We start from the raw sequence: 454,586 nt of genomic DNA on the forward strand, positions 1-454,586 counted from the left end.
AGCGGATGGTGGTGGTGTCGCCGGTGTCGCTCATGGGGTTCTGGTCTCCTGAAGGGGCCGGAAGGGGAGGAGGTCTCGGGGGCGCGGGTCAGACGCGCTCGATGACGGTGGCGATGCCCATGCCGCCGCCCACGCAGAGGGTGGCCAGGCCGTAGCGCAGGTCGCGCCGCTCCAGTTCGTCGATCAGGGTGCCGATGAGCATCGCCCCGGTGGCGCCCAGCGGGTGGCCGAGGGCGATCGCGCCGCCGTTGACGTTCACCTGCTCCGGGGAGAAGCCCATCTCCCGGACGAAGCGCAGGGCGACGGCGGCGAAGGCCTCGTTGATCTCGACCAGGTCGATGTCGGCGGCGGTCAGTCCGGCCTTGGCGAGCGCCTTGCGGGTGGCGGGGGCGGGGCCGGTGAGCATGATGGTCGGCTCGGAGCCGGAGACGGCGGCGGAGACGATCCGGGCCCGCGGCCGCAGCCCGTAGCGCTCGCCGATCTCGCGGCTGCCGATGGCAACCAGGGCGGCGCCGTCCACGATGCCGGAGGAGTTGCCGGCGTGGTGGACGTGGTCGATGGCCTCCACCCAGTGGTACTTCTGCAGGGCCACGGCGTCGAACCCGCCGGCCTCGCCGATCGCGGCGAAGGAGGGCTTGAGCCCGGCCAGGGTCTCGACGGTGGTGCCGGGGCGGATGAACTCGTCCCGCTCCAGGACGACCAGGCCGTTGCGGTCGCGGACCGGGACCACCGACCGGTCGAACAGCCCGTCGGCCTGGGCCTTGGCGGCGCGGGCCTGGGACTCGGCGGCGAAGGCGTCGACGTCGGTGCGGGAGAAGCCCTCGATGGTGGCGATCAGGTCGGCGCCGATGCCCTGCGGGGCGAAGTTGGTCTCGTAGGCGGTCATCGGGTCGGCGAACCAGGCACCGCCGTCGGAGGCCATCTTCACCCGGGACATCGACTCGACGCCGCCGGCCAGGACCAGGTCCTCCCAGCCGGAACGGACCTTGGCGGCGGCCATGTTGACGGCCTCCAGGCCGGAGGCGCAGAAGCGGTTCTCCTGGACACCGGCCACCGTGTCGGGCAGGCCGGCCGCGACGGCCGCGATCCGGGCGATGTCGGAGCCCTGGTCGCCGACGGGGCTGACCACGCCGAGCACGATGTCGTCGATCGCCGCCGGGTCCAGCCCGGGGAAGCGGCGGCGGATCTCGTGGATCAGGCCGACGACGAGGTCGATCGGCTTGGTGCCGTGCAGCGAGCCGGTGGCCTTGCCCCGGCCGCGCGGGGTGCGGATCGCGTCGTAGACGTACGCTTCGGTGGTCACGGTGGGCAGCCTTTCGGGGCGGGGTACTGAGAACTTGGTTCTGATGGAAGGCAGTTGGAGGGCGAGGCGACGGCCGGGGGCCGGGGGCCTGGGGGCCTGGGGGCCGGTCGGGCTCTCAGCCGAGGATCGAGCGGCCCACGATCTCCTTCATGATCTCGGTGGTGCCGCCGTAGATGGTCTGGATGCGACCGTCGGTGAACGCCCTGGCCACCGGGTACTCGGTCATGTAACCGTAGCCGCCGTGGAGTTGGAGACACCGGTCGGCGGTGCGCTTCTGCAGTTCGGTGGCCCACCACTTGGCCATCGAGGCGTCGGCCGGGGTGAGCGCGTAGCGGTTGTGCTCGGTGATGCAACGGTCCACGAAGGCGCGGGTGACGGCGCACTCGGTGGCCAGTTCGGCGATCTCGAAGCGGACGTGCTGGAGCTTCGCCAGCGGCCGGCCGAAGGCCTCGCGCCCCTTGACGTACTCGGTGGTGATCTCGACCAGGTACTCCGCGCCGGCGATCGCGGCGGCGGCGATGGTGAGCCGCTCCTGCGCGAGGTTGCGCATCAGGTAGAGGAAGCCCTGGTCGATCTCGCCGAGCAGGTTCTCCTTCGGGACGCGGACGTCCTCGAAGAACAACTCAGCGGTGTCCTGGGCCTTCTGGCCGATCTTGTCGAGGTTGCGGCCGCGCTCGAAGCCGGGCATGCCCCGTTCGACGACCAGCAGGCCGAGGCCGTGGGCGCCGCCCTCGGGGGTGGTGCGGGCGACCACGATCACCAGGTCCGCGAGGATCCCGTTGGAGATGAAGGTCTTGGCGCCGTTGAGGAGGAAGTGGTCCCCCCGGTCCTCGGCCCGGGTGCGGATGCCCTGGAGGTCGGAGCCGGTCCCGGGCTCGGTCATCGCGATGGCCGTGACGAGTTCGCCGGAGCAGAACCCGGGCAGCCAGCGGCGCCGCTGCTCCTCGGTGGCGAGCGAGGTGAGGTAGGGGCCGATGATGTCGTTGTGCAGACCGATCGCCAGTCCGGACGCCCCGGCCCGGGCGAACTCCTCGGCCAGCACGGCGGCGTAGCGGAAGTCGGCGTTCCCTCCGCCGCCGTACTCCTCGTCGACGGCGAGGCCGAGCAGCCCCTGCCGGCCGGCCGCCAGCCAGGCTTCGCGGTCCACGATGCCGGCCTTCTCCCAGCGGTCGTAGTGCGGCAGCACCTCCTTGGCGAGGAAGGCCCGGACGGTGCCGCGGAAGTCCTCGTGCTCGTCGGTGAAGAGGTCGCGTTGCACGGCAAACTCCTTGGGAGGGTGGCGGGTTCAGGCGGTCGGCGGTGCGGGGGTGCGGGCAGCCGGGCCGGCGGGCGCGGTGGGCTCCGCGGACTCGACGGGCTCGGCGGGCTCGGCGGCGAGCGAGGGCACGCCCCAGTCGCGGGCGACCTCGGCGGTGTCGGCGCCCGGGCGGGCCGGCGGGCGGCGCAGCGCGCCGGGCGTGGCGGAGAACCTCGGCGCGGGGGCCGGCTGGGTGATGCCGTCCACCTCGACGTACGTCCCCCGGCTCGCCAGGTGCTCGTGCGCGTGCGCCTGACGCATCGTCAGCACCGGCTCCACGCAGGCGTCCGACCCCGCGAAGACGGCCTCCCAGGCGGCCCGGGTACGGGTGGCGAAGCGCGCGGCGATCCGGACCCGCAGCTCGGGCCAGCGGGCGGTGTCCCACTGGCCGGGCGCGTCCGGGCCGAGCTCCAGCAGCCGGGCGAACTCGGCGTAGAACTGCGGCTCCAGCGCGCCGACCGCGAGGTGGCCACCGTCGGCGGCCGGGTAGACGGCGTAGAACGGCGCGCCGCCGTCGAGGAGGTTGACGCCGCGCCGGTCCTGCCACCGGCCGCCCGCCAGCAGGCCCTGGAGGACGGCGGTGAGGTGGGCGGCGCCGTCGACGACGGCCGCGTCCACCACCTGTCCGGCGCCGGTGGCACGGGCGTGGTGGAGGGCCGCGAGCAGGCCGACGACCAGGTAGAGCGAGCCGCCGGCGTAGTCGCCGAGCAGGTTGGCGGGGACGGCGGGCGGCCCGTCGGGGTCGGCCGCGGCGGCCGTCGGGGCGACGAGGCCGAGGACGCCGGCCACCGCCGTGTACCCGAGGTCGTGCCCGGCCCTGGCGGCCAGCGGCCCGTACTGCCCCCAGCCGGTCATCCGGCCATAGACCAGCGCCGGATTGCGGGCCAGACAGGCGTCCGGCCCGACCCCGAGCCGCTCGGCGACCCCCGGCCGGTAGCCCTCGATCAGCAGATCGGCGCGGGCCACCAGGTCGAGCGCCCGGCCCGGCCCCTCGGGATCCTTGAGGTCGACGACCACCGAACGCTTGTTGCGGTTGGCGAGGTCGTACACCGGCTCGATGCCGAGCGGCGAGGGCTCGGGGCGGTCCACCCGGACCACGTCGGCGCCGAGGTCGCCCAACAGCATCGCGGCGAACGGCCCGGGTCCGATCCCGGCGAGTTCGACCACCCGGACCCCGGCCAGCGGCCCGCCCGCACCACCGCCACCACCGCCGCGCACACCGCTCTCACCCACGGGCGCCACGGCCCCTCCGAGGATCGACGAAGTCTGACAGTAAAGCTGTCACACTCGCGATGATAGGCAAGCGACTGGCCGGTAACAAGACCTCCGGCCCTCGTCCGCCGGGACGGTCTCGGCCCGCCCGGATCCCCCCGGCGGGGGAGGCGGATCCGGTCTCCGGAGGACGCGCGGGCCGCCGGGCCCGCGGGACCGTGGGGCACATGACCTCGATGCTCCCGCCCCGCACACCGGCCCCGGCCACGCCGCCCGCCGCGACGCCCGTTCCGGCCCCGAACGGCGTACCGGCCTCCGCGCCCCGACCTGCCGCGGCGACCACCGCGCCCCGCGCCGCCGCACCGGTCGGCCGGGCCCGGACCGCGGCGACCTGGACGGCCGTCGCGGCGACCGTGCCCTACCTCGGTCTCAAGCTGCTCTGGCTCACCGGCCACCCGGTCGGGGCCGGCGACGCCGAGGCCATGGACGACCTGTGGCTGGTCAACCTGCTGACCTTCGGCATGGACGCCGTCGCCGTCCTGCTCGCCCTCTCCTTCGTCCGCCCCTGGGGACGCCGGGCGCCGGCCGGACTGGTCGCCTTCCCGATGTGGGTCGCGACCGGACTGCTCGGGACCGTCCTGCTCGCCCTGCCGCTGTTCCTGCTCTCCACCCTGTTGCTGGGCCCGGACCAGACGCCGCCCGGTAGCGACGACGGGCCGAGCGGCTGGGTGTTCCCGCTGGTGTACGGCGGGTTCGCCGTCCAGGGGCTGGCCCTGATCACCGGCTTCCTGCTGTACGCGCGGGAGCGCTGGGCCGGGCTGCTGCGCCACGACCGGATCGGCGACCTGCCCCGCTCCCCCACCCTGACCACCCAGCGGGCCTTCGCCTGCGTCGCCACTGTGCTCGCCGCCGGGGTCGTGGCGGCCCGGGTGTACTGGGCCTGCGGGGGGACGACCGGGCTGCCGCTGGAGTGGCAGGAGTACCGGGGCCGGGGCGTGGCCGTGATGGACGGGGTGACGGCGCTGATGGCGGTGGCCGCCGGAGCGGCGCTGCTGCTGCTGGTGTTCCGGGGCCGTCCGGGGTGGCGGCTGCGCGGACCGCTGGCCGTGGTGTGGACGGCGGCCGGGTCCCTGTTCGGCTGGGGATCCTGGCAGTTGGTGGCGTTCGGGACGTTCACGGTGGCACCCGACCCCCGGCGGGCGGTGCCGGGCCTGATGACCCTGGTGGAGGCCGCGCAGACGGTGACCGGCCTGCTGGTCCTGGCGGTGGGCGCGATCGCCCTGGCCGAGCGGTCCTCGGCCCGCGCCGTCCCGGACACCGCGTGGGCCTCGGCGGTCCCGCGGTCCGGCCGGGCCGCTGACGTAGAGTCTGGGCAATGATCACGGGGGCGGGGGCCGACCGGCACACGGGCGCGGGCACGGACGCGGAGCACAGCGGAGACACTGCGACCGGCCGGCGCACGCGCCCCGTCCGCCGCGCGCTGCGAGCCCTGTTCGGGCGGCAGGCCCGGCTGCGGTGGGTGCACCTGGTGCTCGGCGGCGCGCTGCTGATGCCGTACTGGCTGCTGTCGACGGTCCTGCTGGGCTCGCTCGACCCGCAGAAGGGGCTCCCGCTCCAGGTCCTGCTCTACTTCGCCGCCCTCGCCACCTCGCTCCCGATGGCCGCCGCCACCGCGCTGGTGCCGACCGTGCGGGCACTGGAGGGGGCGGCCGCCCTGGCGCTCTGCGCACCCGCCCGGGCGGGCGAGGTGGTCACCGGACCGGCCCGGTCCTGGGCGGCCCGGCGGCGGACGGCCGGCTGGTTCGTGCTGCACCTCGCGTTCGGCGGCATCGTCAGCGGGATGACGCTGACCGGCACGCCGTTCGCGGTGATGCTGGTCCTCCGGCCCACCGGCTTCGAGGAGTTGACGCGGTTCTGGGAGGACCACGGCGTACCGGGACCGCTGCCGGGGCCGGTGCTCGGCCTCGCCCTGCTCGCGCTGATCGTCGGCACCAGCGCCGGCCTCGGCGGCCTGCTGGCCCGCTGGGCGCCCGTACTGCTCGGCCCGACCCCGGACGAGCGCCTGGCCGCCGCCGAACGGCGGGCCACCGTGCTCGCCCAGCGCAACCGGCTGGCCCGCGAACTGCACGACTCGGTCGGCCACGCGCTGAGCGCCGTCGGCATCCAGGCCTCGGCCGCCGCCCGGGTGCTGCGCACCGACCCGGAGTTCGCGGCGGAGGCACTGGCCGCCATCGAGGAGACCGCGCGGGGCGCCGTCGCCGAACTGGACGCCGTGCTGGGGCTGCTCCGCGAGGAGGAGCGCGGCGAGGCCGCGACGGCCGGGCCGACCCTCGCCGGGCTGGACGACCTGCTGCGGCAGCTCGCCAGGACCGGGGTGGCGGTGGACGCCGAGCTGGCGCCGGGCCTGGACCGGCTGCCGCCCGGGTTCTCCCGCGAGGCGTACCGGATCGTCCAGGAGGGCCTGACCAATGTGCTGCGGCACGCCGGGCCCGCACCCGCCCGACTGCGGGTCTCGCTGGCCGAGGGGTGGGTCCGGATCGAGCTGACCAATCCGCTCGACCGGCTCCGGCCCGGCCGGCCCGGCGGCGGACGCGGGCTGCGCGGGATCGACGAACGCGCGGCGGCGCTGCGCGGCGACTGCGAGGCCGGGCCGACGGACGACGGAACGATGTGGCGGCTGGCCGTCCGGCTGCCGGTGGCAACGGGAGGAGAGCAGCGGTGAACGGTTCGAGGAGTACGTCGGGGAGCGCGGCCGGTACCGAGGGAGCGTCGGCGGGCGGCACCCGTCCGGTGCGGGTGGTGATCGCCGACGACGAGCGGCTGGTGCGGACCGGCCTGCGGGTGGTCATCGAGGCCGAACCGGACCTCACCGTGGTCGGCGAGGCCGCCGACGGCGCCGAGGTGGTGCCGCTGGTGCGCGAACTGCGGCCGGACGTGGTGCTGATGGACGTCCGGATGCCCGGGATCGACGGGATCCGGGCCACCGAGCAGTTGATCGGCGGGATGGCCCAGCCGCCCCGGATCCTGGTGGTCACCACCTTCGAGCACGACGACCACGTGTACGACGCGCTGCGGGCGGGGGCGGCCGGCTTCCTGCTGAAGCGGGCCCGCGCGGAGGAGATGGTGCAGGCGGTGCGGCTGATCGCGCGCGGCGACTCGCTGCTGTTCCCGGCCGCCGTCCGCGAGTTGGCCCTCCGGTACGGGGCGCCGTCCGCGCGGGACACCCGTCCGGCGCCCGGCCGGGGTTCGGACCCGGGGCGGAGCCGTACCCCGATCGAGCGGCTGACCGAGCGCGAGGGCCAGGTGCTGCGACTGATGGCGGCGGGGCTGAGCAACGGGGAGATCGCCGCGAAGCTCGTGCTCAGCCAGGAGACGATCAAGACGCACGTGGGCAGCGTGCTCGCCAAGCTGGGCGCGCGGGACCGCACCCAGGCGGTCATCACCGCCTACGAGTCGGGCTTCGTCCTGCCGGGCTGAGTCCGGTGCGGGCCGGTGCCCGGGGCCACCCGTCGAGGTGTCGGTCGGATGTCGCACGGGCATCCACAGGGAATCCGGTAGGTGGAGGAACGTTTTTTCCTCCACCCGACCCACGGGTAGAGTGCGATCTTCCCTTCGACGTCCGATACCTCCCGTATCGCCCGGAAAGAACTGGTGGCCGTATGTCAGTCCGGACCAGCCCGGCGCTCTGGTGGCGCGCCGGCATCGTGCTCTCGACGGCCCTCGGCCTGAGCCTCCAGACCGCGCCGCTGGTGTACTTCACCGTCCAGAGCAATGTGATCGTGCTCGGCTACTTCATCGGCGCCGTCTACTGGATGCTCGAGCGCGGGACCACCGACGCCCCCGCACCCCGGCTGCGCGGCGCCGCCACCCTGTACATCCTGATCACCGGGCTGGTCTCGCACATCCTGCTGGAGCACGGCGCCAACCCGCTGCCCGGCCTGTTCGACGGGCCGGACAAGCTCCAGCACTGGTCGTCGTTCTTCGTGCACTACGTCACCCCGGTGCTGGTGATCGTCGACTGGCTGGTGTTCCGGCCGCGCAACGCCTCCTCCTGGCGGGACATCCCGCTCTGGCTGACGTTCCCGCTCGGCTACGCGGCGCTGGTGCTGGTCCGCAACGCGCTGTTCTCCAACTACCCGCTGCCGTACCCGTACTTCTTCTTCGACCCGACCACCAAGGGGTACGGCTACGTCTGGGGGCAGATCGCCCTGCTGACGGTCGAGTTCGTCGTGCTGGCCGCCGTCGTGGTCGGCCTCGACCGGCTGGGGACCCTGGTCCGCGCCCGGCTGACGCGCGACGGCGCCGCTCCGGCCGGAGTCTGACGGCAGCTCCGGTGCCGGCTTCGGTGCCGGCTTCGGTCCGGCGCCGGACCGGCCGGCCGCCCGCCTGTCCGCCTGTCCGTCCGGTGTCAGATCCGCCAGGACCGGATCCGGTCGGCCGCCGCGAACACGTCCGCCCGCCCCTCCACGATGTCCCGGGCCAGCTCGACCAGCGCCCCGTACGGCGGATCGACGCCCTCGCCCGCCGCGTGCATGTACGCGGCCGTGGCCATGCAGGCGAACAGGTTGTTGCGCAGCGGCAGCGGGCGCAGCAGCACGATGGTGTGCATCAGGGTGGCGGCGCACCAGGCCGGGTCGGCGCGGTGGCCGAGCTGAGCGGTGTTCACCCGGTGCCGTGCGACGGCCGCCTGGAGTGCCGAGTAGTCGCGCACGCTGAGGTCCTCGGGCGAGGCCAGCTCCTGGATGTCGAGCAGCCAGCGCAGATCGACGCGCGGCAACGTCATCGCGCCCCCTCCCGTGACGGCTCCGCTCAGGCGGCGGGCGCGTCCTCCGGGAACGCCCGGTCGAACTCCTCGCGGTGCTCGTTCCAGAACGCCACCGCGTGCGAGACGAACACCCGGCGCTGCTGCTCCCGCACACTCAGGTCGTGCACATACGCCTTGACACTCTTTCCGTCGGCGGCGGCGGCCTCGCGGATGGCGGCGAGTTCGTGCTCCGTGTACTCGATGTTGAGTGCTGGCATGGCGCCGATGGTACTGGAGCCCACAGGAGTTGGACACTGAGCCGACAACCCTGACAGCACTCGGGGAGCGTCTGGTCCGCAGGTCGGAGCCGGGCGGTCCGGAGCGTACCTCCGGGGTCCCGGTGGGGACCGGTCCGCAGGCTGACGTGCCGTGACCGATCGGGCCCGTACCGTCGGTCCCGGGCAGCGGAGAGGTTCCGCCGGGGGGACGCCCGGACCGGGGACGGCAGGGGACGACATGGGTATCGCGCGGCGGAGGCCAGCGACCGGAGCGACGAGGACGGCGGGGGCTCGGAGAACGGCGGGAGCGGCCAGGGCGGGGGCGGCGGCCAGGGCGGGGGCGGCGGCCAGGGCGGCGGGGATCGCGGCGGTCGCGCTCGCGGTCACGGCGGGGACCGTCGGCACGGCGGGCGCCGTCGGCGCCGCGCCCGACGGGGACGGCGACGCACGGCGGCCGGGCGTCAACCGGCTGGAGGGCGTCTGGCAGACAGACGGGTACGGCATCCTCGTCGAGATCCACGGAACGGCCTTCACCACCTACGACGTGACCCGGGTCAGCTGCACCCCGGGCTTCTACTCCGGCACGCAGATCGGTGCGCCCGGACGCGACGGCACCGTCCGGTACGCCCAGACCGGCAAGGCGTACGCCTCCTCCTCGGTCACGCCCCGGGGGCGCGACCGGGCCGTGTACCAGGAGGACGGCGCCGCCTCCGCCAGGGACCTCACCCGGCTGCCCGGCGGCCTCCCGGCCCAGTGCCGGCAGCCCGCCGCGCAGGACGCGCTCGCCTCCTTCGACCGGTTCTGGGCGACCTTCGAGGACAACTACCCCTTCTTCGCCGCCAAGGGCATCGACTGGCGCGCGAAGGGCGCGCAGGCGCGGGCCGGCATCACCCCGCGGACCACGACCGACGACCTGCAGAAGATCCTCGTGGGCCTGCTGGAACCGCTCGGCGACGCGCACACCGCGCTGGGCCGCAAGCGCCCCGGCGGCGGGTACGCCGGCGTCTTCGCCGGGCTGCGCCCGGGCACCGCGGAGCCCACCGACGAAGTCCGGGAGTTGTCGGCCCGGGCAGTGGCCGCCCAGCTCCTCGCCCCCGAGCAGACCTTCGGCCGGGGCCAACTCGGGGTCGGCGAACTCCCGGGCGGCATCGGCTACCTGCGGGTCAGCGGCTTCAGCGGCTATGTCGAGGACGGCCCCTACCAGGACCACGCCGCCGAGCTGGACAAGGCGCTGGACCTGCTCCTGGCGCACCCCGGGCGGCTGAACGGCGTGGTGGTCGACCTGCGGCTGAACGGCGGCGGTTCGGACGAACTGGGGCTGCGGATCGCCTCCCGGCTCACCGACCGGCCCTTCCTCGCCTACCGCAAGGTGGCCCGCAACGACCCGGCCGACCCGACCCGGTTCACCCGACCGCAGCCGAGCGTGGTCCGCCCCGCCACCGGCACGACCCGGTACACCGGACCGGTCGCCCTGCTGACCGCCGGCTCCACCGTCAGCGCGGGCGAGACCTTCACCCAGGCGATGGCGGAGCGGCGGCCCGCACCCGTCCGGATCGGCGAGAACACCCAGGGTGTCTTCTCCGACATCATGTTCAAGCCGGTCTCGGCCGACTTCGTGGCCGTCCTGCCGAACGAGAAGTTCCTCACCCGCTCCGGCAGCACCTTCGACGGACCGGGCATCCCGCCGAACGTCCGCACCCCGGTGTTCACGCCGGAGGAGCTGAGCCAGGGCCGCGACTCGGCCCTGACCGAGGCGCGCAGGCTTCTCTCCACCGGAGCTGCCGGAGCTGCGGACGCCGCCGATGCAGCAGACGCAGCCGACGCCGCGGACGCGACCGGAGCCGTCCCGGCCGACCCCCGCTGACCGTCACATCGGATCCACCGTCCTCAACTCGCCGTCCAGCTCCAGCCACCGGGTGATGCCGAGGCCGCGCAGGAACGGCAGGTCGTGGCTGGCGACGATCAGCGCGCCCTGGTAGGCGGCGAGCGCCTGGGTGAGCTGGCGCACGCTGGCCAGGTCGAGGTTGTTGGTCGGCTCGTCGAGCAGCAGCAGCTGCGGCGGCGGGTCGGCCAGCAGCAGCGCGGCCAGGGTGGCCCGGAACCGCTCGCCGCCGGAGAGCGTGCCGGCCGGCTGGTCCGCCCGCCCGCCGCGGAACAGGAACCGGGCCAGCCGGGCCCGGATCGCGTTGTCCCCCGCGTTCGGTGCGAACAGTTTGACGTTGCCCGCGACGGTCAGCTTGTCGTCGAGCAGATCCAGTCGCTGCGGCAGGTGCCGCAGCGACACCGGAGCGGTGATCACCCCGGAGAGCGGGGCCAGTTCGCCGGCGACGGTGCGCAGCAGGGTGGTCTTGCCCGCGCCGTTGCGGCCGACCAGGGCGATCCGCTCGGGCCCGCGCAGGTCGAGCTCCGCGGTGATGCCGTGCGGCAGCCGCACCCGCTCCAGGGTGAGCACGGTGCGCCCGGCCGGGACGGCGGTGCGGGGCAGGTCGATCCGGATCTCGGCGTCGTCCCGGACGGCCTCCTCGGCCGAGGTGAGCTTGCGCCTGGCCTCCTCCAGCCGTTCGGCGTGCATGCCCTGGACGCGGCCGGCGGTCTCCTGGCCCTGGCGTTTGAGCTTGCCGGCGACGATGTGCGGATCGTTGCGGGTGACCGAGCGCTTCTTCCCGTAGCTGGCACTGCGCTCCAGCCGCGTCCTGGCGTCGACCAAGTCCCGTTTCTGGCGCTGGACATCGGCCTCGGCGTGACGCAGCAGCCGCTCGGCGGTCTCCTGCTGGGCGGCGACGGTGCGCTCGTACTCGGCGAAGTTGCCCCCGTACCAGCTGACCTGGCCGTCCCTCAGCTCGGCGATCTGGTCGACGTGCTGGAGCAGCTCCCGGTCGTGGCTGACGATCACCATCACCCCGCCCCAGCCTGCCACCGTCTCGTAGAGCCGCTCGCGGGCGGCCCGGTCGAGGTTGTTGGTCGGCTCGTCGAGCAGCAGGACGTCGGGGCGTCGCAGCAGCAGGGTGGCCAGCCGCAACAGGACGGCCTCGCCGCCGGAGAGCTCGCCGGTGGTGCGGTCGAGGCCGAGCCGGCGCAGGCCGAGCCGGTCGAGCAGGGCGCGGGCACGCTCCTCGACGTCCCAGTCGTCGCCGATCGCGTCGAAGTGGCGCTGGTCGGTGGATCCGGCCTCGACGGCGTGCAGGGCCTCGCGCGCGGCCCGGACGCCGAGCGCCTCGTCGACCCGCAGGCCGGTGTCCAGGGTGAGCCCCTGCGGGAGGTAGCCGATCTCGCCGGCCACCCTCACGGTGCCGGAGGTGGGCGTGAGTTCGCCCGCGAGCAGGCGGAGCAGGGTGGACTTGCCCGCGCCGTTGAGCCCGATCAGCCCGGTGCGGCCGGGGCCGACGGCGAGGTGGAAGCCGTCGAGGACGGGCCTGCCGTCGGGCCAGTCGAAGGAGAGGTCGGTGCAGAGGAGCGAAGTGGTGGGTTGTGCCATGGAGGCCTCCCGAGGGTCTGCCGGACGCGGCCGGTCACCGGACGTGGTCGTGGGACGGCACGGGGAGACACCGCGGGTGCGGGCGGGACCGGGAAGGGGGCCGGGACGGGGCTCGGGTCGTCAGAGCGACGGGGGACGCCGGACCGGCTCACCACTGAGGTCGGGCACTCGCACACTCACGGACCGCGCGGGCAGCACTGGGGCTGCGGCAGGGCAGCGAAGGCGCTGCGGCACGGCGGGGGCGGTGTCTCGGGACCTCAGTAGAGCAACGGCCTTCTCCTGTTCTGGCGGGTGGTGAGGATCACGCTACGGAGGCGTCCCGGCGGTGTGCAACCGGTTTTTTCGGTGCCGATCGCGTGCCGATCCGGTGACAGCACCGGCCCGGAACGGCCGACGGCCGGAAGCCGTCCGCCGCGCATGGCAGACTCCTCCCCTGCCACTCCCGTCACACCTGCGGCCCGTCCGCCGCACGGTCGGTGGCGGGCACTCACATCCGTGGCGTGCATTCACAGGGGGAACCGAACATCATGTCATCGATATCCCGGGCGACGCGTGCCGCGCTGGGCGCCTCCGTCGTCGCTCTGACGATGGTCGTCGCGACCGCGTGCGGCCCGGACAACAGCGACCCGGCCGCCGCACCGCCCGCCGGGGCTCCCGGCGGGACGACCGCCGCGGCCACCGCGGGCGCCACCGACAAGCCGGGCGGTCTGCCGCCGATCAAGCTGCCGACGGCCGACGAGCTGAAGAAGTGGAGCTTCGACGACTGGGACAAGTGGGCCCAGCAGAACGTCGTCTCCCCGGCCGTGAAGGGCTTCTGGGACCTGCAGAAGATCCTCAAGGCCAAGCCCTACAAGCCGGGCCCGGGCAGCCAGCCGACCGCGCAGCCGACCGGTGCCGCGCCGGCCCAGCCGACCACCCCGCCCGCCACCCAGCCGCCGGCCCAGCCCACCGCGCAGCCGCCGGCGGCCCAGCCCACCAGCGCCGCCCCCACCCAGCCGGGCGGCAGCGGCGGCGGTACCGGCGGCAACGGCGGCGGCAGCCAGAACGACCCGCAGCCGAAGCTGGTCGAGATGAAGCCCCTCCCGCACCCGTTCGCCAAGCCGGCCCACGTCAACGGCAAGCTGTTCTTCCAGGACGGCAAGCAGGACTACGTCTGCTCCGGCACGGTCGTCTCCGACCCCGCCAACCCGGGCCGGAGCAACCTCGTCTGGACCGCCAGCCACTGCCTGCACGGCGGCAAGGGCGGCAAGTACCACACCAACATCACCTTCGCCCCGGCCTTCAACAGCAGCGGCGCGGTGAGCGCCGGCAAGCAGGGCACCCTCGCCGACGCCGAGCCGTACGGCGAGTGGGGCGCCGTCTCGGGCATGGTCGCCCCGCAGTGGACGGCCGAGGCCGACCCGGAGAACGGCGGCCCGTGGAGCCAGTACGACTTCGGCATCCTCAAGGTCGCCAACCCGGACGGCAGCGCCAAGTCCCTGGAGGAGGTCGTCGGCGGTTCGGTGCCGGTCTGGTTCAACGCCCCGCGCGAGCAGATCGCCTCGGTCAGCACCTACGGCTACCCGGCCGCCAAGCCCTTCGACGGCATGGAGCTGGAGCACTGCGAGGCCGGGAAGCCGGCCCGCCGCTCGATGGACGCGTCCCGCCCGACCATGCTGATGACCGGCTGCAACGGCAGCGGCGGCGACAGCGGCGGCGGCTGGTTCACCACCAAGGACGGCAAGCAGGTGCTGGTGTCGGACACCTCCATCGGCGGCTCCGACAACACCTGGGAGGCCGGCCCGTACCTGGACGACGTCGCCCAGCACGCGCTGGAGTACTTCTCCAAGAAGAGCAAGTGACCCCGGTCACCCGCTGAACTCCCCCGCCGGGGGCGGTGGCACCCCGTGTGCCGCCGCCCCCGGCGGCGTCTCCGGCGGCACCGGCGACGCACCTCCGACGGCACCCGCCCGGTCCACTCCCCGGCACCCGCCCAGCCCGCGCCCCCGCCCGCGCCCCGCGCGCTCCCCGGCCCGCCTAGAATCGACGACATCATGAGCGCCACACTCGTCGTCAAGGACCTCGCCGCCGGCCACGGCGAGCGCACCCTCTTCTCCGGCCTGGACCTGGTCGTCGCCCCCGGCGACGTGATCGGCCTGGTCGGCGTGAACGGGGCCGGCAAGTCGACCCTGCTGCGCCTGCTGGCCGGCCTGGACACCCCCGAGGGCGGTTCGCGGCGGCTCAGCCCCGCCTCCGCCAACGTCGGCCACCTCCCGCAGGAGCCGGAGCGCCGCGCCGACGAGTCGGTCCGCGACTTCCTGGCCCGCCGCACCGGTGTGTCCGCCGCGCAGGCCGCCCTGGACGAGGCCACCCAGGGCCTGGTGGACGGCGCGCCCGGTGCCGACGACGCCTACGCGGAGAACCTGGACCGCTGGCTGGAGCTGGGCGGCGCCGACCTGGAGGACCGCGCCGAGGAGGTCGCCGACTCGCTCGGCCTGAAGATCTCCCTGGACCTGCCGATGACCGCGCTCTCGGGCGGCCAGGCGGCCCGGGCCGGCCTCGCCTCGCTGCTGCTCTCCCGCTACGACGTCTTCCTGCTCGACGAGCCCACCAACGACCTCGACCTGGACGGCCTGGAGCGGCTGGAGTCCTTCGTCAAGGGCCTGCGCGCCGGCACCGTGGTGATCAGCCACGACCGCGAGTTCCTGGCTCGCACGGTGACCAAGGTGCTGGAGCTCGACCTGCACCAGAACCAGGTGAAGCTGTTCGGCGGCGGCTACGAGGCGTACCTGGAGGAGCGCGCCACGGCCCGCCGGCACGCCCGCGAGGACTACGAGGAGTACGCCGACACCAAGGCGGGCCTGGAGGCCCGGGCCCGGATGCAGCGCGGCTGGATGGAGAACGGCGTCCGCAACGCCCGCCGCAAGTCCAGCGACAACGACAAGATCGGGCGCGCGATGCGCACCGAGTCCACCGAGAAGCAGGCCGCCAAGGCCCGGCAGACCCAGCGGATGATCGAGCGGCTGGACGTGGTCGACGAGCCCCGCAAGGAGTGGGAGCTGCGGATGGAGATCGCCGCCGCGCCGCGCTCCGGCTCGGTGGTCGCCACCCTGCGCGGTGCCACCGTCCGGCGCGGCGACTTCGCGCTCGGCCCGGTGGACCTGCAGATCGACTGGGCCGACCGGGTCGCCATCACCGGCGCCAACGGCGCGGGCAAGTCCACCCTGCTGGCCGCCCTGCTGGGCCGGCTCGAACTCGACTCCGGCAGCTCGGTGCTGGGCTCCGGCGTGGTCGTCGGCGAGGTGGACCAGGCGCGCGGGCTGTTCCTCGGCGGGGAGCCGCTGCTGGAGGCGTTCGCCGCCGCCGTCCCGGAGCTCGCGCCGGACGAGGTCCGCACCCTGCTGGCGAAGTTCGGGCTGAAGGCGGTGCACGTGCTGCGCCCCGCGGACACCCTCTCCCCCGGCGAGCGGACCAGGGCGGCGCTCGCGCTGCTCCAGGCGCGCGGGGTGAACCTGCTGGTGCTGGACGAGCCCACCAACCACCTGGACCTGGTCGCCATCGAGCAGTTGGAGTCGGCGCTCGACTCGTACACCGGCACGCTGCTGCTGGTCACGCACGACCGGCGGATGCTGGACACGGTGGCGGTGAACCGGCGGATCGAGGTCGGCGGCGGGCGGGTCCGCGAGCTGTAGCCCGGATTCCGTAGCCACTGCGGGCCGGGGAGGAGGTCCAGACCTCTTCCCCGGCCCGCCGTCATGTGCTGTGCTGTCGCCCATGGTTGACAGCACAGCGCTCGACAGCGCGGTGGCGGGGACGCCCTACCCGAGTGTCCCGCTCACCCCCATGACCGTGCCCGCCCACGAGGCGGAGGCACGCAGCAGGTCCTTCCACGACGTGATGGCGCAGCGCCGGACCGTCCGCGACTACTCGACCCGGCCGCTCCCGGACGGCGTGCTGGAGTGGGCGATCCGCACCGCCAACACCGCGCCGAGCGGCGCGCACGTCCAGCCCTGGCGGTTCGTGGTGATCACCGATCCGGAGCGCAAGCGCCGGCTGCGGGAGGCCGCCGAGGCCGAGGAGCGCGAGTTCTACGCGCACCGGGCCTCCGAGGAGTGGCTGGCCGCACTGGCGCCGATCGGCACCGACTGGGAGAAGCCGTTCCTGGAGGACGCCCCGGCCGTGATCGTGGTCTTCGAGGTGCACAAGGGCCCGCACTCGCCGCGCCCGTACTACACCAAGGAGTCGGTGGGCATCGCGGTCGGCCTGCTGCTGGCCACGCTGCACCAAGCGGGGCTGGCCACGCTCACCCACACGCCCAGCCCGATGAAGTTCCTCAACGAGGTGTGCGAACGGCCGCAGGAGGAACGGGCCGCGTACGTCATCCCGGTGGGGTACCCCGCGGAGGGGGCGCGCGTGCCGGACCTGCGGCGCAAGGAGCTCGACGAGGTGCTGATCCGCCTCTGACGCGCCCCCGGACAGCCCTGGTAAGCGGCGGCGGGCGGTGGTGACAGGTACAGGACGTCGACATAATCGCTGTCATGAATCACGTCATGCCACCGCCGTGCGGGGCCGCGTCCGGACCCTTTCCGTCGTCCGTGCCCGGCGCGTCCGCTCCGGACGCGCCCACGCCCGCCCCCGACGTACCCGCCCCCGCTCCCGACGCACCCACCCCCGGCCGGCCGCCCGAACTGCTGCGGCCGGCCGCGGGGATCACGCTCAGCCGCCGCTCCCCCGACCGGAGCCCCGCCCTCAACGCCGCCGTCCGGGCCGATCTGGACCATCTGCGCCCCTGGCTGGAGTGGGCCGCCGAGGCGCCCACCCTCGCCCGCACCGCCGAGTTGACCGAGGCCGGCATGGCCGCCTGGGAGGCCGGCACCGACTTCATCTACCTGGTCGGCCTGGACGCCGAGCCCGGCCGGGTGATCGGCTCGTTCGGCCTGCACCGCCGGATCGGCCCGGGCGCGCTGGAGATCGGCTACTGGGTCGGCACCGAGCACGTCGGCCGGGGCATCGCCACGGCCTCCGCCCGGGCCCTCACCGGGGCGGCGTTCGCCCTGCCCGGGATCCACCGGGTCGAGATCCACTGCGACCCGGCGAACACCGCCAGCGCCGCGGTCGCCCGTCGGCTCGGCTTCCGGCTCGACCGGACGGTCGACGCGCCGGTGCGGGCGCCGGGCGAGACCGGGCGCAAGCAGATCTGGGTCCAGGAGCGCCCGCCCACTCCCTGATCCCCACTCCCTGCCCCGCCCGGTGACCCCCGCCCGGCGACGCCCGCCCCCTCAGTAGCGGTCGCCCGACGCCGCGGGCAGCGCGTCCAGCTCGGCGAGGTCCGCCGGCGACAGCACCAGCTCGGCCGCCGCCGCGTTCTCCACCAGGTACTTGGGCGTCTTGGTGCCCGGGATCGGCAGCACGTACCGCCCCTGCGCGACCACCCAGGCGAGCGCGACCTGCGCGGGCGTCGCGCCGACCCGCGCGGCGACCTCCCGCACCCGCTCCACCAGCGCCAGGTTCGCCTTCAGCGCGTCCTGCTGGAAGCGCGGCAGCCCTCGGCGGAAGTCGTCGGCCGGCAGCTCGTCGAAGGAGGCGATGCCGCCGGTCAGGAAGCCCCGGCCGAGCGGCGAGAACGGCAGGAACGCGATCCCGTGCTCCTCGGTGTACGGCAGCACCTCGGCCAGCGAGTCCCTGGTCCACAGCGACAGTTCGTTCTGCACCGACGCCACCGGGTGGACGGCCCGGGCGCGTTCGATCTCCTCGACGCCCACCTCGGACAGTCCGATCCGGCGCGCCTTGCCGGCCGCCACCGCCTCGGCGAGCGCGCCCCAGGACTCCTCGATCGGCACCTCCGGGTCGACCCGGTGCAGCTGGTACAGGTCGACGTGGTCGGTACCGAGCCGGCGCAGGCTGTCGTCGATCGCCCGCCGGATGTGCTCGGGCCTGCCGTTGCGCAGCACCCGCTCCTCGCCGGTGCCCGGCACCAGGCCGACCTTGGTGGCGAGCACCGCCCGCTCCCGGTACGCACCGGCCAGGGCGGCGCCGACCACCTCCTCGTTGCTGTAGGGGCCGTAGATGTCGGAGGTGTCGATCAGCGTGACCCCGAGGTCGAGCGCCTGCCGGATCACCCGGACCGAGGTCTCGTCGTCCCGGTTGTGGACGTCGTAGGCCCAGGTCATCCCCATGCAGCCGAGGCCGACGACCCCGACCTCGGGACCCTCGCTGCCGAGCGTGGTGTTGCGCATGACGTACTCCTCACTGGTGCCGGCCCCCGTGGCGCCGACGTGCGGTCGGATCGACGGGCACCAGCCTGCCCCTTGGAGTGCACTCAAGGTCAAGCGACACGATTCTCCGACGCACCGTCACGTGATGCACGACACAGCGTCAACTCCCGTCACCCGGTACCCTCCAGGCGTGCTCCGGCACACGAACAACTCACATCGCACGGGGGAACAGGAAATGAGCAAGACGATCACGCGGACCGTCCGAAACAGCGCCCGGGCCTTCGCCGCCGCGGGCCTGGCGGTGGCCGCGCTCGCGACCGGCACGACCGGCGCCCATGCCAGCACCTCGGCCGGCTTCGTCAACACCAGCTGGGGCGACTACCACACCGACTGGGCGGACGAGGGCCTGATCTCCACCACCCAGCACTCGCGCAGCGGCGCGGCCGGCCTGTGGCAGATGGTCCTCTGGCTGGACGGCTACCTCGCCGAGTCCGACGTCGACTGCCAGTTCGGCCCGAAGACCCAGGCTGCCACCAAGGCCTGGCAGGCCCGCTACCTCGGCGCCTCCGAGGCGGACGGCGTCGTCGGGCCGAAGACCTTCGGCCGGGCCAGCCAGAACCTGATGTCGACCGACAACGGCTTCAGCATCCAGTACCACTCGAAGTACCTCGGCCGTGACAAGTTCACGGGCCGCTACTTCTTCGACACCGCCTACACCCACGGCTTCGTCAACGCCGACTACAACAGCTCCACCAACTGCCGCTGAGCCGAAAGGCACTGGGCGTTCAGGCACATGGCGCCTGGCACCACCGTCGCCCGGCCGGGGTCACCCGGCCGGGCGGCGCCGCAACCCGGCCCGCCGCACCTCAGCCCGGCCGCACCTCAGCCCCGCCGCAACCCGGCCCCGTCGCGCCTCAGCCGCGCCGCGCGAGCGCCTCGGCGGCCGTCCAGACGCGCCGGGCCAGCACCTCCGGCGCCAGGGTGCCGTCGACGGTCAGGCCGCAGTCGGCCCGCAGCGGCTCGATGTGGCGCTCGTGGGCGTCCCGCCGGTGCTCGACGTAGTTCCGCAGCAGCACCGCGAGCGGGAAGTCGCCCACGACGCACTTGCGTTCGACCTTGCGGGCCAGCCGGAGGTCCGCCGCCACGTCCACGAAGACGTCCAGTCGGGGGCGGGAGCCCGGCGAGGCCGCCCGACGGGCGAAGAGGCCCTCGACGATCACGACCGGGGCGGCGGCCAGCGCGGCCCCGAGGTCGGCGTCCAGCCGCTCGGCGTCGATCGAGCGCGGATCGCCGACGTCCAGCCGGGGCGTCCCGGTCTCGTCGGGCGCCCACACTCCCCGCCCCGGTTCGGCGTACCAGTAGTCGTCCCCGTGCAGGACCCGGACCGGACCCTCCGCCGCGGCCGCCACGAGCGCCCGGGCCAGTGTCGTCTTGCCCGCTCCCGCGCCCCCGGTCAGTGTCAGCAGCACCGCACCCTCCCCGTTCCCGGCCGACGGGGCGCGCCCGGCTCCGCGCCCACACGCATCCTCCCGCCGGAACCTTAACGTCCGCGTAAGGCCCCCTGGGAGGCTGCTTTGATGCCCCGAAGGTTCTTGACGTGCCCAGGTGGTCTAGTCCAGCTTGGTCCTCAGCACCGCGCACCTCCCCCACCCGGACCACCTCCGCCGTCACCCGCCCCCGCGCCTCCTCCCCACCGCGCGAGGCCGGTGGCAGGCCTCGTTCCCGAGAGGCACCCCCATGCCACGCGCGCCCCACGACACCCCTGCCCGGCACCGCCGCCCGGCGGTCCGCACCAAGCTGCTCGGCCTCACCGCCGCCGTCGTCCTCGCCGGCGGCGGCCTGGCCACGGTCGCCGGGAACGCCGGCGCCGCCGACGGCAACCTGCTCGCCAACTCCGGGTTCGAGAGCGGCTCGCTCGGCCCGTGGAGCTGTTCCGGCAGCACCGGCAGCGTGGTCGGCTCCGGCGCCCACGGCGGCTCCTACGCGCTGAGCGGCGCCGTCGGCAGCTCCGACACCGCGCAGTGCGGCCAGAGCGTCGCCGTGAAGCCCAACACCACCTACACCCTGAGCGCCTGGGTCAAGGGCCAGTACGTGTACCTCGGCGCGACCGGCAGCGGGGTCACCGACCCGGCCGTCTGGACGCCCGGCGGCAGCGGCTGGCAGCAGCTCACCGCCGCCTTCACCACCGGCGCCGCCACCACCAGCGTCAACGTCTACCTGCACGGCTGGTACGGCCAGGGCGCCTACCTCGCCGACGACGTCACCCTGTCCGGCCCCGGCGGCAACCCGAGCACCCCGCCGCCCACCACCACCCCGCCGACCACGACGCCCCCGACCACCACCCCGCCCACGACCACGCCGCCCACCACCCCCGCGCCCAACGTGGCCCTCCCGGTGGCCCCGTACATCGACATGGGCGCCTGGCCCACCCCCTCGCTGCCCGCGATGGCCAAGTCCGGCAACCTCAAGGCCTTCACCATGGGCTTCGTCACCGCCGTCGGCTGCAAGGCCAGCTGGTTCAACGCCTACGACCCGCGCACCGGCTGGGCCAAGGACCAGATCGACGCGCTGCGCGCGGCCGGCGGCGACGTCAAGCTCTCCTTCGGCGGCGCCAGCGGCACCGAACTCGCCGCCGCCTGCACCACCGTCGACTCGCTGTTCGCCGAGTACGACGCCGTCGTGAAGGCGTACAACCTGCGCTACGTGGACTTCGACATCGAGGGCGCCGCGATCGCCGACACCGCCGCCAACGACCGCCGCTCGGCCGCACTCGCCAAGCTCCAGAAGGCCAACCCGGGCCTGAAGGTCTCCTTCACCCTGCCCGTCCTCCCGGAGGGCCTCACCACCGAGGGCGTCGCCATCGTCCGCTCGGCCCGCGACGCGGGTGTGGACGTCGACATCGTCAACATCATGGCGATGGACTACTACCGCTCCGGCGCGGACTACGGCGACGCCGCCGTCCAGGCCGCGCAGTCCCTGTACGGCCAGCTCAAGGCCTTGTACCCGGCCAAGAGCGACGCCCAGCTGTGGTCGGCGGTCGGCGTCACGCCGATGATCGGCGAGAACGACGACCACCAGATCTACAACCAGGCCGACGCCCAGCAGTTGGTCGCCTTCGCCCGCCAGCACCACCTCGGCGAACTGGCCTTCTGGGACGCCACCCGGGACGCCAACGCCTGCACCGGCGGCCTCTTCAAGTGCACCAACATCCCGCAGCAGCCGTACGAGTTCGCCAAGATCTTCGCCCAGTACACCGGCTGAGCAACCCCGGCCGAGCAATCCCACCGCGCCGGCGGCCCCACCCCTGGGGCCGTCGGCGCGGCGTTATTCGAGCGCGCGTTCGCCAGCGGTCCACTACAGTCCCCCCATCGCCGGAGCTGCCCGCGCGCGGCTCCGACGCAGGTGAACAGGCACACGAGGGGGCGGACATGACAGTCCGGGACGACACGGGCACCACGACCGGGGAGATCACCCCCGAGGAACTGGCCGCGTTCAGCCGCACCCTCGGCCGCCTGCGCGCACTGCCGATCGGCGACCGCACCCGGCTGCACGCCGAGCGGCAGCTCAGCTCCTTCCACCGCGAGAGCCGCAAGCAGCGCCGCCAGGAGGAGCGCGCCGAGATCCTGGCCGCCGACGCCGAGCTGCTCGCCGCCACCGCCACCGGCGCCCCGGACCGCCGTGAGGACGCCGCGCTCGCCCCTGTGCCCGTTCACCCCGCCGATGTCGGCCCCGCGCCCGTCGGCTCCGCGCCGCTCGGCGAGCTCCGCGGCGGCCGCCGCTGCTACGTCTGCAAGCAGCGGTACCGCGAGGTGGACGCGTTCTACCACATGCTCTGCCGCCCCTGCGCGGCCGACAACACCGCCCGCCGCGGACTCTCCACCGACCTCCGGGGCCGCCGCGCCCTGCTCACCGGCGGCCGGGTGAAGATCGGCTTCCAGCTGGCCCTGATGATGCTGCGCGACGGCGCCGAGCTGCTCGTCACCAGCCGCTTCCCGCAGGACACCGTGCGTCGCTTCCGGGCCGTCGAGGGCAGCGCCGCCTGGTGGGACCGGCTCACCGTCGTCGGCATCGACCTGCGCGACCCGCGCCAGGTCCTCGGCCTCACCGAGCAACTGCGCTCCGACGGGCGGCCGTTGGACATCCTGGTCAACAACGCCGCACAGACCCTGCGCCGCCCGCCGGAGTCCTACGCCCTGCTGGCCGCCGGCGAGCGGTCCGCCCTGCCCGCCGCCGACGCCGCGACAGTCACCCACGCACCCGGCTTCCGGCCGACGGCCGCGCTGGGCCCGTCACCGTCAACGCTCCCGATCCCGCTCGGGACCGACGAAGCGGGCCTGCTGCCGGACCTCGCGGACACCAACTCCTGGTCCGCACGTCTCGGTTCGCTCGACCCCACCGAGGTCCTGGAGGTCCAGCTGGTCAACGCGCTCGCCCCGGCCCTGCTCTGCGACCGGCTGCTGCCACTGCTGCTCGCCTCCCCGCACCCGCGCCGCTACATCGTCAACGTGACGGCGGTGGAGGGCCGCTTCGCCGTCCGCAACAAGACCGCCGGACACCCCCACACCAACATGGCCAAGGCCGCGCTCAACATGCTCACCCGCACCAGCGCGGAGGAACTCGCCACCCTGGGCGTGCACATGTGCGCGGTGGACACCGGCTGGATCACCGACGAGAACCCCGCTCCCAGGAAGGCCCGGATCGCCGCCACCGGCTTCCGCACCCCGCTCGACATCGTCGACGGCGCCGCCCGCGTCTACGACCCGGTCGTGCGCGGCGAGGCGGGCTCGCCGGTCTCGGGGGTCTTCCTCAAGGACTACCGCGAGGCTGCCTGGTGACCTGCCGGCCCGGGACTACCCACCGGCGGTCCCGGAGCGAGGGAACGCGGGCAGTTCCTCGGCCGACTCCCCCTCCGCCCGCTTGCGGATCACCACCGCCGTGCCCGCGTCCAGGTCGATGCCGTGGCCGGGCGGGGCGGTCGCGTGGTCGTCGTCGCGCAGGACGAGCCGCGCCTGGCGCTGCTCGATCTGGACGCGCTTGCCCGCGTGGAACAGGGCGTGCAGTTCCTCGAACACCGACATGCCGAAGCCGCCGGAGGATCCCGATCCGGCCTCCGGCCCGCCGTTGCGTCGATTGCTCACCACCGCCGCCAGGGCGAACAGCCCGGTCGCCAGGGCCGCCGCCAGCATGACCACTGCCACCACCACCGTCATGCCGTTCGAACGACCGGGTCACACAGGATCGTTCCGACGCCCGCCGCGCGGGAAGTCGGCAAGGTCGACTTCCCGCGCGGCGGACGGCCGCGGTCACTGCCCCGCAGCCACCGCTTCCTCGTCCGCGACCTCCAGCCCGTACGCCACGACCGCCTGCCGCAGGCCGCCCGGGTAGCCCGCCAGCGCCGGGGTGAAGTCCCAGTCCCCGGCCTCGTCGCGGTCGAAACGGCCGAGCCGCATCGCGATGTTGGTCTCCGCCCCGTCCGCGAGGTGGACGACGGCCGGGTCCTGGTCGGCGCCCGCCTCAAGGATCAGTGCCGGTCCGGCGAACCCGCCCATGGTGGCCCCGGGGTGGTTCTCGGTATCGGCGGCGGCGATGACGACCAGCCGGTCCGCCTCGGCGGGCAGCGCCTCGAAGTCCACCATCAGGCAGGCATTGGCGTCCTCGTAGCCGGTCACGAGCCGGACCGAACCGTCCGGCGTGGAGGCGTTGTTGTAGAAGACGAGGTGGTCGTCGGAGAGCGCGCGATTGCCCTCGCAGACCAGGGCGGCGATGTCGTACTCCTCCTCCCCCGTCCAGTGCAGCAGGAGCCGGGCGGGCTCGGCGGCCACGTCGATCGCGGGCGCGTCACCGCCCGACCCGCCGGCCGCATCCTCCGCGGCGCTCGCGTAGGCGGGCGCGAACATCTCGTGGAAGCCGTGGTGCTTGAGCAGACCGACCAGCTCGGAGCCGTTGATCAGCGTGATCGGCTTGCCGGAGACGAACTGGTGCGAACTGGGCCCGAACTTGCTGGTGGTGACGAGCACGGCCTTGGTGGCCGCCCGGTCGTGCTGGAGCGTGCCGAAGAGGTCCCGCACGACCGACGGGGTCACCGTGTCCCGGTAGCGCTTGACCTGCACGATCACGTTCCCGCCCCGGAACGGATCACTGTCGAGGCCGCGCACGTCCACCCCGCCGTCCTTCGACCGGGCGGTCAGCTCGACCTTCATGCCCATCGACTCCATCAGCCGGGCTATCAGCCGCTCGAACTCGATCGGGTCCATCTCCAGCAGGAGTTGGAGCTCGCGCACCCGCCGCGCCATCCGGCCCCGGTTCGCGTTGGTGTCGTCGCGGAGGTGCCGGAACAGCATCCGCTGGGCCCGGCGCTCGTTGGCGTCGGGATTGCTGAGACGGTGGAGCTTGCGGCTCCGGGACATAGGAACTCCCTCGAACGCACAGGTCTGACGTTTCGTCAGGTGCGTGTCAGAAATGGCGACTTCAGGACGGCTTGGGCACATCCCCCGCTGGGTAAGTGAGTAGGTTACCGCCGTACGCGGACTCTGTCGTTCGGATCGGCACCGGCAAATCCACCCGATCGCCCGCGCGCGCGTTCGGCCCGCTGCGCGCGGACATGGTCCTGGCTTACGCCCAGCACGCCCAGCAGGGCCAGGGCGATGAGTTCCAGAGGACGGCGGCGCGCATCCGCCAGTACGGTTACGGCAGTGCGCTCACCACACACCACTTCGGCCCCGCGGGGGTGCGTGCCTCCCGCGTCTACGATCTCCTGCAGACCGGTGCGGTAACCCGGCGACGCCCTGACATAGGGCCGGACATGGTCGAAATGCCTCCCGCTGCCCGTAGCGCCGCCCTCATGGCCCTGGCTGTTGTCGCGCAGCGGCGCGTCCTCGACCACCGCCTCCACCTGGTGGGCGACCTCCCTGAAGCGAATCACGCCACCGCCTTCGCCGTTCACCGCGACCTGGAGGACGTCGGCATCGACCTCTCGCCGGTGCCGCTCGACGAGATTCTCGACTTCAAGGACCGGTACGGTGACGACTACAAGAGGTACGCGCGTGAGCTGCGCGTCTTCGTCCGGGCGCTCGAAGGGACCGACCATCCGGCGGCCCGAAAGCAGCTGTTGAACGATCGCAAGGAATCGCTCGCCGACCAGGCCGCCGCACTCCGCCGGGCCCGTCGCGCCTGGGGCCGCCCCCTGGCATCGCTCGCCCTCGCCGGCATGGGCGCAGCCTGGACCCTGCACCAACCCGATCTCGTGGGGGCACTCATCAACCTGTCCCAAGCAGCCTCGGGATTCACGGCGCCGCCCAGGCAGCACACCCCCTTCACCTACCTCCTCGAAGCGCGCCGCCTGAAGTGACCCTGGAGCCCGGACCTACCCGCGCCCCGGCTCCAGCACGAAGACGGGGATCACTCGGTCGGTCTTCTCCTGGTACTCGGCGTACGCCGGATACGCGGCGACCGCGCGCTCCCACCACTCGGCCCGCTCGGCCCCGGTGACCTCGCGGGCCGTCATCTCCTGCCGCACGGGCCCGTCCTGGAGGTCCACGTGCGGGTCGGACTTGAGGTTGAAGTACCAGACCGGGTGCTCCGGGAAGCCGCCCTTCGAGGCCACGGCCGCGTACCGCCCCTCGTGCTCCACCCGCATCACCGGGATCTTGCGGATCTTGCCGCTCCTCGCGCCGCGCATCGTGACGATGACGACCGGCAGTCCGGTGTCCCAGAGCGTCGTGCCCTGTGTGCCGCCCGAGCTCTCGTACAGCTCGACCTGGTCGCGGATCCACTGCGCCGGACTCGGCTCGTACTCGCCCTCAAGAGGCATCGCGTTCACTCCCTCGTCGCGTCGTGAAGAAGGGACGTCCCGGGCGGGAAGCCTATCGAGCGCGAGGCTCCGCCGCCCCCTCGGCGCGCAGCTCCGTGACTAGGCTCTCCCGTCATGGCGACGAACGACAGTGAGCTTCTCGTGGTGACCACGACCCACGACGACGAGGCCAAGGCCCGCACCCTGGCCGCGGACGTCGTGCGGGCGCGACTGGCCGCCTGTGCGCAGGTGTACCGGATCCAGTCCGTGTACTGGTGGGACGGCGAGGTCCAGGACGCGGCGGAGTGGCGGACCGACTTCAAGACGCGCGCCGAACTGGCGGACGCACTGGTGGGGTTCATCGGCGAGCGGCACGACTACGACACCCCGGAGGTGATCGCGGTCCCGGTGGTGGCGGGCAGCGCCGGATATCTGGAGTGGGTGCGCGCCGAGACGGCCCAGGGGTGAGCGGAGCGCGGGAGGTCGGCGGATCCGACGTCCCGCGCTCCCCGATCCCCCCGGTCAGAACCAGTGCAGGCAGTGCGGGGGCTGCTCGGTGCGGAAGAGGGTGTCCGCCACGGCCGCCGCACCCGGGCGGTGGGCCTCGATCCGGCCGGCGCGGACCAGGGTGCTCGGGGTGGTGCCGCCGAGGTAGATCGAGCCGAGGTCGCTGACGTCCAGCGTCAGGTCCGGCTCCCGCTCGGTCTCCACGCACTCCGCCTTGCCGTCCCGGACGGTCAGCAGCCAGCGGTTGCGTTCGCCCAGGAAGACGTCGTCGACGTCGATCACCAGCTCCCCGTCCGCGTACCAGCCGCGGGCGGCCAGGGCGCGCGGCACGTCCAGCAGCCGCACCCAGAGCCAGTCCTCCTCGGCGCTGGTCTCGCCGCTGCGGATGTCCTCCAGCTGCCACCGCAGCGGGTGCCAGGAGGGGATGTGCTTGAAGACGATCTGGCCGATCAGGTCGTGGCCGAGCACCGTCCGGGCCAGGGTCGTGAACACCACGTCGTCGAGGGCGATGACCTCGTCCACGGTCAGCGTGCTCGTCTTGTTCACGCGGTCGAACTCGCCGAGCGCGTAGCTGGCGTAGCCGTCCGGGACGCCGTCGGCGTCGCGGTGCAGCACGATGTAGCGCGGTGCCGGGGAGATGGGGGCCTGCCCGCCCCGCAGGGCCCACCAGCGGTGCGGGCGGGAGATCGCCCCGGGCTGGGCGAGGCGGTAGCGGTCGTAGACGGCCTCCAGGATCTCCTGGCAGTCGTCGCTCCGCAGCAGCTCGACCGAGCCGGTGTCCTCGCCGCCCGCCCTCGGGGCGATGAGCTCGGCCCGCTTGCGCGGCACGGTCAGCCGGTTGGTCCACGTGGCCGGGCCGTAGCCGAAGCGGCGGTAGATCACGGCCTCGGAGGCCAGCAGCACCGACAGGAACTCGCCCCGCTCCCGGACGTCCGCGAGCTGACGCCGCATCATCGCGGTGAGTGCGCCCCGGCGTCGGTGCGTGGGCGCCACGCCGACGGCGGTGACTCCGGAGACCGGGACGACGGCGCCACCGGGCAGGGTCAGCTCGAAGGTGTACGCGGCGGCGGTACCGACGGGCCGCCCGTCCTCCGCCACGGCGAACAGTCCTCGGTCCATCTCGAACGCCGACCACCAGGCCCCGCCGCCGTCCTCGGTGGTGGTTCCGGGGAACAGCCCGAAGGCCGAGTGCATGGTGGCGATGAACTTCTCGCGGTCCTGCTCGCTCGTGGCACGGATCTCCATCGGTACTGCGGCCTCCCCGGCTCGTCCGCACCACCTCCCGTGGCGCCCAGCCACAGTGCATCCGCCCCGACTACCCAGGTCAAGCGAATTACCCCCGCGGCATCGCCCACCTCCCCGGTCCGGCCGATACCGAATAGCCTCACTCCAGGAGAGAGCAGTGCTGCTATGAGCCGGCCCGTCCACGAGGGCATCGAGCTGATCCCTCGACCCCAGCAGAACCCGGCAGCGCTCAGGGCCGCACTGACCGTGGCTGCCGCAGACCGCCTTCCGGAAATGTTCGACGGACAGGACGAGGCAATGGCCGAGGCCGTCGCAACCGGAAGCGTTCAGCCGCTCCGCTCGTTCGTGGCGCACTGGTCAGCGATCGTGGAGATCGAACGACATCCGGCCGCCGCCCGGGTGTACCACCAGGCGAATCAACTCGCGAACCACGCCGCGACCCTTGCCGCGCGCCGGGAACACGCCACCACCGTTGCCGAGTTCTACCGCGCCGCCTACGCGGCGGTGAACGCGTGACCTGGCACTCCGGTTCGGCGCGGCCCGTACAACCAAGGGTCGGACGGGGTGGGCGTCGACGTGCGTGTGGCCGGCCCTCGGCCTGGCGGGGTCGGCAGGCCGAGGGGCGGGGCGGGGTCGGTCAGCTGAAGATCACCGAGCGGAGCTTCAGACGGTTGCCGAGCTTCTTGCCCGGGTTCATGACGTAGTAGGTGTCGCCGTCGCAGTTGAAGTCGAGGAAGACCGTGGCCGTGGACGTGGTGAAGTTCTCCGGCGCGAAGGCCGGGTGGTCCTCGGTGGCTCCGAACAGGTTGATGCACTCGCGGCTCCTGGGGTCGGCGAGCCCGGCCGGGACGCCGGGGCCGACCTTGTAGAGGAAGTCGCCGGTGGCGGCCTGGGCGGAGGTCGGTACGGCAAGGGTGATCAGCAGGGCCCCGGCGGCGGCGACCAGGGAGTTGCGAAGGCGCATGGTGGTTCCTCGGGCTCAGCGGTGTCGGAACGTCCGACGCCGCGTCGATTCCCCTCCGCGCACCCGGGCAACGGCCGTGCACCCGATCGAGGGAGGAAGATCACCCGTTCAGGCCACCCGCTCACCGCTCGGGTTGCGGCTTCCGCCCGCCATGGCGTCGCGGACGCCGCGCGAGAGGCGTTCGGCTATCGCGGCGACCAGGGTGCGCGGGCGGCGCGGGGTGAGGTGGGCGCTGAGCTGGTTGGCGAGGCCCGGGACGACGTAGGCGCGATCGGCGTCGAGCGCCCGCAGGGCCGCCCGGACGACCGGCCCGACCGTCGCGAAGCTGCCCGTGACGGCGGCCTTCCGGGTCCCGATGACGTTGAAGAACTCGGTCTCCACCGGCCCGGGGCAGAACGCCAGGACGCGGATGCCGCGCCGCCGGTACTCCTGGCGCAGCGCGAGGCTGAAGTTGAGCACGAAGGTCTTCGAGGCGCCGTAGACGGCGAGGTACGGGGTGGGCTGGAAGCTCGCCGTCGAGGACACGTTGATCACCGACCCCTGGCCGCGCGCGAGCATGCCGGGCAGCAGCTCGTGGGTGAGGTCGACGAGGGCGACCACGTTGACCATCAGCTGGTCGTGGTCGCGCTGCCCGTCGATGGTCTCGAACGGGCCGCAGGTACCGAAGCCGGCGTTGTTGACCAGGAGGTCGACGGCGAGGCCCCGGTCGGCGAGTTCGGCGCCGACGCGGCGGGCGGCGTCGGGGGCGGAGAGGTCCTGGACCAGGACGTGGGCGGTGATGCCGTGGGCCTCGCCGAGCCGCTTGGCGAGGTCGTGCAGGCGGTCGGCGGAGCGGGCGACCAGGACGAGGTCGTGGCCGCGCGCGGCGAGCTGGGCGGCGAACTCGGCACCGAGGCCGGAGGAGGCGCCGGTGATCAGAGCGGTGGTGGCGGTGCGCACGGTAGTGCTCCCTTGTCTCTCGATCTGTGACACGATCTGCAACACGAGAGTATCGGATAATCGGTGATCTGCGACACCTCTGTTTCAGTTAGTGGGCGAGCCGATCCCCCGCTGTACCGTTCCCGGGTACGGCAGAGCTGGAGGCACACACATGAACCGCACGCCCGGGCGCCCGCTGCGCGCCGACGCCGAACGCAGCGTCCGCGCGATCCTCGCGGCGGCCGAACGCGTCCTGGCCGAGCACCCGGGCGCGACCGTGGAGCAGATCGCGGAGGCCGCCGGCGTCACCCGCACCACCGTCCACCGCCGCTTCGCCAACCGGCAGGCCCTGATCGACGCGCTGGCGGTGGAGGCCGCGGCCAAGCTCGCCGAGGCGATCGAGGACGGGCACCCGGAGACCGCGCCGCCGCTGGTCGCACTGCACCGGGCGACGGCCAATGTGCTGCGGGTGAAGGCCGCCTGGGGCTTCGCCCTCGGACCGGCGGCCGCCGGGAGCGAGCCGGCCGCCCGGATCCACGAGGAGATCGCCCGCCGCTGCGTCGAACTGCTCGGCCGGATCCAGGAGCAGGGGGTGATCGCCGCGGACGCCGACCTGGAGTGGGTGCGACGGGTCTACTACGCGCTCATCGGCGAGGTCCTGCACGGGGAACCGACCCACCCCTGCACTCCGGCCACCGTCGGAGCGGCCGCCACAGGAACGATCACCGCCGGAACGACCACCGCCGGAACGGCCACCGCCCTCGACCCGGACGCCCTGGCGGCCCGGATCGTGGACACCGTGCTCCACGGCGTCGGGCCGCGCCCGGCGGGCTGACAACACCGCCGCGCGCGGCCCGGACTCCGCGCCCCCGCCCCGCCCCCGACCCCGGATCAGAGATCGATCCGAACCTCCGCATCCGGCCGCCAGAACGCCCGGCGCCGCGCGCTCGCCGCCCCGCCGATCTCGTTCCCGGACGGGTCGACGTCGTCGCACCGCCGCATTCGTCGTCCTCGCCGGAGACCTCCGCCGCGGACGCGCGTTGCCCCGGGGGTGATCGGACCGGGCGAGACCGACAAGGCTGTTGGTCGTACCGGCGATGCCCAGGAGCGCGACGGCGGCATCAAGGCGTCTCCCCCACCGGGCGGAGGCCGTTCCGCGCATCCCCAACTCGCCCATATCGCATGACAATCGTCTATCTCCCTCGATCGAGGGAAAGATCGCCCATGACGCCATTTTCGCCGCCGGATGGGGGAACATCAGCACGTCCGCGCCCGAACGATCCCGGTCGGGCGGCAGAAACCGGCCCCTGGATCAGCCCGTGACTCCCTCCTCCGCATCCGTGTGGGACTGCCCCTTCAACCACACCGACGGCCTGGAGTTCGACCCCCTCCTCAAGCGACTGCTCACCGAGGAGCCGATCGCCAGAATCCGCCTGCCGCACGGCGAGGGCGAGGCCTGGCTGGCCACCCGCTACGAGGACGTCCGCGTGGTCACCACCGACCGCCGGTTCAGCCGCGCCGCGGGCATCGGCCGGGACCTGCCCCGGATGACGCCCGCCCCGATCGCCCAGGTCGAGTCCATCAACCTGATGGACCCGCCGGCCCACAACCGGCTGCGCCGCCTCGTCGCCCAGGGGTTCACCAACCGCCAGGTCGAGCGGATGCGCGCGCACACCCAGCGCGTCGTCGACGGCTACCTCGACGAGATGACCGAGCACGGCGCCCCCGCGGACCTCGTCTCCCACCTCTCCGCCCGGCTCCCGCTCACCACCATCTGCGAACTGCTCGACATCCCCACCGAGGACCGCACCGAACTCCGCGGCCACGCCGTCGCGATGATGGCGATGGGGCCGAACAGCGGCGCCGGCCAGGTCAACGCCAAGACCGCGCTGCGCGCCTACTTCGCCGAGCTCACCGCCGCCCGCCGCCGCGACCCCGGCGAGGACCTCATCAGCGCCCTCGCCACCGCCCGCGACGGCGCCGAGCTGCTGGACGACGACGAACTCGCCGTGATGGCCATGGTCCTGCTGGTCACCGGCCACGACACCAGCACCTACGAGCTGTCCAACATCACCTACACCCTGCTCACCCACCCCGAGCAGCTCGCCAAGCTGCGCGCCCAGCCCGAGATGCTGCCGCGCGCCCTGGAGGAGCTGCTCCGCTTCATCCCGTTCCGCCAGGGCGTGGGCATCGCCCGGGTCGCCACCGAGGACGTCGAGCTCGGCGGCGTGCTGATCCGGGCCGGCGAGCCGGTGCACGTCTCCTACCTGGCCGCCAACCGCGACCCGGCGGTGTACGAGCGGCCCGACGAGCTCGACCTCGACCGGGGCGCGCCCACCCACATGACCTTCGGCTACGGCACCCACCACTGCCTCGGCTCCCATCTGGCCCGGATGGAGCTCCAGGTGGCCGTCGGCACCCTGCTGAACCGGTTCCCGGGGCTCCGGCTCGCCGTGCCGCCGGAGGCACTGGACTGGCGGACCGGCTCGATCTGGCGCTACCCGCGGACCCTGCCCGTCGCCTGGTGACGACCGCCCCCAGCCGCAGGCCACCTGTCCGCAGGAGCCTGCCAACAGGCCCTGCCCCCAGGCCACCTGCCCATCGGAGATCCCGCCATGCCCACACTCTGCCGCCCCGCCGTCGCCGTCCCCGAGCACGTCATCACGCTCGACCAGACCCTCGACCTGGCGCGCACCCTGCACGCCGACCATCCGCAACTCGGGCTCGCCCTGCGGCTGATCGAGAACACCGGGGTGCGGACCAGGCACCTGGTCCAGCCCATCGAGGAGACCCTCCGGCACCCCGGTTTCACCGCGCGCAACGCCGTCTACGAGCGGGAGGCCAAACGCCGCGTCCCGGAGGTGGTCGAGCGCGCCCTCGACCACGCCGACCTCACGGCCCAGGACATCGACCTCATCCTCTACGTGTCCTGCACCGGCTTCATGATGCCCTCGCTCACCGCCTGGCTGATCAACAGCATGGGGTTCCGCTCCGACACCCGCCAGCTGCCGATCGCCCAGCTCGGCTGCGCGGCCGGCGGCGCCGCCGTCAACCGGGCGCACGACTTCTGCCGTGCCTACCCGGGCGCCAATGTGCTCATCGTCGCCTGCGAGTTCTGCTCGCTCTGCTACCAGCCCACCGACCTCGGCGTCGGCTCGCTGCTCTCCAACGGGCTGTTCGGCGACGCGATCGCCGCCGTCGTCCTGCGCGGCCACGGCGGCACCGGCGTCCACCTGGAGCGGAACGGCTCGCACCTCGTCCCGGACACCGAGCACTGGATCTCCTACGGGGTCAAGGACACCGGCTTCCACTTCCAGCTCGACAAGCGCGTGCCCGGCACCATGGAGATGCTCGCCCCCGCCCTGCGGGCCCTGGCCACCGACCACGCCTGGGACGTCTCCGGCCTCGGCTTCTACATCGTGCACGCGGGCGGCCCGCGGATCCTCGACGACCTCTGCACCTTCCTCAACCTGGAGCCGGCCGCGTTCCGGTTCTCCCGTGCCACCCTCACCGAGCGCGGCAACATCGCCAGCGCCGTGGTCTTCGACGCGCTGGCCCGGATGTTCGAGGAGGGCGGGGTCGAGGACGGCACCCAGGGGTTGATCGCGGGCTTCGGTCCGGGCATCACCGCCGAGATCTCGCTCGGCAGTTGGGTGCGGCAGCCGGTGGAGGCGAAGGTCCCGCGCCGGCCCCGGGCGATCGACGCCGCGGAGCTGACCCTGGCTCACCAGACCACCCCCCTGCTGCGTCCGGCCGGGACTACGATCACCGAATGACCGATACCACCGATGCCAGCCATGCCACCGATGCGGCCGGGACGGCCGCTGCCACCGCTGCCGCCGATGTGGCCGCTGTCACCGATACGGCCGGGGCGACCGGGGCGCCGTTGATCCCCAGACCGCCCCGGCCCGGTGACGCGTCCCGGGCCGCCGAGCTGGCCGCGCTCTTCCCCGCCCTGCACGCCCCGCAGTACTGGACCTGGGGCCGCTACGACGCGCAGTTCTCGACCGTCCTGCCGCCGGACGAGCTGGTCACCAACATCCACCTGGTGGGGTTCACCGACGGCGACCGGGTGGTGCTCTGCCGCGACGACCGGAACCACTGGTTCCTCCCCGGCGGCACCCGCGAGCACAACGAGTCCGTGGACTCCTGCCTGGTCCGCGAGCTGCGCGAGGAGGCCGGCGCCCGGCTGCTCGGCGACCCGGTCTGGCTGGGCGCGCACCGCTGCGTGACCGACGACCCGGTGCCCTACCGGCCGTGGCAGCCGCACCCGGAGAAGGCCTGGCTCTGGGGCTGGGCCGACGTGGCGGTGGACTCGGTCCCGACCAACCCGGACGACGGCGAGCAGGTCGTCGAGGTGCGGGCGGTGGAGCCGGACGAGGCCCGGCGGCTGCTGCTGGACGGCCACGAGGCCTGGTGGGGCGAGCTGATCGCGCTGGCCGTGGAGCTGCGGTCGCGACCGCGCTGAGCCAGGCCGGAAGGCCACCGGACCGGGTCCGAAGGGTCACCGGAATGGCCCAGTACGGCAGCATGGCGCCCGATTCGCGGTGATATGACTCGAAGGGACTCGGGTCCCCCTCGGGCCCGCACCGACGGGAGCCGTCATGGACAACTACCCGCTGCTCAACATCTTCTGGACGATGCTGGAGCTGTTCCTCTGGATCCTCTGGTTCTTCCTGCTGTTCAAGATCATCACGGACATCTTCCGCAGCCACGACATGGGCGGCTGGGCCAAGGCCGGCTGGATGATCCTGGTGATCCTGCTGCCACTGATCGGCGTGCTGGTGTACGTGATCGTGCGCGGCAAGAGCATGGGGGAACGCGATGTCGCCCAGGCCCAGAAGGCCGACGCCGCGTTCAAGGCGTACATCCGGGACGCGGCCGGCACCCCCGGCGAGGGCGGCACCGGAGAGGCGGGCACGGGCCGCAGCCACGTCGACGACCTGGCGAAACTCGCCGCGCTCAAGGCCGACGGGTCCATCACCGAGGAGGAGTACCAGCGGGCCAAGGACAAGCTGCTGGTCTGACCCCGGTACGGCCGTGGCGGCCGGTGGACACGCGTCCACCGGCCGCCACGCCGTGTGTCGGTACCCCGGGTGTCAGCGCCGCCCGGAGCGGCGGTCGTCCGAACCGCCCCCGCCGGCCAGCCCGGCCCGGCGCAGCGCGTCCGCCATGGCGCTGTTGCCCAGCGACCCCGGTCCGCCGGAACCGCCCGAGCCGCCCCGGTCCCGGCGGTCCTGACCGCCGCCGCCCTGGCCCCGGCCGCCCTGGCCGCCGCCCTGACCGCCCTGGCCGCTCTGGCCGCTCTGGCCGCCGCGCCGCTCCTGGCGCGGCGGACGTGCCTGCCGGTCGCCACCGCGCCCGCCCTCGCCACGACCGCCCTCGCCGCCGCGACCGACCTCGTCGTCCAGCCGCAGGGTGAGCCCGATCCGCTTGCGCGGCACGTCCACCGTGGTGACCCGGACGGTCACGATGTCGCCGGGCTTGACCACCTCGCGCGGGTCCTTGACGAAGTTCTTCGACAGCGCCGAGACGTGCACCAGGCCGTCCTGGTGCACACCCACGTCGACGAAGGCGCCGAACGCGGCCACATTGGTCACCACGCCCTCCAGCACCATGCCGACCTCCAGGTCGCCGATCTTGTCGACGCCCTCCTTGAAGGTGGCGGTGCGGAACGCCGGGCGCGGGTCGCGACCCGGCTTGTCCAGCTCGCCCAGGATGTCGGTGACGGTCGGGACCCCGAAGGTGCCGTCGGCGAAGTCGCCCGGCCGCAGCGCGCGCAGCCGCGCGCCGTTGCCGATCAGCTCGCGCAGCTCCCCGCCGGTCGCGGCCAGGATCCGGCGCACCACCGGGTACGCCTCCGGGTGCACGCCGGAGGCGTCCAGCGGGTCGTCGCCGTCCGGGATCCGCAGGAAGCCCGCGCACTGCTCGAAGGCCTTCGGGCCGAGCCGGGCGACGTTCTTGAGCTCCTTGCGGGTGCGGAACGGACCGTTGGCGTCCCGGTGCGCGACGATGTTGTCCGCGAGCGTGCCGGTGATGCCGGAGACCCTGGTCAGCAGCGGCGCGGAGGCGGTGTTGACGTCCACACCGACCGCGTTGACGCAGTCCTCGACCACCGCGTCCAGCGAGCGCGAGAGCTTCACCTCGCTCAGGTCGTGCTGGTACTGGCCGACGCCGATCGACTTGGGGTCGATCTTGACCAGCTCGGCCAGCGGGTCCTGGAGCCGGCGGGCGATCGACACCGCGCCGCGGATCGACACGTCGAGGTCCGGCAGCTCCTGCGAGGCGAACGCGGAGGCCGAGTACACCGAGGCGCCGGCCTCGCTGACCATCGCCTTGGTCACACCCAGCTCCGGGTGCCGCTTGAGGAGGTCCTCGGCGAGCTTGTCCGTCTCCCGGGAGGCGGTGCCGTTGCCGATCGCGACCAGGTCCACGCCGTGCTTCTTCGCCAGCGCGGCCAGCGTCGCCAGCGCGGCGTCCCACTTGTTCGCCGGCTGGTGCGGGTAGATCGTGTCGTGGCCGAGCACCTTGCCGGTGGCGTCCACCACGGCGACCTTGACGCCGGTCCGGAAGCCCGGGTCCAGGCCCATGGTGGCGCGGGTGCCGGCCGGGGCGGCCAGCAGCAGGTCCCGCAGGTTCGCGGCGAACACCCGGACCGCCTCGTCCTCGGCCTCGGCGCGCAGCCGGCCGCGCAGGTCGATGCCGAGCCGGACCAGCACCCGGGTGCGCCAGGCCCAGCGGACGGTGTCACCGAGCCACTTGTCGGCCGGGCGGCCGTGGTCGGCGATGCCGAAGCGGGCGGCGATCCGCTGCTCGTAGTCGCTCGCGCCGGGCAGGTCGCCGCCCTCGTCGCCGTCGTACGGGGACAGGTCGAGGTCCAGCACCTCCTCCTTCTCGCCGCGCAGCATCGCCAGGATCCGGTGCGAGGGGAGCTTGGCGTACGGCTCGGCGAAGTCGAAGTAGTCGGCGAACTTCGCGCCCTCCTGCTCCTTGCCCTCGCGGACGGTGGCGACCAGTCGGCCCCTGGTCCACATCCGCTCGCGCAGCGAGCCGACCAGGTCGGCGTCCTCGCCGAACCGCTCGACCAGGATCGCCCGGGCGCCCTCCAGCGCGGCGGCGCCGTCCGCGACCGACTCGTTGAGGTACCCCGCGGCGAGTGCCGCGGGGTCCTGCGTCGGGTCGGCGAGCAGGGTGTCCGCCAGCGGCTCCAGACCGGCCTCGCGGGCGATCTGGGCCTTGGTGCGCCGCTTCGGCTTGAACGGGAGGTAGATGTCCTCCAGTCGCGCCTTGGAGTCCGCGGCGAGGATCCGCGCCCGCAGCTCGTCGTCCAGCTTGCCCTGCGCGTCGACCGACTCCAGGACCGCGGCGCGGCGCTCCTCCAGCTCCCGCAGGTAGCGCAGCCGCTCCTCCAGGGTGCGCAGCTGCGCGTCGTCCAGCGAGTCGGTGGCCTCCTTGCGATAACGGGCCACGAACGGCACCGTCGCGCCGCCGTCCAGCAGCTCGACCGCCGCCTTCACCTGCCCCTCGCGGACGCCCAGTTCCTCGGCGATCTTCCGCCCGATCGCCTGCTGGGCCTGCTGGGCCGCCTGTTCGACTGGCGTGGTCACGAAGCCGGTCACCTTCTTCAGAGTTGCTGTCCGTACCCCCGCATTCTGACAGCCGCCACCGACGCCCCGCCCCGCCCCCACCACCCCGGGCGTGGCGCGTCGGCGGCCCCGGCCGGACGGCGCGCGCCCACGCGGGCGCGCCCCCGGCCCCCGCCCCGCGACCGTTCCGACCGGTCCGGACCGGCGGCTCCCGGCAGCGCCGCCGCGTCCCCGAGCGCCCCCCGCGAAACCCAACGCCCCTGTGAAATCCTCATGTTCTCACCCTGGTGTTCGAAATCCGCCTGATCGCGGGGCCCGTCCCGGCGTACAGTGCCGGGCATGTGCGCAGCCGCCCGGACGCCCGACCGCATGCACGACGACGACTTCCTGCACGACCGTCTGCACGACGAAGAACCCGTCATCGACACCGGCTTGGTGAGACGGCTGATCGCGGCCCAGTTCCCGCAGTGGACGGGCCTGCCGCTGACCCCGGTCGGCATCACCGCCACGGACAACGCGATGTTCCGGCTCGGCGCCGACCTCGCCGTACGACTGCCCCGGGCCGCGTGGGCCGCCGGGAACATCGCGCGCGAGCAGTACTGGCTGCCCCGCCTCGCGCCGCACCTCCCGGTGCCGGTACCGGTGCCGGTCGCCCACGGCCGGCCGACCGCCGCCTACCCGTGGGAGTGGTCGGTGCAACGCTGGCTGGACGGCGTGAACCCGGCCCCCGGGGTGCTCGCCGACCCCGGGCAACTCGCCCGGGACCTGTCCGGGTTCCTCGGCGCCCTGCGCGCCGTCGAACCGGAGCCGGACGCCCCGCGGGCCTCCCGCGGCGGACCGCTGGCCGGCCGCGACGCCGCCACCCGCGCGGCGGTCGGACGGCTGCGCGGCGTGATCGACACCGGGGCGGCCACCGCGCTCTGGGACAAGGCGCTGCGGCTGCCCGAGCCCACCGGACCGGCCGGCTGGGTGCACGGCGACCTCACCGCCGGGAACCTCCTGGTCGGCGGGCAACGCCTCCGCGCCGTCCTGGACTTCGGCCTGCTCGGGGCGGGCGACCCGACGGTCGACCTGATCGCCGCCTGGAACGTGCTCCCCGCGGCGGCCCGCCCGGCCTTCCGCGCCGCCCTGGCGGTCGACGACGCCACCTGGGAACGCGGCCGCGCCTGGGCGCTGTCCATCGCCCTCGTCCAGCTGCCCTACTACCGGACCACCAACCCCCCGCTGGCCGCCAACGCCCGCCATGTCGTCCGCGAGGTCCTGACGGACCGCAGCGTCTGACGACGGGGCCGGGGGTGCCGCCTCAGAGGGAGCGGGTGGGCTCCGCCGCGCCCGGCGGCAGCGGGGTGCGGGCCCCCTCCGCCCGCCAGGCGCCCGCCAGTTCGGCCGGGAACCGGCGCCCGCTGCGGGTCAGCACCAGGCCGGGGGTGAGTTCGACCTCGTCGCCCGGCCGGAACGGCCGGTCGGCCCCCGCCGCGGCGAACGGCTCCCACGGGCCGAGGTGACCGCGCCGCCCGGCCACCCGGATCCGGCTGCCGTACGTGCTGGTGTCCCGCACCACCACGGCGCCGCCGCGCACCGCGAGCAGCAGGTGCCGGCGGCTGACCCGGGCGGCGCGCTCGGCGGGCAGCAGTCCGGCGAGTCCGATGCCGTCCGCCGTCCCGGGGGCGCGGCCGACCTCGGTGCGCGCGCCCTCGTCGAGGGTGTACCGGCCCACGCACTCCCCGTCCAGGACCAGCTTCACCTGGGCGGCCCCCGGCCGGGCCCCGTCGTCCAGCAGCGGGGTGCCGTGCAGTTCGCAGGTCGGGACGCCGCCGCGCATCCGCGGCAGCATCACCCGCCCGCCGCGGTGCACGCTGTAGAGGCTGCACCGCGCGTCCGGGCAGCGCCAGGCCCGCCCGACCACCTCGACCAGCGGTTTGCGGGCGGCGGTCAGCAGCCCCTGCTTCTTGAGCGCGGAGAGCTCCATCTTCTTGGAGATCTCCGCGCCGGTCCGGTGCCCCATGTCCAGCGGCGCCAGCCGGACCACGCCCCGCCCGACCGGCTCCGGCCGCAGGAACTGCCAGGTGTTGCCCTGGATCCACGGGTGCTCGATCCGGTGGTCGTCGTAGTAGTCGCCGGTGACGACCTGGATCCCGGTCATGCCGGCGATCTCCAGCACCCGTTCGTCGGCGTCCGGCACCTCCTCGACCAGCCCCTCGGCGACCCAGCGGGCCAAGGTCGGCGCGTCCCCGGGCTCGGTGAACTCCCGCCGCCCGCCCAGCAGGCTGCGGTCCGCGACGCAGTAGACGGCGACGTCCCGGTCCCCGGTGAGCCGCACCAGCGCGTCCACCACCAGGCCCAGCCGGTGCAGCGACCGGGGCGCGGGCCCGCCGAAGTCCGTGCGGCGGACGATGTTCGAGAGCTCGACCAGATAGTCCGCCCGGTCCGCGGACGTGGCGAGGTTGCGGTCGATACCGTGCTCCATCGGGCCTCCGCGTGCTCGTCCGGCACGGGCCGCCCCGGACGACCGTCCCCACGACCCGTCACACCGGATCCATCATCGCCGATCCCACTCCGGAGCGGGAGCGGACGGCGGAGCCACCTCAGAAGATCTCGAACAGGGGCGACGTCAGCGTCACCTCCAGGTCGGCCGCGACGACGAGGGCCGCGAACGCGACGATGCCCGGCTCCGCTGCCCCGAAGCGCCAGTCGGGTCCGTTGAAGTCCGCGAGCTCGACGCCCGAGGAGTCGACGACGTAGTTGCGCGGAAAACGCGTCCCGGCCGCGAACACCGTCCCGCCTGCCTCCAGCCTGACGAAGCGCCCGCGCGGCCCCGCGGAACGCCTGCCGGTGACACGCCCCTCCACCCCCAGCAGCGAGACGTCCACGCCGCGCCTCACCTGGCGCCGGGCCCCGTAACCCGGCGTACCCATGCCGTCGACCGAGAGGATCTCACTGCCGTCCAGCACGAACTCCCAGCGCTCGGTACTGCCCCCGAGCGGCACATAGGCACCGATCGGCCCTCGGAGGACGGTGATTCGTCCCAGTGGTGAATGCAGCTCCGCGGCCGGCCGCCGCGAGGTCACCGGATTGCGCCACGCCCTGGTACTCCCGAGGGGCCGCAGTTCCACAACCACCCTCTCAATGCCTTTGTGTCACATCGGTTCCGTCATGGCTGCTGCCGCACCCGATCGGTACCCGGCAGCGCGTCGACGATCCGGTCGACCGCGCGGTCCCGCGTCCACGGCGGGAACTGCGGGATCCGCCGCAGCGCCGCGACGCCGCCGGGAAGCGGCTGGCTTCGCGGCCCCGGGAACGTCGGTGTCACGCGGGGAGGGCAGAGATACGGGTCGCCTCCAGTTCGGTCACCAGCCGCTCGACCCGCTCGTTCTGCGTGCTTCCCCCCGCCCCGTAGCCCGCCAGGATCGACAGCTGGTCGACCTTGCCGGAGGCCAGCACCAGCTCCGGAACGTCGGAGGAGAACACCGTCCCGGTCACAACGGCGGACTTCACCTCCTGGACCTCGGACCACGCGTAGGAACGCGAGTTGAACAGACCGGAGTACTTCACTCCGGCGGCCCCGAAGGACACGCCGAACATCGGGGCCCGGAAGGTCAGCACCAGGCCCGGAACTCCGAAAAGGACGATGGGGATCAGCTCGTCCACCCTGGTGCTCGACGCGGCCACGGACACGGCCGTCAGCAAGCAGAGAAGTCCGACCAGGAAGTAGACGATCGCCCACGGAGTGCGCCTCTTCAACGTGCTCTCCCCATCAGATACTTCGACCCCCAGGTCCCGCAGAGTACCTCGCCGACCCGTCAGGGCCAGCGCCGGCGGCCGGGGCGCCCGGGCGGCCCCTATCGCCTGGTCCAGCGCCAGTAGTTGGTCAGAGCGAGGCCCGCCGCAGCAAGGGTCGCGCCGATGACGATCAGGGGGAGGAGCTCGGTGGCGATCGCCAGGACGAGCACGGTGAAGCCGCTGGGCAGGAGCCAGCGGAACCACGGCTCCCCGGCGATCCGCTGGGCGTCCCAGAGGCAGGCGCCGAGCATGGCGAGCAGCAGCAGAAAGCTCGCGACGGGCATGCCTCGGGGTGTCAGGGTCGCGGCCAGCCACATGCCCGTCTCCCTACGAGTCGCGGAGTTTCCGGCCTCAGTCCCGGCGACCGGTTCCGCCGGTGCCGAGGAACCGGCTCCTGGCCCACATGACGCCGAAGACGGTCACCGCGCACCAGATAGCCCCCTTCGGCCCGGAGGCCGACACCAGGCCGATGGCGTCGCACACCTGCGCCACACCTGCCCCGATCAGACAGAAGACGACGACCGCGAGGAAGAATCTCAGATACACCGAACCCCCCACGTCCCGCCGAATGCTCCGCCCCCGTCACATCGGTTCCGTCATGGCTGCTCCCGCACCCGATCGGTACCCGGCAGCGCGTCGACGATCCGGTCGACCGCGCGGTCCCGCGTCCACGGCGGGAACTGCGGGATCCGCCGCAGCGCCGCCAGACTGCCGGCCAGTTCCGGCGACCCGAGGTGGGCCCGCCGTCCGGTCCGGTCCAGGCGACGCACGAACCGGCGCACGGCCCCCGGACTCCAGCGGGCCTCCGACCGCATCGGCACCTCGAAGCCCCAGCGCACCGGCGGCCCGTCCACCGGCTTCACCCAGAGGTAGGAGTCCGTGGTTCCGGGGGCCCGCTCCGTCACCGAGCCGACGGTGAGCAGGAACATCAGGGCGTTCTGGGCCCAGGACTTGAGGCCGATGTCCCGGACCTCCACATCGATGCCCTCGATCGCGCCCCAGCCGATCTCCTCCCCACCGCCCTCCCGCCGCGCCCCCTCCCGGTCGAACACCGGCTCCCCGGCCCGGCGTTCCCCGCGCCCCAACCGGGCGCCGTCCGACTCGTACCGCAGTGGTCCGTACACCGACTCGGCCTCCGCGTGCTCGTCCGGCACGGGCCGCCCCGAACGACCGTCCCCACGACCCGTCACACCGGATCCATCATCGCCGATCCCACCGCGGAGCGGGAGCGGACGGCGGAGCCGTCTCAGAAGATCTCCAGCAGGGGCGACGTCAGCGTCACCGCGAGGTCCGCTGCGACGACAAGGGACGCGAACGCGACGATACCTGGCTCCGCTGCCTCGAAGCGCCAGTCGGGTCCGTTGAAGTCCGCAAGCTCAGTACCCGAGGAGTCGACGACGTAGTTGCGCGGAAAACGTGCCCTGGCCACGAACACGGTCCCACCTGCCTCCAGCCTGACGAAGCGCCCACGCGGCCCCAGGGACCGCCTGCCGGTGACACGCCCCTCCACCCCGAGCAGCGAGACGTCAACCCCGCGCTTCACCTGGCGCCGTGCCCCGTAGCCCGGCGTACCCATGCCGTCGACCGAGAGGATCTCACTGCCGTCCAGCACGAACTCCCAGCGCTCGGTACTGCCCCCGAGCGGCACATAGGCACCGATCGGCCCTCGGAAGACAGTGATCCGCCCCAACGGCGAATCCAGCTCTGCGGCCGGCCGCCGCGAAGTCACCGGATTCCGCCACGCCCTGATATTCCCGATGGGCTGCAGTTCCATGCCCTCTCCCTCACCACACATCGTGATCGCAACAACAGCCGGTTCGGCTCCGAACACATGTGGTGGGGCCACCCGAAAGCGTCCCCACCACATGCCGGATCGAAGCTCAATCAGTGGCGTCCCCGTTCAAGGGCACGCTCGAACCAATCGGATGGTTACATGAATCGCAGCCCCGACATGATGTTGCCGAAGCTGCGGGTGGCCCGCTGCCAGCCCAGGCCGAACATTGAGGTGCCGTACCTCCAGCGCACAGCGCCCTGGAAACCTCCTCCCATGGCGGACTTGAGCGCGTAGTTGCCGATCTCTCGATCGCTCGGCCGGTACCCCATAAAGCCGTCGGCCGCCACGTGTGCAGGCGTACCGACCACGGTTCCGATGACGGCGCCGGCAAGCACCAGGCAGCCGAACCCGGCTGTCCCGGCGCAGAACGCCGCCGCGCCGAGGCCGGCAACAGCACCGACCCCGATGTTCAGCCCGAAGTGCACGAGCCGACGAGGAGTCGCGTACGTCCGGACCGTCTGGGCCGCCTTCTGGACCACACCACTGCCGCGGCAGGATCCGTTCTTGTTCTTGCCGAGAACACACCAGCGGCCGTCGAGGTCGTACTGGCCCAGCGGGTCACCGTAGACGTAGTCGTAGGAATTGGCGCTGCCGCCGTAGACCGGGTCCACGGACAGGAAGCGGCCGGAGGTGGGGTTGTAGAGGCGCACGCCCATGAGGACGATGCCGTCCTGGGCCTCGGCGGAGCGCTGCTTGCCGCCGAGCCAGCCGTAGCGCGTGGCCGCCTGGCCGGCAGCGGGGTTGCCGAACTCGTCGGCGTCGAACAGCACCGGGCCGGTCAGCGCGGTGTCGGTGACGAGCACCACCGAGCCGAACAGGTTGGTGAGCTGCAGCTTGACCGTGCCCTGGTCGGTGGCGGTCGCGGCGAGGTCGCCGTCGGTGCCCGGGACGTTGCGGGTCCAGGTGCCGGCGGTGGTGTCCTCGACGATCCAGCGCGGACTGTCCTCGCTGCCGCCGTAGTGGTTCAGGCGGTTCGCCGCAGTGGACCAGGTGCTGTTGGCCTGCTTGGTGGCGGTGGTGCTGCCGTTGAGGCGGCCAGCGGGGTCGACGGTCCAGGTCTGCCGGGTGGTGGCGGTCTCCTGGGAGGCGACCAGGTCGTCGACGCGGTAGCCGACGGCCGTTCCGGACGGCGTCCCGGTGGTGCGGCCGAAGGCGTCGTACCGGTAGCCCGCGTCGGTGATCCGGTCCGCGCTGTCGTAGGCGGACGCGGTGGTCGTGGCGCCTGCGGTGGAGCAGCTGCCGTTGGACGCCGGCCCGGAGACCGCCTTCGCGGTGCGGTTGTAGTGCGCGTCGTAGCCGTAGGTGCGGGTGGTGCAGCCGGTGGCGGCCGTGGCCTGCTCGGCCTTGACCAGGCGGCCGAGGCGGTCGTAGCCGTAGGCCTTGGTGCCGTTGGTGCTGCTGTCCTTGACCGTCTGCCCCTGGGTGGAGAGTTCCTGGGACTGCGACCAGAGGACCCTGCCGTCGGAGGCGCGGGTGTAGGTGCGCGACGTGGCCTTGCCGGTGGCGTTCAGGGTGTCCTTGCGGACAATGCCGCCGGGGTAGGTCTGCTCGACGAGCTGACCGTCAGGGCTGTACTTCGCCGTGAACTCGCCGGCCTTGCTGTCGTTCACCGAGGTGAGCAGGCCGCGCGGTTCCTTGGCCCGGTCGTAGGTGTACGTGGCGACACCGGACGGGTCGGTGACCTTGACCGGCTTGCCGAACCTGTCGTACTCCGTCGCGGTGGTGGCGCCGTCCGCGTCGGTGTAGGAGGCCACCCGGCCGAGCACGTCCTTGACCGTGGTGACCGACTTGCCGGCCGCGACGGTCCGAACCGCGTCGCCCGTCGCCGGGTCGTACTCGGTGGTGACCTTCGGCACCGCCAGGCCCTCGTCGCCGGTGACCTCGCTGGAGACCGTCCGCCCGACCCTGTCGTAGCCGGTGACGGTCTTGCGGGTCTTGCCCGCGTTGGTCTCCACGACCTCCTCGGCCTTGCCACCGCGCGAGTAGCGGGTGGTCTGCTTGACCGGCAGCGTGGTCGGCATCCGCGCCGAGTCCGCACCGGTCACACCCGCACCGGGACCGCTGGTGCAGAGCAGCCCGGCCCACTCCGGGCGGTTCGCGCAGGCCGCATCGGCGGCGTTGCCGCCCGCCGTGTAGTACACGGACTTCACCGTGCCGGCGTCCGCGTCGGCGTTGCCGGGGACCCGCAGCTCCTCGGCGCGACCCTGCGCGTCGAAGCGGGTGTTGGTGGTCAGCTTGGCGCCGAGCGCGTCGGCGGTCACCGAGGTGGCCTTCTTCAGCGTCCAGCCCGAGGTGCCGCCGATCGGGTTGCCGTAGCCGGTCCTGGTGACCCGGAGCTCGGCGTCGTCGGCGTAACCGTCGACGCGGGCACCCTCGGTGGCGGTGGTGATCAGGTGGTACGCCTGGCCGTCGGGCTTGCCCTCGTCGTAGGTGCTGGTGCTGTGGCCGCGCACCACCACCGGGGTCCCGGCCGCGAGGGTCGGGTTGAGGGTGGTCTTGGTCAGCGTGACGGTGTCGATCCCGGTGTGGTACCGGGCGCCGGTGCTGGCCGGGTTGGCGTCGACGACGGTGAACTTGAGCTCGTGGTCACCGCGGGCGAGCCGGACCGCCTGGCCTGTCGCGTACGGGACGACGGCCGGGTCGGCGGAGTAGGTGTCGATCGGCTGGCCGACGTTCTGCCCGTCGATCGCGAACTGCACGATGCCGTGGTCGCTGTACTTGGTGAGCTGGCCGGAGAGCACGTAGTCGCCCTCCTCCGGCACGGTGACGCGCACGGCGTCGAACGCGCCGGCGGCGGTGGGCCGGATGCTCAGGTGGGCGCCGCCGGACCAGGTGAGGCCGCAGCAGTTGGTGTCGATCTGCGTCGGCGCGGAGCCGCCGAGCTGCGGCAGCTTCTCCGCCTCCGAGGTGACGGTGACCGGGGTGCTCTGCCCGTTGACCTGCTCGGTGAGCGAGGCACGGTAGGCCGGACCCAGCTTCTCGGCGACGTCCTGACCGTCGGCGGTGTAGACGGTGCGCGAGTCGAGCAGGCGCGCCCGGGCGGCCGATTCCGCCGGGAGGTTCAGCTCGGCCGCGAACCGGGCGGCGTCCGGGTGGGTGCCCAGCGCGATCGCACGGTTGGTGGCCTCCAGGGAGCGCACGACGTGGCCGTAGCGATCGTACTCCTTGGTGTCGATGTCACCGCCCGGCGTCACGGACGGCGTCGCGGTGTTGACCTCCTGACCGTTGGCGTTGAGGTAGTGGACGGCGGCCGGCTTGTAGCCGTCCGCCCCCGGCTTCGCCTGGGTGGCGGTGTTGGTGCCCGGGTCGTCCTCCGGACCGAAGACGGCGGTACCGTCGGTTGGCGCGTCCAGCTGCGCCCACCTGGCCACGTCCACGCCGGCCAGGTCGTACGGACCTCCCGCGCTGCGGGTCAGCGGCACCTCGTAGACGACGTTGGTCGCGGTCTCGCCGCTGACCTGGTTCTTGCTGCCCTGCGCCAGGGCGGCGCGGCGGACCTTCAGCAGGCGCCCCGGGTCCTGGTCGGCCGCGGCCCTGCCGAAGTCGAAGCTCCACGGCAGCTGGCCCGCCGGGGTGACCCGGGCGACCCGGCCGTCCGCGTCGTAGCCGTAGGTGGTCTTCAGCGGCTGGGCCAGGCGCGGGTCCCAGGTCTCCGCGAGGCGGCCCTTGTCGTCGTACGCGTAGTGCGCGACCTCGACGGCCTCCTGCTTGGAGGTCACCGGGTCCCACGACCACACCTTGACCGCCTTGACACGGTCGATGAAGTCACCGGACGCGGCAGCCGTGGCGGTGGTCGCCTTGGCGTACTCGTACTCCATGACCTCGCAGCCGCGCGGCAGCGGGTCGACCGAGCAGTGGTTGGCGTCGTCCACACCTGCCTCGACCGGCGGGACCACCCGCTTGACCAGGGCCCGGCCGTCGGTGGTGTCGTAGAGGTAGCGGGTCGCGGACGGGGAGCCCGGTCCGGTCTCGCTGACCACCTGGTAGCTGTTCGAACCGGCCTGCTGGGCGAAGACCGTCTTCGTCCCGTCCGGTTCGGCCAACTCGTAGGTGGTGGCGTTGGTCTGCACGTTCCAGATCTGGTTCGGGCCAGCCCAGCAGACCCAGATCGAGGCGCCCTTGTCGGCGTCGAGGCACTTGCCGGACTGGCGGTTGATCACCATGCCGTCGGTGCGGACGTCCCACTGCTGGTTGATGCCGCCGTTGCAGCCCCACAGGGTCAGCGGGGTTCCGTTGTCGGTCACGCCCCACGAGTTGTCCAGGCAGTAGCCGAGTGCGCGCACCGACCCGTCGTCACCGCGGGTCCACTGCTGGTTGGTCGCACCGGTGCACGGCACGGTCGCCAGCACCGCGCCGTTGCCGGCCGAACCGTTCGGAACCTCCAGGCACCGGCCGTCGGCGGAAAGCGAGATCGAGCCCGACGTCGCCGGAATCGCCTTCAGGGTGAGCGACTCGGCGCCCGGCTCCGGGAAGAAGGTGCCGTCGGTGCCCTTGGCGAAGGTCAGCGTGGCGTCGTCGTTGCCCTTGATCTCGACCAGGTCGGACTGCGGGAACGACAGCGAACGGTAGTCCGAACCGCCGCCCGCCTGCGGGCCGCCGGCCCACTGCGGACCGAACGGGGCGACGATCTCCTTCAGCGAGATGTCGTCGAAGAACACCTGCTTGTCCGCGCCGGTGAAGCCGTTGTAGAGGCGGAAGAACGCCTCGGTGGCGTCCGCCGGCACCGCGAGGTCCACGCTCAGCTGCTGCCAGCCGTCGGTGAACGACGCCTTCGGCGAGGTGGTCTTGGCGTAGCCCGCGCCGGTCTTCACAAAGCCGGCGAGCCGCAGGCCGCGGTCACCGAAGTCCGGGTTCAGACCGGTCGATCCCGGCACGTAGATCCAGCCGGTGAGACGGTAGGTGCGGCCCGGCTTCATGCCGAGCGCCATGGTGTTGTCCGGACCGACGCCCGCGTAGGAGTCGATCTGGCCGCTCTGGCCGGTCGGCGTGATCAGCAGTGAGTCGGTCGAACTGTCGTGACCGCGCGCGGTGGAGCGCGACAGCGTGGCCTGACCTGCCGAGTACCCGTTGGTGTCGGTTCCCACCTGACGCTGGTTGGTGCTCAGGCGCTCGCCCTGCGGCTGCCAGCCGCGGTCGGTTCCGCGCGAGGAGGAGGTACGAGTGACGGACATGCCGGACTCGGTGACGTCGATCTTACTGGTCGTGTAGTCACCGGTGAGCAGGTTCACGGAACCCGGCCCCGCGTCGGCGCTCGCGGCGCCGTCGGCGTTGCGGTCCACCGTGATGGTGTTCCAGACGGTGGTGTAGCCGTTGCCGGAGCCGTCCTCGGGGAACAGCTTGGCCCGGACCTGGACCACGCCGCCGACGTTGCCGAGGGTGTCCAGCACGTTCCAGTTGGCGTGCGTGCCCAGGTCCGCCAGCCGCGGCCGGTCCTCGGTGACCGGCGAGTTGTCCGCCTTGGTGAGGTTGACGCGCGGGACGGCGTACTCCGTGGCACCGGGGCCGCGGCGGTACTCGTACACCACGCGCTTGAACTGGGCCTGCGCGTCGACGGCCAGCTTGACCCGCTTCGCCGCCTGGGTGCCGTTGGTGGGCGAGGCGATGCCCGCCTGGCCGACCTGGAACACGTACTCGGTGGGCGGGGACAGGTTGCCCGCGCGGTCCTTGGCCTGCACGCTGAGCACGCGCCGGCCCTCGGTGGTCGGGGTGATGCTGGTGGTCAGCGTCGCGCCCGAGTTCACGGTGACGGCCGTGCCGCCGTCCAGCGTGTAGACGTACGCGGTCACGTCGTCCGTCCCGGCCGGGGCCGAGAAGGTGAACGAACCGGCCTGGTTGGCCGCACCGTGCCACAACCCGTCCGACGGGTAGTCCGCGGAGGTCACGAACGGCGCGCCCGGCTTGGTCGTGTCCACCACGAACGGCGTGGTCACCCAGTTGGAACGGGACTTGCCGTCGTCCAGCATCGAGGAGATCGAGTACTGCACACCCTCGTCGAGCTTCGGCAGCCCGTAGTCGGACGCCTGGACCGAGGCCCACGAGCCGTTCGGGGCGTCCTTCGGGATGGAGCCGATGAAGGTGCCGCCGCGCCACAGGTCGAAGTAGACCTTGACGTTGTCACCGTCGTCGTCCGCCGCCTGCGCCAGGAAGCGCGGGTTGGCGTCCGACACGTACTTCGGGGTGCCCGGCTGGGACGGCTGGATCTCGACCGACGCGGGCGTCCTCGGCACCGAGTTGTAGGTGACCGAGATGTACGGCGGCGCGCTGCTCTGCGCGGAGCCGAACTTCTTCCACGACAGGCTGCTGTTCTCGTCCGTGGCCTTGAGCAGCAGGCCGTAGTCGTTCGCCCCCGCCCCGGCGAAGTAGCGGATCAGGTCCGTCACGTCGGTGTTGGTCCAGGCCGAGCCGTCCTGGGCCGCGCACTGATGGGTGTCACCGCCGTCGACGTCGTACGTCTCGTAGGTGCGCTTCCACATCTGGCCCCACTGGGGCTCGTTGCCCCAACGGGTCCACCAGGCTGCGCCGCCCGCGTTCCAGACCTCCCACTGCTTCTCCACGCAGGACGAGGAGTGGAAGTTGTAGAGGTGGAGCTGGGCGTCGATGATCTGCTTGCCGTTGAACTGCCAGCCCGGGATCGTCAGGTAGGAACGGGCCTTGACGCTGCCGTTGTAGCTGCCCAGCTTGAGTTCCTCGGAGCCGGAGGCGTCGTGGTTCTCGTTGTTCTGGACGTAGGTGTCGTAGCTGGTCTCGACGTTCGCGACCGGGTCGATGGTGACCGGGAACTGCGTCTTCGGGTCCGCCAGGAACGCCGCGTCCGGGGTGAACACCAGCTCGGTGTCCTTGCCCTCGCCGCGCACCTGCATGGTGACCGGCGCCCGGTTCAGGTACTCGCCCGCGGCCGGGTCCAGCACCGCGTCCCACATCACCGGCGCCGGGATCTTCACCGACTCCTTGCCGGTGTCCTTGTCCAGCAGCTGGATCGAACCGTCCTGCTGCGGCGCGATGTTCAGGCCCGTGGTGTCGAGCGGGATCGTCACCGTGCCGGTCTGGCCGACGGCGGCACGGTCCTTCACGATCAGGAACTGCTCGAACCCGGTCCGGGTCGCCTTGAGCACCAGGTCGACACCCGGACGGGCGTCGACATAGGTCGCCCGGTCACCCTCCAGCTTCGGCTTCGGCAGCTTGCCCAGCCACCCGAAACCGACCTGGCGGTCACCCGAATTGAGCTTCGCCAGCTCCCGCTCGGACGGCTGGGCGGCCGAGGGCGCGCCCTCGGCCGGTGCGGCCAGGGCCGACGCGCCGTTCGCCTTCGCCTTCGGCTCGCCCTGGGCGGCCGCCGGCGCGCTGTCGCCGACCGTCACCCCGGCCTCGCCACCGGACAGCACCAGACCACCGGGGTGCGCCTTCGGCGCGACCTTCCCGTCCGGCGTCTGCACCAGCGTGGTGTCGATCGGCACCCAGTCCTGGCCGGCCTTCATCCGGATCGGACCGGTCGAACGGTCCGCCGTCAGCGTCCCGTTCGGATTCGCCCACAGCGTCATGAACTCCGTCCGCGCGCCCGTCACCTCGACCCGGTGACCCTGCAGACGGGCGGAGAGCAGCGCCGACGCCTCGTCGGGCGCCTCGTTGCCGTTGACCGGCGCGGTCGGCTTCGGCGGCTCGGTGGCCTTGGGGGAAGGTGCCGCGGCGGCGGAGGTGGCGGCCAGCGCATCGGCGGCGACACCCGCCGGCACTAGGAGGCCGAGCGTCAGAGCGGCCGATATCGGCCGCCTCCAGCGCATGGGGAGAGTCCCGTCCGCGGACGGGACTTTGGAGCGTCGTGACATCGGTTCCTCTTCGAGAGAGTGCCATGACAGTTCAGGCCCCGTGGCCCACCCCTGAACCTCTCACTCGCCACAGCAACCCCAGAAGCGCCCTCGAGTGTCGATCCGATAACGATGCATCGCGCACGACCTACCTTCTGACGCCTTGTCATACCAGCTGTAGCTATGGGGCATTCAGAGCACTTGCCACGGCCTGACCGGTTCCTCCTGGCATTCGGTTCGGGTGGATACCGCGTGACATGTCAGACCGTTCCCGAAGGAGCGTCACCGGTCGACGACGAGTCCGGGGACGACGAGCGGCCCCCGTCCACGGCGAACCCGCCCGATAGGGTGCGAACATGAACCGTCACATCGCCTTCGAGGGACCGCACAACTTCCGCGACCTGGGCGGCTACCCGACCGCCGACGGGCGGACGGTCCAGTGGGGGCGGCTCTACCGCTCGGCCTCGCTGGCGGTGCTCGCCTCGCCCGCCGATCACGAACGGTTCCGGGCGCTGGACATCGGCACCGTGATCGACCTGCGCTACCCGTGGGAGATCGCCCGCAAGGGCCGGCTGCCGGAGCTGGACGGCGTCGCCTACCACAACCTCTCGATCGAGCACCGGCCGTACGACCAGGCCGAGATCGATCCGGACCTCGACCCCTGGCGGTACCTGGCGGATCGTTTCGCCGAGGTGGCCGAGGACGGCGTCGCGGAGATCCGCACCGTCCTGGAACTGATCGCCGACGCCGACCGGCCGGTCGTGTTCCACTGCGCCTCGGGCAAGGACCGCACCGGGCTGATCGCCGCCCTGGTGCTGAGCCTGCTCGGCGTCGGCGAGGACGACGTGGCCGCCGACTTCGCGCTCACCGAACTCGCCACCGCGCGACTGGTGGCCGACTGGCACGCCGCCAACCCGGGGCGCACGCTGCGCTGGCCGGGCTTCGGACGCGCGCCGGAGGACGTGATCCGGCTCGTGCTCGCGGACCTGACCGCCGCCCACGGCTCGGTCCACGCCTATGCCACCGGCACGGTCGGGGTGGACGAGGCACTGATCGGCCGGCTGCGCGCGCGGCTGCTTCCGGACCGGCCCGAGGGCGCCCGGCGGTAAGCCGGAACCAGCCAGGCCAGCACCGGAGCGACAATCACATGAAAAAGGAATCGGTCGAGCAGTAGAAGAAAAGCGCACATTGCGGATCGATTTTCGCCGGAATAGCGTTCGGTTCGAGAAATTACGGCGACTCCCGATCATCCGCTTGCCAGAGTTCCGTTCTCCGCCCACGCCTGCCCGAATGGCCGGAAAAAATAGTGCTGGCCACCTGTTCGTGCACGCTAAGGTCATTTCCGCGGGGGCTCGGCCGACCGGGTGACCGTGACCCTTCCGGTCGAAACTCCGCTCGTTTCCTTCTGCCTGCACGGCACCGCCCGACCGGCGGCGCCACCGGACCGATCGGACGGAACATGGACGCAGAGAACCGCTCCGGCCGCGTACTCCGCGGCCTGCTGGTGACCGCCGCGCTGCTCGGCTTCGCCGGCGCCACCCCCGCCCTCGCCGAGGGCTCCTGGGCGTCCTACATCAGCAGTTGGGGCCCCGGCTCGGAGTCCCGCCGGTGGGCGGACAGCGACCGCGACGACGTCACCACCTCCGTCACCTTCCAGGGCTGCCAGACCGGGAACAACGACTTCAAGGACGCCGACCTCCAGCTCTACAAGGACGTCTTCGGTCCCGACAAGGCCTACGGAAACCGCTCCAACCACTGCGACACCTCCAGTTGGGGCGACCAGAGCGCCGGCGACTACTACTTCGTGCTGGAGGGCGTGCGCAGCGGCTCCAGGCTCTGGGTGGACACCGTGACCACCCGGTACTGAGCGCCGTCGCGCCCGGGCCGCCCCGTCGACCCGCCCCCACCCCCGCTGACCCACCCCCGCTGACCCACCCTCACCGACGCGCGGTGCCGGCGGCCGCCCCCGCCCACCGGCACCGCGCGCCCCTTTCCGAGCGAAATGCGTCGACCCTGCCATGGCCCTTGAATTCCAGCGCGTCGAATTCCAGTACGGCCGGAAGGCCTGTCTCTTCACCGGCCTCGATCTGCGGATCGACAATCCGGCCACCGTCCTGCTCGGCCCCAACGGCGCGGGCAAGTCCACCCTCATGGCCCTCGCCGCCTCGCAGTTGAGCCCGCAGCGGGGATCCGTCAGCTGGCACGGCGTCAATCCGGCTTCCGGCGCGGGCGACCGGGCCGCCTACCGGCGCGCGGTGGCCTGGCTGCCGCAGCAGATCACCCCGGTCCCGGGCCTCAGCGTCCGCGAACAGGTCGCCTACTGCGGCTGGTTGAAGGGCATGTCCAGAGCCGCCGCCTGGCGGGCCTCGGCGGTCGCCCTCGCCCGGGTCGGCCTCGGCGAGCTGGCCGACCGGGCCGGACACCGGCTGTCCGGCGGCCAGTTGCGCCGGATGGGCATCGCCGGCTGCCTCGCCCACCACAGCGAGCTGATCCTGATGGACGAGCCGACCGCCGGTCTCGACCCCACCCAGCGGGCGGTGTTCCGCGCCCTGGTGGAGGAGTTGACGAGCGAGGTGAACGTGATCGTCTCCACCCACCAGACCGAGGACCTCGCCGGGACGTACCGGCAGGTGGTGGTGCTGGACCGGGGGAAGGTCAGATTCCAGGGCGCCACCGAGGAGTTCCACGCGCTGGCGGCCGAGGGCGGCACGGCGGGGGTCGGGGCCGTCCCGGGCCCCGGAACCGGAACCGTCGCGGGTGCGCCGAGCGCCGAGGCCGCGTACGCCCGCCTGATCGAGCGGGAGACCTGACATGCTGCTGCGCACCGTCCTCAGGGTCTCGGCGGGCACCCGGGTGCTGCCGTTCCTGCTCGGCTTCGTCCTGGTCGCGCTCGGCGACGAGCTGACCGCCTGGGTCACCCCGGCCTACGGGCTCGCCGCCGCCGGGCACGCCAGCCTCGCGCTGCCGTTCGCCTCCGCGGCCTGCGCCGCCGCCGGCGCCTGGGAGGGCGGACGGCTGCACCGGGGCGGTGTGTTCAACCGCTCCCCGGTGCGCTCCGCGCTGGCCATCACCGCCCCGGTGCTGCTGCCGGTCGCGCTGATGGGCGGGCTCGGCATGCTCGCCGCGCTCACCACCGCGGCGCTGGCCGGCGGCACGGCGGACGGCGTGCCGCAGCCGGGCGTCCTCGCCGTCTGGGCCGGCCTGCTGCTCGCCAACACCCTGGTCGGCTCGGTCGTCGGCCGGGTGCTCGCGCCGGTGGTCGCCGTCCCGCTCGCGCTGGTCAGCAGCTTCGTCCTGAACGCCTACCCGGTCGCCTTCGACACCTACTGGCCCCGGCACCTGGTCGGCGGTGGGCTGTCCGACTGCTGCGCGGTGGACCAGGTGCTGGACGGGCGGGCGGTGGCGGCCTCGCTGGCCTTCTCCGGAGCGGTCTGCCTGGCAGCCGTCCTGCTCGTCCGACGGCGCGGCAGCCCGCTCGCGCTCGCCGCCGCGCTCGCGGTCACGGCGGGCGGGGTCGCGCTGGGCGGCTGGACGGCCCGCGACCTCGGCCCCGAACCGGTGCGCCCCCGGTCCTCCGCCGCGCTGCGTTGCGACTCCGGGCAGCCGCGGATCTGCCTCTGGCCCGAGCTGGGCGCCGCCCGCTCGGAGCTGGTCCGCGAAGAGGTCCGGCGGACGGCCGGGGCCCTGGCCGGACACGGCGTCCCCGTCCCGGCGGTGTTCACCATGGCCGCCCGGCCCGGTCCGGGCGAGGCCGGGCTCGGCGTCCCGACCGACGCCCGGGCGCCGGACGTCACCGCCGCCGTGGTCGGCGGACTGCTGCCCCGCACCCCGGACTGCGCCCGGCGCGGCGACCCCTACCCCGCCGCGGCCGCCACCGGCACGGCCACCGCCTGGCTCACCGCGACCGCCTCCTCCACCGCCTCCTCCACCGCCACGACCGGAATCACCGGAAGCACCGGGGGCGCGGCCGACCGGCGCTTCACCCCGGCCGACAGCGCCCGCGCCTACCGACTGCTCCAGCTGCCCGAGGCCACCCAGCTCGCCTGGTACCGGGACACCCTGGACGCCCTGGCCGACTGCGGCACCCTGCCCCCTCCGGTCCCGCACACCGGCGCGACGATCGGGGGTGAGCGGTGATCTGGTGGTGCAAAGCACGCGCGGTGCCGCAGCTGATCGCCGTCCTCGCCGGGACCGTCGCCGCCGGTCTGCTCCTCGGCGACGGCGAACTCCCGGTGCCGGCCCTGCACGGGCAGGCCGGGCACTTCCTGCTCGCGCATGTGATCACGCTGCTCCCGGCGGTGTTCCTGCTGTACGGGCTGGGCCGGGGCGACCTGCGGACCGAGACCGTCGCCGGCCGCTTCCTGCGCGGACTGGACGTCGGCCTCGCGCTCACCCTGGCCGCCGCCGGAGCCACCTGCGGCAGCCTCGCCTACGCCGCCGGGCAGGGGGCGCTCGCCCTGGTCGTCGCCCGCAACATCGCCGGCTACCTCGGCCTCGCGCTGCTGGTCCACCCCTGGATCGGCCACCGTCCGGCCGCCGCCGTGCTCGCCGCCGTCCCGCTGGTCTGCTCGGCGGCGGGCTGGCACCCGGACGGCAGCCCCCGCCCCTGGGCCTGGCCGCTCCACCCGGCCGGCTCCCCCTATGCCCTCGCCGCCGTCGCCCTGCTGCTGCTCGCCGGGGCGGGGTGCGCGCTGTTCCGCCGACCTCCCGCGACCGCTGCGCACCTGCTCGCCGGCTGACCCGGGCGCCGGCGCGGCCGACCCCGGCGCCCCCGGCCCGCTCAGCCGCGGCGCGGCCTGCCCTGGCGACCTCCGCCGCCCTGCGGCCTTCCGCCGGAGCGGCCGCCGGAGCCGGAGCGGGTGCCCGAGCCGGAACGGCCGCCGGCACCCGAGCCGCCGCCCTGCGACCTGCGGGGCGCGCGTCCGGACGGGGCCTGGGCGTCGGCCGTCTCCGGCCAGTGCGCGGGCCGCTTCAGGCCGGCCGGAAGGCGGGTGGCGGCATCGCCGCGGGCCGCGTTCAGCTGGGCCTGGGTGAGGAAGAGCACCTCGGTCAGGTCCGCGCCGGCCAGGTTCGCGTCCCTCAGGTCCGCGCCGATGAGGTCGGCGAGCCGCAGGTCCGCCCCGGACAGGTCGGCGGCGACCAGCATCGCGCCCCGGAGGTTGGCGCCGCGCAGGTCCGCTCCCCGCAGCCGGGCGCCGAAGAGGTCCGCGCCCCGGTGCTCGCGCCGCCCCGGGACGGCGGCCCGGACCAGCTCGCTCGCCCGGAGCAGCAGCTCGGACACCGTCTGCCGGTGCGCGGGCACGTCGACCGCCAGGATCTCCTGCGGTGTGCCGCCGGCCAGCCGCTCCGTCTCCTCCAGGGCCCCGCGCAGCTCCCCGTGGACGGGGCGGGCCGGGGCGAAGCTGAGCGCCTCGGTGAGGTACTGGAGCAGCTCGTGCAGCTGCCGCACCACCGGGAACACCTCGTACATCGTCCGGGCGGTCTCCGGCGCCTCGCGCCAGCTGCGCCCGCCGAAGACCACCTGGGAGACCTGCTGACCGGCCCCGAAGCAGTCGTACACCGTGCAGCCGGGGAAGCCGGTCTCGCGCAGCCGCTCGTGGATCCCGCAGCTGAAGTCGGTCCGGAGGTTGCGGCAGGGGGTGCCGGCCGCCTTGTCGACGGCGAAGTCCGTGCCGGCGGCGAACGGCAGTGCCACGCAGCACAGCCCGAAACAGCTACCGCAGTCGGAGACGAGGTCGAGACTCGGGACGCTCACGGTGCTGTTGTTCCTCCAGGACGACGGGCGGTGCGCTGTAGAGCGTACCGACCGCTTCGAACGGCCGTCGGTTAGTGTGGTCGGCCGAGCACCGGCTCCGGCACCACCGCACCGGCACCACCGCACCGGCACCACCGCACAGCACCGCACAGCACAGCACAGCACCACGGCACCAACGGAGGACCCAAGGCATGTCCCGGCACGACGTGACGCCGTACCCGGACACCGAGGGCGCCGAGGACTCCGCGCGCGCCGCCGCCGATCCGGCCGCCACCCCAACCGCCGCCCCAACCGCTGCCCCGGCCGCCGACCCGGCCCTCCGGATCCCGCCGCGCGCCCGCACCCTGGGCCTCACCCTGCTCTGCTTCGCGGTCTGCCTCGCGATCGGCCTCCAGCAGTGGACCACCGCCCAGCTCGGCGGCTTCGACCTCGGCATCTTCGACCAGGGCGTGCGCGGCTACGCGCACCTCGGTCTGCCGGTCTCGACGCTGAAGAGCTTCCACCACGAGTTCCCGCCCGGCTTCTCGCTGCTCGGCGACCACTTCTCCCCCGTGATCGCGCTGATGGCGCCGCTCTACTGGCTCTGGGACGATCCGCGTTCGCTGCTCCTCGGCCAGGCGCTCTGCTTCGCCGCCGGGGTGCCGCTGATCCGCCGGATCGCCGGGCGCTGCTTCGCCGACGCCGACCCGCGCACCGCCCGCCGCGCCGCCGACCTGGCCGCGCTCGCGTACGGGCTGGGGTGGCCGCTGCTGGTGGCCTCGCGCGGCGGGTTCCACGAAGTGGCATTCGCGGTGCCGCTCACGCTGCTGATGCTGGAGCGCGGGATGGCGCGGCAGTACTGGGCCTCGGCGCTGGCCGGCCTGCTGCTGTGCTGCACCAAGGAGGACATGGGCCTGGCCGTGGGCGCCTACGGCCTGGTGCTGCTGCTGCGGGCCCGGCGGGACCCCGATCCGGCCCGGCGCCGCCCGGCCGTGCGCTGGGGCGCGGGGCTGCTGATCGGCGGTCCGCTCGCCTCGGCGGTCGCCATCGCGAAGCTGGTACCGGCGATGGGCGGCGTGCCCGGCTACTACTGGAACTACCAGGCGCTCGGCGAGGACGGCGGCTCGGCGGTCGCCAACGTCCTGGCGGACCCGACCCGGCTGCTCGCGGCCTCCTTCGACGCCCCGCTGAAGCCGCTGCTGCTGCTCTGGATCTTCGGCACCCTGTTCGCCCTGCCGCTCCGCTCGGCGACCGTGCTCCTGGCCGTCCCGCTGCTGGCCGAGCGGGTGCTGTCCAGCAATCCGAACCACTGGTCGATCGCCCGGCACTACGACGCGTTCCTGTGGCCGATCCTGCTGGTCGCCGCGCTGGAGGTGCTGGGCCGCTGCCACGGCCGGGTGCTCACCCGGCGGCTCGGGGTGGCGGCGGCGGCCCTGACCGTCGCGGCCGCGGTGCCGCTGGGGCTGGCGAACCTGTTCGTCCCCGCCTACTGGCAGCCGAAGCCGAGCGAGGCGGCGCTGCTGCGCGGCGCGGCGCTGGTCCCGGACGGCGCCTCCGTGGAGGCCGACAACCAGGCGGCGCCCCGGCTGACCGCGCGGGCGGACGTGGTGCTGGTGGACGAGAAGCCGCGCGGGCGCGAGTACGTGCTGATCCGCGCGGACAAGCGGTCCTTCCCGTTCCGGACCGACCGGGAGCAGGCGGAGCGGATCGAGCTGCTGCTCGCGCACGGGTACCGGACGGTCTGGTCGGAGGACGGCGTGTACCTGCTGCACCGGGAGGGCACCGAGCCGGTCCCGGGCGAGCAGGTGCCGGGACCGGACGCCGTGCCGTACCAGGACGCGGTGCCGTCGGACGTCGGCCACAACCTGTTCCGCGGCTGACCCGCCCGCACCTCGAACCCGCCGTACCTCGAACCCGCCGCCTCCGGAACCTGCCGCACCTCGAACCTGCCGCGCCCCGGAGCTGCCGCGCCCGGCGGGTCAGCCCTCGTACGGCGCCAGCTCCGCGCGCTTCGGCGCGCGGCCGTCGCCGGAGGAACGGCCGGTGAGCCGGCGGCCGATCCAGGGGCCGAGGTGGGTGCGGACCCAGCGGGCGTCGGCGGCCAGCTTCTCGGAGCGGGTCGGCGGGGCGACGGCCGGGAGCGGGGCGCGCCAGTCGAAGCCGGCGGTCCGGCCGAGCGACTCCAGCACGGCCTCGGCGACCCGGCGGTGGCCCTCGGGCGACAGGTGGAGCCGGTCCTCGGCCCAGAGCCGGCGGTCGTCGAAGCACGGCGCCGAGTACAGGTCGACCACCGCGATGCCCGGGTCCTGGGCGAGTTCCTGGACGAAGTCCCTCATCCGCAGGATCGCGGGGAGCAGCCGGGCCGAACCGGCCATCCGGCGGGTGGGGTCGGTACTGCTGAACATGACCACGGTGGCACCGGTGGCACGCAGCCGGGTGGCGGCGGAGCCGAGGAGTTCCTCGACCCGGGCGATGTCGCAGCGCGGGCGCAGCACGTCGTTGAGCCCGCCCGCCAGGGTGACCAGCTCGGCGCCCAGGCCGGCCGCCCGCTCGACCTGCTCGTCGTGGATCTGGCCGATGAGCTTGCCCCGGACGGCGAGGTTGGCGTACCGGAAGCCGTCGGCCGGATGTGCGGCCGGTTGTGCGGCCGGATGTTCGGCCGCCAGCCGGGCGGCGAGGCGGTCGGCCCAGCCCCGGTAGTGGCCGTCGGGCAGCAGGTCGTCGCACATGCCCTCGGTGAAGGAGTCCCCGACGGCGACGTAACTGCGAAAGGCGGTGGGCGTGTTCTCCGTGTTCTCCATGGCCCGAGAATCGTACGCGCGCCGCCCCGGGCCCGGCCGGGTACCCCGCCCGCCCGCGCGGATCGGTGACGACTCAACGCCCTCGGCAAGCGGATGCCGATCGCGCGTTGATCGGCGGCGGGCAGAGTGGGGATCGTCGGGAGGAACGGCCGGGGGGAGGAACCGCGGGCCGTGCGCTCCGCGGCGTCCGGCCTCGGGGGTGCCGAACGCCGCGGCCACTCTCCCCACCGCCGGTCGCGGGCGCGGCGCCTCCCACACGGGCGCCCCCGCGACCGGCCACCGCGCCGCGGCCGGACGTCAGCCCGCCGCCACCGCGCCCGAGAGATCCACCGCACCCGCCGCGTCCTCGGTGCCTGCCGCGTCCGCCGCATCCTCGGTGCCCGCCGCGCCCGAGGGACCCGCCGTCACCGCCCCGCCGGTGATCCAGTGCGTCCGCACCGCGTCGGTCGGCCGCTGCTCCCCCAGCGCGTCGAGCCCCCAGCCGCCGAGCGCCTCGACGACCGTGCGCAGCGCGGCCCCACGCCCGGTCAGCTCGTAGACGGTGGCGTTGGCCGGCCGTTCAAGGCGGCGGCGCTCGACGACGCCCTCGCTCTCCAGCTGCTTGAGCCGCGCGGCGAGGATGTCGGTGGAGACGCCGGGCAGGTCGGCGTGCAGGTCGGTGTAGCGGCGCGGGCCGGCCAGGAGTTCACGGACGATCAGGAGGCTCCAGCGCTCCCCCACCGCGTCCAGGGCGCGGGCGACGGCGCAGTACTGGTCGTAGCTTCGGCGTGACATGTGGATCAGCATAGCCAAAAGGTTGGACTTTCCAAGTGCCTACTTGGTAGAACAAAGCAACCAGGGTCGGTGCGGGGTGACGGTCGGGAGGCCGCAGATGGAGTTTCGGCAGTCCAGCAAGCTGAATGACGTGTGCTACGAGATCCGCGGCCCGGTGGTCGACCAGGCCAACGCGCTGGAGGAGGCGGGGCACAGCGTGCTCCGGCTGAACACCGGCAACCCGGCCACGTTCGGCTTCGAGGCGCCGGAGGAGATCCTCCAGGACATCATCCGCAACCTGCCGCGCGCCCACGGCTACAGCGACTCGCGCGGCATCCTGCCGGCCCGGCGCGCGGTCGTGCAGTACTACCAGCAGCGCGGCGTCGACGGCGTGACCGTCAACGACGTCTATCTCGGCAACGGCGCCTCGGAACTGATCCAGATGGCCGTCACCGCGCTGGTGGACGACGGCGACGAGGTGCTCGTCCCGATGCCGGACTACCCGCTGTGGACGGCGGTGGTCCGGCTGGCCGGCGGCAAGGCGGTGCACTACGCCTGCGACGAGCAGGCCGACTGGTTCCCGGACCTCGACGACATCGCCGCGAAGATCACCGCCCGGACCAAGGCGATCGTGGTCATCAACCCCAACAACCCCACCGGCGCCGTCTATCCGAAGGAACTGCTGGAGGGCATCCTCGACCTCGCCCGCCGGCACCAGCTGATGGTGCTGGCCGACGAGATCTACGACAAGATCCTCTACGACGACGTCGAGCACCACTGCCTGGCCGCGCTCGCCGACGACGTCCTCACCCTCACCTTCAACGGACTGTCCAAGTCCTACCGGGTGGCCGGCTTCCGCAGCGGCTGGCTGGTCGTCTCCGGCCCCAAGCAGCACGCGCGCGACTACCTGGAGGGCCTCACCATGCTCTCCGGCATGCGGCTGTGCCCGAACGTGCCCGCCCAGTACGCGGTCCAGGCCGCGCTCGGCGGCCACCAGTCCATCAACGACCTGGTCCTGCCGGGCGGCCGCCTCGCCGAACAGCGCGACGTCGCGTACCGGGCCCTGAACGAGATCCCGGGCGTCAGCTGCGTCAAGCCCAAGGGCGCGCTGTACGCCTTCGCCAGGCTGGACCCCGCCGTCCACCGGATCGTCGACGACGAGCGCTTCGTCCTGGACCTGCTGCTCCGCGAGAAGATCCACGTCGTCCAGGGCACCGGCTTCAACTGGCCCCGCCCCGACCACTTCCGCTTCGTCACCCTCCCCCGGGCCGACGACCTGGAGACGGCCATCAACCGCATCGGCCGCTTCCTCGCCACCTACCGCCAGGTCTGACGCCTTCCCACCCACCACCGACCCCGACCCGCCCGCCTCCCCCGGCAGCCCCCGCGTCCCCACGCGGGGGCTGCCGCGCTTTCGTCGAACTCATTGCGTTAAGCAATCGACATGTAGCCACAAATATGGACATTTCAACTTGCCAATACCGCGCCCGGGCGATTAATGTGGATGACGTGGATAGATTTGCCACATCATCAACGGAGGCGCGAAAATGAGTATGACCAACGTCGACGTCGACGACGCGATCCTCGCCGAGGCCATGCGCCTCATGGGGACCAGCACCAAGAAGGACACCATCAACGGCGCCCTCGCCGACTACGTCAACCGACTGAGGCGGATCGAGGCGCTGGAGAAGCTCTCCGCGCGTGCGGCCCGGGGGGAGTTCGACCCGACGGAGCGGATCCATCAGGCCCGGAAGACGGGCGGGGAGGAATGACACATGAACGACCTCGGCTATCTGATCGACACCTCGGGGTTCGTCCACCTGATGCGCGATCCGGCGGCGCTCGCCCGCTGGCGAAGGCAGCTGGAGTCCGGGCTCATCAGGATCGCCAAGGTGACCAAGTCGGAGATCCTCTACTCGGCCACCGGTCCGGCACACCGTGACGAGTTGGAGGAGGAGCTCAACGACCTCTTCGGTCCCGCGCTCGGCGTGCCGAAGGGCGGCGAGGACTGGGCCCTCAACGCCCAGTACAAGCTCACGCAGAAGGGGCAGCACCGCTCGGCCGGCACGGTGGACCTGTTGCTCTGCTCGGTCGCGGCGCACTACAACTACCCGGTGCTGCACGTCGACAACGACTTCGTCACCGTCGCCCGCGTCATCGCCGAACTCCGGGAGCGCGACGTCAGGGAGTCCTGACCCGGCTCCTGCGCGAAGCCCCCTGCCGACCGTTCGGGATTCCCGAACGGTGGGCAGGGGGCTTCACACATGCGCCCGGCCCGGAAGGGCCGGACGGGCGAGCCCCCTAGGCTGGGCCGCTATGACCGTTCTGCGTTCCGTCGCCCTGTTCGTGCTCGCCGCGCTCGCCGAGATCGGCGGCTGCTGGCTGATCTGGCAGAGCGTGCGGGAGGCGCGGCCGTGGTGGCTGGCCGGGGTGGGGGTGGTGGTGCTCGGCGGGTACGGGTTCGTGGCGGCGCTGCAGCCGGACGCCGCCTTCGGCCGGGTGCTCGCCGCGTACGGCGGGGTGTTCGTGGCCGGGTCGCTGCTGTGGGGCGTGGTCGTGGACGGCTTCCGGCCGACCCGCTACGACGTGCTGGGCGCCCTGGTCTGCCTGGCCGGCGTCGCCGTGATCATGTACGGACCCCGGCGCTGAGCGAGCGCCGGGGTCCGTGGGTACGTCAGGAAGGAAGCAGGACCGGGACTACCGGCCCCAGCCGCCGCCCTCGCCGTCGTCGTCGCGGTCGCTGTCCCAGCCCTCGCCGACCTTGCGCAGGATCGTGTAGTGGTCGACCCGGGTGCCGTCCTCCGCCAGGGCGGTGACCGTCATCTCCGACTTCTGGCCCAGGTGCGCGGGCTTCACGTCCACCTTGATGAACGAGTAGCCGGTGTAGCGCACCCGCGACCACTCCACCGTCTCGGTGACCTTGCCGCCGCCCTTGGCGAAGTAGTAGGTGTCCACCGAGTCGACGCGCTTCTCGTGGCCCTCGTACGTGTCCGGGGCGTCGAACCGGTACAGGCTGCGGCCGGCCGCGCCCGCCGTCACGTAGACCACGCCGTCCGTGGCCGGCTCGACGGTGGCGCCGCTCGGCACGGCCTTGGCGACCTTGTTGCCGAGGATCGCGTCGGTGCGCTCGTAGACGTGGTTGTGACCGTTGATCACCAGGTCCACCCGGTACTTCTCGAACAGCGGCACCCAGGCCTCGCGCACGCCGCCCTCGGAAGCGTGCTGGTGGGTGGTCGAGAAGGCGCAGTGGTGGAAGAAGACCACGACGAAGTCGACGGTCTCGTCGTTGCGCAGGTCCTTGAGGGTGCGCTCCAGCCAACGGGTCTGCTTGCCCGCCGAGATGCCCAGGTTGGCCGGGATCTCGTAGGAGATGTCGTTGGCGTCCAGCGAGACGACACCGACGTTCTTGTAGCGGAAGGAGTAGACACCGGGGACGCTGCGCTTGTCCGGGCCGTTGTCCGGCAGGTAGAAGCGGGCGTTCTCGCCGCCGTAGCCGTTCGGCGAGTACCAGGCCTCCATGTCGTGGTTGCCGTAGGAGACCATCCACGGCACCTTCGAGGCGACCGTCTCGGTCTGCACCAGGAAGGCGTCCCAGGTGGTGGCGTCGAACACCGACTTGTCGGAGTCCTGGCCGGAGCCCGCCGGGTCGGCGTAGCAGATGTCGCCGGCGTGCAGGTGGAAGGCCGGGTTCTGGGCCAGGATGATGTGGTCGTTGCCCTTGGCGTGGTCGCTGACGCCCTGGTCGCCGAAGGCGGTGAAGGTGAACGGCTCGTACACCTTGCCCCAGCGGTGGTCGCGCGAGGGCGCGGTGCGGAAGGTGCCGAGGGTGGATATCGCCTGCTGCGAGGCCGGGTCGAAGCCCTGGTGGCCGACACCGTAGTAGTAGGTGGTGTCGGGGCGCAGGTCCTCCAGCGCCACGTGCAGGTAGTACTGGTCCACGGCCTTGCCGGTGGGGGTGAGGGCCGGGGTGTGCAGGGTGCGCACCTCCGCCTCGATCTTGTGGCTGAGGTCCCACGGGTTCTTGCCGTAGCGCAGGAACGGCCGCTTCACCGGGGCCGGCACCTGCCAGGAGACCCGGAACTGGGTGTCCGGCTCGGGGCCGAAGGCGAGGTGACGCCCGATCGGGGCGACCAGCGAGCCGTCGATGCCCGCGGTGGCGCCGCCGGCCAGCAGCTGCGGCGCGACGGGGGCGGCCGAGGCGGTGCCGCCGAGGACGCCGCCCACGGCGAGCGCGCCCACCGAGACGGCACCGGCGCGCAGCATCCGGCGGCGGGAGAAACGGGCCCGCAGGTACTCGTGCTGCTCGGCCATGCTCATGCGTTCGGCGAGCTTCGCCGGCACGCCCATGTTCGGAGTTTCCATGGACAGGGACTCTCCCAGTCACGTGTTGACCGGACACGGACGGACGGTGAACGCACCCGGGCGTACCGGTCAGTCGAACGCCAATGTTCGACCATGGCTCGGCAAAGCCGTCCGCGGACGAAGAGCTCCGCGAGGGGTCGGCGGGCCGTGGTCGGGAGTCGCAGTCGGCCGCTGGGCCGGGGCCGTCCGGAGCGGGGGTGCCGCTCCGGACGGTCCCGGCTGCCGGTTCACCCGGTCGGGGGAACGGGCGTCATCAGCAGTCGTCGTCCTGCTTGTTGGTGAGCGAGACGGTGACGCAGTCGTCGGCGTTCACCCGGTAGGGCCCGCTGACCGGGTCCGGCGGGAGCTGGTAGCCGGCGGGCGCGGCGGTCTCCCGCAGGTAGTACTGACCGGTCGGCAGGTGCTTGAAGTCGCAGCCGCCGCCGGCCGCCGTGGTGCAGTCACCGGCCCGGACGTCCGGGTTGATGCCCAGGGTCTGCAGGCCGGGGATGCCGTTGGCCTCCCGCCACAGCTCGAACACCGCGCCGTTGAGCGGCTTGCCCGACCAGGCGTCCTTCTTGGTCAGGTGGATCGCGCCGGTGGCCGGGGGCTTCGGCGACGGGCAGTCCTTGGCGGTCACCTGCACACCCGCCGCGGCGTTCTGCGCGGTCAGCACCAGCGGGCCGAACACCGGCTCGGCCGGCAGGTCGTAGCCGGTGGGCGCGGCGGTCTCCCGCCAGTAGTAGGTACCCACCTCCACCGTCCGACGGCACAGACCGTCCGCACCGGTGGTGCACGCCGCACCCACCTGGGTGTCCGGGTTCACGCCCGAGGTCTGCAGACCCGCGACGCCATTGGTCTCCCGCCACAGGTCGAACACACCGCCCGCGAGCGCCGCGCCCGTCTCGGCGTTCGTCTTCAGCACCCGCACCTCACCCGTCACCGGGGGCACGGGCACGTCGGCGGCAGTCGTCTGCACACCCACCGACGCATTGGCCTCCGTCAGCACCAGCGGACCGAAGACCGGGTTCGCCGGGAGCTGGTAGCCGGTGGGCGCGGCGGTCTCCCGCCAGTAGTAGGTGCCGACCTCCACCGTCCGACGGCACAGACCGTCCGCACCGGTGGTGCAGGCCGCACCCACCTGGGTGTCCGGGTTCACGCCCGAGGTCTGCAGACCCGCGACGCCGTTGGTCTCCCGCCACAGGTCGAACACACCACCGGCGAGCACCGCACCCGACACCGAGTCGGTCTTCAGCACCCGCACCTCACCCGTCACCGGGGGCACGGGCGCGTCGGCGGCAGTCGTCTGCACACCCGCCGCAGCGTTGGCCTCCGTCAGCACCAGCGGCCCGAACACCGGGTTCGCCGGGAGCTGGTAACCGGCCGGGGCGGCCGTCTCCCGCCAGTAGTAGGTGCCCACCTCCACCGTCCGACGGCACAGACCGTCCGCACCGGTGGTGCACGCCGCACCCACCTGGGTGTCCGGGTTCACGCCCGAGGTCTGCAGACCCGGAACGCCGTTGGTCTCCTCCCACAGGTCGAACACACCACCCGCGAGCACCGCACCCGACACCGAGTCGGTCTTCAGCACCCGCACCTCACCCGTCACCGGGGTGGTGCCGCAGGTCGGCAGGTCGCCGTTGAAGGGGTAGGAGTGGAACTCCTGGCCGCCGCCGCCGACGGCCAGGCTGGTGTGGGTGAGGGAGCCTGTGGTGAAGAAGCGGCCGTTGACGCCGGCCAGGGTGACCGTGGTCTGCGAGGCCTGTTCGCCGATCAGGAAGCTGCCCTGGAACTGGCCGGTGCCGCCCAGGGTGACCGAGGTGGCGTCGGGGAAGTTCCACAGCAGGTGGTCGCGGTAGCCGTTCAGCGGGTCGTCGGAGTCGTTGATGCCGCCGCTGTAGGTGTTCAGGACCCGGGTGGCGCCGGTGACGTTGACCAGAATGGTGGCCCCGGCCGGGATATTGGCGAAGACGATGCCCTGCTGACCGCCGGTCGGCCCGGTGAGGTCGAAGTCGGCGTTGAAGACCTGGAGCGCCGAGCTACCGTCACCGGTGAACAGGGTCTGGCCGCCCTGGTTGACGGCGGTGCCGGTCGGGGTGCGCGGCACGCCGCCGACCCGGGCGTAGCAGTCGGAGGCGGTCGAGAGCTGGGCGCGCAGGGCGGTGTAGGGCTGGACGGCGTTGGCGTCGGTGACGGAGGTTCCGGTCACCGTGCCGCTGACGGGCCCGGCGTGCCGGACGACCCCGCCCTCGGCCACCAGGGACTGGCCGCTCGCGACGGTGACCCCGGCGCCGGTGGTGAGGAAGTCGGCGCCGTCCGGCGGCGGGACCCGGGAGCCGACGCCGGCGATGCCGACGTTGTAGATCGAGCTGACCCCGGACTCCTTCGCCTGGTCGAAGGCGTTGAGGACGACGACGCGGCCCTCGGCCTCGGCGGCGCGGCCCCGGACCAGGAAGTCACCGCCGACGAAGACGTTGATGCCGTTGTCCCGGCCGGTGAAGGGGCCGTTGTTGATCGAGGTGGGGTAAGTGGCGGGGCAGCTGCCGGGCACACAGGGCCCGAGCCCGCCGGGCAGCGGGGCGGCCGCGGCGCTGACCGCGCCCGGGCCGAGCGCGAGGACGGGGACGAGGGCCGTAACGAGGGTGCAGGGCACCGCCAGGGCACCGGCCCTTCGGCGGACGCGGGCGAGCAGTCGGTTGAGGGAAGCCATGCTCGTAGCATCCGACAGTTTGTACGAACGCGGTCACCGCTGGGGCGCCCTCCTACGCTGATGCGGTGAGCGGGCGCACCCGCCCGGACCAACCGTCACCACCGCGAGGGCGTCCCCGCGGCGTCAGGACGCCTCGTCCCAGGGGGAGGCCGCCCGGTTGCCGGTGCCGTCGCAGGTGCGGCAGATCTCGTCGCGGTAGGCGTGCTTGGCGCCGCCCGCGTCGACGCGGTAGCGGACGTACACCCCGGTGCCGTCGCAGAGGAAGCAGTTGCCGCCGCCGCCGCCGACCTCGGTGGTGCCGGTGCCCTGGCAGGTCCGGCAGCTGAGGCCGGCGGTGCGGCCGGTGCCCGCACAGATGCGGCAGACCGTGGTCATCGTCCTCCTCCTGTCGGCGCGGAGCCCGGTGCGTGCCTTCCGGGTCACGCCCTAGGTCATGCTAGGCCAGCCGCCCCACGCGCGGGTCCGGGTCCGCGGGGTCAGCCCGGCAGGCCCTCGCCGACGCGGCGGGAGACCGAGATCTGCTGGAGGTCGAGCAGTCCCGGCGGCTCGGCGACACCGGGGCCGCCGGAGTGCACCCAGGTGGCGATCTCCTCGATCATGTCGTCCGCCAGCACCCAGCCCAGCCAGACCGGCCGGCCGCCGGCCGCGCGGCCCTCGCTGGAGGGGCCGACCACCACGACGTTGGAGTGCGCGCAGGTGTCCAGGCACTTCACGGCGCGGACCCGGCCGGCGTCGCCGACCGCCGCGCGCAGCCGCTCGTACTGTCCGGCGTGGTCGACGCCGGGGTGCTTCTCCTGGGTGCCGCAGCAGCAGCCCCGGCAGACGGTGACGGTCACCGGGGCCGCCGGGCCGCGCCCGCCCTGCTTGCCGGCCCCGCCCTGCTTGCCGACCCGGTCGCGCTCGCGACGGCTCATGGTTCCTCGGCCTCCTCGTTCCCCAGGGCCCGCCGCCGCGCCGGTGCGCGCGGCGGCCGCAGGCCGCGGCGGCCGACGATCACGGTGGAGCCCGCCGGCCCGGGTGGCACCAGGACGGCAGCCGCAGCCTACCGGGCCACCGCCGGACGGCCGCCCCGGGCGTCACGATCGACATGAACTACACTCCAACAAAAGGGAGTTGGTGACGAACCCCTGGGCGCGGACCCGGGCCCGGGCGTAGGCTGCACGGCTGTGAACCTTCTCGCCCTCCTGATCGGGACGGTGTTCGCCGGCAGCGCGTACTGGACCGGGTCGCGGGCCTCGCGGACGTTCCGGATCAACCGCTACGGCACCCGGTACCGGGCCCGGGTGGTCTCCGTGACGAGCACGCCCGTGGGCGACGAGGGCGGTTACGAGGACACCGTCCGGGTGCGGTTCGAGGTCGCGGACGGCCCGGCGGTGGAGGCGAACACCTCGATCGCCCTGCGCGGGCCGACCGGGCTCGGCCCCGGCGACCCGGTCGAGGTCGCCCACCTCCCGCGCTTCCCGGAGAAGGTCGTCCTGCTCGGCTTCCCCAGCGCCGACGGCGTCGGGCTGCTGGGGTACTCCTGCGTGCTCTTCGCCCTGATGACGGTGTTCTTCCTCTGGGTGGCCGCCACCGTCGGCTGACGGCGCGGAACCCCGGACCCCCACCACGGCCGCGGCCGCCACCACAGCCCGGGCCGGCCTCCCGAATTCCGCTCCACCCCGTTTCGGAATGCATTTCGACACCCCCCGGAGCGAAATTCGGAATTCCCGCCGGAGCGCCTCCCGAAACATCTGACGAATTTTCGGAAATGTATGCGCACAGCATGGACGACCGCGAAACCTGCCAGTAACTTACCTGTCAGTAGTAGCTGTGGCCCGGCTCGCACGACCCCCACCCACCCGTTTCTCTCCCCCAGGAGGAACCGTGCTCCGCCGTGCCCGGAATTCCCTGCTGCTCGCTTCCGCCGCACTGGGCCCCGCCCTCGCGATGACCGCCACCAGCGCGCAGGCCGCCACTCCCGCCCCCCACCGCTACGTGGCGCTCGGCGACTCCTACGCGGCCGGCGCGGGGGTTCCGAACCAGTCGGCCGGCCTCTGCCTGCGCTCCGACCGCAACTACGGCCACCTGGTCGCCGCCGCCCTGAACGCGGCCGCCTACCGCGACGTCACCTGCGCCGCCGCCAAGGTCAAGTCCATCACCGAGGCGCAGTACGACGCCTTCATCCGGGTCAACGATCCGCAGATCGACGCGGTGACCGCCGACACCGACCTGATCACCCTGGGGATCGGCGGCAACGACCTCGGCGACAGCGATCTCGGGATCGCCGACGTGATCGCGACCTGCATCGCGGGCGCGGTGGTCAACCCGCTCGGCACCCCTTGCACCGACGTGTACCACCACGGGTACTGGGACTGGTCCAGCTGGTCCTGGCAGTACGGCAACGACGACCTCGCCGACCGGATCGACCGGACCGGGCCGCGGCTCGCCGACACCGTGAGGCGGCTGCGGGCCAAGGCCCCGAACGCCCGGATCCTGCTGGTCGGCTACCCCTCGGTGCTGCCCGCCGACGGCGCCTCCTGCGTCCTGCGCCAGCCGATCGCCCCGCGCGACATCCCGTACCTGCACGACGTGCTCGGCCGGCTGAACACAATGCTGCGGTCCACCGCCCAGGCCGTCGGCGCCACCTATGTGGACACGGCCACGCCCACCCGCGGGCACGACGTCTGCTCGGCCGACCGCTGGGTCGAGGGCGCGCTGCCCGGCTCCCCGGCCGTCCCCTTCCACCCCAACGCGACCGGCGAGCGGGTGATGGCCGACGCCGTGCTCAAGGCCCTCGGGTAACACCCCCGGAGCGCGGCCCCGAAAGCCCCGAGGGGCGGTGACCGGTCCCCGGTCACCGCCCCTCGGTCGTGCTCCGCCGGCGTCACGGCTTGATGCGGACCACCTGCGGGTCGTGGTCGCTCGCCTGCTGGGCGAACTCGGCGTTGATGTGCACCACGTCGTACTTGGCGTACCCGACCTCCGGGCTGACCAGGATGTGGTCCAGCACCTGCGAGTTGCCCTGGTAGACGTACGAGTACTGCTCCTTCTCCGGCAGCTCGTTCACCAGGTCGCGCAGCACGCCGTCCTTGGTGAGCGTGGTCAGCGCGGGCGAGAACTGGTAGTCGTTGAAGTCGCCGACCGAGACCACCTTGGCGTTCTTGTCCGCCGCCAGCAGCTTGGCGACGAAGGCCTGCTCCACCGTGGCCTGGGCGACCCGCTGGACCTCCGAGGAGCGGGTCGGGGCCTGGAAGCGGCTGTCGATGCCCTGGTCGCCGCCCTTGCTGTTGAAGTGGTTGGCGATGACGAAGACCTTCTTGCCGCGGAAGGAGAACTGGCCGATCAGCGGCTTGCGGCTGTTGGTCCACGCCGCGTCGGCGGGGGCGATCCGGCCGGGCGAGGCGGTCAGCGAGACGGCGGAGCCGGTGCCGGCCACGTCGACCGCGCTGGTGGCGGCGCCGCCGGGGATGTCGGTGAAGGAGACCCGCTGCGGGTTGAACAGGAAGACCTGGCGGATGTTGCCGCCGGGCTCGCCGCCGTCCTTGCCGTCCTCCGGGTCCACCGAGCGCCAGTCGTACGCCGGGCCGCCGGCCGCCTTGATCGCGGCGACGAACTTGGCGACGGTCTGGCTCGCGTCCACCGTGCCGTCGCTCTTGGCGCCGTTGTTGTCCTGGATCTCCTCCAGGGCGACGATGTCGGGCGAGCGCAGGTGGGTGACGACACCGGCGGCCAGCTCGGCGAACTTGCTGTCGGGGTTGGTGGCGGCGAGGTTCTCCACGTTGTAGGTGGCGATGGAGAGCTCGCGGTCGGCGGTCGGGGCGGTCACCTCGCGCTGGAGGTGGTTGTCCTGGAGAGCGCCGAGGTTGCCGGCGACCAGGGTGTAGCCGCCGAACTGGTTGTAGTCCAGCGGGCCGTTGGTGACGCCGGTCAGCACGTCGCCCACATTGGCGACCGGGAAGGGCTGCTGGGAGACCGGCGCCTGCTGCTGCACCATCAGCCGGCCGACGTTCGGCTCCGCGTAGGACTCGTAGAGCACGCCGCCGCGCTGGCTCTTCTGGTCCTGCTTGTCGGCGGCGACCCACAGCTCGTTGTACTTGTCGGTGGCCTGGACCACCCGGACGTCGCGGACCTCGACCAGCATGCCCTCCAGCGACTCGTAGAAGTCGAGGGTGTACTTCTCCGGGTCCAGGGTGACGCCGTTGATCGTCCCGTCCGGGCCCGCCGCCGGGGTGTAGGTGCCGGGGATGTTGCGGGTGTCGACGACCACCGGGGCCGGCAGCGCGTTGCCGGAGGAGACCACGGTGACGGCCGGGTTGGTCAGCTGGGTGAGCGACTGCGAGCCGCCGGTGAAGTTCGGGTAGTACTCCGTCACCTTGCCGGTGACCAGCACCGAGTCGCCGACCTTGACGGTCGGGTTGGCGGAGCCGGTGTAGACGAAGACGCCCTCGCTGGTGGCCGGGTCGGCGTCCGGGTTCGGGTCCTGGATCCAGAAGCCCTTGGAGCCGTACGCGCGCACGCCGGTGACGATGCCGGGCACGCCGGCGACGGTCTTGCCGGTGCGGTCGGACAGCCGGGTGCGGCCCTGGATGTCGTGGATCCGGACGGTGCCGGGCTCGGTCGGGCCGGTCGGGGTGGAGCCCTCGGCGACCTCGCCCTTGCTGTTGGTCGGCGACGGGGCGCCGGCCGCGAGGTCGGCGGCGTTGTCGTCGGTGTCCGGCAGGCCGGCCTTGCGGGCGACCGAGGCGGTGTTGGAGGCGCCGGCCACCGAGGCGGAGCCCTCGTGGACCACGGCGGTGCCGAAGCCGACGAGGTCGCGCACCCGCGGGTCGGCGGCGCAGTCGGCCGCGGTCTTGCAGGTCAGCGGGTCGGTGCCGCGGACCAGCGCGACGGTGCCGCTGGTCCCGGACAGCGCCAGCGCGCCGACCGCGTCCGGGGTGGGCAGCTCGACGGTGCCCGCCGCGCCGGCGCCCTCGCCGACCAGGTAGCGCCCGCCGGGGGCGATCGAACCGGTCAGCGGGGTGACGCCCCACTGGGAGTTGGGGCCGGGCGCGGCCGATATGTACTGGACGCTCCAGCCGTCCAGGCCGAAGGCGGCGCCGCCCTTGTTGGCCAGCTCGACGAAGTCGTTCTTCAGCGTGGCGCCCGAGTTGCCGCCGCCGCCGTAGACCTCGGCGATCAGCGCGTCCGCGGACGGCGCGGCCACGGCGGCGGGCAGCGGGGCCAGCACCAGGGAGGCGGCCAGACCGGCCGGGACGATGGCCGCGCGCAGCAGGGCGCGGCGCGAGCGCGGACGGGGAGCGATGGGCATGGTCACCGGAACGGGGCTCCTAGCTCGGGTGGTGCATGGGGGTCGGTCGGCGGGGCGGGTCGGCCGGACGGGCCGACGGGACGGAGCGGCGGAACGGGTCGGCCGGGTCGACGGGTCGGCCGGACGGGTGGGCCGGGCGCATCGGCCGGTGTCCGGCCCGCCGCCCCGCTACCCGCGTAGAAATCCGCGCGGAAGTCGGGAACCGCCCCCCGCAGCGCCCCAAAGATACGCGCGTAGAAAATGACCGGACAAGAGCCTGGAGGTGAACTTCTCCAGGATCTCCGGCACGGCGACGGACCGTTACCCCGAAGCTGTGACCCCGGCTACAACCGGCCGCGCCGAGGGCTACAACCAGCCGCGCTGGGCCGCCTTCAGCCCCGCCTCGAAGCGGCTGGCCGCCTCCAGACGCTCCATCAGCGCCGCCATCTGCCGCCGGACCGTCCGCACCGAGACGCCCAGCCGCTTGGCCGCCGCGTCGTCGGTCAGCCCGGTGGAGAGCAGCCGGAGCAGTTCGCGCTCACCGGGGCTGAGGCCGGTGCCGGCGTCCTCGGGGCGCGGGTCCCCGCCGAGCGGGACGGCGGTCTCCCAGGTCTGCTCGAACAGCGCGACCAGGGAGGCGACGATCCCGGGCTCCTCGGTGCACAGGGCGCCGGCCCTGGTGTTCTCCGGGTCGATCGGCACCACGGCGGTGGTGCCGTCGAAGACCAGCATCCGCGGCGGCAGCACCGGGGCGGTGCGCACCCGGCCGCCCAGGCCGGTCATCCACTGGGTGTAGGCGAAGGTCCCCGGGTCGTTGCGGACGCTGTCCTGGTAGATGGTGCGCAGGCTGATGCCGCGTCTCAGGGCGTCCTCGTCCAGCGGGCGGGAGGCGGCCAGGCTGGCGGCGGACTGCGCGCCGCCGGGCATCACCCCCAGGCACTCGGTGCCCAGCCGGGCGGTCAGCGTCTCCAGCTTGGCCTGGATGGCGTCGAGGCCGACCAGCCGCTCGCCGCCGTCCACCAGGGTGGCCGAGCGGAGCGTGGCGTACTCCGCGACGGCGCGGGCCACGGCGGCCTTGGAGACCGCCAGCTCCTGCTGGCGGCGGGCGAGGTCCTCCTCCTGACGGCGCAGCAGCAGCTCCAGCCCGCGTTCCGGACTGACCGGCCAGAGCGCGCCGGGGCGTTCCCGGGAGGCGCGCAGCAGGGTCAGATCGGCGAGGCGGTCGAGGGCGGCCCGGACGGCGGCCTCGGGGAGGTGGAGCCGTTCGCAGAGTTCGGCCACCCCGCCCTCCGGATCGGCGAGCATCTCCCGGTACACGGCTTCCGCGGTGGTGTCCACGCCCAGCAGTTCCAGCACGTCAGCGACCCCTGATCGTCACGACATCGCGTTCTGCGCGATGGAGATTCCGGCCCGGCCCGGCGATCCCCGATCCTTCCTCCGGCGCTCCCGCCGCCACAAGGCGTGTTCCGGTCACCCGGCCCGAACCGGACCGTCCGGTCTGTTCCGCAGAGGGATCCGGCGGCCCGGCGCCACCCCCGGGTTGCCGTCCCGGGGTTGCAGCAAGCTGCCTGGCCGGTTGCTGCCCCGCGTACTCCCTCCCCGCGCGGACCGGGTGACGGAAGGATGCGGTCTGCGGACAGACACCCGGCACCACGCACCGGCCGCACGCACCGGAACCACGCACCGCACGCACCCGCGCGCACCGGAACCACGCACCCGCACCACGCCCTGAGCCACCACGCCCTGAACCACCGTGCACAGAACAGGACCCGCCGTGCCGAAGCCCGTCCGGCTGCTCGCCGCCGCCGCCCTCGCACTGACCCTCGCCGCCGCCGTCGCCCCCGCCGCCTCCGCGCACGCCGCCCCGGCCGCCGTCCGCCCCGCGGCCGCCCACGCCGACGGGACGGGCATCGGCTGGGACAACCCGGTCGTCCTGGAGACCGGAGGCATCGGCTGGGACTCCTCCCGCGCCGACGGCCCGGGCATCGGCTGGGACTGACCGTTCGGTGTTCGCCGTCCCGTTGACTCTCCTGGACGTCTCCGCCGCGCCCGCCGTCGAGGCCGGACCCGCCGACGTCCAGGGCGCCCTGTGGGCGCGCGCGGTTCCGGGCGACGGCCTGGAACACGTGCGCGCCCGCTCCTTCCCGGGGGGCGTCGGCGTCGTGCTGTACGTCCGCGCCCCCGACCGGGAGGCGGCCGAGCTGAGGGCCTACGCCCTGCTCCGCCGCGCACTGGCGGAGGGCCCCGCGCACCGCTTCACGGTGGCGGCTCCACCGTAGGCCGCGGGGCCCTCCGCCGGGCTCGCTCCCGCCTTCCGTCCTGATTTCGGACGGTTGCGCACTCCCACAGGTTTGGCCGATTCATGCCTACGGCTTGACCGGCCCGTTATTGACATGCCTATGCCCAAAAGCAGGTCCGTGCACGGGCCCGGTCCCCCCGGGCCCGCACGGCCGTGCCCGAACGCGGACGCGTGTCGCCGTCGAACCCCCTCACCACAGATCGTCGAGGAGCTCCATGTCACAGCCGACCGGCACGCCACCCCGGCACCGCGCCGGGAACACCGTGCCAGCCGCCCCCGCGGCACGCCGTCGCAACGGCGTCCTGCGCAACACCGCCGTCGCTCTCGCCGTCGTCCTCTCCACCCAGGCCGCCGTCGTCGTCATGACGACCGGCCAGGCCGTCGCGGTCACCCCCGAGGCGCCCGCGCCCAAGCCCGGCAAGGCCCTCGGCCCGGCCGAGGCCAAGGACATCGCCACCGCCCACCTCAAGGCCCGGCTGGAGAACCGCCGGATCGAGGTGACCGACGAGCGCGGCGAGTCCACCACCACCTGGATCAACCCGGACGGCACCACCACCCTGGACCTCGCCACCGGCCCCGTCCGCTTCAAGGACAAGGACGGCACCCTCCGGCCGATCGACGTGAACCTGGCCCGGCAGGCCGACGGTTCGGTCAAGGCCAAGGGCCACCCGCTCGGCCTGTCGCTGGCCGGTCCGACCGCGCCCGCCGCCGCGTCGAAGTTCAAGGCCGCCGGCGCCCCGGCCGGCGACCAGCAGGCCCCGGCCGTCCCCCTGGTCTCGCTGGACAACGGCAACGGCACCAGCATGTCGCTGTCCTGGCGCGGCACCCTGCCGGCCCCCGTCGTCGACGGCACCAGGGCCCGGTACCAGGACGCGCTCACCGCGACCGACCTGGTCGTCGAGTCCACCCGGACCGGCTTCGAGCAGTTCCTGGAACTCAAGGACCGCAGCGCGGTCGGCGCCAACGGCACCGTCACCATGACCCTGGACGCGGCCGGCCTGCGGGCCCGCCACAACGCGGACAACTCGGTCTCCTTCCTCGACCCGGCGACCGGCGAGGAGAAGGGCCAGCTGCCCGCCCCGGTGATGTGGGACGCGAAGGTCGACGAGCGCAGCGGCGACCACACCCGCACCGCCCCGGTCGGTCTGAAGGTCACCCAGAACGGCAACGCCGTCGACCTGACGCTCACCCCGGACGCGGCCTTCCTCAACGACCCGGCGACCACGTACCCGGTCACCGTCGACCCGGCGGTCAACATCGGCGTCGGCTTCGACACCTTCGTCCAGCAGGGCTACGCCACCGACGTCTCCGCGCAGACCGAACTCAAGCTGGGCAACAACGGCTCCGGCCAGATCGCCCGCTCCTTCCTGCAGTTCCCGATGGCGAAGATCAGCGGGAAGCAGATCACCAGCGGCAAGCTCAACCTGTGGAACTTCCACAGCTGGTCCTGCACCGCCAAGGGCTGGGACGTCTGGGACACCGGCAGCGCCACCACCGCCACCCGGTGGACCGCGCAGCCCGGCTGGAACCGCAAGTGGGCCACCTCCACCTCGACCAAGGGCTACTCCAGCTCCTGCAACGACGGCTGGGTCAACCAGGACATCACCTCGCTGGTGCAGGCCTGGGCCGGCAACGGCAACGCCAACAACACCCTGGGCATCCGCGCCACCGACGAGAGCGACCCGTACGGCTGGAAGAAGTTCAACTCCGGCAACGCGTCCGCCAACACGCCCTACCTGTCGGTCACGTACAACACCCCGCCGGCCGTCTCCACCCTGCTCGCCCCGGCCAACGGCGCGCTCACCGGCGACGCCACCCCGACCCTGTCCGCCAAGGCGACCGACCCCGACGGCGGCAACGTCCTGCTCGACTTCGAGGTCTGGACCGCCAACGGCACCGCCGCGCTGCAGTCCGGCCACACCGCCTACGCGGCCTCCGGCTCCACCTTCACCTGGACCCCCGGCACCGCGCTGCCCGCCGGCGCCTACAAGTGGCGCTCCCGCTCCTGGGACGGCACCGCCAACAGCGCCTGGTCCGCGTTCCGCACCTTCACCGTGGACACCACCGCGCCCGGCGCCACCACGATCGCCTCCGGGGACTTCCCGGCCGGCCAGTGGGCCGGCACCCCGGACGCCAACGGCGACTACAGCGGCACCTTCACCCTCACCCCGCCGGCCACCGACGTGAAGGACGTCCAGTACAAGCTGGACGGCGGCACCTGGGTCACCGCCGCCACCACCGGCACCCCGGTCGCCGCGAAGCTGACCTTCAAGGCCGGCGCCCACACCGTCACCGCGCACAGCCGGGACGCCGCGGGCAACGTCTCCGCCGACCGCACGTACACCTTCTACGCCGGCAAGGGCTCCGCCCTGGTCGCCCCCGGCGCGGGCGAGCGCCCGGCCCGCCGCACCTCGCTGCAGGCCGAGGGCAACAGCACCTACACCGGCGTGCGCTACCAGTACCGCCGCGGCGAGACGGACGCCTGGAAGGACGTCCCGACCGCCAATGTCACCACCACCGGCGGCCAGCCGGTCACCGCCTGGCCGTTCGCCGCCCCCGGCGGCAAGCCGGCCGCGCTGACCTGGAGCATCACCGACACCCTGGCCGAGAACGGCCCGGTCGACGTCCGCGCGGTCTTCACCGACGGCACCGCCACCGACGCCACCGAGCCCAACACCGTCACGGTGGACCGCAACGCCGGCACCTCCCCGGAGACCAAGGTCGGCCCCGGCGAGGTGAACACCCTCACCGGTGACCTCACCCTGTCCGCCACCGACGCCGAGGCCTTCGGCCTGCACGCCGAGCGCTCCTTCTCCTCCCGCCGGCCCACCAACGGCTCGGCCCAGGAGGGCCAGGCGGCGATCTTCGGCCCGCAGTGGAGCTCCGGCACCACCGCCGGGATCACCGACGCCGACTACTCCTACGTCCGGAAGACCTCGGCGACCTCCCTCTCGGTGGTCTCCGCCGACGGCTCCGAGACCGGCTTCACGGCCACCGGCGCGGGCGGCTGGAAGCCCGAGCCCGGCGCCGAGAACCTCACCCTGACCGGCGGCTTCACCGGGGCCTTCACCCTGAAGGACACCGAGGGCACCACGGTCGCCTTCACCAAGGTCGACCCGGCCGCCACCACCTGGCAGGCCACCGCCTCCTCGCTGCCCAGCGACAACTCCACCACCTCGGTGGTCCCGGAGAAGGTCGTCTCCGGCGGGAAGACCCTGGCCCGGCCGAAGTACGTGGTCGCGCCCACCTCGGCGACCGCCTCCGTCGACTGCGCCGCCGTGCCCGCCACGGCCGGCTGCCGGGTCCTGGAGTACGTCTACGCCGACGCCACCACCGCCACCGCGTCCGCCCTCGGCGACGTGACCGGCCAGGTGAAGCAGATCCGTCTCTGGTCCACCGACCCGGGCGCCTCCGCCGCCACCCCCGTCGTCGTCTCGCAGTACGCGTACGACGAGCAGGGCCGGCTGCGCGAGGTCTGGGACCCGCGCACCGGGACGGCGCAGAAGACCGCGTACGGCTACGACGCGGCCGGCCGGGTCACCAGCGTGACCGAGCCCGGCGAGCTGCCGTGGACCCTGGAGTACGGCAGGGCCGGCAACACGGCCACCGCCGGCGAGGGCATGCTGCTCGCCGCCTCCCGGCCCACCCTGAAGCAGGGCAGCAAGGACGTCACCGACGGCACCGCGACCACCTCGGTGGTCTACGACGTCCCGCTGAGCGGCGCCAACGCGCCCTACCCGCTGGCACCGTCCGACGTCGCGGCCTGGGGCCAGACCGACGCCCCGACCGACGCCACCGCCGTGCTGCCGCCCGACGCCGTCCCGTCGACCCACGACGGCAAGGCGCTCGGCACCGCCGCGTACAACCGGGCCTCGGTGACCTACACCAACGCCTCCGGCCGCGAGGTCAACACCGCCACCCCCGGCGGCGGCATCACCACCACCGAGTACAACGCCTTCGGCAGCCAGGTGCGGACCCTCTCCGCGGAGAACCGCGTCCTCGCCCTGGCCACCACCGGTGACGGCCTGAACAAGCTGCGCGCCCTCGGCATCGCCGGCCGCTCCACCGCCGACCGCGCCCAGGTGCTCTCCTCGACCTCGGTCCACTCGGCCGACGGCAAGCGGCTGCTCGAACAGTTCGACCCGCTGCAGCTGGTCACCCTGGAGCACGACCTCGCCGCCTCCGGCAGCTCCCCGGCGCTCACCGCCGGTGCCGAGGTCGCGGCCCGCGCCCACACCGTGAGCGGCTACGACGAGGGCCGCCCGGTCAACGCCGCCGTCAGCGACAAGGCGACCTCGGTGACCACCGGCGCCCGGATCGACGGCTACGCCGCCGACGCCGACACCCGGAAGACCGCCACCGGCTACGACTGGGCCCAGGGCCTGCCCACCCAGTCGGTCCAGGACCCGGCCGGCCTGAAGATCACCACCACCACCGGCTACGACGGCAGCGGCCGGGTGACCTCGCAGAGCCGCCCGAACTCCACCGGCTCCGACGCAGCCACCACGGTGACCTCGTACTACGGTCCGACCGGCACCGGCGCCTGCGCCGGCCACCCGGAGTGGGCCGACCTGGTCTGCTCGATCGCCCCGGCCGCCCAGATCACCGGCGGCGGCGGCAACCCGGCCGAGCTGCCCACGAAGACCTTCCAGTACGACCGCTGGGGCAACGTCTCGGTGCTCACCGAGACCGCCAACGGCGTCACCCGCACCACCACCCGCAGCTACGACGCCGCCGGCCGTCCGGTGAAGGTCTCGGTCGGCGGCGGCACCGGCACCGCCGTCGCGGACACCGTGCTCGGCTACGACCCGGCCACCGGTGAGCTCGCCACCATCGACAACGGCCGGGCCACCATCACCCAGGGCTACGACAGGCTCGGCCGCCAGGTCTCCTACGACGACGGCGCCGGCAACGTCACCACCACCGAGTACGACCGGCTCGACCGCGTGGTGAAGAAGTCCGACTCGGTGCCGTCCACCGTCAGCTACGGCTACGACACCGCCAAGGACCCGCGCGGCCTGCCCACCTCACTGACCGACTCGGTCGCGGGCACCTTCACCGCCGGCTACGACGTCGAGGGCCGGCTGGTCACCCAGACCATGCCGGGCGGCAACACCCTGACCAACAGCTACGACAGCCGGGGCATCCAGACCGGCAAGACCTACACCAACCAGGCGGGCACCGTCCTGCTGGCCGACAACGCCGACCACACCGTCCACGGACAGCAGGCCGGCCGCACCCAGTCCGACGGCAACAGCACCACCAGCACCTACACCTACGACTCCACCGGCCGCCTGACCAGGGCCGCCGACAGCACCGGCCTGGCCTGCGCGACCCGGACCTACACGTTCGACCGGAGCAGCAACCGGACCAACCGGACCACCGTCACCGACGACTGCGACCCGGCCACCCAGGACGCCGTCACCAAGGCCGAGAACCACGGCTACGACACCGCCGACCGCCTCACCGACGCGGGCTACGCGTACGACGCCTACGGCCGCACCACCGCCCTGCCGAAGGGCACCCAGCTGGGCTACTACGTCAACGACCTGGTGCGCACCGAGACCCTCGGCGACACCCGGAAGACCTGGGACCTGGACGCCTCCGGCCGCCTCGCGGTGAGCACCACGGAGACCAGGGGCACCGACGGCACCTGGGCCGCCACCGCCCAGGACACCAAGCACTTCGACGGCGGCACCGACAGCCCGTCCTGGTCCAAGGACGCGGCCGGCAAGCTCACCCGCAACGTGCTGGACCTGACCGGCCAGCTCACGGCCGCCACCGGCACCGACGGCGGCGCGGTCCTGCTGCTGACCAACCTGCACGGCGACGTCTCGGTCCAGATGTCGCCCGACGGCACCCAGGACCTCGCCGTCTACCACTACGACGAGTACGGCAACGTCGTCGACGCCACCGGCTCGACCGAGTACGGCTGGCTCGGCGGGGCGCAGCGCGAGGGCGACAGCCTGTCCGGCCTCACCCTGATGGGCGTCCGGCTGTACGACCCGTCCACCGGCCGGTTCCTGCAGACCGACCCGGTGCTGGAGGGCTCGCCGAACGCCTACGGCTACCCGGTCGACCCGATCACCATGGACGACCTGACCGGCATGTCCTGGCGCAAGAAGTGGGTCGCCTACTTCAGCCGGGCCGAGGGCAACACCATCGGCGTCCTGCTCTACGTCTCCGGCAGGATCAGCCAGGGCATCTCGAAGATCCTGCGGAAGCTCCCGCACTGGGCCGCCCGGGCCGCCGGTTACGTGCTGTGGGCGCTGGCCTACCTGATGAAGAAGGTCGGCAAGCAGTTCATCAAGGCCGCCAACAAGCGGGGCAGCCACGGGGTGCGGTTCACCTTCGGGATCTGGCGCTCCAGCCACTGGTGGGTGCCGGACCGTCCGATCTACCGGGTGGACCCGCGGTACTGAGCCGGACCGGTCGGCGGGGACCCGCGCGGAACCTCTGACCGGGGCTCCTGCGTTGTGACATCGGAAGACAGGTAAGGCCGGGCCCCGGAGGTTCTCCCCCGGGGCCCGGCCGCTTCCCGTTCCGGCTGCGCGGGCGAGCCGACTGCTCGCGCTTGTGGGCTACTCGCCCTTGTCGGCTACTCGCCCTTGTCGGCGGCCGCGGCGGCGAGTCCGGCGGACCACTTCTCCTCGACGTTGCCGAGCTTCCAGTAGGCGATCGCCGCCGCCCAGGTCAGCACGAACAGGCCGACGATGGCGTAGCCGACGAAGTTGAGGTCCAGCTCGCCGATCCAGGCGACCGGGCCACTGCCGATGTCCAGCTTCTCGCCGAGCAGCCCGATCAGCTCGATCGAGCCGATGACCAGGGCGACCAGCACCGAGAGCCCGGTGACGGTGAGGTTGTAGTAGATCTTGCGGACCGGCTTGGAGAACGCCCACTCGTAGGCGAAGTTCATGAACGAGCCGTCGATGGTGTCCAGCAGGCTCATCCCGGCGGCGAACAGCACCGGCAGCACCAGCAGCGCGTACCAGGGCAGCTGGAACGCCGCCGCGCCGCCGGCCAGCACCAGCAGCGACACCTCGGTGGCGGTGTCGAAGCCCAGGCCGAACAGCAGCCCGACCGGGTACATGTGCCAGGGCTTGGTGACGGCCCTGGTCACCCGGCCGAGGATGCGGTTCATGAAGCCGCGCTTCTCCAGCTGGGCCTCCAGCTCGGCCTCGTCGTACTCGCCCTCGCGCATCCGCCGGAAGACCTTGAGGATGCCGTTGAACGCGCCCAGGTTGATCAGGCCGAGCGCCAGCAGGAAGGTGCCGGAGACGGTGACGCCGATCAGGCCGGTCGTCTCGTGCAGGGTGGAGCCGTCCTCCTCGACCTGGCCGGCCAGCGAGCGGATGCCGAGGGCGAGCAGGGCGCAGAGGCCGAAGACGATGGACGAGTGGCCCAGCGAGAACCAGAAGCCGACCGACAGCGGACGCTTCCCCTGGCCCATCAGCTTGCGGGTGGTGTTGTCGATGGCGGCGATGTGGTCGGCGTCGAAGGCGTGCCGCATGCCGAGCGTGTACGCGGTGAGCCCCATGCCGGCGCCGAAGACCTGGCCGCCGACCTCGTAGTGCTCGGGCGCGATGACCGCGAGCAGGGTGAACCAGCCGATCACGTGCAGCGCGAGGATGAAACCACCCATACCTGCCAGGCGGATCCACTCCTCACGGGTGAGCCGGTCGCGCCAGCGGGGGCCGGTCATCGGGGGTCCTTTCGTGGGGCCGTAGCGGCTCCGGGACGCCGGAGCTGGGCCATCTTTCCTTCTGCTCGTAATTAGTTGCAAGTCATGCGCAATTACGACCTGGTTACCAGGTGGCGGACGAACAGGACGTCCCCGGACATGTCGCCGGACCTGTCGCCGGACCTGTCGCCGGGCGTGCGGCCGGGCCTGTCGCCGGAGGGGCCCTGACAGAGATGGTCATGAACCGTACAAGCAGCCGTAACCCGACGCTCCCGGAAGGCGCCGTTCTACGCGCGGATACTCGGTCGTCCCGCACTCCAACCCCCTCCGGAGGGACGGCACATGATGCTCCGTCGAAGCACGCTCGCGCTGGCCGCGTCCGCCCTGCTCGCCACCGGCCCGCTCGCGCTCACCGCCCCCGCCCCGGCCGCCGCCGCGACCTCGGCGCTCCCCCACCGCGTCCTGTTCGACAACAGCAAGGGCGAGACCGCCGGCAACGCGGACTGGATCATCTCCACCGCCCAGCCAGACCCGCGCACCCAGAACGCGAACCCCACCACCGAGAAGAGCTGGACCGGCGCCCTCTCCGCCTGGGGCGTCGCCCTCCAGAAGACCGGCCAGTACAGCCTGAAGACCCTCCCGGCCGGCTCCACCATCAGCTACGGCACCGGCGCCGCGCTCGACCTGGCCAACTTCGACACCTTCGTGATCCCCGAGCCGAACATCCGCTTCTCCGCGGCGGAGAAGTCCGCGATCGTCCGTTTCGTGCAGAACGGCGGCGGGCTGTTCCTCATCTCCGACCACGACCGGAGCGACCGCAACAACGACGGCTGGGACTCCCCGGCGATCATCAACGACCTGTTCACCAACAACGGCGTGAACAACAACGACCCGTTCGGCTTCTCGGTGGACGTCAAGAACATCTCCACCGACAACCCGCGCGCCGTCAACGACGCCGCCGACCCGGTCCTGCACGGCCCCTTCGGCACCGTCACCGGCTCGATCCTGCGCTCCGGCACCACCTTCACCCTCAAGCCGGCCGACAACCCCCAGGTCAAGGGCATCGTCTACCGCACCGGCTCGTCCGGGAACACCGGCGCCTTCTTCGTCACCAGCGGCTACGGCAGCGGCCGGGTCGCCGCCTGGGGCGACAGCTCCCCCGCCGACGACGGCACCGGGCAGTCCGGCAACAACCTGTTCAACGGCTGGGACGACCCGGCCGGCACCAACGCCGCCCTCGCCCTCAACGCCACCGCCTGGCTGAGCAAGGCCTGAGCCCGGCCCGCTCCGGGGCGCCCCGTCCGCCAGACTTCCCGGAGCATCCCGCCCGCCGCGCGCCCGGCCCGTCCGCCGGGCGCGCGGCCCCTCCGCCGGGCGCACGGCCCCTCCCACCAGGCGGGCGGCCGCTCCCATCGGGCGGGCGGCCGCTTCCTCCCCTACTGTCGGAATGATCCGCACCGACGGGACCCGATGGGAGCGGCCATGCCCTCGTACCCGCACCGCACCACCCGCGAGGACCTGCGCGTCCCCCTCCCCGACGGCACCGAGCTGTACGCCCGCCTCTGGCGCCCCGCGACCGACGCGCCCGTCCCCGTCGTCCTGGAGTACTCCACCGGCCGCCTCACCGACTGGACCGCCACCGAGGACGCCCGCCGCCACCCCTGGTTCGCCGGCCACGGCCACGCCGCCGTCCGGGTCGACGCCCGCGGCCACGGCAACTCCGGCGGACTGCCGCCCACCGCCGCCACGGCCGACCGGCTCGTCGAGGACGGGGTGGACCTGGTCCACTGGCTCGCCGACCGGCCCTGGTGCAACGGACGGATCGGCCTGCTCGGCACCGGTGCGGCCGGGGCCCTCGCCCTGCGGATCGCCGCCCGCGTCCCGGACGCCGTGCGCGCCGTCGTCACCGCCTGCCCCGACGGCCCGCACCGCCTCGGCGGCGCCGTCCTCGCCGCCGACGCCCACACCCGCAGCACCGCCCACCTCGCCGACGCCGCCCGTCCACCGGACCCGCTCTACGTCGGCGACGACTGGCGGGCCCAGTGGCTGGCCCGGCTCGACGCCCTCGAACCCCCGCTCGCCGACTGGCTCGCCGCCCCGGCCGCCCCCGCGCCGGCCGCGGCCGTCCCCACCCTCGCCGTCGCCGGCTGGTCCGACCCCTCCGCCGCCGCGGTGCTCGCGCTCGCCGAACGGTCCACCGCCGCCGTCCCCGTCCGCGCCGTGCTCGGCCCCTGGCCGCACGGACTGCCCGACGAGTTCCTCCCCGAGGCCCTGCGCTGGTACGACCACTGGCTGCGCGACGTCGACACCGGCGCCCCCGCCACCCCCGCCCTGCGCAGTTGGCTCGGCACCCGCTGGTCCGCCGACGACCCCTGGCCGTCCCCCGGCGTCCGCGCGGTCCACTACGGCCTCGACGGTCCGCTGCGCGCCGCCGGCACCGCCTCCGAGGACCGCTGGGTGCGGGTCCGCTCCCCCCAGCACACCGGCCTCAACGCCGGCGCCTACGTCCCGCACGGCCGCCCCGCCGACCGGCCGCCGGACCAGCGCGAGGAGGACGGCCGCTCGGTCTGCTTCGACTCCCGGCCGCTGCCCGAACCGCTGGAGCTGCACGGCTCCCCGGCCCTGACCCTGCACCCGGACCCGCTGAGCGGCGGCGCCCTGGTCGCCGCCCGGCTCTGCGCCGTCGCCCCGGACGGCACCTCGACCCTGCTCACCCGGGGCGTGCTCACCCTCCCGGCCGACCCCGCCGACCACGCCGATCCCGACCCGGTGCTCGCGCTCGCCCCGGTCGGCGCCACCGTCCCGCCCGGCCACCGGCTGCGGCTCACCCTCTCCTCCACCTACTGGCCCTGGCTGTGGCCCGACGCCGACCCGGACGGCTTCGCCGTCGACCCCTCCCGCTCCGCCCTCAGCCTCCCGGTCCACGACCCGGCCACCAGCACCGACGCGGCCCCCTTCCGCTCCCCCACCCTCCCCCTGCCGCCCCCGCTGCACCTCACCGAACCGCTCACCGCCCGCCCCGAACGGGTCACCGTCCACGACATCGGCCGCCGCGAGTGGCGCACCGAGCTCTCCCCCGCCACCGACGGCACCCGCACCCACCCCGACGGCCTGGTCCGCGCCGAGCACACCGTCACCGCCTACCGCGTCCTCACCGCCACCCCCCTCAGCGCCCAGGCCCGCACCGACCGCACCCTCCGCCTCGAACGCCCCGCCCTAGGCTGGGACATCACGGTGCACACCCGCACCGAACTCCGCTGCGACGCCACGCATCTGCACGCCCACACCCAGCTCCGGGCGGAGGAGGCCGGCAACGTGGTGTTCGCGAAGGAGTGGCACCAGCGGATCCGGCGCGACGGCGGCTGATTCGACCCCGCGCCACGGGTGCTGGTCCGACCCCACCCGGGCGGACATCCGCGCTACCGTGGACCGCCCCGATGCCCTGATACCCCGCCACCACGATGCCCCGCTGCCCTCATGCCGACAGCCTCGCACCGATGCGGGTCGGCCATCCGGAACAGGACACCACCGCCATCGACTCCGCCTCCGCCTCCCGCCTGCTCGACGGACTGGCTCGGACCGGTAGCACCACCGCGCTCCGAGCCGCGCTGCCCGACGCCCTGCCCTGGGTGACGTTCCTCCCCGCGGAGGACGTGGACCTGCTCGTCGGCGAGCTGGTGAACACAGACTGACGCCGGCCGGTTCCCTCACTCCACCAGGGCAGTTCACGTCCTCGACCACCGCGGCGTCCGCCGGGAACCGGGTGCGGCTCCCGTCCAGCAGGTGCACCCGCGGCGTCCGGACCCCGAGCGCGGTCAGCCGTCGGTGCTCCGCCCCGAACAGCCGCCGGTGGACGCCCTTCTTGCTGCCCCCGCGCAGCCGCTCCGTCCCGGCCAACCGCCAACCGCCGCCCGCCGCCCGCCGCCGAAGGCCTCGCGCACCACCTCGGTCAGGTCCATCGCCGTTCCCCCTCGTCCTGCCGCTCCCCCCGTGCGGAGCGGCAGGACAGCAGAGGGAAGGGGTCGGGGGACGGGTCACCTGCGCCAGTCGGGCGCCATCACCATGGCCCTCAACTGATCGACCGAGAGCGCGGGTTGACCCGGCCTGGGCGAAAGCTCGTCCTCGCCGTTGCCCTCACTGATCAGGACACTCCGCCCGTCCGGGTAGTACACCCAGGCCACCCAGTGCAGGAGCGGGTCGACGGCGCCCTTGCCGTTGCCGAACTGGTTCATGACGACCAACGTGCCGTCGGGCAGCTTCTGCCTGACCTCCAGCGGCGTCGGCGTGCTCTCCTCGGCCCCCTTCTTGAACTCGATTCCGCGAGCCCCGGCCGGCTCCACATGGATGGTCAGCCTGCTGGTCCGGCCCTCGTACTCGACCGTCACGGCGCCGTTCTCCGCCTCCCGTCCCACCTCCTTCGCGCCGGTGGGCAGCAGCCCGGCCAGCACCGTGACCAGCTCCGGCGGCGAATCCCCGAGCGCCGGGGAGGCGGTGCCGGGGGACGGCGGGGCGGTGGGTGCGGACGGCTTGGGCGCGTTCGGGTTCGCCGGTATCGCCGCGACCACCTTCCCCCACTCCGGCGCGGTCACCACGGCGGCGAGCTGTGCCGCGTCCAGCGGCGGCAGCTCCCTGGTCGGGTTCGCCTGGCTCCCGTTGAACTCGACCAGGCTGATCACCGTGCCGTCAGGCGTCGCGTAGACCCCCCGCGACGTCCGCTGGCCCGCGAACTTGGGGTCGCCGGCCTTCTCGATCAGCAGCACCGAACCGTCCGGCCGAACGGAGCGGTCGCAGGAATCCTCGGGCGCCACCGGCGGGTTGCAGACGGCGGCCCGCTCGGGCGGCTGCGCTCCGCGTTCGACGAAGTAGTGGATCAGGCTCACCCCCTTGCCGTCGTCGTGGTTGAACAACCCCATGGCCAGCTGCGGGTCGTTCGACCCCACCGTGTCGCCCGGTGTCGTCCCGCGGGCGTCCGTCACGGCACCCGGCGGCAGCAGACCGGCCACCAGCCGCACCACCTCGTCACCGGTCATCGGCGGCTCCGCGGCCGGCCCGATCGGGCCGGGACCCGGTCCCCCGGCGAACACCCCCACACTGCCGACCGTCAGCACGGCGAGCGCCGCACCGCCCGCCACCGCGGCCCGCCGCCGGTTGCGCCGACGCCGTCCGATCCGCTCGGCCCCGGCGGCCAGGGCGAACAACCGCTCGTCGGGCGCCAGGGCGGCCGCCCCCCGCAGCTCCCGGGCGAACCGCTCCTCGAACCCGGTTCCGATGTTGCTCTCGAACTCGCTCTCAACCGGCATGACGCAGCACCTCCTTGTCCATGAACGCCGTCCCCAGCTTGTCCCGCATCCTGGCCAGCGCCCGGCTGCTGCGCGAACGGACGGCGACGCTGCTCAGCCGCATCGCCGCCGCCGTCTCCTCCACACTGCGGTCCTCCCAGTACCGCAGGACCAGCACCGCCCGGTCCTGCGGCGGCAGTTCGCCGAGCGCCCGGAGGAGGGTGAGCCGCAGGGCCGGGTCGGGGTCGGCGACCGCGACGTCCGGCAGGACGTCGGTGACCCGCTCGGTGCTGCTGCGCCGACGGCGGTGCGAGAGGAAGGTGTTGACCAGGACGGCCTGCGCGTAGCCGCTGGGATTGTCCATGCGCGAGATCCGGCGCCACTTCACGAAGACGCGGCCGAGCGCCTCCTGCACGAGGTCCTCGGCGAGATGCGCGTCACCACCGGTGAGGAGGAACGCCGTCCGCAGCAAATGGCGCCCCCGCGACGCCACGAAGGCCGGAAAGTCGGGCGGCGCCCCCGGCTCGACGGCCGGTGCCTCCGCCCCGTGTATTTGCTCCATGCCCTACTAACGCGATCACGCGGTGGTCTTGTGGCACCGGGTTTCCGGCGGCCGATCCTCGCACGGCGGCCGCGCCGAGCAAGCGGCTGCTGGGAGGGACGGGGCCGGGCCCGTCCGAGGGCTCGGGGGGACGGGCTCCTCGACCGCGGGGCTCACGTTCGCCCCAGCGCTCCCGCCCCTTCGGCGAAGGGGCGGGAGCGCTGAACCTCATGCAGATGTGCCGCGTGCGTGGGGAGAGCTGAGACGGGTCTTTGCCGGTGGCCTTGGGACCGACCCCGCACATGCGGGGAGCAGGCGTTGAAACGGCCCTGCGGGGTCTTGGCGATGGGACCAGCCCCGCGCATGCGGGGAGCAGAGGTGGCGGGTCACCATGTACCCGTCGCGCCCGGGACCAACCCCGCACTTGCGGGGAGCAGAGTTCTCGGCCTACCCGCTCAGACTGCAGATAAGCCGGGTCGAACACCCTGCCCAATTCGACCCCTCCACCTATTGGGCCTCCGGCCAACATGGTCGCGCGGTGGCCTTCCTGCTGCCGATCGCCCCCACCTGCCGGCCATAACGTGCCGAGGCCGTCCGGCACCTACCCCGAACGGCCTTGGTAGGCGTGGCGACGTCAGTCCGACAACTCGTCGTCCTCCGGACGCCCGGGCATCCGCAGCACCAGGCGGACGCCGAGCACGACGGTCGCCAGGGCGAGGAGGGCGAGGAAGGAGAGCGCGATCCCGACGAGCAGCCGGGTCGCGTTCACGGCCGGTCCTTCAGTAGGGCGAGGAGGTTGAGGAGGGTGGCGGTCGGGGCGTTGCCGAACCGGACCAGCACCCGGCCGTCGACCACACCCTCGGTGGTGGCGGAGGGCCAGACGATGCCCAGGGCCTTTCCACGCTCGTGGAGTTCGAGCAGGAGCGCTTCCACCTCGGCCTCGGAGTACGTACGGACGCGCGGGTCGTGGGGCTCGATCGGCCCGTCGGCGGCGCTCACGCGGCGGCGTCCAGCTCGAACCAGACGGACTTGCCGGACCTGCGCGGGTCCGCCCCGAAGCGATCGGTGAGCGAGCGCACGAGGTGCAAGCCGCGCCCGGAGAGCGCGTACGACCCGGCCGTCTCCGCCGTTCTCTGCTCGGGCAGCTTCGGACACCCGTCCGCGACCGACACCCGAAGCACCCCTTCCAGGAGCACGACGACGACCAGCGGAGCCGGCGAGCCCCCGTGCTTCCAGGCATTGACGAAGAGTTCACAGAGCGCCAACTCGGCGTCGTCGGCCGTGCCACCGGGCCACCCGGCGCGCACGAGCACCTCGCGCAACTCCTCGCGGGCGACGGACCAGTCGGGGGGAAGAGGGAGCGTGGACATACGGAGACCTCCGTAGGGGTGATGGGGAGTCACTTTGCTGCTGTCGCCCCTTCAAACGTGGAGTCGAAGCGATGGCATGACGCAAAGTCGCGAATCCACAAGGCGACTGATCACTCAGCGCACTCGCCGCGTGACACACAGCATGGCGCGAAGCATCATCACAGTGCAACCCAATCTCATTGATCTGCAAAATTGCATATCGAACCTGAATTCGGTCACGCCTGAAGCCAGTTCCCGGTAGCGAACCTCCCGCCACCCGGGCAGACTGGTCCACCGACACGTAGGAGGGGCACTGCATGGCGGTATCAACTGTTCGTCGCCGTCGACTCGGCGAGGAGCTGCGCAGACTACGTGAGCAGAAGAAGATCACTGCCGAAGCAGCGGCGGACGCCACGGGTATGAGCCAACCCAAGCTCAACCGCATCGAGAACGCCCGTACGGCCGCGAAGATCGAAGACGTCCACAGGCTTCTCGACTACTACGGCTGCGACGACGAAGAGTTCAGGGCCGGTCTCATCGCCATCACCAAGGACGGCAGCAAGCGCGGCTGGTGGTTGAGCTACCGCGACGCGATGAACGCGTCCGCGCTGGACCTGATCGTCCTGGAGACCGACGCTTCGACGCTCAAGACGTACGAACCAGCATTCATTCCAGGCCTTTTCCAGACTGCCGAGTATGCCCGGATCGTCATCGACCGCCTCAGAACGGCGCCGGGCGGAACGGTCGATGACCTGGTACAGGTCCGCATGGCCCGCCAAGCGATCCTGACCCGCCCGACCCCTGTCGAAGTCTGGGCTGTCATTCATGAATCGGCGCTCCGGACCAATGCGGGTCGACCCGACATCATGGGCCCGCAGCTGGACAAGCTCGTCACGCTGAGCCGCCTGCCGAATGTCAACATCCAGATCATGCCGGCCGGGGCGGCCATTCATCCCGGCATGAGCGGCGCTCTCGCCCTGATGGGTTTTCCTCAGCGGCGGGACCTCGACGTCGTCTTCGTCGAAGGGCTATTGAACGGCTTGTGGGTCGAGGACCCGGCTGATGTGGAGCTGTATCGAGCGAAGTTCCAGGAGATCACGGCCGAGGCCCTGTCCGTCGACGCATCGCTCAGCTTCATCACTGCACAGAGAGAACTGATCAAGTGAGTCACTACCCCGACGCTTCTGCCACCGGCTTCGCCTTCCGGAAGTCCAGCTACAGCGGCGGTAACGAAAACTGTGTCGAATACGCCCTGCTTCCTCACGGGGTTGCAGTGACCGACTCCAAGAACCCCACAGGCCCTGCGTTGCCCTTCAGTGCGGCAGCCCACTCGGCGTTCATCGCCGCAGTCGCAAACGGCGAGTTCGACTTCGACCTTCTCTGAGAGACGACCCAAGTCCCCCTCCGGCCCGCGCACCGCACCTGGTGCGCGGGCCGCCCCTGCTCCGAAGGGACACCATGACCTCCTCCCCCAACCCCCTCGACATGACCCGCCGCCAGGTCTTCGGCAGCGTCGCCGAGATATACGACGCCGCCCGCCCCGGCTACCCCGACGTCCTCGTCTCCGCCGTCCTGGACTACGCCGCCCTCGGCGACCGCCCCGCCCTCGAAGCCGGAGCCGGCACGGGCAAGGCCACCGTCCCGTTCGCCGCCGCCCTCAACGGCCCGCTCACCTGCGTCGAACCCGACGCCCGCATGGCCGAGGTCCTGCGCCGCAACACCGCGGCCCACCCCAACGTCCGCATCGAGGTGAGCTCCTTCGAGGACTGGCAGCCCGGCGACACCCGCTTCGGGCTGCTCTTCGCCGCGACCTCCTGGCACTGGATCGACCCGGCCCGCCGCTGGGACCTCGCCCACGACGTCCTCGCCCCGGGCGGAACGGTCGCCCTCTTCTGGAACCCCCTGGGCATCAGCGACCCGGACCTCCACGCCGCGCTCGCCGAGGTCGACCAGCGCCACGGTCTCACCCACACGCCCCACGCCGTCCTCGCCTCCGCCTTCGGCGACACCCCGGGCCACTGGCCCGACATGCTCGGCCACTGGCCGGCCGTCGACTGCGCCAAGGACGCCCGCTTCACCGACCTCCGCTCACTGCGCTTCCGCGAGGAGGCCCACTACGAGACGGCGGACTACCTCGCCTACCTCTCCTCCCTCTCGATGTACGCCGCCCTCCCCGCCGACCACCGCACCCAGGCCCTCGCCGACACCGCCACCGTCCTCAACACCCACGGCACCGGCGCCCCCGTCGAACGCATCCACGACCTCTTCCTCACCCGCCGCCACTGACCCCGGCCTCCGCACCGGCCAACGGCACCTCCGCATGCGTGGGTAGCAGCTTCTTGAGCTTTCGGATCTTTACGCCGTAAAGGCAACTGTCCCCTCGTTCGCGAGCGGCAGACTTCCACGCCCTCCAACCGCTTCCACGCGAAGCCGATGCCCGCCCGGGGTTCCGCACAGCTCACAACCTCCGCCCCTCTCCAGGGCGCCGGACCGCAAAGTCGGAGCCCCCGACTTCCCGTGCACTCCCACCGCTTGTCGCCCGCCGGCCGGGACCGGATTCAGGAGCCCTGCTGCCAGCGACCCATCCTCCGACCACGCCCCGACAGCCCAGAAAACCGCCTGACGGTGTCCTCGCCGTACAGCCAAGCTCCAAGGAGCCGAGCGCAGTTGACATGCGAATCCGGTCGGGGCCTACGTGGTCCACAACTTGGCCCCTGCCGGCTCGGCAGGGGCCAAGTACCTTGCACAGGAAGTCGGCGCATCCGACTTCCTGCGCCCCGGCAGGACGTCGAACCTCGAAGCGCCAACACCGGTGGGCTGCGCAGGACCTGGAGAGTGGTGGCATCCGACCCTCCAAGCCGCTGCCCCGGACGGAGAGCAGCCGTCGAGCAAGGCCCGCGGGCGAGCCCTCGCCCGGGCCCAGTACCGCGGACGCCGAGTGGTGCCAGTGGGAACACGAATCAAGGCGCCCGCCCGATGAGCGATTCGACTACCTGTGCCGCGTGTACAGGCCTCACCAGGAACTTCTACGGCTCCGACGAGATGATGCCGATCATCACCTCGAAGTCGCGCGAGGTGCCGGTCCGGATCTTCATCATGGACCCGCACTGCGACAGCCGACGCGACCGGTACCGGCTGGAGCCGGCCGAAGCCGCGATGGAGGACCCCGCACGGTACGAGCGGGAAGTGCTCCGGCCACTCGCCGAGGCAGCCGAGCGGGCAGGCGGTGACCTGAGGATCTACCTCTACAACTTCCCCTGCAGCTTCGCGATGGAGCGGTGTGACGACAGCATCCGGGTCATGTTGTACGGCCACGGGAAGCGCGGCACGGACGGCCCGATCATGACGTTCGACAAGGGTGGCGCGGCAGAGGGCACCTCGTACTGGCAGTACTTCGACAGCCAGCTCGCATGGGTCCAACGGCTCGCAGACGCCGAGGAGACACCCGAGCCGTGGCGGTCGAAGGACATCGCAGTGCGGGAATACCGAGTCTGATACCCCGCCGCAGTGCGTCGGGCAGCTCTGCCGGGCGAGACCGGTCCCGCAGAGTTCGCTCGTCCGACCGAGGGAGCAGTGCACCACCGATAGGCACGATCCACCAGAACGGGACCATCTCCCCGCGCGCGGGGAGCAGGAATCCAGGGCTGCGGCCGCCGTCGGCCGGACAACCACGATCGCCGACGGCGGCTGCCCCGGAACCGGCCTCGTCGTCCCGGAGGAGAAGAATCAGGCGAGGCAGAACTCGTTGCCCTCGATGTCCTGCATCGTGATGCACGACTCGTTGACGCCATCGGCGCGCTGCGTCAGCACGTGCTTCGCGCCGAGCGCCGTCAGCCGTGCGCATTCGGCCTCAAGCGTGGCCAGGCGCTCGTCACCCACGAGCCCGACACCGGCCCGCACATCGAGATGCACCCGGTTCTTGACGACCTTGCCTTCGGGAACCCGCTGGAAGAGCAGGCGCGGGGCCACACCCGCGGGATCAGTGCACGCGAAGTAGACCGCGTCCTCGGGCGGCAGCGAGCGGAAGCACTCCTCCCACGTGGCGAAACCCTCCGGCACCTCCGGCAGGACGTACCCCAGCACCTCGCACCAGAAGGCGGCGAGGCTCACCGGCTCCGCGCAGTCGAAGGTCACCTGGAACTGCTTGATCGTTGACATTGGCGCACCATAACAGGGGCCCTGCGCATCTCCCCAGGTCAGGCGGCCCCCCGCTCCCTGTGCATTCCACCCACGCACCGGGCCGCCGAACGGCCGTGTTCTGTATGTACCCCGTGCCCAACACGAAGAGGCCTGACAGCAACCTGCGCAGGAAGTCGGCGCATCCGACTTCCTGCGCAGGGGTCAAAAGCCCCGATGCACCCACCCGCAGATCCGCTGAGCAGTGCACGGGGGCCTGCGGAGGAGCCGATCCGGCAAGGCCCGAGCGTCAGCGGTACGGACTCCAGTTGCCGAATCGGGCGAGCAGGTGCAGGGTGTCGTCCTCGTTCAGGCCGAGTGCGGCGCCGGCCTCCTCGGGGCTCGTCCTCGCCCGCACGTCATGGGCCGGCCAGTACGAGGACCGGACCGCGGTTACCTCCAACAGGCGGGAGGCTCTCACCGCCGCCAGAGGCGATTGCTGCGCCAGCTCCTCGATCTTCTCCGAGACAAGACGCAGCAGGTCCGTGATGTCCTCCGGGACGGCGATGGCCGACTTCTCCACCGTGGTGGTGTGTCCGTCCCACCATTCCACCTCGCATTCTTCCGCGAGGTCCCGGGCAGCCACCCGAAGGTTCTGCTCGCCGATCTTCGCCCAGTCGAGCGGGTACTCGGTTCCGGTCCAACCGCACGAGCACACGGCGCGCAGGGCGTGCGCCTTGGGAGTGAGGCTGAAGCGGCCGTCGTAGACGCTCCACTCCGAGGTGGTCTGCCCTCCCGCTCCGGACGACAAGGGAAAGAAGGCAGGCTCCGGAACTGTGCCGTCGGGCAGGAGCACGCCGATAGAGCCTTCGTGCGAGGACCCGAACTCGTCCGTGGTCCATGTTTCCCGTTCAGCCATCGACGGCCCTCCATCGTCGGCCTGGTCGGCACGGCCGTTCGCCGCGCCTCGCGAACAACGATCCCGCAGCGGGTGGCCGTGTATTGGCGGAACACAGAAAGTCTTCTTTATCCCGAGCCAGGACACACGAGCAAGTTGTCCTCGTGCCTGGCCGATCATCAGAAGATTGGCGGCCGGCCCAGCTGCGCCATCCGGCGCACCGTGCTCCAACGCATCGGCCGCCGTGGCGGGCACGGCACCCGAACGCCCTCGAAGAAGCCGCCCCACCACGCCTTCAGCCCGTCCATCGGCGGGCGGCGCAGCAGGGTGTAGGCGATCCAGGAGGTGAGGTAGACCGGCACGAGCGGGGCGGGGAGGTGGCGTTTGGCGAGCCAGACGCGGTTGCGGGCGGTCATGCGGTAGTAGGCGGCGTGGCGGGCGGGGTCGGTGCGGGGGTGCTGGAGGACCATGTCCGCCCGGTAGTCGATGCCCCAGCCGGCGTCTAGGGCGCGCCAGGCGAAGTCGGTCTCCTCGTGGGCGTAGAAGAAGGGCGCAGGGAACGGGCCGACCTGGTCGATGACGCTCATGCGGATGGCGTGGCCGCCACCGAGGAAGGTGGTGACCGGGCCCGACTGCATCGGGTCGGACTTGCCGAGGCGGGGGACGTGGCGGCGCTGGGTGAACCCGGTCTCGTCAGCGATGCGGAAGGAGACGATGCCGAGGCGCGGGTCCTGCTCGAACGCCTCACGGATCAGACGGAAGGTGTCGGTCCTGGGGAGCAGGCCGTCGTCGTCCAGCACCACCAGCACGTCGGTGCCGCCGCGTTCGCGCATCCGCTCGACCCCGGCGTTCCGTCCGCCCGGGATGCCTAGGTTCTCCGGCAACTCGACCGCGTCGACCCAGCCGGGAAGCTCGGGCAGCTCGACGCCCTGACCGAGGACGACGGTCCGAACCCCGCTGTCGCTGCCCTCCTGTGCCTCGACGGAGTCCAGCAGAGCGCGCAGCTCCGCCGACCGATTGCCCATCGTCAGCACCACCACGCCCAGCGTGACGCCCATCGAATCGACCTCACTTCCAGGGAACTTCATGACCACATCGACGCTCCCGCCCGAGCCAGGCCGGACGGCCCGCGGGCCGCCGGGGTCAGCGTCCGGGCCAGCCTGCCACGGCGCCTGACCGCGCCGGTGCCGGACGCCGCGCGGTTCACCCGCGGAGGGGGCTGCCCTCGACCCACGGTGTCCATCAAGGTGCCGCCGATGCTTTTCAATTGACCAACACTCCAGTGGAGTTCGCTGGATTCGAGACTCGGCACGGGCGGACTCGATCGCCTCGGCCGACGACTCAAGACCGGCCAGTCGAAGGAACCGAAGTCAGCGAAGGACAGGAGTGGAAGAGCCACTGGGCGACGGGCGCGCTGGCCACCCCGACTGCACCGTCACGAGTCGGCGGTGACAGCTGCGACGGCGCCGCCGGGCGAGAGCAACGAACGGGCGCACGTTGCGATCCGGCTCGCGAGCTCCTCGTAGGCCACGGGTTCGCCGCAGAGCCGTCGTACGGACGCAAGGCCCAGACTGGCCTGGCCGGTGGCCTCCACGAGAGCGCGGGAAGCAACGTAGAAGCCCCACTGGCCGATGTCGAGCGGGTCGTAGTCGGCGTGAGTGCGCGCGCTGTGGAGCGCGAAGACGTAGACGTCGGCGTTGTAGGACTGCTCGGCAGCCTCGCCGGCCTCGGGGCTCCAGGTGCGTCCGCGCAGCCGGGAGAACCGGATCTCCGACAGTCTGCGCTGGCCCCAGACCTGGAGATAGGCGCTGGTCTTGACCTCGACCCTGGTCCCGTCCGGCATCAGGACGTCGAAGGCCTCCCACTCCGTGTTGCGCGCCACCGCGCCGACCGCGCGGTGGACCAGGAACTCGGCGAGCAGACCCCGGGTGGTGTTGGTCCGCAGGTCGGGCATCGCGTAGCGCCAGAAGTCCAGCACCGTCCCGGCGTCCGCACCACGGAAGGCCTCACGCCCCTCCAACGGCACCAACTCGGCCGGGGTGTGCCAGTTTGCAAGGGCTGTGGAATCTGATGGCATTCCACCAGCCTGCCATGTGGCCGACCTCGGAAGGCGCCAAGGGCGCGGGGCCATCCCCGCGTGTGCGGGGAGCAGCGGGTCGCCGTCGGCCTGGTAGCGAAGGCGCAGGGACCATCCCCGCGTGTGCGGGGAGCAGCACCTCGCCCAAGCGGCTGCCATACCCCAGTTGGGACCATCCCCGCGTGTGCGGGGAGCAGTCGCAGGGAGAGCGGACGCCGGACTCGTCGGTGGGACCATCCCCGCGTGTGCGGGGAGCAGCTGACGGGGCCGGTGACCCGCCGCTGGCGCACTGGGACCATCCCCGCGTGTGCGGGGAGCAGGGGATGCTGGAGTTCGATGCCGGCCAGGTCGTGGGACCATCCCCGCGTGTGCGGGGAGCAGGTGGGCTCGGGAGCCGGGGCGGCGGGGATGTCGGGACCATCCCCGCGTGTGCGGGGAGCAGAGTTCGTGACCTGCGCCTTCAGGCGGCGAGGGAGCCGGATTTCGCAGCTTCTTGAAATTCGGACATTTGGTGCATCCCCTTCATCGCCATCACTACCTCGGAAGCCTACGCCCCCGAACTCCCCCGCCCGGCCTGCCGAGTTCGCCTCGGCGGGCCGGGCGACACCGCACCTCCGCCCCTCACGCCGCCGGTTCGCCGACCCGCATGCCCGTGAAGGCCAGCAGGCGGTGCCAGGCATCGGTGCACGCCTCGCTCCAGTCCTCCTCGCTGTCGTCGAAGAACGAGTGCGGGGCGCCCTCGTACACCTTCATCTCGTACTCCTTGCCCGCCCGCTCAAGACCGCCGGTGAACTCCGCGAACTCCTCCCGCGTCGTCACCACGTCCTCGCCCGCCAGGAGCATCAGCAGCGGCGCCGTCAGCTGCTCCGTCCGGTCGCCGAAGAAGCGCGGCACGCCGTAGAAGCCCGCCGCGCCGGACAGGCCGAGGTCGGTGGTGGCCAGGCGCCAGGAGTAGGAGCCACCGAGGCAGAAGCCGACGCCGAACACCGGGGCGTCGCTCCACTCGCGCAGCTTGCTCAGCGCCGCTGCCGCGTCGGCCTCGACGTGGGCGGGCTCCAGCAGGGGCATGTGGACCGCCCAGTCGAAGGCTGCGTCGCGGGGGGTCAGGCCGGCCGAGCGGCCGTAGAAGTCGAAGGCCATGACGTGGAACCCGGCCTCGGCGAAGCGGCGGGCGAGGTCCTCGTAGAAGGGGTGCAGGCCGCGCCGGTCCGGGAGCAGCAGGATGCTGCGGCCGTTGGGGACGCTCGGGGCGGCGCGGAAGGCGTTGAACCGGTTGCCGTCGGCCGCGGTGATCTCCAACCGGCCCTCCTCGGCGACCGTCCCGGTGACGACGGGGGAGGCGGGCGGGCGGCTGTCGGTGGGGTGGCACATGGGGTGTCCCTAGGAAGGTGAGGCGGTGCGGGAGCCCGGGGCTCCCTCGAACAAGCCCCAGCCTGTCGGGGCCGCGCCCGACCGCCCAGGCCCCGCTGATACGGGTACTGCCAGGGCCACCCTCGGCACCGGCCGATCAGCACCGGTCATACTGGCCCGCATGGACGATCACCATGATTTCGGGGAGTTCCTCCAGGCCCGCCGGGCGCTGATCACCCCGCAGAGCGCCGGGCTGCGCGGCGGCGGACGGCGGCGGGTGCCGGGGCTGCGGCGCGAGGAGTTGGCGCAGTTGGCGGGGATCAGCGTCGAGTACTACCAGCGGTTGGAGCAGGGCCGGGCGAAGCACCCGTCCGACGAGGTCCTCGACGCGCTCGCCGAGGTGCTGCGCCTGGACCGGGTGGAGCGCGAGCACCTGCACCGCCTCGCCCGTCCGGGACGAAAGGTCCGTCCCACCGACGGGCCCGGGTCGGACCGGGCGGCGAGTGCCCGACCGGAGCTGGTGCGGCTGCTGGAGCATGTGCGGGTCCCGGCGATGGTGCTGAGCGACCGTCTGGACGTCCTCGCGCTGAACCCGGTCGCCAAGCGGCTGTTCGTCCACGGGGCGTCCGCCGCGCCGGGGAGCTGGAACCTGGCCGTGTTCCTCTTCCTCGCCCCGGAGGCCCGGGAGTTCTACGTCGAGTGGGACCGGCTCGCCGCCGACACGGTCGGCCAGCTCCGCGCCACCACCGGCCGTCACCCCGAGGACCGTCGACTCGCCCGGCTGATCGACCGGTTGCGTGCGGAGAGCGACACCTTCCACCGGCTCTGGTCCCGCGCGGACGTCGAGGTCCGCACCCACGGCACCAAGAGCTTCCGCCACCCGGCCGTGGGGACGCTCACCTTCACCTACGAGACCCTCGACCTCTCCGGCCCGGAACGCCAGCGCCTGGTGACCCTCACCCCGGTCCCGAACGACCCGACCGAGGCCGCCCTGCACCTCCTCACCACCTGGGCCACGGACCCGACGGTCCCGGCCGCCCGCCAGCCCCAGGACGCCTGAGCACCGGAACACGACCGCGGGCGCTCAGTGCGGCATCGCCGCCAGCGCCGCGCGCGCGACCTCGGCCGCCTGCGCCTCGCAGCGCTCCGCCGGGTGGTCCGGCCCGCCCAGGCCCACCCAGAGCCAGAGGTTGCCGTCCCGGACGGCGAGGGTGCAGCTCTCGCCCTGGCCGGGCGCGTCCCAGAACGCGTCGTCCCCCACGCCGATGCCGGGGGCGTTCCGCTTGCCCTCGGCGAAGTCGGAAAAGTCCTTCCGCTGCACCCGGGTGCCGTTGTCGCTGCCGGAGGTGCGCCGGATCTTCCAGGTCACGCTGGCGGCCGCGGAGTCGTCCCAGTAACGGGCGCCGTCGGCCGCGAGGTACGAGCCGTACCAGGCGCACAGGGTCTCGGCGTTGGTGGTCAGTTCGACGTAGCGGTCGTACTCCGTCCGGTGCTGCTCTGCGGGCAGCGGCAGCTGGGGGGCCGCCTCCGAACAGATCGGCGCCTTCAGGTACTTGTCGGCGGCGGCCGGGCCGGTACCCGCTCCCCCGCCGTTCGGGTCGTGCAGCAGCAGGTATCCGCCGCCGCCGAGACCGGCCAGCGCGAGCACGACGGTGGCCGTCAGGGCGGTGGGCCGACGGCGCCGACGGGGCGGGGCCGGTTCCGGCGCCGACGTCACGTCGGCCGCAGCAGCGGAGCCGGTGGCCGAACCGTCCAGGACGGTGCGCAGCGCGGTCGGTTCGGGCTGAACAACGGCGGCGACAACAGGCCCGACGGCCGCAGGCGCGACCGCGCGCAGCACCAGGGTGCGGCCCGGATCGGCCAGCAGCCGGTCCACCTCCGCCTGCTGCGCGGCGATCATCGTGTGCACCGCGGCCGGCCAGCGCCGGGCGGCGGGGGCGACAGGGCCGAGGAGTTCGAGCAGCCGGGCCGGGGTCGGCCGCGCGGCCGGGTCCTTGACCAGGCAGGCTTCCAGGAACGGACGCGTCTCCGGCGCGACACCGCCGAGGTCCGGCTCGCTGTGCACGAGGTTGTAGAGGGTGCGCAGGGCGGACGCCCCCTCGAACGGGCTGCGTCCGCTCAGGGCCAGCGCCAGCAGGGAGGCGAGCGAGAACACGTCGCTCGCCGGGGTCAGGGCCCGGCCCTCCGCCTGCTCGGGGGACATGAACGCGGGCGAGCCGATCACCCCGCCGGTGTGGGTGAGTTCGGCGTCCTCCTCGACCGCGCGGGCGATCCCGAAGTCGATCACCCGCACGCCGTCCTCGGCGAGCAGGACGTTCCCCGGCTTGAGGTCGCGGTGGATGAGCCCGGCCCGGTGGATCTCCTCCAGGGCCGTCGCCAGGCCGACCGCCAGCCCGTGCACGGCGTCCGAGGGCAGCGGCCCGCCGGACTCCACCGCGTCCGCCAGCGACGGGCCGACCACGAACACCGAGGCCAGCCAGGGCGTCACCGCCTCCACGTCGGCGTCCATCACGGCCGCCGTGTAGGCGCCGGACACCCGGCGGGAGGCGGCGACCTCGCGCCGGAACCTGGCCCGGAACGCGGCATCGGCGGCGAACCGTTCATGCACCTGCTTGACGGCCACCAGCCGCCCGTCCGGGCCCGCGCCCAGCAGTACCCGGCCCATCCCGCCGCGGCCGAGCTCGGCCAGGACCCGGTACGGGCCGACCTCGGCCGGATCGGACTCCCGGCGCGGCCGCATCGAGGGGCCCGAGGCGCCCGTGGGGCCGGTCACTTGAACACCGGTCGGGTGGCGGACATGTCCGGGGACGGGCCGTTCGCCGTCACGTACTTCGCCAGCTCCACCGCCGACGCGGCGAGCGTCCTGGTCGTCTCCTCGCACTGGCCCTTCGGGTAGGCGGTGCCCTTCACCGCGAGGAACACGTACAGGTTGACGTCCCGGACGTAGAGCACGCAGTTGTCCTCGTGGAGAGACTTCGCCGGAAGCCAGAACGCCTCCTCGGCATAGCCGGGGTCCGCCACGCGCGTGTGACCACCGACGTAGAGGCCCTCGTAGTGCTCCTTCGCCCGCACGGCACCGCTCACGCCGCCGGGGACGCTCGGGAAGACGTCCCAGACGATGCTGATCTGGTCACCGCTGCGGGAGTTCCACTCGCAGGACTTCTCCGGGGCCTTCCCGTACGTGTCCGTGTACTCCCAGGTCCCGGGATTGCCCCACGGCAGCGAGAACTCCGGTGGTGCCGTCACCCTGCGGGCGTCCACGCAGGTCGGCACCGCCGGCGCGTACGTGTCCTTGACCTGCGCGAGCGGGACGTTCCCGGGTGTGGGCACCGTCTCCGGGCGCAGGGATTCCAGGTCCACCACCCCGGTGGCGACCAGCCCGCCCGCGACCCCGGCGAGCGCCAGCACCGTCGCGCCCACCGCCAGCGCGATCCGCCTGCCGCGTCGTCGGCGGCGGCGAACGGGCGCGGACTGCGGTGCGGTCGATTGCGGCGCAGCCGGTTGCGGTGCGGACGCCAGCGGCAGCACGGGCGCGGGCTGCGGTGCGGGCTGGGGCGCCGTCTGCGTGGGCACCGACGCGACGACGTACGGCTCACCGCCGCCCATCAACCGGTCCACCTCCGCCCGCTGCACCGCGAGCAGACCGTGCACCGCCTCGGGCCACGGCCGGGCCGCGGGCGCGATCCTCCCCAGCGCCGCGAGCACCGCGTGCGGGGTCGGACGGGCCGCCGGATCCTTCGCCAGGCACGCCGCGACCAACGGCCGCAGGCCCACCGGGACCCCGCTCAGCTCCGGTTCGGCGTGCAGGACGGCGAACAGGATCCGCGGCAACGACTCGCCGGCGAAGGCGGGACGACCGGCACTGGCCACCGCGAGCGTCGCCCCGAGCGAGAACACGTCGCTGGCGGGCGTCAGTTCACGGCCCTCCACCTGCTCGGGCGACATGAAACCGGGCGAGCCGATCATCGCGCCGGTGCGGGTCAGCTTGGTGTCCTGGCCCTCGGCCGCCCGGGCGATCCCGAAGTCGATCACCCGCACGCCGTCCTCGGCCAGCAGCACGTTGGAGGGCTTGAGGTCACGGTGGATCAACCCGGCGCCGTGCACGTCGATCAGCGCCTGCGCCAGCCCGGCCGCCAGCCGGCGCGCCGACTCCTCCGGCAACGCCCCGACCGCCCGCAACGCGTCGTTCAACGCCGGACCCAGCACGAACTGCGAGGCCAGCCAGGGCGTCCCGGCCTCCGGATCGGCGGCGATCACGGCCGCCGTGTACGCACCCGAAACCCGCCGCGAAGCCTCCACCTCACGCCGGAAGCGCACCCGGAACCCGTCGTCCCCGGCGAACTCGGCGTGCACCTGCTTCACCGCCGCCGCCCGCCCGTCCGGCGCGACCCCCAGCAGCACCCGGCCCATCCCGCCCTGCCCGAGCACCGCCAGCACCCTGAACGACCCCACCTGCGCGGGACCGTACGGCCCTAGACCTTCCACGTTGACATGCCCCCCACCGCCAGCCTGCGACGGATCATACCGATGCGCCCACCACCGGCACCCCGGCCCACCCGACCCCGCCCGCACGGGGAGCAGCGCGGCCCGGGTTGCTCGGGCCGGTGCACCGGCGGACCCCCAACCCTGCTCTCCCACAAGGGGGTTGTCCCCCGTTCCGATACGGGGGACGGCCCGACCGCCGAACGGGCGTACACGCACGTAGCTTGGGCCGCATGAAGAAACACGCCTTAGTCGCGGCCCTCGCCTGCACCGTCACCGTCACGCTCGCGTCCGGGACCGGGACGGCTGCCGCCGCCGCACCCGCCCGCCCCGCCTGCGGCAACCATCAGGCGCTGCAGAGCGCGTTGAACGACCTGACCGGCCAACACCGCCTGGCCGGCGCCGTCGTCGAGGTCGTCGATCCCGCCTGCGGCACCTGGGCCGGGGCCGGCGGGGTGGCCGATGTGCGGACGGGGCGGCCGGCGAGCACAAAGGACCGGTTGCGGATCGGCAGTGTCACCAAGACGTTCACGGCCACCGTCGTGCTCCAGCTCGCGGCCGAGGGACGCCTCTCACTGGACTCCACGGTGGAGGACCACCTGCCGGGCCTGGTCCGGGGCGGCGGCTACGACGGCCGCACCATCACGGTCCGCCAACTCCTCCAGCAGACCGGCGGACTGCCGGACCACGCCGACGCGTTCGCCGACGCGGACGTCGACTGGCTGCGGCACCACCGGTTCGCGCCGCGGGAACTCGTCGACGCCGCGCTCCGCCTGCCGCACCCCGGGCCCGGCTGGCACTACTCGACCACCAACTACGTGCTCGCGGGCCTCGTCGTCGAGCAGGTCACCGGGCGCCCGATCGAGGACGAGGTCACCCGGCGCGTCATCGACCCGCTGCGCCTGCGCGACACCTACTGGCCCGGCATGGCGGAGGACATCCGCGGCCGCCACTCGCACAGCTACTTCACCACCGAGCGCGACGGCGTGCCGGTCCGGGTCGACGGCACCCGCTGGAACACCTCGGCCGGCGGCGCGGGCGGTGCGCTGATCTCCACGCCGTCCGACGTCAACCGCTTCCTCGCCGCGCTGCTCGGCGGCCGCCTGCTCCCCGCCGCACAGCTCGCCGAGATGCGCACCACCGTGCCGGGCGATCCCGAACGGCTCGGCGCCGAGGGCCGCTACGGGCTCGGGCTGATCACCGAACCGCTCTCCTGCGGCGGCGTCTGGACCGGCCACACCGGCTCCACCCGGGCCGGCCACCACACCGTCACCGCCATGGCCCCGGGAGGGCGGCAGGCCACGATCGCCATCAACGAGTCCCCCACCACCGACGCGGCCGCGAACGCCGTGCTGGCCGCCCTGGACACGGCGCTCTGCCCGCCCCGGACGTAAGGACGCAAGGCGGGGAGACAGGGAAGCAGGGCGGCAGGGAGGTGCGGCGCAGGAAGTCGGCGGGAGCGACTTCCTGCGCCACCGCCACTCCCCCTCCCCGGTCGATCCTGACCCTCCGGAGTCGGGCCGCTCGGGTTACGTGACGACGTCGGCGGGTTTCGTGACGGGGCCGGGTGCCCGGTCCTTGCCCCGGGCGCGGTAGGCGCGGGAGCGGCAGCGGGAGGAGCAGTAGGTGGGCGGCCTGCCGTTCGGGCGCTGCTGCTGGGCGAGCGACGTACCGCAGGCGGGGCAGCGGGCCTCGGCCGCGGGATCCGCGGATTCGGACGCGCACGCGGGCTCCGACGCGCACGCGGGCGCGGGCGCGTCCGGGGAGGGCTTCGGCGCCGGCGCCGGGTGGGCGGTCAGCCCCCGGCGTTCGGCGAAGACACCGGCCTGGAACCGACTGTGCGCCCCGAGTCCCTCCAGGATCTCCGAGACGTGCCGACGGCAGGTGCGCAGCGAGATCCCGAGCCGACGCGCGATCGACTCGTCCTTGAGCCCCTTGGCGAGCAGGACGAGGATGCTCTGCTTGACGGTCACGGCGATGTCGTGCGCGGCCTGCGGTCCGGTCGCGAAGGGGGTGGCGTTCTCCCAGTCCCGCGCGAAGACGTCCAGCAGGTAGGCCAGCAGATCGGGTTCCCGGATGACGAGCGCGCCGCCGGAACGGGCCGGGAGCAGCGCCAGCGCCCCGTCCACGATGATCATCTGGGGCAGTACCTCGGGCAGGGTGCGGACCTCGGCGCCCGCGTCGATGAGCTGCTCCGTGTGCAGCCGGGTCGGCTGGTCGAAGCGGGTGGCGTGCTGGTAGAGGCTGCGCATCCGGATGCCCCGGCCGAGCAGGGCCAGGTCGCGGGGCAGTGCCTCGCGCAGCGCGGCCGGCGGAAAGGAGCCGCCGTGCTTGGAGACCAGGACCTCGCTGCGGCAGGAGTCGATGACGTCGCAGAGCAGCGCGCGGACGGCGAACTTGTCCGGCAGGTGGTCGATGGTGCCCTGGGGGAAGGCGTGCTGACGCGCCTGGAGGTAGACGGGCACCAACGCCGCCAGGCCGTCGCGCTCCTGCTGGATGCGTCGGCGCTGGGCGCGCAGGGCCTCCTCCTGGGCGCGGAGGGCGGTGTCGCGGTCGGACAGCAGTTGCGCGGTGGCGGCCTGGGGGCTCACCGGCTGCCAGCCGACGGGCTCCGGTCCGACGGGCCCCGAGCCTGCGGGGCCCGAGCCCGCCGGCCCCGTACCGGCCGCTCGGCCGTCGTCGGCGCGGGCGGCGGCGGGGACGGCCTGGAGCAGACAGGCCTCGGTGAGGGCCGCGAGCGCCCGCCGGCAGTCCGGCTCGCCGATCCCGGTCTCGGCGGCGGCCTGCGCCAGGGTGGCCGGGGTCAGCCGCCCGTGCACGACGGTCCAGCGGTAGAGCGTGACGGCCGCGCTGTCGACGCCGGGAATCGTGGCTGCGGCGTCGGCCGCCTGTTCGGTCTCGGCTTCCATCGCATGCCTCCTAAAAGTGCCTGGCAGGCTCATGATCCCTGGCGAACGGTGCCCGGACCATCCGCCGACTGGCAGGGTGATGACCACGGCCGGGGCGGCGCTCCAGAGGGTGGCGGGGACCGGTCGGCATCGGACCGAGGGCTATTTCACGGGAGTTGACGTCATGCGCGGAATCGTGGTGCGGACACTGGTCGCGGTCGTGCTGGGGACCGGCGCGTGGTGGGGCGGCTCGGCCGCCGCCCTCGCGACCGACTCGGGCTCCGGACCGGCGGTCACCGCCGCTCCCGGCAGCGCCCACCACGGCGCCACCGACGGCAAGCCCGCCCACGATGCCAAGCCCGGCGGCGCCGGCAAGCCCGGCAAGCTCGGCGACCTCGGCGACCTCCTGGACCTCGACGGCCGCGGCGGAAACGGCGGAAACGGCGGCGGTCACTCCGACCGGCAGTGCACCGTGACGACCGCCTGGGGCGACTCGTGGTGCCCCCGCAAGCCGCTCGACTAGAGCCACCCGGGAGACCGGGTGAGGGGGCGGCGGGTGCCATCCGTCGCCGGTTGGGTGGATGCGGGCCCGACCCCGGTCTCGGCGCCGACACCAGGCGCACAGCACGCACAGCACGCGCATCACGCGCAGCGCACACATCACGCCCCAGGGCGCGCACCGACGACGCCCCGGGCACCGTTCGACGAGAGGAACACCATGACCTTCGGCATGCGCGGAATCCCGGTCCGCAGACTGGCCGCCACCCTGGGGGCCGCCGTCGCCCTGGTGGCGATCGCCACCGGCGCCGCGAGCGCCCGGACGACCGACTACCGCGTCTACGGCGGCCACTACGGCACCTACGCCCAGTGCAACCAGGCCGGTTCGCTCAGCGTCGCGCTGGGCCTGTACAGCCGCTTCGAGTGCAACCCGAACAACCTCGGCACCAGCTTCGACCTCTGGTACGTCGAGTGAGCACCGCGCCGAACCGCCGCTGACTCCACGGCCGCCCGCCGGCCACCCCCTCCCCCTCCAGGCCCTCCTCCCCCTCCTCGAAGGGATCACTTGTCATGCCCACGATATCCAACCCGGCCCGCTGGACCGCCTCGGCCGCCCTCCTCACCGCCCTCCTCGGCGGCGCGTCCGCCCTCGCCCCGGCCGCCCAGGCCGCCCCCGCAGCCCCCGCGCCCACCACCGTCACGGCTCCCGCCACCGGCGCCGTCACCGTCCAGGAGGCCGCCCGCAGCACTGGCGTCTCCTTCCGCAACAGCACCCTCCAGCAGCTGCAGCGCACCGACTCCGGCCTCGCCCACGGCTGCTGGTCCCGCGACGGCCTGCCGCAGGACGCGATCGCCAAGACCGTCACCGCCACCTGGAAGAGCGAGTCCTGCGGCTTCGCCACCGGCACCGAGGGCTACACCGTCTACCGCTTCGCGAGCGACTCGAACAAGACGGTCACCATCCGCTGGAACAACCCCTACTCCGGCCGCAACTCCTACAGCTGCGACGCCCCCGCGGGCTACCAGTGCGACTGGTCGGGCGGCAGCGGCAACAACGCCAACGTGGCCTTCACCCTGACCGGCGGCCCCTCCGCCTTCGCGGCGAGGACCGCCGCCGACACCGACCTGACCGCTGCCGTCACCCCCGTCCGCAGCGTCAAGGTCAACGTCTACAACTACTCCGGCGCCCTGCTCGGCCGGATCGGCGCCGGCCTGGACGGCGGTATCTGGACCGGCAACAGCCTGCCCCCGTCGACCATCAACAACGGCGACCGGGCCCGCTGGCAGAGCGAGTCCGAAGGGTTCGCCACCGGCACCCAGGGCAGCGCCGAGTACCTGCTCTCCGGCGGCGGCAAGGTCACCTTCCGCTGGAACAACCCCTTCGCCGGCTCCAACAGCTACAGCTGCGAGGTCCCGCCCGGCCACAGCTGCGCCACCGCCGGCGGCGGCGGCAAGAACGCCGAAGTGAGCTTCACCGTCAACTGAGCCCCGGCCTCCCCGCCTCCCCCCTCGCAACCCGAAGGAATCCCCGTGCGCAAGACACTCACCGCCGCTCTCCTCTGCCTCCCCCTGCTCGCCGGCGTGGCACCCGCCGCCCAGGCCGTCGCGCCGCAGCCCGGCGCCGGCCAGGTCTCGATCCTCCAGGTCCCGGTCCACACCATCACCTGGGACCTGCGGGGCGGCACCGACGCCCTCCGCAGCTCGTACACCCAGCTGATCCGGTCGATCCACAACATCGGCCCGATCATCAGCGGCAACGGCGGCGAGGGCACCGTCTGGGAGACCCCGCGCACCACCGAGGTCATCGCCGTCAACGTCCAGTTCACGCACAACAACAACGCGCGGACGCTCACCCTCTACCTCACGGCCAACAACCTCTACCTGCGCGGCTTCTCCACCGGCAACGCCGGCGTGGTCGTCCAGTTCGCCAACGAGGCCGACTCGCCCTACGACCTGGGCCAGGCGCTGGGCCGCAACGCCACGCGGCTCCCCTACAACGGCCGCTACGGCGGCGACCACAGCCTGCGGGCGTCGGAGGGCACCCGTCAGGTGTCGATCAGCCGGGACAACCTGGCCGGCTCGATGAACCGGCTGTGGGACTACGCCGCCAACGTGACCTTCAACAACGACACCCTCCGCACCGACCTCGTCGTCGCGATCGCCGCGGTGTCCGAGGCCACCCGCTTCCGCAACATCGAGGCCCGGGTCCGCCAGGGCCTCGGCGGCAACGCCCAACTGGACGCCCAGGAGGCCGCCGAGGAGAACGACTGGGGCCGCGGCTCCGGCTACATGTACCGGGCCCGCAACAACAACACCACGCCCTCGGTCCAGTTGGGCGCCGTCAACCTGAACAGCTTCGCCCACGGCGCCCAGTACATGTCGATGCTCAACAGCAACATGCACTGACCGGCACCGCGCGGCGACCGGCCACCGCCCGTGACGCGGCCCCTCGGAGTGCGCTCCGAGGGGCCGCGCCGTCGGTTCACGAAGCCGGCGTCAGCTGGTGGCGATCGAGGTGTCGTCGATCACGAAGCTGGTCTGCAGCGAGGAGTCCTCGGTGCCGTTGAACTTGACCGTCACCGACTGGCCCGCGTAGGCGGACAGGTCGAAGGTCCGCAGCTGGTAGCCCGCGGCCGCGTCCGCGTTGGAGTAGGTCTTCAGCGTGGTGCCGTTGGCCTGGACCGTCAGCTTGTCGTACGCCGTGGTGCCGGACTCGCCGGTGTCGATGTGCAGGTAGAAGCTCAGGGTCGCCTTGCAGCCGGCCGGCACGGTCACGGTCTGCGCGAGGCTGTCGGTGTGGGTGGAGCCGTAGCCGTTCAGCCACGCCTTCCAGCTGCCGCCGTGCGCGGCCTGCGAGGAGGAGTTGTCGACGACGCCGCTGGAGGTGGTCCACGGCGCGGCCGTGCCGGTCTCGAAGCCCGCGTTGCCGAGCAGCTGCGCCGGGGTGCAGGTGCCGCCACCGCCGCCGGAGACCACCCAGGTGAAGCTGGTGCTACCGGTCTTGGCGGCCGCGTCCTTCGCCGTCACGGTGACGTTGTAGGTGCCCGCGGTGCTCGCGGTGCCGCTGATGACACCGGTGGAGGCGTTGATCGACAGACCGGCCGGCAGGCCCGTCGCCGAGTAGGTGTACGGGGTCGAGCCGCCGCTCGCCGTGATCTTGAGGTTGGCCGCACCGCCCACCGCCGTCGACTGGTTGCCCGGGTTGGCGACCGAGACGGAGCCGCTGCCCGCGGGCTTCGTCAGCAGGCAGCCGCTGACGTTGAGGTCGATGACCCGACCGTTGCCCAGGCAGGTGGTGAACCAGTAGGTCTCCTGACCGTAACTCTGGCCCTGGTGCACCGTGGTGGTGCCGTCGGCGGCGACCTCGCACGGGTTGTTGAGGGTGCACATCTGGCCGTCGTCGTTGCCGGTGTTGTTGATGCCGACGACCTTGCGGGTGGCGGCGTCGACGATCGGCGAACCGGAGGTGCCGTGCGTGGTGTTGCAGCCGGCGCTGTAGCGGATCGAGTCGCGCCAGCTCCAGGCGTCCTCGCGCAGGTCGGTGAAGCCGTTGACGGAGCAGTTCCAGGTCTGCTTCCAGTAGGACGACGGTATGTACATCGCCGAACCGTCGACCGGGTGGGTGTCGTTGATGGTCAGCGCGGTGGCACCGAACTTCGAGGTGATCGACCCGAAGGTGTCGGTGAGCTGGTACAGCGCGACGTCCGTGCCGGTCATCGTCGCGTACAGCACCTTGTCGGCCTGCACGGTGCCGAGCGAGCCGCCGGAGGCGTTGAGCAGGGTGCCGCTGCGGCTGGCGGTCTGGTTCTGGATGACCTGGCCGGCGGGGGGCATGGTCGGCAGGCAGTGGCCGTTGGTGAGCATCAGGGCCCGGTCGGTGTCGACCGACGAGGGGTAACGCACCAGCGAGGCCGAGCAGTTGCTCAGCGCGATGGTGGACGCCAGGTCACCGGCCTGTACCGCCTGCGCGGGGGCGACTGCCACGGAGGTGAGGACCCCGGCGATGACAGCGCTCGCGGCGGACGCGGCGGCAAGTCTCTTGAGCATGGCTCTCCTTGTGGGGGATGCGGGGCGTACGACCGGTTGCGGACGCCCGCGCCGCACGAAAGTGCCATGGTCACCTCAATCGGTCAACCGATCGGGCAGAAGTCACACCCACGAATCCACCCGAGCCACCATCAACCGGCCACCTTCCACGAACGGGTGAATGTTCGCCGGGCGGCGTGATGATCCGACCGCGAGCGGGCTTTCACCCTAGGCTGGCCACGATCGCGGGCGGCCGACGGGCGGCCCGACGGACAGCCTGTCGAACGGCCCGGCGGACAGCCGTGCCGGGAGGGCGGAGGAGTGGAGCACAACGTGAGTGCCGCGCAGGCGAGGCCCGGTGACTACAGCCAGGTGCCCAACCCCGAGCACGCCCTGAAGTACGCCATCCGGCACATCGCGGGCGAGCGGGTCGAGATCGTCGAAGGAGTCATCACACCGGTGTCGCCGTCCTGGGCCCACGAGAGTGCCGTCGACCTCATCCGGGAGCAGATCGGCCCCCGCCTGCGGGAGCTGGGGCTCCGGGCCGGGTCGGGAAACCTGGACCTCCCCGGCACGGAGAACTTCTACGTCCCGGACCTCGCCGTGGTGCCCGCCGGGTTGGCCAAGACCGAAGGGGCCCTGGTGCCGGACCAGACCCTCCTGGTGGTCGAGGTGACGTCCCCGTCCAACGCGGAGACGGACCGGACGGCGAAGCGGCGCCGCTACTCGCAGTACGGGGCACCGGTCTTCCTCCTGGTGGACCGCCAGGAGCGGACGTGCACGCTGTTCTCCCAACCGGGACAGCTCGGGTACACGCTCGTCGAGGGGCCGCACCCGTTCGGGGTGGAGGTACGGCTGCCGGAGCCGCTGGACGTCGTGCTGGACACGACCGAGTTCTGACGGCACCGAGACCCCCCGGGCGGCCTGATCGCCCTTGCCGCGGCGGGGGTCAGCGCAGGTCGAGGACCGGGCGGGTGGAGAGGCAGTCGACGAGGTCCTCGCCCTCCTCGCCGTAGACGTAGGCCGCGAGGTCGGGGTGGCGGTTGGCCGTGGCGAGCGGGAGCCAGGACAGGAAGGTGCCGTAGCCGCCGCAGACGGACTCGCCGCCGTCGCCGCCGTGGATCAGGCCGGGCTCGGCGGTGATCTCGGAGCGGTAGGTGTCGTGCGCGATGAGCAGGCCGAAGGCGTTCGGGCCGGCGTGCGGGCCGGTGTCGTCGCCGTACGGGATGCGGTCGAGCGGGCACTCGTCGCCCCAGCGGAACAGGGTGCGGGCACCGGCGCCGCAGGCGTGCTCCCACTCGTCGGGCGTCGGCAGCCGGAGGCCCTCGCGGGCGAGGAGGGCCGGCATGTCGGCGGGCTCCTCCTCGATCGGCTCGTCCTCGACGGCCATGAGCAGGGTCGGCACGGTGACCGTCCGGCGCGGGCTGAGCACCCGGGCCAGGTGGGCGTGCAGGTCCGCGTCGCCGAAGCCCTGGTCGACGCTCTCCTCCCGGTAGCCGGCGAGGAGTTCGGCGGACGGCCGCCAGGACGCCGCGTCGAAGCCGACGGTGACCCGGCCGCCCGGTATCAGCGCGAACATCCGCCCGCCCCGCTCGACCAGCACCCGGTGCAGTGGCGCCCCCAGGTGCTCGACCGTCTCGACCCGCTCCAGCCGCCCGCCCGCGCCGGCGGCGGCCTGGGCGGCGATCCGGGTGGCGGCGGCGAGGTCGAGTCTGCGCCAGGCGGCGAAGGTGAGGGCGGCGAGCGGTTCTGGTGCCATGACGGGAGTGTGGCATGGGCCACTGACAATTGACCGGGAGCGGACGGCGGCCGGGGCCTCGCCCCCCCACCGGCCCCGCGCCCCCGATACGTTCGGGCAGCGGGGGCCCGGCGGGCGGGCACCGGAGGGCGGGCCGGACGGGCACCGGGGGACGGGCCGCAGGCTCAGCCGAAGTCGGGGATCGGGTGCTCCGGGGCCAGCACCGCGGCGATGCGCCGGGCGATGGTGTGGGCACTGTGCCCGCCGGCCGCGGCCGGGCCGTCGGTGGTGGAGACCGCGATCGCCAGGTGCTCGCACGGCAGGTAGTCCTGCGAGGCGGAGTAGCCGAAGAACAGCGGGTGCTGGGAGATCCAGTCGCCCAGCACCAGCACGCCCATCCCGTAGTGGGTGGCCTCGGTCTGCGGGATGCAGACCGTGTCCGGGCACTTCCCGATCCCCCCGCCGAGGCCCACCGTCCCCGGGTCCAGCAGTTCGCGGTAGCCGGCCGGGGAGAGCAGTTCGCCCGAGCCGACACCGACGGCCGAGCGCGCCAGGTCGCAGATGTCGGTGGTCTGCACCGCACCGGGGGCGGTGGTCCAGGAGGGGTTCCAGAAGGTGGACTCCTCGTACCGGCCCCGGTCCGAGGTGAAGGCGTGCAGGACCGGTGTCGGGATGTCGGGCGTGAAGCTGTTCGCCGTCCCGTGCAGACCGAGCGGGCCCAGCACCTTCTGCTGGAGCAGGTGGTCCAGCCGGGTCCCGGTGATCCGCTCCAGCGCGGCGCCGAGCAGCACGAAGTTGGCGTGCGAGTAGCTCCAGCTCTCGCCCGGCCGGTACCAGGGGTCCTGACGGGTCGAGATGCCGACGAGTTCCTCGGGCGTCCACTGCCGGAACGGGTCCGCGTAGACGGTCTCGCCGAAGCCGGGGGTGGTGACGTAGTCGACCAGGCCGCTGGTCGAGGCGCCGAGCATCCGCAGGGTGGTCCGGTCGCCGCGCGGGAGGTCGGGCAGCCAGCGCGCGACGGGCTCGTCGAGGCCGACGACGCCCTCGTCGACCAGGCGCAGCAGGGCCGTCCCCAGGTAGCTGATCGCGATGTTGCCGTTGCGGAAGTGCATGTCGGGCCGGGCCGGGACGCCGGTCATCGACTCGCCGAGCGCGGTGGTGAGGAGTTCGCGGCCGTCGGCGGTGACCTTCACGATCACCGAGGCGAGGCCCAGTTCGGCCTTGGCCCGCTCGGCGACCTCCAGCACGTCGAGCGCCGGGCCGCCGGTGGGCGTCGGGGTGCCGACGCAGGGCCGACCGTGCTCGGGGCCCGCACCGCCCCCGGTGGTCGCGGCGGCCCCGGGCCCGGTCCCGGTCGCGCCACCGGCGGTGGTGGCCGGGACGCCCAGGGCGAGGAGCGCGGAGACGGCGGTGACGGTGGCGAGGCGCAGCACGGCGCCCCTGCGGGAGGGTCTCATGCCCGCAGTATCGGCAGGGCGCTCCCGCCCGCCCTGCCCGGCGGCCGTCGACCCGCGCGAACGTCACCCGTGGGGCCGCCCGGGGCCCGCGAGCCCGGGACCCGGCGCCGGTACCCGTCCGCCCAGGACCCGGCGCGCGGGTCCCGGGCGGACGGGGACGTTACGGCTGCGGGAAGTTCTGCTCGTCCACGTCACTGGTCTTCGCGTTGCCGCCGACCTTGGCGGTCAGCGTGATCGACCAGATCGAGTAGGTCTTGCCGGTCTCGAAGGCCAGCGTCTCGTCGAACTTGGTGTAGCTGCAGTCCTGGGTGAACATCTTCAGCGACGGGTCCCAGTCGATGCCGTCGGAGAAGAACACGTCGTACGTGCCGTCCTCGATGCCCTTGATCGAGGCCTTCTTCCCCTTGCCGACGTACAGCGAGTGGACGGCCTTGCCGGTCTTGGAGAGCGTGACGACGGAGTCGGTGGTGCCCTCCGCGTTGTCGATGTTCAGCTCGCCCTCGCCGCGCAGCTTGCCCTTGGTGACGAAGGCGCCGTTGTCCAGGCTCCGGGTCTGCTGCTGCGGGGTCTGCGGGACGGCGAAGTTGGTGGTGTAACCGGCGGCGGTCATCTCGGCGAGGGCGCCGGGGATGGCCTTGAGGCCCTCCGAGAGGCCGACCTGGGCGAAGGCGGAGCCGGTGGTGCAGAAGGTCTTCGCCTTGATGTCGGTCCGGATCTTGGTCAGATCGGTGGCGAGCTGCGTGAGCGCCGTCACCAGTTGGCGCTTGGTCGTGCCGACGGCGACCGGGGTGGTGCTCAGCCCGAGACCGCTGCTCGCGGAGTTCGCGGCGCCGGCCGCCTCCTGGAGACTGGCCATGAAGCCGGCCAGGTCGGCCGCCGGGTTGATCTTGCCGAGTGCGGCGCCGACCGGGTCGACGTAGCCGGCCAGCACCGGCCCGTACGGCGTGGGCGTCGGCGTGGGCGTGGGTGTCGGTGTGTAGGTCGGCGCGGGCAGCGCGCTGAAGCCGTCCGACGGGCTGGACGCCGCCGAACTGCTGCCGCCGCTGCCCGATCCGCCGTCGCTGCCCCCGGAGCAGGCAGCCAGCAGCATGGCGGTGCCGACCGCCGCGCCGACCTTGATGAAGGACCTCATGGCGTTCCCCCGGATGTTCTCTCGGTGCTCTCTCATGCACGCTCCGTGCAGTCTGCTCGTCCCCGCCGACATGATCCCGACCCGACAAGAGGCGGTCAACAGGGCGCACTTGCAGCGCGTCGAAGCGTATATGGGGCGTATAAAGGGGCGCGCGGTGGGGCCGCACGGGTCAACTACGATCGACGGGTGCTCAGCCTCACAGGACTCCCGCTCCAGATCGTCGCCGCCGTGCTCGCGGTCGGCGTCTTCGCCGCCACGATGTGGCTCTGGCCGAAGTTCGGCGGACACGGGTGGAAGGCCTGGACGGGGCGGATCGGCGCCTTCCTCGCCACCCAGCTCGCGGTGCTCGTCGCGATGGGGCTGATCGCCAACGGCTACTTCGGCTTCTACAGCTCCTGGAGCGACCTGCTCGGCACCAACGGCAAGCCCGGCACCGTGGTCGACCACCAGCCGAACGCGGCCGCCGCCCTCTCCGTCACCGGGGAGAAGAGCATGTACTCGGCGCAGGGCTCGGCCCGCGACCGCTCCGGGGTGATCCAGGAGGTCTCGGTCCGCGGCCCGCAGAGCGGTCTGAGCAGCGACGCCTTCGTCTACCTCCCGCCGCAGTACTTCCAGCCCGAGTACGCGCAGAGCAAGTTCCCGATGGCCCTGGTCCTGGCCGGGTACCCGGGCTCGGCGGAGAAGCTCATCACGCTGATGCAGTACCCGGCCTCCGCCCTCACCGCCATCGAGGAGAAGAAGCTGCCGCCGACCGTCCTGGTGCTGATGCGCCCGACGCTCGTCGGCAACCGCGACACCGAGTGCATGGACGTCCCCGGCGGTCCGCAGGTCGAGACCTTCTTCACCAGCGACCTGCCCAAGGCGCTGTCCGCCGGCTACCGGATCGGCACCGACCCGGCCAACCGCGCCGTGATCGGCAACTCCACCGGCGGCTACTGCGCCCTCAAGTTCGCGCTGCGCAAGCCGGACGCGTACCGGTCCGCGATCTCGCTCTCCGGCTACTACACCGCTCCGATCGACGAGACCACCGGCGACCTGTTCGCGGGCAACGACCGGCTGAAGCAGGAGAACGACCTGGTCTGGCGGCTGCGGAACAAGCCCGCCGAACCGGTCGCGCTGCTGCTCGCCACCAGCTACGACGAGAACAACTACGAGGGCACCCAGGCGATGGTGGGCGCGTTCAAGGCGCCGACCAAGCTGTCCACCATCACCCTCGACACCGGCGGCCACAACTTCCACACCTGGACCCGGGAGATCCCGCCCGCGCTGGAGTGGCTCGGCAAGCACCTGACGATGCCCCAGCAGGCCTGACGGCGTCCCGGGCGGCGCAGCGGCGCCCGCTCGGCCTGACGGCGTCCCGGCCGGCGCGGTGGTACCCCGGTCGGCGCAACGGCGCCCCGGTCGGCGCAACGGCGCCCCGGTCGGCGCAACGGCACCGGCCCTCCGACCAGGGACGACGAGGATCACAGACGGCTCATACCCGCGTCTCACCGTTCTCTCAGCCGGGCGCCCGAACGTAGCGCCCATGACCACGACCAGCCTCACCCCGCCGGCCGGCGAGCCCTGGCCGGAGGCCGGGGACTTCCCGCCCCCGCTGCTGCCGCCCGGCTCCGCGCCGGAGGGGGCGGCACCCGGGCGGACCGCCCACCCGCCGCTGTTCCCGGAGTTCCCGCTGCCGGCCACCGGCCCCAAGGGCCCGGCCTCCTGGACCGGACGGCTGCGCACCCTGCCGGCCCGCTCCTGGCGGGGACGCCCGGAGGACCCGCGCTGGGTCCGGCCCTCGCTGCTCGCCCTGCTGGCCGCCACCGCCGTGCTCTACCTCTGGGGCCTGTCCGCCTCCGGCTGGGCCAACTCCTTCTACTCCGCCGCCGCCCAGGCCGGCAGCCGGAGCTGGAAGGCCTTCTTCTACGGCTCCTCGGACGCCGGGAACTTCATCACCGTCGACAAGCCCCCGCTGGCCCTGTGGCCGATGGCGCTCTCGGCCCGGGTCTTCGGACTCTCCTCCTGGTCGGTGCTGGCCCCGCAGGCGCTGATGGCCGTCGGCACGGTCGCCGCCCTGTACGCGACGGTGCGCCGGCGCTTCTCGCCGCTCGCCGGACTGCTGGCCGGCCTCGCCTTCGCGCTGACCCCGGTCGCGGCGCTGATGTTCCGCTTCAACAACCCGGACGCGCTGCTGGTCCTGCTGCTCACCCTGGCCGCCTACGGGCTGGTGCGGGCGATCGAGGCGGCGGGCACCCGGTGGCTGGTGTTCACCGGGGTGATGCTCGGTCTGGCCTTCCTCACCAAGACCCTCCAGGCGTTCCTGGTGCTGCCCGCCTTCGTGCTGGTCTACCTGGTGGTGGCGCCGACCGGACTGTGGCGGCGGGTGCGGCAGCTGCTGGCCGGCGGACTGGCGATGGTGGTCGCGGGCGGCTGGTGGGTCGCGGTCGTCGAACTGGTGCCGGCGTCGGCGCGCCCGTACATCGGCGGCTCGCAGGACAACAGCTTCCTCTCCCTCACCTTCGGCTACAACGGCCTGGGGCGGCTCAACGGCAACGAGACCGGCAGCGTCGGCGGCGGCGGCCGGGGCCGTCTCCCGGCCGGGGCCGAGGCGGTCGCCGGCAACGGTCCCGTCTTCGCTCCCGCCGGAGGGCCGGGCGGCGGCCGCGGCGGCGGCGGCTGGGGCGAGACCGGCCTCACCCGGCTGTTCGACGGCGACATCGGCGGGCAGATCGCCTGGCTGCTGCCCGCCGCGCTGATCCTGCTGGTGCTCGGCCTCTGGGCGACCCGGCGGTACGCCCGGACGGACACCGCGCGCGCGGCCTTCCTGGTCTGGGGCGGCTGGCTCCTCTGCACCGCGCTGACCTTCAGCTTCATGTCCGGGATCTTCCACCAGTACTACACGGTGGCGCTGGCCCCGGCGGTCGCCGCACTGGTCGGCATGGGCGTGGACGGGCTGTGGCGGGCCCGGCACCGGCTGCCGTACGCGGCGGTGCTGGCGGCGACGCTCGCCGTGACGGCGGTGTGGGCGTACGTGCTGCTCGGGCGGAGCTCCGACTTCCAGCCGTGGCTGCGTCCGGCGGTGCTGGCCGGTGGGCTGCTCGCGGCGGTGGCGCTGCTGGTGGCCGGCCCGCTGGCGGCGCGGCTCGCGTCCGGTGCTTCGGCAACCGGCGTCGAGGCCGCGTCCGGTGCTCCGGTCGACGGACGGGCCGGGGCGCGGCGGATCACCGGACGGGTGACCGCCGTGGCGGGCCTGGTGGGCGCGGCGGCGGCGCTGGGCGGTCCGGCGGCGTACGCGCTGGAGACGGTCGGCACCCCGCACCAGGGCTCGATCGTGCTGGCCGGGCCCTCGGTGGCGGGCGGCTTCGGCCCCGGCGGCATGCGGGGACGCGGTGCGGGCGGCGGGCCCGCGCTGTGGCTCAACGGCAGGACGGTGACGCCCCAGCAGGACGGCGGCCAGGGCGACGGTCAGGGCGGCGGCCAGGGCGTCCCCGGCTTCCCGCAGCAGGACGGCGGCCGGGGCACCGGCCGGGTCCCGAACGGCAACGGCAACGGCGCCCAGGGCCAGGGCCCGTACGCCGTCTTCGGCGGACCCGGCGGCCAGGGCGGCCCCGGCGGGATGAACGGGCTGCTGAACGGCGCCAAGGTGAGCGACGAGGCGGCCGCCCTGCTGGCGCAGGACGCCGACCGCTACCGCTGGGCCGCCGCGACCTCCGGTTCGCAGAACGCCGCCAGCTACCAACTCGCCTCCGGCGTCCCGGTGATGGCCCTCGGCGGCTTCAACAGCAGCGACCCGTCGCTCAGCCTGGAAGGCTTCCAGCAGTACGTGCGGGACGGCAAGGTGCACTGGTTCGTCGGCGGCGGCTCGCGCGGCTTCGGCGGCGGGGAGACGGCCGGGGCGAACACGGTGAACGGCGCGAACGGCCCCGGCGGCGAGTCCTCGCAGTCCCAGACCGCCCGGATCGAGGAATGGGTGGCGAGCCACTACACCGCCCGCACGGTCGGCGGGTCGACCTTCTACGACCTGACCCAGCCGCCCACCTCCTGACCGGCCGGCCCGAACGCACGACGGCGGGGCGCACCGTGGTCCCCACCACGGTGCGCCCCGCCGTCGGGTTCGCGGCCCTACCCCCGGTCGCTCGCGCAGCGCGTCCCGGCGGCCGGCATTGTGCCGTCGACCAGGTAGGCGCCCACCGCGTCCCGGACGCAGGCGCTGTGCCCGTAGCCGGTGTGTCCCTCGCCGTCGCGGGTGAGCAGCACCGCGTTGCCCAACTGGGCGGTGAGCTGCTGGGCGTTGGCGTAGGAGGTCGCCGCGTCGCCGGTGGAGCCGACCACCAGGATCGGCGTCGCGGCCTTCGAGGCGATCGGGTGCGCCTTCTCCGGCGAACGGAACGGCCAGCTGCGGCAGTCCGGGTCGAACAGCGTCGCCGCCGGCTCGTGCCGGCTGATCAGCGGGGCCCTGGCGGCCATCCGGGCGTAGGCGTCCCGCAGCGCGTCCCCGGTCGGGACGTCGGTGGCCCCGTCGGCGCAGTAGATCGCCGTGTAGGCGTCGGCGGCGGCGCCGTAACGGCCTTCGTCGCCACGCTTGTTGTAGGAGTCGGCGTAGGCGAGCAGGTAGTCGCCGTCGCCCAGGTTCATGGCCCGGCCGATGGCGGCGGCCAGGCCGTCCCAGCCGCCCTCGTCGCCGTAGAGGGCGTCCATCACGCCCGCCCAGGCGGCGGCGGAGGTGAGGGTCCGTCCGTCCTCGGTGGTGAGCGGCTTCCGCTTCAGCCCGTCCAGGAAGTCGGCGGCCCGGCCGGCCGCCTTGTCCTGGTCCTTGCCGAACGGGCACTGCGGCTGCCGGGCACAGTGGGCGGCGAAAAGCCGCAACGAGCGGTCGAAGCCCGCGTACTGCTCGATGTTGGTCTCGGCGATCGGCTTGGCCGGGTCGATCGCGCCGTCCAGCACCAGCCGGCCGACCCGGTCGGGGAACTCCTCGGCGTAGACGCTGCCCAGGTAGGTGCCGTAGGACAGGCCGAGGTAGGTGAGCCTGCGGTCGCCGAGCGCTGCGCGCAGCACGTCCATGTCGCGTGCGGTGTCGCGGGTGCCGACGTGCTCCAGCAGCTTGCCGTACTTGGCCGCGCAGGCGTCCGCGAGCAGCTTGCCGCGCTCCGGCCCGGGGGTGTCGGTGGTGATCCAGCCGTCCCGGGTCCTGTCGTCCAGGCAGTTGACAGGGGCGGTGCGGCCGGTGGCCCGGGGGTCGAAGCCGACGATGTCGTAGTGGTCGCGCAGCGGACCGTCGTAGTCGCGCTGGCCGCCGAGGACGGCGTCGACACCGCTGTTGCCCGGCCCGCCCGGGTTGATCACGAGCGAACCGGCCCGCTGCGCGGGCTTGGCGGCACCGACCCGGGCCACCCCCACGTCGAGGGTGGCACCGGACGGATCGGCGTAGTCCAGCGGCACCTTGAGGGTCGCGCACCGCACCGACGCCGGGTCGACCCCCTCGGTCCTCGGGGCGTCCTTGCAGGCCGCCCAGGCGAGCTTCTGGCCGTAGAACGACCGGAGTGCCGGATCCGGTGCCGACTGCGCGGCCTCGGTGGCCGCGAAGCCCGCCGCGCCGGGGGCGCCCGCACCGGTGGAGCCGCCCCCGCCGGTACAGGCCGTCAGCAGCACCGCCGCGGCGACGGCGGGCAGGGCACGTCGCGAGAGCCGGGTCGTCATGGAGTCCACCGCACACGAATATCACCCGACGGTCCCCCGTCCGACGGCGCCCCGCCCTCCGTCGCGTCAGCTCACCGCGCGGCGTCGGTCGCGCAGCGCGTCCCGGCGGCCGGCACGGTGCCGTCGACCAGGTAGGAGTGCACGGCGTCCCGGACGCAGGCGCTGTGCCCGTAGCCGGTGTGACCCTCGCCGTCGCGGGTCAGCAGCACCGCGTTGCCCAACTGGGCGGCGAGCTTCTCGGCGTTGGCGTACGGCGTGGCCGCGTCGCCGGTGGAGCCGACCACCACGATCGGCGTCGCGGCCTTCGAGACGATCGGGTGCGCCTTCTCCGCCGAACGGAACGGCCAGCTGCGGCAGTCCGGGTCGAACAGCGCCGCTCCCGGCTCGTGCCGGCTGATCAGCGGCGCCTTGGCGGCCATCTCGGCGTAGGCGGCGTCGAGCGCCTCGCCGGTGAGGACGTCGGTGGCCCCGTCGGCGCAGTAGATCGCCGTGTAGGCGTCGGCGGAGACGCTGTAGTGGCCGTCCTTGTCCCGCTTGTTGTAGGAGTCGGTGTAGGCGAGCAGGTTCTCGCCCTTGCCGCGCGCCATGGCCCAGCCGATGTTGTTGGCCAGGGCGTCCCAGCCGCTCTCGTCCCCGTAGAGTCCCTCGACCACGCCGGTCCAGGCGGCGGAGGAGGTGAGGGTCCGTCCGTCCTTGGTGGTGAGCGGCTTCTGCTTGAGGCCGTCGAGGAAGTCGGCGAGCTTGCCCGCCGCCTTCGCCGGGTCCTTGCCGAGCGGGCACTGCGCCTGCTTGGCGCAGTGGGCGGCGAAGGCCTGCAGCGAGCGCTCGAAGCCCGCGTACTGCTCGATGTTGTTCTGGGCGATCGGCTTGGCCGGGTCGACCGCGCCGTCCAGCACCAGCCGGCCGACCCGGTCGGGGAACTCCTCGGCGTAGACGCTGCCCAGGTAGGTGCCGTAGGAGAGTCCGAAGTAGGCGAGCTTCTGGTCGCCGAGGGCCGCGCGCAGCACGTCGACGTCCCGCACCGTGTCACGGGTGCCGATGTGCTCCAGCAGCTTGCCGTACTTGGCCGCGCAGGCGTCGGCGAGGGCCTTGCCGTGCTCCGGGCCGAGGACGTCGGTGGTGATCCAGGCGTCACGGGCCTTGTCGTCCAGGCAGTTGACCGGACTGGTGCCGCCGACCCCGCGGGGGTCGAAGCCGACGATGTCGTAGTGGTCGCGCAGCGGGCCGTCGTAGTCCTTCTGACCGCGCTTGACCATGTCGACACCGCTGCCGCCCGGCCCGCCCGGGTTGACCAGGAGGGAACCGGTCCGCTCGCCGGGCCTGGAGCTGGTGATCCGGGCCACGCCGACGTCCAGGGTCTCCCCGGAGGACGGGGCGGCGTAGTCCAGCGGGACCTTGAGGGTCGCGCACTGGACCGCCGACTCGTCGGTCTTCGTGGTCGCCGGGTCGTCCTTGCAGGCCGCCCAGGCGAGCTTCTGGCCGTAGAAGGACTGGAGCGCCGGGTCCGCCTGGCCGGTGGGCTTCACCGTCGGAGTCGGCGTCGGGGTGGCGGTCGGGGTGGGTGCGGCGGCCGGGTCCGAGGAGGCCGCGGCCGAGGCGGTGCCCGGGGCGGCCGTCGGGGCGGTGGAGGCCGCGTCGGTGGAGCCGCCGGTGCTGGTGCAGGCGGCCAGCAGGGCGGCCGCGGCGACGGCGGGCAGGGCGCGTCGCGAGAGTCGGGTGATCATCGAATGCACCGCACACGAATATCACCCGACGATCACACCGACGACGGCGCCCCACCCCCTCGACGGGGTGTCAGCCGCCGCACTGCTGCAGCATCGCCCGCTTGTCGGCCTCCGTGACCGGCAGTTGGTACTTCAGCGACACCTGGGCGAAGCGGACCGCGTACGAGCACCGTATCCGCGGGTCCGCGGGCAGCCAGGCGGACGGGCCGGAGTCGCCCTTGGAGGCGTTCTGCGAGCCGTCGGCGGGGACGAGGTTCAGCGGGTCGTTGGCGATCCGGACGCGCTTGGCCTTGTCCCACCCGCTCGCGCCCATCTGCCAGTCGTAGGACAGCGGCATCACATGGTCGATCTGGATCTTCGACGCCTGCTGCTTGCTCCAGCGCACGGTCTTCCCGGTGTACGGGTCGAGGATGGTCATCGCGGTGACCACGCACGTCGAGCCGTCCTTGTGCTCGACCGCCGAACCGTCGCGGGCCAGCAGGTCGTTGCGGGTGTCGCAGTTGTTGCGACCGCCGGGCACGCCGTCGACGCTGTCGGTCCAGGCGGGGCCGAACTCGTTGCGGTCGTAACCGTCCTTGGGGCCGGTCGCGGCGGTGGTGACCCTGGCGATCAGCTCCCGGCCCGCCTTCTGCTCCTCGGGCGAAGTCAGCGGTGCCAGGCCGGACTTGGTGCCGTCCGGGTTGTCCAGCGGACTGGTGCCGGGGCCGACGGCGCCGGCCCCGGCGGGCGCGGCGTCCTCGCTGCGCGTCGTGGCGCCGGAGCAACCGCTCAGCGCCAGGGTGGATATCAGGAAGACGGCGGCGGCCGACAGGACGGTGCGACGGGCGGGCACGGTGGACTCCCCGGACGGTGGGTGGCTGACGGCGCACCAGCAGACCAGCCCGCCCCCACCCGGTCAAGCCACCACAACCCGGAGCATTTCGATCATGGCGAAGCTCACACCGGGCGCCGCCCCGTCCGCGCTACGACCGCGCGCCGCGGACGATCTCGTCGAGCACCGCCTCGAACGGCGTCGCCGTCACCCCGAGCACCTCCTCCGTGCGCGTCGAGTCCAGCCGCAGCGGCCGGTCGTACAGGTAGGCCATCTCCTCGACCTCGGCGAGGACCTCGGCGAGGGCCTCGCCCCCCGACCGGGCCAGTTCGGCCGGCGCGACGGCGGTGAGCGCGGGCTCCGGCGCCCCGGCCGCCGCCGCCAGCCGCCGGGCCACCTCGCGGGCCGAGGCCTCGCTGGTGCTGGGCACGTGCCAGGCCCGGCCCCAGGAAGCATCGTCGCGGGCGGCGGCGACCAGGGTGGCGGCCACATCGCCGAGGTGGCTCCAGCTGTGCGGCGCGTCCAGGTCGGCGGGGTAGCCGACCGGCTCGCCGGCCAGCACGGCGGGTACCACCGTGAAGCCGAACAGCGAGGTCGCGCCCCGGCCGAGGAAGTCGCTGGCCCTGACCTCGGTGACGCGCGCTCGCCCCGCCCGGTGCGCGGCGAGCGCGTCCGCCCACAGGGCCGCCCGCAGCGCGCCCTTGCGGCTGGTCGGGGCGGCGGGCAGGTCCTCGGTGAGCGGGCCGTCGACCGGCCCGTAGCCGTACACGTTGCCGAGCATGACGTAGCCCGCGCCGGTCCGTTCGGCGGCGGTCAGCAGCCCGGCGGCGAGCGGCGGGAACTCGGTGAGCCAGCGGTGGTAGGGCGGGGCGGCGCAGTTGACCAGCGACAGCGCCCCCTCGGCCAGCGCGGTGAGGACGTCGGCGTCGGTGGCGTCGGCGGCGATCCGCTCGATGCCCGGGTGCTCGGGGCCGGTGCCGCGCCGGGTGACCAGCCGGACGCGTTCGCCGGAGCCGGCGAGGAGCAGGGCGGTCGCGGTGCCGGTCGGACCGGCACCGGTGACGACGTGGAAGGACATGGGAGGCTCCTGGGCCGGTGTCGGGGTGGGTGGCGCCGGGATGTCGGCGCCGTGATCAACTCTCCTTCGGGCCCCGGCCGCGCGGCAGGGCCCGGGCTGCCAAGGTTCCGGAGGTTCTGGCCATGCCCCGCACCACCCGCTCGACCCCGACCGGGCCGGCGGCCGTCTCCCGACCCGCCGCCTCCCGACCGGCCGTTGCCCGACCGATCGGCGTCCACCGGATCGCGGTGGTCGCGGTGCCCCCGGTGACCGGCTTCGACCTCACCATTCCCGACCTCGTCTTCGGCTCCGCCGAGCTGGACGGCGACCCGGCCTACCGGGTGCGGATCTGCACCGCCGAACCGGGCCCGGTGGCCACCACCGGCAGCCTCCAGGTGGTCGTCCCGCACGGCCTGGAGGCGATCGCCGAGGCCGACACCGTCCTCGTCACCGGGTCCGCCTCCCGCGCCGACGCCGACGAACGGATCCTCACCGCCCTGCGTGCGGCGGCGGACCGGGGCGCGCGGATGGCCTCGATCTGCACCGGCGCCTTCGTACTGGCCCAGGCCGGGCTGCTGGACGGGCACAGCGCCACCACCTACTGGGTGCAGGCCGGCGCCCTGGCGCACCGCTTCCCCGCGGTGCGGGTGCTCCCGCAGGCGCTGTTCGTCGACGACGGCCCGGTGCTCACCTCGGCCGGGCTGACGCCGGCATCGACCTGTGCCTGCACATGGTGCGGACCGACCACGGCGCCGCGGTGGCCAACGCGGTGGCCCGGCTGGCGGTGCTCTCGGAGGTCCGCGAGGGCGGCCGGGCGCAGGTCCTGCCGACACCGGTCGCCGCCGCGGACGGCAGTCCGCTCGCCGCCACCCGGGCGTGGGCGCTGGCCCGGCTGGCCGAGCCGCTCACCCTGGCCGACCTGGCCTCGCACGCGGGGGTGAGCGTACGCACCCTCAACCGCCGCTTCCGGGCCGAGACGGGCACCACGCCGCTGCACTGGCTGCTCACCCAACGCCTGGAGCAGGCCCGTGAGTTGCTGGAGTCCACCGAGCTGGCGGTGGAGCGGGTCGCCGCCAGGACCGGCTTCGTCACCGCCGACTCGCTGCGCTTCCATCTCCTGCGGCGGATCGGCATGACCCCGCGCGCCTACCGCGCGCACTTCGCCCGACCGGACCGCCCGGTCGCCGACCAGGAGCCGGACAGGCCGTCCTGACGTCCGATCAGCCGCCGATGGCCGACATCGGGCGGGCGGGCCGGACGAAGTCCGCGCCGCCGATGGCGTGGCCGGGGCCCTTGCGGGCGATGGTGGCCCGCCAGGCGGCCTCCACCCGGTCGTCGTCGGCGCCGTCGCGCAGCAGCGCACGCAGGTCGGACTCCTCGGTGGCGAACAGGCAGTTGCGCAACTGCCCGTCGGCGGTGAGCCGCACCCGGTCGCACCCGCCGCAGAACGGGCGGGTGACGGAGGCGATCACGCCCACCACCGCGTCCGTCCCGGCGATCCGCCACTCCTCGGCCGGGGCGTTGCCGGACCGGCCGACCGGGTGCAGGTCGTAGTGCTCGCCGAGGCCGGTCAGGATCTCCTCCGCGGTGACCATCCGCTCGCGGTCCCAGGCGCCCTGCGCGTCCAGCGGCATCGACTCGATGAAGCGCATCCGGTAGCCGTGCCGGACGGCGAACCCGAGCAGCTCGGCCAGTTCGTCGTCGTTGACCCCGCGCACCGGCACCGCGTTCACCTTCACCGGCGCGAGCCCGGCCGCGTGGGCGGCGGCCAGTCCGGCCAGCACGTCGGCGAGCCGGTCCCGGCGGGTCAGCGCGGCGTACCGCTCGGGGCGCAGGGTGTCCAGGCTGACGTTGACCCGGTGCAGCCCGGCCGCGCGCAGCGCCTCGGCGGTCCTGGCCAGGCCGATGCCGTTGGTGGTCAGCGACACCTCCGCCCCGAGTGCGGCGATCCGCCCGACCAGGGCGGGCAGTCCGCGCCGCAGCAGCGGCTCGCCGCCGGTGAGGCGCACCGAGGTGATGCCGAGCCGGCGGACGGCGATCCGCACCAGTCGGACCACCTCGTCGTCGCTCAGCACCTCGGCCCGGGGCAGCCAGTCCAGCCCCTCGGCGGGCATGCAGTAGGTGCAGCGCAGATTGCACCGGTCGGTCAGCGACACCCGCAGATCGGTGTGCACCCGGCCGTACCGGTCCACCAGGGGGTGCGCCGCGCGGGTGCCGGTGACCGGCTCCGGGGCCGCCCCCGGCGCGGTGCTGCCAGAGGCGGTGGTGCCCGACGCGCTGTTCCTCGACGTGCTGCTCATCCGCCCAGTACAGGGGCCCTGCGGCGGGAGCGCCAGCGGCCGAACCGCCGGGGCGCGGCCGGTCGCCGCCGCCCCCGCTCGTACGATCGTCCAACTCCCGGCGGCGGGACTGTGCCCGGGCCGCCGGGCCGGGCAGGCTGGGCCCATGGAACAGAGGGACGCGGTCACCGCGCTGGTGCTGGCGGCCGGGGGCGGGCGGCGGTTGGGCGGACGACCGAAGGCACTGCTGCCGTACCGGGGCCGGCCGCTGGTGGAGCACGCCGCGGCGGCGGCCAGGGCGGGCGGCTGCCGGGAGGTGGCGGTGGTGCTGGGCGCGGACCGGGAGCGGGTGCGCTCCACCGCCCATCTGCCGGGCTGCCGGCTGGTGGCCAACCCGGACTGGGAGGGCGGCATGGGCTCCTCGCTGCGGGCCGGTCTGGCCGCGCTGCCCACCGGGTCCTCGGCCGTGCTGGTGATGCTGGTGGACACGCCGGGGGTGGGAGCGGCCGCGGTGGCCCGGCTGCTGGCCGCGCACCGGTCCGGGGCCGGTCTGGCCGCGGCCACGTACGGGGGGCGGCGCGGGCACCCGGTGCTGATCGGGGCCGGGTACCTCGCCGAGGCGGCGGCGGGCGCGCGGGGGGACGCCGGGGCCCGGGCCCTGCTGGCGGCGCACGCCGACGAGCTGGTCCCGGTCGAGTGCGGCGACGTCGCCTCCCCGGACGACCTGGACACGCCCGCCGACCTCGCCCGCTGGGGCGCGGGGTGACACCCGCCCGGCGCGGGACCGGCGCCGTCCCCGCTCCGGGCCACCACCGTCCCGGGCCGACCGGGGCGGGACTCCCGCCCGAGGGGGACCCCCCTCCTCCTCACCGGCGAGGATTCGGGCGCGCACCCCTGATTCGTCCCTGAGGATTGCCGCATTCCGCGCCGCACCTCCCGGGTTTCGGGGAGCATGGGACACGTCACTCCGCCCCCGATTCGAACGGACGGTACCCCGCGATGGCCGGACTGCCCGACGACTTCACCGGACACGACCCGGCCGGGCGCGGCCCGGGGGCGGCGGGTGGCGCCCGGGCGATCCGCTGCCCCGCCTGCCGGCGGGAGCACCTCTACGAGCCGCCCTCGCTGCCGTGCCCGTGCGGCGCCTCGCTCAAGGTGCCGCTGCTGCGCGGCGGGGTGCCGGTGCAGGTGCGGTTCCGGTCGTGGGAGGACTCCTGGCTGAGCATGCGCTGTCCGCACTGCGGCCGCTCCGACCAGTGGCCGCAGCCCGAGTTCACCTGCAACTGCGGGGCCACCGTGCGGCTCCCGGTGGACCGGACGACCCGGCTGGGCGGCGGGGCCGCGGCCGGCCCGCTGGGCGCCGCCGCCGGGCCGCGCGCCTCGCACCCGCACCCCGCCCGCCCCGCGCACTCCCTGGACGCCCCGCCCGCCGCCGCGCCGCCGACCACCGGGTCCGGCGGGCAGGCCGCGCAGTGGCGGCGCCGCGCGCCGTTCCGGCCGCACCCGGTGCGGACCTCGCAGGACGCGGTGTTCACCGCCGCCCGCTACCTGGAGTGGCTGGGCTTCGACGACCTGGAGCTGACGGAGGCCCAGGAGCGCGACGGGGTGACGCTGTTGGGCAGCCGGATGGTCGCCCAGGTGGACACCTGGACCGAGCCGGCGGACGTGAAGTCGGTCGAGTGCCTGTGGCTGCAGACGCTGCACGCGGAGGAGATGGCCGCCGCGATGTTCACTCTTGCGGGCTATTCGCACCAGGCCACGGTGCGCGGCGAACAGCTGCTGGTGGCCCTGTTCAGCCTGGATCTGGCGGGTGTGCCGCAGCCCGCGAACGGCGCCGCCGAGGCCCTGATGGAGACCGGCTGGACGTCCTGAGGCCTCGTTCGGGCCCCGACCGACCGGCCGCTGATCGTTTAGACGAAAAGCCGGCCGCGCGCAACAACCTCCGCTCGTGATCTGGTGCACAAGCTCGCCCCCGTGTTGAATTGCCGCCACAACGCGGGCCTGTGGTGTGTCGTGCCACGGACGGGGAGGGCCCGCGTCCTGCTGGATGGCGCACACAAGGAGGTGGCGTTGTCGGAGCACGGATGGGGCCCGAACGGTCAGGACGCACCGGGGCGCACAGCGCCACCGGAGCCGGGGGACACCGTATGGCGGCTGCGGTCCCGGGCGTGCTGGCGGGAGGCCGCCGACCTGTTGCGGCCGGCCGCCGAACGCGACCCGGCGGCAGCTCTGATCAGGGCCGAACTCCTGATCGAGCAATGCCTGTTCACCGCCGCCCACTGGAACCAGGCGGAGCAGGCCCTGCGCCTGGCCGAGGCCACCGTGACCAGCACCGAGCAGCGCGCGGCGGCGGCCTGCGCCCGGGGCTTCCTGGCGTACGTGGCCAGTGTGCTGGGCGCCCGCGACCGCCTCGACGAGGCACAGGCCGCACTCGGCCGCACCTCGGCACTGCTGCCGCCGGACGCACCGGGCCGGCCGCTGCTGGACTTCCGCCGGGGACTGGTGGCGGAGAACCTGCTCCGCGACCCGACGGCGGCCTGGATCGCCTACCGCCGGGCCCACGACGGCGCGGGCGAGCGGGGCGACGAACTGCTGCGCTCCTCGACCTGGCGGCACCTGGCCGCGCTGGCGCTGGCCGCCGGGGACCACGAGCGGGCACGGGAGGGCTTCGACGCCTCGTTGCGGCTGCGCGAGCAGCTGGGCTTCACGGTCGGGGTGGCCCCGGCGCTGGCGGCGCTGGCCGAGGTGTCCGAGCCGGAGGAGGCCAACCGCCTGCGGGCGGAGGCGACCCGACTGGTGCAGGCGCTCGGGGGCGTACCGGTCTGGCTCGCACGCCAGCTGGGCGCGGGGCGCGCGCCGGGCGCTCCCCCGGACGGACGCATCGGGAGGCAGGCCGGGGGTCCGATCAGCTAAGGTGACCCTAACCTGGCCGGGTCGAGCAGTGCCCCGGCCAGGTTCGCCTTGCCGTTCCCGGGCTCCGCCAAGCCCCGGCCGGCCGGGTCCGGACGTACGGCGCCACGGCGCGCCCCGCCGGATCGGGCGCGCCGGCGGCGGGCGGGCCCCGGCCCGGGCACGGACGGGCGGTCCGGCGCGGTCCGGTCGACCCGATGGGGCCCACCATGAGCGCGCACAGCACCCGTCCGACCCCCGTGGCGACGGCCGTCGGACGGACCGGTCCCGGCACCGGACCCGCCGGCCCGGCCACCGCCACCTCCCTCGGCACCGCCTTCACCACCGGCACCGGCACCGTCACCAGCACCTTCACCGCCGCCGGCACCTTCACCGCCGCCGGCCCGGCCGCGTACCGGCGGCTCGGCGAGGTGCTCCCCGCCCTCCGGGTGCGCTGCGCCCCGCCCCGCAGCGGCCGGGGCTGGCTCGCCGGGGCCGACCTGGTGGCCCGGCCGGCGGCGCTGCGCGAGCTCATCTCGCACGACGCCCGGCAGGGCCTGGCCCGCTACGGGCGGCCGCTGCGCCCCGACGTGGCGGCGGGCATCGGGCTGCACCGGTTCGTCTGGCCGGCCGCGCTGCTGTTCACCCTGCCGTGGTTCCTGGAGCGCCGGGTGCCGCTGCTCGCACCCGGCGACATCGCGGTCCGTCGCCGCACCGGCGAGCTGACGGTCCGTCCGGGCGCCTTCCTCTGCCTGCCGGACGATCCGGCGGCCCCCGGCCCGGCCCCCCTCCCGACCGCCGTCCTCGCCGCCGTCCCCGCCCCACCCCCGCCCGGCGCCCGCGCGGTGCCCGACGAGGCTGCCCTCGCCACCGGACTCCGCTCGGCACTGGCGGACTTCCTCACCCCGGTGCTGGACGCCTTCCGCCCCGAGGTGCGGCGCGGTCCGCGCACCCTGTGGGCGATGGCCACCGACGCGGTGGTCGAGGGCCTCTGGTACGCCGGGGGCCTGCTCGGCGAGGAGGAGCGCGCCCGGACGGAGCTCGCCGCACTGTTCGCGCCCGGCGCGTCCGGGGCGTCCGAGCAGCCGGAACCGCGTGCCGCCCGCCCGGCGCCGGAGTGCGCGCCCTTCACGCCGGGCGCCGGCTTCACCGCCCCCGCGTCCGGCGGCACCGAACGCTCCGACCGGTGCCGGGCCAGCTGCTGCCTCGTCTACACCGCCCGGGCCGAGGCGATGTGCACCGGCTGCCCCCGCGTCGCACGGGGTTGACGGAGGTCATCGGCGGTGCAACGCCAGACCCCCGAAAACACGGGAATTCCCCGTCAATATCAATATGACAATGCGACTTATCCCTCGCCAGAAATCCCTCTCGTCAGCGCATTGACAGCGAATCAGCCATTCTCCGGCCGAGCATCCGTCATGATGGTCCCCGCCATCACGACGCAGGAATTGCGACGCAGGAAAGCGAGGCTGGTCCAGGCGATGAAATTGTCCGACATACCGCTCGGTTGGGCCGTCACCGGCGTTGTCGCGCTGCTGGTCAGCGCACTCCTGGTGGCCCTGGCCCGGAGCCGGGGGTCCGGCAGCGGCACCGCCGCCGATTCCTGGGAGCGATCCGAGGAACGGCGCCGCCGCAAGGAGTCCCTGTACGGCGGGGCCTCGTACACCCTGCTGTTCTGCTGCGCGGCCGTCGCCGCCGCGCTGTCCTTCCACGGCCTGGTCGGGTTCGGGGTGCAGAACCTCAACCTGTCCGGCGGCTGGGAGTACCTGGTGCCGTTCGGCCTGGACGGGGCGGCGATGTTCTGCTCCGTGCTCGCCGTCCGCGAGGCCAGTCACGGCGACGCCGCACTCGGCTCCCGGCTGCTGGTCTGGCTGTTCGCCGGCGCCTCGGCCTGGTTCAACTGGGTGCACGCCCCGCGCGGTTTCGGCCACGCCGGCGCGCCGCAGTTCTTCGCGGGGATGTCCCTCTCGGCCGCCGTGCTGTTCGACCGGGCCCTCAAGCAGACCCGCCGGGCCGCGCTGCGCGAACAGGGCCTGGTCCCCCGTCCGCTGCCGCAGATCCGGATCGTCCGCTGGCTGCGTGCCCCGCGCGAGACCTACGCGGCCTGGTCGCTGATGCTGCTGGAGGGCGTGCGGAGCCTGGAGGAGGCGGTCGACGAGGTCCGCGAGGACAAGCGCGAGAACGCCAGGGAGAAGGAGCGCCGCAAGCTCGCGGGTCGCCGCGAACGGGCCGAGATCAGGGCCATCAACCGCACCCACAGTGCCTGGCGCCCGCGCGGCGGCGGGTCAGGGGCGGCGTCCCGGCAGCTGGAGCCCGGCCCGGAGTCCGCCATAGCGGGCGGCCCCGGTGCTCCCGGCAGCACCGACCGGCCCGCGGTCGAGCCGCCGGGACGGGCCGAGGCCGTCGAGGGAGCGGTCGCACAGGCGGGCCTGCCGGCCCGTCCCGAACGGCGCACCATCGACCTCACCCCCGACGACGACACCGTGGCCCTGCCCCGGCTGGACTCGCTGGAGCGCAAGCTGAAGGACCTGGAGCAGCAGTTCGGCTGAGGCCGCGGCCGAAGCTGGGGCTGCGGCCGAAACCGAGGCCGAGGCCGCGGCCGGGCCCCCGGGCACTCCCCCGGGGGCCGCTCCCCCGCGCTTCGCACCCCGGCCGTCACTCCCCCGGCGTCACTCCCCCGGCGTCACCGTGAGCTCGAACCACATCCGCTTGCCCGACCCCCGGGGCTCCACGCCCCAGCCGTCGGCCAGCGCCTCGACCAGCATCAGCCCGCGCCCGGAGGAGGCCTGCTCCCCCGGCGTCCGGCGGGTCGGCCAGAGGTCCGACTCGTCCTCCACCTCGACCCGCAGCCGGGCCCGGCCGCCGTCCGCGGCCGACTCCCGGTAGAGCCGCGCGGTGAACATCGCGTCCCGGTCGGTGTGCCGGATCGCGTTGGTGACCAGCTCGGAGGAGAGCAGCTCGGCGGTGTCGATCAGCTCGGCGACGCCCCAGCGGCGCAGCGCGTCCCGCAGCTCCGCCCGGACCTCGGCGATCCGGGCCAGGTCGGCCTGCCCGATCCGGCGGCGCAGCTGCTGGGCGGCCAGGCCGCCCTCCGGGCCGTCCCAGCGCAGCACCAGCAGCGCTATGTCGTCCTCGCGCTCGCTGTCGTCGGCGGCCTGGGAGGCGATCCGGTCGGCCAGCTCCTCCAGCGGGTCGCGGCCGGTCCGGCCGGGGTCCGCGAGCGGTTCGGCGAGCACCGAGGTGAGGCGCGCGATGCCCTCGTCGAGGTCCATGCCGCGCGCCTCGACCAGGCCGTCGGTACAGAGCAGCACCGTCTCGCCCGGGTCCAGGCTGAACCGGGTGACCCGGTACTCCTCGTCGGGGGCGATGCCGAGCGGGAGCCCGCCGGCCACCGGGACGCTGCTCGCGGTGCCGTCGGCGCGCCGCACCACCGGGTCGAGGTGGCCGGCCCGGACCGCGTAGACGACGCCGTAGTCGACGTTCACCTCGGCGTAGGTGCAGGTGGCGAAGTGGTCGGTGTCCAGGTCGGCGAGGAAGCGGGAGGCGCGGGCCATCACGGCGGCGGGCGGGTGGCCCTCGGCGGCGTAGGCGCGCAGGGCGATCCGCAGCTGGCCCATGATCCCGGCGGCGTGCACGTCGTGGCCCTGGACGTCGCCGATCACCAGTCCGACGTGCCCGCCGGGCAGCGGCACCACGTCGTACCAGTCGCCGCCGATCTGGAGCCCGGAGCCGGCCGCGAGGTAGCGGACGGCGGTGGTGACCCCGGGTACGGAGGGCACGGTGCGCGGCAGCATGACCCGCTGCAGGCCGGCCGCGAGCTCGTGCTCGGCGTCGTGCAGCCGGGCCCTGGCCAGGGACTGGGCGACCAGGCCGCCGAGGGTGGAGAGCAGGGTGCGCTCGTCGGCGTCCAGCTGGCGGTCGTCGTCGAAGCTGACCACGCAGACGCCGATCGCCCGGCCGCTGGCCACCAGCGGCAGGAACGCCCAGGAGCTGCGGCTGGTGCGGCGGGCCTGCTCCCAGACGTCCGGGTAGCGCTCGCGGTACTCCTCGCGGCTGGCGCAGAACACCGGGGCGCGGCCCCGCAGCGCCTCGGCGGCGGGGTGGCTCGGCGGCAGCACCGAGCGGTCGTAGCCGGCCAGCTCCTCGGGCCGGTAGCCGGAGGCGCCGAGGATCTGCACCCGGCCGGCCTCGAAGGAGGCCAGCACGAGGCCGTCCGGCGGCAGGCCGGGCAGCGGCAGCTCGGTGAAGACCCGGGCCACGTCACGCACGGTGACCGCCTCCGAGAGCGCCCGGGCGGCCTCCTTGATGAAGCGGGAGCGCTCCTCGCGCAGCAGGGCCATCCGGTCGGCGCGGTCGCGTTTGTGCAGCTCGACGGTGGCGTCCCAGACGAAGCCGACCATCCGGGAGGCCCGGCCGAAGGCGTCGGCGAGGACCCGGCCGCGGAAGCGGACGGCACGTGTGGTGCCGCGCGGGCCGACCGTCCGGTAGTAGGCGCCGCACTGGCCGAGCTCGGCGACGGCGCGCTCGACCCGGCGGCGCACCACGGGGGCGTCCTCGGGGTGGAGCAGGGCCAGGAAGGAGGCGGAGGTGCGGTCGAAGCGGCCCTTCTCGGCGGAGTCCAGGCCGACGATGGTGCAGGCCCGCTGGTCACCCTCCAGGATGTCGCGGCGGATGTCCCAGTCGAAGGAGCCGATGCCGTTGGCCGCCATCGCCGGCTCCAGCCAGTCCGGCGTGGAGTCGCCCGGGGAGAGCGGCAGGCCGCCGGAGAGCATCGGCGCGAGCCGGCCGGCGGCGAGGCCGGGGGCGGTGCGCAGCGCGTGCCGCCGGGCCGCCTGGGCGGGGGGCCGGGCCCGACCGGAGCCGGTCGTGGGCGGACCGGACGGGAGGGCCGGCCCCGGTGACTCGGGCTCTGTGGGCATGCTGCTCCTGCCGCTGCCGTGGCGGACCGCGCCGACCGTCCGGACGGGCCGCGTGGCGGTGTGATGGGTGGTGCTCGACGGTCGCGCGCCGACGGGCGGTCATCGGTCAAGACGGTAGGAGTTTCCCGCCGCTTCTCGCTCGTGGGCACACATTCCCACCATCCTGGCCAATGTTCGGCCGAGCGGCAATGGCAACGGGCCGGAAATCTTGCCGCGCACCTTCACTTACGGGCATCGTTCGGTCGCGAACAGTACTCGTGCGACAAACGGTGGACCGCGAAGTCAGAGCTCGGCGATGGCGAGTTCGAACCAGGTGACCTTGCCGTCGCCGCGCAGTTGCACGCCCCAGGAGTCGGCGAGCGCCTCGACCAGCATCAGCCCCCGGCCGGAGGTGGCGTACTCCGCGTCCGGGTCGCGGCGGCGGCCGGGGAGTCCGGCCTCGCCGTCCTGGACCTCGATCCGCAGCCGCTGGTCACCGGTGAGCACCGCGTCGAAGACCGCGCCCCGGTCGGTGTGCTGCAGCGCGTTGGTCACCAGCTCGGAGGTGAGCAGCTCGGCCGTGTCGGCCAGCTCGGGCACGCCCCAGTGGCCGAGCGCGGCGCGCAGCCGGTGGCGGACCGCGCCGACGGCGACCAGGTCGGCGGCCTCCAGTGCCAGGTGGAGCCGCCGGTTCAGCGCGCACCCCGGTGCCGGTACGCCCGGCCGGGCGACGCCTGCCGCGCCCATGGTGCCCGCTGTGCCCGCCGGAGCGCCCTGGCCGGTTCCGGTGATCCGGAAGGCGCCCCCCGAACTCGTCCGCTGCCGCGGGAATCGCGACTGACCGTCCATCACCCCTGCCCCCACCCTCGCTCCGGGCCGCCGATCCGGGCCCCCGCCGGTCGGTCGGCCCCTTTGGTACTGACCAATCATCGTCATGCCCACCTTTCGGCATTTGGAACAGTGTGCGGGCGATCACCTGGGGTGAAAGGGGCACGAGGCGGTTCGCGTGATCCGGCCGCCCCCGCCGGACAGGTTTGCGAAGCGTACGGGCGGCTTCCGGGCCCCGGACGGCGTTCGGGGGCCCGTGCGAGGCCCGGACCAGGCACGGGGCGGGCCCCCGCCCCCCGGGCAGCCGGGCGCCGGCGCGAGCCCCCGCCCCGGGGCGACCGGACGCGCCCCGTGTGCCGAACGGCGCGCGAGCGGCAAGGCTGGACAGGGCGGACGGCTCCGGGTTCAATGGCCGGAGGTGTTTGAACGCCGTTCTAAAAGCCCTCACCCTCTCCTGGCGACCGCGAGCGAGGAACCGTGCGACTGACCCCCACCGAGCGGGACCGGCTGCTGATCTTCACGGCAGCCGAGCTGGCCCGCGCCCGCCGCGCCCGAGGCGTGCGGCTCAACATCCCCGAGGCGACCGCGCTCATCGCCGACGCCGTCTGCGAGGCCGCCCGGGACGGCCTGCGGCTCGCCGAGGCCGTCGAGGCCGGCCGCTCCGTGCTCACCGCCGCCGACGTGCTGCCCGGCGTGCCGGACGTGGTGACCGTGGTCCAGGTCGAGGCGGTCTTCGACGACGGCACCCGACTGGCCGTGGTCGACGACCCGTTCCGCGGCGCCGGCTCGCTCGGCGAGGACGCCCCCGGCGGCGCCCTGCCCGGCGACGGCGCCGGTTACGACCCGGTCGAGGAGACCGTCGTCCTCCCCGTCCACAACACCTCCGGCGTCCCGATCTCCGTCACCTCGCACTTCCACTTCTTCGAGGCCAACCCCCGGCTGGCCTTCGACCGCGCCGCCGCCTACGGCACCCACCTCGCGGTCCCGGCCGGCTCCTCGGTGCGCTTCGACCCGGGCAGCACCGTCGAGGTCGGCCTCGTCCCGATCGGCGGCGCCCGGGTCGCGATCGGCTTCGCCGGCCTGGTCGACGGCCCGCTGGACGCCCCCGGCGCCAAGGAGTCCGCCCTGGCCAAGGCCCGCGCCACCGGCTACCTGACCGGCTTCGACGACGCGGAGGTGGAGTCATGACGTCCATCACCCCCCACGACTACATCTCGGTGCACGGCCCGCGCGCCGGGGACCGGGTCCGGCTCGGCGACTCCGGTCTGGTCGTCCGGGTCGAGTCCGACTCCCAGCGGCCGGGCGACGAGTTCCTGGCCGGATTCGGCAAGACCGCCCGCGACGGCCTGCACCTCAAGCCCGCCGCCGTCCGCGACACCTGTGACGTGGTGATCAGCAACGTCCTGGTGATCGACGCCGTCCAGGGCATCCGCAAGACCTCGATCGGCATCCGGGAGGGCCGGATCACCTCGATCGGCCGGGCCGGCAACCCGGACACCCTGGACGGCGTGGACGTCGTGGTCGGCACCGGGACGGCGATCGTCTCCGGCGAGGGCCTGATCGCCACCGCCGGCGCCATCGACACCCACGTCCACCTGCTCTCGCCGCGGATCATGGAGGCCTCGCTCGCCTCCGGCGTCACCACGATCATCGGCCAGGAGTTCGGCCCGGTCTGGGGCGTCGGCGTCAACTCGCCCTGGGCGCTGCGGCACGCGTTCAACGCCTTCGACGCCTGGCCGGTGAACATCGGCTTCCTCGGCCGGGGCTCCTCCTCGCACCCGGCCCCGCTGGTGGAGGCCCTCGCCGAGGGCGGCGCCTGCGGCTTCAAGGTGCACGAGGACATGGGCGCGCACACCCGCGCGCTGGACACCGCGCTGCGGGTGGCCGAGGAGTACGACGTCCAGGTCGCCCTGCACACCGACGGCCTCAACGAGTGCCTGTCCGTCGAGGACACCCTCAGGGTGCTCGACGGCCGGACCATCCACGCCTTCCACATCGAGGGCTGCGGCGGCGGCCACGTGCCCAATGTGCTGAAGATGGCGGGCGTGCCGAACGTCATCGGCTCCTCCACCAACCCCACCCTGCCCTTCGGCCGGGACGCCCTGGGCGAGCACTTCGGCATGATCGTCTCCGCCCACGACCTCAAGACCGACCTGCCCGGCGACGCCGCGATGGCCCGCGACCGGATCCGGGCCGGCACCATGGGCGCCGAGGACGTGCTGCACGACCTCGGCGTCATCGGCATCACCTCCTCCGACGCCCAGGGCATGGGCCGGGCCGGCGAGACCGTGCGCCGCACCTTCGCCCTGGCCGGCAAGATGAAGGCCGAACTCGGCCCGATGGAGGGCGACGGCCCCGAGGACGACAACCAGCGGGTGCTGCGCTACATCGCCAAGCTGACCATCAACCCTGCCATCGCCCACGGCCTCTCCCACGAGGTCGGCTCCATCGAGACCGGCAAGCTCGCCGACATCGTGCTCTGGCGCCCCGACCACTTCGGCGCCAAGCCGCAGCTGGTCCTCAAGGCCGGCTTCCCCGCCTACGGCGTCACCGGCGACCCCAACGCCTCCACCGACCGCTGCGAGCCCCTCGTGCTCGGGCCGCAGTTCGGCGCCCACGGCGCCACCGCCGCCGACCTCTCGGTCGCCTTCGTGGCCGGGGCCGCCGCCGACGGCGCCTACCTCGACCGCGCGGCCGACGGCCTGCCCACCCGGCGCCGGCGCGTCGGCGTCCGCCGCACCCGCGGCATCGGCCCGCGCGACCTGGTGCGCAACGCCCGCACCGGGCAGGTCGAGGTCACGGAGACCGGCCTGGTCTCGCTCGACGGCGACCCGCTGCGCTCCGAACCGGCCGACAGCGTCTCGCTCAGCCGCCTCTACTTCCTCTGACCCGCACTCGCTTCCTCTGACCCGCACCCCCGACCGCTACTCCCCCGTACCACTCACCCGCTTCACCGAAGGACCTCGCGATGACCACCCCCGCCCCCGCCGCGCTCGGCTACCGGATGCCCGCCGAGTGGCACCCGCACGACCGGACCTGGATGGCCTTCCCCACCACCAACCCGACCTTCGACACCCCGGAGAACCTGCACACCGGCCGCGAGGCCTGGGCCGCCGTCGCCAACACGATCGTCCGGTACGAGCCGGTCACCCTGGTGGTCAACACCGGCGAGACCGAGGAGGCCCGCAAGTACGTCTCCGAGCAGGTCGAGATCGTCGAGCGCCCGCTGGACGACGCCTGGATGCGCGACATCGGCCCGTCCTTCCTGATCGACGGCGAGGGCGGCCTGGCCGCCACCGACTGGATCTTCAACGGCTGGGGCGCCCAGGGCTGGGCCCGCTGGGACAAGGACCAGCACATCGCCGAGCACATCACCGAGCTGACCGGCGTCCGCCGCTTCGCCTCCCGGCTGATCAACGAGGGCGGCGGCATCCACGTCGACGGCGAGGGCACCGTGCTCGTCACCGACACCGTCCAGCTCGGCGAGGGCCGGAACTCCGACTGGACCCGCGAGGAGGTCGAGGCCGAGCTGCACGCCTTCCTCGGCACCACCAAGGCGATCTGGCTGCCGCGCGGGCTCACCCGCGACTACGACGAGTTCGGCACCCGCGGCCACATCGACATCGTCGCCTCCTTCGTCCGCCCGGGCGTCGTCGTCGCCCACGTCCAGCCGGACCCGGCGCACCCCGACCACGCGGTGTGCCAGGAGCTGGTGGCGATCCTGCGGGCCTCCACCGACGCCCGGGGCCGCGCGCTGGAGGTCGTCGAGCTCCCCGCCCCCACCGTCCTGCTGGACGAGGACGGCGAGCCGGTCGACTACTCCTACATCAACCACTACGTCGCCAACGGCGCCGTGGTGCTGTGCGCCTTCGACGACCCGCGCGACCAGGAGGCGGCCGCGATCCTCGCCGAGGCCTACCCCGGCCGCACGGTCGAACTGGTCGACGCCCGCGAGATCTTCGCCAACGGCGGCGGCATCCACTGCATCACCCAGCAGCAGCCGAAGGCCTGACGCCGCTCGGGCCTGCCTAGTGGTGGTACCGGCCCAGGTCGTCGGTGGTGAGTCCGTGGGTGCTGTGCATCGCGATCGAGCTGTAGGAGGAGCGGAGGGCCCGTAGCTGGGCCAGCCGCTCCTGCTCGGCCAGCAGGCCGTCGAGGTTCTCCGTCCGGCCGCCGCGGCGCCGGTGCAGGAACAGCGCCAGGCCGGCCACCACGGCGGCGAAGCCGGCGAACAGAAGGATCAGCGCGACCATCGGGCCACCTCCTCGGATCAGGAACGCCCCGATCGGTACGTACCCGGAGGAGTGGGAGGTCGAACCGTCCGACCTCCCACTCCGTGGTCCGCCGGGCACGGTCAGTATCGTGAACACCTACCGAACCCCGGAGGAGCAGCACCGATGGCCGACGCCCGCCCGCGCCGACCGGCCCGCCCGCGCGAGGAGGTCTTCGCCACCGCCCGCGCCGCGATCGCCGAACACGGGCTGGCCGGCCTCACCATGGCCGGCCTCGGCAAGAAGCTCCAGATGAGCGCGGGCCACCTGCTCTACTACTTCGGCAGCAAGGACCAGCTGCTGCTGGAGACCCTCCGCTGGAGCGAGGAGCAGCTCGGCGCCCGCCGCCGGGAGATGCTCGCCGACGGCGCCCGCGACGTCCGGGGGCGGCTGGACGAGTACACCGCGCTGTACCTGCCGGAGGGGCCCGGGGACCCGCGCTGGATCCTCTGGGTCGAGGTGTGGGGCCGCTCCCCCGCCAGCGAGGAGCTGCGGCAGGGGCAGTTGGAGATCGAGGGCCCCTGGCAGTCCGACCTGGTCGCCCTGATCGAGGAGGGCACCGCCGCCGGCCGCTTCGGCCCCGGCGACGCCACCGAACGCGCCGTCCAGATCCGTGCCCTGCTGGACGGCCTCGCCGTCCCGATCGCCCTCGGTCTCGCCGGGGCCGACCGGACCCGGGCGCTCCACCTCGCCGGGTCCGCCTGCGGCACCCTGCTGGCCGCCGCACCCGCCTGAGCGGACCGGGGACGGATCACTCGGTCCAGATCGCGGCGGCGGTCCGGTCGTCGGTGTAGCCCTTGGCGCGGACCTGGACCTGGCGGAGGAAGTCCACCGTGCCCGGCGGGTGCGGGTGCGCCCAGTGCGAGGCCAGGAAGTGCGCGACGGCGGGCTCGTCCGCGACCGGGCGGGCCAGCCCCGGGGTGCAGAGCAGCAGGATGTCCCCCGGGGTCGCCGGGACCATCCGGAAGCGGAACGGGCGCGGGCCGGGCACCGGGGACTCCGGCACCGGCGGCTGGCCGTCGGGGTGGTGCAGCAGCCGGGCCGCGTACGCGTCGATCCAGTGGCCGGAGCGCAGCAGGTACAGCCCGCCCGGGCCGACCCCGAACGCCGCCCGGTACCCGGCCTCCGGGTCCAGCGAGGTCAGCAGGCAGTGCAGCGAGGCGGGGGACGGCTCGTCCTCCGTGTCCCCCGCCCCGGCCTCCGCACCGACCGGGGCGAGTGCCCGGAGCGGGGCGACGGCGCTGAGCGCGAGCCGCTGGAGGCCGTAGCGGAGGCGGTCGCGGGCGCCGTCGCGCAGGTCCGCGGCGAGGCCCTCGCGGCTGCGGCCGACCGCGGCCGCGAGCTGGCGGCAGGCTTCGGCGCTCGCGGTGGCGACCGGTCCGGCGGCCGGGCCGGAGTGGTCGAACCCGCCGAGCACCGCGAGCAGCAGCCCGTCCGCGCCCTCGCCGAACCGGGTGACCAGCAGCGAGTCCCGCCGGGGCTCGCCCCGGTAGCGGGCGGAGTCGCCGCGCACGGAGACCGCCCGCAGGGTGGTGGCGCCGTACTGGGCCCCCTCCAGCACGGTGTCGGCGACGATGCCGCCCAGCGCACCGGGGTCGGCCTCGGGGACGGCGGTCGGCTCGGGGCCGTACGTGGGCGGGCGTTCGCCGACGTGCGGCACGGCGGGCCCGGCCCCGGACCGGCCGGGGCGGGGGTCCGGCCGGGGGGCGGGCGGCGCGGGCGCGGGTTCGGCGGCATCGGGCGCGGACGCTTCGGGCTCGGGCACGGGAGCAGGTTCGGGCTCGGGAGCAGCCTCGGGCGCGGGAGCAGCCTCGGGCGCGGGCTCGGCAGCCACCTCGGCCGGCGGCTCCACCGGCTCCGGCTCCGGCTGCGCTTCCGGCGGCTCCACCGGCTCCGGCTCCGGCTCCGGGACGGTCACGGCCTCGGGCTTGGCCCGGGGCTCGGGCACCCGGGGAGCCGGTTCGACGGCCTCGACCGCGTCCGCGGCCTCCGGCAGCTCGGCCAGGGCGGCCGGCCCCGCGTCCGCCCAGACGGGGGCGGGGAAGCGGCGGGTGTCGTCCGCGCCCGGGGCCTCGTCCGTCGGAGGCTGCGGAGCGATCACGCCGACGGCGGTGTCGAACCAGTCGTCGATGCTGTCCCGTTCCAGCACCTCCTGGTCGGCCCGCACCGCCTCGACCTCTCCGACCTCTCCGGACTTCCCGGGCTCCCCGACCTCCCCGGGCGCCGCGTCCGCGCCCCGCTGCTGCCCGATGAGTCCCGCGGCCGTCTCGAACCAGTCGTCGACACTGCCCTCCCCCGGTCCGGCGTCCGGGGTGTCGGGGAGGGTGCCGGCCGGGCCCGCGTAGACCGTGTCCCACCAGCCGTCGTCCGGCCGGCGCTGCTGCTGCGCGGGTGCACCCTGTTCGGTCATCTGGCGGCTCCTGGTCGCTGCTGCTCGGTGCTGGTTGCTCGCTGCTTCAACGCCGCCCCGGGCGGGCCCGGCTCGACGTCATTGTCCCCAAGTGCAACGACGCTGTCCGGGTTTCGGCGACAACCACGCACACATCGGCCGATACCGATCAGCGCGTTCGGCGCCCGTTTCGCTTCTGTTCCTCCCGCAGTCGACCGAACCGCCCGGACCAGGGCGTTTCCGGCGCATTCCGGCGGCTCCGCACCCGAAAATGAGAACCGGGGAGGGGGCTCGCTTCACTCGTTCGGCTGATTAAATGTGCGCATGACCGCGTCGGCCCCCAGCACACCCCGGCCGGGGAGGGCCGCTCTCGCGGTCCGCCCGGTGGGCGTGCTGTGGATCCTGCTGCTGGTCGGACTGCTGACGGCGCTCCCGTGCGCGGCACACGCCAAGGCGGCCACGGCCGAACGGTCCGACTTCCCGGTGACCGTCCCGGCCGACCCCCCGGTGGGTCCGCCGACCGGACTCGTCGCCGATCCCCGGGCCGACGCACCCCCGCACCTCCTCGGCACCGCCGCCACCGGTCCGGACACCACGCCGCAGACCCTCGGCGACCGCCTCCGCGCGGAGAGCCACCGGCACTGGACCTGGTGCTCGGTGGACGGCGACCCGCCGCACCGCAACAGCGGCTGCTCCGGCCACCCGTACTGCGCCCAGGACGCTCAGCTCCCCAACCCGCCGCCGCACCAGCAACCCGCCGCGGCACCCCGGCCGGAGACCGCCGAGGCACTGCCCCGGATACTGCCCGCCGGACTGCTGGTCGGGCCGCACCCCGCGCCCGACCTGCACGAACTCCAAGTACACCGGTCCTGAGCGGAACCCGCCGCCGGCCCCGGCCCTCCCCCGCCGCCCCGTAGGCGCCGGGCGGGCGGGACCGACGGATCCGCCCCCTCCCACCACCTCTTCAGACCGCCGTGCCCGATGCGCGGTGGGGACAAGGACAACTCATGGGTTCCGCCTCCAAGCAGTCGAACAAGGCCCAGGGCAACAAGCCGAGCGGCAAGCAGGCGAGCAGCGACCGCCGCGCCCGGATCGCCGAGCTGCGCGCCGCCGAGCAGCGCCGCGACCGCCGCAACAAGATCGTCGCGGGCTCGGTCGCCGGTGTCCTGGTGATCGCCGCGATAGCCACCGGCACCTGGATCGTGGTCGACGCCAACAAGGACAAGAAGGACAAGGCCGCCGCTGCCGCCGCCCCGATCGACGGCGTCCAGACCTTCGGCGACCTGAGCCGCAACCACGTCAAGGAGAAGGTCACCTACCCGCAGACCCCGCCGGTCGGCGGTGACCACAACGCGATCTGGCTGGACTGCATGGGCACCGTCTACGACCAGCCGGTCGAGAACGAGCGGGCCGTCCACTCGCTGGAGCACGGCGCGGTCTGGGTGACCTACAACGGCAAGGCCACCCCCGAGGACGTCAAGACCCTCTCGGACAAGGTGAAGGCCACCCCGTACTCGCTGATGAGCCCGTACCCGGACGAGCAGGGCACCATCACCCTGAACGCCTGGTCGACCCAGCTCGTCGTGGACAGCGCCAGTGACCCCCGGGTGAACCAGTTCTTCACCAAGTACGTCCAGGGCAAGCAGACCCAGGAGCCGGGCGCCTCCTGCTCGATGGGGCAGATGTGACCGCCGCCGGGACGGACGGCGACCGGGCGGACGAGCACGGGGCGGACGGCCCCGAGGCCGCTCCGTCGGCCTCGCGCCGACGGATCTGGTGGCCGGCCGCGCTGGCCGCCGCGCTCGCCCTCGCGCTCGGGGTGCCGGCCCTGGTGGCGGGCGGGACGTCGGCCTCCGGCACCTCCTCGCTCAGCGTGCCGGCGGACGACTCCCCGGAGGCCGGGTTCGCCCGTGACATGGCGACCCACCACCAGCAGGCGGTGGACCTGTCGTTCATCGTCCGGGACCGGACCACGGACGAGCCCACCCGCACGCTGGCCTTCGACATCATCAACACCCAGGCCAACCAGCGCGGCATGATGATGGGCTGGCTCGACCAGTGGGGGCTCACCCAGCACTCCCCGGCCAAGCCCATGGCCTGGATGGCGATGGGCGGGCACGGACACGGCGCCGACTACCAGGCGCACGACGGTTCGCTGATGCCCGGCATGGCCACCAACACCCAGCTCGCCAAGCTCCGCTCGCTGAGCGGGCGGGAGGCCGAGGTGTTCTACCTGCAGCTGATGCTGGAGCACCACAAGGGCGGGGTGGAGATGGCCCAGGGCTACGTCGACATGGCGCACAACGAGTCGGAGAAGCGGCTCGCGCAGTCGATGGTGATCGGCCAGACCTCGGAGATCGGCCTGATCACCGACATGCTCAAGGATCGCGGCGCCGCCCCGGGCGTGCCCGCCTCCTGAGCCCGCCCGGCGGTACGGCGGCAGAGCACGACCCGCACGACCCGCACCACGGCACAGCACGGCCGGGGCGGTGGACGGATCTCCCGTCCACCGCCCCGGCCGTTGCCGTGTCCGTACCCGTGCCCGCGTTCCGTCCGGGGCGGACCGGCCCGGACCGCCCCGGACCGGCCCGGACCGGACCGGAGCGCAGCGCAGCGCGGCTCAGCGCCGCCGCACCGGCCGGGCGAGGACGACGGCGAGGCCCGCGACGACCGCGAGCGCCAGCAGGACCGACCGGCCGCCCAGCGCCGGGCCGGCCAGGTGGACGCCGAGCACCGGCAGCGCGGTGCCGAGCGCCGTGCCGAGACTGCGGGCCATGTTGACCATGCCGCCGCCGACCGCCGAGCACTCCGCCGGGATCGCCCGCATCACCAGCGCGTTGTTGGCCGGCAGCAGCAGGCCGAGGCCGCCGCCGACCACCAGCAGCGGCCCCGCCAGCAGCACCGCGGGCGCGCCCAGGGCGGGCAGCAGCGCGCAGCCGAGCAGTCCCGCCCCGGCGAGGGCCGCGCCGCAGCGGCAGCGGGCGACGTCGGACCAGCCGCGCGGCAGCAGCCCGCCGCCGACCGTCGCGGCGACCGCGAAGGCGGCCGGGAGCACGGTGATCACCAGGCCGGAGCGCGCGGTCGGGAGTCCCGCCTCGGCGAGCAGCACCGGGCCGAGGACCAGCGGGCAGAACAGCAGCAGGTAGCCGATCAGCGCGACCGCGAGACCGGGGCGGACGCCGGGGGTGTTGACCAGGCCGGGAGCGAGGATCGGCCGGGTCGCGCGGCGCTCCTGGCGGACCAGCGCGAGCGCGCAGAGGACGGCGGCGGCCAGCAGGGCGGCGACCGCCCAGGCGGGCAGCGGCAGGCCGGAGGCGGCGGAGAGGGCGAGCAGCAGCGCGGTGGTGGAGCCGCCGAGCAGCAGCAGACCGGCCAGGTCGAAGCGCCCACCGTCCGGCTCGGGGCCGACGACGGGTCCGACCACGGGGCCGACGGCGGCACCCGGACGTGGACGCGGGAGCGCCGGTGCGGCCTCGACCCTGGTCCGGGGCAGCAGGAACCACCCGGCCACGATGCCCACCAGCGCGACCGGCACATTGATCCAGAACACCCAGCGCCAGGAGGCGTGCGCCACCAGCAGCCCGCCGAGGCTGGGGCCCAGCGCCAGGCCGAGGCCCTGCGCGGCCGCCTGCACCCCGAGCGCCCGGCGCATCGCGTGCCCGGGGACCCCGCGCGCGACCAGGGCGACGCTGTTGGCCTGCATCATCGCGCCGCCGACGGCCTGCACCGCCCGGCAGGCGACCAGGGCGCCGAGGCCGCCGGCGAACCCCGCCCCCAGCGAGGCCAGGCCGAAGACGGCGAACCCGCCCAGGTACATGGTCTTGCGGCCGACCAGGTCGGACAGCCGGCCGATCGGCGCGAGCAGCGCGACCAGGACCAGCAGATACGCGAGGGCGACCCATTCGACGGCCGCGAATCCGGCGTCGAACCGGCGCTGGAGCGCCGGGTAGACGAGCGCGGTGACGCTGGCCGTCAGCTGGCCGAGGAACGCTCCCAGACAGACGGTCCCGACGGCGAGCCAGTGGGCGTACCGGCGGCCGGCTATGCCGCGCGGTCGGGGGCGCTCGGCGAGCAGCCGGGCGGTGAGCGTTGACGCGGCGTTCATACGGCGAAATATATCGGATGCAGATATGTTCGTTCTACGATTTATTCTGAATGCGACCGGTCCGTTACCGAGCGGGACCGGTCGCCCCCGACCGGTCCGCGGCCGTCAAAGGGCACCGGTACCAGGCGCTACGCTGTCGGCCATGCCGTCGTCACCGTCCGTTCCCGAATCCACCACAGGCCCGCAGGACATCGAGCCGCAGGACACGGAGCCGACGACGATCGAACGCGCCCGCCGGCTCACCGACGCGGTCACCCGGCTCCGCCGCGCCCTGCGCAGCAGCATCCGGACCGACTACCCGTGGGAGTCCCTGCCGATGGCGCAGGTCGAGCTCCTCCAGACGCTCGCCGCCGCCCCGCTGCGGGTCGGCGAACTGGCCGCCCGGCAGCGGCTGGCCCCGAACACCGTGAGCGGACTCGTCGGCAAGCTGCTGGAGGCCGGGTTCGTCGACCGCCAGGCCGACCCCGGGGACCGCCGCACCGCCCGGATCGCGCTCACCCCGGCCGGCCGCCGCCAGCTCGACGACTGGCAGCGCGCCCACGAGCGCCGGATCGCCGGCGCCCTCGACACCCTCTCCACCGCCGACCGCGACGCCGTGATGCACGCGCTGCCCGCCCTGGAGAACCTCGCCCGCGCCCTCGCCGAGCCCCCGGCCTGAAGCCGTCCCGAGCCCGGCACGAAGCCGCCCCGAGCTGCGAAAACCGTTACCGCCCCGGCCGTCCGGTCACTATCGTCCGGCCATGGACGCCCCCGCACTGCGACTCGAACCCTGGACCGACGCCGATCTCGCCCTGCTGCGGCTGATCAACACCCCGGAGATGCGCCGGCACGTCGGCGGTCCGGAGAGCGAGGAGCGGATGCTCGCCCGCCACCGCCGCTACCTCGACTTCGTCCCCACCGGGACCGGCTGCATGTACCGGGTGGTGCTGGAGACCGGGGACGGGCCCGAGGGGGCGTCCCGGGCAGTGGGCGTCGGCAGTGTCGGCTACGCCGAGCGCGTCTGGCAGGGCGCCACCGTCTACGAGATGGGCTGGAACGTGCTCGCGCCCTACCGGGGCCGGGGCATCGCCGCCGCCGCGGCGCGGGCCGCCGTCGAGGCCGCCGCCCGCACCGCGCGCCACCGCCATCTGCACGCCTTCCCCTCGGTGGACCACCCCGCCTCCAACGCCGTCTGCCGCAAGGCCGGCTTCACCCTCGTCGGCGAGACGGACTTCGAGTTCCCGCCCGGCCGCCGGATGCGCAGCAACGACTGGCGGGTCGACCTCGGCGCGCTCGCCGGATGACGGTGCCTCCCGCACGACCGGCGGCTCGGACACGGTCCGCCCGGCAGCACCGGACACACCCGGGGCCGCGCCCCGGCCGCGCGGCTCGCCGCTGAGGCCGGAGGCCGGTCGGACGGGCCGGCCGACGCCGCGACTCCCCGACCGTCAGAACAGGGCGCCGCTCTCCAGGTCCAGCAGCCAGCGCTTGCGGTCCGTCCCGGCGGCGAAGCCGGTGAGGGCGCCATTGGCTCCGAGGACCCGGTGGCAGGGGCGGACGATCAGCAGCGGGTTGGCGCCGACCGCGCCACCGACCGCGCGGACGGCGCGCGGGGACTCACCGGCCAGATCGGCGAGCTGCCCGTAGGTGACGGTCTCGCCGTACGGGATCCGGTCCAGGGCGGCCCAGATCCGGCGCCGGAACTCGGTACCCACCGGGGCGAGCGGGAAGTCGAACCGGGTGCGCTCACCGGCGAAGTACGCGGTCAGCTGGGCCACCGGCTCGGCGAGCGCCTCCGGGTCGTACTCCCAGTCGTCGGCCGGTTCGGCGAGCGCGTACTTCTGACCGGGGGCCGTGACGGTCGCCAGCGCGGCCGGCCCGCGGTCCCCGGGCCGGACGCCGCTGAGCATCAGCCGCCCGAGCGGACTCTCCATGAAGGTGAAGACCGTGTTCCCGGCCCCGTCGGCCGTCCCGCCGGTCTTGGCGCTCCCGGTCGTGGCGCGCCCGGTCGTGGTGCTCCCGGTCGTGGTCTTCTCGGTGGTGCTCATGCGGGGGTGTTCTCCGTTCGGGTGCTGAGGTCGTCGGCCGGGGCCGCCCAGAGGCGGTGCACGGCGTAGGAGCGCCAGGGGGCCCAGGCGCCGGACGCGAGGGCGGCGGACTTCGGGTCGCCCGGGGCGCCGAGCCGGAGCAGTCCGTGCTTGACGCCGATGTCGCTCGGGAGGAAGACGTCGGGGTCGGCGAGCGCGCGCATCCGCAGGTAACCGACCGTCCACGGGCCGATGCCGGGCAGGGCGAGCAGCTGGGCCGCCGCCTCCTCCCGGTCGACGCCGCCGTCGAGCCGGACGGCGCCCTCGGCGAGGGCCGCGCACAGGCCGGTGAGCGCGCGGCGGCGGGCGGCCGGCATCGCGAAGTCCTCCGGGTCGGCGGTGGCCAGGGCGGCGGCGGTCGGGAAGAGCAGCCGCAGTCCGCCACTGGGTTCGGGCAGCGCGGTGCCGTACTTCTCGGCCAGCCGGCCGGCCAGGGTGCGGGCCGCGCCGACGGTGACCTGCTGGCCGAGGACGGCGCGCACGGCGAGTTCGTGCGGGTCGACGTGGCCCGGCGAGCGCAGCCCGGGGCGGGCCCGGACCAGCGGACCGAGCAGCGGGTCGGCGCCGAGCTGCTCGTCGACCGCGACCGGGTCGGCGTCCAGGTCGAACAGGACCCGCAGGCGCTGGACGGCGGTCGGCAGGTCGCGCAGGTCGGTGAGGAACAGCCGGCAGTCGAGCCACCCCCGGGTGGCCGGCCGGTCGGTGCCCAGCCCGTCCACCTCGGCGATGCCGGTGCCGTACGGGAGACCGAGGGTGCGGCGGTAGGTCCGCACCCCGGGGCCCGGTCCCGGCACGACCTCCTCCACCCCGGGCACGGCCCGCAGGGCGAGGAAGTCGATCAGGTGGTCACTGTCCAGGGCGCCCCGGTAGGCGAGCCGCAGGGCGAGGCCGCCGGCCGGCGTGGCGGCGCGTCGGCCGGCCGCGACCTCGGCGCGCAGCCCGCTCGGGGTGCGGTCGTAGATCTCGCGCACGGTGTCGTTGAACTGCCGGACGGAGGCGAAGCCGGCCGCGAAGGCGATCTCGGTGACCGGCAGCGCGGTGGTCTGGAGCAGCAGCCGGGCGGTCTGGGCTCGGCGGGCGCGGGCCAGCGCGATCGGGCCGGCGCCGAGTTCGGCGGTGAGCTGGCGCTGGAGCTGGCGGGAGCTGTAGCCGAGGCGGTCGGCCAGACCGGCCACGCCCTCGCGGTCCACCACGCCGTCGCCGATCAGCCGCATGGCCCGGCCGACCAGGTCGGCGCGCTGGTTCCACTCCGGCGAGCCGGGGACGGAGTCGGGGCGGCAGCGGCGGCAGGCGCGGAACCCGGCGTGCTGGGCGGCGGCGGCGCTGGGGTAGAAGGTGCAGTTGACGCGCTTCGGGGTCACGGCCGGGCAGCTCGGCCGGCAGTAGATGCCGGTCGAGGTGACGGCCGTGAAGAAGACGCCGTCGAAGCGGGCGTCCCGGCTGTCCACCGCGCGGTACCTGATGTCGTCGTCGATCACGTTGTCCAGTCTGCGGCACCGGAGGGGCGTCGACCGGCGGGAATCGGACATGGGCGTCGGCCGCACGCCGGGCGCCGGGACCGGTGGAAAACCAGGAGCCCGCGCCCGCTCCGGCCGGATAGCCTGCCCGACGCCCGACGGGCCGCCCGACGGGCCTCAGTACGTCCCGACGTGCGTCCCGACGTGCGTCCCCACCTTCCCCGACCGACAGGAGATCCCGTGTCCGAGCAGCCCTACTCCGGTCCGGACGACCCCCGGGTCGCCGCCCTGCGCGTCGAGCAGTTCGCCTTCCCCGGCCCGCTGCGGGACCGGCTGGTCGGCGCCGTGCTGTCCGGTGCCAAGACCAGCACCACCGGCCTGGTCACCGAGTACGAGGCCGAGGACGAGCCGGTGCCGCGGGCCGGGACCCGGAGCGCCGTGGTGGACTCGGCCGGACGGATCGTCGCGGTGACCGAGACCACCGAGGTCCGGATCGTCCGGCTCGACGAGGTCGACCTGCAGCACGCCCTCGACGAGGGCGAGGGGTACGCGACGGTCGCCGAGTGGCGGGCCGGGCACGAGCGCTTCTGGCACAGCGACGAGCTGCACGCGGTGCTCGGCGACCCGGACTTCACCGTGGAGGACGACACCCGGGTGATCCTGGAGCGGTTCCGGCTGGTCGCCGACTTCCGCTGACGGCCGCCGCCCACCCCCGGCCCGCCACGTCCGGTCCGCCACCGCTGCCGGTGGCGGACCGGACGGCCGGACAGGTGGACGGCGGGCGAACCGGCCCCGGCCCCGGCCCGACGTCACCGCTTCACGGAGCCCCCCGCGGCACGCATCGACTTGGTGATGGTCTTCCACTTCTTCAACCGCTCGGAGGCGAGCCGGGCGTCCGAGCGGGAGGCGATCCACTCGTTCTCCCGCTGGAGCTTGAGGTAGCTGTCCATCCGGCGCTCGGGCAGCGAGCCGTCCTCCAGCGCGGCCCGCACCGCGCAGCCGGGCTCGCCGGCGTGGTGGCAGTCGTGGAAGCGGCACCCCTCGGCCAGCTCCTCGATGTCGGCGAAGGCGAGTGCCACGCCCTCACCGCCGTAGAGGCCGACCTCGCGCAGGCCGGGGGTGTCGATCAGCACCCCGCCGCCGGGCAGCAGGACGAGCTCACGGGTGGTCGTGGTGTGCCGGCCCTTCTGGTCGCCCGAGCGGGCGGCCTGGACGGTCATCACATCGACCCCGGCGAGCACATTGGTGAGGGTGGACTTGCCGACGCCGGACTGGCCGAGCACGGCGGTGGTGCCGGGCGTGCAGGCGCGCAGCACGTCGATCCCCTCGCCCGTCTCGGCGCTGACCACCAGCACGGTGACACCGGGCGCGGCGGCCTCGACGTCGGAGCGGATGAAGTCGGCGTCGTCGACCAGGTCGGCCTTGGTGAGCACGACCAGCGGCTCGGCACCGGACTCCCAGGCGAGGGCGAGGAAGCGCTCGATCCGGCCGAGGTCGGGCTCGGCGGCGAGCGAGGCGGCGATCACCACGGTGTCGACGTTGGCCGCGAGCACCTGGCCGTCGGAGCGCTTGCCCGCGACCTTGCGGATGATCGCGGTGGAGCGCGGCAGCAGGGCCGCGACCGCGGGCATGGGCAGGCCGGGCGAGAGGTCGACGGCGACCCAGTCCCCGGTGCACGGGCAGTTGATCATGTCGGCGTCGCCGACCTGCCGGGTGTCGGCCCGGACGGTGCGGAGCCCGCCCGTCCCGGGGTCGACCAGGACGGCATCGCACTGCCCCCGGTCGATCCGGACGATCCGGGCCGGGACCAGCCCGGCCTCGGCCAGCGGTGCGAACAGCTCGTCGAGTTCGGTGGTCCAGCCGTAGCCGGCCAGCGAACCGGCGGGCTCGGCCGACCCGGAACCCTCGACGTCGGCGGAGGTGGTGGAGAGGAAGGAGGAGGAGAACGGAACGGAGGCAGCGTTGAACAACGCAGTGGGCCCTTCGGGAGGAAAGTGGTCCCGCCGGGCTGCTGCGGCTGCGTGCGCGAAGGGCTACGTCAGCCGGCGGCCGGCAGGGAGAGGTGAACGCGGTCGCTGCCCAGGGCAGCCGTCATGGCAATCGTGGCCACGAGACTCACCTCCTGCTTTCTCTCCTCGGACGGCGCACCGCGCCGCCCGAACCGGACGCTCAACACGCTAGCGGGCCCCACCGACCCTGCCAACCGGTTTTTCACCTGCCGTTCCGTGCGCCACCTGCGGTTCGGCAGGCCCCGGCGACTCAGCCCCGGCCTCACGGCGACTCAGCCCCGGCCTCACGGTGGCTCAGCGCCGGTCCCACGGCGGGCTCGGCGGACGGCTCGGCAGCGGGTACTCGGGCGGCGGCGCGGCGGGCCGGTCGCTGTCCGGCGGCGGCGGGGCCGGCCGGTGGTGCGGACCGCCGCCGCGGGCGGTGATCCGGCCCCGGACGTTGTCGGCCGCGAGCACGTCGGCCCACCGCTCGGGGTACTCGGAGGGCACGTCGGCGTCCTCGCCGTCCTCCTCCCAGTACTCCTCCTCGCCGCCCTCGGCCAGGCCCAGCTCGCGGGCCCGGCGGGCCCGTTCGACGGCGCGCCGGGCGGCCACCTCGCGGACCACGGCGGCGGCGGCCTCCTCGTGCGCGCGCTCGTTCTCGGCGCGGGCGTCGGCGGTCTCCAGGGTGGGCCAGCGGCGGTCTATGGCCGCGTTCATGGCGGCGCCGATGAGCACCGCGAGCGCGACCACGAAGATCCACAGCAGCACGGCCACCGGCGCGGCCAGCGAGCCGTACACCGAGTGGCCCTCGATCGAGCTGACCAGGTAGAGGCGCAGCGCGACGCTGCAGAAGACCAGCACCACCAGGGCGACCAGCGCGCCGGGGATGTCCTCGCGCCAGGGCGTGGAGACCGGTACCGCCAGGTGGTAGAGCGTCGTCAGCGAGACGATCAGGAGCAGGATCGCGAACGGCCAGTAGGCGGCGTTGATCAGCCCGCCGCTCTCCGGCACCGCGTTGGTCACCAGCTCGGGCCCGGCCATCAGCAGCGGCAGCACCAGTGAGCCGATCACCAGCGCGCCGAGGTAGAGGCCGAGCGACATCAGCCGGGTCTTGACGATGCCGCGCTTGCCGTCGAGCCCGTACATCACCGTGATGGTGTCGATGAAGATGTAGAGCGCCCGGGATCCGGACCAGAGCGACAGCAGGAAGCCGATCGAGATGAGGTCCGGCCTGGTCTGGTCGAAGACCTGGCGGAGCAGCGGCTGGACGACCTGGGTGATGGAGGAGTCCGAGAGCACCGTGCCGGCCGCCTTGACGATGTCGGCCTTCAGCTTGTCGATGGTGCCCGCGCCGAGGAAGTCGTCGAGGTAGCCGAGCGTGCCGGCCAGGCAGAGCAGCAGCGGTGGGATGGAGAGGAGGGTGAAGAACGCCGCCTCGGCGGCGAGCCCGGTGACCCGGTACTCGACGCAGGTGTTGGTGGTGTCCTTGACCAGCGCCCAGACGGTGGTCCGCCAGGTGGCCTGCTTGGCCGCCCGCCGGGACCCCTTGCCCCGACGACGGGAGGGGCGCTCGGGGGCCGACCGGGTCGTTTCGCCTGCTGCTTGCACAGGCCCAACGTTATCGGGCCCGGACCGGTCGACCGCTCTCCCGGGGCACGGGCGCGGCACGGGCGGCGCGCGGACGTGGCGCCGGCGCTACGCGGACATGGCGCGAGCGGTACGCGGGCCCGCCGAGGGAGCGGAAAAGAAGAGGATGCGGGGCGCTGTCGGCGGGAGCGGCGGGAACGCTCCGGCATCTCGCGATCCGAAACTATGAGGTCCAAAATACGGACGTTAGTGGACCGCGAACCGTGCTCCGTGCGAATCTCTTGCCATGCCGAGCGCCGGAACCACCCTAGTAGGTCGACTGCACGTCGATCTCCTTCGCGTGTCCAGCGCCATCTGTCCGGTGACCTGAGCCCGACCCCGCCGCCTCCCACCGCACCCGGCGCCACCTCACCGCCATCCCCGCCGAAGCGGATGCGCAGGCGCCCGCCCGGCCGCCGCGAATGCTCCCCCGGTCCTGAGAAAACCGCAGGTCACAGCAGCTTCGCCGAGTCGAGCACGCCCCGCGACCAACCCGGCGTCAGAGCCACCTGCCCCGAAGGACTTCACCATGGCCACCACCCCCGAGACCGCCGAGCCCACGGACGAGAGCGCCCCCGCGCGCCGCCCCGCCGCGGTTCGCAAGGTGACCCGTCACCGCGGCGAGGGCCAGTGGGGCATGGGCCACTACACCCCCTTGAACGCCAACGAGCAGTTCAAGAAGGACGACGACGGTCTCAATGTGCGGACACGTATTGAGACGATCTACGCCCAGCGGGGCTTCGACTCGATCGACCCGGCCGATCTGCGCGGCCGCATGCGCTGGTGGGGGCTCTACACCCAGCGCAAGGAGGGGATCGACGGCGGCAAGACCGCGATCCTGGACCCGCACGAGCTCGACGCCGAGTACTTCATGCTCCGGGTCCGGATCGACGGCGGCCGGCTGACGGTCGCCCAGCTGCGCGCCGTCGCCGAGGTCTCCGAGGAGTACGGCCGCAACACCGCCGACCTGACCGACCGGCAGAACGTCCAGTACCACTGGATCCGGATCGAGGACGTCCCGGCGATCTGGCAGAAGCTGGAGGCCGTCGGCCTGTCCACCACCGAGGCCTGCGGCGACACCCCGCGCGTCATCCTCGGCTCCCCGGTGGCCGGCGTCGCCGAGGACGAGATCATCGACGGCACGCCCGCCATCGACGAGATCCAGCGCCGCTTCATCGGCAACACGGACTTCTCCAACCTGCCGCGCAAGTTCAAGTCCGCCGTCTCCGGCTCGCCGCTCCTGGACGTCGCCCACGAGATCAACGACATCGCCTTCGTCGGCGTGGTCCACCCCGAGCACGGCCCCGGCTTCGACCTCTGGGTCGGCGGCGGCCTGTCCACCAACCCCAAGCTCGGCGTCCGGCTCGGCGCCTGGGTCCCGCTCGACGAGGTCGCCGACGTCTACGGCGGCGTCATCGGCATCTTCCGCGACTACGGCTACCGCCGGCTGCGCAACCGCGCCCGGCTGAAGTTCCTGGTCGCCGACTGGGGCACCGAGAAGTTCCGCCAGGTGCTGGAGGACGAGTACCTCAAGTACAAGCTGGTCGACGGCCCCGCCCCGGCGGAGCCGAGCGGCCGCTGGCGCGACCACGTCGGCGTGCACCGGCAGAAGGACGGCCGCTACTACGTCGGCTTCGCGCCCCGGGTCGGCCGGGTCGACGGCAAGCTGCTCGGGCAGATCGCCGACCTCGCCGAGGCCCACGGCAGCGACCGGCTGCGCACCACCGCCGAGCAGAAGATGATCGTGCTCGACATCGCCGAGGACCGGGTCGAGTCCCTGGTGGCCGGCCTGGAGGCACTGGACCTGCGGGTCACCCCCTCGCCGTTCCGCCGCGGCACCATGGCCTGCACCGGCATCGAGTACTGCAAGCTCGCCATCGTCGAGACCAAGGAGCGCGGCCGCACGCTCATCGACGAGCTGGAGCAGCGGCTGCCCGGGTTCACCGAGCCGCTGACCATCAACATCAACGGCTGCCCGAACGCCTGCGCCCGCATCCAGGTCGCGGACATCGGTCTCAAGGGCCAGCTGGTGACGGACGAGCAGGGCAACCAGGTCGAGGGCTACCAGGTGCACCTGGGCGGCGCGCTCGGACTGGAGGCCGGCTTCGGCCGCAAGGTCCGCGGCCTCAAGGTCACCAAGGACGGCCTGCCCGACTACGTCGAGCGCGTCCTGACCCGGTACCAGGAGGACCGCGCCGAGGGCGAGCGCTTCGCCCAGTGGACGGCCCGGGCCAGCGAGGAGCAGTTGTCGTGAGCGAGCGGAGCGAGCTCACCATGAGCAGGTGCGTGTCTCGCGAAGCGACCGCCGAGCGCAGCGAGGTGGCCGCATGAGCGAGCGTGCCGCCCCCTTCTTCTGCCCGTACTGCGGGGACGAGGACCTGCGTCCGTCCGAGGCCGGGCACGGCGCCTGGGAATGCCACGGGTGCCGCCGGGCCTTCCAGTTGAAGTTCCTCGGCCTGCTGTCACCGAGCAATGGGGGTAACCGGAGTGACCGGCACGACGACTGACTTCGAGGAGCTGGCCACCGCGGCCGGCCGCGAGCTGGAGGAGGCCGAGCCGCAGGAGATCCTGCGCTGGGCCGCCGACACCTTCGGCAAGCGCTTCTGCGTCACCTCCTCGATGGAGGACGCGGTCGTCGCCCACCTGGCCTCCTCGGTGTTCCCCGGGGTGGACGTGGTGTTCCTGGACACCGGCTACCACTTCGCGGAGACCATCGGCACCCGGGACGCGGTGGCCGCGACCATGCCGGTCAACGTCATCACGCTCACCCCGGCGCTGACCGTGGCCGAGCAGGACGCCCGGTACGGGCCGGAGCTGCACGACCGCGACCCGGACCAGTGCTGCGCGCTGCGGAAGGTCGAGCCGCTGAACCGGGGCCTCGGCGGCTACGACGCCTGGGCCACCGGACTGCGCCGCGACGAGTCGCCGACCCGCGCGAACACCCCGGTGGTCTCCTGGGACCCCCGGCGCCGCAAGGTCAAGCTCGCCCCGATCGCCCGCTGGACGCAGGAGGACGTGGACGCCTACGTCAACGCCAACGGCGTGCTGCTCAACCCGCTGCTGTGGGAGGGCTACACCTCGATCGGCTGCTCGCCGCTCTCCTGCACCCGCAAGCCGGGCGAGGGCGAGGACGCCAGGTCCGGCCGCTGGTCCGGCTCCGGCAAGACCGAGTGCGGCATCCACCTCTAGACCCGGCCCACCAGCCACCACAGACCACCGCAGACCCACCGTTCTAAGGACTTCCACCGTGACCACAGCCGACACCCCGGCCGCCGCCGGAGCCGCAGAGGCGGCCCCCGCGGCCGGTCCCTGCGAGCGCGGCGCCACCGTGTGGCTGACCGGGCTCCCGAGCGCGGGCAAGACCACGCTCGCCTTCGCCCTGGCCGACCGGCTGCGCGCCGAGGGCCACAAGGTCGAGGTCCTGGACGGCGACGAGATCCGCGAGTTCCTCTCCAAGGGCCTCGGCTTCAGCCGCGAGGACCGCCACACCAACGTCACCCGGATCGGCTTCGTCGCCGAGAAGCTCGCCGCCAACGGCGTCAAGGTGCTCGCCCCGGTGATCGCGCCGTTCGCGGACTCCCGCGCGGCGGTCCGCGAACGGCACACCGCCAACGGCACCGCGTTCCTGGAGATCCACGTCGCCACCCCGGTCGAGCTCTGCGCCGAGCGCGACGTCAAGGGGCTGTACGCGAAGCAGGCGGCCGGCGAGATCTCCGGCCTGACCGGCGTCGACGACCCGTACGAGGCCCCGGAGAACCCGGAGCTGCGGCTGCAGACCCAGGGACGCGAGGTGGCCGACTCCGCCGCCGAGCTGCACGTCTTCCTGACCGAGAGGGGCCTGGCATGACCACCGCGACGGACAGCCCGCTCCGTACCGACGACCCCAACCAGAATTCAGAGGGGCCCTTCGCGCTGTCCCACCTGGACGCGCTGGAGGCCGAGTCGGTGCACATCTTCCGCGAGGTCGCGGGGGAGTTCGAGCGCCCGGTGATCCTGTTCTCCGGCGGCAAGGACTCCATCGTCATGCTGCACCTGGCGCTCAAGGCCTTCCGGCCGGCCGCGATCCCCTTCTCGCTGCTGCACGTCGACACCGGCCACAACTTCCCCGAGGTCATCGCCTACCGGGACCGCGTGGCGGCCGAGCACAACCTGCGCCTGCACGTCGCCTCGGTCCAGGACTTCATCGACGACGGCCGGCTGCGCGAGCGCCCGGACGGCACCCGCAACCCACTGCAGACCGTCCCGCTGCTCGACGCCATCGAGAAGGGCCGCTTCGACGCCGTCTTCGGCGGCGGCCGGCGCGACGAGGAGAAGGCCCGCGCCAAGGAGCGCGTCTTCTCCCTGCGCGACGAGTTCGGCGCCTGGGACCCGCGCCGCCAGCGCCCCGAGCTGTGGTCGCTCTACAACGGCCGGCACGCCGCCGGCGAGCACGTGCGCGTCTTCCCGCTCTCCAACTGGACCGAGCTGGACGTCTGGCAGTACATCGAGCGCGAGTCCATCGACCTCCCCGAGATCTACTACGCCCACGAGCGCGACGTCTTCGCCCGCGGCGGCATGTGGCTGACCGCCGGCGAGTGGGGCGGGCCCAGGGACGACGAGCCGGTCGAGCGGCGGCTGATCCGCTACCGCACCGTCGGCGACATGTCCTGCACCGGCGCCGTCGACTCCGACGCCGCCACCATCCGGGCCGTCATCGCCGAGATCGCCGCCAGCCGCCTCACCGAGCGCGGCGCCACCCGGGCCGACGACAAGCTCTCCGAGGCCGCGATGGAAGACCGCAAGCGCGAGGGATACTTCTAATGAGCACCACCCCGACCGGCACGACCCAGACCGGCACCGCCACCTCGCTGCTGCGCTTCGCCACCGCCGGCTCCGTCGACGACGGGAAGTCCACCCTGGTCGGCCGGCTGCTGCACGACTCCAAGTCGGTGCTCGCCGACCAGCTGGAGGCCGTCGAGCGCGTCTCCCTCAGCCGCGGCCAGGAGACACCGGACCTGGCGCTGCTCACCGACGGCCTGCGGGCCGAGCGCGAGCAGGGCATCACCATCGACGTCGCCTACCGCTACTTCGCCACCCCCCGGCGGCGGTTCATCCTCGCCGACACCCCGGGCCACGTGCAGTACACCCGCAACATGGTCACCGGCGCCTCCACCGCCGAGCTGGCCGTCGTCCTGGTCGACGCCCGCAACGGCGTGGTCGAGCAGACCCGCCGGCACGCCGCCGTCGCCGCCCTGCTGCGGGTGCCGCACGTCGTGCTCGCCGTCAACAAGATGGACCTGGTCGACTACGCGGAGCCGGTCTTCGCCGCCATCGCCGCCGAGTTCACCGCCTACGCGGCCTCGCTCGGCATCGGGGACGTGCTCGCGGTCCCGATCTCCGCGCTCGCCGGGGACAACGTCGTCGAGCCCTCCGCGCACATGGACTGGTACGGCGGCCCGACCCTGCTGGAGCACCTGGAGACGGTCCCGGTCGGCAGCGACCCGAGCGCCGAGCCGACCCGCTTCCCGGTCCAGTACGTGATCCGCCCGCAGACCGAGGAGCACCCGGACTACCGCGGCTACGCGGGCCAGCTGGCCTCCGGCGTGCTGCGGGTCGGCGACCCGGTCACCGTGCTGCCCTCCGGCCACACCACCACCGTCACCGGTATCGACGTGCTCGGCCGCGCCACCGACATCGCCTGGACCCCCCAGTCGGTCACCGTGCGCCTGGCCGACGACATCGACATCTCCCGCGGCGACCTCATCGCGGCCGGCCCGGCCCCCGTCCCCACCAAGGACATCGAGGCCACCGTCAGCCACCTCAACGAGCGTCCGCTGCGGGCCGGCGACAAGGTGCTGCTCAAGCACACCACCCGCACGGTCCGGGCGCTGGTCAAGGACATCAGCTACCGGATCGACATCGACACCCTCGAACAGCGCTCCGGCGCCGACGGCCTGAACGTCAACGACATCGGCCACGTGGTGCTGCGCACCGCCGAACCGCTGGCGCTCGACGACTACACGGACAACCGCCGGACCGGATCGTTCCTGCTGATCGACCCGGCCGACGGCACCACCCTCACCGCCGGCATGGCGGGCGAGGCCTTTGGAACCGTCGGCAGCACCGACACCGACGACAGCGAACCCGACGAGGAGGACTGGGTCTGATGCCCAGCGAGGCGTTCTCGGGCATGGACAAGGAAGGCGGCCGCATCGGCAGCGGCGTCCTCGGCAGCGGCCAGGGCGGCCTGACGCGATGTGCGGGCCGACAGGGCTGAGAAGCGCCCTGTCACCGGGCCGACTGCCCCGACCGCAGGCCGGCCCGGCTTGCCCGGCACCCCGCACGGGTGCCGCAAGCACAACCTTGACCGAACTTCCGCCCCGAGACCGCCTCCTGACGGTCCGTCCGCGAACAGGACTCACCATGGCACCGAACCAGGCACTGTCGCACGGCCACGACCCGCATCCGGCCACTCGCCCCCTCTCCGGCCGGATCAGACGCTCCGCCGTCGCCGCCGTGGCCGGCCTCACCGCCGTCGCGCTGCTCTCCGCCTGCAGCTACGGTTCCAAGAACGACGACAAGAAGACCAACACCGCCGCCCCCGCCGGTGATTCCGCCTCCAGCGGCACCGCGGCCAAGCTCTCCGCCGACACCGTGCGGATCGGCTACTTCGCCAACCTCACCCACGGCACCCCGCTGGTCGGCCTCCAGGACGGCATATTCCAGAAGGAGCTGGGCGCCACCCAGATCAAGACCCAGGTCTTCAACGCGGGCCCGGCCGAGATCGAGGCGCTCAACGCCGGCTCCATCGACATCGGCTGGATCGGCCCCTCCCCGGCGATCAACGGCTTCACCAAGTCCGAGGGCAAGTCGCTGAAGATCATCGGCGGTTCGGCCTCCGGCGGCGTCAAGCTGGTCGCCAACCCGGACAAGGTCGCCTCGCTGGACGACCTCAAGGGCAAGAAGATCGCCACCCCGCAGCTGGGCAACACCCAGGACGTGGCACTGCTCAACTACCTGGCCGGCAAGGGCTTCAAGGTCGACGCCCAGTCCGGCGCCGGCGACGTCAGCGTGGTCCGCTCCGACAACAAGGTCACCCCGGACGCCTACAAGCAGGGCTCCATCGACGCCGCCTGGGTGCCCGAGCCGACCGCCTCCAAGCTGGTCACCCTCGGCGCGAAGGTCCTCCTCAACGAGAAGGACATCTGGCCGGACAAGAAGTTCGTGATCACCAACATCATCGTCTCGCAGAAGTTCCTCGCCGAGCACCCCGACGTGGTCGAGGCCGTGCTGCGCGGCTCGGTGACCACCAACGCCTACATCAAGGCCAACCCGGACAAGGCCAAGGCCACCGCCAACGAGGCGATCAAGAAGGAGGCCGGCAACGCCCTGGAGCCCGCCATCCTCGACCCGGCCTGGGCCGACATCGACTTCCTGGACGACCCGCTGGCCGCCACCCTGCAGACCGAGGCGGACAACGCGGTCACCGCGGGCCTGCTCAAGAAGCCGAACCTGAACGGCATCTACGACCTCACCCTGCTCAACAAGGTGCTGAAGGAGAAGGGGCAGAGCCCCGTCGCGGACGCCGGCCTCGGCGCCAAGTAGCGCCCGCCGTACCGCAGTACCGCGCCCGAAACCCCGAGGTCCGGCCCCCGCCCGTCCGTCCGATGCCCGCTCGATGCCCCGAGCACGGCCGGGCGGGGCCCGGCCCTCGGCCCCGCTCCCTCGACGCCAGATGCCAGACCAATCACGCAGGAGGTGCCCGGAATGAGCCCGGCACTGACCACCTCGAACGACGCCGGCGGCGTCGGCACCCTCGACGGTGCCCCCGCCGTCCGGATCTCGCACGTGCACAAGACCTTCGGCCGCCCCGGCGCACAGACCCACGTCCTGGACGACATCACCCTCGACGTCGCCCCGGGCGAGTTCGTCACGCTGCTCGGCGCCTCGGGCTGCGGCAAGTCCACCCTGCTCAACCTGGTCGCCGGCCTCGACAAGCCCACCGCGGGCAGCATCGAGGTCCCCGGCGGACGCCCCGCGCTGATGTTCCAGGAGCACGCGCTCTTCCCCTGGCTCACCGCCGGCAAGAACATCGAACTCGCCCTCAAGCTCGCCGGCACGCCCCGCGCCGAACGCCGCCCCGAGGCCGAGCGCCTGCTCGAACTCGTCCGGCTCCAGGACTCCTACGGCAAGCGGGTGCACGAGCTGTCCGGCGGCATGCGCCAGCGCGTCGCCCTGGCCCGCGCCCTCGCCCAGGGCAGCCAGGTGCTGCTCATGGACGAGCCGTTCGCCGCCCTCGACGCCATCACCCGCGACGTCCTGCACAACGAGATCACCCGGATCTGGGCCGAGCAGAAGCTGTCGGTCCTCTTCGTCACCCACAACGTGCGGGAGGCCGTCCGGCTCGCCCAGCGCGTGGTGCTGCTCTCCTCCCGGCCCGGCCGGGTCGCCAAGGAGTGGACGATCGACCTCCCGCAGCCCCGCCGGATCGAGTCCGCCGGCGTGGCGGACCTGTCCATCGAGATCACCGAAGAACTGCGTGGGGAGATCCGCCGCCATGGCCAGCACTGACATCACCACCAAGGCCGGGTCGGGCCACGGCGGTATCGTCGCCGACTTCGCCGGCGTCGAGGCCGGGCTGGACGCGCTGGACGCGGTCGTCACCCAGCGCAACTCCACCGCCGAGACGCTGCGGCAGAAGGTCCTGCCGCCGCTGCTCGGCGTCCTCCTGGTGCTGGCCCTCTGGCAGGCCGCCTACAGCCTGCACGTCACCACCGCGTACAAGCTCCCCAGCCCGCTCGACGTCTGGAACGCCGCCACGGACCTCTGGTACCAGGGCACGCTGTTCTCGATCATCTGGACCAGCGTCTGGCGCGGACTGTCCGGCTTCGTGGTCGCCCTGCTCATCGGCACCCCGATCGGCCTGCTGGTCTCCCGGGTCAGGCCGGTGCGCGCCGCGGTCGGCCCGGTCCTCTCCGGCCTCCAGTCGCTGCCCTCGGTCGCCTGGGTGCCCGCCGCGGTCATCTGGCTCGGCATCAACGACTCGATGATGTACGCCGTCATCCTGCTCGGCGCCGTCCCCTCGATCGCCAACGGCCTGGTCTCCGGCATCGACCAGGTGCCGCCGCTGTTCCTGCGGGCCGGCCGCACCATCGGCGCCACCGGCCTCGCCGGGGCCCGGCACATCCTGCTGCCGGCCGCACTGCCCGGCTACCTCGCCGGACTCAAGCAGGGCTGGGCCTTCTCCTGGCGCTCGCTGATGGCTGCCGAACTCGTCGCCTCCTCCCCCGACCTGGGCCTCGGCCTCGGCCGGTTCCTGGAGAACCAGCGCGAGTTCTCCGACATGGCGGGCGTGCTGCTCGGCATCATCCTGATCCTGTTCGTCGGCATCGCCATCGAACTGCTGGTCTTCACCCCGGTCGAGCGCCGGGTCCTGCGCAACCGCGGCCTGCTGGCCGCCGTCAAGTAAGGCCCTCCCGCATGACCGAACGACGGCTGTCCGCCGCCCCCGCCACCCCGGTGGCGGCGGGCAGCCCCGCCCTGCTGCTGATCGCCCACGGCAGCCGCGACCCCCGGCACGCCGCCGCGGTCGCCGCCCTCGTCGGCCACCTCCGGGCGCTGCGTCCCGGCCTGGACGTCGCCACCGCCTACCTGGACCACTGCGCACCGCGGATCCCGCAGGTCACCGCCCGGCTCGACCGCCCCGCGATCGCCGTCCCGCTGCTGCTCAACCGGGCCTTCCACGCCAAGCACGACATCCCCGCCGCGCTGCGCACGGCCGGTGCCGACCTGCCGCTCGCGGACGTGCTCGGGCCGTCACCGCTGCTGCTCGCCGCGCTCGACCGCCGCCTCACCGAGGCCGCGCCGGAACTCGCCTCCCCTGCCGTGCGCGCCCGCACCGGCGTCGTCCTCGCCGCCGCCGGCTCCTCCGACCCGGCCGCCGACGCCGCCACCAGGGCGGTCGCCGCCGAATGGCGCCGCACCCGCGGCTGGGCCGCCGTCGAGGTCGCCTACGCCTCCGCCGGCGGGCCCCGCGTCCCCGACGCCGTCGCCGCCCTGCGCCGCACCCCGGCCGTCGAGCGGGTCGCCGTCTCCCCCTACCTGCTCGCCCCCGGCCTGCTCCCCGATCGCATCGCCGAGGCCGCCACCGAGGCCGCCGCCGACCACCTCGCCGACGTCCTCGCCCCCACCCCCGAGCTGGCCCGGCTGCTCCTCACCCGCTACGACGAGGCCCACGCGGCGACCGGCACGGCGACCCACCCGGCGGCCCGCACCCACCGGGCCCTCACCGCCTGAACGGGCCCCGGGCCCAGCCCCGACGGCAGTATCGTGAGGCCATGAGCGTCGCCCACGACCACTACCCCGAGCTCCATGACCTCATCGACCGGCTGGACCCGGAGCAGGCCGAGGAAGTCCGCCGCCACGCCCTCCGTCTGGTGGGCGAGGGCGAGGTCCCGCCACGCCATCGGCTGAGCTTCACCGGCATAGGAGTGAGTGCCAATCCTGACCTCGGCTCCGAGGCCAAGCGGATCATCCGGTCCGAGCTCAGGGGAGTCGACGAGTGATCCTGGTCGACACCGGCCCTCTGGTGGCCCCTTGCCGCCACCGACTCCAACCACGTGCGGTGCACACGGTTCTTCGACAGCTACTCCGGCGAACTGCTCGTCACCCCGTACGTGGTCACCGAGGTGTGCTACCTCGTCGAACGTGACATGAGCAGCAAGGCCGAGGCCTCCTTCCTGCGGGCCGTCGCGGCCGGGGAGCTGCGGCAGGCCGAGATCACCGACGCCGACCTCACACGGATGGCCGAGCTCGTCGAGACCTACGCCGATTTCCCGCTCGGTGCAGCGGATGCTTCGGTGGTCGCCGTCGCCGAGCGGCTCGGCCTGACCGAGATCGCGACGCTGGACCGCCGGCATTTCAGCGTCGTCCGGCCTCGGCACATCGCCGCCTTCCGACTGCTGCCCGACTGAGGGAGCGGAGCCGTCGAACCCGGCTCGGGGTTCGACGGCTCTCGGACGTCGCCGTGCTTCAGTGGCCCGCCGACCCCAGGTGGACCGTGATCAGGCCCGCGGTGATCAGGGCGAGGCCGGCGAAAGTGGTGGGGGACGGGACCTCGTGGCGGACGGTGAGGGCGGTCAGGACGGTGCCGACGGTGCCGATGCCGGTGAAGACGGCGTAGCCGGGGCCGACCGGGAGGTCCTGGAGGGCGCGGGAGAGCAGGTAGACCGCGGCCAGCATGAGGGCGAGGCACAGGGCGCTCTGCGGGAGGCGGGTGAATCCCCGGGTCGGTTCGATCGACTGCGCCCAGGCGACCTCCACCACCCCCGCGAGCAGCAGCCAGAGCCACGGCACGGCGCTCAGTCCTCCCTCGGGACGCGGTAGCCGACCAGCTTGGTGCCGAGTTCGCCGGCCCGGTACAGCGCGTCTGCCAGCGACTCGCGGTGCTGCCCGAGCCGCCCGGCCAGGGCCGGGTCGACCAGGGAGTTGACGAGTTCGGCGGCGATCACCTCGGTGTCCTCGACCGCGTAGTGGCCGCGGAAGAAGTCGGTCAGGTAGCGGCCGTTGTGGTCGTAGGGCTCGCGCGGGGTGCCCGGGCCGTAGGCGCCGCCGCGGGCGGCGACCACCACGAACTTGCGCGGCGCGAGCACCATCCGGGGGAAGGTGACCTGGTCGATCCAGGCCTTGAGCGCGGACGGGATGCCGTAGTTGTACATCGGCGCGCCGACCAGGACGGCGTCGGCCGCGAGGAGTTCGTCGAGCAGCGGCCGGACCACGGCCCAGGCCTCCTGCTCCTGATCGGTGCGGACCGCCTCGGGGTAGCGGGCGGGGTCGGTGATCTCCTCGCGCTGGAGGGTGTCGCAGATCCGGGTCCAGCCCTCGCGGACGGGCGGGACGGGGTCGGCGGCGAGGTCGCGATGGGTGACCTCGCCGCCGCCGGCGCTCCAGGCGTCGGCGAAGGCGGCGCCGAGGCGGCGGGTGAAGGAGTCGGTGCGCGCGCTGCTGTCGAGGTGCAGGAGGTGGGACACGGTGAACCCCCGGGGCGGTCTGGGCGGGACGGTACCGTCGACTTAAGCGGACACAGCGTCCACTTGTCGACGCGCCCAACAGTAAAGGGAAGCGGACATCGTGTCCACTTCCCTTGGAGGTGCCTTCGTTCTACCGTTGCTCCCCATGACCACCGAGCTCCCCCTGGCCGACGGCCCGCCGCCCCGCGAACGGGCCGACGCCGCCCGCAACCGCGCCAAGGTGCTGGCCGCCGCCGAGCGGCTCTTCGCGGACGGCGACCCGGCCTCCGTCACCATGGACGACATCGCCCGGGCCGCCGGCATCGGCCGAGGCACGCTCTACCGCCGCTACCCCGACCGCGCCTCGATCGCCCGCGCCCTGCTCGACGAGCACGAACGCGCCCTGCAGGAACGGCTGCTGCGCGGCGGCCCGCCGCTCGGGCCCGGCGACCCGGCCGCCGGGACGGCCCCCTCCCCGGCGGAGCGGCTGGCCGCCTTCTACGCGGCGATGGTCGAACTGCTGGAGACCCACGTCCACCTGGTGCTCGGCGCCGAGACCGGCGAGGCCCGCTACCGGACAGGCGCCCACGCCTTCTGGCGGCTGCACGTCGCCCACCTGGTGCGCGAGGCCGGCCGGCCGGACCCGGAGGTCCTGGCCGACCAGCTGCTCGCCCCGCTCGCCCCCGAGCTGTTCCGCCACCAGCGGGACCGCGGCATCACTCCGGAACGGATCACCGCCGGCCTCGCCACCCTGGCCCGCGGCGCCCTGGGCCGGGGCTGAGCGGAGGTCGGACCGGCAGGCGCCGGACCCGGTCGGCGCAGCCGTCACAGTCCCGGAGACGGACGGGGTGGTACCGGGCCGGTCTAGCCGGCCAGGGGCTTGGGCCCGAAGACGATCCGGGCGGAGGCCACCCACCCGCCGTAGATGCAGGTGGCGACGACGGAGCCGTCACCGGTGCCCGGCCCAGCAGACCAGAGCGGCTCGATGACAGGGAAGCCGTTCACGATTTCCTGGCAATAGCCCGAGATGCCCCAGGTCTGCCGCGGATCGAGGCCCGTACAGGTCCCGACAACGGCGGTGATCCGGCCGGAGAGCGAGCAGTTCTCGGCGGCCACGGCGTCCGCGACCGGCGCGGGCGGCGTGACCTGCGGGCCGCTCCCGGCGGCATTGGCGGCGGGCGCGGTCAGCGCGGCGGCCCCGGCGAGCAGGGCGGTGGCGAGCACGGTGGCGGTACGACGCACGGAGGACTCCTGTGGAGTGCAGAGGGGATGGGACGGGACGGGACGGACGCGGGGACGCCGGTCAGACCGGCAGGTGCCAGACCTGGTTGGCGGCGCCGTTGCAGTCCCAGATCACGATCGCGCCCCCGTTGGTGGTGGAGTAAGCGAACTGGTCCAGGCAGCGGCCGGACATCGGGTTGAACAGCGAGCCGTCGGGCCGCGCCCGCCACTGCTGGGCGCCGCCGCCGTTGCAGTCGTAGATCTGCACCGGGGTGCCGATGGCGGTGTTGCCGCCCTGCACGTCCAGGCACTTGCCGAGCGCGCGGACGGTGCCGTCGACGGCGACCTTCCAGGTCTGGGCGGCGTTGCCCAGGCAGTCGTAGATCTGCACCGGGGTGCCGTTGGCGTTGCTGCCGTAGCGGACGTCGACGCACTTGCTTCCGTAGCCGGTGATCGGTCCGACCGGACCGGCCGGGACGGTCGGACCGAACACGACGGACCCCCGCCAGGGGTTCGATCCGCCGAGGCACGAAGCCCTGCTGGTGGTGTTGCCGGTGGCCACGGACGTCGAAGCCGGCGTGTAGACCATCTCTTCGAGGCCCCAGTCGTACCTCGTACAGGTACCCGCGATGGCCCAGGTCTGCATCGGGTCGATGCCCGTACAGGTGGCGGAGAAGCCCCCGGCGACGGTGGTGACGGAGCAGTTGTCGGCGGCCGAACCGGCGACGGCGGCAGGCGCCCCCGCGGCCGGGGTGCTCCCGGCCGCGTGGGCGGCGGGCGCGGTCAGCGCGGCGGCCCCGGCGAGCAGGGCGGTGGCAAACATGGTGACGGTACGACGCACGGGGAGACTCCCAGAAGGTAGTGAGGGCGGGGTTGCCGTGCGTCAGGCCGGCAGGTGCCAGACCTGGTTGGCGGCGCCGTTGCAGTCCCAGATCACGATCGGGCTCGCGTTGCCGGTGTTGTACGCGAACAGGTCCAGGCAGCGGCCGGACATCGGGTTGAACAGCGAGCCGTCGGGCCGGGCCCGCCACTGCTGGGCGCCGCCGCCGTTGCAGTCGTAGATCTGCACCGGGGTGCCGATGTCGGTCACGCCGCCCCGGACGTCCAGGCACTTGCCGAGGGCCCGGACGGTGCCGTCCACGGCGGCCTTCCAGGTCTGGGCGGCATTGCCCAGGCAGTCGTAGATCTGGACCGGGGTGCCGTTGGCGTTGCTGCCGTAGCGGACGTCGACGCACTTGTTCCCGTACCCGGTGATCGGACCCCTGGGTCCGGCCACCGGCTTGGGCCCGAAGGTGATCTTGGACCAGACCAGGATCCCGCCCTCGAAGCAGACCCCGCTGACGACGCCGTCACCGGTGCTCCAGGAACTCGAGTACCCCGAGGGGACGGGGACACCGTTGGGGAACTCCTGGCACATGCCCGCGACGGTCCAGGCCTGCTCGGGGTCGAGGCCGGTGCAGGTCCCGACGACGCTGCCGGAGCCCGAGTACCTGAGAGAGCAGTTCTCGGCGGCCACGGCGTCCGCGACCGGTGCGGGCGGTGCGGCCTGCGGGGCGGTACCCCCGGCCGCCTGGGCGGCGGGCGCGGTCAGCGCGGCGGCTCCCGCGAGCAGAGCGGTGGCGAACATGGCGGCGATACGACGCACGGGGAGACTCCTAGGGGGTGGTGGAGGCAGGGCGGCGACGCGTCAGACCGGCAGGTGCCAGACCTGGTTGGCGGCGCCGTTGCAGTCCCAGATGCCGAGCTGGTTGCCGTTGGTGGTCGAGTAGCCCAGGTCGTCCAGGCAGCGGCCGGACTGCGGGTTGAGCAGCGAGCCGTCCGCCCGGGCCTGCCACTGCTGGGCACCGGAACCGTTGCAGTCGTAGATCTGCACCAGGGTCGCGTTGCCGGTGTTGCCGCCCTGCACGTCCAGGCACTTGCCGAAAGCGCGGACGGTGCCGTCGGTACCGACCTTCCAGGTCTGGGCGGCGTTGCCCAGGCAGTCCCAGATCTGGACCGGGGTGCCGTTGCCGTTGATGCCGCCGCGCACGTCCACGCACTTGTTCGCGTAGCCGCTGATCTGCCCCACCGGACCGGCCGGGACGGCGGGGCCGGAGACGATCCAGCCGGACTGCGGCATCGCGGTACCGAAACAGGTGGCGGTGGCGCGGGTGTTGCCGGTGACCCAGCTGCCGTTGGCCGCCGAGTACACGGGGAACCCGTTGGTCCCGATGGTCATGCAGGTGCCGGCGACTCGCCAGGTCTGCATGGGGTCGATGTCCGTACAGGTGCCGAGGAAGCCGAGGCCGGCCCGGGTGACGGTACAGCTGCCGGCGGTCAGGGCGGCGGGGGCGGCGGCGGGGGCGGCCGGGGCACTTCCGGTGGCATTGGCGGTGGCGGGCGCGGTGAGGAGCGCGGCGGCTCCGGCGAGCAGGGCGGTGGCGAACACGGTGGCGGTACGACGCACGGGGAAGCTCCTGGGTAGCGGTGACGAGGGATCGGGGAGAGCGACGCGTCAGGCGGGGACGTGCCAGACCTGGTTGGCGGCGCCGTTGCAGTCCCAGATGCCGAGCTGGTTGCCGTTCTCCGTGGAGAAGCCCAGGTCGTCGAGACAGCGGCCGGACGCCGGGTTGAGGATCGAGCCGTCCGCGCGGACCTGCCACTGCTGGGCGCCGGTGCCGTTGCAGGTGTACAGCTGGACCTTGGTGCCGTTGGCCGTGCCCGCGCCGGTGACGTCCAGGCACTTGTTGAAGGCCCGGACGGTGCCGTCCACGGCGATCTTCCACTGCTGGGCGTTGGTGCCGTTGCAGTCGTAGATCTGGACGGGGGTGCGGTCGGCGCCGCTGGCACCCTTCACGTCCACGCACTTGTCCGCGTAGCCGGTGATCTGGCCGACCGGACCGGCGGGCTGGGTGGGGAGGCGGCCGGCGTAGACGATGTTCGGGAAGCTCAGGGTGTCGTTGATCCCGCAGGAGGCGACCGAGGTGCCGTCGCCGAACACCAGGCCGCCGATGGCGGTGCGGTAGAACGGCACGGTGTGGTTGGCGTTCCAGGACTGGCAGGTGACGGTGACGTACCAGCCCTGGAGCGGGTCGCTGCCGTTGCAGACGCCGTAGGCGTTCCAACCTCCGGCGTAGGAGTAGCAGTTGGCCGCGGCCGGGGCGGCGGCGGCGGGCGTGGCGAGGGCGGCGGCTCCGCCCAGCAGGGCGGCAGCGCCGAGGAGCGCGGCGGTACGACGCATCGGGAAGGTCCTTCCGAAGACGATGAACCGGTCAGCCCGCCGACCGGAACCGTGATGACGGTGTACCGGTTGTGGGGGCCGCGTGAAGCTTCGGGGTGATGTACGGCCACGGTCAACATCGCGGGGAAGTGATCACGCCAACGGTCCGTCCACGGACGGGCAGCGGTACGAACGGATGCGCGAAAGCGGCCGCAGGCCGAGGCCCCGGACGATCCGTCCGGAAACCACCGGCCCGCGGCCGCGCGCACGGAGCCGGAACTGTCAGGCGGGGACGTGCCAGACCTGGTTGGCGGCGCCGTTGCAGTCCCAGATGCCGAGCTGGTTGCCGTTGGTGGTGGAGAAGCCCAGATCGTCCAGGCAGCGGCCGGACACCGGATTGAGGATCGAGCCGTCCGCCCGCACCCGCCACTGCTGGGCGCCGGTGCCGTTGCAGGTGTACAGCTGGACCTTGGTGCCGTTGGCCGTCGCCCCGCCGGCGACATCCAGGCACCGGTTGAAGGCCCGGACCGTGCCGTCCTCGGCGATCTTCCACTTCTGGGCGTTGCTGCCGTTGCAGTCCCAGATCTGCACCGGGGTGCGGTCGGCGCTGCTGGCGCCCTTCACGTCCACGCACTTGTCCGCGTACCCGGTGATCGGGCCGACCGGACCGGTCGGGATCAGCTCGCCGTAGTGGATGAAGGGGAACACGACGGTCTCGGTGAGGGCGCACGGGGCGTACGCGGTGCCGTCGCCGACCTTCAGGGGGCTGGAGGTGCCCCGGGTGGTCCGCTCGGTGTGGGTGGGGTTCCAGTACTCGCAGGTGGCGATGACGGCCCAGCTCTGCCGCGGATCGATCCCGGTACAGGTGCCCGCCGCATTGTTGATCGAGGGGACGACATAGGCCTGGCAGCCGGCCGCGGCCGGGGCCGCGACGACGGTCAGCGGGGCCGGGGCCGGGGCCGCGACGGCCGGTGCGCAGAGCGAGGCGGCCGCGCCGAGGACGGCGGCGGCGGAGAGCAGGGCGGAGGTGCGACGCATCGAGGGGTTCCTTCCGTGGCCGGTGGCTCGAATCGGTCAACCCGCCTGCCCCGACGTCGATCTGACGGTCCGACAGGCCAGGGCGGGTCGCCCGTCAGCCTCCACGATCGACCGTCCACCGTCAACGCGTCATGGCCTGGTTCCAGCCCGGAAGGCCCTCGACGCCCCCGGAGCCGCCCGAGCCGCCGGAAGCACATGCGAACGGCCCGGCTCCCCCTCGAAGGGGAGCCGGGCCGTCGGGAGCCGGGTCGGTCAGTCGCCCTGGCGGCGCTGACGACCGGTGCCGTAGTTGGAGCCGGACTGGGAGCCGCTGCCCGGCTTCGCCCGCCCGGAGGAGCGGCCGATGAAGCCGGCCGCCTGGCGCGACGCGCCGCCCTGCCCGCCGCCCGCGGCGCCGGTGCGCTGCTTGGGCCGGGGCCGGCGCGGGTTGCCGTTCATGTCGACGTCGGTCGGCAGCCCGGAGCGCTTGCCGGAGCGTCGGCGCGGGGAGGCGCTCTTCCCGGCGCCCCCGCCCTCGCCGGCGGCCTGGACCGGCGCGGCCGGGGCGGGCACGGCCACGGTGACCGGCACGCCGCTCGGGGTGCGGGCACCGGTGATCCGGGTGAGCTCGACGTCGCCCGGGCGGATCTTCGTGGTGGTGGGACGGATCCCGGCCACCGTCAGCAGCCGGCTGACCTCGCGCCGCTGGTCCGGCAGGACGAGCGTGACGACGGTGCCGGACTCGCCGGCCCGGGCGGTGCGGCCGCCGCGGTGCAGGTAGTCCTTGTGGTCGATCGGCGGATCGACGTTGACGACCAGGTCGAGGCCGTCGATGTGGATGCCGCGGGCCGCGACGTTGGTGGCGATCAGCGCGGTGACGTGGCCGTCGCGGAACTGGTCGAGCACCCGGTTGCGCTGCGGCTGGGACTTGCCGCCGTGCAGGGCGGCGGCCTTCACGCCGTTGGCCAGCAGCTGCTTGGCGAGCCGGTCCGCGCCGTGCTTGGTGTGCACGAACATGATCACGCGCCCCTCGCGGGAGGCGATGTGGGCGGTGGTGGACGCCTTGTCCGCCGGGTCCAGCTGGAGCAGGTGGTGGTCCATGGTGGTGACCGCGCCGGCCGAGGGGTCGACCGAGTGGGTCACCGGGTCGGTCAGGAAGCGCTTGACCAGCCGGTCGACGTTGCGGTCCAGGGTGGCGGAGAAGAGCATCCGCTGCCCGCCCTCGGCGACCTGCTCCAGCAGCTTGGTGACCTGCGGCAGGAAGCCCATGTCGGCCATCTGGTCGGCCTCGTCGAGCACGGTGATCGCGACGTCGGAGAGGTTGACGTCGCCGCGCCCGATCAGGTCGTCCAGTCGGCCGGGGGTGGCGACCAGGACCTCGGCGCCGCGTCGCACCGCGTTGGCCTGCCGGGTGATCGACATGCCGCCGACGACGGTGGCGATCCGCAGGTTGACGGCGGTGGCGTACGGGGTGAGGGCCTCGGTGACCTGCTGGGCCAGCTCGCGGGTGGGCGTCAGCACCAGCGCCAGCGGGTGGCGGGCGTCGGCGCGGCGGCCGGCGGTGCGCGCGAGCAGCGACAGGCCGAAGGCGAGGGTCTTGCCGGAGCCGGTGCGGCCGCGGCCGAGCACGTCGCGCCCGGCGATCGAGTCGGGGAGGGTGGCGGCCTGGATCGGGAACGGCTCGGTGACGCCCTGGCGGGTCAGCGTGCTCAGGATGCCCTTGGGGAGCTCCAGCTCCGCGAAGCTCGCCGCCGGCGGGCGGGCCGGGGTGCCCTCGACCACGGCGAAGTCGGCGGGCTCGGCGACCCGGGGGGCGTTGCGGCGCGGGGGCCGGGAGGAGGCGCCGGTGCGCGGGGCACCCGTACGCGGGGCGCCGCCGGTGCGGGGGGCACCACCGGTGCGGGGCTTGCGGGAACGACCGCCGTCGCGGTGCGGCTGGGCAGGGGTGGTCACAGGATCTCCGTCCAAAGCGTGACAGCCCCGGGTGAGGGGCTGGTCCGGCCGTCGGAAAGGAGTTCGCCGCCCCGGCCGTTCGGCGGCATGAGCGAGGGCCCGCACCGTGCGGTGCGGGCCCTCGCTACGCGAAATCGCGCGTCAGCGGAGGCTGACGTCAGCCGATGACGCGGATGTTCTCGGCCTGCGGGCCCTTCTGGCCCTGGGTGACGTCGAACTCGACCTTCTGGCCCTCGAGCAGCTCACGGAAACCCTGAGCCGTGATGTTCGAGTAGTGGGCGAACACGTCCGGGCCGCCAGTCTCCTGCTCGATGAAGCCGAAGCCCTTTTCGCTGTTGAACCACTTCACGGTGCCGGTAGCCATAACCGTCTCCTCTAACTGGGGCATCGGAGCCCACACCTCGTGGACCCCAAGTAGCCGCGATCCCCATCCGGAGGCTGAAACACCGGACAAAACAAATGCGCCTGTTGGTTGGTACCAGCAGGCGCACACATACGTTCATGGGAACCAAAACTGCAACTGATACGACTCTAGCACGTCCGCACCCCGATTGACCGGGGAGTTTCTGCCGCACAGATCACGTTTGCCGGATCGGCGGAACGGGCAAACGGCGCCCGCCGCGAGGGCGGGCGCCGTCCGTGTCAGCGCTGGTGGGAAAGGCGGTCAGCGCCGCCCGGCCGACTCCGGCAGACCGTGGGCGCTGGGCGCGCCCGCCGCCGGAACGGCCTCGCCGTGACCACCGGTGGCGTCGCCGCCGTGACCGGGCCACCAGGCCGCCTTGCCGACCAGCGCGGTGAGCGCCGGCGTGAAGAACATCGCCATCACGAAGGCCGCCAGGGCGATGCCGAAGGCCATGCCGAAGCCGAACTCCAGCATGAAGATGTTGCCCGCGAGCATGAAGGTCGCGAACGACACCGCCAGGATGAAGCCGGCCGCCGCGACGGTCGGGCCGCCGTGGCGCACGGCCTCGCGGGCCGCCTCGCGCGGGGAGCGGCCCGCGCGGGCCTCCTCGCGCAGTCGGGCGATGATCAGGATGTTGTAGTCGGTCCCGATCGCCACCACGAAGAGGTAGATCAGGATCGGCAGCATGAACATCATGCCGTGCTCGCCCTTGATGTTCTGGAACAGCAGGGTCGAGGAGCCGAGGGTCGCGGTGAAGCCGAGGCCCACCGAGGCCATCAGGTACCAGGGGGCGACCACGCTGCGCAGCTGGAGGGCCAGGATCAGCAGGATCAGCAGACCCGCGATCGGGAACACCAGCTTGTAGTCGTGGGACATCGCCAGGTTGATGTCCTTGTAGATCGCGGAGATGCCGCCGACCTTCGCCTCGGTGCCGGACGGCGCCTCGGCGTGGGCGACCTTGCGCAGCTCGGTGACCGTGTCGATCGCGTCGTTGCTGGACGGCTCGTTCTTGAGCAGGACGGTGAAGTCCGCCGTCGCGCCGTCCTTGCTGAGCTGCGGCGTCGCGGGGGCCTCGGCGACGCCGGGGACGGCCGCGAGCTTGGCGGCGAAACCGCCGAACGAGCCCTGGTCGAGCTTCGCCCCGCCGTCGACCGTCAGGTAGACGTGCGTCGGGTCCGCGGCACCGGCCGAGAAGCCGTTGACCAGCTTGTCCTGGACGACCATCGACTCCGCGGTCTTGGGCATGGAGCTGCCCGCGAGGTCGAAGGTGCCGTTGTAACCGAGGGCACCGGCGGTCAGGGCCAGCAGCACGCCGCCGGAGGCGACGGCCACCAGGGCCGGCTTCTTCTCGACGACGCGGCCGAGGGCGGCGAACCGGGCGTCGCTCGGCTCGTGCATCCACTTCTTGCCGGGCCAGAACACACCGCGGGCCGGGATGACCGTGAGCACGGCCGGCACCAGGGTGAGCGAGGAGAAGGCGGTGACGACGACCGCGATGGCCAGCGCCGGGCCGAGCGCCTTGAACATGCCGAGGCTGGAGAGGATCAGCACCGCGAAGGCGACGGTGACCGCGCCGGCCGCGGAGGCGATGGCCTCGCCGACCCGGCCGACGGCGTTGACCACGGCCTCCTGCCGGGTGTCGCCCGCCCGCAGCCGCTCGCGGTAGCGGAAGGCGAGGAACAGGAAGTAGTCGGTGCCGACACCGAGCACGACGACGATCAGGATCGCCGACAGCACCGGGGTGGACTTCAGGTCGAACGCCTTGGTGGCGTAGGCGATCAGGCCGTTCGCGGTCGGCATCGCGATCATCAGCGAGAGCAGCACCGGCAGGAGGCCGGCCAGCACGCTGCGGAAGATCAGGCCGACGATGATCGCGACCAGGAGGACGCTGCTGATGGCGATGACGGCGTCGGCCGCGCCGGAGGACTCCTTCTGGTCCAGCTGCTGGGCGGCCTGGCCGCCGAGCTGGTACTTCAGGTCGGTGCCCTCGGCGAGCTTCTTGCCCTCGTCACGGACCGACTTGGCGACCTCGCCGAACTTCTCCGAGTTCTGGGTGGTCTTGTCGATGGCGATCGGCGCCAGGGCGTACTTGCCGTCCTTGGAGGTCGTCTGGTCGCTGACCGGGACGATCTGCTCGACGTGCTCGATCTTCTTGTCGGTGAGGCCCTGGACGATCTTCGCCACGGCGGCCTTGTCGGCGGCCGTCAGCGGGGCGCCGTCGTTGCGCTCGAACAGGGCGAGCGCGGAGGGCGTGAAGTTCGCCGGGAACGCCTTCTCCTGCAACTGCGCGGCCTGGATGGACTCGTAGTGCTTGGGGAGGAATGCGGCCTCGTCGGTCTGGGCCGTGATCTTCGGGGCCGAGACGGCGATGGCGATCATCGCGACGACCCACGCCGCGATCACCCACCAGGCGCGACGGACGACAAAATGTCCTAGTCGGTGGAACATGCTCGTGATGCCTCCTGGGCATGGTTCACCGCAGCCCTCGGGGGACGGGACGTCGGGCGACGGATCGGATCGGCCCGACGTGTGCGGGGCACAGGTCTAGCCGGTCGGCAGGTAAGTACTCAGAGGGACTCATCCTACGGTCACTTGCTAGCCGACCGGCAAGCAGTTTTCCCCGTGACCCCGTTGCCGCAGTCCGACCCCCTCGGGGACGCCGCAAAGTGTCCCCGGGCCATTTTCGCGTGCGGAGGACCGGCTTGCCCTCGTACTCGGGGTGGAGACGGCTCCCCCTCAGGGTGGAGCTTGCTCCCCTCACCCCAGGAGGAGATATCAGGGTTGCCGGGTAGGGAAAACCCCACCCCACCCCCGAGGAAGACCACAGGGAGCACTCCCCCGCCAGCCGGATACCCCGTCAGCAGCCGCTTCCCTAGTGTCGATCACGGCGCCGGACCGCACCCTGCGCCCCACTCCGGCGGCCGACCACCGCCGCACACCCGGCCCGCGCCCGCCACCGGCGCCGGCCGCTCTTCCAGGGGGAACCGTGAAGACCAAGCCCGGCATGGCCGCCGCCATGGGCGCCTGGAGCGCCCGGCACAGAAAGACCGCCGTCTTCGGCTGGCTGCTGTTCGTCGTCCTCGCCACCTTCCTCGGCGGCCTGCACGGCAGCACCCAGGTCGACGAGGCCGAGGCGATGCCCGGCCAGGTCTCCCGGGCCGCCCAGATCCTCGACCGGGCCGGACTCAAGTCCCCCTCCACCGAGACCGTCCTGATCCAGAGCACCGACCGGACCGCCGACTCCCCCGCCTTCCGCGCCGTCGTCGACCAGGTGATCGCCGGGGTCAACGGCACCGGCAAGGCCGGCGACGTCCGCTCCCCGTACGACACCAGGGCCGTCTCCGCCGACGGCCGCTCCGCGCTCGTCCAGCTCACCGTGCGGGGCGACCACGAGGAGGCCACCGCGAACGTCGGCGCCGTGGTCGACGCCGTCGCCGCCGTCCAGAAGCAGCACCCCGACCTCACCGTGGTCGAACTCGGCGACGCCAGCTCCGGCAAGTGGATGGACGAACAGTTCGCCGACGACTTCGCCCGTGCCGAGTGGACGGCCGTCCCGCTCGCCCTCGGCATCCTGCTGGTCGCCTTCGGCGCGCTGGTCGCCGCCGTCCTGCCCGTCCTGCTCGCGATCACCGCCTTCGTCGCGGCCGGCGGACTCGTCGCCCTCAGCAGCGGGCTCCTGCACACCAGCAACAGCGCCAGCTCGGTGATGCTGCTGGTCGGCCTCGCCGTCGGCGTCGACTACTGCCTCTTCTACCTGCGCCGCGAACGCGAGGAGCGGGCCGCCGGACGCGACCTCGACACCGCGCTGCGGATCGCCGCCGCCACCAGCGGCCGGGCCGTGCTGGTCTCCGGCGTCACCGTGGTGATCGCCATGGCCGGCATGTTCCTCACCGGCATCGCCGAGTTCAAGGCCATGGCGTACGCCACCATCGTGGTCGTCGTCACCGCCGTGCTCGGCTCGCTCACCGTGCTGCCCGCACTGCTCTCGATGCTCGGCGACCGGGTCGACAAGGGCCGGGTGCCCTTCCTGCGCCGACTGCGCCGCCCCGACGCCGCCACCACCGGCGGCCGGTTCTGGAACGCCGTGCTCACCCCGGTGCTGCGCCGCCCGCTGGCCGCCGCCGCCCTGTCCGGCGCCGTCCTGATCGCCCTGGCCGCGCCGCTGCTCACCATGCACACCGCCAACCTGACCTTCCAGCAGCAGCTGCCCAAGGGCAACGAGCTGGTCGCCGTCTCGCAGAAGATCGAGGCGGCCTTCCCCGGCAGCCCCGCGCCCGCCTCCGTGGTGATCAAGGCCACCGACATCGACTCCCCCGCGATGACCGCCGCGATCGCCGACCTCAAGGCCCGCGCCCTGGCCTCCGGCCGGATGCACGGACCGGTCGACGTCACCGTCCACCCCGAGCAGAACGTCGCCACCGTCGACATCCCGCTCAACGGCAGCGGCAACGACGCGGTCAGCAACGCCGCCCTGCGCACCCTGCGCGAGGACCTCGTGCCCGCCACCGTGCTCGCGGTGCCCGGCACCGAGGCCCCGGTCACCGGCCGCACCGCCGGCTCCTACGACTTCAACGCCAAGATGACCGGCTCGATGCCGGTGGTCTTCGGCTTCGTGGTGGCCTTCGCCTTCCTGCTCATGCTCACCTCCTTCCGCTCGCTGGCCGTCGCCGGGACCGCCGTGGTGCTCAACCTGCTCTCGGTCGGCGCGGCGTACGGGGTGCTGACCCTGGTCTTCCAGCACGGTGTCGGGGCCTCGCTGCTCGGCACCGCGGGCGTCGGCGCGGTCGAGTCCTGGGTGCCGCTGTTCCTCTTCGTGATCCTCTTCGGCCTCTCGATGGACTACCACGTCTTCGTGGTCTCCCGGATCAAGGAGGGCCGCGACCGGGGCCTGCCCACCCGGGCCGCGATCGCCCACGGCATCCGCTCCACGGCCGGGGTGGTCACCAGCGCGGCCGTGATCATGGTGGCGGTCTTCGCGGTCTTCGGCACCCTCTCCATGCAGGCCATGAAGCAGATGGGCGTCGGCCTCGCGGTCGCGGTGCTGATCGACGCGACGATCATCCGCGCGGTGCTGCTGCCCTCGGTGATGACCCTGCTCGACGAGCGCAACTGGTACCTGCCGCGCTGGCTCGCCTGGCTGCCCGACTTCTCCCACGGCGAGAGCGTCCCGCCGCTCGGGACCGGTGCCCCGCTCGCCCCGCCCGCCACCGGCGCTGCCGCCACCGCCGAACCGCACGTCCCGCAGGCCCGGCACCGCCGGATCGGGGTCTGACCCTTCCCCGCCGGGCCCCCGGGCCCGCAGACCCCGGACACCCGCCGGGCCCCGCGTCGCGCGGGGCCCGGCACCCGTTTGCCAGAATGATCGCCCGTCCTCACCCGGCTGTCACGAAGGAAACCGACCCTCATGCTCCGCTTCGACGAGGGGCGGGCGCGGCTGCTGCTCGCCCGTGCCTGCGAGTCCGCCGGCCTGCCCGACCCGGCCGACGCCCGGCTGCTCGCCCTCGGCGAGAACGCCGTCTTCGACCTCGGCGACCCGGCCGTGGTCGCCAAGGTCGGCCGCGCGCCCGAACTGCGCGACCGGGCCCGCCGCGAACTCGCCGTCGCCGACTGGCTGGCCGGCCACGGCGTCCCGGTGGTCCGCCCCTACGACGCGGTGCCGGACGGGCCGAGGCTCGCCGACGGACACCCGGTCACCTTCTGGCACCGGCTCGCCCCCGCCGAGCGGCCCGCCCGCCCGGTGGACCTCGCCCCGCTGCTGCACGCCGTGCACCGGCTGCCCGACCCGCCGTTCGCCCTCGGCCGCCGCGACCTGCTCGCCCCCGTCGAACGCTGGCTCGCCTCCGCCGAGGGCCACGTCGACCCGGCCGACGTCGACTTCCTGCGCGACCGCCGGGACTCCTTCACCACCGCGGCGGCCGAGCTCGTCCCGCACCTGCCGACCGGGGTGATCCACGGCGACGCGCTGCCGCGCAACGTCCACGTCGGCCCGGACGGGCCCGTCCTGCTCGACCTGGAGTTCGTCGCGCACGACCTGCGCGAGCACGACCTGGTGGTGCTCGCGCTCAGCCACGACCGGTACGGCGTGCCGGACGAGGAGTACCGGGAGTTCACCGGGGCGTACGGCTGGGACGTGCGCGAGTGGCCCGGCTTCGCGGTGCTGCGCGGGGCCAGGGAGACCGCCAGCGCCTCCTGGGTCGCCCAGCAGGCCCCGGGCAACCCGGCGGCCCTGGCCGAGTTCCGCCGTCGGGTCGACTCGCTGCGGACGGGCGCGACCGAGGTGCGCTGGTACCCGTTCTGACAGCCGCTCTCCGGCAGCCGCTCTCCCACACCCGCTCCGACCGCGCACCGGGCGGCCGTGCCGACGGCCGCCCGGACGCCGGAACTCCCGTACGCCCGTTCACCGGTAGGCCCTAGACTCCGCGCCATGGCCACCGCCAACGCCAACGCCGACGTCACCGACGGCCGCCCCGCAGCCGGTCCCGGTCCCCGCCTCGGCCGCGCCCGGGTCGTCGGACTCCTGGTGATCGCCCCCTTCACCGCGGCCGCCGGGTGGCTCACCGCCACCGGCCTCGTCCGGGCGCTCGCCACCGACGCCTGCGGGGCCGAACGGCACTGCGCCGCACCGCCCACCGTCGGCCTGCTCGTCACCGGCCCCCTGCTCTGGCTGGCCGCCCTGGTGGCCGCCGCCAGCACCGCCCACGGCGACGCCCCCACCACGGAGCCCTCGGCCACCTCCGACCGGGGCGTCCTGCTCGGCTGCCTGGCCGTCGGCCTGCTCGGCGCGGCCCTCGCCAGGGGCACCTCCCGGCCCTGGCTGCTCGCGCCCGTCCTCCCGCTCGCCCTGCTCACCGCCGCCCTGGACCGGCGCGGCGCCCGCCGCTGGCGGGCCCACCGGCTGGCGGCCGCGGAGCAGGACCGGCTGGAGCGGGAGGGCATCACCGTCCCGGCCCGGATCACCCACGTCGTCACCACCGGGGCGACCTACAACGACGACCCCGAGCTGCGCGTCACCGTCGGGTTCCGCGACGCCGACGGCGCCGACCGCACGGCCACCACCGTCGACACCTTCCCGCTGCACTTCCCCCCGCGCCCCGGCGACCGGGCCGAAGTCCGCTACCACCCCGCCGATCCGGAGAACCTCCGCGTCACCCTCGCCGCCCCCACCACCTCCCCGCAGGACGGCGACGTGGTCGGCGCCCTCGAACGCCTCGCCGCCCTGCACCACGAGGGCGCCCTCGACGCCGCCGAGTTCGCCGCCGCCAAGGCCCTGCTGCTGACGGGCGACTCCTCCGTACCGGTCCACCCGCCGTATCCCCCGCAGGACGCCGTCGTTCACCCGCGCGTTCGTCCGGGGGCGGACGAACGGCGCTAGGGTCCGCGCAATGACGAACGCGCGCAGAGTGGGCGGAGCCCGGAAGTTCCTCGTGCTGGTGCTCGGCCTCCTCACCGCCCTCGGCGGCTGGACCCTCGGCACGGGCTGGATCCGCTCGGTCGACCACGCGGCCTGCCGCCCGGAGGCGAGCTGCGACGGCACCCTCACCGCGTCGGCCCTCGTCGGTGGCGTGTACCTGTGTCTGCTCGGTCTGTTCAGCGCCCTCGTCCTGGCCGAGAAGCGCGAACCCGAGAAGCCCCAGCGCCTGCCGCTCGGGGCGGCCTCGGCGGGAGCGGTCTCCCTGGCCCTCCTCGGCGCCGCCCTCGGCAATGGTTCGGCGCACCCCTGGCTGTTCGCGGTGGCCGCGGCGTTCGGGCTGCTCACCGTGGTCGCGGGGGTCCGCGGCGAGCGGCGGATCCGGCGCGAGAACCGGGACCACCTGCGCGAGCTCACCCTCGCCGCGCGACTGCACGCCGGCGGCGTCACCGTCACCGGCACGGTCACCGAGGTCGCGTACGTCGGCCGCGAGCAGCGCGGCCGCGGCACCGGGCCGCACCGACTGCGGCTCACGGTCCGCTACCCCGGTCCGGACGGCCGGTCGTGCACCCTCACCCACGCCGGGCGGTACCCGGTCTACGCCCTGCCGGCCGTCGGCGGCGAGGTGACCGTCCGCCACGATCCGCTGGACCCGTCGGCCGCGGTGGTCCCCGTCACCGGTGCGGTCGGCACCCGGTCGCCCGGCAACGAGCTCGCCCTCCTCGCCGCCCTGCACCGCGAGGGCGCCCTCGACGCCGCCGAGTTCGCCGCCGCCAAGGCCCTGCTGCTGCGGACCGGGCTCAGCGCAGGGGCCAGCGGGGGTCTATGACCGCCTCCGGGTCCTTGGCCCGGCGGAGCCAGGCCTGGAGGTCCTCGGCCCAGGCCCGGTGCCAGTCGACCTGCCGGGCGTGGAGCTCGGCCACCGGGACGGCGCCGACCTGCTCGGGGTAGCGCTCGGCGAGGGCGACCGCGACCCGGACCGCGGCGAGGGCGTCACTGCCCGCCTCGTGGGCGTCGGTCAGCTCGACCCCGTACACCTCGCAGACCCGCTGCAGGGTCCGCGAGCCCTTGCGGTACTTGTCCACCGCGCGGTCGATCACCAGGGCGTCGAGCACCGGCACGACCGGCCCGCCGAGCCGCTCGGCCAGCGCCGGCAGCCCGTGCCGGCGCAGCTCGGCGTCGAGCATCGACAGGTCGAACGGGGCGTTGAACGCCACCACCGCCCGCCCCTCGGCGAGCCGCGCGCACAGCGCGGCGGCTATCTCGTCCACCGCCTCCTTGGCGGGCCGCCCCTTGGCCCGCGCCAGGTCGTCCCCGATCCCGTGGATCGCCGCCGCCTCGGCGGGGATCGGCACCCCCGGGTCGAGCAGCCACCCGGTGGCATCCAGCCGGCGGTCCCCGACGGTGTCCACGAGGGCGGCCGTGACAATCCGGTCCACGGCCGGGTCGGTACCCGTGGTCTCCAGGTCGAAGCCGACCAGTGGCTGCTGCCACCAGCTCATAGGAATGCGTCCTTCCGTCCTCCACTCGAACAGCCCCTATCATCACCCGCCCCTCCGACAATCCGGCCCCTGGGTCCTCGCCGCACGACCACCGGAGCCTCACAGAACCATCCCGCGGTAGTACTCGTCATACCGAATGAGTAGTCTCGGTCTGACAGAAAGTATTCAAGGGTGGGCCTTCGGGGGACGGCTCGGCCCTGTCCGCGCATGTCGCTCCGGGGGGAGACGTATGGCCGACGTCAGGGTCAGTACAGGCGAGCTGGACGCCTCCGCGAATCTCGCGGGCACCCTCGCCCAGGAATTCGAGAGTCCGGTCCGTACCGCGCTGACCGCGACCACCGCGGCCTCCGGCCGGCTCACCGGCTGGTCGATCGCGGGCGGGCTCCAGCAACTCGGGGCCGACTGGGCCGCGCCGCTGGCCGCCGTCCGCCAACGCATCGCGGACACCTCCACGAAGCTCCGTGCCAACGCCGCGGCACACGCGAACACCGAGCAGGCCGTCGCCGGCACCTGGAGCAAGCCGCAGGAGCCGAAGTGACCGGCGGGTACGAGCTGCTGCTGAAGTTCGACCCCCAGGTGCCCCGCGACGCCGCAAAGGGCTGGAAGGCGCTCGCCCACGCGGCCGAGAGCACCGGCAACCGCCACCGCAACCAGGTCAACGGACCCCTCCACGCCCACTGGACGGGCTCCGACGCCAACTCCGCGTTCGAGTTCATGGCTCTCACCGAGCAGCAACTGGACGTGATCAAGGTGGAGGCCGAGGCCGTCGCGCTGACGCTGAACACGGTCGCCGACCGGATGTACCAGGCGCAGACCAATCTGACGAACGCCGTCCACCGTGCCCAGGACTCCGGCCTCGTCGTCTCGGCCGACGGTGTCGTCGGGCTGCCGCCCGAGGAGGCCGGGGAGCACAACGACCCTGACGCGCAGGCGGCGCGCCGGACCCTCACGGGCCTCAAGGGCGAGCTCCAGGCGCGGATCGACGCCGCCCTGAAGGACGCCCAGCGGGCGAGCGACCAGGGCAACACCGCACTCGGCCGCCTCGGCGCCGACATCCTCTCCCCCGAACGCGCGAGCGGCGCCCTCGCGGAGACCCGAACGGACGCCGCTGACGTCATGAAGGACCTCGGCCTGGCCGACGCCTACATTCCCGACGGCAAGGACCCGAAGCAGAACGCCGACTGGTGGAAGGGCCTGTCGACGGACCAGCAGGAGACCTACCTGGCGCTGAACGCCGCGAAGATCGGAAACCTGGACGGTTTGCCCGCCGTCGCGCGCGACGAGGCGAACCGCCTCGTCCTGGACCAGAAACTCGACGCGCTGGAGACCGGAACCCCTGCGTCCTTCGGCCTTTCTCAGCAGGCCTACGACCAGCGCGTGGCCGCCCTCCGGTCCATCAAGGGCAAGCTGGCGGAGACCGCCGACGCCCGGGACGAGGAGCACCGGATGTTCCTCCTGGGCATCGACCCCGAGGCGTACGCCGGCGACGGCCGCGCGATCGTCGCCACCGGCAACCCGGACAAGGCCACGCACACGGCCGTGTTCGTGCCGGGGACGAACACGGAGTTCGCCGGCGTGCCGGGGCAGATCGACCGGATCAGGCAGTTGCAGCGGATCGCCAAGGGCCACGCGAACGCCGGTGAGACCGTTTCGGTGATCTCCTACCTCGGCTACGACACCCCGGAGAGCATTCCGAAGGCGGCCAACCCGCGGCGGGGGATCGACGGCGCCGAGGACATGCGGCGCTTCTCGGACGGACTCCGGGTCTCCCACGGGGAACCCAAGAGTCATGTCACCTATATCGCCCACAGCTACGGCAGTTACGCCGTGGGCGTCGCGGCCAGCGGCGGCGACGGACTGCACGCCGACGACATCGTCACCCTCGGCAGCCCTGGTATGGGTGTCGACAACGCCAAGCAACTGCACATCGACCCGAACCACGTCTGGATCTCGGAGGCCGAGGACGACATGACGCGCTTCGCGGGTGGGCTGACCCTGGGCCCCGGCCCGCACACCATCGGGTTCGGCGGCAACAACCTCTACACCGACACCTCCGGCCACGGCGGCTACTGGGACGACAAATCCGACAGCCTCCACAACCAAGGAAAGATCATCGTCCAGCAGCCGCCGAAGGTGGAACCCAAGGAGATCAATATCGGAGGGTTCATCCCCCTCTGGCATTGAGCCCGCTCCGGAGAGAGAAGCCCATGACCCGCCCGTCCTTCCGTCGAGCCGGCCGCAGAGGTCGGCCGAGGATCCTGCTGGCCGTCGCACTGATGGCCGCAACCCTTGGAGCCTGCATGTCCAGCACCACCCCCGGAAAGAACGACCCGCTGCCCGTGAAGTCCCGGCAGGAGGCCCTGGACTGGGCGCGGCAGCTCATGGGCCACGTCACGCAGTCGGCCGGCATCCGAATCAACGACGAGCCGGAGGAGATCGGGTTCAACCCGTGCGTCGGCAAGAACGGGGAGTCCGCGCCCGACGACCGCTACACGCTCCTGTACTTCGTCCACAGCGACGTCGCGGGCATCGCCCGGCACAACGAGGTCGTCCGCAGCGCCCGTGACCTACTGGCGGGAGAAGGGCTGACGATCACCGAATTCCGGGAGGCGACGGCCGAGAAGCCGTTCGCCGCACTCGGTGCCCGCCACCCCGCGAGCCGGTACTACGCCACGGTCGACAGCACCAGCGACAAGCGCATGGCGCTGAGCGTCACCACCCCCTGCCTGATGCCTCCCTCCGCTTCGCCGAACCCCGGCTAGGCCGGGGCCAGGAGGGTGCGGCCGAGCCAGTCGGTGGGGTCCTGGGCGCCGGGGAGGACGTAGAAGTAGCCGCCGCCGGTGGGGCGGAGGAAGCGGGCGAGGGGTTCGTCGATCAGGCGGGTCTGGACGGTCTCGAACTGGCGGGCGATGTCGCGCTGGTAGCAGCAGAAGGCGAGGCCGAGCTCGGGGACGCCGCCCGCGTCGAGGCCCCGGTCGTAGTTGAAGGCGCGGCGCAGGATGCGGTCGGCGCGGGTGGCGTCGGTGCGGGGGTTGGCGAGGCGGATGTGGGAGTCGAGGGCGATCACGGCGCCGTTCGGGTCCTGGGTGTAGTCGGGGGTGTCGCCCTCCTTGGTGCGGCCGAGCGGGGCGCCGTCGGACTTGCGGCGGCCGATGATCCGCTCCTGCTCGCGCAGGGGCAGTTCGTCCCACGGGACGACCAGGGTGCGGATCGCGCGGATCACCTGGTAGGTGCCGCCGACGGCCCAGGCCGGTCCACCGGCGTCGGCGCCGACCCAGACCAGGGCGTCCATCTGCGGGGCGGAGCCGGTGTCGGGGTTCTGGATGCCGTCCTTGAAGCCGAGCAGGTTGCGGGCGGCGCCGGCGGGGCGGGCGCGGTTCTGGTAGCCGTCGAGCTGCCAGCGCGGGCTGAGCGACTTGCTGGTGGCGCGCAGCAGGTCGCGGATCGCGTGCTGGACGGTGTCCCGGCTGGTGGCGCAGACCTGGAGGGAGAGGTCGCCGTGGCACTCGGCGGGGCGCAGGCCGTCGTTGGGGAAGGCGCGCATCGCGGTGAGCCCGGCGGGGCGGGCGTCGGCGAGGCCGTAGCGGGCGTCGAAGAGGGAGGCGCCGACGCCGACGGTGACGGTGAGGTCGTCGGTGGGGAGGGCGGCGGGGCCGAGGGTGCCGCTGTCGGCGGGCGCGGCGCCGGGGCTGAGGTCGGGCGGGGTGCCGCCGTCGGTGAGGAAGCGGATCCGGTCGGTCAGGGTGCGCAGCAGGGCGGCCAGTGCGGCGCGGTCGTTGACGTGGACGTCGAGGGCGAGGAACGTGCCGTAGCCGGGCGGCGGGTTGAGGATGCCGGCCTGGTGGACGCCGTGGAAGGGGATCCGCCCGGCGGTGGCGGCGGGTGCGGCCGCGGCGGGGCCCGGGGTGCCGAGGGCGAGGGCTCCGGCGGCTCCGGCGCCGAGCGCGGTGCGGACGAAGCTGCGGCGCGAGGAGGCGGGGGCGCCCGGCTCGCTCGTGTACTGACCGGTCAACGGCGGGCCTTCCGGGGCGGCGGAGCACGGGGGCGGGCGGGCCCGGAGCCGGGCCGCTGATCATGGGCCCGACGCTAGCAACGCCCGCGTCGCCCCGCCTCCGCTCGCCTCCGGAAGGAGGAGGCCCGGCCCGGCAGGCCCGGCCCAGCAGGTCCGGCTCAGGAGACCCGACTCAGGAGACCGGGCGGGAGTCCGCCCAGATGCCCTCGAACTCCTCGCGGTAGACCTCCAGCAGTCCGGGGTCGGTGCCGCCGGGCTCCTGGCCGGCGCCGCCGCGCAGGACCAGGGCGGGCGATTCCATGCCCCGGGCGCGGCGCAGGTACGGCTGGACGACACCGAGGTCGCGGACCTGCCGCCGGCCGCCGGGGGCGGTCGCTCCCGCCGGCGTGCCCTCGACCAGGTAGGCGGTGAACCTCGGGGTCTCGTCGAACACCCGGATCTCGAAGCCGCCCTGGTCGCGCAGCGCGGCCCGGACCCGGCGGACGTGCAGGATGTTCATCTGGATGGAGCGGCCCAGCTCGCCGCGTCCGAGCCCGAGTTCGCGCTCGCGGCGGCGGACGGCGCTGCTGGCCGGGTTGAGGAAGAGCAGCCGGACCCGGCAGCCCTCGGTGGCGAGCCGGACCAGCCGCTTGCCGGTGTAGTTCTGGCAGAGCATGCCGAGGCCGATGCCGAGCGCGTCGAGCCGCCGGGCGCCGTCGAGGAGGTCCTCGACCGGCAGGTCCCGCTGCAGCCGGACCCGGTCGGGGTGGACGGCGACGACGTCCGCGTAGCGGCCGGCGACCAGGGACTCGACCACGTCCGCGGGCACCGCCCCGGTGCCGCCGTCGAGCAGGGCCAGCAGCCGGGCGGCGGCCCGTTCGGCCTGGGCGAGGACGGTCGGGGTGAGGACGCGGTTGCGGGAGACGACGTGCCGGGCGACCTCCAGCTCGTCGAGGGCCAGCTCGATCTCCCGGCGGTCGGCCAGGTACGGCTCGAAGCAGGGCCAGTGCTGGACCATCAGTTCGCGCAGCTGCGGCAGGGTGAGGAAGACCAGCGGGTCGTCGTCGGCCGGGTCGAGCAGGTAGCCCTTGCGGCGGCTGACCTCGCGGACGGCGCCGGCCCGGTGGGCCCACTCCTCGCCGGCCGGTCCGGCCGCGGCGGTGACCCAGTCCTCGCCGTGGGCGGGCGCGTAGATCGGGTGCAGCACCTCGTCGACGAGCGAGCGGAGCCGCTGCTCGACCAGGTTGAGCCAGACGTAGGCGCGGCCGGAGAGCCTGACCCGCTGGTAGGCGTCCTCCCACTCGGCGCCGGACCAGGCGAGCGCGGGGACCTCGACCGGCCCGCCCTGGGCGGGGACGAGCGAGCGCCCGCCGGTCAGGGCGGGGCGCATGACCACCGTCGGCGCCTCGCTGCGGGCGCCGCCACGGTCGGGGCCGCCGGGCCCACCGCCACGACCGCCGGCGGGGAACACCATGCGCACCTCACCTGGTTCCTGTCGTGAGCGCCGGCCGGGGCCGCTCGGAGCTGTCTGCCTGTCTGTCTGCCTGCCGTCCGACCGGTCGGACGGCCGCGCACCGAACGGCCCGAGGACCGGACGGCGCACCTCCGACGCACCGCCGGTTCGCCGACGGTTCGCCTGATGGATCGCCATGAGTCCCGAACAGCCGGACGATCAAGGGTACTGCCCGCCGCGAACCGCCCGCAGCCGGTTGGGGCACGGCGGCGGCCGGGCCGACGGGACACCCCAACCGTCTCATCCGCCCCGCCCACCACGAAAGCCCCGCGACCGACGCCTCGACGGGCCCGCGGCGCCCCGTCGGCCGCCCCCGACGGCCCCCGACGACGCGCGCGGACACCCGTTCGGGCGAATACGGCACAAATGGCCCCGCCGTCGGGGGAAGCGTCGGGGAGTATGCGGACTGTGCCGCCGTGTGCCGTGGGTCACGGTGCCCGAGCGGCGCATGCCCGGCCGCGAGGCCGGGAAGAGAGTGCCTCCGAGGTCCGGGCCCGACCATCGGACTCCACGTCAGTTCTCCTTCTACGCAAGGAAGTCGAGGAACCATGCAGGTCTGGCCAGGGACCTCCTACCCCCTCGGTGCCACCTACGACGGGGCCGGCACCAACTTCGCCGTGTTCTCGGAGAGCGCCGACCGGATCGAGCTCTGCCTGCTCGACGAGGACGGTTCGGAGTCCTCCGTCGAACTGCGCGAGACCGACGCCTTCGTCCGGCACGCCTACCTCCCGGGCGTCCAGCCGGGCCAGCGCTACGGATTCCGCGTCCACGGCCCCTACAACCCGGGCCTCGGCCAGCGGCACAACAGCGCCAAGCTGCTGCTGGACCCGTACGCCAAGGCGATGAGCGGGCACATCGACTGGGACGAGTCGGTCTACGGCTACCACTTCGGCGCCCCCGAGCGCCGCAACGACCTCGACTCGGCCCCGCACACCATGCACTCGGTGGTGATCAACCCGTACTTCGACTGGGGCACCGACCGGCCGCCCCGCACCGACTACCACCGCACGGTGCTCTACGAGGCCCATGTGAAGGGCCTGACCAAACTGCACCCGGGCATCCCCGAGGAGATCCGCGGCACCTACGCGGGTGTCGCCCACCCGGCCGTGATCGAGCACCTCGCCAAACTCGGCGTCACCGCGATCGAGCTGATGCCGGTGCACCAGTTCGTCCGCGACCACCGGCTGCGGGACCTCGGGCTGGCCAACTACTGGGGCTACAACACCGTCGGCTTCTTCGCCCCGCACTCCTCCTACTCCTCCACCGGCGACCGGGGCCAGCAGGTGCAGGAGTTCAAGTCGATGGTGAAGGCCCTGCACGCGGCCGGCATCGAGGTCATCCTCGACGTGGTCTACAACCACACCGCCGAGGGCAACCACCTGGGCCCGACGCTCTCCATGCGCGGCCTCGACAACGTCTCCTACTACCGCCTCGCCCGCGACCAGCGGTTCTACGAGGACACCACCGGCACCGGCAACAGCCTGCTGATGCGCAGCCCGCACGTGCTCCAGCTGATCATGGACTCGCTGCGCTACTGGGTCACCGAGATGCACGTCGACGGCTTCCGCTTCGACCTCGCCGCCACCCTGGCCCGGCAGTTCCACGAGGTGGACCGGCTGTCCTCGTTCTTCGACCTGGTCCAGCAGGACCCGGTGGTCTCCCAGGCCAAGCTGATCGCCGAACCCTGGGACCTCGGCGAGGGCGGCTACCAGGTCGGCAACTTCCCGCCGCTGTGGACGGAGTGGAACGGCATGTACCGGGACACCGTCCGCGACCTGTGGCGCGGCGAGAACGCCACCCTCGCCGAGTTCGGCTCCCGGCTCACCGGCTCCTCCGACCTCTACCAGGACGACGGCCGCCGCCCGATCGCCTCGATCAACTTCGTCACCTGCCACGACGGCTTCACCCTGCGCGACCTGGTCTCCTACAACGAGAAGCACAACGAGGCCAACGGCGAGAACAACCGGGACGGCGAGTCCTTCAACCGCTCCTGGAACTGCGGCGTCGAGGGCCCCAGCGAGGACCCGGGCACCGAGGAGCTGCGGGCCCGCCAGCAGCGCAACTTCCTCGCCACCCTGATGCTCTCCCAGGGCGTGCCGATGCTCTCCCACGGCGACGAGTTCGGCCGCACCCAGCACGGCAACAACAACGCCTACTGCCAGGACAACCCGCTCACCTGGGTGCACTGGCCGGCCGGGGACGGGCCGGACGCCCGGCTGCTGGAGTTCACCCAGGGCATGGTCTGGCTGCGCCGCGACCACCCGGTGTTCCGGCGCCGCCGCTTCTTCCACGGCCGCCCGGTCCCGGGGCGGCACACCGGGGAGGACGGCGGGGCCGGCACGTACGAGGACCTCACCGACATCGCCTGGTTCACGCCCGCCGGGGAGGAGATGACCAAGCGCAACTGGGGTGCCAGCTACGCCAAGTCGCTCACCGTCTTCCTCAACGGCTACGCCATCTCGGAGCCGGACCGGCGCGGCGGGCGGATCGTCGACGACTCCTTCCTGCTGATGTTCAACGCGCACTTCGAGCCGCTGGAGTTCACCGTGCCGGCCGGGCACGGGCAGGAGTGGCAGCTCGTGGTGGACACCGCGCAGTCCCGGCTGCCCGCGCCGGGGACGGGCCCGGTGGTCAAGGCCGGGGACGCGCTCTGGCTCCCCGACCGCTCGCTGATGGTGCTGCAGCGTCCCGCCTGAGCAGCGGTACCCACGGTGCGCCGGTGCACCGGCACCCACGGTGCACCGGTGCGCCGACGGCCCTTGCGCATCCGCCGCCGCACGGGCCACCGTGGTCCCCGGGGAGGCCGGAGCCTGCCCGGGGACCACGGTGGACCGAGGGGCGGCGGGGCGATGGCGGGCGATCGGACGACCACGGCGGAGTTCCTGCTCGGGACGCTGCTCTCCGTCCCGGGCCGGGTCGCGGACGCGACGGTCCGGCGCCCGCCCCCGTACCGGTGGGTGCTCGCACGCACCCGCACCCCCGCGGCGGAGGCCGCCCGGGCCGCCGAACGCGCCCTGGTCGACGGGCTGGTCCAGCGGCTCGGCGCGGTCGACGGGATCACCTTCGTCGTCGCCCAGGTGGACGACCGCCGGGTCACCCCCGGGCTCGGGCTCGACCCGGGCCACCGCCTGGAGCTGGTCTGCCAGCTCGCCGCGACCGCCTACTTCGCCACCCCGCTGGACCCGCCGGAGCTGCTGCGCCGGATCGACGCGGCCGCCGTCGCCGACTGGCGCACCGGGGCGTACGTCGACCCCCGGCTGCCGCACCCGCCCGGCTCGGTCGCCGCCGCGCTGGCGTACTACCGCGACGGCGGCCGCCACCCGGACGGGTCGCCGCGCGAGCTCCCCGTACTGTCCGTGCCGGGAGCCCTGGGGGCGCGCCTGACCTGGGACGAGCCCGGCCGGACGCCGGTCGCGGAGCCCAGCCCGACCATGTTCAACAGCTCCTTCGCCCAGTACGCGGACGACCCGGCCGCCGCCGAGGCGGTGCGGGCCGCCCGGGCCGAGCACGGCCGGATCCTGTGCCTCGGCCGTTCCGGGGCGGGCGGACCGCAGCGCCCCGGCTACTTCACGGTGCCCCGGGGGTGGCGCCGCCGCGGCCACTGAGCGCCCGCGGCAGCCCGGCCCCCGCACCGCCCGCGGCAGGCCCCGCTCACCTGTTCGGTCCAGCAACGGGTCTTGCCCCCGCGCCCCGCCGGGTAGGCATGAGGCATGACCCACGCCGCCGAGCCCGCGCAGTCCCGCCCGGCCGCCGCCCCCGCCGCCGTGCCTTCGGCCAGCTACCGCCTCCAGCTCCAGCCCGGCTTCACCCTGCACGACGCCACCGCCGCCGTCCCGTACCTGGCCGCCCTCGGTGTCTCCCACCTGCACCTCTCCCCGCTGCTGGCCGCCGCGCCCGGCTCGACCCACGGCTACGACACCGTCGACCACGGCCGGATATCCGAGCAGCTCGGCGGCGAGGAGGCACTGCGGGCGCTGGCCGCCGAGGCGCACCGGCACCACCTGCGGCTGATCGCCGACGTGGTGCCCAACCACATGGCGGTCCCCGTCCCCGAGCACCTCAACCGGCCGCTCTGGGAGGTGCTGCGGGACGGCCCCGACTCGCCGTACGCGCACTGGTTCGACATCGACTGGACCGCCCAGCCCGGCCCGGTGGACGCCCCCGGACGCGGCCGGGTGCTGCTGCCCCTGCTCGGCGACCGGCTCGGCGCCGTCCTCGACCAGCTGGCCGTCGACGGCGACACCCTCCGCTACCACGACCACGTGCTGCCGCTGCGCCCCGGCACCGAGACGCTGCCGCTGCCCGAGCTGCTCGCCCGGCAGTGGTACCGCCCGGCCTGGTGGCGGCTGGCCCGCACCGAGCTGAACTACCGGCGGTTCTTCACCGTCAACGAGCTGATCGCCGTCCGGGTCGAGCGTCCCGAGGTGTTCGAGGCCACCCACGGCGTGCTGCTGCGGCTGCACCGCGAAGGCGTGCTGGACGGCTTCCGGATCGACCACCCGGACGGGCTCGCCGACCCGCGCGGCTACCTGGAGCGGCTGGCCGGGGCCACCGGCGGCGCCTACACGGTGGTGGAGAAGATCCTCACCGGCGACGAGCGGCTGCCCGCCGACTGGCCCTGCGCCGGGACCACCGGGTACGACGCGCTGCGCCGGATCGACGGCGTGCTCACCGACCACGCGGGCGCCTGCCGGCTGGCCGGGGCCTACGAGGCGTTCCTGACCGCCTCCCCCGACGGCCGCTCCGACCCGGACCACGGCGACCCCGACCCCGGTCAGCCGTGCGCCGACCCGCACCCGGCGCTGGCCGCCGCCCGGCGGGGGCGGGCCGACATGACCGGGCCCGGCGGCGAGCTGTCGGCCGAGGTGGAACGCCTGGTCCGGCTGGCCGTCCGGCTCGGCGCCGCCCACCCGGCGCACGCCGACCACCCGCCGGAGCGGCTGCGCGCCGCCCTGGGCCGGCTGCTGACCGGCTACCCCGCGTACCGCCCCTACGTCCGCCCCGGGGAGCCGCTGCCGGAGGTCTCCGCCGAGCAGCTGCGCGCCGCCCGCGCGGCCGACGAGGGGCCCACCGACGCCACCGACCGGTTCGTCGCCGAGCTCGCGGCGGGCGCGCTCGGGCGCGGGCCCGAGCAGGACGAGTTCGCCGTCCGGTTCGGGCAGACCGCCGCCGCGGTGGCCGCCAAGGGCGTCGAGGACACCGCCTTCTACCGCTGGAACGCGCTGTTGAGCCTCAACGAGGTCGGCGGCGAGCCCGCCCGGCCCGGGGTACGGCCGGAGGACTTCCACGCCTGGTGCCACTACGTCGAACGGCACTGGCCGCACACCATGACGGTGCTCTCCACCCACGACACCAAGCGCAGCGCCGACGCCCGGGCCCGGCTGGCGGTGCTGGCCGAGCAGCCCCGGGAGTGGGCCGCGGAGGCGGCGGCCTGGTCGACGGCGGCCGGGCGCGGCCCCGGCCACGTCTCCGACCGCGCTTTCGGTCCCTCCTCCGGTCACGGCCCGGGCCACGGCTCCGCTTCCGGCCCCGGCCACGACCCGGACAGCGACTGGCTGCTCTGGCAGACCCTGGTCGCCGGCTGGCCGCTCTCCCCGGACCGGCTGGTCGCCGCGGTGCTCAAGGCCGCCCGCGAGGCGAAGCTCCGCACCTCCTGGACCACCCAGGACGTCCGCTTCGAACGCGCCCTCGCCGACCGCGTCCAGGGTGTCTTCGGCAACCCCGGGCTGCTGCCCCGGATCGAGGGCTACGTGGCCGGGCTCGCCCCGTACGCCCGCTCCAACACGCTCGCCGCCACGCTGCTGCACCTCACCGTGCCCGGGGTGCCGGACCTCTACCAGGGCAGCGAGGAGCCGCTCTACACCCTGGTCGACCCGGACAACCGGCGCCCGGTCGACCTCGGCGCGCTCGCCGTGCGGCTCACCGACTCGCCGACCGCCCGCACCGGCGACCTGGCCCGGGAGAAGCTGCACCTCACCACCACCGCCCTGCACCTGCGCCGCACCCGGGAGTTGGGCGCCCACCGCCCGCTCACCGCCGTCGGCCCGGCCGCCGCCCACCTGCTCGCCTTCGGACGCGGCCCGGACGTCGTCACCGCCGTCACCAGGCTGCCGTACCGGCTCGCCCGCACCGGCGGCTGGCACGACACCGTGCTGCACCTGCCCGGCGGACGGGGCTGGACGGACGAACTGACGGACCGACACTTCCCGTCGGGCCCGGTCCCGGTGGGCGAACTGCTGGCCGACGACCGGCCGGTGGTCCTGCTGACCAGGAGGGGTACGTCATGAGGTACCGAGCCGGGAGGGGCGCGTCATGAGGCACCGAGCCGGGAGGGGCACGTCATGAGGCACCGGACCGGGAGGGGCACGTCATGAAGTACCAGGTCTGGGCCCCGAACGCCGCCGACCGGGTCGAGGTCGCGGTCGACGGCGCACACCACCCGCTGGCCCGGGACGCCGTCCGCGCCGGGTGGTGGCAGGGCGAGGCGCCCGCCGGGGACTACGCGTTCGTGCTGGACGGCGGGCGCCCGATGCCGGACCCGCGCTCGCCCCGGCAGCCGCACGGCCCGGACGGGCCCAGCCGGGCCGTCGACCATGCCGCGTTCAACTGGTCGCACACCGGCTGGCGCGGCCGGCCGCTGCCCGGCGCGGTGCTGTACGAGCTGCACATCGGCACCTTCACGGCCGCCGGCACCTTCGAGGCCGCCGCCGAACGGCTGGACCACCTGGTCGAGCTGGGCGTCGACTTCGTCGAGCTGATGCCCGTCTGCCCGTTCCCCGGCAAGCACGGCTGGGGGTACGACGGCGTGTCGCTGTGGGCCGTGCACGAGCCCTACGGCGGCCCCGAGGGCCTCAAGCGCTTCGTCGACGCCGCCCACCGCAAGGGCCTGGGCGTCGTCCTCGACGTGGTGCACAACCACCTCGGACCGGCCGGCAACTACCTGCCCGCCTTCGGCCCCTACTTCACCGACCGGCACCACACCCCGTGGGGGTCGGCGGTCAACCTGGACGCGCCCGGCTCCGACGAGGTGCGCGCCTATCTGATCGGCAGCGCGCTCGGCTGGCTGCGCGACTACCGGATCGACGGCCTGCGGCTGGACGCCGTGCACGCCCTGGCCGACGACCGGGCGGTGCACTTCCTGGAGGAACTCGCCACCGAGGTCGACCGGTTGGCGGTGGCGACCAACCGGCCGCTGTTCCTGGTCGCCGAGTCCGACCTGAACGACCCGCGCACCACCGGGCCCCGCGAGGCCGGCGGCCAGGGGCTCGCCGCCCAGTGGAGCGACGACTTCCACCACGCCCTGCACTGCGCCCTGACCGGTGAGTCCCAGGGCTACTACGGGGACTTCGCCGCCGCGCCGCTCGCCGCCGTGGCCCGGACCCTCACCCGGGGGTTCTTCCACGACGGCGGCTGGTCCTCGTTCCGCGGCCGCCACCACGGCCGCCCCTTCCCGCCCGCCCACGGCCACCGGCTGCTCGGCTACCTCCAGACCCACGACCAGGTGGGCAACCGGGCGCTCGGCGACCGGATCTCCACCGGCCTCGACCCCGGCCGGCTCGCCTGCGGGGCCGCGCTGGTGCTCACCTCGCCGTTCACCCCGATGCTGTTCATGGGCGAGGAGTGGGGCGCGGCCACGCCCTGGCAGTACTTCACCGACCACACCGACCCGAACCTCGCCGAGGCCGTCCGCCGGGGACGGCGCCGGGAGTTCGCCGAGCACGGCTGGGCGGCGGACTCGGTGCCGGACCCGCAGGAGCCGGCCACCGTGCTGCGCTCGGTGCTCGACTGGACCGAGCCGCGGCGCGAGCCGCACCGGGCACTGCTGGACTGGAGCCGGACGCTGATCCGGCTGCGGCGGGAGCACCCCGAGCTGACCGATCCCGATCTGGCCGCCGTCCGGGTCGAGTTCGACGAGGACGCCCGCTGGCTGGTGGTGCACCGGGGCCCGTTCCGGGTGGCGGTGAACCTGGGGACGGCGGCGGCCGCGGTGCCGGCGGCCGGAGAGGTGGTGGCCGCGTTCGGGGGGCACCGCCGCTCCGGGGACCGGCTGACCCTCGACCCGGACTCGGTCGCGGTGGTCCGCCGCTGACGGCCCCGCGCCGGCCGGTGGTCGCCGTCACCGCTCCGGACAGTCGTCAGCTCCGGGCAGCCGTCGCTACTTCAGGAAGCCGTCGATCCGCTCCCGCAGCCCGTGCGCGTCCAGTCCGTACGCCGCCAGGTGCTCGGGGATCGAGCCGTACTGCCGGTGCTCCGCCTGCGGCACCCCGAGGGCCAGCAGCCGGTGCGGCCGGTCGGCGAGCGCGTCGTGCGCCGCGTTGGCGGAGGTGCCGGCCAGGTACGGCTCGACCAGCACCACGTCCGCCCGCCGCTCGGTGGCGGCCCGCAGCGCGGCGCCGTCGAAGGGCCGGACGGTGGCCGCGTACAGCACGGTGACGTCCAGGTTGGCGGTGGCGGCGAGGACGGCGTCCAGCATCGGGCCGACCGCGACCACCGTGCCCCGGCCGCCCTCGCGGACCACCGTGAACCGGCCCGGCTCGACCTTCAGCGCCCGCTCGTTCTGGTGCGCGGACAGCCGGACGTACACCTTGCGGTCGCCGTCGGCCACCGCGTGCCGCAGCAGCCGCTCCGCCTCGTCCGGGTGGCCGGGCACGTGCACCGTCCAGTCGGCCAGGGTGTCCAGCAGGGCGACGTCGCCCGGAGACATGTGGGTGCGGCCGCCGGCCGGCCAGTCGTAGGAGCCGGCCGCGCTCACCAGCACCGCGCCGACGCCCTGGTGGTTGAGGTCCAGCTTGACCTGCTCGAACGGCCGCTCGATCAGGAAGCTGGCGAAGGTGTGGGCGATCGGCCGCATCCCGGTGAGCGCCAGTCCGGCGGTGGCACCGATCAGCAGCTGCTCGCGGATGCCGACGTTGACCAGCCGGTCCGGGTGCCGTCCGGCGGCCTGCTGGAAGCCGGCGGCGCTGATGTCCGCGAGGACGAGGGCGAGCCGGGGGTCCTCGTCCAGCAGTCCGGAAGTGACCTCGATGAAACGGTCGCGCATGGTGTCCATGGATGTTCGGGCCCTTTCCGACTCAGGAGTTCTTCGGTTCGACGCGGGCGACCACGACCCGGGGCCGGCCCGGGTGCGCGGCGGTGTACGCCGCGTGCAGGGCCTCGTGGTCGCGGCCGTCCACGGTCTCCGCCGACCAGCCCTCGGCGGCGAAGCGGGCCGCGATGCCGCCGCGCCAGCCGTGCGTGGCGGAGGAGTTGTCGATCACCAGGGCGTGCAGCCGGTCCAGGCCGTAGGCCCCGGCGAAGGCCACCGCCTCGTGGTTGGAGCCCTCGTCGAACTCCGCGTCGCCGAGCAGCACCCAGACCGCCGGGTCGTGCAGGCCCTGGGCGCGCAGGCCGAGCGCCGTGCCGACCCCGATCGGCAGCCCGTGCCCCAGCGAGCCCGAGCTGATCTCCACCCCGGGGACCAGCAGCCGGTCCGGGTGGTGCCCGAGCGGCGAGTCGTAGGCGCCGAAGCTGGACAGCACCTGCGGGTCGAGGAAGCCCTTGGCCGCCAGCACCGCGTAGTACGCCATCGGGCCGTGGCCCTTGGAGAGCAGGAAGCGGTCCCGGTCCTGGGCCTGCGCCGTCTCCGGGGTGACCCGCAGGACCCGGTCGTAGAGCACCCAGAGGGCGTCCAGGGTGGAGGTCGCGGCCGGGCCGTGCTTCTCGTCGCCGGTCATCAGCGCCATCAGGCCAGGCAGTTCGCCGAAACCGGAGGCAGGGGTTCGGGTGCGGTTCGTCATGCCTCCGATGCTGCAACCTGAAGTCGGCTTCAAGTCAAGCGCTACAGTGTCACCCATGATCGCCAACCGGCCGAGCCGCCACGACCTGCTCACGATCGGCCAGCTCTCCGAGCGGAGCGGCCTCGCCACCTCCGCCCTGCGCTACTACGAGCGACTGGGCCTGATCCACGCCACCCGCACCACCGGCAACCAGCGCCGGTACACCCGCGGCACGCTGCGCCGGATCGCCTTCGTCCGGGCCGCCCAGCGGGTCGGGCTGTCCCTCGACGAGGCCAAGGTCGCCCTCGACCGGCTCCCCGAGCACCGCGCCCCCAGCGGCCGGGAGTGGGACGGGGTCGCGGAGTCCTGGCAGAGCCGGATCGACGAGCAGATCGCCGAGCTGGAGCGGCTCAAGGCCAAGCTCGGCGGCTGCATCGGCTGCGGCTGCCTCTCGCTCACCCGCTGCGGGCTCTACAACGCCGCCGACCGCGCCGGCGCGACCGGCCCCGGCGCCCGCTACCTGCTCACCCGCGACCCGGCCACCGGCCCGGAGCCCGCCCCGGCGGACGGGCCGGACAGCGTCTGACCGGGCGGATGCGCCGCCCGCGTGCGCGGCGCGTCCGCCGGGGCGGCGGGGCCGGTCGTTCTAGCGTGGGCGGGTCACCGCAGGTAGCGAGGCTGGAGCCGCTGATGAACCGCCGTTCTTCCCGTCCGTTCCGTTCGGTCCGTTCCTTCCGTCCGTTCCGGACCGCCCTCGCGGGCCTGGCGGTGGGCGGGCTGCTGCTCGGGGTCGCCGGCTGTTCGAGCAGTGGGGGCGGGGGTGGCTCCTCCCCCGCCGTCTCGTCCCCGGCGGTCTCCTCCCCGGCCGCTTCGTCCCCCGCTCCTTCCTCCGCGGCCTCCTCCGCACCCGCCGGGGCGGTGACGGTGACGATCAAGGACTTCAAGTTCGACCCCGCCACCCTCACCGTGGCCCCGGGCACCACGATCACCGTCACCAACCAGGACGACACCGGCCACACCCTCACCGCCATCGCCCCCAACGCCGGGGCCTTCGACACCGGCCTGCTGGAACAGGGCAAGTCGGCGACGATCACCGCCCCCACCGCCCCCGGCTCGTACCCGTTCCACTGCGACGTCCACCCGACCATGACGGGCACCCTCGTCGTCCAGTGACCGTTCGTGTCGGACCCACCGCCTAGCCTCGGGACGGAACCCGCAGGAAAGGCTCGCCCATGATCGTCGACCGGATACGCGTCCACCCCCAGCTCGTCCCCGCGGACGAGCGCGACGAGTGGCCGTGGACGGTGCCGTGCGTGGGCGCCCTGCTCGGGGCGGGAGTGTCGCTGCCCGCACCGGTGACCTTCCTGGTCGGTGAGAACGGCAGCGGCAAGTCGACCCTGGTCGAGGCGGTGGCGGAGGCGTTCGGACTGGACTCCTACGGCGGGCGCGGCGGCGCCCGCTACGCCTCGCCGCGCGCGAAGAGCGCCCTCGGCGAGCGCCTCCACCTGGACTACACGCCGCGCGGGCTCGCCATGGCCTCGGGCCCGCGCGCCAAGCGGCGCGGCTTCTTCCTCCGGGCCGAGACGGCGATGGGGATGATGGAGGAGAAGCAGGGATGGCCCGGCTACTGGGAGGAGCGGACCGACCTGATGAGCCACGGCGAGGGCTTCCTCACCGTGTTCGAGTCGATGTTCCAGGGCCCAGGGCTGTATGTGCTGGACGAGCCGGAGGCGGCCCTCTCCTTCACCTCCAGCCTGCGCCTGGTCGCCCTGCTCGCCGAGCTCGGCCGCGGCGGCGCCCAGGTGATCTGCGCGACCCACTCCCCGATCCTGGCCTCCGTGCCGGGCGCGGCCGTCCTGGAGGTCGGCGAGCACGGGATCCGGCGGACCCGGTGGCAGGACCTCGCGATCGTCGACCACTGGCGCCGCTACCTGGAACGGCCGGAGGCGTACCTGCGGCACCTGCTCTGAGCCGGCTGCGCGGGCAGCGACAGACGGCCGGTCGGTCCTGCGCCGGCCGTCGGCCCGTCGCACCGGGATGCCCCGGACGACCCCGAACTCCCCCCAGAGTCCTGGGATACCGGGGCCCCGTACGCCGATGACAGACTCCCGGTGGCTCCGATCACAGGGAGCCACCGGAGCAGCGTCCCCACCCCCGACAATTTTAGTTGTCATGCATGTGACATTCCTTTGCCCACCATGAGCCCGAGGAGTTCACACTGAACCGCACCGGTTTCCTCCGCCGCACCACCGGGCACACCGCCCTGGCCCTGAGCGCCCTCACGATGGTCTGCACGCTCGGTACCGGAGCGGCTGACGCCACCCCGATCCAGCGGCCCCCGACGACCAGCTGCAACCCGGCCACCGAGCCGGTCTGGATCGAGGTCACCGCCGCCCAGGTCGACCCCGTGGTCACCGACTTCCTGGCGGTGAACGTCGCTGACGGGACGACCGGCCAGCGCACCGAGTCCCTGACCCGGATCGACTCGGTCACCACCACCGTCAACCGCAGCACCGAGATCACGGCCAACGTCGCCCCGCTCTTCGTCAAGGTGCAGGCCAAGGTCGGATTCTCCGTCCAGAACACCACGTCGAGCACGACGACCTCCCAGATCACCTCCACCTGGAACTTCAACAAGCCCGGCTACTACGGCCTCTACCGCGGCACCCGCCGGGTGCAGGGCTCCTGGGTGAAGTACCTGTGCGCCGAGACCGGCCCGAACACCGGCGTGTGGACGAACGCGCTCAGGGACGGCGTCGGCACGTTCACCACCTTCGAGACGCCCGAGATCGGCACGGTCGTCTGCTCCGTGCCGGAGCCCGCCGGCACCCTGCGCCGGGTCGCCCAGATCCGGTTGGGGTGCTGATCACCCGATGACGCGCGAACGGACAGAGGAGAACACCATGACGGGCACCTCACCCCGTGTCCGCCGGTCCGCCCGGCGCTTCCTGCGCACGGCCGGGACGGCCGTCAGGATCGCCCTCGCCACCACGATCCTCCTGGTCACGGCGGCCGTGGCGGCGAGCCCCGCGAGCGCCGGCACCCAGCGCGTGACCGAGCGGAACTGGAACGGGTGGATCTGCGACGGGTACTACCTGCGGATCGAAACGCCCACGCCGAACATGGTGCTGGAGTACGACCAGGCCTCCGACAGCAAGGCGATCTACCAGCGCCCGCGGACGGACGCACCCACCCAACAGTGGGAGGCCTGCCGCTCGGCCGCCGACCCGTCGGCCTCCGACTACATCTTCAGGTCCAAGGCGGACGGCCGCTGCATCACCCTCTGGGGCGGCTACCAGCTGGAGGGGCACTGGTTCTCCGTCGACCGCTGCGACGGCTACATCGGCGCGAACCAGAGGTTCTGGCGCAACCAGGAACCGGGCTCCCCCATAGTGACGCTCCAGGTCCAGCACAGTGGGCAGTGGATGGCGATCCAGGGCGACTTCGCCGGCAACGGCTCGCACGTCGCCCAGTACGCGAACCGCGCCACCGCCTTCACCTTCGTGGTCTACTGACCCGAATCCGCAGGTAACGACCGAGGTCGAGGGCCGGGACGACGGCAGCCGCGCTTCCGGTTCGAGAAGATCGAGAAGATCGAGAACGGCGGCCCCGGCCGAGCCGCGCCCCCGGTCAGGGGCGCAGCTCGGCCAGGTCCTCGGCGCCGAGGACGAGGGCGCCCGCCGCGAGGTTCTCCTCCAGGTGGTCGAGCGACCCGGTGCCCGGAATCGCGAGCACCGACGGCGAGGCCGCCAGCAGCGCGGCGAGCGCCACCTGCGACGTGGTCGCGCCCACCCGGGCGGCGACCCGGCCCAGCCGATCGCGGTCGAGCGGGAACAGGCCCCCGCCGAGCGGGAAGTACGGCACGTACGCGATGCCCGCCGCCTCGCAGTCGGCCAGCAGCCCCGCGCCGTTCCCGGACGAGTTGTTCTGCACCGCCGCGACGGGCGCGATCGCCCGCGCCTCGGCGAGCTGGGTGGCGTCGACGTTGCTCACGCCCAGGTGCCGGACCAGCCCCTGCTCGCGGAGTTCGGCGAGCGCCGCGAACCGGTCCGCGATCGACCCGGTGTCCGGCCCGGTCAGCCCGCCCACCCGCAGGTAGACCAGGTCCAGCCGGTCCACTCCGAGGGCCCGCAGATCCGCCTCCACCAGGCCGCGCAGCTGGTCCGGCGTCGCGTGCCCGGTCGGCACACCGTCCGGACCGGGCAGCGGACCGACCTTGGTGGCGATCACCAGGTCGTCCCGGTACGGGGTGAGCGCCCTGCGGATCAGTTCGTTGGCGCGCACCGCTCCGCGGTTGTAGAAGCCGGCCGTGTCGATGTGGTTCACCCCGAGCTCGACGGCGCGCCGCAACACCGCGATGCCGGTCTCCGGATCGCGTGCCGGGCCGTCGAAGGTGCCGGCCGCGAGGCGCATCGCGCCGAAGCCGAGCCGGTCGACGGGGAGGTCGCCGCCGAGGAGGAATGTCGTGTTCGTCGTGGTCGTCATGCGTCCCATGCTGTCCGCCGCCACGAACCCCGGCGAGAGCGTGGCCAGTTGCTGCCAGACTGGACGGATGAGCGACGATCAGGTGTTCACGGTCCACGGCGACGCGGAACTGACGGCGCGCGCCGGCCATCTCTTCGAGTCCGCGCGGACCGAGTTCCTGTGCGCGGCCAGGGACCTCCGCACCTGGTCCCGGCCGGAGGCGAGGGCCGCGGTCCGGGCCCGGATGCGGGACGCCGCCACGCCCGGCTTCACCGCCCGCAAGCTCCTCAGCCCGGTCGCCCTCGCCGACGAGGAGGCCCGCGCCCACCTGCGGCTGGTGCAGGGCGCGGGCGCCCTGGTCCGGATCAGCGGCTCACCGCTGCCGCACGAGACCATCCTCATCGACCGGCGGGTGATGATCCTGGCGGGCCGGGAGAACCCCGCCGGCCGCGAGTACACCGTGACCACGTCGCAGACCCTGATCGACGGCGTGCACACGCTCTTCCAGGCCGCCTGGGACAGCGCCGTCGACCTCGACGTCTACCTGTCGGGCGACGCGCCGCAGCTCGACGCGGACGGCCGCACGATCCTCCGGTCCCTCGCCTCCGGGCTCACCGACGAGGTGGCGGCCCGGCGGCTCGGCGTCTCGCTGCGCACCTACCGGCGGCGGGTGGCCGAACTGATGGAACGGCTCGAAGCCGGCTCCCGCTTCCAGGCCGGCCTGCGCGCCGGGGAGTTGGGGCTGCGCGGGGCGTAACGGTCGCGCCGCCGCCCCCTGAGCCTGGGCGGCGGCGCGCTTGTCAAAGCGTCACGGGGTGTAGCTGACCCAGCCCTGCTTGGGGGTGGTGTTCGGCGGGCAGTACAGGCGGACGTTCTGGAAGGTGGTGTACGGCCCGGAGATGCGGCTGGAGTTGTCGGAGCAGCTGATGTTCACCCACCACTTGGTGGTGCCCGTGGCCGAGCAGGAGACGTTGTAGTACCACTGGTTGCCGTCCTGGCCGAACGACCCGGTGCTGCAGTTGATGCCGGTGACCCGGGTCGGCGAGCTGCTCTGGGCACTCGCGGCCGGCGCCGTGACGACCGCGGCCGCGGCGACGCCGGCCAGCAGACAACCGGCCAGGCTGATCCTCTTGGTGTTCCTGCGCACGATGGTTCCGTCCTCGTTGTCGGTGGTGGCAGTTCCTGCCGCGGCGAATATAGGGAGGGAGTGTGAAGTTCCGCATATGACACAGGAATTGTCGCCAGGCCCGCCGTACGCTGCTGGTTCGTCCACCCGACCTGGGACGCCCGGCGCGTCCCGCGTCTGACGAGTCGCCCGTTTCGCGGAAGCCGTGCACCAACCACCGGCCCAACGGCCGGAATCCGCCGTTCCCCCGGGGGTTGCCTGCGCCGCGATCTCCAGCCGGACGATCTTTGCCCGCGCGCGCCCCGGTGCTTCCCCCCGACCTTCACCCGAACCGCCGGCACGACGAGTCGCAGGAGGACCCGGCCGCCGACGCACGGAAACGCCCTCCCCGGAGATTGAGGCGCCGGGGAGGGCGTTCTTCATTTCCTCACTGGAAGAACTTTCCGATCAGGAGGCGGAAATCGCCCCGATCGGGAATCAGTTCCACTTCTGGTAGTTGCCACCATTGCCGCCGATGGCGTAGACGTCGCCGTTCACGTTGCTGTCCAGGTAGCGGCCGGTGGCGACGTTCCGGTAGAAGGCGCCGTTGCCGCCCCAGCTCTTGACCCACTTCTGGTAGTTGCCGCCGTTGCAGCCCAGCGTGTAGACCTTGCCGTCACCGTTGCTGTCGAGGCAGCGGCCGGTGGCCAGGTTCTTGAAGGTGTAGGTCTCGTTGCCCTCGTCGCCGGCCCACCAGACCTGGTACGAGCCGCCGTTGGCGCCGAGGGTGTACACGTTGCCGTTGCCGTTGCTGTCCAGGACGCGGCTGGTGGCGAGGTTGGTCAGGGTGACGTAGCCGGAGGCGGCGCTCGCCGGTCCGGTGGACAGGAACGTCAGGCCGCCGGCCAGGACGGCCGTCGAGGCAGCAAGGGCAGCGGTGCGCTTGACGAGCTTCATCGCATTTCCTCCCGATGTCGACCGGTCCGTCTGACCGGTCGACGTCGAACTTATCCGCAGAATCCCTTGGTTGGACCTCCGGATCTCCGGACATGTCCAGCTTCGGCCACCTGGAATTGGGTGATCCGGATTTCTCGGGCCAGAACGGAACAATGCCCGCCGGTACATCGGCGGATATGGCCGGACATTCTCCCGATCAGTGCTGGACAGACCGCGCCGATGCGGGGATGTCATGGCAAGGCCAACACAAAGCGGAGAAATCACGCATACCCGACCATTCAGCACCCGAAGTCTTCGACCACGAACTTGGCCGGATCCGGCAGAACCGGGCGTTGTCCGACCCACCGCGTACCGTTCGACGACCACGGCAAACCCGCACGTCACCAGGAGGCAACCGTGCCCACGGCCGCCGAGATGATCGCCCAGGACACCGTCGCCGCGCTCGCCCGCTGCCTCGCCCGCACCGGGCACGGCCTCACCACCGAGGCCCTCGACCGCTGCGGCGCGGCCCTGGACCCGCTCGGCTTCCGCGAACGCGTCGTCGCGATCCGCGAGGCCGTGCTCGCCGATCTCCCGGCCGGCTACCCGGAGTTCGAGCGGGTGCTGCAGGACGCGCTGCGGGACGAGGAGTTCACCGGGTGGATGACCTTCCCGGTCGGCGAGGCCGTCGCCGTGCGCGGCCTGGACGCGTTCGAGCCCGCGCTCGCGCTGCTCGCCGCGCTCACGCCCCGGCACACCTCCGAGAGCGCCGTCCGCCCGTTCCTCCGGGCCGACCAGGCCCGAGCGCTCGCTGTCGTCACGCGGTGGACCGAGCACCCGGACCCGCACGTCCGGCGGCTCGCCAGCGAGGGCACCCGGCCGCGTCTGCCGTGGGCTCCCCAGCTGCCGGCACTGATCGCCGATCCGAGGCCCGCGCTGCCACTGCTCGACGCGCTGTACCGGGACGGGTCCGACTACGTGCGCCGCTCGGTCGCCAACCACCTGAACGACATCAGCCGCGACCACCCCGACCTCGCCGTCGAGGCCGCCGGCCGCTGGCTCGCCGATCCGGCGCCGACCACGCCGCAGCTGGTCCGGCACGGCCTGCGGACGTTGATCAAGGCGGGCCACCCGGAGGCGCTCACGCTGTTCGGCCACCGCCCGGACGTCGAGGTGACCGTCGAGGGCCCGCGGGTGCTGACCCCGGACGTCCGGCTCGGCGAGGACCTGGTGTTCGAGTACGCGGTGACCAACACCCACGACGAGGCCACCAGCGTGGTGATCGACTACGTGGTGCACCATGTGAAGGCCAACGGCGGCCGGACGCCCAAGGTCTTCAAGCTGACCACCCGCTCACTGGCGCCCGGCGAGACCCTGCGGGCGACCAGGCGGCACGGCGTGAAGCCGATCAGCACCCGGCGCTACCACCCCGGCGTGCACCTGCTGGAGCTCCAGGTCAACGGCCGCCGCCACGGCGAGGGTTCGTTCACCCTGCACCTGTGACGGTCGGCAGGACCGCGTCCGCGAGCTGCTCGACGGACCGGCCGTCCCCCGCCTCCAGCGGCTCCGAGCCGAGCACCGACAGCTCGGCGAGCAGCAGTTCCTGGTAGCGCACCGACCTGGCCAGGAACTTGTCCATCAGGTACCGGCCGTCCGGGGTCGCCTCCGGGTAGCGGCCGGACGCCCGGATCCGGGTGCGCAGGACGGCCTCGTCCGCGCGCAGCCAGTGCGCGGACACCCCGCTGCCGGTGAGCCGCGCCACCTCGGGCGGCCACAGGGCCGAGCCCTCCAGGACGAGGCCCGCACCCGCACCCTCCGCGATCAGCTGCTCGATCCGGGGCCACAGCCGCGCGTAGTGCTCCCGCACCGAGGCGATCAACTCCTCGACGGTGAGGGTCCGGTAGTGCTCGGCCACGTGCGGCGGCACCTCCCACCCCGGTACCGGCCACGGGCGACCGGGGTGGCGCGCCAGCGCGTCCGTCGACCGGTACGCGAAGCCGAGCCGGTCCGCCAGCAGCCGGCCGAGCGTCGACTTCCCGGTGTTCGACGTCCCGCCGATCAGCACCACCCGCACACCGTCGTCCGTCATGCGCCGGACCCTACCCGCCGGCCCCGACCCGTGCGCGGGAAGTCGGACCCGCCGACTTCCCGCGCACGAGCCGTCCGGACAGGACCGGCGCTCCGGCCGCGCACCCGGCCACGGTGATCATCGCCAGTCCCGCGCCGACCAGCACGGCGCGCGGCCCCAGCGCGGCCGTCAGCGGACCGCCCAGGGTCGCGCCCGCCGGGGAAGCCGTCAGCAGCACGGACGACCTCAGGGCGAGGACGGAGGTGAGGGCGGGCGGCGGCGTGAGGTCCTGGAACAGGCCGAGCGACAACGCTCCGTACGGGCCGTACACCACCCCGGCCACGGCGAACCCGGCCACCGAGACCGCGGCCGGCCCGGGCGGCGCGAACGACAGCAGGGCGACGCCGTGCGCGGCGACGATCCCCAGCAGCACCCGCCGGACCGCGCCGCGGCGCAGCATGCCGACGGCCAGCGCGCCCAGCACCGCCCCGACCCCGAAGGCCGCCCAGTAGGTGCCGAGCAGACCCGGACCGGCCGCCAGCTCCTGCCCGACGAACAGCGGCAGCGCGACCTCCACCGGGCCCCAGGCCAGGTTGAACAGCCAGGTCAGTGCGAGCAGCCCGAGCAGTTCCGGCCTGGACCGCAGTACCCGCAGCCCCTCGCCGCGCGGCACGGCCTCCCCCTCCGCGCGGTCCCGGGCGGAGGCGGGGACGGCACCGGGGGCGGCGGACAGCCGCCCGGCACCGACGGCCAGCACCGCGAACGACAGGGCGTCCAGCCCGAGCACCCAGGTCGGCGCGACCACCGCCGTCAGCGTCCCCGCCAGCGCCGGTCCGGCGATCATCGCCACCCAGCCGCTCGTACTGAGCAGCGCGTTGGCCGCCAGCCGCCGATCGGCCGGGAGCACCTCGGCCACCAGGGCGTACCGGGCGCTCGCGCCCCACCCGTGCAGCAGCGAGGATCCGGCCAGCAGGACCAGCAGCAGCCAGGGCTCCAGCACACCGAACGCCCATCCGACCGGGATCCCGCCGAGCAGCGCCGCGCGCGTCCACGCGTCCGCCCGGATCAGCCGCCGCGCGGGCAGTCCGCGCAGCCACCGGCCGAGCAGCAGCGCACCGAGCGCGCCGGGCAGGACGTAGGCGGCGACGGCGGCGCCGACGAACAGGCCGGCCCGCCCCGGCGGGGCCAGTCGCAGCGCGAGCCACGGCACGGCGACGGCGCTCATGCCGTCCCCGAGGTCGGACACCGCGAGCGCGGGGAGCAGCCGGCGGAACGGGCCCGGGGCGAACAGCGGACGGTAGGCCGGGGGAAGCCGCCGGACCAGTGGTGCGGATGAGATCATGCAGGCCAGGCAAGCGGTTCACGCGCGCTTGAAGTCAAGCGGAACCGGGGAGACGGGCGGGGGCGGACGTGCAGGACGTCGGTATCGGGGAGCTGGCCCGGCAGACCGGTCTGCGGCCCTCGGCGCTGCGGTACTACGAGAGCCTCGGCCTGCTGCCCGCCGCGCGCCGCGAGGGCGGCCGCCGGGTCTGGCCGGCGGCCACGCTGCGCCGGGTCGCCCTGATCCGGATGTCCCAGCGGGCGGGCTTCACGCTGGCCGAGATCCGGGGGCTGCTGGACACCTCCACCACGCGCGGCACCACCCGCCAGTGGCGCGCCCTGGCCGAACGCAAGCTGCCCGAGCTCGACCGCGTCGTCCGGCAGACCCAGCAGCTCCGGGACGCCGTCGCGGCCTGCCTCGCCTGCGGCTGCATGAACTTCGCCGACTGCGAACTCCTCTCCGCCGGTGCGGCCGACGGCGCCTGAGCGGGACTCGGGACGCGGGCGGAGCGGCCTCCGGAACGTGATCGACATGTGATCCGGCACCTCCGCCGGGCGGGCTCCGGCGGCCCGCCCGAAGGCCCTTTCCCGGGCCTGCGGCACGGGGCGGCCGGTCGCCCGCCCCGGGGACCGGGGGCCAGGACGGGGACGTCCGACCGGGGCCGCAGCGGGGCTCAACGGCCTTTTCGGCACAGGGAATCGGGGGTGAGAGTACGGCCGCGGACTCCTAGGCTGGGAGCATCCCACCCCACCGAAAGGCCCGCCCTTGAACCGCGCCATCCGCTCCGTCGACGACGTCCTCGACCTGCTCGACGGGCTCTTCCGCCCCGAGGCGGACCGCTGGACCGACCGGGCCGCCGACTGGTGGGACGGCTTCTACGCCGACCGGTCCTCGGGGCGGCCGTTCTTCGTCGACAAGCCGGACGAGAACCTCGTCGCACGGCTCGACGGCGGCCTGCTGGCGCCCGGCGCGCGGGTGCTGGACCTCGGTTGCGGGGCGGGCCGCAACGCCGTGCACCTCGCCTCGCTCGGCTTCGAGGTGGACGCCGTCGACCTCTCCGCGACCGCCCTCGACTGGGCGCGCGAGCGCGCGGAGGCGGCGGGCGTCGCCCCGCGCTTCCACCACGGCAACATCTTCAGCACCGAACTCCCCCACGACCGCTACGACCTGGTGTACGACTCGGGCTGTCTGCACCACCTCCCGCCGCACCGCCGGATCAGCTACCTGGCGCTGTTGGAACGCGTCCTCGCGCCGGGCGGCTACTTCGGGCTGACCTGCTTCGCGGCCGGCGAGATGGGTTCGGAACTGCCGGACGCCGCGCTGTACCGCAACGGCCGGCTGGACGGCGGACTGGCCTTCACTCCGGACGAACTCCGATGGATCTTCGCCGGGTTCGCCGAGCTGGAGATCCGCCCGATGGTCCCGCAGGAGCCCGCGTCCCCGCTCTTCGGCCTGTCCGTGCTGCTCACCGCGTTGTTCCGCAGGCCGCTCGCCGACCGAGGCATGCGGGCGCCACGACCGGGCAGGAAGGAGAGTGGACAGGGGCGGGGGCCGGTCGGCCGATCCGCCGGCCGGCAGCGATGAGGGGACGGGACGCGATGTCCGCCGACGAAACGCCGTGGGACGACGCCGTCGGGCGCGGACTGGGCTTCCTCCACCGGGCGTTGGGGCCCGCCGGGCTGCCGTCCGCCCGGCCCGGCGCCGACCCGGAGCTGCGCAGGCCGCTCAGCGGCGCCGACGCGCGCCGCCACCTGCTCGTCACCCACGGGGAGGACCTCGGGCTCGACCCGGACGACGAGGGCCTCTCCGCGATGTGGGGGCTCGCGCTGCTGCGGCCGGACTCCGGGCGGGCCGAGGAACGCGAACTGGTCGCCGCGCTCGCGCCACAGGTCGCCCGGTACCGCGAGCCGGAGGCGCGGCGCTACCGCATCTTCCCGCCCGGTCGACCGATCCCCGCCGACACCGACAGCACCGCCGTCGCGGCCGCCGGACTGGCCCGGCACGGGCTGCTCGCACCGGCCGAACTCGACGACCTGGCACGCGAGTTGCTCGACACCCAGATAGGCCCGGACGAGGGTCCGATACCGGCCTACTGGGAGGACAGCGACAGCAGCCCCGCCCGCGGGCGCCGCTACGACGCCGTCGCCGCCGCCAACGTCCTGTTCACCCTGCACCTCCCGGGCGCCGTCGGCCGACTGCCGCACCCGGCGGCCGAGACGACGCTCCGCTACGTGGTCGAGCACCTCAACGGCCCCCGCACCGGCACCCTCAACTACGCCGCCCCGGAAGCCTTCCTGCACGCCGCCGCCCGGGCCTCCACCGTCGTGCCGGAACTCGCCGAGCCGGTACGGCGGGCGGTCGGGCACGTGACCACCCAGACCGCCGACACGCCGCTCTCGGTGGCGCTCCTGGTGATCGCCGGCGAGTACGCGGGCGAAACGACCGAACTGACCGAACTGCGCCGCCGCTTGGCCGACACCCAGCTCGCGGACGGCTCCTGGCCGGCCGGCGGCTACTTCCGCACCGGGCGCCTGCCGCTGTACTTCGGCTCGCCGCACCTCACCACGCTGTTCGCGGTCCGCGCGCTGCGCCCGGAGACCTCCTCAGGAGCGTGACCGGAGCCGGGGTCGGGGTCGGGGCGAGCGACCCGGTGGCGGCCCTGCTCGCGCCCTGCCGGGAGGTGCCGGCCACCCCGCCGCCCAGCCCCGGGCGCCGCGGCCCTGGCGCCCCGCCCCGGGCGGCCGCCCTGCCGGCGGAGGCGCTCCCCCGCCGCGAATGCGACCGGGGTGCCTCCCGGCACGCCCGGGAGGCGGCAGCACGCCCGTCGCCTCACGGCCCCGGCGAGGCGGCGCCGCCCTCGTACAGCCGCCGCAGCAGGCCGTCCAGGTCGAGGTGGGTGCGCTCCCGGCCGATCGGGACCAGGCTCTCGGTGCGGGCGAGGAAGGCGCGGACCCGGTCGGCGGGGGCGCGCAGGACGACGCTGCTGCCCTCGCCGGTGAGGGTGATGAAGACGGAGTCGCTCCGCTCGTCCACGCCGGGGTGGACCGAGACGCTGCCGATCCCGGACCAGCCGTGCACCCCGGTGGCCAGCAGGTCGCGGGCGAACACCCAGGTGACGGGCGTGGCGAGGTCGGTGTGGTTGTCGAGGAAGACGGCGTAGGGGTCGGCGGTGAGGTACCGCAGCCGGGCCGCGACGGAGACGGTCAGACCGGGGCAGACGGCGACCCGGAGGTCGAGCGCGACCTCGCAGCCCTCGCCGGGGGCGTACTGGGCGGGGACGCGCGGGATGTCGTACGTCATGACCGCCTCCGGGTGGTACGCACCGCCGGAACAGCGAGGCGGGCATGCAGGATCGTTTCTTCACAACCGCCACGGGCGGAAAGGTCAGGGCTCACGGCAGGAACAACGAGCCACCCCGGCTTCGGCAACCCCTCCTGCCGCCCTTCCTGCCCCCTCCTCCCACCCCTCCCCCGCCGCGGAGGACCACCCGCACGGCCCCGGCCGACGGCGCGTCGCGGCGCACCGGGCCCCGCCCCGTCCCTAGGCTGACGCCGCAGCAGCCCCCCGGCACCCCGCCGCAGCCCCGCCGCGCCCCGGCCTTGCCCCGACCCGCCGCTACCCGTCCCCGCCCCGCCGCGATCCCAGGAACGGACCCCCCATGCACCCTGTCGTACGCGGCGCCGGGGCCCTCGGCCTCGCCGCGGTCCTGGCCACCGCCACGGCCGCCTGCAAGAGCGGCTCCGGTACCGGTGCCGCGGCTTCCGGGCCGTCCACCGCCTCCGTCGCACCCAGCACCCCTGCCGCCACAGCGTCCCCGGCCGTCCCGCCGCTGCCGGCCTCGCTCACCGGCCAGCAGCTCGACTGGCAGCCCTGCCCGGCGCCGTCCACCGCCCAGGGCGGCGACGGCGCCGCCCCGGGCGCGCCCTGGGAGTGCGCCACCCTCAAGGCCCCGCTGGACTACGGCAAACCGGACGGGCAGACCATCGACCTGGCCCTGATCCGGGCCGTGGCCACCGGCACCGGCGGGCAGCCCCGGATCGGCTCGCTGATCTACAACTTCGGCGGCCCCGGCGGCTCCGGCGTCGTCACCCTCCCCGCCCTCGCCAAGGACTACGCCGACCTCAACGCCCGCTACGACCTGGTGAGCTTCGACCCGCGCGGGGTCGGCAACAGCGCGGGCGTGCGGTGCCTGGACGACGCCGCCACGGACGCCTCCGCCGCCGTCGACGGTTCGCCCGACGACCCGGCCGAGGTCACCGCGCTCGACGCGGCCAACTCCGGCTACACCGCCGCCTGCGAGCAGAACTCCGGCACCGTCCTGCCGTACGTCGACACCGTCTCGGCCGCCCGCGACCTCGACCTGATGCGCCAGGTGCTCGGCGACGCGAAACTGCACTACTTCGGCATCTCCTACGGCACCGAGCTCGGCGGCGTCTACGCCCACCAGTACCCGGGCAACGTCGGCCACCTGGTGATGGACGGCGTCGTCGACCCGACCAAGGACCCGGAGCAGAGCGCGCTCGGCCAGGCGAAGGGCTTCCAACTCGCCCTGGAGAACTACATGAAGGCCTGCGCCGCCCAGGCCGGACCGTCCTGCCCGACCGGCCAGGGCGGTGACGAGGGCACCCGGCGGATCACCGACCTGCTGGCCTCGCTCGACTCCGCCCCACTGCCCACCGACGGCCCCCGCGTCCTGACCCAGGACCTCGCGGTCCTCGGCATCGCCGCCGCGCTCTACAACCAGAACTCCTGGAACGCCTTGTCCGTCGGCCTCCAGGAGGCGATGCAGAACCGCACCGGCACCACCCTGCTCGCGCTCGCCGACGCCTACGGCGGCCGCGACCAGCAGGGCCACTACAGCAACCAGTCCGCCGCCAACCGGGCGATCAGCTGCGCCGACGACCGGTCCCGCTACACCGCCACCGACGTCCAGGGGCTGCTGCCCGCGTTCCGCCAGGCCTCGCCGGTGTTCGGCGACTTCACCGCCTGGGGCCTGACCTCCTGCAACGGCTGGCCGGTCCGGGGCAGCGCCGACCTCCCCGAGGTGTCCGCCCCGGGCTCGGCGCCGATCGTCGTCATCGGCAACACCGGCGATCCGGCCACCCCGTACGAGGGCGCCGGGGCGATGGCGCGACAGCTCGGCGCGGGCGTCGGGGTCCAGGTCACCCTCCAGGGCCAGGGCCACGGCGGCTACGACTCCGGCAACGCCTGCCTCAAGCAGGCCGTCGACCAGTACCTGCTGGCCGACCAGGTGCCGGCCGAGGGCACCACCTGCTCCTAGACCCCGTGATCCGCCCAACACCCTACCCCGGCCGGTGACTTCACAACGTGGCACCCTACCGTGGGCCCCGGAAAGGGGACCACATGAACGCCGAGCCGCCACCGCCGCAGGGAAACCGCCGCCTCCTCGACCCCGCCCGACCGTTCCCCGAACGGGTCGCCCGGCTGGTCCGGGACTGGGAGGACGACGGCCGGGCCCGCTACCGCCTGGTCGACGGGCGGCCGTTGCTCGCCCTCTACTGCTGGCACCTGGACGCCGCCCGGCGCGGCACCACCGAGGACGACCCGGCGACCGCGGCGTACATCGCCGCGGCCTTCGCCGCCAACGGCGGTGCCGACGGATGGGACGCGCTGCTGCGCGAACGGGCCGACTGCGCCTGCCACGGCCAGAGTTGGCGGCTGGAGAACATCTCGGTCTGCCTCGGCTGCCTGCGCTACGTCTGCTACCAGGTCGAGGGCCCCTGCTGTCCCGGCGCCCGCATCGTCGGCTGAGCCGTCACAGCGCGGGACCGGATGCCGCGCGCGATCCGGCGGACACGCCCTGCTCCCCCGTCAGGAGCCGGGCCAGCAGCGCGGCGGGCCCCTCCGGCAGCGCGCCGTGCACCAGTTCGGTCCGGTGCACCAGCCGGGGAGCCCGGACCGGCACCGCCGCGACCTCCGGCACCCCGGCCAGGGCGCCGGCGGGCAGCAGCGCCAGCCCGTGCCCGGCCGCGACCAGGGCGAGCAGCCCCCGCACATCGGTGCCCAGGTAGCGGGCGGCGGGCCGGTAGCCCTCGACGCCGGTGGCGGCACTCAGCCGGGCGGCGGTCGGGGCGAGGCCCGGGGCGTCCAGCCAGTGGGCGGCGGACAGGTCCGCGAGCGCCAGGCCGGGGCGTCCGGCGAGCGGGTGGCCGGCCGGAAGCGCGACGACGAGCGGCTGTTCCGCGACGGCGACGGTGGCGAGCGGGCCGACGTCGGGCAGCGGGAGCGGGTCGCTGGGCGCGGCCGGGCCGTCGACGAGCGCGAGGTCGACCGCACCGGTGGCGACCTCGGCGGGCAGCACGTCCTGCGCGACCACCCGCACCGTCAGGGCCACCCCCGGATACGCCCGGCGCACCTCGGCGAGCGCGCGCCCCAGTTCCGCTCCGACCGCCAGCGGGGCGGCCCCGACCGTGAGACGGGCGCTCGCGGCACCCGCCAGGCGCGCGATGTCGGCGCGCGCCGCATCGATCCTCAGCAGCAGCGCGGAGGCGTGCTCCAGCAACCGTTCGCCCGCCCCCGTCGGCCCGACCGGGCGGCGGTGGAGCACGGCCGTGCCGAGGTCCGCCTCCAGCGCCGCGATCTGCTGGGAGACCGCGGACTGGGTGTAGCCGAGTTCGCGGGCCGCCTCGGAGAACGAGCCCAGCCGGGCCACCGTGACGAAGGTGCGCAGCTGCTGCGGCTCCATCTGCCATCACATCCACTGATCGAGGGGTAAGGAATCATCGTTGGCGCTGATGCCGCGTCGGCGGTCAGGATAACCGCATGACGCATCCCGCCTCCCACCCCGCCTCCCGCCTGGCCCTGGTCGGCGACCGCTCGGCCGCCGTCCGCTCGCACGCCCGCGTCCCGGGGCTGCTCGACGCGCTCGCCACCCGCGAACAGCTCGTCCTGGACGCCTACTGGATCCCCACCGAGGACGCCGCGGCCCCCGGCGCGCTCGACGGCTTCGACGCGGTCTGGCTGCTGCCCGGCAGCCCGTACCGCAGCGAGGACGGCGCGGTCGCCGCCGTCCGCACCGCCCGCGAGCGGCGCATCCCCTTCCTCGGCACCTGCGCCGGCTTCCAGCACGCGGTGCTGGAGTACGCCCGGAACGTCTGCGGCATCGACGGCGCCGCGCACGGCGAGAGCAACCCGGAGGAGGCGGACCGGGTGATCGTGCCGCTCAGCTGCTCCCTGGTGGGGCACGAGGGCGCCGTCCGCCCGACCCCCGGTTCCCTGGCCGAACGGGTGCTCGGCGCGCCGCGCACCCTGGAGCGGTACCACTGCGCGTACGGGCTGAACGACGGCTATCTGGACCGGCTGCGCGCGGGCGGCCTGCGGTTCACCGCCACGGACGACGCGGGCGAGCAGCGGATCCTGGAGCTGCCGGAGCAGGTCCACCCGTTCTTCCTGGCCTCGCTGTTCCAGCCGGAGCTCGCCGGGGACGGCACCCGGGCGCACCCGATGATCCGGGCCTTCGCGGCCGCGGCCGTGGCCCACACCGCCGCGGCCTGAACCGAGGCGCCCGGCGGAGCGGCCCCGGGTCGACGGGGCGGCCGGCGACGCGCGGTCAGCGACGCGCGGTCAGCCGCTCCCAGGCCTCGTCGACCCGGGGGGACAGCTCCGCCAGCGGACCGCTGTTGTCGATCACCAGATCGGCGATCGCCAGCCGGTCCGCCCGGCTCGCCTGGGCGGCCATCCGGGCCCGGGCCTCGTCCTCGGTCATCCCGCGCAGCCGGACCAGCCGGTCGATCCGGACCTCGTCCGCCGCGTCGACCACGACCACCAGGTCGTACAGCGGGCCGAGCCCGTTCTCGGCCAGCAGCGGCACGTCGTGCACCACCACCGCGTCCGGCGCGGCCGCCGACTCCAGCTCGGCGGACCGCGCCCGGACCAGCGGGTGGACGATCGCGTTCAGCGCCTTCAGCCGGTCCGGGTCGGCGAAGACGACCGCGCCGAGCGCGGGCCGGTCCAGCGAGCCGTCCGCCGCGAGCACGTCCGGGCCGAACTCGGCGGCCACGGCGGCGAGGCCGGGCGTCCCGGGGGCGACCACCTCGCGGGCGATCACATCGGAGTCCACGATCACCGCGCCGCGGGCGGCGAGCAGCCGCGACACCTCGCTCTTGCCCGCGCCGATGCCGCCCGTCAGTCCGATCTTCAGCATGGCGCCAGGCTACCGGCGCGCACCGCCCTCCCGTCACCCCGGGGACGGCACCCCGGGGACGGCACCCCACCCCCGGGGCCGGGGACTCACCCCACGTCGAGGCTCTCGCCCTCGCCCAGGGTGCGCAGCTCCGCGCCGCCCGGTCCGCCCGGACCGAGCAGCCGGGTGTGCACGGCCAGACCGACCGGGCTGAGCACCGCGTCGTGCACCGGCACCGCCTGCCGCGCCCCGGCCTCCCGGACGTAGTCGACCAGTTCGCCGACCTTGGTCCACGGCGCGGCGATCGGCAGCAGCAGGGTGTCCACCTGCCCCGGCGGGACGAGCAGGGCGTCACCCGGGTGGAACAGCCGCCCACCGAAGAGGAAGCCGATGTTCCGCACCAGCGGGATGTCCGGGTGGATCACCGCGTGCCACTCGCCGTGCACCGAGACCGGGATCCCGCCGACGTCGAAGGCATCGCCCTCGCCGACCGCCGTCACCCGCCGGGCGACGCCGTCCAGCTTCGCCGCCACATCCGTGTTGGTCCACACCCGCAGCTCCGGATCCGCCTCCAGGGCGGCCCGCAGCCGGGCCTCCTCGAAGTGGTCGATGTGCTCGTGGGTGATCAGGACGGCGTCCGCGCCGGCCAGGGCGGCGGGGTCGGTGAACGATCCGGGGTCGACGACCACGGTCGTCCCCCCGTGTTCGAGGCGTACACAGGCATGTCCGAACTTGGTGATCCGCATAGCCAGAACATACAGCAGGACTGCACAGTTTCGCTGTAGATCTGCGAGGTAGGCTTCTCCCGTGAACAGCCCGCACCCCGAGACCCTCGAACTCGCCGCCGACCTGCGCGGCGCCATCGGCGAACTGGTCCGCGCACTGCGCCCCGACGACACGCTGCCGCAGAACCAGGCCGGCGTACTCGGTCTGCTGGTCCGGGACGACCGCGCCCGCACCGTCGCCGAACTGGCCGCCCTGCAACGCGTCCGGCACCAGTCGATGGCCCGTACGGTCGCGCTGCTCACCGAGGCCGGCCTGGTCGCGCAGCAGCCGCACACCACCGACCGCCGCAAGCTGCTGGTCACCGCCACCGAGGCCGGCCGCACCGCCCTGTACGAGCAGCGCGCCCGCCGCGAGGCGCGGATCGCCGAGGCGATCGAGGCCCGCCTCACCTCCGACGAGCGCGAGACCCTGCGCAGCGCCGTCGCCCTGCTCCGCCGCCTGCCCTGACCCGCGACCGGCTCGACCGTCGCCCCGGGAGCCGCAAGGCCCCGCCGAGCCGGCTCCGGGCGACTACGAGCCGGTGCCGACCAGTTCCTCCGCCGGACGCTGCGTCGGCAGCACGGCCGGGGCCAGCTCCGGCAGCTCGACGTGCTCGCTCAGCCCGAACCGGTCGTGCAGTCGCCGCAGCGGGCGGGGCGCCCACCAGTTGAACTCGCCGAAGAAGCTCATCGCGGCCGGCACCAGCAGACAGCGGACCAGGGTCGCGTCGACCGCCACGGCGACCGCCAGGGCGATGCCCATCTGCTTGACCATCAGCATGTCGCCGAGGGCGAAGCCGGCGAAGACGATCACCATCAGCAGCGCCGCCGAGGTGATGATCCGACCGCTGCGCTGGACGCCCAGCTCCACCGCCCGGGTGCAGCTGTGGCCCTTGTCCCGCAGCTCCTTGATCCGGGCCAGCAGGAAGACCTCGTAGTCCATCGACAGCCCGAAAGCGAAGGCGAACACCAGGACCGGGATGAAGGTCTCCAGCCCGCCGGTCGGGCTGAAGCCGAGCAGGCCGCTGAACCAGCCGTCCTGGAAGACCAGGGTCAGCGCGCCGAGCGAGGCGCCCAGCGAGAGCAGGTTCATCAGCAGGGCCTTGACCGGCATCACCACCGAGCCGGTCATCAGGAAGAGCAGGATCAGCGTGCCGAGGGCCACCAGGCCGAGCGCGATCGGCCCCCGGGTGAGCAGTTCGTCCTGGAAGTCGACCACCGAGGCCGCGCCGCCGGTCACCTGGGTGGTCAGCCCGCCCCGGTCCGCGCGCAGCTCCTTGACGACCTTCTTGGCCTCCCCGCCCTGCGGATCGCCGTGCACCAGGACGTCAATGGTGGAGACGGTGTCGCTCACCGGAGTGACGGCCCGCACCCCGCTGACGCCGGGCAGCCCGGCCACCACGTCGTCCGCGTAGGCCTGGGCGACCGTCGCACCGCTCTGCACCACCACCGTGATCGGGGCGGCCGAGGCCTGCGGGAAGCGCTGGTCGATCGTCTCGGCGACCTGTCGGCCGGCCGAGGAGGCGGGCAGCACGGCGGCCCCGGAGTTGCGCATCTCGGCGTGCAGGAACGGCGCCCCGGCGGCCATCAGCACCCCGGTGCAGACCAGCGCGACGAGCACGGCCCGCTTGCGGACCCGGCGCACGGTCCGGCTGAAGAAGCCCTCGTCGGGGACGGGCGCGGTGGGCGTCCTGATCCGGCGCCCGGCGAAGCCGAGCAGCGCGGGCACCAGCGTCAGCGCGGCGGCCACCGCGATCACCACGACACTCACCCCGGCCGCGGCGACCGCCCCGAGCACCGGGCTGGTGAAGACGAACAGCCCGGACAGGGCGACGGCGACGGTCAGGCCGGAGAAGGCGACGGTGCGCCCGGCGGTGGCGGCGGTCCGCTCCACGGCGGCGGAGATCGACGCTCCGTGGCCGCGTTCCTCGCGGAAACGATTCACCATGAGCAGCGCGTAGTCGATCGACAGTCCGAGCCCCAGCACGGTGGCGATCGGCAGCACGCTGGTGTCGATGTCCATGATCTTGCTGAAGCCGAACATGGCCAGCAGCGCCCCGCCCACCGAGGCGACGGCGCCGATCACCGGCAGGCTCGCGGCGGCCAGGCCGCCGAACACCAGGACCATCACGATCAGGGTGAGCGGCAGGGTCACGATCTCGCCGAAGCGGGTGTCCTTCTCGGTCTGCTTCTTGACCTCGTCCTGGAGCACGAGGTCCCCGCCGACGGTCACCTTGCCGCCACCGGGCTGGACCTCGGACTGGATCGCGGCCAGCCGCTGGGTCACGGCGGTGGACTGTGCGGAGGTGCTGCTGTCCGCCATCCGCACCGAGACCACGCTCGCGGTGCCGTCGGCCGAGCGGAGCGCCTCGGCGCCCGGGCCGGGGCCGTAGGCGTCGACGGCCGAGGAGACGCCGGGCAGGGCCGCGATCTCGGCGGTGGCCCGGGTGACGGCGTCGCGGACGGCCGCGTCGTCCACGGGCCGGCCGTCCACCACGGCGGTGACGGTGCCCCGGGCCGGGTCGGCGGCGGCGACGACGGCGCTGCCGCGGTCCGACTCGGCGGAGGCGGAGGAGGCGCCGGCCACCGTGCCCTCGAAGACCCGTCCGCCGATCAGCACGCCTATGACCAGGACGACCGCCCAGAAACCGAGCACCCAGCGCCGCTGCCGGTAGCAGAACCGGCCGAGGGCGGCGAGACGTCCGGCGACCCGGGGGTCGGCGGACGTACGGGTGTCGGACAGGAGGGGGGAAGCGGGGGTCACGGCAGAGCGACGGCGCATATGCGTGGGGTGCCTAGCGTGTGGGGCCGGGTGAGCGACCCATCGGGCAACTCCTCCCAACGTAGGCCCTAGGTCCCGAATCGCCCATAGGCATCCGATGAGCCCCTAATCACAAAAATACGGCCTATAAGGAATAAATAATGAAGGCCGAAAAACAATGGACCCCGCTCGGAAACCGAGCGGGGTCCATCGATGACGCCAAGCGCTAATCAGCCTCGGCGGGGGTCAGAGCTTCAGCTCTGGCCACCGGCCAGCTTCTCGCGCAGAGCGGCCAGGGCCTCGTCCGAGGCCAGGGCGCCCGAGCCCTCGTCGCTGCTGGACGAGTAGGAGCCACCGGCCGCGGCGGCGACGGCGTCGCCACCCTCGGCAGCGGCCTCCGCGTCGGCCTCGCGGCTCTTGATGACCTGGGCCTGGTGCTGCTCGAAGCGGCTCTGGGCCTCGGCGTACTGCCGCTCCCACTCCTCGCGCTGCTTCTCGAAGCCGGACAGCCAGTCGTTCGCCTCGGGGTCGAAGCCCTCCGGGTAGATGTAGTTGCCCTGGTCGTCGTACGACGCGGCCATGCCGTAGAGGGTCGGGTCGAACTCGACCTCGGCCGGGTTGGCACCCAGCGCCTCGTTGGCCTGCTTCAGCGAGAGGCTGATGCGACGACGCTCGAGGTCGATGTCGATGACCTTGACGAAGATCTCGTCGCCGACCTGGACGACCTGCTCCGGGATCTCGACGTGGCGCTCGGCCAGCTCGGAGATGTGGACCAGACCCTCGATGCCCTCGTCCACGCGGACGAACGCACCGAACGGAACGAGCTTGGTGACCTTACCCGGAACGACCTGGCCGATCTGGTGGGTACGGGCGAACTGCTGCCACGGGTCCTCCTGGGTCGCCTTCAGCGACAGGGAGACGCGCTCGCGGTCCATGTCAACGTCGAGAACCTCGACGGTGACCTCCTGGCCGACCTCGACAACCTCGGACGGGTGGTCGATGTGCTTCCAGGACAGCTCGGAGACGTGCACCAGGCCGTCGACGCCACCCAGGTCCACGAAGGCACCGAAGTTGACGATCGAGGAGACGACGCCGGAGCGCACCTGGCCCTTCTGCAGGGTGGTGAGGAAGGTCTGGCGGACCTCGCTCTGGGTCTGCTCCAGCCAGGCACGGCGGGACAGGACCACGTTGTTGCGGTTCTTGTCCAGCTCGATGATCTTGGCCTCGAGCTCCTTGCCCACGTAGGGCTGGAGGTCGCGGACGCGGCGCATCTCGACGAGCGAGGCCGGCAGGAAGCCACGGAGGCCGATGTCGAGGATGAGACCACCCTTGACGACCTCGATGACGGTACCGGTGACGATCCCGTCCTCTTCCTTGATCTTCTCGATCGTGCCCCAGGCACGCTCGTACTGAGCGCGCTTCTTGGACAGGATGAGACGACCCTCCTTGTCCTCCTTCTGGAGAACCAGGGCCTCGATGTTGTCGCCGACGGCGACGACCTCGTGCGGGTCGACGTCGTGCTTGATCGACAGCTCGCGGGACGGGATGACGCCCTCGGTCTTGTAACCGATGTCGAGGAGGACCTCGTCACGGTCGACCTTCACGATGACGCCCTCGACGATGTCGCCATCGTTGAAGTACTTGATGGTCTCGTCAATCGCGGCCAGGAACGCCTCGGCGTCGCCGATGTCGTTGAGCGCGACCTGCGGGGTGGTGCTGAGGGAGGAGTCGGTGGGGCTCGTCATTAGGAAAAGGGCTCCGGTGCGGACATGAAAGTCGTAGGTAATGCCACGCGGAGGGCCCGTATCGCTCCCACCGAAAGCCGGACAGCCAAGAAAACGGAGCACCGGGAATCCCGTGGAACGGGAGAATCGGCGTCCGTCTTGCGACCGTGGGGTCTTCGACAGATGCGAGCGCGACCTGCTCCGTCCGAGGCGCGCAGGCCCGCAGCGCAACTTGTAGCATACGGGGACGGCCAGGCACGGTCAACGCCAACAACGGCAAGACGGTGGAGCCCGGCATGGAACAGGCCATATCCTCCGATTGCGCACCGCAAGGGTGGCGGCTGGAGAGACCCCTTCCCCGGATGCCACCGCCGGGACCCCGGACCTCTCGGACCGGATCGCGACAGCGGCGCTTCCGCAGACGACACCCTACGCGATGGGCCTTCTCACCGTGACCGGCACCCCCCTCCCCGACCCCAACGATCTTGACGAGGACGGCGACGACGCGGTAAGGAGGTCCGCCGGCGTCGGCGAGAGCAGCCGCGCCAGCCGCCACTGGTGGGACCGCAACGCCGACGAGTACCAGGACGAGCACGGCGAGTTCCTCGGCGACGACCGCTTCACCTGGTGCCCCGAGGGCCTCGACGAGGCCGACGCCCGCCTGCTCGGCGACACCGCCGGCAGCACCGTGCTGGAGATCGGCGCCGGTGCCGCCCAGTGCTCGCGCTGGCTGGCCGCCCGCGGCGCCCGCCCGGTCGCCCTCGACATCTCCTACCGCCAGCTCCAGCACTCCCGCCGGATCGACCTCGCCCGCGGCGCCGCCCCCGTGCCCGTCGTCCAGGCCGACGCCGCCGTCCTGCCGTTCGCCGACGGCGCCTTCGACCTCGCCTGCTCCGCCTACGGCGCCGTGCCGTTCAGCGCCGACACCTCGGCCCTGATGCGCGAGGTGCACCGGGTGCTGCGGCCGGGCGGACGCTGGGTCTTCTCGGTCACCCACCCGATCCGCTGGGCCTTCCCCGACGAGCCCGGCGTCGAGGGGCTCACCGCCGTCTCCTCCTACTTCGACCGCACCCCCTACGTCGAGGAGGACGAGCAGGGCCGCGCCACCTACGTCGAGCACCACCGCACGATCGGCGACCGGGTCCGCGAGCTCGTCGCCGCCGGCTTCCGGCTGGTCGACCTCGTCGAGCCGGAGTGGCCGGAAGGACACGAGCAGGACTGGGGCGGCTGGTCGCCGCTGCGCGGGCGGCTCATCCCCGGCACCGCGATCTTCGTCGCCGAGCGGGGCTGACCTTTTGACCCCCTCCTGGCACGACCTGCCCGTCCGCACCGCCCTGCCCGCGCTGCACGCGGCGCTGGTCGGGCCGGGCACCGCCGTCCTCGCCGCGCCGCCCGGCACCGGCAAGACCACCCTGGTGCCGCTCGCCCTGGCCGGGCTGCTCGCCGACGGCCGGCCCGCGCGCCGGGTACTGGTCGCCGAACCGCGCCGGCTCGCCGTCCGGGCCGCCGCCCGGCGGATGGCCTGGCTGCTCGGCTCCTCGGTGGGCCGCGAAGTCGGGTACACCGTGCGCGGCGAGCGGCGCGTCGGCCCGGAGACCGTGGTCGAGGTGGTCACCACCGGCGTCCTGCTGCAACGCCTCCAGCGCGACCAGGAACTGCCCGGCGTCGACGTCGTCGTGCTCGACGAGTGCCACGAACGGCACCTGGACGCCGACACCGCGCTCGCCTTCCTGCTCGACGTCCGCGCCGCCCTGCGGCCCGAACTGCGGATCGTCTGCGCCTCCGCAACCTCCGACACCGCGGCCTGGGCCGAACTCCTGGACGACGCGCCGGTGGTCGAGGCGCACGGCGTCTCGCACCCCGTCGAGGTGGTGTGGGCGCCGCCGCCGCGCGCCGTCCGGCCCGCGCACGGCACCCGGGTGGACTTCGCGCTGCTCGACCACGTCGCGGCGGTGGTTCGGCGGGCCCTCGCCGAGCGGGACGGGGACGTGCTCTGCTTCCTGCCCGGCGTCGGCGAGATCGCCCGGGTCGCCGGGCAGTTGGCCGGGGTCCCGGCCGAGGTGCTGCAACTGCACGGCCGCGCGCCGCAGGCCGTCCAGGACGCGGCGCTCACCCCCGCGTCGGGGCGTCGCGTCGTCCTCGCCACCGCCGTCGCCGAATCCTCCCTCACCGTGCCCGGCGTGCGGATCGTGGTCGACGCCGGCCTCGCCCGGGAGCCGCGCACCGACCACGCCCGGGGCCTCGCCGCCCTGGTCACCGTGCGCGCCTCGCTCGCCGCCGCCCGCCAGCGCGCCGGCCGAGCGGGCCGCGAGGCCCCCGGCACCGTCTACCGCTGCTGGCACGAGGCCGAGGACGCCCGCGCCGCCCGCTTCCCCACCCCCGAGATCGCGCTCGCCGACCTCACCCCGTTCGCCCTCCAGGTGGCCTGCTGGGGCGACCCGGACGCCACCGGGCTCGCCCTGCCCGACGCCCCGCCCGCCGGGGCGATGGCCGCCGCCCGGGAGACGCTGCTCGCCCTCGGGGCGGTTTCGTCCGACGGCCGGGCGACCGAGCGCGGCGTGCGGCTCGCCCGCACCGGGCTGCACCCCCGGCTGGGGCGGGCGCTGGTCGACGGCGCGCCCGCCGTGGGCGCCCGCCGGGCGGCCGAGGTGGTCGCCCTGCTGTCGGAGGAACCGCCGCGCGCGCTGGGGGACGACCTCGCCGCGGTGTGGCGGCTCGTCCGTTCCTCCGGCGACCCCTACGCCGGGCGCTGGCGCGACGAAGTCCGCCGCCTGCAACGCGCCACCTCGGACGAACCCGCCACCCGACTGCCCGACGCCACCGCCGTCGGCCTGGTCGTCGCCCTGGCGTTCCCGGAACGCATCGCCCGGGCGAGGGTCGAGCGCCCCGCCCCGGGCGAGCGCAGCCCGTACCTGATGGCCTCCGGGACGGCCGCCGAACTCTCCCGCGACACCCGGCTCGGCACCCTCCCCTGGCTCGCCGTCGCGGCGGCCGACCGCCCGGCGGGATCGCACTCGGCCCGGGTGCTGCACGCGGCCGCGCTCGACGAGGACACCGCCCTGCTCGCGGGCGCGTCCCTGCTGACCGCGCGCGAGGAGGTCCACTGGGACACCCGGCGCGACGAGGTCACCGCCCGCCGGGTGGAGTCCCTCGGCGCGATCGAGCTCGCCGAGAAGCCGTTGGCCCGTCCTGATCGTGCCCTCGTCCGGGCCGCCATCGTCGAGGGCCTCACCCGCGAGGGCGTCAGCGCCCTGCTGACCTTCCCGTCCAACCTCCGCGAACGCCTGGCGTTCCTCCACGCGGCGATCGGCGACCCCTGGCCGGACGTCAGCGACGAGGCGCTGCTCGAACGCGCCGAGGAGTGGCTGGAACCCGAACTGTCCCGCGCCCGCCGCCGCGCCGACCTGGCAAGGATCAATACGACGGACGCCCTGCAACGCCTGCTCCCCTGGGCGAGCGGCCAGGCCGGGCGTTTGGACGAGCTGGCCCCCGAACGCATCAGCGTGCCCAGCGGATCGAAGATACGGGTCGACTACAGCACCGAACGACCGGTCCTGGCGGTCAAGTTGCAGGAGCTGTTCGGTTGGAAGGCCGCCCCGGCCCTGGCCGGCGGCCGAGTCCCGCTCACCGTGCAGCTGCTCTCCCCCGCCGGCCGCCCCGCCGCCATCACCGGTGACCTGGAGGGCTTCTGGCAGAACGGCTACCACGCCGTACGAGCGGATCTGAGAGGCCGCTACCCCCGCCACCCCTGGCCCGAGGACCCGACCACCGCCGAGCCGACCAAGCGCACCAACGCCAGGAAGTGACAGGGAGCCGATCGGAGAACGGCAGCTAACGCACCACGGGGATCTTCCCGGAGCGCCAGTCGGCCAGCCTTCGGCGGATGTTCGACACCATCGACAGCCCGTCCGTCTCGGCCGGGCTGAACCACGCCACCTCGTGGGACTCGTCGGACACCCGCAACTCCCCGCCCAGCGGGCGCCCGAGGAGGCAGATCGAGAACTCCTGCCGCACCTCGCCGTCGTCGTAGGCGAAGACATGGCGGGGGTCGGTGTAGGTACCGACGATCCCGGTGATCTCGATGTCGATGCCGGTCTCCTCCCACGTCTCGCGGACACCGCACCCGGCGATCGACTCACCGATCTCCATCGCGCCGCCGGGCAGCGCCCACATCCCGTTGTCGGTACGCCGCTGGAGGAGAACCCGGCCCGCGTCGTCGACCACGACGACGGAAGCGGCCGGGACAAGGGAGTTGGGCTCGGGGGCGTTCGGATCGTTCTCGTAGTCACGCCTGGGCACGATGTACCGCCTCCGTCACCGGGATCGGTCAGATGTCGCCGAACTCGCCGGAGCGAACGGCCGTACTGTCCGGCCCACCCTGCCAGAACCTCGGAGTCCCGCTCCAGAAGGCCCCGTCCGGGCGTTTCGGTGCACCCGACCATCGTGCGCGTGGGCAGGGTCAGCAAGGTGACCACAGCCACCAGCACTGCGCAGGAAGTCGATCCACCCGACTTCCTGCGCAGTCCCGTTCTCAGGACGCACCCGCACTGCCGATCCTTCGTTCACACGACAACGGAGTCTCGCCCGCTGACTTCGCATCACCGGATCGACATTCCGCCGTCCGGCCCGACCCACCAGGCACGCACCACCTCGACGACCGCTCCAGCAGCGCGCGGGAAGTCGGCCCCGCCGACTTCCCGCGCAACCGCGGCATCGACCAGTGCATTCGTGGGGCGTACAGATGCGGTCAGGCGGTCAGGCGGTCAGGCGGTCAGGCGGTCAGGCGGTCAGGCGGTCAGGGCCACGATGGTGCTCCAGCCGGAGCTCAGGCCGCCTTCCGCCAGCTCGGTGAAGATGCCTTCGGTGTCGATCCGGCCGGTCGCGATGTTCCCGTTGTCGGCCCGGTAGAACAGCGCCTCCTGGCCCACCGGCACGATGTGCGTCCAACCCGAGGACAGCATGCCCTCGGCCAGCCCCGTGAAGATGCCTTCGGTGTCGATCCGACCGGTCGCGATCACGCCGCTGTCGGCCCGGTAGAACAGCTCGGCCCCCAGCGGTTCGATGTGGGTCCACCCGTTGGAGAGCTGGCCCTCGGCCAGCCCGGTGAAGATGCCGTTGGTGCCCAGGCTCCCGGTGGCGATCACGCCGTTGTCGGCCCGGTAGAACAGCAGCACCCGGCCGATCGCCACGATGTGCGTCCAGCCCGAGGACAAGCCGCCCTCCGCCAGCCCCGTGAAGATCCCGTTGGTGTCGATCCGGCCGGTCGCGATCACCCCGTTGTCGGCCCGGTAGAAGAGCAACTCCCGCCCCACCGGCACGATGTGCGTCCAGCCCGAGGACAACCCGCCCTCCGCCAGCTCCTCGAAGATCCCGTTGGTGTCGATCCGCGCGGTCGCGATCACGCCGTCACCGGCCCGGTAGAACAACAGCTCCCGCCCGATCGGCACGATGTGCGTCCAGTTCGGGGAGAGCTTCCCGTCGGCCAGTCCGGTGAAGATGCCGTTGGTACCAAGTCGTCCTGTCGCTATCAGGCCGTCGTCGGCCCGGTAGAAGAGCAGTTCCCTGGACATGCTTCCTCCTCAGTCGCAGGGACCGGGACCACGTCGCAGCTGGGATACGCGCGGTCACCGTCGGGTCGGTCCCGTGCCGACCGCTCCTTCCACGCTACGCGCCCGCACCATCGGGTGTCACCAGGCATTTCGTCCGCCACCACGATGCCTTTGAAGGCTCAACGTCCCGGTGACGGAGCGCAGTTGCCGTGACCGCGAGTCACCGGTCCGGGCGTTCCCCGAGCCGCGCGGGAAGTCGGCCCCACCGACTTCCCGCGCCGCGCGGCCCGCACGTCACAGCAAGGCGGGCGGGCCGCCGCGGGCTCCGCCGCTGCGCCGCTACGCCGTCGCGGACGGCGCGGACCACCAGGTCGAGGGGGCCGCCACCTCGTACCCCAGGGACTCGTACAGCGGCCGGCCCAGCTTCGAGGCGGTGAGGGTGGCGGGGAGGTCAGCGACGTCGGCGAGCGCGCCGAGCATGACGGCCCGGCCGACGCCGCGTGAGCGGAAGGCCGAGGAGGTGGCGATCCAGTAGTGGCTGGCGACGCCGTCGGCCAGGACACTCAGGCCGGCCCCGGCGACCGCGCCGTCGACGGAGGCGATGAACACGTCCACGCCCGGGTGTTCGACCAGCGCCGTCGGGAAGAGCTCGCCGGGGCGGTAGGGCTGGAAGCCGTCGAGGTCGAAGCCCTCGATCACGACCTGCTCGGCCGCCCGGAGGTCCTCGGCCCGCTGCACCCGGGTCACGTCCAGGGCCGGGGCGGCGACGGGTCCGGGCAGGCGCAGCATGATCGGCATCTGCCAGGTGCGGATGCCCAGGTGGCCCAGGTCCGTCGCGCTGAACGGGTCCTCGACGGTCACCGCGCCCGCCGCCCGGCGGGTCAGTTCGCTCACCTCGGCCACCTCGCCCGGGTCGAGGTCGGGCTCCTGGATCAGGATCCGCAGGCCCGCGCGCTCGTCGCCGTCGACGGCGACGAAGCCGCGGCGCCGGATCACCTCGTGTCCCCGGCTCACGCCGGTGGCGGCCCAGAAGGCGGCGGAGTTGCGGGCCTGGAGTGTCGGCGCCCCGGACAAGGGAAAGGGCCGGTCGGTCGCAGTGGATTCCATGGTCATCGTGCCCACGGTAGTACGAAACTGACTCCGTGACACGGGTTGATCAACCGCGGGCGGCCCGGCGCAGCGCGGTAGGGCGCTACGCCGGGCCGGCGACGAAGGCGGACGGTCAGAGCTGGCCGACCCAGTACGGCTCGACGGTCATCCAGCCGTTGCCCCGGGCGCCGTTGAGGCGGCCGGTGCTGGTGCGGGCGAGGGTGTACCAGGACTCCACGTAGTCCGGGTCGTCGGTCCACCAGGAGGAGGGCAGCGCCGCGAGCACGGCGTTGACCAGCGGGATGTAGGCGCCCTGGTCGGCGATGGTGAGCAGGACGGCGGCGACGGCCTGGGCCAGGGCCAGGTAGTTGGTGTCGCCGTCGTCCTCCATCAGGACGACGTCGGCCAGGTTGTACTTGTAGTTCGACCAGTTCACCAGGATCTGGTTCGGGTAGTAGACCGTGCCGTCGTACTGGAGGTACGGCATGGCGACGGAGTCGACCCGGACCTTGCCGTCCAGGCCGAAGCCGGAGACCAGGCTGAACATCTCGGCGGCGCCCTTGAACCAGGGCTCCTCGTCGTCGTTCACCTCGACCGAGGTGATCTTGGTGCCCCACCAGCCGGCGGCGGCCTGCGTGGTGGGAGCGGAGGGGGCGGACGGAGCGGCGGAGCCGACCCCGCGGGCCGCCAACTCCCGCTGGAGCAGGTCGATCCCGGCGGTCAGGGCCTTGGCGGTGTCGAGGTCGACCAGGTAGACGGGCCGGGTGGGCAGGGTACGGGCGTCCAGGGTGTGGGCACGGCCGGCGGTGTCGTAGGCGCGGACGGTGCGGGCGTGCTCGTCGGTGCCGGCGGTGGCCACCAGCGGCGCGGCACCGGCGTCCAGGGCGGCCCGCATCGACGGGTCGGCCAACTGGACCCGCAGCAGCGGGCCGAGGTCGGCGCCGAGGCCCTTGGCCGCGGCGACGGAGCGGTCGGCACGCGCGACGGCGGCGGCGAGCGTGCGGGCGGCGGTGCCGGTCAGGCCCTCGGCCAGCGGGGCGAGTTCGGTGCCGGCCGGGGTCTCGGCGGTCGCCGTGCGCAGACGCGCGCGCAGGGCGGGGTCGATGAGGGAGGCGGCCAGGGTGCGGGCGGCCTCGTCCTCGATGGCGGTGACCTTGGAGGCGGCGGGGGCGGGAGCCGGGGTCGGGGCCGGGGCGGCCACGGCCTGGCCCGCGCCGAGCGCGAGCAGGGGCAGGGCCGTCAGCGCGACCACGGCGCGCCGCAGGCGGGACTGGGACATGAGGGGATCTCCAGACTCGTCGGGTGAGGCGTCGGAGCGGTGGAGCATCGGAGCAGTGAGGCGGTGGGGCAGTGGTGCCGCGCCCACGGCCGAGGAGCACGATCAAGGACGGCGGCGCCATGACAAGTGAAGAGGTTCGCTGACCCGGTATCAACCCCCCGGGGCCACCGCCGACGGGAGTTTCCGCGCCGTTCGCAGGGCGCCGACGAGCTCATCCGCCCCCGGAGAACCCCCCGCCGGAGTTGGCCGAGCCCGACCCGCCGTAGACCCAGCCGCCGCCGGAGGGGGCGCTGGGCTTGCGGCGGGTCCGACGCTCGGTGCGGCGCACGACGGCGACGCCGGCCGGGCCGAGCAGGTCCTCCAGGGCCCGCTGGAGCGCGTCGGCGTCGGTGCCCTTCGGCGCACTGCGCGGGCCCTCGCCACCGGTCGTGGTCACCACCGTGACGGTGAGGGTGCGGACGGCCGACGCGGGGTCGCCCTCGTAGGGCTCCTCCACACTCTCGGCCAGCTGGATGCGCCGCAGTCCGGAGATCGGCGCCCAGGCGCCGGCGCGGGCGCCCCGGACGAAACGCAGTTCGGTCGGGGCCCCGGCCGGGGTGAACTGCACCCGGCGGACCGACCGGACTTCGGCGACCGCGAGGAACGGCCACAGCAGCAGCACGGCGGCCGCCCACAGCGCTCCGCAGACCGTCACCGCGCCGACGAGGGTGGCGCCGACGATCACCGCGACCGCCACCACCAGGATCCCGGCGGGAAGGAAGGCGAAGCCCACGGCGAGCAGCATGGCGAGGGCGCGCACCACCAGGAGCGCGGCGGCGGGCCAGGAGCCCCCACCCGACTCGAACACGAGGTCCACGGTGGCGCCGTCACGGCCGGGGCGGAGCACCTCATCGGCAGGCATACCCGTCAGGGTAGGACCGCTCCCCCACGCCGGAAAGACCCCGGGCATCGCCTCGAAGAACTCGAAGAAGCTGCGCCCGGGGCCTGTTGACGGTGCGTCAGTGCGCCGCGACCTCCCAGTTGACGCCGACGCCGACCGAGACGTCCAGCGGGGCCCGCAGCGGGTAGGCGCCGGCCATCTGCTCGCGGACGACCGCCTCGACGGGCTCGCGCTCGCCCGGGGCCAGCTCCAGCACGATTTCGTCGTGCACCTGGAGCAGCATCCGGGAGGTCAGGCCCGCCGTGCGCAGCGCCTCGTCCACCCGCAGCATGGCGATCTTGACGATGTCGGCGGCCGAGCCCTGGATCGGGGCGTTGAGGGCCATCCGCTCGGCCATCTCCCGGCGCTGGCGGTTGTCGCTGTTGAGGTCCGGCAGGTAGCGGCGGCGGCCGAGCAGGGTCTCGGTGTAACCGGTGGCGCGGGCCTCCTCGACCACCCGGTGCAGGTAGTCGCGCACGCCGCCGAAGCGCTCGAAGTAGGTGTCCATCAGGCCCTGTGCCTCGGCGGGCTTGATGCCGAGCTGCTGGGAGAGCCCGTAGGCGGACAGACCGTAGGCGAGGCCGTAGGACATCGCCTTGATCTTGCGGCGCATCTCGGCGTCGACGGAGCCGCCGGGGACCTCGAAGACCTGGGAGGCGACGGTGGTGTGGAGGTCCTCGCCGGTGGCGAAGGCCTCGATCAGCGCTTCGTCCTCGGAGAGGTGGGCCATGATCCGCAGCTCGATCTGCGAGTAGTCGGCGGTGAGCAGCGACTCGTAGCCCTCGCCGACGACGAAGGCCCGGCGGATCATCCGGCCCTCCTCGGTGCGGACCGGGATGTTCTGCAGGTTCGGGTCCTGCGAGGAGAGCCGGCCGGTGGCGGCGACCATCTGGTTGAAGGTGGTGTGGATCCGCCCGGCCGGGGAGACCGTCTTGAGCAGGCCCTCGACGGTGGTGCGCAGCTTGGCCTGGTCGCGGTGGCGCAGCAGGATCACCGGCAGCTCGTTGTCGGTCTGGGTGGCGAGCCAGGTGAGCGCGTCGGCGTCGGTGGTGTACCCGGTCTTGATCTTCTTGGTCTTGGGCAGCGCCAGCTCGCCGAAGAGGATCTCCTGGAGCTGCTTGGGCGAGCCGAGGTTGAACTCGTGGCCGGCGGCGGCGTGCGCCTCCTCGACCACGCGCTGGATCTCGGCGGCGAACTGCGCCTCCAGGCCGGTGAGCCAGTCGCGGTCGGCGGCGATGCCGGTGCGCTCCATCCGGGCGAGCAGGGCGGCGATCGGCAGCTCCATGTCGCGCAGCAGCCCGGTGGCGCCGACCTCGGCGAGGCGGGTGTCGAACAGCGCGGCGAGGTCGAGCACGGCGCGGGCCTGGAGCATCAGCGCCTGGGCGCCGGCGGTCGGGTCCTCCTCCGGGGCGTCGAAGGCGAGCTGGCCGGACTCGGCGGCCGGGGCCGGGGCGAGCGAGCGGGCCAGGTACTCCTCGGCGAGCACCTCCAGGGTGAAGGTGCGGCGGCCGGGCTTCTCCAGGTAGGCGGCGAGGGCGGTGTCGGCGACGACGCCCTCGATGCTCCAGCCGCGCTCGGCGAAGGCCCGCATGACCTGCTTGGCGATGTGCAGGGCCTTGGGGGCGGCGGGGTCGGCCAGCCAGGCGGCGAAGGCGCGCTCGTCCTCCTCGGCGAGCAGCGCCGGGTCGAACCAGGCGGCGGTCTCCCCGGCGGCGAGCGCGACCTCGGAGACCTCGCCGGCGCCGAGCGCCCAGCGGTAGACGGCGGCCAGCGCGACCGGGGTCTTGTCGGCGGCGTGCTCGCGCAGCCAGGCGGCGAGGGTGCCCGGGTCGGTGAGGAGCTCGCCGTCGACCTCGACGCCGGGGGCGAGTTCGGCGGCCTCGGGCTCGACGGCGGCCGGGTCGATGCCGTGGACGCGGTCGCGGAAGTTGGCGTTGCGGAACTCCAGCGTCTCCATCAGCGCGGTGACGGCCGGGCCGTCGAACGGCGCGCGGGCCAGGTCGGCCACGCCGAGCGGGAGTTCGACGTCCCGGACCAGCTCGGTCAGGACGCGGTTGCGCTTGACCGAGTCGAGGTGCTCGCGCAGCTTCTCGCCGATCTTGCCCTTGACCTCGTCGGCCCGGGCGACCAACTCGTCGAAGGAGCCGAACTGGTTGACCCACTTGGCGGCGGTCTTCTCGCCGACGCCGGGGATGCCGGGCAGGTTGTCGGACGGGTCGCCGCGCAGGGCCGCGAGGTCGGGGTACTGGCGGGGGGTGACGCCGTACTTCTCGGCGACCTTCTCCGGGGTGTAGCGGGTCAGCTCGGAGACGCCCTTGGTCGGGTAGAGCACGGTGATGTGCTCGGTGACGAGCTGGAGCGAGTCCCGGTCGCCGGTGACGATGTCGACGTCGTAGCCGGCCGCCTCGGCGGCGGTGGCCAGGGTGGCGATGATGTCGTCCGCCTCGAAGCCCTCGGCGGTCAGCCGCGGCACGTGCATCGCGTCGAGCAGTTCGCCGATCAGCCCGATCTGGCTGCGGAACTCGTCCGGGGTCTTGGCCCGGTTGGCCTTGTAGTCGGGGAACTCGACCGAGCGGAAGGTCTGGCGGGAGAGGTCGAAGGCGACCGCGAGGTGGGTGGGCGCCTCGTCCCGGACGGTGTTGGCGAGCATCGAGGCGAAGCCGTACACCGCGTTGGTCGGCTGGCCGGTGGAGGTGTTGAAGTTCTCCACGGGCAGCGCGTAGAACGCCCGGTAGGCCATGGAGTGCCCGTCGAGCAGCATCAGGCGGGGCCGGGATCCGGCTCCGCCACCACCCGCCGCGCCCTTGTCCGTACTCTGCGTAGCCACGTCAACGTCCGTTCCTGCCGATTCCACTACCGGCCACCGATCCTAGGGCCCGCCACTGACAAAAGGGGCACGCCGGGGGCGGGCGCCCCTCGGGTGCGCTCGCGCCCCGGGCGCCACTCCGGTTTTCTTCCGCCACCGCCTCTACCGCCGAGTAGGACGGTCGTACGATCACAGGCAGCACGACGACGCGACCCCCGAGCGGCAGGAGCTCCCCCATGACCGATCCGGTCCCCGACACCGCCACCGACGCCGGCCCCGCCGCCGACAGGGCCCCCGGTGCCACCGACGCCTCCCCCCTGATCGACGTCCCGCAGGAGATGCTGGACCACTTCGCCAAGCTCGGCGTGGACCCGGCCACGTTCTCCGGCGGCCGGCTGGGCGACAAGCTGGGCATCAGGATCGTCGAGGCCTCGGGCGACCGGGTGGTCGGCACCATGCCGGTGGACGGCAACCAGCAGCCGTACGGACTGCTGCACGGCGGCGCCTCGGCGGCGCTGGCGGAGACCCTCGGCTCGGTCGGGGCGATGCTGCACGCCGGTCCCGGCCGGTACGCGGTGGGCGTGGACCTGAACGCGACCCACCACCGCTCGGCGACCTCCGGCCTGGTCACCGGCGTGGCGACCGCGGTGTTCAAGGGCCGCACCGCGGCCACCTACGAGATCGCGATCACCGACGACACCGGCAAGCGGGTCACCAGCTGCCGCCTCACCTGCATGCTGCGCGACCTCTGAGCCGATTCTCCGTCAAATCCCTTGCCCGCCCCCTTGTTTGACCTTCGACAACGTTGGGAAGTCGTTGGTCTGGACAAGGGGGCGGTGGCATGTCCGGCCGGCCGCGGCAATGTAACCGTGCGTAACAACTAGGAAATCCGAGCAATCGAGGACCCCGGGGGGTCGAATCCGCTCGAAAACAGCACCCGGCGGCGCCTGGCGTCCGATATTCGGACGCATACGCCCGACTCCAACAGCGCGGACGCTCTTGTCCGATAATCGGTGAGTTCAGGAGTCACCTGCCGTTCTACGCCTTACATAGCGCGCGACGGCATGGAAATACTGGGGCCGGAGCGGACCGGTCGAGCCGGAACGACCACATGCTGAGACAACTTCTCCGTGTGCTCATAACAAGAGAATCACAGCCTCGCCGGAGCACTGCCAGAGCCGCCGACCGGCATCTAGAGTCACGGCCAGTCACCGCGCCACCGGAATGGGCCAGGCCCACCGCGCATCCAGGCTCCCGCCGTTCAGGCGCGGCGCCCTCCTGAACCGAAGGGGACCCCCCGTGCGTCATCGTTCAGCAGTTGTCGTGAGCATTGCCGTCATCGGCGCCCTGAGCCTCACCGCGTGCGGCTCCCGCGACGACAAGAAGTCCGGGGACAGCGGCCAGGGCGGCGGCTCCACCACCGTCACCATCGGCGTCGACGCGCCCCTCACCGGCGACCTCTCCGCCCTCGGCCTCGGCATCCGCAACTCCGTCGAGCTCGCGGTCAAGCAGGCCAACGAGAAGAACGAGGTCCCCGGCGTCAAGTTCCAGATCAAGGGCCTCGACGACACCGGCAAGCCCGCCCCCGGCCAGCAGAACGCCACCCAGCTGGTCGGCGACAAGGACGTCATCGGCGTCGTCGGCCCGCTGAACTCCAGCGTCGCCCAGTCGATGCAGCAGATCTTCAACGACGCCAACCTCGTCCAGATCTCCCCCGCCAACACCGGCGTCGCCCTCAGCCAGGGCGAGAAGTGGGCCAGCGGCGTCAAGGCCCGCCCCTTCAAGAGCTACTTCCGCACCGCCACCACCGACGCCGTCCAGGGCCCGTTCGCCGCGGACTACCTGGTCAAGGACGCCAAGAAGACCAAGGTCTTCCTCATCGACGACCAGAAGACCTACGGGGCCGGCCTCGCCGCCACCTTCAAGGGCCAGTTCGTCAAGAACGGCGGCCAGATCGTCGGCGAGGAGCACGTCAACCCCGACGACCGCGACTTCGCCGCCGTCGTCACCAAGGTCAAGTCCTCCGGCGCCGAGGCGGTCTACTACGGCGGCGAGTACCCCGCCGCCGGCCCGCTCTCGCTCCAGCTCAAGGACGCCGGCGTCAACATCCCGCTGATGGGCGGCGACGGCATCCAGAGCGGCGACTTCATCAAGCTCAACCCCAAGGGCCAGGGCGACCTCGCCACCGCCGTCGGCCTGCCCGTGGAGCAGCTCCCGACCGCCGCCAAGTTCATCGCCGACTACAAGGCGGCCGGCTACAAGGACGCCTACGAGACCTACGGCGGCTACTCCTACGACAGCGCCTGGGCCATCATCCAGGGCGTCAAGGCCGTCGTCGCCGCCAACAACGGCAAGCTGCCCGACAGCCCCCGCGCCAAGGTCGTCGAGGCCGTCCAGAAGGTCTCCTTCGAGGGCGTGACCGGCAAGGTCTCCTTCGACGAGTTCGGCGACACCACCAACAAGCAGCTCACCGTCTACACCGTCAAGGACGGCAAGTGGGCCGTGGAGAAGTCCGGCACCTTCAGCGGCTGACCCGCACCTGACCCGGAGTCAGGAGCGCCGCAGCACACCGGAACCACCGCGCGGGGGCGCCACGAGTGCCCCCGCGCGCACCCACATCCACCACCCACGCGGACACCCCACACGCACAACGGAGGCCCAGCGGTGCACGACCTACCGCAGCAGCTGGCCAACGGCCTGATCCTCGGCGCCCTCTACGGCCTCGTCGCGATCGGCTACACGATGGTCTACGGCATCGTCCAGCTCATCAACTTCGCCCACGGCGAGATCGTCATGGTCGGCGGCTTCGGCGCCCTGACCGCCTACCTCGCCCTCCCCGGCGGCACCACCATGTGGCTGGCCCTACCGCTGATGCTGATCGCCGGCATCCTGGTCTCCACCCTCACCGCCGTCGCCGCCGAGCGCTTCGCCTACCGGCCGCTGCGCTCCGCCCCCCGGCTCGCCCCGCTCATCACCGCGATCGGCCTGTCCATCGCCCTGCAGCAGCTGGTCTTCGCCTTCTACCCGGACGCCAAGAAGGCCCGGGTCTTCCCGAAGATCCCCGGCGACCCCTTCGAGCTCGGCTCCGTCGCCATCCAGCGCAGCGACATCTTCCTGATCGCCGCCGCCCCGCTCTGCATGCTCGCCCTCGGCTGGTTCGTCACCCGCACCCGCTCCGGCCGCGCCATGCAGGCCACCAGCCAGGACCCCGACACCGCCAAGCTGATGGGCATCGACACCGACCGGATCATCGTGATGGCCTTCGCCATCGGCGCCGCCTTCGCCGCCGTCGCCGCCGTCGCCTACGGCCTGCGCAGCGGCCAGGTCGACTTCCGGATGGGCTTCCTGCTCGGCCTCAAGGCCTTCACCGCCGCCGTCCTCGGCGGCATCGGCAACATCTACGGCGCCATGCTCGGCGGCATCACCCTCGGCCTCGCCGAAGCCCTCGCCACCGGCTACATCCAGCACCTGCCCGGCATGCACCTCTTCGGAGGCGGCGCCTGGAAGGACGTCTGGGCCTTCGTACTCCTCATCGTCGTCCTGCTCGTGCGGCCCCAGGGCCTGCTGGGCCAGCGCGTCGCGGACAGGGCGTGACCACCATGACCACCAGCAGCACCGAGACCACCCCGGTCATCACCCTCCCCGGCCGCACCGCCGCCCTCCTCGCCGGCCTCGGCGCAGCCGCCACCGCCGGCTCCGCCCTGATGCCCTGGACCTGGACCTCCGAGTACCCGGGCGACCTCACCTTCTACGGCTCCCCCGCCGGCCTCCAGTGGCTCGCCCTCACCGCCGGACTGGTCACCCTCGTCCTCCTCCTCGCCACCCAGGGCGTCCCCGGCCTGCGCTGGGCCGCCCCCCGCCGCAGCAACAACGCCGTCGTGTTCGCCGCCGCTGGCGCCGTCGCCGTCGGCTGGTTCTCCGTCGTCTCCATAGCCACCGACCTCGGCGGCCTCGCCCATCTCGAACCCGGCGGCTGGGTCCTCGCCGCCGGCTCCCTGCTCGCCCTCGCCGGCTCGCTCGGCCTCCCGCTCGACCGGCGCACCGCCGTCCCGCTGCGGATCCTCGACCGCCGGCTGTTCCTGCTCGTCCCGATCGCCCCCGTGGTCTGGTTCGCCACCCACGCCGTCCCCGAGGACAAGCCGGTCGCCCCCGTGCTGACCGCCCTCGCCGGCGGCCTCGCGATCGCCACCGGCGGCGTCCTGCTCGTCCAGCTCGGCCACGCCGCCAACAGCTGGCTGCGCCTCGGCACCGTCCACCGGCCGCTCCCCGCACCGCGCGCCCTGCCCTCCTGGGTCGAGGTCGCACTGATCGTGGTCGCCTTCTCCATCGGCCTGTTCGCCATCACCTTCGGCATCGACACCGAGTACGGCGAACTCTTCACCGGCTACCTGCTGCTCGCCGCCTCCGTGGTCGCCTCGCTCGGCCGCTCCGGCCTGCTGCCCCGGCTGCGCTCCCTGACCGTCAAGTACCAGACCGTCACCACCGGCGCCGCCTTCGCCGCCGCGGCCAGCTTCCCGTTCACCCAGACCAGCGACCAGTACACCTCGGTCGCCACCAACATCCTGATCTTCGCCACCGTCGCCCTCGGCCTGAACATCGTCGTCGGCCTGGCCGGCCTGCTCGACCTCGGCTACGTCGCCTTCCTCGGCGTCGGCGCCTACAGCGCCGCCCTGGTCTCCGGCTCCCCCGCCTCGCCGATCCACGTCCAGTTCCCGTTCTGGGGCGCCATGCTCACCGGCGCCGCGGTCTCCATGGTCTTCGGCGTCGTCATCGGCGCCCCGACCCTGCGACTGCGCGGCGACTACCTCGCCATCGTCACCCTCGGCTTCGGCGAGATCTTCCGCATCACCATGCTCAACCTCAACGGCACCACCGGCCCGAAGATCACCAACGGCTCCAACGGCATCCCCCGGATCCCCGACCTGGAGATCCTCGGCTGGAACCTCGGCAAGCCCACCACGATCTTCGGCTTCGAGCTCGGCCGGTTCTCCAACTACTACCTGCTGATGCTCCTCGTCACCGCCCTCGTCGTCCTGGTCTTCGCCCGCGTCGGCAACTCCCGCATCGGCCGCGCCTGGGTCGCCATCCGCGAGGACGAGACCGCCGCCGAGGCCATGGGCATCAACGGCTTCCGCCTCAAGCTCCTCGCCTTCGCCCTCGGCGCCTGCCTCGCCGGCCTCGCCGGCACCGTCCAGGCCCACGTCAGCTACACCGTCACCCCCGACCAGTACACCTTCGCCGAGGCCCTCCCGCCCAACTCCGCCTTCCTGCTCGCCGCCGTCATCCTCGGCGGCATGGGCACCATCAGCGGCCCGCTGGCCGGCGCCACCCTGCTCTTCCTCATCCCGAAGAAGCTCGAATTCCTCGCCGACTACCAGCTGCTCGCCTTCGGCATCGCCCTCATCGTCCTCATGCGGGTGCGCCCCGAGGGCCTCATCCCCAACCGGCGCCGCCAGCTCGAATTCCACGAGGCCGACGCCGACATCCCGGCGCAGGCCACCGGCGACACCGTCGCCCTCTCCAAGGCAGGGGCGTGACCCTCCAGATGACCACCACCGACGCCCCCGCCCCCACCCCGGCCCCGGCACCGGCCCCCGCCGAGACCCTGCTCGACGTCTCCGGCGTGACCATGCGGTTCGGCGGCCTCACCGCCGTCAACAACGTCTCGCTCACCGTCGGCCGCGGCGAGATCATCGGTCTCATCGGCCCCAACGGCGCCGGCAAGACCACCTTCTTCAACTGCCTCACCGGCCTCTACGTCCCCACCGAGGGCACCGTCACCTACCAGGGCACGGTCCTGCCCCCCAAGCCCCACCTCGTCACCCAGGCCGGCATCGCCCGCACCTTCCAGAACATCCGGCTCTTCTCCAACATGACCGTCCTGGAGAACGTCCAGGTCGGCCGGCACAGCCGGATGCACCAGGGCCTGCTCTCCGCCGTCCTGCGCGGCCCCGGCTACCGCCGCTCCGAACAGGAGAGCCGCGACCGGGCCATGGAACTCCTCGAGTTCACCGGCCTCGCCGGCAAGGCCGACCACCTCGCCCGCAACCTCCCCTACGGCGAGCAGCGCAAGCTCGAGATCGCCCGCGCCCTCGCCTCCGACCCCGGCCTGCTGCTCCTCGACGAGCCCACCGCCGGCATGAACCCGCAGGAGACCCGAGCCGCCGAGGAACTCGTCTTCGCCATCCGCGACCGGGGCGTCTCCGTCCTCGTCATCGAGCACGACATGCGCTTCATCTTCAACCTCTGCGACCGCACCGCCGTGCTGGTCCAGGGCCAGAAGATCGTCGAGGGCGACCGCGAGACGGTCCAGAACGACGAACGCGTCATCACCGCCTACCTCGGCGCCCCGCTCGAAGGCACCGCCCCCGTTACGGAGACCGACCAGTGACCGCACTCCTCGAAGTCCAGGACCTCCGCGTCTCCTACGGGAAGATCGAAGCCGTCAAGGGCATCAGCTTCACCGTCAACCAGGGCGAGGTCACCACCCTGATCGGCACCAACGGCGCCGGCAAGACCACCACCCTGCGCACCCTGTCCGGCCTGCTCAAGCCCACCGCCGGCACCATCACCTTCGACGGGCAGCCCCTCACCACCGTCCCCGCCCACAAGATCGTCGCCCTGGGCCTGGCCCACTCCCCCGAGGGCCGGCACATCTTCCCGCGGATGACCATCGAGGAGAACCTCCTCCTCGGCGCCTTCCTGCGCAACGACACCGACGGCATCACCAAGGACGTCGAACGGGCCTACGGCCTCTTCCCCATCCTCGGCGAACGCCGCAAGCAGGCCGCCGGCACGCTCTCCGGCGGCGAGCAGCAGATGCTCGCCATGGGACGCGCCCTGATGTCCCGGCCCAAGCTGCTGATGCTCGACGAGCCCTCCATGGGCCTCTCACCGCTGATGATGCAGAAGATCATGGCAACCATCGTCGAACTCAAGGCCGACGGCACGACCATCCTGCTGGTCGAGCAGAACGCCCAGGCGGCGCTCTCGCTCTCCGACCGGGGCTACGTCATGGAGACCGGCAGCATCGTCCTCCAGGGCACCGGCGCCGACCTCCTGCACGACGAATCGGTCCGCAAGGCCTACCTCGGCGAGGACTGACCCACCCGCACCACGGAGGAGGGCCCGGCGCGTCACGCGCCGGGCCCTCCTCCGTCGTCCTGCCGCCGCTACTCCGCGGCACCCGCGTCCGGGGCGGCCGGGGGCTCCTCGGCCTTCTTCCGGTCCTGCGCCGCGCCCTCCTCGATGACCGCCTCGGCCACCGCCGCCATCGTCATCCGGCGGTCCATCGAGGTCTTCTGGATCCACCGGAACGCGGCCGGCTCGTTCAGCCCGAACTTGGTCTGGAGCACGCTCTTCGCCCGGTCCACCAGCTTCCGGGTCTCCAGCCGCTGGGTGAGATCCGCGATCTCCTCCTCCAGCGTCCGCATCTCCGTGTACCGGGACACCGCCATCTCGATCGCCGGCACCAGGTCGCTCTTGGAGAACGGCTTGACGATGTACGCCATCGCCCCCGCGTCCCGCGCCCGGTCCACCAGCTCGCGCTGCGAGAACGCGGTCAGCATCAGCACCGGCGCCAGGTGCGCCTCGTGGATCTGCTCGGCCGCGGACAGCCCGTCCAGCACCGGCATCTTCACGTCCAGGATCGCCAGATCCGGCTTCAGCTCCTGGACCAGCCGGACCGCCGTGGCCCCGTCCCCGGCCTCGCCGACGACGGTGTACCCCTCCTCCTCCAGCATCTCCTTCAGATCGAGGCGGATCAGCGCCTCGTCCTCGGCGATCACAATCCTGGTGATCTGGGGCGAATCGGTCTCAAGCGGCTCTGCCTGCTCGTCGGCGGTGCTCACGGGGCTCCTCGTTCCGGCGGGGTACTGCATGCACGAGGGTACCTAGACACGGTATGTTTGAACTCAGCAGGGTCGGGGGCCAGCCTTCGAATCCGCACTCGCCCCGGTAGCCCAGCGGTAGAGGCAATGGTCTCAAACACCATCCAGCGTGGGTTCGAATCCCACCCGGGGTACTTTTCCTTCGATTCCAAAACCGGTCGAAGCGGGCCGCCAGTGGGCGGTCTTCAGTATTCCGCATGAAGACCCGCCCGATCCCGGACGACCGCCGCGAGCAGTCAGCTCGCCCGGTCCAGAGGTTCCAGCTCCACGGTGAGACGCATGCCGAGGGCCGAGGCGAGCCGCTCGAGAACAACAATGGTGGGCATCGTGCCACCGGTCTCGAACCGGGCGACGGCGGGCTGCTGCATGCCGCACGCCGCCGCGAGTTGGGCCTGCGTCATTCCGAGTGCCTCCCGGCGGAGCCGGACGGCCTCGCCGAGCTCGAACCTGATACGAGCCGCTTCGTAGGCCGCACCCGCACCCGGTCGGCCCAGGATCTCCTCACGCACAGCACGCCAGGACGTCCGGTCGCTCATTCCGCTCACTCCTCCTCGTCGACGGAGTGCTGCTCCGCCACGCAGCGCGCCAGTGCCCGCCGGGCCCGGTCGACCTCGGCGGTCTCCCGCATCCGGGTCTTGCGGAAGACCGTGAGCAGGATGATCCTCCTGCCCGGCGCGATCCAGTAGGTGACCCGCATGTCGAGCTCGACCAGATGGAAGCGCAGTTCGCGGAGCTTGCCGTCCAATTGCCTGCTGTAGGGCTCACCGAGCAACGGGCCGCGGTCGGAGAGCAGGTCCACGTAGAACGCCACGGTTTCCTGTGCGTCCTGGCCCAGCCCGAGGATCCAGTCCCGCACCTCCGGCTCGAGCTCCACTTCTCCCCATGTCATAACACGGATGTTATGAAGGCGCCAGCGGTCCGCCACGCCGCCCGAGGCGCGAGGAGGGCGACATTCCCCAATACGGGGGATGCCGCCCTCGCACGAATGATCCGGGCTCGGTCAGTTGTCCAGGGCGCCCACGTGGTGGACGCGGACGAGGTTGGTGGAGCCGGCGAGGCCGGGCGGGGAGCCGGCGGTGATGACGACGATGTCGCCCTTCTCGCAGCGGCCCAGGGAGAGCAGCGCGGCGTCCACCTGTTCGACCATCTCGTCGGTGGTGGGCACGAACGGGCCGAGGAAGGTCTCCACGCCCCAGGTGAGTGCCAACTGGCTGCGGACGGCGGGTTCGTAGGTGAAGGCCAGGACCGGGATCGGCGAGCGGTAGCGGGTCAGCCGGCGGGCGGTGTCGCCGGACTGGGTGAAGGCGATCAGGTACTTGGCGTGCAGGAAGTCGCCGATCTCGGCGGCCGCCCGGGCGACCGCGCCGCCCTGGGTGCGGGGCTTGTTGCTCGGGGTGAGGACGGGCAGGCCGTCGGCGAGGACGTCCTGCTCGGCGGCCTCGATGATCCGGCCCATGGTGCGGACCGTCTCGGACGGGTACTTGCCGACCGAGGTCTCGCCGGAGAGCATCACCGCGTCCGTGCCGTCGAGGACGGCGTTGGCGACGTCGGAGGCCTCGGCGCGGGTCGGCCGCGAGGAGTTGATCATCGAGTCGAGCATCTGGGTCGCGACGATGACCGGCTTGGCGTTCCGGCGGGCGAGTTTGACCGCCCGCTTCTGCACCATCGGCACCAGTTCCAGCGGCATCTCCACGCCCAGGTCGCCGCGGGCGACCATGATGCCGTCGAAGCGGTCGACGATGGAGTCGAGGTTCTGCACCGCCTGCGGCTTCTCGATCTTGGCGATGACCGGGACCCGGCGGCCCTCCTCGTCCATCACCCGGTGGACGTCCTCGACGTCGCGGCCGCTGCGGACGAAGGAGAGCGCGATCAGGTCGGCCCCGGTCCGCAGGGCCCAGCGCAGGTCGGCGACGTCCTTGTCGCTGAGCGCGGGCACCGAGACGGCGATCCCGGGGAGGTTGAGGCCCTTGTGGTCGGAGACGAGGCCGCCCTCGACGACGAGGCAGCGGACCCGGGGCCCGTCGACCTCGACGACCTCCAGGGTGACCCGCCCGTCGTCGACGAGGATCCGCTCACCGGCGGTGACGTCCTCCGCCAGGCCGGGGTACGTGGTGCCGCAGCCGTTCTGGTCCCCTTCGACGCCCTTGTCGGTGGAGATGGTGAACTCGTCGCCGCGTTCGAGAAGTACCGGGCCCTCGGCGAAGGTTCCGAGGCGGATCTTCGGGCCTTGAAGGTCGGCGAGCACGCCGATACTGCGGCCGCTCTCGTCGGCGGCCTTGCGGACCCGGCGGTAGCGCTCCTCGTGCTCGATGTGGGAGCCGTGGCTCAGGTTGAATCGGGCGATGTCCATCCCGGCGTCGACCAGGGACTTGATCTGGTCGTAGGTGTCGGTGGCGGGCCCGAGGGTACAGACGATTTTTGCTCGGCGCATAGTGCTGAGAGTAGGCATTACCGGCGCGTAACGTCGATGCCGGTCCGGACAACGGGATGGCCGTTGCCGTAAGGAGAGTTGAACAATCTGACACAACGTCGGACCGGAGTGCGAGAGGTTCCCGGAAGTCGGTCCGCACTCGATCCCCGATGCGATTCCGTGAAGGGCTGTTCACCCCCGGTTCATCAGGACTTCCGCCCCCGCTCCCGGCCCGGCGGGACGCTCGTCACCCGGGTGGGGAGAGAACGTTGTGACGAGGGGGGAAGCTTCCGGCATGAAGCGCGTGATCGGAGTACTGACGGTACTTCTGGTGCTCGGGGGTCTGGTGTTCGCGGTCGTGAACAGAAAGAAGGACCCCGAGCCCGGTCCGGACAAGCCCGACGGGATCGTCACCCTCACCGGCATGGTCGGCTCGGAGAAGGGCGCGTTCTTCGACGACCAGCAGGTCAAGGACGCCCTTAAGGCCCGCGGGCTGGTGGTGAACACCCAGAGCGCCGGCTCCTGGCAGATGGGCGATCTCAAGAACGACAACCTGGACTTCGTCTTCCCGGCGAGCCAGCAGCCCGCCGAGGCGATCAAGGCGGCCCACAATCTGAAGAGCACCCCGACCCGGCCGTTCTACTCGCCGCTGGTGATCGTCACGTACCAGAAGACCGCCCAGGTGCTGAAAGACAACAACCTGGCGTCCTACGACGAGGCGAGCCACGTCTGGAAGTTCTCGATGAAGGGCTTCCTCGACGGCGTCGACAACAGGACGACCTGGCAGAAGCTCCCGAATCCGCCCGCGGACCAGAAGCCGGGCGACCTCGTCGGATCCATCTTCCTGACCACCACCAACCCCGAGACGTCCTCCTCGGGGGCCCTGTACCTCGCCATGGTGTCCTACCTGCTGAACGCCAACCAGGTGATCCCGGCACCGGCGGGGGTGACGCCGCAGATCGGCGACAAGCTGCAGGCGGTCATCACCCCGCAGGGAGTCATGAAGAACTCCACCGAGGAACCGTTCATGGACTTCGTGTCCGGCAACGGCCGTCCGCTGGTGCTGGCGTACGAGTCCCAGGCGCTCGAACTGGTCCTGAAGAAGAAGGCCCCGACGGACATGGTGATGCTCTACCCGGACACCACCGTGGTCTCCGACCACACGATCGTCGCCTTCAACGACAAGGGCCAGCGGCTCGCCGACGCGCTGGCCGACGACCCGGCGCTGCGCGACCTGGAGATCAAGTACGGCTTCCGGCCGTCGGGCGCGGCGGGAGCGACGGCGTTCGCCGCCAAGGTCCAGGAAGCGCAGAACGGCAACCCGGAGGCGAAGTTCGCCTTCGCACCCGACCTGGGTGTCGCGAAGGTCGGGCAGGCCACGGTGCCGACGCCGGCGGTCATGAGTGCCCTGGTCAACGCCGCGAAGGCCAAGTGAGGGGGGACATGAGGACTGGAGCGAGCACGATGCGCAGGAGTGGTGTGCGGGGCCTGATGGCCGGTCTGGCGCTGCTGGTGGCGACGTCGGTGGCGGCGTGCACGTCGTCGCCCGCGCCGCCGCCGAAGACCGGGCCCAGCGATCCGCCGGCGGCCAGCGCGCAGCCGGGGGTGCTGCGGGTGCTGGCCGGCAGTGAACTCCAGGACATGGCGCCGGTGCTGGAGGAGGCCCAGAAGGCCACCGGGGTGACGGTGCAGTTCGCCTGGACCGGTTCGCTGGACGGCGCGGACGCGGTGTCCGCGGGCCGGACCGACGGCAAGTACGACGCGATCTGGTTCCCGTCGAACCAGTACCTGCACCTGGACGACGGGAGCAAGTCGAAGCTGCTCTCGGAGACGCCGATCATGGCCTCGCCGGTCGCGTTCGGCATCCGCTCCGCGGTGCTGGGCGACCTGGGCTGGGGCGACGGCTCCAAGGTGACCTGGGGCAATCTGGCGGAGGCCGCGTCCGGCGGCAAGCTGTCCTACGGCATGGCGGACCCGTCGCGGTCGAACTCCGGCTTCTCGGCGCTGGTGTCGGTGGCCTCGGCCTTCTCGGGCGCGAATTCGGCGCTGACCGAGGCGGACGTGCAGAAGGCGACGCCGCAGCTGAAGCAGTTCTTCACCGGCCAGAGGCTGACCTCCGGCTCCTCGGGCTGGCTGGCGCAGGCGTACAGCCGGGCGGAGCGGGGCTCGATCGGCGCGCTGGTGAACTACGAGTCGGTGCTGCTGTCGATGAACAAGACGCTGGCCGCCGACCAGCAGCTCACGGTGGTCCGTCCGATGGACGGCGTCGTCTCGGCGAACTACCCGTTGACGCTGCTGAGTTCCTCGGCGCAGCGGGAGCGGGAGTCGTTCCAGCGGCTCACCTCCTACCTGCTGAAGGAGGATGTGCAGAAGCGGATCTCGGAGCTGACGCTGCGCCGTCCGGTGACGGCGGGGGTGGCTCCGGCGGCGGGGCTGCCGACGGACCGGCGGCACGAGCTGCCGTTCCCCGGCACCCGGGCGGTGGCGGACGGGCTGCTGTCCTCGTACCAGAACGAGCTGCGTCGGCCGTCGCGCACGGTGTACGTGCTGGACACCTCGGGCTCGATGGCGGGGCCGCGGCTGTCCTCGCTGAAGTCGGCGATGGGTCGGCTGACGGGTGCGGACGACACCCGGGGGGTGCGGCGGTTCCGGGACCGGGAGGAGGTCACGCTGATCTCGTTCGCCTCGAAGGTGAAGTCGACGAAGACGCATTCGGTGCCGACCGGTGCGGGGGCGCAGCAGGAGCTGGCGTCGATCAACGGGGATGTGCAGGCGTTGTCGGCGGACGGCGGGACGGCGGTGTACTCCTCGTTGCAGGAGGCGTACCGGGTGATCCAGCGGCAGCAGTCGGCGGCGGGGGACGACCGGTTCACCTCGATCGTGCTGATGACGGACGGGGAGAGCAACGAGGGGGCGTCGGACAAGGACTTCCGGACGTTCTACGGGGGGTTGTCCTCGGCGCAGAAGGCGACGCCGGTGTTCCCGATCCTGTTCGGTGACGCGGCGAAGGACCAGTTGCAGGGGATCGCCGAGCTGACGGGCGGGAAGCTGTTCGACGGGACGGGTTCGCTGGACGGGGCGTTCGAGGAGATCCGTGGCTACCAGTAACGGTGGCGGGAGCGACCCCGGCGGGCCGGGTGGCCGGTTCTGGGCGTATCTGACCTCTGTCCGGCATTTCGTGGCGGCCGGGGCGGCGGTGGCGGGGGCGGGGGCGGCGGTCGGGTTGCAGAGTCCGGTGGCGCTCTCGGCGCTGCTGGTGGCCGGGCCGTACGTCGCGACGGTGGCGCTGTGGCCGTCCGCTCCGGCGCCGCCGGAGGGGCCGGACGGTCCGTCGGGCGGGAAGGGTCCGTCGGGCGGGGAGGGTCCGCCCGGGCCGCCGGGCCCCGCGGAACCGGAGTCGGAACCGGAGTCGGAGCCGGGGCCCGGGCCGAGGCCGGCCGCGCGGAAGTCGCCGCTGGGTGTCTCGCTGCGTGCGCAGCCGGCGGGAGCGGCGGCGGCCGGGGCCGTGCCCCGGTCGGCGCCGCCGGTGGCCCCGGTGGCCCCGGTTCCGTCGGTGCTCTGGCCGCAGTTGGAGGAGTTGGCGGCGTTCGTCGGCTCGGCGCCGCTGCCGCCGTCGGCGAATGTGCCGGGGTTGCTGGAGCGGCTGCGTACAGCCGGGCCGGGGCCGACCACCGAGCCGATCGTCCGGCGGCGGCTGCCGCTGGCGGTGGACGGCTATCTGCGGGCGCTGACCTGGCAGCCGTGGGCGGTGGACGGGGCCGACCCGGCGGCCGAACTGGCCCGGGCGGTGGACGAGATGGCGGCTCTGGTGCCGGCTTCCTGACGCCGTCGCGGTAGGAGTGGTACGGCCCCGGTCCCCCGTGGACCGGGGCCGTTCGCCTGCCCGGCGCGCGCCGCCGCCCGCCCCGTCCGCGCCCCGGCCCCGTCCGCGCCACCGCCCGTCCCGTCAGGCCTCCAGCACGCCGGGCAGTTCGAGGCGGCGGCGCACCCCCAGTTTGCGGAAGCTGTTGGTGAGGTGGGTCTCGACGGTCCGGACCGCGAGGTGCAGCATGGCGGCGATCTCGGCGTTGGAGTGCCCGGCGGCGGCGAGTCGGCAGATCCGCAGTTCGCTGTCGGTGAGCGCCTCGGCCCCGGCGTGGTCGCCGCGGCCGATGCGTGCGCCGGAGACCCGCAGTGCCTCCAGTGCGGCGGCCCGCTGCCGGACGGCGCCGAGGCGTTCGGCGCGCCCGGCGGCCTCGCGCAGGGCCCGTCGGGCGGCGCCGCGCCGGCCGCCGTCGCCGAGCAGCCGGCCGTAGGTGATGAGGGCGGGGACGAGTTCGGTGTCGATCTCGGCGGTGCGCAGCAGTTGGACGGCCTCGGCGGCGAGGTCGAGGCCGTGCCGGCCGCCGGTGGCGGCGGCGAGGGCGCGCAGGGCGCGGCCGACGGTGCGCGGGGTGCCCCAGACCCGGGCGAGGCGGAGTTCCTCCTCGGCGAGGGCGACGGCGGGGCCGGGTTCGCCGAGTTGGAGGTGGCATTCGGCGGCGGCGGAGCGCCAGGGGGTGACGATGGGGCTGTGGACCTGGCGTTCGCCCTGGCGGCGGCCGCATTCCAGGAGGTCGGCGAGGGCTTCGGCGGGTTCGCCGGAGGCGAGCCGGAGCAGGCCCCGGGAGAAGAGGTACTCGTTCCATTCCCAGGAGTCCCGGGCGCGGTCGGCGGCGACGGCGCGGGCGAGGCCGTGGGCCTGCCAGAGCCGGCCGGTCTCGACGAGGGCGATGACGGCCTGGGCGACGAGGTGGGCGTTCTGCTGGCCGAGGAGTTCGGCGTAGCGGCCGGGGCCGGTGTCCTCGGCGGCGGGGCGGGGTTCCGGGGCGGTGCCGTGGGCAGGGGCCGGGGCAGGAGCGGGGGCGGGGCCGGGGGCGGAGGTGCTCCAGGCGGACGGCCTGGGCAGTCCCGGCGGGCCCCAGGGGGTGGCCGGGAGGGCCGGGCGGGCGGGGGTCCGGCCGGGCGGCGCGGTGCCGGTGGAGGAGCCGGGGGCGGTGAGGGCGTAGTCCTCCAGCAGGGCCTGGTACTCGCCGCGCATGATCCTGGCCTCGGCGCGGACGCTGAGCAGGCACTGGTAGCCGGGGTCGAGGGGGCCGCCGCGGAAGGAGGTGAGGCCGCGGACGGCGAGTTCGTCGGCCTGGTCGAGCAGGTCGGCCCACTGGCTGAGGGTGGCGAGGGAGATCAGCAGGTAGGAGCGGCAGAGCGGGTCGACGGGCGAGGCCTCGAGCTCGCGGACGCGTTCGCCGACCTCGGTGGCGGCGAGCAGGCCGCTGGTGGCGTCGAACTCGGTGAGCAGCGCGTAGGCGGGCGGCGCCAGCCGGTGCGGGGTGCGGGCGGCGAGGCGCTGGAGTCCTTCGACGACCTGGAGCCAGCTGCGGCCGTCGTGGGCGGCGATCTGGGCGGTGGCGGCCTGGACGGCGTGGAGGACGTCCTCCTGGTCGGCGAACCGGTGCGCCAGCTCGTCCATGAGTTCGATGGCGGCGGCGGTGTCGCCGCGGGTGGCGAGGACGGCGCCGAGGGTTCCGGCGGCGCGGAAGACGCCTTCGTCGGTCTGCTGGAGGTGGACGGCCTCGGCGAGGTGGCGCAGGCCGATGGTGCGTTCGGCGGGGCCGAGGGTGACTTCGAGGCTGCCGAGTTCGGAGAGCAGGAGTCCGCGCCGGCGGTCGCTGAGGGGTTCGGCGAGGACGCGGCGCAGCAGGGCGACGGCGTCGGCGGGGCGGTCGGTGTCGGCGGCCCCGCGGGCGGCGCGGCGCAGGGTGTCGGCGGCCCAGTGGGGGGCGGGGGCGGGGGTGAGCAGGAGGTGGCCGGCGACGAGTTCGTCGGGGGCGCCGGCGTGGTGGAGGTGCTCGGCGGCGGCGAGGTGGACGTCGGCGCGGTGGCCGGGGGCGTGGCCGGTGAGGACGGCGTCGGCGAGCAGGGGGTGGGCGAAGCGGGGCCAGTGGCCGGCGTCGGGGGTGTGGAGGTGGTGGTGGGCGGTGAGGTCGGCGAGCCAGCCGGTGAGGCGGCCGGGGTCGGCGGCGGCGAGGTGGGCGAGCAGGGGGACGGGGTCCAGCGGCGGGGTGCCGGGGGCGGGGACGGCGTCGGCGGCGGGGTGCTCGCGCATCCGGGCGAGGACCCGGGCGGCGGTGACGGCGCGTTCGCCGGCGCCGTGCAGCCAGGTCTCGACGGCTTCGGCGAAGGCGCCGCCGGGGAGGGCGCCGCACTGCTCGGGGAGGGTCGGCGGGAGCGTTCCGGCCGGGGTCGCGTCGAGCGCGGCGGCGACGCTCCCGCCGTCCCCGCTGTGCCCTCCCTCCGCCGCCGCGAGGTCGGCGAGCAGCGCGGTGAGCAGCAGCGGGTTGCCCCCGGTGGCGCGGGCGCAGTCGGCGGCCAGGCCGGGGGGCGTGCCGGGTCCGAGCCGCTGTCCGGCGAGCAGGACGGCCGCCGGGGTGCCGAGCGGGGCGAGCCGCAGGGTGGTGGCGAGTTCGGGCGGCAGGTCGCGGGCGAAGCGGTCGGTCCCGCCGGTGAGGGTGGCCTGCCGGCGTTCGGTGGCTATCAGCAGGGCGGGCAGGCGGTCGATGCGGCGGGCGACCTGGCGCAGCCAGCGGCGGGAGGGCTCGTCGGCGAGGTGGATGTCGTCGATCGCGAGCAGCAGCGGGTGGTGGGTGCCGTGCAGCCGGAGCAGGGACCAGAGGGTGGACTCGGCGGTGTCGGGCTCCAGGCCGGCGGCGGCGGCCTCGGCGGGGCCCGCGGCGGCCGTGCGGGGGGTCCAGGCGGTGTGGACGTAGGGGCCGGCGGGGGTCGGGCCGGTGTCGAAGAGCTGGCGGGCGGCCGCGTAGGGGGTGGTGGCCTCCTCGGTGGAGCAGCGGGCGCGCAGCACGGTGGTGCCGTCGGCGGCGGCGCGGCGGGCGGCCTCGGCGAGGAGCGCGGTGCGGCCGGTGCCGACGGCACCCGTGAGCAGCAGGACGTGGCCGGTGCCGCGGCGGGCGCCGGCGGCCCGGTCGGCGATCAGCCGCAGGTGCGGTTCGCGGTCCACGAGCCGGGTGGACGTGGCGGTGCTCATTCAGGTGCTCCTCTTTGCCCTTCCCGGATCTTCGTCGGTGTCCGAACGGGCACTGCCTGTCGTTCTACCGGGAAAACGGCTTGACGTCCTAACCACGCGTTACTGGCGAGTCAGGTTTCCGCGCCGCGGACGGACTTTCCCGCCCGGGCCGCTCCGGTCCGCTCCGGGTCGCCCGGGCTGTCCGATTCGACGGTTTCGCGGTGTTCCGGCGGCTCCTCGACCCACCTCTCCCGTGTTCCAGACCACCTGGGGGGTCGAAAACGTTGCCTCCCCCGATCGGCGGGGACCACTCGGCGGGCCCGATCTCGTGGTGGACCACGATGGCCGGGAGGCTGCCCGGGCGGGAAGCATGGTGGTTGATTCCGGGGCACGGGCAGCGCTCCCGGATCGCCGTCGAAACGGTCGGCCTGCCCGGGTGGGGCGCCACGCCCTGACGTTCGGGGTCCGCCGGGTGGCCGGGCCGGCTTCTCCAGGAGGGGGCCAGATTTGACTGTTCTGCACACCGAGTACGACCGCCGGGGCACCGCGGTGGGGTCGTCCGGGTCGGCGTCCGCCACCCGCACGGTCCCGCCGCAGCGCCCGACGGCGTCCCGCTCGGTCACCACGAACACCCATGCCGTCGGTACCGCCGCGGCAGCCGTCCACCCCCAGGCCGCCGTCGCCGTCCGCGGTGCGGCCGGGGCCGGGCGGGCGGTCGCCGCGGCGGCGGCCCGCACCTCGACGGTGCCGGTCGCCGTCCAGGCCGCCGATCCGCTGTCCCGCGCCGGGGCGGAGGCGCAGCTGCGCCGCTTCCCCGGGGTGGCGGTGGTCGACCCCAGCGGTGCGGCCGGTCCGGGCACGGTGACCGTGCTGGTCGCCGAGTCCGCCGACGCGGCCGCGACGGCGGCCCTGCGCCGGCTGGTCCGCGGCGCCGGGCAGCGGGTGGTGCTGGTGGTCGAGCGGCTGCGCGAGACGGAGCTGATGGAGGCCGTCGAGTGCGGGGTGGCGGCGATCCTGTGGCGGCGGGAGGCGACACCGGAGCGGCTGGGCCGGGCGGTGCTGGCCGCGGCCCGGGGCGACGGCGACCTGCCGGCCGACCTCCAGGGGCGGCTGATCGCCCAGGTGGGGCGGCTGCAGCGGTCCGTCCAGGGCATGCCGGGCCAGGCTCCGACGGGTCTGTCGGAGCGTGAGTCGGACGTGCTGCGGCTGGTCGCCGAGGGGTGGGACACCGGGGAGATCGCGGCCCGGCTGTCGTACTCCGAGCGCACCGTGAAGAACGTGCTGCACGGCCTGACGACCCGGCTGCAGTTGCGCAACCGGGCGCACGCGGTGGCCCACGCGGTGCGCGAGGGCTACATCTAGCAGCGCCTCGCGGTACTGGGGCGGTGGTCCGGGCGGGCGGGTGCGGTACCCGCCCGCCCGGGTCACGAACGAGTCGCCAAGATCTCACCTGTTGGAAAGGTCCGGGGACTATCCGCCGGAGGGGAGCGCACGGCAGACTTCTACGCGCGTACTTCTACGCGCGTCAACGCGCCTGCCCGCCGTCACCGGCGGCGATCCCGGCCGTCGTTGACGGTCCGTTGCCGCCGTCCCCACCGGGAGAGTCGTCCATGCCCCTGAACCGCCGTGACTTCGTCACCCGGTCCGCCGCCACCGCCGCCGGCGCCGCCCTCGTGAGCGGTGGCGCCCTCGCCTCCGCCACCCCCGCGGCCGCGGCCGGACCGGACGAGGCCCGCGCCAAGGGCCGGACCAAGCGCCAGGCCTTCACCGTCATGGGCACCACCGACCTCCACGGCCGGGTGCTCAACTGGGACTACTTCACCGACGCCGTCTACGCCGACAAGGCGCACAACGAGGTCGGCCTCGCCAAGATCTCCACGCTGGCCAAGCAGGTCCGCGAGGAGAAGGGCTGGGACCGCTGCCTGCTCATCGACGCCGGTGACACCATCCAGGGCACCCAGCTGACCTACTACTACGCCCGGGTCGAGCCGATCGCCACCGAGGCCGACACCGCGCCCGAGCACCCGATGGCGCTCGCCATGAACACCATGGAGTACACCGCCGCCGCGCTCGGCAACCACGAGTTCAACTACGGCATCGACACCCTGCGCGCATACGAGGAGCAGCTGGACTTCCCGCTGCTCGGCGCCAACGCGCTGAACGCCCGCAACGACAAGCCGGCCTTCCCGCCCTACGTGATCCGCAAGGTGAAGCTGGGCAACGCCGGCCCGGCGCTGAAGGTCGGCATCGTCGGCCTCACCAACCCGGGCATCGCGATCTGGGACAAGGCGAACGTCGCCGGCAAGATGACCTTCCCGGGCATCGTCGAGACGGCGAAGATCTGGGTGCCGAAGGTCAAGGTCGCCGGCGCCGACGTCGTCGTGGTCGCGTGCCACTCCGGCATGGACGAGGCCACCTCCTACGGCGACCAGCTGCCCTGGGGCGAGAACGTCTCGGTCGCGCTGGCCGAGCAGGTGCCCGGCATCGACGCCGTCCTGGTGGGCCACGCCCACAAGGAGATCCCGCAGCGCCTGGTCGTCAACAAGGAGACCGGGAAGACCGTCGTGCTGTCCGAGCCGCTGTGCTGGGGCCAGCGGCTGACCTGCTTCGACTTCGAGGTCGAGTACGCCGGCGGCGCGTGGAAGGTCGTCTCGCTCTCCTCCCGGGTGCTGAACTCCAACACCGTCCCGGAGGACCCGGAGATCGTCGGCCTGATGACCGAGCAGCACAAGAAGGTCGTCGAGTACGTCAACCAGGTCATCGGCACCGCCAAGGTCGCGCTGTCCATCGCCGACGCGCCGTTCAAGGACACCCCGATCATCGACCTCATCGGCCGGGTCCAGGCCGACGTGGTGCGCGCCGCGCTGGCCGGCGGCCAGTACGCCAAGCTGCCGGTGCTCGCCCAGGCCGCGCCGTTCAACCGCAGCGCCGTCATCCCGGCCGGCCAGGTCAAGCTGCGCGACGCGGCCGGCCTGTACATCTACGAGAACACCCTGGAGGCCCGGATCCTGACGGGCGCCCAGATCAAGGACTACCTGGAGTTCTCGGCCAAGTACTACAACCAGCTCGCCCCGGGCGCGCCGGTCGACAAGGCCACCCTGACCAACGCCCAGAACACCCCGGACTACAACTACGACTCGGTGTACGGCGTTTCGTACGACATCGACGTCGCCCAGCCGGTCGGCTCGCGAATCGTCAACCTGAGCTTCGACGGGAAGCCGATCGACCCGACCGCCCAGTTCGTCCTCGCGGTGAACAACTACCGCGCCAACGGCGGCGGCAACTTCCCGCACGTCGCGGCCGCCCAGAAGGTGTGGGCGAACTCGGACGAGATCCGCAACGCGATGATCGCCTGGGTGAAGGAGAAGGGCGTCATCGACCCGGCCGACTTCGCCGCCGAGTCCTGGCGCCTGGTCCGGGCCGGCCAGCCGGTCTTCTGACCGGTCCGGCCCGCGGCCGGAAGCCCGGTCCCACGGCCGGAGCAGCGAGCCCGGCCCGCACGGCCGGAACAGCCCCCGGGGCCCGTACCCCGGGGGCTGTTCCCCCTCCCCGCGCAGCCCCCCGCCGGTAGCCTGGCCCGTATGCGGACCATCGCCACCTGGACCCTGGATGCCCCGCCCCCGCCCGACGTGCCGGCCGAGTTCCGCACCCCCTGCACCCGGGTCGGACGGGACCTGCGGCACCTGCCCGCCGGCGCGCGACTGCCGGACGGCGTCCGCTGGGAGCTCTCCGAGGAGCCCTGGTCCGGCTTCCTGCTCGGCCTCGGCAGCACCCTCGGCCTGCGGTACACCCTCGAAGTGGACCCCTACCTGCCGCCCGGGCCGCTCACCGCGCTGGTCGCCGAACAGGTGCAGGACCACGTCACCGGCTACGAGTTCCTCCAGTGGCCGACCTGCCCCGGCCACGTCCACCTGCTGGTGCCGGCCGCGGACCCGGCCGACGCGGAACGGGCCCGCTGGCACTGCCGGCGGTCCGGCCGCCCCCTCGCCCTCATCGGCGACCTGAGCGCCGTCTCCTGAGTCAGGGAGCGTTCTCGAACCCGCGCCCGCGGGGCTGCACCGGGGGCTGGACCAGCTCCGCCATCGCCTCCCGCTCGATCCGGGCCAGCTCCGCCAGCAGCGCCCCGGCCCGCGCCAGGTGTGCCGCGTCCCCGCTCTCCCCCGCCGCGGCGACCAGGGCGGCCACCTCGGTCCAGCCGGCCGCCGCCTCGGCGTAGCGGTCGCGGGCGGCCCGCACCCGGGCGTCGTCGAGCAGCTCGGCGCACTCGCCGAGGAAGTCCCGGTACAGGTTGCGGAACAGCGCCCCGCCGGTGCCCGCCAGCTCCATCGTCTCCGCGGCCTGCGGCAGTTGGCGGCCCGGGTCGGTGGCACGGGTCAGCCAGCCCGGCACCAGCGCGGCTGCCTTGGCGATCCCCCGGTGACCGAGGTTGGCGATCGGCGGATGCAGGAACGCCTCCGCGCAGTCGGCCATGGCCGGCGCCAACAGCTTGTGCAGCTCGGGCAGTTCGCCGCGCCGTGCGAGGGTGAAGGAACGGTTGCGGGCGGTCATCGGGCCGCGTTCGGCGCGCGCCGCCGCGAGCGAGGCCAGACCGGTGCGGACGGCGCCGCCCTGCTGCGCGGTGTCCACCAGGTGGGCGTCGTGCGCGTCGTGGCCGAGCATCGCGACCATGTGCCCGCCGAAGTGCGCCTTCGAGGTGAAGTACTCCAGGTGGTAGCTGTCGAGCTGGAGCCCGACCGGGCGGCCGGCGGCGAGTCCGTCGGCCACGTTCTGCCAGGCCCGGCGGGCCGAGCCGGTCTCCCGGACGTCCAGCTCCAGCCCGAGCCGGGCGGCCAGGGTCCGGGTCGGCGCGAACGGCTTGGTCCGGCCGCCGAGGAAGGGGAAGTCCAGGCCCTTGCCGTCCCAGTAGACGAAGGACAGCCCGGCGCCGAGCCCGAACAGCATCGGCTCCGACAGCTCGACGCCCTCGTGCCGCAGCAGCACGCCCAGCGTCGTCGTCTCGCAGTGCACTCCGCCGCCCGTGCTCCAGTGCGGTCGCGTCATGATCCGTCCTCCACCCGCTCCTCGACCCGGACGACCAGCCTGGTCACCCACTCCTCCGCCGCGGCCTCGCCCGGCCCGACCAGGTACGCCTCACGGACCGGCGCCACCGGCCGCAGTCCGCGCTCGTGCACCGCCGCCAGCAACGCGTGGTACGCCAGCGGCAGTTGGGCGTACGGACCGTGGTGCACGGTCGCCAGCACCGGCCCGCCCGGCAGCACCAGCCGCTCCGGCGCCTGCGGACCGGCCGGGAACGGCGACGCCTGCGGACCGGCCGGGAGCGGCGCCTCGGCCCCCACCGCGATCCGCATCCCCTCCCCGAGGTCCAGCGGGAACAGCCCCCACAGCGGCGGCCGCCACGCCACCCCGTCCAACCCCGCCAGCAGCCGGCCGACGCACTCGCCGACCCGCTCCCCCAGCCCGGCCGGCCCGGTCACGGCCCGGACGACGGCCAGCCGCCGTTCCGGCTCCCGCTCCTCGGCGACCTCGTAGCCGGGCAGTCCGCCGCCCTCCGCGAGCCGTTCCAGCAGCTCCAGCCGGGCCCGGTCGCGGGTGATCCGCTCGGCGACCCGGTCGCGCTCGGCGCGCAGCAGCCGCGCCCGGTCCGCCTCGTCGCCGGCCAGGGTCGCGGCGATCACCGCGAGCGGCACGTCGAGTTCGCGCAGCAGGGCGACGGTCAGGGCGTCGCGGGCCCGGTCGGCGGCGTAGTAGCGGTAGCCGGTGGCGGGGTCGACCCGGGTCGGCGGCAGCAGCCCGGTGTCGTCGTAGTGGCGGAGCTGTTTGACGCTCAGCCGGCAGAGCCGGGCGAAGCGCCCGATGGTGAGGAGTTCGTCCTGTTCGCGCACGCCGCCATGGTGGACCCTCCCACCGCGGGAGGGTCCACCGCGGGGGGCCGTCCCGCGGGCGGAACGCCAGGACCACCGCCCGGCGAGACGCTGGGACATCTTCCCGAGACCGCAGGATATTCAGCCGCGCGCCCGCCCTGCCTACCGTTGATCACGTCACCGAGAGCAGCACACCGCCACACCGAGGAGCAGTCCCATGCGCGCAGTTGTCCAGAAGTCCGTCGGCGGCCCCGAGGTCCTGGAGGTCGTCGAGACCGACCGGCCCGCCCCGCGCGGCGGCGAGGTGCTCGTCCGGGTCCACGCCAGCGGCGTCAACCCGGTGGACGTGGCGGTCCGTTCGGGCGCCTACCCGCTGCTCGGCGAGCCGCCCTTCGGCGTCGGCTGGGACATCTCGGGCGTCGTCGAGGTGGCCGGGCCGGGTGCCCGGTTCAAGGCCGGCGACGAGGTGTTCGGCCTGCCGTTCTTCCCCCGGGCCGCCACCGGCTACGCCGAGTACGTCGCGGTGCCGTCCCGCCAGGTGGCCCGCAAGCCCGCCGCGCTGAACCACGTCGAGGCGGCCGCGCTGCCGCTGGCCGCGCTCACCGCCTGGCAGGGCCTGGTGGACGCGGCGGGCCTGTCCGAGGGGCAGCGGGTGCTGATCCACCGCGCGGCCGGCGGCGTCGGCCACCTCGCCGTCCAGATCGCCAAGGCCCGCGGCGCGTACGTGATCGCCCTGGCGAGCGAGCCGAAGCACGACTTCGTGCGCGGCCTGGGCGCCGACGAGGTGATCGACTACCGGACCGAGGGCTTCCTGTCGGCGGTCGGCCAGGTGGACGTGGTGCTCGACTCCTCCTCGCAGGGCACCGCCTCGCTGGAGGTGCTGCGCGAGGGCGGCGTGCTGGTCTCGATCATGGAGCACTGGAACACCGCGCTGGCCGCCGAGGTCGAGGCCGCCGGCCGGCGGTTCGCCGGCATCTCGGTGGAGCCGGACTACGCCTCGCTGGAGGCGATCGCCAAGCTGGTCGACGAGGGCCGGATCCGGCCGCACATCGCCGAGACCTTCCCGCTGGAGGAGGCCGGCAAGGCGCACGAGCTGATCGCCACCGGCCGCACCCAGGGCAAGATCGTCCTCACCGTCGCCTGAGCCGTAGGGTTCCGGTGGAACACGTACCGACCGGGGGAGGCGGCATGGACATCCTGACCGAGGCGCTGGGTTCGATGCGGACGGGGCAGCCCGCCTCCGTCCGCACCGAGGGCCGGGCCCCGTGGGGACTGCGGCTGCCCCCGGTCGCCGGCGCCGGATTCCATGTCGTCCTCTACGGGACCTGCTGGCTGGTGCCGCTGGAGGACGACACGGCCGAGCCGATCGCGCTCAGCCCGGGGGACGTGGTCTTCCTGCGGGACGGCCGGGGCCACGTCCTCGCCGACCGGCCGGACACCCCGGCCGTCCCCGAGCAGCCCTCGCAGTTCCGGCCGAGCCTGCCGATCGGCACCGTCACCGTCGGCGGCGACGGGCCGCGCACCAGCCTGCTGTGCGGCAACTACCACCTCGACCAGGCGCGCCCGCACCCGCTGGTGCGGCAACTGCCGGAGATCGTCCACCTGCAGACCCGGCACGGCCGCCACCCCGAGCTGAGCGCGGCCGTCCAACTCCTCGGCGCCGAACTGGAGAACCCGAGGATCGGCTCGGCCGGCATCGTCCCGGCGCTGATCGACTCGCTGCTGCTCTACATCCTGCGGGCCTGGTTCGAGGAGCAGCCGCCCGCCACCGCGGCCGGCTGGGCGGCGGCGCTCGGGGACGCGGCGGTGGCACCGGCGCTCACCGCGATCCACGAGGCGCCGTCCACGCCGTGGACGGTGGAGTCGCTGGCCACCAGGGCGGGCCTGTCCCGGGCGGCGTTCGCCCGCCGGTTCACCGCCCTGGTCGGCGAGCCGCCGATGGCGTACCTGACCCGCTGGCGGATGACCACGGCGGCCCGCCTGCTGCGCGAGTCCGAGGCCCCGCTCACCGCGGTCGCCGCGAAGACCGGGTACGGCTCGGAGTACGCCTTCGCCAAGGCGTTCAAGCGCGAATTCGGCCTGGCCCCGGGCGGCTACCGCCGCGAGGCCCGCGCCGCCTGAGGCCGGTCTCAGCCCTGCCCGGCCTCTTCCGCCGCCGCTTCCCCTGCCGCGCCCCCGGCGTCGCCCCCGACCGTCGCCCCGACCGCCTCCCGGACCGCCGGGGCGACCTCCCGCGCCCACCGGCCGAGGGTGACCGGGTCCGGCGAGCCGTGGTCGGCGGCGAAGAGGGTGAAGCCGGACGCGCCGTGCTCCAGCACCGCGCCGGTCAGCTCCTCCACCCACTGGCCCACCGAGCCGCCGAGCCACCTGCCCTCCGCGTCACGGGTCGCGGCGAGCGGCCGGTCGGTGATCCGGCCGGGCAGGTTGTAGACGGTGCGGACCTCGCGCGGGTCGCGGCCGACGGCGGCGGCCGCCTCGTCGACGACCGGCCGCGAGGTGCGGTAGCGCTCGCTGAGCCAGTCCGCCGCGTGGCCGGGGATCCAGCCGTCGGCGACCCGGCCGGTGGCGGCCAGCGACTTGCGGCCGTTGGAGCCCGTCCACACCGGCGGCGCGGCGACGGGCGCCGGCTCGATCTCCCGGACGCGGTAGTGCCGCCCCTCGTGGGTGACCGGCGGGCCGCCGCCCGACAGTCGCTTGACCAGCACGATCGCCTCCTCGAAGGCCTCCACCGCCGCGCCGGGGGTGAGCCGCTCGACACCCAGGTCGGTGATCCGGTCCCAGATCCCGCCCGCGCCCATCCCCAGCACCACGCGCCCGCCGGACAGCGCGGACAACGAGGTGACGGTCCGCGCCAGCATCGGCGCGGGACGGCTCGGCAGGTTGGTGACGTTGGCGAAGCCGCTGATCCGCCCGGTCCGCCCGAGCAGGAAGCCGAGTGCGGCGTACGCGTCCACCCGCCCGCCGACGTACGGGTGGTCGGACAGCGAGAAGTGGTCCAACCCGTCCCGGTCGGCCTGCTGGACGACGTCCAGCAGGCTCGCCGTGTCGGCGAGGTCCCCCGGCGCGCCGAATCCGAAGACGACGCCCGCGTTCCCGATGCTCATCGTTCCCCCAGAAGCAAAAAGGAGCTGAAGTTCGCAGCACGAACATATTAGTTCGTTGCGCGAACTTCAACCCCTTCCGGCCTCCGGCCGCCTACTGCTCCCCGAACACCGGAGGCACCTTGTTGTCCAGCACCACCCGGCCGAGCAACCCGCCCAGCAGCTCCCGCTCCTCGCCCGACAGCCCGGCCGGCAGCTCGTCGATCCGGCGGCAGGTCTCCGCGTAGAAGCGTTCCGCCAGCACCGCCCCCTCCGCCGTCAGCGCCACCCGCACGGCCCGCGCATCCCCCTCGCAACTCTCTCTCCGCACCAGCCCGTTGCGCTCGCTCCGGTCGACCAGACCGGTCAGGCTCGACTTGGCCAGCCGCAGTACGCCGCCCAACTCCCCCATCACGTACGACCGCCCCAGCAGCACACAGAGCAACTGCCCCTGCTGCGGCGTCAACCCGAACTCCCGCGCCGACTCGGCATACACCGCGTCCACCAGGAACGCCGCCCGCACCAACGCCCCCACGACCCCGATGCCGCCACCCTCGCTCTTCACCATCCGGCCAGCCTAACAGCCGTAATTCGCACCACGAACTACTATCTGGAGAAGCATCGCGGGATGAGAGGATGGCCCCATGAGCGAGTTCCGGATCCCCGAACGGCATGCCCAGCTGCTGGCCTACGCCCAGAGCCTGACCCCACCCTCGGGCTGGAAGATCGAGGTGTCGGGTGACGAGATCATCATGATGGCCGGGCCGTCGGTGATCCACCAGCGCAATCTGCTGCTCGTCCGCGAGCAGTTCGACGCCCATCGCCCGAGGGATCTGATGCCCAGCGAGAACACCGATCTGAGCTCCCCGAACACGGGCAAGCTCCGCAATCCCGACCTGACCTACATCCCGCTCGCCACCGTCGAGCTCGGCGGCAACCAGGTCCCCGCCGAACTGGCCGTGATCGCCGTCGAGATCGTCTCCCCGTCCAATCCGGAGAACGACCTGGTCGGCAAGGTCCGCGACTACCCGCAGATGGGGATCCCGCTCTACCTGGTGATCGACCCGCGCGAGGGCACGCTCACCCTGCACTCCGAGCCCGGCAACGGTGCCTACCACCGCCGGTGGACCGGGAAGTTCGGCGACGCCGTGCCGGTCCCGGCGCCGTTCGACTTCGAGCTCGCGACCGCCGAGCTGCTCCGGTACCCCGCCGGCGCCACGGCCTGAACCGGGCCTAGGGCTTCTCCGCCACGCCCGCCCAGATGCCGACCTGGGAGTCGCTGGGCTGCACGGGGGTGTCGGGCCGCCAGAGGGGGGCGGTGACCAGACCGGGGTCGGCGAACTTCAGACCGTCGAAGAAGCGCAGCACCTGCTCGCGGCCGCGCATGGTGAGCTGCGCGGAGGCGTTGCGGTAGACGGCCGGGCCTCGGCCGGCGTCGGCGGTGGGGGTGAAGTCCAGGGTGCCGTGGGAGAGGACGAGCCGACTGCCGGGCGGCAGGGCGTCCACCAGGGTGCGCACGATGCCGTAGGGGTCGTCCTGCTCGTCGACGAAGTGCAGCACCGCGACCAGCAGCAGCCCGACCGGTTCGCCCGCGTCCAGGGCCTGCCGGACCTCCGGGGCGGCCAGGATCCCCGCCGGGTCGCGCAGATCGGCCTGGACCACCGCGGTGCTCTCCGGGGTGGTGCCGCTCAGCAGCGCGCGGCCGTGCACCAGCACGATCGGGTCGTTGTCGAGGTACACCACCCGGGCGTCGGGCCGCACCCGCTGGGCGACCTCGTGGGTGTTCCCGGCGCTCGGGATGCCGGTGCCGATGTCGACGAACCGGCGGATGCCGTCCTCGGCGAGGTGCCGCACCGCGCGACCGAGGAAGGCCCGGTTGGCGAGGGCGCTGATCCGCACCATCGGGCTGATCGCGAGCACCCGCTCGGCGGCCTCGCGGTCGGCCGGGAAGTTGTCCTTGCCGCCGATGTAGTAGTCGTACATCCGGGCGGGGTGCGGGACTTCGGGGCGCAGGTCGGCGGGCGGCCGCGCACCGTCCGCACCGTCGCCGGTGAGCCACTCCCGGCCGATCTCCTGAAACCCGGTCACCCGGCCACCCCTTCGGTCCGTCGAACATCTGCCGGCGCGGGAGACCCGGCCGCCCCGTCCACGGGGCCGGCCGGGTCCTCGGGTCCGCTCAGAACGGGAAGCGGCTGCGCCCGTGCTGGATCGAGATCCACTTCACCGTGGTGAAGGCGTCCACCGTGGACTCGCCGTTCAGCCGGCCGACGCCGGAGTTCTTCTCACCGCCGAACGGCACCACGGGCTCGTCCGCGATGGTCCCGTCGTTGACGTGGATCATGCCGGTCTCGATCCGCTGGGCGAACCGCACCCCGCGCTCGACGTCGGCCGTGTGCACCGCGCCGCTCAGCCCGAACGGCGTGTCGTTGGCGATCCGCACCGCCTCGTCCTCGCCGTCGAACTCGACCACCAGCACCACCGGCCCGAACAGTTCGCGCCGCAGGATCGGCGCGTCGGCCGGCAGGTCGCCGAGCACGACCGGGTCCATCAGGCTGCCGACGGTGGTGCCGCGCAGCAGCGCGGTGGCACCGTCGGCGACGGCCTGGTCCACCTGCGCGGTGAGGGCGTCGGCCTGGACCGGGTTGATCAGCGGGCCGATGTGGGTGGCCGGGTCCCTCGGGTCGCCGACCTTCAGGGTGGCGACCTTGGCGACGAACTTGCGGGTGAACTCCTCGGCGACGCTGCGGTCGACCAGCACCCGGTTGGCGGCCATGCAGACCTGGCCCTGGTGCACGAAGCGGCTGAACACGGCCGCGTCCACGGCGTAGTCCAGGTCGGCGTCGTCCAGCACGATCAGCGCGCTGTTGCCGCCGAGCTCCAGCACGGTCCGCTTGAAGTGGGAGGCGGCGACGGTGGCGACGTGCCGGCCGACCTTGTCGGAGCCGGTGAAGGAGATCACCTTGGCGAGCGGGTGCTCGATGAACGCGTCACCGATCTCGGCGATGTCGGTGATCACGACGTTCAGCAGGCCGGCCGGCAGGCCCGCCTCCTCGAAGATCTTGGCGATCAGGGTGCCGCCGACCACCGGGGTCTCCTGGTGCGGCTTGAGCACCACGCCGTTGCCGAGCGCCAGCGCCGGGGCGACGGCCTTCATCGACAGGAACAGCGGGAAGTTGAACGGGCTGATCACCCCGACGACGCCGACCGGCAGCCGGTAGAGCCGGTTCTCCTTGCCGTCCACCGGCGAGGGCAGCAGTCGCCCCTCGGCCCGCAGGGACAGCTGCATCGCCTCGCGCAGCATGTCCTTGGTGAGGGAGAGCTCGAACCACGCCTTGACGGCGGTGCCGCCGAGTTCGGCCATGATGTCCCGGGTGATCTCCTGCTCGCGGTCCTCCAGGATCCGCAGCGCGCGCTCGAAGACCAGCCGCCGGGCGTAGGGGTTGGTGGCCGCCCACTCCTTCTGCGCCTGCGCCGCGGCCCGGTAGGCCTGGTCGACCTCGTCGACGGTGGCCACGGTGATGCTCGCGAGCTTGTCCCCGGTGAAGGGGTCGACGTCGACGATGTCCCAGGAGCCGCTGCCCTCGCGCCACTCGCCGTCGATGAACTGCAGCGCCAACTCGGAAAGGTACGACATCCGATCCCTCTCATGCCGTTCGGGAACATCCGCGAGTTTCCAGCGGTCGTTCGCGATCAGAACTGATCGGGCCTCATCGTACTTACCCGCTACAGCTCTTGGCGTACGGAGCGGAGAACTTCTCGTGTCCGCTCGGGAGAAAGGCTGTCGGCCACCAGACCGTCCATCGCGCCCGCGTACTCGGAGACCTCGGCCGGCTTGTCGAGGTAGAGGGCGGTGGTGAACTGCTCCAGGTAGACGATGTCCGGCAGTTCCTGCTCGTCGAAGGCCAGCACCGAGAACGCCCCGCCCTCCGCGCGCAGCCCGCCGAAGCCCAGCGGCATCACCTGGAGCACCACGTGCGGGAGCTCGGTCAGCTCCAGCAGGCGGTCGATCTGCGCCCGCATCACCTGCGGACCGCCCCACGGACGGCGCAGCGCGGCCTCGTCCAGCACCGCGACCAGCCGGGGCGCCCGCTCGGCGTCCAGCACCTGCTGGCGCTTGAGCCGCACCTCCACCCGCCGCTCGATCTCGGCCGGTTCGGTCACATGGCCGCCGTGGGTGATCACCGCCCGCGCGTAGTCGGCGGTCTGCAGCAGCCCGTGGACGAACTGGACCTCGTAGCTGCGGATCTCGGTGGCGGCCTCCTCCAGTCCCAGGTAGTTCTGGAACCAGCCCGGCAGGACGTCCCCGTACCCGTGCCACCAGGAGGTCGCGTTGGCCGCCCGGACCAGCCCGAGCACCGAGGCCCGCTCCGGCTCCGCGTCCACGCCGTACAGGGTCAGCAGATCGGCGACGTCGCGCTCCTTGAAGCCGACCCGGCCGAGCTCCATCCGGCTGATCTTCGACTCGGAGGCCCGGATCGAGTACCCGGCCTCCTCCCGGCTGACCCCGCGGGCCTCCCGGAGCCGTCGCAGTTGCGACCCCAGCAGCAGACGCCGCACCGTGGCACCGCCACCCGCCTGAGTCGCACTCATCGCCTCAACCTCCGCACGTCAGCAGCCCCCCGGCCGTGGCCGCAGTCTTCCACCAGGGACCGACGAACAACAGTCCTCGGAACGCCCTCATCGGGATCTTCCGCCCCCACGGGGCCGCCCGGACGAGCAGCGTCCGGATACGCGCGGTAGCCGAACCGTAGCTCCCCGGAACGCACTCTAGTCCCCCGCCGCCGCGATGCACATCCCCAACCCCCGCCACCACCCGTAGGTGGACCACAACTCGGCCGGAACCGACAACAGTTGACGGAACCCGCACGCGCGGCCGAACGTCCCCCACGGTGTGCTGAGACGACTGCCCACCGCCGCACTCCTGCTCGCCCTGCTGTCCGTGCTCGCCACCGTCCCCGGCGACTCCTCCCGCACCCCCGCGGCCGCCCCTGCCGTTCCCGAGCAGGCCGCCCCGGAGCAGGCCGACGCCCCGCCCCTCACCGGCGAGGTCCTGGACCGGGCCCGCCGGGTGGCGGAGGCCTGGTCCGGCTCCGCGTCCCAGCGGATCTGGCGCACCGGCTACTACCCCCGGTGGAACGGCGAGGACTGGCTGCCGGAGGACTTCACCCCCGAGCGCGGCGCCTTCGCGGCGTTCCTGGGCGGCCGGATCGACCTCGCGGCCGACTTCCCGCCGTTCTCCGGCACCGGGACGGTCTCCTTCCCGGACGGGACGTCCATGGCCCTGCCGCTGACCGACCCGCGCGACGTCTACATGTGGCGTACCAAGTACCGCGACCCCTGCCCCGAGGAGCCCTGCGACACCCGGCTCACCGTCACCGCCGTCCGGCCCGGCACCCGGTCCCAGATCACCAGCCGCGGGACGGTGACGGTCCCGGTCTGGGAGTTCGCGTTCGCGGGCCTGGAGACGCCCTACGCGGTCGCGGCCGTGGAGTCGCAGGCACCGTCCCTCGACCACAGCGTCAAGGACGAGGACCTGCCCGCCGGAGTCACCGACGTCGTCCTCGCCTCCGAGAAGGAGGAGGCGCTGGAGGGCATGATCGACCCGGAGAACTGCGCCGACGCGCGGCCCGGCGAGGTGTACGCGACGGCCGACGTCCTGGTGCTGATCGGCCGCACCACCGGCCGCCCGAGGACCTGCCCCGAGCCCAGCAGCTCCCAGTACCCCCGGTTCGCCTTCACCCGCCCCCTCGGCGACCGGGCGGTGCTCAACCTCGCCGGCCGCCCCGTCCTGTTCCCCGCACTGGTCCCGGAGAGCTGAGAACCGCCCCCGGGCATGCGAACGGCGCCTGCCCCCAAACTGGTCGGGGATGTGGGCAGGCGCCAGGGACCGCGGTGGCCCGGCGACGCTGACGGGGTGCGGCTCGGTGCGACCCGGCGAGTGCAGCGCCGGGTTACCTAGACCGGATCAGACCACCAGAGGGCGGTCCGTCGGCCGGATCGGTGCGGGCAGCGGGGTCTTGCCGCCCAAGTAGGTGTCGACCGCCGCGGCGGCCGAGCGGCCCTCCGCGATGGCCCAGACGATCAGCGACTGGCCACGGCCGGCATCGCCGCAGACGTAGACGCCATCGACATTGGTGGCGAACTTCGCGTCCCGGGACACATTACCGCGTGCGTCGAGGTCCACGCCCAGCTGCTCGACCAGACCGTTCCGGACGTCCGTCCCGGTGAAGCCCATCGCCAGGGTGACCAGCTGCGCCGGGATCGCCCGCTCGCTGCCCGGCACCTGCTCGAACTTCCCGTCCTTGAACTCCACCTCGACGAGGTGCAGCTCCTGGACGTTGCCCTCCTCGTCGCCGCTGAAGTGGGTGGTGGAGACGGAGTAGATCCGCTCGCCGCCCTCCTCGTGCGCGGAGGTGACCTTGTAGGTCATGGGCATGGTCGGCCAGGGCTGGCCGGACGGCCGCTCCTCGCCCGGTCGCGGCATGATCTCCAGCTGGGTGACCGAGGCCGCCCCCTGCCGGTGGGCGGTGCCGACGCAGTCCGCGCCGGTGTCGCCGCCGCCGATGACCACGACGTGCTTGCCCTTGGCGCTGATCGGCGGCTCGACGAAGTCGCCCTCCTGCACCTTGTTGGCCAGCGGCAGGTACTCCATCGCCTGGTGGACGCCCTTGAGCTCGCGCCCGGGCACCGGCAGGTCGCGGGCGGTGGTGGCGCCGGCCGCGACGACGACCGCGTCGAAGCGCTCGCGCAGCTGCTGCCCGGTGATGTCCTCGCCCACGTGCACGCCGGTGCGGAACCGGGTGCCCTCCGCGCGCATCTGCTCGACGCGGCGGTTGATGTGGCGCTTCTCCATCTTGAACTCGGGGATGCCGTACCGCAGCAGGCCGCCGATCCGGTCGGCCCGCTCGTACACCACCACGGTGTGCCCGGCCCGGGTGAGCTGCTGGGCGACCGCCAGGCCGGCCGGCCCGGAGCCGACCACGGCGACCGTCTTGCCGGACAGCCGCTCCGGCACCTGCGGGGTGACCCCGCCGCGGTCCCAGGCCTTGTCGATGATGGTGACCTCGACGTTCTTGATGGTCACCGCGTCCTGGTTGATGCCGAGCACGCAGGCCGACTCGCAGGGCGCCGGGCAGAGCCGCCCGGTGAACTCCGGGAAGTTGTTGGTCGCGTGCAGCCGCTCGATCGCGCCGGACCAGTCGTCCCGGTAGGCGAGGTCGTTCCACTCGGGGATGAGGTTCCCGAGCGGGCAGCCGTTGTGGCAGAACGGGATGCCGCAGTCCATGCAGCGGCCGGCCTGCTTGGTGATGATCGGCAGCAGGCTGCGCTCGACGTAGACCTCGTTCCAGTCCCGGATGCGCACGTCCACCGGACGCCGCTCGGCGAGCTGCTTGGGCGTGGTCAGGAAGCCCTTGGGGTCAGCCACGTGCCGCCTCCATCATCTTGCGAGTGGTCTCGGCCTCGGAGAGGCCATCGCGCTCAGCGGCGTCCTTGGCGGCGAGCACTGCCTTGTAGTCGGTCGGCATGATCGTGGAGAAGCGGGAGACCCCGCTGCCCCAGTCCGCCAGGAGCTCGGCCGCGACGGTGGAGCCGGTCTCCTCGTAGTGCTGCTGCACGGTCTCGCGCAGCCATTCGCGGTCGGCGGCGCCGGGGGCCTCGATGCCCACCATGCCGCTGTTGACGTTCGCCGGGCGCAGGTCCAGCACGTAGGCGACACCGCCGGACATGCCGGCCGCCAGGTTGCGCCCGGTCTCGCCGAGGATGACGACCCGGCCGCCGGTCATGTACTCCAGGGCGTGGTCGCCCACGCCCTCGACGACCAGGGTGGCACCCGAGTTGCGGACGGCGAACCGCTCGCCGGCCTTGCCGCGCAGGTGGATCCGGCCGCTGGTGGCGCCGTAACCGATGGTGTTGCCGGCGATGACGTGGTTCTGCGCGTCGTTGCCGATGGCCGCCGCGTCGCGGGCCGGGCGGACCACGAGCACGCCGCCGGACAGGCCCTTGCCGACGTAGTCGTTGGCGTCGCCCTCCAGCCGCAGCGTCACGCCGCGCGGCACGAAGGCGCCGAAGGACTGGCCGGCCGAGCCGGTGAAGGTGACGTCGATGGTGCCCTCGGGCAGGCCCTCGCCGCGGTACCGCTTGGTCACCTGGTGGCCGAGCATGGTGCCGACGGTCCGGTTGACGTTGCGGATCGGCAGCTGGATGCGGACGGCGTCGCCGTTCTCCAGGGCGTCCTGGGCCAGGTCGATCAGCTGGTTGTCCAGGGCCTTGTCCAGCGAGTGGTCCTGCGTGGTGGTGCGGTGCAGGGACGCGCCCTCGGGCAGCTCGGGCACGTGGAACAGCGGGGCCAGGTCGAGCCCGGCGGCCTTCCAGTGGTCCACCGCGGCCTCGGCGTCGATGTGCTCGGCGTGGCCGACGGCCTCCTCGATCGAGCGGAAGCCCAGCTCGGCCAGGATCTCCCGGACCTCCTCGGCGATGAACTCGAAGAAGTTGACCACGAACTCCGGCTTGCCGGAGAAGCGCTCGCGCAGCACCGGGTTCTGGGTGGCGACGCCGACCGGGCAGGTGTCCAGGTGGCAGACGCGCATCATGATGCAGCCGGAGACCACCAGCGGGGCGGTGGCGAAGCCGAACTCCTCGGCGCCCAGCAGCGCGGCGATGACGACGTCGCGGCCGGTCTTCAGCTGGCCGTCGGTCTGCACCACGATCCGGTCGCGCAGGCCGTTCAGCAGCAGGGTCTGCTGGGTCTCGGCGAGGCCGAGCTCCCAGGGGCCGCCCGCGTGCTTGAGCGAGGTGAGCGGCGAGGCGCCGGTGCCGCCGTCGTGGCCGGAGACCAGCACGACGTCCGCGTGCGCCTTGGAGACGCCGGCCGCGACCGTTCCGACGCCGACCTCGGAGACCAGCTTCACATGGATGCGGGCCTCGGGGTTGGCGTTCTTGAGGTCGTGGATCAGCTGCGCCAGGTCCTCGATCGAGTAGATGTCGTGGTGCGGCGGCGGCGAGATCAGACCGACACCCGGGGTGGAGTGCCGGGTCTTGGCGACCCACGGGTAGACCTTGTGGCCGGGCAGCTGGCCGCCCTCGCCGGGCTTGGCGCCCTGGGCCATCTTGATCTGGATGTCGTCGGCGTTGACCAGGTACTCGGAGGTGACGCCGAAGCGGCCGGAGGCGACCTGCTTGATCGCCGAGCGGCGCTCCGGGTCGTACAGGCGGTCCGGGTCCTCGCCGCCCTCACCGGTGTTGGACTTGGCGCCGAGGCGGTTCATCGCGATCGCCAGCGTCTCGTGCGCCTCGAGGGAGATCGAGCCGTACGACATGGCGCCGGTGGAGAACCGCTTGACGATCTCGGAGACCGGCTCGACCTCCTCGACCGGCACCGGGGTGCGGCCGAGCCCGTCCAGCTTGAACAGGCCGCGCAGCGTCATCAGCCGCTCGGACTGCTCGTTCACCCGGTCCGTGTACTGCTTGAAGATGTCGTACCGGCGGTTGCGGGTGGAGTGCTGCAGCCGGAAGACGGTGTCCGGGTCGAACAGGTGCGGCTCGCCCTCGCGGCGCCACTGGTACTCGCCGCCGATCTCCAGGGCGCGGTGCGCGGCCGGGATGCCGGAGGCCGGGTACGCCTTGGCGTGCCGGGCGGCGGTCTCCCTGGCGACCTCGTCCAGGCCGATGCCGCCGAGCTTGCTGGTGGTGCCGGCGAAGTAGGCCCCCCCCCCCCCCCCCCCCCCCCCCCCCCCCCCCCCCCCCCCCCCCCCCCCCCCCCCCCCCCCCCCCCCCCCCCCCCCCCCCCCCCCCCCCCCCCCCCCCCCCCCCCCCCCCCCCCCCCCCCCCCCCCCCCCCCCCCCCCCCCCCCCCCCCCCCCCCCGGTGTTCGCCCCCTCCCGCGGTGCGCGGCCGGGATGCCCCCCCCCGGTCCCTGGCGACCTCGTCCCCCCCCCCCCCGCCCCCCTTGCTGGTGGTGCCGACCAGCTCCTGGGCGAGGCCGATGGCCTCGAAGACCTGCGCGCCGCGGTAGGAGGCGACGGTGGAGATGCCCATCTTGGACATCACCTTCAGCACGCCCTTGCCGAGCGCCTTGATCAGGTTCTTGATCGCCTTCTCGGCCTCGACACCGGTCAGGAAGGTGCCCTGGGCGACGAGGTCCTCGACCGACTCCATGGCCAGGTACGGGTTGACCGCGCCGGCGCCGTAGCCGATCAGCAGCGCGACGTGGTGCACCTCGCGCACGTCGCCGGCCTCGACCAGCAGCGACACCCGGGTGCGCTGCTTGGTGCGGATCAGGTGGTGGTGGATCGCCGAGGTGAGCAGCAGCGAGGGGATCGGGGCGTGCTCGGCGTCGGAGTGCCGGTCGGAGAGCACGATGATCCGGGCGCCGTCGGCGATCGCCGCGTCCGCCTCGGCGGCGATGGCGGCGAGCCGGGCGGCCAGGCCCTCGCCGCCGGTGGCGACCCGGTACAGGCCGGACAGCGTGACGGCCTTGAGGCCGGGCTGGTCGCCGTCCGCGTTGATGTGGACCAGCTTGGCCAGCTCGTCGTTGTCGATCACCGGGAAGGTGATGCCGACCGAGCGGCAGGACGCGGCCTCGGCGGTCAGCAGGTTGCCCTCGGGGCCGAGGTTGGACAGCAGCGAGGTGACGAGCTCCTCGCGGATGGCGTCCAGCGGCGGGTTGGTGACCTGCGCGAAGAGCTGCACGAAGTAGTCGAACAGCAGTCGCGGCTTCTCGCTCAGCGCGGCGATCGGCGAGTCGGTGCCCATCGAGCCGAGCGCCTCGGCGCCGGTCTTCGCCATCGGCGCCAGGACGACCCGCAGCTCCTCCTCGGTGTAGCCGAAGGTCTGCTGGCGGCGGGTGACGGAGGCGTGGGTGTGCGCGATGTGCTCGCGCTCGGGGAGCCTGGCGAGCTCGATCTGCCCGCCCTCGACCCACTCCGCGTAGGGGTGCTCGGCGGCCAGCGCCGACTTGATCTCCTCGTCCTCGACGATGCGGTGCTCGGCGGTGTCGATGAGGAACATCCGGCCGGGCTGCAGCCGGCCCTTCTTGACCACCCGGGTCTGCTCGATGTCGAGCACGCCGACCTCGGAGGAGAGGACGACCAGGCCGTCCTCGGTGATCCAGTAGCGGGCGGGGCGCAGGCCGTTGCGGTCCAGCACGGCGCCGATCTGCGTGCCGTCGGTGAAGGTGACGCAGGCCGGGCCGTCCCAGGGCTCCATCAGGTTGGAGTGGTACTGGTAGAAGGCGCGGCGGGCCGGGTCCATCGTGACGTGGTTCTCCCACGCCTCGGGGATCATCATCAGCACCGCGTGCGGCAGCGAACGGCCGCCGAGGTGGAGCAGCTCCAGGACCTCGTCGAAGGAGGCCGAGTCGGAGTGGTCCGGGGTGCAGATCGGGAAGATCCGCTCCAGGCCCTGGCCGTTGCTGTTCGCGGGGATCAGGTCGGTGGCGAGCTGGGACTCCCGGGCGGTCATCCAGTTCCGGTTGCCCTTGACCGTGTTGATCTCGCCGTTGTGCGCGACGAAGCGGTACGGGTGGGCGAGCGGCCAGCTCGGGAAGGTGTTGGTGGAGAAGCGCGAGTGCACCAGGCCGAGCGCGGAGGCGTAGAGCCGGTCCGACAGGTCGGGGAAGAAGGGCTCCAGCTGGCCGGTGGTCAGCATGCCCTTGTAGACGATGGTGCGCGCGGACAGCGAGGGGAAGTAGACCCCGGCCTCGCGCTCGGAGCGCTTGCGGACCACGAAGGCGACCCGGTCGAGCTCGATGCCGGTCCTGTCGGTGCCGCCGAGGAACAGCTGGCGGAACCGGGGCATGACGCTGCGGGCGGTCGCGCCCAGCAGGTCCGGGGTGACCGGGACGTCGCGCCAGCCGAGGACGGTCAGGTCCTCCTCGGCCGCGATGGCCTCGATCCGCGCGACGGCGGTGGCGTCCTGGTCGTCGGCGTCGGGCAGGAAGGCGATGCCGACCGCGTAGGAGCCGGCGGCGGGGAGTTCGAAGTCGACCTTGGCGCGCAGGAAGGCGTCCGGGACCTGGGTGAGGATGCCGGCGCCGTCACCGGAGTCCGGCTCGGCGCCGGTGGCGCCGCGGTGCTCCAGGTTGCGCAGGACGGTCAGCGCCTGCTCGACGACGGTGTGGTCGGCGATGCCGGTCAGCGTGGCGACGAATCCGACGCCACAGGCGTCGTGCTCGTTTCGCGGGTCGTACAGGCCCTGAGCAGCAGGTCGCGCATCCGGAACGAGCGCGTACGGCGGGCGGGCGGCGCCGGCCTGGGGCTCGTTGGCGGAGTGCATGGATGCAGACAGCATCGGCTCTCCCGTCGTCGTCTTTGGAGGCTGGTGCAGTAGGGACGACGTTGGCCCTGATGCGATTTCGTGCAAGTTACATGATGCCGAACATCCCGGGAAGCGGGATACCTCGTCCACATCGCGGGACGGATCCGCAGGTCACGGGTGCTGCGGGAGGGCGTGCCGCGCCGCACGCCTCGACGATTGTGCCCGGCCGTCGACCGCCTGAAACAGGGGCGACATCCGCCCGCCACGACGGTCGATCAAGGGTGCCTGCGATTCCATTCCCACACTCGACCGGCAGATGCGATTCCTTGGCCCGATCGGCTCGAATGCTGAGACAAGCCAGGCGGCGCCAGGGTGCCATGTGCGCAATGTCACCCAGCGGAGTGCATAACCATGCAACAGCACACCGTACCCCCGCGGTGACCCTCCGCCGCCCCGGCCGCCCCGCACCCGGCCCGGGCCCGACCCCGGTCGCCCCGCACCCGGCCAGCGCGGCCACCCGACGCGCTCCTCCGCCCGCCCCGGCCGCGACTTTGCAAAGTCCCAGCACGCTTTGCAAAGTGCACTTTGCAAAGCGTGCTGGGACTTTGCAAAGTGTTCCGCCCCCTGACTCCCTAGCCGATCTGCCCGCCGATCAGCCACCCCAGCAGATACGTCACCCCGGCCGCCGCCCCGCCCAGCACCAGCTGCCGCAGCCCGCTGAACCACCAGCTGCGCGCCGTCACCCGCGCCACCACCGCGCCGCAGGCGAACAGCCCGGCGACCGAGAGCAGCAGCGCCGGCACCAGCGAGGTCGCGCCCAGCAGGTACGGCAGCAGCGGGAGCAGCGCGCCCACCGCGAAGCAGACGAAGGAGGACCCGGCCGCCACCCACGGCGAGGGCAGGTCGTTGGGGTCGACGCCCAGCTCCTCCCGGGCGTGCACCTCCAGCGTCCGGTCCGGGTCGGCGGACAGCTGCCGCGCCACCTCGTGGGCGAGCTCCGGCTCCACCCCCCGGTCGACGTACACCTGGGCCAGCTCGGCCAGCTCGCCGTGCGGGTTGCGGCTCAGCTCCAGCCGCTCCGCCTCGATCTCGGCCTGCACCAGCTCCCGCTGGGAGGCCACCGAGGTGTACTCCCCCGCCGCCATCGAGCAGGCGCCGGCGGCCAGCCCGGCCAGGCCGGTGAGCACCACCGTGCTGCTGGAAACGGCTCCGCCGACGACGCCGGTCATCAGCGCGAAGTTGGAGACCAGTCCGTCCATCGCGCCGAACACCGCCGGCCGCAGCCAGCCGCCGTTGACGTCCCGGTGGTGTCCCGCGGCGGGTATCCGCGGGTGCTGCCCGGCCTCGTGCTCCAGGATGGTCGCGGTCACGACTCTTCCCCCTCCGTCCATTGGTCCGATCGCCTTACTTACTGACCGTAGCCCTGTTGACCTGGGCATTTCCAGCAAAGTAAGGCTGTCCGAACATGACGGCGGCCGCCCTCCGCACAGGGTGCGGAGGGCGGCCGGGGCCTGGATCGGCGCAGCTCAGGCGGGGTTCCTGGCGCCCTTCTCCAACTTGTCGAGCTTCTCGGCGAGGGCGTCCTGGGCCTTTCCGCCCGGCTTCCCGTCCGACTTCTCGTCGGACTTCTCGTCCGACTCGTCACCGGTCTTCGCGTCCGACGTCCCGCCCGGCTCGTCGGCGGCCCGGTCGGCCGGCACGGCCGCCGCCCGCTCGTCCGCGTCGGCCATCGGGTCGATGCTCGCCGGGTCCTCGCGGCCGGGGCGCTTCTTCCCGACGATCACGAAGTACGCGACGGCGCCGAGGAAGACGAGGATCGCCACCCAGTCGTTCAGCCGCAGACCGAGGATGTGGTGCGCGTCGTCGATCCGCAGCCACTCGATCCAGAACCGGCCCACCGTGTACGCGGCCACGTACAGCGCGAAGGCCCGGCCGTGGCCCAGGGTGAACCGCTTGTCCGCCCAGATCACCAGCGCCGCGACGCCCACGCACCAGAGCGACTCGTAGAGGAAGGTCGGGTGGTAGATCCCGGTGATCTTCTCACCGCCGGGCAGCGTCTTGGTGATCTCCAGGCCCCACGGCAGCGTGGTCTCGCGGCCGTAGAGCTCCTGGTTGAACCAGTTGCCCCAGCGGCCGAGCGCCTGGGCGAGCGCGATGCCCGGGGCGATCGCGTCGGCGTAGGCGGGCAGCGGCACGCCCCGGCGGCGGGCTCCGATCCAGGCGCCGACCGCGCCCAGCGCGATCGCGCCCCAGATGCCGAGGCCGCCCTCCCAGATCTTGAAGGCGTTCCAGGGGTTCTTGCCCTCGTCGAAGTAGAGCTGGTGGTCGGTGATCACGTGGTAGAGCCGGCCGCCGACCAGGCCGAACGGCACAGCCCAGACGGCGATGTCGCCGACCGTGTGCTTGCCACCACCTCGGGCGACCCAGCGCTTGCTGCCGAGCCAGACGGCGACGACGACACCGAGGATGATGCAGAAGGCGTAGGCGCGCAGCGGGACGGGTCCGATTTCCAGGACGCCCCGCGACGGGCTGGGAATGTAGGCGATATCCATGGCAGCTCCGACGCTACAGGGTCGACGGCCCGTCCAGGACACCCCGGCGGGTCACAGTCGGTGCACAGATCGGTGCAGGGATCGGTGCGCGGGCCCGGAGCACGGCCGCCGCCGCCCCCTCCGGCCGGGGAGGGGACGGCGGCGGCCGCGGCGGCGGGCCCGGCTCAGCCGGCCTTCGGCGAGGGGTTGTTGCTCTCCGAGGCGGTGCTGGTGGGGGCCGGCGACTGTCCGTGGGTGCCCGGGGTGCCCAGCGTCTTGCCCTGGTTGGCGGCGTCGACCCACTTCACCAGGTTGGCCGGGGTGATCTCCTCGTTGTTGTACTTCGGGTAGATCGGCTGCCCGTTGAGGAGCACGGTGGGCGTGGACTTGTAGCTCGACTTGTCGAAGTCCTGCTGGACGGCCGACACCCATCCGCTGTACGTGGAGTTGTTGACGCAGGCCTCGAACGCGGGGGTGTCGAGTCCGTCGACCTGCTTGCCGAGGCTGATCAGGGTCGCCTTGTCGCCGAAGGCGTCGCTGGTCTCGTCCGGCTGGTTGCGGTAGAGCACGTCGTGGTAGTCGCGGAAGTGCCCGGCGTCCTGGGCGCAGGCCAGCGCGTTGGCGCCGTAGCGGGAGCCCTTGCCGGGCACGGCCCGGTCGATGAACGAGACGATGTGGTAGTTGGTGTAGATCTTGCCCGCGTCCTCCAGCTGGCTGATGGTGGAGGAGAACTCCCGCTCGAAGGTGCCGCAGGCGGGGCAGCGCGGGTCCTCGTAGACGGTGAGGACGGCGGGCGAGTTGTCCGAGCCGACCGGGATCACCAGGTTCTTGTCCCCGATCGTGCCGGCCGGGGCGGCGGTGGGGGTCTCCGGCTTGGAGCGCTGGTCCTGCACCACCACGCCGGTGACCACGGCGGCGGCGATCACCGCGAGTGCCACCCCGCCGATGATCAGCTTCTTCTTCTTCCGGCCGCGGGCCTCGTCCGCGGCCCGGTCCGCCAGCATCCGCTCGCGGGCGGTGCGCTTGCCTTCTCGGTTCTTCTCGCTCATCAGCCTTGGACATTCCAGATTCGGGGGCGGGGGTGGTGCGGTGGGAGGTCGGGGGTGCTGCGGTGGGAGGTCGGGGGTGCTGCGGTGGGAGGACGGGGCGCTCAGCGCGCCAGCCAGCCGTCCACCGAGAACTTGGTGCGGGGCCACCGGAGCAGCCAGCCGGCCAGCAGCAGGAACCCGGTGTCGCGCAGGATCTCCTGCAGGTACTCGGTCTGCGAGGAGTCGACCGCCCCGCCGCCGCCGAAGCACCCGCAGTCGATCGAGATGCCGCGCGCCCAGGCGGAGGCGATCCCGGCGATGAAGGCGAGCAGCAGCCCGGCCGAGAGGGCCGCGACCAGGCGGGTGCCCAGGCCGACCACCAGCAGCAGCGCGAGCGCCAGCTCCAGGAAGGGCAGTCCGTGGCCGACCGGTTTGACCAGGGCCTCGGGCAGGATCTCGTACGCGCGCACCGCCTGGGCGGCCTCCGCCGGGTCGGCGATCTTCGCCAGCCCCGCCCAGCCCCAGACCACGGCCAGGCCCAACCGGGCCGCCGTACCGATCCACTCCGTCACCGGCCCGGCCATCCGGACAACCCCCTCGGGAAACACCGTCACGCCCTATGAACCGCCGACGGTGACGCCGGGTTCCTCCGGTTTCGCGAGTTAAGCCGAAAGAGTGAACATTGATAGCTGTTGACCCGGTTTCACTCTAACGGGCGACCGGGTCGCAGCCGGGCGGCCACCCCAGCTCGTACCGGTCGACGTCGTACCGCCCGGCCCCGTACCTCCCGACCTCGGACCTCCCGGCCTCGGACCGGCTGTCGCCGAGGAGCGCGGGCCGCCCCTGCGGATCCGAGCGGCCGGCCCGCGCCACCGCCTCCATCCGGACCGCCTCGGCGCACACGTACGCGTCCCGCTCGGCCCGCTCCACCCCCCGTTTGGCCAGCGCCGGGACGACCGCCGCCTGCGCCCCGAGCGCGGCGCCGAGGGCCAGCGCGGCCGCGGCCGCCCGCAGCAGCACGGCTCGCTGAAGACCGGGCATCGGCCGACCCCTTCCGCTCGCTCCCGCGCCCCGGGGGCACGTGGTTCGTGCACTCGTCCCTCCACTCAACGCCGGTCAACCCCCGCTGATGCGCACGCCCCGCACTGTTCACCCGTTCGGGTCCGGCCGACCGCCCGGACCGACGGGGAACGCCGACGGCCCGCCACCTCCGAGGAGGTGACGGGCCGCCAGTGGTACGACCTAGGCCCGGCGGACGCCCCGCGCCAGCTCGCCGGCCAGCTCGCGGACCGCCGCGAGCGCGGCCCCCTCGTCCCCGTCCGCGTCCAGGATCCGCTGGACGAAGGCCGAACCGACGATGACGCCGTCCGCGAACCCGGCGACCTGCGCGGCCTGCTCACGGGTCGACACCCCGAGGCCGACGCAGACCGGCAGCTCGGTCGTGGCCCTGGTCCGGGCGACCAGGTCCTCGGCGAGGTCGCCGACCTGCGCCCGACTGCCGGTCACGCCCATCACGGCGGCCGCGTACACGAAACCGCTGCCCGCCGAGGTGACCTCCGCGAGCCGGCGGTCCTTGCTGCTCGGCGCGACCACGAACACGGTGTCCAGACCGTGCTCCTCGGCCGCCTTGCGCCACTCCACGGACTCCTCCACCGGCAGGTCCGGCAGGATGCAGCCCGCCCCGCCGGCCGCGGCCAGGTCGGCGGCGAACCGCGCGACGCCGTACCGGTCCACCGGGTTCCAGTAGGTCATGACCAGCACCGCGGCGGCGGGGTGCGCCGAAGCCACCTCCTGGACGGTGCGCAGCACGTCCTTGATCCGGACCCCGCCGCGCAGCGCGATGTCGTCGGCGGTCTGGATGGTCGGACCGTCCAGCACCGGGTCGGAGTGCGGCAGGCCGATCTCGACGATGTCGCAGCCGCCCTCGATCAGCGCGCCGACGGCGCGGATGCCGCCGTCCACGGACGGGAAGCCGGCCGGCAGGTAGCCGATCAGCGCGGCGCGGCCCTCCGCCTTGGCGGCGGCCAGAATGCCACTGAGCTTGGAAGCCATGGTCACTTACCCCCGTGGGCGGAGCCGGCGCCCGGCTCGTCGTAGAGGCCGAAGTACTCGGCGGCGGTGTGCATGTCCTTGTCGCCGCGGCCGGACAGCGAGACCAGGACGGTGGCGTCGGGGCCGAGCTCGCGGCCCAGCTCCAGGGCGCCGGCCAGCGCGTGCGCGCTCTCGATGGCCGGGATGATGCCCTCGGTGCGGGACAGCAGCCGCAGCGCCTGCATGGCGGCGTCGTCGGTGACCGGGCGGTACTCGGCCCGGCCGGTGTCCTTCAGCCAGGCGTGCTCCGGGCCGACGCCCGGGTAGTCGAGGCCGGCCGAGATCGAGTGCGACTCGATGGTCTGGCCGTCCTCGTCCTGCAGCACGTACGTCCGGGAGCCGTGCAGCACCCCCGGGTCGCCCTTGGTGAGGGTGGCGGCGTGCCTGGGCGTCTCGGCGCCCTCGCCGGCCGCCTCGCAGCCGATCAGCCGCACCCCGGCGTCCGGGATGAACTCGTGGAAGATGCCCATCGCGTTGGAGCCGCCGCCGACGCAGGCCACGACCGCGTCGGGGAGCCGGCCGGTGCGGTCGAGCACCTGCTGCCGCGCCTCGATCCCGATGACCCGGTGGAAGTCCCGGACCATCATCGGGAACGGGTGCGGGCCGGCGACGGTGCCGAACAGGTAGTGGGTGGAGTCGACGTTGGCGACCCAGTCGCGGAACGCCTCGTTGATGGCGTCCTTGAGCGTCCGGCTGCCGGAGGTCACGGAGACCACCTCGGCGCCCAGCATCCGCATCCGGGCGACGTTGAGCGCCTGCCGCTGGGTGTCGACCTCGCCCATGTAGATGGTGCAGTCGAAGCCGAACAGGGCGCAGGCGGTGGCGGTGGCCACGCCGTGCTGGCCGGCGCCGGTCTCGGCGATGATCCGGGTCTTGCCCATCCGCCGGGTGAGCAGGGCCTGCCCCAGGACGTTGTTGATCTTGTGCGAGCCGGTGTGGTTGAGGTCCTCGCGCTTGAGCAGGATCCGCGCGCCGCCGGCCTCGGCGGAGAACCGCCGCACATCGGTCAGCGGGCTGGGGCGGCCGGTGTAGTCCTTGAGCAGCGCGTCGAGCTCGGCGGTGAAGGCCGGGTCGGCCTTGGCCTTCTCGTACTCCTCGGCGACCTGCTCGACGGCGGCGACCAGGGCCTCCGGGATGAAGCGGCCGCCGTACGCGCCGAAGTAGCCGCGCGCGTCCGGCACCTCGGCGCCGGCCGGGTAGTCCCGCTCGGGATTTCCTGAAGACTTTTCGGACTTTTCAGACATGGTGAAGTCCCTCGGGATGATGTCGACGGGATGGTGTCGACGGATGACGTGACGTCTGATGGCTGCGGTCAGCCGGACGTCGGACGCCATCGCCTCCCGGGGACCTGTCCGGGCTCGCAGCCGATGACGTACCGCACCCGCCGCCCCAGCACCCGGCGCGCGGGCGCGCGGCAGCCGCGCGGGCGGCAGCCGGGGGCGAGACGGGAGGCGATCTTCATGGCGGCGGGATCAGTCCTTGTGCCGGATCGCCGGGTGGGCGCCGGCCGCGACCAGGTCGGCCACGGCGGCCCGCGGGTCCTTGCCGGTCACCAGGGACTCGCCGACCAGGACCGCGTCCGCGCCCAGGTTGGCGTAGGAGATCACGTCCAGCGGACCGCGCACCCCGGACTCGGCGATCTTGACGATGCTGTCCGGAATGGCGTGGACGACATTGCCGAAGGTGTTGCGGTCCACTTCGAGGGTCTTGAGGTTGCGGGCGTTGACGCCGATGATCCGCGCCCCGGCGTCCACCGCGCGCTTGATCTCCTCCTCGTCGTGCACCTCCACCAGCGGGGTGAGGCCGATCGACTCGGCGCGCTCGATCAGCGACACCAGGGCCGGCTGCTCGAGGGCCGCGACGATCAGCAGCGCGAGGTCGGCGCCGTGCGCGCGGGCCTCCCACAGCTGGTAGGCGGTGACGATGAAGTCCTTGCGGAGCAGCGGGGTGTCCACGGCGGCGCGGACGGCGTCCAGGTCCGCCAGCGAGCCGCCGAAGCGGCGCTGCTCGGTCAGCACGCTGATCGCGGCGGCACCGCCGGCCGCGTAGTCGGTCGCCAGGGAGGCCGGGTCCGCGATCGTGGCCAGCGCGCCCTTGGACGGGCTGGAGCGCTTGACCTCGCAGATCACCCGGATGCCGTCGCCGCGCAGCGCGGCCACGCCGTCCTTGGCGTCCGGGGCCTTGGCGGCGAGCTCCTTGAGCTCGTCCAGCGAGACCCGGGCCTGTCGCTCGGCGAGGTCCTCGCGGACCCCTTCGACGATCGAGTCGAGCACACTCACTCGGGCGCCCCCATCATGATTTGCCGGTACTACTGGCGAGGAGCCGGCGGCCAATGGGCCCCCGGCCCTTCGATGGTATCGGCACGGGGGGCGCACAGCGCATCCGCCCGGCGCGCGTCTCGTGGTTCGGACACCGTGCGGGGGCTCCGGCCTGCGTCTTCACCGCTCCGCCACCGGGCGCGGCCGCTCACCGGTCCGCCACCCGGCTCGCGGGTTCCGACCGGACTCAGACCGACGGCGGGGCCAGGCCGGCGCCGACCGGCAGATTGCGGACCACCGTGAAGACCAGGACGAACAGCGCCACCAGCACCCAGCGCCGGGTCCCGAGCGCCAACCGGGGCCCGGGCAGTCCGCGCAGCGCCGCCCAGAGCCAGCGCGCCCAGAGCACCGCCAGCACCACGAACAGCAGCACCGCCACCGCGTTGTCGTGCAGGGCGCCGTTGAAGTCCCCGTGGGTCAGCGCGTGCACGCAGCGCAGCCCGCCGCAGCCCGGGCACCACCAGCCGGTGGCCGCGAGGAAGGGGCAGTCCGGGTAGTGGCCGGGGTTGTTCGGGTCCACCGCGGCGATGTACCCGGCGGGGACGGCCACGGCGACCGCGGCGGCCAGCGGCGGAACGAACCGGCGGGGGCCGGACGGCCGGGCGGCGGCGGTGGGGGCGGGGGCGGCGTTCACGCCCATGATTGTGCCCCTCCCGGCGGCGCGGCGGGAGAAACGAAACGGCGGGCCTGCCGCCCGCCGTTCACGTGAGGAGGTCCGGCCGGGTCAGGCCGCGCTGCCGGCCAGCGCCGCCTGCTCCTCCGGGGTGTAGATGTGGGGGCTGGGCTGCGCGCCCATGCCCGCCATCGCCATGGCCTTGCCGACCACGCCGCCCAGCACGACGACCGCCAGGCCGCCCCAGACCAGCAGCACCGACGGCAGGATCATCGCGACACCCGCGATGGCGAAGCCGATGAAGGAGATCGTCACGCCGGTCCAGGCGGCGACGGTGTGGCCGCTGGCGGCCTTCGTTCCTGCAGACATCAGATGGTGCTCCTACGCTCTCGGGGCCCCGGCCGGGCCTGCGGGCCCCTGGCGGGTTGACGTCTCCATTGTGCCGGGCCGCACACCGGCGGCCCAAAGCGGGTGGCGGGTCTATCGCGTCACAGTGCGACCGGGTCCGCGGGGCTCAGCGCGCGGTCGGGTCCTCGCCCCGGTCCAGCGCCTTCCACAGGTCCGCCGGGGTCTCGGCCGCCGCCCGCCGGACCGGCGCCCGGCCGGTCGGCGCCTCGTAGCGGCTGCCCATGGCCGGCCAGCCGCGGCCGTACCGGACGGTCAGGAACCCGGCCAGCGCCAGCAGCAGCCCGCCCAGCAGCGCCACCCACGGCCAGGCGGTGTGCCCGACCCCGGTCGCGGCGGAACCGGTCAGCGCCAGCTTGCGGGCCGCCTCGGCGTCCAGCGCGGCGGTGTCCCCGGCGCCCGCCGCGGCGGCCGCGGCGGCGCCCAGCCCGGCCAGCACCGTCAGCACCCCGACCGCGAGCCGTCCGGCGCCGCGCGCCGCGAACACCGCGACCGCCGCCGCCAGGGCCACCAGGGCCAGCCCGGCGGGCAGTTCGGAGATCTTCCCGCCGGTGACGGACACCTCCAGGGTGCCGGCCAGGCCCTCGGCCCAGACCCGCCCGGCGGCGGTCAGCACCAGCACCGCGCCCAGCACGGTGAGCAGCAGCATCACCCCGAGGGTGCGCCGCCCGGCCCGCGCGGCGGGCGCGGGGGCGGCGGCGGGGTCGGCGGACACGGCGTCGGTGCGGGCTTCAGCGGTCACCGGACCAGTGTCCCCCGCCCTCACCCCGCCGACGCACCCGGGGTCGGCGGCCCGACCGGGAAGTCGCCCGTCTCCAGCACCAGCGTCCCCTCCCCCAGCGGCAGGAAGAGGTCGTTCCCGAACGGCACCCGCTCCGCCTCCCGGTACCCCACGCCCGGCAGCGGCCGGCTGTGCACGGTGCAGACCGCCTCGCCCGGGTCCACCAGGACGTACAGCGGGACCCGCGCGTCCGCGTGGGCGCGGTGGCCGCCGGTCGGCTCCGGCACCGGGGCGACCTCCAGCACCACCAGCGCGTCGGCGCTCCGGTAGCCTCCGGCGGCGTCCGACGAGGCCCCCGGGGCCAGCACCAGGAGCCGGCTCTCCCGCCCGTCCTCGCTCAGCACGGAGCGCACGCCGCCGTGGCCGCCGGACTGCCGCAGCAGCTGCTCCCTGGCGGCGGCCACGATCCTCCGCTGCACGTCAGGCATGCTGTCGTCCCTTCCGCTGCGGCGGCCCCGCGACGCGCGCGGGGCCCTGGGGCCTACGGCCTACGCAGCGTATTCGCGGTGGCAACCGCCCGCAGGACGGCGGCGGCCTTGTTGCGGCATTCGGTGTCCTCGCCGTGCGGGTCGGAGTCGGCGACCACGCCGGCCCCGGCCTGGACGTACGCGGTGCCGTCGCGCAGCACCGCGGTGCGGATCGCGATTGCGGTGTCCGAGTCCCCCGCGAAGTCCAGGTAGCCGACGCAGCCGCCGTACAGGCCGCGGCGGGTGGGCTCCAGTTCCTCGATGATCCGCATCGCCCGCGGCTTGGGCGCGCCGGAGAGCGTGCCGGCCGGGAAGCACGCGGTCAGCACGTCGAAGGCGGTCCGCCCCTCGGCGACCTTCCCGGTCACCGTGGAGACGATGTGCATGACGTGGCTGTAGCGCTCGATCTGCATGAAGTCGACGACCTCGACGCTGCCCGGCTCGCAGACCCGCCCGAGGTCGTTGCGGCCGAGGTCGACCAGCATCAGGTGCTCGGCCCGCTCCTTGGGGTCGGCGAGCAGTTCGGCGGCCAGCGCGGCGTCCTCGTGCGGGGTGGCGCCGCGGTGCCGGGTGCCGGCGATCGGGTGCAGCATCGCCTCGCCGTCGGTGACCTTGACCAGCGCCTCCGGGCTGGAGCCGACCACGTCGAAGCCGCCCTCGGCGCCGCCGTCCGGGCCGGGGAAGCGGAACAGGTACATGTACGGGCTGGGGTTGGTGGTGCGCAGCACCCGGTAGACGTCCAGCGCGGAGGCCGGGCAGGGGGCCTCGAAGCGCTGCGAGGGCACCACCTGGAACGCCTCGCCGGCCCGGATCCGCTCCTTGATGTCCTCCACCGCGGCCCGGTAGGGCGCCCCGCCGAACGGCGAGCGGACCTCGCCGGGGCCGGTCGGGGTGAAGGTGGCCAGGCCCGGGTCGACCGGCCTCAGCAGGTCGGCCTCCATCCGGTCGAGCCGGGCGACGGCGTCCGCGTGGGCCTCGTCCACCCCGCTCTCCAGGTCGTTGTGGTTGACCGCGTTGGCGATCAGCAGCACGGTGCCGTCGACGTGGTCGAGCACGGCGAGGTCGGTGGCGAGCAGCAGGGTGAGCTCGGGCAGCCGCAGGTCGTCGGGGTTGAGGTCGGGCAGCTTCTCCAGGCGCCGCACGACGTCGTAGCCGAGGTAGCCGACCAGTCCGCCGGTGAGCGGCGGCAGGCCGTCGTCGGGGTGCCGGGGGGTGTGCAGGGTCCGCAGGGCGGCGCGCAGCACCTCCAGCGGGTCGCCGGTGGTGGGGATGCCGACCGGCGGGGCGCCGAGCCAGCGGGCGTCGCCGTCGGGGCCGACGGTCAGGGTGGCGGCGCTGCGGACGCCGACGAAGGAGTAGCGGGACCAGCTGCGGCCCTGTTCGGCGGACTCCAGCAGGAAGGTGCCGGGCCGCTCGGCCGCGAGGCCCCGGTAGAGGCCGATCGGGGTGAGGCCGTCCGCGAGGAGCCTGCGGGTGACCGGGATGACCCGGGTGTCGACGGCGAGCTTGCGGAAGGCTTCGAGGTCCATGCGGGCGGCACCTTACGGGGAGGGGCGGAGCGGGCGGTTCAGCCGAGCGGGAGCACGTCGGCGTCGAAGCAGGTGCGGTCGCCGGTGTGGCAGGCCGCGCCGGTCTGGTCGACCTTGACCAGCAGGGTGTCGCCGTCGCAGTCGAGGGCGACCGACTTGACCAGCTGGACGTGGCCGGAGGTGTCGCCCTTCACCCAGTACTCGCTGCGGCTGCGGCTCCAGTAGGTGCAGCGGCCGGTGGTGAGGGTGCGGTGCAGCGCCTCGTCGTCCATCCAGCCCAGCATCAGCACCTCGCCGGTGTCGTACTGCTGCGCGACGGCCGGGAGCAGTCCGTCCGGGGTCCGCTTGAGCCGGGCGGCGATCTCGGGGGCCAGGGCGGTGGAACCGGGGGCGGCGGGTGTGGTGGACATGGGGCCATTGTGACAGCCCGGTCCGGCCGTCAGGGCCGTCGTCCGGATCGCGGCCGGGCCCGTGGGCGCGGGTGGGGGGCGGGCGGGGGGCGGGCGGGGCGCGGGTGGGGGGCGGGGCGCGCGGCGCGGTGCCCGACCGGGAGGACCATCCGATCGAACGAGTTGTGCCAACCGCCTGCCGGGCGCCCCCGCTCTGCGCCATTCTCGTGGTCATGACCTCCGAGCAGCACTCCGCCGGGCCCGCCGGGCCGCCCGACCGCGACCGGTCCGCGGCCGACCGGTCCGCCGACGACCGCACCGGCGGGCGCCCCGGCGGCGAGGACGCCGGGCCGTCCCGGGGCCTGCGGGTCGGCGTCGCGGCGGTGCTGGTGCTGCTGCTCGCGGTGGTCGCCACGGTCCTGCTGTGGCCGGCGGACGACCCGGCCCCCGCGCCGCCCCCGCCCGCCCCCAGCACCACGACGCCGACCCCGACACCCACTCCGACGCCCACCCCCACCCCGACGCCGACCCCGACGCCGACCAAGGTGGTCCCGTACAGCTTCTTCACCGTCGGCACCTGCCTGGACCACCCGCAGCTGAGCCGGACGGTCACCAAGCCGGAGGCCCGCCCCTGCGAGGGCAAGCACGACGGCGAGGCGATCGCCGACCAGCTGCTGCCCGAGGGGCTGACCGGCGACTACGTGGTCGCCAACGCGATGCGGGACGGCTGCAAGGAGGCGCAGGCCGCCGCCGAGGCCCGGCAGGGCGGCGGCGGGCCGTACTACAGCTACCCGGTGGGCCCGAGCTACGCCTTCTACCAGCAGGGCTGGCGCGACTACACCTGCATCCTGACGGCGGGCAACCGGCCGGACACCGGCAAGCTCACCGGACACCTGCGCTGACCCCCCGTCGGCACTCGTAGGGTGGGCCGCATGTCTAACCACGCTCTCGCCGAGCGCCACCGTCTGGCCGAACTGCTGGCCGCCGCCGGGCCGGACGCGCCCACCCTCTGCCACGGATGGTCCACCCGGGACCTCGCCGCCCACCTGGTGATCCGCGAGCGGCGGCCGGACGCCGCCGCCGGCATCCGGATCGGCCCGCTGGCCGGCTGGACCCAGCGGGTGCAGGACTCCTACGCCGGACGGCCCTACGAGGAGCTGGTCCGGATGTTCCGCGCCGGGCCGCCCCCGTTCTCCCTGTTCTCGCTGCCCGGCGCGGACGAGGCGGGCAACACCGTCGAGTACTACGTGCACGCCGAGGACGTCGCCCGGGCCGGCGACGGGCCGGCGCCGACGGCGGTCCCGGCCGGCCGGGCCGAGGCGCTCTGGCGGCGGCTGTCGCTGCCCGCCCGGATGGAGGCGGGCCGCCGCTCCCCGGTGCGGCTGGAGCTGTGCCACCCCGACGGCCGGAGCCTGTCCGTCGGCCCGGCCGGCCCGGCGACGGTGCGGATCACCGGCGAGCCGGGCGAGCTGGTGCTGCTGGCCTTCGGCCGGGGCGCCCGCACCCGGGTCGAGGTGGACGGCCCGCACGACGCCGTCGAGGCGCTGCGGCACGCCCTCCCGCTCCCCGAGCGCGAGTAGCGGCGGCAGCGGCGGCGGGGCCGGTAGCGCCGACGGTCCCCGCCCCGGCTGCGGATGTCGGTGGCGGGGTGCAGACTCGCAGGTGGCCGGGAGGGGCGTCGCCGGGTCCACGGCGGCGGCCGTCCGGCCCCTGCCCGTCGTTACCGTCTCCCTCGAAGGGACGCGACACCATGCTCACCACCGACTTCCCGGCCGGCTCGCCCTGCTGGATCGACCTCGGCAGCCCCGATCCGGAGGCCGCCGCCGCGTTCTACGGGGCGGTGTTCGGCTGGACGTTCCGGTCGGCCGGTCCGGAGGCGGACGGCTACGGCTTCCTCCAGCGGGACGGCCGGACGGTCGCCGCCGTCGGCCGGCTCACCGAGGAGGGCGCGCGCTCCGCCTGGACGACGTACTTCCGCACGCCGGACGCCGAGGCCACCGCCGCGGCCGTCGAGCGGGCCGGCGGCACCGTCCGGGTCCCGGCCTTCGACGTGATGGAGGCCGGGCGGATGGCCCAGCTGACCGATCCCCAGGGCGCGCAGTTCGCGGTCTGGCAGCCGGGCGCCGTCCCCGGCCTGGACGTCGTGTCCGAGGACGGCGCGCTGATCTGGATCGAGCTGCACACCGGCTCCGTGGACGCCGGCTTCGGCTTCTACCGGACGGTGTTCGGCTGGCGCGAGGAGGACTTCCCGGCGCCCGGCCTGACGTACAAGGTGCTCTCCCCGGCCGACGGCGACCTGCGGGCCACCACCTTCGGCGGCATCGCCCCGGTGATGGCGGACTCCGGGCCGCCGTCCTGGACGCCGTACTTCGGCTCCTCCGACGTGGACGCGGTGGTCGCCCGGGCCACCGCCGCCGGGGCGAGCGTGCTGATGGGCCCGGAGAGCGTGCCGGACGTCGGCCGGATCGCCTGGCTGGCCGACCCGTTCGGCGCGCCGTTCGCCCTGATCAAGGGCGAGCCGCCGAAGGAGGCCTGACCGTTCGGCGCCCCCGGTCCGGCCCGGCGCACGGCCGGGCCGGGTCGAGCGGTCAGCGGACCGGGTGCCCGGCCTCCCGCAGCGCGTCCTTGACCTCGCCGATCCGCAGGTCACCGAAGTGGAAGACGCTGGCGGCCAGCACCGCGTCCGCGCCGGCCTCCACCGCCGGGGCGAAGTCGGCGAGCTTCCCGGCGCCGCCGGAGGCGATCACCGGGACGGACACCGCCGCGCGGACGGACCGGATCAGCTCCAGGTCGTAGCCGTCCTTGGTGCCGTCGGCGTCCATCGAGTTGAGCAGGATCTCGCCGGCGCCCAGCTCGGCGGCGCGGCCGGCCCACTCGACGGCGTCCAGGCCGGTGCCCTTGCGGCCGCCGTGGGTGGTGACCTCGAAACCGGAGGCGGTCTCGGTCCCCTCGGCGCAGCGGCGGGCGTCCACCGACAGCACCAGCACCTGGCGGCCGAACCGCCGGGCGATCTCGCGGACCAGCTCGGGGCGGGCGATGGCGGCGGTGTTGACGCCGACCTTGTCGGCGCCGGCCCGCAGCAGCTTGTCGACGTCCTCGACGGCGCGGATGCCGCCGCCGACGGTGAGCGGGATGAACACCTGCTCGGCGGTGCGGCGGACCACGTCGTAGGTGGTCTCGCGGTCGCCGGAGGAGGCGGTGATGTCGAGGAAGGTCAGCTCGTCGGCGCCCTCGGCGTCGTAGAGCCTGGCCATCTCGACCGGGTCCCCGGCGTCCCGCAGGTTCTGGAAGTTGACGCCCTTGACCACACGGCCGGCGTCGACGTCCAGACAGGGGATGACACGTACTGCGAGGGTCACGGCTGCTTGCCTTCCAGAGCTTCCAGGGTGGCGGCGAGTCCGGCGCGGTGGGCGTCGAGCTCGACCTCGACGAGCAGCCGCGAGTCGACCAGGCTCTGCACGACCACGACGGTGGCCACCGGGCGCACGGCCCCGAAGAGTTCCTGGTGGGCGCGGCCCGCCGCGTCGATGTCACGGGAGTGGGTGAGGTACACCCGGGTGCGGACCACGTCGTCCGCCGTCAGACCGTACGCGGCCAGGGCCTCCAGCGCGTTGCCGAAGGCGGCCCGCACCTGCTCGTAGGGGTCGCCCTCGCCCTGCAGCACGCCGTCCACCAGCGGCCTGGCACCGGCCACGTGGACGTGGTCGCCGACGGCGATCGCCTGCGACGCGCCGAGGATTCCCTCCCAGGGGGAGAACCCGTCGACCCGGCCGCGCACGATCCGACGTTCCGTCATCCCGAAACCGCCTCCAACGCCTCTCCGAGGGTGAACTTCTGCTCGTAGAGTGCCTTGCCGACGATCGCGCCCTCGACTCCCTCGCCGACCAGGCCGGCGATGGCGACCAGGTCGTCCAGCGAGGAGACGCCGCCGGAGGCGACCACCGGGCGGTCGGTGGCGGCGCAGACGTCGCGCAGCAGCTGGAGGTTGGGGCCGGTCAGGGTGCCGTCCCGGTCGACGTCCGTGACCACGTAGCGGGCGCAGCCCTCGGCGTCCAGGCGGGCCAGCACCTCGAAGAGCTGGCCGCCCTCGCTGGTCCAGCCCCGGCCGCGCAGGGTGGTGCCGATCACGTCGAGGCCGACGGCGATCCGGTCGCCGTGCTCGGCGATGACCTTGGCGACCCAGTCCGGGCTCTCCAGGGCGGCGGTGCCGAGGTTGACCCGGGTGCAGCCGGTGGCGAGGGCGGCGGCCAGCGAGGCGTCGTCGCGGATGCCGCCGGACAGCTCGACCTTGATGTCGAGGGTCTCGGTGATCCCGCGGACCAGGTCGCGGTTGGAGCCGGTGCCGAAGGCGGCGTCGAGGTCGACCAGGTGCAGCCACTCGGCGCCGGCGTTCTGCCAGGCGAGGGCGGCGGCGAGCGGCTCGCCGAAGGAGGTCTCGGTGCCGGAGGCGCCCTTGACCAGGCGGACGGCCTGCCCGTCCCGGACGTCGACGGCGGGCAGCAGTTCGAGGCGGCTCATGAGGTACACGTCTTCCGTGGTCAGAGGGTGTTGACCCAGTTGGTCAGCAGGGCGGCGCCGGCGTCGCCGGACTTCTCGGGGTGGAACTGGGTGGCCCAGAGCGGGCCGTTCTCGATGGCCGCCACGAACGGCTGCCCGTGCGTGGCCCAGGTGACCAGCGGCGGGTTGATCCGCGCGCTGTGGGTCTCCAGCTCCCAGTGCCGCACCCCGTAGGAGTGGACGAAGTAGAAGCGGGCGTCCGCGTCCAGGCCGGCGAACATCCGGTTGCCCTCGGGGGCGTCCACGGTGTTCCAGCCCATGTGCGGGACGACCGGGGCCTCCAGCGGCTCCACCGTGCCCGGCCACTCGTCGCAGCCGGCGGTCTCCACCCCGTGCTCGACGCCCTTCTCGAAGAGGATCTGCATGCCGACGCAGATGCCCATGACCGGTCGGCCGCCGGCCAGCCGGCGTCCGACGATCCAGTCCCCGCGGACCGACTTCAGTCCGCGCATGCAGGCCTCGAAGGCGCCTACGCCGGGGACGAGCAGGCCGTCGGCGTCCATCGCCTGCTGGTAGTCGGAGGTGACGGTGACGGTGGCGCCGGTCCGCTCCAGGGCGCGCTGCGCCGAGCGGAGGTTGCCGGAGCCGTAGTCGAGCACCACGACGTTCTTGCCCATGTTCAGGTGTCCAGTCTTTCGTTCGCCGGTCGTTCGTCCGCCGGGCGGTTACAGGCGCATCAGGCCGGCGCCCAGGCACATGACCGAGCCCAGCGCGAGGACGAGGATGACGCCCTTCGCCTGCTTCTGCTTCCAGAACGAGATCACGCCGCCGGCCAGGAAGAGCCCGACGAAGATGAGGATCATCGCGGTGTTGCTCACAGCGCACCCTTGGTCGACGGGAGGATGCCGGCCGCGCGCGGGTCGCGCTCGGCGGCGTAGCGCAGGGCCCGGGCCAGCGCCTTGAACTGGCACTCCACGATGTGGTGGGCGTTGCGCCCGTACGGCACGTGGACGTGCAGGGCGATCCGGGCCTGGGCCACGAAGGACTCCAGGATGTGCCGGGTCATGGTGGTGTCGTAGGCGCCGATCATCGGCGCCATGTTCTCCGGCTCGGTGTGCACCAGGTAGGGGCGGCCGGAGAGGTCGACGGTCACCTGGGCGAGCGACTCGTCCAGCGGGACGGTGCAGTTGCCGAAGCGGTAGATGCCGACCTTGTCGCCGAGCGCCTCCCGGAAGGCGGCGCCGAGCGCGAGGGCGGTGTCCTCGATGGTGTGGTGGCTGTCGATGTGCAGGTCGCCCTCGGTCTTCACGGTGAGGTCGAAGAGGCCGTGGCGCCCGAGCTGGTCGAGCATGTGGTCGTAGAAGCCGACGCCCGTGGAGATGTCGGTCCTGCCGGTGCCGTCGAGGTCTATTTCGACCAGGACGGACGTCTCCTTGGTGGTGCGTTCGACGCGTCCGATGCGGGTCATACGGGGTTACAGCTCCTTGATCACAGTGGCGACGGCGGCCAGGAAGGCGTCGTTCTCGGCGGGGGTGCCGGCGGTGACGCGCAGCCACCCGGGGACGCCGTTGTCCCGGACCAGGACGCCGTGGTCGAGCACGGCCCGCCAGACGGCGTGGGTGTCGGTGAAGCGGCCGAACTGGACGAAGTTGGCGTCCGAGTCGGTCACCTCCAGGCCGAGTCCGCGCAGGGCCCCGACCAGCCGGTCGCGCTCGTCCTTGAGCCGGCCGACGTAGCCGAGCAGGGTGTCGGTGTGCTCCAGGCAGGCCAGCGCGGTCGCCTGGGTGACGGCCGACAGGTGGTACGGCAGGCGCACCAGCTGGACCGCGTCGACGACCGCCGGGTCGGCGGCCAGGTAGCCCAGGCGCAGCCCGGCCGCGCCGAAGGCCTTGGACATGGTGCGGGTGACCACCAGGTTGGGGCGGCCCTCGATCAGCGACAGCAGCGACTCGCGGTGCGAGAACTCGACGTACGCCTCGTCGACCACCACCAGGCTGGGCCGGGCGGCCTGCGCGGCCTCGTACAGCCGCAGCACGGTGTCGGCGGCGACGGCGGTCCCGGTCGGGTTGTTCGGCGAGCAGACGAACAGCACGTTCGGCCGGTGCTCGGCGATCGCCGTGACGGCGGCGTCCAGGTCGATGGTGAAGTCGTCGTTGCGCGGGCCGGAGATCCAGCCGGTGCCGGTGCCCCGGGAGATCAGCGCGTGCATCGAGTAGGAGGGCTCGAAGCCGAGCGCGGTGCGGCCGGGGCCGCCGAAGGTCTGCAGCAGCTGCTGGAGCACCTCGTTGGAGCCGTTGGCGGCCCAGACGTTCTCCCGGGCGACGGCGAAGCCGGTGGTCCGGGTCAGGTAGCCGGCCAGGCCCTCGCGCAGCTCGACCGCGTCCCGGTCGGGGTAGCGGTTGAGGTGGCGGGCGGCCTCGGCGACCCGCTCGGCGATCCGCGCGACCAGCTCCTCGGGGAGCGGGTACGGGTTCTCGTTGGTGTTCAGCTGGACCGGGACGTCGAGCTGGGGGGCGCCGTAGGGCGACTGTCCGCGCAGCTCGTCCCGGACGGGGAGGTCGTCGATCGTGGTCACGTGCCGGGAACCGTCCACTCGCTCTGCCAGTTGTGCTCGTCTCCGACGAAACGGGCCTTGATCGCGTCGCCGTGACCGGGCAGGTCCTCGGCGTCCGCCAGGGTGACCACGTGCGCGGCGATGCCGGCCAGCGCCTCGCGGTCGTACTCGACGACCTGCACGCCGCGCAGGAAGGTCTGCACGGACAGGCCCGCGGAGTGGCAGGCGCAGCCGCCGGTGGGCAGCACGTGGTTGGAGCCGGCCGCGTAGTCGCCGAGCGAGACCGGGGTGTACCGGCCGATGAAGATCGCGCCGGCGTTGCGGACCTTCGCGGCGACCGCGTGCGGGTCCCGGGTCTGGATCTCCAGGTGCTCGGCCGCGTAGGCGTTGACGACGGCCAGGCCCTGCTCCAGGTCGTCGACCAGGATGAGGCCGGACTGCCGGCCGCCGAGGGCCTCGGCCACCCGCTCGCCGTGCTTGGTCCGGGCGACCTGGGTCTTCAGCTCGGCCTCGACCGCGTCGGCGAGCTCGACCGAGGCGGTGACCAGCACCGAGCCCGAGGTCGGGCCGTGCTCGGCCTGGCTGATCAGGTCGGCGGCGACCTCCGCCGGGTCGGCGGTGTCGTCGGCGAGGACGGCGATCTCGGTCGGTCCGGCCTCGGAGTCGATGCCGATCCGGCCCGCGAAGTAGCGCTTGGCGGCGGCCACGTAGATGTTGCCGGGGCCGGTGACCATGTTCACCGGCTCGCACTCCTCGGTGCCGAGCGCGAACATCGCGACCGCCTGGGCGCCGCCGACCGAGTACACCTCGGTGACGCCGAGCAGCGCGCACGCGGCCAGGATGGTCGGGTGCACCCGGCCGCCGAAGGCCTTCTGCGGCGGCGAGGTCACCGCGATCCCGGTGACGCCCGCCTCCTGGGCCGGCACCACGTTCATCACTACGGAGGACGGGTAGACGGCCAGACCGCCCGGCACGTACAGCCCGACCCGGTCCACCGGCACCCAGCGCTGGGTCACCGTGCCGCCGGGCACCACCTGGGTGGTGTGCCCCTCGCGGCGCTGGTCGGCGTGGACCAGCCGGGCCCGGCGGATCGACTCCTCCAGTGCGGCGCGCACCTTCGGCTCCAGCTCCGCGAGGGCCTCGGCGAGCTGCTCGGCCGGGACCCGGGTGGACTCCAGCCGCACGCCGTCGAAGCGTTCGGTGATCTCGATCAGCGCCGCGACGCCGCGATGGTGCACGTCCTCGGCGATCGGGCGCACCTTCTCCAGGGCGGCCGCGACGTCGAAGTCGGCACGGGGCAGCAGGCCGCGCGGGTCGTCGAGCGAGCCGCGCAGATCGATTCGAGAGATCACGCCCCCCAGTGTAAGGAGTGGCCGGAACCCGCGATCCCGCATTTCAGTCCGTGATACGAAGAGCGAGACAACCGGGGGACACGGGGGGACGGCATGGCGGAGCGGGCACCGGACGGCTGGACGGCGGCCGAGCAGGCACTGTGGCAGGCGTTCCGGCACGGCCGGACCCTCGACCTGCGCGCCGGGGAGGCCGAGGCGGACGACCCGTTCGGCGGGGCGGTCTGGGACGCCCGGCGCACGGTCCGGGCCGAGGTGCTCTCCCGGCTGCTGCTGGACGGGCCCGCCCCGGTGCCCGGCCGGGTCGCCTCGCTGAAGCTGACCGGCGCGCTGGTCACCGGGCCGCTGCGGCTGGCCGGCGGCACGATCGGGCACTACGTCGAGCTGCACGACTGCCGGTTCGACCAGAAGATCCTGATGTCCGAGGCCGAGGCCGGCACCGTGCGCTTCATCAACTGCCTCGTGCCCCGGCTGGAGGCCTCCCGGCTGGTGACCTCCGGCGACCTGCACCTGGCCCGCTGCCGAATACCGCAGGGCGTCCGGCTGACCGACGCCCGGATCGGCACCGACCTGCTGCTCAACCAGGCCGTCCTGGGCGGCGACCGGTTCGGCCGGGCGCTGTCCGCCGACGGCATCGCGGTGAACCAGGACTGCGAGGCCGACCGGCTCGCCAGCGACGGCGAGGTCAGCCTGCGCACCGCCCGGATCGGCGGCCGGCTCTCGCTGCGCGGCGCCCAGCTGCACGCCGTCCCGGGCAACCGCAACGCCCTGAACGCCGTCCGGCTCACCGTCGGCCACACGCTGTACCTGAGCGGCTCGGCCGACGGCGGCTGGTACGGGTCGCAGACCTACTACGGCTCCGGGTACGGCGAGGTGCCGCCGGCGGGCTCGCCGAGCACGCCGTTCCGCGCCTTCGGCCAGGTCCGGCTGTCCGACGGCCGGTTCGAGAACGCCTGCCTGCTCTCCGACGCCGAGTTCCACCTCGACGAGGGCGACGAGGTCACCCTGCGCCGGATCCAGACCCCGGAGCTGCGCTTCACCTGCCGCTTCCCGTCGGGCGGCACGGTCTCGCTGTCCCGGGCCCGGATCGGCAACCTGGTCGACGCCCCCGGCTCCTGGCCGCGGGGCGGCACCATCGGCCTCACCGGCTTCACCTACGAGTGCCTGCGCCCGGCCGTGCCGTTCCCGGTCCAGGAGCGGATCGCCTGGCTGGAGGGCGCCGCGGTGGAGTTCCAGCCCGAGTCCTACGAGCAGCTGGCCGCCGCGCTGCGCCGCGACGGCGCCGACGACGACGCCCGCGAGGTGCTGCACGCCAAGCAGCGCCGCCGCCGGCAGACCCTGCCGCTGCCGTCCCGGGTCTGGGGCCGGGTCCAGGACGCCACGGTCGGCTACGGCTACCGGCCCGGCCGGGCCGCGCTCTGGCTGCTGTTCGCCTGGGCGCTCGGCAGCCTCTACTTCGCGACCCACGCGCTCCAGCCGCTCAAGGCCGACGAGCGGCCGCACTGGAACCCGGTGCTGTACGCGCTCGGCCAGCTGCTGCCGGTCGTCGACCTCGGCCAGGGCGGCTGGAACCCCGGCGGGGCCTCCCAGTGGGTCTCGGCGGGCCTGGTCGTGGTCGGCTGGGTGCTCGCCACCACCGTCGCCGCCGGCGCCAGCCGGATGCTCCAGCGCGGATAGCGGCGGGCAGCGGCGGACGCGCTCGCGCGCATAACCCCGGAGCGCTCGCACCGCCCGGGGAACTACGCTGTCCGCCGTGACAGAACGGCTGCCGCTCTTCCCGCTGAACAACGTGCTCTACCCGGGCCTGGTCATGCCCCTGAACGTCTTCGAGGAGCGCTACCGCCGTCTCGTCGCCGATCTGCTCGACGGGCCCGAGGACCGGCCGCGCCGCTTCGGCGTGCTCGCCATCAAGGACGGCCGCGAGGTCGCCCCGGTCCGCCCCGACGACGGACCGGCCGGTCCGCTGGACGGCCTCGGCACCGCCACCGGCGACCCGCTGGAGGCGCTGCACCACATCGGCTGCGTCGCGGACGTCACCTCCGTCACGCCGCAGCCCGACGGCCGCTACGAACTGCTGGTCACCGGCACCACCCGGTTCCGGCTGCGCTCGGTCGACGTCGGCGGCCCCTACCTGATCGGCGAGGCCGAACCGATCGAGGAGCGCACCGGCGAGGGCTCCGGGGCCCTGGCCGCCGAGGTCGAGCGCGCCTTCCGCACCTACCAGCGGCGGCTCGCCGGCGCCCGGGAGGCCAGCACCGTCGGCCGCCCGGACCTGCCCGACGACCCGCAGGTGCTGTCCTACCTGGTCGCGGCCGCCGCCGTGCTGGAGGTCCCGCTGAAGCAGCGGCTGCTCGCCAGCCCGGACAACGCCCAGCGGCTGCGGGCCGAACTCGAACTGCTGCGCCGCGAGAGCGCGGTGCTCGGCTGGCTCCCCTCGCTGCCCGCCGTCAATCTGACCCGCCAGTCCTTCAGCCCCAACTGAACCGGTCCCCCGACCGCACCCGACCGCAGCCCCGACCGACCCCAGCCCCGACCGACCCCAGCCCCGACCGACCACCGGAGGCCCCGTGGCCACGAAACCGAAGAAGGGCGGCCGGGGCACCCCCGCGACGGTCGCCCTGGAGACCGCCGAGGTGCCGTTCACGGTGCACGCCTACGCGCACGACCCGGCCGCCGCCTCCTACGGGGAGGAGGCCGCCGAGGCGCTCGGGGTGACCGCCGACCGGGTCTTCAAGACCCTGGTCGCCGACGTCGACGGCGTCCTCACGGTGGGCGTGGTCCCGGTCTCCGGGCAGCTGGACCTCAAGGCGCTGGCCGCGGCGGTCGGCGGCAAGCGGGCCGCGATGGCCGATCCGGCCGCCGCCGAGCGCAGCAGCGGCTACGTCCGGGGCGGCATCTCCCCGCTCGGCCAGCGCCGGGCGCTGCGCACGGTCGTCGACGAGAGCGCGCTCGGCCACCCCACCGTCTACGTCTCGGCGGGCCGCCGGGGCCTGGAGGTCGAGCTCTCCCCCGCGCACCTGGTCGCCCTGACGGGGGCCCGCACCGCCGCCATCGCCCGCTGAGACGGGCGGCGGCGTCCGGTCAGCCCTCCCGCCGGTCCTCCGGGCGGCCGTCCCAGCGGTCCTGCGGCGGGTCCTCCCGCCGGTCCTCCGGCGGCACGGCCGGGTGCGCGGCCGGGTGCGCGGCCGGAAGGCCCGCGCCCGGAACCGGCGGCCCCGGGACCCAGTACGGCGGCGGGTCCTCCTCGCGCTTGCCGAACGCCGCCGACAGCGCCAGCAGCAGCACCATCGCGGCCATCGGCCAGGCCAGCACCGCGCCGTACGCCCCGAGGTCGATGTCCGCGGAGAAGTGCCCGCCGTTGCCGACCCGCCGCGCCTGGGCAACCAGGTCCCGGCCCGGCCCGAGCCAGCGTCCGAGCCCCCACGCGCCGACGGAGGCCAGCAGTCCGCCGACCGCCAGTCCGACCGCCACCGAGATCCCGCCGCCCCGCTTGCGGGTGAACAGGAACGCGCCCAGCGCGGTCAGGAGGCCCGCCCCGAGGCCGAGCAGTACGAAGACGCTGTCGGCCCCGGCCCGCTGCTCGCCCTCCGGGTCGGCGTAGAGGATCTTGTTCCCGTCCACCACCAGCGGCACCTTGGGCGCCAGCCAGACCCACAGCGCGCCCATCACGACCCCGAGCACCAGGCAGGCCAGCACCGTGGCCGCCCCGACCCTCAGCTCGGGCAGCAGCCGCTGCGCGAGCGGCTCGGCCGGCCGGTCCTTCCCGGCCACCGGGTCCACCCCGGGCGGCAGCCCGTACAGCTCGGACGCGGGCCCGGGCGCGGCGTACGGATCACGGTCGGCGGCGTACGGGGCGGGCACGGCGTCGGTGACACCGTCGGCGCGCGCGGGATCCGGAGGTGTGTTCGGTGCGGTCACGCCCCCATCGTTTCACGCTCGCGACCGGCACGACCCGGCCACCCACCGAACCGACGGGGCCGGCGTGATCAAGGAGACGGCGCCGAGGAGACGGCGCCGAGAAGACAGCGCTAGCGGCGGGTCGCCCGCCGGTACGCCCAGGTGGCCACGGCCAGCGAGACCACGCCCACCCCCGCGCACACCGCGAGGTTCCCGACCACCGCCGCCCAGTCGGGATCGGGCCGGAACGTCCGGGCGAACGCCTCCACCGCGTAGGTGGACGGCAGCAGGTCGCGCAGCCACAGCACCGGCTGCGGCAGGTGGTCGACCGGCAGGACGCCGAGCAGCAGCGCCGCCGACATGCCGAGCTGCCCCAGCATGGTGGCGATCTCCTGCCGGGGCGCGAGCAGCCCGCAGGCCGCGCCGAGCCCGGCCAGCGCCGCCCCGGCCAGCGGCACCACGGCGAGCAGCACCCACAGCTGCCCCAGCGGCAGCCCGAACATGACCGCGCCCGCGGCCGCCGTCACCAGCGCCCCCGGCAGGGTGAACGAGGCGAACGCGGCGGCCGCGCCGAGCACCACCGAGGCGGCCGGCACCGGCAGCGTCGCGTAGTGGTCCAGGCCGCCGCTGGCCCGCAGCCGCCCGAAGTACTGGGCGAGCAGGTTGAGCGCCACGAAGGCGACCACCAGCACGCTGGAGCCGGCCACCACGTACCGGGCGGCCGAGGTCTGCCCGGAGTCGACGACGCCCCGCATCATCACCAGGATGCCGAGCGACTGGAAGGTGGCCACGAACAGCAGCGGGATCCGCGCCACCCTGGCTCGGGCCAGCTGCGCCCGGTAGACGGCCGCGAGGGCGGGCAGCAGCCGGGCGGCGGGGGCGAGCGGGGCGGGTCCGCCGGCCGCGGCCGGGGTGGTCCGCGGCGGTGCCGAGAGCAGCGTCACTTGGCCAGTCCTCCGTGGCGGCCGCCCAGCTTGAGGTACGCGTCCTCGAGGCTCGGGGTGGCCAGGGTGAAGTCGTCCAGGGCGGCGAACGCCGGGCCGGTGGTGACGGCCGAGACCAGTTCGCGGGCCTGCTCGGGGGTGGTGCGGACGGTCCAGCGGCGGCCGGTGCGCTCGGCCCGCTCGGCCAGCGCCGCCACGGCGGGGACGCCCAGCGGCGCCTCGTCCCGCCAGACCAGGTCGAGCCGGACGTCGCCGTCGACCAGCGCCTTGAGGCCGCCGGGGGTGTCGCAGGCGATCACCCGGCCCTCGTCGATCACGGCGACCCGGTCCAGCACGGTCTCGGCCTCGATCACGTTGTGGGTGACCAGCAGCACGGTGGTGGAGCGTTCGGCCCGGCGGCGCTCGACCGCCGACCAGACGGCCCGCCGGGCGACCGGGTCCATGCCGGTGGTCGGCTCGTCGAGGACGAGCAGCGGCCGGTCGCCGACCAGGGTGGCGGCGAAGCAGGCGAGCCTGCGCTGACCGCCGGAGAGCTTGGCGAGCGGCCGGTGGGCGAGCGGTTCCAGGCCCAGTTCGGTGATCACCGCGTCCGTCGCCGCCCGCGCCCCGGTCCGGGTGAGGCCGCGCAGCCGCCCGGTGGTCTCGGCCGCGAGGGCGACGGTCAGCTCGTCGAGCGCGGTGGACTCCTGGCCGAGGTAGCCGAGCAGCCGGGCGGCCCGTTCGGGGTGCCGGACCACGTCGTGGCCGAGGATCTCGATGCCGCCGGAGTCGGGCCGCAGCAGGCCGGTGAGCTGGCGGACCAGGGTGGACTTGCCCGCGCCGTTGGGCCCGAGCAGGCCGAAGATCTCGCCCTGCCGGACGGTCAGACTGATGCCGTCGTTGGCCCGGACCGTCTCGGCGGCGGCGCCGCGCCCGGCGCGGTACGTCCTCACCAGGTCCCGTACGGCGCAGCACGGCGCGGTGTCCTGGGGTGCCCGCCCGGCCGACTCGCTCACGACCGAAGACTCTACGCGGTGCAACCGGCGAACCGGACAACGGGGCCCGTTCCGCCCCGGTCCCGGTCCCCCACCGGGGTCGGCCCCCGGCCACGACCCGGTCCCGCCGGGGTCAGTCGTCGACGACGATCAGGTTCCCGCCGGGGACCCGGGCGGCGAGCTCCTTCCAGAATCCGGCCCGGATCGCGTAGCGGTCGTGCTCGTCGATCTGGTCGTCCTTGTGCGCGAGCAGTCCGAACCGGGCGGCGTAGCGCAGCAACTCGCCGTCGACCCGGTGCGGGATCCGGGGGTAGTCGGGCCACAGGACGGTGAGCCGTTCGACGTCGCCGGCCCGGGTGGTCCAGCGGCGGGCGAAGACCTGGCCGACCTCGTGGGCGTCGCCGCCGATGGAGGTGATGTCCTCCTCGCGGTCGGCCCAGCGCTGCTCGGCGGTGGTGAGCTGGGCGAGGGTGGGCAGGCCGTCGCCGGCGGTGACGGCGGGCTCCTGGGCGGGCCGTTCGATCCAGCCCCGGTCGGAGGACCAGCGCAGCACCGGGCCGGTCTGGTGGCGGTCGGCGGCGGTGGCCTGCCGGTCGGCGCTGCGCCCGGCGAGGTCCTTGGGGGTGGGGACGACCTTGAGCCCGACGGCGGTGGCCGGCTGGGGGCGTCCGTCGGCGGCCGGTCCGGCGGTGGCGACGGCGGCCGCGACGGCCGCGGCGGGCGCCCCGGCGGCGGCGGGACGGCCGGGCGCCGGCTCGGCGGGCAGCGGTCCCGGCAGTCCGGCCGGGGGCGCGGCGGGCGGGGCGGCGAGGATCTTGGCGATGTCGTGCCGGGCGCCGGGGGCGGGGAAGACGCTGGAGGTGTCGCGCAGGCTGAACGATCCTTCGATCCACTCGCGGTCCAGCACCCGGCGTTCGTCGGCCTCGCCGACCAGGTCCTCGGACTGGTTGAAGTCGCCGTCGGCGGCCTGGAGCGCCCAGAGGTGGACGACGACGCCGTGCTCCTTGGCGGACATCATGCCGGGCAGCAGGTCCCCGTCGCCGGTGATCAGCACGACGTCGGCGCAGGCCCGGTTGCGGGCGAGTTCGGAGAGCTCGGCGTGCATCGCGGCGTCGACGCCCTTCTGCACCCAGCGGCCCTCGGCCCGGGTGAGCGCGCCGAGCCGGACGGTGACCCGGGGCAGGACCCGCAGCCGCCGGTGCTCAGGCATCGGGCGGCGCTCGGGCGCGGCGTCGAACCAGTAGATCCGCAGCAGCGGGAGGCCGGTCTCGGCCTCGGCGCGTTCGCGCAGGGCGGCGATCAGCGCGATGTGGTCGACGGTGACCTTGGAGCGGGACGGGTCACCGGCGAGCAGACTGGCGGCGGCGCCCAGCAGGTATCCGGCATCCACGAGGACGACACAGCGGTCCATCGCGCACCTCTTTCCGCTCGCCCTCGGGGTGGGGGCTCCGCCGGGCCGACGGTGCCGGGGTGGGCGCGCTCCGCCCGGCGGCCGGGCGGGGTGGGGTGAGGGGGTGCCCGCTGCCGCCCGATCGTTGGGTCACCTTTTCCCACTGACCCGCCCGCCGAACCTCGGGCTCCGCCGCTGTCCCGCGACAGGCCGAAGGGCCCCGTCCGGTCGTGGACGGGGCCCTTCGGCGGGATGCGGCAGGTCAGCCCCGGAGCTCGGCGGCGACCAGCTCGGCCAGCTGGACGGCGTTGAGCGCGGCGCCCTTGCGCAGGTTGTCGTTGGAGACGAACAGCGACAGACCGTTCTCGACCGTCTCGTCGACGCGGATCCGGCCGACGTAGCTCGGGTCCTGGCCGGCGGCCTGGAGCGGGGTGGGGATCTCGCTCAGCTCGACGCCGGGGGCGCCGGTGAGCAGCTCGACCGCGCGCTCGGGGCTGATCGGGCGCTCGAAGCGGGCGTTGATCTGCAGCGAGTGGCCGGAGAAGACCGGGACGCGCACGCAGGTGCCGGCCACCTTGAGCTCGGGGATGCCGAGGATCTTGCGGCTCTCGTGGCGGAGCTTCTGCTCCTCGTCGGTCTCGTTGGAGCCGTCCTCGACGATCGAGCCGGCCAGCGGGACGACGTTGAACGCGATCGGGCGCCGGTAGACCTTGGGCTCGGGGAACTCGACCGAGGAGCCGTCGTGGGCGAGCGCGGCCGCGCCGTCGACGACCTTGGCGGCCTGCTCCTGGAGCTCGGCCACGCCGGCCACGCCGCTGCCGGAGACGGCCTGGTAGGTGGAGACGACCAGGGCGGCGAGGCCGGCCTCGTCGTGCAGCGGGCGCAGCACCGGCATGGCGGCCATGGTGGTGCAGTTCGGGTTGGCGACGATGCCCTTGGGGCGGTCGGCGACGGCCTGCGGGTTGACCTCGGAGACGACCAGCGGGACCTCGGGGTCGCGGCGCCAGGCGGAGGAGTTGTCGATGACGACGGCACCCGCGGCGGCGGCCTTGGGGGCGAGCTCCTTGGAGGTGGAGCCGCCGGCGGAGAAGATCACGATGTCCAGGCCGGTGTAGTCGGCCGTGGCCGCGTCCTCGACGGTGATCTCGGTGCCCTGCCAGGGCAGGGTGCGTCCGGCCGAGCGGGCCGAGGCGAACAGCCGCAGCTGCTCCACCGGGCCGACGCCGCCCGGGAGGTCCGCGCGCTGCGCCAGGATCTCGCGGACCACGCCGCCGACCTGACCGGTGGCCCCGACAATGCCGATCTTCATCCGTCTACTCCTCTTGATGTCGCCGTTCACGGCCGCACTCCGCCCATCATGCCTTGTCACGGGCGTCGGACCGCCGGATATTCCACCCTGTGGTCTCAGTGGTCCAGACCACTGAGAAGTTCCAGCACCCGCTCGACCTCCGCCGGGCCGGCCGGCAGCAGCGGCAGCCGCACGTCCGGCGTGGGGATCCGCCCCTGTGCGTGCAGCACCCCCTTGACCACCGCCGGGTTCGGCGCCGCGAAGGCCGCCACCGCCAGCCCGGCCAGCCGGTGGCCCAGCGCCCGGGCCCGCGCCGCGTCCCCGGCCCGCCACGCCTCGGCCAGCTCGACCCAGCGCGCGGTGGCGAGGTGGGCGGAGGCCAGGATGCCGCCGGCCGCGCCCAGCCCGAGCAGCGGCGCGAGCACCGCGTCGTCCCCGCCCAGCACCGAGAACCCGGCCGGAGCGGAGGCCAGCAGCTCCACCACCGCCTGGTCCACCCCGCCCGTCGCGTACTTCACGCCCACCACCCCGGGCAGCGCGGCCAGCTCCAGCAGCGCGGCGCCCGACAGCTGCTGCCCGGTCCGGTAGGGGATGTGGTAGAAGACCAGCGGCACCGAACTGGCCTCGGCCAGCGCCCGGAAGTGCGCCACCGTCCCGGCCTCGCCCGGCCGGACGAAGGACGGCACGGTGACCAGCGCGGCCGCCGCCCCCGGCACCCGCGCGGCCAGCCCGGCCAGCTCCTCGGCGGCCGCGGCGGTGCCCGGCCCGCCCGCGCCGACCAGCAGCGGCACGCCCCGGTCGGCGCAGACCGCCGCGCAGACCCCGATCACCGCCTGCCGCTCGTCCGCCGTCAGCACGGCCGGCTCGCCGGTGGTGCCGAGCGCGACCAGACCCGCCGCGCCCTCGTCCAGCAGCGAGCCGGCCAGCTTCTCCAGCGCGTCCAGCGCCACCGAGCCGTCGGCCGCGAACGGGGTGATCAGGGGGACGAGAATGCCCTTGAGTTCCATGACCACGATCCTGCGGCCGGGCGATCCCCCAGGTCCAGTTCATGTTTCCGAGGCTTCTCGTAAGCTGGGCCGATGCTCGACGTCCGACGCCTGCGCCTGCTGCGCGAACTCGCCCACCTCGGCACCATCGCCGCCGTCGCCGAGGCGCTCAGCTTCAGCGCCTCGGCGGTGTCCCAGCAGCTGTCCGTGCTGGAGAAGGAGGCCGGCGTCGCCCTGCTCGAACGCACCGGCCGCCGGGTCGTCCTCACCCCGGCCGGACGCAACCTGGTCCGGCACGCCGAGGCCGTGCTCGAACGGCTGGAGCAGGCGGGCGCCGAACTCGCCCACGCCCGCGAGGGCCTGGCCGGCCCGCTGCGGATCGGCACCTACCCGTCGGCCGCCCGCGCGATCGTCCCGGCCGTGCTCGCCGAACTGGCCGGCTGGCACCCGGGGCTGGAGCCGATGGTCACCGAGGTCGACCCGGCCGAGGTCGCGGCGGCGCTGCGGGCCGGCGAGCTGGACGTCGCCCTGGTGCACGAGTACGACCTGGTCCCGGCCGACCCGGAACCCGGCCTCGCGGTCACCCGGCCCGTCTTCACCGAGCCGATGTACCTCGCCGCCCGCGCCCCCGGCACCGTCGCCGACCAGCGCGCCGAACCCTGGATCGTCTCCCCGCCCGGCACCCTGTGCCACAGCATGGCCGTCCGGGCCTGCGAGAGCGCCGGCTTCGCACCCCGGATCCGGCACCGGATCGACGACTTCGCCACCGTGCTCGCCCTGGTGGCGGCCGGTCAGGGCGTGGCGCTGGTGCCGCACCTCGGCATCGACCGGCCGCCGCCCGGGGTCGTCCTCACCCGGCTGCCGATGTACCGCCGCACCCGCGCCGCCTTCCGCGCCGGCGCGGGGGCCCACCCGGCGGTCTCCGCCTTCGTCTCCGCCCTGCACACCGCCGTCCCGGCCCCGCTGCGCAACTCCGCCTAGCGGGGCCCTCGCGGCGGGGTCAGCCCGCCCCGTTGGCGGGCGCGTTGGCGGCCAGGCAGCTCGGCCCGAGCAGCTGCTTGAGGTCGCCGAACAGCGCCGGGTCCGACTTCACCCGGTGCCGGTCCAGCCGCAGCAGCGTCGTCCGGTGCTCCTCCTCCAGCCGGACCCGGACCTCCGTCGTCCCCCGGTGGCTGCTCAGCACCTCGCCGAGCCGCGCCACCAGCGGCGGCGTCACCTTGCCGTCCGGGATGATGATGACGATCGGCGGCTCGGCGTGCGCGTTCGACAGGTCGGGGGCGTTCAGCTCCATCCCCATCAGCCGCGGCACGTCCTCCCGCTTGTCCACCTTGCCGCGGACGAACACCACCGCGTCCTCGACCAGTTGCGAGGACACCAGCTGGTAGGTGGCCGGGAAGAACATGCAGTCGATCGAGCCCGCGAGGTCCTCGACCGTCGCGATCGCCCAGGCGTTGCCCTGCTTGGTCATCTTCCGCTGGAGGCCCGAGATGATGCCGCCGATGGTGACGAACGACCCGTCCGGCCGCTCGGCGATCTCCGCCACCGCGCAGTCCGCCTTCTCCGCGAGCACGTGCTCGATGCCGTGCAGCGGGTGCGAGGACACGTACAGGCCCAGCATCTCCCGCTCCTGGGCGAGCAGGAAGGACTTCTCCCACTCCTCCTCGGAGAAGACGACGTCCAGCCCGAAGGTCGGCTCGTCGCTGGTGGCGTCACCGCCGAAGAGGTCGAACTGCCCCTCCGCCTCCTTGCGCTTGATGCCCACCACGTTGTCGATCATCGGCTCGAACTCGGCGGTCAGGCCCTTGCGGGTGTGCCCGAGCGAGTCGAAGGAACCGGCCTTGATCAGCGACTCCACGGTCCGCTTGTTGCAGACCACCGACTCCACCTTGTCCAGGAAGTCCGGGAAGGAGGCGAACTTCCCCTTGGCCTTCCTGGTCCGGATCATCGACTCCACGACCGGCCCGCCGACGTTGCGGATGGCGGTCAGGCCGAACCGCACCGTGGTGTCCCCGTGCGGGGTGAAGTCCGCGTCCGACTCGTTGACGTCCGGCGGCAGGACGTTGATGCCCATCTTGCGGCACTCGTTGAGGTAGACCGCCGACTTGTCCTTGTCGTCCTTGACCGAGGTCAGCAGGCCCGACATGTACTCGGCCGGGAAGTTGGCCTTGAGGTACGCCGTCCAGTACGAGACCAGCCCGTACCCCGCCGTGTGCGCCTTGTTGAACGCGTAGCCGGAGAAGGGGACGAGGACGTCCCACACCGCCTGGATCGCCGCGTCCGAGTAGCCGCGCTCCCGGCAGCCCTTCTGGAACGGGACGAACTCCGCCTCCAGGATCTCCTTCTTCTTCTTGCCCATCGCGCGGCGCAGCAGGTCGGCCTGGCCGAGCGAGTAGCCGGCCAGGATCTGCGCCGCCTTCTGCACCTGCTCCTGGTAGACGATCAGGCCGTAGGTGGGCCGGAGCACCTCCTCCAGGGGCTGCTCCAGCTCCCGGTGGATCGGGGTGATCTCCTGCTGGCCGTTCTTGCGCAGCGCGTAGTTCGTGTGGGAGTTGACGCCCATCGGGCCCGGCCGGTACAGCGCCAGGACGGCGGAGATGTCCTCGAAGTTGTCGGGCTTCATCAGCCGCAGCAGCGAGCGCATCGGGCCGCCGTCGAGCTGGAAGACGCCGAGCGTGTCGCCCCGGGCGAGCAGTTCGTAGGTCGGCCGGTCGTCCAGGGGCAGCTCAAGAAGATTGATCTTGATGCCCTTGTTCTTCTCGATCGCCTTGACGGCGTCGTCCATGATCGTCAGGTTGCGCAGGCCGAGGAAGTCCATCTTGAGAAGGCCGAGGCCCTCGCAGGTGGGGTAGTCGAACTGCGTGATGGTGACGCCGTCGGTGTGCCGGGTCCAGACCGGGATGTGGTCGGTCAGCGGTTCGGCGGACATGATGACGCCGGCCGCGTGCACCCCGGGCTGGCGGATCAGGCCCTCGATGCCGCGCGCGGTGTCGATCACCTTCCGCACGTCGGGGTCGTTCTCGTACAGCCCGCGGATCTCGCCCGCCTCGCCGTAGCGCGGGTGGCTGCTGTCCGTGATGCCGGACAGCGGGATGCCCTTGCCCATGACGTCCGGCGGCATCGCCTTGGTGATCCGGTCACCCATCGCGTAGGGGTAGCCGAGGACCCGCGAGGAGTCCTTGATGGCGGCCTTCGCCTTGATGGTGCCGTAGGTGACGATCATGGCGACCTTGTCGGATCCCCACTTCTCGGTCACGTACCGGATCACGTCACCGCGCCGGCGCTCGTCGAAGTCGATGTCGACATCGGGCATGGAGATGCGCTCGGGGTTGAGGAAGCGCTCGAAGATCAGGCCGTGCGGGATCGGGTCGAGGTCGGTGATGCCCATGGCGTACGCGACCAGCGAGCCGGCCGCCGAACCGCGGCCGGGGCCCACCGCGATGCCCTGCCCCTTCGCCCACATGATGAAGTCCGCCACCACGAGGAAGTACGCCGGGAACCCCATCTGCACGATGGTGTCCATCTCGTACTCGGCGAGCTTGCGGTGCTCCTCGTCGTACCCGTTCGGGAAGCGCCACTCCATGCCCTGCCAGACCTGCGCCCGGAAGAACTCCGCCTCGGACTCGAAGCCCTCCGGGATCGGGAAGCGCGGCATCAGGTTGCGGAACTCGAACATGCCCGCGGTGTCGACCCGCGAGGCCACCAGCAGCTGGCTGTTGCGGCAGCCCTCCTGCCAGGCGTCCGACTGGTCCAGCGCGTACATCTCGGCGGCCGACTTGATGTAGTAGCCGGTGCCGTCGAACCGGAAGCGGTCCGGGTCGGAGAGGTTCTTGCCGGTCTGCACGCAGAGCAGCAGGTCGTGCGCGCCGGCGTCGGCCTCGGTGGTGTAGTGCGAGTCGTTGGTGACCACCGGCGGGATGCCGAGCTTGCGCCCGATCTCGATCAGCCCGTCCCGGACCCGCTTCTCGATGTCGAGACCGTGGTCCATCAGCTCCAGGAAGTAGTTCTCCCGGCCGAAGATCTCCTGGTACTCGCCGGCCGACCGCAGCGCCTCGTCGAACTGGCCGAGGCGCAGCCTGGTCTGCACCTCGCCGGACGGGCAGCCGGTGGTCGCCATCAGGCCGCCGGACAGCTCGGAGATCAGCTCCTTGTCCATCCGCGGCCACTTGACCAGCCAGCCCTCGGAGTACGAGCGCGAGGTCAGCTTGAAGAGGTTGTGCAGGCCCTCCTTGTTCCGGGCCCAGATCGTCTTGTGGGTGTAGGCGCCGGACGCCGAGACGTCGTCCCGCTTCTGGTGCGGCTGGCCCCACAGGATCCGCTTGGTGTTCGAACGGGACTCCGGGGCGACGTACGCCTCGATGCCGATCACCGGGGTGATGCCCGCGCCGGTGGCCTGCTTGTGGAACTCCGCGGCGCCGTACATGTTGCCGTGGTCGGTCATCGCGACATGGGTCTGCCCGAGCCGCTCGACCTCCTTGAACATCTGCTTCAGCCTGGCTGCGCCGTCCAGCATCGAGTACTCGGTGTGGACGTGCAGGTGCGCGAACGGCTGATCGCTCAAGGCGGGGCCTCCGTGGGCTCGTGCTGGCAGATGGGCCGGCGAACGCGCAGGTCACAGAGGGTGCCCAGAAAAATGAACAAGGCCCGAGCCGCTGACCGGACCCGGACCGTCACTCACGCATTCACGCTCCTACTCTAGCTCTCAGTACCTCGACCCCCCTTACCCACTCACCGCAAGGGAACCGCCACCATGTCCCACCAGCCGCTCTCCGACACCGGCCGCGCGGAGACGATTCTCGGTGTCTTCGACACGGCCTTCGGCGACCTCCTCGCCCAGGACCCGGCGGCTTTCCGGGTGAAGTTCCGCAAGATGGCCGCCTCCGCGTTCGCCTTCTACCGGGGCACCGCCGCCCTCTACTACGCGGACCTCACCACCGCGCCGTTCGATTCCTACGGCGCGCCCTTCCTCGACGGGCGCACCGGTCGGGTCTGGATCCACGGCGACCTGCACGCGGAGAACTTCGGCACCTACCTCAACGCCGAGGGCCGGCTCGTCTTCAACGTCAACGACTTCGACGAGGCCTACGTCGGCGCCTTCACCTGGGACGTCCAGCGCCTCGCCGCCTCGCTCGCCCTGATCGGCTACGCCAAGGCCCTGTCGGACGCGACCATCACCGAACTGGTCACCGCCTTCGCCGAGGCGTACCGGGCCCGGATCGCCGCCCACGTCACCTCCGGCGACGCCGACCCGTACACCCTGGACACCGCCACCGGCCCGATCCTCGACACGCTCCGGAAGGCCCGGCTGCAGACCCGGGTGTCCCTGCTCGACGGCGACACCGTGGTCGAGGACTACGACCGCCGCTTCCGCCTCGGCGGCGGCGCGTTCGAACTGGACGGGGCCACCAAGGCCGAGGTCCTCGCGGCCTTCGAGCAGTACCTCGCCACCCTGCCGCCGTCCACCCGGGTCAGCCCCACCGCCCTGCGGGTGAAGGACGTGGTCGGCCGCCGCGGTATCGGCATCGGCTCGGCGGGCCTGCCCTCCTACAACGTCCTGCTCGAAGGGCACACCGACGCCCTGGAGAACGACGTGATCATCTACATGAAGCAGGGCCAGACCCCGGCCGTCGCCCGCCACGTCACCGACCCCGCGATCGCCGGCTACTTCCAGCACGAGGGCCACCGCACGGTGATCTCCCAGCGCGCCCTCCAGTCCCACAGCGACCCGTGGCTCGGGTACACGACGCTGCGGGGCCGGGGCCAGCTGGTCGCCGAGGTGTCGCCGTACGCGACCGACCTCGACTGGCGGGACCTCAACGAACTGCCCGACCTGCTCGCCGTCACCCGGTACCTGGGCCGTGCCACCGCCACCATGCACGCGGCGGCGGACGAGTCGTCCAGCGGCCACACCCTGGTCCCGTTCTCCACCGAGCACGCGATCCACGAGGCCGTCAGCCGCGACGAGGCGGGCTTCACGGCGATGCTGGTCGACTTCGCCCACGCATACGGCGCCCGCGCCCGCGCCGACCACCAGCTCTTCGTCGACCTCTACCGCAACGGCCGCATCCCGGGCCTCTAGGACTGCCCGGTCAGGGCCGCCAACCGCTCCCGCGCGGCGGCCCTGACCGCGGGCTCCTCCAACTCGTCGTCCCTGAGGTACTCCAACCTCCCCCGCACCTCGGGTTGATCCGGAGCCCGCTCGACCCCCAACAATCGGGCGTCGTCCTCACAGTCCCAAAGACACTCCACGTACACCGACTCCAACCCTGTCGGGTCGATCTCCGCCAGTGCCTCCAGATAGCTCACCCGCTCGTAGGAGTGCGGCGTCCACAGCCAGAGCCGCCGAAGCAGTGACACCGCTCCCCGGGCCTCGGCCCCGAACCGCGCCAGCCCCCGCGCCGTGTACATCGACCCGCACCACCGACGCTCGACCCAGTCCCGCTCCAGCTCCGCGACCAGTGCGGGAATGTCCTCCGCCTCCCCGTGCTCGGCCAGCACGCCGAGCCCGAGCCCTGCCAGCCAGTCCTCCTCCGCCCTCGCCCACTCCCGGGCGGCGGGCACCGCCAGCACCCCCAGCTTCCGCACCGCACGCGGTAGCAAGGGCAGCGGGTACTCGCCGTCCGCCGAGCCCAGCGACGGCACCAGCGGCAGCAGTCCGGGCTCCGCCTCCCGCCGGGCCAGCGCCACCATCACGTGCCGCCATTCCTGCCTCGCCCCCGGGTCCGCCAGTAGCTCCAACAGTCGTGCACTCGTCTCGCCCGCCAACGGATCAGGCCGCACGGCCCGCTCCGCAGGCGCCGCGGCCAACTCCCACCGCACCCACGGTCTCCCCCACAGATCCGTCTCGTCGCCCTGCAACCGGTGCCGCGCGGTCTCCTCCAGGTCGTCCCACCACTCCACCGGCCAACTACTCGCGGCCGACTCCAGTACGTCCCGCCAGCACTCCCCTTCCCGCACGTACGCCCGCAACGCCTCCCGGGCCTCCCCCGACCCGCCCAGCGCCAGCAGCTCCAGCACTTGGGCGGCCCGCTCGCAGGTGCCCTCGTCACCCCCGAGCCCCTCCACCACCGGCCCGAGCGGCAACGCCAAGTCCCGCACCAGCCGCGCCAGATACAGCGCCCGATCGTCGGTCGAGTCCCACCGCCAGTCCCACCGCAGACACCCGTGGACGATCTCGGCCGCAGCAGCCGGATTCTCCGCAGCCATCCGCGCCCCGAGCCCCCGCCCCCGCTGCACCAACCCGATCAACGACCCCGCCGGCGCATACCGCCCGTCACTCATCACCATCCCCCCATCCTCCCCTCCACCCTGGGTCGTTCAGCAACCGAATACCTCCACCAAGGCGCAGACCACCTTCCCCTCCGACAGCGGCTCCCACCACCAGCACCGCGCCAACTGCCGCAGCATGACGAGCCCCCGCCCGTGCTCCCCCGGCTCCCGCCGCACCCGCCGCCCGAAGAACCCCGGGTGCGAATCACTGACCCGAATAACCACCGCGCCCGCCTCGGCCACCTGAAGCTCGATTCCGACGACCTGCCCGCCGGCATGCGAGACCGCGTTGGTCACCAGCTCGGTGACCACCAGCTCCACTTCGAGCGGATCGGCGAGCTCGATGCCCCATGCTCTGATCTCCGCCACCGTTCTGTGCCGCACATAGCCGACGACTTCGTCCCGCGAGGGGACGACCCATGCGACCTGTCGGGATTCGGTCCTGATGGACGGCACCGGATGCCTCCTATGAGCTCACGCACCGAACACGAGCCGCGACGATGCCCTCACGTATCGCTACCTCCGGCAGCATGCCCCGACGCTCTCAAGGTGGGCAATATGCCCAGTAGATTTTCCCCCATTCGAGTTGCTCAAGGGTCTCCAGGTGGCACACTGCTGCTCATGGCATGGAAGAGGAACCCGGCACCACCATCGGTGTACCGACGTCAGCTCTCCGCTCGCTTCAAGGAGTTGAGAGCGCAGGCCGGCCTGACGCTGACCGAGGTGTCCGCCGTGGTGGAGGTCAGCCAGGGCTCGCTGAGCCGCATCGAGAACGGCGACCGTGGGACAACCCCGGTCCTTGCGAAGGCTCTTCTGGACTGCTACGGCATAACCGACCCGGCAGCCCGCGAGGACATCCTCGACCTGGTCCGCGCCGACGCGGCGCAGCGGCAACCGTGGTGGAGGAAGTACTCCGCCGTCATCAACACGACCAAGTACGGCGGCTACCTGGCCCTGGAGTCCAGTGCGAACGCCCTCCGGACATACGAAACCGAACTCGTTCCCGGTCTCCTGCAGACCGAGGAGTACGCCCGGCAGGTCATCGCCAACATGCGCTTCGACCTCAATCCGCAGCAGATCGAAGCCCTCGTCGAGGTGCGGATGGGCCGCCGCAACCTACTTGAGGGCGAGAACGCCATCAAGCTGTGGGCCGTGATCGACGAAGCGGCGCTTCATCGGATTCCGGAACCCGCCGTACTCTGCGGCCAACTCGAGCACCTGCTCGCCATGGCAGAGCGGACGAACATCACCGTGCAGTTCCTGCCCTTCAGCGCGGGACTTCACCCGGGCCTCGACGGCCCGTTCGTCCTGATGGGCTTTCCCGACCCCAATCCGGAGGTCGTGTGGATGGAGAATGGCCCCAACTCGGTGTACTTCGAGGGTGCGGACGAGGTCGATCACTACACCGAGGTCTTCGACCACCTGCGAGCGCGCGCTCTCGGCCCGCCCGAGACCCACGCCCATCTGACCGGCTTGCTCAAGGAGAAGCGCACGTGATCAACAAGCCCGACCCCGCCGAGATCGACTTCTCCGATGTCACCTGGGAGAAGTCCCCGTTCAGTGGCGGCAGCGACAACTGCGTCGAGTTCGGCGTGATCGGCCAGTTCATCGCCATCCGCGATTCCAAGACCCCGACGCAGGCCCCGCTCGTCTACACCCGCGCCGAAATCGGCGCCCTCCTCGACGGCGCGAAGTCCGGCGCCTTCGACCACCTGCGCTGAACCCACTCCCACGGCCGCCTTCGTCGCACACGACGAAGGCGGCCGAAGTCTTCCCGCATGTCCCGCCCCTGCCGAAGGAACCGTCTCCACGGGCTGCCAGTTCCCGCAACCTGCCGGGTCCGGCGTCGCTGGATCGCGACGGGCTTTAATCCGGAGGCACCCGCGCGACCCCTCCGGTTAGGGTGACGCCAGTCCCCGGGCGGCCGTCTACCGCCCGACCCAGTGGCGCGACCAACGCGCCCGCAATCAGGGAGTTGCCACCATGACGCGTACCCGCACCCTCGTCGCAGACCTTGCCGGCCATCTCGACGGGACGGTCACCGTCCACGGCTGGATCAACACCCTCCGCCTCCAGCGACGCATGCAGTTCGTGCTGGTCCGCGACCACACCGGCCTCGTCCAGGTCACCCATGCCCGGGGCGGCGAGGGCGACGGGATCGAGGCGGCCTTCGAGGGTGTCACCACCGAGTCCGCCGTGAAGATCACCGGCAAGGTCGTCGGCAACCCCCACGTCAAGCTCGGCGGCCTGGAGATCGTCCCCGAGCGCGTCGAGGTCGTGTCGCGCGCCGAGCCGAAGCTGCCCATCGACGAGAAGACCGGCCTGGACCAGCGTCTCGACTGGCGCTTCCTCGACGTCCGCAGGCCCTCGCAGCAGCTGGTGTTCGCCGTCCAGACCACCGTCGAGCAGGCCATGCGCGAGGTCACCGCCGAGGAGGGCTTCACCGAGCTCCACACCCCGAAGCTCATGGGCACCGCCTCCGAGTCCGGGGCCGAGGTCTTCGAGGTCGGCTACTTCGACCGCACCGCCTACCTCGCCCAGTCCCCGCAGTTCTACAAGCAGATGGCCATCGCGGGCGGCATCGACAAGGTCTTCGAGATCGGCCCGGTCTTCCGCGCCGAGCCGTCCTTCACCTCCCGCCACGCCACCGAGTTCACGGGTGTCGACGCCGAACTCGCCTGGATCGACGGCGTGGAGGACGTCATGGCCTTCGAGGAACGGCTCCTGCGGCGCGTCCTCCAACGGGTCGCGGAGCGCCACGGCGACGCCGTCGCCGAGCACTTCGGCGCCCGGGTCACCGTCCCCGAGGCACCGTTCCCCCGCGTCACGATGGCCGACGCCCTCGCCAGGCTCCGGGCCACCGGCTGGGACCCCGAGGGGGTCAAGGAGGACCTCGACCCCGAGGGCGAGCGCAGGCTCTCCGCCCTCGTCGCCGAGGAGTCCGGGCACGAGTTCGTGTTCGTCACCCGCTTCCCCGCCTCCGTCCGCCCCTTCTACCACCTGCGGCCCGAGGACGACCCCACCGTCACCGAGTCCTTCGACCTGCTGTGGAAGGGTGTCGAGATCACCACCGGCGCCCAGCGCGAGCACCGCCACGAGCGCCTGGTCGCCCAGGCCCGCGAGAAGGGCATGGACACCGGGCCTCTCACCGGCTACCTCGACTGCTTCCGCTTCGGCACCCCGCCCCACGGCGGATTCGGACTGGGTCTCGGCAGGCTGCTGATGCTCCTGCTCGACGCCCCCAGCCTCCGCGAGGTCACGTTCCTGTTCCGCGGCCCGCACCGTCTGGAGCCGTGAGCCGGGAACAGCCCTGAGCCGGAGGCAGACCGTCGCTGGCCTCTCGCGCAGGAAGTCGGCGTGGACGACTTCCTGCGCGAGAGGCCAGCGACGGACCTACGCCGCGTCCAGCTCCGCCAGGAAGTCCAGCGCGACCGCCCAGGTCTGCTCCGCCGCCTCCGCGTCGTAGTCCGGCAGCTCCGGGTCGGTGAAGAGGTGGCCGGCGCCCCGGTAGCGGTGCACCTCCACGTCCGCCCCGGCCTTGCGCATCCCCAGGTACCAGGCGTTCAGCCAGTCCTCCGACTCGAACGGGTCCGGCTCGGCGACGTGCAGCTGGACCGGGATCGCGGTGGCCGCGTCCTCGCGGATGTCCGAGGTGCCGTGCAGGAGCAGCAGGCCGACGGCCTTCTCGTCGGCCAGCGCGAGGTTCTGGGCGAGCGAGCCGCCGAGCGAGAAGCCGGCGTAGACGAGCGGTGTCCCGGTACCCAGCAGCGGGGCGGCGGCCCCGACGGCCCGGCGCAGCAGTTCGTCGCTGCCGATCTCCTCCTTGTGGGCCATGGCCTCCTCGACGTCGTCGAAGGTCCGCCCGTCGAAGAAGTCGGGGGTGTGCACGGTGTGCCCGGCGGCGCGCAGCCGGTCGGCGGCAGCCTGGACGGCGGGGCGCAGGCCGTACACGGAGTGGAGGAGCAGGACGTGTGCCACGGGCGGGACTTCCTTGCGACGGGGGCCGGAACAGCCTCCCATCATCGCGCATGTCCGCCGGGTGACCGCGCCCACCCGGCGGGGTGGCGGGACGTCACGTCGCGGTGAAGCGACAACGAACAGTCAGTTCAGCATATGGAACACCGCGTTACCCGCCGGTAGCCTGTCCGCCGTGACTGACCTTGTCAATGACATGACCGCCGCCCGCCCCCTCCGACGCCAGGTGCTCAAGGCCACCGCCGCCGTCGCGGGCGCCGCCACCCTGCCGCTCGCCCTCGGCGCGACCGCCCAGGCCGCCACCGCCCCGCAGTTCCTCCACGGCGTCGCCTCGGGCGACCCGCTGCCCGACGGCATCCTGCTCTGGACCCGGGTCACCCCGTCCCCCGAGGCCGTGCCCGGCTCCGGCCTCGGGGCCGGCACCGAGGTCCGCTGGGAGATAGCCGCCGACAAGGGCTTCACCCGGATCGCCACGAGCGGCACCGTGACCAGCGACGCCGCCACCGACCACACCGTCAAGGTGGACGTCCGCGGCCTCACCCCGGACACCGCCTACTGGTACCGCTTCACCGCCGGCGCGACGGTGTCCCCCGTCGGCCGCACGCGCACCACCCCGACCGCCGACGCCGCCCTCGACCGGCTCCGCTTCGGCGTGGCCTCCTGCGCCAACTGGGAGGCCGGCTACTTCTCCGCGTACCGCCACCTGGCGGCCCGCGGCGACCTCGACGCCTTCCTCTTCCTCGGCGACTACATCTACGAGTACAAGAGCGGCGAGTTCTGCGCCCGGGGCTCCGTGGTCCGCCCGCACGCCCCCACCCACGAGATCCTCAGCCTCTCCGACTACCGCACCCGGCACGGCCGCTACAAGACGGACGAGGACCTCCAGGCGCTGCACGCGCAGGTCCCGACCATCGCGATCTGGGACGACCACGAGTTCGCCAACGACGCCTGGTCCGGCGGCGCCGAGAACCACACCCCGGGCACCGAGGGCGACTGGACGGCCCGGATGGCCGCCGCCAAGCAGGCCTACTTCGAGTGGATGCCGGTCCGCCCGTCCATCGCCGGCACCACCTACCGCCGCCTGCGCTACGGCAAGCTCGCCGACCTGCACCTGATGGACCAGCGCTCGTTCCGCTCCCAGCAGGTCAAGGTCGGCAACGGCGACGTCGACTCGGCCGACCGCACCCTCACCGGCCGCGCCCAGATGGACTGGCTGAAGTCCGGCCTCGCCGCCTCCGACACCGCCTGGCGCCTGATCGGCAACGAGGTGATGATCTCCCCGGTCGCCCTCTTCTCGCTTCCGGACTACCTGCTGCGCCCGCTGGCCAAGCTGCTCGGCCTGCCCGGCGAGGGCCTGGCGATCAACACCGACCAGTGGGACGGCTACACCCACGACCGGCGCGAGCTGCTCGGCCACCTGAAGTCGAACGGGATCACCAACACCGTCTTCCTGACCGGCGACATCCACTCCGCCTGGGCCTCGGACGTCCCCGAGGAGGCCGCCACCTACCCGCTGTCGGGCAGCGTCGCCACCGAGTTCGTGGTCACCTCGGTCACCTCGGACAACATCGACGACTTCCTCAAGGTCGCGCCGCAGACCCTCTCGCTGGTCGCCGCCGCCGCGATCAAGGGCGCCAACCGCCACGTCCAGTGGGTCGACCTCGACTCGCACGGCTACGGCGTCCTGGAGGTCACCCCGGCCCAGACCCAGATGGACTACTACGTGCTCTCGGACCGGACCCGCAAGGACGCCACCACCAAGTGGTCGCGCTCCTACCGCACCCGGTCCGGCACCCAGCAGGTCGAGCGGGTCTACTCCCCCGTCAAGTAGTCCCGGAGCGGTCCCGCGAACGACGGACCCCGCCCGCCGTCCCCCGGCGGGCGGGGTCCGCCTCTCCCACGCCTCCCGAACCGCGCCGCCGAACCGCGCTACCGAAACCGCGCTACGACACCACGTCCTTGCGCGCGAAGCCCCGGAACGCGAGCGCCAGCAGCACCACCGCGTAGGAAAGCGACAGCGAGACCCCCTGCACCATCCCGCCCCACTCCATCCGAGGCTGCAGCGCGTCCGCCCACGCCCACTGCCAGTGCGCCGGCAGCCAGGCCCGCAGGTCGCCGAGGGCGGTGATGGCGTCCAGCACCCCGGCGACGATCGAGGCGAACACCGCCCCGCCGACCGCCCCCAGCGGCGCGTCCGTGGCGGTCGAGAGCCAGAACGCCAGCGCCGCGATCACCACCTCGCTGAGGAACACGAACGCCACCGCGACCGCCAGCCGCGGCAGCGCCTCGCCCGCGCTCAGGCTCGCCCCGGCCGGCAGCCGCAGGTCGCCCCAGCCGTACGCGGCCGTGCCGACCGCCAGCCCGACCAGCGGCAGCAGCACCACGGCCGCCGCCGAGAACAGCAGCCCGACCAGGAACTTGCGCATCAGCAGCCGCGCCCTCGGCACCGGCGCGGCCAGCAGGTACCGCAGCGAGGACCAGCTGGCCTCCGAGGCCACCGTGTCGCCGCAGAACAGCGCGACCGGGATCACCAGCATGAAGCCGGTGCCCATGAAGAGCATGGTGGTCGCGAAGTTCGGCCCGGACGAGGTCGCGAGCTCGATGAACGTGGTCCGGTCGGCCCGCCCGGGCGTCCCGGCCACCGCGAACGCCGCCAGCACCACCAGCGGCATCGCGGCCAGCACCCCGCCGATCACCATCGTGCGGCGCCGCCGCAGCTGGCGGACCACCTCGACCCGGAACGGCAGCGTCCGTCCGGGCCGGTAGCCGGCCGCGTGATCGGCCGACACCTCAGCAACCGCGGCACTCACGCCGTACCTCCGATCAGCGACAGGAACGCGTCCTCCAGCCGGCGCTGCGGCCCGGCCGACTCCACCGGCACCCCGAGCCGCACCAGCTCGGCCAGCAGCCGGCTCGCCGGCATGCCGTCCAGCCCGACCAGCAGCCCGCCCTCCACGGCCTCCGCCGTGTCGACCCCGTCCAGCGCGGCGACCTTGTCGGCCGCGGCCGCCAGCTCCGCCGCGCCGTACGACGCCGCGGTGCCGATCAGCAGCTGGGTGCCCGCGCCGACGATCTCCGCGACCGCGCCCGTGGTGACCAGCCGGCCCCGGTCCATCACCACCAGGTCGGTGCAGCTCTGCTCGACCTCGGCCAGCAGGTGGCTGGAGACGATGACGGTCCGCCCGGCCGCCGCGTACCGGATCATCACCTCGCGCATCTCACGGATCTGCGGCGGGTCGAGCCCGTTGGTCGGCTCGTCGAGGATCAGCAGGTCCGGCAGCCCCAGCATGGCCTGGGCGATCGCCAGCCGCTGCCGCATGCCCTGCGAGTAGGTGCGAACCGCCCGGTCCAGCGCCTCGCCGAGCCCGGCGATCGCCAGCGCCTCGTCCAGGTGGGCGTCCGCCTCCGGACGGCCGGTGGCCTGCCAGTAGAGCCGCAGATTGGCCCGCCCGGTGAGGTGCGGCAGGAAGCCCGCGCCCTCGACGAAGGCCCCGACCCGGGAGAGCACGGGTGCCCCGGGCCGGATCAGGTGGCCGAAGATCCTGATCTCGCCGGCGTCCGGCCGGATCAGCCCCATCAGCATCCGCAGGGTGGTGGTCTTCCCGGCGCCGTTCGGGCCGAGCAGGCCGAGCACCTGGCCCCGTTCCACCCGGAAGCCCAGGTCGCGGACGGCGTACCGGTCGGCGGCGCCCTTGTAGCGCTTGCTCAGACCGGTGATCACCAGCGGCACCCCGGCGAGCTCCGGCTCGTACGCGGGTCCGTGGGCGCGCCGCCCGGCCCTGGCCGCCCGCAGCCGCGGCACCAGCACCAGCCCGGCGGCCAGCGCGAGCGCGACCAGCGGCAGCACCCAGGTCCGGTTCGGCAGCGGCGCGGCCTCGGTGACCAGCCCGTCGACGGTGGGCAGGACGACCGGCCCGGTGACGGCGGCCCGGTAGGTGGCGGGCTCGACCGGCGAGGCGTACGCGAGGTCGGTGGAGGCGAGCACCAGCCGCAGCCGGTGCCCGGCGTCGAAGGTGTGGTCGACGGTGGGCAGCGCCACGGTGACGCTCCGGCCGTCGGGGGTGTCCGCCCCGGTCACCCGCAGCGGGGCGGACAACTGCTGCGGCAGGCTCTGCTTGCCGTCGGGGGCGACGTCGTACAGCTTGGCGAAGAGCACCGCGTCCGGCCGGTCGGCCCGGACCCGGACCGGTACCGTCGGCTGCCCGGTCAGGTGGACCGAGGAGTCCAGCGGCGCCGACTCGAAGGTGGCGAACTGGCCGGGGAAGTCCAGCGCGAGACCGGCGCCCAGCGCGGACGCCTGGCCGAGCAGGCCGCCGAGGCCGGGCACGGCGGAGATGTTGGACGGCGCGCCGCCGGGCGGGTTGGCGAAGGCCTGCTCGGGCGCCCCGTCCGGGGACTTCAGCTCGAACTGCCGCGATCCGGTGCCGCCGAGGCCGGGGTAGCTGTCGGCGGTGGCCCCGCGCAGCACCGCCTGGAAGCCGGTCGAGTCGACCCCGCCGGTCCGGGTCACCCGGAACGCCGCGCCGGTACCGGCCGCGCCGTCGCCCCCGGCGCCCTTCAGATAGCGGTCGAACCAGGCCGTGACCCGGTCGTCCACCCGGTCGCTGGTGTCGGTCGCGCCGTCGTGCCCGCCCGCGAACCAGTCGACCGCCACCGGGGCGCCGTTGGCGGCCACCGCCCTGGCGATCGCGTCGCCCTGGTCGAGCGGGAACAGCGAGTCCTGCTGGCCCTGGACCACCAGCGTGGGCACCTTGAGCCGGTCCGCGACCGAGGAGGGGCTGGACCGGTCGAGCAGGGCCACCGCCTCCGGGTCGGCGTGCCCGGCGGTCGCCACCCGGTCGTACATCCGGCACAGCTCGTCCAGGAACCGCCCGCAGCCGACCTGCCCGCCGCCCTGCTCGGGGGCGAGGGCCGGACGCGCCGCGCCGCCGGACGGGCCGAGCTCGCCCACCGAACCGGTGGTGAAGAAGATCCCGGACCACAGCTTCTTGAACACGCCGTCGACCGCGCCCGAGCCGCGCACGCCCTGCGGGAACAGCGCGTCGGCCAGGTTCCACCAGGTGATCGCACTGGCCACGGCGTCGATCCGGCGGTCGTACGCGGAGCCGAGCAGCGCCACCGCGCCGCCGTAGGAGGCGCCGGTGATGCCCACCCGGGGGTCGCCGGGCCCGTCCAGCTGGACCTCGGGGCGCTGCGCCAGCCAGTCGACCAGGTGCTTGACGTCCTCGACCTCGCGGTCCGGCGCGTTCAGCCCGATCTTCCCGCCGGAGCGCCCGAAGCCGCGCGCCGACCAGGTCAGCACCGCGTACCCCTGCCGGGCGAGCTTCTGGGCGCGCTCCCGCTCGCCCTCCTTGGAGCCGCCGAAGCCGTGCCCGAGCAGGACGGCGGGGCGCGGGCTGCTGCCGGTGGTGAAGAAGGAGGTGTCGAGCTGGACGATCTGCGAGCTGCCGGGGGTCTCGGCCATCGCGAGGAAGCGGTCCTCCTGGCGGACGGCCTGTTCGCCCCCGGCGGCGACGGCCGCGGCCGTCCCGACCGCGACGACGGCCGTCAGGGCCACCGCCCCGGCCACCAGTCTCCGTCCGGCGACCGTCCCACGGCCTCGCCACCGGCGCCACGCCCCACCGAGCTCCATGGGCGTGATCGTAGTCGCCCCCGGAGTAGGCGTCCGATAAGAACAGCGGCCCCGCGGAGCCCGGGAACGCGCGAACCCCCGGGAGCTCTCCCGGGGGTTCGCGCCGAGCCTTCCGCGACAGGCCGCGTACCGGCTCCGGCTCAGCTCTCCGACGCGATGATGTCCAGCGCCTTCCGCAGGTCCGCGGGGTACTCGCTGGAGAACTGCACCCACTCGCCGTCCGACGGGTGCTCGAAGCCGAGCGAGACGGCGTGCAGCCACTGCCGGGTCAGCCCGAGCCGCTTGGCGAGGGTCGGGTCGGCCCCGTAGGTGATGTCGCCGACGCAGGGGTGGCGCAGCGCGGACATGTGCACCCGGATCTGGTGGGTGCGGCCGGTCTCCAGCTTGATGTCCATCAGCGAGGCGGCCCGGTACGCCTCGATGAGGTCGTAGTGGGTGACGGACGGCTTGCCCTCGCGGGTGACCGCCCACTTCCAGTCCGCGCTGGGGTGGCGCCCGATCGGCGCGTCCACCGTGCCGCTGAGCGGGTCCGGGTGGCCCTGGACGAGCGTGTGGTACTTCTTCTCGGTCACCCGGTCGTGGAACTGCCGCTTGAGGTCGGTGTAGGCGCGCTCCGACTTGGCCACGACCATCAGCCCGGAGGTGCCGACGTCGAGCCGGTGCACGACGCCCTGGCGCTCGGCGGCGCCGGAGGTCGAGATCCGGTAGCCGGCCGCGGCCAGCCCGCCGATCACGGTGGGGCCGGTCCAGCCCGGGCTGGGGTGCGCGGCGACGCCGACCGGCTTGTCGACGAGCACGATGTCGTCGTCGTCGTGGACGATGCGCATGCCGTCGACCGGTTCGGCGACGATCTGCACCGGCGCGGCGGGGGCCGGGATCTCGACCTCCAGCCAGGAACCGGCGGTGACCCGGTCCGACTTGCCGGCGACGGCCCCGTCGAGCGTCACCTTGCCCTCGGCGGCCAGCTCGGCGGCCTTGGTCCGGGAGAAGCCGAACATCCGGGCCAGGGCGGCGTCGAGGCGTTCGCCCTCCAGGCCGTCGGGAACGGGGAGGCTTCGGGTCTGCGCTGCGGTACTCACCCGTACGAGTATGCCGGACGCGCGGGGTCCCGCCCGCGCCGTGCCCGACCGGGGGCGGGGGCCGCCCCGCCCCGCTCGCGCCCGTCCGCCCTACTCGCCCTTGTCCGCCTGCTCGCCCTTGTCCGCCTGCTCGCCCTTGTCCGCCTGCTGGTGCACGGTGCCGTCCGGGTTGCTGCCCCGGAAGGAGAGCAGGACGACCAGGATGCCGCCGCAGACGATCGCCGAGTCCGCGAGGTTGAACACCGCGAAGTGCTGGACGGAGATGAAGTCGACCACGTGCCCGCGGAAGACGCCGGGCGAGCGGAACAGCCGGTCGGTCAGGTTGCCGAGCGCGCCGCCCAGCAGCAGGCCGAGCGCGATCGCCCAGGGGAGGCTGTACAGCCGCCGGGCGATCCGCCAGATCACCACGATGACGGCCGAGGCGATCATGGTGAAGACGACGGTCAGCGCCTGCCCCATGCCGAAGGCGGCGCCGGAGTTGCGGATCACCTGGAAGGTCACCACATCGCCGATCACCTTGATCGCCGAGTGGTTCTCCAGCCGCGCCACGACCAGGAGCTTGCTGCCGAAGTCGATCAGGAAGGCCAGCAGCGCGACGACCAGGAGCACGCCGATCCGCCTGCGCCCCTTCGGCTCCTCCGCCCCGGCCGGCTCGACCGGCAGCGACGTCGGGGCCAGCGCCGGCGAGGAGACCGGAGAAGAGACCGGGGAGGACGCGGGGGCCGCGGCCGCCTCGGGGGCCTCCGGCCGGGCCGGGGCCCCGTCGCCGGACCCGGCGACGTCCCCGGCCGGGGCCACGACGTCGGCGGGCGTGGGGACGGAGTCGTCCCGCGTCTGGGGGGAACCTTGCGTACTGATGATCCGCTCCGCTGCCGTGACGTGGGGGGCCGAAGGGCCGGTGGGAAACCCGATCTGCGACGGATCATCCGACGGATCAGGCGACGTTACGGGGTCGAGCCTACGGCAAGCCCGACCCCTCCCGTCGTCCCGGTCGGCCGCCCGGAGCGGTCAGCGGCGTTCCTGCTTGGCCTTGCACTGGACGCAGAGCGTCGCCCGCGGGAAGGCCTGCATCCGGGCCTTGCCGATGGCCTGGCCGCAGGACTCGCAGGTGCCGAATCCGACACCCTCCAGCCGGGCCAGCGCGTGCTCGGTCTGGGCGAGGCTGTCGCGGGCGTTGTTGGCCAGCGCCACCTCGCTCTCGCGCGAGATGTTCTTCGTACCGGCGTCCACCTGGTCGTCGCCGGCCCCGTCGTTGGAGTCCCGCATCAGACCGGTGATGGCCGCCTCGGCCGCGTCGATCTCCTGCTGGAGCCGCTCCAGATCGTTGATCAGCTCGGCGTGCAGCTCGCGCACCTCCTCGGAGGTCCACGGGTCCTCGCCGGGACGGACCGGCAGCTCCGCCGGGTCGACCGACTCGGCACCGCCGGTACGGGCGGCGGCCCCGGCCCCGGCCGGGGTACGGGTGCGGCCGGGGGCCACGAGAGTGGTGTCGGTGGTGTTCTTGCGCCGTGCGGTAGTGGTCACGGTCCCCTCCCCTGGATCGCCTGCCACGGCCTTGCGTGCCCGCTTGGTGGCGGTACCCGCGACGGTTGTCTTCTCAGCCATGGCTTCGACCCCATCTACGAACGAATCGAGCCGCCGGTTCCCGGCGGCCTCCAGTGCCGGAACGATAATCCCGATCAAAAATGGTCACAACATGACATACCGACGCCTCACCATGATCCCACCCAGCCAGCCGCCACACGCGACACGCCCATCGCGCCGAACAGAGTTGTGCCCCCCGCCCCGGCGCGCCGAAACCGACTTGCGACGGCCGATACACTGGGGCCTGCAAGGCGCAGATGGGGACGAGTACCGCAGTACGCAGCCACCAGCGACCCGGGGACGGTGCGAGCCCGGGGGTGTGCACCGCGCGAAGATCACCCCGGAGCCGCCGGAAGAACGGTCCGCGATCCCCTTCGTCGGCCCGCTAGAACCGGCAGCAAGCCCAAACAAGAGGGCCGCGGACAGCATCGCGGCCAAGGAGGGTGGTACCGCGGGGCGGCAAGCCGTCTCGTCCCTCCGTCGGATCCCGTCCATGCATCCGCCGGAGGTAGACGCCCGTCATGGCCAGCTCCTACAACCCCGTCCCCGCGCAGGTCGACCTGCCCGCCCTCGAACACCGGATCCTGTCGTTCTGGCAGGACAACAAGGTCTTCCAGCGCAGTCTGGAGCAGTCCGAGGGCCGCCCCGAGTGGGTCTTCTACGAGGGCCCGCCGACCGCCAACGGCATGCCCGGCGCCCACCACATCGAGGCCCGCGTCTTCAAGGACGTCTTCCCCCGGTACCGGACGATGAAGGGCTACCACGTCGCCCGCAAGGCCGGCTGGGACTGTCACGGCCTCCCGGTCGAGCTCGCCGTCGAGAAGGAGCTCGGCTTCTCCGGCAAGCAGGACATCGAGGCGTACGGCATCGCCGAGTTCAACGCCAAGTGCCGCGAGTCGGTGACCCGCCACACCGACGCCTTCGTCGAGCTCACCAACCGGATGGGCTACTGGGTCGACCTCGACCAGGCCTACCGCACCATGGACCCGTCCTACGTGCAGTCCGTCTGGTGGTCGCTCAAGCAGATCTTCGACAAGGGCCTGCTGGTCCAGGACCACCGGGTCGCCCCCTGGTGCCCGCGCTGCGGCACCGGCCTCTCCGACCACGAGCTGGCTCAGGGCTACGAGACCGTCGTCGACCCCTCGGTCTTCGTCCGCTTCCCGCTGACCAGCGGCCCGCTGGCCGACCGGGCCGCGTTGCTGGTCTGGACCACCACCCCGTGGACGCTGGTCTCCAACACCGCCGCCGCCGTGCACCCCGAGGTCACCTACGTGGTGGCCACCGACGGCACCGAGCAGCTGGTGGTCGCCGAGCCGCTGCTGGCCAAGGCCCTCGGCGAGGGCTGGGAGGCGACCGGCGAGTCCTTCACCGGCGCCGAGATGGAGCGCTGGGCCTACCGCCGCCCGTTCGACCTGGTCGAGATCGAGAACGCGCACTACGTCCTCAACGCCGAGTACGTCACCACCGAGGACGGCACCGGCATCGTCCACCAGTCGCCCGCCTTCGGCGCCGACGACCTCGCGACCTGCCGCAAGTACGGCCTGCCGGTGGTCAACCCGGTGCTGACCGACGGCACCTTCGGCCCCGAGGTCCCGCTGGTCGGCGGCCAGTTCTTCAAGAAGGCCGACGAGGCCCTGGTCGCGGACCTCAAGGAGCGCGGCCTGCTCTTCCGCCACCTCCCGTACGAGCACAGCTACCCGCACTGCTGGCGCTGCCACACCGCGCTGCTGTACTACGCGCAGCCGTCCTGGTACATCCGCACCACCGCGGTCAAGGACGCGATGATCCGGGAGAACGAGGCCACCAACTGGTTCCCGGACAACGTCAAGCACGGCCGCTTCGGCGACTGGCTGAACAACAACATCGACTGGGCGCTCAGCCGCAACCGCTACTGGGGCACCCCGCTGCCGATCTGGCGCTGCGAGGAGAACCACCTCACCTGCGTCGGCTCGCTGGCCGAGCTGTCCGAGCTCACCGGCACCGACCAGTCCGGCCTCGACCCGCACCGCCCGTTCATCGACGAGGTCACCTTCGACTGCCGCGAGTGCGGCGGCACCTCGACCCGCGTGCCCGAGGTCATCGACGCCTGGTACGACTCGGGCTCGATGCCCTTCGCCCAGTACGGCTACCCGTACCAGAACAAGGAGCTGTTCGAGAAGCGCTACCCGGCGCAGTTCATCTCCGAGGCGATCGACCAGACCCGCGGCTGGTTCTACACCCTGATGGCCGTCGGCACCCTGGTCTTCGACAAGAGCTCGTACGAGAACGTCGTCTGCCTGGGCCACATCCTGGCCGAGGACGGCCGCAAGATGTCCAAGCACCTGGGCAACATCCTGCAGCCGATCCCGCTCATGGACCAGCACGGCGCCGACGCCGTCCGCTGGTTCATGGCCGCCGGCGGCTCCCCCTGGTCGGCCCGCCGGGTCGGCCACGGCACGATCCAGGAGGTGGTCCGCAAGACCCTCCTCACCTTCTGGAACACCGTCGCCTTCCAGGCCCTGTACGCCCGCACCTCCGGCTGGGCGCCGTCCGCGGCCGACCCGGCCCCGGCCGACCGCCCGCAGCTGGACCGCTGGGTGCTCTCCGAGCTGAACACCCTGGTGCGCGAGGTCGACGCGGCCTTCGAGGCCTACGACACCCAGCGCGCCGGCAAGCTGCTCTCCGCCTTCGTCGACGACCTCTCCAACTGGTACGTCCGCCGCGGCCGCCGCCGCTTCTGGCAGGGCGACGCGGCCGCGCTCGCCACCCTGCACGAGGCGCTGGAGACCGTCACCCGGCTGATGGCCCCGCTCACCCCGTTCATCACCGAGCAGGTCTGGCAGGACCTGGTCGTCCCGGTCGTGCCCGACGCCCCGGCCTCGGTCCACCTGGCCTCCTGGCCGCAGGCGGACGAGTCGCTGATCGACACCGACCTCTCCCGCCACATGGCGCTGGTCCGCCGGCTGGTCGAACTGGGCCGGGCCACCCGCGCCGAGTCGGGCGTGAAGACCCGCCAGCCGCTGTCCCGCGCGCTGGTCGCCGCCCAGGGCTGGGACGAGCTGCCCGGGGACCTGCGCGCGCAGATCGCCGAGGAGCTCAACGTCTCCGCCCTGGAGTCGCTCGCGAACGTCGGCGGCTCGCTGGTCGACACCACCGCCAAGGCGAACTTCCGCGCGCTGGGCAAGCGTTTCGGCAAGGGCGTGCAGGACGTCGCCAAGGCGGTCGCCGCCGCGGACGCCGCCCGGCTCGCCGCCGAGCTGCGCGCCGGGGGCACCACCTCGGTCGAGCTGAACGGCGAGACGGTGGCCCTGTCCCCGGACGAGGTGATCATCACCGAGACCCCGCGCGAGGGCTGGGCCGTCGCCAACGAGTCCGGCGCCACGGTCGCGCTGGACCTCGCGATCACCCCCGAGCTCAAGCGCCTCGGCGTCGCCCGGGACGCGATCCGCCAGATCCAGGAGGCCCGCAAGAACTCCGGCCTGGACGTCGCCGACCGGATCGTGCTGCGCTGGCGGGCGAGCAACGACGAGACCGCCGAGGCCATCGCCGAGCACGGTGCGCTGGTCGCCGAGGAGGTGCTCGCCACCGACTTCGCCGCCGGCGCCGCCGACTGGGAGTCCGACACCTTCGCCGACGAGTCCCTCGGCCTCGCCTTCCAGCTGCGCAAGGCCTGACCCGACCCCGGAGCCGCCGTCGCCCACCGGGCGGCGGCGGCTCCGCCGTTCCCCCTCCCGTCAGGAACGGGCCCCCGCACGCCCGGAAGCGGCGGCCCCGCAGACACGAAAGCGCCCCCTCCCCGACCCCGAAGGGCCGAGAAGGGGGCGCCTGTGCCGACGGCTACCGCTTAGTTGTCGCCGTCCTCGTCGATCAGGAAGCCCCGCATCGGAGCCGGCGCCTGCTGCATCGGCTGCGGCGGCTGCGGACGGACGGCCGCCATCGGCTGGGTCATCCCGGCCGGCTGCATCTGCGGCGCACCCGAGTTGCCCGCGGCCGACGGCCCGCCGAAGCTCGGCGCACCGTTCCCGCCGAAGGCGCTCTGCCCGCCGAAGGACGGCTGGCCGCCGAACGACTGCTGGCTGCCGCCGAAGCTCGGCGACGGGCTGCTCATCGCGCTCGCACCGGCCGGAGCCATCGACGACGCGGCCGGCGGCAGCGAAGCGGTGGCCGGGATCCGCGGCGGCGCGAGCGAGTCGTCCGCCTGCGACTCCAGCTGACGCAGCTGGGTCTCCAGGTAGGACTTCAGACGCGTCCGGTACTCACGCTCGAACGCCCGCAGGTCCTCGACCTTGCGCTCCAGCGTGGCGCGGGCGGACTCCAGCGAGCCCATCGCGACGCGGTGCTTCTCCTGCGCGTCCCGCTCCAGCGCGTCGGCCTTGGCGCGGGCGTCCCGCTCCAGGCCCTCGGCGCGGCTGCGCGCCTCGCCGACGATCTTGTTGGCCTCGGAACGGGCCTCCGAGATCGCCTGGTCCGCGGTCTGCTGGGCGAGCGCCAGCACCCGGGCGGCGCTGTCGCCACCGGGGTTCTGCTGCTGCTGCTGCATCGGGGCGCCCATCGGGCCGCCCATCTGCTGCGGGCCGCCCATGGGGCCGCCCATCTGCTGCATCTGCTGCTGGCCCATGCCCTGGCCCATCGGGTTGCCCATGCCCTGCGGGCCACCGGGGCCGCCCATCGGCTGGAGCATCTGACCGCCCATCGGCTGGACCAGCTGCTGCTGGCCGCCCATGGTCTGGCCCATCTGCTGCTGCTGGCCGGGGCCGCCCATCGGGCCGCCCTGGCCGACGGGGAGCTGCGGGGCGCCGGACGGCAGGCCGAGCGGCTGGTTGCCCATCTGCTGCTGCTGCGGGCCGGGACCCATCTGCTGCTGCTGCGGACCGCCCGGGCCCATCTGCTGCTGCTGCGGACCGGGGCCACCCTGCTGGCCGGGAACCGGCGGGCCGGATATGGCGGCCGGCACCGGGGCGCCGGGGCGCGCGTCCTGCGGCGGCTCCTTGCGCATGTTGGCCTGGTTCTGCGCGGCGGCACGGGTCGCGGCGGCCAGCTTGGCGCGCAGGTCCTCGTTCTCGCGGAGGAGACGGGTCAGCTCCGCCTCGACCTCGTCGAGGAAGGCATCGACCTCGTCCTCGTCATAGCCTTCGCGCAGGCGGACGGTCGTGAACTGCTTGTTCCGAACGTCCTCGGGGGTCAATGGCATCTCTTCACCTCAACGTGATCGTCGGCACACCGGCATCCTGTCGCATCGCTCACCTACGACTAGGGCCGCACAAGCGAGATCAGGACATACACAATGATCATCAGTACGAAGAAGGACAGGTCGAGCGCCACGCCCCCGAGACGCAACGGCGGAATGAACCGCCGCAGAAGCTTGAGCGGCGGATCCGTGACAGTGTACGTGGCCTCCAGGACCAGGACCATGGCCTTGCCGGGCCGCCACGAACGCGCGAACTGGAAGACCCAGTCCATCACCAGCCGCACGAGCAGGAACACCAGGAAGACGGTCAGTGCGTAATAGAGCACCGCCCACACGATCTCCATCGCGCTTCCCTCTCCCCGGTTGTCGGCCCTTGGGCCGCTCTCGCCTGTCGCTAACTCACTGTCGATCAGATCCACACGTAAAGTCGTGGTCGGGTCAGCTCTGGTTGAAGAACCCACCCTCGGCGATCCGAGCCTTGTCCTCCGCCGTGACATCGACGTTAGCAGGCGACAGGAGGAACACCTTCTGCGTCACGCGCTCGATACTGCCGTGCAGACCGAAGACGAGTCCAGCGGCGAAGTCTACGAGCCGCTTGGCGTCGGTGTCGTCCATCTCCGTGAGATTCATGATCACAGGGGTCCCGCCGCGGAACTGTTCCCCGATGGTACGGGCCTCGTTGTAGGTCCTCGGGTGCAGCGTGGTGATGCGGTAGGGCTCTCGTTCGTTCACTACCTTGGGCATGATCACCGGGGCGCTCTTCTCCAGGTTGTGGCGACGTTCGGGTGTGATGGACGACACTGGTGCCATCCTCGGGGTCTCCTGGCGAATCGGGACCGCGGCCGGCACCGGCTGCGGGGTGATGGAGGAGACCGGCGCGGGCGCCGGGGAGGCCGGCCGCGGAATGTCCTCGGTCCGTCCGGTCCGGATCGGCTCGGGGTCCGCGTCGTAGTCGTCGTCGGGGTCGTACCCCTGGCCGTCGTACGTCTCGTCCTCCACGAGGCCGAGGTAGACCGCCATCTTGCGCATTGCGCCGGCCATGCTCCTGTCTCCTCCGCTTGTGGTGGACCGACTCCGTCCCGACGGCCGGGCCGAACGGCCCCGTCCGCGGATTCCGCGGTCCGCCCACGACGCTTCGTCAGGCCGACGGCCAATCAGAGTTCGTGGATGAGGGCCGCGGAGCAACGATCCACGGTTGGCTAGCGCTCCGATAAGCTGCTAGCTTCTGTCCTATTTTGTCCTGCAGTCTGATCTACTACCCGGTGACGTTACCTGAGGGGTGACCGCACTCCGAGTACCGCCGTTCCGACGCGCACATGTGTCGCTCCGGCGGCAATGGCCTGCTCCAGGTCGCCGCTCATCCCTGCCGAGACCATGGTGGCAGCCGGATGGGCCGCCCGTACTGCGGTTGCGATTTCCGCCAGCCGATCGAAGGCCGAGGCCGGATCGCCGGCCAACGGACCCGCGAGCGGAGCGACCGTCATCACACCGTCCATCCGCAGTCCGGGCGTGTCGGCGATCGCGTCGGCCAGCGCGAGCACGTCCGCCGGGGCGACCCCGGCGCGGTGCCCGCCCTCGCCGGCCTCCTTGTCCAGCGCCACCTGCACCAGGCAGCCCAGGTCGGCGCGTTCGGCCTTGGCGACCGCCGCGCCGAGCGACTCCACCAGCCGCGCGCGGTCCACCGAGTGGACGTAGTCCGCGTACCGGACGACCGAGCGGACCTTGTTGGTCTGCAGCTGCCCGACGAAGTGCCAGTCAAGAGGAAGGTTTCTGCACTGCTCCGCCTTGGGTGCGGCGTCCTGGTCGCGGTTCTCCGCGACATCGGTGGCGCCCAGTCCGGCCAGCAGCGCGGTGTCCTCGGCGGGGTAGGTCTTGGTGACCACGATCAGCCGGACCTCGTCGCGGGCCCGCCCGGCGGCGGCGCAGGCGTCGGCGATCCGCCGCTCGACGACCTCCAGGTTGGTACCGAGTTCCTCGTACCGGGCCCGCTGGCCCTCCGTCAGCGCGTCCAGCCAGGACTTGTCCGGGAATCGGGCGGAATCGCCCGGGAACGGTCCGTAGATGTCATTCGTCATCAGTATGAAGAGCCCAACCAGACGTAGCTCGCGAGCCGGCCTGTGCGCTGCTCGCGCCGGTAGGAGTAGTGGTCGGCGGATTCGAGGGTGCAGACCGGTGACAGCACCGGTGCCGTGACGCCCGCGGCGGCCAGCTGGGCCGCGACCCCCGCCGGCACGTCCAGGGCCGGGGTCCCCCAGGAGGTCACCGCATGGGCCTCGGGCACCCGCCCGGCGACCTCGGCCCGCAGCTGCGCGGGCACCTCGTAGCAGCGGCCGCAGACCGCGGGGCCGGTGGCGGCGGTGATCCGCGCGGGCTCGGCGCCGAGCGCCGCCATCGCCGCGACCACCGCCGGGACCACACCGGCCGCGAGGCCGGGCCGTCCGGCGTGGGCCGCGCCGACCACCCCCGCGACCGGGTCCGCCAGCAGCACCGGGGTGCAGTCCGCGGTCAGCACGGCCAGCGCCAGCGGCCGGTCGGTGACCACCGCGTCGACCGTCGGGGCCTCCCCCGCCGGCTGGCGCCCGGTCACCACGGCGACGTCCGCCCCGTGCACCTGGTTCATCCACACCACGTCGGCCGGGTCGAGGCCGAGCTCACGCGCCGCGATCGCCCGGTTCTCCAGGACGGCCGCCGGGTCGTCCCCCACCGCGCCGCCGAGGTTCAGCTCCCCGTACGGCGAAATGCTCACCCCGCCCCACCGAGTGGTGAAGGCGAAGTGAGCACCGTCGCGGACCGCGTGGTCGATCACTTAAGGAAGTCCGGCACGTCGAGTTCCTCGGCCGGGTTCTCCACGAACGGCTGCCGGGCCGGCTGCACCTGCGGCGGCACCGGGGCGGCCGTGGTGGTGGCCGGCGACTCGGCCGCGCGGTAGGAGGAGCTGTCGCCCTCCGAGCGGGAGGTGACCGAGCCGATGCCGCCGTACGCGGGCCGGCCGGCCGGACGCTCGGGGGTGCCCGCGGAGGCCGGCGGGTTGGCCGGGGCCGCGCTCGCCTTGACCACCGGCTCGCGGACGATCGCCGGCGGCTGGCCGCCGTCGAAGCCCGCCGCGATGACGGTGACCCGGACCTCGTCGCCCAGGGCGTCGTCGATGACGGCACCGAAGATGATGTTGGCCTCGGGGTGGGCCGCCTCGCTGACCAGCTGGGCGGACTCGTTGATCTCGAACAGGCCGAGGTCGGAGCCGCCGGAGATGGACAGCAGCACGCCGCGGGCGCCGTCGATCGAGGCCTCCAGCAGCGGCGAGGAGATCGCCATCACGGCGGCCGCCTTGGCGCGGTCCTCACCGCGGGCCGAGCCGATGCCCATGAGCGCCGAACCGGCGTCCGACATGACGGACTTGACGTCGGCGAAGTCGAGGTTGATCAGACCCGGGGTGGTGATCAGGTCGGTGATCCCCTGGACACCGGAGAGCAGCACCTGGTCGGCGGAGCGGAACGCGTCCAGCACGCTGACCTGGCGGTCCGAGATGGACAGCAGCCGGTCGTTGGGGATGACGATGAGGGTGTCGACCTCTTCGCGCAGCGAGGCGATGCCGTCCTCGGCCTGGTTGGCGCGCCGCCGGCCCTCGAAGGTGAACGGACGGGTGACCACGCCGATGGTCAGCGCGCCCAGCGTGCGGGCGATGTTGGCGACCACCGGCGCGCCGCCCGTGCCGGTGCCGCCGCCCTCGCCGGCGGTGACGAAGACCATGTCGGCCCCCTTGAGGACCTCCTCGATCTCCTCGCGGTGGTCCTCGGCGGCCTTGCGGCCGACCTCGGGGTTGGCGCCGGCGCCGAGGCCCCGGGTGAGTTCACGGCCCACATCGAGCTTGACGTCGGCGTCGCTCATGAGGAGGGCCTGCGCATCGGTGTTGATCGCGATGAACTCGACGCCCTTGAGACCGACCTCGATCATCCGGTTGATGGCGTTGACACCACCGCCGCCGATACCGACGACCTTGATGACTGCGAGGTAGTTCTGCGGTGCTGCCACGTCGAAGGCCTCTCGCCTCGAATTTCCAGGTCGGCCCGAATGCCCGATCAGGGCCGGACCGACGGATGTCGATGGGTAGGGAGCCTGGTTCCTGACGTAATGTCCGAAATGCCGACCGCCGACCCCAACCCTAAACTTGACCTTTAGGGTTAGTGCTGTGCCTCTGTCAGATCACCAGGGAACACAGTCTGGTGAGACAGGACACTAGGTGGCTCCGGCCACGTGTTTCAACGAACACGCCGAGCTTCCCTTTTTCTTTTGAGCCTATGTGATCATCGACCGGCGGATGACACCGGGGTGACCACCAAGGGTCGGGCCGACACGAACCCGCGTCAACCCCGCCCGCGGCCCGCCGCCGTCCTTCCGACGACGCGCTCCGCGCGCACCCTTGCGCACAGAACCTACCGGATCATCCGGACACCGCAGGCGCGTCCGGAGCGCTCACATCGAAGTTCGTACCCTTCTGACGCAACAGCGCCACCAGCACCCGGGCTTTGCGATCCGTCTGCTCGGGGCTCCCCCAGCGCACCGTCGCACCCCCGGCCAACTGCAGCTGGATGTCGTCGTACGAATGCACCAGCACGGCCCCGGCCCGCTGCCGGACGTCCTCCGGCAGCCCGGCCGCCACCGCCACCGCGCCCTCCACCAGCTGCGTCCGGCCGATCACCGACTCGGTGTCCAGCGCCTGCTGGCTGAGCCTCAGCTCGACCACCGGAACCCCGGACGGGGCGGCCGGCTCGGTGGCGAAGCTCACTCCGGCCGCGTCGACCTGGGTGAAGCGGCCGTCCTCGCCCTTCACCGCGGCGACCGGCGTGCGCTGGGTGACCTTCACCCGAAGGGTGTTCGGCCAGCCCCGCCAGACCTCCGCCCCGGCCACCCGGGGGATCGCCTCCACCCGCGCGCGGGCGTCGTCGAGGTCCACCCGGGCCAGCGGCCCCGAGCCGACCCCGCCGATCGCCGTCCTGACCTCGTCGGCCGTCAACCGCTCGTCCTGGAGGCCCTGCACCGCGACGGAGCGCACCTCCAGCACCGAGGAGAAGAAGACCAGCCAGGACAGCACCCCGAACAGCAGGGCGACCAGGCCGCCCAGCACCACCGCACCCCGCCGGGAGAGCCGGAGCCGAGGAGCGTGCTCCTCGGCCTCGAACTCCTCGTCCAGGGGGTCGGCGAGCCGGGCGTCAGCCACGTCGACGGCCGCCCCGGGCGGCCTCGATGGCCTCGTAGACCATGCCGACGAGCAGCTCGTCGGCGTCCCGGCGGCCGAACTCGGCGGCCGACCGGCTCATGTCCCACAGCCGCTGCGGGTCCGTCAGCACCGGCAGCACGTTCTGCAGCACCCAGTCCGGGGTCAGCTCGGCGTCGTCGACCAGCAGACCGCCGCCGGCCTTCACCATCGGCTGGGCGTTCAGCCGCTGCTCGCCGTTGCCGATCGGCAGCGGCACGAAGGCGGCCGGCAGGCCGACCGCGGCCAGCTCGGCGACCGTCATGGCACCGGCCCGGCAGAGCATCATGTCGGCCGCCGCGTAGGCGAGGTCCATCCGGTCCAGGTACGGCACCGCGCGGTACGGCGGCATCCCGGGGATGTCGTCCACCTGGGGCAGCTCGTTCTTCGGGCCGACCGCGTGCAGGATCTGCACCCCGTACTGCTGGAGCCGGGGGGCGATCGCGGTGATCGTCTCGTTCAGTCGGCGGGCGCCCTGGGAGCCGCCGGTGACCAGCAGGGTGGGCAGCCGCTGGTCGAGGCCGAAGTAGTGCCGCGCCTCCGGGCGGGCCGCGTTCCGGTCCAGGGTCGCGATGGTCCGGCGCAGCGGGATGCCGATGTACCGGGAGTCGCGCAGCTTGCTGTCCGGCGTGGAGACGGCGACGAAGTCGCTGTACCGGGCGCCGATCTTGTTGGCCAGGCCGGGCCGGGCGTTGGCCTCGTGCACCACGATCGGCACCCCGGCCCGCTTGGCGGCCAGATAGGCGGGCATCGCGACGTAGCCGCCGAAGCCGACCACGGCGTCCGCGTTCACCCGCTCGATGATCTCCTGGGCGGCCCGGACGGTGCCGCGCAGCCGGCCCGGTACGGTGATCAGCTCGGGGGTGGGCTTGCGGGGCAGCGGGACGGCCGGGATCAGCTCCAGCTGGTATCCGCGCTCGGGGACCAGCCGGGTCTCCAGGCCGCGCTCGGTGCCGAGGGCGGTGATCCCGACGGACGGGTCGTGCCTGCGGAGGGCGTCCGCGAGGGCCATGGCCGGCTCGATGTGACCGGCGGTCCCCCCGCCGGCGAGTACGACATGCACCGAAATTCACCGCTCCCTGCGTGCCGGTCCTGGGACCGGGCGCGCTGTGGTTCGTCGTCGTGGCAGCACCCGGGCCAGCTGCTTCCTGATCCGGGAGTTCTTGCTCCGGGCGGCCAGGGCCGCCTTCGCGCCCGAGCTGCTGCGTGCCAGGCAGAGCAGCACCCCGATCGCGGACATGGCCGACAGCATGGCGGAACCGCCGTAGGAGAACAGCGGGAGCGGGACGCCCGCGATGGGCAGCAGTCCCAGCGCCGACCCCAGGTTGATCACGGCCTGAGCCATGATCCAGGTGGTGGCGGCCCCCGCGGCGTACCTGACGAAGGGATCCCTCGTACCGATGGCCACACGGATACCCGCGTAGCCTAGTGCCGCGAAGAGACCGATCACCGACAGCGTCCCCACCAGACCAAGTTCCTCGCCGGTGGTGGCGAAGATGAAGTCGGTGTGCGCCTCCGGGAGCTGGCCCCATTTCTCGACGCCGGCGCCGAGTCCGGAGCCGAACAGGCCGCCGAGGCCGAACGAGTAGACGCCGTGCAGGGCCTGGAAGCAGGAGCCGGCCGGGTCGAGCTTGGTCACCCCGATGCAGGAGAGCCGCTCGGCCCGGTGCGGGACGGTGACGACCAGCGCGGTGCAGACCACCACGGCCACCCCGAGGGTGGCGACGAACAGCCGCAGCGGCGCTCCGACCATCCACAGCAGCCCGAACAGCATGGCGACCAGGATCATCGTGGTGCCCATGTCGCCGCCGAGCATGATCAGCACGATCAGCAGCAGGGTGCCGGGCACCAGCGGGATCAGCAGGTGCTTCCACTCGCCGAGGGTGCCGGTCTTCTGCTTGCGGGCGAGCAGGTCGGCACCCCAGAGCACGAGGGCGAGCTTGGCGAACTCGGAGGGCTGGAACTGGAACACCCCGAAATCGAGCCAGTTCCGGTTGCCGTTGACCTCCATGCCGATGCCGGGGATCGCCACCAGCACCATGGCCCCGATCACCGCGAGCATCACGGGGTAGACGATCACCCGCAGCACGGCCACCGGGACGAGGGCGAAGCCGAGCAGCAGCGCGAAGCCGAGGACCACCGCGAGCAGCTGCTTGTAGAAGTAGAACTGGGTCGAGCGGTGCTGGCCCAGCGCGAGGATCTGCGAGGCCGAGAAGACCATCATCAGGCCGAGCACGACCAGCAGCAGCACCGTGCCGGCGATCAGCAGGTACGGCGTCAGCGGCCGGTCCAGGGTGTACCGCGCGCGGGCCCGGAAGGCCTGCAGGCGGGCCAGCGGACCGGCCGACTTGTAGGCGGTGGTGGTGGCCGAGATCACTCGCAGGGACTCGGCCGGGCGGCCCTTCTCCGGCGCGCTCGAACCGCCCGCCCTGCCGCTCCCGGCCACAACGCTCCCCTTCTTTCGTGCCTCGTCGGCCTCCGGCCGGGCGCGGCGACGGCGGCCGGAGGCCGTCCGTCCCGCTACCGGCCGCCGTCCGCCAGCTCCCGGACGGACGCGGCGAAGAGGTCTCCGCGCTCGCCGTAGTTGGTGAACATGTCCATCGAGGCGCAGGCCGGGGCCAACAGCACCGTGTCACCCGTTCGGGCGAGCGAGGCGGCCGCGCGGACCACCTCGGTCATCGCCACCGCGCCAGTCTGGCCCTCGGCCGCCTCGATCACCGGGACATCCGGCGCGTGTCGCGCCAGCGCCTCCCGGATCAGCGCGCGGTCCTCGCCGATCAGCACGGCGGCCCGCAGCCGCTCGGCCGCGCCCCGGACCAGGTCGTCGAACTCCGCGCCCTTGGCCAGGCCGCCGGCGATCCAGACCACCGGCCGGTACGCGGCCAGCGAGGCCGCGGCGGCATGGGTGTTGGTCGCCTTGGAGTCGTCGATCCAGGTGACCCCGTCGACCACCGCGACCTCGGCGATCCGGTGCGCGTCCGGGCGGAAGGCCCGCAGGCCCTCGCGGACCGCCTTCGGCTCCACGCCGTAGGCGCGGGCCAGCGCGGCGGCGGCCAGCGCGTTGGTGATGTTGTGCGGGGCCGGCGGACTGACGTCCTCGACCGAGCCGAGCTCGGCGGCGTTCTTGGCCCGGTCGGACACGAACGCCCGGTCGACCAGCAGGCCGTCGACCACGCCGAGGTTCGACAGGGCGGGTGCGCCGAGGCCGAAGCCGATCGCCCGGCAGCCCTCCTCGACGTCGGCCTCGCGGACCAGCGCCTCGGTGGCCGGGTCGGCCAGGTTGTACACGCAGGCGACGGTGTTGCCCTGGTAGATCCGGCCCTTGTCGGCGGCGTACGCCTCCATCGAGCCGTGCCAGTCCAGGTGGTCGGGGGCCAGGTTGAGCACGGCCGCCGAGTGCGGGCGCAGCGAGGACGACCAGTGCAGCTGGTAGCTGGAGAGCTCGACGGCGAGCACGTCGTAGGGCTCCTCGGCGAGCACCGCGTCCAGCACCGGGACGCCGACGTTGCCGACGGCGGCGGTGCGCCGACCGGCGGCGGTCAGGATCGAGGCGAGCATCTGGACGGTGGTGGTCTTGCCGTTGGTGCCGGTGACGGCCAGCCAGGGGGCCGGCTCGCCGGTGGCGGGGTGCGGCCTGCGCAGCCGCCAGGCCAGCTCGACGTCGCCCCAGATGTCGAGGCCGGCCCGGTCGGCGGCCGCGAACAGCGGGCTGCTCGGCGGCCAGCCGGGCGAGGTGACGACCAGCCGGGTGCCCTCGGGCAGGGTGTCGCCGTCGCCGAGGCGGACGGTGACGCCGAGCGCCTCCAGCTCGGCCGCGCGGGCCCGCTGGCCCTCGCCCGAGCCGCCGTCGACGACCGTGACCAGGGCGCCGAGGCCGTGCAGGACCCGGGCGGCGCTGATGCCGGAGACGCCGAGCCCGGCGACGGTGACCGGCAGGCCGGCCCAGTCGGGGGTCGGGCCGGCGGGGCGGTCGGAGTCGGTCATCCGGTCACCCATCCCGCGTAGAAGAGGCCGAGGCCGACGGCCACGCACAGGCCCTGGATGATCCAGAACCGGACCACGACCAGGACCTCGCTCCAGCCCTTGAGTTCGAAATGGTGCTGCAGCGGGGCCATCTTGAAGACGCGCTTGCCGGTCATCCGGAACGAGCCGACCTGGATGATCACCGAGAGGGTGATGATCACGAAGAGGCCGCCCAGCAGGACGAGCAGGATCTCGGTGCGCGAGCAGATCGCCAGACCGGCCAGCGCGCCGCCGAGGGCGAGCGAGCCGGTGTCGCCCATGAAGATCTTGGCGGGCGAGGTGTTCCACCAGAGGAAGCCGAAGCAGGAGCCCATCAGGGCGGCGGCGACCACCGCGAGGTCCAGCGGGTCGCGGACGTCGTAGCAGTTGGCGGTGGCCGAGGCGACGTAGGCGCAGCTCTGGCCGTACTCCCAGACGCCGATGAAGGTGTAGGCGCCGAAGGCCATCACCGAGGCACCGGTGGCCAGGCCGTCCAGACCGTCCGTCAGGTTGACGCCGTTGGAGGTCGCGGCGATCAGGAAGTACGCGAAGATGACGAACAGGACCGGGCCGACGGCCCACTCGAAGTCCCGGACGAAGGAGAGGTGCTCCGAGGCCGGGGTGCGGCCGGCGTTGTCGGGGAACTGCAGGGCCAGCACCGCGAACGCCAGGCCGACGATGGACTGGCCGGCCAGCTTGGCCTTGGCCCGCAGGCCCAGGGAGCGGCGCTTGACGACCTTGATGTAGTCGTCGAGGAAGCCGACCAGGCCCAGACCGGTCGTCAGGAACAGCACCAGCAGGCCGGAGGCGGTCGGGCTCTCGCGCGTTATCGCCTTGGTGGCGAAGTAGGCGATCAGGGTCGCCATGATGAACGCGATGCCGCCCATGGTGGGCGTGCCCTTTTTGCTGTGGTGCGCCTTGGGGCCGTCGTCGCGGATGTACTGGCCGTAGCCCTGCCGGGCGAGCAGCTTGATCAGCGCGGGGGTGCCGGCCAGCGACAGGATCAGGCCGATCATGCCGGAGAAGAGGATCTGCTTCATTACTCGGCCGCACCGTCCGCGAGGAGGGCCTCGGCCACCTTCTCCAGCCCCACCGAACGGGAAGCCTTCACCAGCACCACATCCCCCGGCCGCAGCTGACTGCGCAGCAGTTCGACCGCCGCGTCCGCGTCGGACACCAGCACCGACTCCTCACCCCACGAACCTTCGTTCCTCGCGCCCAGTTCCATGCAGGCCGCCTCGCGTCCGCCGACCGCCACCAGCTTGGTGACGTCGAGCCGGACCGCGAGCCGCCCGATGGCGTCGTGCTCGGCCAGGCTGTCCTCGCCGAGCTCCCGCATCTCGCCGAGCACCGCCCAGGTGCGACGGCGCTCCGGGCCGCGTCCCCCCATCGAGATCAGCGCCCGCAGCGCGGCCCGCATCGAGTCGGGGTTCGCGTTGTAGGCGTCGTTGACGACGGTGACACCATCGGCCCGGTCGACGACCTCCATGCGCCAGCGGGACAGCGCACCCGCCTCGCTCAGTGCTTCGGCGGTGTCGTCGACGGTCATCCCGAGCTCCGTCGCCACCGCTGCGGCGGCGAGGGCGTTCGAGACGTGGTGCTCACCGTACAGGCGCAGCTGCACGGGTGCGGAACCGGCCGGGGTGCTCAGCGTGAACGATGGACGTCCGGTGGAGTCGAGGCGAACATCCCGTGCGCGGACCTCGGCCTCGGCGGACTCGCCGAAGTACACCACCCGGGCCTTCGTCCGGGAGGCCATGGCGCGCACCAGGCGGTCGTCCGCGTTGAGGATCGCCACGCCGTCGGCGGGCAGCGCCTCGACCAGCTCGCCCTTGGCCTCGGCGATCGCCTCCTGGGAGCCGAACTCGCCGACGTGGGCGGTGCCGACGTTGAGCACCAGGCCGATCCGGGGCGGGGTGATCGAGGTGAGGTACTCGATGTCGCCCTTGTGCCGGGCGCCCATCTCCAGCACCAGGTGCCGGGTGGTGTCCTCGACCCGCAGGGCGGTCATCGGGTGGCCGATCTCGTTGTTGAGCGAGCCCGGCGGGTAGACGGTGTCGCCCAGGCGCTGGAGCAGCTGGGCGATGAGGTCCTTGGTGCTGGTCTTGCCGGCCGAGCCGGTCAGCGCGACCACGGCGGCGTCGGCGCGGCCGACCACGGCGCGGGCCAGCTTGCCGAGCGCGTCCACCACGCTGTCGACCAGGACGGTCGGGCCGCCGACCGGGCGGGAGGCCAGCACCGCGACGGCGCCGGCCGCGAGCGCCCGGTCCGCGTAGTCGTGGCCGTCCACGTGCTCGCCGGCGAAGGCCGCGAAGAGCCCGCCGGGGCGGACCTTGCGGGAGTCGACCTCGACCGGGGCGGTCACCAGGGCGTCCGGGTCGGCGTCGGTCAGGGTTCCCCCGACTGCGGCGGCCACCTCGGCGAGGGTCAGTGCGATCACTGCTGCTCTACTCCTCGGGTGCCCCGGGCGGCCGTGGTCCGCGCGATGGATTCGCGCAGCACCTCCCGGTCGTCGAAGGGGCGGATCTCGTCTCGTACGTACTGGCCGAGCTCGTGGCCCTTGCCGGCCACCAGCACGGTGTCGCCGGCCTGGGCCCGGGCGACCGCCAGCTCGATCGCCTCGGCGCGGTCCGGTACCACCAGGACGGCGCCGCGCTCGGCCTCGGGCACCGCGGCGGCGCCGTTCAGCATGGTGGCGAGGATCGCCAGCGGGTCCTCGCTGCGCGGGTTGTCGCTGGTCAGGACGGCCGTGTCGGCGAGCCGGGCGGCGATGCCGCCCATCGGGGCGCGCTTGTGCGGGTCGCGGTCGCCGCCGCAGCCGACCACCACGTGCAGCCGGCCCTTGGTGACCTCGCGCAGCGAGCCGAGGACGGCCTCCAGGGCGTCCGGCTTGTGGGCGTAGTCGACCACCGCGACGTACGGCTGTCCGGCGTCCACCCGCTCCAGCCGGCCGGGCACCCCGGGGACGGCGGCGACGCCGGCCACGGCCGACTCCAGCGGGAGTCCGGCGGTGGCCAGCAGCACGATCGCGGCCAGCCCGTTGGCGACGTTGAAGGGGCCGGGCAGCGGGACGGCGGCGTCCGCCTCGACGCCGCCGGGGCCGAGCACCCGGAAGGTCGAGCCGACCGGGCCGAGCTGGACGTCCACCGCGCGCCAGTCCGCCTCCGGGGCTCCGGTGGCGGAGAAGGTGACGACCGGGATCTTCGCCTCGGCGGCGAGCCGTCGGCCGTAGGCGTCGTCCAGGTTGACCACACCGGCGCGGGACTTGCCGGGCTGGAAGAGCCGGGCCTTCGCCTGGAAGTAGTCCTCCATGTCCGGGTGGAAGTCGAGGTGCTCGGGGGTCAGGTTGTTGAACAGCGCGACGTCGTAGACCACGCCGTCGGTGCGGCCGTAGACCAGGGCGTGGCTGGAGACCTCCATGGTCACCGCGTCCGCGCCGCGCTCGCCCATCACGGCGAGGATCGCGTGCAGGTCGGTGGCCTCGGGGGTGGTGCGCTCGCTCTTGATCCGCTCGTCGCCGACCCGCATCTCCACGGTCCCGATCACCCCGGGGTGGCGCCCGGCGCCGCGCAGGCCGCCCTCGACCAGGTAGGAGGTGGTGGTCTTGCCGTTGGTGCCGGTGAGTCCGATCATCAGCAGCCGCTCGGAGGGGCGGTCGTAGACGGCCGCGGCGAGCTCGCCCATCCGGGCCCGGGGCCGGTCGACGACCAGCAGCGGCAGACCGGTCCCGGCCGCCAGCTCGGCTCCCGCCGGGTCGGTGAGCACCGCGACGGCGCCGGCTCCGGCGGCCTGGCCGGCGAAGGCCGCGCCGTGGTGGTTGGCCCCCGGGAACGCCACGTAGAGGTCGCCGGGGCGGACCTCGCGGGCGTTGTGGGTGACGCCGGTGACCTCGGGCCCCTCGACGGGGTCCAGGCCCAGCAGACGGGCGACCTCGGCGAGCGTCCGGGCGCCGGTCCGCGCGGGGCGGGGCGGGCTCACGGTGTTTTGATCGGGTTTCGGCACGGCGGAGAGGCTATCCGCCGAAGGGTGTCCAGGGCCAAACCGGCCCTTTTGCGCACCGGCGGCCGCACCCGCCAGGTCGTTGTCCATGGTCGATCACGGCTTCCACTCGACGGGCAGGTTGGGCGCCTCGCTCCCGCTCGGCGGGACCTGGAGGGTCTTGAGGGTGAACTCCATCACCTGCTTGAACACCGGGCCGCACAGCTGGCCGCCGAAGTGGCCGTTGACCGGGTCCTGGATCACGCAGGAGACGGTGACCCGGGGCTGGTCGGCCGGCGCGAAGCCGATGAAGGAGGCGGTGTACCCGCGGTAGCTGCCGGTCTTCGGGTCCACCCGGTTGGCGGTGCCGGTCTTGCCGGCGACCCGGTAGCCCGGGATCGCGGCCTTGCCGCCGGTGCCCTGCTCGTCGGAGACGACCGATTCCAGCATCTCGGTGAGGGTCTTCGCGGTCTGCTCGCTCACCACCCGGGACTCCGCGCCGGCCGGGGCCGGGGAGTACTTGCCGTCCGGCGCGGTGGTGCCCTGGACCACGCTGGGCGCCACCCGGACACCGCCGTTGGCGATGGTGGAGAACACCGAGGTCGCCTGGAGCGCGTTGACCGACAGGCCCTGGCCGAACGGGATGGTGTACTGCTTGGACGCCTTCCAGTCCTCCGGCTTGTCGAGCAGTCCGGCGGTCTCGCCGGGAAAGGCGAGGCCGGTCTGCTGGCCGATGCCGAACTTCCGCAGGTAGTCGTAGAGCACCTTGTTGGCCTCGGGCTGGGTGGCGCCGAGGGTCTGGGCGGCCTCGATGGTGCCGATGTTGGAGGACTTGGCGAGCACGCCGGCCAGGGTCAGGTACCAGGTGTCGTGCTCGACGTCGTCCTTGAACGCCACATCGCCGCGCACCAGCGGGTACGGCACGGTGACCTTGGTGTCCCAGGTGGCCTTGCCGGTGTCCAGGACGGCCGCCATGGTCATCAGCTTGGCGGTGGAGCCGGGCTCGTAGGCGTCCTGCAGGGCCGCGTTGCCGAGCTGCGAGTTCTTGGCCGTGCTCAGGTCGTTCGGGTTGAAGCCGGGCGAGGTCGCCATGGCCAGGACCTGGCCGTTCTTCACGTCCTGGACGATCACATAGCCCTTCTCCGCCCCGGCGTTGGCGACCTGGTCGGTGATGGCCCGCTGGGCGGCCCACTGGATGTCCCGGTTGACGGTCAGCCGCAGGTCGGTGCCGGGCACGGCGGGCTCCAGCGAGCCGCCCGCGGTCGGCACCAGCCGGCCGCCGGCCTGGGCGTAGCTGCTGTGGCCCTCCTTGCCGGCCAGCTGCTTCTGGAACTGCTGCTCCAGCCCGCCCGCGCCCTCGCCCTCGGCGTTGACGAAGCCCACCAGGTTCGCGGCCAGCCCGTCGGAGGGGTAGACCCGCTTCTGGGTGTCCCGGTTGAAGACGCCGGCCAGCGGGTTGACGCACTCGTTGTCCACCCTGGTCCGGCCGCCCTCGTCGACGGACTTGTTCAGCAGCCGCTTCTGGGCCTGGCAGGCGCGCGAGCCGGCCTGCTTCTCCAGGCTGGACTTGAGGTCGGTGATCTGGTTCTTGACGTCCGGGGTCTGCTGGGCGGCGAGCCGCTTGTAACGGGTCTTCGGCGTCCGCAGGTCGGCGGCGAGCTTCTCCTTGGGCACGCCGAGGATCGGCGCCAGCAGGGCGGCCGCCTGCTCGGGGGCGTCGGGGAGGCCGGTCGCCCCGGGGGTGAACATCGCCGGGTCGGCGGTGATGTCGTAGGCGTCCACGGTGGTGGCCAGCGCGACGCCGTCGGAGGACGTTATCGAGCCGCGCTCGGCGGTGATCGGGATGTTCAGGTAGCGGTTGGTGTTGGCGTCGGAGGCCAGCGCGTCCGAGTCCAGCAGCTGGAGCTGGACCAGCCGCCCGGCGAAGACCGAGAACACCACCGACAGCACGACGGTGATCACCCGCAGCCGGCGGCGCGGATCGGCCAGCCGGATCCCCCGGGGGGCCGGACGGCGCTGCGGGGGGCGGCGGCGCGGCGGCGCACCGGTCGGCGGGCGCCCCTCGGCGCGGCGCTGCTGCGGGGGGCGTACCCCGCGCACGGCGGGGCGGACCGTCGCGGCGGACGGCTGCCCGCCGCGCGCGGGGCGGCCCTCGGCGGACTGCGGACGGGGCTGACGGCTCCGCGCGGGCTGGTCCTTCGGGGACTGCCCGCGCGCGCCCTGGCCCTTGGCGGCCGACGGGGGCTGCGACCTGGCGGCGGCCGGCCTGGGCGCGGCCGGCCTGGGCGACTGCGACGTGGACGGCTGGGGCTTGGGCGGCTGGGGCTTCGCGGGCTGCGCGCCGGGGGGCTGCGGCTTGGGACTGCGGGCCCGCCCGGCGGCCGGCGGCTTGCCGCCGGACTGTCCGCGCGGGGCGCCCGGGCGCGGCGCGGCGCCCTTGATCGTCCGGCGCCCGCCGGCGCCGCCGCCGGGGGGCTGACGGGGTGTGCTCATCGGGCGCCACCCCCGCCGGTGGCCGGGGCCGGCCTGGCCGGGCCGGGGTTGACCTGCACGGTGACGTCGCCGCCGGTGCCCGGCACGGTCGACGGGGCCGCGGTGGCGGCCGGCGCCGCCGGGGAGGGCTGGGCACTCGGCTGGGCGGCCGGCTGGGGCGCCGACTGGCCCGGCGCGGGCTGCTTCCCGGGCCACGGTTCCACGGTGGACCGTTTCACCGGCGGGCTGTCCTGGGCCGGCTTGGGCGTGCCGACCACCGCGCCGCCGTTCGGCAGGTCGAGGAAGGCCATCCCGCCGGCCGGCACCATGCCGAGCTCGACGGCCCGGCGCGACAGCGCGTCCGGCGCGGAGTTCTGGTCGATCTGGTGCTGGAGCCCCTGCTGCTCGTCGGTCAGCACGGTGGTCTGCCGGTTCAGCCGCGACAGCTCGAAGGAGCCCTCGTTGAGCGCGGTGTTCAGGGCGAGCAGCCCGAGCAGCCCGGCCCCGAGCAGCAGCACCACCAGCACCGCGAACGGCGTCCGCCCCCGTACCGACCGGCCCGGGCGCACGGTGATCCGCGCCCTGCCGCCCTGCCCGGGGAGCACCCGGCTCCCCGCCCCGCCTCCGGCCACCGGCCCCACCGTCTTCCTCCGCCCTTCGGACCGCCCCGGTTCCGGTCAGCCCCGGGTGCTTCGGTCCCTGATCCTCTCCGCCACCCGCAGCCGCACGGGTGCGGCACGCCGGTTCTCCTCGATCTCCTCCTCGGTGGCCTGCTCGGCACCTCGGGTGATCAGCTTGAGCCAGGGCTGGTGCTCCTCGGGAATGAACGGGAGCCCCGGCGGCGCGGTGTTGGTCGCGCCCGCCGCCAGGTACTGCTTGACCAGGCGGTCCTCCAGCGACTGGTAGGACATCACCACGATCCGGCCGCCGAGCGCCAGCACGTCCAGGGCCCCGGGGATCGCCCGGTCCAGGACCTCCAGCTCGCCGTTGACCTCGATCCGCAGCGCCTGGAAGGTCCGCTTGGCCGGGTTGCCGCCGGTGCGCCGGGTGGCGGCCGGGATGGCGTTGCGCACCAGATCGACCAGACGCGCGCTGGTGGTGAACGGTTCCTTCTCGCGCTCCCGGAGGATGACCGAGGCGATCTTCCCGGCGAACCGCTCCTCGCCGTAGACCTTGAGGATCCGGGCCAGCTGGCCGTGGCTGTAGGTGTTGAGCACCTCGGCCGCGCTGATCCCCCGGGTCTGGTCCATCCGCATGTCCAGCGGCGCGTCCTGCGCGTAGGCGAAGCCCCGGTCGGCCTCGTCCAGCTGCATCGAGGAGACACCGAGGTCGAACAGGATGCCGTCGACCCTCGGGATGTCCAGGCGCTCCAGCACCTCGGGGATCTCGTCGTAGACCGCGTGCACCAGGGTGGCCCGGTCGCCGAAGGGGGCCAGCCGCTCGCCGGAGAGCTCGAGCGCGGCCGGGTCGCGGTCCACCGCGACCAGCCGGACGTCCGGGAACTGGGTGAGCAGCGCCTCGCTGTGTCCGCCGAGGCCGAGCGTGGCGTCCACCACCACCGCGCCGGGGCGGGAGATCGCCGGGGCCAGGGCGTCCATGCACCGCTGCAGCATCACCGGGACGTGCTTGGGACCCGGATCGTTGGTGCTCATGCGCTGTGGCGCCCTTCCTCGGTGCGTAAGCCGCCCGACGTCCGGGGAGCCCCGACCATTCTGTCCCACCGGGAGGCGGAGCCTTCGCACGGGCCGGACCGCGCGGCCCGTGGTCCCCGCCCGCTCCTGGGGAAGGGCCGTGTCCGCCCGGCGCCGGGGAAGGTGCGCCAGGTGGTACGGGGAGCGGGTGGAGGCCGCGGGCCGCGTCGGTCGCGCACGGCCGGAAAGGCCCGGTTGACGGGCCTCGGCGGGTGTGCTCCACTGCGCCGCAACTCTATCGCGCGCGCCCCTCCAGTCAATGGTCCGCTCCGGCGCACCACCCGGGCGGCGGTACGGATCACCGCAGGTCGCGAGGGTGCTCGTGGCACATGCCGGACGCCCGGGCGCGGCCGGCCGGACGGCGGGCGCCCCGGCGGACGGCCTTGTGGACATGCCCTCGGTCACAGGCGCCCGCTCTGTAGCAATCGGCCCCACCACGACCCGGCAAATCGCACTAACGTCTTCCCCATGACAGTGACTCCCGACCGGCCCACGCCGACCGCCGCTGCCGACCCCGCCACCCCGACCATCATCGACCGCTTCGTCGCCTCCAACCGCGACTACGCGGTGACCTTCCGGGACGGCGGCATGGACGCCCGCCCCGTGCAGAAGATCGCCGTGGTGGCCTGCATGGACGCCCGCCTCGACCTGTTCGCCGCCCTCGGCCTCGAACTCGGCGACGCCCACGTCATCCGCAACGCGGGCGGCGTGGTCACGGACGACACCATCCGCTCCCTCACCATCAGTCAGCGTGCCCTGGGCACCCGCTCGGTCGCGCTGATCCACCACACCGGCTGCGGCCTGCTCGGCCTCACCGAGGACTTCCGCCGCGAGCTGGAGCTGGAGGTCGGCCAGCGCCCGCAGTGGGCGGTCGAGGCCTTCGTGGACCTCGACGGCGACGTCCGGCAGTCCATGCAGCGGGTCCGCACCTCGCCGTTCCTGCTGCACACCGACGACGTGCGCGGCTTCGTGTTCGACGTGCACACCGGTCTGCTGCGCGAGATCGACTGATCCCCCGTCCGCCCGACCGGCCGGCCGACGGCGTCCGGGCCGCCGCACACCCCCCGGCCCGGCGCCGGGGCGGCGGGCGGCGGCCCCGCCCGGAGGCGGGCGGACAGGAACAGGGTGACTTCCACCGCCGCGCGGGGGAGAATGCGCCTGCCGGTCTGACCCCGAACCACCTGGGGAGGCCTGCCGCAGGCCGTACCCCGGCACCGGCTCCCCCACACGGAACCGCGACCGGAGGGGCCGCGTCCAGCATGGGGTGGGGGCCGGGCTCGGACGGAGCCGGGCATTGGTGTGCCAGGGAGCGTACGGGTGACGAGCTACAGCGATCAGGCCGGTCTCGACGGTCGTGCGGGAGGCGACCGGGAGGCGGTGGAACACCGCCCGATCGGTCTGCCGGAACTCGCCGCGGTCGTCGACCGGATCCGGGCCAACATCGAGAGCGTCATCGAGGGCAAGCCGGAGGCCGTCCGGATCGCCCTGACCGTCCTGCTCGCCGAGGGCCACCTGCTGCTGGAGGACGTGCCCGGCGTCGGCAAGACCATGCTGGCCAAGGCACTCGCCCGCTCGGTCGACTGCACCGTGCGACGGATCCAGTTCACCCCGGACCTGCTGCCCTCGGACGTCACCGGCACCAACATCTTCGACCAGCAGCAGCGCGACTTCGAGTTCCGCCCCGGCGCGATCTTCGCCCAGATCGTGGTCGGCGACGAGATCAACCGCGCCTCGCCGAAGACCCAGTCCGCGCTGCTGGAGTCGATGGAGGAGCGCCAGGTCACCATCGACGGCACCAGCTACCAGCTGCCCTCGCCGTTCATGGTGGTCGCCACCCAGAACCCGGTGGAGATGGAGGGCACCTACCCCCTCCCGGAGGCCCAGCGGGACCGCTTCATGGCCCGGATCTCGATGGGCTACCCCAGCGCCGAGGCCGAGTTCGCCATGCTGGACGTGCACGCCGGCGCCAGCCCGCTGGACGACCTCCAGCCGGTCGCCCACGCCTCCGACATCCTCAAGCTGATCGACCTCGTCCGCACCGTGCACGTCGCCGACCCGGTCCGCCGCTACGCCGTCGACCTGGTCGCCGCCACCCGCAGCAGCCACGAGCTGCGCCTCGGCGCCTCCCCCCGGGCCACCCTGCACCTGGTCCGGGCCGCCCGCGCCGCCGCCGCCCTCGACGGCCGCGACTACGTCACCCCGGACGACATCCAGCGCCTCGCCGTGCCGGTGCTCGCCCACCGTCTGATGCCGACCGCCGAGACGCAGCTCAGCCGCCGCACCTCCGAGCAGATCGTCACCGACCTGGTCGCCCGCCTGCCGCTGCCGCGCCCGCAGGGCGGCCCGGCCGTCCGGAGGGGCTGAGGTGGGCCCGTCCGGCGAACCGTCGGGCCTGCGCGCCGGCCTGCGCGGCCTCACCACCCGGGGGCGTTCCTTCCTCGCCGCCGGACTGACCGCCGTGGTCTGCTCCTACCTGCTCGGCCAGGACGCGCTGCTGCGCGTCGGGGTGCTGCTCGCCGCGCTGCCGCTGGCCGCCGCGCTGCTGCTGGCCAACACCCGCTACCGGGTCGCCAGCGGCCGCCGGCTCAGCCCGCACCGGTCGGTGGCCGGCCAGGAGGCCCGGGTGCACCTGCGGGTGGACAACGTCTCCCGGGTCCCCACCGGCCTGCTGCTGCTGGAGGACAAGGTCCCGTACGTGCTCGGGCCCCGGCCCCGGTTCGTGCTGGACCGGGTCGAACCGCGCGGCCACCGCGAGGTCTCCTACCGGGTCCGCTCCGACCTGCGCGGCCGCTACCCGCTCGGCCCGCTCCAGCTGCGGCTCTCCGACCCGTTCGGGATGTGCGAGCTGAACCGCTCCTTCGCCGCCTCCGACGTGCTCACCGTCGTCCCGCAGGTGCTGCCGCTGCCGTTCGTGCGGCTCACCGGCGAGTGGGCCGGGCAGGGCGAGAGCCACACCCGCTCGCTCGCGCTGGCCGGCGACGACGACGTCATCCTGCGCGAGTACCGGGCCGGCGACGACCTGCGCCGGGTGCACTGGAAGTCCACCGCCCGCTACGGCGAGCTGATGGTCCGGCGCGAGGAGCAGCCCCGCCGGGCCCGCGCCACCGTGCTGCTGGACACCCGCGAGACCGGCCACCGGGGCAGCGGCCCGGCCTCCTCCTTCGAGTGGGCCGTCGCCTCCGCCGCCTCGGTCTGCGTCCACCTGCTGGAGCGCGGCTACCAGACCCGCCTGCTCACCGACACCGGCCACGCCGTCCCCGGCGTCCAGGCGGACAGCGGCCACACCGCCGCCGACACCTCCGGGGTGATCCTGGACGCGCTCGCCGTGGTCGACCTCTCCGACGGCGCCGGGCTCTCCCGCGCCGAGGAGCCGCTGCGGGCCGGCGGCGAGGGCCTGCTGGTGGCCGTCCTCGGCGAGCTCGACGAGGAGCAGACCGCCCGGCTCGCCCGGCTGCGCGGCCGCACCGGCGGCGCCGTCGTCCTGCTGCTCGACACCGGCACCTGGGCGGGCCTGCGTCTGCTCTCCCCCGAGACCGGCGGCGAGGAGTTCCGCGACCGGGCCCGCCGACTGCGCGAGGCCGGCTGGACGGTTCTGACCGTCCGCGCCGGCGACTCCCTCCCCGACCTCTGGCGCGCCGCCGACCGGCCCGAGTCGTCCGCCCCCTACCGAGAAGAGGCCGGCGCGTGACCACCCGGGCCAAACTGACCGTGTACTCGGCGCTGGCCACCGCCCTGGCCGCGCTCTGCCTCACCCCGCTGCTGACCACCAAGGGCTGGATCACCCACGCCTTCCTGGTGGTCGCGGTCGTCGCGGCGGTCGGTGCCGGACTGCGGCGCACGCCGTTCTACCGGTGGACCGTCCCGGTCGGCCAGCTGCTGGCGCTGGCCCTCCTGCTGCTGCTCGGCTTCGCGTCCTCGGCCGCGGTCTTCGGCGGCCTGGTACCCGGCCCCGAGTCGGTCCGGCTGCTGGGCCGGATCCTCTCCCAGGGCTTCCACGACGTCCGTGACTACGCCATCCCCGCCCCGCCCAGCCCCGGGCTGCGGCTCATCCTGGTCGGCTCGGTCGGTCTGATCGCCGTCGTGGTGGACACCGTCGCGGTCACCTACCGGCGCTCGGCCCTGGCCGGGCTGCCGCTGCTCGCGCTCTACTCGATCGGCAACGGCCTGGCCGGGGACGACGGCAACTGGCTCTGGTTCGCCACCGCCGCCGCCGGCTACCTGGTGCTGCTCTTCGCCGAGGGCCAGGACCGGGTCTCCCGCTGGGGCCGGATCTTCCGCGGCTCCGAGCGGGACGGCGAGGGGAGCGGCACCGGCACGCTCGGCCGCAGCGGCCAGCAGGTCGGCGTCCTGGCGCTGGCGCTCGCCCTGCTGCTGCCCGTCTTCCTGCCGCGCTGGGACTCCGGCCTGGTGCACGGCGGCACCGGCAGCGGCACCGGCACCGTCGGCGCGGTCAGCAGCCTGGACCCGCTGATCACCCTGACCGGCGCGATCCCCAAGCCGCGCAACGTCGAACTGTTCAGCTACAAGTCCGAGAGCTCCGCCGCCGACTCCACCTACCTGCGCACCGGTTCCCTGGACGTCTTCGACGGCGTCAGCTGGAAGCGCGGCTCGGCCGCCACGGTGCCGTTCACCGGCACCTTCCCCGCCCCCGAGGGGCTGGGCAGCATCGACCTGGCCGAGCAGCTGAAGGCCGAGGTCCGGATCGGACCCCAGCTGGACGACGCCTGGCTGCCGATGCCCTACCCGCCGATCGGCGTCACCCTCCGCGACAACGCCGCCTGGCAGCTCGACCCGGTCACCTCCAGCCTCCTGCCCGCCAGGGAGAAGGCGATCAAGGGCCTCAACTACACGGTCACCGCACTGGAGGTCCGGCCGACCGCGACCGTCCTGCGCACCGTGCCGACCCCGCCCGAGCGGATCCGCGACCAGTACCTCGTGGTGCCGCGCGACCTGCCGCCGGTGGTCCGGGACACCGCCCTGCGGGTCACCGGGAAGGCGAAGACCGGGTACGACAAGGCGGTCGCCCTGCGCGACTGGTTCACCGGCCCCGAGTTCACCTACGACGCCACCACCAGGACCGACAGCGGCAGCGACGCGATGAAGGACTTCCTGGAGCGCCGCCGCGGCTTCTGTGTCCACTTCGCCTCCACCATGGCCGTGATGGCCCGCATCCTGGGCGTCCCGGCCCGGGTCGCGCTCGGCTTCACCCCCGGCAACACCAAGGGCAACAACGTCTACGCGGTGACCGACGCGATGTACCACGCCTGGCCCGAGCTCTACTTCGAGGGCTACGGCTGGCTGCGCTTCGAGCCCACCCCGACCCGCGGCGTCCAGCCCGACTACTCGGACCCGACCTCCTCCCCGGCCACCCAGCCGACCACCCAGCCGACCGTCGAGCCGCAGGCCAGCGCGCCGGTCCAGCTGCCGTCCGCCAACCCGGACTGCGACGCGAAGCTGCGCCGGACCGGCGACTGCGGCGACCGGCAGGAGAGCGCCGGGGGCACCGACGAGAAGTCCTGGCTGCTCTCCGGCAAGGTCCTGACCGGCCTGGCCTCGGCCGCGCTGGTACTGCTCCTGCTGCTCACCCCGATGGTCTGGCGGGCCCGGCTGCGCCGGCGCCGGCTGGGCGGCGGCGGGCGGCGGCGACCCGGCGGGCCGGGAGCGGTCCCGCTCACCGACGCGCAGGTGCTGGCCGCCTGGGACGAACTGATCGACTCCGCCTGGGACCTCGGCATCCCGCCGGACGACTCGCGCACCCCGCGTGCCGCCGCCCGCCGGATCGCCGAGGCCGGCGAGCTGGACGAGGGCGCGACGGCGGCCGCCGGCCGGGTGGCGCTGGCGACCGAACGGGTGCTCTACGCCCGTTCCGCGGAGGTCGGGGAACCGCTCGCGGCCGACGTCAGGACCGCCAGGAACGGCCTGCGGGCACACGCCGGACGGCGCGGCCGGATCAGGGCCCTGCTGCTGCCGGCCTCCTCCGCCCAGCTGCGGTGGCGGATCTCGGAAGCCCTGCTGACGGCCCGGCTGGCGGTCGGCGGCCGGATCTCCCGGACGGTCGGCGCGGTCACCGGGCCGGTCCGCCGGCTGACCGCCCGCCGCCCCGGCCGCGGTCGCCGCGGCGGGAGCGGCGGCACGGAGTCCTGAACCCGGGTACGGACGCGAGGAGGGCGGGCAGTCGGTCGACTGCCCGCCCTCCTCGCGTCCGTACCGGCGGCGGTACGGACCTCAGGTCTCAGAATCCGCCACCGGTCTGCTCGTCGCGCCGGCGCTGCCAGCGCTGCTCGACCCGGTCCATCATCCCGGCCTTGCGGCGCGGCGCGGCGGCCGGACCGGCTTGCTGCGCCTGCCCGGCGGGACCTCGGCGCCAGCCCGTCACGGCGAAGACGGCGCACCCGAGCATCACCAGGAAGCCGACCACACTGACCCAGATCTGATTGGGTACGACCATGCCGCCCATCAGCAGGCCGATACCGACCACGAAACCGCCGACGGCGAGATAGACCCGTCGACGGGTGTAGGTGCGCAGACCGGTTCCCTCTAGCGCCGTAGCGAATTTGGGATCTTCGGCGTAGAGCGCTCGCTCCATCTGGTCGAGCAGTCGCTGCTCGTGCTCCGAGAGCGGCACGGAGTCCTCCTACTCGTCGGTCGCGGGTGCGACCGGTCCGCCGCCCCGGTCGGGGTGGCAAGTCCAATCAGCCTTCAGAACACGCGGTCGGACGCCTGTGCGGGGGCCCGGGCCCGTGTCGTCCATATGCCCCGAGCATCCGGCGGTCATGCTTTCCGGCTTTACCCAGATCATACGGTCCACGGGCTCGCGACGGAGTGGTCGACCACGCGTGGGCCCGGCCACTTCGGCGGCTCCTCGCCGCACCACACTCAACGCGGCGGGAGCCGGACTAGTGCCCGATCCGATGGAATCGGTCCGGACCTGGGGAGATCCCGAGGAGAAGGCGGGGAAACGAGCGGGGGACGCACCGTCGGTCCGTCGGCGAACAGTGGGCGGTCGGCCGGCGAACGGCGGTGGTCCGCCCGGTCAGCCCAGGGTGGCCAGCAGGTGCAGCTGGGTCGCCACGGCGTGGAAGGCCGGCTGCCCGGCGGCGGCCTCCTCCAGCTTGAGCAGCGCCTCCATCGCGCCGGGCTCGGTGTCCACCAGGACGCCCGGGACGAGGTCGGCGAAGACCCGGACGCCGTGCACCGACTCGACCCGCAGGCCGGCCCCGACCGCCAGCCGGTCCAGCTCCTCGCCGGTGAAGCGGCGCGGCATCGGGTCGTGCTCGCCCCAGCGGCCGTCGGCGGCGCCCAGCACCGCGCGGGCCTCGGCGAAGTGGCCGCCGAGCGCCCGGGCGAGCACGGCGCCGTTGCGGTTGGCGGCCAGCAGGCTGACGAAGCCGCCCCGGCGCAGGGTGCCGGCCAGGCTGCCGAGCGCCTCCGCCGGGTCGTCCACGACCTCCAGCACGCCGTGGCAGAGCACCGCGTCGACGGTGCCCGGCGGGACCAGCTCGGGGAGCGTCTGGGTGTCGCCCTGGACGGCGCGGACCAGATCGGTCACGCCGGCCTCGGCGGCCCTGCGCTCCAGGGCGAACAGCGCGTCCGGGCTCGGGTCGACCACGGTGACGCGGTGGCCCAGCCGGGCCACCGGCACGGCGAAGTTGCCGGTGCCGCCACCGGTGTCGACCACGTCGAGCACCGGCTGGTCCAGCTCGGCCACCCGCTTCTCCAGGGCGGCCCGCACCACCTCCCACACCACGGCGGTACGCAGGGCGCTGCGGGGACGCGTCGGGTACAAGGCGAGGCTCCTTGGCACGTGCAGGGTCGATCGGGTTGTCCCCAACCTTAGACCGAGCGCTCCCCCTCCCCTGTCCCCCGCCCCGCCCCGATCGGCCCCGCCCCGGTCAACCGGTCTCCCGGGTGCCGGTGTCCGCGCCGCTCCCCCCGCCCGCGCCGCCCCGGTCCGCGCCGTCCCCGTCCAGGCCGTCCAGCGGCAGCCGAGGGGCGGGCGGAGCGACCCGCAGGCCGAGCAGGCGCTCGACCAGCCGGACGAACAGGGCGGAGTTGCGGATCAGGTCGTCGGCGTCACGGGCCGAGGCCGCGCCCCTGATGCCCGCCTCGGCGGCGGCCCTGCGGCGCGCGCCGGCGGCGAAGTACGGCGCCCACTCGGCGAGCTCGGGCGCCACCTCGGGCAGGACCTCCCAGGCGCTGCGGATCGCCCGGCGGCGGCGTTCGCTCTTCTCCGGGCGGCCGCGGACGGCGAGCACCGCCGCCACCGTGCGCAGCGCGGCGAGGTGCGCGGCGGCGTAGCGCTCCAGCGGGTCGGCCAGGGAGCGGGCGCGGTCGAGGGTGCGGTGGGCCTCGGCCAGCAGGTCCAGCGCTGCGGGCGGGGCGGCGAGACGGCTCAGCACCGGGTCGGCCCCGGTGGCGGTGGACGGTCGGTGGGCGGCGGAGTGGAGGCGGGCGGTGACGTGCTCAGGGTGACTGACGGTCATGGTCTCCCCCGTTCCGAGGCAGCGCGCGAACCGGGTGGTCCGTGCTCCTCCATCGTGAACGCCACCACTGACAATTCGGCCCGCCGGGGCTTCGCTCCGATGACCGCCCGGCCGCCCCCGCCGGTCACCGAAGCGCCGTCCCCCACGGACGGCGCTTCGGAACTCCCGGTCCCCCGGTGGTGCCGGTCCCCCCTGACCCGCTCCGCCGCCCCGTGCCGGCGGTGCGCGGTCTCCGACCGGCTCCGGGGCGGACACCCCCTCGACGCGCTTCCGCCGGTCCCCCGTGACCGCCGGACGCCGATCGTCCGCCCCTCGGGCCGCAGGCGCCCGACGCGCCGCCGTCCCGGTGCCACCACTGTGACGTCCTCGCAGGTCGCGGGGCATCCGTGCAGGTACTCAATCGTCCGTCTGAGTATCCGTACTCAGACCGCCGGGGGCGGGAACCGAGGGCCCCGGCGGCGGCGTCCCGGTACGGTACGGCGAGGGCCGGACCGAACACCGGACCGGATCGCGAGCAGGAAACGGACGGGGAACCGATGACGATCGTCCCGCTGATCTTCACCAGCGGACTGGCGAGCGGGATCAACGCGTACGCGGTGGTCCTGCTGCTCGGCCTGCTGGGCCGGTTCGGCGGGGCCGACTCGGTGCCGCCGGCCCTGGAGCGCACCGATGTGCTGATCGCGGCCGCCGTGCTCTTCCTGCTGGAGGCGGTGGCCGACAAGATCCCGTACGTGGACACCGTCTGGGACGCCGTCCACACCGTGATCCGCCCGATCGCCGGCGCGACCGTCGGTGCCCTGATCGCGGCCGCCACCACCGACCCGGGCTCGCTGGGCGAGGTCGCGGCGGGCGCGATGGGCGGTACGACGGCGCTGGTCAGCCATCTGGTGAAGGCCTCGCTGCGGATGGCGGTGAACACCTCGCCGGAGCCGGCCAGCAACATCGTGGTCTCGCTGGCCGAGGACATCTCGGTGGCCGGACTGGTCACCCTGGCGATCTTCCACCCCTGGCTGGCCGCCTCGATCTCCGCCGTCCTGCTGCTGGTCGGCATCCTGCTGGTGTGGTTCGCGATCAACCGGATCCGCGCCTTCCGCGCCCGCCGCCGCGAACGCCGCACCGCCCGCGCCGCCGCCGGACGCCCTGTGGCGGAGGAGGTTCCGTACCGGACCTAGGATCGAGCCATGGCACGGATCGTCATCATCGGCGCAGGAATGAGCGGACTCGCGGCGGCCTCGCGGCTGGCGACGCTCGGGCACAGAGTGACGGTCTGCGAGGCACGCGACACCTACGGCGGCATGGTCGGCCGCTACGAGCGGGACGGCTTCGCCTTCGACACCGGCCCCGGCCTGCTCACCCTCCCGGCCGTCTACCGCGACCTCGCGCTGAAGACCGGACGGGAGCCGCTGGAGGAGCTGGTGCGGCTGCGCCCGGTCGATCCGGAGAGCCGGCACCTCTTCCCCGACGGCACGGCGGTGTCCCTCCCCAACGCCTCCCGGGGCGGGGTGGTCCGGGCCCTGGACGAGGCCTTCGGCCCCGGCGCCGGCGAACGCTGGGCCGCCGTGCTCAACCACGGCCGCACGGTCTGGGAGGCCACCCGCCGCCCGCTGCTCGAGGAGCCGCTGCCGGCCGACAGGACGCCGCTGCACACCGACCCCTACCCGGTACCGGGCGCCGCCCCGGCCCGGCGCGGCCTGTTCGGCCGGTGGCGCGGCCCGCGCCCGTGGACACTCGCCGACGTCGCCGCGCGGGAGCTGGACGGACACCCCGGGCTGACCGCCCTGCTGCACGAGCACGCACTGCGGTTCGGCCTCGATCCCCGTACCGCCCCCGCCGGGGCCACCGTGCTGCCGTACATGGAGCAGTCCTTCGGCGTCTGGTACGTCGAGGGCGGTCTGCGCGCCCTGGCCGAGGCCTTCTTCCGCCGCTGCGAACAGCGCAAGGTGGAGTTCCGGTTCGGGACGCCGGTCGCCCGGGTGGTCGTCGAGGACGGCCGGGTGACCGGTGTGCAGACCAAGGGCGACCGGATCGACGCCGACCTGGTGGTCTCCTCGATCGACGCGCGGGTGCTGCACACCCAGTGGATGGGCCCGGCCGAGAGCTCGGACGACTGGCCCGCCTCGTCGTCCCGGCTGCACTGCGTGCCCGGGCGGGTCGTGGTGCTGCTGGCGCTGCGCGGCGAGCGCCCTGAGGGCACCCCGCACCGCACGGTCGTGCACTCCCCCGACCCGGCCGCCGAGCTGGCGGGGCTGTTCGACACCGGGACGCCGATGGGCGACCGGCCGACCGTCCAGGTACTGCGGCCCGACGACCCCTCGCTGCACCCGGCGGGGCACGAGGCCGTGGTGCTGACCGCGACCACGCCGTCGCTCGACCTCGACTGGGGCGTGCCCGGCGTACCGGAGGCCTTCGCCGACCGGATGCTCGACCAGGTCGACGCGGCGGGTCTGGGGCTGCGCGAGCGGATGCTCTGGCGGGTGGTCCGCACGCCCGAGCACACCGAGCGCGAGGCCGGGTCCTTCTTCGGATCCGTCCCGCCGCCGGCGCTGGCGGGCCTCGGCGGCGACCTGCTCCAGGCCCCGAACGAGGACTACCCGGGCCTCTACCTCACCGGCGGCGCCGCCCATCCCGGCGGCGGGCTGGCCCGGGTCGGCATGTCCGCCTGCATCGTGGCCAACCTGATCGGCCCGGCCTGAGCCCCGGTCCCGGCCCGAGCCCCGGTGGGGTCCGGACCAGGTGGGGCCCGGACCCGGTGCCCGCTCAGCCCTGGTGCTGCTGCCAGGTGGGCTGCTGCTGGTAGCCGTACTGGTCGTACTGCGGCTGCGGCTGCTGGGGGATGCCGGCGGTGTGCTGCGGGTCGGGCTGCTGCTGGGCCTGCCACTGCTGCTGCTGGTCGTAGCCGTACTGGCCGGCCTGCTGCTGCGGGTCGTGCTGCTGCTCGTGCGGCTGGGGCTGCTGCTGGTAGGCCGCGTAGGGGTCCGGCTGCTGCTGGTAACCGCCGTACGGGTCCTGCTGCTGCTGGTAACCGCCGTAACCCTGGTCGTAGCCGAACACCGGCTGCTGCTGGGCCTGCCACTGCTGCTGCTGTTGCTGCTGCTGCTGGTCGTAGCCGTACTGGCCGGCCTGCTGCTGGAGCTGCTGCTGCGCCGGGTCGTAGCCGCCCTGGTACGCCTCCGCGTAGGCGTCCTGCTGGGGCACCGCCTGGACGTTCTCGACCGCGTGGAGCACCTCGGTCTGCTGCTGCTCGTAGTAGGCGGCGGCGTAGACCCCGTCGGCGGCCAGCTCCTGCATCTCGAAGGCGGCGGTCCGCTCGACGGGCGCCTCCTCCGGCAGCCGGGGCGCGCTGTCCGCGGCCGGTCGGGCCTCCTCGACGGCGCCGACCTCGCCGACCCGGTCCGCCGCGACCACGGCCGCGGCGGCGACCGCGCCACCGCCGGTGAGCGCGCCGAGCAGCGGCACCTTGGCGAGCGGCCCGGGCAGGCTCCCGTCCGGGCGGCGCAGCGACCAGCCGGCCGCGTACCCGCGCTTCACCGAGAGCGTCACGAAGGTCTGGCCCACCGCGAACATCGCCGCGCCGGCGCCGATCACCGGGACCGAGCCCATCGCCATGCCGCCGGCCACCGCGAGGAAGCCGACGAGGGCCAGGCCGCGCCAGTGCACCGGGGCCCGGTTCTGGAACAGCAGCTCGGCGACCAGCCAGAGCGCGACCACCGCCAACGCGGCGTACAGCAGCAGGTACCCGATCCCCATCCCGCCCGCTACCTCCAGTCGCGTGCCCGCGCCCGCCGCGCGTGTGCGGCGACTGTACCCGTTCAACGGCCCGGGTACCGCATCGCGTTCCCACCCGTCGGGCGTACCGGGAAGGGCGCCCCGAGGGGTGGGAAGCGCGCAGCTCAGCGCTGGTGCAGACCGAGGTTCTGGTAGATCTCCAGGGTCGCGGTGGAGTGGTTCAGGGTGATGAAGTGCAGGCCGGGGGCACCCTCGGCGAGCAGCCGCTCGGACATCGCGGTGGCGTGCTCCATCCCGACCTCGCGCAGCGCCACCGGGTCGTCGATGACCGCGCGCAGCCCGGCCTCCAGCTCGGCCGGGAAGGGCGCGCCGCTCAGCTGGGGGAACCGCTCCAGCTGCCGGGCGTTGGTGACCGGCATGATCTCCGGGATGATCGGCGTCTCGCAGCCGGCGGCCGTCACCCGGTCGCGCAGCCGCAGGTAGTCGTCGACCTCGAAGAACATCTGGGTGATGGCGTAGTCGGCCCCGGAGCGGATCTTCGCCACGAAGTGCCGGATGTCCTCGTCCCAGTCGGTCGACCGCGGGTGCATGTTCGGCGAGGCCGCCACGCCGACGCAGAAGTCGCCGATGCCCTTGATCAGCTCGACCAGCTCGTAGGCGTAGGTGACGCCCTCCGGGTGGCTGACCCACTCGCCCATCGGGTCGCCGGGCGGGTCGCCGCGCACCGCGAGCACGTTGCGGACGCCCTGGTCCGCGTACTGGCCGATGATGTTGCGCAGCTCGGCGACCGAGTGGTCGACGGCGGTCAGGTGGGCGACCGGGGTGAGCGTGGTCTCGGTGGCGATCCGGCCGACCATGTTCACCGTGCGCTCCCGCGAGGAGCCGCCGGCGCCGTAGGTCATGCAGACGAAGTTGGGGTCGAGCGGTTCGAGCCGCCGGATGGCGTCCCAGAGCTTCTGCTCGCCCACCTCGGTGCGTGGCGGCATGAACTCGAAGGAGAAGGACCGCTTTCCCGCCGCCAGCAGGTCGCGGACGGTCTGTGCGCGGTCCGGTCTGGTCGAAGCGATACCGAGTGCCATGGTGGCAGGTTAGCCGCCGGTGGAAGGGCGCGGACAACTCCGTCCCAGGTTTTGAGACATCGGATGGACGGGGGGCGAACCCCGAGCGGACGCTGTCGGGGGCGGGTGCGACGCCCGCGTGAACAGCGCTTCACCCGTCCGGCCGAAACCCGCCCGTACGGCTGTTCTCCTCCGCCCCGGATACCCTTGCTGCACCACAGCTACCTCCGGAGCCCCATCGTGACCTCGTCCAGCCCGCGGCCGGCCAACCCCATTGACATGGAGGACGTGCGCGAGCGCGTCAACGCCGCCCTCGTCGGCTTCATGGACGGCCAGGCGGCCCTGCTCAGCAAGGTCTCCCCGCAGCTGGACCCGGTCACCGACGCGCTGCGCGACTTCCTGCTGGACGGCGGCAAGCGGCTCCGCCCGGCCTTCTGCTACTGGGGCTGGCGGGGCGCGGGCGGTTCGGCGAGGGGCGAGGGGATCACCCGGGCGGCGGCGGCGCTGGAGCTGCTTCAGGCCAGCGCGCTGGTCCACGACGACCTCATGGACCGCAGCGACACCCGGCGCGGCCTGCCCTCCGTGCACCGCCGGTTCGAGGCGCTGCACCTCGACCGGGGGTGGCGCGGCGACCGCGAGCAGTACGGCGCCTCGGCCGCGGTGCTGCTCGGCGACCTGCTGCTGATCTGGTGCGACGAGCTGTTCCTGAACTCCGGCCTGGACCCGGAGGCGGTGCTCGCCGCCAAGCCGATGTTCGACCTGATGCGCACCGAGGTCATGGTCGGCCAGTACCTGGACGTGCTGGAGCCGGTCGCCGGGGACTCCGCCGACGGCGGCGCGCTGGAGCGGGCGCAGACCGTGCTGCACTACAAATCGGCCAAGTACACGATCGAGCGGCCGCTCCAGGTCGGCGCGCTGCTCGCGGGCGCCGGGCCCCGGCTGGTGGACGCCTACGGGGCGTTCGGCCTGCCGCTGGGCGAGGCGTTCCAGCTGCGGGACGACCTGCTCGGGGTGTTCGGCGACCCGGCGGTCACCGGCAAGCCGGCCGGCGACGACCTGCGCGAGGGCAAGCGGACGCTGCTGGTCGCGCACGCCGTGCGGGGGCTGCCGGCCGGCGAGGCGCGCCGGCTGGACGAGCGGCTGGGCGCACCCGACCTGACGCCCGCCGAGGTCGTCGGGCTGCGCGAGCTGGTGGCCCGCAGCGGGGCGCCGGAGCGGGTGGAGCGGCGGATCGACGAACTGCTGCGCCAGTCGCTGGGGGCGCTGGAGGCGGCCCCGCTGGCGGACGAGCAGGCCCGGGCGGCCCTGCTGGCGCTGGCCGAGGCCGCCACCGTCCGCAAGTACTGAGCCGGACGACGACGGCCGGACGACGGCCCCGGGGAAGGTCAGACGGCGCGCAGCCGCCGGGCGAACGCGGCGGCCGCCGCGCCCGGGTCCTCGGCCGCCGTGATGGCCCGGACGACCACCACCCGGTCGGCCCCCGCGGCCAGTACCTCGTCCAGGTTGCCGAGGTCGATGCCGCCGATGGCGAACCAGGGCCGCTCGGTGGACAGCTTCGCCGCGTACTCGACCAGGCCGAGGCCCGGCGCGAAGCGGCCAGGCTTGGTCGGGGTCGGCCAGACCGGGCCGGTGCAGAAGTAGTCGACGCCGGGTTCGACGGCCGCCGCGTCCACCTCCGACTCGGCGTGGCAGGAGCGCCCGATCAGCACGTCCTCGCCGAGGATCGCGCGGGCGGCCGGCACCGGCAGGTCGTCCTGCCCGAGGTGCAGCACGTCCGGGCCGGCCGCGTGCGCGACGTCGGCCCGGTCGTTGACCGCGAGCAGCTTGCCGTGCCGGCGGCAGGCGTCGGCGAAGACCTCCAGCGCGGCCAGCTCCTGCTTGGCCTCCAGGCCCTTGTCCCGGAGCTGGACGATGTCCACGCCGCCGGCCAGCGCGGCGTCCAGGAACCCGGCCAGGTCGCCCTGCTCGCGCCGGGCGTCGGTGCACAGGTACAGCCGGGCGTCGGCGAGCCGTGCGCGCCGGTCCGTCACCACGCCATCGCCTGGGCCCGGCGCTTGACCTCGGTGGCCCGGTTCTCGCAGAGCGCCTGGATCGGGGTGCCGGGCAACGACGGGTCCTCGGTGAACATCCACACCAGGATCTCGTCGTCGTTGAAGCCGCTGTCGCGCAGCACCGTCAGCGTGCCGAGCAGGTGCTTCACCAGGCCGGTCTCGTCGATGAAGGCCGCCGGGACCTGCAGCGACTTGTTGGGGCCGCGGCGGACGGCGATCAGCTCACCCTTCTTGACCATGTTGCGGACCTCGGTGATCACCACACCCCACCGCTCGGAGATGTCCGGCAGGTAGAGCCACGCGGGGACCAGGGATTCAATCTTGGCTTCGATCTCACTCACCCCCCCAGACTGCCACCTCCGCGGCCCCCCGCGCACCAATCGCCCTCCCGGCGGCCGCCCCGCGGCTACTCGGCGAGCGCCGACTTCAGCGGAACGGCCGGGTCGGCCGCCCGGGCCCGGTCCAGCACGGCGCCGCGTTCGACCAGCCGCCGGCCCTGGGTCAGGTCGCGCGGGCGGTCCACCGCGAGCAGCGCCCGCAGGACGCCGTCGCGCAGCCACAGCACCGACCAGTCGGCGTCGTCCGGCGAGCCGCGCCAGAGCAGTTCGTCGTCCGCGGCGTGCCGTCCGGCGTACTGCACCATCCGTCCGAACTGCTCCGACCAGAAGTACTGCACCGGGTCGTACGGCGGCGCGTCCGCCCCGAGCAGGGTGGCGGCGGCGGCCTCTCCGGACTGCAGCGCGTGGTCCCAGTGCTGGACGGTCAGCCGGGTGCCGGAGCGCGCCGAGGGGTAGCCGACGCAGTCGCCGGCCGCGAGCACGCCCGGCACGGTGGTGCGCAGCCGCTCGTCCACCAGGACGGCGCCGGCCGCGTCCAGCGCGACGCCGGTGCCGGCCAGCCAGCCGGTGGCCGGGCGGGCGCCGATGCCGACCACGACCTCGTCCGCGGGCAGCCGCGAGCCGTCGGCCAGCAGCACCGCGCCCGGTTCGACGGCGGCCACCCCGGTGCCGCAGCGCAGTTCGATCCCGGCCCCGGCGTACCAGGCGGCCATCGCCCGGCCGACCTCGGTGGGCAGCGCGCCGGGGACGGGCGCCGGCCCGGCCTCGACCACGGTCACCTCGCAGCCCGCCGCCCGGGCGGCGGTGGCCACCTCGGCGCCGATCCAGCCGGCCCCGACCAGCACCAGGCGCAGCCCCGGGCGGAGCAGGGCGCGCAGCGCCAGCGCGTCGTCCAGGGTGTGCAGCAGGTGGGCCCGCTCGGCTCCGGGCAGGACCCGCGGTTCGGAGCCGGTGGCGATCAGCAGCGCGTCGTACCGGACGTCCCCGGCGTCGGTGTGCAGGGTGCCGGCCGCGCCGGGGCCGCCGGGGGTGAGCCCGGTGGCGCGTCGGCCGGTGAGCAGTTCGACGTCGAGCTGCCCGAAGTCGAGGTCCAGGGCGGTGCTGTCGGTCCTGCCGAGCAGCACGTCCTTGGAGAGCGGCGGCCGGTCGTACGGCGCGTGCGGCTCCTCGCCGACCAGCGTGATCCGCCCCTGCCAGCCGTCCCGCCGCAGCACCGCGGCGCACTGCGCCCCGGCCAGCCCCGCGCCGACCACGACCACCCGATCCGTCCGTCCCGTACCGCTCAGCTCAGCCACGCCCGTCACTGTACTGAGCCCGGTCGCAGGTCCTCCGACCTAGGACCGGCCGCTCGTCGGGCCCGTCCCGGGCACCTTCAGCGCTCCGACCCCCCGGAGTTAAGGTGGGAGCACCATCACGGGAGCCCGGCGGACCGGGCTGAGAGGCGGGCTGGCACGGCCCGCGACCGTCCGAACCTGATCCGGGTCATACCGGCGAAGGGAGAGCAGCGACTTTGACACGCTTGGCATCGGGCGACCGCGCCGAGGTGCTGGTGGTCGGCGGCGGGATCATCGGGCTCGTGGTCGCCTGGCAGGCGGCCCGGCGGGGCCTCGGGGTCACCGTGCTCGACCCGGCCCCCGGCGGCGGCGCCGCGCAGGTCGCGGCCGGCATGCTCGCCCCGGTCACCGAACTCCAGTACGGCGAGGAGCCCCTGCTCCGCCTCGGCATGGCCTCCAACGAGCGCTGGGCGGCCTTCGCCGCCGAACTCACCGAGGCGAGCGGCGGCCTGGACACCGGCTACCGGCAGTGCGGCACCCTCGCCGTCGCCCTGGACTCCGACGACCGCGAGGAACTGCGCGAACTGCACGCCTTCCACCGGCGGCTCGGCCTGGACTCGCAGTGGCTCACCGGCCGCGAGGCCCGTCGGCTGGAGCCGATGCTCGCCCCCGGCGTACGCGGCGGACTGCACGTCACCGACGACCACCAGGTGGACGGCCGCCGGCTGGCCGCCGCCCTGGTCCGGGCCTGCGAACGGGCCGGCGTGGTGCTGCGCCGCGCCGAGGCCGCCGGACTGCTGGTCGAGGACGACCGGGCGACCGGCGTCCGGCTCGCCGACGGCACGGCCCTCACCGCCGGGCGGGTCGTGCTCGCGGCCGGCTCGCGCAGCCACCTGCTGGCCGGTCTGCCCCCCGGCGTGCTGCCCGCGATCCGCCCGGTCAAGGGCCAGGTGCTGCGGCTGCGGGTGCCGGCCGCCTACCGGCCGTTCCTGTCCCGCAACGTCCGGGCCGTCGTCCGCGGCGCCCACATCTACCTGGTGCCGCGTGCCGACGGCGAGCTGGTGATCGGCGCGACCACCGAGGAGCAGGGCCACGACACCACGGTCACCGCCGGCGGCGTCTACGAGCTGCTGCGCGACGCGCACGAGCTGGTGCCCGGCCTCACCGAGCTGCCGCTGGTGGAGACCGGCGCCGGGCTGCGGCCCGGCTCGCCGGACAACGCGCCGCTGCTCGGCCCGACCGACCTGCCCGGTCTGGTCGCCGCGACCGGCCACTACCGCAACGGCGTGCTGCTGACGCCCGTCACCGGCGACCTGCTCGCCGAGTACCTGGCCACCGGCGACCTGCCGGAGCTCGCCCGCCCGTTCTCCCCCCACCGATTCACGAAGGTCCCGGCATGAGCCCCCGCACCAGCGACACCCCCCCGAACGTCCGGCTGAGCGTCAACGGCGAGCCGCGCGAGGTGCCCCCCTCGACCACCCTCGCCGAGGTGGTCGCCACCCTCAGCGAGGCCCACTCCGGGGTCGCCGCCGCCCTCAACGAGACCGTGGTGCCGCGCACCCGGTGGCCGCTCACCGCACTGTCCGAGGGTGACCGGATCGAAATCCTCACCGCCGTCCAGGGAGGCTGACCGATGGCCGACGACCTTCTCACCATCGCCGGGACGTCCTTCTCCTCCCGGCTGATCATGGGCACCGGCGGCGCCCCCAGCCTGGAGGTCCTGGAGCAGGCCCTCCAGGTGTCCGGCACCCAGCTGACCACGGTGGCGATGCGCCGGGTCGACGCCGCCACCCAGGGCTCGGTGCTCGACGTGCTGACCCGCAACGGCATCCGGATCCTGCCCAACACGGCGGGCTGCTTCACCGCCGGCGAGGCCGTGCTGACCGCCCGGCTGGCCCGCGAGGCGCTCGGCACGGACTGGGTGAAGCTGGAGGTGATCGCCGACGAGCGGACCCTGCTGCCGGACCCGATCGAGCTGCTGGACGCCGCCGAGACCCTGGTCGACGACGGCTTCACGGTGCTGCCGTACACCAACGACGACCCGGTGCTGGCCCGCAAGCTGGAGGACGTCGGCTGTGCGGCGATCATGCCGCTGGGCTCGCCGATCGGCTCCGGCCTCGGCATCCGCAACCCGCACAACTTCCAGCTGATCGTGGAGGGCGCCGGGGTCCCGGTGATCCTGGACGCCGGCGCCGGCACCGCCTCGGACGTCGCGCTGGCGATGGAGCTGGGCTGCGCCGCGGTGATGCTGGCCTCCGCGGTCACCCGGGCCCAGGAGCCGGTACTGATGGCCGACGCGATGCGGCACGCCGCCGAGGCCGGCCGACTCGCGTACCGGGCCGGCCGGATCCCGCGCCGCTTCCACGCGGAGGCCTCCTCCGCGATGGCCGGCCGCGCCGACCTCGACACCCGCGAGCGGCCGGCGTTCTGAATCCTCGCCCGCTCGCCTCCGGTGCGCTCTGCTCCGGTGCCGACGGTCGGCGCTCCGATGCCCCTTCGGCTCGGGTCGGGTTGTAGGAGCGGGCGTCCGGGGTCACGTGGGCGTCGGGTGTCACAAAGCAGGCACAGAGCGGCCCCCGGAGCGATGTCTCCGGGGGCCCTCCGATCCCCACGGCCTAGACTCGGCGGGTGGACATGGCATTGCGCGACCCCCTGATCGGTACCCTGCTCGACGGCCGGTACCGGGTCGAGCGGCGGATCGCCGCCGGTGGGATGTCCACCGTGTACCGGGGCACCGACACCCGGCTGGACCGGGTCGTCGCGCTCAAGGTGATGCACCCCTCGCTCGCCGGGGACGCCGCGTTCACCGCCCGCTTCATCCGCGAGGCCAAGGCCGTCGCCCGGCTCGCCCACCCCAACGTGGTCAATGTCTTCGACCAGGGCGCGGACGGCGGCCATGTCTTCCTCGCCATGGAGTACGTGCCCGGCCGCACCCTGCGCGACCTGCTGAACGACCGGGGCGCGCTCTCCATCCGGGCCGCGCTGGACATCCTGGAGCCGGTGCTCGCCGCGCTCGGCGCCGCCCACCGGGCCGGGCTGGTGCACCGCGACGTCAAGCCCGAGAACGTCCTGATCACCGACGACGGCCTGGTCAAGGTCGCCGACTTCGGCCTGGTCCGGGTGCTGAACGCCGCCGACGGCGCGACCTCCTCCAGCACCTCGACCACCGACACCGTGCTCGGCACCGTCTCCTACCTCGCGCCCGAACAGATCCACCCCGGCGCCGAGACCGACCGGCGGGTGGACGTCTACGCGTCCGGCATCCTGCTGTACGAGATGCTCACCGGCGCCCGTCCGCACACCGGCGAGAACCCGGTCCAGGTGATGTACCGGCATCTGCACGAGGACGTCCCGCCGCCGTCCGCGACCGTGCCCGGCGTGGTGCCCGAGCTGGACGCGATAGTGGCCGGGGCCTGCGCCCGCGACCGCGACCTCCGTCCGTTCGACGCGGTGGAGCTGCTCGCCGCGCTCCAGCGGGTCCGCCGCGGGCTCACCCCGGCCCAGCTGGACGCCGAGCCGCCCGCCTCCACCCGCCCCAGCCCCCGGTACCCGACCGGCGAGGCGACCTCGGTGCTCACCCCGGTGGCCCCGGCGGCCCCGGTCGAGCGCACCAGCGTGCTGGACGTGCCGCCGGACGTCATGGAGCAGCTGCTCACCGAGCCCCGCCCGTACGACGAGCCGCCGCCGGTCCGGACGCCCCGCGGCCGCCGGGCCGGCTCGGCCCGCCGCTCCGGGGCCGCCCGACGACGGCTGCCGCGCAAGCCGCTGGTCTGGGCGTCCGTGCTCACCGCCCTGGTGCTGCTGGTCGGCGGGGCGACGTACGCGATCTCGGGCGCGGTGTACGGCACGGTGCCGGGCGTGATCGGCAAGGACCGGGCCGAGGCGGAGCGGATCCTCGACGCCGCCGGCATGCACGGGCGGATCACCGAGGTCTACAGCGAGTCCGTCCCGGCCGGCCAGGTGGTCGCGGCCGACCCCGGGGTCGGCACCCGCTCCCGGAAGAGCGACACCGTGACGCTCACGGTCTCGCGCGGGCCGAAGCGCATCGCCGTGCCGGACCTGGTCGGCAAGCCGGCCGCGCAGGCCGGCCCGGCGCTGACCGGGGCGCAGCTGGCGGCCGGCACGGTGACCTCGACGTTCAGCGACACCGTGCCGGAGGGTTCGGTGATCAGCAGCTCGCCCGCCGCCGGGGAGCAGGTGGCGGAGAACACGCCGGTGGCGCTGGTGGTCAGCAAGGGCATGGTGGCCGTCCCGGACGTGACCGGGATGAGCAAGGAGGCCGCGGAGAAGGCGCTCCAGGCGGCCGGGTTCGCCATGCAGAGCAGCGGGGTCAATCTCTTCGGCACCGGCAAGGTGACCGGTCAGTCCCCGGCGGCCGGCGAGCGCAAGCCGCAGCGCACCGTGGTGACGGTCACCTTCCCGTTCTTCTAGGAGCGACCTTCGAGGGGCGACCTTCGAGGAGCGGCCCCGACCGGACCCCGCGCCCCCTACCGGAGCGGGCCGTCGCCCGGCTCCTCCTGGTGGGAGTACCGCTGCTCGCGCCACGGGTCGGCCCGGTTGTGGTAGCCGCGCTCCTCCCAGAAGCCGCGCCGGTCGGCCCGCATGTACTCGACCGCCCGGACCCATTTGGGCCCCTTCCAGGCGTACAGCCGGGGGACGACCAGTCGGACCGGGAAGCCGTGCTCGGCGGTGATCGTCTCACCGTTGCGGTGGGTGGCGAGCAGGGTGTCGGGCGCGGCGAAGTCGGCGAGCCGCAGATTGGCGCTGTAGCCGTACTCGGCCCAGACCATGACATGGGTGACGTCCCGGTCCGGGGGTACCAGGTCGAGCAGCAGCGCGGCGGCCACCCCGGTCCAGTCGCTGTCGAGCACCGAGAAGCGGGTGACGCAGTGCAGATCGGCCCGGACGGTGGTGCGGGGCAGGGCGTTGAAGCCTTCGAAGTCCCAGCTGTGCTTCTCGGCCGAGGCGGTCGCGCCGAACACCTGGAGGTCCCAGGTCAGGGGCTTGAACCGGGGCACCGGCCCGTAGTGCAGGGCGGGCCAGCCGCGTTGGACCCGCTGGCCCGGCGGGAGCCGGGGGTCAGACGGCGACGACGGTTCTTGCTCGGACTGACCCATGGATCCATGGTGACAGACGGCGGGCGGCGGGCCTCGCGCGCCCCTTGGCCGCCTTCCACGCCCCCCTCGTACGGCGCAAGCCCCAGGCAAATCGGATATTCCGACACATGTCCTAGTGAGTGTGAACTTACTGGAATTTCTTCCCGCCCCGGTGCCAGGATGCGTGCAGCCGGAGGGTAACGGCCGTGTCCCGCACGCAGAGCAGCAGGAAGGCAGCGCCATGAAGGGCGACACCGAAGTCATCGAGTTCCTCAACGAACAGCTCACCGCCGAGCTGACCGCGATCAATCAGTACTTCCTGCACGCCAAGATGCAGGAGAACTTCGGCTGGACCAAGCTCGCCAAGTACACCCGGCACGAGTCCTTCGACGAGATGAAGCACGCCGAGGTGCTCACCGACCGCATCCTCTTCCTCGACGGCCTGCCCAACTACCAGCGGCTGTTCCACGTCCGGATCGGCCAGACGGTCAAGGAGATGTTCGAGGCGGACCGGCAGGTCGAGGTCGAGGCGATCGACCGGCTCAAGCGCGGGATCGTGGTGATGCGCGCCAAGAACGACGTCACTTCGGCGAACATCTTCGAATCGATCCTGGAGGACGAGGAGCACCACATCGACTACCTCGACACCCAGCTCGAACTGCTGGAGAAGCTCGGGGAGGCGCTCTACCTCGCGCAGCTGATCGAGCAGCCGGAGTCCTGACCGGAACCGCAGTCCCGACCGGGGCCGCGGTCCCGCGGCACCGCGCCCGGCGGGCCGGGGCTCAGGCGACGCGCAGCGCTGCTATCGGCTCCGGCGCGGACACCAGTGCCGGTGCCGGGTCCGGCTCGGAGTCGGCCCCCGGGTCGGCCAGACCCAGCTTGGCCGCCAGCCGGGCGGTCGGGCAGGGCCGGGCACCGTGCTCGCCGAGCAGGGCCTGGATGCGCCGGACGCAGGAGCCGCAGTCGGTGCCGGCCTTGCAGCCCTTGGCGATCTGGCGCGGGGTGTCGGCCCCCGCGTCGATCGCCCGCTTCACCTGGTCCTCGGTGACCGCATGGCACATGCACACGTACATCGCGGTCTCTCCCGGAGTGAAGCGAGTGGATCTTGACTAAGGCTTGCCTTAGTTCACTAAGCCTCACCTTACCCGGCGATCCGGGCACGCAAAAGCCTCTCCGGCCGGGGAAAACCCCAGGCCGGAGAGGCTTCGCTCACATTCGGGCCGGACTCAGACGGTGCCGCGGTACATCTCGGCGACCAGGAACGCCAGGTCCAGCGACTGGCTGCGGTTGAGCCGCGGGTCGCAGGCCGTCTCGTAGCGCTGGTGCAGGTCGTCGACCAGCACCTCGTCGCCGCCGCCGACGCACTCGGTGACATCGTCGCCGGTCAGCTCCACGTGGATGCCGCCCGGGTGGGTGCCGAGCGCCCGGTGGACCTCGAAGAAGCCCTTGACCTCGTCCAGCACGTCGTCGAAGCTGCGGGTCTTGTGACCGCTGGACGCCTCGAAGGTGTTGCCGTGCATCGGGTCGCAGATCCAGACCGGCTGCGCGCCCGAGGCGGTGACCTTCTCCACCAGGGTCGGCAGGGCGTCGCGGACCTTGCCCGCACCCATCCGGGTGATGAAGGTGAGCCGGCCGGGCTCGCGCTCCGGGTCCAGCTTCTCGATCAGGGTGAGCGCCTCGTCGACCGTGGTGGTCGGGCCGAGCTTCACACCGATCGGGTTGCGGATCTTCGAGGCGAACTCGATGTGCGCGTGGTCCAGCTGACGGGTGCGCTCGCCGATCCACACCATGTGGCCGGAGACGTCGTACAGCTCGCCGGTGCGCGAGTCCACGCGGGTCAGCGCGGTCTCGTAGTCCAGGACCAGCGCCTCGTGGGACGAGAAGAACTCGACCGTCCGGAACTCCTCCGGCGCGACACCGCAGGCGTTCATGAACGCCAGCGCGTTGTCGATCTCGCGGGCCAGCTGCTCGTAGCGCTGACCGGCCGGCGAGTTGCGCACGAAGTCCTGGTTCCAGGCGTGCACCTGGCGCAGGTCCGCGTAGCCACCGGTGGTGAAGGCGCGCACCAGGTTGAGCGTCGCGGCGGACGCGTTGTACATCCGCTTCAGCCGCTCCGGGTCCGGGATCCGGGACTCGGGGGTGAACTCGAAGCCGTTCACCGAGTCGCCCCGGTAGACCGGCAGGGTCACGCCGTCGCGGGTCTCGGTCGACTTCGAGCGCGGCTTGGAGTACTGGCCGGCGATGCGGCCGACCTTCACCACCGGCACCGAGGCCGCGTAGGTGAGCACGGCCGCCATCTGCAGCAGGGTCTTGAGCTTGTTGCGGATGTGCTCCGCCGAGACGCCGTCGAAGGCCTCGGCGCAGTCGCCGCCCTGCAGCAGGAACGCCTCTCCACGGGCCACGGCTCCGAGTCGGGCGCGCAGCTGGTCGCACTCGCCGGCGAAGACGAGCGGCGGATACGAGGCGAGGTCCGCAAGGGTCTTGCGCAGAGCCTCTTGGTCCGGCCATTCGGGCTGCTGCGCCGCGGGCAGGGTTTGCCAGGTGTGGGGATTCGTCACGGTCACGCGGTCAAGGCTACGGGGTGCGGCAACCGAATTGTGACCACCGCCCGAGGGATGAGACACCTTGCGGACAATCGGGTGACGGGCCTCACGCCCCTCCGGGGATCCGCTAGGCTCGGTCCCGTGAACACGCCGCACACCCGATCCTGGTGGTGGGCCGAGCCTTCGGGTGGCCCACAGTCAGCGCGTTCCTAGACGCACACGACGGCCGCCCCCCGGGGCGGCCGTCGGCGTTCCACCAGCCGGTCGGCAGCCTCCCGGAGCGGAAATCCCACCCCGCCGCAGAAGCCATCCCGGAAGGAACGCCGCCACCGTGACCAGTGCCGCCGACCTGCTCGCCCGCCTCACCGCCGCCGACGCGCCGGCCTTCGCCCTGCTGCACCGCCGCACTCCCCGCACCGCCCCGGACACCGTCGAGATCCTGCTCGGCACCGTCGGCAGCCACGACCGGCTGGCCGACCTGCCGGTCCGCCACGGCGTCCCCGCCGACGGCCCCGTCCACGACCTGCTGGCCCTCGTGCCCTACCGGCAGATCCGCGAGCGCGGCTTCGAGGCGCACGACGACGGCACCCCGCTGCAGGCCCTCTCGGTCACCGAGCAGTACGCCCTGCCGCTGGCCGAGGTCACGGCCGCGCTGCCGCAGCTCCCGGTCGCCCTGACCGACGGCGGCTTCGACATCGACGACGCCGAGTACGCGGAGATCGTCCGCCGGGTGATCGAGGACGAGATCGGCCGCGGCGAGGGCGCCAACTTCGTCATCCGCCGCGACTTCACCGCGACGCTGGAGAACTTCTCGCCCGCGCTCGCCCTCACCCTGTTCCGGCGGCTGCTGGACCAGGAGCGCGGCGCCTACTGGACCTTCCTGGTGCACACCGGCGACCGGGTGCTCGTCGGTGCCTCCCCCGAGGTGCACGTCCGGCAGAGCGGCGGGACGGTCGTGATGAACCCGATCTCCGGCACCTACCGCTATCCCGCCGCCGGCTCCGACCTGGACTCGCTGATCTCCTTCCTCCACGACCCCAAGGAGCTGGAGGAGCTGACCATGGTGGTCGACGAGGAACTCAAGATGATGTGCACCGTCGGCGACCTCGGCGGCCAGGTGCTCGGCCCCCGGCTCAAGGAGATGTCCCACCTCGCGCACACCGAGTACGAGCTGCGCGGCCGCACCTCGCTGGACGTCCGCGAGGTGCTGAAGGAGACCATGTTCGCCGCCACCGTCACCGGCAGCCCGGTGCAGAACGCCACCCGGGTGATCAAGCGCTACGAGCGCGGCGGCCGCGGCTACTACTCGGGCGCTCTCGCCCTGATCGGCCGCTCGGCCAGCGGCGGCCAGCTGCTGGACTCCCCGATCTGCATCCGCACCGCCGACATCGACCCGGCCACCGGCCGGCTCGCCGTCCGGGTCGGCGCCACCCTCGTCCGCCACTCCGACCCGGACGGCGAGGTCGCCGAGACCCACGCCAAGGCCGCCGGGGTGCTCACCGCGATCGGCGCCCGCCCGGCCCCCGCCCGGACGGCCGGCCGGAACAGCCCGCGGCTCGCCGACAACCACCGCGTCCAGGCCGCGCTGGACGCCCGCCGGGCCGGACTCGCCCCGTTCTGGCTGCGGATGCAGCAGCCGTCCCGGATCACCCAGGAGCTGGAGACCCTCGTCGTCGACGGCGAGGACACCTTCACCGCGATGCTCGGCCACCTGCTGACCTCGCTCGGCCACCGGGTCACCGTGGCCCGGTTCGACGAGCCGGGCCTGCGCGAGCGGGTCGCCGCCCACCCCGGCGCGCTGGTGCTCGGCCCCGGCCCGGGCGACCCGGCCGCCGCCGACGACCCCAAGATGGCCGTCCTGCGCCCGATCGTCACCGACGCGCTGGCCGCCGTCCGGGCCGGCCGGCGCACCGCCCCGCTGCTCGCCGTCTGCCTCAGCCACCAGCTGCTGTCCGGCGCGCTCGGGCTGCCGCTGGTCCGCAAGGCGGTGCCGTACCAGGGCGCGCAGGAGAGCGTGGACCTCTTCGGCGAGCAGCGGACGGTCGGCTTCTACAACACGTTCACGGCGCGCTGCACCGACGAGGACGCCGCCCGGCTGGCCGCCGCGGGCGTCGAGGTGGCCCGGGACCCGCTGACCGGGGACGTGCACGCGCTGCGCGGGCCGGGCTTCGCCGGGCTGCAGTTCCACCCCGAGTCGGTGCTCACCAGGGACGGGGTGGAGATCGTGGCCGGGCTGCTGCGCGGGGCGGTGGCCGGCGTCCGGCACTGAGCCCCCGTCACCGGGACGACTCCGGTGACGCCCGGGGCGGGTGGGCGTGTCCGCGCGCCCGCCCCGGGCGTCACACCGCGTCGTCGAGCCCCTGCTCGATCGCGTACCTGACCAGCTCGACCCGGTTGTGCAGCTGGAGCTTGCCCAGGGTGTTCTGGACGTGGTTCTGCACCGTGCGGTGGGAGAGCACCAGCCGATCGGCGATCTGCTTGTACGACAGCCCCTTGGCGACCATCCGCAGCACCTCGGTCTCCCGGGCCGTCAGCTGCGGGACGACCGGCGCGGCCGGGGCGGGCGGCTCGGCCGCCAGCCGGCGGAACTCGCCCAGCACCAGCCCGGCCAGGCCGGGGGTGAACACCGCGTCGCCGACGGCGGTGCGGCGCACCGCGTCCAGCAGTTCCTCCCGCCCGGCCGACTTGACCAGGTAGCCGGTCGCGCCCGACTTCACCGCCTCCAGCACATCCGCGTGCTCGCCGCTCGCGGACAGCACCAGCACGCGCGCCGACGGGTCGTGCCCGACCACCTGGCGGCAGACCTCGGCGCCGGACAGGCCGGGCAGGTTGAGGTCGAGCACCACGACCTGCGGGGAGCAGGCGCGGGCCCGGCGGACGGCCTCCTCGCCGTCCCCGGCGGTGGCCACCACGTCCAGCCCGGCCTCGGCGAGGTCCCGGGAGACGGCGTCGCGCCACATCGGGTGGTCGTCCACCACCATCACCCGCACCGGGCGGACGGCGGCCGCCTGCTGATCGGTCGACAGGTCGGTGGTCATGCGCGGAACCCTTTCGCGGGAGGTGTCACAGGAGGCCGGCCGTGGCGCCGGACGCGGTGCGCGGGACCCTGAGCTCCACCTCGACGCCCTCCCCGGGCGCCGAGTACAGCTCCGCGGTCCCGCCGAGGTCCAGCAGCCGGCCCCGGATCGACTGGGAGACGCCGAGCCGCCCGGCCCGCTCCGCCTCGCCGAGCCGCCCGGGCGCGAAGCCGGGACCGTCGTCGCGGACCGAGACCGTGACGGCCTCCGGCTCGTCCTCGACCAGGATCCAGGCCCGCGCCCCGGGCCCGGCGTGCCGGCGCACGTTGTCCACCGCGGCGCCGACGGCGGCGGCCAGCTCGCCGGCGGTCCGCCCGGGAAGCAGCACCGGGGTGCCGGGGGCCGAGACGGTCACCCGCTCGTCCGTGTGCGGGGCGAGCAGGGCCCGGAGGTCCTGCGGCTGCTCCGGCGCGCGCTGGTCGGGCAGCGGTCCGCCGCTCATCAGCGCGCGCAGGGCGCGTTCCTGCTCACCGGCCAGCCGGCCCAGCTCGCCGAGGTCGGCGCCGCCGGCCGGGGCCTCGGTGCCCCGGCGCTGGACGAGCGCGAGCACCTGCAGCACCCCGTCGTGGATGTCCCGGGAGAGCCGCTCCCGCTCCCGGGTGGCCGCCTCGACCTGGAGCGCCCGGGTCAGCGTCGCCTCGCTGGCCCGGGCCAGTTCGATCACGTAGCCGATCGCGCAGCCGGCCACCATGAGCAGGACGATGTTGTGGAGGTTGTCGCCGGTCGCGCCGCCGTGGCCGAGGATGTTGGCGACCCCGATCACCGAGCCGGCCGCCGCCGCCCAGCGCCAGCCGCCCCGGCCGGCGAAGCCGAGCACGGTGCCGGCCGCCCAGATGGTGGGCAGGGTCGGCGCGCCGTGGCTGATCCGGGCGGGGTCGTCGACCATGCCGCTCATCACGATGCCGGTGACGGCGAGCGTGAGATCGGTGGCGAGCACGTACCAGGTGCAGCGCTGCGGGCCGGAGAAGGCCCGGGTGGAGGCGAGCGTCCAGAGGGTCAGCGCACCGAGGTAGATCCAGCCCGCGACGGGGTGCAGGAACGCCAGGTACGAGTCGAAGTAGCGGAGCAGCGCGTAGCCGAGGGCCAGCACCCGGAACGAGGAGATCGCCCGCCAGAGCGGCAGTTCGACGGACATGCCGCCCGCCGCCACCGCCGCGCCGACCGTGCCCGGGCGCGCCGCCCCGGCTCTGCCGCCGTCCGTCATCCCCGTCGCCCTCCCCCGGCGCCGGCCCGGCCCCGTCTCAGGCCGACCCGTTGTCCTTCTGCTGCTCCTGCTCGGCCTTCTCCTGCTCGGCCTTCTCCAGCTTCTCCGCCTCGGCCTTCTCGGCCTTGGCGGCGGCCTGCTCGGCCTTCTGCACGGCCTTGCGCTCGGCGTCGGCCTTCTTCTTGTCGTCCGCGAGCTGCCGCTTGGCGGCGGTCGCGTAGATGTCCACGTACTCCTGGCCGGACAGCCGCATGATCTCGTACATCACCTCGTCCGTCACCGAACGGAGGATGAAGCGGTCGTTCTCCATGCCGTGGTAGCGGGAGAAGTCCAGCGGACGGCCGATCCGGATGCCCGGGCGGGTGCCGAAGTTGGGGACCACCTGGCCGGGCGGCTGCACCTTCTCGGTGTCGATCATCGCGACCGGGATGACCGGCGCGCCGGTGGCCAGGGCGACGCGGGCCAGGCCGCCGACCTTGCCCCGGTAGAGCTTGCCGTCGGGCGAGCGGGTGCCCTCCGGGTAGACGCCGAAGAGCTCGCCCCGGTCCAGCACGGCGATCGCCGAGCGGATCGCCGCCTCGCCGGCGCCGCGCACGCCCGAGCGGTCGACCGGGAGCTGGCCGACGCCCTTGAAGAAGGCGGCGGTCAGCCGGCCCTTGATGCCCGGCGTGGTGAAGTACTCCGCCTTCGCGATGAAGGTCACCCGGCGCTTGATCAGCGCGGGGAAGAAGAAGGAGTCCGAGAACGAGAGGTGGTTGCTCGCGATGATCGCGGCACCCTCGGTGGGGATGTTCTCCTCACCCTCGATCCACGGCCGGAAGAAGATCCGAAGCAGTGGCGCGACGATCATCTTCATCAGTCGGTAGAACAACCCGGGCCTCCTGTATTGCGGACCGGTCGATCCTAATGCCCTTCGGTGTCCGCCCGTGCCCCGCCCCGCCCCGGCGGGGTGTCCCGGGGGCGGGGCGGCCCGGTGCCCGGCGGGGGTGTACGGGGCGGGCGGGCACGTGGGACGATGCGAATTCCGCAGCTTCCGGTGCCGGCCGGTACCCGCACGCCCCCGCACGCCCAGCGCGTACCGCTCGTACCAGCGCCACCTCCAGCGCCACCCTCCAGCGTCCTCGCCCGCGAAGGAGCCCGCCATGTCGCTGCTGCCCGGTGCCGAACCGTACCGCCACCGGGGCGGACCGGTGGGCGTCCTGCTCTGCCACGGGTTCACCGGCTCCCCGCAGTCGCTGCGGCCGTGGGCCGAGGACCTCGCCCGGGCCGGGTACACGGTCGGGCTGCCGGTGCTGCCGGGCCACGGAACCCGCTGGCAGGACATGCAGCTCACCCGCTGGGAGGACTGGTACGCCGAGGTCGAGCGGGAGCTGCTCGACCTGGCCGGGCAGTGCGAGCGGGTCTTCGTCGTCGGGCTGTCGATGGGCGGCGGGCTGGCGCTGCGGCTGGCCTCCGTGCACGGGCCGACGATCGCCGGGCTTGTGCTGGTCAACCCGTCGGTGCGGTCGGACAACCCCGCGAGTGTCATTCTGCCGGTGCTGCGGCACCTGGTGCCGAGCGTGCCCGGGGTCGCCAACGACATCGCCCGGCCCGGCGCGGACGAGCTGGCCTACGACCGCACCCCGCTGCACGCCGCCTGGTCGCTGGCCCGGCTGTGGAAGGACGTCCAGGCCCGGCTGCCCCGGGTGACCCAGCCGGTGCTGCTCTTCCGCAGTCCGCAGGACCACGTGGTCTCCGCGGCCAACTCCGAGCTGGTGCTGGCCCGGATATCCTCGACCGATGTGACGGAGCGGCTGTGCCAGCGCAGCTACCACGTCGCGACGCTGGACCACGACGCGGGGGAAATATTCGCGGCCGCCCAGGACTTCATCCGACGGTTGGCTCCCGCGCACGCGGCGGGCGTCATCCCGGTGAAATCCGACCACCACCAAGGCTGAAGGGCCGGAAGTGCACGAGAGCAGCACGGCGGGCGGCGAGGACGACGCGCCCCGCGAGGACGGTGCGACCACGGGCGGCGCGCGGCCGGGCGCCGGGCGGGCCGACGGCGAGCAGACGGGCCGAGGCCCGGCCGGGGGCGCGGCGGCCCCGGCGACGGGCGGCGAGGCGACGACGGCCGGGTCCGGTTCGGGACCGGTTCCCGGCTCCGGCACGGCTCCGGGCACGGGATCCGCTCCGGGCACGGCTCCGGGCGCGGCTCCGGGCACGGCTTCCGGCTCCGGTGACGCCCCGGTGGCGGCCGAGGGCGGCGGGGCGGCCGAGCCGTCCCGGACGCGGCGCGCGCCCGAGCGCAGCCAGGCCGAGCAGGACGAGATCTTCGCCGCGCTGGTCGCCCAGTTCGACGACCCGGTGGACCTCAACAACCCCAACTGGCCCGAGGTCGAGAACCTCCGGGCGCGCAACGAGCTCAAGGGCTTCAAGGACCCCTCCGGCGCCGACCGGCTCCCCGGCGAGCCCGGCGACCTCTCCGACCTGGCGCCCCAGCCGCGGCCCCGCTCCGGCCGGCCGGTGATGCCGGCCGCCGGCTCCGCCGGGCCGCGCGACTTCGAACTCTCCGAGGGGACCGACGAGGACCACTTCGTCCCGCCGGAGCCGCCGCCACTGCCCGAGGCCGACACCACCGCCAAGTTCGCTTGGCTGGCGGTGCTCGGCGGGCCGGCGCTGCTGCTCTTCGACGCGGTGGTGTGGCGCGAGGTCTCCGGCTGGCCGGCCTGGGTCGGGGTGGCCTCCTTCCTCGGCGGTTTCGCCACCCTGGTGGTCCGGATGAAGGACCGCGACGAGGACGAGCCCGAGGACCCGCACGGCGGCGCCGTCGTCTGACCCCTCCGCTTCCCACGCCCCCGGCCGTACCCGGGCGTCCGTCGCACGGCCTCCCGGGCACCGACCGGGAGGCCGTCGGCGTTCCGGCCCCGTCCCGCGGTCACTCCTCGGGGTGGAGTTCGGCGACCAGTGGGTGCAGTGGCGCCCGGACCTGCCGGGCCACCGCGGAGCGCGACCCGAAGCTGTGTGCCGATGCCCCGGGACCGGGCACCCCTCGTACACGAAGGGACCCGTCCGGGGTGGCGGGTGCGCGGTGCACCCGTGAGGCGACGCCGCCTCCGCGAGGACCTCGGCACGAGGACCACCGGACCAGGGGTCGGCGTGACGACGAGGAGACTCGAAGTGGACCGTTCGCCCATGTCCAAGTCCGAGCCCAAGCCCGGGTCCAGGCCCGGTCCCGGTTCCGGGCCGGGATCCGGTCACGGAACCCGCAGGTGGCCGGGATCAGCCCGGCTCGGCGCGGCCGCGGCCGCCGGCCTGCTGCTCGCACTGGCCGTCCCCGGGGCGGCACTCGCCGCACCCGGCGACCTCGATCCGGCCTTCGGCACGGGCGGGAGGACGACCACCGACTTCGGCGGCGGGGGCGACGAGGCCCGCGGCGTCGTCGTCCAGCCGGACGGCCGGATCGTCGTGGCCGGTTACGCGGGCGCCGGCGACGACTTCGCCCTGGCCCGGTACAACACCGACGGCTCGCCGGACACCGGCTTCGGCACCGGCGGCAAGGTGACGACGGACTTCGCCGGCGGCTCGGACGAGGCCCGCGGCCTCGCCCTCCAGGCCGACGGCAGGATCGTCGCGGTCGGGCGCAGCGAGGTGCCCGAGGGCGGCGTCGGCTGGTTCTCGGTGGCCCGGTACAACACCGACGGCTCGCTGGACACCGGCTTCGGCACCGGCGGCAAGGTGACCGTCGACTTCGGCACCGGCGGCGCCGACGACGCGTTCGGCGCGGCGGTGCAGGGTGACGGGCGGATCGTCGTCGCGGGTCTGACGGGGGGCGACTTCGCGCTGGCCCGGCTCAATGCCGACGGCAGCCTCGACAGCGGCTTCGACTCCGACGGCAAGGTCATCACCGACTTCGACGGCGGCGCCGACGCGGCCCGCGCCGTGGCGGTGCAGAGCGACGGAAGGATCGTCGCCGCCGGGTACACCGGCAGCGGCGGCGGCAACTACGACTTCGCTCTCGCCCGGTACACCGCGAGCGGCGCCCTGGACCCCGGCTTCAGCGGCGACGGCAAGGTCGCCACCACGTTCGGCGGCGTCGAGTTCGCCCACGCGGTGGCCCTGCAGCCCGACGGGAAGATCGTCGCCGCCGGGTACACCGGCAACGATTTCGCGCTGGCCCGCTACAACAGCGCCGGCAACCTCGACGGCGGCTTCGACACCGACGGCAAGGTCACCACCGACTTCGGCGGCAGCGAGGCCGCCTACGGCGTCGCGGTGCAGTCCGGCGGCGCGATCGTCGCCGTCGGCTCCACGGCGTCGGGCGGCGCCAGTGACTTCGCGCTCGCCCGCTACACCCCGAGCGGCGCCCTGGACACCGGCTTCAGCGGCGACGGCAGGACCACCACCGACTTCGGCGGGGGCTTCGACCAGGCCCTCGGCACCGCCGTCCAGGCGGACGGCCGGATCCTCGCGGCCGGCTTCAGCAACGGTGACGCGGCCCTCGCCCGCTACGACGGCGCGGCCGGCACGCCGACCGGGGTCGACCTCTCGGTCACCAAGACCGGTCCCGCCACCGTCACCGCCGGCGGCCAGGCTCCGTACACCGTGACGGTCACCAACAACAGCGCCGCGGCCGCCACCGGCGTGACCCTCACCGACTCGCTCACCGGCCCGGGCACCGTGGTCTCGGCCACCCCGGGCCAGGGCAGCTGCACCACCACCGCGACCACCGCCAACTGCGCCCTCGGCACCCTCGCCGCCGGCGCGAGCACCACCGTCACGGTCACGGTCCGCACCACCGGCGCGGGCACCCTCACCGACACCGCCACCGTCGGCGCCACCCAGAGCGACCCCGTCCCGGCCGACAACACCGCCACCGCCACCACCGCGGTGAGCGCCCCGACCGGTGTCGACCTGGCCGTCACCAGGAGCGCCCCGAGCACCACCAGCATCGGCGACACCCCGGCGTACACCGTGACGGTGACCAACCGCGGCACCGGCCAGAGCGCCACCGGCGTCTCCCTCACCGACTCGCTCACCGGCCCGGGCACCGTGGTCTCGGCCACCCCGGGCCAGGGCAGCTGCACCACCACCGCCACCGCCGCCAACTGCGCCCTCGGCACCCTCGCTGCCGGCGCGAGCACCACCGTCACGGTGACCGTCGAGCCCCGGGCCACCGGCACCCTCACCGACACCGCCACCGTCGGCGCCACCCAGAGCGACCCCGTCCCGGCCAACAACACCGCCACCACGAACACCGGCGTCAACAACGCCCACGGCTGCACGATCATCGGTACCGCCAACGGCGAGACCCTGGTCGGCACCGGCGGCAGCGACGTCATCTGCGCCCTCGGCGGCAACGACACGGTCAACGCGGGCGGCGGCAACGACACCGTCTACGCCGGCTCGGGCAACGACACGGTCGACGGCGGGTCCGGCAACGACACGCTCCTCGGCGGCCTCGGCAACGACCGGCTGACCGGTGGCATCGGCAACGACTCGCTCAACGGCGGCCCCGGCACCGACACCCTGAACGGCGGCTCCGGCACCGACAGTTGCACGGCGGCGGCGGGCGACACCGTCATCAGCTGCCCGTAGCACTCCCCCGGCAGTGCGCACCCGCGCGGCGCGGCACCCGGGAGGGTGCCGCGCCGCGCGGGCGTGTCAGCGGTCGGTGGGACCGGCCCCCGGCGCGGGCAGGCGGAGCACGGCCAGGACCGGCAGGTGGTCGGTGGCGGCCAGCAGGTCGGCCCCGGTGACACCGGGCAGCCCGTGCGGGACGCCGCAGGCCAGCACCTCGATGTCGGGGGTGGCGAAGACGGCGTCGAGCCGCTGGTAGGGGTTCTCCGGCACGGAGGTCATCTCGCCGCCCCAGGGGGCCACCGTGTACCCGTCCTGGAGCCGCTCGGCCAGCGACCGCCAGCCGGGCCCGTCCGGGTGCTCGTTGAAGTCCCCGGCGATCACGCCCGGGCCGGCGTGCCGCAGTTGTCCGGCGAGCAGTCCGAACTGCCGCAGCCGCTCGTCCGCGTCCAGGCTGAGGTGGCAGCTGGTGACGGTGAACGGCGCCGCGCCGGCCACCTCGACCAGCGCGGTCGCGAAGCCGCGCGCGTGCAGCCCCCTGGTCTTCGGCAGCAGCCGGTCGTGGACGGCCCGCGCCCGGACGCCCGGCCGGCCGAGCAGCAGCGGCCCGGCCGCGATCCGGCCGCCGCCGCTCAGCACCACGGTGCCGGTCGCCCGGGCGAGCCAGGCGGCCTGCCCCTCGGGGCGCCAGTAGCGCGGCGACTCCTGTACGCAGACGAGGTCCGGCTCGCAGGCCCGGACCACCCGGGCGAGCGCCCGCCGGTCGTCCCGCAGGGAGCGGACGTTGTAGCTGAGCAGCCGGAGCCGGCCCGGTGCGGGCGGCGGAAGTTCGGCCGGTGCGGTGGTCATCGGTGGTCCTCCCCTGGGCGTCCCGGACGACGCTACCGCCCGGACCGCCGGGCCCGCCGACGGCGCGACACCGCCCGGCGGAGCGACACCTCCCGACGGAGCGGGAACGACGGCGGCCCGGTCCGCGCGGGACCGGGCCGCCGTCGGCGGTGCGGGGGGACGGGTCAGACCGTGCGGGCCAGGTCGGCCGCGCCGGCGATCCCGGCGGCCGAACCGGTGGAGGCGAGCACCACCTCGGCGCGCGGGCGGTGCACCCCGCCCGTCAGGTAGTGCTCGAAGGCCTTGGCGACCGGGTCGAGCAGCAGTCGGCCGGAGTCGGAGACACCGCCGCCGAGCACGAAGACGGCCGGGTCGAAGAGCGCCGCGAGGTCGGCCATCCCCCGGCCCAGCCAGTCGGCCAGCTCGGCGTAGCACTCCAGGGCGAGCGGGTCGCCCTCCTCGGCGGCCTGGGTGATGTGGATGCCGCGGATGGTCTCGGCGACGCCGTCGTTGAGCTCCAGCATCCGCTTGCCGCGCACGGTGTCCTCGGCGGCGCGCTCCCGCCCGTACCGCCGCAGGGCGCGGCCGGAGCCGTACTGCTCCCAGCAGCCCCGGCCGCCGCAGCCGCAGGGCAGGCCGTCCGGGACCATGTTGAGGTGGCCGATCTCGCCGGCCACGCCGAACCGGCCCCGGTGCAGCCGGCCGTCCAGGACGAGGCCGCCGCCGATGCCGGTGCCGACGGTGATCAGCACCATGTCACTGTGGCCGGCCGCGGCACCGAAGCGGTACTCGGCCCAGGCGGCGCAGTTGGCGTCGTTCTCGACCACCGCGGGCAGGCCGGTCAGCTCCTCGACCCGGCCGCGCAGGGGCTCGTCCTCCCAGTCGATGTTGGGGGCGAAGATCACCGTCGAGCGTTCGCGGTCGACGAAGCCGGGGGCCCCGATGCCCGCCGCGGTCACCTCGGGGTACTGCTCCTTGAGTTCGCGCACGGCCTGCGCGATGGCGTCGACCGCCCACTGCGGGTCGGCCGGGGTGGGCACCCTGGTCCGGGCCAGGATCTCGCCGGCCTCGTCGACCACGCCTGCCGCGATCTTGGTCCCGCCGACGTCGACGCCGATGGTCAGAGCCATGTGTCCCTCAGCTATTCACTCGTTCCCGCTGGACGGAACGCTACCGCCCAACCAAGCCCCCGTACACACCGTCGCATACATTAACCGAAGACAATCCGCACCCGACCCGGCCGAGCCCCTTCAAAAGTCGTACATTTTCACCGGTGGCATCACAGGGTGAAGCCAGGACGTGACCCGGAGGGGATCAGGGGTTCACTGCTTGGCGGACGGTCCCTCAGCTGCGTCGTCGAGGTCCACCCGTTCGGTGCGGGTCGGCTCCCCGGCGGTCCAGCGGTGCTCGTGCCCCGCGACCGCGGCCCGGTAGGCGGCCAGCAGCTCGGCCCCGGCGGCGGCCAGGCCGGTACCGGCGGAGGCGAGGTGGTCGTACACCTCGGGCTGCTTCTCGCGCAGCCGGTCGGCCAGCCCGGCCAGCGAGATCAGCGTCTCGGCGCTCGCCTCCTGGGCCTTCTCGCCGACGACGGAGGCGAACCGGCGCACCTCGTCCACCAGCGGGCCCAGTTCCGGCCCGAACGGGTGCTCGGCGGTGGGCTCGGTCCGGTCGGTGGTGGTCATCGCGCGCGCCTCCTCAACAACGGTGCCCGCGCCCGCGGCCACCCGCCCCGACGCTACCGGACCCCGTTGGGCCTCCCGCACGGAAGGCGAGCGGGCGACCACTGCCCCGAGCCCCACGCCCCGAGCCCCACGAAGAAGGCGAGCGGGCGACTCCCGCCCCGAGCCGAAGGGGCGCGCCGGTGCCGAAAGGGAGAGCGCGAGGAGGCCCCTGAGGAACGAAGGGGCATCGGAGCGCCGACCGTCGGCACCGGACAGGAGCGCCCCGGAGGCGAGCGGGCGACTATCTCGGCCAGAGAGCCGGGTCCGGCGCGAAGCGGATCGCCAGCACCCCGTCCTGCAGGCCCGCGCCCGCGACCGTGCAGCGCCGCAGCGCCGACGGCAGGGCCAGCACCCGGCGGTGCGCGCCCAGGCCGACCACCAGCTCGTCCCCGCGCCGGACCAGGTCGAGGTCCTCCCGCGCGGCACCCGGCAGTTCCAGGCGCCAGACCAGCAGACCGTCCGCGGCCCGCCGGTCCTCGACGGTCCACGCCTCGGCGGCCCGCGCCTCCGGGCCGGCCCCGGTGCCGTAGAGGCGGTCGGCGACGGCCTCCAGGGTGGCCTCGGCGGGCCCGGTGGTGAGCAGCGGGACGTCGTCCAGGGTGGCGGCCAGCGCGGTCAGCTCGTCCCGGCGGCGCCCGGCGAGGGCGGCCAGCCACGGGTCGGGCGAGTCGGTGGCGGCGTCCGGCAGCACCCCGTGCACCACCACGGCGTCCGGGCGGTGGCCGTGCAGGGCGAGGCCGGCCCGGATCCGCCGCAGTTCCGCGAAGGGGTGGGCGTCGGCGGCGGTGACCAGGCGGACGCTGGTGCCGGGAGCGGTGATCGCGGCGCGGGCCGCGGCGAGCGCGCCGGCGGCCTTGGCGCGCGTCTCGTACAGCCAGTCGGCGGGCATCGGGACCCCGGCCAGGCCGGCCAGCAGGGGACGCAGGGCCCGGGCGGCCTGGCGCTGCTCGGGGACGAGCCGGGCCAGGTAGCGCTCCAGCTGCTCGGGCAGGGCGAGGGTGGCGATCAGATCGGCGGGCGGCGGGGCGAGCACCACCAGGACGTCGGCCTCGACGGCGGGCAGGGCCCGGAGCAGGGCGAGCCGGGCGGTGCCGGGGAGCGCGGTGAGCTCCTCGGGGTCGAGCGGGTCGGCGCCGAGCAGGTCGAGCGCGGGCTTGAGTCGGCCGCCGATCTCGTCGAGCGCGTGCCGGAAGGCGGCCTGCTCGTCGGTCCTGGCGACGGCCAGGCCGGGCGCGTACCCGGCCGGCTCGGCCTCCAGCCGGACGCCGAGGACGGCGTCCAGGGTGCGGTGCGGGTCGTCGGCCGCGAGGAGCAGGGTGCGCCGGCCCTGCCGGGCGGCGTGCAGGGCGGTGGCGGCGGCCACCTCGGGCGCCGCCGGGTCGCCGCTGACCAGGATGGTGCGTGTCGCCGTCATGCCGTGCCGCCCCTGTCCGTCCGCGCCGCCGGGCCTCAGAGCGCCTTGCCGGCGGCGGTGTCCTCGACCCGCTTCTTCAGGCCGGCCAGGGCGCGGTCGATGATGACCTTCTCGGCCTTGCGCTTGATCATGCCCAGCATCGGGATCTTGACGTCCACCGCGAGCTGGTAGGTGACCTCGGTGCGGTCGGCGCCGAGCGGGGCCAGGGTGTAGGAGCCGTCGAGCGAGCGGAGCATCTGGCTGCGCACCAGGGTCCAGGCGCACTCGCGGTCGCCGTCCCAGGTGTAGGCGAGCACGTGCTCGTCGCGGATGGCGCCGGCGTCGAGGACCAGCCGGACCTGGGCGGCGCGGCCGTCCTCCGCCGTCTCCAGGACCTCGATCTCCTTGACCTCGCCGGTCCAGGCCGGGTAGGCGGCGAAGTCGGCGATCACGGCCATGACCGTCGCCGGGGTCGCGTCGATGGTGATGCTCGACCTGGTGTGCTCCGCCATGGAATGGCCCTCCGCGTCGTCCCGTGCTGGTCCGGCCGAGCCTGCTCGGCCGGGTGCGCCCGGAGCAGGCTATCGCGCCCCGCGATCCGGCCGGTCCTTCGGTGCGCCCCGGGGCGCCCGGGTGCGCCCCGCCGCAGGAGCACACGGTCCGTGGCCGACGGCTACCGGCCGGTCACCTCCGGGCTGTCGTAGGGTGCCATTCGAACGACCCGGTCCCGACCTGGTCGGACGGGTCAAGGTGTGACACTTCGAACACCGGAGCCGACCCCCCTGGTCGAAGCTGCCTACCGGGCAGTAACGTCCTGCCGTCCCGCAGCGTCGCGAACGAGGAGCAGTCTTGCTCGACTTCAGCCTTCCGGCCCTCTACCAGGTACCGAGCGGCGGTAACCTCTCCGACCTCGTGCAGCAGAACGCCGAGCGGCACCCCGATGTCGCGGTGCTCAGCCGCAAGGTGGACGGCCAGTGGCAGGAGTTGACCGCCGCCCAGTTCCAGGTCGAGGTGCGGGCGGCCGCGAAGGGCCTGATCGCCGCCGGTGTCGAGCCGGGCGACCGGGTGGGCGTCATGTCCCGCACCCGGTACGAGTGGACGCTGCTGGACTTCGCGATCTGGACGGCCGGCGCGATCACCGTGCCGGTGTACGAGACCTCCTCCGCCGAGCAGGTCGAGTGGATCCTCGGCGACTCCGGGGCGGTCGCGGTGTTCACCGAGACCGCGACCCACACCGCGGTGGTCGCGGACGTCCGGGACCGGCTGCCGGAGCTGCGGCACACCTGGCAGATCGAGGGCCCCGCGCTCGCCGCGCTGGCCGAGTCGGGCCGCGAGGTCGCCGACGCCACCGTCGAGGAGCGCCGCTCGACGGCCGGCCCCGACTCGATCGCCACCATCGTCTACACCTCGGGCACCACCGGCCGCCCGAAGGGCTGTCAGCTGACCCACGGCAACTTCATGGCCGAGTGCGGCAACGTGGTGGAGCGCCTGGCCCCGCTGTTCCGCACCGGCGAGAGCTCCGTCCTGCTCTTCCTGCCGCTGGCCCACGTGCTCGCCCGGATCGCCGAGATCGCCCCGGCGATGGCCCCGATCAAGCTCGGCCACGTCTCCGACATCCGGGACGTCACCGCCGAACTGGCCGCCTTCCGGCCGACGCTGATCCTGGGTGTGCCCCGGGTCTTCGAGAAGGTGTACAACACCGCCCGGGCCAAGGCGCAGGCCGACGGCAAGGGCAAGATCTTCGACAAGGCCGCCGACACCGCGATCGCCTACAGCCGGGCGCTGGACGCGGGCGGCGCGGGCCTGCTGCTCAAGCTCAAGCACGCCGTCTTCGACAAGCTGGTCTACAGCAAGCTGCGGGCCGCGCTCGGCGGCCGGGCCACCCACGCGATCTCCGGCGGCGCCCCGCTCGGCGAGCGGCTCGGGCACTTCTACCGGGGCATCGGCTTCACCGTGCTGGAGGGCTACGGCCTGACCGAGACCTGCGCGGCCACCGCCTTCAACCCGTGGGACAAGCCGAAGATCGGCACGGTCGGCCAGCCCGTCCCCGGCGCCGCCGTCCGGATCGCCGAGGACGGCGAGGTGTTCTTCAAGGGCCCGCACGTCTTCACCGGCTACTGGAACAACCCGCAGGCCACCGCCGACACCCTGAAGGACGGCTGGATCGCCACCGGGGACATCGGCTCGCTGGACGACGAGGGCTATCTGACGATCACCGGCCGCAAGAAGGAGATCATCGTCACCGCGGGCGGCAAGAACGTCGCCCCGGCCGTGATCGAGGACCGCATCCGGGCCCACGCCCTGGTCGGCGAGGTCATGGTGGTCGGCGACCGCAAGCCCTTCGTGGCCTGTCTGATCACCGTCGACGAGGACTTCTTCCCGAACTGGAAGCAGCTCAACGGCAAGCCCGCCGGCGCCTCGGTGGCCGACCTGCGCGAGGACCCGGACCTGCTGGCCGCCCTCCAGCAGGCGGTGGACGACGGCAACGCGGCGGTCTCGCAGGCCGAGGCGGTGAAGAAGTTCCGGCTGCTCGACACCGTCTTCTCCGAGGAGAGCGGCCATCTGACGCCCTCGCTCAAGCTCAAGCGCAACGTCGTGCTGAAGGACTACGCGGCCGACGTCGAGGCGATCTACCGCAAGTAGGACCCGCACGCACGCACGCGGCCCGCTCCCGGACGTCCGGGAGCGGGCCGCGTGCGCGTCGGGCCCGGGCGCTCAGCCCGCCAGCAGCGAGGTCAGCCGCCCGGCCAGCAGGTCCCAGCGCCAGGAGCGGTCCACCCAGCGCCGCCCGGCCTCGCCCATCCGCCGCCGCAGCTCCTCGTCCCGCAGCAGCCGGACGATCCGCTCCGCCGCGGCCGAGGGCGTGCCGCCCGGCACCACGTAGCCGGTCTCGCCCTCCAGCACCGCGTCCGGCGCGCCGCCGGAGTCCCCGGCCACCACCGGCAGGCCGGTCGCCGAGGCCTCCAGGTAGACGATGCCGAGCCCCTCGACGTCCAGTCCCCCGCGCCGGGTGCGGCAGGGCATGGCGAAGACGTCGCCGGCGCCGTAGTGCGCGGGCAGCTCCTCCCAGGGCACCGAGCCGGTGAACCGGACGGCGGAGCGCACGCCCCGGGCGTCCACCAGCTTCTCCAGCTCCGCCCGGTACGGGCCGCCGCCGACGATCAGCAGTACGGCGTCCGGCACCTCGGCGAGGATCTGCGGCATCGCCTCGATCAGGGTGTCCTGCCCCTTGCGCGGCACCAGCCGGGAGACGCAGACCACCACCGGGCGGTCCGCCAGCCCGAGCCGCTCGCGCACCGCGGCGCCGCCGGAGTCCGGGTGGAAGGTCCGCTCGTCCACGCCGGGCGGCAGCTGCGCCATCCGCGCGGCCGGCTCCGGGCCGACCGCGGCGGCGATCCGGGAGCGGGTGTACTCGCCGAGGTAGGTGAGCACGTCGGTGCCCTCGCCGATCCGGCGCAGCAGCTGCCGGGCCACCGGCAGCTGGGCCCAGGCGGCCTCGTGCCCGTGGGTCATGCCGAGCAGCCGGCCGGCCCCGGCCCGGCGCAGCGCGGGGGCCATCAGCCCGAGCGGCGCGGCGGCGCCGAACCAGACCGAGTCGCAGCCCTCCGCCCGCAGGATCTCGGCGGCCCGCCGGGTGACCCGGGGTGTGGGAACCATCACCTTCGTGCGGTCCCGGACCACCGGGAAGGGCTGCTCGGCGTCGAAGCGCGCGACCTCGGTGCCGTCGCGCCAGGTGGAGGCGTACACCACGACGCTTCCTGCGGGCTGACGGACGGCCATGTTGTGCACGAAGGCCTGGATACCGCCGGGCCTCGGCGGGAAGTCGTTGGTGACGATCAAGGTCTTGTGCATCAGGCCACGGCTCGCTCGGTCGGGGGGTGCTCGGTGTACCGCTGGGTGATCCGTACGATAGGTCAACACGACGACCCGCCGGGAACGGATCCACGCAAGGCAACCGTTCCCTCCCCGGGTCTGTCCTAGGACAAGGGTGGTCGGCGTGTCCGGCCCGGCCCCGCGGTGGCGGCCGGTCCCGACCCGCCCGGACTGCCCGGGCGTCCGTCGCGCGGCGCCGCCGACGGAACGTCCGAGACGAACGAGGGAGCGTTGTGGAGTTGGCCCCGGCCACCGAGTCCGGTACACCCAGCGGCGCCGAGGGCTCCGGCACGGCGCTCGCCGTCCGCCGCGAGCCCGTGCAGCGCACCACGCGCCCCTCCGGCCGTTCCGGCGCGCTGCTGGCGCTCGGCGCGAGCTGGGTGGCCACCCGGACGTTGCTGATCCTCCTGGTGACCGGCGTACTGCGGATGCCCGGCGGGGACATCACCGCCGACGTCTGGCTGATCTACCACGGCTGGTACGGCGTGCTGCAGACCGGCACCTTCCCGCTGGACGACGTCACCTGGCAGTACCCGCCCGGCGCCGCCCTGGTGATCCTGCTGCCCGGCCTGCTGCCCTGGTCGTACCTGGTCTCGTTCTGGGTGATCTGCGGCATCGCCGACGCGCTCGCGATGGGCCTGCTGGTCCGCACCGGGCTGCGCAAGGGCCGGGCCCTGACCGGTGCCTGGGTCTGGGTGGCCGGCGTGCCGCTGCTGGGCCCGATGATCTACAACCGCTACGACGTGATCGTGACCGCGATCGCGGTGGCCGGTCTGCTGGCGCTGATCCGCCGCCCGGCGATCGGCGGCCTGCTGCTCGGGCTCGGCGGCATCGTCAAGATCTGGCCGCTGCTCGGCCTCATCGGCACCCCCTCCGGCCGCCGCACCCGGCGCTCCTGGACGGCCGCGGCCGCCACGACCGCCTCGATCGGCTTCCTGCTGGCCGCGGGGATGAACGGCGCGTTCGAGTTCCTGACGTTCCAGAAGGACCGGGGCATCGAGGTGGAGTCGGTCGGCGCGCTGCCGATCCACTTCGCCCGGATCGCCGGGAGCTGGGACGGCAAGGTGATGATGAACTACGGCTCGGTCGAGATGCTCGGGCCGTGGGTGCCGCTGGTCAGCAAGGTGATGCTGGCCGGGACCGTGCTCGGCTTCGGCTGGCTGCTGCTGTGGCGGTTCACCGCCCGCCGGCGCAACGCCGCCACCATGTACGACGCGGCGCTCGCCGCGCTGCTGATCTTCACCGTGACCAGCCGGGTGATCAGCCCGCAGTACCTGGTCTGGCTGGTCGGCGCGGCGGCGGTCTGCCTGACCGTGCGCGGCACCAGCCAGCGGCCGGTGGCGCTGCTGATCCTGGCCGCGACCCCGCTGACCCTGGTGGAGTTCCCGCTGGTCTTCGGCGACGTGGTCGCCAGCAGGCCCGGCGCGATCGCCGTCCTGACCGCGCGCAACGTGCTGCTGCTGGTCGCGACCGTGCTGTCCTGCGTCCGGCTCTGGCGCTCGACCCGGCGCACCGACCGGGTCCCGGCCACCGTGGTGATGCCCCGCCCGGAGCCGGTGCCGGCCGTCGCGTTCTCGGTGCGGCCCGGCATCGCGTACGAGCAGGACCTGCTGGACGGCATGGACCGGCCCTCGGCCGCGCCCGGCGAACGACGCTGACCCCGCGACCCCCGCGACCCCGGACCGCTCGGCTCAGCCCGCCAGGGCCCGGACCTCGGCGAGCCAGAGGCGGGTGAACCCGGCCAGCCCGAGGCCCAGCTGCCCCCGGAGCAGCCCGTCCAGCCACGCCTCCCGGTCCGCCCCGGGGGCGGCCGCGCCGACCGCCCGGTAGAGCGCCACCAGGCGCTCCGGGCCGTACCGGCGGGCGATCAGGTCACAGGCCAGCCAGGACTGCTCGTAGGCCTGCGCCAGGCCCTCCCCGCCGGCCGTGAGGGCGGCGTCCGCGGGCAGCGCGGCGGGCAGTCGTCCGGCCGCGACGTCCCGGGCCAGCTCCGGCGCGATCTGCCGGGCCGAGCGGCCGGAGTCGCGGTAGCCGGTCCAGTCGGCGACCCCCTCGGAGAGCCAGAGCGGGGTCCAGGCCCGGGTGTCGGCCCGGGTCGCCACATGCACCGCCTCGTGGGTGACCACCACCTGCCGGCCGAAGTCGCTCAGCCGCGCGTACACCTCGGGGTTGACCAGCACCCGGTCGGCCGGGGCGTGCAGGGGCGCGCCGGGCGCCGAGACGGTGACCGCGGCGAGGTCCGACCAGCCGGGCCGGTCGTCCGCCAGCAGCCGGGCGAACTGTTCCCCCGTGGCGGGCAGTTCGAGCAGCAGCCGACCCGCCCAGGCGGTGCCCCAGAGCGCCTCGACGGCGGACACCGCCCGGTCGCCGACGACGGCCGCCGCCGCGCGCCCGGCCGGACCGGCGCCGTCCGCGCCGTCCACCCCGAGCACCAGGCAGCGCGCCCCGGCGGCGGCCCCGACGGTGCCGAGGTCCCACAGCGGCGGCGGCCCGCCGGCGCCCTCCTCGCGTTCGATCCGCCGACCGCCGGCGGTACGCAGCAGCGTCAGCCGGCGCGGGTGCACCACCGGTTGCTCGTCGTACCCGGTCACCGTGACGGTCAGCTCGGCGGTGGCGGTGGACCGCCCGGACCGGTCGACCGGGCCCAGCAGCAGGTTCCGGTAGCCGGCCCGCAGCGGCAGCGGGGGCGGCCCCGCGCCCAGCGTCCGGGCCCGCTCCGCGAGTTGCGCCGAGACCTCGGCGTACTCGTCCGAGGCCGCCGCGGCGGGCCGCGCGGGGACGGCACCGGGGAGCGACAGCTGGGCGAGGCCGCCGGCCGCGAGCAGCAGGGCGGTGCGCCGGGAGAGGCCGCGGCCGCCGGCGGGGTCCGGGCGGCTCAGAGCCGGATCACCCCCGCGACCGGCATGGCGTTGACGCTCTCGTAGCGCACCCGGGCCCCCGGGTAGGGGGCGTGCACGATCACCCCGCCGCCGGCGTACATCCCGACGTGGTGCATGTCCCGGTAGAAGATCACCAGGTCTCCCGGCCGTGCTTCGGAGATGCTGACCCGCCGGCCGGCGAACGCCTGGGCCTGCGAGGTGCGCGGCAGGGTCACTCCGGCCTGCCGCCAGCTGTAGTACATCAGACCGGAACAGTCGAACGCCTTGGGCCCGGTGGATCCGTAGACGTAGGGCGAGCCGATCATCCGTACCGCGGCGGCCAGCGCGGCGCCGCCGCGCTCGGAGGCGGGCGGGGTGGTGCCGAGGTCGAGCCGGTCGGTGCCGCGGGTGGCGCGCTGCTCGGCCTCGCGGGCGTCCTGGGCGGTGAGCCGGGCGCGTTCGGTGGCGCCGAGGCTGTTGAGCAGCCGCTGCGCCTTGGCGAGCCGCTGCTGGATCTGCTGCTTGCCCTCGGCCAGCGCCCTGCGGGTCTCCTCCAGTTCGGAGAGCTTGGCCGAGGCCTCGGCCCGGCGCTGGTCGAGCACCCGCTGACGGCCCAGCACCTCGTGCAGGGTCTCGTTCTGCCGCTCGGCGGCCTGGTCGAGGGTGCGGGCCCGGGAGAGGTAGCCCTCCGGGTCGGTGGAGAGCATCAGCTGGACGGTCTGCGCCATCCCGCCGCCCCGGTACTCCGCCCCGGCCACCGTGGCGAGGTCGCCGCGCAGCTGGTTGAGCTCGTCCTGGGAGAGGGCGATCTGCTGCTGGAGCGTGCCGGTCTCGTGCTGGAGCCGCTGCTGGGCCTCCTGGGCGGCGTTGAACCGCTCCGAGGCCTGCTCGGCCTCGTCGTAGAGCTGCTCCACCTGGGCCTTGACGTCCTTGCGGTTGGCCGGGGCGTCGGGCGCGCCGGGAGCCGCCTGCGCGGTGCCGCCGGTCGCCACGCCCAGCACGGTGGTGGCCGCCGCGGTGAGCACCAGCGCCCGGGCGAGCGTGTGGACACCTGACAGCGGGGAACGGCGGTGCGCGGTCATCCGACGTCGGCTCCGATCCTGGGCCGGGACCCGCCGCCGCACCGGACCGTGCGGCTGTCGAAGCGGGCGTCCGGTGGCAGACGTTAGCGAGTCGGGGCAACCGTTTCCAAACCCCTCCGAACCCGAATATTCAGTCACCGATCGGACATCAGACCGGTTCGCCCGCCGGAGTTCCCGGTGACCGGGGGAAAGCCGCAGGCCCGGCCTCCCCTCGGGGGAGACCGGGCCTGCGAGGAGCCTGCCGACCCTGGGGTCAGAGGCGCACGATGGTGTTGACCGGCATGTTGGACGCCGACTCGTAGCGGACCGACGCGCCCGGCTTCGGGGCGTGGATGACCTGGCCGCCGCCGACGTAGATGCCGACGTGGTGGCGGTCGCCGTAGAAGATCACCAGGTCGCCGGGCTGGGCCTGGGAGATGTCCGAGCCGATCCGGGTACCGGCGTTGGCCTGCTCCTGCGAGGTGCGCGGCAGCGACACACCCGCCTGGGCGTACGCCCAGCCGGTGAGGCCGGAGCAGTCGAAGGAGTTCGGGCCGGTGGCGCCGTAGACGTACGGGGCGCCGAGCTTGCTCTCGGCGGCGGCGATCGCGGCGGCGGCGCGCGAGCCGTTGGCGGCGGGAGCGGCCGGCTTGGCCGCGGCGGCGGGAGCGGAGGCCGCCGGCGCCGACGCGGGCGCGCTCAGGTCGCTGCGGTTGGTGTCCCGGGTGGCGCGCTCGGCGTCCGCCTTCGCCTTGGCGGCCTTGGCGGCCTCGGCCTTCGCGGCGTCCGCCTTCGCCTTGGCCTCGGCGGCGGCCTTCTCCTCGGCCGCGCGGAGCGCCTGGCGCTCCTGCTCGGTGAGCGTGTTGAGCAGCTGCTGGGCCTTCGCCAGCTTGCCCTGGACCTCGTCCTTCGAGGTCTTCAGCTGCTGGGTGGTGGCCTCCAGCTCGCCGAGCTTGGTCTGGGTCTCGGTGCGGTCCTGGTCGAGCCTGCGCTGCTGCTCCTGGAGCTCCTTCAGCGCGCCGGACTGGGTGGAACCGGCCTGGTTCAGGGCGTCGGCCTGGCTGAGGAAGTTGTCCGGGCTGGAGGACAGCATCAGCTGGACGGTCTGCGATATGCCGCCGGTGCGGTACTGCTCACCGGCGATCTCGGAGAGGCCGCCCTGGGCCTCCGTCACCACGGACTGCTGGCGGGCCACCTTGTCCTGCAGCTCGGCGACCTGCTTCTGCAGCTCCTGCTGCTTGGCCTGGGCGCCGTTGTACTTCTCGGTCGCGACCTCGGCCTGCTCGTTGAGCTGGTCGACCTGCTCCTTGACCTGGTCCTTGGTCGGCGCGGGGTCGGCGTGGGCGCCGGACTGCGCGGAGAGGGCGACGGCAGCGGCGGCCAGACCGGTCATGATCGAGACCCGGGTGCGGCCGGCGGGCTTGGGACGACGATGGGACGCCACGAAGGCGGACTCCTTCTTCCTCATCCGCCTACCGGGTGAGCTGACGGGTTCGGGCGGAAGCGTGCCCTACGACGCCTCACCGTCCGCGCGAGCGGCCGACCTGGCGCCGATTCACCCCGGAGGAACGTGGTTCCCCGGCTCCGCTCCACAGCTGACCCCCGACTGCTGGGTCTGGTTCGGACGGGCACCTGAGGCCCCGCCCGGCTGCTTCGCGAACTCGGCGGCGAACCCCACCGCCACCCAGGCTGGGTGATCGACTGTGCGAGGTTCGAAGCACGACCCTAGTAACAGATCCGTGATCCGTTCAAATCCTTGTCAGAAAAAAGCCAGAAGAATACCCAAGTTCCTTTGTGAATATGACCGAGTGTGATCACATCCCCACATCAGGCTGATCATTTCCACCTGGACGGCCCAACGCCCGACCCAAACCCCAACGCCACCCCCGATCGGGGGTGGCGCTGATCACAGGGGCCGAAAACCGCCCCCGGGGGTGTCGTGGCGGGCCGTCAGACCCGGCGGATCGTGTTGATCGGCATGGCGTCGGCCTTCATCACCTTCACCACGTCACCGGTGTGCGGCGCGTGGACCACCATGCCGTTGCCGATGTACATACCGACGTGGCTGCGGTCGGGGCGGTAGATGATCAGGTCGCCCGGCTGGGCCTCGGCCAGCGAGGAGACCTTGCTGCCGTAGTTGCCCTGCGCCTGCGAGGTCCGCGGCAGCGAGACGCCGGCCTTCCCGTACGCCCAGACCATCAGGCCGGAGCAGTCGAAGGTGCTCGGACCCGTGGCACCCCAGACGTACGGAGAGCCCTGCTTGCCCATCGCGTTGGAGACCGCGGCCCCGGCCATGCCGCTGGCCTGCGGCAGGCTGCCCGGATCGGTGCGCTCGCTGCCGCGCGAGGCACGGTCGGACTGCTGCTGCGCCGCCTTCACGGCCGCGCGGTCGGCGGCGCTGAGCGAGTTCAGCAGGTCCTGGGCGTCCTTGAGCTTCTTGGCGACCTCGGCCTTGGACTGGTTCAGGTCCTTGGTCGTGGTGTCCAGCGAGGCCAGCACGGCGGCCGCCTCGACCTTCTGCTGGTCGAGCCGGCGCTGCTGGTCCTGCAGACCCTTGAGCGCCTCGGCCTGGCTGGAGCTGGCCTGCTGCACGCTGGAGGCCTTGTCCAGGTAGCCGGACGGGTCGGAGGTGAGCATCAGCTGGACGGACGGGTCGATGCCGCCGGTGCGGTACTGCTCGCCCGCCACCTCGGCCAGCCCCGCCTGAAGCTGGGTCATCTGCTCCTGGCCGCGGGCGACCTGGTCCTGGAGCTGGTCCGCCTGCTTGCGCAGCTGGTCGGCCCGCTCCTTGGCGCCGTTGAACCGCTCGGTGGCCTGCTCGGCCTCCTCGTTCAGCTGGTCGATCTGCGCCTTGACGTCGTCCTTCTTCGGGGACGGGCTCGGCGCTGCGTGGGCGGCGACCTGGGCGGAGAGAGCGACCGCGGTCGCAGCGGCCGCGGTGAGCACGGAGACCCGCGCGCGGCTCGGCTGCTTGGGACGGCGGTGGGAGGCCAAAAGGACCGGCTCCTTCTTCCAATGGCCTCACCCGATGGGGTGAGAATCCGGAAAATAGGTTTGACGCCAGACCCTAGTGAAGATCCACGTTTCGCGCCACTCCCACGATTGCCTGAACCTGCCGCCCGCACCCGGACTTCACGAAACCCGCACATGACCGCAATCCCGGCGCTGACCAGCCGTCATGACCGTCGGTGCGCGGCGTCCGGGAGCTACGGTCGGGCCAGCCGGTTCAGCAGCAGCACCGAGGCGACGGGGCGCGCGCCAGCCTTCCGCACGCCGTCCGCCACCTCCTTGTCCGCCGAGACCACCACCACCGGGCGGCCCTGCGGCTCCGCCCGGACCAGTCGGCGGATCAGCTCGTCCGCCGTCTCACCGGTCCGGCTGAACCGCACCCGCACCCCGCGCGGCGGCGCCATGATCACCGGCACGTCGAGGTCCTGGCCGTCGAACACACAGGTGACCTCCGCCTGGGTGCGCTGCGCCAGCATCGCCAGTCCGCCCAGCAGCCGGATCCGCTGCTGCTCCAGCGGCAGCGTCGGGTAGCCCGTCTTGGTGACGTTGTAGCCGTCCACCACCAGATGGACCTGCGGGATCGCCAGCAGCTGGTCCAGCAGCGCCGGGTCGTCCTCGGCCAGCCCGCGCCGGGCCACGTCGTGCGGCGAGGCCGCGCCCGGCACCACCGCCTCCACCAGGTCCGCCGGACGGATCTGGGAGACCGGCAGCGCCAGCTCCCGCTGGAGGCCCTGGGCCGACTGCAGCACGGTGTCCAGCAGCAGCCGCAGCCGCATGTCCTCGACCCCGCGCCCCTCGCGGGCGGAGCGCCGGCCCTGCTCGGCGGAGTTCTCCAGCTCCGTGACCCGGTGCCGAAGCCGCCGCGCCTCCGTCTCCGCGGCGCCGCGCTCGGCCGCCGCCTGCGCCCTGACCGCCTCCAGCTCGGCGGCGACCTTCCGGGTCTCCGCCTGCGCCCGACGGGTGTCGCTCTCCAGCGAACGCAGCCGCCGGCGCAGCGACTCGGCCTCCTTGCGGACGTCCTCCGACTCGGCCCGCTGCCGCTCCAGGTCGGACCGGGCCGTGGTCCGCAGCTCGGCCAGCTCGGCCTGGAGCTTCTCGACCAGCCGGGTCGCCTCGGCGACCGCGCCCTCGGTACCGGCCCGCTCGGCCTCCTCGCCGGCCTCGGCCACCAGCCGGCTCCACCCGGCGGAGCGCACCAGGTAGGCGGCCGCGGCCACGTCCATCGGGTCGGCGGCGCCCGGCACGGTGCCCGCCTCCAGGGCTCTGACCAGGTCCGGCTGCCCCAGCCGCAGCCGCTCCGCTATCCGCACCCGGAAGGCCGGCTCCGCCTCCAGCGCCGCGGCCAGCGCGGTCGCCGCGTACTTGGCCCGGCGGGCGGGGGTGAACTTGGCGTACTGGCGCAGCGACTGGGGCAGTTCGCCGAGCGGCAGACCGCCGAGCGCGTCGGAGGCCAGGCCGACCACCCGTCGGCGCACGCCCTCGGGGAGCGGCCGGTCCAGCGCCTCGGCCGACGCCCCGTCGGCCTCCGGCCCGGCTGCTCCGCCGTCCGCTGCCGCCGGCTCCTCACCGGCGCCGGACTCCTCACCCGCGGGCGCCTCCGCCGGGGCCTCGGTGCCGGAGGGGGCGGCCACGGCCGCGTCCGGCGCCTGCGCGTCCACAGCGGGCTGCCGCCCCTGCGGCCCGGCGGGCTCCTTCGCTGCGTCCACCACGTCCTCGGCTCCGATCCTGGTCCAGCGGGGTACGGCCCTCGGCCGCCACCCCCGTCACACTCCGCGTGTTCTCTCTGTATTGTCCCGTGCGGCGGGCGGCCACGCCGCTCACCGCCCACCGCACGGACCGGGCGGTCAGCCCTGCTCGGGAGCCTCGGCGGCCTCGGCCGCCTCCTCCGCGCCGGGACGGGCGACCAGCTCGACCTGGTCCACGGCGTTGCACCAGCGGCAGCGCACCGACTCCACGGTCTCGCTGAGCACCTGGGTCTCCTCGACCTTGGACTCGCCGGCCAGGTCGAAGTGGAGGAACTCGGTCACCCGGGCGGTCCGGGTCACGTCGAAGCGGGTCAGGTTTCCGCAGAGCGTGCAGCGCCAGCGCGTCTCGGCAGTCAGGGCGGGGACGGTCATCGGGGGTCCTCTCGGGTGGTCCCTGAACGGGCTCGGGCGCTCCCCCCGGAGCCCCGGCGTCGGCGGCGGGAGGCGGGAATGCCCGCCCCAAGCCTATTGCCTGGGGCAACCTTCCCGGCCACCGGCCGAGCACTCCCGGGCGGTAGCCCACCTGCCGTAACCGCGCGGTGCCCGCCCGGCACCGGGGGGATGCTGGAGCCCATGGCGATCCCGGTCCCCCACCCCGGCGCGCACCGCGGCCGACCGGCCGCCGCCGCTCCGGCCGTCTGCTACGCGCTGATCGCGCTGAACACCGCGGTCTTCCTGCTCGGACCGGCCGCGGGGCTCAACCCGCTCTACGGCCGGGACCAGGCCCGGGTCTGCGCCGAACAGCGCTACGAGCAGCGCTGGGGGGCCGTCCCCGCCGAACTCCTGACCGGTCACCCGCTGACCTCGGACCAACTGGCCGAGGCCCCCGAGCCGGTACCCGGCTGCCCGGCCTCGGCCACCCCCGGCAAGCACCCGGCGCTGTCCGTGCTCAGCGCGCTCTTCCTGCACGCCGGCTGGCTGCACCTGCTCGGCAACCTGCTCTTCCTCCACGTCTTCGGCCCGGCCGTGGAGCACCGGCTCGGCCGCCCCCGGTTCCTCCTCTTCTATCTGGCGGCCGGCGCGCTGACCACCTACGGCTTCGCGCTGGCCGAGGCGCACTCGGCGGACTCGACCCGGGTGCTGATCGGCGCCTCGGGGGCGATCTCCGCCGTGCTCGGCGCCTACCTGCGCTTCCACCCGCACGCGCGGGTCACCACGCTCGTCCCGCTGCTGCTCTTCCTGCCGCTGCGGTTCCCGGCCTGGCTGGTGCTGGGCCTCTGGTTCGCGCTCCAGTGGTGGTCGGTGCACTCGGCCGGACCGGGGGTGGCGTACCTGGTGCACGTGATCGGCTTCGGGGCGGGCTTCCTCTACGCCTGCACCCTGGCCGAGCGCCGACCCCGCCGACCCCGCCGCACCCGCCCCCGCGACGGTGCGACCGACGCCCGCTACCCTGGCGGCACCTCACAAAGGAGTACGCCACCGTGATCACCGCCATCGTCCTGATCAAGACCAGCGTCGACCGCATCCCGGAGATCGCCGAGGCGATCGCCGCCATCGAGGGCGTCAGCGAGGTCTACTCGGTGACCGGCGGCTACGACCTGGTCGCGATGGTGCGGGTGCGCCGGCACGACGACCTCGCCGAGGTGATCCCCGGCCGGCTGAACAAGGTCCCGGGCGTGGCGCACACCGAGACCCAGATCGCCTTCCGCACCTACTCCCAGCACGACCTGGAGGCCGCCTTCGCGATCGGCCTGGAGGAGTAGCCCGGCGGAGGCCCGACCGAGCGGAGGCCCGACCGAGCCGAGGCGCGGCCGAGCCCGACGGGGCCTCAGCCCTCCCGGCGGGTGTCCGCGACGCAGCGGCCGCCCTCGTTCCGGTAGCTCCACGCCGCGCCGTCCGTGACCAGCTCGCGGACGGCGGTCAGGAACCGGTCCACGTGCTCGTCCGGAGTACCGGCGCCGAAGCTCACCCGGATCGCGTTCAGGCTGCGCTCGCCCGGCAGCGAGGCCTCCGGCGCGCCGCACTCCGAGGGCGCGGCCTCCTCGTCGCCGAGCAGCGTGCGCACCAGCGGGTGGGCGCAGAACAGGCCGTCCCGCACGCCGATGCCGTACTCCGCGGACAGCGCGGCCGAGAAGTGCGAGCTGTTCCAGCCCCGGACGACGAAGGACAGCACGCCCACCCGGTCGGCGTCGGCACCGAACAGGCTCAGCACCCTGACCTCGGGGACCTCCGCCAGACCGGCCTTCAGCCGGGCGACCAGCGCCCGCTCGCGCGCCTCCAGCGCGTCGAACCCGGCCTCGGTGAGCGCCCGGCAGGCCGCCGCGATCGCGTACACGCCGATGACGTTCGGGGAGCCGGCCTCGTGCCGGGCCGGGCCGGTGTGCCACTGCACGGCCACCGAGCCGTCGGTCTCCCGGGCCACCGTGCGGGTGGCGCCGCCGCCGGCCAGGTACGGCTCGGCCTCGTCCAGCCAGTCGGCGCGGCCGGCCAGCACCCCGGCGCCGAACGGCGCGTACAGCTTGTGGCCGGAGAAGGCGATCCAGTCGACCCCCAGCTCGCGCACCGAGACCCGGTGGTGCGGGGCCAGCTGCGCGGCGTCCAGCACCACCCGGGCGCCGTACCGGTGGGCGGTCCTGGTCAGCTCGGCGACCGGCCAGAGCTCGCCGGTGACGTTCGAGGCGCCGGTGACGCAGAGCAGCTTCGGGCCCTCGGGCGCCTCGGCGAGCGCGGCGTCGAAGGCGGCGACGGCCTCGGCGTGCGAGCGGGGGGCGCGCAGACAGGTGACGGTCAGACCGGCGTGCGCCCAGGGCAGCAGCGAGGCGTGGTGCTCGGTCTCGAAGGCGAACACCTGGGTCCCGGCCGGGACGGCGCCGGCCAGCAGGTTGAGCGAGTCGGTGGTGGCGCGGGTGAAGACCACCTGGTCGCCCTCGCGCAGGTCCAGGAACTCGGCGACGGTGCGGCGGCTCTGCTCGAACAGGTCGGTGGAGAGCTGGGACAGGTAGCCGGCGCCGCGGTGCACGCTGCCGTAGTAGGGGGCGTAGGCGGCGACCTCGTCCCAGACCCGCTGGAGCGCCGGGGCGCTGGCGGCGTAGTCGAGCGCCGCGTAGGCGACCTTGTCACCGTTGGCGAGCGGGACCTCGACGTCGTGGCCGAGAACGGGGAGGGGGGCGAGGAGGTCGGTAGCAACAGACACGGGGATGCACTCCGTCTACGGGTCAGGGACCCCGGGAGTGCGTAGTCATCCGGGTGTCCGCGCTTGCCACGCGGACGGCTCGCCGCACGGCCCGGTCCTCACCCAGGGCACCCCGCCACGGAAGGAGGGTTGCCGGACAGCAAGCTGGGGCTTGTCGCTGTCACTCATGACCTGGCCAAGACTGTAGATCCGGTCCGCCCCCCGGTCAAACAAGGGTCCACATCCCGGACACACGTCGGGGCCCACCGGGAGGATTCCCGATGGGCCCCAACCGCCTTGTCACACCCGGGCGGTGGCCTCCGACCAGTGCTTCAGCAGGTCCCGCGCGGCACCCGAGTCGACGGCCGCCGCGGTACGCCGCATGGCCGCGCCGATCTGCTCGACGAGCGGGGCGTCGGTGAGGTCCAGCGCCACCAGTGCGGCCGCCGAGTTCAGCAGCACCGCGTCCCGGACCGGCCCGTGCTCCCCGGCGAGCACCCGGCGCGCGACCTCGGCGTTGTACGCCGGGTCCGCGCCGCGCAGCGCCTCGATGCCGACCGGCTCGATGCCGACCTCGCGCGGGTCGAACACGGTCTCGGTGACGGCGCCGTCGCGGACCACCCACACCCGCGAGGTGGTGGTGATCGTCAGCTCGTCCAGTCCGTCGTCGCCCCGGAAGACCAGCGCGGTGGCACCGCGCCGGGCGAGCACGCCGGCGATCAGCGCCGCCAGCCGGGTGTCGAAGCAGCCGATCGCGTGCGCCGTCACCCGGGCCGGGTTGGTCAGCGGCCCCAGGATGTTGAACGCGGTGGGCACCCCGAGGTCGCGCCGGGCCGGCGCGGCGTGCCGCATCGACGGGTGGAAGGTCGCGGCGAAGCAGAAGGTGAGCCCGACCTCCTCGGCGATCTCGGCGACCCGGCGCGGCCGGAGGTCCAGGCTGATGCCCAGCTTCTCCAGCACGTCCGAGGAGCCGCTGGACGAGGAGGCGGCCCGGTTGCCGTGCTTGACCACCTTGGCCCCGGCCGCGGCGGCGACGATCGCGGACATGGTGGAGATGTTCACGGTCTTGGCCCGGTCGCCGCCGGTGCCGACGATGTCCACCGCCGGGCCGGGGATGTCCAGCGGCTCGGCGTGCGCGTACATCGAGTCGACCAGTCCGGAGATCTCGTCGACCGTCTCGCCCTTGGCCCGCAGCGCCACCATGAACCCGGCCACCTGCACCGGAGAGGCCTCGCCGCTCATGATCCGGTCCATCGCCCACGCGGTGGCCGAGCGGTCGAGGTCCTCCCCCCTCAGCAGCGCCGACAGGATGTCCGGCCAGGAGCGGACCACCTGCGCGGGGTCGCTACCACCGTTCGCAGGCTGCACGTTCACCATGGCTGACTCCAGCTCTCGCTGCCCCGGCTCACCGGGGAAGGACGTAGGGACGGAGTCAGCCTATCGAGCGGCGGGCCGCCGGGGCTCCGCCGTTCACCCTTCTTCTCTTGTCGTGAGACGCCGGGTGGGACGCGGGGCGGGAGACCGGGCCGGGACCCGGCCTAACGGGCGGCGGGCGCCCGCTTGGCCAGCCGGGCCCGCAGCAGCGTGGCGGCGGCCTCGGCCAGCGCCACCGGGTCCACCGGCTGGGAGATCGCCGCGTCGGCCCGGCTCCAGGCGGCCAGCCAGGAGTCCTGCGGCCGGCCGATCAGCACCAGCACCGGCGGGCAACCGTAGATCTCGTCCTTCAGCTGCCGCGCGAGCCCGAGCCCGCCGGCCGGCACCGCCTCACCGTCCAGGACGCAGAGGTCGACGCCACCCTTCTCCAGCGCCTTGAGCACCGCGGGGGTGGTCGCGCACTCCAGGTAGGCCAGCTCCGGGAGGTCCTCCGCGGGCCGCCGCCCGAGAGCGGTCAGCACCTGCTCACGGGTGGTTCGGTCGTGGCTGTAGACGAGAACGGTCAGCGTCTCGTCGGTCGTGTACGCCATGGGCCCTGCTCCCTCACGTGTGATCCGGACCACGTTCGCCTCTCCCCGGATGCTACTCCCGATCACCGCCCGCCGAGCCCCTCCCGCGCGATCTCTTCGCGACGGCGCCGCGCCCGCGACTGGTCCGGGCGGAGCAGGGCGCGTCACCCCCGCCCGCACGGTCCACCCGTACGGCGGACGAGTGGAACTTCCCCTTACCTCCGGCAACCCCCGGAAGCCCGCCACGACACGCCGGACAGGGCCCGGACGGGCCTTTCGAGCAACCGTCAGAAAAGGGACACGCCGCTGCTCAGCGGCAGTACGGACGCCCCGTCGGGCCCCAGGGGGGCATACCGCACGCACCGGACACTCCGAGGGTGACCCCCCGACGTGAAGACGGAATAAGGGACCGACATAATGTCCGTCGTGGCGACAGCAACAGCAGTAGAAACCGGGCACGCGCACGGATCGGTCAACCGGCCGAACATGGTCAGCGTCGGAACGATCGTCTGGCTCAGTTCCGAGTTGATGTTCTTCGCGGCCCTCTTCGCGATGTACTTCACGCTCCGCTCCGTCAAGGGGCCGGAGTTCTGGACCGAGAAGGCGCACGCCCTCAACGTGCCCTTCTCCTCGGTCAACACCACGATCCTGGTGCTCTCCTCGCTCACCTGCCAGCTCGGCGTCTTCGCCGCCGAGCGCGGGGACGTGAAGAAGCTCCGCTCGTGGTTCGTCATCACCTTCGTGATGGGCGCGATCTTCATCGGCGGCCAGATCTTCGAGTACACCGAGCTGGTCAAGAAGGACGGCCTGTCGCTGTCCTCCGACCCGTACGGCACGGTGTTCTACCTGACCACCGGCTTCCACGGTCTGCACGTGACGGGTGGTCTGATCGCCTTCCTGCTGGTCCTGGGACGGACGTACGCAGCCAAGCGCTTCACGCACGAGCAGGCCACCGCCGCCATCGTGGTGTCGTACTACTGGCACTTCGTCGATGTCGTGTGGATCGCCCTGTTCGCGACCATCTACCTGATCAAGTAACCAGCTGATCAGGTCGCTGGCCACCGGCCTCGGGTCCCGCCCTCACCGGCGACGGCCCGATTTCGCCGGTGGCGACGCTCCCACCGACCGACCGCGCGCGCAGCCCTAGAGAAGGCAGCCTCGTGCCGGCCAGACCGGCCGCCGGGTGCAACCACCAGTCGACCAGATCCTGACACCGGGGTTATTCCGTGAAAAAGCTCTCCGCACGACGGCGCCACCCACTGGCGGCGCTGGTCGTCCTACTTCTCGCCCTGGCGGCAACCGGGGGGCTGTACGCCGCGTTCGCGCCCGCCGGCAAGGCGCAGGCCGACGTGGCGGCGCAGTCGCTCGCGATCGATGAGGGCAAGAAGCTCTTCGCCGTGGGCTGCTCCTCCTGCCACGGCCTGAACGGGCAGGGCAGCAGCGACGGCCCGAGCCTGGTCGGCGTCGGCTCCGCCGCGGTCGACTTCCAGGTGGGCACCGGCCGCATGCCGGCCCAGCAGCCCGGCGCCCAGGTGCCGAGCAAGCCGAACATCTACTCGCAGGCGGAGATCGACCAGCTCGCCGCCTTCGTCGCCTCGCTCGGCCCCGGTCCGGTCACGCCGACCGAGGAGCAGTACACCTCGACCAACCCGGACGACCTGTCCAAGGGCGGCGAGCTGTTCCGCACCAACTGCGCCCAGTGCCACAACTTCGCCGGCCAGGGCGGTGCCCTGACCCAGGGCAAGTACGCCCCGTCGCTGGAGGGCGTGGACGCCAAGCACATCTACGAGGCCATGCAGACCGGCCCGCAGAACATGCCGTCGTTCCCGGACAGCACCATGCCCGAGGAGCAGAAGAAGCAGATCGTGGCCTTCGTCCGCCACACCACCAACGATGAGCCCAACCCCGGCGGTCTCACGCTCGGCAGCCTCGGTCCGGTGACCGAGGGCCTGTTCGGCTGGATCTTCGGTCTCGGCGCGCTCATCGCGGTCGCGATCTGGGTCGCCGCCCACACCACCAAGGCCAAGAAGTCATGAGCCACGACATGTCAGAAGAGAAGCTCCCGGAGTCCCACGGCTCCGCCGGGCACCACGAGGTGGCCGCCCACGGCGACGCGTTCGCCGACCCGGGCCTGCCGGCCCACGAGCCGCGTCGCACCGACATCGACGAGCGGGCCGCCAAGCGGGCCGAGCGCCAGGTGTCGCTGATGTTCGTCGTCTCGATGCTCGCCACGATCGGCTTCATCGCCTCGTACGTGGCCATCGACCCGGACAAGATCGTCTACATCTGGCCGCTGGGCCACGTCAGCGCGCTGAACTTCGCGCTCGGCATGACCCTCGGCCTGGCGCTGTTCCTCATCGGCGCGGGCGCGGTCCACTGGGCCCGCACCCTGATGTCGGACCACGAGATCCCGGCCGAGCGTCACCCGATCGAGGCCGACGACGAGGTTCGCGCCGACGTCATCGAGCAGTTCCGGACCGGTGCCGCGGAGTCCGGCTTCGGCCGCCGCAAGATGATCCGCAACACCCTCATCGGCTCGATGGCCCTGGTGCCGCTGTCCGGTGTGGTCCTCCTGCGCGACCTGGGCCCGCTGCCCGAGGACAAGCTGGAGCACACCGGCTGGGAGGAGGCGACCGACGCCAAGCCCCTGCAGCTCATCAACATGAACACCAACCAGCCGATGAAGGCCGAGGACATCATCACGGGGTCGCTGACCTTCGCGATGCCCGAGGGCCTGAGCACCCACGACGAGGACTTCCAGCAGCGCATCGCCAAGGACGCCCTGATGCTGGTGCGCATCGCGCCGGAGAACATCAAGGACGACAAGTCCAAGGAGAAGGGCTTCGAGGGCATCCTCGCCTACTCCAAGATCTGCACCCACGTCGGCTGCCCGATCAGCCTGTACGAGCAGCAGACCCACCACGCGCTCTGCCCCTGCCACCAGTCGACCTTCGACCTGGCGGACGGCGCGCGCGTGATCTTCGGCCCGGCCGGCCACCCGCTGCCGCAGCTGAAGATCACCACTGACGAGAAGGGCTTCCTGGTCGCCCACGGCGACTTCGACGAGCCCGTCGGCCCGAGCTACTGGGAGCGTGCTCGATGAGCAGTACGAGCAGCACCACCTCCGGCGCCGCCAAGCCCGCCAGCACGCGCGCCAAGCCCGCGAACAAGTGGGAGCAGGCCGCGGACTGGACGGACGGCCGGCTGGGGATCTACTCCCTCGCCAAGACCAACCTGCGGAAGATCTTCCCGGACCACTGGTCCTTCATGCTGGGCGAGATCTGCCTCTACACCTTCATCATCATCATCCTGACCGGTGTCTACCTGACGCTGTTCTTCAAGCCCTCCATGGGCGAGGTCATCTACGACGGCTCGTACATCCCGCTCAAGGGCATCCCGATGTCCGAGGCGTACGCGTCGACGGTCGACATCAGCTTCGAGGTGCGCGGCGGTCTGCTGGTCCGCCAGATCCACCACTGGGCGGCCCTGGTCTTCGTCGCGGCGATGTTCGTGCACATGATGCGCGTCTTCTTCACCGGCGCGTTCCGCAAGCCGCGCGAGATCAACTGGGTCTTCGGCTTCCTGCTGCTGGTCCTGGGCATGTTCGACGGCTTCTTCGGCTACTCGCTGCCCGACGACCTGCTCTCCGGCACCGGTATCCGGTTCATGGAGGGCGCCGTCCTGGCGACCCCGCTGATCGGCACCTACGTCCAGATGTTCCTGTTCGGGGGCGAGTTCCCCGGCCACGACATCGTGCCGCGGTTCTTCACCATCCACGTGCTGCTGATCCCGGGCATCATGCTCGGCCTGCTGGTGGCGCACCTGATCCTGGTCTTCTACCACAAGCACACCCAGTGGGCGGGCCCGGGCAAGACCGAGAAGAACGTCGTCGGCATGCCGCTGATGCCGGTCTACATGGCCAAGGCCGGTGGCTTCTTCTTCCTGGTGTTCGGTCTGATCGCGGCCATCTCGGCGATCGCCTCGATCAACCCGATCTGGGCGTACGGCCCGTACCGTCCCGACCAGGTGTCCACGGACGCCCAGCCGGACTGGTACATGGGCTTCTCCGAGGGCCTGATCCGCATCATGCCGGGCTGGGAGGTCAGCCTGTGGGGCCACACCCTGAACCTCGGTGTGGCGATCCCGCTGATGGTCCTCTTCCCGATGGTGCTGGTCTCGATCGCCGCCTACCCCTTCATCGAGGGCTGGATCACCGGCGACAAGCGCGAGCACCACATCCTGGACCGCCCGCGCAACGCCCCGGTCCGCACCGCCCTGGGTGCCGCCTGGATCAGCCTCTACCTGGTCCTGCTGGCGGCCGGCGGCAACGACCTGTTCGCCACCCACCTGCACCTGTCGATCAACTCGGTCACCTACTTCGTCCGCGTGGGCATGTTCGTGGTCCCGGTGATCGTCTTCATCGTCACCAAGCGCTGGTGCCTCGGCCTCCAGCGCCGTGACAAGGAGAAGGTGCTGCACGGCCGCGAGACCGGCGTCATCAAGCGCCTGCCGCACGGCGAGTTCGTCGAGGTGCACGCCCAGCTGCCGCAGAAGGACCTGCACAAGCTCACCGCGCACGAGCAGATCGAGCCGTTCGAGCTGCCGGCCGAGACGGACGAGAACGGCGTGGCCCGCAAGGCCAACGTCATCGACCGCACCCGGGCGAAGCTCTCCCGCGGCTTCTACGGCGAGGGCAGCCAGATCCCCAAGCCGACCTCCGAGGAGCACCACGAGATCACCAGCGGCCACGGCCACCACTGATCCCGTACGCACCCCGCGTCGCACCCCGAGGGCCGCCGACCAGAGTTCTTCTGGTCGGCGGCCCTCGGGCTTTCCCGTACCCGGGGGCGCCCCGCGGTGCCCCGCCGAACGTCAGGAGCCCTCTGTGCAGCTGTCCGTCGACCCCGCCTCCGGCACTCCCCCGTACGAGCAGATCCGGGCCCAGATCGCCGAGCAGGCCCGGACCGGTGAACTCGCGACCGGACTGCGGCTGCCCACCGTCCGCGCGCTGGCCGAGCGGCTCGGACTGGCGGCCGGGACGGTCGCCCGCGCCTACCGGGAGCTGGAGGCGGACGGGGTGGTGGAGACCCACGGCCGGCGCGGCACCCTGATCGCCGCGGTCGGCGACTCCGCGCACCGGCTGGCCGCCGCGGCCGCCGCCGAGTACGCGGAGCGGGTCCGACGGCTCGGGGTGCCGGCGGCGGACGCCCTGGCCGCCGCCGACAACGCGCTGCGCCTGGCCTACCGGGAGGAGAGCTCCGCGGAGGGCCCGGAGGGCCGCTGAGGGCCCTCGGGGCCCGTGCTCAGAGCTGCGGGGCGATCATCCCGCCGGCGGGGGCCCTGGTGGCCGGTGTGGTGGTGCTGACGGGCTGCCCGAGGGCGCTGTGCCCGACCCACTCGCCCCAGCCGACGTTCCAGTCCCCGAAGCCGTTGCCGAACGGCTCCATGCTCTTGCCGCGGCTGTTCACCACCGTCACCAGGTCCCCCACCCTGGTGTTCTGGTAGAACCAGTGGGCGTTCTCGGTGCTCATGCCGGTACAGCCGTGGCTGACGTTCTCCACCCCCTGCGAGCCGACCGACCAGGGCGCCGCGTGCACGTACTCGCCGCTCCAGGTGACCCGGGTGGCCCACTCGACGTCGAGGTCGTAGGACTCCTGGCTGCCGACCGCTATACCGATCGTCTCGCCGCTCATCCGGACCTTGCGCTCCTGGCCGAGCACCACCTTGACGCCGTTGCGGGTGTCGAAGCCGGGCTTGCCGGTGGTGACCGGGATCGTCCGGACCACCTGGCCGTCGCGCTTGAGGGTCAGCTCGTGGGCGGCCGCGTCGACCACCGTCTCGACCCGCTCGCCGATCCGCATCGCCAGGGCCGCCCGGTCGCCGCCGTACAGGCCGTCGGAGATCCGGCCGCCGGTGGCCTCGAAGGCCAGCGCGACGACGGTGCCGGTGGGCCAGTAGTCCTCGGGGCGGAAGTGCAGGTTCTTGTCGTCGACCCAGTACCAGGCGCCGGTCACGGCGGGCTGCGAGGTCACCGTCAGCGCCCGCTCCACCTCCTGGCGCGCCTGCGGGTCCTTGACGGCCTCGGAGAGCTGCACGGTGAGCGGCTGGCCGACCCCGTAGACACCGCTGCCGGAGGAGTCGGGGCCGAGCTTGGCGGTCAGCAGCCGCTGGGCGGCCAGGGTGGCGAAGCCGGAGGTGGTCTCGCCGCGCCCGCCGCTGCCGTCGTCGGCGGCGATCCGCACGGTGTAGGCGGTGGCCGCCTTCAGCCGGCCGGTGGTCTGCCAGCTGCGCTGGTCCTCCGAGAGCCGCCCGGCGACGATCCGGCCGTCCGGGCCGACCACGGTGACGTCGGTCAGCCGGCTGCCCGGCTCCGCGGTGACCGTCACCGGCTGCGAGGGGTCCACCTTGTCCGTGGCGGAGAGATGGACCAGCCGGGCCGCGTCGACCTTGCGGACGGAGTCCGCGACCTCCTCGCCGCCGGAGCTGCAGCCGGCCAGCGGGGCCAGCACTACGAGGGCCAGCGTGATGCCGCCTAGACCCGCGATTCCGCGCCTGTCGGCCATGACCGCCTCCCAGGGTTTCGCACGATTGGTCAGATCGTAGGAACCCCCTCCGGCTGAGCGACATCCGAACGGCGTCCGGTTGGGCCGGCGGGGTGAGGCCGTCACTCCGGGGACGCAACAGGGCCGGGCTTCCCGTGCGGGAAGCCCGGCCCTGTGGGAGAGAACCGGTCCTACTGGTTCTGGTTCTCGCCCCGGTAGAACTCGAAGACCCAGCCGAAGAGGCCGATCAGGATGACCGGGATCGACCAGTACAGCAGCCACCAGCCGAAGATCACGCCGAGGAAGGCCAGCGCGCCGCCGACCGCCAGCGAGAGCGGCTGCCAGCTGTGCGGGGCGAAGAAGCCCAGCTCGCCGGAGTCGTCCGCGACCTCGGCCTCGGGGTTGTCACCCGCGCCGCTGTCCACCCGGCGGGCGGTGAAGGCGAGGTAGTACCCGATGAAGGCGCACAGCGCGAAGGCGAGGAACAGCGCGGTGGTACCGGCGGCCTCGATGCCGTGGTCGGAGCTGTTGGTCCACAGGCCGTAGGTGATCGCCATGGCCAGCACGAAGACCGCCAGGCCCAGGAAAATCTTGCCCTGTTCCCTCATCAGGCGTCGCCTTCCTTCTTGCCCTTGCCGAGCTTCGGGGCGTCGTACTTCGCCGGGGTCACACCGGCGAAGTGCTTGGCCGGCTCACCGTGGTACTCCAGGTAGTCCAGCGCGGCGATCTCCGGGTAGTGGAGGTCGAAGGCCGGGGATTCGGAGCGGATCCGGGGCAGGGTGAGGAAGTTGTGCCGCGGCGGCGGGCAGGAGGTCGCCCACTCCAGCGAACGGCCGTAGCCCCACGGGTCGTCGACGGTGACCTTCTCGCCGTACTTCGCCGTCTTCCACACGTTGTAGAGGAACGGCAGGATCGACAGGCCGAGCAGGAACGAGCCGATGGTCGAGACGGTGTTCAGGGTGGTGAACCCGTCCGAGGCCAGGTAGTCGGCGTAGCGGCGGGGCATGCCCTCCGCGCCGAGCCAGTGCTGCACCAGGAAGGTGGTGTGGAAGCCGATGAACAGCGTCCAGAAGGTGACCTTGCCGAGGCGCTCGTCGAGCATCTTGCCGGTCATCTTCGGCCACCAGAAGTGGAAGCCGGCGAACATCGCGAAGACGACGGTGCCGAAGACCACGTAGTGGAAGTGGGCGACGACGAAGTACGAGTCCGAGACGTGGAAGTCGATCGGCGGGGAGGCCAGCAGGACACCGGTCAGACCACCGAAGAGGAAGGTGACCAGGAAGCCGACCGTCCAGAGCATCGGGGTCTCGAAGCTCAGCGAGCCCTTCCACATGGTGCCGACCCAGTTGAAGAACTTCACACCGGTCGGGACCGCGATCAGGAAGGTCATGAAGGAGAAGAACGGCAGCAGTACCTGCCCGGTGACGTACATGTGGTGGGCCCACACCGTCACGGACAGACCGGCGATCGCGATGGTGGCCGCGATCAGGCCGGAGTAGCCGAACATCGGCTTGCGGCTGAAGACCGGGATGACTTCCGACACGATGCCGAAGAACGGCAGCGCGATGATGTACACCTCGGGGTGGCCGAAGAACCAGAACAGGTGCTGCCAGAGCAGCGCTCCACCGTTCGCCGGGTCGAAGACGTGCGCCCCGAACTTGCGGTCCGCCTCCAGGGCGAACAGCGCGGCGGCGAGCACCGGGAAGGCCAGCAGGACCAGCACGGCGGTCAGCAGGACGTTCCAGACGAAGATCGACATCCGGAACATCGTCATGCCGGGCGCGCGCATGCAGATGATCGTGGTGATGAAGTTGACCGCACCGAGGATCGTGCCGAAGCCGGAGAAGGCCAGGCCCATGATCCACATGTCGGCGCCGATGCCCGGCGAGCGGACCGCGTCCGAGAGCGGCGCGTAGGCGAACCAGCCGAAGTCGGCCGCGCCCTGCGGGGTGAGGAAGCCGGCCACCGCGATCAGCGAGCCGAACAGGTACAGCCAGTAGGCGAACATGTTCAGCCGCGGGAACGCCACGTCGGGCGCGCCGATCTGCAGCGGCATGATCCAGTTCGCGAAGCCGGCGAAGAGCGGCGTCGCGAACATCAGCAGCATGACCGTGCCGTGCATCGTGAACGCCTGGTTGAACTGCTCGTTCGACAGGATCTGGGTCCCGGGACGAGCCAGCTCGGCGCGCATGACCAGGGCGAGGATGCCGCCGATCAGGAAGAAGGCGAACGACGTGCCCAGGTACAGCGTGCCGATCGTCTTGTGGTCAGTGGTGGTCAGCCACTTGATGATGGTGGAACCCGGCTTCCGGGTCCGCTGCGCCCCGACCGTGACGGCCCCGGCGCCCCCGCCGGCCGCGGCGGGCTCGTTGAGGATGGTCACTTCTCTTCACTTCCCATGGTCGTGATGCCGGAGGGCACCGCGCCGGTCTGACCCTTGGCCCTGAGGTCCTTCAGGTGCTGGTCGTACTCGGCCCGGTCGACGACCTTCACGTTGAACAGCATGCGCGAGTGGTCGACGCCGCAGAGCTCGGCGCACTTGCCCTTGTACTCGCCCTTGACGGTCGGGGTGACCTCGAACTTGTTGACCACGCCCGGCACGACGTCCATCTTCATCATGAAGTTGATGGGCCAGAAGTCGTGGATCACGTCACGCGAGGTGAGGCGGAACTGCACCGTCTCGTCGACCGGCAGGTACAGGGTCGGCGGCTCGCCGGGGGTACCCACCTCGTACGCGGCCTGCTGGTTGGCCGGGTCGGGGTTCTCGGTGTTCTCGTAGTTGAACGCCCAGCTCCACTGGAAGCCCACCACGTTGACGGTGTGCTGCGGCTTCTCGGAGACGGCGATCAGCTTCGACTCGTCGCGGGCGACGAAGTAGAAGAGGACCGACACGATGATGATCGGGACCGCGGTGTAGAGCGCCTCGATGGGCACGTTGTACCGGGTCTGCGGGGGGACCTGCACACCGGTGCGGCTGCGCCGGTGGAAGATCACGCTCCAGATGATCAGACCCCACATCAGTACGCCGACCACCAGCGCCGCGATCCAGGAGCCCTGCCACATGTGGAGGACCATCGGCCCTTCCTTGGTGACGGGGCTCGGGAGGCCAAGCCTGGGGAGGTCGTTGGCCGAGCAGCCGGTGGCGGTCGCGATGACGAGGCCCAGTGCCAGCGCCTGAGGCAGCTTCCGCCGCATCGTGCGCCGCGGCGAGCGGTCGGAGCCGTTGGGACTCACGTAGCGCCTTCCCGAAGTCTCGCCCGCCTTCGCGTCGCCCCGAGGAGGCTTTCGCTCCCCGGCGACCCGACCACGGGCACGGTTTGAATGCTTATGCGGGCCAAACCCTACTCCAGCCTTATGCGCTGCTGACGGGCAGGTCCCAGTAACGCGCCGCCCGGACACCCGATCAGGCCCGGCAGGGGCTGCGCCGCAGGTCATCCTAGGCATTAGGGGTCCGTACGCCCGATCGAGGGATGACCTCGGACAACGTGGTGACGCCCCGTCGGGAGCGGACTATCCGGACATTCGGGATGATCGACTGACGGGGGGTGAGCCGCCGGAGGAACCCCGGACACGGCGGCCGGTGTCGTTAAATGTGACCGTGTACTTCGATGTGGCCTCCACCGCACCGCTCCACCCCGTCGCGCGGCAGGCGCTGACCGCCGCCCTGGACGAGGGATGGGCCGACCCCGCCCGGCTCTACCGCTCCGGACGCCGGGCCAGGATGCTCCTGGACGCCGCCCGGGAGACGGTGGCCGAGGTGATCGGCTGCCGGGCCGACGAGATCGCCTTCACCTCCGGCGGGACCCAGGCCGTCCAGCTCGGGGTGCTGGGCGCGCTGCGCGGCAACCGGCGGCGCGGCGGGCACCTGGCGCACTCCGCCGTCGAGCACTCCAGCGTGCTGCACAGCGCCGAACGGCACCTCGCCGAGGGCGGCGAGGTCACCTCGGTGCCGGTGGACCGGCACGGCCGGGTGGACCCGGAGGTCTTCGCCGCCGCGCTGCGGCCGGACACCGCGCTCGCCGTGCTGCAGTCCGCCAACCACGAGGTCGGCACGGTGCAGCCGGTCGCCGAGGTGGCCGCGCTCCGCGGCGAGGTGCCGCTGCTGGTGGACGCCGCGCAGAGCGTCGGGCGGGTGGACCTGCCGACCGGCTGGTCGCTGCTCACCGCCAGCGCGCACAAGTGGGGCGGACCGGCCGGGGTCGGGGTGCTCGCGGTGCGCAAGGGCGTCCGCTACGTCTCGCCGCTGCCCGCCGACGAGCGGGAGGCCGGCCGGGTGCCGGGCTTCGTCAACGTGCCGGCGATCGTCGCGGCCGCGGCCTCGCTGCGCGCGGTACGGGCCGAGGCGGACCAGGAGAACGCCCGGCTGCACGAGTTGGTCGAACGGATCCGGGCCCGGGTACCGCGGCTGGTGCCCGAGGTGGAGGTGGTCGGCGACCCGGTGCGGCGGCTGCCGCACATCGTCACCTTCTCCTGTCTGTACGTGGACGGCGAGGTCCTGCTGGGCGAGCTGGACCGGGCCGGGTTCGCCGTCTCCTCCGGCTCCTCCTGCACCTCGTCCACGCTGACCCCGAGCCATGTGCTGGCCGCGATGGGCGTGCTCACCGAGGGGAACGTCCGGATCTCGCTGCCGTTCGGCACCACCGGGGCGGACGTGGACCGCTTCCTGACCGTGCTGCCGGAGCTGGTGGCCGGCGTCCGCGCGCCGCTCGGCCTGGACCTGCCCGCGCCCGCCGCGGCCCGGGAGCCCGACGGGGGGCCGCTGGTCCTGGACGCGCTGGGCAAGCGCTGCCCGCTGCCGGTGATCGAGCTGGCGAAGCGGATCGGCGAGGTCCCGGTGGGCGGCACGGTCGTGGTACTGGCCGACGACGAGGCCGCCCGGCTGGACGTCCCGGCCTGGTGCGGGATGCGCGACCAGGAGTACCTGGGCGAGGCCCCGGCCGCCGAGTACGGCGGCGACCGGGGTTCGGCCTACCTGGTGCGGCGGGTCAGTTGACCAGGTGCGCCCGGACGTCGGCGCCGGCCTCGTCGCCGTAGGCCGCGACGAAGCGCTGCAGGAAGTCGTGCGGGCGCAGCTCGTACTCCTGGGTGCCGACGGTCTCGATCACCAGGGTGGCGAGCATGCAGCCGAGCTGGGCGGCGCGCTCCAGCTCCAGCCCCCAGGAGAGGCCGGCCAGGAAGCCGGCCCGGAAGGCGTCGCCGACACCGGTCGGGTCGGCCTTGGCGGTCTCGGGCGCGCAGCCGACCAGGATCGGGGACTCGCCCTTGCGCTCGATCCGGACGCCCTTGCTGCCGAGAGTGGTGATCCGGGTGCCGACCCGGGTGAGGATCTCCTCCGCGTCCCAGCCGGTCTTGGACTCGATCAGCGCGGCCTCGTACTCGTTGGTGAAGAGGTACGCGGCGCCGTCGACGATCTGGCGGATGTCGTGGCCGTCGAGGCGGGCCAGCTGCTGCGACGGGTCCGCGGCGAAGGCGTAGCCGCGGGTGCGGCACTCCTGGGTGTGGCGGACCATCGCCTGCGGGTCGTCGGCGCCGATCAGCACCAGGTCGAGGCCGCCGACGCGGTCGGCGATCGGCTTGAGCTCGATGTTGCGGGCCTCGGCCATGGCACCGGTGTAGAACGAGGCGATCTGGTTGTGGTCCTCGTCCGTGGTGCACATGAAGCGCGCGGTGTGCCGGGTCTCGGAGATGTGGACGGACCGGCAGTCCACGTTGTTGCGCTCCAGCCAGCTGCGGTACTCCGCGAAGTCCGCGCCGGCCGCGCCGACCAGGACCGGGCGCAGGCCGAGCACGCCCATGCCGAAGGCGATGTTCGGCGCGACGCCGCCGCGGCGGATGTCGAGGGTGTCGACCAGGAAGGACAGCGACACGGTGTGCAGCTGCTCGGCGACCAGCTGGTCGGCGAACCGGCCGGGGAAGGTCATCAGGTGGTCGGTCGCGATCGAACCGGCGACGGCGATACGCACGGGGTCTCCTCAGGATGGCAGCGGGGCCATGGAACAGCGGGGGTGGAACCCACCCACGGTACCCGGCGGGCCCGGGACCCCAGCAAGACGCCGGGTGCGATCCCGGCCGTCGGCTGTCACCCGCCACCCCCGAAGGTGTACTACCACGGGGTAGCTCTGGTGGCTGCCGGACACCCGGCCTAGGGTCGCAGTCAGGGGCTCCTCCCGGCCCCGACCGGGACCGTGGCGACGCCGCCACGGCAGGTGGATCGGAGTTGATGGCCGATGTTGCCCAGTCACCACCCGCTGCGGGTTCCGCCCGCCCTGCTCGGCGACGCCGACGGGGAGTCGCTCGACGCGCTGGTGGACTCCTCGCACCGGCTGCGGCGGTTCTGGCCGCTGCTGGCGACCGGTCCGCAGGACAGCGCGCCGGCCGGCTCCGGCTTCCGCGTCCCCTCCCGGGCCCGGCGCGTGGTCGCGTCGATGCCCGAGTACGGACCCTGATCAGCGCTTCCCGAGGGTGCCCCGGGTGCGGCCGGGACGGGCGGGGAACCGGAATCGTCCGGGCCACGTCACATCCCCGCGGTGCGGCCGCCAAGGCGTACCGCTGAGCCCTCGGGAGGAAGTTCAGATGGATCTGGAGAGCATGCCCAGGCGTTCCGGCCGGGCCCGCGCCACGGCGCTGGCCGGCCTCGCCCTGGCGGCGGTGGTCGTCCTGGCCGGGTGCGACGGCGGGACCAGGACGGCCTCGGACACGGCGACGACCGGCGCGGAGCGGGCCCCGGCGAGCACGTCCGCCTCGCCGGGCGCGGCCACCGGCAGCGCCGATCCGGCCGCCCCGGCCACGACCTCGGCCCCGTCCGCACCGGCCCCGGTGACCACACCGCCGGTCGACCCGACGGCCACCCTCTCGGACCCCCGGCCGAGCGGTCCGGCCACGCCCACCAAGCCGCCGGCCCCGCCGTCGCAGCCGACTCCGGCGCCCACTCCCCCGGGCGGCAACGGCATCGCCGTGGGCGAGCCGCCGCCGAACGGCTCCGGGACCGGCTCGCCGGTGCACCCGGCGATCACCTACCGGGTGGACGGCAACAAGCTGACGGTCTGGTTCTACGGCGGGATCTGCCAGCGGTACGCGCTCAAGGCCGACGAGTCCAAGCCGGGCCGGGTGGACGTCCGGGTGACCACGGCGGCGCCGGTCCCGGCCGGGCAGGCCTGCGCCGACCTGGCCAAGCGGCAGACGGTGACGGCCGACCTGAAGCAGCCGCTCCAGGGCCGGGCGGTGACCGATCTGGCCACCGGGCAGGAGGTGCCGCTGGAGGCCGACGCCAAGATCGGCCCGGATCCGGTGGTCCCGGACGTCCCCGGCAACCCGTGACCCCGGAGCGGTCTCCGCGCGGACACGACGAAGGCGGCCCCCGGATTCCGGGGGCCGCCTTCGCGTCGGAGCTACGGGCCTACCGGCCGCGGACCGACTAGCTGAACGAGTCGCCGCAGGCGCAGGAGCCGGTGGCGTTCGGGTTGTCGATCGTGAAGCCCTGCTTCTCGATGGTGTCGACGAAGTCGACGGTGGCGCCGCCCAGGTACGGGGCGCTCATCCGGTCGGTGACGACCTTCACACCGTCGAAGTCCTTCAGCACGTCGCCGTCGAGCGAGCGCTCGTCGAAGAACAGCTGGTAGCGCAGGCCCGAGCAGCCGCCGGGCTGGACGGCGACGCGCAGCGCCAGGTCGTCCCGGCCTTCCTGCTCCAGCAGGCCCTTGACCTTGGCCGCGGCGGCATCGGTGAGGAGGATGCCACTCTCGACGGTGGTCTCGTCCTGGACGGTCATCTGCGTTCTCCCGGTCTTGACGACGGTCTGCCGCCAGTACCAACCGACGGCCGTCCGGATTCATTTCCCGGACGACGGAGTGTTTTCGGTGGATTCACGGCGGCGGTGTTCCGTGGGCCGGGCGTGCACCCGTTCCCCATACGCCTTCCATGCTCGCACACCGGCGGACATCGGCCGCATCCGCTCGGACCGATCCGGGCGAACCGGCCCCGCGGCGGGGGCCCGGCGGTCAGGATGGTGGGTATGCTCCTGCGCCCGCTCCAGGACTCCGCCGCCGACGCGGAAGCGGTCCGGCACATCTCCGCCGCCGCGTTCGCCTCGCTCCCCGACGCCCCTCCGGTCACCGGACCGCCCCCGCCGTCGGTGTTCCAGCTGGCCCGCACCAGACACCTCGCGCGCACCGATCCGCAGGGCTGCTGGGTGGCCGAGCTGGCCGGCGAGCCGGTCGGCGCGGCGCTCGCGCTGCGCCGCGAGGGCGTCTGGGTGCTGGCGCTGCTCGCGGTGCTGCCGCAGGCCCAGGGCAAGGGGGTGGGACGGCTGCTGCTGGAGCGGGCCCTCGCCCACGGGCGCGGCTGTCTGCGCGGGATGCTGTGCGCCTCGCCGTCACCGGCGGCGGTGCGGCGGTACCGGCTGGCCGGGTTCACGCTGCACCCGGCGATGCAGCTGACCGGGCGGGTGGACCGGTCCCGGCTGGTCGACCCGGGCGACCTCCCGGTGCATCCCGGCAACACCACCCACCGGCACCTGCTGGACTCGGTGGACCGGCGGCTGCGCGGCGCCGCGCACGGCCCGGACCACGAGCTGCTGCTCGCGCACTGCGAGGAGGTGCTGGTCGCGGACACCCTGGCCGGCAGCGGCTACTGCTACCGGGAGGGCGGCGAGGTGCGGCTGCTGGCGGCCACCTCCAAGCGGATCGCCACCCGGCTGCTGCGCGAGGCGCTGGCCCGGGTGCCGGAGGGGGTGGAGGCACGGGTGGAGGCGCTGACCGCCGAGCAGGAGTGGGCGCTGGACGTCGGCCTCGAACTGGGCCTGTCCGTGGAGACCCGGGGGTACCTGGGGCTGCGCGGGATGCGCCCGCCGGCGCCGTACATCCCCAACGGCGGGCTGCTGTAGCGCCGGACGCGCGCGACCCCCGCCGGGCCGGGGCCGGGCGGGGGTCGGTGCGCTTCGGGACGGGTGCGCCGCGGGCGTCGGGGCGCGGGCGTCACTCCATGGTGTCGAGGATCTCCTTGACCATCTCCATGGTGGTGCCCGGGTGCAGGAAGGCGAAGCGGGCGACCGTCTCGCCGTCCCAGCCGGTGGGGGTGACGAAGCCGATCTGGTCCGCGAGCAGCTGCTGCGACCAGCGGTAGTAGTCCTCGTTGGTCCAGCCGTTGCGCTTGAAGCAGACCGCGGACAGCTGCGGGTCGAACAGCAGCTCCAGGTGCTCGCTGTCGCGGATCAGCTGCGCGGTGTCCCGGGCCAGCGTCAGGCCGGCCTCGATGGCGTCGGTGTACGCCTGGACGCCGTGCACGGCGAGCGAGAACCACAGCGGCAGGCCGCGGGCGCGCCGGGTCAGGTGGTAGGCGTAGTCGGTGGGGTTCCACTCGTCGCCCTCGGTGTGCAGCACGTCCAGGTAGGAGGCGTCCTGGGTGTGCACGGCGCGGGCGAGCTGCGGGTTGCGGTAGATCAGCGCGGCGCAGTCGAACGGCGCGAACAGCCACTTGTGCGGGTCGACGACGAAGGAGTCGGCGTGCTCGATGCCGTTGTAGCGCTCCCGGACGGAGGGGGCGAACAGGCCCGCGCCGCCGTAGGCGCCGTCCACGTGGAACCACAGCCCGCGCTCGCGGGCGACCTCGGACAGGCCCTGGAGGTCGTCGACGATGCCCTCGTTGGTGGTGCCGCCGGTGCCGACGACGGCGATCACCGTCTCCGGGTTCGGGTCGGCGGCCAGGGCGGCGCGCAGCGCCTCGCCGGTGAACCGGCGGTCGACGGTCGGGACCTTGAACGCCTCGACGCCGATGATGTTGAAGGTGTTCTTGACCGAGGAGTGCACCTGGTCGGCGACGGCGATCCGCAGCCGGGCCTCGGGCCCGACGCCCAGCCGGCGGCGGGCCGTGTCCCGGGCGACGACCAGGGCGGAGAGGTTGCCGGCCGAGCCGCCGGACACGAAGGTGCCGCCGGCCGAGTCCGGCATGCCCGCACGGTCCGCTATCAGTCGCAGCACCTGGTTCTCGGCGGCGATCGCGCCGGCCGCCTCCAGCCAGGAGATGCCCTGCAGCGAGGCGCAGGAGACCACCATGTCGAAGAGCAGCGCGGCCTTGGTGGGGGCGCACGGGATGAACGACAGGTAGCGCGGGCTGTCGGCGGAGATCACCGCGCGGGAGAGCTCGTGGTCGTAGAGCTTGAGCACGTCGGCCGCGTCGTTGCCGTCCTGGTTGAGCAGGCCGGACAGCTGGGCGCGCAGGTGCTCGCCGTCACCGGGGTGGTCGAGCGGGACGGGGTCGTACTGCAGCCGCTCGCGCATGTAGTCGAAAACCAGGTCGACCAGGTCGCTGTCGGGCCGGTGCATGCGGTCGGGGGCTGCGGACACGGGTGTCCCTCTCGGCTGTGGGGGTCGGGGAGGGTCCGGTGGAACGGGGGGGTTGGCACCGCACGGCCGGACATGATCAGCGTAGGCAGCCCCGGGCTCTCCCCGCGCGTCGGAACGCGGCCGGTCGGGCAGCTTTCCGGCGTCTTCGGCGGGCCCCGCGCAGGATTCCTGCGCGGGGGGCGAAATGGGCCGAACAGGGAGGTTCCAGCTAGGACTTGTCCGGTCGATCATGTGACTATCGCCTGCCTTGCTCGTTGGTCCGGGCATGGGGCGGGGAGATCTCACAGATGCCGAGTGGGAACGGCTGCGGCCGTTCCTGCCGGTCAGCAACAGGCGTTGCGGTCGGTGGCGGGACCATCGGCAGGTGATCGACGGGATTCTGCACCGGGTACGGACCGGTGTGCACTGGCGTGACCTGCCCGAGCGGTTCGGGCCGTGGAAGACGGTCTACGAGCGCCATCGGCTGTGGTCGGCAGACGGGACCTGGGAGCGTCTGCTCCAGCGGGTCCAGGCGGAAGCGGACGAGGCCGGCGACATCGACTGGGACATCTCGGTCGACTCCACCATCGTCCGGGCCCACCAGCACGCGGCCGGTGCCCGTACCGATCTGCCACCAGCCCTTGATTCAAAGGGGGCTGGGCCGGGGGAACACCAGGTCGAGACGCCGTGGCAGAGCCTCGTCGCCCGCCTGGCGGAGGTGGTGGCGGAGGCGAGGGCCTGGGCCGCTCGCGGGGCGGGTTCACCACCAAGGTCCACCTGAGCGCGGACGGCCGCTGCCGCCCGCTGTCCCTGGTCATCACCGCGGGACAGCGGGCGGACTGCACGCAGTTCGAACCCGTGCTGGAGAAGATCCGTGTCCCGCGGAGCGGTCCGGGCAGGCCTCGCAAGAGGCCCGACAGCCTTGCCGCCGACAAGGGCTACAGCAACGGGCCATGCCGCGACTACCTGCGCAGGCGCGGCATCCGGCACACCATCCCGGAGAAGACCGACAGCTGGGCCGTCCGCCTGCGCAAAGGCTCACGCGGCGGGCGACCGCCGGGCTTCGACGAGGAGCGGTACAGGAAACGCAACACCGTCGAACGGGCCATCAACAAGCTCAAGCACGCCAGAGCCGTCGCCACCCGATACGACAAACGCGGATACGTCTACCTCGGCACCGTCACCGCAGCAGCCCTCGTCATCTGGCTCCGCACATGATCGCCCGGACGGAACCTAGCCGATCAGCTGGGAGAGGACCACCGAGGAGCGGCTGCGCTGGACGCCGGGCTCGCGGCGGATCCGCTCGATGACCGCCTCCAGGTGGCGCATGTCGGCGGCCCGCAGGTGGACCAGCGCGTCCGGATCGCCGGTGACCGTCCAGGCCGCGACCACCTCGGGGAACTGCCGCAGGCTGGCGAGAATCTCCTCCGGGGCGGTCCGTTCGCGGCAGTAGACCTCGACGAAGGCCTCGGTCTGCCAGCCGAGCACCGAGGGGTCGAGCACCACGGTGAAGCCCCGGACCACCCCGCGCGCCCGCAGCCGGTCGATCCGGCGGCGGACGGCGGTGGCGGAGAGGTTCACCTGGAGCCCGATCTCGGCGTACGAGGCGCGGCCGTCCCCGGCCAGCCGGGCGAGCAGGAGGCGGTCGGTCTCGTCCAGGGAGGCCCCGACCGTCTCGTTCGCGCGGCTGCTGCTCATCGGTGCGGGGCTCCACGGGTCGTGCGGCGTCGGGATCGGGGCGGGCCTCGCCCGCCGGGGGACGGCGGTGGGCCGCCGAAACGGTTCGGCTCCATTCTGGCGGATGTCAGGAGCGAGTTCACCGCTGACGGATGACAACGGGAGGACGACCGTCCGTCGGCCGGGCGCCGCTCGGCCGGTCGAACGGTCAGCCGCCGGGCCGGTCAGCCGGTGAGCAGGACGATCTTGCCCCGGGTCCGGCCCTCGGCGCTGAGCGCCTGGGCGGAGGCGGCCTGGGCGAGCGGGAAGGTGGAGGCGACGGTCACGGTCAGCCGCCCCTCGTCGGCGAGCGCGGCCAGCTCGGCCAGCCCGGCCGCGTCCGGGCGGACCCAGACGTACCGGCCGCCGCGGGCCTTCACTCCGAAGTCGGCGACGGAGGCGATCCGCGCCGGGTCGGCGACCAGTCCGGCCGAGACCTCGACGGCGTCGCCGCCGACCAGGTCCAGGGCCGCGTCCACCCCCTCCGGCGCCAGCGCCCGCACCCGCTCGGCCAGCCCCTCGCCGTACCGGACCGGCTCGGCGCCGAGCTCGCGCAGATAGTCGTGGTTGCGCTCGCCGGCGGTGCCGATCACCCGGGCCCCCAGGGCGCGGGCGATCTGGACGGCCAGGTGACCGACCCCGCCGGCGGCGGCGTGGACCAGGACGGTGTCGCCGGGGCCCGTGCCCACCGCCCGCAGCGACTGGAGGGCGGTGAGCCCGGCCAGCGGCAGTCCGCCGGCCTGCGCCCAGTCCAGCGCGGCCGGCTTGCGGGCCAGGGTGCGGACCGGCGCGGCCACCAGCTCGGCATAGGTGCCGTGCTCGACCGTGTCCTTGCGCACATAGCCGTAGACCTCGTCGCCGGGCGCGAACTCGGTGACGCCGCCGCCGACGGCCCGGACCACGCCCGCCGCGTCCCAGCCCATCACCAGCGGGAAGTGCGCGTCGAGCAGGCCGTCCAGCAGCCCGTCCCGCACCTTCCAGTCGACCGGGTTCACCCCGGCCGCCCTGACCTGCACCAGTACCGAGTCCGGGCCGACCTTCGGGTCGGGCAGGTCGGTGTACTCGACCTCTTCGGGGCCGCCGTAGCGGTGGATCGCGATTGCCTTCATGCCACCAGCGAAACCCGGCCGGTCCTGGATCCGGTTCCGGCCACGCCGGACGGGCCCGGGAAGGCTCCGAACCGGCGAGCGGTTCTCGTCACATCGACAGGACGGCCATCGTCACTCTGACGCTAACCGGTTATCATAGATTGCGTCAGATAGACGAGAAGGCTGCACCGCTCGATCGGCCGCACAGAAGGGCACCCGCCCGTGACCACCACCATCACCGAGACCTACGGCGTCGACCCCACTCCGACGCCGCTCGCTCTGCTGCTGCTCGGCCGCCAGGCCGACCCGAACAGCGAGCGCGGCGTCGAGTGCCCCGGCGACCTCCCCCCGGCCTCCGACCCGGACCTCGTCGAGCGCGCCCGCGCGGCCAAGGCCGCGCTCGGGGACCGCGTCTTCATCCTGGGCCACCACTACCAGCGCGACGAGGTGATCGAGTTCGCCGACGTCACCGGCGACTCCTTCAAGCTCGCCCGGGACGCGGCCGCCCGCCCGGAGGCCGAGTTCATCGTCTTCTGCGGCGTGCACTTCATGGCCGAGTCGGCCGACATCCTCACCGGCGACGCCCAGCAGGTCGTCCTGCCGGACCTCGCCGCGGGCTGTTCGATGGCCGACATGGCCACCGCCGAGCAGGTCGCCGAGTGCTGGGACGCGCTGACCGACGCCGGGATAGCCGACGTGACCGTCCCGGTCTCGTACATGAACTCCTCCGCCGACATCAAGGCCTTCACCGGCCGGCACGGCGGCACCATCTGCACCTCCTCCAACGCCCGGCGGGCGCTGGAGTGGGCGTACGAGCAGGGCCAGAAGGTCCTGTTCCTGCCGGACCAGCACCTGGGCCGCAACACCGCGGTGCGGGACATGGGCTTCTCGCTGGACGACTGCGTCGTCTACAACCCGCACAAGCCGAACGGCGGCCTGACCGTCGAGCAGCTGCGGGACGCGAAGATGATCCTCTGGCGCGGCCACTGCTCGGTGCACGGCCGGTTCACCCTGGACTCGGTGAACGACGTGCGCGAGCGGGTCCCCGGCGTCAACGTCCTGGTGCACCCGGAGTGCCGGCACGAGGTCGTCGCGGCCGCCGACCTGGTCGGCTCGACCGAGTACATCATCAAGGCGCTGGACGCCGCCGAGCCCGGCTCCAAGTGGGCCATCGGCACCGAGCTCAACCTCGTCCGCCGGCTCGCCAAGGCGCACCCGGACAAGGAGGTCGTCTTCCTCGACCGGGCGGTCTGCTTCTGCTCCACCATGAACCGGATCGACCTCCCGCACCTGGTGTGGGCGCTGGAGTCGCTGGTCGAGGGCCGGGTGCCGAACGTGATCAAGGTCGACCCGGAGACCGAGAAGTACGCCAAGGCGGCGCTGGACCGGATGCTGGCCCTGCCGTAACGATTCTCCGGTCCGCGGCCGGTCCGCAGCCGGCCCCGGACAGCGACAAAGGGCGGGCCCCCTCCGTGCGGAGGGGGCCCGCCCTCGTGTCTGGCGCGAGACGGCGGCTACTCGGGAATGCCCGGGATGAGACCGTCGCCCTCCGCCCGCAGCATCTCGCGGACGTCCTCGATGGTGGCCTCGGCGTCCGGCAGGATCAGGTCGGACGGCTCCAGCGAGTCGTCCGCCAGTGGAGTGCCGAACTCCCTCACGGCGCCGAGCAGCTCGACGAGCGCCCGGCGGAACTGTTCCTCGTCCCCCGACTCCAGTGCGGTGAGCAGCTCGTCGTCGAGCTCGTTGAGCCGGTTCAGATGGGCCTCGCCCACCTGGAACTGCCCCTCACCCATGACCCGCATGATCATGCCGTGCGTCTCCCTGTTCCTGGGGTGTTCCCGGAGGTGCTCCGGGACGGAGCTCAGGTCGGTTGCCGCTCCGACTACTTGTTGTAGTTGATCCGCGGGCCGTCCTGCTGCTGCGGCGCGGCGTCCTGCGGCCGGCCCTGCTCGATCGCCTGCGGGGCGGCCGGGGATCCCCCGGTCAGCTCGGCCTTCATCCGGGCCAGCTCCAGCTCGACGTCGGAACCGCCGGCCACCCGCTCCAGCTCGGCCTCGATGTCGTCCTTGCGGCCGAGGCCGCTGGCGTCGTCGAGCGCGCCGGAGGCCAGCAGCTCGTCGATCGCACCGGCCCGGGCCTGCATCTGGGCGGTCTTGTCCTCGGCCCGCTGGATCGCCAGACCGACGTCGCCCATCTCCTCCGAGATACCGGAGAAGGACTCGGCGATCCTGGTCTGCGCCTGGGCCGCGGTGTAGGTGGCCTTGATGGTCTCCTTCTTGGTGCGGAAGGCGTCGACCTTGGCCTGCAGCCGCTGGGAGGCCAGCGTGAGCTTCTCCTCCTCGGCCTGGAGCTGCTGGTACTGCACCTCCAGGTCGTTGATCTGGGACTGCATGTTCGCCTTGCGGGTGAGGGCCTCGCGGGCGAGGTCCTCCCGGCCGAGCGAGAGCGCCTTGCGGCCCTGGTCCTCGTACTTCGCCGACTGCTGCTGCAGCTGGGTCAGCTGGAGCTCCAGACGCTTGCGCGAGGTGGCCACGTCGGCGACGCCACGACGCACCTTCTGCAGCAGCTCGAGCTGCTTCTGGTACGAATAATCGAGCGTCTCACGCGGATCCTCCGCCCGGTCCAAGGCCTTGTTCGCCTTGGAGCGGAAGATCAGCCCCATACGCTTCATGATTCCGTCGCTCATGGGCCTCGGGTGCCCCCTTCTCCGGCCTGCGGTATCAGTCTCTTACCAGACACGACGAGTGTATGTGCAGCGAGCCCGTCGCCGCAGTGCACCTGCCTGCAACAAGCCTGCTACAGGTCGGTCCCGGTAAGCCTCATCCGCGGGGTGGATCCCGCCCTCATTCCACCCGCCGGTCAGCGGAGTGATCCCCTACGGGACTCCCCCCCGAACCGGTCCGGGACCCCTGCCCCGGTCCCCCCTGGGACCCGTCGCGGCCGGTCCGGGACGCGATCGATACGCGTTCGGTTCCCGGGCGACCCGGAGAAGCGTCGCCGCACCCCGTAGGCTGGTGGTGTGTTCCGACGCCGTTCAGATGAAGCCGCCGCCTCCGCCACCGTGCTGGAGAAGCAGGACGGCAAGACGCAGACCCGCGACCCGCAGGCGAAGAAGGGGCGGCCCACGCCCAAGCGCAGCGAGGCCGAGACCAACCGCCGGACCAGGGTCACCGTGCCCAAGGACCGCAAGGAGGCCTCCCGCCAGGCCCGCGAGCGGATGCGCTCCGAGCGCGAGAAGCAGCGCCAGGCGCTGATGGACGGCGACGAGCGCCACCTGCCGGCCCGTGACAAGGGCCCGGTGCGGAAGTTCACCCGCGACTACGTGGACGCCCGCTGGTCGCTGGCCGAGTTCTTCCTGCCCGCCGCCGTGCTGATCCTGGTGCTCAGCATCGTCAAGGTGCCGGCCCTCCAGTTGCTCTCCACGGTGCTGTTCCTGCTCTTCTTCGTCCTGGTGATCCTGGACTTCGTCCGGCTCGGCTTCGGCCTGCGCAAGCAGCTCGCCGAGCGCTTCGCCGGGCAGAACACCCGCGGCGCGGTCGCGTACGGCCTGATGCGCATCCTCCAGATGCGCCGGCTGCGACTGCCCAAGCCGCAGGTGCGGCGCGGGGAGAAGCCCTGACCGCCGAACCGGTGGACTCCGGCTGGGCCCCTCCCCTGTGGGACGGGCCCGGCCTCTACGCGCTCCCCGGCCAGGGGAGCGGCGGCCACGACCGGCTCGCGCAGGAGCGTGACGGGTACGAGCGGCACGGCCACGAGCGGCGGCTGCCCTCGCGCAGCGGCTCCTTCGCCGGCGGCACCGGCCCCGCGCCGGGGCGCTCCGGCACCCTGCGCAACCTCGTCCGGCAGGAGATGGTCGCCCGGCAGCTCGCCGAGCAGCTCACCGGACGCACCGCCCAGCGGGTGCTGGACATCGGCTGCGGCCAGGGCACCCAGGCCCTGCGGCTGGCCCGGGCGGGCCACTACGTCACCGGCATCGACTCCGACCCGGCCGCGCTCGGCGCCGCCCAGGAGACGCTGGCCGAGGAGCCCGACGCCGTCCGCGAGCGGATCCAGCTGCTGATCGGCGACGGGCACCAGTGCGGGCGCTGGTTCGGCGCGCGCAGCTTCGACGTGGTGCTCTGCCACGGCGTGCTGATGTACCTTCCGGACCCCGATCCGATGATCGCCTCGCTGGCCCGGCTGCTGGCCCCGGGCGGGCTGCTCTCGCTGGTGGTCCGCAACCGCGACGCGCTCGCCCTGCGGCCGGCCGCCGCCGGCGACTGGCGCGCCGCCCTGGAAGCCTTCGAGAGCGACCGGTACTACAACCGGCTCGGTCTGGCGGCCCGCGCCGACCGGATCGGCGACCTCGCCGTCACCCTCTCCGAGGTGTCCGTGCCGCTGCGGCACTGGTACGGCGTCCGGGTCCTCACCGAGAGCACCCCCGACGACGCGCCGCCCGTGGACGGCCGTCAGCTCGCCCAGCTGCTGGAGGCCGAGGAACGGGCCGGCCGCACCGACCCGTACCGGCAGGTCGCCGCGCTGCTGCACGTCCTCGGCATGAAGTAGCCGCCCCGACGGGCAGCGGGGGCACGCCGGGGAAGGCCGCTCCCGCACCGGCGAGCGGCCCCCGTCCGGGCCGGATCAGCCCTCGTGCAGGCTCATCGTGTAGATCTCGCGATCGTCGTCCAGCAGGACGGCACGGTCCACGCCGTCCTCGGCCAACTGCTTCCAGTTCTCCCCGATCCAGGTCTCCGCGTCCCCCTGGCCGGCGAACTCCTCCGCCTGCCCGCTGCCAGGGGCCACCACGCTGCCGTCCGCCTTCTCGTACCGCCACGTCCAGACCATGCCCGGCTCCTCCCGCCGACGACCAGCGATGTGCTGTGCTGCGCACCCTAGGTCCTCCCTTTCGGATCACGCCACGCGCGACCCGGCGGAGAGGACCTGCCCTCAGGTTGCCCGGCCGGATCTTCGGTATGCGCGGTGGGCGAGGATGGGCGCATGACACCTGACGCACCGCTCCCCCGCACCCTGCTCCTCGGCGGCGCGCGGTCCGGCAAGTCGACCCGGGCCGAACAGCTGCTGGCCCGGTACGAGGACGTGCTGTACGTGGCCACCGGCGGCACCCGGGACGGCGACGAGGAGTGGGCGCAGCGGGTCGCCCTGCACCGGGACCGGCGCCCGGCGAGCTGGCGCACCGCCGAGACCTGCGGGCTGGAGGCCGTCCTGGCCGACACCGCCGACCCGGCGCCGGTGCTGATCGACTGCCTGGCGCTGTGGCTCACCTCGGTGATGGACGAGTGCGGCGCCTGGGACGACGCGGTCTGGGCGGACGGCGGCGAGGCCGAGGTGCAGCGGCGCTGCGCGGCGCTGGCGGCCGCCTGGGCGGGGACCCGACGGCGGGTGGTGGCGGTCAGCAACGAGGTCGGCATGGGCGTCGTCCCGGCCACCGCGGCCGGCCGCCGGTTCCGCGACACCCTGGGCCGGCTCAACATGACGATGGCCGACGCCTCCGAGCGTGTGCTGCTGGTGGTGGCGGGGCAGGTTCTCACGGTCAAGCCGCCCGTCTGCTGAAGAGGCGCGGCGTGTAGCCTTCCGGACGATGGACACGACCGTGGATCTCGATACGTTCTCCTCGCTCGTCGAGCGCCCCGACGAGAGCGCCCGGCGCGCCGCCGAGGAGCGGTGGCAGGAGCTGGACCGGCCGCCGGGCGGCCTCGGCAAGCTGGAGGAGCTGGGCGCCTGGCTGTCCTCCGTGCAGGGGCGCTCCCCCGTGCGGCCGCTGTCGGCGCCCAAGGTGGTGCTGTTCGCCGCCGACCACGGGGTGGCCCGGGTCGGGGTCTCCCGGCTGCCCGCCGCGGGCGGCACGGCCGCGCGGGTGCGGGCCGTGCTCGACGGCACCGCGCCGGTCGCGCTGCTCGCCCGGCGTTTCGGCGCCGAGGTGCGGGTGGTGGACGTCGCGGTCGACGCGGAGGCCTCGGGCTTCCCCGACGAGGTGACGGCGCACCGGGTGCGGCGCGGCTCCGGGCGGATCGACGTCGAGGACGCGCTGAGCCCCGAGGAGACCGCGAAGGCGTTCCGGGCCGGGATGGCCGTCGCCGACGAGGAGGCCGACGCCGGGACCGACCTGGTGGTGCTGGGCGACCTCGGGGTCGGCTCGACCACGGTGGCGGCGGTCCTGGTCGGCGCGCTCTGCGGGACGGACGCGGCGGCGGTCACCGGGCGCGGCTCGGGCATCGACGACCGGGTGTGGATGGTCAAGTGCGCGACCGTGCGCGACTCGCTGCGGCGGGCCCGGCCGGTGCTGGGCGACCAGCTGGCGCTGCTCGGGGCCACCGGCGGCGCGGACTTCGCGGCGATCACCGGCTTCCTGCTGCAGGCCGCGGTGCGCAAGCTCCCGGTGGTGCTGGACGGGGTCGTCTCGGCGGCCTGCGCGCTGGTCGCGCAGCGGATCGCGTTCCGGGCGCCGGAGTGGTGGCGGGCCGGGCAGACCAGCGGCGAGCCGGCCCAGGCGAAGGCGTACGACCGGCTGACCCTGACGCCGCTGCAGGAGCAGGGGATCACCATGGGCGAGGGTGTCGGCGCGCTGATGGCGCTGCCGCTGCTCCAGGCCGCGGCGGACACGCTGGCCGACGAGCCGCCGACGGCGTACGTGCCGGCGGCGCCGAAGGAGCCGGCGCGGCTGCCGACCGCGGCGGAGCTGCTGGGCAAGCTCTAGGAAGAGGCAGGGGCCCGGGATCCGTCGACCGTCGACGGGTCCCGGGCCCCTGCTCGTGGCACACACGCGCTTCCGGCACCCCGCCGGGTGCCGGACGGGAGTGGGTGGTTGACGGTGCGGGACGGACTGCGGAACGTACTGCGGGACGGGCTGCGGGACGGGCTGCGGTTCGCGTTCGGGACGCTGTCGGTGCTGCCGGTGCGGGTCGACCGGTGGGACCGGGCCTCCGGGGGGCGGGCGATGGTGGTCGCGCCGCTGGTCGGGGCGGTGCTCGGGGCGCTCGCCGGAGCGGCGGGGGCGCTGGTCGCCTGGCGCGCGGGCGCACCGCTCGGGGCGGTCGCGGCCGTCGCCGTGCTGGCGGCGCTCACCCGGGGACTCCACCTGGACGGCCTGGCGGACGTCGCGGACGGCCTGGGCAGCGGGAAGCCCGCCGAGGACGCGCTGCGGATCATGAAGCAGTCGGACATCGGCCCGTTCGGCGTGCTCACCCTCGTCCTGGTCCTGCTCGCGCAGGTGGCCGCGCTGGCCGGGCAGTTCGCGCATTCCCCGCTGCGGGGCGCGCTCGCGGTGCTCGCGGCGGCGGTGGCCGGTCGCTGCGCGCTCGCCTGGGGCTGTCTGCGCACGGTCCCGGCGGCCCGGCCGGGCGGGCTGGGCGCGATGGTGGCGAGCACCGTGACACCGGCTTCCGCCCTGGCCTCGACCGGGGCCGCGGCGGCCCTGCTCGGGCTCGTCGGCCTGCTCGACGGACGGTCAGCCCTCGTACTGCCACTGGCCGTTGTGCTCGGCACCGGTTCCGCGTGGCCACTGCTGCGGCGGTGCGTGCGGCGGTTCGGCGGGACCACCGGGGACGTGCTCGGCGCGACGGTGGAGACCGCGGCGACGGGCGCGCTGCTGGCACTGGCGCTGCTGCCCCGCTGAGGGCGCCGGAGCCCGGGTGGTGAAAGGCGGCGGACCGGGCGGCGCGTGATCCCACCATGCGGACTACCATGCGGGGAGCACCGCAGCCCTGCACCGTCGCAGGTCCTGCCCGTCCGGCGTCCGTCGCGGCGCCGGGGCCTCTGGTGTGCGCGACCGCCGCGACGGTGGGCGCGCGCAGCCAGGGGCCCCGGGTCCGACACCGCCGGTCGGTCGGCCTGGCCGGCGGTTCCGGGCTGCGCCGGTGCGGCACTCGCGCCGCGACCGGTCGTGGACCGCGAAAGAACAGGACGCATTACGTGACTGCATTGTCTGTGAGCACCTCCGCCGCCGCCTCGCTGCGCGCGGACGCCCTGGTGATCGGCGTGGCGAAGGGCTCCAAGGGCATCGTGCTGGCCCCGGGCGCCGAGGCCGTGGCCGAGGCGTTCGAGGGCAAGCTGGCCGAGGTTCTCGCCACCCTGGGCGCGACCGGCGCCGAGGGCGACGCCGTCAAGGTGCCCGCCCCGGCCGGTCTGAAGGCCGCGCTCGTGCTCGCGGTCGGCCTCGGCGACGCCGTCGAGGGCGGGTACGCGCCGGAGGCGCTGCGCCGCGCGGCCGGTGTCGCCGCCCGCACCCTGGCCGGCAGCAAGAAGGTCGCGCTGGCCCTGCCGGCCGAGTCCGCCGTGGAGGTCGAGGCGGTCGCGCTGGGCGCGCTGCTCGGCACCTACGCGTACGGCACCTACAAGAGCAACGGCAACGGCGGCAAGGAGCCGGTCGGCGAGCTGCTGGTGCTGTCGACCCGCAAGGGCAGCAAGGACGCCAAGGCCGCGGTCGAGCGCGCCGTCGCCATCGGCGAGGAGATGAACCGCGCCCGCGACCTGATCAACGCCGCGCCGAACGACCTGAACCCGAAGTCCTTCGCCGCGATCGCCCAGGCCGCCGGCAAGGAGCACGGCCTCAAGGTCGAGGTGCTGGACGAGAAGGCCCTGCTCAAGGGCGGCTTCGGCGGCCTGCTGGGCGTCGGCAACGGCTCGGCCAACCCGCCGCGGCTGGTGAAGGTGGCGTACACCCACCCGAAGGCGAAGGCCACCCTGGCGTTCGTCGGCAAGGGCATCACCTACGACTCGGGCGGCATCTCGCTGAAGCCGGCCGGCCACAACGAGACCATGAAGTGCGACATGGCCGGTGCCGCCGCGGTGTTCGCCGCCGTCGTCGCCGCCAAGCGCCTCGGCCTCCAGGTCAACGTCACCGCGTGGCTGGCGCTGGCCGAGAACATGCCGTCCGGCACCGCCACCCGCCCGGGCGACGTGCTGCGGATGTACGGCGGCAAGACCGTCGAGGTGCTGAACACCGACGCCGAAGGCCGTCTGGTGCTGGCCGACGCCATCGTGCGGGCCGGCGAGGAGAACCCGGACGTCATCGTCGACGTGGCGACCCTGACCGGCGCGATGATCCTGGCGCTGGGCAGCCGCACCTTCGGTGTGATGGCCAACAACGACGAGCTGCGCGCGGACCTGCACGCGGTCGCCGGCGAGGTGGGCGAGCAGTCCTGGCCGATGCCGCTGCCGGCCGAGCTGCGCAAGGGCATGACCGAGTCGACCATCGCCGACCTGGCCAACATGGGCGAGCGGATGGGCGGCGGCCTGGTGGCCGGCCTGTTCCTGAAGGAGTTCGTGGCCGAGGGCATCGACTGGGCGCACCTGGACATCGCCGGCCCGGCGTTCCACGAGGCCGCGCCGTTCGGCTACACCCCGAAGGGCGGCACCGCCTCCGCGGTCCGCACCCTGGTCCGCTTCGCCGAGCAGAAGGCCGCCGGCGGCAAGGCCTGACGGACGGGTACGACCGAGGACGGGGTCCGGCGCGCACGCGCCGGACCCCGTCCGGCTTCCACCCCGGGTTACCTGCGAGTAGGGGATGCGGGCGCGCGCCGCACCCGTGTTCGCTGCGGGCGAAACTTTGTTCCACAGTGCGGAACCGCCGGCCGCGAGGGTCCCGGGAAACCGTCTCCCGCCCCCTGTCAACCCCGCCCTGAGCTGCGACGATGCCCCTCCGTCCGGGGTAATCCCACCCCTGCGACCACCGCTCGGGACACCCCTGGGGCGGACCCGGACATCAGCCGCCGCGAACAAGTGCGAAGATGTATTTCCGGCACGACTGGGCGCCCCACAAGGGCTTCCGACCCACCGGACCGCGACCGGCCCGGCGATCCACATCCCATTGCATGGAGGACGTGACGTGGCGAACGACGCCAGCACCGTTTTCGACGTAGTCATTCTCGGAGGCGGAAGCGGCGGTTACGCCGCGGCGCTCCGCGGCGCCCAGCTGGGCCTGAGCGTCGCCCTGGTCGAGAAGGGCGAGCTCGGCGGCACCTGCCTGCACCGCGGCTGCATCCCGACCAAGGCGCTGCTGCACGCGGCCGAGATCGCCGACGAGACGAAGGAGGCCGCCGAGTTCGGCGTGCTGGCCACCTTCCAGGGCATCGACATCAACGGCGTCCACAAGTACAAGGACGACGTCGTCGCCGGCCTGTACAAGGGCCTCCAGGGCCTGGTGGCGTCCCGCAAGGTGACCTTCATCCAGGGCGAGGGCAAGCTCTCCTCGCAGACCTCGGTGGACGTCAACGGCCAGCGCATCGAGGGCCGCCACATCCTCCTGGCCACCGGCTCCGTGCCGCGCTCGATCCCGGGCCTGGAGATCGACGGCAACCGCGTCATCTCCTCGGACCACGCCCTCAAGCTCGACCGCATCCCGCAGTCGGCCGTCATCCTCGGCGGCGGCGTGATCGGTGTCGAGTTCGCCTCCGTCTGGAAGTCGTTCGGTGTCGACGTCACCATCGTCGAGGCCCTGCCGCACCTGGTCCCGCTGGAGGACGAGAACTCCTCCAAGCTGCTGGAGCGCGCCTTCCGCAAGCGTGGCATCAAGTTCGAGCTCAAGGCCCGCTTCTCCGGCGTCGAGTACACCGAGACCGGTGTGCGCGTCTCCACCGAGAACGGCAAGCAGATCGACGCCGACCTGCTGCTCGTCGCCATCGGCCGCGGCCCGGTCTCGGCCGGCCTCGGCTACGAGGAGAACGGCGTCGCGATGGACCGCGGCTACGTCCTCGTCGACGAGTACATGCGCACCAACGTGCCCACCATCTCGGCCGTCGGCGACCTGGCCCCGACCCTGCAGCTGGCCCACGTCGGCTTCGCCGAGGGCATCCTCGTCGCGGAGCGCCTGGCCGGCCTCAAGCCGGTGCCGATCGACTACGACGGCGTCCCGCGCGTGACCTACTCCAACCCCGAGGTCGCCTCCGTCGGCATCTCCGAGGCCAAGGCCGTCGAGCTGTACGGCAAGGAGAAGGTCGTCACCGTCAAGTACAACCTGGCCGGCAACGGCAAGAGCAAGATCCTGAAGACCGCCGGCGAGATCAAGCTCGTCCAGGTCAAGGACGGCGCCGTGGTCGGCGTCCACATGGTCGGCGCCCGCATGGGCGAGCAGGTCGGAGAGGCCCAGCTGATCTACAACTGGGAGGCTCTCCCGGCCGAGGTCGCGCAGCTCATCCACGCGCACCCGACCCAGTCCGAGGCCCTGGGCGAGGCGCACCTGGCGCTGGCCGGCAAGCCGCTGCACGCGCACGACTGATCGCGCCCCCACACCCCCCATCTTCCAGTTCGCAAGACTTGAATAGGAGTCGCTGAAACCATGGCGGTCTCAGTAACACTGCCCGCGCTGGGCGAGAGCGTTTCCGAGGGCACCGTCACCCGTTGGCTGAAGGCCGAGGGTGAGCGCGTGGAGGTCGACGAGCCGCTGCTCGAGGTGTCCACCGACAAGGTCGACACCGAGATCCCGGCCCCGGCCTCCGGCATTCTGGCCTCGATCAAGGTCGCCGAGGACGAGACCGTCGAGGTCGGCGCCGAGCTGGCGATCATCGACGACGGCTCGGGCGCGCCGGTCGCCGCCGCGGCTCCGGCCGCCGCTGCCCCGGCCCCGGTCGCGGAGGCCCCGGCCGCCGCTCCGGCTCCGGCTCCGGTCGCCGCCGCTCCGGCCGCCCCGGCCGCCGACGCCACCCCGGTGCTGCTGCCGGCCCTGGGCGAGTCGGTCACCGAGGGCACCGTCACCCGCTGGCTGAAGGCCGAGGGCGACACGGTCGAGATCGACGAGCCGCTGCTCGAGGTCTCCACCGACAAGGTCGACACCGAGATCCCGTCGCCGGTCGCCGGCACCCTGGTGAAGATCCTGGTCGCCGAGGACGACACCGCCGAGGTCGGCGCCCAGCTCGCGCTGATCGGTGCCGCGGGCGCCGTCGCCGCCGCTCCGGCTCCGGCCGCTCCGGCCGCCCCGGCCCCCGTTGCCGCCCCGGCCCCGGTTGCCGCCCCGGCCCCGGTTGCCCCGGTCGCCGCTCCGGCTCCGGCTCCGGTCGCCCCGGCCGCTCCGGCCCCGGTTGCCGCTCCGGCTCCGGTCGCCGCCCCGGCCCCCGTTGCCGCTCCGGCTCCGGTCGCCACTCCGGCCCCGGCCGCCCCGGTGGCCGACGCCGGTGACGCCTACGTCACCCCGCTGGTGCGCAAGCTCGCCGCCGAGCACGGCGTCGCGCTGACCGCTGTCACCGGCACCGGTGTCGGCGGCCGCATCCGCAAGCAGGACGTCCTGGCCGCCGCCGAGGCCGCCAAGGCCGCGCCGGCCCCGGTCGCCGCTGCCCCGGTCGCGGCCGCCGCCGCGCCGAAGGCCGCTGCCGCCCCGTCGGCCCTGCGCGGCCAGACGGTCAAGATGACCCGCATGCGCAAGGTCATCGGCGACAACATGATGAAGGCCCTGCACGAGCAGGCGCAGCTCACCAGCGTGGTCGAGGTGGACGTCACCCGGATCATGTCGCTGCGCGCCAAGGCCAAGGACTCCTTCCTCGCCCGCGAGGGCGTGAAGCTGTCCCCGATGCCGTTCTTCGTCAAGGCCGCCGCCCAGGCGCTGAAGGCCCACGCGGTCGTCAACGCCCGGATCAACGACGCCGAGGGCACCATCACCTACTTCGACACCGAGAACATCGGTATCGCGGTGGACTCGGAGAAGGGTCTGATGACCCCGGTCATCAAGGGTGCGGGCGACCTCAACATCGCCGGCATCTCGAAGAAGACCGCCGAGCTGGCCGGCAAGGTGCGCGACAGCAAGATCACCCCGGACGAGCTGTCCGGCGCCACCTTCACCATCAGCAACACCGGTTCGCGCGGCGCGCTGTTCGACACCGTCATCGTGCCGCCGAACCAGGCCGCCATCCTGGGCATCGGCGCGACGGTCAAGCGTCCGGTCGTCATCGAGGCCGACGGCGGCACCGCCATCGGCATCCGTGACATGACCTACCTGTCGCTCTCCTACGACCACCGCCTGGTGGACGGCGCCGACGCCGCCCGCTACCTGGTGGCGGTCAAGGAGATCCTGGAGGCCGGCGAGTTCGAGGTCGAGCTCGGCCTGTAAGGCTCCGCCCGAGGGTCCCCCTCCGGCAGCACCGGAACCCCGCGTCGTCCCCGGACGGCGCGGGGTTCCGCGCGTCCGGGGCGGGACTCCGAACGTCCGGGACGGGACTCCGCGCGTCCGGGGACGGGGTGACGGTGAACCGGGCGGGGTTCCGCGGCGTCCGGGCCGGAATCGTGGTGAACGGCGGCGGACGGCGGGCATCTTCGCGCCGTTCCGGGTTTTTCGTGCCGTTCCGGGCGATTCACCCGCTCTTCGCATGCGCGCGTGCGGCCGAACAGGGATGCTGGAGCGGTGATGGACGAGACCGACTTCTGGCAGATCATCGACGACACCCGGGAGGACGCCGAGGGCGACCCGGACGAGCAGGCGGACCGTCTGGTGGAACGGCTCGTCGAGCTGACCCCGGACGACGTCATCGACTTCGCCCGGCTCTTCGAGGCCCGGTTCCAGCGCGCCTACCGCCACGACCTCTGGGGCGCGGCCTACCTGCTGCTGGGCGGGGCCTCCGAGGACTCCTTCGACTTCTTCCGGTGCTGGCTGATCGGCCAGGGCCGGGACGTCTTCGAGGGCGGGCTGCACGAGCCGGACGACCTGGCCGACCTGCTGCCCGGCTTCGACGAGGAGGAGGACGGCGAGGCCGAGGACCTCGGCTACGCGGCCGACGAGGCGTACGAGCAGCTGACCGCGCTGCCGCTGCCCGAGGTGGGCGGACGCCAGCCCTCGCAGCCGTTCGGGGCCGGATTCGACTTCGACGACCCCGAGGTCATGGCGAAACGGTTCCCCAAGCTCTGGGAGCGGTACGGGGACTGACTCCGCCGGGGCGGAGCGGGCGGGTCCGGCGGCCGTCGGGCGGACCGGGGCCCGCGGCCGCCGGGCCCGCCCGGACGGCCGCTCAGGTGGTGGAGTCCGCCGCCGCGCTGGTGTCCTGCTTGATGCCCTTGAGGATCTGGTCCAGCACCGACGGGTCGGGCGCGCCCGCGGCGTCGTCCACCCCGCCCTCGAAGGCCACGAAACCGCCGCCCTTGGCGGGGACGGCCACCATCAGGATGTAGCCCTTGCTGCCGTCCGAGGTGGTGATGTGCCAGCGCACCGCGTACCCGGAGATGCCCGCGACCGTGGTGCTGGACGAGCCCGCGTCGGTGTGCCCGGTGATGTTGCTGAAGATCGCCGCCGCGTAGGCCGGCATGGCCGCCTCGGCCGCCGCCCGGGCGGTGGTGCCGGCGATGGTGTCCTTCTCCACCGAGAACTGGCCCCGGATGCAGTTGCCGCCGCCGGGGCAGGTGTACTGGCCGCTGCCGAGGAAGACGGTGGAGTGGGAGCCGCTGGTGTTCGCCTCCCAGCCCTCGAACACCGGCACGGTGATGGCGTGCTGCGGGTCCGCCACGGTGTCCTTGAGTACCGGGCTCGGCTTCGGCTGCGTGGTCGGGGGCGGTGGGGAGGACCTGGTCGGGCTGGGAGTGGTGGCGCTCGGGCTCGGTGTGTCGGTGACGGTGACCGTGGTCACCGGCTGGGTCGGCTTGGCGATCGGGCTGTCGCCGCCGCTGTTGAGCGCCACGGCGGCCACCACGCCGACCACGGCCAGCACACCGACCACGATGCCGACGGCCGTCCCGGTCCTGATCCGGTTCGGCCGCTCGGGCGGCGGATAGCCGGCCGGCGGGTAGCCGTAGGCCGGCGGGTTCTGCGCCGGGTAGCCGTACCCGGGCTGCCCCTGCTGCGGGGCGCCGTAGCCGTAGGCCGGCGGCGCGGGTGCGGAACCCCCCGAGGGGTTCTGCCAGGCGACCTGCGTCGGGGCGTCGGCAATCGGGCCGCCGCCCGCCTGGACGGGGCGGACGTCACTGGTCCAGGCCGTGCCGTCCCACCAGCGCTCATGACCGGCCGTGCCGTCCGCACCCGGTACCGGGTACCACCCGGGAGGCGTCGAGTTGCTCACGGCCGTAACCTACCCGTCCGGGTGACGCTCCAGACAGGGTGGGTCTGTCACGACTCTGCACCACCCGCGCACGTGATCTGACGGTGCCTCAGTGCGCCTCGGTGGGTCGTGCGGGAACGGTCGGGCGGGCCCCTCGGCCCCTCGGCCCCTCGGCCGGGGGGACGCCCGGCCGGGGGGACGCCCGGCCGGTCGGCGGGCGCTCAGTCGGCCGGGGGCGTCCCAGTCGGCCGGCGGGCGTCTCAGTCGGTAGGCCGGTCGTCGAGGGACCGGGCCATCCAGATGTCGTCGACGTAGGCCCCGTCGATCAGGAACTCCTCCTTGAGCGAACCCTCGACCACGAAGCCGCAGCGCTTGTAGAGGGCGCGGGCCGGGGCGTTGTGGCCGAGCACCCGCAGGGTGATCCGGCGGGCGCCCTGCTCCTGGGCGATCCGGCAGGCCGCCTCGACCAGCGCGACGCCGATGCCCCGGCCGCGCACGGCGGTGTCGACCGCGAGGCCCTGGATCTGGCGCACATGCCGGTTGCTGGCCAGCGGGGTCGGCGGGACGACCCGGATGTAGCCGACCGCCCGGCCGTCGAGCAGGGCGAGGTGGAACTGGTCCGGACTGTGGCGTTCGTCGAACACCCCCGCGTCCTCGTCGGGCCGGGGGGCGACCTCGGCCAGCGGGGTCCAGGTGGAGCAGTTGAGGGCGGAGAGTTCCTTCTCGTCCTCGGCCCGGGCGGGGCGGATGATCAGCTGATCGTCTACGTGCATGCGCCGCATGCTAATCACCCCCGGCCGGGACGTACACGGCAATTCCCGCGACCCCGCCGGACCGCCGCTCCCGGGCGGACCCCCGACCGACTGCGAGGATGGGCCCATGAGAATCGCGGTCACAGGATCCACGGGACTGATCGGCGCGGCACTCGTCGGCTCGCTGCTGGCGGACGGGCACGAGGTGGTGCGGCTGGTCCGGCACCGCTCGCGGACCGGGCCCCGGCCGGACGGCACCACCGCCATCGGCTGGAACCCGCTGCTGGGCCAGGTCGACCGGGCCGGGCTGGCCGGGGTCGGGGCAGTCGTGCACCTGGCGGGCGCCGGCGTCGGCGACCGCCGGTGGAGCGAGTCCTACAAGCGGGAGATCCGGGAGAGCCGGGTCCTGGGCACCGAGACCCTGGCGACCGCCCTGGCCGGACTGGCCGAACCGCCCGAGGTCCTCGTGAGCGCCTCCGCCGTCGGCTACTACGGGCAGACCGGCGACCGGGTGATCGACGAGTCCTCGCCCGCCGGGGACGACTTCCTGGCCGAGGTCTGCGTGGAGTGGGAGGCCGCCGCCCGGCCGGCCGAGCGGGCCGGGATCCGGGTGGTCCACCCGCGCACCGGGCTGGTGCTCTCCGCCGCCGGAGGCGCGGGCGGACGGCTCTTCCCGCTGTTCCGGCTGGGCCTCGGCGGCCGGCTCGGCGACGGCCGGCAGTACTGGAGCTTCATCTCGCTCGCCGACGAGGTCGCGGCGCTGCGCTTCCTGATCGACCGGAAGGACATCGAGGGGGCGGTGAACCTCACCGCCCCCGAGCCGGTGACCAACGCCGAGCTGACGGCGGCGCTCGGGCGGGTGCTGCGCCGGCCGACGCCGTTCCCGGTGCCGAAGGCCGTACTGGACACGGTGCTGGGCGAGCTGGCGGTCGAGGTGGTCGGCAGCCACCGGGTCGTGCCGCGGCGACTGCTGGACGCGGGCTTCCGCTTCGCGCACCCGGACGTCGACTCGGCGGCGCGGGCGGCGCTCTGACGGGCGGCTCTCCAGCGGTTGGCTCCGGGGCGGCTCGGGCCGCCCTCCGGGGCGTGACTCCGGGGCGGGGCCCCGCGGCTTCGGCCGGGGTCGGTGGGGCCGGGCGCGCGGTCGCGTCCGGTCCCGTCGCGTAGGCGCGCTACGACGTCCGCCCTGGCCAGGGGCATATGCGGAGCGGAGTTCGGGCGACTGCGGCGCAGGGCTCCGAGAGGGGGCGCACGGGAGCACACGGTGGGCGCGCTGCGCGCCCCTGGTGACCGTGCGCGCCCGTCGGGCGGGAACACGGGCGAGGAGGAACACAGTCCGTGACCACGCGGCCACCGGATGCGGCCACTCCCCTTCCCCACCGGGTTCGGGGCCCGTGCGCTTGTCTGACGCTCGTACTGACTGGGCATCACACCGGTCGGACCGTGTCCCAGCACTCTGCTGCCTGCACCGGCCCGAAATCCCGGGACCAGGGAGGGAGCCACCCGTGCCCACGTACGACTTCACTCGCCGCACCCGCCGACAGTCCGACCCGGACGTCGTCGTGGTGGGAGCCGGCCTCGCGGGCCTTGCCGCCGCTCGCGTACTCACCGCCCACGGCCTCACCGTTCAGGTCCTGGAGGCCGCGGACCGGATCGGTGGTCGAGCGGCCTCCCACCGGCTCGACGGCTTCCGACTCGACCACGGCAGCCATCTGCTGAACACCGCCTTCCCCGAGCCGCGCCGCGTGCTCGACCTCGACCGCCTCGATCCGCGCCCGCTCACGCCGGGCGTACTCGTGCACAACGGCGGGCGCCGGTACCGGGTCGGGGACCCGCAGCTGACCACCGCCCGGCACGCCGCCGCCCGGGCGCCACTGGGCAGTCCGCTGGACAAGGCGCGGCTCGGCAGCTGGCTCAACCGCCTCGCCAACACCCCGCCCGCACGGCTGAAGGCCCGGCCGGAGACCACCGCCGCCCGGGCCCTCGGCGACCGGGGCCTCGCCCCGCGCACCGTCGACGGACTGCTGCGGCCCCTGCTCGGCGCCCTGCTCAGCGACCCCGCGCTCGGTACCAGCAGCCGGGTCGCCGACCTGGTGCTCCGCTGTTACGCGCGCGGCCGGCTCTGTCTGCCCGCCGACGGGATGGCGGCCGTGCCGGCCCAGCTGGCCGCCGCACTGCCCGCCGGCACCGTCCGCACCGGAGTGCGGGTCACCTCGATCACGGCCGACGGCGTGGAGACCGCCACCCATGGGCGGATCGGCGCGCAGGCCGTGGTCGTCGCGACCGACCCCCGCTCCGCCGCGGACCTGCTGCCCGGTCTGCGGCTGCCGGACTTCCACCCCGTCACGACCTTCTACCACGCGGCCGACCGCACCCCCCTGGGGGAGGCCGCCCTGCTGCTGGACGGCGACCGGCCGGGCGGGCAGCCGTCCCTGGTGTCGCACTCGCTGGTGCTCAGCGAGCTGCACCCCTCGTACGCCCCGACCGGACAGGCGCTGATCGCCACCACCGTGCTCGGCCGCCGCACCTTCGACGCCGGCGGACCGGCGGCACTGGAGCCGGCCGTCCGGGCCCGGCTGGCGGAGCTGTACGGCACACCGACCGGCGGCTGGCAGTTCCTGAGCGTGCGGCACCTGCCGGACGCGGTGCCCGCGATGCCGCCGCCGCACAACACCCGGCGGCCGGTCCGGCTGCTCGCCGGGCTCTACGTCTGCGGCGACCACCGGGACACCAGCAGCGTGCAGGGGGCGCTGGTGTCGGGACGGCGCGCGGCCGAGGCCGTGGCGCGCGACCTCGGGCTGCCGATCGCCGTACGGGAGGCGGAGGCGGCCTGACGGCGGACGGCGCCGGGGGGTGTCCTGTGCGGGACACCCCCCGGCGCCGCTCGGCGGGCGGGCGGGCGGTGCGCGGGACCGGCGTGCGGCGCCTCGCGTGCGGCGCGCGACATGCGGTCCCCGGCGCCCGGCGCGTGACGGGCGGCGCGCGGCCCGGCTGCCCGAACGGCGCCGGTTCACGTGCCAATATGCCGATATGACCGCTGTTCGGACGATCTCCGCTCCCCCGTCGGCCGCCCGGTGAGTGCCCGGTGAGCGCCGACTTCGAGGTCCAGCCGCTCTCGCTGATCCTGGTCCCCGCCGCCGCGGTGGCCGCCCCGCTGATCGCCGACCGCCTGCTGCGGTGGATCGCCGTCCCCACCGTCGTGTTCGAGATCCTGCTCGGCGTGCTGATCGGCCCCGACGCCCTGAACTGGGTGCACGTGGACGACCTGATCGACGCGCTCTCCCAGTTCGGCCTGGCGATGCTGATGTTCCTGGCCGGCTACGAGATCGACTTCGCCAGACTGCGCGGCGGACCGCTCCGCCGGGCGGGCGCCGCGTGGCTGATCAGCGTGGCGGTCGCGCTCGTCGTGGGCGCGGTGATCAACCCGAAACCCCTGGACGGCGCCTTCACCGGGCTGGTGCTGACCACCACCGCGCTCGGCACCATCCTGCCGATCCTGCGCGACGCGGGCGAGCTGCCCACCCCGTTCGGCTCGCTGGTCATGGCCACCGGCGCGGTCGGCGAGTTCGGGCCGATCATCGCCGTCGCCGTCCTGCTCAGCGGCAACAGCGCGGGCCGCACCGCCGTCATCCTGGGCGCCTACGCGGTGATCACCGCCGTCGCGATCGGCGGCGCCCGGCGGCCGAGGCCGGCCTGGATGACCCGGCTGATCCGCGGCACCCTGCGCACCTCCGGCCAGTTCGCCGTCCGGACCGTGATCCTGGTGCTCGCGACCATGGTGGCCGCCGCCCTCTGGCTGGAACTCGACATGCTGCTCGGCGCGTTCACCGCCGGCATCGTCTCCCGGCTGCTGCTCTCCGACATCCCCGGGCCGGCCGAGGAGGTGATCGAGGCCAAGCTGGAGGGCATCGGCTTCGGCTTCCTCGTCCCGGTGTTCTTCGTGGTCAGCGGGATGAAGTTCGATCTGGACGCGCTGATCGAGGATCCGGGCACGCTGCTGCTCGTCCCGCTCTTCGTCGTCCTGCTGCTGGCCGTGCGCGGACTGCCCGCGGCGCTGCTGGCCCCCGCCGGCCTGGGACGGCGGGACCGGGGAGCGCTCGGCCTCTACGGCGCGACGGCGCTGCCGCTGGTCGTGGTGATCACCACGATCGAGGTGGACGCCGGCCATCTGCCGTCCTCCACCTCGGCGGCCCTGGTCGGCGCGGGCATGCTCTCCGTGCTGCTGTTCCCGCTGGCCGCGCAGCGGCTGCGCGGGAACGTCCGGCCGCCGGCCGCCGTGGAGGGCGACCGGCCGCGGGTGAACGCCGAGAGCTGGTGACTCCGCCGGTCCGGTCGGAGCCCCCGGTTCAGATCACCCCCGCCTGACGGGCCGTCTCCTCGAACGCCCGGGCCACCGGGCTGCCCCGGTAGGGCGTGAGGCGGCGGTGGAAGTCGCGCACGTACTCCAGCGACCGGGCCGACCGCATCTCGCCCGCCGCCCGCAGGGCGTCGGTCGCCATGCCGCAGGCCTCGTCGAGGTCCCCCATGCCGAGCCGGGCGGTGGCCAGCACCAGCCGGCAGAAGATCCGGCTCCGGGCGTAGGCGGGCGAGCGCAGCCGCAGCGACTTCTCGGCGTGCTGGGCGGCCGTGCGCCACTGCTGGAGGTCCCGGTAGCAGTGCGCGAACTCGTCCGAGAGCTGTGCCTCGTCGAAGAACCGCGCCCAGGCCGGCAGTTCGTCGCCGGTGCGGGCCGCCGCCAGCGCCCGTTCGGCCCGGACCAGCGCCGTCGTGCAGGAGCGGACGTCGCCGAGCAGGCCGTGCCCGCGCGCCTCGGCCGCGTGCAGCAGCGCCTGCACGGTCGGCGGCACCGCCGTGCCCACGCCCTGCTGGGCCACCCGGGCCAGCTGGACGGCCTCCCGGCCGTGGCCGAGGTGCACCGCCTGCTGGCTCATCGTCACCAGGACGTACCCGCCGAGCGCGCGGTCCCCGGCGGCCTGCGAGAGCCGCAGGGCCTGGACGAAGTAGCGCTGGGCCAGGCCGTGCGCGGCGATGTCGAAGCTCGTCCAGCCGGCCAGCCTGGTGAGGTCGGCGACCGCGCCGAACAGGGCCCGGCCGATCTGCTCGCCGTAGCGGCCGCGCAGCATCGGCTCGGCCTCGCTCTCCAGGTAGCGGACCAGCGCCTGGCGGGCGTGGCCGCCGCCGTAGGCGTGGTCCAGGGCGCGGAAGAGGTCGCCGACGGCGCGGATGGCGGCGATGTCGCCCCGGCCGACGCGCAGGGCCGGGCGCGACTCGCGGGCCGGGTCCTGGAACGGCGGCTCGACGGCGATCGGCGGGCGGCGGCTCTGGGTGGGCACCCGGGCCCCGAACGCGGCCGACCCGGCGGCGGGACCGGTCGTCGGGCCGCCCCCGGGTGCGGCGGCCGGTCCGCCGGCGGGACCGGCCGAGGTGGCGGCGGTGCGGGCGGCCTGGGTGCCCGGGGCGGCCTGGCCGCCCGGCAGCTGGCCGCGCGTCGCGGGACCGGCGGGCGCCCCGGCGGGCGACGCGCCCGTCCCCGGATCGGGCCTGGCCAGGGTGGAGCCGTCGCGGGCGACCCGCTCGTCGGTCCGGCCGATCAGCCAGTCCCGGCTCGGCACCACCAGGCCGGCCGGGGTGAAGGCGATCCGGCGCAGTTCGGACTGCGGTCCGTTGTCCTTGCGCCACATGCTCGCCACGATGTCCACCGCTTCCTGCGGCGTCTCGGCGAACTCCAGGCCCGCGTAGACCGGGGCGCAGGCGTCCAGGCCGAGGTCCTGCGCGGTGAGGCGGCGGCCGAGCCGACGGGTGAAGACCTCGGCGATCAGGGCCGGGGTGGCACCGCGGGGCTGCTGGCCGCGGAGCCAGCGGGTGACGGAGGTCTTGTCGTAGCGCAGGTCGAGGCCGTGCTCCAGGCCGAGCTGGTCGACCCGGCGGGCCAGGCCGGCGTGCGAGAAGCCGGCCTCCTCGATCAGGGCGGCCAGTTGGAGGTTCTGGGTGCCGGCCGACTGGTGCCGTTCGGTGGGCGGCCGCTCCGGGACGTGCCGCTCGGCGACGGGCCGGGCGGGCGGGGACTGGTCGGTCGCGTGCCGGTCCGGGCCGGTCGGATGCCGGTCCGGGGCGGCCGGGTGCCGGTCCGGCCCGGGCCGGTCCAGGGCGTGCCGGTCGGGCGTGGCCTGCTCGGGCAGCCGCAGTTCGTCGGCGGTCGGGGCGTCGGGGGCGTCCGGAAGGGCCCGGCCGACCGGACCCCGGTGCTGGTCGAGCGGGTCGAGCGGTCCGTACGCCGGGCTGTCGGTTGCAGGCCTTTGGGGCATAGTCAGTCAACACCTCTCGGACGCCGCACCGGCTCCACCAGCGGTTCGGCTGCCTGTGGCGACGCCCCCTGTCGGGAATCGGCGTGAATGTAGCGAGCATTCGGGCGCTATGGGTGGTTCTGACCGAGCAATCCTCCGAACGGGTGAAGCATCCGCGCCCATTGTGGGGAAGACCCCTCAGGGTGGGTTTGGCTTTCGGGGCTTCTGTCGGCCACCGACCGTCATGGCGGTGAACCCCACAGTCCACCGGGGTGCTGTAGAGGACCAGCACATAGGAGCCCGGCCGTCGGATTCCTACCGTTCTGGGCCATGGACACCACTTCAGCCCGCCCCCTCGACGGCCGCACCGCGCTGGTGACCGGGGCCGCCTCCGGCATCGGCCGGGCCTGTGCCGAGGTCCTCGCCGAGGCCGGCGCCCGGGTCCACGTCGTCGACCTCGCCGGCGACCCCGCCCGTCGGCTGGCCGAGCGGATCGGCGGCGTCGCGCACGTCGCCGACCTCGCCGACCCGGAGGCCGTGGAGGCCCTGCCGGCCGAGGCCGACATCGTGGTCAACAACGCCGGCCTCCAGCACGTCGCCCCCGTCCACGAGTTCCCGCTCGAACGCTTCGTCCAGATCCAGCGGGTGATGGTCGAGGCCCCGTTCCGCATCCTGCGCCGCACCCTCCCCCACATGTACGCGCGGCGCTGGGGCCGGGTCGTCAACATCTCCTCCGTCCACGGGCTGCGGGCGAGCCCCTTCAAATCGGCCTATGTGACCGCCAAGCACGCCCTGGAGGGCCTCAGCAAGACCGTCGCCCTGGAGGGCGCGCCGTACGGCGTCACCAGCAACTGCATCAACCCCGGCTATGTCCGCACCCCTCTGGTGGAGCACCAGATCGCCGCCCAGGCCCTCGCCCACGGCGTGCCCGAGGAGGAGGTCGTCGAGCGCGTCCTGCTGGAGCGCACCGCCGTCAAGCGCCTCGTCGAACCCGTCGAGGTGGCCCGGCTCGCCCTCTACCTCTGCCTGCCGCACGCGGACTGCCTCACCGGCGCCTCGCTGCCGCTCGACGGCGCCTGGACGGCGCGCTGAGCGGTGGGCGTGATGGCTCCTTCGACCATGGCGGCCGTCCGGGGTGTAGGGGTCGGCCACATAGTCCCGGGCACCGCGGCTCCCTACCTTGTGGCGACGTCCCCGTCCCGCCCGCTCCTCCTGCGACACCCGCTCCCCCGTCCCGCCCCGCCCCGCTCCCCCCGTCCCGCCCCCGTCCTGTCCTGTCCCCGGCCCGGAAGTGGTGACCCCATGACAACCGCCGTCTCGGATCGAGCACGGAGCCGCTCACTGCCAAGAGTCGTGGCGGCGAGCCTGATCGGTACCACGATCGAGTGGTACGACTACTTCTTGTACGGAACAGCCGCGGCGCTGGTGTTCGGGAAGGTGTTCTTCCCGAACAGCGACCCGCTGACCGGCACCCTGCTGTCGTTCCTCACCTACGCGATCGGGTTCGCGGCGCGCCCGATCGGGGCGCTGGTCTTCGGGCACTTCGGGGACCGGGTCGGCCGCAAGCGACTGCTGGTGGTCAGCCTGCTGCTGATGGGCGGCTCGACCACGCTGATCGGGTGCCTGCCGACCTACTCCTCGGTCGGGGTGACGGCGCCGGTGCTGCTGACGCTGCTGCGGCTGGTGCAGGGCTTCGCCCTGGGCGGTGAGTGGGGCGGCGCGGTGCTGTTGGTGTCGGAGCACGGCGACGCCCGGCGGCGCGGGTTCTGGGCGTCCTGGCCGCAGGGCGGCGCCCCGGCCGGGAACCTGCTGGCGGCCGGTGTGCTCTCGCTGCTGACGGGCGTCCAGTCGGAGGCGACGTTCCTGGCCTGGGGCTGGCGGGTGCCGTTCCTGCTCTCGGCAGTGCTGGTCGGGGTCGGCCTGTGGATCCGGCTGGCCGTGGACGAGTCGCCGCTGTTCAAGGAGGCGCTGGCCCGGGCGGCCGCCCGCGGGAAGGCCGAACAGCCGCCGCTGGTCGGGGTCCTGCGGCACCACTGGCGCGAGGTGCTGGTCGCGATGGGCGCGCGGATGGCGGAGAACATCTCGTACTACGTGATGACCACCTTTGTGCTCGCGTACGCCGTCTCGCACGTGCACTTCCCCAAGCAGACCGCCCTGAACGCCGTCCTGATCGCCTCCGCGGTCCAGTTCGCGCTGATCCCGGTGTTCGGGGCGCTGTCCGACCGGGTCGGGCGCAAACCGGTGTACCTGGTGGGCGCGGTCGGCGTCGGGGTGTGGGCGTTCGTCTTCTTCGGGATGGTGGACACCGGCTCCTTCGGGTCGCTGGTGCTCGCGGTGACCGTCGGACTGGTCTTCCACAGCGCCATGTACGCACCCCAGGCGGCCTTCTTCTCCGAGCTGTTCGCCACCCGGATGCGCTACTCGGGTGCGTCGATCGGCGCGCAGTTCGCCTCGGTGGCCGCCGGCGCACCCGCGCCGCTGATCGCCACCGCGCTGCTCAAGGACTACGGCAGCTCGACCCCGATCTCGGTGTACGTGGCGATCGCCGCCGCGATCACCGTGCTGGCGGTGCTGTGCGGGCGGGAGACGCGCGGGCACGACCTGGCGGAGGTGACGGGCGCCCGGCCGGCCGAGGACGGCGCGGAGCCGGGAGCGGCGACGGTTCGGAAGGCGGCCACCGCCTGACGCGCCGTCCGGCCCGCCGGCGCCCGTCACCGTACGGGCACCGGCGGGCTACGGCCGCCCGGGCCGAGCGGCTAGCATCGCGCTTCCCTCCCCGGGACACGAACACCCACTGCCGATTGGCGGCCGTACCATGAACGACCTCCACGCCGGCTCGGCGCCCGCACTGCGGCGACTGCTGGACCTGCTCGCCTCCGGCGCCGCCACCGAGGACTTCGCCGACGTGCTGGCCGACGCGCGCCGTCGGGGCGCGCCGGCCGACGTGCTGGGCGAGATCGACGACGCGACCTGGCAGGCGCTGCGGGTCCACCGGACCCTGCGCCAGCACCGCCGCCGCGAGGCCGAGTTGACCGCCCTCTTCGACACCGCCGGCGACCTCGCCGCCTCCCGCGACCTCGACGCCGTCCTGCAGGCGATCGTCCGCCGGGCCCGGATGCTGCTGGGCACCGACACCGCCTACCTCACCCTCCCGGACGAGGCCGCCGGCGACACCTACATGCGGGTCACCGACGGCTCGGTCTCCGTCCTCTTCCAGAACCTGCGGCTCAGCCTCGGCGACGGCCTCGGCGGCCTGGTCGCGCAGCGCGCCCGCCCGTACGCCACCCCCGACTACCGCTCCGACGACCGCTTCCACCACACCGACGTCATCGACGCGGGCGTGGTCGAGGAGGGGCTGGTGGCGATCATCGGTGTCCCGCTGCTGCTCGGCGGCCGGGTGATCGGGGTGCTGTTCGCCGCCGACCGCTCGCCCCGCGCGTTCTCCCCGGACGAGGTCGCGCTGCTCTGCACCCTGGCCGCGCACGCCGCGATCGCCCTGGACACCGCCAAGGCGCTCGCCGACACCCGGGCCGCGCTCGCCGAGCTGAACAGCGCCAACGAGCTGATCCGCGCCCACTCCGCCGCCGTCCAGCGCGCCGAACGGGGCCACGACCGGCTCACCGACCTGGTGCTGCGCGGGGCCGAGGTACCGGACGTCGCCGCGGCCGTGGCGGCCCTGCTCGGCGGCGGAATCGCCGTACTGGACGCCGAGGGCGAGCCGCTGGCCGGGCGGGCCGCCGCACCCGGCGCCGGGCCGGCCGAGGCGGTGGCGGCATCCCGGGCCGAGGGGCGCGCGGTGCGCCACGGCGGGGCCTGGGTGTGCGCGGTGCTGGCCGGGCAGGAGCAGCTCGGCACGCTGGTGCTGCGCGGCCGGCCGGACCTCGACGACGCCGACCGCCGGCTGTTCGAACGGGCCGGCGTGGTGACCGCCCTGCTCCTGCTGCTGCGGCGGTCGGTCGCCGAGGCGGAGAACCGGGTCCGCGGCGAGCTGCTGGCCGACCTGCTCACCGCGCCCGACCGGGATCCGGCCGGGCTGACCGCGCGGGGGCGCCGGCTGGGTGTCGACCTCGGCCGGCCGCATCTGGTGCTGGTCGCCGAGCCGGGGCGCGGCGGGGGCGGTGGGGGTGCCGGGAGCGGCGGGAGCGGGGCCGGTGGGGTCGGCGGTGCCGCTGGTGCCGCCGGGGGGCCGGCCGCCGTTCGCTCGCGGCTGGCGGGGGCGGCCGGGCGGTACCTGTTCGGCGCCCGGGGCATCAGTGCCGAGCACGGCGAGGCGGTGGTGCTGCTGGTCCCGGACGTGGGCGGGTGCGGGAGCGGGAGCGGCGGCGGGGCCGAGACTCCTGCCGCGGCCGGGGATCCGGTCGGGGCCGGCGGTCCGGCCGGGGCCGGGGCACCGCTCGACGCGGCGGGCGGAGGCGCGGCGGGCGGGGGCGCGGCGGGCGGAGGCGCGGCCGGGGACGTCGCCCAGCGCGCGGCGGAACAGGCCGCCGAGCGGCTGGCCCGGCTGGCGGGCTTCCCGGTCACGGTGGGCGCCGGCCGCCCCGCCGCCGGACCGGTCGCGCTGGCCGGCGCCTACGCCGAGGGGCTGCGCTGCGTCCGGGCGCTGCGGGTGCTCGGCCGGGACGGGGAGGGCGCCTCCGCGGGGTCGCTCGGCTTCCTCGGGGTGCTGCTCGGCGACGGCCACGACGTCTCCGGCTTCGTCGGCGCGACGCTGGGACCGCTGCTGGACTACGACGCCCGGCGCGGCACCGAGCTGGTCCGCACCCTGCGCGCGTACTTCGACTGCGGCGGCAGCCTCACCCGGGCCAAGGACGAGCTGCACGTCCACGTGAACACCGTCGTCCAGCGGCTGGACCGGGTCGAGGTGCTGCTGGGCCGGGACTGGAACGGTCCCGAACGCGCGCTGGAACTCCAGCTGGCCCTGCGGCTCCAGCTGCTGTCGGGGGCCTGAGCAGGCACCTGGACGGTCCGTACGGGCCGGGGCGTACAGTGGCGAGGTTGGTCTCGAACGCCTGGCAAGGAGCAGCAGCGGTGAGCGAGAACGTTCGGTTCGTCCGGATGGGCATCGGCGACGGTGCCGTCCCGTACCAGGAGGCCTGGGAGGAGCAGCAGCGGCTGCACGCCCTCCGGGTCGCCGACGAGATCCCCGACACGGTGCTGCTGCTGGAGCACCAGCCCGTGTACACGATGGGCAAGCGCACCAATCCGGCGGACCTGCCGCTGGACGGCACCCCGGTGGTCGAGGTGAACCGGGGCGGCGAGATCACCTGGCACGGCCCCGGCCAGCTGGTCGGCTACCCGATCGTCAAGCTGCCCGACCCGATCGACGTGATCGCGTACGTGCGGCGGCTGGAGGAGGCGCTGATCCGGGCCTGCGGCGCGTTCGGCGTCGGGACCACCCGGGTCGAGGGCCGCAGCGGCGTCTGGGTGCTGGGCGGGGACATCCCGGACGCGGTGGTGGACCCCTCGCAGGTGGTGGACATCGGCAAGCTCACCCTGCGGATGGGCCTGCCGCTGGGCATCGACCCGCGACTGGCCGGTCCGGAGTACGCGCCGTCCAACGCGGGGCAGCGCGGCGACGACCGCAAGCTGGCCGCGATCGGCGTCCGGGTCGCGCGCGGGGTGACCATGCACGGCTTCGCGCTGAACTGCGATCCGGACATGACCTGGTTCGACCGGATCGTGCCGTGCGGCATCCGGGACGCCGGGGTCGCCTCGCTGGCCGGCGAGCTCGGGCGGGCCCTCCCCGTCGCCGAGGCGCTGCCGCTGGTCGAGAAGCACCTGGCCGAGGTGCTCGCCGAGCTGCCGGAGCCGGCGGCCGGGCGCTGAGCCCGGGGGCCGGGTGCGCGCGTTCGCGCCCGTCGCCGGGCCCGGTCCCGCAGCTGGTCCCGCAACCCGGGAATCTACTTGCCGGTAGCCCTGTTGCCCTGCGATTGCGGGGTCCCGGCCCCGGCGAAGGCCGTACAAGCACAGGCGTACCCTGGGGGTACCCCGTCTAGTTCTAGGAGTCGCACGTGTCCGCTGTCGCGCCCGACGGCAGGAAGCTGCTCCGCCTGGAGGTCCGCAACAGCGAGACCCCCATCGAGCGGAAGCCCGAGTGGATCAAGACCCGCGCGAAGATGGGGCCGGAGTACAACGCCCTCCAGTCGCTGGTGAAGAAGGAAGGGCTGCACACGGTCTGCCAGGAGGCCGGCTGCCCCAACATCTTCGAGTGCTGGGAGGACCGCGAGGCGACCTTCCTCATCGGCGGTGACCAGTGCACCCGCCGCTGCGACTTCTGCCAGATCGACACCGGCAAGCCCGCCGACTTCGACCGGGACGAGCCCCGCCGCGTCGCCGAGTCCATCGTCACGATGGACCTCAACTACGCCACCATCACCGGCGTCGCCCGCGACGACCTGCCGGACGGCGGCGCCTGGCTGTACGCGGAGACCGTGCGCCAGGTGCACGCGCTGACCGCCGGCCGCGAGACCGGGCGCACCGGCGTCGAGCTGCTGATCCCGGACTTCAACGCGGTTCCCGAGCAGCTGGCCGAGGTCTTCTCCTCGCGCCCCGAGGTGCTGGCGCACAACGTCGAGACCGTGCCGCGGATCTTCAAGCGGATCCGCCCGGCGTTCCGCTACGAGCGCTCGCTGGACGTCATCACCCAGGCCCGCGAGGCCGGGCTGGTCACCAAGTCCAACCTGATCCTGGGCATGGGCGAGACCCGCGAGGAGGTCAGCCAGGCGCTGGCCGACCTGGTCGGGGCCGGCTGCGAGCTGATCACCATCACCCAGTACCTGCGGCCGTCGCTGCGCCACCACCCGGTGGAGCGGTGGGTCAAGCCGCACGAGTTCGTCGAGCTGCAGCAGGAGGCCGAGGAGCTCGGCTTCGCCGGGGTCATGTCCGGCCCGCTGGTCCGCTCCTCGTACCGCGCCGGGCGGCTGTACCGGCAGGCGCTGGAGCACCGCGAGCGGCAGAGCGGGACGGCCGCGTCGGCCCCGGTTGCGGCGGTCTGACAGCCGGCGGTGGTCCCGGTCGCGGCGGCCCGACGGGCAGCGGCGACGGTTTCACGCCATCGGAGGGGCGGAGCTTCGGCTCCGCCCCTTTCGCTTCACCGGACTTTGACTGCCTGGTCACGGACTGGTAACACGGAGTGGGGATGATGGCGTCTCCATGAGTGTTCGATTTTTCTCAGCCACACCTCCGAGCGCGACCGCACCTCCGCGCGCACCCGGTCACGGGTCCGCCCGCGCGTCCGCCCGGTCCGAGGGGAGCTGTTTCGGCATGCGGGTCGATTTCCGGATGGAACTCCGGTCGGTGGGCACCGCGCTCCGGCTGGCCGAGAGCGTGCTGCTGGCGGGCGGCCAGCGCCAGGCGCGGCGGAACGCCTGGGCCGCCGTCTGCGAGAACCGCAGGCACGCGGCGGCGCGGGAGCTCGACGGCGGGCCGTCGGGTGCCCCTGTGGGCGGTCCGGTGGGCGGGGCCGCGAGGTCCGCGCGCCGCTGACGGCGGCGGGGCGTCCGGGTGGTGGTGGAGGAGGGCACTCCAGGCGCACTCCGGGGGTACTTCAGGCGTACTTCGGGAGCACTCCGGAAGCGCTCCGGGGGCCGACACACCGGGCGGAACAGGGACACCCGGGTCACGGTTCGGGGCGAACGGGTACCCGGGCTTGGATATCCCGTACCCGCGCCACGTACCATGAGCGTTATGGCGAGGGAAACATCCGAGAACCCCGGGCGACTGAAGCAGATCCGCCTGGCATACACCATGACCAAGAAGGTCGACACCAAGATCGGCCTGATCATCGCCGGCGTCGGCCTGCTGACCTTCGGCGTGTTCCTGGCCATCGGTTTCGCGATCGAGCACCCCGTCTACCTGGGCATCCTGGGCTTCATCGTGGCCTTCCTGGCCATGGCGATCGTCTTCGGACGCCGGGCGGAGCGTGCGGCGTTCGGCCAGATGGAGGGGCAGCCGGGCGCCGTCGCCGCTGTGCTGAACAACATCCGGCGCGGCTGGAGCGCGAACTCCACGCCGGTGGCCGTCACCCGCAGCCAGGACGCGGTCTACCGCGCCGTCGGCCGGGCCGGCATCGCGCTGATCGGTGAGGGCAACCCGAACCGGGTCCGCCAGCTGCTCGCGTCCGAGAAGAAGAAGATGGCCCGGGTCGTCGGCGACGGTGTGCCGGTGCACGACATCGTGGTGGGCGACGGCAAGGACGAGGTCCCCCTCAAGAAGCTGCAGATCCACCTGATGCGTCTGCCGCGCGCCATCACGCCCGCCCAGGTCACCGAGACCAACGACCGGCTGCGCGCGCTGGGCGACCTGCTCTCCAAGGCCCCGATCCCCAAGGGCCCGATGCCCAAGGGCGCCCGGATGCCCAAGGGCGGCCAGGCTCGCTGAGCCCCTCCCCCGTCGACACCGGAACGGCCCCGCCGCGGAACCTCCGCGACGGGGCCGTTCGGCGTTCCGGCGTTCGTACCGGCCGGGGCTCCGATCCGGGCCGGGGCCCGGATCTCGGATCCCGTAGCCCGGGCTACGAGATCCGGGCCCCGACTCTCAGATCCGCACCTCGACGGTGCCGACCGCCTTGTCGTGCAGCCCCCGGGTGTCGCGGTCCCAGACCAGGGCCGGCACCACCAGGAAGAGCAGCGCCGTCCGCAGCAGCACCTGCGGGATGGTCGCCCGGCCGCCGTCGAGCCGGACCACCCGCAGGCCGAACAGCCGCTTGCCGAAGGTCGTCCCGGTGGTCGCGAGCAGCAGCACGATGACGGCGAAGAGCAGCGGAGTGGTCCACATGTTCGCCGAGCCCGCGGAGCCGTTGCCGAGCAGCCCGTAGGCGACGACGGCGACCAGCCAGCCGTCGACGAACAGGGCCCCCAGCCGGCGGCCCGGGCCGGCGATCGAGCCGGAACCCTCCTTGGGCAGTCCGAGGCGCTCACCGCGGTAGCCGAAGTCGGCTCCCATCTTCTCGGCGGCCGCCTTCGGGCCGTCGATCCACGATCCCAACGCTTCTCTGGTGTCCACGAATCCACATTAACCGGGCGAACGCCGGGGGCGGCCACCGCCTCCCCGGCCCGCGCCGGGCCGCGCCGGGCCGCCCGTCGCCCGGCACCTCGGCCGCCCGCCACCGGAGAGTGAATCGGCCACCGCCGGCTTTCCCCCGGCCCTTCCCAGTGGTCCAGACCACTTCACAGTCCCCACCTGGCCGGGCGAGGCGTTTTGTCCAGGACCGTACGACTTTGCCGCCCACGCGACGACGGCGGTTAACATTCAGGAAACGACTGGGTCACCGGCCGGAAACGGCCCATTCCTAGGGTGAGCCCCATTCGCTACGCCGAGGAGGATGGATGTTCAACAACGCCGCCGAAGTGAAGCAGTTCATCCAGGACAACGACGTGAAGTTCGTCGATGTCCGCTTCTGCGACCTGCCAGGCGTTCTGCAGCACTTCTCCGTACCCGCGGCGACGTTCGACCCGTCCGAGATCCTGATGTTCGACGGCTCGTCGATCCGCGGCTTCCAGGCAATCCACGAGTCCGACATGGCCCTGGTCCCCGACCTCGCCACCGCCCGGCTCGACCCGTTCCGCCAGGAGAAGCACCTCAACATCAACTTCTTCATCCAGGACCCGGTGACCGGCGAGGCCTACAGCCGCGACCCGCGCAACGTCGCCAAGAAGGCCGAGGCCTACCTCGCCTCCTCCGGCATCGCGGACACCGCGTTCTTCGGCCCCGAGGCCGAGTTCTACGTGTTCGACTCGGTCCGGTTCGACACCAGCGCCAACGCCTCGTACTACCACATCGACTCCGAGGCCGGCGCCTGGAACTCCGGCTCCACCGAGGGCGACGTCCGCGGCTACAAGGTCAAGTACAAGGGCGGCTACTTCCCCGTCCCGCCGGTCGACCACTTCGCCGACCTGCGCGCCGAGATGTCCCTGGAACTCGCCAAGGCGGGCCTGGAGGTCGAGCGCCAGCACCACGAGGTCGGCACGGCCGGCCAGGCGGAGATCAACTACAAGTTCAACACCCTGCTGCACGCCGCCGACGACCTGATGCTGTTCAAGTACATCATCAAGAACGTCGCCTGGCGGGCCGGCAAGACGGCCACCTTCATGCCGAAGCCGATCTTCGGCGACAACGGCTCGGGCATGCACGTCCACCAGTCCCTGTGGACCGAGGGCGTGCCGCTCTTCTACGACGAGCAGGGCTACGCCGGACTCTCCGACACCGCCCGCTACTACATCGGCGGCCTGCTCAAGCACGCGCCGTCGCTGCTCGCCTTCACCAACCCGTCGGTGAACTCCTACCACCGCCTGGTCCCCGGCTTCGAGGCCCCGGTCAACCTGGTCTACTCCCAGCGCAACCGCTCCGCCGCGATCCGGATCCCGATCACCGGCTCCAACGCCAAGGCCAAGCGCATCGAGTTCCGCGCCCCCGACCCCTCCTCCAACCCCTACCTCGCCTTCGCCGCCATGCTGATGGCCGGCCTGGACGGCATCAAGAACAAGATCGAGCCCCTGGAGCCGGTCGACAAGGACCTCTACGAGCTGGCTCCCGAGGAGCACGCCAACGTCCCCCAGGTCCCGTCCTCCCTCCCGGCCGTCCTGGAGGCCCTCGAAGCCGACCACGAGTACCTCCTCGCGGGCAACGTCTTCACCCCGGACCTCATCGAGACCTGGATCGACTTCAAGCGCACCAACGAGATCGCCCCCATCGCCCTCCGCCCCCACCCGCACGAGTTCGAGCTCTACTACGACCTGTAGGAGTAGCCCCGACCTGCGGGAACGCAGGTCGGCCTCGCATCGTTCCGCAGGTCAGGACCTCTCCTGACCTGCGGGAACGTCTGCAGGAGAACCGCTGCCGACTCGCGATGCGACATGAGAGTGAAACGGAGACCCGGCCCGCAGACTCCGGAGCCCAACAGCAGAGGCAGATACGGTCAGGGGATCTGGAGGAGCGCTTCGAAGCCGCTGAAGCCGCCGAGGAGGAGGATCGACTCCGCGTGCGCTTCAGTACTCTGATCGCCCGCCTCTCACCTCAGCCGGTCCGCCTGCTCGGCCGGTCCTGATCTGCCAACCATTTCGTGATGATCCGGTTCGTCTCCTCGGGCTTCTCCTGCTGGATCCAGTGGCCGCAGTCCAGGCTGACCACTTCCACGTCGGGGACGAACTCGGCCAGGTTCTCGGCCCTCGACACCAGGTCCCGATCGCCGTAGATCATGAGGGTCGGCTGGTGGACGATCGGGTCCGCTTCCGCCAGCAGGTGCCAGTTGCGGTCGAGGTTCCGGTACCAGTTGATGCCGCCGGTGAATCCGGATGTTTCGAAGGCGGAGACGAGGACAGCGAGTTCGCTGTCACTCATGACGGGCTCTCCGCGTGGTGATTGCGCTCTGGCGAGATCGATCAGCGCCATGCCCGGCCGGGGCTCCGCAGGTGGCTCGTTCTTCCGGTACAGGTTGCGGAGGAACTGGAAGGCGTTGTCGTCGAAGACGGCGTCCGCGACGCCCGGCTGCCGGTTGAAGTGGACGAAGTAGAAGTCGCCGCCGAGTACGGCTTCCATGGACTCGATCCAGGGCTTCTCTCCGCGCTCCTGGTAGGGCAGGCTCAGGTTGATCACCTTGTTCACACGGTCGGGGTGCAGCAGGGTCAGGCCCCAGACGACGAACGCGCCCCAGTCATGGCCGACGAAGGTGGCGTCTTCGTAGCCGTAGTGGTCGAGGAGCGCGACGAGGTCGCCCGACAGGTGTGCGAGGTCGTAGTCCGTCACTTCGGCCGGGCGGGACGAACGGCCGTAACCCCGCTGGTTCGGGGCGATGACGTGGTAGCCGGCCGCGGCGAGAGCGGGCATCTGATGACGCCAGGAGAAGGCGTGCTCCGGCCAGCCGTGGCACAGCACGATGGGCTTTCCCGCGTTCTCCCGGCCCGATTCGAAGACTTCGAGTTCCACACCGTTGACCGGGACGAGGGTGGGCTCGGGGAAGTCGATTGAGGTCATGTCGCCATCCTGTCGCCCGAAACCGGTCATCTCATGACCGGTTTGTGTGAGAGCTTTGTCGGCGTGCGGACCGACCGGCTGGTGGCCATCCTCCTGTTGCTGCAACGGCGCGAGCAGGTGACGGCGGCGGAGGTCGCCCGGGAGCTGGAGGTCTCCGAGCGCACCGCCCGCCGCGACCTCGACGCCCTGGCCATGGCCGGGGTGCCCGTGTACTCCACGCAAGGCCGGGGCGGCGGCTGGCGCCTGGTGGGCGGCGCCCGTACCGACCTGTCGGGATTGACCGCGGGTGAGGCCCGGGCCCTGTTCCTGGTCGCCGGCCCGGCCTCGGCCGCGACACCAGCCGTGAAAGCGGCCCTGCGCAAACTCGTCCACGCCCTGCCGGAGCCGTTCCGCGTGCAGGCCGAGGCGGCGGCGGCGTCACTGGTGACGGACTCACGACAGTGGGGGGCGAACCGGGCCGAGCACCGACCGCCCCGCTTCCTCGACGAGCTCCGGGACGCGGTGATCCGCGGCGTCCAGGTGCGGCTCGGCTACATCGACGGCGGAGGCACCGGAACGACGAGAACCGTCCACCCGCTGGGCATCGTCGCAAAAGGCCCGTCGTGGTACCTCGTCACCCGAACCGAGGCCGGCCGACGAACCTTCCGGATCGACCGCGTGGCCTCCGTCGACCCGACCGACGATCCCGTGGACCGGCCCGAGGACTTCGACCTCGCCGGGAGTTGGCGCGAGATCGCCGACGAGGTCGAACGCAGGCGAACTCCCCTGGAGATCGAGGCACTCTGCACACCCCACGGCATCGACATACTCCGGATCGGACTCGGTGATCGACTCGAAGTCGGAGGCACCACGACCGACGGCCGCATCGAGGTCGTCATCCGCGGCCGCGACGAGTACACCCTCGCCGGCGAGCTCGCCGGGCTCGTCGAATGGCTCGAGGTAACCGGTCCTCCGAACGTGCGGGCCCACCTGGCCTCGATCGGCAACGCGCTCGTCGACCGCTACCGGTGAACCCATTCCTCGCAGTCGAGTCCACCCGCCGGGGAGACCAGGGGATCCTCCTGGAACGGCTGGTGGCGCAGTGGGTGAACCTGCCACTGCCCGAAGGCAACGCGCTCCTCGGGGGGAGAAACGGCAAGCGCACCTCTCCCTGGAGCGCACCAGCGGTGAGGGGTTCTCGCCGGGATTGTGAAACGATCTTCCGCGTTCAGCACCATCGTGGTGCTGCCGGTGACAGGGCTGGACAGCGGCTCCGGGGCGAACAGGGTCCTGCGGGCACGTGGGCCTGGGTCTGCCGTTCGCCGCCGTGGCCGGGTTCGTCTGCATCGACACGACCACGCCCCGCGGCAGTACGATCCCCGTCCCGGTGGCCCTCTCGGTGCTGGCGGTCGCGTGCGTCTGCACCGTCGCCACCACCGTCGGATTCGCTGCGAGTGCCGCCGCCACCTCCTACCCGGCCGAGGACGAACCGGAGCAGGAGGCCGGCACCCGGCCGGGAGGCGCGACCTCCATCGGTGCGCAGCGGGACAACGACCGACTCGCGGGCCAGGAGAGCGCCCCGCAGCCGCCGCCGAACGAGTGATCCACAACCGGCAGGAGCCGGTCACCCGGGCGCGGTCACCCGGTGGGGACGGTGCGGGGGAGGGTGCGGACGGCGGGGGTGGTGAGGAGGGCCGCGCAGCCGGCCAGGCAGGCGGCGGCCGACAGGAGGAGCAGGTGGGCCGGGGAGGCCAGTGCGGCGGCCGGGCCGGCCAGTAGTTGGCCGAGCGAGATGCCGGACACCGAACCCGCCAACTCGTAGGCGGAGACCCGGTTGAGGACGGCGGGCGGGGTGTGGGTCTGCACGCTGGTCGCCCACATCACCGACCAGAACGCCAGGGCGGCGCCGCCGAGGACGTGGCCCGCCAGGAGAAGTGGCAGGCCGGCGTCCAGGGCCACGGAGAGCGGCAGCACGGTGTACAGGACCATGGCCGCCGCACCCGCGGCCAGTGGGCGGGCCGGGCGCAGCCGCAGGGCCACCAGGCCGCCGAGCACCGTGCCGACGCCGAGGCAGGAGACCGCCAGGCCGTAGGCGTTCGGACCGAGCCGGTCGGCGACCAGCGCCGAACCCAGCGGTACCAGCGGGCCGAAGAGCAGGACGCCGAAGACCATCCAGACCAGGATCACCGCCCACATCCAGGTGCGGGCGCGGAACTCCCGCCAGCCCTGGAGCAGTTCGTGGCGAAGGGGGCCGCCGGTGCGGGTGGTGGGAGCGGTGCGGACGGTGGGCCGGAGGAGGGTCAGGCAGAGGGCGCTGAGCAGGAAGGTGCCGCTGTCGATCGCGTACACCGCCCCGGCGCCGGTCAGCGCGATCAGCAGTCCGGCCAGGGCCGGGCCGAGCAGTTGGGCGAGCGCGTCGGCCACCTTGAGGGTCGCGTTCGCCCGCTGCGGATCGGCCGCGACCAGCGGGACCATCCCGTTCACCCCCGGAAGGAACATCGCGACGGCCGCACCGGCCACCGCCGCCATGGCCACCAGCAGCCAGAACGGCGGCCGTCCGGCGAAGAACGCGGCGGCCAGCACGCCTTGGGTGAGCACCCGTACGAGATCGGCGGCGACCATCGTCCGGCGGGCGCCGAGCCGGTCCGTGAGCACCCCGCCGAACAGCACCAGGACCACGAACGTGCCGGTCCAGGTGCCGAGGACGAGACCGGCCCCGGAGACGCCGTACAGCGCGCCGACCGCGAGCGCGGCGGCCACGGGCATCATCGCGTCGCCGAGCAGGGAGACCGCACGGGCGGTGAAGTAGAGCGTGAAGGGTCCGGTCCACAACGGGCCCCGGACGTCCCGGGGGCCGGGGCAGGGGTGCGGGGCAGGTGGGGTGAACGTCTCGGCGGTGGTCACAGCAGCGATAGTGGTTCAGACCAATCGTCCCACCCCAGTGTCCTCAACGACATGATGGGGTACTTTCCCGCCATGACGCCGCGTCCGCTCCCGGGGCCCCCGGGGCCGCACCGGGTGGTGGCCCTGCTGCTGCCGCCGCAGGACACCTTCCCGCTGGCCCTCGCCTCCGAGGTGTTCGGC

At 73.3% G+C, this 454,586-nt stretch carries 402 protein-coding genes, 1 tRNA gene, 6 pseudogenes, 1 CRISPR repeat array and 3 riboswitches (2 of these 413 only partly in view); of the genes and pseudogenes, 194 read left to right on the forward strand and 215 right to left on the reverse strand.

The features are described 5' to 3' along the window. From ACW14Y_RS11770 to ACW14Y_RS11785, 4 genes are all read right to left on the reverse strand, one after another. A protein-coding gene (locus tag ACW14Y_RS11770; protein ID WP_456986702.1) for a 3-hydroxyacyl-CoA dehydrogenase NAD-binding domain-containing protein crosses the window boundary here: on the reverse strand, positions 1–34 show its 5' portion. 2,153 nt of this gene lie to the left of the window's left edge; only the first 34 of its 2,187 coding nucleotides appear in the window; its start codon is at positions 32–34; its stop codon lies beyond the left edge, outside the window. Between the two features lie 54 nt (positions 35–88). Further along, positions 89–1,303 (reverse strand): acetyl-CoA C-acetyltransferase, encoded by a 1,215-nt coding sequence (locus tag ACW14Y_RS11775; RefSeq protein ID WP_380301987.1) that lies wholly within the window; start codon positions 1,301–1,303, stop codon positions 89–91. A gap of 115 nt (positions 1,304–1,418) precedes the next feature. After that, positions 1,419–2,561 carry an acyl-CoA dehydrogenase family protein gene (locus tag ACW14Y_RS11780; protein ID WP_266274857.1) on the reverse strand — a complete coding sequence of 381 codons (1,143 nt, stop codon included), beginning with the start codon at positions 2,559–2,561 and terminating at the stop codon, positions 1,419–1,421. Positions 2,562–2,588: 27 nt separating this feature from the next. After that, positions 2,589–3,833: a CaiB/BaiF CoA transferase family protein gene (locus ACW14Y_RS11785; protein WP_456986703.1), complete on the reverse strand. Its 1,245-nt coding sequence runs from the start codon at positions 3,831–3,833 to the stop codon at positions 2,589–2,591. Between the two features lie 206 nt (positions 3,834–4,039). Between ACW14Y_RS11785 and ACW14Y_RS11790 the strand changes: the two genes are divergently transcribed. The 4 genes from ACW14Y_RS11790 (at position 4,040) to ACW14Y_RS11805 (ending at position 8,134) form a co-directional block, all read left to right on the forward strand. After that, entirely contained in the window at positions 4,040–5,191 is a 1,152-nt protein-coding gene (locus tag ACW14Y_RS11790) for a hypothetical protein (protein ID WP_456986704.1), read from the forward strand. Then, complete coding sequence (locus ACW14Y_RS11795) at positions 5,188–6,534, forward strand: sensor histidine kinase (RefSeq protein WP_456986705.1); 1,347 nt, start codon at positions 5,188–5,190, stop codon at positions 6,532–6,534. The genes ACW14Y_RS11790 and ACW14Y_RS11795 overlap by 4 nt, the downstream gene beginning before the upstream one ends. A 68-nt stretch (positions 6,535–6,602) precedes the next feature. Then, positions 6,603–7,289 carry a response regulator gene (locus ACW14Y_RS11800; protein WP_402724639.1) on the forward strand — a complete coding sequence of 229 codons (687 nt, stop codon included), beginning with the start codon at positions 6,603–6,605 and terminating at the stop codon, positions 7,287–7,289. A gap of 182 nt (positions 7,290–7,471) precedes the next feature. Beyond that, complete coding sequence (locus ACW14Y_RS11805; protein WP_380437916.1) at positions 7,472–8,134, forward strand: Pr6Pr family membrane protein; 663 nt, start codon at positions 7,472–7,474, stop codon at positions 8,132–8,134. 86 nt (positions 8,135–8,220) lie between these two features. Here the strand turns inward: ACW14Y_RS11805 and ACW14Y_RS11810 are convergent, their stop codons facing one another. Both ACW14Y_RS11810 and ACW14Y_RS11815 read right to left on the reverse strand, forming a co-directional pair. Beyond that, entirely contained in the window at positions 8,221–8,595 is a 375-nt protein-coding gene (locus tag ACW14Y_RS11810; RefSeq protein ID WP_456986706.1) for a toxin Doc, read from the reverse strand. Between the two features lie 26 nt (positions 8,596–8,621). Next, on the reverse strand, positions 8,622–8,834 hold the full coding sequence (locus ACW14Y_RS11815) for a hypothetical protein (RefSeq protein ID WP_030391175.1): 213 nt from the start codon (positions 8,832–8,834) through the stop codon (positions 8,622–8,624). A 238-nt stretch (positions 8,835–9,072) separates the two neighbouring features. Here ACW14Y_RS11815 and ACW14Y_RS11820 point away from each other — a divergent pair, with 238 nt between their 5' ends. Next, positions 9,073–10,698, forward strand: coding sequence for a S41 family peptidase (locus ACW14Y_RS11820; RefSeq protein WP_456986707.1), 1,626 nt, complete (start codon positions 9,073–9,075; stop codon positions 10,696–10,698). Positions 10,699–10,701: 3 nt separating this feature from the next. Here the strand turns inward: ACW14Y_RS11820 and ACW14Y_RS11825 are convergent, their stop codons facing one another. Further along, positions 10,702–12,309 carry an ABC-F family ATP-binding cassette domain-containing protein gene (locus tag ACW14Y_RS11825; RefSeq protein WP_380437912.1) on the reverse strand — a complete coding sequence of 536 codons (1,608 nt, stop codon included), beginning with the start codon at positions 12,307–12,309 and terminating at the stop codon, positions 10,702–10,704. Between the two features lie 527 nt (positions 12,310–12,836). Between ACW14Y_RS11825 and ACW14Y_RS11830 the strand changes: the two genes are divergently transcribed. From ACW14Y_RS11830 to ACW14Y_RS11845, 4 genes are all read left to right on the forward strand, one after another. Next, positions 12,837–14,150, forward strand: coding sequence for a trypsin-like serine peptidase (locus tag ACW14Y_RS11830; protein WP_402724621.1), 1,314 nt, complete (start codon positions 12,837–12,839; stop codon positions 14,148–14,150). A 192-nt stretch (positions 14,151–14,342) separates the two neighbouring features. Then, positions 14,343–15,980: an ABC-F family ATP-binding cassette domain-containing protein gene (locus tag ACW14Y_RS11835; RefSeq protein ID WP_380302010.1), complete on the forward strand. Its 1,638-nt coding sequence runs from the start codon at positions 14,343–14,345 to the stop codon at positions 15,978–15,980. Between the two features lie 82 nt (positions 15,981–16,062). After that, a complete protein-coding gene (locus ACW14Y_RS11840) occupies positions 16,063–16,752 on the forward strand; it encodes a nitroreductase family protein (protein ID WP_380302012.1) in 690 nt (229 codons plus the stop codon). 74 nt (positions 16,753–16,826) lie between these two features. Then, positions 16,827–17,516, forward strand: coding sequence for a GNAT family N-acetyltransferase (locus ACW14Y_RS11845; protein ID WP_456986708.1), 690 nt, complete (start codon positions 16,827–16,829; stop codon positions 17,514–17,516). A 51-nt stretch (positions 17,517–17,567) separates the two neighbouring features. Here ACW14Y_RS11845 and ACW14Y_RS11850 read toward each other — a convergent pair whose 3' ends face one another. Continuing rightward, positions 17,568–18,524, reverse strand: a complete 957-nt coding sequence (locus tag ACW14Y_RS11850; RefSeq protein ID WP_380302016.1) for an aldo/keto reductase — start codon at positions 18,522–18,524, stop codon at positions 17,568–17,570. A 214-nt stretch (positions 18,525–18,738) separates the two neighbouring features. On the opposite strand from ACW14Y_RS11850, the gene ACW14Y_RS11855 reads away from it, so the two are divergent. Further along, the gene (locus ACW14Y_RS11855) at positions 18,739–19,269 is read left to right on the forward strand and encodes a peptidoglycan-binding domain-containing protein (protein ID WP_380302018.1); all 531 of its coding nucleotides are present in this window, start codon (positions 18,739–18,741) and stop codon (positions 19,267–19,269) included. A gap of 148 nt (positions 19,270–19,417) precedes the next feature. Here the strand turns inward: ACW14Y_RS11855 and ACW14Y_RS11860 are convergent, their stop codons facing one another. Next, positions 19,418–19,972 carry a hypothetical protein gene (locus ACW14Y_RS11860; RefSeq protein WP_456986709.1) on the reverse strand — a complete coding sequence of 185 codons (555 nt, stop codon included), beginning with the start codon at positions 19,970–19,972 and terminating at the stop codon, positions 19,418–19,420. 268 nt (positions 19,973–20,240) lie between these two features. Between ACW14Y_RS11860 and ACW14Y_RS11865 the strand changes: the two genes are divergently transcribed. Beyond that, the gene (locus tag ACW14Y_RS11865; RefSeq protein ID WP_456986710.1) at positions 20,241–21,764 is read left to right on the forward strand and encodes a carbohydrate binding domain-containing protein; all 1,524 of its coding nucleotides are present in this window, start codon (positions 20,241–20,243) and stop codon (positions 21,762–21,764) included. A 167-nt stretch (positions 21,765–21,931) separates the two neighbouring features. Then, positions 21,932–23,338, forward strand: a complete 1,407-nt coding sequence (locus ACW14Y_RS11870) for an SDR family NAD(P)-dependent oxidoreductase (protein WP_456986711.1) — start codon at positions 21,932–21,934, stop codon at positions 23,336–23,338. A 15-nt stretch (positions 23,339–23,353) separates the two neighbouring features. On the opposite strand, the gene ACW14Y_RS11875 is transcribed toward ACW14Y_RS11870, so the two are convergent. Then, on the reverse strand, positions 23,354–23,701 hold the full coding sequence (locus tag ACW14Y_RS11875; protein WP_380386103.1) for a DUF6191 domain-containing protein: 348 nt from the start codon (positions 23,699–23,701) through the stop codon (positions 23,354–23,356). A 105-nt stretch (positions 23,702–23,806) separates the two neighbouring features. Beyond that, on the reverse strand, positions 23,807–24,910 hold the full coding sequence (locus ACW14Y_RS11880; protein ID WP_402724628.1) for a restriction endonuclease: 1,104 nt from the start codon (positions 24,908–24,910) through the stop codon (positions 23,807–23,809). Between the two features lie 95 nt (positions 24,911–25,005). On the opposite strand from ACW14Y_RS11880, the gene ACW14Y_RS11885 reads away from it, so the two are divergent. After that, entirely contained in the window at positions 25,006–25,851 is an 846-nt protein-coding gene (locus tag ACW14Y_RS11885) for a hypothetical protein (protein ID WP_456986712.1), read from the forward strand. A gap of 15 nt (positions 25,852–25,866) precedes the next feature. Here ACW14Y_RS11885 and ACW14Y_RS11890 read toward each other — a convergent pair whose 3' ends face one another. Further along, the gene (locus ACW14Y_RS11890; RefSeq protein ID WP_456986713.1) at positions 25,867–26,313 is read right to left on the reverse strand and encodes a nitroreductase family deazaflavin-dependent oxidoreductase; all 447 of its coding nucleotides are present in this window, start codon (positions 26,311–26,313) and stop codon (positions 25,867–25,869) included. Positions 26,314–26,427: 114 nt separating this feature from the next. Here ACW14Y_RS11890 and cutA point away from each other — a divergent pair, with 114 nt between their 5' ends. Further along, positions 26,428–26,760: a divalent-cation tolerance protein CutA gene (cutA, locus tag ACW14Y_RS11895; RefSeq protein WP_456986714.1), complete on the forward strand. Its 333-nt coding sequence runs from the start codon at positions 26,428–26,430 to the stop codon at positions 26,758–26,760. A gap of 54 nt (positions 26,761–26,814) precedes the next feature. Here the strand turns inward: cutA and ACW14Y_RS11900 are convergent, their stop codons facing one another. Further along, on the reverse strand, positions 26,815–28,044 hold the full coding sequence (locus ACW14Y_RS11900; protein WP_380302035.1) for a GNAT family N-acetyltransferase: 1,230 nt from the start codon (positions 28,042–28,044) through the stop codon (positions 26,815–26,817). A gap of 165 nt (positions 28,045–28,209) precedes the next feature. Between ACW14Y_RS11900 and ACW14Y_RS11905 the strand changes: the two genes are divergently transcribed. Then, a complete protein-coding gene (locus ACW14Y_RS11905) occupies positions 28,210–28,560 on the forward strand; it encodes a DUF6247 family protein (RefSeq protein WP_456986715.1) in 351 nt (116 codons plus the stop codon). Between the two features lie 121 nt (positions 28,561–28,681). Here the strand turns inward: ACW14Y_RS11905 and ACW14Y_RS11910 are convergent, their stop codons facing one another. Next, on the reverse strand, positions 28,682–29,008 hold the full coding sequence (locus ACW14Y_RS11910; protein ID WP_375921615.1) for a hypothetical protein: 327 nt from the start codon (positions 29,006–29,008) through the stop codon (positions 28,682–28,684). Between the two features lie 108 nt (positions 29,009–29,116). Continuing rightward, positions 29,117–29,947 carry an SDR family NAD(P)-dependent oxidoreductase gene (locus ACW14Y_RS11915; RefSeq protein ID WP_380437886.1) on the reverse strand — a complete coding sequence of 277 codons (831 nt, stop codon included), beginning with the start codon at positions 29,945–29,947 and terminating at the stop codon, positions 29,117–29,119. Between the two features lie 151 nt (positions 29,948–30,098). Here ACW14Y_RS11915 and ACW14Y_RS11920 point away from each other — a divergent pair, with 151 nt between their 5' ends. The 5 genes from ACW14Y_RS11920 (at position 30,099) to ACW14Y_RS11940 (ending at position 34,953) form a co-directional block, all read left to right on the forward strand. Further along, on the forward strand, positions 30,099–30,761 hold the full coding sequence (locus ACW14Y_RS11920; protein ID WP_456986716.1) for a TetR/AcrR family transcriptional regulator: 663 nt from the start codon (positions 30,099–30,101) through the stop codon (positions 30,759–30,761). 472 nt (positions 30,762–31,233) lie between these two features. Beyond that, on the forward strand, positions 31,234–32,454 hold the full coding sequence (locus ACW14Y_RS11925) for a cytochrome P450 (protein WP_380302046.1): 1,221 nt from the start codon (positions 31,234–31,236) through the stop codon (positions 32,452–32,454). Between the two features lie 87 nt (positions 32,455–32,541). Continuing rightward, complete coding sequence (locus tag ACW14Y_RS11930) at positions 32,542–33,702, forward strand: type III polyketide synthase (protein WP_380302041.1); 1,161 nt, start codon at positions 32,542–32,544, stop codon at positions 33,700–33,702. Beyond that, complete coding sequence (locus ACW14Y_RS11935) at positions 33,699–34,394, forward strand: NUDIX domain-containing protein (protein WP_380302043.1); 696 nt, start codon at positions 33,699–33,701, stop codon at positions 34,392–34,394. The genes ACW14Y_RS11930 and ACW14Y_RS11935 overlap by 4 nt, the downstream gene beginning before the upstream one ends. Before the next feature lie 136 nt (positions 34,395–34,530). Continuing rightward, positions 34,531–34,953 carry an SHOCT domain-containing protein gene (locus tag ACW14Y_RS11940; RefSeq protein ID WP_030391202.1) on the forward strand — a complete coding sequence of 141 codons (423 nt, stop codon included), beginning with the start codon at positions 34,531–34,533 and terminating at the stop codon, positions 34,951–34,953. A gap of 72 nt (positions 34,954–35,025) precedes the next feature. On the opposite strand, the gene ACW14Y_RS11945 is transcribed toward ACW14Y_RS11940, so the two are convergent. Next, positions 35,026–37,533 (reverse strand): Tex family protein, encoded by a 2,508-nt coding sequence (locus ACW14Y_RS11945; protein WP_456986717.1) that lies wholly within the window; start codon positions 37,531–37,533, stop codon positions 35,026–35,028. A 318-nt stretch (positions 37,534–37,851) separates the two neighbouring features. Between ACW14Y_RS11945 and ACW14Y_RS11950 the strand changes: the two genes are divergently transcribed. Further along, positions 37,852–38,793 carry an aminoglycoside phosphotransferase family protein gene (locus ACW14Y_RS11950; RefSeq protein ID WP_456986718.1) on the forward strand — a complete coding sequence of 314 codons (942 nt, stop codon included), beginning with the start codon at positions 37,852–37,854 and terminating at the stop codon, positions 38,791–38,793. Between the two features lie 22 nt (positions 38,794–38,815). Here ACW14Y_RS11950 and ACW14Y_RS11955 read toward each other — a convergent pair whose 3' ends face one another. The 9 genes from ACW14Y_RS11955 to ACW14Y_RS11995 all read right to left on the reverse strand — a co-directional run bounded on the left by ACW14Y_RS11955 (position 38,816) and on the right by ACW14Y_RS11995 (position 50,904). Next, positions 38,816–39,979 (reverse strand): FHA domain-containing protein, encoded by a 1,164-nt coding sequence (locus ACW14Y_RS11955; protein ID WP_380386077.1) that lies wholly within the window; start codon positions 39,977–39,979, stop codon positions 38,816–38,818. Between the two features lie 118 nt (positions 39,980–40,097). After that, positions 40,098–40,499, reverse strand: a complete 402-nt coding sequence (locus tag ACW14Y_RS11960) for a hypothetical protein (RefSeq protein ID WP_456986719.1) — start codon at positions 40,497–40,499, stop codon at positions 40,098–40,100. A gap of 164 nt (positions 40,500–40,663) precedes the next feature. Further along, on the reverse strand, positions 40,664–40,822 hold the full coding sequence (locus tag ACW14Y_RS11965; RefSeq protein WP_456986720.1) for a hypothetical protein: 159 nt from the start codon (positions 40,820–40,822) through the stop codon (positions 40,664–40,666). Further along, positions 40,819–41,253, reverse strand: a complete 435-nt coding sequence (locus ACW14Y_RS11970) for a hypothetical protein (protein ID WP_456986721.1) — start codon at positions 41,251–41,253, stop codon at positions 40,819–40,821. Before ACW14Y_RS11970 ends, ACW14Y_RS11965 begins: the two co-directional genes overlap by 4 nt. Before the next feature lie 98 nt (positions 41,254–41,351). Continuing rightward, positions 41,352–41,576 carry a hypothetical protein gene (locus ACW14Y_RS11975; RefSeq protein WP_456986722.1) on the reverse strand — a complete coding sequence of 75 codons (225 nt, stop codon included), beginning with the start codon at positions 41,574–41,576 and terminating at the stop codon, positions 41,352–41,354. A 67-nt stretch (positions 41,577–41,643) separates the two neighbouring features. Beyond that, positions 41,644–41,838, reverse strand: a complete 195-nt coding sequence (locus ACW14Y_RS11980) for a hypothetical protein (protein ID WP_456986723.1) — start codon at positions 41,836–41,838, stop codon at positions 41,644–41,646. A 50-nt stretch (positions 41,839–41,888) separates the two neighbouring features. Further along, entirely contained in the window at positions 41,889–42,446 is a 558-nt protein-coding gene (locus ACW14Y_RS11985) for a hypothetical protein (RefSeq protein ID WP_456986724.1), read from the reverse strand. Positions 42,447–42,538: 92 nt separating this feature from the next. Beyond that, positions 42,539–43,066 carry a hypothetical protein gene (locus tag ACW14Y_RS11990; protein ID WP_456986725.1) on the reverse strand — a complete coding sequence of 176 codons (528 nt, stop codon included), beginning with the start codon at positions 43,064–43,066 and terminating at the stop codon, positions 42,539–42,541. Between the two features lie 155 nt (positions 43,067–43,221). Continuing rightward, positions 43,222–50,904 carry a ricin-type beta-trefoil lectin domain protein gene (locus ACW14Y_RS11995; RefSeq protein ID WP_456986726.1) on the reverse strand — a complete coding sequence of 2,561 codons (7,683 nt, stop codon included), beginning with the start codon at positions 50,902–50,904 and terminating at the stop codon, positions 43,222–43,224. Positions 50,905–51,284: 380 nt separating this feature from the next. On the opposite strand from ACW14Y_RS11995, the gene ACW14Y_RS12000 reads away from it, so the two are divergent. The 5 genes from ACW14Y_RS12000 to ACW14Y_RS12020 all read left to right on the forward strand — a co-directional run bounded on the left by ACW14Y_RS12000 (position 51,285) and on the right by ACW14Y_RS12020 (position 55,667). After that, the gene (locus ACW14Y_RS12000; protein ID WP_380437732.1) at positions 51,285–52,037 is read left to right on the forward strand and encodes a tyrosine-protein phosphatase; all 753 of its coding nucleotides are present in this window, start codon (positions 51,285–51,287) and stop codon (positions 52,035–52,037) included. A 350-nt stretch (positions 52,038–52,387) separates the two neighbouring features. Then, positions 52,388–52,795, forward strand: coding sequence for a hypothetical protein (locus ACW14Y_RS12005; RefSeq protein ID WP_380307149.1), 408 nt, complete (start codon positions 52,388–52,390; stop codon positions 52,793–52,795). A gap of 151 nt (positions 52,796–52,946) precedes the next feature. Next, a complete protein-coding gene (locus ACW14Y_RS12010; protein ID WP_380437730.1) occupies positions 52,947–53,738 on the forward strand; it encodes an ATP-binding cassette domain-containing protein in 792 nt (263 codons plus the stop codon). Between the two features lies 1 nt (position 53,739). After that, positions 53,740–55,065, forward strand: coding sequence for a DUF7224 domain-containing protein (locus ACW14Y_RS12015; protein WP_456986727.1), 1,326 nt, complete (start codon positions 53,740–53,742; stop codon positions 55,063–55,065). A gap of 23 nt (positions 55,066–55,088) precedes the next feature. Next, positions 55,089–55,667 carry a hypothetical protein gene (locus tag ACW14Y_RS12020; protein ID WP_456986728.1) on the forward strand — a complete coding sequence of 193 codons (579 nt, stop codon included), beginning with the start codon at positions 55,089–55,091 and terminating at the stop codon, positions 55,665–55,667. Between the two features lie 215 nt (positions 55,668–55,882). On the opposite strand, the pseudogene ACW14Y_RS12025 reads toward ACW14Y_RS12020, so the two are convergent. Then, positions 55,883–56,683: pseudogene (locus ACW14Y_RS12025) on the reverse strand (pentapeptide repeat-containing protein); the annotation flags it as partial. Positions 56,684–56,874: 191 nt separating this feature from the next. On the opposite strand from ACW14Y_RS12025, the gene ACW14Y_RS12030 reads away from it, so the two are divergent. Then, positions 56,875–58,542 (forward strand): DUF2079 domain-containing protein, encoded by a 1,668-nt coding sequence (locus ACW14Y_RS12030; RefSeq protein ID WP_380307138.1) that lies wholly within the window; start codon positions 56,875–56,877, stop codon positions 58,540–58,542. Between the two features lie 99 nt (positions 58,543–58,641). Here the strand turns inward: ACW14Y_RS12030 and ACW14Y_RS12035 are convergent, their stop codons facing one another. Beyond that, complete coding sequence (locus ACW14Y_RS12035; protein WP_380307136.1) at positions 58,642–59,463, reverse strand: SGNH/GDSL hydrolase family protein; 822 nt, start codon at positions 59,461–59,463, stop codon at positions 58,642–58,644. Between the two features lie 387 nt (positions 59,464–59,850). Next, a pseudogene (locus ACW14Y_RS12040) lies at positions 59,851–60,237 on the reverse strand (winged helix-turn-helix transcriptional regulator); the annotation flags it as partial. A 97-nt stretch (positions 60,238–60,334) separates the two neighbouring features. Here ACW14Y_RS12040 and ACW14Y_RS12045 point away from each other — a divergent pair. The 4 genes from ACW14Y_RS12045 (at position 60,335) to ACW14Y_RS12060 (ending at position 62,865) form a co-directional block, all read left to right on the forward strand. Then, positions 60,335–61,549 (forward strand): pyridoxal phosphate-dependent aminotransferase, encoded by a 1,215-nt coding sequence (locus ACW14Y_RS12045; protein ID WP_380307134.1) that lies wholly within the window; start codon positions 60,335–60,337, stop codon positions 61,547–61,549. A 214-nt stretch (positions 61,550–61,763) separates the two neighbouring features. Further along, the gene (locus ACW14Y_RS12050) at positions 61,764–61,988 is read left to right on the forward strand and encodes a type II toxin-antitoxin system VapB family antitoxin (protein ID WP_380437719.1); all 225 of its coding nucleotides are present in this window, start codon (positions 61,764–61,766) and stop codon (positions 61,986–61,988) included. Positions 61,989–61,991: 3 nt separating this feature from the next. Beyond that, positions 61,992–62,411, forward strand: coding sequence for a PIN domain-containing protein (locus tag ACW14Y_RS12055; RefSeq protein ID WP_380301882.1), 420 nt, complete (start codon positions 61,992–61,994; stop codon positions 62,409–62,411). 121 nt (positions 62,412–62,532) lie between these two features. Then, complete coding sequence (locus tag ACW14Y_RS12060; protein WP_030391222.1) at positions 62,533–62,865, forward strand: YnfA family protein; 333 nt, start codon at positions 62,533–62,535, stop codon at positions 62,863–62,865. A 48-nt stretch (positions 62,866–62,913) separates the two neighbouring features. On the opposite strand, the gene ACW14Y_RS12065 is transcribed toward ACW14Y_RS12060, so the two are convergent. From ACW14Y_RS12065 to ACW14Y_RS12080, 4 genes are all read right to left on the reverse strand, one after another. Then, complete coding sequence (locus ACW14Y_RS12065) at positions 62,914–64,578, reverse strand: purple acid phosphatase family protein (RefSeq protein ID WP_380301879.1); 1,665 nt, start codon at positions 64,576–64,578, stop codon at positions 62,914–62,916. 253 nt (positions 64,579–64,831) lie between these two features. Continuing rightward, positions 64,832–67,267 (reverse strand): choice-of-anchor A family protein, encoded by a 2,436-nt coding sequence (locus ACW14Y_RS12070; RefSeq protein WP_456986729.1) that lies wholly within the window; start codon positions 67,265–67,267, stop codon positions 64,832–64,834. A gap of 123 nt (positions 67,268–67,390) precedes the next feature. Beyond that, positions 67,391–67,642 carry a hypothetical protein gene (locus tag ACW14Y_RS12075; RefSeq protein ID WP_030391225.1) on the reverse strand — a complete coding sequence of 84 codons (252 nt, stop codon included), beginning with the start codon at positions 67,640–67,642 and terminating at the stop codon, positions 67,391–67,393. A 101-nt stretch (positions 67,643–67,743) separates the two neighbouring features. Beyond that, a complete protein-coding gene (locus ACW14Y_RS12080; RefSeq protein ID WP_266268647.1) occupies positions 67,744–68,181 on the reverse strand; it encodes a (2Fe-2S) ferredoxin domain-containing protein in 438 nt (145 codons plus the stop codon). A gap of 252 nt (positions 68,182–68,433) precedes the next feature. On the opposite strand from ACW14Y_RS12080, the gene ACW14Y_RS12085 reads away from it, so the two are divergent. Next, positions 68,434–68,850: a DUF3592 domain-containing protein gene (locus ACW14Y_RS12085; protein ID WP_456986730.1), complete on the forward strand. Its 417-nt coding sequence runs from the start codon at positions 68,434–68,436 to the stop codon at positions 68,848–68,850. A 283-nt stretch (positions 68,851–69,133) separates the two neighbouring features. Then, positions 69,134–70,051 carry an SGNH/GDSL hydrolase family protein gene (locus ACW14Y_RS12090; RefSeq protein WP_456986731.1) on the forward strand — a complete coding sequence of 306 codons (918 nt, stop codon included), beginning with the start codon at positions 69,134–69,136 and terminating at the stop codon, positions 70,049–70,051. A gap of 82 nt (positions 70,052–70,133) precedes the next feature. On the opposite strand, the gene ACW14Y_RS12095 is transcribed toward ACW14Y_RS12090, so the two are convergent. Together ACW14Y_RS12095 and ACW14Y_RS12100 are read right to left on the reverse strand one after the other, a co-directional pair. Then, complete coding sequence (locus ACW14Y_RS12095; RefSeq protein WP_456988140.1) at positions 70,134–72,557, reverse strand: endonuclease/exonuclease/phosphatase family protein; 2,424 nt, start codon at positions 72,555–72,557, stop codon at positions 70,134–70,136. A 345-nt stretch (positions 72,558–72,902) separates the two neighbouring features. Further along, positions 72,903–73,892 carry a helix-turn-helix transcriptional regulator gene (locus ACW14Y_RS12100; RefSeq protein ID WP_380301870.1) on the reverse strand — a complete coding sequence of 330 codons (990 nt, stop codon included), beginning with the start codon at positions 73,890–73,892 and terminating at the stop codon, positions 72,903–72,905. Between the two features lie 418 nt (positions 73,893–74,310). On the opposite strand from ACW14Y_RS12100, the gene ACW14Y_RS12105 reads away from it, so the two are divergent. The 3 genes from ACW14Y_RS12105 (at position 74,311) to ACW14Y_RS12115 (ending at position 81,257) form a co-directional block, all read left to right on the forward strand. Continuing rightward, a complete protein-coding gene (locus ACW14Y_RS12105) occupies positions 74,311–74,535 on the forward strand; it encodes a hypothetical protein (protein ID WP_380301868.1) in 225 nt (74 codons plus the stop codon). Positions 74,536–74,557: 22 nt separating this feature from the next. Then, positions 74,558–74,815 (forward strand): hypothetical protein, encoded by a 258-nt coding sequence (locus tag ACW14Y_RS12110; protein ID WP_375970242.1) that lies wholly within the window; start codon positions 74,558–74,560, stop codon positions 74,813–74,815. Positions 74,816–75,050: 235 nt separating this feature from the next. Continuing rightward, the gene (locus tag ACW14Y_RS12115) at positions 75,051–81,257 is read left to right on the forward strand and encodes a DNRLRE domain-containing protein (RefSeq protein ID WP_456986732.1); all 6,207 of its coding nucleotides are present in this window, start codon (positions 75,051–75,053) and stop codon (positions 81,255–81,257) included. A 176-nt stretch (positions 81,258–81,433) separates the two neighbouring features. Here the strand turns inward: ACW14Y_RS12115 and nicT are convergent, their stop codons facing one another. Continuing rightward, positions 81,434–82,537 (reverse strand): Nickel transporter NicT, encoded by a 1,104-nt coding sequence (nicT, locus tag ACW14Y_RS12120; RefSeq protein ID WP_380388713.1) that lies wholly within the window; start codon positions 82,535–82,537, stop codon positions 81,434–81,436. 321 nt (positions 82,538–82,858) lie between these two features. Here nicT and ACW14Y_RS12125 point away from each other — a divergent pair, with 321 nt between their 5' ends. From ACW14Y_RS12125 to ACW14Y_RS12135, 3 genes are all read left to right on the forward strand, one after another. Continuing rightward, the gene (locus ACW14Y_RS12125; RefSeq protein ID WP_456986733.1) at positions 82,859–83,791 is read left to right on the forward strand and encodes a hydrolase; all 933 of its coding nucleotides are present in this window, start codon (positions 82,859–82,861) and stop codon (positions 83,789–83,791) included. Between the two features lie 207 nt (positions 83,792–83,998). After that, entirely contained in the window at positions 83,999–85,882 is a 1,884-nt protein-coding gene (locus ACW14Y_RS12130; RefSeq protein ID WP_456986734.1) for a CocE/NonD family hydrolase, read from the forward strand. A gap of 131 nt (positions 85,883–86,013) precedes the next feature. Next, entirely contained in the window at positions 86,014–86,208 is a 195-nt protein-coding gene (locus ACW14Y_RS12135; RefSeq protein ID WP_456986735.1) for a hypothetical protein, read from the forward strand. 342 nt (positions 86,209–86,550) lie between these two features. On the opposite strand, the gene ACW14Y_RS12140 is transcribed toward ACW14Y_RS12135, so the two are convergent. From ACW14Y_RS12140 to ACW14Y_RS12160, 5 genes are all read right to left on the reverse strand, one after another. Next, a complete protein-coding gene (locus ACW14Y_RS12140) occupies positions 86,551–87,816 on the reverse strand; it encodes a hypothetical protein (RefSeq protein WP_380388721.1) in 1,266 nt (421 codons plus the stop codon). Then, the gene (locus ACW14Y_RS12145) at positions 87,806–88,357 is read right to left on the reverse strand and encodes a SigE family RNA polymerase sigma factor (protein WP_380440455.1); all 552 of its coding nucleotides are present in this window, start codon (positions 88,355–88,357) and stop codon (positions 87,806–87,808) included. Before ACW14Y_RS12145 ends, ACW14Y_RS12140 begins: the two co-directional genes overlap by 11 nt. Before the next feature lie 613 nt (positions 88,358–88,970). Next, positions 88,971–89,105, reverse strand: a complete 135-nt coding sequence (locus tag ACW14Y_RS12150) for a hypothetical protein (RefSeq protein ID WP_375910590.1) — start codon at positions 89,103–89,105, stop codon at positions 88,971–88,973. Then, positions 89,102–89,335 (reverse strand): hypothetical protein, encoded by a 234-nt coding sequence (locus ACW14Y_RS12155; RefSeq protein WP_266310628.1) that lies wholly within the window; start codon positions 89,333–89,335, stop codon positions 89,102–89,104. The genes ACW14Y_RS12150 and ACW14Y_RS12155 overlap by 4 nt, the downstream gene beginning before the upstream one ends. Then, the gene (locus ACW14Y_RS12160) at positions 89,332–89,706 is read right to left on the reverse strand and encodes an ATP-binding protein (protein WP_456986736.1); all 375 of its coding nucleotides are present in this window, start codon (positions 89,704–89,706) and stop codon (positions 89,332–89,334) included. The genes ACW14Y_RS12155 and ACW14Y_RS12160 overlap by 4 nt, the downstream gene beginning before the upstream one ends. A 296-nt stretch (positions 89,707–90,002) precedes the next feature. Between ACW14Y_RS12160 and ACW14Y_RS12165 the strand changes: the two genes are divergently transcribed. From ACW14Y_RS12165 to ACW14Y_RS12185, 5 genes and pseudogenes are all read left to right on the forward strand, one after another. Beyond that, positions 90,003–90,851, forward strand: coding sequence for a helix-turn-helix domain-containing protein (locus ACW14Y_RS12165; protein ID WP_375996312.1), 849 nt, complete (start codon positions 90,003–90,005; stop codon positions 90,849–90,851). Continuing rightward, positions 90,848–91,069: a DUF397 domain-containing protein gene (locus tag ACW14Y_RS12170; protein ID WP_456986737.1), complete on the forward strand. Its 222-nt coding sequence runs from the start codon at positions 90,848–90,850 to the stop codon at positions 91,067–91,069. The genes ACW14Y_RS12165 and ACW14Y_RS12170 overlap by 4 nt, the downstream gene beginning before the upstream one ends. Positions 91,070–91,143: 74 nt before the next feature. Further along, entirely contained in the window at positions 91,144–91,971 is an 828-nt protein-coding gene (locus ACW14Y_RS12175; RefSeq protein ID WP_456986738.1) for a class I SAM-dependent methyltransferase, read from the forward strand. 690 nt (positions 91,972–92,661) lie between these two features. Beyond that, a complete protein-coding gene (locus ACW14Y_RS12180) occupies positions 92,662–93,180 on the forward strand; it encodes a hypothetical protein (RefSeq protein WP_456986739.1) in 519 nt (172 codons plus the stop codon). A 136-nt stretch (positions 93,181–93,316) separates the two neighbouring features. Then, positions 93,317–93,436, forward strand: a pseudogene (locus ACW14Y_RS12185) (IS5/IS1182 family transposase); the annotation flags it as partial. On the opposite strand, the gene ACW14Y_RS12190 reads toward ACW14Y_RS12185, so the two are convergent. The 5 genes from ACW14Y_RS12190 to ACW14Y_RS12210 all read right to left on the reverse strand — a co-directional run bounded on the left by ACW14Y_RS12190 (position 93,412) and on the right by ACW14Y_RS12210 (position 98,147). Then, positions 93,412–93,843 carry a VOC family protein gene (locus ACW14Y_RS12190; protein ID WP_380301844.1) on the reverse strand — a complete coding sequence of 144 codons (432 nt, stop codon included), beginning with the start codon at positions 93,841–93,843 and terminating at the stop codon, positions 93,412–93,414. The pseudogene ACW14Y_RS12185 and the gene ACW14Y_RS12190 sit on opposite strands and share 25 nt — an antisense overlap. Positions 93,844–94,111: 268 nt before the next feature. Next, positions 94,112–94,720, reverse strand: coding sequence for a hypothetical protein (locus tag ACW14Y_RS12195; protein ID WP_456986740.1), 609 nt, complete (start codon positions 94,718–94,720; stop codon positions 94,112–94,114). A 158-nt stretch (positions 94,721–94,878) separates the two neighbouring features. Next, positions 94,879–95,787: a glycosyltransferase family 2 protein gene (locus ACW14Y_RS12200; protein ID WP_456986741.1), complete on the reverse strand. Its 909-nt coding sequence runs from the start codon at positions 95,785–95,787 to the stop codon at positions 94,879–94,881. Positions 95,788–96,134: 347 nt separating this feature from the next. Then, positions 96,135–96,776 (reverse strand): hypothetical protein, encoded by a 642-nt coding sequence (locus ACW14Y_RS12205; RefSeq protein WP_456986742.1) that lies wholly within the window; start codon positions 96,774–96,776, stop codon positions 96,135–96,137. Positions 96,777–96,822: 46 nt separating this feature from the next. Further along, positions 96,823–97,218: direct repeats of the CRISPR family, unit length 29 nt; unit sequence GGGACCATCCCCGCGTGTGCGGGGAGCAG. A 179-nt stretch (positions 97,219–97,397) separates the two neighbouring features. Further along, complete coding sequence (locus ACW14Y_RS12210; RefSeq protein WP_456986743.1) at positions 97,398–98,147, reverse strand: dienelactone hydrolase family protein; 750 nt, start codon at positions 98,145–98,147, stop codon at positions 97,398–97,400. A gap of 160 nt (positions 98,148–98,307) precedes the next feature. On the opposite strand from ACW14Y_RS12210, the gene ACW14Y_RS12215 reads away from it, so the two are divergent. Then, a complete protein-coding gene (locus ACW14Y_RS12215; RefSeq protein WP_456986744.1) occupies positions 98,308–99,186 on the forward strand; it encodes a helix-turn-helix transcriptional regulator in 879 nt (292 codons plus the stop codon). A gap of 24 nt (positions 99,187–99,210) precedes the next feature. On the opposite strand, the gene ACW14Y_RS12220 is transcribed toward ACW14Y_RS12215, so the two are convergent. Both ACW14Y_RS12220 and ACW14Y_RS12225 read right to left on the reverse strand, forming a co-directional pair. Continuing rightward, positions 99,211–100,899 carry a serine/threonine-protein kinase gene (locus tag ACW14Y_RS12220; protein ID WP_456986745.1) on the reverse strand — a complete coding sequence of 563 codons (1,689 nt, stop codon included), beginning with the start codon at positions 100,897–100,899 and terminating at the stop codon, positions 99,211–99,213. Then, a complete protein-coding gene (locus tag ACW14Y_RS12225) occupies positions 100,896–102,578 on the reverse strand; it encodes a protein kinase domain-containing protein (RefSeq protein ID WP_456986746.1) in 1,683 nt (560 codons plus the stop codon). Before ACW14Y_RS12225 ends, ACW14Y_RS12220 begins: the two co-directional genes overlap by 4 nt. A gap of 263 nt (positions 102,579–102,841) precedes the next feature. Here ACW14Y_RS12225 and ACW14Y_RS12230 point away from each other — a divergent pair, with 263 nt between their 5' ends. Continuing rightward, positions 102,842–104,002: a serine hydrolase domain-containing protein gene (locus ACW14Y_RS12230; protein WP_456986747.1), complete on the forward strand. Its 1,161-nt coding sequence runs from the start codon at positions 102,842–102,844 to the stop codon at positions 104,000–104,002. A 135-nt stretch (positions 104,003–104,137) separates the two neighbouring features. On the opposite strand, the gene ACW14Y_RS12235 is transcribed toward ACW14Y_RS12230, so the two are convergent. Then, entirely contained in the window at positions 104,138–105,517 is a 1,380-nt protein-coding gene (locus ACW14Y_RS12235; RefSeq protein ID WP_456986748.1) for a LuxR C-terminal-related transcriptional regulator, read from the reverse strand. A 163-nt stretch (positions 105,518–105,680) separates the two neighbouring features. Here ACW14Y_RS12235 and ACW14Y_RS12240 point away from each other — a divergent pair, with 163 nt between their 5' ends. The 4 genes from ACW14Y_RS12240 (at position 105,681) to ACW14Y_RS12255 (ending at position 108,400) form a co-directional block, all read left to right on the forward strand. Continuing rightward, positions 105,681–106,019 (forward strand): hypothetical protein, encoded by a 339-nt coding sequence (locus tag ACW14Y_RS12240; protein ID WP_456986749.1) that lies wholly within the window; start codon positions 105,681–105,683, stop codon positions 106,017–106,019. A 207-nt stretch (positions 106,020–106,226) separates the two neighbouring features. Then, the gene (locus tag ACW14Y_RS12245; protein ID WP_456986750.1) at positions 106,227–106,469 is read left to right on the forward strand and encodes a hypothetical protein; all 243 of its coding nucleotides are present in this window, start codon (positions 106,227–106,229) and stop codon (positions 106,467–106,469) included. A 95-nt stretch (positions 106,470–106,564) separates the two neighbouring features. Continuing rightward, positions 106,565–107,479, forward strand: a complete 915-nt coding sequence (locus ACW14Y_RS12250) for an aegerolysin family protein (RefSeq protein WP_456986751.1) — start codon at positions 106,565–106,567, stop codon at positions 107,477–107,479. A gap of 45 nt (positions 107,480–107,524) precedes the next feature. Then, positions 107,525–108,400, forward strand: a complete 876-nt coding sequence (locus ACW14Y_RS12255; protein ID WP_402725182.1) for a ribosome-inactivating family protein — start codon at positions 107,525–107,527, stop codon at positions 108,398–108,400. A 90-nt stretch (positions 108,401–108,490) separates the two neighbouring features. Here the strand turns inward: ACW14Y_RS12255 and ACW14Y_RS12260 are convergent. Further along, a pseudogene (locus ACW14Y_RS12260) lies at positions 108,491–109,213 on the reverse strand (putative Ig domain-containing protein); the annotation flags it as partial. 210 nt (positions 109,214–109,423) lie between these two features. Beyond that, positions 109,424–110,041 (reverse strand): annotated as a pseudogene (locus tag ACW14Y_RS12265) (trypsin-like peptidase domain-containing protein); the annotation flags it as partial. A gap of 312 nt (positions 110,042–110,353) precedes the next feature. Between ACW14Y_RS12265 and ACW14Y_RS12270 the strand changes: the two are divergent. Further along, entirely contained in the window at positions 110,354–110,920 is a 567-nt protein-coding gene (locus tag ACW14Y_RS12270; protein WP_375910538.1) for a Uma2 family endonuclease, read from the forward strand. Positions 110,921–110,969: 49 nt separating this feature from the next. On the opposite strand, the gene ACW14Y_RS12275 is transcribed toward ACW14Y_RS12270, so the two are convergent. From ACW14Y_RS12275 to ACW14Y_RS12285, 3 genes are all read right to left on the reverse strand, one after another. After that, positions 110,970–111,779: a hypothetical protein gene (locus tag ACW14Y_RS12275; protein ID WP_380388688.1), complete on the reverse strand. Its 810-nt coding sequence runs from the start codon at positions 111,777–111,779 to the stop codon at positions 110,970–110,972. 164 nt (positions 111,780–111,943) lie between these two features. Further along, positions 111,944–113,215, reverse strand: a complete 1,272-nt coding sequence (locus ACW14Y_RS12280; protein ID WP_456986752.1) for a serine hydrolase domain-containing protein — start codon at positions 113,213–113,215, stop codon at positions 111,944–111,946. Positions 113,216–113,375: 160 nt separating this feature from the next. Further along, positions 113,376–114,383 carry a hypothetical protein gene (locus ACW14Y_RS12285; RefSeq protein WP_380388685.1) on the reverse strand — a complete coding sequence of 336 codons (1,008 nt, stop codon included), beginning with the start codon at positions 114,381–114,383 and terminating at the stop codon, positions 113,376–113,378. Positions 114,384–114,533: 150 nt separating this feature from the next. Between ACW14Y_RS12285 and ACW14Y_RS12290 the strand changes: the two genes are divergently transcribed. Together ACW14Y_RS12290 and ACW14Y_RS12295 are read left to right on the forward strand one after the other, a co-directional pair. Beyond that, a complete protein-coding gene (locus ACW14Y_RS12290) occupies positions 114,534–115,658 on the forward strand; it encodes an alpha/beta hydrolase (protein ID WP_380440488.1) in 1,125 nt (374 codons plus the stop codon). 214 nt (positions 115,659–115,872) lie between these two features. After that, positions 115,873–118,374 carry an ArnT family glycosyltransferase gene (locus ACW14Y_RS12295; protein WP_456986753.1) on the forward strand — a complete coding sequence of 834 codons (2,502 nt, stop codon included), beginning with the start codon at positions 115,873–115,875 and terminating at the stop codon, positions 118,372–118,374. A 77-nt stretch (positions 118,375–118,451) separates the two neighbouring features. On the opposite strand, the gene ACW14Y_RS12300 is transcribed toward ACW14Y_RS12295, so the two are convergent. The 4 genes from ACW14Y_RS12300 to ACW14Y_RS12315 all read right to left on the reverse strand — a co-directional run bounded on the left by ACW14Y_RS12300 (position 118,452) and on the right by ACW14Y_RS12315 (position 123,639). Next, positions 118,452–120,026, reverse strand: a complete 1,575-nt coding sequence (locus ACW14Y_RS12300; RefSeq protein ID WP_456988142.1) for an alpha/beta hydrolase — start codon at positions 120,024–120,026, stop codon at positions 118,452–118,454. 71 nt (positions 120,027–120,097) lie between these two features. Beyond that, positions 120,098–121,750, reverse strand: coding sequence for an alpha/beta hydrolase (locus ACW14Y_RS12305; RefSeq protein ID WP_456986754.1), 1,653 nt, complete (start codon positions 121,748–121,750; stop codon positions 120,098–120,100). A gap of 70 nt (positions 121,751–121,820) precedes the next feature. Further along, complete coding sequence (locus ACW14Y_RS12310) at positions 121,821–122,582, reverse strand: HNH endonuclease family protein (RefSeq protein ID WP_456986755.1); 762 nt, start codon at positions 122,580–122,582, stop codon at positions 121,821–121,823. Positions 122,583–122,712: 130 nt separating this feature from the next. Then, entirely contained in the window at positions 122,713–123,639 is a 927-nt protein-coding gene (locus tag ACW14Y_RS12315) for an NAD-dependent epimerase/dehydratase family protein (RefSeq protein ID WP_456986756.1), read from the reverse strand. A gap of 206 nt (positions 123,640–123,845) precedes the next feature. Between ACW14Y_RS12315 and ACW14Y_RS12320 the strand changes: the two are divergent. Next, positions 123,846–124,831 (forward strand): annotated as a pseudogene (locus tag ACW14Y_RS12320) (GlxA family transcriptional regulator). Between the two features lie 7 nt (positions 124,832–124,838). Here the strand turns inward: ACW14Y_RS12320 and moaA are convergent. Beyond that, the gene (gene moaA / locus ACW14Y_RS12325; protein ID WP_456986757.1) at positions 124,839–125,918 is read right to left on the reverse strand and encodes a GTP 3',8-cyclase MoaA; all 1,080 of its coding nucleotides are present in this window, start codon (positions 125,916–125,918) and stop codon (positions 124,839–124,841) included. Positions 125,919–126,063: 145 nt separating this feature from the next. Here moaA and ACW14Y_RS12330 point away from each other — a divergent pair, with 145 nt between their 5' ends. The 5 genes from ACW14Y_RS12330 to ACW14Y_RS12350 all read left to right on the forward strand — a co-directional run bounded on the left by ACW14Y_RS12330 (position 126,064) and on the right by ACW14Y_RS12350 (position 131,335). Further along, entirely contained in the window at positions 126,064–126,663 is a 600-nt protein-coding gene (locus tag ACW14Y_RS12330; RefSeq protein WP_456986758.1) for a nucleotidyltransferase family protein, read from the forward strand. Between the two features lie 233 nt (positions 126,664–126,896). Continuing rightward, on the forward strand, positions 126,897–127,769 hold the full coding sequence (locus tag ACW14Y_RS12335) for a hypothetical protein (RefSeq protein ID WP_266268700.1): 873 nt from the start codon (positions 126,897–126,899) through the stop codon (positions 127,767–127,769). Positions 127,770–127,967: 198 nt separating this feature from the next. After that, on the forward strand, positions 127,968–128,810 hold the full coding sequence (locus tag ACW14Y_RS12340; protein ID WP_456986759.1) for a hypothetical protein: 843 nt from the start codon (positions 127,968–127,970) through the stop codon (positions 128,808–128,810). A 206-nt stretch (positions 128,811–129,016) separates the two neighbouring features. After that, positions 129,017–130,054 carry a (2Fe-2S)-binding protein gene (locus ACW14Y_RS12345; protein WP_456986760.1) on the forward strand — a complete coding sequence of 346 codons (1,038 nt, stop codon included), beginning with the start codon at positions 129,017–129,019 and terminating at the stop codon, positions 130,052–130,054. Between the two features lie 213 nt (positions 130,055–130,267). Beyond that, positions 130,268–131,335 carry a DUF2637 domain-containing protein gene (locus ACW14Y_RS12350; RefSeq protein ID WP_380307790.1) on the forward strand — a complete coding sequence of 356 codons (1,068 nt, stop codon included), beginning with the start codon at positions 130,268–130,270 and terminating at the stop codon, positions 131,333–131,335. A gap of 120 nt (positions 131,336–131,455) precedes the next feature. On the opposite strand, the gene ACW14Y_RS12355 is transcribed toward ACW14Y_RS12350, so the two are convergent. Both ACW14Y_RS12355 and ACW14Y_RS12360 read right to left on the reverse strand, forming a co-directional pair. Next, entirely contained in the window at positions 131,456–133,705 is a 2,250-nt protein-coding gene (locus ACW14Y_RS12355) for an ATP-binding SpoIIE family protein phosphatase (RefSeq protein ID WP_380307788.1), read from the reverse strand. Between the two features lie 282 nt (positions 133,706–133,987). After that, positions 133,988–134,431 (reverse strand): ATP-binding protein, encoded by a 444-nt coding sequence (locus ACW14Y_RS12360; RefSeq protein ID WP_266268704.1) that lies wholly within the window; start codon positions 134,429–134,431, stop codon positions 133,988–133,990. 558 nt (positions 134,432–134,989) lie between these two features. Here ACW14Y_RS12360 and ureA point away from each other — a divergent pair. The 3 genes from ureA (at position 134,990) to ACW14Y_RS12375 (ending at position 138,524) form a co-directional block, all read left to right on the forward strand. Further along, complete coding sequence (gene ureA, locus ACW14Y_RS12365; RefSeq protein ID WP_266268705.1) at positions 134,990–135,700, forward strand: urease subunit gamma; 711 nt, start codon at positions 134,990–134,992, stop codon at positions 135,698–135,700. After that, positions 135,697–137,400: an urease subunit alpha gene (locus ACW14Y_RS12370; protein WP_456986761.1), complete on the forward strand. Its 1,704-nt coding sequence runs from the start codon at positions 135,697–135,699 to the stop codon at positions 137,398–137,400. The genes ureA and ACW14Y_RS12370 overlap by 4 nt, the downstream gene beginning before the upstream one ends. Positions 137,401–137,480: 80 nt before the next feature. Next, positions 137,481–138,524: an agmatine deiminase family protein gene (locus ACW14Y_RS12375; RefSeq protein WP_380307782.1), complete on the forward strand. Its 1,044-nt coding sequence runs from the start codon at positions 137,481–137,483 to the stop codon at positions 138,522–138,524. A 16-nt stretch (positions 138,525–138,540) separates the two neighbouring features. Here ACW14Y_RS12375 and ACW14Y_RS12380 read toward each other — a convergent pair whose 3' ends face one another. Then, positions 138,541–138,765 (reverse strand): hypothetical protein, encoded by a 225-nt coding sequence (locus ACW14Y_RS12380; protein WP_380393550.1) that lies wholly within the window; start codon positions 138,763–138,765, stop codon positions 138,541–138,543. Between the two features lie 144 nt (positions 138,766–138,909). Here ACW14Y_RS12380 and ACW14Y_RS12385 point away from each other — a divergent pair, with 144 nt between their 5' ends. Beyond that, the gene (locus ACW14Y_RS12385; RefSeq protein ID WP_380393553.1) at positions 138,910–139,518 is read left to right on the forward strand and encodes a TetR/AcrR family transcriptional regulator; all 609 of its coding nucleotides are present in this window, start codon (positions 138,910–138,912) and stop codon (positions 139,516–139,518) included. A gap of 16 nt (positions 139,519–139,534) precedes the next feature. Here ACW14Y_RS12385 and ACW14Y_RS12390 read toward each other — a convergent pair whose 3' ends face one another. Next, complete coding sequence (locus ACW14Y_RS12390; protein ID WP_456986762.1) at positions 139,535–141,193, reverse strand: protein phosphatase 2C domain-containing protein; 1,659 nt, start codon at positions 141,191–141,193, stop codon at positions 139,535–139,537. Positions 141,194–141,496: 303 nt separating this feature from the next. Here ACW14Y_RS12390 and ACW14Y_RS12395 point away from each other — a divergent pair, with 303 nt between their 5' ends. The 3 genes from ACW14Y_RS12395 (at position 141,497) to ACW14Y_RS12405 (ending at position 143,591) form a co-directional block, all read left to right on the forward strand. Beyond that, on the forward strand, positions 141,497–142,045 hold the full coding sequence (locus ACW14Y_RS12395) for a hypothetical protein (protein ID WP_380307774.1): 549 nt from the start codon (positions 141,497–141,499) through the stop codon (positions 142,043–142,045). A gap of 134 nt (positions 142,046–142,179) precedes the next feature. Then, the gene (locus tag ACW14Y_RS12400) at positions 142,180–142,860 is read left to right on the forward strand and encodes a DUF3105 domain-containing protein (protein WP_380393559.1); all 681 of its coding nucleotides are present in this window, start codon (positions 142,180–142,182) and stop codon (positions 142,858–142,860) included. Continuing rightward, entirely contained in the window at positions 142,857–143,591 is a 735-nt protein-coding gene (locus ACW14Y_RS12405; RefSeq protein ID WP_380393562.1) for a DUF305 domain-containing protein, read from the forward strand. Before ACW14Y_RS12400 ends, ACW14Y_RS12405 begins: the two co-directional genes overlap by 4 nt. Positions 143,592–143,792: 201 nt before the next feature. Here the strand turns inward: ACW14Y_RS12405 and ACW14Y_RS12410 are convergent, their stop codons facing one another. Then, a complete protein-coding gene (locus ACW14Y_RS12410; protein ID WP_456986763.1) occupies positions 143,793–145,277 on the reverse strand; it encodes an MFS transporter in 1,485 nt (494 codons plus the stop codon). A 142-nt stretch (positions 145,278–145,419) separates the two neighbouring features. Between ACW14Y_RS12410 and ACW14Y_RS12415 the strand changes: the two genes are divergently transcribed. Both ACW14Y_RS12415 and ACW14Y_RS12420 read left to right on the forward strand, forming a co-directional pair. Then, positions 145,420–145,935, forward strand: coding sequence for a MarR family winged helix-turn-helix transcriptional regulator (locus tag ACW14Y_RS12415; protein ID WP_266268715.1), 516 nt, complete (start codon positions 145,420–145,422; stop codon positions 145,933–145,935). Between the two features lie 82 nt (positions 145,936–146,017). Continuing rightward, positions 146,018–146,560 (forward strand): GNAT family N-acetyltransferase, encoded by a 543-nt coding sequence (locus tag ACW14Y_RS12420; protein ID WP_456986764.1) that lies wholly within the window; start codon positions 146,018–146,020, stop codon positions 146,558–146,560. Positions 146,561–146,704: 144 nt separating this feature from the next. Here the strand turns inward: ACW14Y_RS12420 and ACW14Y_RS12425 are convergent, their stop codons facing one another. Next, positions 146,705–147,190, reverse strand: a complete 486-nt coding sequence (locus ACW14Y_RS12425; RefSeq protein ID WP_380393050.1) for a methylated-DNA--[protein]-cysteine S-methyltransferase — start codon at positions 147,188–147,190, stop codon at positions 146,705–146,707. 110 nt (positions 147,191–147,300) lie between these two features. Beyond that, on the reverse strand, positions 147,301–148,872 hold the full coding sequence (locus ACW14Y_RS12430; protein ID WP_380312570.1) for a DNA-3-methyladenine glycosylase 2 family protein: 1,572 nt from the start codon (positions 148,870–148,872) through the stop codon (positions 147,301–147,303). A gap of 168 nt (positions 148,873–149,040) precedes the next feature. Between ACW14Y_RS12430 and ACW14Y_RS12435 the strand changes: the two genes are divergently transcribed. Further along, positions 149,041–149,496 (forward strand): ASCH domain-containing protein, encoded by a 456-nt coding sequence (locus ACW14Y_RS12435; protein WP_456986765.1) that lies wholly within the window; start codon positions 149,041–149,043, stop codon positions 149,494–149,496. Between the two features lie 113 nt (positions 149,497–149,609). Here ACW14Y_RS12435 and rsgA read toward each other — a convergent pair whose 3' ends face one another. Beyond that, entirely contained in the window at positions 149,610–150,770 is a 1,161-nt protein-coding gene (gene rsgA / locus ACW14Y_RS12440) for a ribosome small subunit-dependent GTPase A (RefSeq protein WP_380310844.1), read from the reverse strand. Positions 150,771–151,103: 333 nt separating this feature from the next. After that, positions 151,104–152,399 carry a YihY/virulence factor BrkB family protein gene (locus ACW14Y_RS12445; RefSeq protein ID WP_266310675.1) on the reverse strand — a complete coding sequence of 432 codons (1,296 nt, stop codon included), beginning with the start codon at positions 152,397–152,399 and terminating at the stop codon, positions 151,104–151,106. A gap of 265 nt (positions 152,400–152,664) precedes the next feature. Here ACW14Y_RS12445 and ACW14Y_RS12450 point away from each other — a divergent pair, with 265 nt between their 5' ends. The 13 genes from ACW14Y_RS12450 (at position 152,665) to ACW14Y_RS12510 (ending at position 163,369) form a co-directional block, all read left to right on the forward strand. Next, entirely contained in the window at positions 152,665–152,748 is an 84-nt protein-coding gene (locus ACW14Y_RS12450; RefSeq protein ID WP_310593185.1) for a putative leader peptide, read from the forward strand. Positions 152,749–152,946: 198 nt separating this feature from the next. Continuing rightward, positions 152,947–154,671 (forward strand): nitrite/sulfite reductase, encoded by a 1,725-nt coding sequence (locus ACW14Y_RS12455; RefSeq protein ID WP_380310841.1) that lies wholly within the window; start codon positions 152,947–152,949, stop codon positions 154,669–154,671. A 73-nt stretch (positions 154,672–154,744) separates the two neighbouring features. Next, on the forward strand, positions 154,745–154,924 hold the full coding sequence (locus tag ACW14Y_RS12460) for an eL43 family ribosomal protein (protein ID WP_030391290.1): 180 nt from the start codon (positions 154,745–154,747) through the stop codon (positions 154,922–154,924). Beyond that, complete coding sequence (locus tag ACW14Y_RS12465; protein WP_380310839.1) at positions 154,905–155,606, forward strand: phosphoadenylyl-sulfate reductase; 702 nt, start codon at positions 154,905–154,907, stop codon at positions 155,604–155,606. Before ACW14Y_RS12460 ends, ACW14Y_RS12465 begins: the two co-directional genes overlap by 20 nt. A gap of 58 nt (positions 155,607–155,664) precedes the next feature. Then, positions 155,665–156,264, forward strand: a complete 600-nt coding sequence (cysC, locus tag ACW14Y_RS12470) for an adenylyl-sulfate kinase (protein WP_286185279.1) — start codon at positions 155,665–155,667, stop codon at positions 156,262–156,264. Further along, a complete protein-coding gene (cysD, locus tag ACW14Y_RS12475; RefSeq protein WP_456986766.1) occupies positions 156,261–157,217 on the forward strand; it encodes a sulfate adenylyltransferase subunit CysD in 957 nt (318 codons plus the stop codon). The genes cysC and cysD overlap by 4 nt, the downstream gene beginning before the upstream one ends. Further along, positions 157,217–158,563: a sulfate adenylyltransferase subunit 1 gene (locus tag ACW14Y_RS12480; protein ID WP_380393033.1), complete on the forward strand. Its 1,347-nt coding sequence runs from the start codon at positions 157,217–157,219 to the stop codon at positions 158,561–158,563. The genes cysD and ACW14Y_RS12480 overlap by 1 nt, the downstream gene beginning before the upstream one ends. A 256-nt stretch (positions 158,564–158,819) precedes the next feature. Next, the gene (locus ACW14Y_RS12485) at positions 158,820–160,001 is read left to right on the forward strand and encodes an aliphatic sulfonate ABC transporter substrate-binding protein (RefSeq protein ID WP_380310833.1); all 1,182 of its coding nucleotides are present in this window, start codon (positions 158,820–158,822) and stop codon (positions 159,999–160,001) included. A gap of 162 nt (positions 160,002–160,163) precedes the next feature. Beyond that, on the forward strand, positions 160,164–160,967 hold the full coding sequence (locus ACW14Y_RS12490) for an ABC transporter ATP-binding protein (protein WP_340631829.1): 804 nt from the start codon (positions 160,164–160,166) through the stop codon (positions 160,965–160,967). After that, positions 160,954–161,865: an ABC transporter permease gene (locus ACW14Y_RS12495; protein ID WP_380310829.1), complete on the forward strand. Its 912-nt coding sequence runs from the start codon at positions 160,954–160,956 to the stop codon at positions 161,863–161,865. The genes ACW14Y_RS12490 and ACW14Y_RS12495 overlap by 14 nt, the downstream gene beginning before the upstream one ends. An 11-nt stretch (positions 161,866–161,876) precedes the next feature. Continuing rightward, the gene (locus ACW14Y_RS12500; RefSeq protein ID WP_456986767.1) at positions 161,877–162,692 is read left to right on the forward strand and encodes a sirohydrochlorin chelatase; all 816 of its coding nucleotides are present in this window, start codon (positions 161,877–161,879) and stop codon (positions 162,690–162,692) included. 41 nt (positions 162,693–162,733) lie between these two features. Then, a complete protein-coding gene (locus ACW14Y_RS12505; protein WP_053646321.1) occupies positions 162,734–162,961 on the forward strand; it encodes a hypothetical protein in 228 nt (75 codons plus the stop codon). A 54-nt stretch (positions 162,962–163,015) separates the two neighbouring features. Beyond that, positions 163,016–163,369 (forward strand): PIN domain-containing protein, encoded by a 354-nt coding sequence (locus ACW14Y_RS12510; protein WP_456986768.1) that lies wholly within the window; start codon positions 163,016–163,018, stop codon positions 163,367–163,369. Between the two features lie 58 nt (positions 163,370–163,427). Here the strand turns inward: ACW14Y_RS12510 and ACW14Y_RS12515 are convergent, their stop codons facing one another. Both ACW14Y_RS12515 and ACW14Y_RS12520 read right to left on the reverse strand, forming a co-directional pair. Next, positions 163,428–163,751 (reverse strand): DMT family transporter, encoded by a 324-nt coding sequence (locus tag ACW14Y_RS12515; RefSeq protein WP_456986769.1) that lies wholly within the window; start codon positions 163,749–163,751, stop codon positions 163,428–163,430. 5 nt (positions 163,752–163,756) lie between these two features. Further along, positions 163,757–164,425 (reverse strand): FMN-dependent NADH-azoreductase, encoded by a 669-nt coding sequence (locus tag ACW14Y_RS12520; protein WP_380436869.1) that lies wholly within the window; start codon positions 164,423–164,425, stop codon positions 163,757–163,759. Between the two features lie 145 nt (positions 164,426–164,570). On the opposite strand from ACW14Y_RS12520, the gene ACW14Y_RS12525 reads away from it, so the two are divergent. After that, on the forward strand, positions 164,571–165,185 hold the full coding sequence (locus ACW14Y_RS12525) for a TetR/AcrR family transcriptional regulator (RefSeq protein ID WP_456986770.1): 615 nt from the start codon (positions 164,571–164,573) through the stop codon (positions 165,183–165,185). Positions 165,186–165,268: 83 nt separating this feature from the next. Here the strand turns inward: ACW14Y_RS12525 and ACW14Y_RS12530 are convergent, their stop codons facing one another. The 9 genes from ACW14Y_RS12530 to ACW14Y_RS12570 all read right to left on the reverse strand — a co-directional run bounded on the left by ACW14Y_RS12530 (position 165,269) and on the right by ACW14Y_RS12570 (position 174,645). Beyond that, positions 165,269–165,646, reverse strand: a complete 378-nt coding sequence (locus ACW14Y_RS12530) for a hypothetical protein (RefSeq protein WP_380392105.1) — start codon at positions 165,644–165,646, stop codon at positions 165,269–165,271. 61 nt (positions 165,647–165,707) lie between these two features. Continuing rightward, entirely contained in the window at positions 165,708–166,448 is a 741-nt protein-coding gene (locus ACW14Y_RS12535) for a ricin-type beta-trefoil lectin domain protein (RefSeq protein WP_456986771.1), read from the reverse strand. 60 nt (positions 166,449–166,508) lie between these two features. Next, entirely contained in the window at positions 166,509–167,270 is a 762-nt protein-coding gene (locus tag ACW14Y_RS12540; RefSeq protein WP_456986772.1) for a ricin-type beta-trefoil lectin domain protein, read from the reverse strand. 42 nt (positions 167,271–167,312) lie between these two features. After that, positions 167,313–168,071, reverse strand: coding sequence for an RICIN domain-containing protein (locus tag ACW14Y_RS12545; protein ID WP_380392113.1), 759 nt, complete (start codon positions 168,069–168,071; stop codon positions 167,313–167,315). Between the two features lie 48 nt (positions 168,072–168,119). Further along, entirely contained in the window at positions 168,120–168,845 is a 726-nt protein-coding gene (locus ACW14Y_RS12550) for a ricin-type beta-trefoil lectin domain protein (protein WP_456986773.1), read from the reverse strand. Positions 168,846–169,106: 261 nt separating this feature from the next. After that, positions 169,107–169,862, reverse strand: a complete 756-nt coding sequence (locus ACW14Y_RS12555; protein WP_456986774.1) for a ricin-type beta-trefoil lectin domain protein — start codon at positions 169,860–169,862, stop codon at positions 169,107–169,109. A 252-nt stretch (positions 169,863–170,114) separates the two neighbouring features. Continuing rightward, positions 170,115–171,794, reverse strand: a complete 1,680-nt coding sequence (locus ACW14Y_RS12560) for a DEAD/DEAH box helicase (protein WP_456986775.1) — start codon at positions 171,792–171,794, stop codon at positions 170,115–170,117. Positions 171,795–171,951: 157 nt separating this feature from the next. Further along, positions 171,952–172,158 carry a cold-shock protein gene (locus tag ACW14Y_RS12565; RefSeq protein WP_030391310.1) on the reverse strand — a complete coding sequence of 69 codons (207 nt, stop codon included), beginning with the start codon at positions 172,156–172,158 and terminating at the stop codon, positions 171,952–171,954. 300 nt (positions 172,159–172,458) lie between these two features. Continuing rightward, positions 172,459–174,645 (reverse strand): MMPL family transporter, encoded by a 2,187-nt coding sequence (locus ACW14Y_RS12570; RefSeq protein WP_380307746.1) that lies wholly within the window; start codon positions 174,643–174,645, stop codon positions 172,459–172,461. 556 nt (positions 174,646–175,201) lie between these two features. Between ACW14Y_RS12570 and ACW14Y_RS12575 the strand changes: the two genes are divergently transcribed. From ACW14Y_RS12575 to ACW14Y_RS12590, 4 genes are all read left to right on the forward strand, one after another. Further along, a complete protein-coding gene (locus ACW14Y_RS12575; RefSeq protein ID WP_456988144.1) occupies positions 175,202–177,469 on the forward strand; it encodes an MMPL family transporter in 2,268 nt (755 codons plus the stop codon). A gap of 132 nt (positions 177,470–177,601) precedes the next feature. Then, positions 177,602–178,495 carry a phosphotransferase enzyme family protein gene (locus ACW14Y_RS12580; protein ID WP_380307744.1) on the forward strand — a complete coding sequence of 298 codons (894 nt, stop codon included), beginning with the start codon at positions 177,602–177,604 and terminating at the stop codon, positions 178,493–178,495. A gap of 126 nt (positions 178,496–178,621) precedes the next feature. Then, positions 178,622–179,569 carry a DUF3592 domain-containing protein gene (locus ACW14Y_RS12585; RefSeq protein WP_456986776.1) on the forward strand — a complete coding sequence of 316 codons (948 nt, stop codon included), beginning with the start codon at positions 178,622–178,624 and terminating at the stop codon, positions 179,567–179,569. Between the two features lie 10 nt (positions 179,570–179,579). After that, positions 179,580–180,434 (forward strand): hypothetical protein, encoded by an 855-nt coding sequence (locus ACW14Y_RS12590; protein ID WP_456986777.1) that lies wholly within the window; start codon positions 179,580–179,582, stop codon positions 180,432–180,434. Here ACW14Y_RS12590 and ACW14Y_RS12595 read toward each other — a convergent pair. Further along, complete coding sequence (locus ACW14Y_RS12595; protein ID WP_266310699.1) at positions 180,406–181,107, reverse strand: exonuclease domain-containing protein; 702 nt, start codon at positions 181,105–181,107, stop codon at positions 180,406–180,408. The genes ACW14Y_RS12590 and ACW14Y_RS12595 overlap by 29 nt on opposite strands. 229 nt (positions 181,108–181,336) lie before the next feature. Between ACW14Y_RS12595 and ACW14Y_RS12600 the strand changes: the two genes are divergently transcribed. The 3 genes from ACW14Y_RS12600 to ACW14Y_RS12610 all read left to right on the forward strand — a co-directional run bounded on the left by ACW14Y_RS12600 (position 181,337) and on the right by ACW14Y_RS12610 (position 183,869). Then, a complete protein-coding gene (locus ACW14Y_RS12600; RefSeq protein ID WP_456986778.1) occupies positions 181,337–181,645 on the forward strand; it encodes a hypothetical protein in 309 nt (102 codons plus the stop codon). Beyond that, positions 181,642–183,291: an alpha/beta hydrolase gene (locus ACW14Y_RS12605; RefSeq protein WP_456986779.1), complete on the forward strand. Its 1,650-nt coding sequence runs from the start codon at positions 181,642–181,644 to the stop codon at positions 183,289–183,291. Before ACW14Y_RS12600 ends, ACW14Y_RS12605 begins: the two co-directional genes overlap by 4 nt. A 116-nt stretch (positions 183,292–183,407) precedes the next feature. Next, positions 183,408–183,869 (forward strand): hypothetical protein, encoded by a 462-nt coding sequence (locus tag ACW14Y_RS12610; protein ID WP_456986780.1) that lies wholly within the window; start codon positions 183,408–183,410, stop codon positions 183,867–183,869. Here ACW14Y_RS12610 and ACW14Y_RS12615 read toward each other — a convergent pair. After that, positions 183,866–185,119 carry a Dyp-type peroxidase gene (locus ACW14Y_RS12615; RefSeq protein ID WP_456986781.1) on the reverse strand — a complete coding sequence of 418 codons (1,254 nt, stop codon included), beginning with the start codon at positions 185,117–185,119 and terminating at the stop codon, positions 183,866–183,868. The genes ACW14Y_RS12610 and ACW14Y_RS12615 overlap by 4 nt on opposite strands. A gap of 172 nt (positions 185,120–185,291) precedes the next feature. Beyond that, positions 185,292–186,572 carry an SAV2148 family HEPN domain-containing protein gene (locus ACW14Y_RS12620; protein WP_380307732.1) on the reverse strand — a complete coding sequence of 427 codons (1,281 nt, stop codon included), beginning with the start codon at positions 186,570–186,572 and terminating at the stop codon, positions 185,292–185,294. 587 nt (positions 186,573–187,159) lie between these two features. On the opposite strand from ACW14Y_RS12620, the gene glgX reads away from it, so the two are divergent. From glgX to treZ, 4 genes are all read left to right on the forward strand, one after another. Next, entirely contained in the window at positions 187,160–189,307 is a 2,148-nt protein-coding gene (gene glgX, locus ACW14Y_RS12625; RefSeq protein ID WP_456986782.1) for a glycogen debranching protein GlgX, read from the forward strand. Between the two features lie 153 nt (positions 189,308–189,460). Further along, positions 189,461–190,216, forward strand: coding sequence for a hypothetical protein (locus ACW14Y_RS12630; RefSeq protein WP_456986783.1), 756 nt, complete (start codon positions 189,461–189,463; stop codon positions 190,214–190,216). Positions 190,217–190,321: 105 nt separating this feature from the next. Further along, positions 190,322–192,898 (forward strand): alpha-amylase family glycosyl hydrolase, encoded by a 2,577-nt coding sequence (locus tag ACW14Y_RS12635; protein WP_456986784.1) that lies wholly within the window; start codon positions 190,322–190,324, stop codon positions 192,896–192,898. An 83-nt stretch (positions 192,899–192,981) separates the two neighbouring features. Then, a complete protein-coding gene (treZ, locus tag ACW14Y_RS12640; RefSeq protein ID WP_380436890.1) occupies positions 192,982–194,700 on the forward strand; it encodes a malto-oligosyltrehalose trehalohydrolase in 1,719 nt (572 codons plus the stop codon). Positions 194,701–194,766: 66 nt separating this feature from the next. Here the strand turns inward: treZ and ACW14Y_RS12645 are convergent, their stop codons facing one another. Together ACW14Y_RS12645 and ACW14Y_RS12650 are read right to left on the reverse strand one after the other, a co-directional pair. Continuing rightward, on the reverse strand, positions 194,767–195,660 hold the full coding sequence (locus ACW14Y_RS12645) for a transketolase family protein (RefSeq protein WP_380304797.1): 894 nt from the start codon (positions 195,658–195,660) through the stop codon (positions 194,767–194,769). 22 nt (positions 195,661–195,682) lie between these two features. Next, a complete protein-coding gene (locus ACW14Y_RS12650) occupies positions 195,683–196,387 on the reverse strand; it encodes a transketolase (protein ID WP_380436894.1) in 705 nt (234 codons plus the stop codon). 55 nt (positions 196,388–196,442) lie between these two features. On the opposite strand from ACW14Y_RS12650, the gene soxR reads away from it, so the two are divergent. The 5 genes from soxR (at position 196,443) to ACW14Y_RS12675 (ending at position 199,881) form a co-directional block, all read left to right on the forward strand. Beyond that, entirely contained in the window at positions 196,443–196,952 is a 510-nt protein-coding gene (soxR, locus tag ACW14Y_RS12655) for a redox-sensitive transcriptional activator SoxR (protein WP_380304793.1), read from the forward strand. A gap of 104 nt (positions 196,953–197,056) precedes the next feature. After that, the gene (locus tag ACW14Y_RS12660) at positions 197,057–197,539 is read left to right on the forward strand and encodes a cupredoxin domain-containing protein (protein WP_456986785.1); all 483 of its coding nucleotides are present in this window, start codon (positions 197,057–197,059) and stop codon (positions 197,537–197,539) included. A gap of 59 nt (positions 197,540–197,598) precedes the next feature. Continuing rightward, positions 197,599–198,336 carry an AAA family ATPase gene (locus tag ACW14Y_RS12665; RefSeq protein WP_456986786.1) on the forward strand — a complete coding sequence of 246 codons (738 nt, stop codon included), beginning with the start codon at positions 197,599–197,601 and terminating at the stop codon, positions 198,334–198,336. Positions 198,337–198,650: 314 nt separating this feature from the next. Further along, the gene (locus ACW14Y_RS12670; protein ID WP_380304787.1) at positions 198,651–199,232 is read left to right on the forward strand and encodes a hypothetical protein; all 582 of its coding nucleotides are present in this window, start codon (positions 198,651–198,653) and stop codon (positions 199,230–199,232) included. A gap of 37 nt (positions 199,233–199,269) precedes the next feature. After that, a complete protein-coding gene (locus ACW14Y_RS12675; protein ID WP_456986787.1) occupies positions 199,270–199,881 on the forward strand; it encodes an RICIN domain-containing protein in 612 nt (203 codons plus the stop codon). A 115-nt stretch (positions 199,882–199,996) separates the two neighbouring features. Here ACW14Y_RS12675 and ACW14Y_RS12680 read toward each other — a convergent pair whose 3' ends face one another. Next, a complete protein-coding gene (locus ACW14Y_RS12680) occupies positions 199,997–200,851 on the reverse strand; it encodes an oxidoreductase (RefSeq protein ID WP_456986788.1) in 855 nt (284 codons plus the stop codon). A 67-nt stretch (positions 200,852–200,918) separates the two neighbouring features. Between ACW14Y_RS12680 and ACW14Y_RS12685 the strand changes: the two genes are divergently transcribed. Then, positions 200,919–201,587, forward strand: a complete 669-nt coding sequence (locus ACW14Y_RS12685; RefSeq protein ID WP_456986789.1) for a DNA-binding response regulator — start codon at positions 200,919–200,921, stop codon at positions 201,585–201,587. A gap of 51 nt (positions 201,588–201,638) precedes the next feature. On the opposite strand, the gene ACW14Y_RS12690 is transcribed toward ACW14Y_RS12685, so the two are convergent. Both ACW14Y_RS12690 and ACW14Y_RS12695 read right to left on the reverse strand, forming a co-directional pair. Continuing rightward, positions 201,639–201,977, reverse strand: a complete 339-nt coding sequence (locus ACW14Y_RS12690; RefSeq protein ID WP_380304779.1) for a hypothetical protein — start codon at positions 201,975–201,977, stop codon at positions 201,639–201,641. 456 nt (positions 201,978–202,433) lie between these two features. Beyond that, entirely contained in the window at positions 202,434–202,892 is a 459-nt protein-coding gene (locus ACW14Y_RS12695) for an RICIN domain-containing protein (protein WP_375910339.1), read from the reverse strand. Positions 202,893–203,288: 396 nt separating this feature from the next. On the opposite strand from ACW14Y_RS12695, the gene ACW14Y_RS12700 reads away from it, so the two are divergent. After that, positions 203,289–204,374, forward strand: a complete 1,086-nt coding sequence (locus ACW14Y_RS12700) for a DNA alkylation repair protein (protein ID WP_456986790.1) — start codon at positions 203,289–203,291, stop codon at positions 204,372–204,374. On the opposite strand, the gene ACW14Y_RS12705 is transcribed toward ACW14Y_RS12700, so the two are convergent. Further along, positions 204,358–204,960 carry a hypothetical protein gene (locus tag ACW14Y_RS12705; protein WP_456986791.1) on the reverse strand — a complete coding sequence of 201 codons (603 nt, stop codon included), beginning with the start codon at positions 204,958–204,960 and terminating at the stop codon, positions 204,358–204,360. The genes ACW14Y_RS12700 and ACW14Y_RS12705 overlap by 17 nt on opposite strands. A gap of 10 nt (positions 204,961–204,970) precedes the next feature. Next, positions 204,971–206,281, reverse strand: coding sequence for an MFS transporter (locus tag ACW14Y_RS12710; RefSeq protein WP_456986792.1), 1,311 nt, complete (start codon positions 206,279–206,281; stop codon positions 204,971–204,973). 68 nt (positions 206,282–206,349) lie between these two features. Between ACW14Y_RS12710 and ACW14Y_RS12715 the strand changes: the two genes are divergently transcribed. From ACW14Y_RS12715 to ACW14Y_RS12725, 3 genes are all read left to right on the forward strand, one after another. After that, positions 206,350–206,745: a MerR family transcriptional regulator gene (locus ACW14Y_RS12715; protein WP_380387337.1), complete on the forward strand. Its 396-nt coding sequence runs from the start codon at positions 206,350–206,352 to the stop codon at positions 206,743–206,745. A 280-nt stretch (positions 206,746–207,025) separates the two neighbouring features. Beyond that, a complete protein-coding gene (locus ACW14Y_RS12720; protein WP_456986793.1) occupies positions 207,026–207,844 on the forward strand; it encodes a class I SAM-dependent methyltransferase in 819 nt (272 codons plus the stop codon). A 14-nt stretch (positions 207,845–207,858) separates the two neighbouring features. Next, positions 207,859–208,875, forward strand: a complete 1,017-nt coding sequence (locus ACW14Y_RS12725) for a hypothetical protein (RefSeq protein ID WP_456986794.1) — start codon at positions 207,859–207,861, stop codon at positions 208,873–208,875. Between the two features lie 214 nt (positions 208,876–209,089). Here ACW14Y_RS12725 and ACW14Y_RS12730 read toward each other — a convergent pair whose 3' ends face one another. Further along, positions 209,090–209,560, reverse strand: a complete 471-nt coding sequence (locus ACW14Y_RS12730) for an SsgA family sporulation/cell division regulator (protein WP_380304766.1) — start codon at positions 209,558–209,560, stop codon at positions 209,090–209,092. 358 nt (positions 209,561–209,918) lie between these two features. Here ACW14Y_RS12730 and ACW14Y_RS12735 point away from each other — a divergent pair, with 358 nt between their 5' ends. Next, entirely contained in the window at positions 209,919–211,541 is a 1,623-nt protein-coding gene (locus ACW14Y_RS12735) for an alpha/beta fold hydrolase (RefSeq protein ID WP_456986795.1), read from the forward strand. 83 nt (positions 211,542–211,624) lie between these two features. Further along, positions 211,625–212,032, forward strand: a complete 408-nt coding sequence (locus tag ACW14Y_RS12740) for a hypothetical protein (RefSeq protein ID WP_380304762.1) — start codon at positions 211,625–211,627, stop codon at positions 212,030–212,032. A gap of 4 nt (positions 212,033–212,036) precedes the next feature. Here the strand turns inward: ACW14Y_RS12740 and ACW14Y_RS12745 are convergent, their stop codons facing one another. Further along, a complete protein-coding gene (locus ACW14Y_RS12745; RefSeq protein ID WP_380436914.1) occupies positions 212,037–212,966 on the reverse strand; it encodes a LysR family transcriptional regulator in 930 nt (309 codons plus the stop codon). A gap of 77 nt (positions 212,967–213,043) precedes the next feature. Here ACW14Y_RS12745 and ACW14Y_RS12750 point away from each other — a divergent pair, with 77 nt between their 5' ends. After that, positions 213,044–213,775 (forward strand): CTP synthase C-terminal region-related (seleno)protein, encoded by a 732-nt coding sequence (locus tag ACW14Y_RS12750; protein WP_456986796.1) that lies wholly within the window; start codon positions 213,044–213,046, stop codon positions 213,773–213,775. 55 nt (positions 213,776–213,830) lie between these two features. Here the strand turns inward: ACW14Y_RS12750 and coaE are convergent, their stop codons facing one another. Then, positions 213,831–214,424 (reverse strand): dephospho-CoA kinase, encoded by a 594-nt coding sequence (gene coaE / locus ACW14Y_RS12755; protein WP_380304756.1) that lies wholly within the window; start codon positions 214,422–214,424, stop codon positions 213,831–213,833. A gap of 86 nt (positions 214,425–214,510) precedes the next feature. Then, a complete protein-coding gene (locus tag ACW14Y_RS12760; protein ID WP_380387320.1) occupies positions 214,511–215,149 on the reverse strand; it encodes an MBL fold metallo-hydrolase in 639 nt (212 codons plus the stop codon). Between the two features lie 61 nt (positions 215,150–215,210). On the opposite strand from ACW14Y_RS12760, the gene ACW14Y_RS12765 reads away from it, so the two are divergent. Continuing rightward, on the forward strand, positions 215,211–215,636 hold the full coding sequence (locus ACW14Y_RS12765) for a MarR family winged helix-turn-helix transcriptional regulator (protein ID WP_380387317.1): 426 nt from the start codon (positions 215,211–215,213) through the stop codon (positions 215,634–215,636). A 63-nt stretch (positions 215,637–215,699) separates the two neighbouring features. Here the strand turns inward: ACW14Y_RS12765 and ACW14Y_RS12770 are convergent, their stop codons facing one another. Both ACW14Y_RS12770 and rpsA read right to left on the reverse strand, forming a co-directional pair. Next, on the reverse strand, positions 215,700–217,931 hold the full coding sequence (locus ACW14Y_RS12770) for an MMPL family transporter (protein WP_456986797.1): 2,232 nt from the start codon (positions 217,929–217,931) through the stop codon (positions 215,700–215,702). 251 nt (positions 217,932–218,182) lie between these two features. Beyond that, the gene (gene rpsA, locus ACW14Y_RS12775) at positions 218,183–219,673 is read right to left on the reverse strand and encodes a 30S ribosomal protein S1 (RefSeq protein WP_266268790.1); all 1,491 of its coding nucleotides are present in this window, start codon (positions 219,671–219,673) and stop codon (positions 218,183–218,185) included. Positions 219,674–220,088: 415 nt separating this feature from the next. Here rpsA and ACW14Y_RS12780 point away from each other — a divergent pair, with 415 nt between their 5' ends. Both ACW14Y_RS12780 and hrpB read left to right on the forward strand, forming a co-directional pair. Further along, positions 220,089–220,943 (forward strand): class I SAM-dependent methyltransferase, encoded by an 855-nt coding sequence (locus ACW14Y_RS12780; protein WP_456986798.1) that lies wholly within the window; start codon positions 220,089–220,091, stop codon positions 220,941–220,943. Between the two features lie 4 nt (positions 220,944–220,947). Next, entirely contained in the window at positions 220,948–223,458 is a 2,511-nt protein-coding gene (gene hrpB, locus ACW14Y_RS12785) for an ATP-dependent helicase HrpB (RefSeq protein ID WP_456986799.1), read from the forward strand. Between the two features lie 25 nt (positions 223,459–223,483). Here hrpB and ACW14Y_RS12790 read toward each other — a convergent pair whose 3' ends face one another. The 6 genes from ACW14Y_RS12790 to polA all read right to left on the reverse strand — a co-directional run bounded on the left by ACW14Y_RS12790 (position 223,484) and on the right by polA (position 231,249). After that, the gene (locus tag ACW14Y_RS12790) at positions 223,484–223,951 is read right to left on the reverse strand and encodes an NUDIX domain-containing protein (RefSeq protein WP_456986800.1); all 468 of its coding nucleotides are present in this window, start codon (positions 223,949–223,951) and stop codon (positions 223,484–223,486) included. Between the two features lie 488 nt (positions 223,952–224,439). After that, the gene (locus ACW14Y_RS12795; RefSeq protein ID WP_340631772.1) at positions 224,440–225,222 is read right to left on the reverse strand and encodes a hypothetical protein; all 783 of its coding nucleotides are present in this window, start codon (positions 225,220–225,222) and stop codon (positions 224,440–224,442) included. 318 nt (positions 225,223–225,540) lie between these two features. Further along, on the reverse strand, positions 225,541–226,314 hold the full coding sequence (locus ACW14Y_RS12800; RefSeq protein ID WP_380387296.1) for a GNAT family N-acetyltransferase: 774 nt from the start codon (positions 226,312–226,314) through the stop codon (positions 225,541–225,543). 109 nt (positions 226,315–226,423) lie between these two features. After that, positions 226,424–227,569 carry a DUF3103 family protein gene (locus ACW14Y_RS12805; RefSeq protein ID WP_456986801.1) on the reverse strand — a complete coding sequence of 382 codons (1,146 nt, stop codon included), beginning with the start codon at positions 227,567–227,569 and terminating at the stop codon, positions 226,424–226,426. Between the two features lie 211 nt (positions 227,570–227,780). Next, positions 227,781–228,470, reverse strand: coding sequence for a hypothetical protein (locus ACW14Y_RS12810; RefSeq protein ID WP_456986802.1), 690 nt, complete (start codon positions 228,468–228,470; stop codon positions 227,781–227,783). A 97-nt stretch (positions 228,471–228,567) separates the two neighbouring features. Continuing rightward, entirely contained in the window at positions 228,568–231,249 is a 2,682-nt protein-coding gene (polA, locus tag ACW14Y_RS12815; RefSeq protein ID WP_380309844.1) for a DNA polymerase I, read from the reverse strand. 383 nt (positions 231,250–231,632) lie between these two features. Between polA and ACW14Y_RS12820 the strand changes: the two genes are divergently transcribed. From ACW14Y_RS12820 to ACW14Y_RS12845, 6 genes are all read left to right on the forward strand, one after another. After that, a complete protein-coding gene (locus ACW14Y_RS12820; RefSeq protein ID WP_045940274.1) occupies positions 231,633–232,046 on the forward strand; it encodes a PaaI family thioesterase in 414 nt (137 codons plus the stop codon). A gap of 547 nt (positions 232,047–232,593) precedes the next feature. Further along, positions 232,594–233,826, forward strand: a complete 1,233-nt coding sequence (locus ACW14Y_RS12825) for a branched-chain amino acid ABC transporter substrate-binding protein (RefSeq protein WP_380309832.1) — start codon at positions 232,594–232,596, stop codon at positions 233,824–233,826. 132 nt (positions 233,827–233,958) lie between these two features. Continuing rightward, a complete protein-coding gene (locus ACW14Y_RS12830; RefSeq protein ID WP_380309834.1) occupies positions 233,959–234,888 on the forward strand; it encodes a branched-chain amino acid ABC transporter permease in 930 nt (309 codons plus the stop codon). A gap of 5 nt (positions 234,889–234,893) precedes the next feature. Continuing rightward, a complete protein-coding gene (locus tag ACW14Y_RS12835) occupies positions 234,894–236,831 on the forward strand; it encodes a branched-chain amino acid ABC transporter permease (RefSeq protein ID WP_380436951.1) in 1,938 nt (645 codons plus the stop codon). Between the two features lie 8 nt (positions 236,832–236,839). Continuing rightward, positions 236,840–237,685, forward strand: coding sequence for an ABC transporter ATP-binding protein (locus tag ACW14Y_RS12840; protein ID WP_380309848.1), 846 nt, complete (start codon positions 236,840–236,842; stop codon positions 237,683–237,685). Continuing rightward, positions 237,682–238,398: an ABC transporter ATP-binding protein gene (locus ACW14Y_RS12845; RefSeq protein WP_380309836.1), complete on the forward strand. Its 717-nt coding sequence runs from the start codon at positions 237,682–237,684 to the stop codon at positions 238,396–238,398. The genes ACW14Y_RS12840 and ACW14Y_RS12845 overlap by 4 nt, the downstream gene beginning before the upstream one ends. A 68-nt stretch (positions 238,399–238,466) precedes the next feature. On the opposite strand, the gene ACW14Y_RS12850 is transcribed toward ACW14Y_RS12845, so the two are convergent. Beyond that, positions 238,467–239,144 (reverse strand): ANTAR domain-containing response regulator, encoded by a 678-nt coding sequence (locus ACW14Y_RS12850; RefSeq protein ID WP_375910266.1) that lies wholly within the window; start codon positions 239,142–239,144, stop codon positions 238,467–238,469. Positions 239,145–239,244: 100 nt separating this feature from the next. Here ACW14Y_RS12850 and ACW14Y_RS12855 point away from each other — a divergent pair. After that, positions 239,245–239,317 (forward strand) — tRNA-Leu (locus ACW14Y_RS12855). A gap of 102 nt (positions 239,318–239,419) precedes the next feature. Here ACW14Y_RS12855 and ACW14Y_RS12860 read toward each other — a convergent pair. The 3 genes from ACW14Y_RS12860 to pyk all read right to left on the reverse strand — a co-directional run bounded on the left by ACW14Y_RS12860 (position 239,420) and on the right by pyk (position 241,614). After that, positions 239,420–239,719 carry a helix-turn-helix domain-containing protein gene (locus tag ACW14Y_RS12860; protein WP_380309838.1) on the reverse strand — a complete coding sequence of 100 codons (300 nt, stop codon included), beginning with the start codon at positions 239,717–239,719 and terminating at the stop codon, positions 239,420–239,422. Positions 239,720–239,724: 5 nt separating this feature from the next. Further along, positions 239,725–240,072 (reverse strand): type II toxin-antitoxin system RelE/ParE family toxin, encoded by a 348-nt coding sequence (locus ACW14Y_RS12865; RefSeq protein WP_380309840.1) that lies wholly within the window; start codon positions 240,070–240,072, stop codon positions 239,725–239,727. Between the two features lie 111 nt (positions 240,073–240,183). Then, the gene (gene pyk / locus ACW14Y_RS12870; RefSeq protein ID WP_340631763.1) at positions 240,184–241,614 is read right to left on the reverse strand and encodes a pyruvate kinase; all 1,431 of its coding nucleotides are present in this window, start codon (positions 241,612–241,614) and stop codon (positions 240,184–240,186) included. Positions 241,615–241,888: 274 nt separating this feature from the next. On the opposite strand from pyk, the gene ACW14Y_RS12875 reads away from it, so the two are divergent. The 3 genes from ACW14Y_RS12875 to ACW14Y_RS12885 are packed head-to-tail and all read left to right on the forward strand — an operon-like array spanning position 241,889 to position 245,416. After that, complete coding sequence (locus ACW14Y_RS12875; RefSeq protein ID WP_402721430.1) at positions 241,889–243,028, forward strand: hypothetical protein; 1,140 nt, start codon at positions 241,889–241,891, stop codon at positions 243,026–243,028. 29 nt (positions 243,029–243,057) lie between these two features. After that, on the forward strand, positions 243,058–244,701 hold the full coding sequence (locus ACW14Y_RS12880; RefSeq protein WP_380306598.1) for a VWA domain-containing protein: 1,644 nt from the start codon (positions 243,058–243,060) through the stop codon (positions 244,699–244,701). After that, positions 244,688–245,416, forward strand: coding sequence for a hypothetical protein (locus ACW14Y_RS12885; RefSeq protein ID WP_456986803.1), 729 nt, complete (start codon positions 244,688–244,690; stop codon positions 245,414–245,416). Before ACW14Y_RS12880 ends, ACW14Y_RS12885 begins: the two co-directional genes overlap by 14 nt. A 123-nt stretch (positions 245,417–245,539) precedes the next feature. On the opposite strand, the gene ACW14Y_RS12890 is transcribed toward ACW14Y_RS12885, so the two are convergent. After that, the gene (locus tag ACW14Y_RS12890; protein WP_456986804.1) at positions 245,540–248,653 is read right to left on the reverse strand and encodes an AAA family ATPase; all 3,114 of its coding nucleotides are present in this window, start codon (positions 248,651–248,653) and stop codon (positions 245,540–245,542) included. Positions 248,654–249,376: 723 nt separating this feature from the next. Here ACW14Y_RS12890 and ACW14Y_RS12895 point away from each other — a divergent pair. From ACW14Y_RS12895 to ACW14Y_RS12905, 3 genes are all read left to right on the forward strand, one after another. Then, entirely contained in the window at positions 249,377–249,994 is a 618-nt protein-coding gene (locus ACW14Y_RS12895) for a helix-turn-helix transcriptional regulator (RefSeq protein WP_051742222.1), read from the forward strand. A 248-nt stretch (positions 249,995–250,242) separates the two neighbouring features. Further along, a complete protein-coding gene (locus ACW14Y_RS12900; RefSeq protein ID WP_456986805.1) occupies positions 250,243–252,072 on the forward strand; it encodes a bifunctional metallophosphatase/5'-nucleotidase in 1,830 nt (609 codons plus the stop codon). 141 nt (positions 252,073–252,213) lie between these two features. Continuing rightward, positions 252,214–252,651: a hypothetical protein gene (locus ACW14Y_RS12905; RefSeq protein ID WP_380306590.1), complete on the forward strand. Its 438-nt coding sequence runs from the start codon at positions 252,214–252,216 to the stop codon at positions 252,649–252,651. 1 nt (position 252,652) lies between these two features. Here ACW14Y_RS12905 and ACW14Y_RS12910 read toward each other — a convergent pair whose 3' ends face one another. Beyond that, the gene (locus tag ACW14Y_RS12910) at positions 252,653–253,672 is read right to left on the reverse strand and encodes a BtrH N-terminal domain-containing protein (protein ID WP_456986806.1); all 1,020 of its coding nucleotides are present in this window, start codon (positions 253,670–253,672) and stop codon (positions 252,653–252,655) included. Next, positions 253,669–254,514, reverse strand: coding sequence for a MerR family transcriptional regulator (locus tag ACW14Y_RS12915; RefSeq protein ID WP_456986807.1), 846 nt, complete (start codon positions 254,512–254,514; stop codon positions 253,669–253,671). Before ACW14Y_RS12915 ends, ACW14Y_RS12910 begins: the two co-directional genes overlap by 4 nt. A gap of 196 nt (positions 254,515–254,710) precedes the next feature. Between ACW14Y_RS12915 and ACW14Y_RS12920 the strand changes: the two genes are divergently transcribed. Next, positions 254,711–255,637 (forward strand): NADP-dependent oxidoreductase, encoded by a 927-nt coding sequence (locus tag ACW14Y_RS12920; protein ID WP_380306584.1) that lies wholly within the window; start codon positions 254,711–254,713, stop codon positions 255,635–255,637. Positions 255,638–255,681: 44 nt separating this feature from the next. Then, positions 255,682–256,614, forward strand: a complete 933-nt coding sequence (locus ACW14Y_RS12925; RefSeq protein WP_380306582.1) for an AraC family transcriptional regulator — start codon at positions 255,682–255,684, stop codon at positions 256,612–256,614. Between the two features lie 8 nt (positions 256,615–256,622). On the opposite strand, the gene ACW14Y_RS12930 is transcribed toward ACW14Y_RS12925, so the two are convergent. Both ACW14Y_RS12930 and ACW14Y_RS12935 read right to left on the reverse strand, forming a co-directional pair. Further along, positions 256,623–257,597, reverse strand: a complete 975-nt coding sequence (locus ACW14Y_RS12930) for an LLM class flavin-dependent oxidoreductase (RefSeq protein WP_380306580.1) — start codon at positions 257,595–257,597, stop codon at positions 256,623–256,625. A gap of 91 nt (positions 257,598–257,688) precedes the next feature. Then, positions 257,689–258,141: a MarR family winged helix-turn-helix transcriptional regulator gene (locus tag ACW14Y_RS12935; protein WP_456986808.1), complete on the reverse strand. Its 453-nt coding sequence runs from the start codon at positions 258,139–258,141 to the stop codon at positions 257,689–257,691. A gap of 76 nt (positions 258,142–258,217) precedes the next feature. On the opposite strand from ACW14Y_RS12935, the gene ACW14Y_RS12940 reads away from it, so the two are divergent. Continuing rightward, positions 258,218–258,799: a Uma2 family endonuclease gene (locus ACW14Y_RS12940; protein ID WP_456986809.1), complete on the forward strand. Its 582-nt coding sequence runs from the start codon at positions 258,218–258,220 to the stop codon at positions 258,797–258,799. Positions 258,800–258,806: 7 nt separating this feature from the next. Here ACW14Y_RS12940 and ACW14Y_RS12945 read toward each other — a convergent pair whose 3' ends face one another. The 3 genes from ACW14Y_RS12945 to ACW14Y_RS12955 form a co-directional block, all read right to left on the reverse strand. Further along, positions 258,807–259,661 (reverse strand): SAM-dependent methyltransferase, encoded by an 855-nt coding sequence (locus ACW14Y_RS12945; protein ID WP_380306576.1) that lies wholly within the window; start codon positions 259,659–259,661, stop codon positions 258,807–258,809. Positions 259,662–259,749: 88 nt separating this feature from the next. Next, a complete protein-coding gene (locus ACW14Y_RS12950) occupies positions 259,750–261,207 on the reverse strand; it encodes an aldehyde dehydrogenase family protein (protein ID WP_380306574.1) in 1,458 nt (485 codons plus the stop codon). 89 nt (positions 261,208–261,296) lie between these two features. Then, entirely contained in the window at positions 261,297–262,163 is an 867-nt protein-coding gene (locus ACW14Y_RS12955; protein ID WP_380306572.1) for a helix-turn-helix domain-containing protein, read from the reverse strand. A 301-nt stretch (positions 262,164–262,464) separates the two neighbouring features. Between ACW14Y_RS12955 and ACW14Y_RS12960 the strand changes: the two genes are divergently transcribed. After that, on the forward strand, positions 262,465–263,391 hold the full coding sequence (locus ACW14Y_RS12960) for a hypothetical protein (RefSeq protein WP_380306570.1): 927 nt from the start codon (positions 262,465–262,467) through the stop codon (positions 263,389–263,391). 147 nt (positions 263,392–263,538) lie between these two features. Here ACW14Y_RS12960 and ACW14Y_RS12965 read toward each other — a convergent pair whose 3' ends face one another. From ACW14Y_RS12965 to hisI, 17 genes are all read right to left on the reverse strand, one after another. Continuing rightward, positions 263,539–264,999: a glutamate synthase subunit beta gene (locus ACW14Y_RS12965; protein ID WP_266268830.1), complete on the reverse strand. Its 1,461-nt coding sequence runs from the start codon at positions 264,997–264,999 to the stop codon at positions 263,539–263,541. Beyond that, a complete protein-coding gene (locus ACW14Y_RS12970; protein ID WP_456988148.1) occupies positions 264,992–269,845 on the reverse strand; it encodes a glutamate synthase-related protein in 4,854 nt (1,617 codons plus the stop codon). The genes ACW14Y_RS12965 and ACW14Y_RS12970 overlap by 8 nt, the downstream gene beginning before the upstream one ends. Before the next feature lie 614 nt (positions 269,846–270,459). Beyond that, positions 270,460–271,218, reverse strand: coding sequence for a VIT1/CCC1 transporter family protein (locus ACW14Y_RS12975; protein ID WP_380306568.1), 759 nt, complete (start codon positions 271,216–271,218; stop codon positions 270,460–270,462). 135 nt (positions 271,219–271,353) lie between these two features. Beyond that, complete coding sequence (gene lgt, locus ACW14Y_RS12980; RefSeq protein ID WP_380313170.1) at positions 271,354–272,379, reverse strand: prolipoprotein diacylglyceryl transferase; 1,026 nt, start codon at positions 272,377–272,379, stop codon at positions 271,354–271,356. 164 nt (positions 272,380–272,543) lie between these two features. Continuing rightward, a complete protein-coding gene (locus ACW14Y_RS12985; RefSeq protein ID WP_380392432.1) occupies positions 272,544–273,407 on the reverse strand; it encodes a DsbA family protein in 864 nt (287 codons plus the stop codon). A 101-nt stretch (positions 273,408–273,508) separates the two neighbouring features. Next, positions 273,509–273,970, reverse strand: coding sequence for a MauE/DoxX family redox-associated membrane protein (locus tag ACW14Y_RS12990; RefSeq protein ID WP_045938143.1), 462 nt, complete (start codon positions 273,968–273,970; stop codon positions 273,509–273,511). 124 nt (positions 273,971–274,094) lie between these two features. Beyond that, positions 274,095–274,427 (reverse strand): hypothetical protein, encoded by a 333-nt coding sequence (locus ACW14Y_RS12995; protein ID WP_456986810.1) that lies wholly within the window; start codon positions 274,425–274,427, stop codon positions 274,095–274,097. A 201-nt stretch (positions 274,428–274,628) separates the two neighbouring features. Next, positions 274,629–275,438 carry a tryptophan synthase subunit alpha gene (gene trpA, locus ACW14Y_RS13000; RefSeq protein ID WP_380392427.1) on the reverse strand — a complete coding sequence of 270 codons (810 nt, stop codon included), beginning with the start codon at positions 275,436–275,438 and terminating at the stop codon, positions 274,629–274,631. Between the two features lie 2 nt (positions 275,439–275,440). Next, positions 275,441–276,721, reverse strand: coding sequence for a tryptophan synthase subunit beta (gene trpB, locus ACW14Y_RS13005; protein ID WP_380304909.1), 1,281 nt, complete (start codon positions 276,719–276,721; stop codon positions 275,441–275,443). 68 nt (positions 276,722–276,789) lie between these two features. Further along, entirely contained in the window at positions 276,790–276,939 is a 150-nt protein-coding gene (gene trpM, locus ACW14Y_RS13010; RefSeq protein ID WP_368082909.1) for a tryptophan biosynthesis modulator TrpM, read from the reverse strand. Between the two features lie 10 nt (positions 276,940–276,949). Continuing rightward, positions 276,950–277,756, reverse strand: coding sequence for an indole-3-glycerol phosphate synthase TrpC (gene trpC, locus ACW14Y_RS13015; protein WP_266268840.1), 807 nt, complete (start codon positions 277,754–277,756; stop codon positions 276,950–276,952). 226 nt (positions 277,757–277,982) lie between these two features. Further along, positions 277,983–278,429 (reverse strand): DUF2752 domain-containing protein, encoded by a 447-nt coding sequence (locus ACW14Y_RS13020; RefSeq protein ID WP_380304906.1) that lies wholly within the window; start codon positions 278,427–278,429, stop codon positions 277,983–277,985. A 90-nt stretch (positions 278,430–278,519) separates the two neighbouring features. Beyond that, a complete protein-coding gene (locus ACW14Y_RS13025; RefSeq protein WP_380304904.1) occupies positions 278,520–278,777 on the reverse strand; it encodes an HGxxPAAW family protein in 258 nt (85 codons plus the stop codon). Positions 278,778–278,922: 145 nt separating this feature from the next. Then, positions 278,923–279,555, reverse strand: a complete 633-nt coding sequence (locus tag ACW14Y_RS13030) for a TIGR02234 family membrane protein (RefSeq protein WP_266268843.1) — start codon at positions 279,553–279,555, stop codon at positions 278,923–278,925. Positions 279,556–279,575: 20 nt separating this feature from the next. After that, the gene (locus ACW14Y_RS13035; protein WP_380304902.1) at positions 279,576–280,022 is read right to left on the reverse strand and encodes a hypothetical protein; all 447 of its coding nucleotides are present in this window, start codon (positions 280,020–280,022) and stop codon (positions 279,576–279,578) included. A gap of 53 nt (positions 280,023–280,075) precedes the next feature. Continuing rightward, on the reverse strand, positions 280,076–281,590 hold the full coding sequence (locus ACW14Y_RS13040; protein ID WP_380437697.1) for an anthranilate synthase component I: 1,515 nt from the start codon (positions 281,588–281,590) through the stop codon (positions 280,076–280,078). A gap of 38 nt (positions 281,591–281,628) precedes the next feature. Further along, the gene (gene hisI, locus ACW14Y_RS13045; RefSeq protein WP_266268846.1) at positions 281,629–282,000 is read right to left on the reverse strand and encodes a phosphoribosyl-AMP cyclohydrolase; all 372 of its coding nucleotides are present in this window, start codon (positions 281,998–282,000) and stop codon (positions 281,629–281,631) included. A 212-nt stretch (positions 282,001–282,212) separates the two neighbouring features. Here hisI and ACW14Y_RS13050 point away from each other — a divergent pair, with 212 nt between their 5' ends. From ACW14Y_RS13050 to ACW14Y_RS13060, 3 genes are all read left to right on the forward strand, one after another. Further along, positions 282,213–282,881 (forward strand): hypothetical protein, encoded by a 669-nt coding sequence (locus ACW14Y_RS13050; RefSeq protein WP_456986811.1) that lies wholly within the window; start codon positions 282,213–282,215, stop codon positions 282,879–282,881. Between the two features lie 30 nt (positions 282,882–282,911). Then, a complete protein-coding gene (locus tag ACW14Y_RS13055; RefSeq protein WP_340631740.1) occupies positions 282,912–283,559 on the forward strand; it encodes a TIGR03085 family metal-binding protein in 648 nt (215 codons plus the stop codon). A 170-nt stretch (positions 283,560–283,729) separates the two neighbouring features. Next, positions 283,730–284,515, forward strand: coding sequence for a VOC family protein (locus ACW14Y_RS13060; protein ID WP_380304896.1), 786 nt, complete (start codon positions 283,730–283,732; stop codon positions 284,513–284,515). A 52-nt stretch (positions 284,516–284,567) separates the two neighbouring features. Here the strand turns inward: ACW14Y_RS13060 and hisF are convergent, their stop codons facing one another. Genes hisF through hisD form a run of 8 tightly spaced genes read right to left on the reverse strand, consistent with a single transcriptional unit; the run spans position 284,568 to position 290,382 of the window. Next, the gene (gene hisF / locus ACW14Y_RS13065; protein WP_266268850.1) at positions 284,568–285,338 is read right to left on the reverse strand and encodes an imidazole glycerol phosphate synthase subunit HisF; all 771 of its coding nucleotides are present in this window, start codon (positions 285,336–285,338) and stop codon (positions 284,568–284,570) included. Beyond that, positions 285,335–285,775, reverse strand: coding sequence for a Rid family hydrolase (locus ACW14Y_RS13070; protein ID WP_380304894.1), 441 nt, complete (start codon positions 285,773–285,775; stop codon positions 285,335–285,337). Before ACW14Y_RS13070 ends, hisF begins: the two co-directional genes overlap by 4 nt. Then, positions 285,772–286,497: a bifunctional 1-(5-phosphoribosyl)-5-((5-phosphoribosylamino)methylideneamino)imidazole-4-carboxamide isomerase/phosphoribosylanthranilate isomerase PriA gene (priA, locus tag ACW14Y_RS13075; RefSeq protein ID WP_266268852.1), complete on the reverse strand. Its 726-nt coding sequence runs from the start codon at positions 286,495–286,497 to the stop codon at positions 285,772–285,774. Before priA ends, ACW14Y_RS13070 begins: the two co-directional genes overlap by 4 nt. Before the next feature lie 20 nt (positions 286,498–286,517). Next, complete coding sequence (hisH, locus tag ACW14Y_RS13080) at positions 286,518–287,153, reverse strand: imidazole glycerol phosphate synthase subunit HisH (protein ID WP_380392415.1); 636 nt, start codon at positions 287,151–287,153, stop codon at positions 286,518–286,520. Positions 287,154–287,201: 48 nt separating this feature from the next. Then, on the reverse strand, positions 287,202–287,354 hold the full coding sequence (locus tag ACW14Y_RS13085) for a hypothetical protein (RefSeq protein ID WP_266268853.1): 153 nt from the start codon (positions 287,352–287,354) through the stop codon (positions 287,202–287,204). Continuing rightward, the gene (gene hisB / locus ACW14Y_RS13090) at positions 287,351–287,944 is read right to left on the reverse strand and encodes an imidazoleglycerol-phosphate dehydratase HisB (protein ID WP_340631735.1); all 594 of its coding nucleotides are present in this window, start codon (positions 287,942–287,944) and stop codon (positions 287,351–287,353) included. The genes ACW14Y_RS13085 and hisB overlap by 4 nt, the downstream gene beginning before the upstream one ends. Before the next feature lie 6 nt (positions 287,945–287,950). Further along, on the reverse strand, positions 287,951–289,051 hold the full coding sequence (locus ACW14Y_RS13095) for a histidinol-phosphate transaminase (protein ID WP_380304889.1): 1,101 nt from the start codon (positions 289,049–289,051) through the stop codon (positions 287,951–287,953). Beyond that, positions 289,048–290,382, reverse strand: a complete 1,335-nt coding sequence (gene hisD / locus ACW14Y_RS13100) for a histidinol dehydrogenase (protein ID WP_380304887.1) — start codon at positions 290,380–290,382, stop codon at positions 289,048–289,050. The genes ACW14Y_RS13095 and hisD overlap by 4 nt, the downstream gene beginning before the upstream one ends. Positions 290,383–290,475: 93 nt before the next feature. Between hisD and ACW14Y_RS13105 the strand changes: the two genes are divergently transcribed. The 3 genes from ACW14Y_RS13105 to ybaK all read left to right on the forward strand — a co-directional run bounded on the left by ACW14Y_RS13105 (position 290,476) and on the right by ybaK (position 293,441). Beyond that, entirely contained in the window at positions 290,476–292,056 is a 1,581-nt protein-coding gene (locus ACW14Y_RS13105) for an oxidoreductase (RefSeq protein ID WP_380304885.1), read from the forward strand. A 76-nt stretch (positions 292,057–292,132) separates the two neighbouring features. Beyond that, positions 292,133–292,861, forward strand: coding sequence for an LON peptidase substrate-binding domain-containing protein (locus tag ACW14Y_RS13110; RefSeq protein ID WP_456986812.1), 729 nt, complete (start codon positions 292,133–292,135; stop codon positions 292,859–292,861). An 85-nt stretch (positions 292,862–292,946) separates the two neighbouring features. Then, entirely contained in the window at positions 292,947–293,441 is a 495-nt protein-coding gene (gene ybaK / locus ACW14Y_RS13115; protein ID WP_380304881.1) for a Cys-tRNA(Pro) deacylase, read from the forward strand. Positions 293,442–293,460: 19 nt separating this feature from the next. On the opposite strand, the gene ACW14Y_RS13120 is transcribed toward ybaK, so the two are convergent. The 6 genes from ACW14Y_RS13120 to ACW14Y_RS13145 all read right to left on the reverse strand — a co-directional run bounded on the left by ACW14Y_RS13120 (position 293,461) and on the right by ACW14Y_RS13145 (position 299,879). Further along, positions 293,461–294,297, reverse strand: a complete 837-nt coding sequence (locus ACW14Y_RS13120; protein ID WP_380437694.1) for a hypothetical protein — start codon at positions 294,295–294,297, stop codon at positions 293,461–293,463. 110 nt (positions 294,298–294,407) lie between these two features. Beyond that, the gene (locus tag ACW14Y_RS13125) at positions 294,408–295,220 is read right to left on the reverse strand and encodes an ABC transporter permease (RefSeq protein WP_380304877.1); all 813 of its coding nucleotides are present in this window, start codon (positions 295,218–295,220) and stop codon (positions 294,408–294,410) included. Further along, the gene (locus ACW14Y_RS13130) at positions 295,217–296,215 is read right to left on the reverse strand and encodes an ABC transporter ATP-binding protein (RefSeq protein ID WP_380304875.1); all 999 of its coding nucleotides are present in this window, start codon (positions 296,213–296,215) and stop codon (positions 295,217–295,219) included. The genes ACW14Y_RS13125 and ACW14Y_RS13130 overlap by 4 nt, the downstream gene beginning before the upstream one ends. 112 nt (positions 296,216–296,327) lie before the next feature. Beyond that, positions 296,328–297,605, reverse strand: coding sequence for an NYN domain-containing protein (locus ACW14Y_RS13135; RefSeq protein ID WP_380304873.1), 1,278 nt, complete (start codon positions 297,603–297,605; stop codon positions 296,328–296,330). 241 nt (positions 297,606–297,846) lie between these two features. Next, positions 297,847–298,893 carry an aspartate-semialdehyde dehydrogenase gene (locus ACW14Y_RS13140; RefSeq protein ID WP_380437692.1) on the reverse strand — a complete coding sequence of 349 codons (1,047 nt, stop codon included), beginning with the start codon at positions 298,891–298,893 and terminating at the stop codon, positions 297,847–297,849. Positions 298,894–298,988: 95 nt separating this feature from the next. Continuing rightward, the gene (locus ACW14Y_RS13145) at positions 298,989–299,879 is read right to left on the reverse strand and encodes a dihydrodipicolinate synthase family protein (protein WP_456986813.1); all 891 of its coding nucleotides are present in this window, start codon (positions 299,877–299,879) and stop codon (positions 298,989–298,991) included. A 72-nt stretch (positions 299,880–299,951) separates the two neighbouring features. Here ACW14Y_RS13145 and ACW14Y_RS13150 point away from each other — a divergent pair, with 72 nt between their 5' ends. Then, positions 299,952–300,839, forward strand: a complete 888-nt coding sequence (locus ACW14Y_RS13150; RefSeq protein ID WP_456986814.1) for a LysR family transcriptional regulator — start codon at positions 299,952–299,954, stop codon at positions 300,837–300,839. A 19-nt stretch (positions 300,840–300,858) separates the two neighbouring features. On the opposite strand, the gene dnaE is transcribed toward ACW14Y_RS13150, so the two are convergent. Next, the gene (dnaE, locus tag ACW14Y_RS13155; RefSeq protein ID WP_456986815.1) at positions 300,859–304,416 is read right to left on the reverse strand and encodes a DNA polymerase III subunit alpha; all 3,558 of its coding nucleotides are present in this window, start codon (positions 304,414–304,416) and stop codon (positions 300,859–300,861) included. 189 nt (positions 304,417–304,605) lie between these two features. Here dnaE and ACW14Y_RS13160 point away from each other — a divergent pair, with 189 nt between their 5' ends. Continuing rightward, positions 304,606–305,934, forward strand: coding sequence for a DUF2252 domain-containing protein (locus tag ACW14Y_RS13160; protein WP_456986816.1), 1,329 nt, complete (start codon positions 304,606–304,608; stop codon positions 305,932–305,934). Here ACW14Y_RS13160 and ACW14Y_RS13165 read toward each other — a convergent pair. Both ACW14Y_RS13165 and ACW14Y_RS13170 read right to left on the reverse strand, forming a co-directional pair. Beyond that, entirely contained in the window at positions 305,931–307,061 is a 1,131-nt protein-coding gene (locus ACW14Y_RS13165; protein WP_456986817.1) for a hypothetical protein, read from the reverse strand. The two genes, ACW14Y_RS13160 and ACW14Y_RS13165, sit on opposite strands and share 4 nt — an antisense overlap. Before the next feature lie 111 nt (positions 307,062–307,172). Next, a complete protein-coding gene (locus ACW14Y_RS13170) occupies positions 307,173–307,580 on the reverse strand; it encodes an ATP-binding protein (protein WP_380304861.1) in 408 nt (135 codons plus the stop codon). A gap of 165 nt (positions 307,581–307,745) precedes the next feature. Between ACW14Y_RS13170 and ACW14Y_RS13175 the strand changes: the two genes are divergently transcribed. The 3 genes from ACW14Y_RS13175 (at position 307,746) to aspS (ending at position 310,421) form a co-directional block, all read left to right on the forward strand. Next, positions 307,746–308,621, forward strand: a complete 876-nt coding sequence (locus ACW14Y_RS13175; protein ID WP_380304859.1) for a helix-turn-helix domain-containing protein — start codon at positions 307,746–307,748, stop codon at positions 308,619–308,621. Then, positions 308,618–308,845, forward strand: a complete 228-nt coding sequence (locus tag ACW14Y_RS13180) for a DUF397 domain-containing protein (protein ID WP_380304857.1) — start codon at positions 308,618–308,620, stop codon at positions 308,843–308,845. Before ACW14Y_RS13175 ends, ACW14Y_RS13180 begins: the two co-directional genes overlap by 4 nt. Positions 308,846–309,107: 262 nt before the next feature. Then, entirely contained in the window at positions 309,108–310,421 is a 1,314-nt protein-coding gene (aspS, locus tag ACW14Y_RS13185) for an aspartate--tRNA(Asn) ligase (protein WP_456986818.1), read from the forward strand. 96 nt (positions 310,422–310,517) lie between these two features. On the opposite strand, the gene ACW14Y_RS13190 is transcribed toward aspS, so the two are convergent. Continuing rightward, the gene (locus tag ACW14Y_RS13190) at positions 310,518–311,102 is read right to left on the reverse strand and encodes a dienelactone hydrolase family protein (protein ID WP_380306458.1); all 585 of its coding nucleotides are present in this window, start codon (positions 311,100–311,102) and stop codon (positions 310,518–310,520) included. A gap of 193 nt (positions 311,103–311,295) precedes the next feature. On the opposite strand from ACW14Y_RS13190, the gene ACW14Y_RS13195 reads away from it, so the two are divergent. Further along, entirely contained in the window at positions 311,296–312,930 is a 1,635-nt protein-coding gene (locus ACW14Y_RS13195; protein ID WP_456988150.1) for an alkaline phosphatase D family protein, read from the forward strand. A gap of 112 nt (positions 312,931–313,042) precedes the next feature. On the opposite strand, the gene ACW14Y_RS13200 is transcribed toward ACW14Y_RS13195, so the two are convergent. From ACW14Y_RS13200 to ACW14Y_RS13220, 5 genes are all read right to left on the reverse strand, one after another. After that, positions 313,043–313,909: an ABC transporter permease gene (locus ACW14Y_RS13200; RefSeq protein ID WP_380306456.1), complete on the reverse strand. Its 867-nt coding sequence runs from the start codon at positions 313,907–313,909 to the stop codon at positions 313,043–313,045. After that, positions 313,906–316,731, reverse strand: a complete 2,826-nt coding sequence (locus ACW14Y_RS13205) for a CocE/NonD family hydrolase (RefSeq protein ID WP_380306454.1) — start codon at positions 316,729–316,731, stop codon at positions 313,906–313,908. The genes ACW14Y_RS13200 and ACW14Y_RS13205 overlap by 4 nt, the downstream gene beginning before the upstream one ends. 140 nt (positions 316,732–316,871) lie before the next feature. Then, positions 316,872–317,810, reverse strand: coding sequence for an RluA family pseudouridine synthase (locus ACW14Y_RS13210; protein ID WP_030391438.1), 939 nt, complete (start codon positions 317,808–317,810; stop codon positions 316,872–316,874). A 90-nt stretch (positions 317,811–317,900) separates the two neighbouring features. Further along, positions 317,901–318,722, reverse strand: a complete 822-nt coding sequence (gene lspA, locus ACW14Y_RS13215) for a signal peptidase II (RefSeq protein ID WP_456988152.1) — start codon at positions 318,720–318,722, stop codon at positions 317,901–317,903. A gap of 96 nt (positions 318,723–318,818) precedes the next feature. After that, positions 318,819–319,334, reverse strand: coding sequence for a TraR/DksA family transcriptional regulator (locus ACW14Y_RS13220; protein ID WP_234325820.1), 516 nt, complete (start codon positions 319,332–319,334; stop codon positions 318,819–318,821). 581 nt (positions 319,335–319,915) lie between these two features. Here ACW14Y_RS13220 and ileS point away from each other — a divergent pair. Then, entirely contained in the window at positions 319,916–323,047 is a 3,132-nt protein-coding gene (ileS, locus tag ACW14Y_RS13225; protein WP_380389061.1) for an isoleucine--tRNA ligase, read from the forward strand. Between the two features lie 170 nt (positions 323,048–323,217). Here the strand turns inward: ileS and ACW14Y_RS13230 are convergent, their stop codons facing one another. The 16 genes from ACW14Y_RS13230 to rsmH form a co-directional block, all read right to left on the reverse strand. Next, a complete protein-coding gene (locus tag ACW14Y_RS13230) occupies positions 323,218–324,564 on the reverse strand; it encodes a DivIVA domain-containing protein (RefSeq protein WP_456986819.1) in 1,347 nt (448 codons plus the stop codon). Between the two features lie 59 nt (positions 324,565–324,623). Then, the gene (locus ACW14Y_RS13235) at positions 324,624–324,905 is read right to left on the reverse strand and encodes a YggT family protein (RefSeq protein WP_030301231.1); all 282 of its coding nucleotides are present in this window, start codon (positions 324,903–324,905) and stop codon (positions 324,624–324,626) included. A 94-nt stretch (positions 324,906–324,999) separates the two neighbouring features. Next, a complete protein-coding gene (locus tag ACW14Y_RS13240) occupies positions 325,000–325,602 on the reverse strand; it encodes a cell division protein SepF (RefSeq protein WP_030391444.1) in 603 nt (200 codons plus the stop codon). Between the two features lie 227 nt (positions 325,603–325,829). After that, the gene (locus ACW14Y_RS13245; RefSeq protein WP_380306447.1) at positions 325,830–326,636 is read right to left on the reverse strand and encodes a YggS family pyridoxal phosphate-dependent enzyme; all 807 of its coding nucleotides are present in this window, start codon (positions 326,634–326,636) and stop codon (positions 325,830–325,832) included. Continuing rightward, positions 326,636–327,367 carry a peptidoglycan editing factor PgeF gene (pgeF, locus tag ACW14Y_RS13250; RefSeq protein WP_380306445.1) on the reverse strand — a complete coding sequence of 244 codons (732 nt, stop codon included), beginning with the start codon at positions 327,365–327,367 and terminating at the stop codon, positions 326,636–326,638. The genes ACW14Y_RS13245 and pgeF overlap by 1 nt, the downstream gene beginning before the upstream one ends. Continuing rightward, positions 327,364–328,590, reverse strand: a complete 1,227-nt coding sequence (gene ftsZ / locus ACW14Y_RS13255; RefSeq protein ID WP_380306443.1) for a cell division protein FtsZ — start codon at positions 328,588–328,590, stop codon at positions 327,364–327,366. Before ftsZ ends, pgeF begins: the two co-directional genes overlap by 4 nt. Positions 328,591–328,999: 409 nt before the next feature. Then, on the reverse strand, positions 329,000–329,776 hold the full coding sequence (locus tag ACW14Y_RS13260; protein ID WP_380306441.1) for a cell division protein FtsQ/DivIB: 777 nt from the start codon (positions 329,774–329,776) through the stop codon (positions 329,000–329,002). Further along, positions 329,769–330,875 (reverse strand): undecaprenyldiphospho-muramoylpentapeptide beta-N-acetylglucosaminyltransferase, encoded by a 1,107-nt coding sequence (gene murG, locus ACW14Y_RS13265; protein ID WP_053648156.1) that lies wholly within the window; start codon positions 330,873–330,875, stop codon positions 329,769–329,771. Before murG ends, ACW14Y_RS13260 begins: the two co-directional genes overlap by 8 nt. A gap of 6 nt (positions 330,876–330,881) precedes the next feature. Beyond that, complete coding sequence (gene ftsW / locus ACW14Y_RS13270; protein WP_435652460.1) at positions 330,882–332,189, reverse strand: putative lipid II flippase FtsW; 1,308 nt, start codon at positions 332,187–332,189, stop codon at positions 330,882–330,884. 143 nt (positions 332,190–332,332) lie between these two features. After that, positions 332,333–333,796 carry a UDP-N-acetylmuramoyl-L-alanine--D-glutamate ligase gene (gene murD / locus ACW14Y_RS13275; protein WP_380306437.1) on the reverse strand — a complete coding sequence of 488 codons (1,464 nt, stop codon included), beginning with the start codon at positions 333,794–333,796 and terminating at the stop codon, positions 332,333–332,335. Continuing rightward, the gene (mraY, locus tag ACW14Y_RS13280; RefSeq protein WP_380306435.1) at positions 333,793–334,854 is read right to left on the reverse strand and encodes a phospho-N-acetylmuramoyl-pentapeptide-transferase; all 1,062 of its coding nucleotides are present in this window, start codon (positions 334,852–334,854) and stop codon (positions 333,793–333,795) included. The genes murD and mraY overlap by 4 nt, the downstream gene beginning before the upstream one ends. Continuing rightward, a complete protein-coding gene (locus ACW14Y_RS13285; RefSeq protein WP_380306433.1) occupies positions 334,854–336,254 on the reverse strand; it encodes a UDP-N-acetylmuramoyl-tripeptide--D-alanyl-D-alanine ligase in 1,401 nt (466 codons plus the stop codon). Before ACW14Y_RS13285 ends, mraY begins: the two co-directional genes overlap by 1 nt. After that, on the reverse strand, positions 336,251–337,903 hold the full coding sequence (locus ACW14Y_RS13290) for a UDP-N-acetylmuramoyl-L-alanyl-D-glutamate--2,6-diaminopimelate ligase (RefSeq protein WP_456986820.1): 1,653 nt from the start codon (positions 337,901–337,903) through the stop codon (positions 336,251–336,253). The genes ACW14Y_RS13285 and ACW14Y_RS13290 overlap by 4 nt, the downstream gene beginning before the upstream one ends. A 6-nt stretch (positions 337,904–337,909) precedes the next feature. Continuing rightward, positions 337,910–340,285, reverse strand: a complete 2,376-nt coding sequence (locus ACW14Y_RS13295; protein WP_380389056.1) for a peptidoglycan D,D-transpeptidase FtsI family protein — start codon at positions 340,283–340,285, stop codon at positions 337,910–337,912. Then, positions 340,282–340,896, reverse strand: coding sequence for a cell division protein FtsL (locus tag ACW14Y_RS13300; protein WP_380437674.1), 615 nt, complete (start codon positions 340,894–340,896; stop codon positions 340,282–340,284). The genes ACW14Y_RS13295 and ACW14Y_RS13300 overlap by 4 nt, the downstream gene beginning before the upstream one ends. 45 nt (positions 340,897–340,941) lie before the next feature. Beyond that, entirely contained in the window at positions 340,942–341,916 is a 975-nt protein-coding gene (gene rsmH, locus ACW14Y_RS13305) for a 16S rRNA (cytosine(1402)-N(4))-methyltransferase RsmH (protein WP_380389052.1), read from the reverse strand. Positions 341,917–342,423: 507 nt separating this feature from the next. Here rsmH and ACW14Y_RS13310 point away from each other — a divergent pair. From ACW14Y_RS13310 to ACW14Y_RS13325, 4 genes are all read left to right on the forward strand, one after another. Further along, entirely contained in the window at positions 342,424–342,966 is a 543-nt protein-coding gene (locus tag ACW14Y_RS13310) for a beta-class carbonic anhydrase (protein WP_266268895.1), read from the forward strand. A gap of 381 nt (positions 342,967–343,347) precedes the next feature. After that, positions 343,348–344,319, forward strand: a complete 972-nt coding sequence (locus tag ACW14Y_RS13315; protein WP_380312127.1) for an AAA family ATPase — start codon at positions 343,348–343,350, stop codon at positions 344,317–344,319. A gap of 1 nt (position 344,320) precedes the next feature. Beyond that, complete coding sequence (locus ACW14Y_RS13320) at positions 344,321–345,643, forward strand: DUF58 domain-containing protein (protein WP_380312120.1); 1,323 nt, start codon at positions 344,321–344,323, stop codon at positions 345,641–345,643. Next, entirely contained in the window at positions 345,640–348,099 is a 2,460-nt protein-coding gene (locus ACW14Y_RS13325) for a transglutaminaseTgpA domain-containing protein (RefSeq protein WP_380389050.1), read from the forward strand. The genes ACW14Y_RS13320 and ACW14Y_RS13325 overlap by 4 nt, the downstream gene beginning before the upstream one ends. Positions 348,100–348,187: 88 nt before the next feature. Here ACW14Y_RS13325 and ACW14Y_RS13330 read toward each other — a convergent pair whose 3' ends face one another. The 3 genes from ACW14Y_RS13330 to ACW14Y_RS13340 all read right to left on the reverse strand — a co-directional run bounded on the left by ACW14Y_RS13330 (position 348,188) and on the right by ACW14Y_RS13340 (position 350,438). Next, entirely contained in the window at positions 348,188–348,580 is a 393-nt protein-coding gene (locus tag ACW14Y_RS13330; protein ID WP_030391462.1) for a DUF3040 domain-containing protein, read from the reverse strand. Positions 348,581–348,988: 408 nt separating this feature from the next. After that, complete coding sequence (locus ACW14Y_RS13335; protein ID WP_266268898.1) at positions 348,989–349,741, reverse strand: methyltransferase domain-containing protein; 753 nt, start codon at positions 349,739–349,741, stop codon at positions 348,989–348,991. Positions 349,742–349,847: 106 nt separating this feature from the next. Beyond that, positions 349,848–350,438, reverse strand: a complete 591-nt coding sequence (locus ACW14Y_RS13340) for an SAV_6107 family HEPN domain-containing protein (RefSeq protein ID WP_402721456.1) — start codon at positions 350,436–350,438, stop codon at positions 349,848–349,850. Between the two features lie 536 nt (positions 350,439–350,974). On the opposite strand from ACW14Y_RS13340, the gene ACW14Y_RS13345 reads away from it, so the two are divergent. Further along, on the forward strand, positions 350,975–351,610 hold the full coding sequence (locus ACW14Y_RS13345) for a DUF4126 domain-containing protein (protein WP_456986821.1): 636 nt from the start codon (positions 350,975–350,977) through the stop codon (positions 351,608–351,610). A gap of 9 nt (positions 351,611–351,619) precedes the next feature. Next, entirely contained in the window at positions 351,620–353,131 is a 1,512-nt protein-coding gene (locus ACW14Y_RS13350) for a phytoene desaturase family protein (protein WP_456986822.1), read from the forward strand. 64 nt (positions 353,132–353,195) lie between these two features. Here the strand turns inward: ACW14Y_RS13350 and ACW14Y_RS13355 are convergent, their stop codons facing one another. Both ACW14Y_RS13355 and metF read right to left on the reverse strand, forming a co-directional pair. Then, positions 353,196–354,185, reverse strand: coding sequence for a hypothetical protein (locus ACW14Y_RS13355; RefSeq protein ID WP_456986823.1), 990 nt, complete (start codon positions 354,183–354,185; stop codon positions 353,196–353,198). Between the two features lie 143 nt (positions 354,186–354,328). Beyond that, positions 354,329–355,243: a methylenetetrahydrofolate reductase [NAD(P)H] gene (metF, locus tag ACW14Y_RS13360; protein WP_053648173.1), complete on the reverse strand. Its 915-nt coding sequence runs from the start codon at positions 355,241–355,243 to the stop codon at positions 354,329–354,331. Positions 355,244–355,462: 219 nt separating this feature from the next. Between metF and ACW14Y_RS13365 the strand changes: the two genes are divergently transcribed. Continuing rightward, a complete protein-coding gene (locus ACW14Y_RS13365) occupies positions 355,463–356,569 on the forward strand; it encodes a polyprenyl synthetase family protein (RefSeq protein ID WP_380306719.1) in 1,107 nt (368 codons plus the stop codon). Positions 356,570–356,607: 38 nt separating this feature from the next. Here ACW14Y_RS13365 and thiE read toward each other — a convergent pair whose 3' ends face one another. The 3 genes from thiE to ACW14Y_RS13380 all read right to left on the reverse strand — a co-directional run bounded on the left by thiE (position 356,608) and on the right by ACW14Y_RS13380 (position 358,906). After that, entirely contained in the window at positions 356,608–357,252 is a 645-nt protein-coding gene (gene thiE / locus ACW14Y_RS13370; protein ID WP_380306721.1) for a thiamine phosphate synthase, read from the reverse strand. Then, positions 357,249–357,614 carry an Rv2175c family DNA-binding protein gene (locus ACW14Y_RS13375; RefSeq protein WP_340631691.1) on the reverse strand — a complete coding sequence of 122 codons (366 nt, stop codon included), beginning with the start codon at positions 357,612–357,614 and terminating at the stop codon, positions 357,249–357,251. Before ACW14Y_RS13375 ends, thiE begins: the two co-directional genes overlap by 4 nt. Positions 357,615–357,679: 65 nt before the next feature. Further along, positions 357,680–358,906 carry an NAD(P)/FAD-dependent oxidoreductase gene (locus tag ACW14Y_RS13380; protein WP_456986824.1) on the reverse strand — a complete coding sequence of 409 codons (1,227 nt, stop codon included), beginning with the start codon at positions 358,904–358,906 and terminating at the stop codon, positions 357,680–357,682. 108 nt (positions 358,907–359,014) lie between these two features. Further along, a riboswitch (TPP riboswitch) is annotated at positions 359,015–359,127 on the forward strand. Here ACW14Y_RS13380 and thiO point away from each other — a divergent pair. The 4 genes from thiO (at position 359,122) to pknB (ending at position 363,316) form a co-directional block, all read left to right on the forward strand. Continuing rightward, positions 359,122–360,285, forward strand: coding sequence for a glycine oxidase ThiO (thiO, locus tag ACW14Y_RS13385; protein WP_380306725.1), 1,164 nt, complete (start codon positions 359,122–359,124; stop codon positions 360,283–360,285). It overlaps the preceding riboswitch by 6 nt. After that, the gene (thiS, locus tag ACW14Y_RS13390) at positions 360,282–360,515 is read left to right on the forward strand and encodes a sulfur carrier protein ThiS (protein ID WP_456986825.1); all 234 of its coding nucleotides are present in this window, start codon (positions 360,282–360,284) and stop codon (positions 360,513–360,515) included. Before thiO ends, thiS begins: the two co-directional genes overlap by 4 nt. Positions 360,516–360,518: 3 nt before the next feature. Beyond that, positions 360,519–361,316 (forward strand): thiazole synthase, encoded by a 798-nt coding sequence (locus ACW14Y_RS13395; RefSeq protein WP_380306727.1) that lies wholly within the window; start codon positions 360,519–360,521, stop codon positions 361,314–361,316. A gap of 203 nt (positions 361,317–361,519) precedes the next feature. Further along, the gene (gene pknB, locus ACW14Y_RS13400; RefSeq protein WP_456988155.1) at positions 361,520–363,316 is read left to right on the forward strand and encodes a Stk1 family PASTA domain-containing Ser/Thr kinase; all 1,797 of its coding nucleotides are present in this window, start codon (positions 361,520–361,522) and stop codon (positions 363,314–363,316) included. 56 nt (positions 363,317–363,372) lie between these two features. Here the strand turns inward: pknB and ACW14Y_RS13405 are convergent, their stop codons facing one another. Continuing rightward, complete coding sequence (locus ACW14Y_RS13405) at positions 363,373–364,002, reverse strand: sulfite oxidase-like oxidoreductase (RefSeq protein ID WP_045938211.1); 630 nt, start codon at positions 364,000–364,002, stop codon at positions 363,373–363,375. Between the two features lie 220 nt (positions 364,003–364,222). Between ACW14Y_RS13405 and bfr the strand changes: the two genes are divergently transcribed. Then, a complete protein-coding gene (gene bfr, locus ACW14Y_RS13410) occupies positions 364,223–364,702 on the forward strand; it encodes a bacterioferritin (RefSeq protein WP_030391478.1) in 480 nt (159 codons plus the stop codon). Between the two features lie 61 nt (positions 364,703–364,763). On the opposite strand, the gene ACW14Y_RS13415 is transcribed toward bfr, so the two are convergent. Next, positions 364,764–365,054, reverse strand: coding sequence for a (2Fe-2S)-binding protein (locus tag ACW14Y_RS13415; RefSeq protein ID WP_380306731.1), 291 nt, complete (start codon positions 365,052–365,054; stop codon positions 364,764–364,766). Between the two features lie 153 nt (positions 365,055–365,207). Then, complete coding sequence (locus ACW14Y_RS13420) at positions 365,208–366,545, reverse strand: class II 3-deoxy-7-phosphoheptulonate synthase (protein ID WP_266310842.1); 1,338 nt, start codon at positions 366,543–366,545, stop codon at positions 365,208–365,210. 310 nt (positions 366,546–366,855) lie between these two features. Between ACW14Y_RS13420 and ACW14Y_RS13425 the strand changes: the two genes are divergently transcribed. Then, entirely contained in the window at positions 366,856–368,793 is a 1,938-nt protein-coding gene (locus ACW14Y_RS13425) for an anthranilate synthase family protein (RefSeq protein ID WP_380390218.1), read from the forward strand. A 70-nt stretch (positions 368,794–368,863) separates the two neighbouring features. Here the strand turns inward: ACW14Y_RS13425 and ACW14Y_RS13430 are convergent, their stop codons facing one another. Genes ACW14Y_RS13430 through ACW14Y_RS13440 form a run of 3 tightly spaced genes read right to left on the reverse strand, consistent with a single transcriptional unit; the run spans position 368,864 to position 371,661 of the window. Beyond that, entirely contained in the window at positions 368,864–369,562 is a 699-nt protein-coding gene (locus tag ACW14Y_RS13430; RefSeq protein ID WP_380306733.1) for a response regulator, read from the reverse strand. A 25-nt stretch (positions 369,563–369,587) separates the two neighbouring features. Continuing rightward, positions 369,588–370,805, reverse strand: coding sequence for a MacS family sensor histidine kinase (gene macS, locus ACW14Y_RS13435; protein WP_380306735.1), 1,218 nt, complete (start codon positions 370,803–370,805; stop codon positions 369,588–369,590). A 37-nt stretch (positions 370,806–370,842) separates the two neighbouring features. Next, positions 370,843–371,661 (reverse strand): lysophospholipid acyltransferase family protein, encoded by an 819-nt coding sequence (locus ACW14Y_RS13440; protein ID WP_380306745.1) that lies wholly within the window; start codon positions 371,659–371,661, stop codon positions 370,843–370,845. A gap of 286 nt (positions 371,662–371,947) precedes the next feature. On the opposite strand from ACW14Y_RS13440, the gene ACW14Y_RS13445 reads away from it, so the two are divergent. From ACW14Y_RS13445 to ACW14Y_RS13455, 3 genes are all read left to right on the forward strand, one after another. Next, on the forward strand, positions 371,948–372,742 hold the full coding sequence (locus ACW14Y_RS13445; protein WP_266310845.1) for an alpha/beta hydrolase: 795 nt from the start codon (positions 371,948–371,950) through the stop codon (positions 372,740–372,742). Positions 372,743–372,752: 10 nt separating this feature from the next. Continuing rightward, complete coding sequence (locus ACW14Y_RS13450) at positions 372,753–373,622, forward strand: hypothetical protein (RefSeq protein WP_456986829.1); 870 nt, start codon at positions 372,753–372,755, stop codon at positions 373,620–373,622. Between the two features lie 357 nt (positions 373,623–373,979). Beyond that, complete coding sequence (locus ACW14Y_RS13455; RefSeq protein ID WP_456986831.1) at positions 373,980–376,382, forward strand: calcium-binding protein; 2,403 nt, start codon at positions 373,980–373,982, stop codon at positions 376,380–376,382. Between the two features lie 66 nt (positions 376,383–376,448). On the opposite strand, the gene ACW14Y_RS13460 is transcribed toward ACW14Y_RS13455, so the two are convergent. The 5 genes from ACW14Y_RS13460 to ACW14Y_RS13480 all read right to left on the reverse strand — a co-directional run bounded on the left by ACW14Y_RS13460 (position 376,449) and on the right by ACW14Y_RS13480 (position 380,818). Next, positions 376,449–377,213, reverse strand: coding sequence for an endonuclease/exonuclease/phosphatase family protein (locus tag ACW14Y_RS13460; protein WP_456986833.1), 765 nt, complete (start codon positions 377,211–377,213; stop codon positions 376,449–376,451). 164 nt (positions 377,214–377,377) lie between these two features. After that, positions 377,378–378,322: an ROK family glucokinase gene (locus tag ACW14Y_RS13465; RefSeq protein WP_266268921.1), complete on the reverse strand. Its 945-nt coding sequence runs from the start codon at positions 378,320–378,322 to the stop codon at positions 377,378–377,380. A 192-nt stretch (positions 378,323–378,514) separates the two neighbouring features. Next, the gene (locus ACW14Y_RS13470; protein ID WP_456986835.1) at positions 378,515–378,874 is read right to left on the reverse strand and encodes a DUF5304 family protein; all 360 of its coding nucleotides are present in this window, start codon (positions 378,872–378,874) and stop codon (positions 378,515–378,517) included. Positions 378,875–379,154: 280 nt separating this feature from the next. Next, positions 379,155–380,327: an ArsA family ATPase gene (locus ACW14Y_RS13475; RefSeq protein ID WP_456986837.1), complete on the reverse strand. Its 1,173-nt coding sequence runs from the start codon at positions 380,325–380,327 to the stop codon at positions 379,155–379,157. A gap of 35 nt (positions 380,328–380,362) precedes the next feature. Further along, entirely contained in the window at positions 380,363–380,818 is a 456-nt protein-coding gene (locus tag ACW14Y_RS13480; RefSeq protein ID WP_266268925.1) for an SRPBCC family protein, read from the reverse strand. A gap of 337 nt (positions 380,819–381,155) precedes the next feature. On the opposite strand from ACW14Y_RS13480, the gene ACW14Y_RS13485 reads away from it, so the two are divergent. Beyond that, entirely contained in the window at positions 381,156–382,949 is a 1,794-nt protein-coding gene (locus ACW14Y_RS13485) for an AMP-dependent synthetase/ligase (protein ID WP_380390230.1), read from the forward strand. Between the two features lie 72 nt (positions 382,950–383,021). On the opposite strand, the gene ACW14Y_RS13490 is transcribed toward ACW14Y_RS13485, so the two are convergent. Next, entirely contained in the window at positions 383,022–384,158 is a 1,137-nt protein-coding gene (locus tag ACW14Y_RS13490) for a glycosyltransferase family 4 protein (protein WP_380302503.1), read from the reverse strand. A gap of 254 nt (positions 384,159–384,412) precedes the next feature. Here ACW14Y_RS13490 and ACW14Y_RS13495 point away from each other — a divergent pair, with 254 nt between their 5' ends. Further along, positions 384,413–385,837 carry a glycosyltransferase 87 family protein gene (locus ACW14Y_RS13495; protein ID WP_380302501.1) on the forward strand — a complete coding sequence of 475 codons (1,425 nt, stop codon included), beginning with the start codon at positions 384,413–384,415 and terminating at the stop codon, positions 385,835–385,837. A gap of 33 nt (positions 385,838–385,870) precedes the next feature. Here ACW14Y_RS13495 and ACW14Y_RS13500 read toward each other — a convergent pair whose 3' ends face one another. The 6 genes from ACW14Y_RS13500 to ACW14Y_RS13525 form a co-directional block, all read right to left on the reverse strand. After that, on the reverse strand, positions 385,871–386,770 hold the full coding sequence (locus tag ACW14Y_RS13500; RefSeq protein WP_380302499.1) for a hypothetical protein: 900 nt from the start codon (positions 386,768–386,770) through the stop codon (positions 385,871–385,873). 284 nt (positions 386,771–387,054) lie between these two features. Next, the gene (locus tag ACW14Y_RS13505) at positions 387,055–388,119 is read right to left on the reverse strand and encodes a C40 family peptidase (RefSeq protein ID WP_380302497.1); all 1,065 of its coding nucleotides are present in this window, start codon (positions 388,117–388,119) and stop codon (positions 387,055–387,057) included. 253 nt (positions 388,120–388,372) lie between these two features. Continuing rightward, complete coding sequence (locus ACW14Y_RS13510) at positions 388,373–389,542, reverse strand: C40 family peptidase (protein WP_380436580.1); 1,170 nt, start codon at positions 389,540–389,542, stop codon at positions 388,373–388,375. A 10-nt stretch (positions 389,543–389,552) separates the two neighbouring features. After that, positions 389,553–389,709, reverse strand: a riboswitch (cyclic di-AMP (ydaO/yuaA leader). A 339-nt stretch (positions 389,710–390,048) separates the two neighbouring features. After that, the gene (locus ACW14Y_RS13515; RefSeq protein WP_380302493.1) at positions 390,049–391,092 is read right to left on the reverse strand and encodes a C40 family peptidase; all 1,044 of its coding nucleotides are present in this window, start codon (positions 391,090–391,092) and stop codon (positions 390,049–390,051) included. 212 nt (positions 391,093–391,304) lie between these two features. Continuing rightward, on the reverse strand, positions 391,305–392,606 hold the full coding sequence (locus tag ACW14Y_RS13520; RefSeq protein ID WP_380302516.1) for an NYN domain-containing protein: 1,302 nt from the start codon (positions 392,604–392,606) through the stop codon (positions 391,305–391,307). A gap of 345 nt (positions 392,607–392,951) precedes the next feature. Further along, on the reverse strand, positions 392,952–393,224 hold the full coding sequence (locus ACW14Y_RS13525; protein WP_380302491.1) for a hypothetical protein: 273 nt from the start codon (positions 393,222–393,224) through the stop codon (positions 392,952–392,954). Positions 393,225–393,425: 201 nt separating this feature from the next. On the opposite strand from ACW14Y_RS13525, the gene ACW14Y_RS13530 reads away from it, so the two are divergent. Together ACW14Y_RS13530 and ACW14Y_RS13535 are read left to right on the forward strand one after the other, a co-directional pair. After that, positions 393,426–394,277: a rhomboid family intramembrane serine protease gene (locus tag ACW14Y_RS13530; protein WP_380302489.1), complete on the forward strand. Its 852-nt coding sequence runs from the start codon at positions 393,426–393,428 to the stop codon at positions 394,275–394,277. Next, entirely contained in the window at positions 394,274–394,555 is a 282-nt protein-coding gene (locus ACW14Y_RS13535; protein ID WP_030391503.1) for an Lrp/AsnC ligand binding domain-containing protein, read from the forward strand. Before ACW14Y_RS13530 ends, ACW14Y_RS13535 begins: the two co-directional genes overlap by 4 nt. Positions 394,556–394,620: 65 nt before the next feature. Here ACW14Y_RS13535 and ACW14Y_RS13540 read toward each other — a convergent pair whose 3' ends face one another. From ACW14Y_RS13540 to ACW14Y_RS13550, 3 genes are all read right to left on the reverse strand, one after another. Then, positions 394,621–395,985 (reverse strand): aminotransferase class V-fold PLP-dependent enzyme, encoded by a 1,365-nt coding sequence (locus ACW14Y_RS13540; protein ID WP_456986843.1) that lies wholly within the window; start codon positions 395,983–395,985, stop codon positions 394,621–394,623. Positions 395,986–396,039: 54 nt separating this feature from the next. Beyond that, positions 396,040–396,157, reverse strand: a riboswitch (SAM riboswitch). A gap of 107 nt (positions 396,158–396,264) precedes the next feature. Further along, the gene (gene trpD, locus ACW14Y_RS13545; protein WP_380302484.1) at positions 396,265–397,341 is read right to left on the reverse strand and encodes an anthranilate phosphoribosyltransferase; all 1,077 of its coding nucleotides are present in this window, start codon (positions 397,339–397,341) and stop codon (positions 396,265–396,267) included. A gap of 161 nt (positions 397,342–397,502) precedes the next feature. Further along, positions 397,503–397,928, reverse strand: coding sequence for a hypothetical protein (locus ACW14Y_RS13550; RefSeq protein ID WP_266310860.1), 426 nt, complete (start codon positions 397,926–397,928; stop codon positions 397,503–397,505). Positions 397,929–398,324: 396 nt separating this feature from the next. Between ACW14Y_RS13550 and ctaE the strand changes: the two genes are divergently transcribed. From ctaE to ACW14Y_RS13575, 5 genes are all read left to right on the forward strand, one after another. Then, complete coding sequence (gene ctaE / locus ACW14Y_RS13555; protein WP_266268940.1) at positions 398,325–398,945, forward strand: aa3-type cytochrome oxidase subunit III; 621 nt, start codon at positions 398,325–398,327, stop codon at positions 398,943–398,945. 188 nt (positions 398,946–399,133) lie between these two features. Next, positions 399,134–399,943 (forward strand): cytochrome bc1 complex diheme cytochrome c subunit, encoded by an 810-nt coding sequence (gene qcrC, locus ACW14Y_RS13560; RefSeq protein WP_045938252.1) that lies wholly within the window; start codon positions 399,134–399,136, stop codon positions 399,941–399,943. Further along, the gene (qcrA, locus tag ACW14Y_RS13565; RefSeq protein ID WP_455583921.1) at positions 399,940–401,010 is read left to right on the forward strand and encodes a cytochrome bc1 complex Rieske iron-sulfur subunit; all 1,071 of its coding nucleotides are present in this window, start codon (positions 399,940–399,942) and stop codon (positions 401,008–401,010) included. The genes qcrC and qcrA overlap by 4 nt, the downstream gene beginning before the upstream one ends. Next, positions 401,007–402,668, forward strand: a complete 1,662-nt coding sequence (gene qcrB, locus ACW14Y_RS13570; protein WP_380302479.1) for a cytochrome bc1 complex cytochrome b subunit — start codon at positions 401,007–401,009, stop codon at positions 402,666–402,668. Before qcrA ends, qcrB begins: the two co-directional genes overlap by 4 nt. A gap of 124 nt (positions 402,669–402,792) precedes the next feature. After that, complete coding sequence (locus tag ACW14Y_RS13575) at positions 402,793–403,191, forward strand: GntR family transcriptional regulator (protein ID WP_266268944.1); 399 nt, start codon at positions 402,793–402,795, stop codon at positions 403,189–403,191. Between the two features lie 19 nt (positions 403,192–403,210). Here ACW14Y_RS13575 and ACW14Y_RS13580 read toward each other — a convergent pair whose 3' ends face one another. The 4 genes from ACW14Y_RS13580 to ctaC form a co-directional block, all read right to left on the reverse strand. Continuing rightward, the gene (locus tag ACW14Y_RS13580; RefSeq protein ID WP_456986848.1) at positions 403,211–404,470 is read right to left on the reverse strand and encodes an Ig-like domain-containing protein; all 1,260 of its coding nucleotides are present in this window, start codon (positions 404,468–404,470) and stop codon (positions 403,211–403,213) included. A 170-nt stretch (positions 404,471–404,640) separates the two neighbouring features. Beyond that, on the reverse strand, positions 404,641–405,057 hold the full coding sequence (locus tag ACW14Y_RS13585; RefSeq protein WP_045938258.1) for a cytochrome c oxidase subunit 4: 417 nt from the start codon (positions 405,055–405,057) through the stop codon (positions 404,641–404,643). Next, positions 405,057–406,832, reverse strand: a complete 1,776-nt coding sequence (ctaD, locus tag ACW14Y_RS13590) for an aa3-type cytochrome oxidase subunit I (protein WP_380302472.1) — start codon at positions 406,830–406,832, stop codon at positions 405,057–405,059. Before ctaD ends, ACW14Y_RS13585 begins: the two co-directional genes overlap by 1 nt. Further along, positions 406,829–407,683 (reverse strand): aa3-type cytochrome oxidase subunit II, encoded by an 855-nt coding sequence (gene ctaC, locus ACW14Y_RS13595; protein ID WP_380302470.1) that lies wholly within the window; start codon positions 407,681–407,683, stop codon positions 406,829–406,831. Before ctaC ends, ctaD begins: the two co-directional genes overlap by 4 nt. A gap of 364 nt (positions 407,684–408,047) precedes the next feature. Between ctaC and ACW14Y_RS13600 the strand changes: the two genes are divergently transcribed. Continuing rightward, positions 408,048–409,442 (forward strand): aminotransferase class V-fold PLP-dependent enzyme, encoded by a 1,395-nt coding sequence (locus ACW14Y_RS13600; protein WP_456986851.1) that lies wholly within the window; start codon positions 408,048–408,050, stop codon positions 409,440–409,442. Here the strand turns inward: ACW14Y_RS13600 and ACW14Y_RS13605 are convergent. Then, complete coding sequence (locus ACW14Y_RS13605) at positions 409,435–410,412, reverse strand: carbohydrate kinase family protein (RefSeq protein ID WP_340631663.1); 978 nt, start codon at positions 410,410–410,412, stop codon at positions 409,435–409,437. The two genes, ACW14Y_RS13600 and ACW14Y_RS13605, sit on opposite strands and share 8 nt — an antisense overlap. A 264-nt stretch (positions 410,413–410,676) precedes the next feature. On the opposite strand from ACW14Y_RS13605, the gene ACW14Y_RS13610 reads away from it, so the two are divergent. Next, positions 410,677–410,895, forward strand: coding sequence for a hypothetical protein (locus tag ACW14Y_RS13610; RefSeq protein WP_045938264.1), 219 nt, complete (start codon positions 410,677–410,679; stop codon positions 410,893–410,895). Between the two features lie 127 nt (positions 410,896–411,022). After that, a complete protein-coding gene (locus tag ACW14Y_RS13615) occupies positions 411,023–411,766 on the forward strand; it encodes a hypothetical protein (RefSeq protein WP_456986854.1) in 744 nt (247 codons plus the stop codon). Positions 411,767–411,863: 97 nt separating this feature from the next. Here the strand turns inward: ACW14Y_RS13615 and erpA are convergent, their stop codons facing one another. Then, positions 411,864–412,217: an iron-sulfur cluster insertion protein ErpA gene (gene erpA / locus ACW14Y_RS13620; RefSeq protein ID WP_030391519.1), complete on the reverse strand. Its 354-nt coding sequence runs from the start codon at positions 412,215–412,217 to the stop codon at positions 411,864–411,866. A 243-nt stretch (positions 412,218–412,460) separates the two neighbouring features. Between erpA and ACW14Y_RS13625 the strand changes: the two genes are divergently transcribed. Beyond that, the gene (locus tag ACW14Y_RS13625; RefSeq protein ID WP_380391409.1) at positions 412,461–413,330 is read left to right on the forward strand and encodes a GNAT family N-acetyltransferase; all 870 of its coding nucleotides are present in this window, start codon (positions 412,461–412,463) and stop codon (positions 413,328–413,330) included. A gap of 91 nt (positions 413,331–413,421) precedes the next feature. Here ACW14Y_RS13625 and ACW14Y_RS13630 read toward each other — a convergent pair whose 3' ends face one another. Beyond that, positions 413,422–414,789, reverse strand: coding sequence for a pyridoxal phosphate-dependent decarboxylase family protein (locus ACW14Y_RS13630; protein WP_380302459.1), 1,368 nt, complete (start codon positions 414,787–414,789; stop codon positions 413,422–413,424). 265 nt (positions 414,790–415,054) lie between these two features. Between ACW14Y_RS13630 and ACW14Y_RS13635 the strand changes: the two genes are divergently transcribed. Next, a protein-coding gene (locus tag ACW14Y_RS13635; RefSeq protein WP_456985092.1) for an IS5 family transposase occupies positions 415,055–415,986 on the forward strand; the annotation gives its coding sequence in 2 pieces (ribosomal slippage) (positions 415,055–415,495 and positions 415,498–415,986; 930 coding nt in all). 15 nt (positions 415,987–416,001) lie between these two features. Here ACW14Y_RS13635 and ACW14Y_RS13640 read toward each other — a convergent pair. Both ACW14Y_RS13640 and ACW14Y_RS13645 read right to left on the reverse strand, forming a co-directional pair. Then, positions 416,002–416,466 (reverse strand): Lrp/AsnC family transcriptional regulator, encoded by a 465-nt coding sequence (locus ACW14Y_RS13640; RefSeq protein WP_266268955.1) that lies wholly within the window; start codon positions 416,464–416,466, stop codon positions 416,002–416,004. A gap of 203 nt (positions 416,467–416,669) precedes the next feature. Next, positions 416,670–417,593 (reverse strand): NADP-dependent oxidoreductase, encoded by a 924-nt coding sequence (locus ACW14Y_RS13645; protein ID WP_340631659.1) that lies wholly within the window; start codon positions 417,591–417,593, stop codon positions 416,670–416,672. 201 nt (positions 417,594–417,794) lie between these two features. Between ACW14Y_RS13645 and nadA the strand changes: the two genes are divergently transcribed. After that, positions 417,795–418,979 (forward strand): quinolinate synthase NadA, encoded by a 1,185-nt coding sequence (gene nadA, locus ACW14Y_RS13650; RefSeq protein ID WP_380302456.1) that lies wholly within the window; start codon positions 417,795–417,797, stop codon positions 418,977–418,979. A 107-nt stretch (positions 418,980–419,086) separates the two neighbouring features. On the opposite strand, the gene pspAA is transcribed toward nadA, so the two are convergent. Together pspAA and ACW14Y_RS13660 are read right to left on the reverse strand one after the other, a co-directional pair. Beyond that, a complete protein-coding gene (pspAA, locus tag ACW14Y_RS13655; RefSeq protein WP_380302454.1) occupies positions 419,087–419,380 on the reverse strand; it encodes a PspA-associated protein PspAA in 294 nt (97 codons plus the stop codon). Between the two features lie 74 nt (positions 419,381–419,454). Then, complete coding sequence (locus tag ACW14Y_RS13660) at positions 419,455–420,258, reverse strand: PspA/IM30 family protein (RefSeq protein ID WP_078879583.1); 804 nt, start codon at positions 420,256–420,258, stop codon at positions 419,455–419,457. 333 nt (positions 420,259–420,591) lie between these two features. Between ACW14Y_RS13660 and ACW14Y_RS13665 the strand changes: the two genes are divergently transcribed. Beyond that, positions 420,592–421,191: a DUF3043 domain-containing protein gene (locus ACW14Y_RS13665; protein ID WP_030391527.1), complete on the forward strand. Its 600-nt coding sequence runs from the start codon at positions 420,592–420,594 to the stop codon at positions 421,189–421,191. A gap of 230 nt (positions 421,192–421,421) precedes the next feature. Continuing rightward, positions 421,422–422,117 (forward strand): class I SAM-dependent methyltransferase, encoded by a 696-nt coding sequence (locus ACW14Y_RS13670; RefSeq protein WP_380302514.1) that lies wholly within the window; start codon positions 421,422–421,424, stop codon positions 422,115–422,117. Positions 422,118–422,192: 75 nt separating this feature from the next. Here ACW14Y_RS13670 and ACW14Y_RS13675 read toward each other — a convergent pair whose 3' ends face one another. Continuing rightward, positions 422,193–422,396 carry a hypothetical protein gene (locus ACW14Y_RS13675; RefSeq protein ID WP_380302450.1) on the reverse strand — a complete coding sequence of 68 codons (204 nt, stop codon included), beginning with the start codon at positions 422,394–422,396 and terminating at the stop codon, positions 422,193–422,195. Between the two features lie 153 nt (positions 422,397–422,549). Here ACW14Y_RS13675 and cobU point away from each other — a divergent pair, with 153 nt between their 5' ends. The 7 genes from cobU (at position 422,550) to ACW14Y_RS13710 (ending at position 431,415) form a co-directional block, all read left to right on the forward strand. Then, positions 422,550–423,122, forward strand: a complete 573-nt coding sequence (gene cobU / locus ACW14Y_RS13680; protein ID WP_380302448.1) for a bifunctional adenosylcobinamide kinase/adenosylcobinamide-phosphate guanylyltransferase — start codon at positions 422,550–422,552, stop codon at positions 423,120–423,122. 28 nt (positions 423,123–423,150) lie between these two features. Further along, positions 423,151–424,266, forward strand: coding sequence for a nicotinate-nucleotide--dimethylbenzimidazole phosphoribosyltransferase (locus ACW14Y_RS13685; protein WP_380391405.1), 1,116 nt, complete (start codon positions 423,151–423,153; stop codon positions 424,264–424,266). Between the two features lie 108 nt (positions 424,267–424,374). Next, positions 424,375–425,184, forward strand: coding sequence for an adenosylcobinamide-GDP ribazoletransferase (locus tag ACW14Y_RS13690; protein ID WP_380391402.1), 810 nt, complete (start codon positions 424,375–424,377; stop codon positions 425,182–425,184). A 296-nt stretch (positions 425,185–425,480) separates the two neighbouring features. Continuing rightward, positions 425,481–426,989, forward strand: a complete 1,509-nt coding sequence (locus tag ACW14Y_RS13695; RefSeq protein ID WP_380302442.1) for a leucyl aminopeptidase — start codon at positions 425,481–425,483, stop codon at positions 426,987–426,989. Between the two features lie 388 nt (positions 426,990–427,377). Next, positions 427,378–428,784, forward strand: a complete 1,407-nt coding sequence (gene lpdA / locus ACW14Y_RS13700; protein ID WP_094745444.1) for a dihydrolipoyl dehydrogenase — start codon at positions 427,378–427,380, stop codon at positions 428,782–428,784. A 60-nt stretch (positions 428,785–428,844) separates the two neighbouring features. Beyond that, on the forward strand, positions 428,845–430,605 hold the full coding sequence (gene sucB, locus ACW14Y_RS13705) for a 2-oxoglutarate dehydrogenase, E2 component, dihydrolipoamide succinyltransferase (protein WP_456986863.1): 1,761 nt from the start codon (positions 428,845–428,847) through the stop codon (positions 430,603–430,605). A gap of 294 nt (positions 430,606–430,899) precedes the next feature. After that, positions 430,900–431,415 (forward strand): DUF4240 domain-containing protein, encoded by a 516-nt coding sequence (locus ACW14Y_RS13710; RefSeq protein ID WP_266268964.1) that lies wholly within the window; start codon positions 430,900–430,902, stop codon positions 431,413–431,415. 82 nt (positions 431,416–431,497) lie between these two features. On the opposite strand, the gene ACW14Y_RS13715 is transcribed toward ACW14Y_RS13710, so the two are convergent. Continuing rightward, positions 431,498–432,538 (reverse strand): DUF2510 domain-containing protein, encoded by a 1,041-nt coding sequence (locus tag ACW14Y_RS13715; protein ID WP_380309958.1) that lies wholly within the window; start codon positions 432,536–432,538, stop codon positions 431,498–431,500. 239 nt (positions 432,539–432,777) lie between these two features. Beyond that, complete coding sequence (locus ACW14Y_RS13720) at positions 432,778–433,290, reverse strand: N-acetyltransferase family protein (RefSeq protein WP_456986866.1); 513 nt, start codon at positions 433,288–433,290, stop codon at positions 432,778–432,780. A 106-nt stretch (positions 433,291–433,396) separates the two neighbouring features. Between ACW14Y_RS13720 and ACW14Y_RS13725 the strand changes: the two genes are divergently transcribed. The 3 genes from ACW14Y_RS13725 to ACW14Y_RS13735 all read left to right on the forward strand — a co-directional run bounded on the left by ACW14Y_RS13725 (position 433,397) and on the right by ACW14Y_RS13735 (position 437,587). Beyond that, positions 433,397–434,302, forward strand: a complete 906-nt coding sequence (locus ACW14Y_RS13725; RefSeq protein ID WP_456986868.1) for a TIGR01777 family oxidoreductase — start codon at positions 433,397–433,399, stop codon at positions 434,300–434,302. Positions 434,303–434,774: 472 nt separating this feature from the next. After that, the gene (locus ACW14Y_RS13730) at positions 434,775–436,103 is read left to right on the forward strand and encodes an NAD(P)/FAD-dependent oxidoreductase (protein WP_380309964.1); all 1,329 of its coding nucleotides are present in this window, start codon (positions 434,775–434,777) and stop codon (positions 436,101–436,103) included. A gap of 251 nt (positions 436,104–436,354) precedes the next feature. Continuing rightward, positions 436,355–437,587, forward strand: coding sequence for a cation:proton antiporter (locus ACW14Y_RS13735; RefSeq protein ID WP_456986870.1), 1,233 nt, complete (start codon positions 436,355–436,357; stop codon positions 437,585–437,587). Positions 437,588–437,615: 28 nt separating this feature from the next. Here ACW14Y_RS13735 and ACW14Y_RS13740 read toward each other — a convergent pair whose 3' ends face one another. Then, positions 437,616–439,574 carry a regulator gene (locus tag ACW14Y_RS13740; RefSeq protein WP_456986872.1) on the reverse strand — a complete coding sequence of 653 codons (1,959 nt, stop codon included), beginning with the start codon at positions 439,572–439,574 and terminating at the stop codon, positions 437,616–437,618. Positions 439,575–439,883: 309 nt separating this feature from the next. Here ACW14Y_RS13740 and ACW14Y_RS13745 point away from each other — a divergent pair, with 309 nt between their 5' ends. The 7 genes from ACW14Y_RS13745 to ACW14Y_RS13775 all read left to right on the forward strand — a co-directional run bounded on the left by ACW14Y_RS13745 (position 439,884) and on the right by ACW14Y_RS13775 (position 447,932). Next, positions 439,884–440,645, forward strand: a complete 762-nt coding sequence (locus ACW14Y_RS13745) for a 3-hydroxybutyrate dehydrogenase (RefSeq protein ID WP_380309970.1) — start codon at positions 439,884–439,886, stop codon at positions 440,643–440,645. Between the two features lie 210 nt (positions 440,646–440,855). Then, positions 440,856–442,238, forward strand: a complete 1,383-nt coding sequence (locus ACW14Y_RS13750) for an MFS transporter (protein WP_380309972.1) — start codon at positions 440,856–440,858, stop codon at positions 442,236–442,238. A 130-nt stretch (positions 442,239–442,368) separates the two neighbouring features. Continuing rightward, positions 442,369–444,501 (forward strand): helix-turn-helix domain-containing protein, encoded by a 2,133-nt coding sequence (locus ACW14Y_RS13755; RefSeq protein WP_456986875.1) that lies wholly within the window; start codon positions 442,369–442,371, stop codon positions 444,499–444,501. A gap of 107 nt (positions 444,502–444,608) precedes the next feature. Continuing rightward, the gene (gene lipB / locus ACW14Y_RS13760) at positions 444,609–445,379 is read left to right on the forward strand and encodes a lipoyl(octanoyl) transferase LipB (RefSeq protein ID WP_380309982.1); all 771 of its coding nucleotides are present in this window, start codon (positions 444,609–444,611) and stop codon (positions 445,377–445,379) included. Between the two features lie 185 nt (positions 445,380–445,564). Continuing rightward, positions 445,565–446,548, forward strand: coding sequence for a lipoyl synthase (locus ACW14Y_RS13765; protein WP_456986877.1), 984 nt, complete (start codon positions 445,565–445,567; stop codon positions 446,546–446,548). A gap of 268 nt (positions 446,549–446,816) precedes the next feature. Beyond that, positions 446,817–447,038, forward strand: coding sequence for a hypothetical protein (locus tag ACW14Y_RS13770; RefSeq protein ID WP_456986879.1), 222 nt, complete (start codon positions 446,817–446,819; stop codon positions 447,036–447,038). A 201-nt stretch (positions 447,039–447,239) separates the two neighbouring features. Next, positions 447,240–447,932, forward strand: a complete 693-nt coding sequence (locus ACW14Y_RS13775) for a DUF4191 domain-containing protein (protein WP_380309980.1) — start codon at positions 447,240–447,242, stop codon at positions 447,930–447,932. 156 nt (positions 447,933–448,088) lie between these two features. Here the strand turns inward: ACW14Y_RS13775 and ACW14Y_RS13780 are convergent, their stop codons facing one another. Then, positions 448,089–448,556, reverse strand: a complete 468-nt coding sequence (locus ACW14Y_RS13780; protein ID WP_030391549.1) for an RDD family protein — start codon at positions 448,554–448,556, stop codon at positions 448,089–448,091. 323 nt (positions 448,557–448,879) lie between these two features. Between ACW14Y_RS13780 and glnA the strand changes: the two genes are divergently transcribed. Beyond that, positions 448,880–450,292, forward strand: coding sequence for a type I glutamate--ammonia ligase (gene glnA, locus ACW14Y_RS13785; protein ID WP_266268981.1), 1,413 nt, complete (start codon positions 448,880–448,882; stop codon positions 450,290–450,292). A gap of 274 nt (positions 450,293–450,566) precedes the next feature. Here the strand turns inward: glnA and ACW14Y_RS13790 are convergent, their stop codons facing one another. Continuing rightward, complete coding sequence (locus tag ACW14Y_RS13790) at positions 450,567–451,523, reverse strand: alpha/beta fold hydrolase (protein ID WP_456986882.1); 957 nt, start codon at positions 451,521–451,523, stop codon at positions 450,567–450,569. 42 nt (positions 451,524–451,565) lie between these two features. Here ACW14Y_RS13790 and ACW14Y_RS13795 point away from each other — a divergent pair, with 42 nt between their 5' ends. After that, positions 451,566–452,534, forward strand: coding sequence for a helix-turn-helix transcriptional regulator (locus ACW14Y_RS13795; protein ID WP_456986884.1), 969 nt, complete (start codon positions 451,566–451,568; stop codon positions 452,532–452,534). A gap of 268 nt (positions 452,535–452,802) precedes the next feature. Next, positions 452,803–453,105: a hypothetical protein gene (locus ACW14Y_RS13800; protein ID WP_456986886.1), complete on the forward strand. Its 303-nt coding sequence runs from the start codon at positions 452,803–452,805 to the stop codon at positions 453,103–453,105. A 35-nt stretch (positions 453,106–453,140) separates the two neighbouring features. Here the strand turns inward: ACW14Y_RS13800 and ACW14Y_RS13805 are convergent, their stop codons facing one another. Continuing rightward, the gene (locus tag ACW14Y_RS13805) at positions 453,141–454,406 is read right to left on the reverse strand and encodes an MFS transporter (RefSeq protein ID WP_456986888.1); all 1,266 of its coding nucleotides are present in this window, start codon (positions 454,404–454,406) and stop codon (positions 453,141–453,143) included. 72 nt (positions 454,407–454,478) lie between these two features. On the opposite strand from ACW14Y_RS13805, the gene ACW14Y_RS13810 reads away from it, so the two are divergent. Continuing rightward, positions 454,479–454,586: the start of a GlxA family transcriptional regulator gene (locus ACW14Y_RS13810; RefSeq protein WP_456986890.1), read on the forward strand. It continues 900 nt past the right edge of the window; the window shows 108 of its 1,008 coding nt (coding positions 1–108); its start codon is at positions 454,479–454,481; its stop codon lies off the right edge, out of view.

This window comes from Kitasatospora sp. cg17-2 (genome assembly GCF_054031055.1).

Excerpts from the sequence above, each read along its gene's own strand:
- ACW14Y_RS12145 (WP_380440455.1), bottom strand. The coding sequence starts at position 88,357 with ATGGAGCAAATACACGGGGCGGAGGCACCGGCCGTCGAGCCGGGGGCG.
- ACW14Y_RS13725 (WP_456986868.1), top strand. The coding sequence starts at position 433,397 with ATGAGAATCGCGGTCACAGGATCCACGGGACTGATCGGCGCGGCACTC.
- ACW14Y_RS13195 (WP_456988150.1), top strand. The coding sequence starts at position 311,296 with ATGACCGCCGCCCGCCCCCTCCGACGCCAGGTGCTCAAGGCCACCGCC.
- ACW14Y_RS13580 (WP_456986848.1), bottom strand. The coding sequence starts at position 404,470 with ATGGCCGACAGGCGCGGAATCGCGGGTCTAGGCGGCATCACGCTGGCC.
- ACW14Y_RS13205 (WP_380306454.1), bottom strand. The coding sequence starts at position 316,731 with ATGGAGCTCGGTGGGGCGTGGCGCCGGTGGCGAGGCCGTGGGACGGTC.
- ACW14Y_RS13445 (WP_266310845.1), top strand. The coding sequence starts at position 371,948 with ATGTCGCTGCTGCCCGGTGCCGAACCGTACCGCCACCGGGGCGGACCG.
- ACW14Y_RS13710 (WP_266268964.1), top strand. The coding sequence starts at position 430,900 with ATGGACGAGACCGACTTCTGGCAGATCATCGACGACACCCGGGAGGAC.
- ACW14Y_RS12745 (WP_380436914.1), bottom strand. The coding sequence starts at position 212,966 with ATGGAGCCGCAGCAGCTGCGCACCTTCGTCACGGTGGCCCGGCTGGGC.
- ACW14Y_RS12065 (WP_380301879.1), bottom strand. The coding sequence starts at position 64,578 with ATGGAAACTCCGAACATGGGCGTGCCGGCGAAGCTCGCCGAACGCATG.
- ACW14Y_RS12490 (WP_340631829.1), top strand. The coding sequence starts at position 160,164 with ATGAGCCCGGCACTGACCACCTCGAACGACGCCGGCGGCGTCGGCACC.
- ACW14Y_RS13160 (WP_456986816.1), top strand. The coding sequence starts at position 304,606 with ATGTCCCACCAGCCGCTCTCCGACACCGGCCGCGCGGAGACGATTCTC.
- trpM (WP_368082909.1), bottom strand. The coding sequence starts at position 276,939 with ATGAAGATCGCCTCCCGTCTCGCCCCCGGCTGCCGCCCGCGCGGCTGC.
- qcrA (WP_455583921.1), top strand. The coding sequence starts at position 399,940 with ATGAGCCACGACATGTCAGAAGAGAAGCTCCCGGAGTCCCACGGCTCC.
- ACW14Y_RS13585 (WP_045938258.1), bottom strand. The coding sequence starts at position 405,057 with ATGAGGGAACAGGGCAAGATTTTCCTGGGCCTGGCGGTCTTCGTGCTG.
- trpB (WP_380304909.1), bottom strand. The coding sequence starts at position 276,721 with ATGTCTGAAAAGTCCGAAAAGTCTTCAGGAAATCCCGAGCGGGACTAC.
- ACW14Y_RS12345 (WP_456986760.1), top strand. The coding sequence starts at position 129,017 with ATGAGCGCGCACAGCACCCGTCCGACCCCCGTGGCGACGGCCGTCGGA.
- ACW14Y_RS12860 (WP_380309838.1), bottom strand. The coding sequence starts at position 239,719 with ATGAGCGACCGGACGTCCTGGCGTGCTGTGCGTGAGGAGATCCTGGGC.
- ACW14Y_RS12380 (WP_380393550.1), bottom strand. The coding sequence starts at position 138,765 with ATGGTCGCGCTGATCCTTCTGTTCGCCGGCTTCGCCGCCGTGGTGGCC.
- ACW14Y_RS13460 (WP_456986833.1), bottom strand. The coding sequence starts at position 377,213 with ATGACCACCGCACCGGCCGAACTTCCGCCGCCCGCACCGGGCCGGCTC.
- ACW14Y_RS12940 (WP_456986809.1), top strand. The coding sequence starts at position 258,218 with ATGAGCGAGTTCCGGATCCCCGAACGGCATGCCCAGCTGCTGGCCTAC.
- ACW14Y_RS13480 (WP_266268925.1), bottom strand. The coding sequence starts at position 380,818 with ATGGCGGAGCACACCAGGTCGAGCATCACCATCGACGCGACCCCGGCG.
- ACW14Y_RS11830 (WP_402724621.1), top strand. The coding sequence starts at position 12,837 with ATGTCATCGATATCCCGGGCGACGCGTGCCGCGCTGGGCGCCTCCGTC.
- ACW14Y_RS11805 (WP_380437916.1), top strand. The coding sequence starts at position 7,472 with ATGTCAGTCCGGACCAGCCCGGCGCTCTGGTGGCGCGCCGGCATCGTG.
- ACW14Y_RS12420 (WP_456986764.1), top strand. The coding sequence starts at position 146,018 with ATGGACGCCCCCGCACTGCGACTCGAACCCTGGACCGACGCCGATCTC.
- ACW14Y_RS12135 (WP_456986735.1), top strand. The coding sequence starts at position 86,014 with ATGCGGGTCGGCCATCCGGAACAGGACACCACCGCCATCGACTCCGCC.
- ACW14Y_RS12400 (WP_380393559.1), top strand. The coding sequence starts at position 142,180 with ATGGGTTCCGCCTCCAAGCAGTCGAACAAGGCCCAGGGCAACAAGCCG.
- ACW14Y_RS12125 (WP_456986733.1), top strand. The coding sequence starts at position 82,859 with ATGATGCTCCGTCGAAGCACGCTCGCGCTGGCCGCGTCCGCCCTGCTC.
- ACW14Y_RS11995 (WP_456986726.1), bottom strand. The coding sequence starts at position 50,904 with ATGCGCTGGAGGCGGCCGATATCGGCCGCTCTGACGCTCGGCCTCCTA.
- ACW14Y_RS11880 (WP_402724628.1), bottom strand. The coding sequence starts at position 24,910 with ATGTCCCGGAGCCGCAAGCTCCACCGTCTCAGCAATCCCGACGCCAAC.
- ACW14Y_RS12950 (WP_380306574.1), bottom strand. The coding sequence starts at position 261,207 with ATGTCGTACCTTTCCGAGTTGGCGCTGCAGTTCATCGACGGCGAGTGG.
- ACW14Y_RS12645 (WP_380304797.1), bottom strand. The coding sequence starts at position 195,660 with ATGGACACCATGCGCGACCGTTTCATCGAGGTCACTTCCGGACTGCTG.
- ACW14Y_RS12370 (WP_456986761.1), top strand. The coding sequence starts at position 135,697 with ATGACGTCCATCACCCCCCACGACTACATCTCGGTGCACGGCCCGCGC.
- ACW14Y_RS12060 (WP_030391222.1), top strand. The coding sequence starts at position 62,533 with ATGACCGTTCTGCGTTCCGTCGCCCTGTTCGTGCTCGCCGCGCTCGCC.
- ACW14Y_RS13790 (WP_456986882.1), bottom strand. The coding sequence starts at position 451,523 with ATGACCTCAATCGACTTCCCCGAGCCCACCCTCGTCCCGGTCAACGGT.
- ACW14Y_RS13615 (WP_456986854.1), top strand. The coding sequence starts at position 411,023 with ATGGATCTGGAGAGCATGCCCAGGCGTTCCGGCCGGGCCCGCGCCACG.
- ACW14Y_RS12585 (WP_456986776.1), top strand. The coding sequence starts at position 178,622 with ATGGCCACCGCCAACGCCAACGCCGACGTCACCGACGGCCGCCCCGCA.
- ACW14Y_RS12505 (WP_053646321.1), top strand. The coding sequence starts at position 162,734 with ATGAGCGTCGCCCACGACCACTACCCCGAGCTCCATGACCTCATCGAC.
- ACW14Y_RS12190 (WP_380301844.1), bottom strand. The coding sequence starts at position 93,843 with ATGTCAACGATCAAGCAGTTCCAGGTGACCTTCGACTGCGCGGAGCCG.
- ACW14Y_RS12780 (WP_456986798.1), top strand. The coding sequence starts at position 220,089 with ATGGGCCTTCTCACCGTGACCGGCACCCCCCTCCCCGACCCCAACGAT.
- ACW14Y_RS12045 (WP_380307134.1), top strand. The coding sequence starts at position 60,335 with ATGGAGTTTCGGCAGTCCAGCAAGCTGAATGACGTGTGCTACGAGATC.
- ACW14Y_RS13295 (WP_380389056.1), bottom strand. The coding sequence starts at position 340,285 with ATGAGCACACCCCGTCAGCCCCCCGGCGGCGGCGCCGGCGGGCGCCGG.
- ACW14Y_RS11795 (WP_456986705.1), top strand. The coding sequence starts at position 5,188 with ATGATCACGGGGGCGGGGGCCGACCGGCACACGGGCGCGGGCACGGAC.
- ACW14Y_RS13175 (WP_380304859.1), top strand. The coding sequence starts at position 307,746 with ATGGCATGGAAGAGGAACCCGGCACCACCATCGGTGTACCGACGTCAG.
- ACW14Y_RS12550 (WP_456986773.1), bottom strand. The coding sequence starts at position 168,845 with ATGCGTCGTACCGCCGCGCTCCTCGGCGCTGCCGCCCTGCTGGGCGGA.
- ACW14Y_RS12820 (WP_045940274.1), top strand. The coding sequence starts at position 231,633 with ATGCTGGACCACTTCGCCAAGCTCGGCGTGGACCCGGCCACGTTCTCC.
- ACW14Y_RS11975 (WP_456986722.1), bottom strand. The coding sequence starts at position 41,576 with ATGCCCGTCGCGAGCTTTCTGCTGCTGCTCGCCATGCTCGGCGCCTGC.
- ACW14Y_RS12385 (WP_380393553.1), top strand. The coding sequence starts at position 138,910 with ATGGCCGACGCCCGCCCGCGCCGACCGGCCCGCCCGCGCGAGGAGGTC.
- ACW14Y_RS12675 (WP_456986787.1), top strand. The coding sequence starts at position 199,270 with ATGACGGGCACCTCACCCCGTGTCCGCCGGTCCGCCCGGCGCTTCCTG.
- ACW14Y_RS13025 (WP_380304904.1), bottom strand. The coding sequence starts at position 278,777 with ATGTCTGCAGGAACGAAGGCCGCCAGCGGCCACACCGTCGCCGCCTGG.
- ACW14Y_RS13720 (WP_456986866.1), bottom strand. The coding sequence starts at position 433,290 with ATGCACGTAGACGATCAGCTGATCATCCGCCCCGCCCGGGCCGAGGAC.
- cobU (WP_380302448.1), top strand. The coding sequence starts at position 422,550 with ATGACACCTGACGCACCGCTCCCCCGCACCCTGCTCCTCGGCGGCGCG.
- ACW14Y_RS11950 (WP_456986718.1), top strand. The coding sequence starts at position 37,852 with ATGTGCGCAGCCGCCCGGACGCCCGACCGCATGCACGACGACGACTTC.
- ACW14Y_RS13740 (WP_456986872.1), bottom strand. The coding sequence starts at position 439,574 with ATGCCCCAAAGGCCTGCAACCGACAGCCCGGCGTACGGACCGCTCGAC.
- ACW14Y_RS13405 (WP_045938211.1), bottom strand. The coding sequence starts at position 364,002 with ATGGGTCAGTCCGAGCAAGAACCGTCGTCGCCGTCTGACCCCCGGCTC.
- ACW14Y_RS12215 (WP_456986744.1), top strand. The coding sequence starts at position 98,308 with ATGGACGATCACCATGATTTCGGGGAGTTCCTCCAGGCCCGCCGGGCG.
- ACW14Y_RS12175 (WP_456986738.1), top strand. The coding sequence starts at position 91,144 with ATGACCTCCTCCCCCAACCCCCTCGACATGACCCGCCGCCAGGTCTTC.
- ACW14Y_RS12005 (WP_380307149.1), top strand. The coding sequence starts at position 52,388 with ATGGACGCAGAGAACCGCTCCGGCCGCGTACTCCGCGGCCTGCTGGTG.
- ACW14Y_RS11815 (WP_030391175.1), bottom strand. The coding sequence starts at position 8,834 with ATGCCAGCACTCAACATCGAGTACACGGAGCACGAACTCGCCGCCATC.
- hisI (WP_266268846.1), bottom strand. The coding sequence starts at position 282,000 with ATGTCCACCACACCCGCCGCCCCCGGTTCCACCGCCCTGGCCCCCGAG.
- ACW14Y_RS12035 (WP_380307136.1), bottom strand. The coding sequence starts at position 59,463 with ATGGAGAACACGGAGAACACGCCCACCGCCTTTCGCAGTTACGTCGCC.
- ACW14Y_RS13350 (WP_456986822.1), top strand. The coding sequence starts at position 351,620 with ATGGCACGGATCGTCATCATCGGCGCAGGAATGAGCGGACTCGCGGCG.
- ACW14Y_RS12800 (WP_380387296.1), bottom strand. The coding sequence starts at position 226,314 with ATGACCATGGAATCCACTGCGACCGACCGGCCCTTTCCCTTGTCCGGG.
- murD (WP_380306437.1), bottom strand. The coding sequence starts at position 333,796 with ATGACCGACTCCGACCGCCCCGCCGGCCCGACCCCCGACTGGGCCGGC.
- ACW14Y_RS11820 (WP_456986707.1), top strand. The coding sequence starts at position 9,073 with ATGGGTATCGCGCGGCGGAGGCCAGCGACCGGAGCGACGAGGACGGCG.
- ACW14Y_RS11930 (WP_380302041.1), top strand. The coding sequence starts at position 32,542 with ATGCCCACACTCTGCCGCCCCGCCGTCGCCGTCCCCGAGCACGTCATC.
- ACW14Y_RS11870 (WP_456986711.1), top strand. The coding sequence starts at position 21,932 with ATGACAGTCCGGGACGACACGGGCACCACGACCGGGGAGATCACCCCC.
- lipB (WP_380309982.1), top strand. The coding sequence starts at position 444,609 with ATGGGCATCGGCGACGGTGCCGTCCCGTACCAGGAGGCCTGGGAGGAG.
- ACW14Y_RS12875 (WP_402721430.1), top strand. The coding sequence starts at position 241,889 with ATGAAGCGCGTGATCGGAGTACTGACGGTACTTCTGGTGCTCGGGGGT.
- rpsA (WP_266268790.1), bottom strand. The coding sequence starts at position 219,673 with ATGACGAGCCCCACCGACTCCTCCCTCAGCACCACCCCGCAGGTCGCG.
- ACW14Y_RS12990 (WP_045938143.1), bottom strand. The coding sequence starts at position 273,970 with ATGGCCGGGCCGGTGACGGAGTGGATCGGTACGGCGGCCCGGTTGGGC.
- ACW14Y_RS12805 (WP_456986801.1), bottom strand. The coding sequence starts at position 227,569 with ATGTCCCAGTCCCGCCTGCGGCGCGCCGTGGTCGCGCTGACGGCCCTG.
- ACW14Y_RS12315 (WP_456986756.1), bottom strand. The coding sequence starts at position 123,639 with ATGTCCTTCCACGTCGTCACCGGTGCCGGTCCGACCGGCACCGCGACC.
- ACW14Y_RS13345 (WP_456986821.1), top strand. The coding sequence starts at position 350,975 with ATGACGATCGTCCCGCTGATCTTCACCAGCGGACTGGCGAGCGGGATC.
- ACW14Y_RS11855 (WP_380302018.1), top strand. The coding sequence starts at position 18,739 with ATGAGCAAGACGATCACGCGGACCGTCCGAAACAGCGCCCGGGCCTTC.
- ACW14Y_RS12935 (WP_456986808.1), bottom strand. The coding sequence starts at position 258,141 with ATGGTGAAGAGCGAGGGTGGCGGCATCGGGGTCGTGGGGGCGTTGGTG.
- ACW14Y_RS13465 (WP_266268921.1), bottom strand. The coding sequence starts at position 378,322 with ATGGCTCTGACCATCGGCGTCGACGTCGGCGGGACCAAGATCGCGGCA.
- trpD (WP_380302484.1), bottom strand. The coding sequence starts at position 397,341 with ATGGTGAACGTGCAGCCTGCGAACGGTGGTAGCGACCCCGCGCAGGTG.
- ACW14Y_RS11840 (WP_380302012.1), top strand. The coding sequence starts at position 16,063 with ATGGTTGACAGCACAGCGCTCGACAGCGCGGTGGCGGGGACGCCCTAC.
- ACW14Y_RS11920 (WP_456986716.1), top strand. The coding sequence starts at position 30,099 with ATGAACCGCACGCCCGGGCGCCCGCTGCGCGCCGACGCCGAACGCAGC.
- ACW14Y_RS13055 (WP_340631740.1), top strand. The coding sequence starts at position 282,912 with ATGTCTAACCACGCTCTCGCCGAGCGCCACCGTCTGGCCGAACTGCTG.
- metF (WP_053648173.1), bottom strand. The coding sequence starts at position 355,243 with ATGGCACTCGGTATCGCTTCGACCAGACCGGACCGCGCACAGACCGTC.
- ACW14Y_RS13660 (WP_078879583.1), bottom strand. The coding sequence starts at position 420,258 with ATGAGCGACGGAATCATGAAGCGTATGGGGCTGATCTTCCGCTCCAAG.
- ACW14Y_RS11850 (WP_380302016.1), bottom strand. The coding sequence starts at position 18,524 with ATGCGCAACACCACGCTCGGCAGCGAGGGTCCCGAGGTCGGGGTCGTC.
- ACW14Y_RS12195 (WP_456986740.1), bottom strand. The coding sequence starts at position 94,720 with ATGGCTGAACGGGAAACATGGACCACGGACGAGTTCGGGTCCTCGCAC.
- moaA (WP_456986757.1), bottom strand. The coding sequence starts at position 125,918 with ATGAGCAGCACGTCGAGGAACAGCGCGTCGGGCACCACCGCCTCTGGC.
- ACW14Y_RS13530 (WP_380302489.1), top strand. The coding sequence starts at position 393,426 with ATGGCGATCCCGGTCCCCCACCCCGGCGCGCACCGCGGCCGACCGGCC.
- ACW14Y_RS12835 (WP_380436951.1), top strand. The coding sequence starts at position 234,894 with ATGACCACCAGCAGCACCGAGACCACCCCGGTCATCACCCTCCCCGGC.
- ACW14Y_RS12795 (WP_340631772.1), bottom strand. The coding sequence starts at position 225,222 with ATGTCCAGGGAACTGCTCTTCTACCGGGCCGACGACGGCCTGATAGCG.
- ACW14Y_RS12360 (WP_266268704.1), bottom strand. The coding sequence starts at position 134,431 with ATGGGCGCGGCAGGCGTCGCCCGGCCGGGCGTACCGGCACCGGGGTGC.
- macS (WP_380306735.1), bottom strand. The coding sequence starts at position 370,805 with ATGACGGACGGCGGCAGAGCCGGGGCGGCGCGCCCGGGCACGGTCGGC.
- ACW14Y_RS12410 (WP_456986763.1), bottom strand. The coding sequence starts at position 145,277 with ATGAACGCCGCGTCAACGCTCACCGCCCGGCTGCTCGCCGAGCGCCCC.
- ACW14Y_RS12910 (WP_456986806.1), bottom strand. The coding sequence starts at position 253,672 with ATGACGCGACCGCACTGGAGCACGGGCGGCGGAGTGCACTGCGAGACG.
- ACW14Y_RS12760 (WP_380387320.1), bottom strand. The coding sequence starts at position 215,149 with ATGCGGATCACCAAGTTCGGACATGCCTGTGTACGCCTCGAACACGGG.
- ACW14Y_RS13525 (WP_380302491.1), bottom strand. The coding sequence starts at position 393,224 with ATGACCGTCCCCGCCCTGACTGCCGAGACGCGCTGGCGCTGCACGCTC.
- aspS (WP_456986818.1), top strand. The coding sequence starts at position 309,108 with ATGACGCGTACCCGCACCCTCGTCGCAGACCTTGCCGGCCATCTCGAC.
- ACW14Y_RS12285 (WP_380388685.1), bottom strand. The coding sequence starts at position 114,383 with ATGAGAGAGCACCGAGAGAACATCCGGGGGAACGCCATGAGGTCCTTC.
- ACW14Y_RS12460 (WP_030391290.1), top strand. The coding sequence starts at position 154,745 with ATGAGCGAGCGTGCCGCCCCCTTCTTCTGCCCGTACTGCGGGGACGAG.
- ACW14Y_RS12205 (WP_456986742.1), bottom strand. The coding sequence starts at position 96,776 with ATGCCATCAGATTCCACAGCCCTTGCAAACTGGCACACCCCGGCCGAG.
- ACW14Y_RS11990 (WP_456986725.1), bottom strand. The coding sequence starts at position 43,066 with ATGGAACTGCAGCCCATCGGGAATATCAGGGCGTGGCGGAATCCGGTG.
- ACW14Y_RS12905 (WP_380306590.1), top strand. The coding sequence starts at position 252,214 with ATGCGGACCATCGCCACCTGGACCCTGGATGCCCCGCCCCCGCCCGAC.
- ACW14Y_RS13150 (WP_456986814.1), top strand. The coding sequence starts at position 299,952 with ATGCTCGACGTCCGACGCCTGCGCCTGCTGCGCGAACTCGCCCACCTC.
- ACW14Y_RS13430 (WP_380306733.1), bottom strand. The coding sequence starts at position 369,562 with ATGACCACCGACCTGTCGACCGATCAGCAGGCGGCCGCCGTCCGCCCG.
- thiS (WP_456986825.1), top strand. The coding sequence starts at position 360,282 with ATGAGCCCCCGCACCAGCGACACCCCCCCGAACGTCCGGCTGAGCGTC.
- ACW14Y_RS11865 (WP_456986710.1), top strand. The coding sequence starts at position 20,241 with ATGCCACGCGCGCCCCACGACACCCCTGCCCGGCACCGCCGCCCGGCG.
- trpA (WP_380392427.1), bottom strand. The coding sequence starts at position 275,438 with ATGGCTTCCAAGCTCAGTGGCATTCTGGCCGCCGCCAAGGCGGAGGGC.
- ACW14Y_RS13625 (WP_380391409.1), top strand. The coding sequence starts at position 412,461 with ATGCTCCTGCGCCCGCTCCAGGACTCCGCCGCCGACGCGGAAGCGGTC.
- ACW14Y_RS13645 (WP_340631659.1), bottom strand. The coding sequence starts at position 417,593 with ATGAAGGCAATCGCGATCCACCGCTACGGCGGCCCCGAAGAGGTCGAG.
- ACW14Y_RS12650 (WP_380436894.1), bottom strand. The coding sequence starts at position 196,387 with ATGACGAACCGCACCCGAACCCCTGCCTCCGGTTTCGGCGAACTGCCT.
- ACW14Y_RS13550 (WP_266310860.1), bottom strand. The coding sequence starts at position 397,928 with ATGGCGTACACGACCGACGAGACGCTGACCGTTCTCGTCTACAGCCAC.
- coaE (WP_380304756.1), bottom strand. The coding sequence starts at position 214,424 with ATGCTGAAGATCGGACTGACGGGCGGCATCGGCGCGGGCAAGAGCGAG.
- ACW14Y_RS11890 (WP_456986713.1), bottom strand. The coding sequence starts at position 26,313 with ATGCCTCTTGAGGGCGAGTACGAGCCGAGTCCGGCGCAGTGGATCCGC.
- ACW14Y_RS13230 (WP_456986819.1), bottom strand. The coding sequence starts at position 324,564 with ATGCCATTGACCCCCGAGGACGTTCGGAACAAGCAGTTCACGACCGTC.
- ACW14Y_RS12975 (WP_380306568.1), bottom strand. The coding sequence starts at position 271,218 with ATGGACGGAGGGGGAAGAGTCGTGACCGCGACCATCCTGGAGCACGAG.
- ACW14Y_RS12495 (WP_380310829.1), top strand. The coding sequence starts at position 160,954 with ATGGCCAGCACTGACATCACCACCAAGGCCGGGTCGGGCCACGGCGGT.
- ACW14Y_RS13290 (WP_456986820.1), bottom strand. The coding sequence starts at position 337,903 with ATGGACAACGACCTGGCGGGTGCGGCCGCCGGTGCGCAAAAGGGCCGG.
- ACW14Y_RS13040 (WP_380437697.1), bottom strand. The coding sequence starts at position 281,590 with ATGGACCTCGAAGCCTTCCGCAAGCTCGCCGTCGACACCCGGGTCATC.
- ACW14Y_RS13245 (WP_380306447.1), bottom strand. The coding sequence starts at position 326,636 with ATGACGAATGACATCTACGGACCGTTCCCGGGCGATTCCGCCCGATTC.
- ACW14Y_RS12160 (WP_456986736.1), bottom strand. The coding sequence starts at position 89,706 with ATGTCCACGCTCCCTCTTCCCCCCGACTGGTCCGTCGCCCGCGAGGAG.
- ACW14Y_RS12695 (WP_375910339.1), bottom strand. The coding sequence starts at position 202,892 with ATGAAGCTCGTCAAGCGCACCGCTGCCCTTGCTGCCTCGACGGCCGTC.
- ACW14Y_RS12580 (WP_380307744.1), top strand. The coding sequence starts at position 177,602 with ATGCTCCGCTTCGACGAGGGGCGGGCGCGGCTGCTGCTCGCCCGTGCC.
- ACW14Y_RS12730 (WP_380304766.1), bottom strand. The coding sequence starts at position 209,560 with ATGACGTACGACATCCCGCGCGTCCCCGCCCAGTACGCCCCCGGCGAG.
- pknB (WP_456988155.1), top strand. The coding sequence starts at position 361,520 with ATGGCATTGCGCGACCCCCTGATCGGTACCCTGCTCGACGGCCGGTAC.
- ACW14Y_RS12480 (WP_380393033.1), top strand. The coding sequence starts at position 157,217 with ATGAGCACCACCCCGACCGGCACGACCCAGACCGGCACCGCCACCTCG.
- cysD (WP_456986766.1), top strand. The coding sequence starts at position 156,261 with ATGACCACCGCGACGGACAGCCCGCTCCGTACCGACGACCCCAACCAG.
- ACW14Y_RS11810 (WP_456986706.1), bottom strand. The coding sequence starts at position 8,595 with ATGACGTTGCCGCGCGTCGATCTGCGCTGGCTGCTCGACATCCAGGAG.
- ACW14Y_RS12485 (WP_380310833.1), top strand. The coding sequence starts at position 158,820 with ATGGCACCGAACCAGGCACTGTCGCACGGCCACGACCCGCATCCGGCC.
- ACW14Y_RS13745 (WP_380309970.1), top strand. The coding sequence starts at position 439,884 with ATGGACACCACTTCAGCCCGCCCCCTCGACGGCCGCACCGCGCTGGTG.
- ACW14Y_RS11900 (WP_380302035.1), bottom strand. The coding sequence starts at position 28,044 with ATGGAGATCCGTGCCACGAGCGAGCAGGACCGCGAGAAGTTCATCGCC.
- ACW14Y_RS12390 (WP_456986762.1), bottom strand. The coding sequence starts at position 141,193 with ATGACCGAACAGGGTGCACCCGCGCAGCAGCAGCGCCGGCCGGACGAC.
- ACW14Y_RS12165 (WP_375996312.1), top strand. The coding sequence starts at position 90,003 with ATGGCGGTATCAACTGTTCGTCGCCGTCGACTCGGCGAGGAGCTGCGC.
- ACW14Y_RS12665 (WP_456986786.1), top strand. The coding sequence starts at position 197,599 with ATGATCGTCGACCGGATACGCGTCCACCCCCAGCTCGTCCCCGCGGAC.
- ACW14Y_RS12415 (WP_266268715.1), top strand. The coding sequence starts at position 145,420 with ATGCCGTCGTCACCGTCCGTTCCCGAATCCACCACAGGCCCGCAGGAC.
- ACW14Y_RS12330 (WP_456986758.1), top strand. The coding sequence starts at position 126,064 with ATGGAACAGAGGGACGCGGTCACCGCGCTGGTGCTGGCGGCCGGGGGC.
- ACW14Y_RS12115 (WP_456986732.1), top strand. The coding sequence starts at position 75,051 with ATGTCACAGCCGACCGGCACGCCACCCCGGCACCGCGCCGGGAACACC.
- ACW14Y_RS12865 (WP_380309840.1), bottom strand. The coding sequence starts at position 240,072 with ATGACATGGGGAGAAGTGGAGCTCGAGCCGGAGGTGCGGGACTGGATC.
- ACW14Y_RS12295 (WP_456986753.1), top strand. The coding sequence starts at position 115,873 with ATGACCACGACCAGCCTCACCCCGCCGGCCGGCGAGCCCTGGCCGGAG.
- ACW14Y_RS12610 (WP_456986780.1), top strand. The coding sequence starts at position 183,408 with ATGTCCAGCACCACCCCCGGAAAGAACGACCCGCTGCCCGTGAAGTCC.
- ACW14Y_RS12565 (WP_030391310.1), bottom strand. The coding sequence starts at position 172,158 with ATGGCTACCGGCACCGTGAAGTGGTTCAACAGCGAAAAGGGCTTCGGC.
- ACW14Y_RS12705 (WP_456986791.1), bottom strand. The coding sequence starts at position 204,960 with ATGACGGACGACGGTGTGCGGGTGGTGCTGATCGGCGGGACGTCGAAC.
- ACW14Y_RS11955 (WP_380386077.1), bottom strand. The coding sequence starts at position 39,979 with ATGGAGCACGGTATCGACCGCAACCTCGCCACGTCCGCGGACCGGGCG.
- ACW14Y_RS12600 (WP_456986778.1), top strand. The coding sequence starts at position 181,337 with ATGGCCGACGTCAGGGTCAGTACAGGCGAGCTGGACGCCTCCGCGAAT.
- glnA (WP_266268981.1), top strand. The coding sequence starts at position 448,880 with ATGTTCAACAACGCCGCCGAAGTGAAGCAGTTCATCCAGGACAACGAC.
- ACW14Y_RS12305 (WP_456986754.1), bottom strand. The coding sequence starts at position 121,750 with ATGATCACCCGACTCTCGCGACGCGCCCTGCCCGCCGTCGCCGCGGCC.
- ACW14Y_RS12240 (WP_456986749.1), top strand. The coding sequence starts at position 105,681 with ATGCGCGGAATCGTGGTGCGGACACTGGTCGCGGTCGTGCTGGGGACC.
- nicT (WP_380388713.1), bottom strand. The coding sequence starts at position 82,537 with ATGACCGGCCCCCGCTGGCGCGACCGGCTCACCCGTGAGGAGTGGATC.
- priA (WP_266268852.1), bottom strand. The coding sequence starts at position 286,497 with ATGAGCCGCCTCGAACTGCTGCCCGCCGTCGACGTCCGGGACGGGCAG.
- ACW14Y_RS12995 (WP_456986810.1), bottom strand. The coding sequence starts at position 274,427 with ATGCCCGGTCTTCAGCGAGCCGTGCTGCTGCGGGCGGCCGCGGCCGCG.
- qcrB (WP_380302479.1), top strand. The coding sequence starts at position 401,007 with ATGAGCAGTACGAGCAGCACCACCTCCGGCGCCGCCAAGCCCGCCAGC.
- ACW14Y_RS12350 (WP_380307790.1), top strand. The coding sequence starts at position 130,268 with ATGAAATTGTCCGACATACCGCTCGGTTGGGCCGTCACCGGCGTTGTC.
- ACW14Y_RS12010 (WP_380437730.1), top strand. The coding sequence starts at position 52,947 with ATGGCCCTTGAATTCCAGCGCGTCGAATTCCAGTACGGCCGGAAGGCC.
- ACW14Y_RS13640 (WP_266268955.1), bottom strand. The coding sequence starts at position 416,466 with ATGAGCAGCAGCCGCGCGAACGAGACGGTCGGGGCCTCCCTGGACGAG.
- ACW14Y_RS13775 (WP_380309980.1), top strand. The coding sequence starts at position 447,240 with ATGGCGAGGGAAACATCCGAGAACCCCGGGCGACTGAAGCAGATCCGC.
- ACW14Y_RS12570 (WP_380307746.1), bottom strand. The coding sequence starts at position 174,645 with ATGTTCCACCGACTAGGACATTTTGTCGTCCGTCGCGCCTGGTGGGTG.
- ACW14Y_RS12055 (WP_380301882.1), top strand. The coding sequence starts at position 61,992 with ATGAACGACCTCGGCTATCTGATCGACACCTCGGGGTTCGTCCACCTG.
- ACW14Y_RS11835 (WP_380302010.1), top strand. The coding sequence starts at position 14,343 with ATGAGCGCCACACTCGTCGTCAAGGACCTCGCCGCCGGCCACGGCGAG.
- polA (WP_380309844.1), bottom strand. The coding sequence starts at position 231,249 with ATGCTGCTCGACGGGCACTCCATGGCCTACCGGGCGTTCTACGCGCTG.
- ACW14Y_RS12525 (WP_456986770.1), top strand. The coding sequence starts at position 164,571 with ATGACCACCGAGCTCCCCCTGGCCGACGGCCCGCCGCCCCGCGAACGG.
- ACW14Y_RS13675 (WP_380302450.1), bottom strand. The coding sequence starts at position 422,396 with ATGGTCTGGACGTGGCGGTACGAGAAGGCGGACGGCAGCGTGGTGGCC.
- ACW14Y_RS12230 (WP_456986747.1), top strand. The coding sequence starts at position 102,842 with ATGAAGAAACACGCCTTAGTCGCGGCCCTCGCCTGCACCGTCACCGTC.
- ACW14Y_RS12450 (WP_310593185.1), top strand. The coding sequence starts at position 152,665 with ATGCCGAGCGCCGGAACCACCCTAGTAGGTCGACTGCACGTCGATCTC.
- ACW14Y_RS12595 (WP_266310699.1), bottom strand. The coding sequence starts at position 181,107 with ATGAGCTGGTGGCAGCAGCCACTGGTCGGCTTCGACCTGGAGACCACG.
- ACW14Y_RS12375 (WP_380307782.1), top strand. The coding sequence starts at position 137,481 with ATGACCACCCCCGCCCCCGCCGCGCTCGGCTACCGGATGCCCGCCGAG.
- ACW14Y_RS11910 (WP_375921615.1), bottom strand. The coding sequence starts at position 29,008 with ATGCGCCTTCGCAACTCCCTGGTCGCCGCCGCCGGGGCCCTGCTGATC.
- ACW14Y_RS13140 (WP_380437692.1), bottom strand. The coding sequence starts at position 298,893 with ATGAAGATCGGCATTGTCGGGGCCACCGGTCAGGTCGGCGGCGTGGTC.
- erpA (WP_030391519.1), bottom strand. The coding sequence starts at position 412,217 with ATGACCGTCCAGGACGAGACCACCGTCGAGAGTGGCATCCTCCTCACC.
- ACW14Y_RS13670 (WP_380302514.1), top strand. The coding sequence starts at position 421,422 with ATGGTCGCCCGGCAGCTCGCCGAGCAGCTCACCGGACGCACCGCCCAG.
- ACW14Y_RS12355 (WP_380307788.1), bottom strand. The coding sequence starts at position 133,705 with ATGCCCACAGAGCCCGAGTCACCGGGGCCGGCCCTCCCGTCCGGTCCG.
- ACW14Y_RS12920 (WP_380306584.1), top strand. The coding sequence starts at position 254,711 with ATGCGCGCAGTTGTCCAGAAGTCCGTCGGCGGCCCCGAGGTCCTGGAG.
- ACW14Y_RS12075 (WP_030391225.1), bottom strand. The coding sequence starts at position 67,642 with ATGACCACGGTCTGCCGCATCTGTGCGGGCACCGGCCGCACCGCCGGC.
- ACW14Y_RS13440 (WP_380306745.1), bottom strand. The coding sequence starts at position 371,661 with ATGAAGATGATCGTCGCGCCACTGCTTCGGATCTTCTTCCGGCCGTGG.
- ACW14Y_RS13750 (WP_380309972.1), top strand. The coding sequence starts at position 440,856 with ATGACAACCGCCGTCTCGGATCGAGCACGGAGCCGCTCACTGCCAAGA.
- ACW14Y_RS12635 (WP_456986784.1), top strand. The coding sequence starts at position 190,322 with ATGACCCACGCCGCCGAGCCCGCGCAGTCCCGCCCGGCCGCCGCCCCC.
- ACW14Y_RS11905 (WP_456986715.1), top strand. The coding sequence starts at position 28,210 with ATGAGCCGGCCCGTCCACGAGGGCATCGAGCTGATCCCTCGACCCCAG.
- ACW14Y_RS12985 (WP_380392432.1), bottom strand. The coding sequence starts at position 273,407 with ATGAGCGAGAAGAACCGAGAAGGCAAGCGCACCGCCCGCGAGCGGATG.
- soxR (WP_380304793.1), top strand. The coding sequence starts at position 196,443 with ATGATCGCCAACCGGCCGAGCCGCCACGACCTGCTCACGATCGGCCAG.
- treZ (WP_380436890.1), top strand. The coding sequence starts at position 192,982 with ATGAAGTACCAGGTCTGGGCCCCGAACGCCGCCGACCGGGTCGAGGTC.
- ACW14Y_RS12880 (WP_380306598.1), top strand. The coding sequence starts at position 243,058 with ATGCGCAGGAGTGGTGTGCGGGGCCTGATGGCCGGTCTGGCGCTGCTG.
- ACW14Y_RS12455 (WP_380310841.1), top strand. The coding sequence starts at position 152,947 with ATGGCCACCACCCCCGAGACCGCCGAGCCCACGGACGAGAGCGCCCCC.
- mraY (WP_380306435.1), bottom strand. The coding sequence starts at position 334,854 with ATGAAGCAGATCCTCTTCTCCGGCATGATCGGCCTGATCCTGTCGCTG.
- ACW14Y_RS12275 (WP_380388688.1), bottom strand. The coding sequence starts at position 111,779 with ATGGCACCAGAACCGCTCGCCGCCCTCACCTTCGCCGCCTGGCGCAGA.
- ACW14Y_RS12710 (WP_456986792.1), bottom strand. The coding sequence starts at position 206,281 with ATGATCTCATCCGCACCACTGGTCCGGCGGCTTCCCCCGGCCTACCGT.
- ACW14Y_RS13240 (WP_030391444.1), bottom strand. The coding sequence starts at position 325,602 with ATGGCCGGCGCAATGCGCAAGATGGCGGTCTACCTCGGCCTCGTGGAG.
- ACW14Y_RS12500 (WP_456986767.1), top strand. The coding sequence starts at position 161,877 with ATGACCGAACGACGGCTGTCCGCCGCCCCCGCCACCCCGGTGGCGGCG.
- ACW14Y_RS12680 (WP_456986788.1), bottom strand. The coding sequence starts at position 200,851 with ATGACGACCACGACGAACACGACATTCCTCCTCGGCGGCGACCTCCCC.
- ACW14Y_RS13310 (WP_266268895.1), top strand. The coding sequence starts at position 342,424 with ATGACAGTGACTCCCGACCGGCCCACGCCGACCGCCGCTGCCGACCCC.
- ACW14Y_RS12140 (WP_380388721.1), bottom strand. The coding sequence starts at position 87,816 with ATGCCGGTTGAGAGCGAGTTCGAGAGCAACATCGGAACCGGGTTCGAG.
- ACW14Y_RS12890 (WP_456986804.1), bottom strand. The coding sequence starts at position 248,653 with ATGAGCACCGCCACGTCCACCCGGCTCGTGGACCGCGAACCGCACCTG.
- ACW14Y_RS12095 (WP_456988140.1), bottom strand. The coding sequence starts at position 72,557 with ATGCCCATCGCTCCCCGTCCGCGCTCGCGCCGCGCCCTGCTGCGCGCG.
- ACW14Y_RS12070 (WP_456986729.1), bottom strand. The coding sequence starts at position 67,267 with ATGGCTTCCCTCAACCGACTGCTCGCCCGCGTCCGCCGAAGGGCCGGT.
- sucB (WP_456986863.1), top strand. The coding sequence starts at position 428,845 with ATGGCGGTCTCAGTAACACTGCCCGCGCTGGGCGAGAGCGTTTCCGAG.
- ACW14Y_RS12955 (WP_380306572.1), bottom strand. The coding sequence starts at position 262,163 with ATGAGTGCGACTCAGGCGGGTGGCGGTGCCACGGTGCGGCGTCTGCTG.
- glgX (WP_456986782.1), top strand. The coding sequence starts at position 187,160 with ATGCAGGTCTGGCCAGGGACCTCCTACCCCCTCGGTGCCACCTACGAC.
- ACW14Y_RS11790 (WP_456986704.1), top strand. The coding sequence starts at position 4,040 with ATGACCTCGATGCTCCCGCCCCGCACACCGGCCCCGGCCACGCCGCCC.
- ctaE (WP_266268940.1), top strand. The coding sequence starts at position 398,325 with ATGTCCGTCGTGGCGACAGCAACAGCAGTAGAAACCGGGCACGCGCAC.
- ACW14Y_RS13490 (WP_380302503.1), bottom strand. The coding sequence starts at position 384,158 with ATGCACAAGACCTTGATCGTCACCAACGACTTCCCGCCGAGGCCCGGC.
- ACW14Y_RS13610 (WP_045938264.1), top strand. The coding sequence starts at position 410,677 with ATGTTGCCCAGTCACCACCCGCTGCGGGTTCCGCCCGCCCTGCTCGGC.
- ACW14Y_RS12430 (WP_380312570.1), bottom strand. The coding sequence starts at position 148,872 with ATGTCCGATTCCCGCCGGTCGACGCCCCTCCGGTGCCGCAGACTGGAC.
- ACW14Y_RS12245 (WP_456986750.1), top strand. The coding sequence starts at position 106,227 with ATGCGCGGAATCCCGGTCCGCAGACTGGCCGCCACCCTGGGGGCCGCC.
- ACW14Y_RS12670 (WP_380304787.1), top strand. The coding sequence starts at position 198,651 with ATGGTCTGCACGCTCGGTACCGGAGCGGCTGACGCCACCCCGATCCAG.
- ACW14Y_RS11935 (WP_380302043.1), top strand. The coding sequence starts at position 33,699 with ATGACCGATACCACCGATGCCAGCCATGCCACCGATGCGGCCGGGACG.
- ACW14Y_RS12590 (WP_456986777.1), top strand. The coding sequence starts at position 179,580 with ATGACGAACGCGCGCAGAGTGGGCGGAGCCCGGAAGTTCCTCGTGCTG.
- ACW14Y_RS12535 (WP_456986771.1), bottom strand. The coding sequence starts at position 166,448 with ATGTTTGCCACCGCCCTGCTCGCCGGGGCCGCCGCGCTGACCGCGCCC.
- ACW14Y_RS11845 (WP_456986708.1), top strand. The coding sequence starts at position 16,827 with ATGAATCACGTCATGCCACCGCCGTGCGGGGCCGCGTCCGGACCCTTT.
- ACW14Y_RS12735 (WP_456986795.1), top strand. The coding sequence starts at position 209,919 with ATGCACCCTGTCGTACGCGGCGCCGGGGCCCTCGGCCTCGCCGCGGTC.
- ACW14Y_RS13145 (WP_456986813.1), bottom strand. The coding sequence starts at position 299,879 with ATGGAACTCAAGGGCATTCTCGTCCCCCTGATCACCCCGTTCGCGGCC.
- ACW14Y_RS12750 (WP_456986796.1), top strand. The coding sequence starts at position 213,044 with ATGACGCATCCCGCCTCCCACCCCGCCTCCCGCCTGGCCCTGGTCGGC.
- ACW14Y_RS13505 (WP_380302497.1), bottom strand. The coding sequence starts at position 388,119 with ATGACCGCGCACCGCCGTTCCCCGCTGTCAGGTGTCCACACGCTCGCC.
- ACW14Y_RS12925 (WP_380306582.1), top strand. The coding sequence starts at position 255,682 with ATGGACATCCTGACCGAGGCGCTGGGTTCGATGCGGACGGGGCAGCCC.
- hisB (WP_340631735.1), bottom strand. The coding sequence starts at position 287,944 with ATGACCCGCATCGGACGCGTCGAACGCACCACCAAGGAGACGTCCGTC.
- hisH (WP_380392415.1), bottom strand. The coding sequence starts at position 287,153 with ATGGGCAAGAACGTCGTGGTGCTCGACTACGGCTCCGGCAACCTCCGC.
- ACW14Y_RS13070 (WP_380304894.1), bottom strand. The coding sequence starts at position 285,775 with ATGACGGAACGTCGGATCGTGCGCGGCCGGGTCGACGGGTTCTCCCCC.
- ACW14Y_RS13415 (WP_380306731.1), bottom strand. The coding sequence starts at position 365,054 with ATGTACGTGTGCATGTGCCATGCGGTCACCGAGGACCAGGTGAAGCGG.
- ACW14Y_RS12130 (WP_456986734.1), top strand. The coding sequence starts at position 83,999 with ATGCCCTCGTACCCGCACCGCACCACCCGCGAGGACCTGCGCGTCCCC.
- ACW14Y_RS13470 (WP_456986835.1), bottom strand. The coding sequence starts at position 378,874 with ATGACCACCACCGACCGGACCGAGCCCACCGCCGAGCACCCGTTCGGG.
- ACW14Y_RS12280 (WP_456986752.1), bottom strand. The coding sequence starts at position 113,215 with ATGAGACCCTCCCGCAGGGGCGCCGTGCTGCGCCTCGCCACCGTCACC.
- cutA (WP_456986714.1), top strand. The coding sequence starts at position 26,428 with ATGGCGACGAACGACAGTGAGCTTCTCGTGGTGACCACGACCCACGAC.
- ACW14Y_RS12725 (WP_456986794.1), top strand. The coding sequence starts at position 207,859 with ATGTCCGCCGACGAAACGCCGTGGGACGACGCCGTCGGGCGCGGACTG.
- ACW14Y_RS13395 (WP_380306727.1), top strand. The coding sequence starts at position 360,519 with ATGGCCGACGACCTTCTCACCATCGCCGGGACGTCCTTCTCCTCCCGG.
- ACW14Y_RS12810 (WP_456986802.1), bottom strand. The coding sequence starts at position 228,470 with ATGCCTGCCGATGAGGTGCTCCGCCCCGGCCGTGACGGCGCCACCGTG.
- ACW14Y_RS12050 (WP_380437719.1), top strand. The coding sequence starts at position 61,764 with ATGAGTATGACCAACGTCGACGTCGACGACGCGATCCTCGCCGAGGCC.
- ACW14Y_RS13455 (WP_456986831.1), top strand. The coding sequence starts at position 373,980 with ATGTCCAAGTCCGAGCCCAAGCCCGGGTCCAGGCCCGGTCCCGGTTCC.
- ACW14Y_RS12900 (WP_456986805.1), top strand. The coding sequence starts at position 250,243 with ATGCCCCTGAACCGCCGTGACTTCGTCACCCGGTCCGCCGCCACCGCC.
- ACW14Y_RS12335 (WP_266268700.1), top strand. The coding sequence starts at position 126,897 with ATGGCCGGACTGCCCGACGACTTCACCGGACACGACCCGGCCGGGCGC.
- ACW14Y_RS12015 (WP_456986727.1), top strand. The coding sequence starts at position 53,740 with ATGCTGCTGCGCACCGTCCTCAGGGTCTCGGCGGGCACCCGGGTGCTG.
- ACW14Y_RS13165 (WP_456986817.1), bottom strand. The coding sequence starts at position 307,061 with ATGGCTGCGGAGAATCCGGCTGCTGCGGCCGAGATCGTCCACGGGTGT.
- ACW14Y_RS12080 (WP_266268647.1), bottom strand. The coding sequence starts at position 68,181 with ATGAGCCGTCGCGAGCGCGACCGGGTCGGCAAGCAGGGCGGGGCCGGC.
- ACW14Y_RS12180 (WP_456986739.1), top strand. The coding sequence starts at position 92,662 with ATGAGCGATTCGACTACCTGTGCCGCGTGTACAGGCCTCACCAGGAAC.
- ACW14Y_RS13050 (WP_456986811.1), top strand. The coding sequence starts at position 282,213 with ATGACCTCCGAGCAGCACTCCGCCGGGCCCGCCGGGCCGCCCGACCGC.
- ACW14Y_RS12575 (WP_456988144.1), top strand. The coding sequence starts at position 175,202 with ATGGCCGCCGCCATGGGCGCCTGGAGCGCCCGGCACAGAAAGACCGCC.
- ACW14Y_RS12000 (WP_380437732.1), top strand. The coding sequence starts at position 51,285 with ATGAACCGTCACATCGCCTTCGAGGGACCGCACAACTTCCGCGACCTG.
- ileS (WP_380389061.1), top strand. The coding sequence starts at position 319,916 with ATGGCCAGCTCCTACAACCCCGTCCCCGCGCAGGTCGACCTGCCCGCC.
- ACW14Y_RS12930 (WP_380306580.1), bottom strand. The coding sequence starts at position 257,597 with ATGAGCATCGGGAACGCGGGCGTCGTCTTCGGATTCGGCGCGCCGGGG.
- ACW14Y_RS13340 (WP_402721456.1), bottom strand. The coding sequence starts at position 350,438 with ATGACCGTCAGTCACCCTGAGCACGTCACCGCCCGCCTCCACTCCGCC.
- ACW14Y_RS12740 (WP_380304762.1), top strand. The coding sequence starts at position 211,625 with ATGAACGCCGAGCCGCCACCGCCGCAGGGAAACCGCCGCCTCCTCGAC.
- ACW14Y_RS13060 (WP_380304896.1), top strand. The coding sequence starts at position 283,730 with ATGCTCACCACCGACTTCCCGGCCGGCTCGCCCTGCTGGATCGACCTC.
- lgt (WP_380313170.1), bottom strand. The coding sequence starts at position 272,379 with ATGGATATCGCCTACATTCCCAGCCCGTCGCGGGGCGTCCTGGAAATC.
- ACW14Y_RS13035 (WP_380304902.1), bottom strand. The coding sequence starts at position 280,022 with ATGCCTGACGTGCAGCGGAGGATCGTGGCCGCCGCCAGGGAGCAGCTG.
- ACW14Y_RS13685 (WP_380391405.1), top strand. The coding sequence starts at position 423,151 with ATGGACACGACCGTGGATCTCGATACGTTCTCCTCGCTCGTCGAGCGC.
- ACW14Y_RS12300 (WP_456988142.1), bottom strand. The coding sequence starts at position 120,026 with ATGACGACCCGGCTCTCGCGACGTGCCCTGCCCGCCGTCGCCGCGGCG.
- ACW14Y_RS12660 (WP_456986785.1), top strand. The coding sequence starts at position 197,057 with ATGAACCGCCGTTCTTCCCGTCCGTTCCGTTCGGTCCGTTCCTTCCGT.
- ACW14Y_RS12395 (WP_380307774.1), top strand. The coding sequence starts at position 141,497 with ATGACCGCGTCGGCCCCCAGCACACCCCGGCCGGGGAGGGCCGCTCTC.
- bfr (WP_030391478.1), top strand. The coding sequence starts at position 364,223 with ATGAAGGGCGACACCGAAGTCATCGAGTTCCTCAACGAACAGCTCACC.
- ACW14Y_RS12970 (WP_456988148.1), bottom strand. The coding sequence starts at position 269,845 with ATGCACTCCGCCAACGAGCCCCAGGCCGGCGCCGCCCGCCCGCCGTAC.
- rsmH (WP_380389052.1), bottom strand. The coding sequence starts at position 341,916 with ATGAGCACCAACGATCCGGGTCCCAAGCACGTCCCGGTGATGCTGCAG.
- ACW14Y_RS12630 (WP_456986783.1), top strand. The coding sequence starts at position 189,461 with ATGGCGGGCGATCGGACGACCACGGCGGAGTTCCTGCTCGGGACGCTG.
- ACW14Y_RS13235 (WP_030301231.1), bottom strand. The coding sequence starts at position 324,905 with ATGGAGATCGTGTGGGCGGTGCTCTATTACGCACTGACCGTCTTCCTG.
- ACW14Y_RS12210 (WP_456986743.1), bottom strand. The coding sequence starts at position 98,147 with ATGTGCCACCCCACCGACAGCCGCCCGCCCGCCTCCCCCGTCGTCACC.
- ACW14Y_RS12030 (WP_380307138.1), top strand. The coding sequence starts at position 56,875 with ATGTCCCGGCACGACGTGACGCCGTACCCGGACACCGAGGGCGCCGAG.
- ACW14Y_RS12235 (WP_456986748.1), bottom strand. The coding sequence starts at position 105,517 with ATGGAAGCCGAGACCGAACAGGCGGCCGACGCCGCAGCCACGATTCCC.
- ACW14Y_RS12840 (WP_380309848.1), top strand. The coding sequence starts at position 236,840 with ATGACCACCACCGACGCCCCCGCCCCCACCCCGGCCCCGGCACCGGCC.
- ACW14Y_RS12555 (WP_456986774.1), bottom strand. The coding sequence starts at position 169,862 with ATGCGTCGCACCTCCGCCCTGCTCTCCGCCGCCGCCGTCCTCGGCGCG.
- ACW14Y_RS12620 (WP_380307732.1), bottom strand. The coding sequence starts at position 186,572 with ATGGTGTTCCCCGCCGGCGGTCGTGGCGGTGGGCCCGGCGGCCCCGAC.
- ACW14Y_RS11940 (WP_030391202.1), top strand. The coding sequence starts at position 34,531 with ATGGACAACTACCCGCTGCTCAACATCTTCTGGACGATGCTGGAGCTG.
- ACW14Y_RS12685 (WP_456986789.1), top strand. The coding sequence starts at position 200,919 with ATGAGCGACGATCAGGTGTTCACGGTCCACGGCGACGCGGAACTGACG.
- ACW14Y_RS12250 (WP_456986751.1), top strand. The coding sequence starts at position 106,565 with ATGCCCACGATATCCAACCCGGCCCGCTGGACCGCCTCGGCCGCCCTC.
- ACW14Y_RS12425 (WP_380393050.1), bottom strand. The coding sequence starts at position 147,190 with ATGGAGAGTCCGCTCGGGCGGCTGATGCTCAGCGGCGTCCGGCCCGGG.
- ACW14Y_RS13755 (WP_456986875.1), top strand. The coding sequence starts at position 442,369 with ATGAACGACCTCCACGCCGGCTCGGCGCCCGCACTGCGGCGACTGCTG.
- ACW14Y_RS13135 (WP_380304873.1), bottom strand. The coding sequence starts at position 297,605 with ATGGACCGCTGTGTCGTCCTCGTGGATGCCGGATACCTGCTGGGCGCC.
- ACW14Y_RS11825 (WP_380437912.1), bottom strand. The coding sequence starts at position 12,309 with ATGGCACAACCCACCACTTCGCTCCTCTGCACCGACCTCTCCTTCGAC.
- ACW14Y_RS12200 (WP_456986741.1), bottom strand. The coding sequence starts at position 95,787 with ATGAAGTTCCCTGGAAGTGAGGTCGATTCGATGGGCGTCACGCTGGGC.
- ACW14Y_RS13355 (WP_456986823.1), bottom strand. The coding sequence starts at position 354,185 with ATGGGGATCGGGTACCTGCTGCTGTACGCCGCGTTGGCGGTGGTCGCG.
- ACW14Y_RS13770 (WP_456986879.1), top strand. The coding sequence starts at position 446,817 with ATGCGGGTCGATTTCCGGATGGAACTCCGGTCGGTGGGCACCGCGCTC.
- ACW14Y_RS13105 (WP_380304885.1), top strand. The coding sequence starts at position 290,476 with ATGGCGGAGCGGGCACCGGACGGCTGGACGGCGGCCGAGCAGGCACTG.
- pyk (WP_340631763.1), bottom strand. The coding sequence starts at position 241,614 with ATGCGCCGAGCAAAAATCGTCTGTACCCTCGGGCCCGCCACCGACACC.
- pspAA (WP_380302454.1), bottom strand. The coding sequence starts at position 419,380 with ATGATCATGCGGGTCATGGGTGAGGGGCAGTTCCAGGTGGGCGAGGCC.
- ACW14Y_RS13475 (WP_456986837.1), bottom strand. The coding sequence starts at position 380,327 with ATGACGGCGACACGCACCATCCTGGTCAGCGGCGACCCGGCGGCGCCC.